The sequence below is a fragment of the Croceivirga thetidis genome, assembly GCF_012272815.1.
Taxonomy (GTDB): Bacteria; Bacteroidota; Bacteroidia; order Flavobacteriales; family Flavobacteriaceae; genus Croceivirga; species Croceivirga thetidis.
Genome location: NZ_JAAWWL010000002.1, coordinates 216,280 through 677,652 on the forward strand (window position 1 = coordinate 216,280; position 461,373 = coordinate 677,652).

The following is a 461,373-nucleotide window of genomic DNA, read 5'->3' on the forward strand; positions in this document are numbered from 1 at the left end:
ACCTTGATTTGGTGTCGGAGTTCGGCCACCAATCGGGTGGTATGGTGAGCTATGCGGCCACGGTTACCGACGGGGTACTGGATATCGGGTTCCTCCATGTTGTGGAGAACCCCTTGGTCAACGCGATAGAGGTTATGCAAAGTACTGATACTGATGTGAGCTTGGTTATTTCTACAAATGATAATTTTTCAAAAAAGGAAACCGACTTAATCGTATATCCTAGTCCGATTAGCAGTGGCCAATCTCTAAATATCATTTTACCTCATTATTTGACTGGCGAAAACAATGTTTCGTTATCATTATTTCAATCAAATGGTAAAAAAGTCTTTGTTAAAGAATATTCAAGACCAAATAGCCAATTGGCCATACCATTATATAATTTGAATTCAGGAGTGTATCTCTTGCAAATAAGCAACGGTAATGATTTCAATAAGGTTCATCGAATTTTGGTAAAATAGCCCTTATACTGGTTGAATTTTCTTTTTTTCGCATCACTTTGAAAAATGTTAAGAAATCTTCTCACATTATGTTGTTACCATACAATAAATAGTGACTCTTTGGGTTCTGTTATGGAAATAATTAAAGTGGTACACACCACCAAAAGACTTCGAACTTTTTTGTCTTAAGTAATTTAGATATTTGCCAAAATTTAATTTAATGCGTAGCGTAAAAAATATTTGTTGTATTGGTGCAGGTTATGTTGGAGGGCCTACTATGGCGGTAATTGCACATGAATGTCCTGAAATTAATGTAACCGTTGTAGATATAAACCCTGAAAGGATTGCACAATGGAATGGTGACAATCTTGATGAGTTACCTATTTATGAGCCGGGTTTAAAAGAAATTGTGGCAAAATGTAGAGATAAAAATTTATTCTTTTCAACTGATGTTGAGGGTGCTATTGACAAATCAGAGGTAGTTTTTATCTCTGTAAATACACCTACCAAAACTTATGGTAAAGGCAAGGGTAAGGCGGCCGATTTGAAATATATTGAGCTTTGTGCAAGAACAATTGCTAAAGTTGCCAAATCCGATAAGATTATAATCGAGAAATCTACCCTTCCGGTACGAACTGCAGAAGCACTTAAAAGTATATTGAGTAATACGGGTAGTGGGGTAAATTTTGAAATTCTTTCAAACCCAGAATTTCTTGCAGAGGGCACGGCCGTGAACGATTTGATGAACCCTGACCGTGTTTTGATAGGCGGTGATAATACACCATCAGGTATTGAGGCAAAAGAAGTGCTAAGTAAAATTTATGAACACTGGGTACCTGAAGAGAGAATATTAAAGACCAATGTGTGGTCTTCTGAACTATCAAAACTTGTAGCCAATGCTTTCTTGGCACAAAGAGTTTCTTCAATTAATTCAATTTCTGCCCTTTGTGAGAAAACAGACGCGAATATTGATGAAGTCTCTAAGGCTATCGGACTTGATAGTAGAATAGGACCAAAATTTCTAAAAGCATCAGTTGGTTTTGGAGGTTCTTGTTTTCAAAAAGACATTCTTAACCTTGTTTACATTGCACGATCATTAGGCTTAACAGAAGTTGCGGACTATTGGGAGCAAGTAATCATTATGAATGATTATCAAAAGTCTCGATTCGTAGATAAAATCATAACCTCTCAATACAATACCATAAATGGTAAGCGTATAGTGATTTATGGTTGGGCATTTAAAAAGGATACCAACGACACTCGGGAATCCGCTGCAATCTATGTAGTTGACGCACTTCTTGAAGAGAATGCTGAAATAATCGTTTATGATCCTAAAGTTTCAGAAGAAAGAATCTTTGCAGACTTGGATTATTTAGGTACAAGGGACAGTTCTGAGAACAGGAAACGTGTGACCGTAGCAAATGACCCCATGGAAATTACTAAAAACGCACATGCCATAGCGATTTTGACAGAATGGGACGAATTCAAGTCATATGATTGGAAAACCATTTACGAGAACATGATGAAACCTGCCTTTGTATTTGATGGTAGAAGATTGATGACCAATAGTAATTTAAGGCAAATAGGTTTCGAATATTATAATTTAGGAGAGGTTTAGATTCGCGATTTTAAATAATAACTTCGAATCCATTGATGAAATTTAGAAGATTGATTTTGTTACCTTAGAATTTTCCCAAAGGTTGAAAGAATCACACCTATATCCTTAAGTAAGTTTCTATTTTCCAGGTATTCAAGGTTTCTTTTTATTTTGTCTGGCATCAAAACCTCTTTGTAATATTTTTCTGGGTTTTCGATACCTTCCAATAACTCATTTTCATTGGAGTAGACCACCGAAGAAACATCAGTTATACCTGGGCGAAAATTTAAGACCTTAGCTTGTTCACTCGTATATAAATCAACATATTTTCTAACCTCTGGTCTCGGCCCTACCAAACTCATATCACCCTTAACCACATTTAATAATTGAGGTAACTCATCTATCTTGAACTTTCTTAAGTAATACCCAATTTTGGTAATTCTGCTGTCTCTAGAGCTCGTAGTAATTAAGCCCTCTTTATCAGCATTAGGTCTCATAGTTCTAAACTTAATTAACTTAAAGTCTCTGTTGAATCTACCAACCCTAGATTGGAGGTAGAAAATTGGTCCCTTTGAATCCAATTTTATGAGGACACCTACAATTGCAAATAAAGGGACGAGAATGAGAAATCCCAAGAGCGAACTAAAAAAGTCAAAACCTCTTTTAAACATTACTTGCCAAAGCTGCGTTATGTGCTTCCTTAACTACATTGCAAACAGTATCTATTTGTTCATCAGTTAATTGCGGGTAAATAGGAAGGCTGATTTCGTTTTTAAAATTGTTATATGCATTTGGGTGATTGTCAATATCATATCCCAATCCTTTGAAAAATGTAAGTAGTGGCATTGGAATAAAGTGAACATTCAGAGCAACGCCATTATTAGCTGCATCAGTAATTACGGCATCACGTTGCTCCTCCCCAAAATCAGCAATTCGTAGTGAGAAAATATGATAAGAAGACTCTCTTGTTTCGTCTTTATGTGGCGGGATTATTGCCCATTCGAATTTCGAAAAGAAATCTACATATCTATTGAAAACATATTTTCTTTTCTCCAAAAGTTCATCATAAATACGCATTTGACCTAAACCTAGTGCAGCGTTTATATCGGGCATGTTAATTTTAAGTCCTAAGCCAACGATATCATATCTCCAGCCACCAGCTTTGGATTTACTAAGCGCATCTTTCGTCTGACAGTTTAAGGACATCCTTCTCATTTCTGCATATAAATCTTCATTATTGAAGGGCTCAGGCATATTTATTACAATCGCACCACCTTCAGCTGTAGTAACATTTTTAACTGCATGTAATGAGAAAATCGTTATGTCGGCTGTTTTACCAATACGATTTTCTTTATAGGTTGCACCTAGGGAGTGCGCTGCATCTGAAATTAGAAGAATTCTGTTTAAAGTCCTTTGAACTTCGGACGAAGGGTTGAACTTCCCTTTAATTTCTTCTTTTCTGACCAATGCATTCAGTGCATCATAATCACACGGGAAACCAGCAAAATCTACTGGCATGATTGCCTTTGTTCTTGGTGTAATCGCTTGCTCAACCGCTTTGACTGATATATTAAAATCAGTTCCGACATCTACCATTACAGGTTTTGCGCCAGCATGAATCACAGCTAAAGCTGTTGCGCTGTACGTATAACTTGGTATGATAACTTCATCACCTTCCTCAACTCCCAACCATTTCAGAATCATTATGGCTCCAGAGGTCCAAGAATTAATACAAAGTACGTTTGGTACACTTACAAATTTTGAAATTTCTTGTTCTAGAAGCTTGACTTTTGGACCAGTGGTTATCCAACCCGATTCTAATGAATCAACTACTTCATCGATAATATCTTGGTTTATAAATGGAGGTGAAAAAGGTATCATTTTGTTTTTTATTTGAAGTTATGGTAGATTTCTTTTCAATATGTCTTATTGAGTTAAAATCTCAGTAATATTTTTAAGGTTCGCTTTTCTTGAAAGGTTTTGTTGGGCATAACTGTATCCGTTTTTGCCCATTTTTATTAATTCATTCAATTCAATTTTTAATATTTTTTCCATTTCATTTCTAAGCGCTAACTCATCTTCTGGTGGTACAACAAATCCGCAGTTGGCTTCATAAATACTATTCGCCGTATCACAATCTTCATCTATTGAGGCAAGAACTGGTTTTTTGGAAAACAAATAGGCTATAAATTTTGAAGGTGTAGCGGTTTTTCCAACACCTTTTTTTAAGCTAAGTAATAAAACATTTGCCTGAGCCTGAATTTCTGGAATTTGTTCGTAAGGGGCATCCCAGAATTCGATTTTATTATTATTCTGTGCCAACTTCATACAAGCCTCTTTATCGGAACCACTGCCAGCTATTATCAACCTGCAGTCATTTTTTGTACCTAAATCTCCGAAAGCCTTAATCAATAAATCTACCCCCGCACTACTACTAACACTACCAGCATACATGAAAGTAAAATCTCTAGTTCCTTCCGAATTTGAAATGGATTTACTTAAAAAGTCATCGTCTTGCCAATTTCGTACAACGGAAACATGTTGTTGTGATAAAGGTCTGGTTGATACCAAATAATCTTTCATGCCATTTGATATTGCGATAACTCTAGAAGAGTTTTTCATCACATAATTTTCAAATGGCATAATAGTTTTTGAAATTACCTTTCCAACAATTTTAGAAGCCTTTTTAATATAAGATTCAGGATAAACATCTTGAACATGCATAATTACCGGAATCGAAAATTTCTTTGCTGTTTTAACTGTCAAATATTGAGCAAAAATAGGCCAAGTATTGGCATAGATTTTTTCAATTTTAGCACTGTTTTCTTCTATAAATCTTTTCGAGGCCAAACCGAAACTTATACTTTCCCTAAGTCTGCCGATAAAACTTGATTTTGGGTGTATATACGAATCAGCTTGGTAATGGTCTACACCTTTGAATTCTATTTTTTGTTCTTCAAAATGGCGACCGAACGGTCTACTGGGCTTAGGTGAAAGTACGGTTACTTCATTTCCTAAGTCTACCAGTTTATTGGCAATATCTCTGGATAAGTTTGCCGAAACAATTTGTTCTGGAGGAAAAACGCACGTAATAATTAATATCATAGTTGATTTTTGGTGCGGATTAAAAAAGACAAATCCGAAAGTTTAAAATAACTTCTCCCTGTGCGTCTCATGATTCGATGCAATTCCTTATTAGGCCAAGAATTGTATGATTCCATTATTTCAGGAGTATCAGTACTTTCTACGTTGTTTTCACTAAGGTTTTGAAAGCTTTTGCTTTTAATGAGTTCTGGAATAACCTGGGAGGCACGGAGCAATACCTCGCAATAGGTTCTAAATAGGCTCCATTTCTTATTTATGATTATTTTTTCTTTCTTGATTATAGGGCCAGTATCGATACCCCCATCCATCATATAAAAGGAAATAAATATTTCTTCATCGCCTCTGCAAAAGGCCCATACAACGGGTGATATTCCTTTATCTTTCGGTAAATCGGCGGCATGAACATTCATGATTCCAAATTTCAAAGAGTTAATGAAATCGGTTGGTATTATCATGTCAAAATTAGCTGCCAAAGCTAAATCCGGCTTTGATTTAGAAATACCAAGAATGTCTTTTTTAGTAGAAACAAATTCCACAGGTATCCCGTTTTTTTTTGCAAAATTTTTGATTGAAATATTCCTGAAGAAAATAGAGATTACCTGAACAAAAGACCGATAAATAAAGTATTGTAGACTAGTCTTCGCGTAAATTTTCTTTATTTTCTTTGAATCTTGATTAAAATTTGAAATAAATATTCTATCGATGTCAAGTGTTTTCAAAACCTGTGACATTGATAAAAAGGTGAATAAATTATCACCTGCAAATATTGAAATACTAAAATCTGTTTTAACCTTATTCATTGAAATCAGTTAAATAATGGAAGCAACTTAATATTTTGACCAAACAACGCGATTGACATAGTCCGTGTAAGAAATAATGATACGGACTACCTTCTCACTTACGTTAGGCATACTGTAATCGGCCACTTCCCTAAAATTTCTTTTAGGGTTCAATTCTTGAAAATTTAATGCTTCCAAGCCTTGCATAATCCTCTCAGGATTTAAACCCACCATCATTACGGATGCTTCTTCCATAGCTTCTGGCCTTTCATGTGCTTCCCTAATATTCAAGGCTCTAAAATTTAATATTGAAGATTCTTCTGAAATGGTACCGCTATCAGATAAAACAGCGAAAGAGTTAATTTGAAGGGCGTTATAATCTGAAAAACCCAAAGGTTTTAAAAACTGAATGTTTTGATGGGTTTCCATTTTTTTAGAATCCAACATATTTCGTGTTCTAGGGTGAGTCGAAACGATTACAGGATAATCGTATTTCTCGGCAATTTGGTTTAATGACGTTATTAGGCCAGTAAAATTTTTAGGGTTATTAATATTCTCCTCACGATGCGAGGATACCACAAAATATTTGCCTTTTTCCAAATTTAAATCTTGAAGAACTGATGAAGCCTGAATTTTGGATTCAAATTTATTCAGCACTTCATACATGGGACTCCCAGTTTTTATTACCCTGTCAGGTGAAAGTCCTTCCCTAAGTAGATATTCTCTTGCAATATCACTGTATGTTAGATTGATATCTGCTACGTGGTCGACAATTTTTCTATTTGTTTCTTCAGGAACCCTTTGGTCGAAACAACGATTACCCGCTTCCATATGAAAAACTGGAATCTTTCTTTTCTTTGCAGGAATGGCGCATAAGCATGAGTTTGTATCGCCTAAGACCAAAAATGCATCAGGATTTATTTCTTCGAGTAATGGATCGATTTTGATTAAGATATTTCCAACGGTCTCAGTTGCATTCTTACCCGCTGCACCTAGGAAAAAATCTGGCTTACGAATTCCGAAATCTTCAAAGAAAATTTCGTTTAGCTCATAATCATAATTTTGCCCAGTATGAACTAAGGTGTGATCTATAGCTGTATTGGCATCCAATGCCTGTAATACACAGGCTAATCTTATAATTTCTGGTCTTGTGCCTACAACGGTTAAAACTTTTAACTTTTTCAAGATATGGTTCTTTAGGTTTTATTCAACGTTTTCAAAATAAGTATCAGCATCTTCTGGATCAAAGGGTTCGTTTATCCAAAAGAGGGTAATTAACTCCTCATCTCCGATATTAATTATGTTATGTGTATACCAGATTGGCATATCGACGTAGGCCGGTTCATCACCTGATATATCGTAATTGATAACTTCAGAAGTGCCTATTTTTCGGAGTTGAATTCTTGCTTTTCCCTTAATTACTGCGAATCTTTCCGCTTTTCTAGTGTGAAAATGATTGCCCCGGGTTATACCAGGCACCGTAGTAGAAAAAGAAAATTGACCAGAAGTTTGGGTCCTGGCAATTTCGACAAAACTCCCTCTAGGGTCGGTATGTTTGGTATATTTTACTGGGTAATGATCATAAGGAATGTAACATCTAAAAGTGTTGAAGAGTGATTTTTCAAAATGGCTTTCGAGATTGGGGAATATTCCATTGCCCATGTAATCCTTTTTAAACTTTTTGAGCAATGCCAATATTTCAGAAACTTTTACAAAATGATTAGGTGCTATTTCGTATTCGAAGGCATTAACACCTATTTCCTTTAACTTTTCCGCTTTATTAAAAATTGTATCAATAAATATCTTGACCAAATCATTAATATAAATTAGGCCTACTTCACCATCATTTAATATGGTTGGTTGTTCATCATTGGCAACCTTGTGACAAAAAGTGGCAACAACAGAATTATAGTTTGGTTTACCAAATGGCCCAAATACATTCGGAATTGTGAGTGAAGAAAACTTTCCTGTTGATGACGATGCCCATTTTATAAAATCTTCTTTTCCTTTTTTCTTTGATTGACCATATAAGTTATCTTTTTTCTCTTGCGAAGATGAGGAAAAGATAATATGGGGGCTTGAATCAGTTTTCTCGCAAGCCTTAATCAATTTGGTTACTAATTCCACATTAGTATCATAAATTACTTGCGGGTCATCGTGTCGATTCATAGCAGCCAGATGAACGATTGTATCACAATCTGAAACAAATTCTTCTAACTTGCTTGAGTTTTCAAAATAGCTACGATTAAAAGGGATTAATTCAACATCATCCCTTAAAGATAAAGTCGTGAATAAGTGATTTCCAACAAAACCTGCTTGACCAGTAATTCCAATTTTAAGGTTACCCATTTTTTACCATTTTGCTTCCCACATTTCTACAGGAAATCTAAAATCATCATTTTTTGATTCCTCGATTCCGAAATTTGAAAATACCTGTAATCTCGAATTTAACGTATTGGCTTTTATGCCAGTTGCGAAACCTCCGGGTATTTCAAGAATTGATATTCCACTGTCTTTGAGTTCAATTTTTTGTGGAATTAAATTTTTTGAGGGGGACTGAAAGTCATTTATTTCCACCACATTTATTGTGAATGAACCTGCAGTACAATGGAACCATTTTTTTTCGATTTGGTGTCCTGTCCAAGCCCTAATTGTATGAGTATCTCCAGGAAAAATCTCATAAAATCTTACGATTTCATCCATTTTGAAATGGTTAAAAAAACGTAGCGTGCCCCTTTCATCTTCAAATTTATCACCTTTGATAATTGAAGGTTTGATAATCATAATTCTTCTTTGATATAATCTAAAGAGAGTAATGTTTGACGTAATTCATCATCGGATAAATGATTAGTATTGTGTGAATGATAATCTTCAATACTGCTGATATCCTCTTGTCCTTCTGAAAAATATCTACTGTAATTCAAATCTCTATTATCAGCTGGAATTCGATAAAACTCACCCATGTCCTCGGCTTTTTGCATTTCTTCCCTTGTACAAAGAGTTTCATAAAGTTTTTCTCCGTGTCGGGTACCGATGACCTTAATTTCATTTTCAGACTTAAATATGGTCTTAATGGCTCTGGCCAAATCTCCTATGGTACTGGCAGGAGCCTTATTGACAAACAAATCTCCTTGCTTTCCATGTTCGAACGCAAATAGTACCAAATCAACAGCATCTTCTAGAGACATTAGAAAACGAGTCATATTGGGGTCGGTAACTGTTAGAGCGTTTCCTGATTTAATCTGGCTAACAAACAACGGAATTACAGAACCTCTAGAGGCCATAACGTTTCCATATCTAGTTAGACAAACTGTAGTATCATCTTCAGGTATATTTCGTGAAGCCGCAACAGCCACTTTTTCCATTAACGCTTTACTGATACCCATTGCATTAATAGGGTAAGCTGCTTTATCAGTACTAAGGCAAATAATTTTTTTCACTCCATTTTCGACAGCAGCATCGATGGTGTTTTGAGTTCCAAAAACGTTTGTTCTTGCCGCTTCAATTGGAAAAAACTCGCAAGATGGAACCTGTTTTAATGCTGCTGCATGAAAAACATAGTCCACTCCGCGCATTGCTCGGGCAACACTATTATAATCCCGGACATCGCCAATGTAGAATTTAACTTTTTTATTTTTAAGACGATTACGCATATCGTCCTGTTTTTTCTCGTCGCGGCTAAAAATTCTAATTTCGCCTATATCTGTTTCCAAAAATCGATTGAGAACAGCATTACCGAATGATCCTGTTCCTCCTGTGATAAGAAGCGTTTTTCCTTTGAACATTATTTAATGGAATTGATTTTTTTTGGTTTGGTCTAATTTGAAGGAATAACTCTTTTACTTTGCCAATGCTTTAGAGTAGAGGGTTATTTCCATTTACTAAATTGTTTACAACTTTAATTTGATACTGAGGGTTGTAATAGTCATCTATTATTTTATAACAATTCTTTCTAATTTCTTCTCTTGAAAGCTTTTGTTCGAAAATCCAATATTCAACTTTTTCGACAATAGATTCAACACTATTTTCCTTAAACAACAAACCACTTTTTCCAGGATTTATTGCACCTGCCTCCGGCATTTGATTATAAAAATTATCATGAGTCAAAACAGGTGTTCCATAGCTTAGGCAATGAACAGCTGTAAGCCCAACATTACCCGGACTAATGCATAAATCAGAGGCTGAAATAAGTTCAGCTAGTTTTTCTTCAGAATAACAAGGACCATAAAAGTGACAGCTTTTATTCTGAATACTAGGTTCCACTAAAGTTGATAGTTGATTTTGCATGGGCCCATCACCTACAATCAAAAGGTTAAGGCCAAAGCCTTTTTCTAGTAACTGATTGTATGCATTCATTAATAAATCCAATTTTTTTATTGCAGTTAATCTACCAATGAAAAGAAGCGTTGGTTTTTCTGCATCACTAAAAAATGGCAGTGCTGATTTTTTATCTATTAGTTCAATCTTGCTACGTAACGAAAGACTTTTTTCATAATCGAGCGAATTAAAAATGACATTTAGCTTATGTTTATTGAAACCAAGTTCGGACATAAGTGTTTTAGCCCTTCTTTCATAGAGTAGGTGGGCATGTGCCAAACGATAAAACAATATTCTTAAGAACTTTTTCAATCCTTTTTCATTACCATAAATTCCATGGCTCCAAAACACAACTTTTTTTCCTCTTAGTTTAAGAATAATGGAAATTATCCAGTTTGTGATTACCCAAGCATCACCGGTAATTATGGCAACATCTAATTTTGATGAGAGCGCCTTAGTAATAGCACCGCTTTGCCATATTAGGTATTTTTTTTTGAGGTATCTGTTTTTCAGAAATTCGATTCGATTTCTATAAGGCTCGAAATCTTCAGTTTCAAAATCAATTTGCTTAATTCCCGAAGAAGTTTCTTTGCCACATAAAAATGAGTATTCGTTTTCCTGATTTTTTAAAATATTAAGCCATAGAAGCTGTCTATAATGCGGTGCTAGGTTAGTAAAAAAATATACTTTCTTTCCCATAGATTAATAGTTAGGATTTGGATTAAGCACCAATGAGTTGGTCAGAAGTTCTTGTTTGTGCTTTGTAAACAATTATAGCTCCCATTGGTAGAAAAAGTAGGGTTGAACCAATTAGAGAACCTGAAAATAGACTTAAAGATAACCCTTGAATAAAAATTTGAAATAAGAACAAGTCCCCTTTTTTTAAGTTCAATGAACTGAAAAATGTGGCTATCAAAAGAGAAAATAAAATTATAGAACCGACCAAGCCAGTGGCCATTAAAGTCTCTAAAATCATATTATGTGGATATTCGCGGCCTATTTCAACACGACCTCCAAATACCATATTATCCATAAAGTGTTCAATAGTATCCGCCCAAATTGATGACCTTCCACTACCACCATCTTCTTTTGTGTTTTCAATTCTGCTTATTATACCACTCCCACTAGCTTCAATTGCCCATATGATTACAGGTATAGCAAGAATTGAACTTGCAAGCATTTGTATTCTTGTCTTTAACGGGCTATACGCTAGAAAAACCAAAAAGCTAAGAAATAAAGCAACAACTGAACCTCTTGAGGAACCGAGAAGGAACATTATGAAGCTCAAAACTAGAGTGGCCAACAAGTAAATTCTTTGATATTTCGTATTTCCCTTAACAACAAGTAGTTTAAAAATACATAACACCATTGTTAATGATCCTGAATATGATAAAGCCAATGGACTTAAGGTTTGTTCGCCTGTTTCATAAGTTAAATAACTTATTCGACCAACATCAGAGCCTAAAGTACCACCGTAGGTATATAAAGCGAAAATTCCTAATACAAAACCTGAGAATATTAAACCATTCAACATTACTTCCTTGTATTTGTGGAAGTCAATTATGGTAAATGTTATGTAAGGTAATATAACGTAAGACACGCCGTAAAAAATGTATTCAAACCATGGTCTCATCAATTCACCATCTATTGCAACGTTTTGCGTCGTTAGAACTTTAAAAAAGTAGAAAGCCCAAAACAAAACGAATGCAAATACAACCAAAGACTTTTTTTTATTACTAAAATTCGAAACACTTTTGGTTATTATGAATATCATAATTCCCATCAACAATAGTCTTAAAGGAACAGAGTATAGACGTGAGAGGGAAGTCAGCCCCAGGGAATGTAAGATGGCAAGACCTACATAATATCCACTATATGCAAAAAATGCTAAGAAAAATATCAACCGACTGAAATCCATTATTTTTTTTTCATTTAATCGTGTATATGATGGATATACTTCTCTTCCAGTTTTTTTGCAATTGCCTCTTGTGAGTAATTCTTCATTACAAAATTGCGAAGATTTGGTTGATATTTAGTTTTTCCTTCCAAAATTCTGACAATTGCGCCACCAATAGAATCCACATTGTATGGATCCACTAATTCGGCCATACCTTCGTAATATTCTTTTGGGCCTCCGATATTGGTTAAAACAATTTCACAACCCATGACTGCCGCATCAAGAGCTACTATGCCGACTCCTTCATTTAAACTGGGCAGGGCAAACACTTTAGCTTCTCTGTAAAGTTCAATCTTTTTTTCTTCAGAAATAAAACCCAGGACCTTAATATTTTTTGCTCCATTAATTTCTTTTCTAATCTTAGAAAATTGTTTTTCAGAACCTGCGTTACCAGCTAATACTAGATCAAAATTGAATTTTTTCGATGCCTGAACAAGCCTAAGCACATTTTTTCTTTCGTGGTGCAAAGAACTAATGTGTAAACAAAATGGTTTTTTATGAACCAAATCAATAGGTTGATCAGGAACTAAACCAATACCTAAAGGTACCGTTGAAATCTTTTCTGGATTTGTATTGAGATAATTAGCTTCGTAAGAACTTCTGACAAATGCCCCTTTTGTTAAAGGCAAAGTTTTTTTTAATGTGAAAGTCGGAGACCATAATCTTAACTTGGAGCTTCCCAAGTATGTACTTAATTTGTAGAAAAAAGGATTCGCCACCGAATCTATTATAGGTGAAATAATTATGTTTTCATTTTTGCTTCTTAAAGCATTAACGAAAGGGTATAGCCACATTCCTGTGCCAAAAATGTGAATTACATCAAATTTCTCCCATGAATAATTGCCCCAATCATTGATTTCAGTGATTGTATGCCCTCTTAATTCCAAATTATTTTTCCAGGTGATCGCTTGAGACCTAATTCCATTGGAACTCCCCGAAATAACTGCTGAGGGCACTAGTACAAATGCAATATTCATTGGCTAATAGGTTTATAAAGAAGGTTTTACAAAGAAATTTGCAATAATTTTTTTGAAAAATGCTCTTTCAAAAAATAGTGCTGATAGTGCATAAATTGAAATGAATATTACCATCAATATGTAATGGTTGAAGTTCGGAATTGTATACTGTAACCCATAGCAAAGAATGGAAGCTAGCATCGCTGCAACCAATGGCGATTTGATGGCTTTAAAAGGCTCTGAAAACCCAAGATTTATTTCTTTATTTAAGACGATGGTTGCTGTCCCCACAAGAATAATTGAATTTATTGGCAGCGCCATAGAAGCTCCAATTATCCCAAAATACTTAGCACCGAAATACAGTAAGGGAACCAAGACGAAAAGATTCACTAAAGCAATCAATTTGAATTCTAACTTAGGTTTGCCTTTGGCCCTTAGCATAGCGTCAAATCCGTTGGATAAAACATTGATTACCATAGCTATTGCAATTATTCTTAATGGTGTAACGGTTTCAGACCATTGATCACCGAAAAACTCTATTATTACGTCTTCAGCAAAATAGACCAAAAATGCCATAACCGGATATACCATTAATGCATTTACTTTCATTATGGTTAAGAAAAACAACTTCAATTTGGCTTTGTCGTCCTGATGATTACTAAAAACGGGATATATGACCTTGTTGGTTATCCGGACAAGAAAGCTTGCCAAATGGTCTGTTAGGGTAATGGCCAAAGTATAAGCACCAAGTAAATCTTTACCCATGAATTTTCCAATTATAAGTTTGTCAACATTACCCATTATTGATCTGGTAAGGGAAGTTCCAGTTGAAAACATTCCAAAACTGAAAATTTCGTCAAAGTATGCTTTTTTCCATTCTAGTTTTGGCATCCAACGCGTAAAATAAATAAGTGTTGGAAGCGCTAAACCTATGGCCAAAACTTGATTAACAACCAATGCCCAGACCCCAAAGTCAAAATACGCCATTGCCACTGCAATAACCCCAGCAATTAAAGTAGCAATGTTAAATGCTTTCGCAAGTGATTTGAAGTCTAATTTCCTTGTGAGTATTGTTGATGGAATTAATGAAAAAGGTTGTATCAAAATGGGAAGACTAAGAAAAGGTAGGATTGTCTTAAGTACTTTTTCGTCATAGAAGTTGGCCACAATAGGGGCCAAAACAAAACTCAATAAAAAATAAAGAACAACACTAAAGCAAAGGTTAGTCCAAAAGGCTGTATTGTATAATATTTCGGCCTCGTGATCTTCCTTTTTTTGAATCAATGCAGCATTCATTCCCAATTGGGCAATCGCTTGTGTGATTCCTATGAAAATCATACACATGCCAATTAATCCGAACGCTTCGGGTAAAAGCAGTTTGGCAAGTAAAAGTTTTAGCGCAAACTTCATTATTGAATCGAATACCAACTCAATTGAAGCCCATTTTAATCCATTAAAAATTTCTTTATAATTCACAAATTATTACAATCGGATACACGCTAGAAACGCCTTAGATGGATAACTATTATATTTTACCGGGAATTTCATAAGGTAATATGAAATTAAAAGTTTTGATGTTCGTTACATATTTCGATGATAAATATTGTTGGGGCTGAATCGAGCCCCTATCCTAACCACGAAACAATCTCAAAAGTATGTTAATTTCTTTCGTAGTTCCGGTTTACAATGCAGAAGATACTGTTGAAAATTGTGTAAACTCAATACTAAACCAAAGTTTTGAATCATTTGAGGTAATACTGGTCAATGACGGAAGTACGGATGGTTCACTTGAAATTTGCAATAAATTCTCAAGGCATCCAAAGGTCAAAATTATTAATCAAGCAAATGCAGGTGTTTCTGCATCAAGAAACAGAGGAATTGAATTGTCTAAAGGAACACATATTTGCTTCATTGATTCTGACGATTGGATAGATAGCTCTTATTTAAAGGACTTTATTTCTGAGTTTGAGGATGATACTACTTTAATTATTCAGGATATTCTTAAAGATTTTAAGTCGTACGAAGAAGTTAATGCAAATTATAAGCCTGCGGAAATCACACTTGATAATAAAAACCTTCTTTTACAAGATTATGGCTTATTGAGACATGGTTATCCCTTTTGTAAGTTCTATTCGGCAGAAATCATAAAAAAAAATAACCTGAAGTTTTATGAGGATTTAGACTTTAGTGAGGATTTAATATTCTTTGTTGAATATTTGACTCATGTCAACAAATTAAAATTTTTAGACAGCACCAATTATCATTATTTAATATCTCTTGAAGGTTCTTTGTCAAAACGATATTTTCATTTTGAATCTGAATTGCGAAGTTTAAACCTTATTAAAGATAGATTTGAAAAATTATTTGAAAATTCAGAGTTGGACCAGAAAAGTATTGCCATCGTAAACTACGCTAAAGGATACCCTACCACAAGAGTACTTGAGTCAATGTTTAGACAGCAAATCAGCTTTTCTAAAAATGAAAGACTTGATAAAATTTCTCTTCTGGGAACCAAGGAGCATAAGGCTTATTATAGTGCGTACAATCAAGGATTTGTAAAAAAAATTGCTGCAAGGCTCTTCTCAAAAGGGTATTATAGATTATTCGATAGTTATTTGAATACCTTATTTTTTGTTCGATATAGGTTTGGTAAGTATTGGATAAAATATAGAACCAGACTAAAAAGATATAGAATCATATAATTTGGAATACCCTTTTTCAATACAAAAACGTGACCTATTGAGCGCATTCAATTGATTCGATTTTACCCAATTCAAGATCAATTAGTCCATTTAAACCCTTGTTACCTCCAATTTTTATAACTCCAAAGTATGGCTCATCACTTTCAAAGCCATATTCATAAATTCTACTTCTACCGTCAAACCTATTTTTGCAAATTAAAATATCACCTATTAAGTCTTGATAAAATGCAATATCGGTTCTTATGAAAGTACAATTTTTTATTTCAAGGTTATCTTGACGATTAATGATCAATCTACCTTCATAACCTTCTGAATTATCAAAAGTGCAGCCAATGAATTTTACACCTTTGGCTGCTTCATTCTGTATCATATTGCCCATTGCAACTAAACCAGCAGATTCAATTGCAGATGATAACTTCTTATTATTTGATGACGGACTTTTAAATCTGGTATTTCGAAATTGCACCCCACCAGTTAAACCTTTAACCGCCCTTCTAGAAAAATTTTTCAATTCCATATTCTCAAAAACGAATTTAGAATCGTTAATATCACTAACCATTTGTTCAAAGTGAACCAAATCACCATCGTCTCCCCATGCACCATCAAATACACTATTTGTCCAACTTATTTTAGTTGAAGGGCCAGAATAACCATATCTAAAAATCAAACATCTAGAAGCACCTTTAGAATCTCCAATTATTCCATTACTTGCCGTATCTATATCCTTGCAATCGCAATTATCAAACGTGGCATCGCCATGACTATTGGGATGTTCAGTCACCTCATATCTAAATGCATAGGCTGCCATTCCCCTAGAACTTAATTCCCTAACATCAACATTGCTAAAATTGACAACAGAATGAATCCAAAATCCTATTCCTATTAGATAATTCCCTTCAATTGTGAGATTTGACATTTCTAAAAGCCCAGATTCCTTTTTTATATGAAAGGCCTGTTCGAGATAGGAGTTTGTTATTATGGTCGAATTGTTCCAATGAATACTTTGGTCTCCTTGATTGTCAATAACCAGTAATTTAGAAATCAAAAATGTTGAACCCTCATCCGCATAAAGTTCTTTACCAGAATCCAGGGCCCTTTGTAAAGCCTCTGTGTCGTCTACCTTACCGTTACCTACAACTCCGAAATGCGCGAGGTTTATCTTTTTAAGGTTCTTATATTTCGAAATATCTACATGCCTTAACATCATATTTTGAATTGCGATTTCGCAAGACAAAGTATCTTTAGTTTCTTGCAATTGAGAAGATTTGGTTGAAGGTTTTATCGTCGTTGTAAAAAGAGCGAAAAAAAGTATATAGATTATTGTTTTCAAATTCTAATTTTTCTAATGAATGATTATACAAGCTAAACAAATATTATTCCATTTGAATCAAAAAAAAGCTGAAATTCATAAACAATAAATCACTTGATTTTTATTCTTCTGAATTATAGATACTTCAATTAACTATCGAATGCCCTTCACAATAATTGAAGTACTAAACGTTATATCAAATGAAAAATAAGTTGAATTGAAACGAAATCAGCCCTGCAATATCACAAGGATTGTTATGTTAAATAGACTTTAAACCTGTAATCTTTTGTTTTTAACGAATATTTTAAGCAAAGACAACCCTTGTGTACTCATTAACCTTAATTTAGTAGTGAGTTTCAACCCCAATAAACACTGCAATACTATCATGAATCAAGAGATTTCTAGTGTCGAGAGCATTGAAAAATCTTATTTCGAATTTTTTATTTTCTCAATTTTTCCAGAAAAAATCTTCCAAAGGGATTTCTTGTTTCTAAGTAGTTCGATGCAGTATAAAAAACAACAAACAAGAGTATGATTGAACGTATATTTCTTGGACGAGAGTGGAAAGTTGTACCAAAGGGAATAGTATTGGCCCTTGACATGACCATCATCTCTGTCACTTTTTTTCTTGCTTATTTAATTAGATTTAATCTCAGTCTGGATTTTGATGTTCAAATGCTTTGGAAACAATTACCATTGGTTTGGGTAATGTTTTTAATTTCTTTTTTGATTATTGGATCTTACAATAGTTTGATAAGGCATACAGGTATAAAGGATGTTTATTCCATTTTTAATGCTGTATGTTTAGCGAGTATCGGATTAATTGTCGGCGTTATTTTGAATAAGTATGCCCAATTCTTTCCAAACTTTACGATACCCTTATCAATCATTATTATTAATAGCATGTTAGCTTTTATTGGTCTAACAGTTGTGCGTTATTTTTTAAAAACCGTCTACGACCATCTTATAAAGAGCAACGGTAAAACTTCAAAACATGTTTTGATTTATGGAGCAGGCGAATCTGGCATAATCACTTATCAAACCCTTGCTAATCATTCTAAAATGCAAGTTCGGGTTGTTGGTTTTGTTGATAATGACATTCGTAAAGTTGGAAAATTAATCAACGGCGTTCGTGTTTTCGACAAAAAGGTCCTGACGGAAGAGTTTATTTTATTAAACGGAATTTCAGAAGTAATTTTCTGTATTCAGAACATTGCCCCGAAGAAGTTGAGAGATCGCGTTAACGAACTCGTAGACCTTCCTGTTAAGGTGAAAATAGTTCCTCCTGTTGAGGATTGGATAAACGGAGAATTAAAAGTTTCTCAGATCAAAAATGTTCAGATTGAAGATTTACTCGATCGTCCTCCGATACAAATAAAAAATAGTAAGGTAGCCAATGATTTCGATGGCCAAGTAATTATGGTAACAGGGGCCGCTGGTTCCATCGGTAGTGAGCTTGTTAGACAAATATCAAGGTACACTTACAAGAATTTAATTTTAATTGACCAAGCGGAATCCGCATTATACGACTTACAGCAAGAGCTGAAACAATCGGGGCGGCATAATTTCGTGCCAATAGTTGCAGATATTAGAGATAAAAGCAACATGAGAGCTCTTATTCAGGAATATAAACCAACAAGATTTTTTCATGCAGCAGCTTACAAGCATGTTCCACTAATGGAAGCAAATCCGTATGAAGCGATTAAAATCAATGTAGTTGGGACTAAGAATATCGTTGATTTGAGTATTGAATTTGGGGTGGAAAAATTCGTTTTTGTTTCAACAGATAAAGCCGTAAATCCTACAAATGTGATGGGATGTACAAAACGAATAGCTGAAATGTACATAAGCTGCCGTCAGCAAGAGGGTAAGACCAAGTTTATTACTACAAGATTTGGAAATGTTCTTGGTTCAAATGGCTCGGTTATTCCATTATTTCGCAAGCAAATTGAAAAAGGGGGCCCTTTAACAGTTACCCATAAAGATATTACCCGATACTTTATGACAATTCCTGAGGCTTCTCAATTGGTCTTAGAAGCTGGTGCTATGGGTAATGGAGGTGAAATCTTCATTTTTGATATGGGTGAATCAGTTAAAATATTTGATTTGGCTAAAAATATGATCAGGTTATCTGGGCTAAGGTATCCCGAGGATATCGATATTAAAATAACAGGATTAAGACCAGGCGAAAAGTTGTACGAAGAATTACTTGCAAATGGCGAGAATACTTTACCCACTTACAACGAGAAAATCATGATTAGTAAAGTTAGAGAGATTGATTATGCCCTAATTAGGTCGAGTATTGATGAACTTTGCGTATCAAATCTTTTTTATCGGGATAAAATTATCCCAATGATGAAAAAGATTGTGCCGGAATATATTTCTAACAACTCCCAATTTAGTAGATTTGATAAATCTCCTACAAAAGAACCAGTTGATAAAAAAGAGGAGATAGCTAACTAATAAACATTCATTCTTTGTCTGATGAGAAATTCTTTAAAGTTTTTAATGGCCTTAAATTTATTAATAACAGGGTTTTCGTGCACTTCTACCAAGGAACTGATTTATTTTGAAGACGCTGAAGAATTTGAAACATTAGTAAACGAGAACACCTTTGAATCTAAATTCAAGGTTGACGATTTAGTCGCCATCCATATTTCATCTTTAAATCCTGAGGCCAGTGCTCCATTTAATCTATTTAGAGGGGCAGAGGAAGGTGGCATCGCACCAGAGCAGGTGGATTATCTGATTGATAAAAATGGAGAAATCGATTTTCCTGTAATAGGTAAAATTAAAATTGCTGGATTAACTCCAAGTGGAACTCGTGCTCTTTTGACAGAAAGACTTGCCGATTATCTTAAAGATCCCATTATCAATATTAGAATCAGAAATTTTACCGTAACAGTTTTAGGTGCGGTCAATAGACCTGGTGCGTATGCAGTCAATGGAGAGTAGATAACTATTATGGAAGCATTAGGACTTGCTGGGGACATCACTATCAAAGGAAGACGAGATAATGTAATGGTAGTACGTGATTTTGATGGAACTAAGGTTTACAATAGAATAAATCTCAACACCAAAGAGGCACTTAAATCTCCTGTATATTATTTAACTCAGAATGATGTTGTTATTGTTGAGCCCAATAAATCTGGTAAAACCGAATCATCACTTGACCAAAGAGCAACCATAGTAGTTTCCATTTTATCCGTTGTTGTAACATCGGCTGTGGTAATCCTAACCAGATAAACTTCTCAAAAATTTAATTTAACCTATGGAAAGGGGAGATTTAGACTTAAATGAAATTGTCAATAGCTACCTCAAGCATTGGAAATGGTTTGTATTGAGTATTTGTGCTGCCTTTTTGATGGCATTTTTGTATTTAAGGTATTCTGTGCCCAAATTCGAAGTTGCAGCCAAAATCCAAATTATTGAAGATAAAAGTTCGGGTTCTGAGCTCAGCGTACTTCAAGAACTAGATGTTTTAAGTGGTCGTGAGGCTACAAAAATTACTGATGAAGTTGAGTTATTGAAATCTCGGGACAACTTTATTAAAGTAGTCAGGAAACTGAAACTTAATATTGAGTATAATTTATTGGGCAATGTTAGAAGTGGTGATTTATACAACAATCATCCATTTGAGATTTTAATGTCATCAGATACTGTTCCTATTAGTTCGTCCCATGATTTTTTTGTGAGAATTCTTAATGAGAATGAATTCATGTATTCATTAAAAAGGGACCAAGAAGGAAAAAAGATGACCTTCGGAACCGAAATAAACGCAGATGAAATTGGAGACATTACTTTGGTTCCAAACCTGGAGAAAATCTCAAGGTACAAGAATAAAATACTCGGTATTTCCATCAAAGAAGAATCTTCTGTAGCTGATAGTTATAGGGGTAGGGTTTCCGTAGTTCCTAAAGATAAAATATCTACGGTATTGAATATCTCGATGAAAGATGCTGTACCCGAACGGGCCATTGATGTCATTAATTTACTCATCGAACAGAATAATGAAAATGAAGTAGAGTCTAAAAAGGCCATTGCAGACAGAACAAGTAGGTTTATAGAAGATAGGATTGCAGATATTTATTCAAACCTATCCACCATTGATCAAGAATCAGAAACTTTTAAAGAGAGTAGGGGAATTGCAGATTTGGGTTCTCAATCAAATGTAAATTTTCAACAAAGCGCTGCAAGTGAACAAGAGCTCAGGAGTGCAAATATTCAATTGAATATTGCCGAATCCATGCAAAGTCTGATAAATCAACAAGACGGATTCGAAGTAATTCCGAATGTTGGCTTGTCAGATCCTAGTATTGATAATGCTGCAACCCGCTATAATGAATTAGTTGCTCAAAGAAATCGATTATTGGAAAGTTCAAACGAAAAAAACCCAATAATTGTGAATCTTGATCAGCAATTGTCAACTCTAAAGCGGACAATGCAATCAAGTTTAAATAATGTTACGAACAATCTTAACCTCAGGGTCAATAGCTTAAGTAAACAACTTTCTCAAATCAATTCACGAATATATGCTGCACCAGGTAACGAGACAGCATTGAGGGATATTTCAAGAAAACAACAGACTACTGAGTCTTTATATCTCTATTTATTGCAAAAAAGTGAAGAAGCCCAAATTGCATTCGCATCTGCAGCTCCAAAGTCTAAGATTATAAATAGAGCGCACTTGGTTAGTAATACACCGGTTGAACCAAAGAACAAGATTATCTACTTAGCAGCCATTTTAGCTGGACTTATGATTCCATTTGCAATTATTTATCTAAATGGCCTTCTTGACAATAAGGTTAGCAATATGGTTACATTACAGAAGTATCTTGGTAATAATTTTGTTGTCTTAGCCGAAGTACCGAAGGTGAATTCCAAAGAAGATATTTTAGTTAAAAAGGGAGATCGTTCAATCTTATCTGAATCACTTAGAATTCTAAGAACAAATCTTGATTATATTCTTAAATCAAGAGGAAAATCTTCAAATGGTAAAGTGACCCTCGTAACATCTAGTGTTTCGGGTGAAGGAAAAACATTTATAAGTTCTAATCTCTCAATGACTTTAGCTTCGGCTGGTAAAAAGGTACTTCTATTAGGTGCTGATATCCGAAATCCTAAGGTATTTGAGTTTTTTAAGTCTGAAGGAGTCAACAATCGTGCTCAGATTAGTTATGGATTGACTGATTATCTATTTCAGGAGGATATAAACTTGAAAGATTTAATTCACAATATCGAAGAAAACGAAATAGGCATCGATGTTATTTACTCCGGTAAAATTCCTCCGAATCCTTCCGAGCTTCTTTTAAGTGAGCGTTTAGAGGGTTTATTTGAAAATCTGCGAGCGAAATATGATTATATAATTGTCGATTCTGCGCCTATTTTAGCAGTAACCGATTCACTTTTGCTTGAGAAGTATACCGATCAAGTAATCTATGTTACAAAGTCTAAGAGTACAGAAAGAAAAGTACTTGAATTTCCTTTGAACCTGCACAAAGAAGGGAAGATTAGAAACCTTTCATTCGTAGTCAATTCTGTAAAAGAAACCAATCTTGGTTATGGTGGGAAGTATGGTTATGGATATGGTCAGACTCAAAAGAAATGGTGGCAATTTGACATACCTTTTTTAAAGTCTAAAAAGGCCTCATAATTTATTTGAAATCAAATTTTGAACTTTTGATATTGTATTTGGCCTTAGGGTGATTCGCTTGATATGTTTAATTTGACTTAGAAAATGAACATCACTACCTATGAAATCATACATATCTTTTTCCAATAGTTTCAATGCGGTTTTTCGTACATCCTTGCCATAATAATCACCCAGAGAAAGTATATTAAGTTGAAACTTTATCCCAAGGTTTTTGAAGTATTCGAACTTCGAAAAATCTTTGTGATAGTAGCTATACCTTTCAGGATGTGCCAAGACAGGAAACAGTCTTTTACTTTGAATTTGGTTTACTGCAATTTCAAAATTGATACTTGGTTGTAAAAAGGACATTTCGACCAGTAGGTGATCTTTCCCCAAAGGCATAACTTCATTTTTTGACAAAATGTTTTCGAAATTATCATCAATCATATGTTCTGCCGCTGGAACAATATTAACGTTTAAACCTTCTTTTTTAATACCAGCAAGTAGTCGATTATAAGCCTTATTTATAATGTCAGGAGTATTCTCATAATAGTTGTTCATGATATGCGGAGTGCATATAAAACTATTAACACCAATCTCTCTAAATTCCTTTATAATTTCAATGGATTCCTCAACATTTTTTGCTCCATCATCAATACCAGGAAGTATATGATTATGTATGTCAACAAAGCCTTCAAGGTAATCCACCAAGAAATCTTTTTTAGTAAAAAAACTAAACATGTCCCACCAATAAGGCTGCAAATATACAACGCTAGGGTATTTAGGAATTTATTTGCCAATGCAAAAATTCGAAAATATATTGCCTAAAAGGTCGTCGGAGGTAACAGAACCTGTGATTTCGCCTAAATGGTGCAGGGCTTGACGAATATCAATTGCCAATAGGTCACTTGGAATATCCTCATTTAAACCTGACTTAACTTTTTGTATTTCTTCAAGTGATTTTACGAGTGAACCGTAATGCCTGCTATTGGTTACAATTGTGCTATCGTGTTTAATGCTCCCTGCTAGAGACTTTTTTAACAGCTGTTTTTGCAATTCTGAAATACCAATTTTTGACTTCGCAGAAAGTTTTATTATTTCGGAATTGACAGAATCTAAATTGAATTCATCAATTTTATTTGCAACAAAAATGAGTTCTTTCTCAGGATATTCCGCTTGCAGTGCTTTTAAATCAATTGATCCTACCTTACTTGCTTCAAAAAGGTAAATAATCAATGAAGCTTCTTCAATTTTTCGAAAAGTTCGTTCGATACCTATTTTTTCGATAGTATCTGAGGTTTGTCGAATTCCCGCCGTATCAATAAAACGAAAAGCAATACCATCAATTACGATTTGATCTTCGACTGTATCTCTTGTGGTTCCTGGTATATTACTAACGATGGCGCGTTCTTCATTTAGGAGTGCATTCAACAAAGTAGATTTACCAACGTTCGGCTCACCTACAATTGCGACGGGAATTCCATTTTTTATAACATTACCAAATGCGAATGAGTCAATCAAGTTCTTTAACACCTCAGTAATCTTATTAAGTAATTGATGGAGTTTCGTCCTATCAGCGAATTCTACGTCCTCTTGTGCAAAGTCTAATTCCAATTCAATTAAAGAGGCAAAATTCAGTAATTGCTCTCGTAAATCATTGATTTGAAGACTAAAGCCACCTCTCATCTGTTGAATCGCAACTTTGTGGGCTGATTCATTTTCACTGGCAATAAGATCTGCTACAGCCTCTGCCTGACTTAGGTCCATTTTACCATTCAAAAATGCCCTGAGCGTAAATTCACCAGCTTTCGCCATTCTGCAACCATTTCTTAGAAACAATTGAATTAGCTGATCTTGTATGTATCTAGAGCCGTGACAAGAAATTTCAACCACGTTTTCTCCGGTATACGAATTAGGACCTTTAAATAAAGAAATCAGCACTTTATCCAATACTTTTTGACCGTCGAGGATATGACCAAGATGGATCGTGTGGCTCTTTTGATTTGTTAAAGATTTTCCGCGAACAGATTGAAATTGTTTTTCTGCAATTTCAATAGCATCTTTTCCGGAAATCCTGATAACAGCTATGGCCCCGGTACCAGAGGGAGTAGCTAAGGCAATAATCGTTTCATCATGTTGCATTTTGCAAAAATACAAAGAAGCCTAGTGTAACATTTTTACAATTCTAGCTACCTATAAATACATCATCAATCAAAATAATTATGGAATTAGTTAGTACCACTTCACTTAGAAAAGACAACACTTTAGTAGCAATAACCCATTTAACTCAATTATTACATTATGTTACTGGTTTTGGAGGGTTTATTGTGCCACTCATAATTTGGGCCACATCACGTAATAACGTTGAAGGAATGGATGAACATGGCAAGTCAATTATCAACTTTCAGTTAAGTATGCTACTTTACATCGTTTTAAGCATTCCTGCTATTTTGCTTTTAGGCTTGGGGATTTTAACGTTTATAGGTGTCGGAATTATTGGTTTTATTCTTCCGATAATCAATGCTATAAAAGCGTCAAATGGAGAGCCACCTTCCTATTTCTTGACGATTAAGTTTTTCTAAAAGATTGGGTGCAATTCTAAACTCGGATCTAATAAAAAAGCGTCAAGGTGAATATCCTTGGCGCTAATATTTAGGTTGGAAAGTTAAGTATTTAATTGTTTAGCATCACTGGCATTACAAGCATGGTCACTTGTTCACCTTCATCCAATCCATCAGTCGGCGTTAGAATTCCGGCTCGGTTTGGAAGGCTCATTTCTAACGAAACTTCATCTGAAGACAAGTTGTTGAGCATTTCGACCAAAAAACGAGAATTGAAACCTATTTGCATATCATCACCTTGATATGCACACGAGAGACGTTCTTCTGCTTTATTGCTGTAATCTACATCCTCTGCTGATATATTTAATTCAGCACCTGCAATCTTTAGTCTAATTTGATGTGTGGTTTTATTCGAAAAAATTGAAACCCGACGTACAGAACTCAAGAATTGATTTCGAGCAATGGTTAACTTGTTTGGATTCTCTTTTGGTATTACTGCTTCGTAATTTGGATATTTTCCATCAATCAAACGACAGATTAGTTCCGTGCTATCAAAACTGAATTTGGCGTTACTCTCGTTGTATTCAATTTTAACTTCAGATTCAGAGCCAGCTAAAATTCCTTTTAAAAGATTTAGAGGCTTTTTAGGCATTATAAATTCTGCAACCTCAGAAGCTTTTAAATCATTTCTCTCGTATTTGACAAGCTTATGGGCATCTGTTGATACAAAAGTCAAATTTTCAGGAGAAAATTGAAAAAATACGCCGCTCATTACGGGTCTTAAATCGTCATTACCAGCTGCGAATATCGTTTTGGCCACTGCCGTAGCTAAAATGTCTCCTAAAATTGTCGTTGAACTTGGATTTGATAATTCAACAGCTTTCGGAAACTCGTTACCATCTGCATAAGCAACTGCATATTTACCGTGGTTAGAACTGATTTCCATCGTATTGTTATCTTCAACCACGAATGTCAATGGTTGCTCTGGAAAAGTCTTAAGGGTATCAAGGAGTAACCTTGCTGGTACCGCTATAGTTCCTTCCGCATCTGAATCAACCTCAAGAACTGAGCTCATGGTGGTCTCCAAATCGGATGCTGATACAGTGAGTTTATTTTTGTTTAAATCAAATAGAAAATTATCTAGTATCGGCAAAGTGTTGCTGCTGTTAATAACTCCTCCCAATACCTGAAGGTTTTTCAATAAATACGTACTTGATACGATGAATCTCATTAAAAAAAGAATTTAACTTATGCGAAAATGCCCTTAAAGATAATCGTAACTATGCTCGACACATCGCTAAGCACAAATATATTTTAAAAGCATACGCATTTAAAACTTAGTTATTAACACAAGGAGCAAATAACACCGTAAATTCTAATTTATACGGTAAACTGGCGTTTTCTATAAATGTGAAATATACTGCCAAAAAGTAATATTAGAAGAAAGGGAACGAGGATGGTAATCACTTGCCATTTTACTTTATTGGCCATAATTTTTTGGGGATCCAACAAGGGTATATCGACTTCTTTCGCACGAATTTTTAAAAGCCCGGTATCATCAAGTAAATAGTTAACACAATTGATAAGGAATTCCTTGTTTCCATAAAAATTATTAGTCCATTTATCATAACCTAGCTCTAAAGGCTGTCCATTTCTTAGTTGATTTTTAATGATGTCTCCATCAGAAATTATAATCATTTTATTGTCAGGACCCACATCTAAGTTTTCAGCAATCTTTATTGGAGCTATTCTATTACTGTAGGCAGATTTAAATTCGCCTTCCAAAAGCACTGCGAGTGGAAGATTTCCCTTACCAACATATGATTCTTTTGGTTTTTGTTCTGTTATTGATGATAGCTTTATTTCTGACGGAATACCTTCTTCTTGTGAAAGGGGTGAGGAACGTAATAAAATAGTTTTTGAATTTTGGTTTGACAGCGTATCGATTGTATTGGCGAATTGCATCCGTACCGCTTCAATATTAGTATTAATAGGATGGTCATTCTTTGAAAAGACCATGGGGTTGTAGACCCAAGGTAAAGGATTGTAATTCGAATCAGAATTCGAACCGGTAGCTAAAACAATTGGTGTGTTATAAAGGTCATTGACCAATACAGGGTTTAATCTAACACCGTATTTGAAGAAAAAATCCGTCAAATTCAAATCCTTAAGAGTTGCGATAGATGACCCTTTTTCATTGAATAGGCTATCCAATTCCATAGCAACTTTGTCTAGCAACCAAATTGATTTACCTCCCTCAACCACAAACTGGTCCAGAACATATTTTTCTTCATCTGTAAAAGCCTCTGTCGGTTTTGCTATAAGTGCTAAATCAAAGGTTTGTAATTCCTTCAGTGTCTTTTGCGGACTAGAAGCTACAGAGTCAAGAGTAAATGCCGCGATATTGTAATATTCTCGAATTGAAGTTAGAAAGTCAGTGATGTAGATATCATCAAGCTCTCCATTGCCTTTTAAGACTGCAATCCTCTTTTTTTCTAAGATGTTCAATTTGGTGAAAGCATCGGCAAATGCGTATTCCAATTGTTGTACGGAATTATTAACGCGTTCTTCTGTATTTGCTCCCAGCGTGTTTTTAAGAAGAGGAACCTTTACCGTTTTATTTCCTGAGTTTACCATGGCCCATGGGAAAACGAATTCACGTGAGACTTTACCATCTTCTTGAATAGTAACATCGGCGGGTGCAAGCCCTATTTGCTGCAAATCTGAAATTGTTTGTTGTTGATTTGAGGTGTCTTCTAGTGGATTGACCAGGTTGTAGCTCAGATTTTTGTTTTCTGCCTTAAAAGCATCTAATAACTGAGTGGTTTCTGCTTGCAGCCTGGCAAATTCGGAAGGTAGGTTACCCTCAAGTAAAATATCAACAATAACCGGCGAGTCAAAGTCTTCAACGGTTAATTTGGCTTCTTGCGAAAGGGTATACCTTTTATCTTTTGTTAAATCGAAACGATAATTTGCGAATCGACCTAGACAAATGAGAAGGATTAACACTGACACCACCTTTATAAACGAAATTTTGTTTGATGGTGAGGTACTAATATTTCTGCTGGTCAACCAATGAAAAAGAATTGTCAAGGAAAGAAAATAGCATACGTTTTGGATGCTTATTACCCCTTTTGCAATATTGTCAAAATGATATTTTGCCCCAAGTGACTGAATCCATCGTTGCTGTTTTCCGTCTTCAAAAAGGCTAGCTACGGATTCGAATCCATAAAAAAAGAAAAAACTTATGGTAACTGCTAAAAGAAATGATACTATCTGGTTTTGTGTGAGACTAGAAGAAAATAAGCCAATTGAAACATAGGTGGCGATTAAGAATAGTATACCAAAATAAGAGCCAAGTACTTGTCCAAAATCATAGTTACCTTTCACAATACCCAAATCGGAAATAGCAAACACATATATAATAGTAGGTAGGACAGCAATTACACATAAAACGAAATAGGCTAAAAACTTACCAAGGGTTAGTTGATTAGTCGTAAGTGGCTTTATAAGGAGCAATTCAATGGTTCCAAGACTTTTTTCTTCGGCGAAACTTTTCATAGTTAGCGCTGGAATCAAAAACAAGAATACCCATGGTGCTAAAAGAAAGAAAAGGCTTAAATCTGCGAAACCATAATCCAGAATGTTAAATGGGCCCTTGAATACCCAAAGAAATAACCCACTCAGAACCAAGAATAGGCTAAGGATGAGATAACCGATTAATGACGAAAAAAAGGATTGAATTTCTTTCTTGAAAATTGCGTACATATCTAATTTAAAATGAACCTTTTGGATACACTCCACGCTTCAGGTTTAGCTGCAAAAAGCACTTTGGTTTTCGACCATGTTTTTCTAAAGAATTCAGAATTCCTATAATTTTCAAGGGCATTTTCGGTTTCCCAAAAACTATAAGTGAAGAAGGTTGTCTTATCATTTTTATCTTGAAATAATTCTAAATGTTGACATCCCGCAAAATTTCGTATCTGATCTTTACTTTCCTCAAAAATATTTTCAAAACTAGAAATATTTTCAGGTTTGAAAACCAACTTAACGATTCTAACCAGCATTATAAAAAGTTTACGGTTATCATTTCACGGTGATTAAGACCTACAAGCGTTTCTGCGCTCCCAGCTCCCTTAGAATTACTTTTATATATGGCCAACTCCAAAAATCCAGATGAATTAAATATTGCTAAGAACTTACCACCAGATCTACGGTTATTTTCTGGTAAATTAAAATCAATGAATTCGTTATAGCGCGTATGAACTGATGTCAGTTTTTCTCGCCGCGCTATTATTTCAAAAGAACGCCCTTTTCTGTAGGCCTCGAAAACGCTTTTACTAATGTTGGTAACAACGTTCCCATAGTTATCTACGTAAATAATATTGCCTATTAGGGTATCTCCATTGTTTTCTATTCGTGGTTCAAAGTCTTTTGCTTCTTTAAGTTCATCAAAAGGTTTGCTTACCAATTCCAGTTTACCTCCTCGTGCAAGATGACACGCCACAACGGCAAATATGTCACGAAGAGGAAATGGTCCTTTATCCATTTTAGGCAATTCTATTTTGGTGATTTTTGATGGCTTTATACCTTCTGAAATAAGCGAAATAACCCCATTATTTGCTCCAATGAAATAATGCTCGTTCAAAAGAATGGCTATGGGTTCATTATCGGGCGAAGGTTCTGAATCCACACCGTAGATGTGAATACTGCCCTCAGGGAAATTTTTATAAGCATTTTTCAAGATGTACGCGCATTCGGGAATGTTGAAAAATGGAACTTCGTGGGAGATATCAACAATATTGGCTTCAGGTAGTTCAGACAGAATTCGCCCTTTAACGGCTGCCACAGAATGGTCTTTTGTACCAAAATCAGTAGTTAGGGTGATGATTGCCATACCTAAGTGTTGATATATTTTTAATGCTTGGCGCCGATTTTTGGTTATGTTTGTTTGTAAAAGTAGCAAAAAGCTTTCACTGGATTTAGACGAATTAAAACCCACAAACAGTAATTCCTATTGAACGAATTAATACTAGAACTGACTGAGATTAGTCCTCGTGAATTTTTTGGACTTCAAAATGAAAATATTGAACTGCTAAAAAAGTACTTTCCAAAGCTTAAAATAGTAGCTCGCGGTAATAAAATCAAGGTATATGGTGATGAAGAACGCTTAGAAGAATTCGATAAGCGTTTTGACATGATTGCTGAGCATTTTGCCAAATACAATAAAATTGACGAGAATTCCATCGAAAGGCTGTTGACCACAAACAACTCTGAAAACATCAAATCTTCAAATGAAAGTCATGAGGTTTTGGTACATGGGGTGAGTGGTAAATTGATAAAAGCACAAACGGCCAATCAAAGACGTTTGGTTGATGCGTGTATGAAAGATGACATGGTTTTCGCTATAGGACCTGCTGGTACTGGAAAAACATATACAGGGGTCGCCCTTGCCGTTAAAGCACTTAAGGAAAAACAAGTTCGTAGAATTATACTTACTCGCCCAGCTGTTGAGGCAGGTGAGAATCTTGGATTTTTACCAGGAGATTTAAAGGAAAAATTAGACCCATACATGCAACCTTTGTATGATGCCTTAAGGGATATGATTCCTTCCGAAAAATTAGAAAAATATATTGAAGATGGCACGATTCAAATAGCTCCGATGGCATTTATGCGAGGTAGAACTTTGGATAATGCTTTTGTAATATTGGATGAGGCCCAGAATACAACCCATGCCCAAATGAAAATGTTTTTGACCCGAATGGGAAAAAACGCGAAGTTTCTATTAACAGGCGACCCTGGTCAAATAGACCTACCTAGGCGAGTGATTTCTGGTCTAAAAGAAGCACTACTTATTTTAAAAAATGTTCAGGGTATTAGCATTATCCACTTAGATGACAAAGACGTTATTCGCCACAAATTGGTGAAAAAAGTCATCGACGCCTACAAGAATATAGAGCATCAAAATCAATATTAAATGGCTTCAAAAACTTTGATGGATACCAACTTCCAGTTCTCTGGTCAGAAATCTGTGTACAGAGGTAAAGTGAGGGAAGTTTACCATTTGGATAATGATTTGTTGGTAATGGTAGCAACAGACAGATTATCAGCCTTCGATGTCGTTATGCCAAAAGGTATTCCTTTCAAGGGGCAAATTTTGAATCAAATAGCAACCAAAATGATGAAGGCTACTGAGGATATTGTACCGAATTGGTTACTAGCCACTCCTGACCCTAATGTTGCTATAGGTAAAGCGTGTGAACCGTTTAAGGTAGAAATGGTCATCAGAGGTTATCTTTCGGGGCATGCAGCTCGAGAATATAAAGCAGGTAAGCGACTACTTTGTGGTGTACCCATGCCAGAAGGAATGATTGAAAATGACAAGTTTCCTGAACCAATTATAACGCCGGCCACCAAGGCAGAAAAAGGCGATCATGACGAAGATATTTCAAGAGAGGATATTCTTGAAAAGGGGATAGTTTCTAAAGCTGATTACGAGCTTTTAGAAAAATATACTCGAGCATTGTTTGAAAGAGGTACAGCATTAGCGGCAGAGCGAAATTTAATATTGGTCGATACGAAATATGAATTTGGCAAGACAGTTGATGGTAAGATAGTTTTGATTGATGAAATCCATACTCCGGACTCTTCGCGATATTTTTACGCAGAAGGTTATCAAGAAAGACAAGGTAGGGGTGAGCCCCAAAAGCAACTCTCAAAAGAATTCGTGCGTCAATGGTTAATTTCCAATGATTTTCAAGGGTTAGAAGGTCAAACTGTACCGAATATGTCTGATGAATATATTGAATCAGTTTCTGATAGGTATATTGAATTGTACGAGAACATTACCGGGGAGGCTTTTGAAAAGGCTGATGTCTCCAATATACATGAACGTATAGGACAAAATGTTGCCAATTTTCTGAATACCTTTTGAACCAAGCAAGTTTAAGCTTGTGGTTTGGCATTTTGATTTCATATCTTTCGGTAATGCAACCAACCGACCGAAAAAAATACTGGCAGACCAACCTTAAATATTTAGCAATTCTTCTTTCCATTTGGTTTTTAGTCTCTTACGGCTTTGGAATCTTATTGGTAGATGAATTAAATGCCTTCAACCTTGGGGGATTCAAACTCGGCTTCTGGTTTGCGCAACAAGGTTCTATTTATGTTTTTGTCGTCTTGATTTTTGTTTATGTACGATTGATGAACCGACTGGATAAGAAATACAATCTAGACGAATGATGGGTATACAAACATGGACCTTTATTATCGTTGGACTCACTTTTGCCTTATATATTGGTATTGCCATTTGGTCGCGTGCAGCTTCAACCAAAGAATTTTATATCGCAGGTGGTGGGGTCTCTCCTTTGGCCAATGGTCTAGCAACAGCGGCAGATTGGATGTCCGCAGCCTCCTTTTTGGGTATGGCTGGGATTATTGCTTTCTCAGGCTATGACGGATCCGTTTATTTAATGGGTTGGACCGGAGGTTACGTCTTATTGGCACTGCTTTTGGCCCCATATCTAAGAAAGTTCGGAAAGTTTACAGTACCTGACTTTATTGGTGATAGGTATTATTCCAATTTGGCTAGAACAGTAGCTGTCATTGCGGCGCTGTTTGTATCCTTTACGTATGTGGCTGGCCAAATGCGTGGGGTAGGGGTTGTATTCTCAAGATTTTTAGATGTTGAGGTGAATACAGGTGTCTATATTGGAATGGCTGTTGTTCTGTTCTATGCTTTTTTAGGAGGAATGAAGGGGATAACCTATACCCAAGTGGCCCAGTATTGTGTTTTGATATTCGCCTTTATGGTTCCTGCAATTTTTATTTCCCTGATGGCTACTGGTAATCCAATTCCCCAACTAGGTATGGGTTCAACTGGAAGCGATGGAGTGTACCTCTTGGATAAATTGGATGGATTAATGACCGATTTGGGCTTTACGGCTTATACCGATGGTACGAAATCGACCATGGATGTTTTTATGATTACCGCCGCCCTTATGTTAGGTACTGCGGGATTGCCCCATGTTATTATTCGTTTTTTTACCGTACCAAAGGTCAAAGATGCCCGTAAATCTGCTGGGTACGCCTTACTTTTTATTGCCATTTTGTACACAACAGCACCAGCAATAGCAGTTTTCGCCAGAACCAATTTAATGGAAACTGTTCAAGACACCCCATATGGTGATATCCCCTCTTGGTTCAAAAAGTGGGAAGCAACAGGACTTATTGCATGGACCGATAAAAATGGAGATGGAAAGATTCAGTATTTACCGGGTTCAGCCTTAGATGGTAAAAAGCCATTGTTTATTCAGGGTAAAGGAACGAATGGTCAACGTTTGATTTCAAACCCAAGCAAAACCGCTAATGAACTATATGTGGATCGGGATATAACAGTTTTGGCAAACCCTGAAATCGCTGGTTTGCCCAATTGGATTATTGCGTTGGTAGCAGCAGGTGGTTTGGCTGCGGCACTTTCTACAGCGGCTGGCTTGCTTTTAGTGATTTCCACTTCAATATCCCATGACCTTATTAAGAAGCAATTTGCTCCTGAAATTTCAGACAAAAAAGAACTTCTAATAGCGCGGTTGTCTTCATTGTTGGCTGTCATAGTGGCTGGTTATTTTGGTATCAATCCTCCTGGTTTTGTGGCATCGGTGGTTGCTTTGGCCTTCGGTCTGGCGGCATCATCATTTTTCCCTGTAATTGTGATGGGTATTTTCAGTAAGCGAATGAACCGTGAAGGTGCCATCGCGGGTATGATTTCCGGTTTAGCAATTACCTGTTACTATATCGCCCGGTTTAAATTGGGGTGGATAGGTAACCCAGAGGCAAGTACTGCAAACGATTGGTGGTTTGGCATCTCACCAGAAGGTTTTGGTACCATAGGTATGCTGGTCAATTTCGGAGTGGCTCTAATAGTATCTAGGTTTACTCCTTCACCACCTGATGATGTGAAAGAAATCGTCGAAAATATCCGAATACCAAGTGGGGTTGGGGATGCTTCCAAGCATTAAATTTCAATTGACATTTTTTATTTTTATACAAAGCATTTACAGTAATGAGCAACTACCATATCAAACATCTCGAAGAATATTTTCAAGTGTATCGTAAATCGGTACGTAATCCTGAGTCGTTTTGGGAAGAAATAGCAGAGGAGCATTTTGTATGGCGCAAGCGTTGGGACAAGGTTTTGGATTGGGATTTTACCAAACCTGAAATCAAATGGTTTGAGGGAGCGAAATTGAACATTACTGAAAACTGTATTGATCGGCATCTTCACATTAGAGGTGACAAAACGGCGATATTATTTGAGCCCAACGACCCAAATGAGAACGCCCAGCATATTACCTATAATCAGTTGCATGCCCGGGTAAGTCAATTTGCCAATGTCTTAAAATCCAAGGGAATACAAAAAGGGGATAGGGTTGTTATTTATTTACCGATGATTCCTGAATTAGCGATTTCAGTTTTGGCTTGTGCTAGAATTGGCGCTATTCACTCAGTGGTTTTTGCAGGTTTTTCGGCTACCGCTTTGGCAACTCGCATCAACGATTGTGAAGCAAAAATGGTCTTGACCTCTGACGGTAGCTATAGGGGTTCAAAGACCATTGATTTAAAAGGAATTGTTGATGAGGCCTTAATCAATTGTCCGGGTGTCGAAAAGGTTCTTGTGGCAAAAAGGATAAATTCTGACATACATATGGAATCAGGCCGTGATGAATGGTTAATGCCACTTTTGGATGATGCCAGTGATGAATGTGAACCCGAGATTATGGATGCCGAAGACCCTTTGTTCATTTTGTACACTTCAGGTTCTACCGGCAAACCAAAGGGTATGATGCATACCACGGCAGGTTATATGGTCTACACCGCTTTTACCTTTAAAAATGTTTTCCAGTATCGAGAAAATGATGTGTATTGGTGTACTGCTGATATTGGTTGGATAACCGGACACTCTTACATCGTTTATGGTCCGCTAGCAAATGGAGCAACCACGGTTATGTTTGAGGGTGTACCTAGCTATCCTGACTTTGGTCGTTTCTGGGAAATTGTTGAAAAACATAAAATCACGCAATTTTACACGGCTCCAACTGCTATTCGTGCCTTGGCAAAAGAAAACCTGGATTTTGTTTCAAATAGGAATTTATCCAGTTTAAAGGTTTTGGGTACTGTCGGAGAACCTATAAATGAAGAAGCATGGCATTGGTACAATGATCATGTCGGTGAAAAAAAATGTCCAATAGTAGATACCTGGTGGCAAACAGAAACAGGGGGAATCTTGATTTCACCTATTCCATTTTCAACGCCCACAAAACCAACATATGCTACATTACCCATGCCGGGAATCCAACCTGCTTTGATGGATGAAAATGGGAATGAGATTTTCGGTAATCAAGTTGATGGTCGATTGTGTATCAAATTTCCTTGGCCATCGATTGCAAGAACTATTTGGGGTAACCATCAACGCTATAAAGACACTTACTTTTCGGCCTATGAGAATAGTTATTTCACCGGTGACGGAGCACTGCGAGATGAGGTAGGCTATTACAGAATTACGGGTCGAGTTGACGATGTCATAATCGTTTCAGGACATAATTTGGGTACCGCACCAATAGAAGATGCCATCAACGAACATCCTGCTGTTGCTGAATCGGCAATAGTTGGATTTCCACATGATATAAAAGGAAATGCCCTCTATGGTTACGTGACCTTAAAAGAGACGGGAGAAAATAGGGACAGGGATAACCTTCGTAAGGAGATTAATCAACAGATAGCCGATAAAATAGGTCCGATTGCTAAGCTCGATAAGATTCAATTTACCGTTGGATTACCAAAAACCAGAAGCGGAAAAATCATGCGTAGAATTTTGCGTAAAATTGCTTCTAAAGAGACAAGTAACTTAGGTGATACCTCTACTTTGTTGAACCCCGAGGTAGTTCAAAAAATTATGGATGAGGCACTTTAAAATAGCAGTTTAAACGTCTGGTTGTGCTCTAAATTGAGAAGTTGCAAAAAGTAAAGGTTGTTTCTCGGTAAAAAGGAAACATCCAAGTCTATATTTTCTCCACAACGATTTTCTAAGAATAACAATTTTGCCGTTAAATCGAAAATTTTGAGGTTAACACAATCGGCATTCTGCTTTCGAATTCTTATAGTTGATTCCCGAACTGGATTTTCGGCTACTATTGCATATTGCTGATTTACCTCTTCTTCACTTAGCGTATCGTTTTCTGTATTCTCACCATCTTCATTCGAATCATCATCATTGTCATCTGAGGAATCAGAATCTGGAAAAGCAATATTTCCACATTCCGAATTTGAATTTTGATTCGCGGGTAAAATAGCTGTCTCACCACCCATTGCTAGGTACAGACCCCAACCAGCCCCAGCTTCTGTTGGTAAACCAGCAAGACTTGTCGGTCTATAGGTCGGATAACCATTTCTTTCAATAATGTCCTCGAACAACTGATTATTGTAAAAGCGATTTGCCATCGCGTAAATAGCTGTCATGGTCTGGTCTCGATTGTCGATAAGAATTCCATTTTGGTTGTATCTATTCCCGACAACTCCACCTTCATCTTCGCCTTTTAGATAGCCAGCTATATTTTCCAATACCAACTCCAAACCCTTTGAACCCCCACTCGTTGGGGTTTCCCAAGGACTTCGATACAATTCATCACTCCCCATACTAGAGGTATAGGACCAATATTTGTCGGCATCACTCAAAGAACCATTTTTTACTCCGACCTCATGGGTACGGGCCCAAGCCAATAATATCGCCGAAGAGAGCTCTGGATAGACCATGGGAAAATTATTGGTAATTGAATTGCTTCCAAGACGGTACATTTCATGATGGGTGCCATCAGGGTAGATACCAAGGGCTACATAAACTTTGAAAACATCATAAGCCCAAGCTTCCAAATCTTTATCATCGAAATACGTAGCATAGGTTTTGACCAACAGAGGGTATATAAGTTCACGATTGTTTAATGTAAATCGCTGAGCCTCAGTAACCCGATTAACGCCATTTCCATCACCATCAAAATAAGTATAGGCCTGATCAATTCCAGAGCCTGCAAATGATTGTGTAGGTGAAAAGTTTCCATCAAAGGCTCGCCAATTTGTTCCGAATGAATTCACAAAAAAACGATTGTATTGGGCATATGCCCATCTCGTCCAATCTAAAATCCAATAGTTTACAAACTCCTCATTTTGAGTGAAATCAGATTCATCTTTGATGATTTCTTTTATAAGTCCGTACGAATGAAGAACCTTAACGATTTTCATTGCTGATATGTAAAAAGGTTCCCCTCGTTGTATGCCAACCCTATTTGATTTTGCTGTTTGAGGTGTATGATCAAATCGTATTGTTTGGCCATAACTTGGATTATTTCTACCGGGTTCGCCTAACTCTCGATTAGCACCGCCATTGCTTGCATCAAGTTTGTCGTCATTGGCCATAGCCACAATTTCTTTCCAAACCGCTCTTGCTAGTTCTTTGGCAATTGTGTTGGATGGCTTGGAGATACCTGCAATTTCATAGTCAACCTCAGAAAAACTCAAGGCAAAGGCTAAATTTGCCGCTTCATGTAAACGTTCCGAACTATAATTATTATTTGGGTAGGTTCCCTCTTGTGCACTATTAGCTCGCCTGTAATGTGGCTCATAACGCTGACTTGTCTGTGAAGGATTCAGAGGTAGTAGACCATTAAAATCATAAAAATTATCCCACCTACCACTATCTGCAACTCCACTAAGGATTACATCTCGATAAAATTGTGATACATCCTCATTCATCATTTGTGTTTCGTTAACATGGTTTGGATAGCTAAAATTGCACAAAACCCTATTTGAATATATCTCTCCTTCAGCCTCTGTGAATACGCCTTGGACTTTCATTTTAATCTGTCCGGAGCATGAAATAAGGCTAAGAAGAAGGAAAACTAAAGAAGAAGTTCTCATAATTATGATGATAAATCGAGGAATGAAGTTTACCAAATTTTCTTTCTATATACGCACAAATTTACTGGTAAGGATGTGACCTAGGTATTAATTTTGTTACTAATTAATAAAGCAGTTAACCGATGAAATTTGTAATTCGGCAAAAATTATTTTTATAGGGGTTTAATTGGCTGAAATTTGAATTTAGATTACCATAATAACACCATTAACAAAACCATTACTAAACAAACACTACCAAATGGATATTCAAGCCATACTTGAAAGCACCCCTCAACGAACGAGAATAAAATCTCATGACCGCTTTCAACATCTTATTTCCATTGACGATTGGTTAGACCTCTGGTCTACTGTAAGTATTGACGAAATTAAAATCGTTCGACCGCAATACCGAGTGTTGAAGCGTGTGTTTGATTTTGTTTTCTCAACTTTAGTAATTGTTTTAGTGCTTTCTTGGCTTACACCACTTTTATTAATTCTAATTAAAGCAGAGTCAAAAGGGCCCCTAATTTTCAAACAGCTTAGACATGGGCATTTAGGGGGTGAGTTTTATTGCTATAAATTTAGGTCTATGCGTGTCAATACGCTTAGTGATAAGCAAATGGCGAAAAAAGGAGATCCAAGAATAACAAAAGTTGGCCGTTTTATCAGAAAAACAAATATTGATGAACTGCCCCAATTTCTTAATGTATTTTTGGGCCAAATGAGTGTAGTTGGACCCAGACCCCACATGGTCACGCAAATGAACTCTTTTGAGGACTTAATAGAATATTATTCACTACGTCACTACGTTAAGCCCGGTGTCACAGGTTTGGCCCAGGTCATGGGTTATCGAGGAGAGATTAAAACCATCAATGATATAAGAAATAGAATCAGGATGGATGTATTTTATTTCACTAAATGGACTTTTGGTCTTGACCTTAAAATTATTTGGCTTACGCTCAAAAATATTGTTGAATACAAAAACATGGGATATTAGATGCAGGCATTAGCAAAGGAAGTGTATCAGAACAATTGGCCAAAATTCATCATCGTTTTAACAATTTTCATTTTCACATCATGTGGGAATTTGAAGGATGCGACTTACTTTAACGATGTTCCCCAAAACTATGAGTTTAATGCTCCTGTAGGGGTATCGGAGATAAAAGCCAACGATTTATTAGGAATCAGTGTCAATAGTATTAATCCTGAAGCATCAGAAATGTTCAATCTTTCGCTTCAGTCTACTTTCGAAACTACTACTGCCTCAGGTCAATTATCAAAACTTTCTGGCTATTTGGTCGACACCGAGGGTTACCTGAAAATACCAGTTTTAGGAAGCATTAAGGTGGCGGGAATGACCAAGTTGGAACTGGAAGATTTTCTTGAAAAAGAATTGGTACGCAGGGAACTTTTAGTTGAACCTTCCGTAAAAATTCGAAATCTGAATTTTAAGGTTTCTGTTTTGGGCGAAGTCAACAGTCCAACAGTGATAACGGTTCCAAATGAAAAGATTTCAATATTAGAGGCTTTGGCCAGAGCAGGTGATATTACAATAGACGGTAATAAAAAAGATGTGCTCTTGATGCGGGAACTTGAAAAGGATGGCTACGGTAAATTTATGGTTCGAATCGATTTGACTTCAGATGATATTTTAGAATCACCTTATTATTTTCTTAGGTCAAATGATGTTATATACGTAAAACCTACCAAGAATAAAGTAGATGCCAATACTGCAGCGATTCGTTGGATTCCTGTAATTTTAAGTTCACTTTCATTGGCAATCTTAGTAATAACAACGAGATAGATTTATGAGTAATTCGAAATCTTCTGAATTGGCAGAGTTGAAAGACTTTATGTCGACGGTATGGTCGTATTGGCCCTTATTTGTTATTGTTCTTTCCACTTCCATATTATTTTCAGCGATTTACATTAGGTCCCAATTACCTCAATATAAAATCACTTCGAGCATCCTTATCAACGATATGAAAAAGGGTGCGGCAAACGCTCGAATGTCCGATGTTATCAATCCATTTCAGAACAAGCAGCTTGTTGATAATGAAATCGAAATCTTAAGATCAAGGGATATTTTGAGTAAAGTTGTTGATGATATGAATTTATCCGTTGGGATAATGGTTGATACTAGCCCAAAGGACAAGCCAGTTTTTGCAGAATCATTCTCAATTGAATATAAGGAAATTGATCCCTTGGTTTGGGAAGATATTGATGAACCAAACAAGTATTACTTTCAAATAGAAAATGGCCAGGTTCTCCTCGAAGGAAAGAGATATGACCTTAATACTTGGATTCCGGTTAAGGAAACAGAAGTCAAATTCGTTCCTAAAAAAGAAGATCTCAGAATTGGCGAAAATTTCTACTTCGAACTATATGATAGGGAAGCTGTAGTCGAAGACCTGATAGATGGATTGGAAGTTGAATCGACTAGTAAGTTGTCAACTGTAGCTAAACTTGAACTGGAGCACTCTGTACCAGCAATGGGTGAAGCCATAATGGATAGGGTAATTAAATTTTATTACCAACGTGCCTCAGATAACAAAATGAAAATTGCGGAAACAACTATGAATTACATTCAACAAAGAATGGATAGTGTTTCAAGTTTGATTGCAAATCTTAATAAGGAAATAGAAGAGTTAAGAAACACCGAGGGTTTAATTGACTTAAGTGAGCAGGGTAAATTGTATTTAAGTGATGTTGGCGCATTTGATCGTCAACGTTCCGGTCTTCAAACACAACTCGCTGTATTAAATCAGGTTGAAGGATATATTGATAATGGTAGTGGCAGCGTACCTTCAAGCGTTGGGGTAAATGACCCAAACCTTAATATGCTTCTAGAGAAGTTATACAATTCACAGATTGAATATGAACGTCTCAAAAAGACTACTGGAGCAAATAATCCTTTGTTGAAATCTGTGAAAAGGGATATTGATAAATTAAAACCCAGTATTATCGAAAATGTTCAAAGTCAACGTAAAAACCTTACGGCGGCCTTGGGCAATGTTAATTACAACATTGGAAAATTTAGTGGTTCCTTAAAAGAATTACCAGCAAAAGAAAGACAATTGGTTGAAATGACACGTCGCAAAGAAGTTGAAACCAATTTGTTTACCTATTTGCAAAACCAAAGAGAAGAAATTACACTTTCAAGTGTTCCAGATTTTTATGAGGCCAATATTGTGGAACACCCAAACCATTCTTCCATTCCTACTAGTCCAAAAAAATCAATCATTTTTTTGATTGCTCTAATTCTAGGATTTGGAGCATGTATGGTTTATGTAATTAAAAAAGAATTCCTTAATAATAAGATACTTTATCGCAGAGATATCGAGAAGTATACCAAATTGCCAGTAATGGCTGAGATTCCTTTTATTAAAATTGCCAAAACCAGTAGGATTAGAAGTAAGGATAGGCTACTTCTAGATAATACTTTTAGGGGTTTGGGAATTCAACTCGGATTGTACAAGAATGAAGCAAAATGCAGAACCTTAATGGTGACCTCTTCAATACCAGGAGAAGGGAAGAGTTTTGTTTCTGAAAACCTTGCGAGAACACTTTCCAAATTAGGAAAGAAGGTGGTATTAATTGATTCTGACTTTTTGAAGCCCAGAATTTCTCGAAATCATAGATTGGAAAACGATTTAGGACTTTTAGATTTCTTCAAAGGCATTGAAGAGTTAAATCAAGTAATTTATCTGGTCTACGGTAATGATAATCTTAAAATTGTCAGCGCTGGTAAATATTTTAAAAATTATGCAAGTGTTTTAGATGCCCAAAAATTTGAGTACTTCTTAGAGCATTTAAAAAAGGATAATGATTTTGTAATAATTGATTCAGCCCCACTAAATATAATAACCGATTTCGGATTCTTTGCCCCTTATGTCGAAAGAACCCTTTTAGTAGTTAGACACAATTATACCCCAGAAGCGGTATTAGAAAACATGGAAAGAACTGAAATTCATAAAAAGTTGGTGAATCCCAGCATTATTTTCAACTACGTTAAAAATTCAAGTGTGTTGCAAAAAGGGGCCAATTATGGGTATCAGTATTTCGGAAAAAACAAGTACGGGGTAAACGCCTAGTTACTCCTTGATACTGTAGAAATGATTAGAAAACTTTTCTCAAACATAGTTTTTAAGAATTTCTCTTTCCTGACGATTGGATCTGTTTTAAGTCAATTAATCAGTGTATTTACTATTCTGAAGATAACCAGTGTTGTTTCTCCTGGGGATTATGGCCTATATACCTTTTTAATTTCTCAAGGTCTTTTGCTTGTAAAAGTGGGGAACTTGGGCAATACCAATATTGTGATTCGTTCCGTTGCTAGAAACGGAGATTTGGCTAAAGACTATTTGTCAAACACCAGCCTTCTTCGTCTTTTGGCAATCATTGCTTTAACAGGTTTTTATCTCGTTTACAATTCTTTTTTTGGAACCCTTAATGCTACTCAAGTAGGATTAATATTTCTATTCTCACTCTTCAACTGTTTTTCATACTTATTTGAATGGATTTTTACCGGTAATCAGAGGATATTTCCCATATCTGTTATTGGTCTTATTTACAGTGTTTTGTGGTTTGCAATAGTGTTTTTTGTTCCATTGGAAAAGATTTCGGCAACAACCTTATTTGCACTTTATGTAACAGCAAACTTTGTTAAATGTGCAATACTATATTTCACTTTGCTAACCAATAATCTTATAAAGGGTTCTATAAAGAGGTTTAAAGAATCAGTAAGTACCCTCATGAGGGAAAGTTGGCCATATTTAGCCATGATTTTAGTTATGTTGCCACTTACGAATTTGACACATAATTTTTTGGATCTCAATTCCACAAACGAAGAGATTGGTTATTTTAATTTGGCTCAGAGATTTATTGGCCCCGTAGGTTTGGTGATTTCCATGTTATTGACTGCTCTTTTTCCTAACCTTGCCGTAATGTGGGAAAAAAATCCTGACAAGTTTAGGTTCAATGTGGCAAAAGGTTTTCGACTCTACATGTTGGTTTCAGCCTTTGGCTGTTTTGCGTTTACCATCTTCTCTGAAGATTTAATTAAAGCTATTTTCAAAGAAGAGTATTATAGTGCGATCTTGGTTTGCCAGATTCAGGTTTGGTATGTCTTTCTCACTTCAGTCGATAGTTTTATCGGTACAATTTTGGGAGCTACGAATAAGGAAAAGTTGATACTTCGTTTTGGAATTGTCTACTTTTTTCTTTGCACGCCTTCTCTTTTTTTAGGGAGTCACTATGGAGCTCAAGGCCTTTCTTGGTCATATATAATTTCTTTTGGTGCCGGATTAATATATGCTTGGGTAATTTTTCAACGCAAGCTTCAACTCAAAGTGGAAAAAGAACTTGAAACAATTGCATTGGTCTTAGCTTTCGGACTTTTTGCTTATTTGTCAGCGGCATATTTCAATTTATGGCAAAAAGTTCTACTATTTGTAACAGTCTTGGGTATGTTCACATTTTACACTACCCGTATTTTCAAAAAACTTAAAACCACATGAGAAAGATTTTAAGTTTATTGGCTATCATTTTTGTTATGGCAGGTTCAATTCGATTTTTTGAACCAGCTTTTGTAGAAGATTCAATATTAAACTATTTACAATATTTAAGTGTTCTTGTGGCGGTGACACTGTCGTTACCTCATATGATTAAACCACCCTTTGGATTTAATTTTCCTGTTTATTTATTACTGATTGCCGTGATTTTTTCAATTTTCATGGCAGTGATTTTTTGGGATCAAGGTATCAAGGATTCTCTATTGGCAACATTCGAATATTTCATAATCTTCTTTTATTTCTTTTTGGTGTCTTCAACTATTTCGCTTCAAACATTGGAAAGAATCATTATCGGATTTGGAATTGTTTACATTTTACTATATGCCTTTCAGTTCGTCAGTGGATCCACCATTTATTTCGGAAAATCTTTATGGGGAGATGAATTCATTGAATCCAGAGGAGTGGTACGTATAATTTTTCCGGCTGGGGGTATATTGTATCTTTCCACGTTTCTTGCTTTTACAAAATCATTGACAGCCAAAGGCCTCAAGAAATGGCTCTGGATTTTATTTTCAATGTTTGGAATTCTAGCCCCTATTCTTCAGGTTACACGTCAGTTTATTGCTGGTGTCATTCTAATTTTAATATTACATATAATCATTAGTTTATCTCCTGTTAAGAAAACATTCTTGGCCTTAATGTTCTTGTTAGCGGGCCTACTTATTCTCAATACCGACTTACCATTAGTTAAAGGGCTTCAAGAACAAACTACCGACGATTTAGGACAGGGAAAGGATTATATTCGCGTACAAGCTGGAAAGTATTTTCTAACCGAGTTTTCTCCAAACACAACAACTGGAATATTTGGAAATGGAGTGGCGTATTCCGGAGTCTCCAATTATGGCTCGTTTGTAGATATGTTGCAATACACCCAAGAATACTTTTTGTCAGATCTAGGTATCATTACGGTTTACGTTCAATTTGGAGTCTTGGCTATTTTGTCTTTTATAGTCATTTGGATTTTAAGTATCACGGTTCCTTTAGATGCTAATTATTATTACCTGAAATATTATTTATGGCTGCTATTGATAACCTCATTGACTTGGTATTCGGTCTATCATCACCATTACTTATTCTGTAATGTTCTGGTTTTGGCCATGTACCAAAGGGCAAGTAAAAATTTTAAGGAAGAAAAAATCAACGGTAAACTTGTTCTTGATGAAACTAAATGATAAAAAATCCTTGGTTTCAGTGGTCATGCCTGTTTACAACGCTGAGAATTATCTTGAAGAAGCTGTGGAAAGCATCTTAAATCAATCTTATGACAATTTCGAACTGTTGATTATTAATGATGGGTCAGTCGATAATTCAAAGTCGATTGCCGAATCTTTATGTAAAAAGGACAATAGGTTGATTTATCTTGAGAATAAGGATAATAAAGGTGTCGCGTTTACAAGAAATGTAGGTCTAAGAAATTCCAATGGAAATTTTATATGTTGGATGGATAGTGACGACACTTGCGATACTCAAAGATTGGAGAAGCAAGTTGACTTTCTATCCAGAAATCCGGAAATAGGTGCTGTTGGAACACAAATTGAACGATTTAATCAGAACGGAAGTTTTGAACAAACTTCGTTGAATTCAAATCCGGAATACATAAAAGCATCTTTATTATTTAGACCGGCCGCCGTTCCTAATGCAACGATAATGCTGAGGAATGAATTGATTAAGAAATACAACCTTTCCTACAATGAACAACTGCGTATAGGTGAGGACTATGGTTTTGTAACCCAATGCTCACATCATTTTCGTATTTCAATCTTGCCAGAAATTCTTTACAGCTATAGGATTGCTGAAAATAGTATCACAGAATTTTTTAATTCTAAATCCAAGGAGACTTTTGAACATGTAAAGAGAGTATATAAGTTTCAATTGAATAAAATTGGTTTAGAAGTTAGCGAAGATGAGCTTTTGACCCATGACGCTGTTTGCAATTCTGAGATGATTACCCGCTATGGGATCTATAAGCAAGGAGTTGATTTGATGTCAAGAATCGAAAATGCCAACAAAACATCGAACATTTATGACAAAGAACAATTAAAACAGGTTTTAAAAACTCAGTACGTTTTCTTTGGCAAAAAAGCAGGCCCGATTGGTTTACGAGCATTGATATTTTATACAAAATTGGGCTTCAAATTAGGTTATGGTAATGGTTTTAAAAATTGGTTGAAAATTGCGGTGCGTTGCTTATTAAAATATGAAGGATTTGAGTTTGAATGGCCTAGGGCCTTGGGATTTAAAACCTAATGTGAATAATATTGATTGGGACCACAAATATGAACACTAACCACAAACACATATTTACCTTCAAACTAACGGAAAATCAGCGTAGTCAATGGATGACGATGTTTGATGAATACAATAATGCCAAGTTTACGCAACATCCAGATTGGCCATTATTGTCTCAACCAAATCGTAAGGTAAATTACTTTATGTTATACGCTAATGATGGTAAACTACTTGCAGTTAGTACCATAGTTGAGAATCGGATTGTTGCCAATATTCTCTGGGGTCCATTATGCGATTCTTCTGAACTTTTTGTTGATAGTGTAGAAATAATAAGAAAATATTACAAAAGGAAAAACAGATTTGCCGTGCTCCGAGTAACGCATCCCAGCGTTATTTCATCAGTTACAGAATCATTGGAATATGCACTTTACAAAAGGGCTAGGTTCAAGCAATATATAAACGATAAAAACCTTTTTTCCATAGCGGTAAATTTAGAAAAGAGTAAGGATGAAATTCTTACTTCATTTAAAAATAGTAATAAACGCGGTGTAAAAAAAGGGATTAAAGAAGGCTTTGAAGTACGGGAGATAAATGACACTTCTGAGGTGAAAAAGTTTGCCTCCATATTCGATGAAATGATTGATGCACGAGGGATTGAAAATCAATTTTTAGATACGGCAAATTCGTTTTGTGAAATTTTGAATTCATTCCAAGAAAAAAAATATGGTAAAATACTGGCCATTTACAATAAGGACAATATAATGATGGGTGGTATTGTGATACTATTTAAAGATGACTTTGCCTATTATGATATTGGTGCTTCAAGTCCTGAGTTTCGAAAAAAACCGATTATGCACAGTTTGTTTTACAAGGCCATGCTGCTTTGCAAAGAAAGGGGTCATAAGTGGTTTGACCTTGGCGGATATAGTCTGATTAGTAAAGATGGAGATCAAGTAACCAACATAAATAAGTTCAAAGAAGGTTTTGCTGGTGTACCCCAGATTTATCCGAAAAGAATGTATTTCATACTAAATCCATGGATAAATGGACTTTATAGTCTGGTTATGAAGATTAAAGGGTGACCGATAAAACAAAGAATAGCCATTTTCTATTTAAAATATGAGCTCTAAAAAGAAGATATTGGTGGTCGCAAAGGATCAATTTGGTTACAGTACAACCTTGTTCAAACATTGCCAATACCTACAAAATAAATTTGATGTTTGCTATTTAGGTTGGGATTATCAGAGACCCGAAATTAAAATGACCGGGATTGAGATAAAACATGTATCAAGACTCGGGAATAAGGTTAGAAGAACTTTGCGATTAATTAATGCAATTAAGGCAGAACTATCAAAGTGTCATTTGGCCTTTGGTACGTATTTTTTGGGAATTTCATTGTTGAAAATTCTCATATCGGGTAAAAGATATATTCTATACATAGACACACTTCACGTAGAACATGGAGGATTGAAAAAATTAGTAAGTGATTCCATCCTTCGATTTGAACTTTTCTTTTTTTCTGAGGTAATGGTCATTAGTCGTGGAGTAGCCCAAAGAATTGGATTTAAAAATTATCAAATCTTACCCTTAGGGGGGGAGTCTTTCAAAATCAATTTTGAAAAACAAGATGAGAAATTGAGTTTACTGTACGTCGGAACACTCGGACGCAGAAAAATAATGGAGTGCGTTCAAGGTTATCATAAGTTTCTAAGCTCAAAAAAGGACGAGCACAAATATATTTTTAGAATTGTCGGTGATTCTGATACCGGAGAACAGGAAGAAATTGACGCTTATATCCAACAGAACAACTTAGGAAATAATATTAAAATGTACGGATACGTTCCGCAGCACGAGTTGTATACGATTTATGATAAATCAAATCTTGGAATATCTTTTATTCCCCTTTTTGAAGAGTATGACAAACAACCACCGACCAAAACATATGAATACTTGGTATCTGGATTGCCAATAATAGCAACTGCTACAACCGCCAACAAAGAAATAGTTACCAAAAAGGATGGCCTGCTTATAAATGACAGTTCAGAAGATTTTTGTACTGCGCTAGAAAAAATGTGTGGTACCATCGATAGCTATAATTCCAACGATATCCAAAAAAGAAATGAAAGGTATAAGTGGAAGTATGTAGTGGAGAGAAATTTAATTCCCGTTTTAACAGATACCAAAAAAGAATTGGCATGAATATTCTTCATTTAGAACGGAAATTTCCAGGGTCGACGGAAACTTTTATCGTCAACCAGATTAACATGTTGCCTAAATACGAGCATTCCGTATTCACCATTGACTTTATTGACGAGTTGAAGTCGATTGCTAAGGTATATCACCCTCCAAAAAAGAACATTCTTTCAGCAAAAGTAATGTTGGCAAACGAAGTTGCTTTTTTTAAAGAAAAGATCGAAGCTATAAACCCTGATATCATACATGGACATTTTATTACCGATGCCTGTGTGTTTAGGCCGGTCACAAAAAAGATGAATGTACCTAAAATCTGTTCATGTTATGGGTATGATGTTTCGGTAATACCAGTAAAGTTCAAACACTTCTATAAGTTCTTTTATAAACCAATAATTGCGGAATACGACCTTTTTTTGGCAATGACAGATGAGATGCAGAAGGATCTATTGGAAATGGGTTTTCCCGAAGAAAAAGTGACAGTTCATTATCATGGTGTAGATACCCAGAAATTTAGTTTACCACGAATTTATAAGGCAAATATTTCAAAATTAAATATACTCACTGTTGCTAGTTTATTAGAGGTCAAAGGTCATGAGACGGTATTGAGAGCTTTGGCACATGCTAAACAAAATCAAGATGATTTTCAGTTTGAATATGATATTGTAGGTCAAGGAGCGCTAAAGGATTATTTGGTCAATCTTGCCAAATCATTGGATATAAGCGATTTCGTTAGATTTCATGGAGCGATTAGTCATGGAGATGAGTTTATGCAACTCTTAAAAAAAGCAGATGTTTTCGCTCATCCTAGTGTTACAACAAAAGACAATGATAAAGAAGGGATTCCTGGTGCAATAGTAGAAGCAATGGCAAGCGGATTACCTGTAATTGCGACCGAACATGGTGGTATTCCGTATGTTGTGACTGATTCAAAAAATGGGTTCTTAATAAAGGAAAAGGATTACCAAACCATGGCTGGCCTATTTTACAAACTGTTCTCAGATCCCAATATTAGAAGTACAATTGGTAAATCGGCCCAAGAGTATGCCCTGGAACATTTAGACCTATTGAAGAAATCAAAAGACCTCGAAAGAATTTACGAGTCTTTAATAACCAAACAAAACCATTAAATATGTGCGGCATTGTCGGCTCTATTAACGTTAATCCAGTAGGGAATTCTTTGGAACTTATTCACCATAGAGGTCCAGACTATCAAGATTCAATTATTGAAAAATTTGCTGGCAATGAAGTTTTTCTAGGACACACAAGACTATCGATTTTAGATCTTTCAGAAAGTGGAAATCAGCCAATGCTATCACAGTGTGGCAATTACGCAATCATTTTTAATGGGGAGATATATAATCATTTAGAACTCCGTAAAAAACTAACGAGTGTTTCGTTTAAAGGCACCTCCGATACGGAGACCATACTATACTACATAAAGGAATTCGGCATTGATGGTGTCCGAGATTTTAATGGAATCTTCGCCCTTGCATTCATAGATAAGAAAAAAGATAAATTTTTTCTTGCAAGAGATATGTTCGGAGTCAAACCTCTATACTACTACCATAAAGAAAATAAGCTGATTTTTGGTTCGGAAATAAAGGTGATAAAAGATAATCCTGAATATGAAAAGCAGGTCGACCTTAATGCCTTAAATACTTTTCTTGCTTTTAGATATAACCCTGCACCTGACACTATTTTTAAGGATATTAAGAAACTTGAGGCAGCCAGTTATATAGTTTTTGATGCCAATATGAATGTGAGTCATGTTGACTACTGGCCTAGAAAACAAAGAATAAATTTTTCAATTACTGAAGACGAAGCAACCGAACAGTACTGTTTTCTTTTTGAACAGGCGATTAAAAGACAAGCTTTGAGTGATGTGCCCATTGGGGTTTTGTTAAGTGGTGGGTTGGATTCGGCAATGGTCGGCTCAATGATGGCCAAACACTCAAATCAACAAATCAAGACGTTTACTGTTGGATTCAGGGGGAAAGGAAATTTCAATGAGATGGATGATGCGCGAATTACAGCTGAATTCATCAACTCTGACCATTATGATGTTTTTATGAACATTGAACAATTTTTAGAAACATTTTCAATGTCATACTATCATACCGAAGAGCCAATTGCCACGGCTACAATACCACCATTGTATCATGTTTCGAAACTGGCGAATGAGCATGTGAAAGTTGTTATGAGCGGACAAGGGGCCGATGAGCCTATGGCCGGATATAAAAGATATAGAGGCGAAAAAATAATAGCGGACTATGGAAAGTTTCTTTCTTTATTGCCATTAGGACAAATCAAAAAAATGTTTCCTGCCAATCCCACATTACAAAGGGGGATTTACTCGTTAGGATTCAAGAAGGAAACTGAAAGGTTTTCTGCAATTTTCACCTTGTTCACACCAGAATTTAAAAATTCACTTTTAAAAAGTGATTATAAACAGATTATCGATGGGAATTTAGCAAGTTCATTTTCAAATCTTCTAGAATTGACCGATTCAAAAGCTCACTCTCTAAACAGACTATTATATTTAGATACAAGGAGTCTTTTACCTGATAGTTTGCTTTTGTTCAATGATAAAATAACAATGGCACATTCCATCGAAAATAGGGTGCCTTTTCTAGATAACGACTTATTGGAATTTGTTGAAAGCTTGCCTGTAGAATTTAAATTAAGGGGAAAGAAAACGAAATACATTCAAAAAAGAGCTGCAGCGCAGTTTTTGCCTGACCATATTATTAATCGAAAGAAAAGGGCATTTGAAACGCCTGTTGGAGAATGGTTTAAGAATGAGTTGGGTGATACTTTGATTGAATTAATAAATCAATCAAACTCCTTCAGTTCTGAATTTTTCAACATCAATTTTATTGAAGAAATGATTCAAATGCATAAAGCAAAAAAGCGTGATTACGAAAAGCATCTTTTCATTTTGTTGTCTCTTGAATATTGGTATCAGAATTTTTTCCAGCCGAATTTTGCTAGCCATAAACAAACCGTTACAAACTAGTTCATAATGTCAAGAAATTCTAAAAAAAAGAAGATTATTCTTATTTGTTCTGATGGCGGACATTTCGCCCAGATTAGGGAATTGGAGCCTTTGTTTACGAAATATGATTACCTAATCGTAACTGAAAAGTCAAAAGCGACAATACCAATGGCTGAACGCTACAACATGAAATTTTTAAAAAGCCGTCCAAAAGGTAGTGGACGAGGCTTAGGATTTTATTTTTCGGTATTGCAGAATCTATTTTTATCCATTGGAATTTTAATAGGGCACTACCCCAAAGTGGTAATAACTACGGGCAGTCATACGGCCTTACCCATGTGTTTTCTGGCAAAATTAGTAGGTTCTAAAGTAGTTTGGATTTTATCTTTTGCACGAGTCAAATCAAAAGCATTTTCAGCAAATATTGCGTATCCAATCTGTAATCGATTTATAGTTCAATGGCCCGAAATGACAAAACACTATAAAAAGGCAATTCACCTAGGAGGAATTTATTAAAGTAGATTTAGTATGATATTCGTTACCCTTGGCACATTCCCAGTTCCGTTCACGAGGCCTTTAAAAGAGCTAGAAGACCTTTGTAGAAAAAAAATAATCGACGAAAAAATCGTTGTACAATCAGGTCATACTGAATTCGTGTCAGAATTTATGGAGGTAAGTCCATTTATGCCTCCAGATAAAATCAATGAATTGACCAAAGCTGCTAGTTTGATAATTACCCATGCAGGCACAGGTTCACTAATTAAAGCCGTGCGGTTAAAAAAGAAAGTAATTGCCATACCAAGACTATACAAGTTAGGAGAAAATGTAGATGATCACCAACTTGATATATTGGAAATTTTCACGGAAAAGGGATATGTTTTACCATGGCACGAAGATGATAAGTTAGAAAGGCTTTTGAACGATTTAAAATCGTTTCAACCAAACGAATATGTTTCGAAGAAACAAGTAATAATTGATTATTTAGAAAATTATATTAATTCCTTATAAGTATTAAGATGGTAAAAATTGCTTTGATAGGAGCCGGTAAGATGGGTATTTCACACCTCTCTATTCTTGGTGCCCACAAAGATGTTGAGGTTGTTGGTGTTTGTGATAAGTCTAAACTGGTTATTGGAGCTTTAAAAAGTTACAGTAAATTTCCTTGTTATACCGACTTCGATAAAATGTTGGATGAAGCTAAACCGGATGCAGTCGTAGTGGCGCTCCCAACAAAACTGCATCATATAATTGTAAAAAAGCTGTTGGAAAGAAATATCCATGTTTTCGTCGAAAAACCGTTTTGCCTAACACTTGAAGAAGGTATGGAATTGACCCAAATGGCCAATGATAGGAAGGTTATTAACCAAGTGGGCTATCACAATAAGTTTATTGGAACATTTAACGAGGTTAAAAACCTGTTGCAAAATAAAGCTATTGGAGAGATTCAACACTTTTTGGCGGAGGCGTACGGCCCTGTCGTAATTAAGAAGAAACAAGATACCTGGCGTTCTGACCCAAGCCAAGGTGGTGGTTGTTTACTTGATTACGCCTCTCATGTTATTGATTTGGTTAACTTTTTAGTAGGACCAATTAAAGGACAAAAGGGAACTTTACTAAAAACGATTTATTCTAAAAAAGTTGAAGACGCGGTTTATTCATTGCTTGAATTGGAGAATGGAATAACTGGTAACTTATCAGTTAACTGGAGCGATGAGACTTATAGAAAAATGTCGACAAGTATTACAGTTCAAGGATCGAATGGTAAAATAGTTTCAGATGCTAATGAGCTTAAGGTATACATAAAAGACCCAAAGAAAGTAAAGGGTTACAATAAGGGGTGGAATGTAAAATATGTTACGGACTTGACGCCACAGGTAGATTTTTATTTAAGAGGGGAGGAGTATTCAAGCCAAATGGATTATTTCGTTAGGTCAATAGAAAGTGGTAAACCAAACGAAATAAACAATTTTCAAAGTGCTTTTCATACTGATAAAGTAATTGCTGAATTAAGAAATGCCAACAAATAGTACAACAATGGATAAAATATTATACGGGGATAACCAATTTTTTGCCGTAAACCATATTTCAGACTCAAAGTCCAGGGAGCAAGCAATTCGTTTCCAAAAGGATGAGGCCATCTTTAGAACAATAAATTATGCCGTTGATGAAGGGGTAAATACATTTATGTGTACCACACATGATAGAATTGCACGAGTTTGTGATCATGTAAGAAAGAACCCTGAATATTATAAAGATTTTAAAATCTATCCATGTATGCCATACGCTCATAAATATGCTAATGCTGTTACGGAACTGGGTATTGCGGGTACTATAAAACAGTACATGCCGGATAATATTTTTGGTGCGGCTTTTAAAGGCGGTAAATCACTATTGTCAAAAGATTATCTCGGAATTATGGAACTTTTGGTGGATGCGGAATTAAAAATGTTCAAAGGCATTAAAACTCCGGTAATCTGGATCCAAAATGTAGTTACTGATCTTATTTTAGGATTAGGGATGACGGAGGTTTTGGTAAGGTTCAATGATTATGTTCAAAAGAAGTATAATGCAGAAGCAGGATTTATAACCATGAACATGCCTTTATTGATTGATGAACTAAAAAAGGTAGGAATGGATAATCCAATCATCTGTGCATCTATAAACAAGGCGAATTTTAGAATGTCTGGTGGCAAAGAGCTTTATGAAGAGACATTGAAACATACTACGGCAAGGGTTGTTGCAATGCAGGTAATGGGCGGGGGTGCAATACCACCTCAAGAGGCACTTGAATACGTTTGTGGGTTACCGAATATTGAGTCTATCCTCTTTGGGGCCTCATCCAAAGCCAACATTCAGAATACGGTTCAGACAATAAATAAATTAAAAAGCTAGACGATTTTCAAGGAATGCTTAAAAGGAGCTTCTTTTTTATACTACGCTATTCCGGCTTGCGATTTCTTTTCTGGAAAGCTTTTCAACGAAAAGGAATAACGGTCTTAATGTACCATGATATAGATTATAATAGCTTCGAAAAGCACATAAAATATCTAGCATCTAGGTATTCTATCATTTCAATGAATGATTTTTTAAAACAACGCAAAGGTGAAATGACATTACCTGAGTATAGTGTAGTCCTAACTTTTGACGATGGTCATAAAAGAAACTATGAGTTATTGCCACTGATAAAAAGGTATAATATTCCCGTTACGATATTTCTTTGTAGTGGAATTATAGATACGAATAGGAGGTATTGGTTTTTGAATCAATTGGATGATTTGGTAATTCAAGGGCTGAAAAAACTTCAGAATGATGAAAGATTGGGTGAGTTGGCTGGGTTGGGATATACCGAAAAAAAAGAGTATACAGAGCGCCAGGCGTTGAATAAAATGGAGATTGAAGAAATGAAAAGTGCAGTGAATTTTCAGTCCCATACCGTTTTTCACCCTATTCTTCCAAATTGCACGGATAAAGATTCAGAGCAAGAAATTGCCCTTTCTAAAAGGCAATTGGAAATGAAGTATGGATTCGAAATAAATGCATTCGCTTATCCAAATGGTGACTATACCAGTAGAGAAATAGACTTCTTAAAATCAGCTGGTTACAAAGCAGCCTTTACGACAAAGAAGGGTTACAACAGTCTCAAAACCAATAACCATGAATTGCAAAGATTTGATAGTAACGATGCTCAGGATATTAATGAATTTGCCGTACGTTCAAGTGGCTTATGGGAATATTTGAAAGATCCAAAATCTATATTGTCGCTTTTTTAAGGTTTAATGGTTATTCAGTTGAGTCTCTAACATGATCAAAATCATGTTTTTCTAGAGTTCTTTACAATAGTTTTAAGCCAAGTTTCTAAATAACTGGGCAATGAAAAAAGCTATATTCCTTTTCTCTTTTCTTTTTTTGGGATGTTCTAGTATTAGTGTGGTTAACAGTTGGAAAAATCCAGAAATTGTTCTTTTCGATGCAAACAAGGTTTTGATTGTTGGGTTGACTCCAGATTCAAGTATTCAGGAAAATTTTGAGACTAAGATGCAAGCTGAATTTGAAAGATTTGGTGTTGCATCGATGCGGAGCATCGATTTGTTTGACATTGAATTCACTTCATCAGAAAAATCGGAAGCAGAACTCAATGAATTTGAAGAACTTTTGATTCAAAGGGACTTTGATGCTATTCTTTTTACAAAAGTTATTGGTTTTGAAAGCAAAAAAACTTTAGGGCAAAAGATTGATGATTTTGCTAAGACTATTTATGGTTCTTTTCAAGAGGATTATCTGAGTAATCAAAAGATTTATTTCGAAGATGAATACCGCAAGGAATTTATGGTATATAACCTTCAAACTTCTTTGTATTGTATTTGCGTTGGTAAAGAACGGGAACTTATTTGGCGAGGAACTCTTGATGTTAATGACAAAAAGAATATGAAAAGGGTACTAAATGAATACGTTGATTTCATAGTTGACAGCCTACAAAAAGAAAACATCATTTTTAGAGATGCTTTGAGTTACAATGCTTCATTTGGCTTATGAACTGGGAAGTTTTTTGAAACTATATATCATTTAGAATATAACTTGGCCAACATCCAATCTTGATAAAAGTATTCGGAGTCAAAAAAAAACCCAAAGATTCAAAATGAATCAGAGGGTTTTTGTAGCGAGAGGGGGACTTGAACCCCCGACCTCAGGGTTATGAATCCTGCGCTCTAACCACCTGAGCTACCTCGCCATGGTGTTTTAGCGGGTGCAAATATACAGGTAAAAATCCTCCACTTCAAAATTCAAGAATATTTTATGTAATGCAATTTATTTTTTTATATTACCACATCAATAACCATTAAAAAAAATCTACTTGAATGGGGGACAAAATGAAGTTTGAAATAGAGTTTGTAATACAATCTTCACCTCAGCTATTGTACCAATATATATCCACGCCATCTGGCCTTTCAGAATGGTTTGCGGATAACGTGAATTCACGGGGTGAAAAATTCATATTTATTTGGGATGGTGCTGAGGAAACTGCAAAATTATTAAAACGTAAGTCTGACGAATTTGTTAGGTTCGCTTGGGAAGAGAACGAAGATGATGGAAGCTTTTTTGAAATGAGGATTATCGTTGATGACATAACCAAAGATGTTTCTTTATTTATTTCTGATTTTGCCGAAGAAGATGAGATGGATGAGGCTAAAATGCTTTGGGAAAACCAAGTTGGAGATTTAAAACAGGTTTTGGGATCGAAGTAAGTCGTCTTTAAATTCCGGTCACGGCGATAAATAGCTCAACTTTCATGGTTAATTTTGATGGACGACTGATTCAAGGGTCGTCAGATTTCCTGAATCACCAAAATCGTGCGTTTAAATTTGGTGACGCCATTTTTGAACGTTTACGTTTAATTTCTGGAAAACTAGTTTTTTGGGAAGATCACTACTTCAGGTTAATTTCTAGCATGCGTATTCTACGAATGAAAATACCCATGGAATTTACTATGGAATTTTTCGAACAGGAAATTAGCAGATTAACAACTGAAAATTCAGCTGAAGCAAATTTTGAAGTACATCTGTTCATATTTAGAAAGAATTCTGAAGGTCTAAGCCAAGGCCAAAATTTGGTTTCCTATCTCATTGAGTTAAAACCTCTTGCCGAGACCTTTTATCAAATAAAAAGCAAACCTTTTGAGTTAGAATTGTTCAAGGATTATTATATCGCTCCTGGCTTGCTATCATCTTTATCGTCATCGAATAATCTTGTATTAACGGTGGCAGAAATTTTTAGTAAAGAGAACGACTACGATGCTTGTTTTTTATTGAATTCCAATAAGAGTGTCATTGGAACCACAAAAGGGAATATCTTCCTTGTGAAAGAAAATCTAGTGAAAACGCCACAGGTTTCAGAAGGAGTGAAGAATACGGTAATAAGAAAAAACGTTGCTGGAATTTTTGAAAAATGGGATGATTATGAATTTCAACAAGAACCGGTATCCCCATTTGAATTACAAAAGGCAGACGAACTTTTTGTTGTAGATGATATCTTGGGCATTATACCAGTTTCAAAGTATCGTAAAAAGGAATACAGTAATGAAGTCGCCAAAAAGCTTGTAGGACGATTAAATACTTTGGCTCGCCTATCTTAGTTTAGATTAGGATTCTCAGGTGCATTTGACCAAATTAGGTATTCGCCACCAAGCTCCATCATTTCTTCTTTCCAAAAAGCTGAAGAGGATTTTTGAATTAAATCGCTGCTATACGTGTTTGGTACCACAACCCAAGATTTTGAATCCAGTTCCTTATCCAATTGAAAGGTATCCCAACCAGAATATCCGAGAAAAAACCGGATATCATTTTCATTGATTACACCATTATTGAGAAGCTCAACAATATTTTCAAAGTCCCCTCCCCAAAAAATACCATCTGAAATTTCAATACTATCCTTTATGAGGTGCGGTACTTTATGAATAAAGTAAAGATTGTCTTGTTCAACTGGGCCACCGTTAAAAACCCTTAGGGGCACTTTTATTTCGCTTACTAAATCACTAATGTCATATTCCAAGGGTTTGTTTAAAATAAAACCAACAGAGCCTTCCGCATTATGTTCTGCAAGGAGAATCACTGAGCGATTAAAAGAAACATCACCTGTTAAGGTGGGTTCTGCAATAAGTAGCTTTCCTTTCTGTGGCATGACAATTAATGACTACACTATTTTACTTAAATGTAGCATTAAAACTTAAATAAAAAAATAAAGCGCTTCAAATCTTGAAGCGCTTTACTTATTCGTTGATGGTAGATTGTTAGTTTACCGCGCTGCCCAATTCGGCACCAGCTTTAAACTTTACCACATTTTTGGCAGCAATCTTGATGGTTTGACCAGTCTGAGGATTTCTTCCTTCTCTTGCGTTTCTTCTAGAAACTGACCATGAGCCAAAACCTACCAATGAGACTCTTCCTCCTTTTTTAAGTGTTCCCTCTACATTACCCAAAAAAGATTCCAATGCTTTTTTAGCAGCAGCTTTAGTGATGCCTGCATCTGCAGCCATTGCATCGATTAATTCCGTTTTGTTCATAATTAACTATTATTAAATGTTGTTAAAAAAACTTTAATGCGGAACAAATTTATACGTTAAAGCTAACGACACAAGTAAAACTCCGGTAAATACTTGTTTTTGTTAATAACTTAGGGGGTTTGTTGATAAAAGTGAATGTTTTTAACGCTTGAAAGCCCCGTTAATAAAGGGACTACCGAAGAAAAGCGTTTTCACCTATATTAGTTCCGTTAAGAAAATCAGCTATTTTCATTTTCTTTTTACCAGCCATTTGCATTTCAATTATGCTGATAAATCCTTGTTCCACCGCTACTAAGAATTCTTTCTTTGTAGTTATTATTTTACCATATTCATAAACATGCTCTTCGATAATCATGTTGGCTCTATAAATTTTTAATGATATTTCCTTTTGACCATTGATTAGAGTTGTCCATGCGGCAGGATAGGGGCTTAACCCACGAATATGATTATATATTTGATTGATTGAATCCCCCCAATTAATCTTGCAGATATCTTTATTTAGTTTGGAAGCTGATTTCAAGTCTTCCTTTTCAACCTGTTTTGTTACGGTTACCTTATCCTCTTCTATGAGTTTTACGGTATCTAAAATTGCCTTCGCCCCAAGAATCATTAGTTTGTCATGTAGTTTTCCCGCGTTCTCATTAGGTTCTATTTCTACTTTTTCTTGTAAAATCATTTGACCCGTATCAATTTTTTCATCAATTAAAAAGGTAGTTACCCCAGTTTCAACTTCTCCATTTATTATAGCCCAATTAATTGGAGCGGCCCCTCTGTATTCAGGCAACAAAGAGGCATGGAGATTAAATGTGCCATATGTGGGCATTTGCCAAACTACTTTTGGTAGCATTCTAAATGCAACCACGATTTGTAAATTGGCATTAAGGGATTCCAGTTCTTCTATGAATTTTTCGTCTTTAAGATTAGTGGGCTGGAGAATTTTTAGGCCTTTATCCAAAGCGAACTTTTTAACTTCTGATTCCCGAAGTTTTTGCCCTCTACCAGCTGGTTTATCGGGCGCAGTAATTACTGCGACTATCGTATATCCTTCTTGTAATAAAAGACTTAATCCGGCAACAGCAAAAGCCGGTGTTCCCATAAAGACTATTCTTAATTCTCTTTTTTTAGACTTTAGCATACCTATTTATTGCATCTATTTTAATTCGACCATCATCTAACAGCTCTTTTAAAGCGGTCAATAACTCCATTTTATCGTACGGAAGGATTCTAGTTAATTCCCTTGAACTAAGATTTCTTGATTTTAATTCATTAAGTAGCTCAAATTTTATATCATCCCGATTGAAACTAGATGAATTGTTCTTTTTACATATATCACAAATACCACAGTTTTCGGCTTGGGTTTCGTCAAAGTAATTCAATAAGAACTTACTTCTGCATTTTTTTAAATTGTCAATGTAGCGAATTACGGTATTGAAATTCTGTCTTTTAATCTTATTCCTATGCGCTAATTTTTTTGCCACTGGATTTATAGATAATTCATCTTCTCTTTGTACCAAAAAAGTTAGTTCCAAGTCTTCGTCAGCAACATTAAATTCTAGAAAATTCTTCTTTTCAAGATGTTTTATTTCTTCTTTGATTTTTTTTGTTTGCAGCCCGGTTTTTTTTGATATCAGATTTAAATCAATCCTTGTTTCAAAATCAAATACACCTCCGTAAGTTCTTAGAATAGTTTGAACTAGTTTCTTAGATTGGGCATTCTTGACATAATAATCTAGTAATTCTCCTTTATTAGCGGTAAATAGAATAGTGGTTTTTTCTCTGAATCGCTGTGAAAATGATAGTATACCATTGACATCCAATATTCTCAACACCTCGAATGTTTTGTTTTTTTTGAAGCCATATTTCTCACAGAAATCTCTAAAATTTAAATTGAAAGTCTCATTAAATCCTTCACCATATGCAATCTGAAAATGTGAATTCAGTTTTTTATAGACTTTTTTTACAAATTCTATTGTCGGAAGCGTATTGATAAATTGATTCTCGGCATTGATTTTGTCCGCTTTGTTCGTAATTAGAATTGCATTCGCCAAATGACCATCACGTCCTGCACGCCCTGCCTCTTGAAAGTAGTTTTCAATATTCTCGGGTAATTGGTAGTGAATAACGGTTCTTACATTTGATTTGTCTATACCCATGCCAAAGGCATTGGTCGAAACCATTATCTTGAACTTCTCTAAAGTCCAATTAGTTAATTTTTCTTTTTTTTCATCTTGAGATAAGCCTCCGTGATAATAATCTGCACCAAAACCATTCGCTTTTAGATATTTGACCAAGGACACAGTTGTTCTTCTGTTTCTTACATAAACAATTGCACTACCTTCGTCAGTACTCAGCCTATTCTTCAATGCGAAATATTTGTCTTCGGTATTGTCTATTTGATAGGAAATATTTTTTCTATTAAATGAATCTTTAAAAAAGGTCACTTCATCTAAAAGTAATGTCGACAAAATATCATTAACCACTTTTTTGGTAGCTGTTGCCGTCAATGAAATAAAGGGAGTATTAGGGGCAACATTTTTTAAACTGACGCACTTTAGATATGCAGGTCTAAAATCATGTCCCCATTGCGATATGCAATGAACTTCATCAATTGCAATTAGATTCACGTTCATTTCACGTATGCGTTCCAATACCATTTCTTGTTGTAATCTTTCAGGAGATAAGTATAAGAACTTGTAATTTCCATAAACGCAGTTATCAAGAAGCTCAATAACTTCTTGATGGTTAATTCCACCAATTAAGGCAAGCGCTTTTATCCCCTTGCTCTTCAATGCATTGACTTGGTCCTGAATAAGGGCTATCAATGGAGATACCACGATACAAATGCCCTCATTAATTAGTGCTGGAATTTGAAAACAAATTGATTTACCACCACCCGTGGGCATTAGGGCAAGAACATTTTTTCGATTTAAGACTGTATTTATTATTGCCTCTTGAGAGCCTCGAAATTCATTGATTCCCCAATATTTTTCAGCTATTTCAATTGGTTTTTTATGCATTAAGAGATGTCAGTATTATCTAGTACGTAAGCAACGCGTTCTTCAATACTACCTTTTGGAACCATATCAACTTTGTATCCAAAACGTTTATAGGTATTCATTAAATTTTCGTGAAGAGCTTTAGCCTCTTCAAATGTTTCTAATCTTTCATTGTCTCGAACATATATTTCCTTCCAAGGGGGAAGTATAAATACTTTGTCATACCTATGTACTTTGCAAATCTCAATAAAGCTGTCATCATAATTTTGGTCGAAATAATCCATGTAGGCCAATACATCTGGAGTACCCCTATCAAAGAAACATATTTCTTCTTCCAAGTTTTTAGATTCGAGTAAATGTCGAAGTCTTCCTTCCAACAAAAAGGAATTAAATTTTAGTGGATCATCAACAAAAACAAGGGGATTAGAAACTTGTTCTTTTTCAGTACCTGCTTCTAGCGCAGCGGCGGTCATCGTTCTTATTATTTCATGAAAACATTTGTAACCACGTTCTTCCAATGTATTTACCAATACGGTTTTACCTGTTCCAGGAGCGCCTGTTACCACTACTTTTTTTGAAGCCAAAAGATTATTATTTGTGTAGACAAAGTAATGAATATACTAAATGGAAAAAAATAGCCTAGCAACATCTATCTTTGTCAAAAAAATGGTATGGATCCAAAAGACCCAGATGAATTTTATGCAAGATTGAGAGATCAATTACTTGAAGACACCAAATGGCCTTCAGATTATCTCTACAAATTCATCATACCAACAGACGACGAAAAGAGCGCGCAAATCAATAAAATATTTGATAATACTGGTGCTGTAATTCAATCTAAGAAATCTAAAAATGGAAAATACACAAGTATTTCGGTAAATGTGAGAATGAATGGTCCCGAAGATGTTATTGCGAAATACAAAGAAGTCTCTAAAGTAGAAGGTGTAATTTCACTTTAGACAACTGGTATATTTTTATTATTTTGCAGCCTTAAGAATACTTTCCTTTTAATTTAATTTCCACAATTTGGTATCAATTGATGATTTAGAATACAATACAGAGCGGCCACATTTGCATATACCCGAATATGGCAGACATTTTCAAAAAATGGTCGACCATGCTGTCTCAATAGAAGATAGGGAAGAAAGAAATAAAGTAGCCCAAGCTATAATCAGTGTTATGGGCAATTTACAACCTCACTTGCGTGATGTTCCTGATTTCCAGCATAAACTTTGGGATCAGCTATTTATAATGTCCGACTTTAAACTTGAGGTCGATTCACCATTTCCTATTACAGCGAAGGAGGTATTGCAGCAACGTCCTGAACCATTGGAATATCCTCAGAATCATCCAAAATATAGGTTTTACGGTAACAATATCAAACGTATGATTGATGTTGCTGTAAATTGGGAAAAAGGAGACTTACGTGATGGGTTGGAATATGCCATTGCGAATCACATGAAAAAATGCTATCTAAATTGGAACAAGGATTCGGTAGAAGACACTGTAATTTTTGACCACTTAAAAGAATTAAGCAATGGCGCAATTGATTTGGCTCCAGATGGGGAAAATCTCACAGAAAGCAATCAATTTTTAAAGAACAGATCCAATAAAGGAAATAGAAGTGGTGGAAGAAAGAACCAACGAAACCACAGAAATAAAAAGCGTCATTAAATAGACTTCAACCTAGATGGGAACATTTCGAATTGAAGGGGGCCACAAATTAGCGGGTGAAATCACACCTCAAGGCGCCAAAAACGAAGCATTGCAAATTCTATGTGCAGTGCTGCTCACTCCCGAAAAAGTAACAATCAATAATATACCTGATATTATTGATGTCAATAAGTTAATTGCCCTACTTGAAGACTTAGGTGTTAAAATTCAGAAAAAAGGTAAAGGTTCTTACACCTTCAAAGCAGATGATGTTAATCTAGAATATCTTCAATCAGCTCAATTCAAACAAGATGGCCGAGGTCTTAGGGGTTCTATTATGTTGGTTGGACCCTTACTAGGAAGATTCGGCACAGGGTATATACCCAAACCTGGAGGAGATAAAATCGGAAGAAGAAGATTAGATACCCATTTCGAAGGCTTTATTAAGCTGGGAGCAAAATTCAGATACAACAAAGAGGAGTATTTCTACGGAGTAGAAGCGGATAAATTGGTAGGCACTTATATGTTACTGGATGAGGCTTCGGTTACAGGAACCGCCAATATCGTAATGGCAGCTGTACTGGCAGAGGGCACCACTACCATTTACAATGCCGCTTGCGAACCTTATTTGCAACAGCTTTGCAAAATGCTTGTTCGTATGGGTGCAAAAATCTCTGGTATTGGTTCAAACCTTCTAACTATTGAAGGTGTAGAAAGATTAGGAGGAACAGAGCATACTATGCTTCCAGACATGATTGAGATAGGAAGTTGGGTTGGTTTGGCGGCCATGACCAGGAGCGAATTAACCATTAAAAATGTCAGTTGGGATAATTTGGGACAAATACCAAATGCTTTTAAAAAGCTTGGGATTCAGATGCACCTTAAAGGAGATGACATTTATATTCCTCCGCATACCGATGGTTACGAAATACAAAATTATATAGATGGTTCAATTTTGACGATTGCCGATGCGCCATGGCCAGGTTTGACACCAGACTTATTAAGTATTTTATTGGTTGTGGGTACCCAGGCACGTGGTGAATTGATTATCCATCAAAAAATGTTTGAAAGCCGATTGTTTTTTGTAGATAAACTGTTGGACATGGGGGCCAAAATAATTCTTTGTGATCCACACAGAGCTACCGTTATTGGTCATGACTTTAAATCTACTTTAAAAGCTACTACGATGACTTCACCTGATATAAGGGCTGGTGTTTCGTTATTGATAGCAGCATTGTCTGCAAAAGGAACCTCAACCATTCATAATATTGAACAGATTGATAGGGGTTACGAGAATATTGATGAGCGATTACGCAATATAGGAGCAAATATTGTCAGGGTCTAATTCGCAGAATACAATATTTCATTAACACTTTTAAAAAACTCAAGTGCCATGAGGCTTGGTTTTTCGAAAACATTGGATTTTTGAAATATCAAATCAATCTTCCTGGATTTCTGATCGGCAGAACTACCATTTAGTCCAAAATCGTGAAATGCCATACTCCAATCCACAAACAATGGGCGTTCCAATATTCGTTCGTTGATAGTAACAATGTGTGAATGACGCGAATCGTTTAAAATTTTTTGATAAAGTTTGGTAACCTGATTTTGATCTCCTTCCAATAATTGGAGGAATTGGTTATTGTGGTATAACAAACAACCAGTAATACCTAGGTCCTCATTGTTTGTGCGAGCCGCACTTAGCATTTGATAGATATCGGATTTCCCAAACTCCGGTTTCGCAAGGGAGCGATAAATAATGGAATACATTTAAAATTAAGTTAGGTTGCTTCCCAAAGATACTTATTTTGTTTAACTTTTTTTTTCAATATTTTTAGGTAAATCCATGATTCATTATTAGAAACCTCAATATTAAATAGGGTTTTAGGTTGTTTTTTTATTGAATTAGAGCGTTAAACAAAATAGGGCCTTGTTTCACCTTAAATTGCTATATTTTGCTTTAAAGTAAAGCACATTGAGAAGAAAAAGCACAGACCAAGCAACTGTTCTATACCAATTTTGTGCTACCAAGTTTTTCAAAGTTGTTTCTTGAATAATACCCATACTAATTTCATTGTGCATGGGTACGAAAACTAAAAACGTTAATAACCAAACCATTACAACACCACAAGCACTCAAAATTGTATAAACGTTTCTAACTTTTATGATTTGAATAGACACAACACTCAATTGACCCAACATTAATGGTATTACTACAGTTGAAATTGCATTAGTGTAAATTGGATGCCAATGCCCCAATTTTTCAAATGAATAGAATTGAAAACCGGGATAAATTATTAGTTGAACCAACCAAATAAGAACGACTAGCCCAAAATCAAACAATAGTCGTGCAATAAGTAGTTTATTCACTTTTCAACTAGATTTCCGTTGGGGTATAAGGCAAATCGTCCTTTTTCCTTTTCGTGCACATTGTCATGATATCGCCAAGGCCATCCTCCAAACTGAGTCATTCGGTATTCTTCAAATGCTTTTTGCAATTCGTCTTGACTATTCATTACAAATGGTCCTTGTTGGGCTACAGGCTCTCCTATAGGTACTCCTTGGAGCAGAAGAAAAGAGGCATTTTTGGAGCCAATTTTTAAATGGGTTGAAAAGGTTGAATCTAAATCGACTCCATTTTGGGCATTTATGGTATTTCCATCAATATTAATTTCAGAACCTTCATAAAAATAGAGGCTTCTATTCACTAAAGATTCTGTGGAAGGTATTTCGAATTCGGTATTTGCTTTAATTTTCAAGGTCCATATCGACACAAGGTTTTCTTCCTCGGCCGCCCATGAATTCGGGGCAGGTGGTACTGCCTTTTGATTGTTATATGTCCCGGCTATTAGTTGAATTCGGGCATTCTTGGTCTTGATAATCGGAATGTCTTCGTGCCACAGCATTTTAAAGTGTGGCTCGGTAAACTTATCTTTTTGAGGTAGGTTCAACCAAATTTGAAAGAGTTCTAGGGTATTTTCTTTATTCTCATTCAATAAGGGAAACATTTCTGAGTGCTGCACGCCTCTACCGGCCGTCATCCATTGCACATCTCCTTGACCAAAACGCCCGGCAGCTCCTAGGGAATCTGAGTGATCACAAAATCCTTTATTAACAATCGTAATCGTTTCAAAGCCACGGTGAGGGTGTGCTGGAAATCCTGGGATTGTTTGGCCATGGTACATTCGCCAACCATCTTTTGTAATAAAATCGTTACCGAGTGCCCTTCCTTTCAGCAATTCAGGGTCAGGACCCATTTCACTTGTGCCTTTTGGGTAGTGGTCCAGATGATAAACACAAAAGAGGAAAGGGTCTTGTGTTTCCCATGGAAAACCTAATGGAAAAATTCGTAGAATAGGATTCATTTTTGTTCCGAATTAAATTGAGTTTCTAGATAGACCTGTTCCCACACCCCTTGAATGTAATTGCCTACTTTAAAATTGTAGGTATTGTCATTCACATATTCCCAGTAATCCGAAACCAGTGTATCTCCATACACATATTCGTAACGAAGGTTTTTGTCCTCAACAAAGATTTTCCCCTTCGTTAATCCCCCGAAAACATCGAATTCCCAGAATTCAACAAATCCTATTTCAGAATTCCATTTGCGAATGCCATGATTTCTATTTCCAAATTTAGTTTGCTCTTGGTCTGTAAAACCCTTAGATTCTACAATGACCAAGGTGCTATCGAGGCTATAACTAAAAGTGCTTACTTGTTTAAAAAGAGAACCATCACCCCATTTGCCTTCAGCACTCCAAGTTTTGCCGATAAAGTTTTCAAAAATGTCCAAAGGCTTTTGAGAGTAGCAAAATGTAAACTCCAAACCAAATAACACGAGAAATAAAAGGCTGTTTTTTCTAATAAAACTAGTTTGCAAGGGATTCAATTTTCTTTTGAATTTTGTCAGCCTCAGCATATTTTTCATCGCTGGCTGAGCGATTAATTTTTGAGAGATCAAAAGCTTCTTTCATTAATTTTTGATATTGTTCTTGTAACTTTTCTATCTCTGTTTTCTTTTTAAATAATCCGAACATAGCAATTTTTATTTCTATTAATTACCACCAATGGGTGGAGGTCCATCTATCATGGCCTCATATTTCTGATCACCTTTACGGGTTTTGAATTCTTCTTTAACTTTTTCCACAAGTTTTTGGTCTTCAAATAAATCAACCATGGTCATGGCCATAGCCTTAGAGGCATAAATCATTCCTTTATGGCCAACGCTCATCCCACCGCAGGCTACAACTGCCCATGAATGCCAAGGTGTGTCCTTCGGTGCTGTGGTAACACTTAAATTGATATTGGGTACATTCCAGCTTACATCGGCTACATCTGTGGAACCCCCGCCGGGGTTTTCTTCAGTTTCTTTTAGAGGTTTTATTGTGCTATCAAAACCCACCTCTGGCTTGGAAGTAGCTTTTTGAATGCCTTTACCAAAAACGATTTCTTCTTCAGTATAGGTTATAGGTCCTAACAGTTCTAAGTTATTTTGCATTATCTCGCCTCCAGCCCGATTAACCAACATTTCATAGATACCTGAGACTAAAGAAATTTTATAATCAACATTGGCCATAATAGCAGCACCCTCAGCCATCTTTTTTACATGTTCATAGGTAGGCATCATTACCTTTCTTTTGGGATCCCTAACCCTGACCCAAAGTTTTGAATAATCCGGAACTACATTTACAACTTGACCACCGTCTTGAATGTGGTAATGAATTCTTGAGGTAGGGCGAATATGTTCTCTATAATAATTAATTCCAGTAGTGTAAAGTTCAAGTGCATCTGAGGCACTACGACCATTCCATGGATCCCCAGAAGCATGCGCAGCTTGCCCATAGAATTCAACGATAAAATCAATTAAAGATAGTGTGCTCTGAACATCAGCCTCAATATTAGCGCCAGGGTGCCAGCTGACATTAACATCAACATCATCCCATAAACCGGCCTCGACCATCCAGACCTTGGCAAAATATTTTTCTTCAGCTGGAGTTCCCAAGAACTTTACCGTACCCTTTAAATTACCGGCCTCTATTTGTTCTTTAATTGCTATTGCGGCTCCTAAACTTGCTGCTCCGAACATATTATGACCACAGCCATGTCCTGGCGCACCTTCTACCATCGGGTTTTTAGTTGGCATGGTTTTTTGGGATAATCCAGGTAGCGCATCGAATTCACCTAGAATGCTTATCACTGGTTTTCCTGAACCGTAGGTTGCTGTAAAAGCAGTTGGTATTTCAGCTACGCCTCGAGTTACATTAAGACCGTTGCGTTCGGCATAACTTGCCAAAACCTCGGCTGACTTCGATTCTTCAAATGCAATCTCTGCATATTCCCAAATAGAATCACTGAGTTTAATTAGATTCTCCTTGTGTTTTTCAATGGCATTTACAACGGCCTTCTTATTCTTACCCATTTTTTGGGCTCCTAGGTTGAAACAAAGAAGACAAAAAAACGTTGGCAGTAGTAATTTTTTCATTTTTGAAAGTTTTTATGGTCTTTTCTAAAAGTACCAAAAAAGTATTAACCCACTGCTTCTTTGTAAGTCTTGAGGCAACGTTCCCTTGCCATTTTGTGGTCAACCATTTTTGCTGGATATGTAAGCTCTTGAAGTTCAGGTACCCATTTGTCTATATACCCCCTGTTTTTATCAAACTTATCCACTTGGGTCATAGGGTTGAAAATTCTAAAATAAGGTGCTGCATCAACACCACTTCCAGCAGCCCATTGCCAGTTGCCAACATTACTGCTCATTTCATAATCCAAGAGTTTTTCGGCAAAATATGCTTCTCCCCATCGCCAGTCTATCAATAAGTGCTTGCAGAGAAAACTGGCTACCAACATACGTACGCGATTATGCATGTAACCAGTATTATTAAGTTCACGCATACCAGCATCTACAAGAGCATAACCTGTTTGACCATTTTTCCACTTTTCGAATTCCTCTTCGTTATTCCGCCATTCGATTCGGTCATATTTTGGCTTAAAGGCATTATTAGCAGTATGGGGAAAGTGCCAAAGAATTTGCATGAAAAACTCCCTCCAAATTAATTCATTCCAGAAAACCTCGTTTTCTTCAGCTATTGCCTTTTTGACCATTTTACGAATGGAAACAGTACCGAATCGTAAGTGTGGACCTAAACGAGATGTACCATTTTCAATGGCCGGATAATTTCGGGTTCCTTCGTAATTTTCAATTAGGTTTTTGGTAACTACATAATCTGGCACTTCAATTTCAGAAAGTTCAAAACCAATATCTGATAAGGTTAAATTGGGCAGTTTATCGTTTGCCCATAAATTTTTCATGTAAAGTTCGTATTCGACCAAATCTGTGACAGTGTTGAATGCCTCCTTCCATTTTCGCATATATGGAGTGTACACGACATAAGGTTCACCGTTACCCTTTAAAATATCCCCCTTTTCAAATATAACTTGGTCTTTGAAGGTTTTTAATGATAAACCTTTGGATTCGAGTAATGCATTTACTTCTTTATCTCTTTTTAATGCATATGGTTCGTAATCATGGTTGGTGAAGACGGTTACAACCTCGAACTCATCCAGCAGTGCTTTGAAAACCTCAACAGGCTTTCCGAAATAACAGGCCACAGAACTGCCATGTTTCGATTGTAACTCTTGACGAAGTTGCTGTAAATGTTTGTAAATAAAAGAGACGCGTGCATCCTTTCTAGGTAGTTTGTCAAGTATTTCAGAATCAAAAATAAAAATGGGCATGACAGGATTCTCACCCTTTAAAGCATGATGAAGACCTACATTGTCGTCAAGGCGCAAGTCTCGTCTAAACCAAAAAATATTGATTTTGTTTGCCATTAATTAATATTCAATGTAGACATTCCACCATCGACCCCGATTATTTGCCCTGTTATCCATGTGCTTTCATCACCCAGTAAAAAAACAGCTAAGTTTGCTATGTCATCCGGTTTGCCGAATCTTTTTAAAGGATGGCGTTGAGCCATCAATTCACGTTTCTTATCGTTGCTCAAAAGTCTTCCAGCCAATGGGGTGTCCACCAGTGATGGTGCAATGCAATTCACTCGAATTTTTGGAGCATACTCGGCGGCCATTGATTTTGTAAAGCCTTCAATTGCTCCCTTTGCTGCGGCTACACTACTATGAAATGGCATTCCAGTCTGAACCGCCACAGTACTGAAAAATACCATTGAAGAGCCTTCCACAAGTCTTGTTATTACACCTTTTAAAACTGAGACCATTGAGAAGAAATTCAATTCCATATCTTCTTTAAAAGTATCTGTGGTCAACATCTTAAAGGGCTTTAAATTTATACTGCCTGGACAGTATACAAAACCATGGAGCACATCAGGGAGTTCAGTTTCATCTATACTGTCGGAAGTAGCATCGAAACTAATATAGTTGACATCAAGATTTCCTAATTTTTCATTCGTTCGTGAAGCAACATAAACTGTGTGATTTTCATGGAGGTTTTTGGCAATTTCAAAACCGATACCATGGGATCCACCAATTAATAAGATATTTTTTGACATGATTTAATTTAATTCCAGTTCATTTTCGAAACCTTCTAAACTGCCGAACAGTTCGTGCAGTTGGGTTTCTCGATATTTAAATATTTTTTTCAATTGTTTTTTGACTAAAAGAGGTTGGGCAATTTGCCCAATTAGACCAAATGGAATCTTGTAGTCGATGATATCCTCCATCAAAACACCACCCTCAATTTCACTTAAAAAGTGTTTGTGATGCCATAATGCGTAGGGGCCAAATCGCTGTTCGTCAACAAAGTAATCCCCTTTTTTGACATGTGTAATTTCGGTAACCCATTTAGTAGCATAACCAGGAAAAGGTTTTACAACATATTGGATTATTTGTCCTTCATACATTGGTCTGTCTGCACCTGAAATGATATGGAAGCCCATATGCTCTGGTGTAATTTTCTTGAGGTTTTTCGGGTCTGACAAGAATTTCCAGGCCTCTTCTTTTTTAATAGGGAGTGCCTGTTTAGCATGTAGTTGGTATAGTTTCATACTAAGTTTTTACAAAGGTAATTGAGTTATTGTTCATCAAAAAATAAAAATAGTTAAACAAAATAAAATGTGTGTTTACTAATGAACATTTGTTACAATGTTTATTGAACGGTTTTATCAGAGTTTTGCCCCAAATATTTAAGAATTCGAATGTGGTAAGTATAACTTTGTATGTAGATGTTTGACAGGGCAATTGTTATTTTATCCGTCTGTTTATTTATCCATAATTATGGGGTGGGTCAAAATGATATCCAATCATTAGGGCTATTGCCATCTTCCATTGATGAAACTTCCGGTTTGATTTTAATCGGTGATAATCTGGTTACTCACAACGATTCTGGTAACCGACCAGAACTTTATGTTCTAGACACGACCAATCTGACCATTGTTAGAACCGTTGAAATCAACAACGTTCCGAATCTAGATTGGGAAGATTTAGCTCAGGATAATGATTTTATTTACATCGGAGATTTTGGAAACAATTCAGGGGACCGGCAAGATTTGGCGGTTTTAAAGATTTCAAAAAGCGACTTTTTAAATAACGGTTCAGTAAACGCGGAACGCATCAATTTCGCTTATGAAGACCAAACGGATTTTATGACTTCGGAGCAAACAGACTGGGACGCTGAAGCATTGTTTGTTCTAAATAATAGTTTGATTATTCTGACCAAGCAATGGGTCAGTAATGGAACAGTAGCCTATCGTTTACCCAAAGAACCTGGTGACCATACTGCAGAACGCCTTGATGAGTATCAGGTAAATGGGTTGGTTACCGGCGCAGACTATAGTTTGAGCACAAACTCGTTATACCTTTCAGGTTACTCTAATTTTTTGACACCATTTTTTGCTGTAGTAGAAAATGTTGATGAGTCTTTGATTTTTCAAGGGACAAAAAACAAAACAAATCTAGAGATTGGTTTTGCCCAAATTGAAAGTATCACAAGGACTTTAGACGGTACTTTTTATTGTACATCCGAGGAATTTAATTCTAGCAATCCTCCTATAACCTCGGCATCAAGATTGTTTCGTTTTCATGAAAATTCTGAGAATGAAGAAACCATGGAACCACAAGAACCCAATAATGAAGAATTGGTACTATTTAAACCATATGGGTCCAATCAATTAAATTTCAATTTAAACACAGACCAACCCATTTTTGGAGTTGGTATTTTTGATGTGAACGGTAAACGTGTATGGTTCAGCCCACCCGAATTTGCACCAACGAATTCTATCGATATTTCAGGATTATCACCATCAATTTATTTTCTTGGATTTAAATTACGAGATGGTTTTTTATCAAAAGCATTTATCAAGGAATAGCACCTTTTTTATTTAAGCCTTTGTTAACAAAACTGGCCTAAGTCAATCTGTACATTTGTGTGTCTAAACAATTAAAAACACTTAAATGAAAACACTAAGACTTTTTGTTGCTGCCCTTTTTTGTGCTTCAGTAGGTTTTGCTCAATTGCAAACACCAGCACCAAGCCCTGCAGCGACCTTAACTCAAGTAGTGGGCCTTACTGATGTAGCCATTGATTATTCAAGACCTGCAATGCGCGGTCGAACTATCTTCGGAGATTTGGTTCCATATGGTACACTTTGGAGAACAGGAGCCAATGCCAGAACGAAAGTTACTTTCGGGGATGATGTAAAAGTAGGCGGTACTGATTTAAAGGCTGGTACTTACGCAATATTCTCTATTCCTCAACAGAACGAATGGGAAGTAATTTTTTACACTGAATACCAAGGTGGTGGAGCACCAGCAGAATTGGATGAAAGTAAAGTGGCTGCAAGGGTAAAAGCTTCGGTCTTTCCTATTGCAATGGATATTCAATCATTTACCATTACTGTCGATGATATCACAACGAATTCTGCAGTTATCGGTATAATGTGGGAGAAGACTTATGTTGCAGTTCCTTTTGAAGTACCAACCGACGCCAAAGTAAGTGATGCTATTGATAAGGTTATGAGTGGTCCTGGAGCTGGTGATTATTACCAAGCTGCCGTCTACTATTTAAGTGAAGGTAAGGATATAGGAAAAGCCAAGGAATGGATGGATAAAGCTATGTCTATGGTAGAAACGCCACGATTCTGGCAATTACGTCAACAGTCGCTAATTTATGCTGCTGCTGGTGATAAGAAAGGCGCCATTGAATTGGCCAAGAAATCTTTAATGGGTGCGGAAGAAGCTGGTAATGCTGACTACATCAAAATGAATAAAGACTCATTAATGGAGTGGGGAGCAAAATAAGTCCCTAAATACGATTTATTAGACCCCAGCCAAATGGCTGGGGTTTTTTATTGTTTCGAATTCTATAATCAGTCAACTGGTTGTGGCCCTTTTACCGACCTATCAAAACCTTCAATAAGTACAGCAAATAAGATTACAACTGCGCAACCAAAAGCATTGAGCCATAGGTAAGACATCCAATCTTGCCAATAACCTATTATGACTAGAATTTGAGTCAATATTGCGGCTATAAAAACAGCGTTACCCTTTACAAATTTGAAGAAAAAGGCCAGTAAGAAAATACCAAGGACATTACCATAAAAAATTGAACCAATAATATTCACAAGTTGAATTAGGTTGTCAAAAAGATTAGCAACACATGCAATGAGTATTGCAATTATACCCCAAAGAAGGGTGAATGCTTTTCCTGCGTTAACAAAATGCTTTTGAGTTTTCTCTTCCTTGAGATTTCGCTTATATAAATCCAAGGCGGTGATCGTACCTAGCGCATTCAATTCTGATGCTGTGGAAGACATTGCTGCAGATAAAATAACCGCTAACAACAAACCAATCAGGCCTTTTGGAAGATTATTCAAAATAAAATGAATAAAGACGTAGTCTTTATCGTTGGTTTCAATTACAGGGTCGGCTTTTTCAATCAACACTCGAGCCGCTTCGCGATTTGACAATTCTTGTTCATTAAGATTTACCATTTCACTACGAGCTTGTAAAATAGCATTGTAATCTTTTTGATTGAGGGCTGAAGAGAAATCGTTCTTTATCAATCTTTTCTCTTTCAGCAATGCTTCATGTTGACTTTCCAATGCAGCATAGTCAGCTTTAAACTTAGAGGATTCTATGGCCTCCTTGGCTGCCGGGTTAAAATTTAATGGCGAAGAATTGTATTGGTAAAATACAAATACCATAACTCCCACAAGCAGAATAAAAAACTGCAAAGGAATTTTCAATAGTCCATTGAATACCAAGCCCAATTGACTCTCTCGAATTGATTTGCCTGAAAGATAACGTTGCACCTGACTTTGGTCTGTACCAAAATAGGAAAGTGCTAGAAAGAAACCTCCAGTTATACCACTCCAAAAAGTGTAACGGTTTTGAGTGTCAAGCTCAAAATTTAATATGTTGAGTTTGTCATTGGCCCCTGCAATTTTTAGTGCCTCTGAAAAAGATATATCTTGAGGAAGACTTCCTAAAATAAAAAAGAAGGTGAAAAACATTCCCAAAAGAATGACGAACATTTGTTGCTTTTGGGTAACGCTTACCGCTTTCGTTCCTCCAGAAACTGTGTAAATAATGACCAATATTCCAATAATAATATTGAGTGTACGCAAATCCCAACCTAGTACTGCAGAAAGAATTATGGAAGGTGCAAATATGGTTATACCAGCGGCAAGGCCTCTTTGGATCAAAAAAAGTATGGCGGTTAATGTTCGCGTTTTTAAATCGAATCTTTTTTCGAGTAATTCGTAGGCTGTAAAAACTTTAAGTTTTTTATAAATAGGTATAAATACAACACAAATAACAATCATTGCAAGGGGCAAACCAAAGTAAAATTGAACGAATCCCATTCCGTCATGGTAGGCTTGCCCTGGTGTGGAAAGAAAGGTAATAGCACTGGCCTGGGTGGCCATGACCGAAAGTCCAATTGTCCACCATTTTGCGCTTTTACCCCCAAGAACATAATCATCAACACTTTGGCTTCCACGAGTTTTCAAAACCCCGTAGATAACAATTGAGAGTAAGGTAACTTGAAGTACAATCCAGTCAATTAGCTCCATCTAGCTGTTTCCTTTCATTATTAAGTAGAAAACCACAATGTAAATGGCATTTAAGACCAATACTAAAGTGTATTCACGTTTCCACACGTAGGTAGGCTTATCGCTCTCCTTTGGCATTGTTATTGTCTTGTTGGGTTGGATTGTTAAGGGATATCATATTTGCAAAGAGCTTATAGGCTCCAGGAACCCCTGCAGGAAGTTCTCTAAAAAAACTTAGACCTGTATATATGTAATTTCCCTTGCCGTAAGGGGCTACTAATAGACTTCCTTTCTTGGCACTTTCTCCTTTGTCATACATTGATAGAATAGGTGTGAATTCATCACTCCATTCATTTGGAAAATAAAGGCCTCGTTCTTGTACCCATCCTTCAAAATCCTTACCACTTATTTTATTTGGAACATTTACCAAATCGTGGTTTTTGGCAATTATTTCTACAGGTGAAAACTCATCGGTAACCCGGTCGCGAGAAATTGTCAAAGGATATGGAGCAATATTATCGAATTGTGCTCCCCATCTTCTAGCGGTGTTATATTGTACAATGAGGTTTCCACCATTTCTGACATAATCGAGTAGCAATCCTTGCTTGAACTTAAGGGCATCTACAGTGTTATAAGCGCGAATACCCATTACGATTCCATCATATTTGGCTAGGTCGTTTGGTTGAATTTCATCTACGTTTAATGTCTCTACTTGATAACCAATTTGTTCCAAACTTTCTGGCACCTTATCACCTGCACCTTGAATATAGCCAATAAGGTTACCGCTTTTAGCAATATCCAATCGAACTATTTTCGCCTCTGCCGGAAGTAATACGGATTGTTTTGGAATATGATCGTAGGCTATCTCTAATAAAGTTTTGTTTTCAATTTTACCATTGACAGAAACAGAAGCCGAAAGGACACCTTCACTTTCATTGGCTGGAGGTGTAACCGTGAAGAATACAGTTTTACTTTCTCCTTTTTTTGAAAATTCAATTGCCTTGCTCTTAGGGGAAATAGACCAACCAGATGGTACTTGCAGTGATACCTGACCTGAGATACTATCAACACCAGCGGTAACCTTTAGAGGAATTTGTTTTGAATCTCCATCAGCGAAAATTAAAACATCATCTTCAAATCCAATTGTAATTTCAGGAAGGACTACAAAAGGCTCAAAAAGTTCTCCTTTATCGGGCTTTGAATATTTTCTAACTACGGGCTCAGTAAATGGTATTTCAGTTCCGTTGAAGTCCAGAACAAACGTTGCTTCAAAAGAAGCTGGATTCTCTGGAAGACCAATTAAATCTGTCTCGGTAACCGTATAAACTCCCAACTCTCCTTTTTCTTTTAACCAATATGGAGAGGAATACGATTTATTCTGAGGAATGGATAGAACCATTTCAAAAGTTTCCTTTTTGTTATTTATAAGTGCCCTATTCGGAGTTAAAGAAGCGGCTCCGTTTCCTATAGTTATATTTTTAAGTGTAATTGGTAGATTACTTCTATTTATGGCTTCAACCATGATGCTTACGCTTGCTCCAGGAGTAGTGGAAGCAACATCAGGGTTAGCTTCTAAATAAAGCCCTGCTGCTGCTATAATAATTTCTCTTAGATGATTTGATTTCAAGTTTTTCCAATGTTCATCATTCACCTTCTGTAGCATGTCGTATGCTTTAACGAGGTCTGTTAGATGTTCTGAAGGGTTTGTAAAATTGAAATTTTCTTCAACAGCGTCCAAGATTTCGCCAATAGCATCACCGCCATTGATTCTTGACCAAGAAGTGTTAATGCCATCAAATAAATTACGTTTGTCTTTTAAGGGGTCTCCTTTTAAAAACTCAACATATTCACCTGTAGATCCGCGTGAAGTCAATTGACCAAATCCTTGACATTTATGTTGACTTCTAGCCATCGCCGCAATCTCATTGTTTGAAAGCCCAAGTTCAGGATAGTAGACTCCTATATCTACTGAAGCTAAGTTGGATTTATCAGCTTTTTCAAAGTTCTCTCTGCTCCCATAAAACCACCAAGAAGTATTGAAAAATAAGCGTTTTGGCTGCCATGTATCCAAAGTTGACAATTGTTCGGAGTATGAATTTGGGTCATTGGTCAAATCAAAGGCCTCAAAACTCAGCATAGCAGAAGTGGTATGGTGGCCGTGGGTCGTTCCAGGACTACGATGATCAAAACGATTTATGATGATGTCTGGTTTTAAGTCACGAATTACTCTAACGACGTCACCCAAAACTTTTTCTTTATCCCAAATTGCCAAAGTTTCATCAGGGTGCTTCGAGTATCCAAAATCAACAGCACGTGTGAAGCGTTGTTCACCCCCATCAATACTTCGAGCTTGCAATAATTCTTGTGTTCTAAGTACACCTAACATTTCTTTGAGCTCAGGGCCAATAAGGTTTTGACCACCATCACCACGGGTAATGGATAAGTAGATCGTTCTTGCCTTTACATTGTTGTCCAAATAAGAAATGATCCTTTGGTTTTCATCATCTGGATGAGCCGCAACATACAATGCAGTACCCAGAAAATTCAGTTTTTGAATTTCATGGTGCAATTCTGATGGGGTATAGTTTTTTGGATTTTGTGCTTGTACCGTTAGGAAGTAAAATAGCGCGAATAAGAGGACCGCGTTGAACTTAGGCATAGTTGGTCTTATTAGAGCTCCAAATATAGAAAGATTGGGTAGTGGCGAAGTTTGCTTTAGATATTCTTTAACACGCTAAAGATGAGGTTCTAAATCTTTATCCGTGGCAACCTGCCTTTGAATTAGAACTACCCCTTTTTGTAGTAAAAGGTTATTGGGATAGGTCAGCAACTCACCATCATCTTTTAGCAGGTTGACATTAAATGCCTTAATATCCAATATGATGGCTTCGTCAGGAAAGTCTTTATCCTGAATTCTAATCCTGTCGCCAATTTTATAAGGGAAATAAAAAAACAAGATAATTCCAGCGGTTAAATTGCTTAAAACCGACCATGTTGCGAAAAGAGCAACTCCAAGTACTGCAAAAACAGATGAAAGTAGAATACCAATATCTTTAATATTCACCCCCCATATTAATACTAGGACTAAAAGCAAAATAAATGCAAGAGTCACTGTGATGTATGAAATAATCAAACGAGCACGAATACGGTTGATATCGTTTAACTTGCTGATTCTTCTAACCGCCTTGCTAATGATAAATCGGAGAACGAAAAAAACTACTAGGGAAACTAATGTCCCAAACAGTTCTGTTTGATATTGCAAAACAATGTTTTTCACAGTTTTTCTATAGTGCTAAACTATCGCGTAATGCAACAAATTTATTGGAATTTTGCCTCCAATAGGGCGTTTTCAATGTTTTAAGTTTTGTTCCTTTCGACACAAGGGTTTTCGCCGAAGGACCGTACCCGCTTTTAAATTCTTCTGTCCACCCTTCAATTTGATAGGGAAAGGAAGAGGAGAACGTAATGCTCAACTTTCTTTGGGTATTGTTATATGCAATAGTATAGGTGCTGGTATCACCTTCCTTTTTTAAAGAGGCTTCGGCCTTAAATGCTTGTACTGGCACGTGCTTGGTTCTGAAATATTCCAAAGAAGGAATGATTTCGAGTTCTCCTAGGGGTAATCCTTCTGGGTTTATTCGGATTTTGTTCCAAATCTCATTTTCAAGAATGGCCTTATTTAGTGCTAATTCTTGGTCGGCCTCTCCCTCAAAATAAGAATGAGACATAAACTCAAAGGTTTCACGATTATTCAGTTGGGCATAAACATGACCACACCATTCTTGCATTGAAAAAGTTGTTTTTATAGCGTGTTGATTATCGTAAACAGGATAGAAAGTGCTGCTCATTACCGAGTACGGGTAGATTCCCGTTAGGTATTTTTTAGTAGCATTCAATTTCAGCACTGGTATATTTGAGGGATTACTTTGGTCTGCTTTTACTTGAATTTCTGGTAAAAAAGGCTCCGTTACATAAATTAGAACTGATTTGCCTTCCCGTAATTCACCATAACGGGCTTGTTCCAATTTATAAGACGTTATTTCCGCATCGCCTGCATACCAATATTCCTTAAATTCTTTGGACAGTTCTTTTTTTGGCAATTCCTTCTCTAGGGGCGAATTGTCTTTTTCTGTGTTAAGTGCGAGTTCTTTATTCGGGACAGTTCTTTCTTTACAACCTTCAAAACCTACAACAACTAAGGCAAAAAGAATTATCAAAAGTTCAAATCGAATCCATCGTTTCATAACGGTTAATTTTTTTCAAATTTAGAAAACAGGGGCTGTTAAGCGTGTATTATTAACGTTTTGATAGAATTTGGTTTAAGATTTATTGCCACCACGTAGTTTTGATTTTATCCATTTCCAACGCCAGATTAGAACGATAGTAATGAGTAATAATGGCCAAATATTAATAAGGATAAGAACAAGGGTCGTAATTATTTTCCAGCCGTTTTTTAGTGCCTGTAATGACTTATCCCCAAATGATTTTTCATATGCCTCAGGCTCATTTGAAAATGAAACCGTTTCATAGAGCCTCACACTTATGGTGCTGAATTTGATTTTGTCTTTTAAATATCGAAGCCGCCCTTCTTTAGCCTCAATTTCTTCGGTAATCTTGCGAATGGCCTCTTCAGCTTCCAAAACCTCTGAAATTTTACCGGTCTTGTTCTTAAGAATTTCGATATATCGGTCTCTAACTTCTTTTTTTGTGTTCAAGCGGCTTTGAACATCGATATATTCTTCGGTTACGTCGTTTGAAGTGACAGACACACTTTTAATATATTCTGCTTCATCCTTTAAGGATTCAATTACCTTATTGAAGTTTTTACTATCAACACGTATGGTGATGGTATTTGAAATTTCATAGTTGGTATTGTTCAAATTCATTCCAGAGACAAAACCACCAAATTCCTCACAAATTTGATTGACTTTAGTAGTTGATTCTTGTACATCGTTCACCTTGAGTTCTACATTTCCGTTCCAAATGAGTTTTCGGTTTTGTGCTTCATTAACTGTTTTGGTTGTCGATTCCAATTCTGAAGTATTGTCGTAGACTTCTGCTGTAGCTGTTTCATAATTTGCAACATCAGCGTTACTACCTCCGCCGCCACAAGTTGCTACTAAAACGGTTAAAAAAGAGAAAAAGAATACCTTCATAATATTGAATTTAATTTCAAGTTAAGGGCATTTTTAAACCACTTTGTAGCGAGTTAACAAAAAACAAAGAATACTTTATGAAAGTTTTAAAGTTCAAGTAAGGTGTTGTACACCGAGTGTGTAGGTAAGCCCACAACGTTATTGTAAGAACCTTTTATTTCTTCAATTGCCACGGATCCAAGCCATTCTTGAATACCATAGGCACCCGCTTTATCAAATGGCCTATGGTTTTCAATATAATAGTTGATTTCCGTATCCGTTAAAGATTTGAATTTGACTTCAGTAATTGAGTTGACCACCTTTTGCACCATTGTGGTTGTAAAACAAACCGAGGTAATTACGTGATGCCAATCACCCGATAATTTTCGTAGCATTTCAAAGGCCTCTTGGTGATCTTTAGCTTTAGCCAAAGACTCATTATTATGCCAGACTACAGTGTCAGATGTGATTAAAATTTCTTCAGAAGCTATGGCTCTATCAAAGGCCGAAGCCTTTAGAATTGCTAGATAATCGGAAATTTCGGCCCCTTTTAGATTCTTGGGATATGTTTCATCAACTGATTTGAGTCGTATCTCAAATTCGATTCCCAATTCCTCAAAGAATTTTTTTCTTCTTGGTGAACTAGATGCAAGAATTACTTTTTTCCCTTTGAGATGATTGGCCAGTGGGTTTTTAGTCATTCTGTGCACTAAAATTGGAATTCCAGTCACCGCGAACTTTTAGGACCTGTTCAATGATATCACGAACGCATCCGTCTCCACCATTTTTATGTGATACATAATCACTAATCACTTTAACTTCGGGTATTGCGTTTTGTGGACAGGTTGCCAGTTTGACCATTTTCATGGGCGGAATATCTGGCATATCATCACCCATGTAAACCACATTATCTGGATTAATATCATAGATGTCAAGGTATTCATCTAGCTGTTCAACTTTGTGGTGGGCACCCATATAAATATCAGTAACCCCTAGTCCTTTAAGTCGTTCACGTACCCCTTCGTTAGTACCACCCGTTATAATGCAGACATTATAACCTCTATCAACTGCTGTTTTTAAAGCATAACCATCCTTTACGCTCATTTTTCTGAGCAATTCACCTTTCTCACTGATTAGCAGAGTACCATCAGTAAATACGCCATCAACATCAAAGACAAAAGTTGTTATGTCAGACAAATATTCTTTATAGTTTTTCTTCATGTGATTTTCTAATGGATTTGCTTAGCATTTGATAGATTTTCTTGTGCATTGGGTCTTGTAGACCCTCCAAATGTGCCTGCATTGTTTGAATATCATTTCTTTTAGCCGGACCTGTCTGTGCATCAATTGGGTTTAGATGTTCAATTTTATTGATAGTCTCAATTATTAAAGGCTTCAATAAATCAAAATCAACATTTTCTTGTTCACAAATTTCCATAGCAATCTGGAATATGTGGTTACTAAAATTATTTGCGAAAACTGCCGCCAAATGTAGTTTTTTTCGTTGTTCCGTGTTGATTCTGTACACTGATTTTGAAATTGAATTGGCTAATTCTTCAAGTATACCGTAATCTTCTTTATTCGTGGCTTCCAGACATATGGGGATTGTTGAAAAATTCAAGTCTCTTCCGAAAGTAAAGGTTTGTAAAGGATAAAAAACTGCTTTTCGTTCACTCGATAATTGAGAAATAGGAACACTACCAGAAGTGTGGGCCAATAATCCTTTAACATGTGAAAATTGTCTTGAAACCTCTTTAATAGCATCATCACTAACCGCAAGCAAATATAAATCTGCAGCAACAAGTTCATCGATTGAAGAAGTTGTTGAGGTGGATTCTGAAAATTCCCTTAAGGCTTGTTCGTTTCGCCCAAAAACCTGAATAATATTTTCTTTTAAGGCTCTGAATAAATGATGGGCAACATTCCCGGTCCCAATGAGAACTACTGTAGGCATGTTCAAATTTACAATAAGCTTAAAAGTTCTTTAACAGTTCTGTTGAACTTTTTGGTCCTTGGTATATATCGAGATGTGGATGTTAGGCTTTATTTTTGCATGCCGAAAGACTTTAGGTATGTTCGACTTATTGAAGAAGACTCTTTTTTCCACTCGTTTAATGGCTGTTCTTTTTATCCTCTTTGCTGCGGCAATGGGGATTGGAACATTTATTGAAAGCGTTTACAGTACGGAAACCGCTAGGATATATGTTTACAATGCCAGATGGTTTGAAATCATAATGGTGTTTTTTGTGATTAATTTTCTAGGCAATATCTACCGCTACAACCTACTGCAGTGGAAAAAATGGCCCGTTTTGGTTTTACATCTTTCTTGGATATTGATAATAATTGGCGCTTTTGTTACGCGATATATCAGTTTTGAAGGAATGATGCCAATTCGAGAAGGTGAATCTGAGAATGTGTTTTATTCTGATAAAACTTACCTGACTGCTTTTATTGATGGGGATATCAATGGTCAATTAATGCGTAAAACCATGGAAGAGCCTATATTAGTTACCCCTGAAGGAAAAAAAGCCAGATTTCCGTACAAAGGTAAATTTCAAGATAAGGAGTTCTCCATAGCATATGTTGATTTCATTGATGGAGTTAAAGAAGGACTTGTTGAAAATGAATCAGGGAAGACTTACTTAAAACTTGTAGAGGCTGGAGATGGTCAGCGACATGAGCATTTCTTGGAAGATGGAAAAATTGCCAATGTTCACAATGTGCTATTCGCCCTAAATAATGAAACTGATGGCGCAATAAACATATTTACTTCAGACAGCACCTATCTCATAAAAGCACCTTATGATGGTGGCTTCATGCGTATGGCGGACCAATTTCAAGGTCAAGTAATTGCCGATAGCTTACAACAATTGCAATTACGTTCATTATACAATATGGCTGGTATGCAATTTGTTTTTCCTGAGCCCATAGTGAAAGGTGAATATGGAATTGTAGAAGTTCCAGAATCGGAACGAACAGATGACACATCAGATGCATTGGTAGTCGCTGTTAGCTCGAATGGTGAAACCCAAGAGATTACTATGATGGGAGGAAAAGGACCTGCTAGTTTTACTGATAAGGTATCTATTGGTGGGTTGGACTTTTCATTAAAGTATGGTTCAAAGGAGTATCAATTGCCTTTTAAGGTAAAGCTCAATGATTTTATTGCTGAAAAATATCCTGGAACTGTGAATAGCTATAAATCGTTTATGAGTAAAATAACGGTAGAAGATGATAGACCTTTTGACTATGATATTTTCATGAATCATGTACTTGATCATGAAGGCTACCGTTTTTTTCAGGCCAGTTTCATGCCTGATGAAAAAGGTACTGTACTTTCGGTTAATCACGATTGGTGGGGAACTTGGATTACCTATATAGGTTATTTTTTACTTTATGTGGGTTTGATGGGTATTATGTTTTTTGGGAAAACCCGTTTCAGGGATTTGACAAAGTCTCTTGATAAACTAAAAAAGAAAAAGGCAGCTTTGGCCGCAGTTTCATTTATGTGTTTCTCACTTACAACTGCCCAACAGTCCAAAGAAAATCATGTAGTTCGACCAACCAAGGCTCAAATTGACTCTGTTATTAGTGCAACTACGGTTACCAAAGAACATGCCGATAAGTTTGGTGCTCTGGTAGTTCAGGATGAAGGGGGGCGAATGAAGCCTATGCACACATTCACTTCTGAATTATTAAGAAAGTTGAGCGGCAAGGACAAGTTTCAAGGACTTAATTCGGATCAAGTTTTTCTTTCAATGATGTTGAATCGTGTGGCTTGGTACAATACAGAATTTATTCGTACAAATCTAGGATCACAACAGAACGATAGTATTCGAGAAATACTTGGAGTAGAAGAGGGCGGTAAGTACATAAAGGCCATTGATATGTTTGATGCTACTGGTATGTATAGGTTACGGCCTTATTTAGAAGAAGCAAGTTCTACTACAAATCCGAATAAATTTCAAAAAGACTTTATAAAACTCCATGAACGATTTACCTTATTGGAGATGGCTTTAAGTGGTGAAATTCTTAAAATTTTTCCATTGCTCAATGATGAGAACAATAAGTGGATTTCACCTTTAGAATACCGTTCGGGTCAATACCAAGTTGGAGACTCACTGTATGCAAATTTTATGCAGAATTCGGTGCCGTATTACCTAAATACTTTGCAAGTAGCAATAAATACTGGTGATTATTCTACCCCAGATAAGCTTTTGGAAGCATTTAAGCAGAATCAGTTAAATCACGGTAAGGAAGTTCTTCCTTCTGATAAAAAAGTAAAAACGGAAATCATATATAACAAGCTAGATATTTTCAATAAACTATACAGATACTACATGCTTGTTGGCGGTTTATTGTTCTTTATCTTGATTTTCCGAATTTTTAGGGAAAGAGAAATTTGGAGAGCCGCAACTTATTTCCTCAAAGGAATCATTATTTTGTTTTTTATCTGGCACACAGCTGGCTTGGTCTTACGTTGGTACATTTCAGGCCATGCTCCTTGGAGTGATGCTTATGAAAGTATTCTATATGTTTCTTGGGCAACCATGGGTATTGGATTGCTATTTATTCGAAAGAGTGACCTTACCCTAGCTGCAAGTACATTTGTTGCTTCCATGCTTTTGTTTATTGCCCATCAAAGCTGGGTTGATCCAGCGATAGCCAATTTAGTTCCGGTTCTGGACAGCTACTGGTTAATGATACACGTAGCCGTAATCGTTGGTAGTTATGGTCCACTTACCGTTGGTATGATTTTAGGGGTAACTGCCTTGTTACTAATGATTTTGACCACTAAGAAGAACAAAAAAAGAATGGATATTAGTCTTAAGGAGCTTACCATTATTAACGAATTGGCCTTAACAGTTGGTTTGGTAATGTTAACGATAGGAAACTTTTTAGGTGGTCAATGGGCTAACGAAAGTTGGGGTCGTTATTGGGGTTGGGACCCTAAAGAAACTTGGGCACTGGTCTCTATTATGGTATATGCCTTTGTAATTCATATGCGCTTTGTTCCCGGACTTAGAGGACGATGGATATACAATTTCGCGAGTGTTGTGGCCTACGGAAGTATTATGATGACTTATTTTGGCGTTAACTTCTATTTGGTCGGCCTTCACAGTTATGCGCAATCAGGTTCTGCTGCAATAACCCCAGATTACGTAAAATATATTGCAATAGGCATTTTGATTTTAGGAGGAATAAGTTATTGGAGATATCAGGCGAATTACATAAAGGCTTAGGATTTGGTTTTTGATATAAGGATGATATTTTAATTAATCCATCAATAACCGCATCAATTCTTCAGCGGCTACTTTACCTTTTTCTTTCAGGAAAACTCTAGGTGTATTATCGCCTAGTTCGAAGACTATTGCGGGCATCTCGTAAACGGCATAAAAATGGTTGCGGGATACCATTGTGGGATGTAACTTTTTAGAAGCGCTCACATTAGCCTTTTTCTTGGGAAGTCTCTTTTCAATATTATCAATCCAGTCAAAAACCAGTTGCCCTTTTTGGCCGGTCACCACAGTATCCAATGGATAGTAGATGTCATCCCAAGTTGAATGAAAATCAGCTCCAAAAACGTATTGATAGCCCTCTTCATTTTTTGATTTTAAAAAATCTCTAACGGCACGGGTTTCTGGCTGATTAAATTCTTGCCAATCTCGATTCAGGTCAATACCACCAAAATTATGTCTCCAATGCCCATTATCAACACCGTCAGGGTTCATTAATGGCACATTGAAAATTGCGAACTGCTTTCTAAATTCAATTGCTTTCTTAGAGTTTCCAGCTAAAGTCTCCATAAATGATTTCATGGCCAAAAATCCGGTTACTTCGGGTGGATGTTGTCGTGAGATAATAAGCAATGCCTTCTTTGAGTTTGACTCATTGATTTCCATTAAGTTCATTGACCGGCCTTCACGACTCTTTCCAATTTCATAATTTGTAATGAACGATTTTTGAGATAAGGAGTCAATCCATTGTTTAACACGTGAAGATGTGTATAATTCTTGAGCAGTAACCCAAGTTGGATTATTATCGATTGCGATTGTAATTTCAATTCGTTCAGGTGCTGCTTTAATGCCGAATTCTCCTTCACCAGGATTGATTAACTTAAAACGTGTACTATCCAGGGTTTTGAAATTTAGTCCATCATAACTGATTTTCGGATAATACCGACTTCTACTGCCTTCATATGAAAAGTTGATTTTTATTTCTTGGGCGGTTTTACTCCAAACTTTAAAGCCATACCAAGGACTTGGATTTATGGGGCTATTCTCAGGTGTAATCCATAAGGTATAATGATTTAATGAATCATGTGAAACACCATTTAATCGTGCCCCATCAAATTGATTGCTAAAAAAAACTGTGCTATCCTGAAACGACCATATTCCCTTCCATTGTTTCTGAACAGGTTTGGTTTTTGTGGAAACAATAGGATTCGGACCTTGCCCTTGATAACCTGTTTTTTCGGCTGTTGATTTTGAATTCTTACAAGAAACAACACCTAAGAAAATCAATAGTATTAAGATATATTTTGATTTCATATTGAATATGCATTTAACTTTTCAGACGTAAAATATTGATTTTTATAGTAGTAGTTAATATTTTTTTTCATCTTTGCAACATCATGAAGCTATAGAAATTATGTACAGCATTGCGACAGTGGCTCTGGCCAACCAAAAATAACCGAAAGGGAGATTTCGGTTAGTTGCATTACTTCTCTATTACCAACATAATTTCAATCACATGTCATCACAAACAATATCAATAAAAAAGTTATTCCATTACTTCTGGATTGCAGTAACGGGAAAAGAACAAGAATTCACGACCGGGAGCATTCGAAAGGCAATTTTTATGCTCTCCATTCCAATGATTTTAGAAATGCTCATGGAGAGTATTTTTGCAATCGTTGATATCGCTTATGTTTCTCAAGTAAGTGTTAATGCAGTCGCAACAATAGGTTTAACGGAATCGGTCATTACCTTAGTTTATGCCATCGCCATTGGCCTTAGTATGGCAGCAACTGCAGTAGTAGCTCGCCGAGTAGGGGAAAAAGACCTTCAAGGAGCTCGTATAGCAGCCGTTCAAGCAATTGGTCTGGGGGTTTTGGTAGCATTAATTGTTGGTATTATTGGATTTCTTTACAATAAAGAAATTCTGGCACTGATGGGTGCCGAACCTGATTTAATAGAAGAAGGTCATGGGTACACCAAGTGGTTAATAGGGGGTAACATTACAATTCTGCTATTATTCTTGATAAATGCCATTTTTAGAGGTGCAGGTGACGCAAGTATTGCCATGTGGGCCTTGGTCCTTTCCAACGGGCTGAATATTATTTTGGACCCAATATTTATTTTCGGATGGGGTCCAATTCCTGAATATGGTGTTATGGGAGCTGCAATTGCCACCAATATCGGCCGGGGGTCAGCAGTTTTATTTCAGTTGGGTATTTTGTTTTTTGGTTGGAGCAAGATTCGACTAGTTCTAAAAGATATTGCATTGAACATTGCGGTAATGTATAACCTCGTGAAAGTTTCTCTAGGTGGGATTGCACAATTTTTAATTGGTACTTCTAGCTGGGTTTTTCTTATGCGTATAATGTCAGAGTTTGGTAGTGAGGTTCTTGCAGGATACACCATAGCCATTAGGGTAATTATGTTTACCCTGATGCCTTCATGGGGTATGAGTAATGCCGCCGCTACTCTAGTCGGCCAAAATCTTGGAGCTCAACAGCCGGAAAGAGCCGAAAAATCTGTTTGGATAACCGGAAAATACAATGCTTATTTCATGGCATTTGTTTCTCTGATTTACCTAATATTTGCTACCCAGATTGTCACCGCATTCAATGATACACCATCTGTAGTTGAAAGCGGTTCACTTTGTCTGAGAATAATTGCAGCTGGCTATATTTTCTATGCTTACGGAATGGTTGTTAGTAATGCTTTTAATGGTTCAGGTGATACCAAAACCCCAACTAAAATAAACCTTATTGCTTTTTGGTTGTACCAACTCCCGGTCGCTTATTTATTGGCTTTGGTCTTAGGATTAGGGGCTAAAGGTGTTTTTATTGCCATAACCTCCGCCGAAATCTTGTTGGCCGTTATTGCGATTCTTTGGTTTCGTAAAGGAAATTGGAAATCTGTACAGGTTTAAATTGTTTATTTTAGATTCATAAATTGTTGGAATGAAGAAAAATATTGGAATCAATACAATTTGTGCCCATGTTGGTGCAGTGGAAGATGAACAGTTCAGGGGAGCGGTTTCTCCGCTTTACATGTCAAGCTCATATGCCTTTCAAGATATTGATGAAAAAAGATACCCTAGATATTTTAACACACCAAATCAACAAGCACTTTCAAAAAAGATAGCGGCTTTGGAGCATACTGAAGCAGGTATGATTTTTGGTAGTGGTATGGCAGCAATCAGTCATTGTCTGATGGCCTTTTTACAAGCTGGCGATCATGTAATATTTCAACAGACACTTTATGGAGGCACCTATAATTTCGCCACTAGCCAACTTGAGAAATACGGTATTTCCTATTCTTTCACAAAAGGTTGGCAAGTAGAAGACTTTGAAAAGGAACTAAGGCCCAATACAAAAATCATTTACATTGAAACGCCTTCGAACCCTTTATTGACAATAACAGATATGAGTGCTGTTGCGTCTTTAGCTAAAAATAAGGGCGTGATTACTATGATTGATAACACCTTTGCTAGCCCCATAAATCAAAATCCGGCTGATTTTGAGATAGATATCATGATTCATAGTGCAACCAAATATATGGGTGGTCATTCTGACATATGTGCTGGTGCTGTGGCCGCTTCAAAACAACACATTGAGCAACTTTGGTCATCTTCAATTTGCTTTGGTGGCAGTTTAAGTGATCAAACAACATGGATGTTGGAGAGAAGTTTAAAAACAATGGGGCTACGCGTGAAGGCCCAAACAGAAAATGCATTGAAATTAGCTCGTAAACTTGATGCGGAAGGCGATATTTCGAGAGTATTTTATCCAGGATTGGAAAGCCATCCCGACCACGAGTTGGCTAAGTCACAAATGAATGGATTTGGTGCAATGCTCTCATTTGAATTGGATGAAGCGCTTGATGCTGAATTATTTATGAAGTCATTAAAGTTGATTAAAGCATCTATGAGCTTAGCAGGAGTTGAGAGTACCGTTACTTCCCCAGTTCTTACTTCTCATTCATTAATGAGTCCTGAAGACCGGCAAAAACAAGGTATTCGTGATGGGTTGATTCGTTTTTCTGTTGGTATTGAAGAAGATGAAGATCTAATGTATGATATACAGCAGGCGTTAGAGGTTGTAAAATCAAAAACTGCTTTGGTCTAATGAAATTGGATATTTTGGTTTTTGGAGCGCATCCAGATGATGCTGAACTTGGTGCAGGTGCTACAATTGCAAAAGAGGTTTCCAAAGGCAAAAAAGTAGGTATTGTTGATTTGACCCGAGGCGAGTTAGGAACACGAGGGACTGCTGAAATACGTGATAGTGAAGCAGAAAACGCAGCCCAAATACTGGGAGTTTCCATTCGCGAGAATTTGGAATTTGATGATGGTTTTTTTGTAAATGATAAAAAACATCAGCTCAGTATAATCAGGTGTATTCGAAAATATCGTCCGGAAATTGTTCTATGTAATGCTGTTGACGACCGGCATATTGATCATGGAAAGGGCTCGAAACTTGTTAGTGATTCTTGTTTTTTAAGTGGTTTGGTGAAAATCGACACAAAACTTGACGGTGATGATGAATGGCAGGAACCTTGGCGCCCAAAAGCTGTTTATCACTACATTCAGTGGAAAAATCTAGTGCCAGATATTTTAGTTGATGTTTCTGGGTTTATTGACACCAAGACAAAATCAATATTAGCATATGCTTCCCAGTTTTACGATCCTGAGAGTAAAGAACCTTCAACACCCATAAGTAGCAAAAACTTTATTGATAGCGTAAACTATAGAGCTCGTGATTTAGGAAGATTGATTGGAACGGAATATGCTGAAGGATTTACAGTGGAAAGATTTCCAGCAGTCGACTCAATTTTTGATTTGATTTAGCTTGCTTGCTTAAATTTCTCCTTGTCGACCCTAGGTATTGTGAAGAAGAATGAAGTACCTTTCTTTAATTCACTTTCAACCCATATTTCTCCACTATTTCGCTCTACCATTTCTTTACAAAGGGAAAGTCCTAGGCCGGTTCCTTTTTCATTATTCGTACCAAAAGTGGTAACTGTCTTATCTGAACAAAATATTGATTCTCTAATATTTTCAGGCATACCTATACCATTGTCCTTGACTTGTATTTTCCAAGATTCTCCATCTTGAATTGCACTTATCTTAATTTTTCCATTTTCTGGTGTGAACTTGATTGCGTTACTTATTAAGTTTCTGATAATTATGTCCATCTGGTTGCCATCGACCCATACATATGAATGCTCAGGAACCGTGTTGGTGAGCGTTATATTTTTAGCCATTGCATTTTCAGTCAACAATCGAATACTATCATCTACATGGTTTTTAAGGGGAATGATGGCTGGTTTGGTCACATCGTTTTTCATTTGTGCCTGACCCCAAGAAAGAAGGTTGTTCAATGAGAATAGGATGTGATCTACATCGGCTCTGAGCTTAGGAATAAAACCAATAAATTCATTTTGTGGAATTTCATTGTTGGCGAATAACCGCAATAATCCCTGTAGACCTCCGATTGGGCCTCTTAAATCATGGCCGATAATTGAAAACAATTGATTTTTAGTTTTATCAATTCGTTTAAGTTCATCTTCTCGGTCCCTTAGAGTTTTGGTTTTAGCCTTTAGTTCTTTATAAAGTCTAACTAATTTCTTTTGATTGATGTAAAGCGGGATACTTGTACAAAGGAGAACAAGCAAAACTATTAAAGACGCATAAATGTAGTTGCGCTGTCTGGCCAACACCTTTTCTTTTTCTGCAATGATGGCTTCTTTTTGCTTCTCATAATCCATTTTGGTCTGCATCATGGTCAAGCTATTTTCAAATTCATCTTTTGATAATGAATCCGATAATGCCTCAAACTCTTCTAGATAAAGAACTGCTAGTTCAAAATCACTTTTATTTTTGTAAACCTTATAAAGTATTTCGGCTGTGTTTTTCTGTCCTTCAATTGCCGCTATCTCTTTTGCAATTGAATTTCCTTTTAAGGCATAATATTCAGCTAATGAATCTTGTTTTATGGCGAAGAAAGCTTTTGAATATCCATCATAAACATCTATTACACCTCGTTTATCGTCCAAGTTTTCATAAAGAAGGTTGGCTTGATCATACCAGTATAAGGCCCAGTCGTATTTTTTTTGCCTGAGGTAGATTTTTCCTTTTACCCCGTAAGCAAATGCAAGCCAATCAGAAATCGCGTTTTTTTCAAATGCGGTTATACTGCTGTTAATATTGAACATGGCCAAATCAAATTTGTCCATATCTGCATAAAGCGAGGCCATATTGCTCATAGTCTCAGCCGAAACCACTTCATCATCAAGTTGGCGATTTATTTTTACGACCCTTTCATAAAATTCAAGTGCTTGATCATAATTCTTTTGATCTGAGTAGAGGCTCGCGATGTTTTCATTTAATATTGATAGAAGGGTTAAGTCATTTTTAATAGTTGCGATATCAATACCTTTTAAGTAGTATTCGAGTGATTTTGAATAGTTGCCCGAAAACAAATATTCAGTACCTAAATTGTTGTACAATTGTACCTCATCTTCATTTGCTTCATCTTTTTGGGTTAACTCCAAGGCTTTTTTGAAATATGAAATCGCCTCTTTTGAATTGCCCATATTTGAATTGTAGGAACCTAGACTGGAAAGGGATAGAATTTTACCTCTAGTAAAATCAGCTTTTTCACTTAAAGTCAATGCCTTATTTGAATAATAATAAAGGCTATCTGAATTTATGTAATTAAAAGAGGATGCAAGCTTGCAATGAAGGATAATATAGGTAGTATCCTTTACATCAAAATCGGAATCCAGTTCGAAAGCAGTGATTTTTCGCTGAAGTTTTTTTCTTTCCTGTTTCTGAGACAAAAGCCCCTCACTGAAAAGCATAAAAACGGCTAAAATAAACACCGCAATCAACTTGTTTTGGCCGGCCATTATAAGTAGGTTAGATTTGGGCATTGGTCGATAAAACAATCAGCTCAAAAGTATTTTCTTAATTGAACACTTGCCAATTAATGTTGTGAAGTGCTCTTTTTTTGGTGTTTTAGCGATAAAAATTGCATTTCATCGATGATTTGAATCAAAAAATAGGACTTTCTATCAATCAGCTTTACAATGAAATCTGTCTCGATTAGGCTTTAGGAAGTATAATAATAGCAGTTGTACCAGAATTTAATGCGCTTTCAAAGTTTAACTCCCCATTATTCAAGGCCAATAAGTCTTTCGTTATTTGCAATCCTATTCCAGTACCTTTTTCATTATTGGTGCCAATCTGAGGGATAATTGAAGACCCTTTCATAATTGACGATAGTTGGGATTTTGATAAGCCAACTCCTGAATCTTCAATTCTAAAGACGACTCTACTTCCCTGTTCCTTACCATTGAATTTTATATTGCCATTTTCCGGCGTAAATTTTATAGCGTTTGAAATGAGATTTCTCAAAATCAAGTCTAAATGATCACTATCAACCAACACTTTCAAATCAGGATTGGTAACGCACTCCACATTAATGTTTTTGCTTTCAATTTTTTCGGCATATAATTCAACGACTTGGGTTGCATGCATTTTTATTGCAACTGCTTTTGGTTTGGTAATTGTACCATTCATTTGATTATTTGCCCAAGTCAGTAAGTTATTCAAAGTGAATGCGCTGTGGTCGACATTATTCTTAAGGCGTGGAGTTATTTTTTTAATTTCTGAAGTAGACAATTCGCTATCATTATATAAATCTAGGAATTCTTGTAAGGTGCTAATAGGTGATTTCAAATCATGACCAATAATTGTGAAGATTTTATCCTTTACCTCATTAAGCTCTTTCAAATCTTTATTGGCGTTTCGTTGATTTTGATAATTACGTCTTATCAAGAATATTATGATTAAAAGGCCTGAAACCACCACCACCGATGCACCAATAAGAAAGTTTTGTCGGGAAATCTCATTTTGTACTCTTGCCTCAGATAGCATTTGTTCTCGATCAAACTCCTGTTTAGCTCGCAGAAATGCAAGGTTATTGTTTTCATTATCCGTTCGATAATTTTTCTTAAGATTTTCATATTGATTGAAATAACCTAAGGAATTTTCAATTTGACCATTCTTCAATGAAATATCTTTTAACAATTCCAAAGACTGTAAAAGTTTGGTGGTATCCTTAAACCGTTCGGCATACTCCTTAGTTTTTTTGGAATATTCAGAGGCCTTATCAAATTCATCTAATGCAAAATAAATTTTGGAATACCATTCGAATACCTCAAGTTCATCTCTCGGATTTTCCACTAATGAAATCAAACTATCCGACTTTTTGATCCAGGTAAGTGCAATTTCTGGTTCTTCAATTGTGTGATAGTACCTGCTCAGTACCCTTGTAGATCTACTATGCCATAAATTGTCGTGGGTTCTTTCAAAATAGTCCCTTGATTCGTGCGCATTTTTTAAAACCAAATCAAAGTCACCGGTTTTAATCGCATTGAAAGCTATATTGGATTGTGTACCAGCCTTATGCTCAACATCACCAATAATATTCCATATGCTGTCAGCAATTACATATTCATTGAGTGCCTCTTGATGTAAAGAATTCATGGTGTATAACCAACCTAGATTATGCCTTAACAAGGCTTCTTGTAATTTAAAATCATTGGTTTCACAAATTTCAATGGCCTTGTAAGTGTTTTCAAGCATCTTTTTATAGTCACGGATAAAAACATCGTGAAGTGCAACACTCTTTAAAAGTGCAACTTGAGCTTGTGGGTCACTAATTTCTTTGATTAGATTTCTTACTCGCTGATAATACTTAAAGGCTACTTTATTTTTACCAAGGTCTGAATGAAAATCGCCGGTATGAATTATAGCTCTCGCGTAACCATATAGATAAGTGCTGTCCTTGTTTAGATCTAGTGATTTGGTAGCAAAGAGTAAAAGACTGTCAGGTTCTCTAAAGCGATATTCATTTGCGATATTGTTTAATAGGTCGATTTTCTGAATTTTATCGAATCCACTGAATTTTTCAGTATCGGAATATATTTCAAGAAGGCTATCTTTCTTTGACAATTGGCCATAAGCCAAAATTGGAAGGAATAACAGAATAAAAAATCCGAAAAATGATATGAATCTGTAAACCTTTATCATGCTTTAGGAAATTTTAGGATAACCGTGGTCCCTTCACCAACATTCCCTTTAATTACCAAAGATCCATTGTTTAGGGAAGCAAGATCCTTTGAGATTTGAAGACCTAAACCTGTTCCTTTTTCCATTCTTGTACCTGGTTTTGACTTTATAAATTTATCAGAATTAATGGCATTTAAAACTTCTTTGGATACTCCCACACCATTATCCTCAATCGTTAGTTGAATATGATTATCATGCGCTTCAGAAGAAATCTTAATACGCCCCATGTTTTCGGTATATTTCAAAGCATTTGAAATTATGTTTTTCAAAATAAGCCTTAAGTGAGACATGTCAAATAAAACTTCTTGGCTTTTAGGTACTTCTATTTTTAATGATATTTTCTTTTCTTGAATTTCTTTTTTGAAGAGTTGCTCTTTGTCTTTAAGTACACTTCGTAAGTTTATTTTCTCAGGGAATACTTCAATACCACCATCCATATGACTTTTAGCCCAGATAAGGAGATTATTAAGCATGAAGGAATTATAATCAACATTTTCCTTTAATTTAGGAGTATATCTGCTAATTTCTTCCTCTGAGATTTCTTTGCTGGAATAGAGTTCCAACAATTCTTGTAAAGTGCCAACGGGCGATTTTAAATCATGACCAATAATTGAGAAAATTTTGTCTTTTATCTCGTTATTTTCTTCAAGTATCCTATTGGCGTTCTTTTCTGCAAGTGCACTCTTACGAACTAATAAAGCGATTATTATTAGTGCGATTAATGCAAGTAAGGCTATGTAGAATATAAAATTTTTGTCTTTAATTTTTCTATCATTTTCCAATCTCATTTTCTCCGCATCCCTCAAAAATTGATTTTGTGTTTCAAGCAAAAGGAATCGTGTTTTATCATCGGATTCAAGAATTGAATCTGAAATTTTATTGGCAGCTTGCAAATGTATGAGTGCTTCTTTAGGCTGATTAAGAGTGGTTGCGATTTCATAAAGTAGCTTAGAACCTTTGACTATGCCATTATGATTTTTTATTTGTTTAGAAATCTGTGTTCCTTTTTCAGCAAAATCCTTGCTTGTTTGTAGGTCATTCTTTAATAAATAGGCTTCTGCTATTCCCAGGTAATTTTCAGCTTGCCGTTGCGAATCTTTGGCAAGCATTAGTAGACTATCCGATACATTAAATAGACCTAATGCCTCATCTGGATTCTTTTCTTTAACTGCGATTTCGCCAAGTGTGGTCCATGCAAAAGCCTCCCACGAATGAAACTTATTTTCCCTAAATATGTCTATTGCTCTTTTGCATGCAGATTTTCCTTTATCAAAATCTTCAATATGCATGTAGAGATACCCCATATTGCTTCGAATTTGCCCCTCTAGGTCTTTATCAGGCTTATCAGCTATCGCATCTAAAGCTTTCTGATAATAGGGCAGTGCTTGCTGGTATATTTTTAAAATTGAAAATGAGGTAGCCAAGTTCATTGCAAAAGTAATTTGCATCTCATGGTTATTGAATTCTTTTGCATACTTCTCTCCTTCTTTACAAAGTTTGTAAGCTTCAGGATATTCGCCATTCATGAAATGCCCCATGGCATCAGAGTTTAAACTTCGAAGAAAAATGGAATCAGCCCTAACCTCCTTTGCCAAGCCCCTTGCTTCAACAATGAGTTTAAAGCCTGGTTCGAATTCGGAACTTAATACATAAAACTCCCCCAATGCCAGTTTTGCACCGGCTATGCCTTTTTTGTAGTCGATGGATTTGCTCAACTCCAAGGCCTTGTTTGAATAGAACTTAAGGCTATCGTTATTGTGATAGATATAACTTCTAGAGAGCTTATTCAACAAATCAATGTAATCAGTGTTAGATTCATTGAATTCAGATTTACCTTCAATAGCTATTTTTTTTTGCTTCAGACTATCTATTAATGTCTTCTGCCCAGAGAGGGGATAAAACGTCAAGAAGAAAACAGATATCGCAAGGTATTTTATGCGGTGGGATAACAATATTAATGGTTGATTTGTTGAATACTCTAGTTCAGTTGTGAAGTTAAGGTACGCTAATTTTTTGATTTTTCTTAATCCTTAAGCTTTGTATTATTAAAACAAAAAATCATAACTTTGCCACCGCTTAAAATGGTGGTTGTAGCTCAGCTGGTTAGAGCGCCTGATTGTGGTTCAGGAGGTCGTCGGTTCGAACCCGATCTTCCACCCAGAAAATAGAAAGCCGTTCATTCGAACGGCTTTTCTAGTTTTATTTTGAAGGCTTGTCAACAAGTACCCTATTTTCTCGATTAGCTACTTCCCAGGCCGTATGAAAAATCAATCTTGTTCTGTTTTCCAGTAAATCATAATTTATTTTATCAGGGGTATCTCCGGGTCTGTGATAATCTTCATGGGTTCCATTGAAGTAGAATATGATTGGGATATTATTTTTAGCGAAATTGTAATGGTCACTCCTATAATAAAAACGGTTTGGGTCATTTTCATCGTTGTACTTATAATCCAATTCAATATTCGTGAATTTTGAGTTTATTTCTTCTGATAGGTTGTGAAGCTCAGTACTTAATTTATCCGAACCTATGAGGTATATATAATTTCGTTCACCATCGCGCTTCGGGTCTATTCTGCCGATCATATCAATATTTAGGTTGGCCACTGTGTTTTCTAAGGGGACAATAGGTTCAAAATCAGTATAATATCGAGAACCTAGAAGTCCTTTTTCTTCTCCCGTAACATGTAAAAAAATTATAGACCTTTTTGGTCCTAACCCGTCATCTGAAGCCTTTTTAAAAGCTTCTGCTATTTCTAATAGTGCCACGGTACCCGATCCATCGTCATCAGCTCCGTTATTTATTTGGCCATCAGCATTAACACCTATATGATCTAGATGAGAGGAAATCACCACATATTCATTAGGTAACTCCGAACCTTTTAATATGGCGGCGACATTTTCAGAATCTATTTTTTTATTTCCGCTTACAATATTGAATTCAAAATTACCCTTTAGTTTATTGGTTGTGGTCTCTTTTGTTATTAGTTCTTTTAAGACAGTACCTAGATTTTCACCTATGAATATTGGAGGTATTTCTTGAGAATTTTCACTCGATAAAGTCATTACTTCACGACCGTTGTTCGAAATATACTCAAATCGCGACTTCAATCTTGGAAAGTATTCCTCTTCAAAAATCAATATGGCTTTTGCACCCTTGTCAGTTGCAATTTGTAATCTGTCTGCAAGTGATTCATTGAAATCACCCCATCGAGAAGGATAACCATCTTCGCTTAATAGGTATTTGCCATCTTCTTTTTGAGGCTCACCAAATTCTATAAGTACGATTTTATCAAGCACGTCGATATTATCATAATCTGAATATTCATCCGTTTCGATACCAAATCCAGCAAATACGATTTCATTGGTAACATGTTCCAAAGAAGCAAACGTCACAAAATCCTCTCCTATAGCATAGGCTTTGTTATTTATGGTTATGTTACCAGTTGGCATTTTAGAAATCTCCAAGGGTACTTTTTGAAAATAGTTTCCGTCGCTCTTCGCTGGAAGAATACCCAATGCTTCATATTGTTCTTTTAAATATGAAATCGCTTTTTTTTGTCCTTTAGACCCTGTATCTCTGCCTTCGAACTCGTCAGAGGCATAAATGAACAAGTGTTCTTTAAGATCATCTTCGAGAATGGTGCTAGCATAAGTTGTTGGTGAAGTTTTAGTCCGCTCCGAAGCAGTTGAACTTGTTTTATTAACGGTCTGTTGGGAGCTATTACAAGCTAAAACGACTAAACTTGTCAACAAAATCAGCTTTTTCATAAAATGAACTTTTCCTTGTAGTTTCAAAAGTAAGTATTCGTTTTCGCTTATAAAGCTAAAATTTTGATTGCGAATGTTTTCGGAATGATGAGGGATTTACTTTTTGTAATTGTTTGAACTGTCTATTGAAGTTTGAAATCGATTCATAACCTGAAGCTAAGGCTACTTCAGCAATAGATAATTCAGAATTAACCCTTAATAATTGACAAGCATGGTTAATTCTTACTTCTGAAAGAAATTGAAAATAGGTTTTATTAGTTCTTTGTTTAAAAAACCTGCAAAATGAAATTTTACCCATATGTATTTTTTCAGCTACCTTTTCTAGAGTTAGGTTACTGGTAAAATTGTGTAATGTATAATCGATTACTTCCTGTAATCGTTCCCCATGGTTACTCGAAATGCTGTAAACAAACCCTTTTTCATTAAGTACTTCTTTTTTTGAATGCATCATTTGTTTTAAAAGCTGTAATAAGGTTATGAACACCTCGAATTCATCTTTTTTGGTAAGGTTGTCGAATAGCATTTTCAATTTATCATCAGATTTTAGTTTAATACCATATTGTAGATAGTCAAAAATTGGCTGGACACCTTTCATTTCCTTTGATAAAAAAAAGTCTTTCCCAAAACAATCTTTTAAGAAAAACATGGATATCATCTTTGATTTTGTTTCATTTTCACCACTCTGAAATAAGTGGGGTAGATTGCCTCCAATCGCGAAAAAATCCCCTGGAGCATAGTCAGTAACGGTATTCCCTGCAATAAGTCTTCCATCACCAGAGAGTATAAGACTAAGTTGTATTTCTTGGTGTTGATGCAATTTTGAATAAAATCGATTACCCTCATCGACTTGCACGATCAGGTTCTCATTTTTAGGTTTTGGAATAGTAAAGGGTAATATTTTCATGTGCCTTAAAATTAACACTATTTAGGATCAATATTTTCAAAATATGTTAATATAAAGGTAGTATTGGTTAATTTGAATTCAGAATGTATATGGCTGTAGGATTATTTTTGACGGAAATAAGTAATGTATATGGAATGGAATGGAGTAATGCCGGCAGTGACCACTAAATTCACCAATGAAGGGGAATTGGATTTGAAAATGTTTGCAATTAATATTGATGCGCAAATTGAGGCCGGTGTAAGTGCAATAGTATTGGGGGGTAGTTTAGGAGAGGCCAGTACCCTGAACAATTTGGAAAAACAGCGGTTGGTTGAGTATTCTGCTTCTTTGACCAACGGAAGGGTGCCCGTAGTTATGAATATTGCCGAACGCGCAACTTCTGAGGCAATAAAATTAGCGCAGAACGCGAAAAAATGGGGCGCTTCAGGTTTAATGCTCTTGCCACCGATGCAATATAAGGCCACTGATTATGAAGTGGTGGAATATTTTAAGGCAATCGCCTCTTCAACAGATCTGCCCATAATGATTTACAATAATCCAATAGATTACAAGATTCTCGTTACCCTTAATATGTTTGAGGAACTATTATCATGTGATAATATTAAGGCAGTAAAAGAATCTACTCGCGACATTTCAAATATTTCCAGAATTCGGAATGCCTTTGGCGATAGATTAAAAATATTGTGTGGGGTAGATACCTTGGCATTGGAAAGCCTACTTGTTGATGCTGATGGTTGGATAGCTGGATTGGTATGCGCATTTCCAGAAGAAACTGTTGCCGTATATAAATTAGCAAAGGCGGGAAGGGTAGAAGAAGCTATTTCTATTTATCGTTGGTTTTTGCCATTATTGGAGTTGGATATCAATCCACAACTAGTTCAAAATATAAAATTGGCCGAGGTTGCGACAGGTATTGGTACCGAATATGTGCGATTGCCTAGAATGCCACTTCAAGGAAAAGAAAGGGAGCGAGTCTTGAAAATTATTGAAGACGGAGTTGCAACAAGACCAGTATTACCAGATTATAAACAATTATGATAACGGGGAAAAATTACATTGGATTCGATTTATCAAACGCCGGTTCAACAACGTTTAAAACCTTCAATCCAAAATTGAATAAGGAAACGGAATGGCTGTTTTATGAGGCGTCTGAAGAAGAAATAGATAAGGCCACAGCTCTTGCCTGGAAAGCTTTTCATGAATTTAAGACAACTTCTTATAAAAAGAGGGTGCAGTTTTTAAAAAAAATTGCCGATGAAATTGAGCAGTTGGGCGATGAATTAATAAAAACCTATTGTGAAGAAACCGGCTTGCCCGAAGGTCGCGCTAAAGGTGAACGTGGAAGGACTTGTTTTCAGTTACGCACATTTGCAGCGTATATAGAACAAGGTACTTGGGTTAATGCAACAATAGATACAGCCATTCCAAATAGGGAACCTGCTCCAAAGCCTGATTTAAGAAAAATGAGCATTCCAATTGGACCTATCGCTGTCTTTGGTGCAAGTAATTTTCCATTGGCCTATTCTACGGCCGGAGGAGATACGGCAAGTGCTTTGGCATCTGGCTGTCCTGTGATTGTAAAGAGCCATCCCATGCACGCTGGTACCGGTGAATTGGTAGCTTCGGCAATTGTTAAAGCTGCTCGAGAAACGAACATGCCCAATGGCGTTTTTTCAAATTTAAACAGTAGTGGAATAGAAGTTGGCCAACAATTAGTGGCCCATTCTTTAATAAAAGGAGTTGGTTTTACAGGTAGCATAACCGGTGGAAGGGCTCTTTTTGATTTGGCTTCGAGGCGAAAAGAACCCATTCCTGTTTTTGCGGAAATGGGTAGTATAAATCCTGTTGTTTTATTACCAATGGCCCTAAAGACCAAAGGTATTGAATGGGCAAAAGCATATGCCTCATCAATTACTTTAGGAACCGGACAGTTCTGCACAAACCCTGGATTGTTACTGGGAATAAAAAGCCCAGATTTGTCTTCTTTTTTAGAGGTTCTTTCCAAAGAAATATCTGAAATTGAACCTAGTTGTATGTTACATCCTAATATTGCTACTAAATATGATGGTAAAAGCACTAAAATGGTTGCTGAAAATTCAGTCGCGTTAGCAGCGGAACGAAAAGGTAACGTTGCTGATAATTATGCTAGGCAAATGGTTGTAAAGGTGGACGGTAAAAGCTTTATTGCAAATCCACGACTTCATGAAGAGGTATTCGGACCTTTCTCCATGGTGGTAGAATGTGAAGATCAAAAAGAACTTTCAACTATCATTTCCGATATGGATGGTCAATTAACTGGTACAATAATTTCAGAAGAAAACGAAATTGATGATTATAATGAAGTTGTTGCGGCAATGCAGAATAGGGTAGGACGATTAATTTTCAATGGTGTTCCTACAGGGGTAGAAGTGTGCCCTTCAATGCAACACGGAGGCCCTTATCCAGCTTCAACGGATAGTCGATTTGGAGCAGTTGGCATCCACGCCATTCAGCGGTGGATAAGGCCTTTAAGTTACCAGAATTGGCCAAACCAACTTTTACCCGATGCATTAAAAGACGAAAATCCATTGGGAATTCTTCGTTTGGTTAATGGTCACCATAGTACTGAAAGTATTTAAGAGAAATGGCTGAGTTCGTCTTTGATTGTATTGATGCCCATACTTGCGGTAATCCGGTTAGGTTGGTCAAAACCGGCGGACCGAAATTGGTTGGAGAAAACATGAATGAAAAACGGCTTCATTTCATGAAGGAATTCGATTGGATTCGTACCGGCCTAATGTTTGAACCTAGGGGTCATGACATGATGAGTGGCAGTATTCTCTATCCGCCACATGATCCTGAAAATGACTTTTCCGTTCTTTTCATTGAAACTAGTGGTTGCCTACCCATGTGTGGACATGGCACTATTGGCACAATAACCATTGCACTAGAGGAGGGGATTATCACCCCAAAGACCGAAGGCAAAATAAAAATGGAAGCACCTGCTGGCTTAGTGGATATTGAATACAAATTGACTCAGGGTAAGGTAGAATGGGTCAAATTGACCAATGTCAGCAGTTTTTTAGTTGAATCAGGTTTGGAGATTGAGTCTCCAACTTTGGGAGAATTGAATTTCGATGTTGCCTATGGAGGAAATTTCTATGCGATTTTTGACTCACAAAAGAACTTTCCAGGTTTACAAGAATTTACAGCTACAGAATTGGTTACAATGGCTCGAGAACTTCGAAGCTTAATTAATGAAAAGTATTCTGGTAGATTTATACATCCAGAAATCAAATCAATTAAAGGTGTTTCACATATTATGTGGACAGGTAAGACTTTAAACCTAAAATCTTCAGGCCGAAATGCAGTTTTTTATGGTGATAAAGCTATTGATCGTTCTCCCTGCGGTACTGGAACATCGGCAAGAATGGCGCAGTTGTATTCAAAAGGGAAACTTTCTTTGGGAGAGGAGTTTGTTCATGAAAGTTTTATCGGATCCACCTTTGTTGGTGAAATTGAAAGGGAAACAACATTAGGTAAATTTCAAGCTATAGTACCAAGTATTAAAGGATGGGCAAAAGTTTATGGTAGAAATACCATTACAATTGATTCAGAAGATGACCCTTATGCCCATGGATTCCAAGTAGTATAAATGGGAAAGAAAGTTGTAATTATCGGCGGTGGAATTGTAGGATTATGTTGTGCCTATTACCTGCAAAACGAAGGTCATAATGTAATCCTTGTTGACAAGTCTTCTATGAATTCTGGCGCAAGCTATGTTAATGCTGGTTATCTCACACCGAGTCATATTGTGCCACTTGCTGCACCGGGTATGATTTCAAAAGGATTGAAATACATGTTCAATTCTGCTAGTCCATTTTACATGAAACCTCGTTTAGAGTCCGATTTTTTAAAGTGGGCCTGGGCATTTAAAAAATCATCCACTCCAAGAAAGGTTAAAACTGCGATGCCTATCATACGTGACATAAATTTATTAAGCCGTGATTTATATGATGATTTGAAAAACAATCCAGATTTGGGTGGTTTTCACTACGAACGCAAAGGCCTATTGATGTACTTTCAGACCAATAAGGAAGGTGACCATGAAATCAAAACATCTCAAGAAGCCAAAAAATTAGGCTTGGAATCTAATATTTTGGACAAAGAAGGAATTAAAGAAGTGGAAACCGGTGTTTCTGTGAATGCCATAGGTGCTGTGCATTATCACTGTGATGGCCATACCACACCCGTGAATTTCATGGAAAAAATGAAATCCTATCTTCTGGCAAATGGAGTGCAAATACTAAAAGATACTGAAGTCGTTGATTTCGGTATTGAAGCACAAAAATTGAAATCCATAAAAACTAAAACAGAAGAAATCGATGCAGACCACGTTGTTTTTGCGGCAGGCAGTTGGACCAAGAATTTATCAAGAAAACTTGACTTGAATTTACTATTGGAAGCTGGTAAAGGATACCGAATTGATGTATCGGAGTCTACGGGCATTACAATGCCCGCGATTTTGCTAGAGGCAAAAATGGCCGTAACACCAATGCAAGGCTTTACAAGATTTGCAGGAACAATGGAATTTTCAGGAGTTAATCACCATATTCGAAAAGAACGGGTCGATGCTATTGCTAGCGGCGCAGAAGAATTTTATGAGGGCCTGAAGATTGCAACTGAATTCAAACAATCAGCGCAATGTGGTCTACGCCCAGTGAGTCCTGATGGCCTTCCTTACATAGGACCTGTTAAAAATCTAAAGAATTTAACAATTGCCACTGGCCATGCAATGATGGGATGGAGTCTGGGACCGGCAACAGGTAAGTTGGTTGCGGAGCTAGTTTCAGAAAAAAAACCATCCTTAGACATCTCCCCGTATCACCCTTTACGTAAATTTTAGACTAGTAAAGCATTCATTTTTCGATAAGTGGTATCGTTATTGCTTTTATTCCATTGAGAATCAAGCTAATTTTGAACTATGGCAAAAAAGTACTCCCTTTTTTTAATTACACTGCACATTGTGTTTTCCATACATAGTCAAGTTGTTGAAACACTCAGACTATCTGATTTTGACCTAAAAGGTAACGTTAAGTCTTGTATGGTCTTAACTGATTATGGGAAGGAATTGCTTGAGTTTGATAAAAAAGGTCGTTTGGAGAAAATTGTTACTCAATACAACGAAAATGACCAGGATATTACCCAATTCAAGTATCTGGATGGGATTTTAGTTGAAAAGCGATTGGAGAGTTATAAAAATGGTAAGCTTGACTTGCAGACCTCAATGGCGAATTTCTATGAATTCGATACCATTTCGGAATCAAAACGAGTAGTTGAAAAAATCATTTCCTATGATAAGGCATTCTTCGAAGAACAAGAATTTTTCCTAAATGACAATGATAAAGTAGAGAAGATAATCACATCTCATGGCGATGGTGTTGATGAAAAGCAAATTGAATATTCTGACTTTAAAGGTGAACAGACCACAACGACATTCTTAAATGGTGTTATAGAAAACTCAATCAGAAAATCTAAGAAAAAGATGAAAAATGGAGAGGAATCTATATTTGAGTTAACCAAGGATTTTGTTGATGGTGAACCAGAAAAAGCAATCGAGAAACAGTATAATGCCAGTGGTAATTTGATTTCTGAAGAATTTTTTGATTATGACATTGAAAAAAAACAATTCGTTTCAACAGAAAAGCGAATTATGAAATATTCAAAGGAAGGGGTTTTGGAGAAAGAGGTAGTGTTGCGCGGTAACGCAACTTCCGAAAGGTTTTTCATTTTCCAATTTGATAACAATGAAGAACGGAACTGGGTTAAAAAAATTACGACCCCCGAGAATTCATATACAACCCGCAGGATTATTTATTATAAATCTGAGGATGTTTTTGCAAAAACAATGAATTAAATCATTTGTTAGAGACTAGCTCAGCAATTAGGTTTGGTTTCATTTCATGTCCCCCTTCAAAACTTAAGATTTCCGCTTTGTTCTGAAAAAGGGATTCTATTTTCTTTTTTTCAGTTTCCAGTCTTTTTTCAGTTAAGAAAAAGTCTGAATTACCATATATAAAAGTGACTTTTGTATCCTCAAAATTGAGATATTCAAAATTTTCCTTGGTTAATTCATTCGGAATACCACCTGCGTAGAGAATTATATTCTTTGGTTGTATTTGTCGCATTGCCATCCATCGGGTGAGTATAGAAACTCCTTGAGAAAATCCGAATAAAACAAGGTTTTTTGAATTTATGATTCCTTCGTTTTCCACCACTGCATCCAAATAGGCAAAATTATTCTGCAACTCGTCTTTGGTATCAATTTTAGTCAGCCAGCTGGCACCTACATATTTATATTCATTTTTTAAATAGTACTTTGAAGGTGCTTGTGGTGCTATCACATAATTTTCTAAGGGATTAAGATTTTCGAAATATTTTAGAAAGTATTTGCTTAGATATCCAATTCCATGAAATACCAACCAAATACTTTTTGTTGTATTATTATTTTCAAACATTGTTTCATACGAATTTGAGGTATTGTATGAAACTCTCTTCACATCTTTTGTCATGCGATTAAAAGTAGCAAGTTCCTTTTGATTTGTGAATATGTACCTTTGAAAAAAAGCTGTAAATGGAAGCACACAAGGCCAAAATTCTTGAGGTATGTAATGGCATTCGCAAGAATACCTTAATGGAGACACTTGATATCGAATATGTTGATGTGGGCGAAAATTTTTTAATAGCAAGAATGCCTGTATCTCCAAGAGTTTATCAACCAGACGGTGTTTTACATGGTGGTGCCACCGTAGCACTTGCGGAAAGTGTTGGCAGTGCTGCGTCCTACGTTTTTTTGGATGGAAATAAGTTTTTTGTTCGCGGCATAGAAATCGCTGCTAATCATGTAAAAGGAATTCGTGAGGGATTTGTTTATGCTAAAGCATCAATTCTCCATAAGGGTAGAACAACACAATTATGGGAAATTCGGGTGACAGATGAAGAAGGTGCACTAATATCGAACTGTAAATTGACAACCATTGCCCTCCCAAAAGAAGGATAGTTCAGAACAAAAAATCAGCAGGCATTTAGATGCAAGGCTACCAATGGTAATGTACCGTTTACCCTTGGAAACAAAGGTAAATTGCGTTTTTCAGAGTAATTCAAAATTAAATTTCCTAGATCGCTATAACCAAAAGGGCTTCATTTTTGCACCATTTGACACAGACAAGAAAGAAATAGTACTCTTTAAAGCCGACGAAACTCTTGAATATCATTTCGATAGTCTTGAGGTTCTGGACAATGGCAAGAGTTTTTCTAAGAAAGAGGACTTAGATTTTCATCTAAGGTTAATTGAGAAGTCGATTGAACGCATACGTGATGGGAGCTTAAAAAAAGTAATTGCATCTCGGTCTATAAATGTTACTTGTGATATTTCGGCTGTTGTATTATTTAAGAGACTTTTACAAAACTATCCAACTGCTTTTTGTTATTTATTGTATCATCCAAAAGTAGGAACTTGGCTGGGTGCAAGTCCTGAATTATTGGTTTCCGTTAAAGGATTGGAATTCAAAACAACTTCTTTGGCTGGCACCTTGCCAGTGAATGGTTCTTATTTGCCAAAATGGACATCAAAGGAATTACAAGAACAGCAATTGGTTACTGATTTTATTCAAGATGAATTGCAACACTTAGCATTACCTTTAAAAATATCCAAAGTCGAAAATTACAAAGCCGGCAAACTTTGGCATTTAAAATCAGTTTTGACTGGTAAACTCAATTCATTTGAACAGTTGAAGAAGGTTATTGAAGCTTTGCATCCTACTCCGGCCGTTTGCGGTTTACCTAAAAGAAATGCTAAGGAATTTATTCTTGCCAATGAGAATTATGACCGTGATTTTTATACCGGTTTTTTGGGAGAATTAAATATGTCCGAATCTAATTCAGCAAATATTTTTGTTAATCTCCGATGCATGAAACTAGAAGAGGGATTAGCAAAAATATTTGTTGGCGGGGGAATAACAATCGATTCTGTTCCCCAAAACGAATTACAAGAGACCATTGCAAAAAGCAGCACAATGTTGGATTTACTATAAAGTTGGTTTAAGAATGATTCCATACTTATTTTTGTAATGATGAAATATTCAGCTATCCCTTCTGCCAAAAATCTTGTTCTGGCTTTTAAGGAAAAGGGTATCAAAGACATCGTTATTTCACCTGGCTCTAGGAATGCACCATTGATTTTAAGTTTCACTGCGGATTCCTTTTTTAATTGTTTCAGTATTGTTGACGAACGCTCTGCGGCATTTTTTGCATTGGGCATGGCACAAAACCAAAAAAGGCCAGTAGCAGTTGTATGTACCTCGGGTAGTGCCTTATTGAATTACTACCCAGCAGTGGCAGAAGCATATTATAGTGATATTCCATTATTAGTGGTTTCTTCTGATAGACCACCTTATAAAATTGATGTTGGTGACGGTCAAACGATAAGGCAAGACAACGTTTTTGATAGGCATATCGGTTATTCTGCTAATTTAAAACTTGACGTTTCCCACGCGACTAAAAAGATACAGGAATACCAACCAGATTTGCTGCAGTCTACCCAAAAAGATGTTGATAAATTCAATTTAAAAGAATTGGAAACAGCTCTAGATATTGCATTGATTGATATGTTACCGGTTCATATCAATATTCCATTTGAGGAACCTTTGTACGAATTGCAAGAATTGGAGTCTAGACCAACGCTTTTATCCAATAGAAAAGGCCTTGCAACTGAATCCAAACAAAGTTTTATTGAATTCGCAGATAAATGGAAAGCTGCATCGAAAAAAATGGTTTTGGTTGGCGTGAATTATCCCAATGAAATCGACCAAAGTTTACTCGATATATTAGCAAAAGACCCTTCAGTTATTGTCTTTACAGAAACTACGTCGAACCTTCATCATCCGGAGTTTTTCGCAAGTATTGATAGTATTATTTTCCCCATAGAGAAATCTGCCGGCCAAGATGATTTGTTTAAGAATCTTCAACCTGAAATTCTATTGACATTCGGTGGTTTAGTTGTTTCAAAGAAGGTTAAGGCCTTTCTTAGAAAATATCGACCAAAAGAACATTGGCATATAAATGAGATCAGAGCTTTTGATACCTATTTTTCGTTGACCGAACATGTTAAAACGAATCCTGAGAAGTTCTTAAGGGCAATCCTCAAAGATGCCAATGTTACCCATAGCGATTACGCAAAGCACTGGAAAGTCAAGAAGTTGAACTATCGTAAAAAACGAGCACAATATCTTAAGGAGGTTCCTTTTACAGATTTTTCAGCTTTTCACATTATTCTCCAAAACGTACCAAAGAATTATCAATTGCAATTATCAAACAGTTCGGTTGTTAGGTACGCTCAATTGTTTGATGTAGTCCCAACCTTAAAAGTTTTTTGCAACAGAGGCACCAGTGGAATAGACGGAAGTACCTCTACTGCGATTGGTGCTTCGTATTATGAAACCAGTCCGACGCTATTAATAACAGGTGATTTAAGTTTTTTCTATGATAGTAATGCCCTTTGGATTAATTATATCAAGAGCGATTTTAGAATCATACTAATGAATAATTCAGGGGGAGGCATTTTTAGAATCCTTCCAGGGAATGATGGTTCAGAAACGTTTGAACGATATTTTGAAACCAAGCAAAATCTAAATGCAGAACACCTTTGTCATCAATATGGGTTGGAATATTTAAAATGCGGTAACAAACAACAATTGGAAAATTCACTTAACACCTTTTTTAAGCCATCTGCGAAGCCCCGTGTACTTGAAATTTTTACTCCTAGGGAACTAAATGACAAAATTTTGCTCGGTTATTTCGATTTTATATCTTAGGCAACAGTCATAACAATTTAAACACATACCATGAGCAAAAGAGACGAATTAATTGAAAAATATGCGGCTGACATCAAAGAAAAGTTTGGTGAATCGCCCGATATGGATTTATTAACCAAAGTTACTGTAGGCCTTGGTCCCGCAATTTATAATCTAGATGCATCGAAAGTTTCTGGAAGCGACGAAAAAGAGTTGGAAACAGTAAAAAACAATTACTTGATTAAAAAGTTGGGCTTAAGTGATAGCCCGGATTTAATGACAGCGATAAATTCCGTAATCGAGAAATATGGTCGTTCTGAAAAGAACAAGCATCGTGCGGTTATTTACTACCAATTGTGCAGGCATTTTAGCAAACAGTCTGTTTACAATTAAACAGTTAAAATATTTGAATTTAAACCGTCCTTTTTTTGGGACGGTTTTTTTATCTACAAAATTTAATGATTAAAATAGGTGAATACAACATTCTCAAACCTGTAAGAAATACCAGTGTTGGTGTATTTTTAGGTGATGATGAAGGCACTGAAATTCTATTACCGAATAAGTACGTTCCAAAAGACTTTGAATTTGAAAAAAGCCTTGAGGTATTTTGCTATTTAGACCATGAAGAAAGGCCCGTAGCGACCACTTTAACACCAAAGATAAAAAGGGATGCATTTGCTTATTTAGAAGTTGCCGACATCAATAAATTCGGAGCTTTTCTTGATTGGGGTTTGGAAAAACAGCTTTTTGTACCGTATCGCGAGCAGCATGAAAAGATGGAGGTTGGAAAGGCCTATTTGGTATATTGTTTTTTGGATGAAAAGTCTTTTCGCATAGTGGCCTCTTCTAGATTGGATAAGTTTCTTTCCAATCAAGAAGTAAATTTTAAAGTTGGTGATGAGGTTAATCTTACCTTTTGGAGAAAAACCAATCTTGGTTGGGAGGTAATTGTAAACAAAAACAACAAGGCATTAATTTACCATGATGCAATTTTTGGCAAAGTAGATAGTGGCTTTCGTACCAAAGGTTTTGTAAAAAAGATTAGAGAAGACGATAAAATTGATGTCTCTCTGCAGCCTGAAGGGATTCGAATGTTGGAACCAACTGCCGACTTAATTTATAATGAACTCATAGAAAGGGGGGGGTACCTTAAAATGAACGACAAATCAAGTCCTGAAGAAATAAGATTGGTTTTCGGAATTAGTAAAAAGGCTTTTAAAAAAGGACTGGGTGTGCTCTATAAGGCTAAGAAGATTATATTTGAGAATGAGGGTATTAGAAGTACATAAATCGATAGAATTTGTTTTTCATCGATTATTCATACGATTTTGTCTATGTTAGCGATAAAATTTTAATAAGAAAAATCAACTTAGCAAAAAACAAAACCCCCCAACCAAAATGCCATTTATAGAAGAAAACGATTTACTAGATCTTCATAAAGATATAGACAAGGCTCAAAGCATGAACGAAAAGCTTTTGGACCAGATTAAAATTAAAAATAAGGACTTCAAAAAAATCAAATTACAGCGCAACCTCTTATTAGGGTTTACCGTTTTTGTAATCGTAGGATTTTTGGCTTTAACATCCTTTACAGCAGGTTTGAGCTTTACCAATTCCAAAACCAACCAAGACAATATGGTTTTGCACTCTCTTGATAGTTTGGAAGCCTATAAAGCGAGAATAGCCAACCTTAAAGAACAAAACCAAGAGTTGAGTTTGGTGAAAGAGTTTTATCTGGCGAAGGAATTTTTACAGAAAGAAATCGTCTACTCCGTTCAAATTAAGTCTTTTGCCGAAAACAACGTTAGTCTTACTTCAGATGCATTGACGAATACTTTATTTTCAAAGGCAAACCCTTATTATTCCTATTCAATAGGTACATTTGAGACCTTGGCAGAAGCGCAAGACCTTAGAAAACATTTGGTTGAAGCTGGGATAGAAGACGCTTTCGTTGCCTCATACAAAAACGGTAAGCGATTAAAAATTGAAGCTCCTTTTTAATTGAACAAAATTCTCATTTGGCTAAAAGCTGCAAGGTTAAGAACCTTACCATTATCCCTTTCTGGAATTATAGTAGGTACAGCTATGGCCAATGCCAAAGGCTTTAATGATATCTTGGTCTTCATTTTAGCTCTTTCTACCACGGTAGCTTTTCAAATAACATCAAATTTCGCCAACGATTATGGTGATGGTACAAAAGGTACTGATGACGAAAATAGAATAGGGCCAAAGCGAGTTTTGCAAAGTGGTTTATTGAGCAAATCAGCACTAAAAATTGGAATTCTGATTTCAATCACCATTAGTTTATTTCTTTCTGTCATATTATTGTATTCAGCCTTTGGCAACGAAAACTTTGGTCTGTTAATTATATTTTTATTGTTGGCAATCGGGAGTATATGGGCGGCAATACGATATACTGTTGGAAAAAACCCATATGGATATCAGGGGTTAGGCGATTTGTTTGTTTTTCTCTTTTTTGGAATTTTAGCTGTCGTTGGTGCCGAATTTCTCTTTACAAAAAGAGTAGAGTGGTTGACCTTTTTACCGGCAATAACAATAGGTTTATTGAGCACGGCTGTTTTAAATCTTAATAATCTTCGTGACCACACACAAGATAAAGTTCACGGAAAAAGTACACTTGTGGTAAAGATGGGATTTCGAAAGGGTAAGGTTTATCATAACCTTATTGTAATTTTAGCCTTCTTGGCCTTGATTTGCTATCATTTACTTAGTCAGCTTTCAATAGAAAGTGGATTTTATTTTTTGGCCTTTCTTCCGATTTTCATACATCTAAGGAAATTGAATAAAATATCTGAACCACGCAAAATAGATCCAGAGTTAAAAAAAGTTGCTCTGAGCACCTTTTTGCTGTCGATACTCTTCTATTTTGCTGTAAATTATTTTTATTAATTTTGATTATAAATCTCTCAAAACCAAGACTAATTTGGAACACCCCATTAAAATTTTAATAGTAGAAGATAACGTTATCATAGCCGATGACATGCAGTCAATGCTCGAAGAGATTGGTTATGAAGTAGTTGATAACGTTATTGTTTATGAGCAGGCCATTGAGGTCTTAAAGAACAACCACGTTGATTTGGTGTTAATTGACATCATATTGGCATCCGACAAAACCGGTATAGATTTGGGCAGGCATATACGTGAAGTATATAACATTCCATTCATTTTCGTTACCTCGAATTCTGATAAAGCGACTGTTGAAAATGCTAAAACGGTAAAACCTGATGGCTACTTGGTGAAGCCATTTGAACAACAGGATCTCTATACTTCAATTGAGATTGCACTTTCTAATTTTAATTATGCACAAAAGAGTCAAGCTGGTGTAGGAAGTGCGGTTCAAGAAGCTGATGATAGTTTTTCGTCAAATTCCATATTGAAAGATTCTATATTCGTTAAAAAACAACACTTGTATTACCGAATACAGTTTGGTGACATTCAGTTCATCAAAGCAGATAATGTGTATTTGGAAGTGAATACTGTTGATAAAAAGTTTTTGGTTAGGTCACCTTTGAAGGATTATTTGGAGAAGTTGCCTAAAAACAAGTTTTACAGGGCTCATAAGTCATACATTGTTAATGTTGATCATATTGATGCCATTAATTCTAAGGATATAATGATAAACAATACTCTTATACCGATTTCAAAGGATTTTAAAGAGTTTATAATATCTTCCATGAATTCTTAAGAAAAGACTTTTAACTGAAATTGTAAAAATGCCCTCATTAGGGCATTTTTTTTATTCAATAATTTCAATAAAAACTTTTTGCTCAGTTCACAACAGTTTTTTCTTGTTTCACAACAATATTTTCTTTCTGCTAAATCATTAAGATAAATTAGTAGTGTAATTGATATTCAAATCAATACTTAAAAAGAGTAATTTTTTCATTTTCATATAGTGTTCTCGTAGAAGGGCCTTGCAAATCGCAAGGCCTTTTTTTTACAACAACATTAGGTGATTTTACAACAGTTTATAGCAATTACACAACATTTTTAATAGAACCCAAGGCTTGTATTTATGAATTTTTGACTTTTACATTTGGTGAATACCATAATAAATGGGACCCCTTAGATGTTTTTAGATAATTCTAATTTTAAAAGACTTGTATTTACATGGCTTCTTTTTTTAACTAAATTGTTGAATATTAGAATATTGCTCGAAAGAAATAATAATGGTTTGATGACGTTTTATTAAAAAACACCGGATACCTTACTAATGTTTATGAATGAATATGCTGCGTAGAGCTTTAGCATCCTTTTTAATTACATACTTTTTTCCTTTTTTGATTTTCAGTCAGGAGGACGATAAAATTGTTCAAATAACAGATGATCCACTCGTTCAGTTTCAAAGAAAAGAAACACCGACTAACAAGTTCAATTACTTTTTATCAATAGAAAACCCTTATGCCGAAAGTTCTGCCTACGATTGGTTGGAGACTTTAAATGTTTATATAGATAGTTCACAAAAGACCAATGATTCAATTACCGTTCGACTCTATAAAATATTAAATGCTGAATTATATAACCATCTAAAGGATTATACAAAAAGTCTAGCAGTTGCAAGGGAGGTTTATGCCCAAATGGAGGGTCTTTCAGAGGAACAGCAAGAGTTCTTGCTTGATGTCATGGATAGGAACTATCAGGCCCTAAAAATGTTTGATAAGCAGATTGAAATTAGAACCTTAAAACAAACCAAAGGGTTTACTAATAAGATTAAATTTTACGATGTCTATGCTGAAATGGGTCTTTACAGAAAGGCTATGGATCAATACATAATGGATGAGCAGGGCACAATTAATGAAAGTGATTTTTTGGGTAAGGCCGTACACCGAAATAAAATCGGTAACTACTTAAGACTAGATAATTCTCCATCAACGGCAATTAATGAATTTAATAAAGCATCTGGGTTTTTAGAGGTCTACAATAGTGATATTTCATCTGACAAAACACAAGAGGCTTTGAATCAAAGTGCTTTGTTGGGCCTACAAATCAAAGGTAACATTGGTAAAAGTATGGTTGATTTAGGAGAATCTAGAGATGCTATTCCTTATTTGCAAGAGAGCATTGAAGGACTTAAAAAATTGGATTCGCCTGAGTATTCCGAAGACCTAATCGATAATGCACTGTCTTTAGCTGAGGCACATATTGATTTAGGAAATGTCAGGACAGCTAAGAGACTTTTGGATTCGTATACCGAACTAAACTCCTTAGACCAAGAACAAAAAAGAAATCGACTTCTGGGCAACTACTATGACAAAATTGAAAATTTTAGAAGTGCTTCTGTATTTTATCGCAGAAACGATAAGCTTTTGGATTCGCTACGGCAAAACGAGCAGTCCATTCTAAAACAACAATTAGGTGTAATTGTTGGAACCAATGATGTAGAGAATCAAATTACTCAAATGCAAGAGCAAAAGGCCGAGCTTGAAAAAATGAAAGGCGAGGTTAAAAACCGTGATGAGCGCTTTAATTTGGTTATTATTTCATTGATATTTACGTTATTAGGATTTGCAGGATTGATTTTCGCGTATTTGAACAGTATTAAGAACCAGCGATTAATTGAAAAGCAAAAATTCATAATCGAAGACTCTTTAAAGGAGAAAGAATCCTTACTTAAGGAGATTCACCATAGAGTTAAAAACAATCTTCAAATGGTCTCAAGTCTTTTGAGTCTTCAAACTAAGAATACCAAAAATAAGTCTGCAATTTTAGCCTTGGAAGAAGGAAAAAGTAGGGTTAAAGCGATGGCCTTAATCCATCAAAAATTATATCAGAACGAAGATTTATCCGTAATCGAAATGCAGGGTTACATCGAAAGTTTGATAAACAGTGTCCAGTCCGTATATAAAAAAGGAGGGCATAATATTTCAATAACCATTGATGCCGAAGGAACTGAATTGGATATTGATAGGGCAATCCCTTTTGGTTTGATTCTAAACGAACTGGTATCAAATACGTTTAAATACGCTTTTCCTAAAAGTGATGAAAACGGCAAAATATACATTCATCTCAGGAAGAATGGTAATAAGGGTGGTTATTTTGAATATTCGGATAATGGTGTGGGACTACCAGATGGCCTAAATGAAAGAACCAATTCTTCAATGGGAATACGATTGATAAACCGTTTGGTCAACCAACTACAATCAACTTTGAATATCGATCAAAATTCAGACGGGGTGAGGTTCTGGTTCAATTTTGTGTAGTTTACCTAACATCACTTCGCAACACTACCTTGTGCAGCATTCTCGGAAAAAATCGCTTCAGGTATATTCCTGAAACCTCTTTTTTTCCAATGTAAGCTTCAAACTTTTCTTTTTCAATCGCGCTAATCATTCTTTTAGCGAAAATATTGGGAGGTAGTCCGTTCTTGGTTTTTTCATCTTCTTGGTTTTGTGGTTTTCCGTCACCAGTAAGTGCATTTATTGCTACATTGGTTTGAACAAAACCAGGGCAAATAAGGGTTACGTTCACACCATCTTTTTCATGTTCCATTCGCAAGCCATCAAAAAAACCATGTAGTGCATGTTTAGCACCACAATAACCTGATCGATAAGGAGAACTGAATTTACCCATCAAACTTGTTACGGTTACAAAATGCCCATTATTTTGACGAATGAAATAGGGGAGAAGAGCTTTAGTCAACGCGACAGTACCTAGATAGTTAACGTCTATTAATTTTTTATAGATTTCAAACTCTGTTTCAGCAATAAGAGAACGTTGACTAATTCCAGCATTATTAATCAAATAATCAATAGTTCCAAATGAGGACCAGGCTTGTTCTGTAATATTTGGAGCGCCTTCAAAATCAAGTAGGTCCAATGCTAAAATTTTAATGTTATTCGGATTTTGACAATTGTTTCGAACAAGTTCAAGTTCTTCATTCTTTCTTGAGGAAAGAATAAGTTTACATCTCTTTTTATCCAACTCATATGTTAGTGCTTCACCAATACCGGATGAAGCTCCTGTTATCCAAACGACTTTACCATCTATTTTTCCCATGGATTGAAATATAGCTATTTTTAAACTCTTTATGGAAGCCTTATACAAAAAGCACGTTCTGAATTTTAAAAGACCAAGTGGTACTTCAAGGGGCATTATGACCGATAAAGAAACTTGGTTCTTGATTTTAAAGGATGAAAATAAATTTGGTATTGGTGAGTGTGGAATACTACGAGGATTAAGTATTGATGATAAACCGGATTATGAACAAAAGTTGCGATGGACTTGTGAAAACATTTCGATGGGTATTGACAAGTTGCTTCCTGAACTCATTGAATTTCCCTCCATTCAATTTGGATTGGAGCAAGCATTTCTTTCGCTTAAGGCAGCTACACCTTACAATCTTTTTGCCTCGGAATTCAATCAAAATGAATCCCCCATTGCTATTAATGGTCTAGTTTGGATGGGTGACGAATCGTTCATGCACGAACAAATTGAGGAGAAGCTCGTAGGTGGATTCAATTGTATTAAAATGAAAGTTGGTGCGATTGATTTTGAAAAGGAGCTAAAATTGCTTTCTTCCATAAGAACTCGATATAATTCTGAAGTTATTGAGTTGCGTGTTGATGCGAATGGAGCTTTTGATAAGGACAATGCCCTTTCTAAACTAAAACAATTGTCACAATTCGATTTGCATTCCATAGAACAGCCCATCAAGCCAAAACAATGGGAGGTAATGCAGGAGTTGTGTAAACAATCCCCTTTGCCCATAGCATTGGATGAAGAATTAATAGGTGTCTTTGAGAAAACCGAAAAGCAAAAATTATTGGAATTCGTAAATCCGCAATACATCATCCTAAAGCCTAGCCTTATTGGTGGATTTAGAGGGGCAGAAGAGTGGATTGAGATTGCTGAAGAATTGAAAATTGGATGGTGGGTAACCAGTGCTTTGGAAAGTAATGTTGGTTTGAATGCCATTGCGCAATGGACTTACACCCTAAAAAGTAGTATGCCACAAGGTTTGGGAACAGGTAGTTTATTTACAAACAACTTTGATTCGCCGCTACAAGTTGCTGAAGGACAGCTTATTTATAGAAATGACCTATCTTGGCAGCCGAATTTAATTGAAGATTTATGTATATAGAGCAGGGGTATCGCGGAGATTTGGGAATGTGGAAATACTTTATTATCCCAGTTGGCTTTTTAGGTTTTATGGTTTTGAATTTTCTCGCTGTATTGGCTTCAGACGTTCCGGTTGATGTAATGATGAACCAGATGATTGAACAATTGGGGGTAAATGTAGTTCTAGCCATGAATCTTGGTTTTCTTGCCATTGGGTTATTTGTGGTCTTGGGTTGGACAAAATTGATTCATCCGCAGTCAATAACTTCATTAACTACTTCAAGAAAAAGAATAGATTGGAAAAGAGTTTTAACCGCATTTTTTATTTGGGGAGGACTTACTGCCACATTTGCCCTAGTGGATATATTAGCAGTATCACCTGAAGATTATATTTGGAATTTCAATCTGAACAAGTTTTTGGTTTTATTGGTTATTGCCATTTTACTCGTACCATTACAAACCAGTTTTGAAGAATACCTGTTTAGAGGTCATATGATGCAAGGTCTAGGTATTTTGGCTAAGAATAGATGGGTGCCACTGGTAATTACTTCAACTCTTTTTGGTTTGATGCATATCGGAAATCCAGAAATTGGAAAAATAGGATATATAGCACTTATCTATTACATCGGAACAGGTTTCTTTCTCGGGATAATTACTTTGATGGATGAAGGGCTTGAACTTGCCTTGGGCTTTCATGCAGCAAACAACTTGATTGGATTGTTGATAGTTACTTCTGATTGGGGGGCATTACAAGCAGACTCAATTTTTAGAAGTACAGCTGAGCCGGGCGCTGCCGTTCTTTCAGAAATTTTATTTCCAGTATTAATCGTATTTCCTATACTACTCTACATATTTGCCCGAATTTATAAATGGAGCGGTTGGAATGAAAAACTATTCGGAAGGGTTCAATCCAAAGAAGAATTTCTAGCTTTGGAAGATGCAGATGCACCCGAACTTCAAGCTTAATAGGAGTCAATTTACAGAAGAAGACTTAGTAGAAGTTGCCATAAGTTTTATAAAGGAGGGGGAACCCTTTGAAAAAGCCATTGGTGATTTTATATGTGATTGGTTTTCAAAGAATGACTTTGTAGAAGTTCAAACCTCAGGTTCAACAGGTAAGCCAAAAACAATTCGCATTGAGAAAAGATTCATGGTAAACTCTGCCTTAGCTACCGGATCGTTTTTCAATTTGAATGCGGGTGACACTGCCTTACTTTGCCTTCCTGCTGAATTTATAGCCGGCAAAATGATGTTGGTTCGGGCCATGGTATTAGGATTACATCTCGATTTTGTATCTCCAAGCTCTAGTCCTTTGCAAGAAAATAAAAGCGATTATGATTTTTGTGCAATGGTTCCCTTGCAAGTAGAAAACTCAATCGAAAATCTTCATCGATTGAACAAGCTCATTATTGGTGGGGCACCAATTTCAAATTCTCTTAAAAACAAGCTCGGTAATCTTGAAACCAAGTTTTTCGAAACCTATGGAATGACTGAGACCATTACCCACATTGCCGCAAAAAGATTAAATGATGAATTCTTCAAAGTTTTACCAGGTGTTTCTGTTTCGATTGATGACCGGGGTTGTCTGGTCATAAACGCTCCAATAATTTCGAAAACAGAAGTTGTAACCAATGACCTCGTAACAGTCGACTCTGAGTCTAGTTTCAAATGGTTGGGCAGATTTGACAACATAATTAACTCCGGTGGGGTAAAACTTATTCCTGAGGTAATTGAAAAGAAACTCTCTTCAGAAATCAAAGGGCGTTTCTTTGTTTCAGGAGTACCAGATCATACATTAGGAGAAAAGCTCATTCTTGTAGTAGAAGGCCAAGAAGTGCCGAAATTAAAAGAAGCATTATCAACCTTGCCTAGCTTAAAGCGTTTTGAGCTACCGAAATCCATTCATTTTATCCCGTATTTTAAAGAGACCGGGAGTGGAAAAATCAACCGGACGAAAACACTGGAATTATTGTAATGGAAACTTTACTCAATAAAAGAGGTGCTTCCCTAATTCTCGATTTTTAAGACGCCACCCTTCATGTAGGTTTGTTTAAATCATAAACAATTTCTGACATGAAAACGATAAGTACATTTTTAGCCCTGTTTTTGGGTTTAGTAACTATGAATGCTCAAAATGTAAATCCAGCCCAAAATAAATCGAAGGTTGTCATACGTTGTGGTAGTAGTTTTAATGAAAACACAGAACCGCTATATGTAGTTGACGGATTAGTGATGTCAAGTAAAGAAATCCAAAAAATCTCACCGGATGATATTGTTTCAACACAGTTCCTTAAAGTACCATCTAAAAGTTTTTGTGGTATTCGAGGACAAAACGGAGTTGTACTTATTGAAACAAATCTTCAAAGCCGTAAAAAAAGTGTTGTCCCAAAATGCAGCGTAAATGTCCTTCCATTTAAAGAGTATTGTATCCAAAATCAGAATTGGACATTACAACAAGACATTTTCAACGCATTGCAGTCCAGTGTAGCTTCTTTACAGTTAGACAATAAGAGCCCACTTTTAAAAAAACCTTCTCTCAGAATACGTGGTCAGGAGATTACTACGGTTATCCTTGATGGTATTCGGTACGATGCTTCTGTTCTGAATGCATTGAATCCTGAGGATGTCGAATCCATAAAAATCGCCCCATCTGTAGCAGCAGTCAACTACTATGCAAATGCTAGTAATATTCAGTAGAACTAACTAACCCGAATTTTGTACTTTGAAATAAAATTCGGGTTATATGAAACATCTTCTTTTTGTAGTCTTGTCGATTCTCTTTCATGTTACGTTCGCGCAGCAGATTCTTCCTGAAATTGAAAGAGCGAGAGTTATTGATGAAATTTTGGCTGATCGATTCAATAATTTGCTTCCAGGTTTAATGGATGAGACAGATATTGATATGTGGATATTGATATCACGAGAATACAATGAAGATCCCGTATTGAAAACCATGTTACCAGCCACATGGTTGAATGCTCGCAGGAGAACTATTTTGGTCTTTTTTCGCGACCAAGCAAAAGACACCATTCATAAACTCGCTGTTGCACGATACAATGTTGGCGAAAATATTGAATCAGCATGGGATAAAGAGAAAGAACCCAATCAATGGAAAAGGCTTGTTCAATTGATAGAAGAACGAAATCCTAAAAAGATTGGATTAAATTTTTCAAAAGATTTCAATATCGCAGATGGTTTGGTCAAAACAGATCATGAGGAGTTCCTACAAAATCTTCCGAAGAAATATCATAGTAAGGTGGTATCTGCAGAACAATTAGCTGTGCGTTGGATTGAAACCCGTACTGAACGTGAAATGGTCATTTACAATCAATTGGTCAACATCACCCATGATATTATTGCCGAGGCATTTTCTGAAAAGGTTATAACGCCAGGGATTACCAAGACAGGTGAAGTAGAGTGGTGGATGCGACAAAAAATTACGGATTTAGGCCTAGAAACATGGTTTCACCCAACTGTTGACGTACAGAGAACCAGTGAAGACCTACAGGGTCATTTGTATTCATTTTCAGGTCGGCCAGATGATATGGTAATTCTCCCAGGAGACCTATTGCATTGTGACATGGGCATAACTTATTTACGACTGAATACAGACTGTCAAGAACTGGCATATGTTTTAAAACCTCAGGAGACTCAAGCACCTGACTTTTTACAAAAAGCGTTTAAAGAGGGGAATAGGGTTCAAGATTTTTTAACGAAGAATATGATTAAAGGGCGAACCGGTAACGAAATTTTGGCTAAATCGCTCGCTGATGCTAAAGCAGTAGGTCTTCGACCGGCTATTTATACCCATCCATTAGGGCTTTACGGACATTCCGCTGGTACCACTATCGGCATGTGGGATGCCCAAGGTGGTGTGCAAAAGGATGACGGTGAAAATTATCCGCTCAATTACGATACCGTTTATGCAATTGAATTAAATACAACAGTAACGATTCCGGAGTGGAAGCGAGATATTAGAATAATGTTGGAAGAGGCAGGATTTTATGGTGAAAATGGGTTTCGTTATGTAAATGGGCGACAAACAGAATTCTTACTAATACCAAGAGTTAAGCCCCATAAAAGCAACTAGTTAAGTTGTTAAATTTTTCTTTAGGCTTTAAGTTTTTGAGTTTTTCTTCAGTATTTTAAAAAGAAAAAATTATTGCTATGAAAAAAGTATTTCTAACACTCCTTTTGGCACTGCCATTTATGCTTACGGGGCAGGCCGATGGAGTCAAAAAAGTGATCGGCAAGGTTACCGACGGAAAAAACCCTATTGAAAACGTAAACATTTCAATAGTTGATGGTGACAATGCCACAACTACCCGACAAGACGGGTCTTATGAAATTGAGGTTTCCGTTGGTGATAAATTGCAGTATTCGTATACAGGCCTTCGCACTATCCGAATCAAAATTGAAGATGTGACTAGGGTGCTGAATCCAGTAATGGTACCAGATGTAACCGAGCTCGATGAGGTTACCGTGGCGGCAAGCAAACGTCGTTCACAGCGTGATATGGAAGAAGATTATTCGATAAATAAAAACATCATTAGAACGGCATGGGGTTTTTTAGATGCTGATAGGGCAGCGGGTAATGTGAGATTGTTGTCTGAAGAAGAAATAAATCCGGTATCTCTTTGCATTTTGGACTTACTCCGTAATCGATTTCCTGGAGTTCAGGTGACTGGATCATGTACAACAGGTGCACAAACTCCTAATATCGGAGCGATTGGGGACCAAAGGTTACAGATTGGAGGACAGGTTAGGATTCGGCCCGGTAATAGTATAGAAAGTGCATTACCTGCCGTATTTGATGTTGATGGACAAATTTTCAGGGATGTTCCTATTTGGCTCGATGTAAATCAAATCAAAAGGATAGCCGTATTAAACAACTTTGCCACAACAGCTTCGTATGGTTCACTGGGTGCGGGTGGCGTAATTGTTATAAATACAATTGGTGGAAGCCCTCTAAATAATGAGTTCGTTGACAGGGCAAGATTAAAAAACAACTATGCAGATGGTTTGGAGCTGAGCCCTGAAGAGGTTGCGCAAAATGCTCCAACGTATCTAAAGGAATTTATGAAAAGTCAATCGGTTGAGGAGTCAAAGGCCTTATTTGCGAAGCACCTAAAAATGTATTCAAATTCCCCTTATTTCCTATTGGATGCATATACCCATTTTGTGAACGACCTGAATGAAGAGGATTACGCCGATTCCATTATCGAAAATCATTTCCAACAATATAAAAGCAATCCAGTGTTGATGAAGGCACTTGCCTATACTTATGAGTCCCAGCAACGATTTGAGAAAGCGAATGAAGTTTATAAAGAAGTCTTTATTCTCCGGCCAAATTATGTTCAGAGCTATATGGATATGGCTAATAGTTATCGAAATTTAAGGGAGCCTAAACAGGCGGCATCAATGTATGCTAGATATGAGTATTTGATTGATGAGGGATTTTTAGAACAAGACACTATTGGTTTTGGACCTATGATTTCACGTGAATTCAATAATCTTTTGGCCTTAGAAAAAAATGAAGTACTCCAAGCCGGAAAAGCAAAAAAGCTCTTCATAGCTGATGAGGACTTCAATGGTACAAGATTGGTTTTTGAATGGAATGATGGTGAAGCCGAATTCGATTTACAATTCGTAAACCCAGAAAATCAATATTACAAGTTCAAGCATAATATGTTCGATAGTCCTGAAGTGATTGAGCGGGAAAAGGACTTTGGATATAATGTTAAAGAATATTTAGTAGACGGTTCATTACCCGGTACTTGGCAGGTGAATATAAATTATCAAGGTAATAAGAGTTTAACTCCAACGTATCTCAAGGCAACTATATACTACGATTATGGCTCACGTACTCAGCGAAAAGAGGTTCAGGTTTTTAAATTAACACTTAAAAACGTTAACCAAGAGCTTTTTAAACTCAAGTCTGCTTCGAAACTGGTCTTGAGATAATCGAGTGAAGAATTTAACATATATAGTCTTGTTTATTGCTGCCCAAATATTTGGGCAGCAAGACTATAAAGGGAGAATAGTGGATTCCCAGAGTGGAGTGCCGATCCCCTATGTTAATATTGGTGTTTTCGAAAAGGAAATTGGTACTGTTAGTGATGAAGAGGGTATTTTTCATTTACCTCTAAACAATAGCAGGTTATTACCATCAGACAACATTATCTTTTCTTCTTTAGGCTACCAGACCATTACCATTGCAGTCAGTGAGGTAGAATTGGTTTACAATGAATATCCAGTGATTAAAATGACACCTACCAACCTGCAATTAGAGGGGGTAGTAGTTTCAGATAAAGCAAATTATATGATGCCTGAAACAGTCGGATACTCCAATAGAGGGGAGGAAGTCTATGGATATTGGAAAGATAATATTGCACTCGGAGGTGAATTAGGGACTAAAGTTGTCGTACGTTCAGGTTTGCGACGTCTAGATAATTTTGTTTTTGAGGTTTGGCATAATCCATCTGACAGTCTTTTATTGAGAGTTAATATTTATGATGATGATGGTAGCTTGTCTAGACCAAAAACAAATTTGAACAAATCCGGACAGAACATCTTATACACACTCGGTAAAAACGAGAGAATGGTTTCCGTTGATTTAAAACCATATGATGTTTATGTGGACAATGATTTTATCATATCGCTGGAACTACTAAAAGTCTATGGTGATGAAGAAGTTGGTTTGGTTTTGGCGGCGGTTAAGGATATTTCAAAAGAACGAATGCAATTAGAGAGGCAAGGCTGGACCACTGTTAGTAATGATGGTCATGGTTCATATAGAAAATATGCCAGTCAAGGAAAATGGGAGCGTATTACCGATTTAAATATGGCATATACGGTAGAATCTTCCCTTTTAGTAGATGAGCGAGAATTCGAAAGGTTTAAAAGGAAAAAAGAAAAGACGATAGCCAAAAAGCGTTTTGTAACTGGATTTGCAATCGTAAAAGGAAAGATGATTGCGGGAGTTAAGATTTTCAATCATAGAACCAAACAATCCACCTTAACAGATAAACGGGGTCGTTTTAGTATTGCAGCCAATAAAAATGATTTAATCAGTTTTACCAAAAAAGGCTATGAACCAGTGCGCTATAAAATCAATACAAAACCGACCTTGAACGTTAAGCTTACGCCACTTTAAGGGTTATACTTGTAATACACCTAAGTTAAAGGATTTCTTTATTGGAGCGTGGTTTGCCGCTTCTATGCCCATTGAAATCCAGTTTCTGGTATGTATTGGATTAATAATTGCATCGGTCCAAATTCGCGCTGCTGCATAATACGGGGATACTTGTTGGTCGTAGCGGGATTTTATTTTTTCGAAAAGAGCTTTTTCCTTTTCTTCGTCAAAGGCCTCTCCCTTTTTCTCAAGTGCTGCTTTCTCAATTTGTAGAAGAACCTTAGCGGCGGAATTTCCACTCATTACGGCCAATTCCGCACTTGGCCAGGCACAAATTAATCTGGGATCGTAAGCTTTACCGCACATGGCATAATTACCAGCCCCATAGCTGTTGCCAATGACCACTGTGAATTTCGGCACAACAGAATTGCTGACAGCGTTGACCATTTTAGCCCCATCTTTTATGATACCACCATGTTCACTTTTGCTACCGACCATAAAACCAGTAACATCTTGTAGAAACACCAACGGAATTTTTTTCTGGTTGCAATTCGCAATGAACCGAGTTGCCTTGTCAGCAGAATCCGAATAAATTACCCCGCCGAACTGCATTTCCCCTTTACCACTTTTAACTACTTTTCGTTGATTGGCCACGATTCCAACTGCCCAACCATCAATCCTGGCATAGCCAGTAAGTAAGGTTTTTCCATAACCCTCTTTGTACTGCTCGAACTTTGAATCATCAACAAGTCGTTCAATTATTTCAAGCATATCATATTGATCACTTCTAGATTTGGGCAAAATTCCAAAGAGGTCTTCCGCACTTTTTGCAGGTTCTTTAGCATCAATCTTACTGAATCCAGCTTTCTCAAAATCACCTATTTTACCCATTATGTTTTTAATGGTATCTAAAGCGTCCTTGTCATCTTTTGCTTTATAATCCGTAACACCACTTATTTCGCAATGCGTTGTTGCTCCGCCGAGGGTTTCATTATCTATACTTTCACCAATGGCTGCTTTAACAAGATAACTTCCTGCAAGGAAAATACTTCCTGTTTTGTCAACAATTAAAGCTTCATCACTCATAATAGGCAAATACGCTCCGCCTGCAACACAACTACCCATTACAGCCGATATTTGGGTTATGCCCATACTACTCATTACGGCATTGTTTCTGAAGATCCGGCCAAAATGTTCCTTATCCGGAAAGATTTCGTCCTGCATGGGTAGATAAACTCCTGCACTGTCCACCAAATAAATAATAGGCAGTCTATTTTCGATTGAGATTTCTTGTGCACGTAAGTTCTTTTTACCGGTTATTGGAAACCAAGCCCCAGCTTTTACAGTGGCATCATTGGCCACAACAACACATTGCTTTCCTTGAACATGACCAATTTTTACAACTACACCACCAGAAGGACAGCCTCCATGTTCTTCATACATTCCTTCTCCGGCAAATGCACCAATCTCTATGGCTTTTTCATCATCGTCAAGAAGATATTCTATGCGTTCCCTTGCCGTTAGTTTACCTTTGGCATGGTGTTTTTCGATTCTCTTTTTACCACCTCCCATTTTAACTTGCGCCAAACGCCTTCTCATATCTGAAAGCAGTAATTTATTATGGTCTTCGTTCTTGTTGAAGTTTATATCCATTGCCTCTTTTAATCTTCCTATTTGGATAAAGATAAGCAGTATAAATGATTACTTTTAGCCATATGGAACATATAAAATGGGGCATTGTGGGTCCTGGAAAAATTGCCGCTAAATTCGCCAGTGATTTGAACTTGGTGGAGCATGCTGTTATTGAAGGAGTTGCTTCACGAAATAAAGAAAGGGCCCAGGCTTTTGCATCTGAATTTGGAGTTAATACTGTTTTTGATTCCTATGAAGAATTGTTTAAATCAAAAAGCGTTGATGTTCTCTACATTGCTACTCCTCATGTTTTTCATAAAGAGTTGGCCATACAGGCCATGAAACACGGTAAGCATATACTTTGTGAAAAACCTATGGGTGTGAACAAAAATGAAGTGGTTGAGATGGTCAGATGCGCAAAAGAAAACGGTGTTTTTTTAATGGAGGCCTTATGGTCTAGATTTCATCCAACGATTATTGACATTAAGGGGAAACTGGATAATGAATTGTTGGGCAACATACGATACCTAAATGCAGATTTTGCATTCTTTGCGATGGACAGGGATCAGGAATCAAGATTGTTAAATCCTTCTTTGGCCGGAGGCTCCCTTCTAGATATCGGTATCTATCCTGTTTTTCTTTCATATTTGATATTGGGCATGCCCAAAAAGATTTCTGCAAACGCAACAGTTCTCAAAAATGGCTTAGAAAGTCAAGTTGCCATGCTTTTTGAATATGAAAATGCCCATGCAATACTTTACAGTGGATTTACTAATAATTCAAGAATGTCTGCTGAAATTGCCGGTGAAAGGGGCAATTTTTATTTGGATTCAAGATGGCATGAAGCAAATGGTTATACCTCAGAGATAGATGGAGAACAAATAAAAATTGAATTGCCCAAATGGGGTAATGGTTATACACATGAAATTGAAGAAGTACATAAATGCCTAAAAGTCGGAAAACTTGAAAGCGAATTGTGGAGCTTGAATGATAGTAAAAACCTAATTTCTTTATTGGATGAAATAAGAAACTTGACCAGTATAAAGTTTCCATTTGAATGAATCCATTTGTACCTCCAGCATACTAATCGCATTTTTTGCGATATTTGAAAACTTACAAGGATTTAGATTATGGCAATGAATAAAAATACGGTCTTGGCTTACGCTACAATAATTATGATAATCGTAGGTGTTGGAATGATTGCACTGGGTGCATTTAAATATGATGAGGTCGCTGGATATGGTTTTGGAGCGGTAGGCGTGGGTTTTTTTGCGGTTGCCTGGGTATTTAACGCATTGAAAGGTCGAGTTTAAACAAACCTTATCCTCAATTATCTTAAACAATTTTTTAACCCCCTTTAATAAATGAACCAACTATGTCTCACGATAAAAAGGTAATATTTTCAATGTCAGGGGTCACAAAGACCTATAAAAATGCCAATACCCCAGTATTAAAGAATATTTATCTCAGCTTTTTTTATGGCGCCAAGATTGGTATCCTAGGTCTTAATGGTTCAGGTAAATCGACACTGTTAAAGATTATAGCTGGTGTCGACAAAAATTATCAGGGTGACGTGGTATTTTCTCCGGGCTTCAATGTTGGTTATTTGGAACAAGAGCCAGAATTAGACCCTAACAAAACCGTGTTGGAAATCGTAAAAGAAGGAGTTGCAGAGACAGTTGCAGTTTTAGATGAATACAATAAAATAAATGACATGTTCGGGCTACCTGAGGTTTATGAGGACGCTGATAAAATGCAGCAACTTATGGACAAGCAGGCCAAACTACAAGATCAGATAGATGCTAGTAATGCTTGGGAGTTGGATACCAAGTTGGAAATTGCCATGGATGCTTTGCGCACTCCGGATGCCGATAAAAAAATTGAAGTCTTATCTGGTGGAGAAAAAAGGAGGGTAGCATTATGTCGATTATTGTTACAAGAGCCAGAAATATTATTGCTGGACGAACCAACAAACCATTTGGATGCGGAATCGGTTCACTGGTTGGAACATCATTTGGCCCAATACAAGGGAACTGTTATTGCTGTAACCCATGATCGTTATTTTTTGGATAACGTAGCGGGCTGGATTTTAGAATTGGATCGTGGAGAAGGAATTCCTTGGAAGGGCAACTACTCAAGTTGGTTAGACCAAAAAGCAAAAAGATTGGCCCAAGAGAGCAAGCAAGCTTCGAAGAGGCAAAAAACGCTCGAAAGGGAATTGGAATGGGTTAGGCAAGGAGTAAAGGGGCGACAAGCCAAACAAAAAGCGCGTCTAAAGAACTATGACAAACTTGCCAATCAAGACTTGAAGGAATTAGAAGAGAAGCTGGAGATTTTCATTCCAAATGGACCAAGATTGGGAACTAACGTTATTGAAGCCAAAGGTGTCAGTAAGGCATACGACAACAAATTACTTTACGAAGATTTGAATTTTAATCTACCACAAGCGGGTATCGTTGGTATTATTGGACCGAATGGAGCAGGAAAAACGACCATATTCAGAATGATTATGGGAGAAGAAACTCCCGATAAGGGAGAGTTTGTTGTGGGTGACACTGCGAAACTAGCCTACGTTGATCAATCACATTCAAATATAAATCCTGAAAAATCAATTTGGGAAAACTTTAGCGATGGTCAAGAATTGGTTATGATGGGAGGTAAACAAGTTAACTCTAGGGCTTATTTAAGTCGTTTTAATTTTTCAGGGAGTGAGCAAAATAAGAAAGTAAATATGCTATCTGGAGGTGAACGCAATAGACTCCATTTAGCAATGACCTTAAAAGAAGAGGGCAATGTCCTTCTTCTTGATGAACCGACCAATGACCTTGATGTCAATACCTTACGTGCGCTGGAAGAGGGTCTTGAAAATTTTGCTGGCTGTGCAGTAATCATATCTCACGACCGTTGGTTTCTTGATAGGATATGTACACATATTTTGGCCTTTGAAGGCGATTCCCAGGTATACTTTTTTGAAGGGTCTTTCTCCGATTACGAGGAAAACAAAAAGAAACGTTTAGGAGCTGATATTATGCCTAAGCGAATTAAATATAAAAAGCTTATTCGTTAGACTCTTCAATTTGTAAAATTGCTGACTGTAGCAGCTTTTTTGTTCGCTCGCTGTAAAACTTTCGTTGAATTACATCACCTTCTTGACCTGTGGTGAAATCTTTTTCTAATTGAAATAGTAGTTTTTCAATAGAAGAATTTAAATCTTCCAAATACGAGTTATACTGTAAATGGGCGGATTCTATATCCTCTCCAGCATCTTTTTGCTCATCATTGTTTGAAGCCATTATGGGTTCAACATAAGACGAAGTGCTACAATAGTCTAAGAGTGTAATTAAGCCATCTATTTCTTCAAGGGCCTTCTTGGAATAAAACCTTCCCGCATACCAATCAATAGGGTCAACTGCCTTTTTTAAGTTTTTTGATATTTCGAACGATTTATCCTCTACCGCACTGCACTGACATAATTCAATATGTTTTTTGGAGTCTTCAAAAATGGAAAGGGCGCGTTTGGCAAAATAGACTTGGTGATCAAAACCTGTAACATCAACCGCCTTTTTTGTATGCGATAATGCGTTAGTTACATTGGAATATAATAATTGACAACTGGAATCTTCACTTTGGGCTTTCAACACCAGCGATACCATAAACAAAAGGATGAAGTAGGCATTTTTCATATAACAATATGTTTGGGACATAGAATACAACGTTTTGCTTTTGGTAATAGTGTTTGAATAACACGAATATTGGCAGCTAATTCCAGGTGTAAATATTTAAATGACTTAAATGTCCAACCAAAATCTTTTGAAAAACATCCAAATCAAAAAACCATCCGTATATCCATCAAATGCCCCCATGAAGGCGTTTGCATTAAAACTAATATTATGACAGAGACAAAAAGTAACAATGGTTTAAAGGTGATAGCAGGCCTTCTTGGTGTTATCCTTTTAGGTACGATAATTTATACGGTTAGCTTGTACCAAGACAAAAAGAAAACCACGGCTGCATTAAAGCAAGAAAAAGATTTGGTTGTTGAAGATTTGAATAGTCTTAAATCGGAATACGATAAAGCTATTTTGGAAAGTAACGCAACAAACGAAGAGTTGGTAGCAGCACGTGACAATATTGCAAAGTACATCGATTCTGTAAGCACTATGAAAGCTGACATTGCATCACTTTCTAGATACCGCAGACAAGTGAGCCAGCTAAAAGCTGAAAGAGAGGAATTATTGAAAAAAGTGGATTCCCTTTCACAATCAAATACACTTTTGGCAATGGAGCGAGACAGTACGTATGCTGAACTTGAAAAGCAGACTGTTTTTAACGATTCGCTTGTAGTGCAAAACACACAATTGGCTGACGCTGTTGAAAGAGGTTCTGCTTTGAACTTAACACAACAAAGTGTTGATGCTGTAAAGGAGCGCAACAGTGGTAAATTGGTTTCAACTTCAAGAGCTCGTGCGACCGACAAAATCAAAGTTTGTTTTACAGTAGCTCCAAATTCAATTGCCCAAGCTGGAGATAGAAAATTCTTTATTGAAGTATTAGATCCACAAGGTAATGTTTTAGGCGAAAGCTTAACGACTTCTAACGAAGATGGTGCTTCGATAACCTACACCAAAGAGACTAATTTCTATTTTGAAAATACTGCTTTGGATGTTTGTGACTATGTTAATAAACCTAGCGTTGATTTTGGCGCCGGAAACTACATGGTAAATGTTTACGACGACGGATTAAAATTATTGGGAACCTCTAAGTTTGCTTTGAAATAAAGCAAAAACTAGACACTTGCCTCAAATTGAAAAGGGCGCACTTTTATAGTGCGCCCTTTTCTATTATTAGTTAAGAACTTTTATCTTATTTCAGACTTCCAACCATATCTTCTGGTTTAACCCACTCATCATATTCTTCTGCCGTGACGTACCCCAAATTAATGGCTTCTTCACGCAGGGTTGTTCCGTTCTTATGAGCTGTGTTCGCAATCTCTGCAGCTTTATAATAGCCAATTTTTGTATTTAATGCGGTGACCAACATCAAAGAATTATTCAAAAGCTTTTTGATTGTGTCGTGATTTGGTTCTATGCCAACGGCACAATTAACCTCAAAACTAACACTGGCATCACCAAGTAATTGTGCGGATTGAAGAATGTTAGCCGCCATCATTGGTTTAAAGACATTCAGCTCATAGTGACCCTGTGTTCCACCTATGGATAGTGCAACATCATTACCCATTACTTGGGCGCAAACCATGGTCAAGGCCTCACATTGGGTGGGGTTCACTTTACCTGGCATAATGGAACTACCTGGTTCATTTGCGGGAATAATGATTTCACCAATACCTGAGCGAGGACCAGAGGCCATCATACGAATGTCATTGGCAATTTTATTTAAAGACACTGCTAGTTGTTTTAGGGCACCGTGACTTTCAACAATGGCATCATGGGCAGCAAGTGCTTCAAACTTGTTTTCCGCCGTTACAAAAGGGAGTCCGGTAAACTCAGCAATGTATTTGGCCACTAAAACATCATAACCTTTTGGCGTATTCAAGCCGGTCCCAACGGCTGTTCCGCCAAGTGCTAATTCAGCTAAATGCGGAAGTGTATTTTTTAAGGCTTGCAATCCATGGTCCAATTGGGAAACATAACCCGAAAATTCTTGACCAAGGGTTAGGGGAGTGGCATCCATTAAATGGGTGCGACCAATTTTGACTACTTCTTTAAATTCGTTCGCCTTTTTATGAAGTGTGTTTCTCAGTTGTTCCACACCGGGAATCGTCACTTCAACAATTTTTTTATAGGCAGCTATGTGCATTCCCGTAGGAAAAGTATCGTTTGATGATTGCGATTTGTTGACATCGTCGTTGGGTTGTATGGTTTTCTCGCCTTCACCTATTTTTTTACCTACTATTTCATGAGCTCTATTAGCAATAACTTCATTGACGTTCATATTGCTTTGGGTTCCAGAACCTGTCTGCCAAATTACCAGTGGAAATTGGTCATCATGTTTACCTTCCAGAATCTCATCGCAAACTTTTGAAATCAAATCACGCTTTTCAGATGAAAGAACCCCTAATTCACAATTGGTATGTGCAGCAGCTTTTTTTAGATATGCAAAACCGTAAACAACCTCTAATGGCATAGAAGCAGGTGTTCCGATTTTGAAATTATTTCGAGAGCGTTCTGTCTGGGCTCCCCAATATTTATCGGCAGGCACCTTAACCTCACCCATTGTATCTTTTTCTATTCTAAAATTCATGTAAGAGCAATTTAGATTGCAAAGGTAATTTATGAGATAGGATTAAAGATTTTTATTAAAGGATTTGTAACATAACAATTTCAAGCTATATCTTTGTACAAAACAATTTCCAATGCACGAAAATTTAGTTCAGTTTGACCAGTATTTAGGATTCTTAGCTTTCCTTACCATTTTGACAATTGGATTCTGGTTAATGATATTTCTATTGACCTTCGTTGTACCTTACTGGTTAGGAGGTAATTTATTGGAAATGTGGAAAGAAAGAAAAGCAGCCAAAAGAGCTGCAAGAAACGAATAAATCAAAAAGGAGCTTTTAAGCTCCTTTTTTTATTTACTTCCTCCAAATTCTTCTCCTCCTTCTCCATCATAATCTCTTCCGCCACCACGCTCACGTTTCTTCTTCTGATTGAATCGATACGTAAAGGCTAAATTAAAACTGCGGACCCTCCATTGAAATTCACTCTCGCTATCAAAAAATGGTGTTTGGGTAAAGGACCGTCGAATTCTACTGTTGAACACATCGCTAACATTAAAGGCCAAGGAGGCTTTATCTTTAAAGAAGTCTTTGCTAAAAGCCAAATCCAAAGAAAATATACCTTGGGTTCTGGTCTGTGCATTTTCCCGTGGTCCTCGGTAAAAGATTCGTGTCTGCCAATCGATATTTGCTGGTAGGGTTATTTTATTGTTTAATCGAATAAACCAACTTAAGTTATCAGCATCGAAGTTCTGTCCATTGAAATCACCGCGAGTGATTAAATTAAAGAGGTTAAGATTAAGATTGGCATTCCATTTTCGTGTTGGTCGATAATTTAAGTTAGCATCCAATCCATATCTATCGTTTCGTGCAAGATTTACAGGTGTTCTCCTGATAATACTGGTCAATTCATTATTAAAAAAAGTATCCACCCCAGTATCTTCAGTTATAAATGTGATGACATCCGTTGCACGTTGAAAATAGATGGAGGTATTTACCGTAAGTTTATCCCAACGTTTCAAATAGCCCAAATCAACTTGGTTTGAGAAAGAAGGAGTCAAGTTTGGATTCCCTTGAAATAAATTAGTAGGACTTGTTCTACTAGGAAATGGGTTCAGAAAGAAAGACCTCGGCCTTCTAATTCTCCTATTATATCCAAATTGCCAGCTTTCCGTTTCATTGATTTCATAATTTAAGTTCATTGTCGGAAACCAAGCGTCAAAATTATTTCGATTGAATTCACTGGTCTCAACCTGATTAATAATCAAACGTGTAGTTTCATACCGCAGTCCTCCCAAGAATGACATCTTGCCGAACTTGCTTCCATATTGTGTATAAAAGGCATTGATAGTTTCTTTATAATCCAAAACATTGCTTGGATTCGTCGCAAATTCATCATCTATATTGGGAAACAGTTCTTCTTCGGTTGGTGAGATAAATTCGACATCGTAATCGGTATCCAGTTTGTTGAAATCACCCCGATATCCTATTTCGAATTGTCCGGATTTACCAATGGGCTGTACATAATCCGTTTGAAAAAACACGCGACGTTGGTCTTCAGCTGTTCGTACAAATTCGCTGTCAAAACCGTTTTGTACTATTAATGATTCTTCTACTTCATCACTTTCCTCATACTGAAAATCAAAGGTCAGGCGGTGGTCTGATTCTCCATTGAATTGTTTATCATAATTGATGGCATATTGAAACGTTTTATCAATTTCTGATTCTGGATCAAATCGGAATCCAGAACTGGTACTACCATCCGAATTTTCTTGAAAAAAGTTATTTGTTGATTCGCTGTTTTGGTCGGAATCTCTAAAAAATAGGGTTTGGGTGATGGATGAAGTTTCATTCACATACCATTCAACTCCAAAGTTTATATTGTATCGGTCGCTGAAACGTTCTCGCTCTGAATCTTCGGTCAATGAGTTCGTTGGGGATCCATTATCATCAAAAAAGTTTGTGGAATTAAAGGAGTTACCTGGTCTATTTCTGTAATTGTAACCAGCATTTGTAAAAATATTTATATCTCCTGTTCTGAAATTGAGGTTACCATTAATTCCATATTGCTCAGGGTAGCCAACATTTCCGGTAAGCGCGCCATTCAGTCCTTGCAGTTTACTCCTCCTCAATATAATATTAATGATTCCACCAGATCCTTCAGCGTCATAACGTGCTGATGGTGAGGTAATTACTTCGACTTTCTCAATAGATTCCGCTGGTAATTGTCGAAGGGCATCGGTGCTATTTAAACCAGTGAGTGCAGAAGGTTTCCCATTAATAAGTATTCGAACATCATCGTTGCCCCGAAGTTGCACATTGCCCTCTACGTCAACTGAAACTGATGGTACATTATCTAATACGTCGCTAACAGTGCCACCACGTACCGTTAAATCTTGACCAACATTATATATTTTCTTATCTAGTCGCAATTCAACAGTTGTACGTTCTGCAACAACTTCAACCTCGTCTAGTTTTTCAACATCTAAAGACATTTCAATAGTTCCTAAATCGGTATTGGAACGAATGAGCTGTTGTTCTTGTCTGAAGGTTTTATAAGAAATGTATTCAACTGAGATATTGTACATTCCAGGATTGGTCTCCACTGCAAAATTTCCATCGATATCCGTAATGCCACCAGTCACATTTTCTGGATTTCTTACACTCTGCAAGATTAAAGTGGCATATTCCAATGGCCTGCCATTATCTTTATCTATAACCTTCCCGGTTATTTTAACCGTTCTTGAGTTTGCACCTTGCGGTCTTTGGGCAAAAACGAATGTTGCTACAAAAGCAAAATAAAGAAGTGTAAAAAAGCGAACGATACTCTGTAATCTCTGATTCATGATTACAAAGTTCAACCAGATGTACGTTAATTAAATTCTAAAAACCCTGAACGGCACAGATTAGAGTTTGTCCGACAACATTTAGCTGATAAAACTTTTTTGTAGAAAGTAGATTTATAAAATCGGTTGAACTTAACCTTCGGTTTCCTCCTTTTTCTTACGCTTTCGTTTTGATTTTTTAGACTCGCGCTCAGCCTTGGAAGGATTCTCTACCAATTTTAAATAGGCTTCGTATTTTTCAGGTGGAAGACCTGCTTCCAACTCTTCATTTTGCAATTTCCCCAACTTTTCAAATTCTTCCTTCATTTTCTGAGGTTCAAGTTGTAAAATCTGGAGCTCCATTCGTTTTTGAACATATTTGACCAAAGTAGTGCGCATGACTGCCTCCTCAAAAGGACCTAACTCTAAAGTTTCAACCAATCTTGGCATTTGTGTATCTACATATTCCTCTGCGGTCAATGGTTCTGGTTCCTTTTGGGGTGTCTGGGTTTGAGGTATTGCAGTTCGCCCTCTACCAAAGCGGTTCATATTAGGATTACCGTAAGGATTGCCAAATTGAGCTAGACATTCCGTCGTTAAAAAAAGCACTATAAATAAAGGCAGTATGTGTATAATATTTTTCATAGGTATTCACTTTAACTTCAACGATAGCAGACCATTGGATTCTCTCAAAACCTAAAATCTGGTTGCCCAAAGATACTATTGGTAATCAGAAACTGTACCAATCTATTCCTCTTTTTGACCCATCATCATCAAGAAGGACTTCAAAAATGCATTAATATCTCCATCCATTACGGCATCAACATTACCAGTTTCTTGACCAGTACGGACGTCTTTTACCAATTTGTATGGGTGCATCACATAGTTACGAATCTGTGAACCCCATTCTATTTTCATCTTTGAAGCTTCAATTTCAGCCCTAGCCTCTTGTTTTTTGCGCAACTCAATTTCGTATAACTGAGATTTTAGCATTTTCATAGCCGTTGCACGATTATCGTGTTGCGAACGAGAATCAGAACAAGAAATTTGTATGCCTGTTGGCTTGTGTACAAGTTGTACTTTGGTTTCAACCTTGTTCACATTTTGACCTCCTGCACCACTTGAACGAGCTGTAGTTATCTCAATATCTGATGGATTTACTTCAATTTCAATTGAATCATCGACCAAAGGGTAAACATATACCGACGCGAATGAGGTATGTCTTTTGGCATTACTATCAAAAGGCGAAATACGAACTAATCTATGAACACCATTTTCACCTTTTAACCAGCCGAAAGCATAATCTCCATCAATTTCTAAAGTAACTGTTTTGATACCGGCAACATCACCTTCTTGGTAATTGAGTTCTTTGACCTTATACCCGTTCTTTTCACTCCACATCAAATACATACGCATGAGCATAGAAGCCCAATCACAACTTTCAGTTCCACCTGCACCTGCGGTAATTTGGAGTACTGCTGTAAGTTCATCACCCTCATCTGAGAGCATATTTTTAAACTCTAAAGTCTCAATTAAATCTTTTGCTTTTTCGTGTTTTTGAGCGAGTTCAGTTTCTTCAACTTCGCCCATTTCGAAAAACTCGAGTAATACTTCCAAGTCACCGATAAGTGTTTTTGCTTCATCAAAGTCTTTGACCCACTTTTGTTTTGCCTTTAAAGATTTCATGTGGGCCTGAGCGGCTATTGGGTCATCCCAAAATCCTGGAACAAGTGTTTTCTCCTCTTCGTTCTCTATTTCAATGAGTTTGGCATCAATGTCAAAGATACCTCCTTAACGCACCAAGGCGTTCTAATAGACCTTTATGTTGATCTGTGGTAACCATTTCTAAAATTTCGGGCTAAAATAAGATTTCAAGGTGGTAGCGCAATCAAATTTCTCTATTTTTAGGCATCAAACACCAATCCGAATGAGAGCACTCTTACCACTAATTTTAGGATTTTTAGCAATTACAGCTATTCACGCACAGTCTTTCGAAAAGACCAAGGGACTTGAAAAATTTGATGGTTATTTTGACTTCTATTACGATGTTGGTAACGATAAGATTTTCCTTCAAGTTGACAAGTTGGAAGATGAGTTTCTTTATGTCTATTCTTTGAGCAGTGGAGTTGGAAGTAATGATATTGGCCTTGATCGAGGGCAGTTGGGCAATGAACAAGTCGTCTTTTTTAAAAAAGCGGGCAACAAACTGATGCTCATTCAACCTAATTTAAAATTTCGGGCAATCACTAGTAATACGTTGGAAAGGCAATCTGTAGAACAGGCCTTTGCAAAGTCGGTTCTGCATGGATTCAAAATTGAGGAAGAATCGAATGGAAGTTATCTTATCGATTTTACGGAATTTTTAATGCGTGATGCCCATGGGGTTTCAGCAAGATTAAAAAGCCGAAAACAGGGCAGTTATTCTTTGGACAAATCAAAAAGCGCTGTTTCACTTGATCGAACAAAGGCTTTTCCTAAAAATGTAGAATTTGATATGATGCTGACATTTAAGGGAAATCCAGATGGTGCCTTTATAAGATCGGTAGTACCTACCCCTAGCTTAGTAACTGTATCGCAACACCATTCCTTGATAGAATTACCAGATGATAATTTTGAAAAAAGACTGTATGACCCAAGATCAGGTAGTTATCCGTTCTCTTATTATGATTATTCCACTCCGGTACAAGAATCAATTTTAAAGCGTTTTATTCCACGTCATCGTTTAAAAAAGAAGAACCCCGAAGCTGAAGTTAGTGAGGCCGTTGAGCCAATTGTCTATTATTTGGATAATGGTACTCCAGAGCCCGTGCGCTCTGCTCTTTTGGAAGGTGGTCGTTGGTGGAATCAAGCATTTGAAGCCATTGGTTACAAAGATGCCTATCAAGTTAAAATATTACCAGATGACGCGGACCCTATGGATGTGCGATATAATGTAATTCAGTGGGTACACCGTTCAACCCGTGGTTGGAGTTACGGAGCTAGCGTTCGCGATCCAAGAACTGGTGAGATAATTAAAGGCCATGTAAGCTTGGGAAGCTTACGTATACGGCAAGATTTTTTAATTGCTCAGGCCTTATTGAAGGAACCTTTTAGGGGCAATGATGAGAATTATAAACCCATGTTGGATATGGCTATTGCTAGAATCAGACAATTATCGGCACATGAAATTGGTCATACCCTTGGATTCGCACATAACTTTGCGGCCAGCACCAACAACCGTGCTTCGGTAATGGATTACCCGCACCCGCAGTTCGAAGTAAGAGGAAGCAAAATAGAATTTCCGGATGCCTATGATACTGGTATTGGTGAATGGGATAAAGTAACAGTGGCCTATGCGTATTCTGATTTTCCAAAAGGAACGGACGAAAAAAGGGCTTTAAACGATATATTGGAAAAGGCCCAAAAAGATGGGTTACGATACTTATCAGACCAAGATGCAAGACCAATGGGTAGTGCGAGTCCAATAGCCCATTTATGGGATAATGGTAAGAATGCCACCAATGAACTGGAAGATGTTTTGCGTGTTCGGGAAGTAGCCATGCAAAACTTTAGTACTGATAACATAAAAACCGGTGAAGCCTATTCCGTATTGGAAGATGTTTTTGTTCCCGTTTACTTTTTTCACCGATACCAAACTGAGGCTACTGCAAAAATTATTGGTGGGGAGGATTACAATTATCAAGTGAAAGGAGATGGACAGGCAGGAAAGCAAGTGGTACCAAGGGCCCAACAACAAGAAGCGTTAAAAATGCTTTTAAAGACGTTGAGTCCAGATGTGTTGGCGATACCAGAACGACAATTGGAACTTTTTCCGCCTCGAGCAATAGGTTTTCCGAGGTCTCGGGAGTCTTTTAAGGGTAAGACTGGTGTTTCCTTTGACCCCTTAGGTGTGGCTGAAACAGCAGCTTCTGTAACACTCTCCCTTTTATTGAATCCAGAACGTGTAAATCGTTTGGTCATTCAAAAAGGATTTGACAACAGGCAGGTTGGGTTTGGTGATTTGCTAAATGAACTATTGACCAATACAATAAATGCAAACCAACAAACCGGTTACAAGAACGAAATTCAACAGGTCGTGAATTGGCAAGTACTTCAACATTTAATGCATCTTGCCGATTCTGATAAGGTATATCCACAAGTTAAAAATCAAGTGCTCAAATCACTCCAACAAATATTGAAACAATCAACTGGCAAGAATTATTTGTATACAGTAGAGCTAACTAAGTATTTTGAAAACCCCGCCAACTATAAGTTGAAGACCAAGGCACCAAAAATTCCTGATGGTTCTCCCATAGGAATGGATTGCATGAACTAAGAGCTCCTTTATGATTGATTTTGAAAAATTTAGGAACTGGCATTTTGTTGCTACTATACGATACAGAACTCCTAATGAAGGAGGAAGGAAGACACCATGCGAATTGGGATACAATCCAGATTTAAAATTTCCATTTACCGATAGAATGTTTATGGCACGTCAAATTTGGGAAGGTATCGATAAGGTTTTTCCCGGGGACACGGTTAATGCTAAAATTTTAACTGCATCACCTAATCTTTTAAAAAATAGACTTTCAATAGGATTGAATTTTACTCTCAATGAAGGACCAGTTATCGTCGCTGATGGCATTATTACTAAACTTGGTGAAATTTAAATATGGAAATCAATTTAATTAGTGATACGGTAACAAAGCCCACTCCACCAATGCTAAAAGCAATGATGGAGGCAGAAGTAGGGGATGATGTTTTTAAAAATGACCCTACCGTAAATGCTCTTGAGTCGAAAGTTGCAGAAATGTTCGGTATGGAAGCAGCACTGTTCTTCCCAAGTGGGAGTATGGTTAATCAAACGGCTATTAAGTTACATACCAACCCTGGGGAGCAGCTAATTTGTGATAAATATGCCCATGTCTTCAATTATGAAGGTGGTGGAGCAAGTTTCAACAGTGGTGTTTCGTGCAGGCTAGTGGATGGTCATCGTGGAATGATGACAGCAGAACAGGTAGAAGCGGCTATTAATCCTCCTGATTTCTATCATAGTCCGCTTACAAGCCTAGTTTGTATAGAAAATACAACCAATAAAGGAGGAGGAGCTTGTTGGGATTTTGAGGAACTTAAAAAAATAAGAAAAGTTTGTGAGGAACAAAATCTTGCTTTTCATTTAGATGGTGCAAGGTTATGGAATGCAATGGTAAAAAAAGGGGAATCTCCAAAACAATATGGAGCCCTATTTGATACAATCAGTGTTTGTTTAAGCAAAGGATTAGGATGTCCCGTTGGTTCAGTTTTGGTTGGGACGGAAAAACATATTCATGATGCCATTAGAATTCGAAAAATTTTAGGGGGTGGTATGCGACAAGCAGGGTTTTTGGCTGCAGCAGGAATTTATGCTTTAGAAAACCATATCGACAGATTAGCAGATGATCATCAAAAAGCCATTGAAATAGGTGACGTTCTTTCGACTTTGAACTTCATCAAAAAAGTGGAGCCTATCGAGACCAATATTATCATTTTTGAATTGGATGAAACAAAAATGACAAGCCAGGCTTTTTTAAATACTTTGAAAGAGCATCAAATTTCTATAATTGGTATGGGTCAAGGAAAACTTCGAATTGTAACCCATCTTGACTATTCTGATGATATGCACAAAAATTTTCTAGAAGTATTGAGAATATTGGGTTAGGAAAATTACTTATTCTTCTCCAAAAAATCGAGGTGGTATTGAACATGTCCATTCATACTGTAACCAGAATAATCATCAATTATTTCACCCTTAGGATTGACAACGACCAATAAAGGAAAAACCTTTCTTTTGTTCAGCTCTCCCATCAAAGCCTTGTTCTTTTCATATTGTTCCGCAGTAATCAAGTCTTGATTGCGCGGAATATCGACATAAACAAGATTGTATGCTTTAGATAATGACTTGAATTCACTGGTGCTGAACAAATCTTGCTTTAATTTTTTACAAGGGGCACACCAGTCGCTTCCAGTAAAATAGACTAAAACATTCTTTTGATTTGATTGTGATTCTTCCAAGGCAACGCTATAATCAACGTTCCAACTAACATCTTCAATTATTACACTACTTGGATTTAAAAAAGTTAAGAGACCAAGGGAAACCAAGAGAAAAAAGTACTTCGTCATGTTTAAAGATTTGGTTTATAAATAACGCAGAACCTTTTGGTATTATTGGGCAAACTAAGTTGTATTCTTGGTCTTATGGCATTTGTATGCCCATCTGTAGGTTTTTAATACCATTCTCCATTCCGGCTTCAGAGGAATAAAGTTCACTTTGACCTATGAGCACACCGTCGGTAGTTTTTAGGTTTATCATGAATTTTCCGTTGGTATTGGTTTTCCGTTCGAAAACCACATCTTTTTTCAATTTTAACAACGATGCTTTGGCTTCCTTTTCACTAGAAAATGGCTTGCTTTCAAAGAGTAAATTTCCCGTAGTTGAACTAATAGTAACGCTATATCTTCCTTCCTGATTATGAACTACTTCTACCATAATTTTTTTAAAAATTTAACAAAATGTGACCTTTTCCAGATTCTTGTTTCCAATTATACGAGTCTAAATAAACCATTAATATATTATGAAAAATTTACTATTTCTAGTAGCATTACTTGCTACTTCGACGATGTTCGCACAAGATTTACCAGAAAACCCAGAAGTGGGTAAGTGTTATGTGCGTTGTACTACACCCGATGTTTACGAAAATGAGAGTGTTACGGTTACAATTAAGCCTGCTTACAAAGTTTTAAAAGTTGTTCCTGCAACCTATAAAACTGTTACTGAACGTGTTTTGGTTAAAGATGAGAGTAAGACCCTAAGGGTTATTCCTGCAAAATGGGGTACCGAGCGCGTTTCTTTTGTTTCAAGAGAAGCTGCTGAGTCTTTAAGAATTGTTCCAGCCAGTTTCAAATCTAGTTCTGAAACTGTTGAAATTAAGCCAGCATATGCACAATGGGAATTGGGCGCTTCTGCTCCTGATTGTGATTCTAATGACCCAAATGATTGTCGTTACTGGTGTTATAAGGGGTATCCTGCAGAATTTACTACGGTAAGTACTGAAGTATTAGCTTCTGACGCTTCTGTAGAGAAAATTGCTGGTACTGCAAAGAGTGCATCTTACACTAAAAGAGTTTTGTTGGAAGCTGCAAAGGTTGTAGAGGATATCATCCCAGCTGAATATGAAACAATTACAAAGACTGTAATTGATCAGCCTGCAAGAACTGTTGAAGAAACGGTACCTGCAGTTACTAAAACAGTAACGAAAGAAATTCTTAAATCAAAAGGAGGTCTAACTTCTTGGAAAGAGGTTGAGTGTGCTTTGGTAGAATATCAAGCATTGCCGATTAATTGGAATTTAGGAAGCGCAACTTTGACTTCTGGTGCAAAGCAGATTATCGATTCTAGATTAATGCCTGTTTTAGAGCAAAACCCAGGTGTGAAATTGGAGATTGCTTCTCATACTGATGCCAGAGGAACTTCTTCTTCAAACCAAGATTTGTCAGAAAGAAGAGCTAAAGCAGTAGCTGACTACCTAATTTCAAAGGGTGTTAACTCAAGCTTATTGGTGGCAAACGGTTACGGAGAAAAAAGACTAAAAAATCGTTGTGCTGACGGTGTTTCTTGTACTGAACGAGAACACGCAACAAATAGAAGAACAGAGTTTAGATTGATTAACAACTAATCAACCTAATCAGACTCGATGAAAACTCCCAAGAAATTGGGAGTTTTTTATTGGTTTCTTTTTAAGAATTCGATATGATATCCGATTTCACCATTCATGCTATAACCTGAATATTCATCTAAAACCTTTTCTTTTGGGGATACTACTAAAAAAAGAGGAAAAACACCCGTTTTATTATATTTTTTAAAAACCTGTTGATTATGTTCTTTTTGTTCACGGCTAATTACGTCGTTCTTTCTAGGAATATCAATATAAAGCAATATGAATCGCTCTGATACTTCTTGAAATTCAGTGGTGTCAAAAAGGTCTTCTTTTAACTTAATGCAAGGGGCACACCAATCACTGCCAGTGAAATAAATCAATATATTTTTATCATTGTCCTGAGCCAATTGAATTGCCTCTTGAAGATTTGATTGCCAAACAATTTTTTCTTCCCCTTTTAATAGAAAAACAATTATAAAAGGTACAACTAGAAATAAGGTTCTCATCGTTGAGGGTTTACTTAAAGAACGAGTCCATGCCAGGTATATTGGGCATTCCTTCCTTAGCTACCGCTCCAAGCTCGTCTTCTTGAATTTTTGATGCTTTAGAAATTGCTTTGTTCAAGGTAAGTACTAGATAGTCTTCTAATTCTTCTTTATCACTAAGCAATTGCTCATCAACCGAAATTGATTTTATTTCTCTATTTGCGGTCAGCGTTATTTTTAACCTGCCATCTGAAGAGGATTCGTCAACAAAAACGGAATCAAGTCTTTTTTTTGTTTCCTCAACTTTTTGTCGGGCTTCTTTTAGTTTGCCCATCATTCCCATTAAATCTCCAAACATTATTATCAAATTTGATATAACAAAAATATTATTTTGTCTTTAAAACACTAAAAGCATGAATTCAACCATAAGGATTATCGTTCTGTTTTAGTGCCTTATTTTTGGGGTTTCTTGCAAAGATGCCACTATGGAGTTAAAAGCACCAGTTGCTAAAAAGAAGCCAAAAAAACTGGAGATACATAATGATGTGCGTGTAGATGATTACTATTGGTTAAATCAGCGTGACGACCAAGAGGTTATTGACTATTTGGATGCCGAAAATGATTACTACCACAAAATGACTGCACATACAGTTGATTTTCAGAAATCACTTTACCAAGAAATGCGTGGTAGAATCAAGGAAGATGACTCCTCGGTACCTTACAAACTAAATGGCTATTATTACTTAACTCGATTTGAAAAAGGAAGGGAATATCCAATTTATGAGAGAAAAAGGGATAGTCTGCAGGCTAAAGCGGAACTTCTTTTTGATTGTAATGCTATGGCCGAAGGACATGAGTTTTTCAATTTAAGGGGAATTTCAATAAGCCCGGACAACAAATGGGCTGCGTTTGCTGTTGACACCGTCTCCAGACGGCAATATCATATTCAGTTTAAAAATCTTGAAACAGGAGAGATTTTATCTGAAAGAATCGAAAATACAACAGGTGGCTCAACATGGGCTTCTGACAACAAAACGATTTTTTATACCAAGAAAGATCCTGTTACGCTTCGTTCTGACAAGATATACAAGCATAAATTGGGCGCTTTGTCGAGTGAAGATGAGCTGGTTTATCATGAGACCGATGAGACATTTTCCACTTTTGTCTACAAAACAAAATCAAAGCGTTTTATTGTTATTGGTTCATCGAGTACCTTGACTTCAGAATACCAAATACTCAGCGCAGACAATCCGGATGGCCAGTTCAAAGTTTTCTCACCTAGAACAAGAGGAATTGAATATTCAATTTCCCACTATGGAGACCATTTTTACATATTGACCAACAAAGACAAGGCCACTAACTTTAAATTGATGATGACTAATGTGGAAGAAACCCAAATGGGTTTTTGGGTGGAGTTTATTGAACATCGTGAAAATGTCTTATTGGAAGACGTTGAGATATTCAAAGAGTTTTATGTGCTCTCAGAAAGGCAAAATGGATTGAACAGATTAAAAATTGTTCGATGGGATACTTCTGAATATTACTATTTACCTGTGGATAGCGAAACTTATGTGATGGGCCCTACTACCAATTTGGATTTTGACACTTCAAAGCTTCGATATTTCTATAATGCCATGACTTCACCATATGCCATTATTGATTTCGATATGCATACTATGGAAAAGACTATTCTAAAAGAACAGGAAGTCTTGGGGAGTTTTGATAAGGAGGACTATCGTTCGGAACGTATTTGGGCAGAAGCCCGAGACGGAGAAAAGGTTCCAGTTTCACTCGTGTATAAAAAGGATACGCCCTTAGATGGTTCGAGCCCACTTTTACAGTATGCTTATGGTTCTTATGGTTCTACCATGGATTCATATTTTTCAACAGTACGATTGAGTTTGTTGGATAGGGGATTTATTTATGCTATTGCACATGTTAGGGGAGGAGAATATTTAGGTCGCTCGTGGTATGATAATGGCAAATTGCTTAATAAGAAGAACACTTTTACCGATTTTATTGATGTGTCAAAACACCTAATTGAAGAAAAATATACCAGTTCTGAGCATTTATACGCAATGGGTGGTTCTGCAGGTGGTCTATTAATGGGTGCAATTGTAAATATGGCTCCAGAACTTTACAATGGTGTAATCGCTGCGGTACCATTTGTAGATGTCGTTACAACTATGCTCGATGATTCGATTCCGTTAACAACAGGGGAATATGACGAATGGGGAAATCCCAATGATAAAATTTACTATGATTACATTAAATCATACTCACCATACGATAATGTGGTAGCCAAAGAATATCCCAACTTATATGTTTCTACTGGACTACATGATTCGCAAGTACAATATTGGGAGCCTGCAAAGTGGGTCGCAAAACTCAGAGAAATGAAAACCGATGATAACCAGTTGTTTTTAGATACCAATATGGATGCTGGTCATGGTGGAGCATCAGGCAGATTTGAGGCTTTGAAGGAAACTGCAAAGGAATTTTCGTTCGTGCTTGATTTGGAAGGAAAAATCCCAACAAATTAAAAAATACTATTTTTGCGGCGTGCTAAAACAACGGCACAAACCTAACTTTACTATGAAGAACACTATCAATGCTCATGATAGCATCCTCGATTTAGTAGGACAGACACCCCTTATAAAACTTAATCGCATTGCAGAGAGTTTAACCGGGAACTTTTATGCAAAAGTGGAGGCATTTAATCCCGGGCATTCAGCAAAGGATAGAATTGCTAAGTATATCATTGAGGAGGCTGAAAAAAAGGGAATCCTTAAGCCAGAAAGTACAATAATTGAAACTACTTCGGGTAATACGGGCTTTAGTTTGGCCATGACCAGCATGGTCAAAGGTTATAAGTGTATTTTGGCCGTAAGTTCGAAATCGTCACCAGATAAAATTGACATGTTACGGTCAATGGGGGCAGAGGTCTACGTTTGTCCCGCCCATGTAAGTGCTGACGACCCTCGTTCGTATTATGAAGTGGCCAAAAGACTGCATCTCGAGACACCCAATTCGGTTTATATCAATCAATATTTTAATGAACTGAATATTGAAGCACATTATAAGTCAACGGGTCCCGAAATTTGGGAACAAACAGCTGGTAAAATAACCCATTTGGTGGCTTGTAGTGGAACAGGAGGAACAATTTCAGGGACGGCCAGGTATTTAAAAGAGCAAAACTCCAATATCAAAATATTAGCTGTTGATGCCTACGGTTCGGTTTTGAAGAAATACCATGAAACTGGTGAATTTGACCAGGAGGAAATATATCCATACCGAATAGAAGGATTGGGTAAAAATCTTATTCCTACGGCAACCGATTTTAATATGATAGATCGCTACCTAAAGGTTACTGATGCCGATAGTGCCCATATGGCTCGAAAAATCGCGCATTCTGAAGGAATGTTTGTTGGCTATACCAGTGGTGCGGCTATGCAAGCTACAATGCAGTATAATCTTGAAGGAGAGTTCACTGAAGAAAGTAATGTTGTTGTCATTTTCCCTGATCATGGTTCACGATATATGAGTAAAATTTATAGTGACGAATGGATGGAGAACCAGGGCTTTTTAACTGAGCAGCACCAAGTGGAAGCTAAAAAAATTGAATACATAAAATAGAATACGTTTTTATATATCTAAAAAGCACCTCAAAGTAGGTGCTTTTTTTGTGTAAAAAATTTATTGCAAGGGCATTGCCGAATATATACTTTTGCAGTTCATTCAATTGTGATTTAGATGAGGGATTTATTTGACAGAATTATTGAAAACAAAGGCCCTTTGGGCAAATGGGCTTCTCAGGCTGAAGGTTATTTTGTGTTTCCAAAGTTGGAAGGACCCATTTCAAATAGAATGAAGTTTCGCGGAAAAGAGGTCATTACTTGGAGTGTTAACGACTATTTAGGGTTGGCCAATTTGCCAGAAATCAAAAAAGTCGATGGTGACGCTGCCTATGAGCATGGTGCGGCTTATCCTATGGGTGCTCGAATGATGAGTGGCCATACCGATTACCACGAACAACTTGAAAATGAATTGGCCGAATTTGTTCATAAAGAATCGGCATACCTTTTAAATTTTGGTTACCAGGGCATTATGTCGGCGGTAGATGCCTTAGTTGCCAAAGATGATATTATTGTATACGATGTTGATTGCCATGCCTGTATTATTGATGGCGTGAGATTGCACATGGGCAAACGATTTACATTTACCCACAACAACGTTGAGAGTTTGGAAAAGAATCTTGAGCGAGCAACAAAATTGGCTCAAGAAACAGGTGGCGGAATCTTGGTAATCTCTGAAGGTGTATTTGGAATGCGCGGTGAACAAGGGATTTTAAAGGAAATTGTAGCCCTTAAAAAGAAATATAAATTCCGATTATTGGTCGATGACGCCCATGGTTTCGGCACATTAGGTAAAACCGGAGCAGGAGCAGGAGAGGAGCAAGGTGTACAAGATGAGATAGATGTTTATTTTGCAACTTTTGCAAAGTCTCTCGCTGGTATTGGTGCATTTTTGGCTGCAGATAAGGAAATAATCGATTATTTAAAATACAATCTGCGTTCTCAGATGTTTGCCAAATCATTACCAATGATTTATGTAAAAGGTGCTTTGAAACGCCTTGATATGTTGCGTAGCATGCCTGAATTAAAAGCTAAGCTATGGGAGAATGTAGATGCCCTTCAAAATGGGTTAAAGGAACGTGGGTTTGACATCGGAACAACTTCAAGTTGCGTAACACCTGTTTATCTTAATGGTAGTATCCCTGAAGCTATGGCTTTGGTAAAGGATTTGCGTGAAAATTTTGGAATTTTCTGTTCAATCGTGGTTTATCCCGTTATTCCTAAAGGCTTGATATTACTAAGAATGATTCCAACAGCTACGCATACCATGGAGGATATTTCAGAAACCTTAGAAGCATTTTCGGCAATTCGCGAGCGCCTTCAAAACGGAACATATAAAAGACTTTCTGCTGCAGTAGCGGCTGCAATGGGAGAGTAATTATAGAAAATAGGTTTCAAGAATTTGTAAACAAGGTCTTCTGTAGGAGGTTCCAAACAAATTTAGATGAACCAATAAATAATAGAGCTGGTAGATTTCTACCAGCTTTTTTTGATTTTGATGGGCTGGTAGTATTTCATGATAGGCTCCATAAAAATCACTAGAAAATCCACCAAATAGTTTGCTCATGGCCAAATCAACCTCATTATGTCCGTAATAAACGGCTGGGTCTATGAGGTATGGTTTGCCTTCTGTTGAAATTAGATAATTACCACTCCACAAGTCTCCATGCAGTAGAGCAGGGGATACCTCCCCGAAAATATGTTCACAAGTATTGACCATCTTAGTTGTTGATGGAACTTGTTTAGGAGATATGTGACCATTTGTTTGCGCCATGTTCAGTTGAGGTAAAATCCGGTTCAACACATAAAATTCAGACCAATTGGAATTGGGAGTGTTGTCTTGGGGGAGCTTTCCAATAAAATTTTCTGTTTCCAGACCAAATTTTACTTCCGTTGATTCCAAATGCATTTTTGCCAGTGCCCGACCAAACGTTTGCATATCAATTGCTTTTGGTGTTCTGTTCTCAATAAAGGATAGAATTAAGCTACAAGCTTTATTTGTTTTATGGATTCCAATGACCTCAGGTATGTTAATCGCGCCAGTTTGCCTTAATTTTTCAAGACCAAGTATTTCCTTATTAAATAACTGTAAAGCGTTAGGAAATGATGCTGATTTCACAAAGAAATCTCCAGTTGTTGTTCTAACTTTTTGTGCCGATGCAATGTCGCCACCAGTTAAAGGAGTTATTGAAACGACTTCTTGCTTGAATATTCGTTGAAGTTGCTTTTCGTCCAAGCCGTATTAAAGGGATTTTCTATAGGTTCTTCGTCGTTTATGGGTAACAGGGTCAAAATGCTTCCACATTTGACGAATGGCTGTATTTTCTTTCAATTCTGGTGTTCGAATGCAATTTTCAACACCTCTTTTCTTAAAGGTGTGGTAAAATTCGTTGAATATAATAGCGGTAACGCCCTTATTTTGATACTCAGGGTGAATACCAATTAAGTAAAAGATAACGTCTTTACTTTTCTTTTTTGCTCGCAAAAGATGAAATACGCCAAAAGGGAATAGTTTGCCATTAGCTTTTTGCAGCGCTCTTGAAAACGATGGCATCACAATGGAGAAAGCAACAATATTTTCATCCTTATCCACAACAAACTTTATAAATTCAGGATTAATAAATCGTATGTACTTTTCTTTAAAATACGCTTTTTGAACATCAGTGATTTTAACGAAAGAGGAGAGTTTGGCATAGCTTTCATTGAATAAATCAAACATTTTATCGGCGTATGGCATTATCTCCGAACTCTTACTGAAATTCATAGGCTTTAGCCCATAACGCCTTTTTATGAGTTCGTTGGCCTTGGCAAATGTTTTGGGATTGGCATTTGAGAATTTGAATTTATTTTCGAGGTATTCTTTTTCTTTTACCAGTCCATGAGTTTCGTAGTGTTTTTGGTAATAAGGATGGTTGTACCAGGTAATCATTGTACCAATATGATCAAAACCTTCAATCAACACTCCAACCTTATCTAGGTTTGAAAAACCCACAGGACCTTCCATATACTCCAAGTTGTTGGCCCTTCCAATTTCAACAATCTTATCAAGAAGAACTTTTGATACCTCCAAGTCGTCAATAAAATCAAACCAGCCGAATCTCATTTTCTTGAGTCCTTGCTCATTAATTTCAATGTGATTTATAATAGCAGCTATGCGACCTACAATGGTAGATTCTTTATAGGCCAAAAAGAACTGGGCGTTTGCTGATTTGAAAGCCGGATTTTTTTCCTTATTGAAGGTTTCCAACTCGTCATTGATAATTGGAGGCACCCAGTATTTATGGTTTTTATATAGGGAAAATGGAAAAGTTACAAAGCTTTTTAACCCAGATTTGTCGCTAACTTCCTTAATCGTAATCATTGCGCTATTTTAAATGCACAATGTAAGGTATTATGTAAAGGAGGGAAAATGAAATGGGATATCTATTAGAAGTCTACTTTCTTTTTCTTTTTACCCTTGCTCTTTTTTTTCTTTTTCATAGAGCCTTTTTTGATTTTTCCTTGAGGACGCTGTTCATTGATAGGTACTAACTTGTCTTTGTGAAAATCAAGCCGGTATGACAATCCGAAAGAACCAAAATAACGTGACGGGGTCGTTTTAATACTTCCACCAAAATTTAGATCCATTTGAAAATTTTCGCTAAACAGGTGTGCTACACCAGTTCGGAAGAGGTTATCAGAATACCTATCACTGATTATTCCTTGATGTTCAAGAAAAACGCTCCATTTTGGGTTGCGAAATGCCCTTTGAAATGAAATTACATAATTCCATTCTGGAAAATCAGTAGTAATTCTGTCGTAGGCTACATTGGTAATCAATGTCGATTTTGGAGTCAATCTACTTTGAGTAGCAATCATACCACGATAGGAAATGGTGGCATCCTCTGGGTAAAAAGGGTTATCTCCCAGATTAAAGGTTGCCCCACCATAAAGAGAGACTGCAGGTAATAAATTTTTGAACTGAAATTTATTATTCGCCCGCCAACTATATAAATTCGGTTTGTTTTTATCAGGATTTTTAAATGGATCAAATACAAGAAATTTCAGTCCTGCTCGATTTCTCCTAAAATCATTTCGTGTTTCTTCAACTCCAAAATTGTTGAAAGTAATATTTTGTGAAATATAACTTCCTTCGTAAACCAGTTCCAAGGTTTCGAAATAGAGTCCATACCGTAGTGCAAAATCGGCACCAATGATATTTGAATCGGTATTGTTTTCTGAATGGTTCTGAATTTCATACAATCCGCCAACCTCAAATTGTAGCACATTACTACCAAGGGCATAAGCACTGACCGAAACCCCGGGGCGATTTGAATTTATTACTTCGGTATATTGACCAATTAAAAGGAAAGGGGTCAAAAAAAGTAAAACGAGTAGACTTCTTGTACTCACCATGTTTTTTAATACTATTTTATGATACGTGTTTCTCGAATGCAGGACTAACTAAGTAATTTTGAATCAATAGCGACAATACATGGTTTTATTAGAAACGATATTAATACTGCTAATCGTATACTACGGACTAAAATTACTTTGGCGATGGTTGGCACCACAAGTATTAAACTTTGCCGTAAAGAAGACTGAAGAACGATTTCAACAGCAGTTCAATACCTACCAAAACCCAAATCAGGGTTCTGGTAATGAGGGAGAAACGACAATTATCAAAAAAACTTCACGAAAGCAGAAATCTTCAAAAAAGGTAGGCGAATACATAGATTTTGAAGAAATTGACTGATATTTAGGGCTTCAAGAATAGCTCATGAAATTTGTTTCCAAAGAAATTCTTAGAAACCTTGGAGTGGTGGTATTTTTTATCATCGCCTCATTAATTTATTTCCATCCTGTTTTACAAGGTAAAGCAATCTATCAATCAGATATTGCCCAATACAAGGGCATGGCGAAAGAACGGGATGAATTCAAAAAAACAACAGGTGTTGAATCCTATTGGACCAATAGTGCATTTGGAGGAATGCCTACTTACCAATTAGGGGCAAATTATCCACACGATTATATTAAGAAGTTAGACAGGCTCATTCGGTTTTTACCCAGACCGGCAGATTACTTATTTCTATATTTTATAGGGTTCTACATACTGATGCTTTGCCTAAAAGTTGATTGGCGTGTTGCGGTTTTGGGAAGTTTAGCTTTTGGACTGAGCACCTATCTCATCGTAATTCTTGGAATTGGACATAATGCAAAGGCCCATGCACTAGGATATATTCCAATGGTAATTGGCGGTATTATTTTGACCTTGCGAAAAAAATATGTTCTAGGGTTTCTTTTGACTACCCTTGCGATGGCATTGGAGATATCAGCGAACCACTACCAAATGACGTACTATTTCATTTTATTGGTGTTGGTTTTAGGGCTGGTTTATTTGATTTATGCTATACGAGAAAAAAAGTTCAAAGAATTTTCCATAGCTGTTGGACTTTCAATTCTCGCGGTAATTTTGGGCATTGCCACAAACGCCACGGGTTTAATGGCAACAAAAGAATATGCAGATTGGAGCACAAGGGGTAAGTCTGAATTGACCATAAACCCTGACGGTACTGAAAAAGTTGATGTTGAAGGACTGGACAAGGAGTACATTACACGATATAGTTATGGCATATCAGAATCATTGAACCTTTATGTTCCTAGACTCTTTGGAGGTTCCGGTGGTGAAAACCTAGGCCAAGACTCCGAATCCTACGAATTTTTGAGGAGCCAAGGAGTACCTCCCTCACAAGCTCGAGACTTTTCAGAAAACCTACCACTTTACTGGGGCCAACAACCCTTTGTTGGTGCACCGGCCTATCTTGGGGCGATAGTTGTATTTCTTTTCATTCTAGGTCTGTTTATTGTCAAAACCAAACATAAATGGTGGCTAGTTTCAGGAGTTATCCTTTCTCTTTTTCTATCATGGGGAAAGAACTTTCCGGCACTAACCAATTTTCTGATTGACTATTTTCCATTGTACAATAAGTTTCGTGCCGTTTCATCTGCCCAAGTCATATTAGAACTATGTGTTCCGGTTCTTGCTATGCTCGGTTTATGGAAGTTCTTAAGAAAATCGACAGAAAAGGAAGAAAAATTAAAAGCCTTAAAATGGTCGGGGGGAATAGCTATTGGACTTGGTCTTCTGCTTCTGCTATTGAAAAGCACTTTCACTTTCGAAGGTTTGAACGATGGTTATTATGCTCAAAATTTTGGAGAGTTGATGAATGCAATAGTAGAAGATAGAAAAGCGGTTTACACCAGTGATACTTTACGAACCTTGGTTTATGTATTACTTGCTATCTGTCTTTTGTGGCTTTATGCACAAAAGAAACTCAAAAAGAACTTGGCACTTACCCTGCTTGGGGTATTGATGATTGCTGATTTGGTAGGTGTTGGTCGAAGATATGTAGATAGTGATGATTTTGTGCGCTCACGCCAAGTAGAACAACCTTTTCAGGCTTTAACATTGGACCAACAAATACTTCAAGACGAATCGGTATTTCGGGTTTTTGACCCAAGCGAAGGACTTAATGGAGCCCGTTTGTCCTATTTCCATAAGTCAATAGGAGGATATCATGCAGCGAAACCAGGTAAGCTTTTAGATTTGTTCGAATTTCATTTGTACAGCAATAATATCGATGTTTTGAACATGTTGAATGTTAAATACATTGTTCAACAAGATGAAGAAACTGGTCAATCATTCCCCGCTTTTAACGAAGACGCCAATGGACCCGGGTGGTTCATTGAAAACTTAATTGCTGTTGATAATTCAGATATCGAAATAAAGGCGTTGGATAGTCTAAACACTAAAAGGTCAGCGGTTTTTAATTCGAGTATTCAATCTTTGAAACCATCAAATTTTAAGGTTGATTCCACAGCTACTGTTAACGTAGTTGACTTTAGACCAAATTATGTGGTTTATGAAACGAATAATCCAAACCCAGGCTTTGTAGTTTTTTCAGAAATGCACTATCCGCATGGGTGGACCGCTTCAATCGATGATGAAACAAACGTTCCGCATTATCGTGTTAACTATGCCTTACGGGGGATAGCGGTTCCAGCCGGAAAACATAAAATTGTATTTGAGTTTGAACCTGAGGTTGTAAAAACAGGAAGTACCATCGCTTTGGCAAGTAATATATTACTTGGGTTGTTATTGCTGGGAGGAGTTTTTTGGTCTTTTAAAAAATCAAACGGAAAACCTGAGGAGTAATGAAAAAGGTGCTCATAATCACCTATTACTGGCCTCCTGCGGGTGGCCCAGGTGTTCAACGCTGGCTCAAGTTTGTAAAGTACTTGCCTGAATTCGGTGTTCAGCCAATTGTTTTTATTCCTGAGAACCCTACTTATCCCATTCAAGATAACTCGCTCCTTGAAGAAATTCCAGAGGGAATTCAAATTATAAAGCAGCGAATTTTTGAACCATATGCTTTATCATCTTTTCTGTCAAAAAAGAAAACCAAGCGAATTAGTTCAGGTATAATTCAAAAGCACAAAAAACAATCGATTTTAGAACGTATAATGCTATGGGTTAGAGGTAATTTGTTCATTCCCGATGCACGTAAATACTGGGTAAAACCTTCGGTAAAGACTATTTCTAAGCTTCTTTTGGATGAGAAAATCGATTCAATAATTACTACTGGACCACCTCATAGTGTTCATTTAATAGGACATGAATTAAAACGAAAATTAGGCATCAAATGGCTTGCTGATTTAAGGGATCCATGGACTTCGATTGGATACCACAAACAGCTGAAACTTTCAGCTGCTTCAAGTAAAAAACATAAGATTCTAGAAAGTACCGTTCTTAATGGTGCTGATGCAATAACAGTGACAAGTGAAATCACAAAACAAGAATTTGAGAAAATAACTGATAGGCCTATTAAGGTAATCACTAATGGATTCGATGGAAATCGTGTAAGTACGAAACTTGATGCAAAATTCGCGCTGTCTCATATAGGTTCCTTACTTACCGACCGGAATCCTATTGTTTTATGGGAAGTTTTACAACAACTCGTTTCAGAAAACGAAAAACTTAAAATTAGCCTTAAAATTCAATTGGTTGGGGTAGTGGGCGACGGAGTAAAAGAATCCATTCAATTTCATGGACTAGATGACTACATTGAAGAAGTTGGTTATGTTTCGCATGAAAAGGTGCAAGAGTATCAGACTGCATCACAAATACTGTTGCTTTTGGAAGTAGATTCAGTGGAAACACAGGGTATTATTCCAGGAAAACTATTTGAATATTTTAGAGCAAGAAGGCCTATTCTCGCAATTGGTCCAGAACAGTGGGAAGGTGGCAAACTTGTCGAAAAACATGAAGCTGGCCAATATTTTCGTCCTGACGATAAAGAAGCCCTAAAACAACAAATTTCACATTGGTTCAACAACTTTGAAAATGGTGCCTTACATTGTAATTCAAAGGGAATTGAACAGTACCATCGTCGTGAATTAACAAAACAACTCGCTAATTTACTCTCATGGGAGTAGTTATAAAGCAGTCCATACAAAATACAATTACCACTTATCTTGGGTTTTTACTTGGGGGAATAAACCTCCTATTTCTTTACACCAAAATCTTAGAGCCCCAATACTATGGATTGGTAACCTTTATCTTGGCAACTGGGGCGATTCTTATGCCTGTAATGGCATTTGGAGCACATAACACCATGGTCAAGTTTTACAGTGAGCAAACAGAAGAACGTAAAGATTCCTTTCTGACGCTTATGCTGATAAGTCCACTAATTGCCTTGATACCACTCGTTCTGATTACCTTTTTCTTTCAAGATGCTATTGCAAATTTTATTGCAACTGAAAACAAGATTGCTGGTGATTATGTATGGTACATTTTTCTGGTAGGCCTTGCCATGGCTTATTTTGAAGTTTTTTTCGCTTGGTGTAAAGTACACCTTAGGTCGGCCTTCGGAAATTTCATGAAAGAGGTTTTTGTACGCTTATGTACAACCATTTTGTTGGTACTACTTTACTTTGAATTTATTAACCTCGAGTTTTTTCTAAAAGCTTTGGTTGGAACGTATTTGTTACGTACGCTAATTGTAAAATTATATGCTTTTTCCCTGAGAAGGCCATATCTCAATTTCAGTTTTTCAAAAAGGTTTAGAGAGTTCTTGATTTATAGCTTGCTAATGATTTTAGGAGGTTCCGCCGCATTGATTCTATTGGAAATAGACAAATTCATGATCAATCAGTTCGTGACCATAGAAAATGTCGCTTATTATGGGGTTGCTGTTTACATTGCAACGGTGATAATAGTTCCTTCGAGGGCGATGCACCAAATTACTTATCCGTTAACGGCCGAACTTTTCAGTAAGAATGATTTTGAGGAATTACATTCCCTCTATAAAAAGACCTCATTAAACTTGTTTATTGCAGCTGGACTTGTTTTTCTGTTGATAATTTTAAACTTAAATGACCTTTATCAATTACTTCCGACGGAATATAGAAATGGTTTTTACATTGTTTTCTTGATAGGATTGGCAAAAGTGTTTGATTCGCTATTAGGTAATGTGAACTCCATTCTCTACAATTCAAAATATTATAAGACCATTTTGCTTTTGGGTGTATTATTGGCTGTAACTACCATCATACTCAATCTCTGGCTTATTCCATTAATGGGTATAGAAGGAGCAGCTGCAGCAAGTTTTTCAGCCATCTTTTTGTTCAACTTGATTAAAATGGGCTTTGTAAAACAGAAATTTGGTTTCTGGCCTTTGACGAATGCCACCTTCAAGGTATTTCTTGTACTACTGTTATTGGGATTTTTGTTCAGTGCATTAAATGCACCCTTCCATCCAATCCTAAACATTTTACTAAAGTCACTAGTTCTAACTTTGATGTATTTAGGAATCATACATCGAATGGGTGTGTCAGAAGATATTTCAATGTTGGTTTCTAAAATATTGAAACAGAGAATTTAATTTTCAAACCTCCCTCAGACCCTTCTTTTAAGTGGGAAGTTAAAAGCTCATAATTGATAACTAAATACGGCAACATCTAAATTTCAAAATCATTTTTAAAGTAAAACCCCGCAATAAGCAGGGCGCTTATCACGGGGTCAAACAACTAACCAACCTAAAAACTATCTTACTGTCTTCTGCTACTTCTTGTTCTCGCTTGTGTAGCATTTCCTCTTCTCGAGGTTGAAGACGTACTTCTTGATACCGTTCTCTTCTGTGTAGAGGTACTCCTCTTTACACTAGAGTTGTTTTGCTTTGAACGGTTGCTTGCAACAGCCCTATTATTTGGCTTATTGTATGTGGAAGACCTTTTGGTCACGGTACGCTTAGCAGGTGTTCTCGTTACCTCACGCTTTGTTACCGTTGTACTTCTAGGTGACCTTGTTACAGTTCTTTGGGTGACCGTATTCCCTCGATTAGAGCGAGTGACGTTGGTACTTCTACCCACATCATTGGTTCTACGATTACTTCTAGTATTTACTACAGCTCTACCGCCACCACCACTGCTACCACCATTGCGATTTACACGAGTTCCTTCGTTCCTGGCTATTCGTGCGTTGCCATTTCTACCAGAGTTACCGTTCCTATTTATTCTGGAATCAGATGTACGATTGGCACTTCTTCGGTTAACCAAATCATTACTGCTTCTCCCAGAGTTTCTTCGCAATTGACTTCTATTGTCGTTTCGAACGGCTACTCGTCTATCGTTTCGGTAAACCTTAGCCCTTCTGTGCTCATTGTATCGGTATTTCTGACCGATTCTAGCATAACTTCTTCTGAAATTGTTTCTATAGGGTCTGTACCATGAATACCTGACTGGAGTATACCATCTCCTATAAGGAGTAGTCCATACGTTACAGAAACCCACTGCTGGTCTAGCAAACCACCTGTGGAAAGGCCTGTAAACGTAACCACGGTTATAAATGTTGATAAACCCTGTGGTATGGCTGAAAACGCCTCCATTCCAGAATACATTCAATCCACCGACACGTCTTACAAAACCATTTCTATACCAAACATCGACACTACCTATTTGTGAAACGCGCCCGTAGAAGTCGTAAAAAATCGGAATATTTTCCACTTGAATTACGGCACCATAATCATCATATTGTACGAATGGATTGTAATTAAATCCGGAATTGAACGTGATGCCCACATTCCCGATACGTCCACCAACCCCTACATTTACGCGATTGTCTATGTAAAAATCAAATTCTCCATCGGGATATACGGCAAAAGTGATTCCATTCTCCGTAAAAATAAATGAGTTGCCATAGTTGAAATTGCGTGTAAACACAGTTTCTTCCGTCGTTGCAGCAGCCATACTCGAAACGCCGAATACCAACGCTGCCATAAAGAGTACTAACTTTTTCATACTGTTTAATTTTAGTTTTAGGAGCAACTATTTACATCCCACCCAAATAGTACCAAACAGCGTGCCAAAAATCAATTTCTATCCTTAAGTAGTTGATATTAAGAATTTTAATTATTAATCAAGGAAACGATAGAGGTTTATGTTAATTCAGTTTTCTTCGTCACAACCTTCTTTCTAAATTACGAAGAGCCAGTTTTAATAGTTGTTCTCTATGGCAATTGAAGCGTAAAAGTCTTCTGACAACCAAGTGAACGAAATTGAGTTTAATCAGATGGTCGTTATTTACTTGAATGATAAAAGAACCAGAGCCAGAATAAACAACTTACACACCCATAAAAATTTAATAGTAAAAGAAAGTAGGACTTTTTAAATTTTGGAAATATTGATAGTAAACCAATAAGAAAAAATAGATTTCCAATAAGTGATATCGGTAATACCATTATTCCAAATCCCATTGGTCCGCCATTTTCCTTTAAAATTTGATAGGTCCCTGGAATAAAGCAAAACAAATTGGTCAGTACTGTGATACTTACCAAAACGATGTTTAATCTTTTGTGCTGGTCAAATTTCACATTTATAGCTTATCAACCAAATACTTCGCCGTAAATGACTCCTTGCTCTGCGCAACTTCTTCAGGAGTACCTTCAGCCAGCAAGTGCCCACCATTCTCACCGCCTTCAGGGCCAAGATCTATGATATAGTCAGCACATTTAATCAATTCAATATTGTGCTCAATTACCACAATGGAATGTCCTTTGGAAATCAACTCGTCAAAAGACTTCAAGAGCTTTTTAATATCATGAAAGTGAAGTCCAGTTGTGGGTTCGTCAAAAATGAACAAAGCTTTGTCTTTAGTGGTTCCCTTCACCAAGAATGATGCTAGTTTTATGCGTTGAGCCTCACCACCCGAAAGGGTAGAGGAACTTTGCCCTAAAGTCACATAGCCAAGCCCAACATCTTGTAAGGGTTTTAATTTCTGAACAATCTTTGTTTGTCCATAGGCGCCAAAATGCGAAATGGCATCATCAATAGTTAAGTTCAGGATGTCATTAATGCTCTTACCTTCAAATTGCACTTCTAGAACTTCCTTTTTAAAACGTTTGCCCTCACAGGCATCACATTCTAAATGTACGTCAGCCATAAATTGCATTTCTACGGTAATTTCACCTTCACCTTTACATTTGTCACAGCGACCACCATCAACATTAAATGAAAAGTGTTTGGCTTGGTACCCCCGTAACTTGCTTAATTTCTGCCCTGCAAAAAGGGCTCGAATATCATCATAAGCCTTTATATAGGTAACAGGGTTTGACCTCGAAGATCGCCCAATTGGATTTTGATCCACAAATTCAACAGTCTTGATTTGTGAATATTTCCCCTCTAGTTTGGTGAATTGGCCAGCCTTTTCACCGTAGCCTCCGACTTCCTTTAAAATAGCAGGGTATAGGAGCTTTTTAACCAAGGTACTTTTTCCACTGCCTGAAACACCGGTTACCACCGTCAACATATTCAATGGAAAAGTAACGTCGATATTCTTAAGGTTGTTTTCTCTAGCACCTTTGACCTGAATATAATTTTTTGAGTTTCTACGTGCTGCGGGGACTTCAATTTCTATAGCTCCATTCAAATAATTAGCAGTCAAGGTGTCTTTTGCAAGAATTTCTTCAAAGGTGCCAGTTGCCACTACATTACCACCTAAGGTGCCGGCCTCAGGTCCAATATCGATTATTTCGTCGGCCGCTTTCATGATATCTTCATCGTGTTCAACAACCACAACGGTATTTCCTAAATCACGTAATGATTTTAAAACCTCAATCAGGTTTTCCGTATCCTTAGGATGTAATCCAATACTAGGTTCATCTAAAATGTACATGGAACCAACAAGACTGCTCCCCAAACTGGTCGCAAGGTTTATCCGTTGACTTTCACCACCGGATAGTGTGTTTGATTTTCGATTGAGCGTTAAATAGCTTAATCCAACCTTGTCTAAAAAGTCTAGACGGGTAGTAATCTCTTTTAGCAACCTATTTGCAATGGTTTGGTCATGTTGTGACAATTCCAATTCCCCAAAGAAAGGAATCAAATTTTTAATAGGTAATTCAATTAAGTCTGAAATTGATTTCCCTTGTATCTTCACATAGTTAGCTTCTTTGCGAAGTCTTTTTCCATTACAGACTGGACATTTGGTCTTTCCGCGGTAGCGCGAAAGCATCACTCGATTCTGAATTTTATAACTTTTCTCTTCTAGCTGTTCAAAGAATTTGTTAATACCTATAAAATGGTCATTACCATTCCAAACCAATTGTTTTTGTTTTTCGGTCAACTCAAACCAAGGTTTATGAATTGGAAAATCGAATTGGAACGCAGAATTTACCAATTGGTCCTTATACCAACTCATGCTTTCTCCCCGCCATGGAAAAACAGCCTCTTCAAATATTGATAAAGCTGTATTTGGAATAACCAAATCAGGGTCTATACCGATTACATCTCCGTAACCTTCACATTTAGGGCAAGCCCCGTAAGGGTTATTGAAACTGAATAGATGAACATTGGGTTCAAGAAATTTCATTCCATCCAATTCAAACAGATTGCTGAACTTTTGAATTTTTCCCGAATTCAAGTCTTCAATGGCACAAGTACCTTTTCCTTCAAAAAAGGCGTTGTCAACAGCATTACCCAAGCGATTCAGAAAATCTTCGTCGTCTTTTTTCATTACAATTCGGTCGACGACCAAGTCAAATTCCTTGCCTATATCTTTTGGGACTTCATCAATCCGCATTACCTGTCCATTATATTTTATTCTTGCATAGCCTTGTTTTGAAAATAGTTCCAATGACTTTAAGGCATCTCTATCTTCATTGATGGTTATAGGAGCTAGAAGTAAAAGTTTGGTTCCTTCATCAAATGTATTTATGTAATCCACTACATTGGTGACATTGTGTTTTTTAACCTCCTCGCCAGAAATAGGGGATACAGTTTTACCTATTCTGGCAAACAACAGTTTAAGATAATCATATATTTCAGTTGTGGTACCGACCGTTGAACGCGGATTTGTCGAATTCACCTTTTGCTCAATCGCTATTGCAGGCGCAATACCTTTAATATAATCGACCTTCGGCTTATCCAATTTACCCAAGAATTGTCTTGCATATGAGGAGAGGCTTTCAACATACCTTCGCTGCCCTTCAGCATATAGGGTATCGAAGGCCAAAGACGACTTACCAGACCCAGACAATCCAGTAACAACGACGAGCTTGTTTCTAGGAATAACAACATCTATGTTTTTGAGATTGTGGAGTTTGGCACCCTTTATGATAATATTTTTCTTGGGATTTACGTCTTTTAATAGCGTCATTCGTCGATTTTTTATTGGTAAAGATACCCTTTGCCGACCTTAATGTCTATATTGTGCGTATATACATCAAAAAAATAGCAAGTCACAACATTGTTTTTACCTCAGACCACAGATCACATATCTTTGAGTCGTAATTAAAACCCTGATAGGCCTATACAGCGATAATTACTTTTTTACATTTTTTAAACTAATAACTCCGGAGCAGCCCGCTATGGTTGCCCCATGATTTAACCAAAAAAGTAATTTGTATGGACTTGCAAATCGATGACTCGGTACTAGTAAAGAATTATATTGGCGGAGACGAAAAAGCCCTTGAAGTCTTAATCAATAGACACAACCAAAGAATTTCCAGTTTTATTTATTCTAAAGTACTTGATAAGGAAGTAACTGAAGATATTTTCCAAGACACCTTTATCAAGGTTATCAAAACACTTAAAAGAGGTCGTTACAGCGAAGAAGGTAAATTTTTGCCTTGGGTTATGCGTATTGCACACAACCTAATTATTGATCACTTTAGAAAGAACAAAAGAATGCCCAAGTTTGAGGGTAGCGACGATTTCAATATTTTCTCTGTTATTAAGGACGAGAAAATGAATGCTGAAAAGCAATTGATCAAAGACCAGATTGATTCTGATTTGACCTTACTCATAGAAGAGCTGCCAGAAGACCAAAAACAGGTTTTGATCATGCGTATCTACAAGGATATGAGTTTTAAGGAAATTGCCGAAAACACTGACGTTAGTATCAATACAGCATTAGGAAGAATGCGTTATGCCCTAATCAACCTCAGAAAAATCGTAGAAAAGAATAATATCGTTTTAACGAATTAATCGGTATTAGGTCGATTCTTGCAATAATTCCATTTTAGTGGCGTTAATCTAGTGTATTAACAATACTGAAATATGGAAAAAATTTACTCTGAAGAACAAACTGCAAGATTGACTAAGACAAGCTCAGAGACCATCAAATTTTTGTTGGATTTCTCTAAATCGTTAAGAGTCATTGATTATCAGGGAGTTAAATTTGATTCAATGTTGAATTAAATTTTCCTGAAAGAAAATGAAAGACCACTAGTTAAGATTATTCTTAGCTAGTGGTCTTTTTGTTTTTATAATATTGGTTTACTACTGATTTTCTTCCAATAGTTTTCGTGATAATGTCTTTGTCCAGGTTCCAACCACGTGCTGGAGAATACTCTCGACCGTACCAAATAATTTGAAGATGTAGCCGATTCCATAAATCTTTTGGAAAAAGTCGTTTTGCATCCCTTTCGGTCTGAACAACGTTTTTACCATTAGAAAACCCCCATCTGTACATCAAGCGGTGAATATGGGTATCAACAGGAAAAGCAGGAATGCCAAAAGCTTGGGAAACTACCACGCTGGCTGTTTTGTGACCTACGGCTGGCAGTTCTTCGAGAAGCTCAATTTCTTTGGGAACCTCTCCATCATACTTCTCGATTAAAATTTCTGAAAGCCCATGAATACCTTTGGATTTCATCGGTGATAGCCCAACAGGACGTATGATTTCTCGAATTTCTTCAACGGTAAGTTTGACCATATCGTAGGGATTGTCTGCTTCTTTGAAAAGTAACGGAGTTATTTGATTTACCCTGACATCAGTACTTTGCGCAGACAGCAATACAGCAATTAATAGTGTATATGGGTCCTTATGGTCTAAAGGCACTGGAATTTCTGGATAAAGTTCTTCTAGTTTTGAAATAGTAAAATTTACCTTCTCCTGTTTAGTCAAAATTGTTTAGTTTTGATTTAAAATAGTTAAACAAAAATAAGTAATGAAAACACTTAAAGCGGGAGATAAAGTACCCGAATTTTCATCAAAAGACCAAGATGGTAATGAGATTTCTTTGTCTGACTACAAGGGTAAAAAATTGATAGTATTCTTTTATCCAAGGGCGAACACCCCAGGTTGTACTGCAGAAGCATGCAATTTAAGGGATAACTATGCCGAACTTCAGAATCAAGGATATGAAATTTTAGGTGTAAGTGAAGATTCTGAAAAGAAGCAGGCCAATTTTAAATCAAAATTTGAATTTCAATTCCCTTTGTTGGCAGATGAAGACCATACCGTTATTGAAACTTTTGGTGTTTGGGGTCCAAAGAAGTTTATGGGAAAGGAATATGACGGTTTACACCGAACCACTTTCCTTATTAATGAGGAAGGAGTTATTGACAGGGTAATTTCAAAGGTGAAAACCAAAGATCACGCAGCTCAAATCTTGGAAGGATAGTTAATTTAATCCTCGTCGACTTCGAGTTCTTCAACCTTTTCAACCTCTTTGCGCGCAAAGAGGTTTTTTTCTTTTATTATCTCCGCAATTCCTTTAGGAAGCATTTCTTCCCAACCATCTTCACCATTTGTAATTCTTTTCAATACATCCCTTGAGAAAATGTGCATAATGTCAGGGTCGTAATCGATAATATCCATCACCTTACTATTGTACTTGAAGAATTTATAAAGCTCTTTCATTCTTGGGTGCACCTTCAAATTGTTACTGGTCATGATTTGACCAGTTTCTGGATTCTTCATCGGGTAGAGGTACACTTTTAAATCTTTGAAAAAGAGTTTACCGAATGCCTCAAGAATACCTCCACTCAAATGGCGATAGTATTTTTCATCAAATACAGCTACGAGGTTGTTAACCCCCATAGTTAATCCGATACGGTTTTTTGTGTATTTATTCAAGTATTCCACTAGTTTGAAATACTCTTGAAATTTCGAAATCATTACAGTATGCCCCAGCGAACTTAGCAATTCAGCACGGTCCATAAAATCTTGTTCATCTATTTCACCAGAAGCCTTTAAATTGGATAATGTAATTTCAAATATTACGATGGTATTATCCATATCGACCGTTTGTTCCCGCACAAAAATGTCATACGATTTTTGGAACATATCCATGTTCACTTTGGTAACAGGTCGAAAGCTGCCGCGCAGTGCAAGTATGTTCTTTTTATAAAGAACTGCGGCGGGTAATAAATTGTTACCGTCAGGGCCGAACATGACCGCATCGGTCATATTATTCTTAATAAGTTGAAGGCTGATTAAACGATTGTCCACGTCCCTAAAATTCGGGCCGATGAAATTGATCATATCAATTTCTACGGTATCCTTGTCTATATGGTCGTAGAGGTATTTTAAAAGTTTTTTCGGCTTATCGTGTTTGAAAAAAGCGCCATATATCAAATTCACACCGAGAATACCCAGGGTTTCTTGTTGTAGTCTGGCTTCATTTTGCTTAAAACGAACATGTAATATGATTTCATCAAACTCCTTCTGTTTTGGATCTAATTGAAATCGTATTCCGACCCAACCATGACCTTTATACCGTTTTGAAAAATCTATGGTTGCCACGGTATTTGCATAAGTGAAGAAGAGGTAATCAGGATTGTTTTTTCTATCAATTCTCTCTTCGACCAGTTTCATTTCATGTCGCAACATTTGTTTTAAACGGGGTTGGGTAACATAACGGCCGTCCTTTTCAATTCCATAGATTGCGTCACTAAAGGCTTTATCATACGCACTCATTGCTTTTGCAATGGTTCCTGAAGCACCACCTGCCCTAAAAAAGTGGCGGGCTGTTTCTTGGCCAGCACCAATTTCGGCAAACGTACCATAAATGTCAGGATGCAAATTGATTCGTAAAGTCTTGGCTTTTATTGAAGGAATATTTTCAAATTCCCTATCCTTTTCCAAAAGGTTACCCATCACTAGAAGTTTATGTTAACAAAGTTAAAGAAGTTAACCAGTTAGATTAAACAAATAGTCATAATTTTGGTTAAATGAAGCGCAGCTTGACCGTTACATTTTTAGGCACCGGCACTTCTCAAGGGGTACCAATAATTGGTAGTAAGCATCCCGTTTGTTTGAGTAACGATTCAAAAGACAAGCGTTTACGTGTATCTGTTCTGGTTTCTTGGGACGATTTCAATTATGTAATTGATTGTGGGCCTGATTTTAGACAACAAATGCTATCCAATCCCATAGAAAAGCTTGATGGCATTCTCTTTACGCATGAACATGCAGACCATGTGGCTGGTATTGATGATATTAGACCTTTCTTTTTTCGTCAAGGAGACATTCCGATTTACGCTCATGAAAGGGTAATCAATTCTTTGAAGAGGAGGTATGATTATATTTTTGCAGATGAAGACCGATACCCAGGGGCACCAGCCGTAAGGGTTCATGAAATTTTTAAAAATCGTTCGTTCACGCTAGGTGGTGTTACAATTGTACCAATAGAAGTATTTCACAATCGTTTGCCCATACTCGGATTTCGAATAGGTGATTTTGCATATTTAACCGATGTTAAACGGGTGGAAGAGGACCAGATACGAAAGTTAGAAGGCGTTAAGTGTTTGGTGGTAAATGCTTTACGTATTGAACCCCATCATTCCCATTTAAACTTAGAAGAAGCCTTGGCTTTTGCCAAGACCATTGGGGCTAACAAAACTTATTTTACTCATATTAGCCACTTGCTGGGATTTCATGCAGAAGTAGAACGTAGCTTGCCGGAAAACATTCACTTAGCGTACGATAATTTAAAAATTACAATCTAAAATGAAGAAGAACATCTTTTTATATTTATTTGTTTTCACCGCTCTTATTGCTTTGTATTTAGGAATGAAAGGAAATAAGGTGGCTTCAAGTTCCACGGAGCAGATAACCCAACTAAAAAAGCAAAATACCGCGCTTCAAGATTCAATCCAAAAACTACAAATACGAATGTTGGACATGCAGTATTTTTCTTTGGAGAATAATGACGATGCTCTTGCCTATTACGAGCATTTGAACTTAGAGAACCCAACGAGATATACTGAAGATAAGTTGTTGGAAACCAATGAAAAAAGTGGGGATAATCCATTAATTCCTTATGAGGGTATGGAGAGTGACTTTAAGATAAATAAAATAAAGGTGCTAAACCATAAGTGGATATTATCCGACTTTTCTGATGGCAAATATTGGGGTGATCTAATTATTAAATACGAACTTAAAGACGACCTAAGTGTAGACTTTACTTTGGTCGATCATCTGTTGTATACAAGAGGAATCAATTAAAGCAATTTTTCAAGCCAGGTTCGAAAAGAATAAAAATTCTGAGGGCTTACTCCATGACCTACAGGAAATTCTTCAAATTTATTTTCAATACCCAATTGATTTAGGAAATCTGGAGTGCGTTGCGCCCATTCTAAAGGTATGACGGCGTCAACCTGACCATGTGAGCTGTAGATATTTAGTTTGGAGTGGTCCTTTTCTTGATAGCCTTTCAATAAAATACCTTCATTGATGTAACCACTTAGGCCTATTACATTTTTTATTTTTTCTGGATAAGATAGGGCCACTGAAAAGCTTAAAATTGTCCCTTGGCTGAAACCCAGTAAGGTAATTTTATCCTCATTCAAATCATAGGCTTTACAAGCTTCATCTAAAAATGTCGTAATTCTTTCACGAGATTCAACTGCTTGTTCATCATCGCTCCACTTGCCATCCTGTGCATCAAAGTGAATGGCATACCATGCATTTCCAAAAGGTTCCATTGGGTAAGGGGCACGTATTGAAATGATAAAAAGTTCTTCGGGTAGCTCTGAAGCGAATGAATAAAGATCTTCTTCATTACTTCCGTATCCGTGGAGCATAAAGAGTGGTGAAGGTTTCTCGATACCTGATTTTGATGGACGAATAAGATGTTCAAGGGATAAATCTGTGGGGGACATGCTTTGGTGATTTTGGGTTATGATTAAAATTTTACATTTCTAATAAATGATAATTTTCTAACTAATGAATGTGAACCATTTTTGAAAATAGCTTCCAATTGCTGGAATTAGTTTAAGTTCTCCATTAATTGCCCCCCAAAAGCCATACCCCCAGAGAATTAGGTAGAACACATATAATCCTACCCATGCAAAAGGTATATTGGCATAGTTAAAAAAGATGGCCAAGGCATGAAAGGTCAAATGAATGCCGAAGGCCTGTCTAATATGAAATCGCGCAAAATTATTTTTAGGTTCTAGATTCATCGTGATTGCGATTAAGCAACCAACAATAGTTAAATACGCTACAAGAGCAGCTGTTTTGCCGGCTTCAACTTCTTTTTTATTCAATTTAATTGACTTTTACCATTGTTTATGGTGCCATACACATGGCCTTTTAATGTTTCTCCATAGAAAGCCGAATTCTTGGACGTTGAGTAGACGTTGGCCTCTGAAAACTGATATTCCCCTTCAGGATTAAATAAAGTTAAGCAGGCTTTTGAACCTTCTTGAAACTCTGGAGTTTCTATGTTAGACCACTTGGTTCTTTTGGTCAATAGGGTTATGGCCTCTTCGAATCCAAGTAGGGCGTTTATCGCCCCAAATGTACTTTCCATTCCTATAGTTCCAAATTCTGCATTATCAAATTCCAATCGCTTTTCTTCAATGTCAATCGGGCTATGGTCAGAAGTGATAAAATCAATCGTTCCATTTTGTATTCCTTTTACAAGGGCTTTGGCATCTTTTTCGGTACGCAAGGGTGGATTTACCTTAAAGTTCGCGTCGAATTGTTCAACTTTTTTATCTGTAAGAAATAGGTTGTGAACCGCAACACTACAACTTACATTTAGACCCTTCTTTTTCGCATCTGATATCAGTTTAACTGATTGTGCTGTAGAAATCGTAGGTATATGTAAACTCCCACCGGTATATTCCAAAAGAAATAAATCCCTATTCACACGTAGTTCTTCTGCCAAATTTGGTTGTCCTTTCAATCCGAGACTTGTTGAAGTTTTACCTTCATTCATTACTGCTTTACCTGTTAATTGTGAATCATGGGGGAAAGAAAGAACCGTACCGCCAAAGTTCTGGGTATACTGCAAAGCAATTTTGAATAAATTGGCATTGTCAATCGCATGCTTATAGTCTGAAAAAGCCACAGCACCCGCTTTGGACATATCAAAGAGCTCGGCCATAAGCTCGCCCTGAGAATTGACTGATAGGCAACCCATCGGGTGAAGATTACAAACCTCACCTTTAGAACGATCTTTTAAATAAACAATATTTGAACGATTAGAAGGTGTCGGGTAGGTATTGGTGTTAAGAACAATATCTGTGAAACCGCTTTTCGAAGCGGTCCTTAATCCGTTGGTTATGGTTTCCCTTTCCTCAAAACCAGGTTCACCAAAGCTCACGCTTGAATCAAACCAGCCTAGTGATACATGCAGATTTTTTAATGCAATGGTTTTTACAGTATTATCGACCTCTATTTTATTGGCAATCTTTTCTATTTTGCCATTTCGGATGAGGATATCCCTCTTTTTGAGATGAAATTTCGGGTTTGTGGAGTCTACAATTATTGCTGATTTCAATAGTGCGTTCATGCAAGAAATTTTTGAATCAATACCTCCACTAGGGCAAAAATCAGGGCAAAAATAACAAACCATTTCCAATATGCGTCTATCGCCCTTTCATTGGCCAATTGATCAAACAATAAAGGAAATGCTGTATTGATAGAAGCAAAACCCTTTTGATCTAGGTCAAGATACTCCAATTTACTTTCTGCCCTGCTGTGGTTAAAACTTAAGTGTTGGAGCGTATCTATTCCTTTTATGACCGAGAAAATACCAGCAAATTCAGGATTGTTTTCAAATGTAAGACCCACCTTTGTTGGATAAGACTGTTGCAACGGTATTAATTCCATTCCATTATGAACAATTTTTATGAGGTCTTCTTGCGCCAAAATCGTAGGCACTTCAATTTCATTCTTTTGTTCAATGGTAAAATAAGGTTCCGATAAATTTAGACTATTCAACCCTATTTTATAAAAGGTAGGCACTATCAGTGGGGAATCTTGAAAATCGCTATTTTCTCTATTTATGGGTGCCGTAAAAAGATATAATTTTTGATTTTGTAACAAGAATGGTTCTGAATTATCAAGGGTTAAAACTTTAGAAAAACTTCCATTAACCCTGTAATAATTCGAAAAAGTAGGATAATCAAAATTCGACACCCTACGTTCAAAGACATTTGCAAATAAAGGGTGTTCAAAAGTAATCCCAGTCAACTTTTTTTCTGAAGTAACTTTCTCTGTAATACCAAAACCACCAACCCTTGATAATAATGCGGAGAAAGCCTCTTGATTCATATTATTTGATGGAATTATTGCAAGGCTGCCACCATCTTCCAAAAAAGAGGCCAGAGCAGTCTGAAGACTGTTAGGGATATTATCCAACTCATTTAGGATAATTAAGTTTTGCTTTGATATCGCACTATAATTTAGATTACCAATAGGAGTATTCTCGAATTCAAATTCATCTTCCGTGTAAATCCTCGAAAGAAAGTTAAATTCATTAGCGCTGATTGAGAGGACTTTAATTTTTGGTTTATCATCGATATTGAAAAAGAACACATTATCATATTCCAAAGAATTATCCATTATTTCCAATCTTCCCTTGATTTCTTCATTTGTAGGTATTGTAAGAACAGTTGTTGAATCTGAGTTTGATTCCAAGGCCGTTTTTGCAATCAATTTATTACCACTGTAGAGGGCCAATGGTACATTTTCTCCTTTTAATCCACTATACCTCACATTTAAATTTAATTCGCTATCGATAAATACTGAATCAATACTGACATTTTTACGTGTATCTGGCTTAAGATTGACCGCGTGTATATCAATGATATTCAAGGAGTCATTAGTTATCGGACCTAATCTTTTTTGAAAATCAGAAACAACTAATAATTCCTTTATGACATTACCACGATTTGAAAACAAGGTATTTGCCTTTCTAAGTACGTTTTGATAACTAATTTGCTTCGATTGTGCTTTTAGCGAAATCAATTCATTTTGAATTTGTTTTATATCGACTTCGTTAAAGGTTTTATGGTTTGTAAACAGGCTGAATTTTGCACCATCTGGCACCGTTTGTACAATATCTTGAACAGCCTTTTCCAAAAGGGAGACCCCATCAGTTTTAGCCCCCATACTAAAGGAATCATCCAAGAAAATAACGGTCTCTTTTTCCTTTAAAGCATTGACTTTGGCTGAAAATGGTTGCGAAAATGCCAATACTATGCACATCAATAAAAGGAGTCTAGAAATCAAAAGCAGCCATTTTTTTATGGAATGGCTTTTTCTCGATTCTGAACGTACTTTCTCCAACATGGCAACGTTGGTGAACAGGGTCTTTTTAAATCTTCTGAGCTGAAAAAGGTGTACGATTATCGGAATTAGCAGAAGTAGAAGAAACCAGAGAATTTCAGGATGTTTAAACTGCATTCCGTGTTTTAGTTCTCAAATATAGGTTTTTACTTTTTTGACCAACATACTTTTGACTTCAGCTTAACAGAAGAAGAAATAATCATCCATTGCTTCCTGCCCAAGGTTTGTCAGATGCGCTTTAATTTCCTTTTGAGCGGCTTCGTTCGCAACTGTAATTATACTTTGTGGTTTTTGTAATTGAGAAAGTATGGAGAAATGCTTCATTTCTTGATTGTAGATTTTCTTGCCAATTTTATTCGGATTGTCACAAAGCCAAGTAAAATCAATTTCTAAGTCCAATAGTTTTTTGGCAATTGTTTTGCCCTTAAAACCTGCGCCCCAAATTACTAAGGGTCTTTTGTTATCGTAATCCAATTTTACGAAATAATGAACCTTGATATCAAGGAAATAGTTCTGGGCATAATGAACATGGTTTCTTGAGGTACGTGTATCATAATCACGCCATAGATGTAAAATTTCATTGCAGGGTATTACTTTTAAGCCTTGTTCATAAAATCGAAATGTGAGATCATAGTCTTCAGGATATCTATTTGGCGTAAACCCATCACAGTAATCAAAATCTTCTCGAAATACCATCCAACAAGGAGAGGGGATAACACATTCTTTATATATCTCTGAATAATTGGTGCCTTTTTCGGAAAGGTTATTCAACCACTTTTCATAGCGATTATAACCATCACTAATGCCTCGTTCTGAAAAGTACTTGACCAAACCCACAGAGATGTGACCTGGACCCAACTTCTTTAAATCATTTACCATTCTTTCCAGTCGCTGTGGTTTCATTATATCATCGGAATCCATACGAGTTATAAAGCGCCCAGAGGTATTCTGATACCCAATTTGCAAAGCAGGTATGATACCTTCACCCTTGTTTTGTATTAGTTTAAACCTATTGTCCTTAGTAGCGTAATATGAAACAATTTGGTTACTATTATCAGTTGAATGGTCATTGACGAGTATGGCTTCCCAGTAAGGATAGGATTGTTCAAGGATAGAGTCAAGGCACCCGTTTAAATACATTTCTGTATTCTTAAATGGAATTATGATGCTTACCAAGGTATCGGTTACCATTCAACTATAGTTAAATATATTTTGGTCTATTCACTTAACACTTCAACGAGAAAATTGTACATTATATAGGAAAAATCCTACATTTGCCTCACCAAATCAATTACTTCAAATCATCGATGAAACAACTTAACCTACACTTCATCCTTGCTATTTCATTGCTAATCACAATAATAGCTTCCTGTACAAAAGACGATCAAAACGAATTGCTGGTCGAAGAATCTTTAAATAATGTCGTGCAAGATAGCATTGTATCTGATTCTACGCTTCTTCAAATTTTAATTGAAGAGGACGATATTATTGAACAAATTAAATCTGGGAAGATTGTTGATATTTCAGGAATGGAGGTTCCTAAAGACAATCCTAAAAAAGTTTATGCGCATTATATGCCATGGTTTCAAAGCAAAGACTACGATGGTTGGTGGGGACACCATTGGACAATGGCAAATAAGAATCCCGAAAATATTGACGAAAATGGAAAGAGGGAAATTGCCTCTTTCTTCTATCCAGAAATAGGTCCTTATTCTTCAATCGACCCCGATTTACAGGAGTATCATTTTCTAATGATGAAAATGGCTGGAATTGATGGAGTAATTTTCGACTGGTATGGTAGTCGCGATTATTATGATTATGGAATCATGAAATTGGCAACGGAAACATTCATGTGGAGACTAGAAGACCTTGGACTTGATTTTTCCATAATGTACGAGGATAGAACTGCAGTTCAGGCTGTTGACTTGGGTTATGCCCCTGATGCAGTTACTGCCGCAAAACAAGACTTTGAGTATGTTCGCGATACTTACATGACCAGTCCGAATTACATTCAATGGGAAGAAAAACCGTTGTTGTTGGTCTTTGGTCCACATCATATTCAAAATACATCGGATTGGGATGAAATATTCACGGTTTTCCCAGAACAAGAAAAACCTCACTATGCAACTCTATGGGGAGCATCCGAACCTTGGGTTGGTGATAGTGCCACTGGAGAGTTTGCTTGGATAGACCGTACCCATCTTGAAGCGCATGGTCATTATTATTGGCACATGAATCAGCCCCAAAATGAAGATAGACTAAGAATCGGTAGCGTTTATCCAAGTTTTATGAATTACAGTGAACTAGGTGGCTGGGGGCTGCAACATGATTGGCAAATAGAGCCTGATGGAGGAAATATTTTTGTTGAAACCCTAAATTACACTCACCATCAAACCGCTGATTTTATTCAATTGGCGACTTGGAATGATTTTGGGGAGGGTACACCGATTGAACCTACTGAGGAGTTTGGATTTATGTACCTACAATTATTACAAGAGTACACGGGTGTCGATTTTACACCTGAAGACTTGCAAACAGCACAGGACCTATATTTTTTAAGGAAAGAATTTTCCAATGATGGAAATGATGCCAAATCAAGTTCTGCAACAGAACGTAAAAAGAAAAATAAAGTACAGCAATATCTCGATCGGGCTTATCAACATATTAAAAAGGGAAATATGAAAAGGGCCAGATTTATCTTGTGGGCTATTGAACGTTTTTACAAAAATTAATTGTGCTTTTTGTTGTAAGATTGGCCGTTGCTTTGTCAACGGCCTTTTTTAAAATCGTCTAACCTTTGAGGGCTTGGGCAATTGAATTTTCGACCATTTTTTTCATTACATCATATCCTTCTTTTGTCAAATGAACTTCGTCAGTGGTATAGGTCTTTGGTAATCCATTACGTTCATCTGCCATTTCACTAAAATAATCGAGGTATGGAACATCTTCATTCGCGCACATTTCTTTGACCATTAGATTCAGCGCAGGAATTTTAATATTGGGTTCCAATCCTGGTCGCCAAGGATAATCATAAGCAGGTAAAACAGAGCACACAATTGGTATAATACCGTTGGCTTTCGATAATTCCACCATAGAGTGAATGTTATCTCTTATTTGTGCTAAGGTCATTGGTCCTGTATTACCAGCTATGTCATTGGTTCCGGCAAGAATGACCACAATTTTTGGATTTAGGTCAATCACATCTTGACGAAAACGTAATACCATTTGCGGCGTGGTTTGACCACCGATTCCCCGATTTACATATCGGTTTTTTTCAAAGAAATCCGAATCGGCTTGCAGCCAACCTTCTGTTATGCTATTGCCCATGAATACAACCCTGTTTTCCCCTTCTTTAGGCATTTCCAATTCAGTATTCGCCTTTTGATATTTCGATAAATTCGGCCAGTCTTGTGCAGTTACCTTTTGCATAGAAGACAATCCAAAAAGGGCGAAAGCAATAATCATTGTGGTATACTTTAGTTTCATTCCTCCATTTTCCTTAAAAGTATCAATTTTAAAGCTGACTAGAAATGTAGGCGGTAACCAATACGATTATCATAAATACTAGAATACCTGCTATGAAACCCTTGACGCGAAGTTGCCGATTATATTCTTGCATTTGCCTTTTGACCTTTAACACATCAGCTGGTGTCGATTGCTTGAGATTAAGTTTTGTCTTAACCGCGACTCCATAAACATCGTCCTTAGTTTTCTGCTTTCTTCTTTTTAATAGATTTCTATTTTGTTTTAGTGACTTAATAGCATGCATCATGCTTCCCTCTCCTCCCATGTCGTTGTTTTTTGATTAAAAAATAAGTGCGTATGCCAATACGAGGATGATAAGCACTAGTAACGCTACTACAGAAAGTTGTAAAACAAGTAAGGATTCCTGCTTTCTTAAATCTCTTTTTGTATATGTGGCGGCCTCTTTTTTAGTGGACTTCTTAAAATCAAGTGAAGTTTTTCCACCCTTACCATAAACATCGTTTTTTGTCCTAATTGGGCGTTTTTTTAAAAGTGACCGATTGTAAGCTTCTGCTGTTCTTCCGTGAAATCCAAATGCCATAACCTCATATTTTAATAATATGTAGGCATTTTCATTAAAATGTTACATTATATTTAATAAAAATTAATATTATATGAATATTATTTATAATTATCACATAATGATTGCACATTATTAAAATACGAACCCATATGTTGGCCGTCAACTAATGCATGATGCGCTTGAACTGCGAGAGGCATCATCGTTTTTTTATCTTGTCCAAAGAACTTACCCCAACTTATTCTGGGTACACTATCGTGAGGATGGTAATGCATTGCGTGTTGGATGCTTGTAAAACTTATCCAGGGTATTGCTGACATAAATAAATAATCGTCCCGACCGAGCTCATCTTCCATAGATGGTTCTGATTTCATTTGTATTCTGATTGATTCGGCAAGCTTGATAAAATCTTCTCTACTACTTTTAAAATCAACCGTGCAAAAACTAAAAACATCTGTTTCATCTGTTGGAACGGTAAATGAGGGATGAACCAAATCGTGTTCAATAATTTCATTATTTCGAATTCGCCATTTAAACTCCGGTATTTCGTTTGCTGCAGTTGCTAATAAATGAACTAAACTATAGGTTAATGGGAGCTTTTTTTTTCGTTGGATATTCAGGAACCTCGTTATATCAACATTTGCGGTAATATTAAAATGAGGGTGGTTCATTCCATTGAAAAAATCAAAATGCTTTTTTCGATGTGGATTATCAAAAGTGATTTTTTTCATTACTTTTTTGGAGGGGTAATCATAATGTGCGCACGATGGGTACCTGGGTCCATAAGCCATGCATGCCCTGGTGGGGTAGGGGTAGTAGGCAGTCCTGTGGATTCACCTGTTGCAAAAGGAATATAAAATACATAGCGAACATAAGGATTTTCAATCTCCTTGGTTTCTGGATTTACATCGCCCGTAAAAACACATAACGTTGCTTTGTCAGGCATTTTTAATTTGCCGTTTTTTACCTCTGATTCCCTTATCTCAAAAATTTCCTTTCCATCTTTCCCTTCCTTTCGAAGTTGACGTCCTCTAGCCATAAACACATCCAAATCTTTGTGATAAGCCGCTGTTGAGAAATTTTCTTTTTTCGGATCATCAGCTAAGGCGATAAAATCATTCGTTCCTTCGCGTAAAGTGGTAAAATTCCCGTTGGAATCATATCCGTATACTTTTGCACCGTCACGATAATCTTCGGGTACGGCCATTAGGGCGGTCTTAATTTGCCAATCTGTAGAAGGAATTTCTTGTGCTAGTATATTCAAGGAACATAAAAGCGAAAAACATACTGTTAGGCCTATTTGTTTGATCCATTTAATATTTTGCACTTTTTCCATTGGTCATTGTTCTTTTTATGAAATCACGTAAATCGTCGTTCGCTTTTTTCAAATCTTCCCGTCGTAAATACATCATATGCCCAGAACGATAACCCTTAAAGTCCATTCGGTCTTTCATTCTTCCACTGGGGTCAATTTGCCACATTGTGTATTTGGCATTGAAATAGGTTGTAGCCCCATCATAATAACCAGACTGCACTAAAACATTTAAATACGGATTCTGTGCCATTGCCTGTCGTAAGTTGTCTCGGGTGTTATCATTTTCATTATTCCATGGGCGCACGGGGCCGAACATATTATATTTTATATCAGTTTTAAAGTTGAGCTCTTCTTGTAAGTAGTAATTAATTGCTGGTGTGAAACTATGAAGCCAAGAAGTGAGTTCTGAGTTATAATCAGGCCTGGAGCCAAATAGCTGCCGATCAATTCCTTTGTAGCGACTGTCTAGCCGACCTACGGTATAGCCACCTTTTTCCTTCATTAAATTTTTCCAGAAAAAAGCTGTAGGAACATCTAGGTTGTGGTCTAAAATATCTTTTTTGTCCAGTCCGGAATAGCGCGCCACAGTTGCCGCAATATTGTCACGTTCGGTGTCTGAGATAAAACCTCCTTTAGCAATTGCAGGAATCAACTTATTTACCGTAAAATCCTCTGATTCGGGTAACACATCCAATAAATCCTTCCCTTGCAAATCTGAAGGCAAAACGCCATGATGCCAGGCCGCTGCAGTATAATAAGGGAGGTTTAAGGCGCTCGAAACAGGACCACCAACTCGAATAACCTTATAATCTGCTGGAGATACCATGATTACCCCATTTAAGTACATCCACTGTTGGTTTTGCAAGGCCAATGAGAGCCCCATTACCCTAGTGCCCCCATAACTTTCACCAACAATGTATTTTGGTGAACGCCAACGATTATTTCTGGTAACAAAGGTGTTCATCCATTCGGCTAAATATTTAACGTCGGCATTTATACCAAAGAATTTATCGCGATCTACTTCCTTACCAGTCTCGGGAATCGTTCTTGAATATCCTGTATTTGCAGGATTTATATAAACGATATCGGTAACATCTAATATCGAAAAGGGATTTTCTTTAACACCATATGGTTGCACAGGATATCCCTCATCATCAATTTTTAAAACTCTTGGACCTGTGTAGGCCAAATGCATCCATACAGACCCAGAACCAGGACCACCATTAAATGAAAAAAGAATAGGTCTTGAAGCCCGATTTTTTATATTATTTCGGGTGTAATAGGTATAGTGTAAAGAAGCGATTGGTTCTCCCATTTCGTCCCACACGGGTTGTGTGCCAGTTGTGGCAGTATAGCTTATTGCTGTGCCATTTATGGTCACACTGTGTTGGGTGGTTACGGTAGTATCAATTGGAAGTTTTCGTTCTTGTGCATGCAAAACGTATGCAAACACTAGACAAATTAGGAAGGTATTCTTCATTTTTGATGGTTTCTCGATTGTTCTAAAAGTACGGATTTTGCAAAACAATTAACGTTCTTAAATTGTCGCTGTTCGTACTTTTAATGAAACCATCGTTCATGAAAAATTTAATCACTAGACGGAAATTCGGAAAAACGGCTTCTATGGGCTTAGCAGGTGGCGCTATGGTCGCAAACTTACCTTTTGCCTGTGCTATGGGTGAGCAGAAAAAGAAGTTGGGTATTGCCCTGGTTGGTCTAGGGGGATACAGCACCTATCAATTGGCCCCTGCACTTCAAAACACCCAACACTGTTATTTGGCCGCAATAGTTACAGGAACTCCAGCCAAAGAAAAGACCTGGTCTCAGAAGTATGGAATTCCACAAAAGTCGATTTATAATTATCAAAATTTTGATGGTATCAAAGACAATCCGGATGTTGACATAGTCTATGTAGTGTTACCAAATTCAATGCACGCAGAATTTTCAATTCGAGCGGCTAAGGCAGGAAAACATGTTATCTGTGAAAAGCCCATGGCCATGAATGTGGCCGAATGTGATGAAATTATCAATGCGTGTAAAGCGTCTGGAGTAAAACTCGGTATGGGCTATAGACTTCATTCTGAACCGTTCACGCAAGCGGTCAAACGGTTTGTTCGAGAAAAAACATTTGGTGATGTTATTCATGTAAGTTCAGACGCAGCTTATCGTTCAATGGGGAGCCCTGGCCAATGGCGCTTGAACCGTAAACTTTCAGGAGGCGGTGCATTGGTCAATATGGGGGTTTATGCCATTCAAAGCTCAATATATGCTACGGGCGAAAATCCCATTTCTGTATCGGCCCAAGAATTCAGTACAAGGCCTGAGTATTTTAAGGATACCGACGAAACAATAACTGCGCAGTTCGAATTTCCTTCGGGGGCAACTGCGACAATGATGACCTCACATAATATCCGAGCCAATAGGTTGCACGCTAGTTGTGAAAATGGATGGTTTGAATTGGATCCTGCAAGTACATATATACCACTTGCTGGACGAACTTCAAAAGGACCTTTGGACTTTGAACAGGTAAGCCAACAACAACTTCAAATGGATGATTTTGCGAGCCATATTTTATATGAGACCCCCAATCTTGCCCCTGGTGAAATGGGTAAACGCGATATGATAATTGTGGAAGCCATATACAAATCAATTGCTCAAGGTGGCAAAAGACAAGAACTTGAATTTTCGAATAGTTATGGTTTTTCAAAATAGTTCAAATATTTGATTATTAGACTCTTAACTTTTAAGATGGTTTTTGAAAACTTTCTGGGAAAGTTAAAATAACATATTAACCTTTTCTTAAGACTGAAGTGATTTAAAGTAAAAATACAGGTAATGCTGTGGTAATGGTCTCCCAATAATTTTAGACCAACGAAAACCTAAAAACTTTAAATCATGAAATTGAAAAAATTAATTGTTCTAATATTCTCAGCTTCGGTGTTAGGTATGACATACACCAGCTGTGAAGGGGATGTTGGACCTCAAGGTGAGCAAGGTCCTGCTGGAGCTGATGGTGCCGATGGAGCTGATGGTGCCGATGGAGCTGATGGTGCCGATGGTCAAGATTTAACCGTTGAAGAAATGGAACCATTGACAATGTCGGTAGTTCCTAATTCAGTATTCGAACTCAAAGGTGTTTTTGCTGGTTCGGCGCAATTGGAGATGATTATGACGTCTGCAGATATCCTTCCAACAGATTCTACTTTTGTTTATGGCTCCTTTATGGATGGTGCTGCTTTGTATCCATGGAGTGATGGCACATACGCTTTTATTAATAATTTAGAATCCGATTTTTCCATTGCAAGAATTCGTTTGAACGAAGACCTTCAACCTCTGGAAGGGGACTACATCGTGAATGCAACGGCTACTGCTTTCACAGCTCAGTGTTCGGGTTCTTCAATCACTCCTGAGGAACATGGTTTTGGACCTCTTTATCTTTCTGGTGGTGAATGGGGAGGTAATGCGAAAGGGGTGTATCGTGTAAATCCTTTCCGTTCTACTGATGATAGGGTAGAGGCGGACAGATTGCCTGCTCTAGGAGAGTGGTCAACTGAAAACGCGGTAGTAATAGGTAAGGATGCCTATCCTTCACAAACAGTAGTATTTATGGGAGATGATGATAGTAGTAATGATTATCCTGAATCCCACTTCGCAATGTATGTGGGGTCACGAGGAGATTTAAATGGAGGCGGTTTATACATGCTGCGAGGAACCAATCCCGTTGAAACGGCTCCTGGTGCAGGTGGTCAATTGTTTGAGATGGGAATGGCTGAAGATACGGAATACGATGTTGAGTGGGTTGAAGTAACCGAAAGAACACTTGCTGAATTGAATCAAGAAGGTATAGATTCCTTGGCTATTGGTTTCCAAAGAATTGAAGATATCGACTGGAGAAGAGGTTCAGCTGAGGCAAACAGAGAGGTGTATTTTAATGCTACGGGCCGATACCGTTCTGATAACCCTGATTTAGCTAATAGGGGAACAACTTTTGGACGTGTGTACAAATTGACACTGAATGCCGACAATCCCATCGGTCCAGCAAAATTAGAGGTTGTAATGGATGGGGATAAAGTTGGTGGCGCTGCAGATGGCATGCATTCTCCAGATAACATTGTTGTAACAGAAAACTACGCTTATATTCAAGAAGACCCCAATGGCTATCAAGATTTAAATCCTGCGATTCAAGGGTTTGCTAAATTGTGGCAACTTGATTTAAATACAGGTGCCGTTTCAGAAGTAATGGAGTGTAATCAGAATGAGGCATCAACTCTTGGAATAGGGAACACTAGCAGTTACTGGGAAATAACTGGTTTGATTGATGTAACTGACATCATTGGAGCTACTGAACCTACTTTTATTGGAGGTGCTCAAGTACATGGGTGGAACTATGGCAACCAACCAGAATCCGCAGTGCGTGCAGACGGGTTAAAATTCTACGACCCAACTGCAATTGATGAAGGCTCTGCAAGACTTGAAGGTTCCTTTTTGTTCAAGATTACTGGCCTTCCAAGATAGTTATAGTAAAAAACTTTAATCAATAAAGGGTTCCCAATTCTGGGAACCCTTTTGCTTACTTATCGAGAATTCAATACTATGAAATACCATCTTTACATTTTTCAAACGTTTACCCTTATTCTATGCTTCGTAGCCTGTAAAAAAGAAGACAAATTATTGGTATTTGCCACATCTTCCGATAAAATTTCGATGTTTAATGATGCCATACGCGATCACTATTTCAAGACTTTGGATAGCGCTGCCTACTACATCCAAAAAATTGACACCTTAAAATCATTGAAAGAAAACAGAGCCAATTTCTTAAAAAGCAGGGAATGGTATAAGAGGCTGGAGCCGATGCTTATTGCTTATGATAACGAGAATTATCTCTCTATGAATGCTCCGAACTTATTGAAGGTTGAGATTGATGACTATCAGGATATCAAGAAGATTAAACCTAAAAGCTATCAAGTTCTCGAGGAATTATTATATGCTGATGAGGGGTTCGACAATAAAGATTTGGAATACGTAATTCAGTACTTAAAAGTTCGAATTCCCTACATAAGAAAGAATCACATCTTGATTAGGCAAAGAGACCGTCATCACTTAAAAATGTTACGTGACGCCATTGTCAATGTGGCTACTAAGGGGATTACAGGTTTCGACTCTCCAATGTTGGCTAATTCTTTAAACGAAGCCATTTACAACTACGAGACTATTCAGGAAATACTTAGCATTTATGAACCTGCTTTCAAATCTAAAGAGTTATATAATTCTTGGGTAAAAGAAATAAACAGTACTATTTCAGCTTTAAAATTGGGCAATTTCGACACTTTTGATAGATATTCCTTTATAAAGAATCACACCAACAGACAATTGGAACTTATCAATGATACCGCGGATGATTGGAATATAGTTTTGAACGCTTCACGCCCCCTAAACCCTAGGTCAACAAATCTTTTTTCTAAGAATTTTTTCAATATGGCCTTGTTTTCAACGCCAAGAGCTCCTGAAATAACAGAAGAGCGTATTGCTTTGGGCAAAATGCTATTTAACGATGAGTCTTTATCAAGTACTGAAAACATAAGTTGCGCCTCCTGCCATCATAAAGAAAAAGCATTTACCGATGGTCTTAAAAAGGCAAGGGGAATCAACAACAAAGAATTGCTGCGCAACACTCCAACTTTAACCTACTCCGTTTATCAACGTACATTCTTCTACGATGGTCGAGCTGCTAGCTTGGAAGACCAAATTGTGAAAGTTGTCAACGATGACAATGAATTTCATTTAGATTTAAATACCATAGAACAACGAATTAAAGCGAATCCAACCTACGTTAAAAAATTTGACTCCCTTTATGGCGGTAGTATTTCAAATCGGAATGCCCGGCATGCCATAGCCACATATATACGCAGTCTTTCCCCTTTTGATTCAAAGTTCGATAAGAACATGCAAGGCATTGAGAATACTTTGACGACGGAGGAAATTTTAGGATTTAATTTATTTATGGGCAAAGCGGCCTGTGCAACCTGCCATTTCCCTCCAGCTTTTAACGGTACGGTACCTCCAAAGTACATGGAGACAGAGTTTGAAAACCTTGGGGTTCCGGAGAATGCCAGTTTTGAACATCCGGTTTTGGATAAAGACCCTGGACAGTTTTATCCATACAGGGTTGAGGAAAAACGAAGCTTTTTTAAGACATCAACGGTTAGAAATGCGGAATTAACTGCACCCTACATGCATAATGGAGTGTACAATACTTTAGAAGAGGTAGTTAATTTTTATAACGTTGGTGGCGGACAGGGAATGGGCTTGGATGTACCTTATCAAACCTTGCCTCCTGATTCACTTAATTTGGCTGAAAATGAGTCTAAAGCTCTAATAGCATTTATGAGAACCCTAAATGACAAGCAATTTGAAATCAGTAACTAGAACTTTTCAAAAACCCCGAGTCCAAAAAGTGCAAAATCATATTTAACTGGATCTTCTGTATCAAATTTTCTGAGTGAGTTATCCAATTCCAACAGTGCTTTTGCGTCGTTTTGTTTTCGTTTAAGGAGTTTTAGTTTCCGGGCTACGTTGCCAGAATGAACATCAAGAGGGCATGATAGTTGGGCTGGTTTAAGTTTCTCCCAAAGTCCAAAATCAACTCCCTTACCTGGGGGTCGTACCATCCAGCGTAAAAACATATTGATACGTTTTGCCGCTGAACCTGTTTCCGGATTTGAAACATGTTTTCTGGTTCTGGGTAAGTGCTCTAATTCAAAGAAGTAAGATTTTAGGGCTGAAATGGAATTTTGGAGTGAGCGAGGTTCTTGATGTTTTACGAATATGGATTCCAAACCATTGTGGTTGTCATAAATGTTTTGAAGGGCTTTCACAAAGAATATGAGGTCTGTTCCATTAAACGTGCGATGCACAAAATTTTCAAGCACTCTTAAATCTCCCTCGGCATGATTCATTACAAAATCATAAGGAGCGTTGTCAAATAGCGCCATTAAACGAGTCGCATTGGTAATGATACTTTTCCGGTTTCCCCATGCGATGGTCGCCGTCAAAAAAGCACTTAATTCAATGTCTTCTTTCTTGGAAAAGCCATGAGGAATTTGAATTGGGTCGGCCGTTAAAAAGTCAGGATTTTCATAGAATTCTGCTTTCTCATCCAAAAAATCTTTTAATTCCGACTTTGTCAATGCACCGTGGGTTTGAAAATCTCAAGTAGTATAAATGGTCCTAGTAAAACAAGGTTGAACAATGCATGAAATAACATTGAATACAACAAGCCCATTCGTACTCGAATATAACTTAAGAATACTCCGGTGACCAACTGCGGTAAAAATAAAAATGGAGCAAACCAAATGGCATTTTCATAAGATTCAAAATTGAAAAGGTGAACAAACCCGAATAAAAAAGCCAAAATGTAAAAGAAAAAAGGGAAGGTCTTAGAATTTTTAAATAACACCAGTGGACCTCTAAAAATGGTTTCCTCGATTATTGGGGCTAGAATGACTGCCAAGAAAAATATCATCAATGGAGAATATTCTTCGAACATTTTCTCGACTTCATTGTCCCCAACATCTAAGTTCAAAAGTTCTATTAAAGCACCAACGAACATTCCAATACCAAATGCAATGATTACGTTCCATAATAAAAGATTAATAAAAACCTTTTTTTTCATGGAATTGGAATAGTTGTAAGTACTATACTTGGGTTTTAAAAAAAATGCCCAAACTTTTTGTAATAGGTTCATGAAACAATCTTTCCGTCGACCATAGTTAATTTTCTATCGGCCATTTCAGCCAATTCTTTATTGTGGGTGACAATTATGAACGTTTGACCCAATTCATCTCGAAGCTTGAAGAATAAGTCGTGCAAGTTTTCAGCACTTTCGGAGTCTAAGTTTCCCGAAGGTTCATCTGCAAGAATAATAGATGGATTGTTGATTAATGAGCGCGCAACAGCTACACGTTGTTGCTCACCACCAGATAATTCATTTGGTTTGTGGTGATAGCGTTCTGATAGGCCTAAGAAATCCAGAAGCTCTTTAGCCCTTGACTCAACTTCCGACTTAGGTCGTTTCTGAATAAATCCAGGAATACAGACATTCTCCAATGCCGTAAATTCAGGTAGCAATTGGTGAAATTGAAATATAAAACCAATATGTTTATTTCGAAATTTCGCCAATTCCTTGTCCTTTAGATCATGAATATCAACACCATCAATTTCAAGAACGCTTTCTTTGGGGTTTGAGCTATTGTCTAAGGTTCCAATAATCTGTAAAAGTGTAGTTTTCCCAGCACCGGAAGCTCCAACTATTGAAACAATCTCTTTCTTTTTAATTTCTACGTCAACTCCCTTTAAAACTTGGAGTTCACCGTAAGTCTTTTTGATATTTTTGGCCTTGACCATTAAATCCATTTGAATAACGAAATTAACCATTAGATACTTGAGCTGAAAGTCAAGTTTGGTAATTGCATTTTTTACTAATCAAAAGTTAAAGAAGATTTTTTGGTTGTGGTTCAAAAAAAAATACCCAAGTTTTATACTTATGGAAAATAAAATTGATACGAATATTGAAACAGCGATTTTTGCGAATGGTTGTTTTTGGTGTACAGAAGCCGTATTTCAAAGGCTTAACGGCGTTCGAAAAGTAGTTTCAGGTTATACTGGAGGGACAATTAAAAACCCAGCTTATCGTGAAGTTTGTTCAGGTAGAACAGGTCATGCTGAAGGTGTGAAAATTGAATTTGATAATTCAATAATAAGCTACAAAGAGCTATTGGAGGTCTTTTTTGCAACACATAACCCTACAACCTTAAATCGTCAAGGTAATGATGTAGGTACCCAATATAGAAGTGAGATATTCTACACAACGCAAGCTCAAAAAGAGACGGCAGAGGAGTACATCTCTTTATTAGGGAAGGAAAAGGTCTTTTCCAATCCAATCGTAACGGCTATTTCAGAAGAGAAGCCTTTCTATCTTGCTGAACAAGAGCATCACAATTATTATAACTACAATAGTTCACAACCGTATTGCCAGTTTATCATCAATCCAAAAATTAAAAAACTAAATCAGTATTTTTCAGACAAATTAAATACTGCAAAAAGCTAAGATGGGACCCTACAGAAATTTAGAGGAATACAACATTGAACTTACCAACGAGGTTAAGGAGCGTTATAAAACCATAATAAATGAAATAGGGGAGGACGTTACTCGAGATGGTTTATTGAAAACTCCTGAACGCGCTGCCAAGGCTATGCTTTTTCTGACCCAAGGTTATAAGCAAAGTGCCGAGGAGATTCTTAAAAGCGCCATGTTCAAAGAAGATTATGACGATATGGTCATCATCAAAGACATCGAACTCTATTCCCTTTGCGAACATCACATGCTACCATTTTTTGGAAAAGCCCATGTGGCATATATACCCAACGGACACATTGTAGGCTTAAGTAAGATTCCAAGAATTGTTGATGTATTCGCGAGACGTTTGCAAGTTCAGGAGCGATTGACCCATGATATTCTAGAATGCATAAATAATACGTTGAAACCCCAAGGGGTGGCGGTGGTCATTGAAGCTTCGCATATGTGTATGATGATGCGGGGTGTGCAAAAACAAAATTCCGTAACGACGACTTCTGGATTTCGAGGACAGTTTGAGAAAATTGAAACGAGGAACGAATTTTTAAAACTAATCAGTTCGGATTTATCTTAGAATTTTCTGGCATGGCTATTGTTTAATGGCTAAAGAACACTTATTTAATTTCCATGACAAAACAAAAAGACGACAAATACAAGAACCTATTTCTATCCCTACTATTTGATGCTATTGGGATGTTGTCATTTGCAATACCTTTTGTTGGTGAATTTTCAGATGTCATTTGGGCACCTTTGGCAGGATGGTTAATGACAAGGCTTTATAAGGGTAAAGTTGGACAAGCAGCGGGTGTTTTTACGTTTGTTGAAGAGTTAATTCCAGGGATGGATGTCGTACCTTCTTTCACCATTATGTGGATTTATACCTATGTATTTGCAGGTAAAAAAGCAAAGGGCAAAATAATCGATGTGTGATTGTTCAATTTTCAACGAACCATATTCTTTTTAGAACATTTTTTATGATTTAGTAACATCAGAAATTGAGGGTTACTTTACTTTTATCAATAGATACTAAATCATAAAATGCCCTAATGAAAAAGCCACTCTTAATTTTAATAGTAATACTGTTGTTAGGTTTTCCTGAGAGCTTTGCCCAAGACAAGCTCCAGTCTGGACCAATGGTGGGCTATTCAACTATGCGAGAAGTATTACTTTGGGTTCAAACCAAAGAAACCGCTGAGGTTTATTTTGAGTATTACGATAAAGAAAATACGGAACAACGCTTTCAAACTGAAAAATTAAATACAGTACACAAGCAAGGTTTTGTTGCAAAACTAATTGCTGACAAAGTGCTTCCCGGAAAAACTTATTCCTATGAATTATTTGTGGATGGAGAAAGGGTCGAGCGTGATTATCCAATGGAATTTCAATCACAAACCTTATGGCAATGGAGAACTGATCCGCCAGAAGTTGAGTTTGTAGTTGGTAGTTGTAATTATGTAAACGAAGAACGTTTTGACCGACCTGGCAAACCTTATGGAAGCGATTTTGAAATTTTTGAAGCTATACATGAAAAAAGACCTGATTTTATGCTTTGGTTGGGCGATAACACCTACTTGCGTGAGCCTGATTGGAATTCAAGAACTGGGTTCCTACACCGGTACACCCACACACGTTCCTTGCCTGAAGTTCAGCCATTATTGGCATCGACCCATCACTATGCCATTTGGGACGACCATGATTTTGGACCAAACGATTCTGATGGAAGTTTCTGGCTAAAAAAAACTGCCTCAGAAGTTTTCAAGCTTTTCTGGGGGAATCCCAATTATGACGTAATTAACGAAGGCGGAATAACAGGATCTTTCCAATGGGCTGATTTGCATTTCTTTTTGTTGGATAATCGTTATTTCAGAACTTCCAACAATAACGATGCTGTTGAGAGACAAATGTTAGGTAAAAAGCAAATTGATTGGTTGATTAATGCAATGTCATCGAGTTATGCACCTTTCAAATTTGTGTGTATTGGGGGACAAGTCTTAAGTACGGAAGCCATGCACGAAAATTATGCGACCTTTCCAATAGAGCAACGTTATCTTTTGGATAAAATTAGGGAAGCAAAAATTGAAGGTGTTATTTTTTTAGACGGAGATCGCCACCATACTGGTCTAAGTCGGATGCAAGAAAGTCGTGATGTCTATCCTATTTATGATTTGACTTGCTCCTCATTAACTGCAGGGGCTTATCCCAACAATGAGGAACTTAATCAATATCGTTTGGAAGAAACCCTATTCGGCGAACATAATTTTGGACTATTAAAGGTTACTGGTCCGCGTACCGATCGGGTATTAAAAATGACTATTCTAGATAAAGATGGTAGTGAGGTTTGGAGCAAAGATATTCGCGCAAAGGAACTTAGATACAAGAAAAGGAACTAGCTACAGATAAACCTACCTGTTATAAGAGATATATCAAACTTGCTATTGCGTCTTCAGTTTTTTAAAAGAAGCCTTTAATTTTTATCCAATTCACATTGTTCCTCACTACAATCGTGATACTTACGATTGTATAAATGAAAGATAATTAAACATACGGTAGGTATGTATATGAGTTGTTCGGGTAGTCTCATCAATTCGAATTTTTCGTTGAGAACAATTAGTGATAAAAAACCCCAACTTATCCATAAGGCGTAAGGAACCCATGTTTTCGTAGTATTGGAAGCAGACCACCAAACGGCAAAGTAGGATACCAACAAAAAAGCAATATCCAATAAGCCCCACCAAAAAGGATGAGACTCTGTACCACCAAGTAACTCAGCCTGTGCAACAAATAAAAAGGGCGTGGCTATGCAATGAATTAGACAGAGGGTACTAGCGCTAATACCTATTACGTCTGATTTTGAAGTTAGTTGAAGAATGTTCATTCTTTTTAGGTCCAATTTTTATGAAATGCAAAAGTAAATTAAAATTTCAAATGCAACTAAGTTGCATCTTTATTTCTTCTTAATTTTGTTCAAATTGTTGAAATGGTAAAAACACAAGGACTACAGTTTGCTTATAACGATAGCAGCACTTTTGATTTTCCTGATATCAGTTTAAAACCAAAAGAGCATTTACTGATTTTAGGACCTTCAGGAGTTGGTAAAACGACATTACTACATCTTCTTTCTGGAATTTTGCCGCCATCCAGTGGTCTTATAACAATTGATGATACTGAGATATCATCTTTAAGCCGAAAGGAATTGGACAGGTTTAGGGGTTCACAAATTGGTCTAATATTTCAACAATACCACTTTGTAAAATCATTGAATGTTGAAGAAAATTTGAAATTACGACAGCACTTTCCAAAGCAGTTAAAAGATACGGAACGAAGGCGGGCTATTGCACAACGGTTAGGGCTTTCAGACCATTTGCAAAAAAAAGTCGGTCAATTAAGTCAAGGACAGCAACAGCGATTGGCTATAGCAATTGGCCTTGTTCACCAGCCAAAAGTGGTTTTTGCAGATGAACCCACCTCCAACCTAGATGATAAAAACTGCGCACAGGTCTTACAGCTCTTAAAAGATGAGGCTGAACTGTGCAACAGTAGTTTGGTCATCATTACGCACGACCATAGGGTAACCGAACATTTTCCTAATCAAATTGTTTTATGAGTATTCTGTATCTGGCATTTCGAAATTTAATCTCAAAACCACTGAATTTAATACTTAGTTTATTGCTCCTTGTGCTAAGCGTTTCTTTGGTGACCTTCATTTTGCAGCTTACGGCGCAGATGAATGAGCAGATGGATAAGAATATTGCACCAATTGATATGGTAGTTGGGGCAAAGGGAAGTCCACTTCAGCTAGTCCTTTCCTCTGTTTTACATATAGATACCCCAACAGGTAATATTAAATTGGATGAGGCAGAGAAAATTATGAAACATCCATTTGTTGGTTCGGCTATACCGGTTTCTTATGGTGATAATTATAAAGGTTATCGAATCTTAGGTACGGAGCTTGAATATTTTGAGCAATATGACGCTGAGATTGCAAGTGGCAAACTTTATGAAAACACTTTTGAAATTGTAGCTGGTAGTGCAGTAGCCAATAATTTAGGACTTAAGATTGGGGATAAAATTGTCAGTTCCCATGGATTGGCGGCCACGGCTGTAGAGGCACATGAAGATAAACCTTTCACCATTGTGGGCATTTTGAAACCAACTGGAACAGTTACTGACCAATTATTGGTAAGTAATTTAGAAAGTGTATGGGCCGCACACGACCATTCCCATGAAGATGAAGGTGAAGATCACAATCATGAGGACCATGACCATGATGAGCATGACCATTCAGGTGAAGAGCATAATCATGAAGATCATGACCACGATGACCACGAACATGATGACCATGATCATGCGGCTGAAAATCACGACCATGAAGGCGAAGAACATGAGCATAACCATGCTGAAAATTTGGAGATTACCTCCCTTCTTATAAAATTTAAAAGTCCATTAGCCCTAGTGCAAATGCCCCGATTCATAAATGAAAATACAAATATGCAGGCAGCCCTACCTGGTTTCGAAATTCAAAGATTGATGGGATTATTGGGGTCTGGTGCTAAGACCATAAATGGTATTGCCTTGGCTATATTATTGGTTTCCGGTCTAAGTATTTTTATAAGCCTTTTGAAGACAATTCGGGAAAGACGACAAGAATTGGCCTTATTGCGCACCTATGGATTGGGAACTGCCAAACTTTTAACCTTGGTTTTGTTGGAAGGGGTATTTTTAGCAATTTTTGGCTTTTTATTGGGATGGTTATTTGGCCGGCTTGCCTTAGTTTTAGCCTCTAAATATGTCGAGTCAGGTTATGGGTACGTTTTGCAAATAAATGGCCCAACTTTTGCTGAACTCCTATTACTTGGAGCCACTTTGTTGATTTCTATTATAGCAGTAATTTTGGCTTCAACATCAATATTTAAGTTGAACATATCTAAGACGTTAGCTGATGCATAAAATTCTTTTCTTTTTAATCTCCATTTTTTCTTTTCAAGTTGCCCTTTCACAAGTTGAATTGACTTGGGCCGACTTTGCAGACGTAAATTTTGAAGCGCAATACAATCAAGAATATGACACCCATTTTTTAATGCCAACATTTGGGCAAAAGATTATGGGTTACCATGGCAAGGAAGTAAGCATAACAGGATACTTTTTGGACATTTCGGGTACTGGAGAAGTATTGTTATTGTCTTCCAACCCTATGGCTTCTTGTTTTTTCTGTGGGGCTGCGGGTCCGGAAAGTATTATAGAGGTAGTTTTTAATGAAATTCCTCCATTTATTACCGACCAAGTGGTTAAGGTGACCGGTACGCTTCAATTGAATGGGGATAATGTTGATAGGTGCAATTATATTTTGAAGAATGCAACGGGTAAATTGATAAATTAACATGAGAATTCTATTCTCTCTTTTTATCTTTTTTTCACTGACTGGGTTTTATGCACAAACTACAGTAACCTGGTCTGATCTGCAATATGGCATTTCTTGGAAAGAAAGTACATCAGAATTGGTTTACCCAGGTTTTTTAGAAGCGGATTTTTCCAACGAATTAACCCATTTAAAAGGCAAGGAAATTACGCTAACAGGATATTTGCTTGTTTTGGATGGTAGCCAAGAAGTTTTTATTCTTTCAAAAAGTCCAATGGCAAGTTGTTTTTTTTGTGGAAATGAAGGTCCTGAAACGATTTCCGAAATCTCGTTTGCAAAAGACTACAACTTTATGATGGACGACTTGATTACCGTCACCGGTATTCTTCGCTTAAATCGTGACGATCCAACGCGTTGTTATTATCGAATTGAAAACGCAGAGGGATTCGGCCTTTAAATAAGCAATTAATAATGAATCAGTCGGCTATTCAAAATAAACTTCAAGAATTTGGATTAAAGAGGACAAAACTTCGTATTGCCCTTTTGAACTGCCTTTTAGAAGCTGATCATGCCCTTGCATATCTTGATATTAAAGGAAAATTAGGGAATGACGTTGATAAATCAACAATATATCGGAATCTGTCTGCCTTTGAAAAAGCTGGTATAATTCACCATATTAAAGACCAAAGTGGAATTACCAAATACGCTTACGGTAAGATGAAAAGCCATCTTGAAGGGCATGCCCATTTTTTGTGCGAGCAATGCGAGACCGTTTATTGTATTGATGAAATCAAGTCCGATGAGATTGATGTTCCTAAAGGATTCAAAATGTCATCTGTGCAAACAATTATTAAAGGTACCTGCTCAAACTGTTAGAATTCGTAGGCTACCAAAAACTGTTTTCCAACATTGAAATTAATGACATTCCCGCAGCCGCTCCTGAAATAAAAAGGTTCCATTCGCGGTGTTTCACTTTTAGAAAATTCAAGAAAAGAAAGGCTACACCAACAATAAAAAGAACAATCAACAACTGACCTAATTCAATGCCTACATTGAAACCTAAAAGTGGTACAACAATATCTGAAGGGTCCATAATAAGCGCTTTAAAATAGTTTGAAAAGTCCATACCATGAATCATCCCAAAGAATAATGCCATCACATAATTCCGTTTCATTTTTAGGCCGTTGCTTTCAATTTCTTTACCAATTACATTGTGTATTGCGGTTAGGAAAATTGTGAGTGGGATAAGGAACTTAATAATGTTTGATGGAATCGAAAATAGTTCAAGTGACACCAAGACCAAGGTAACACTGTGCCCAATGGTAAAGGCGGTAACGAGAATTAGAATCTTTTTCCATTCCTCTAGGCGATAAACAGCACAAAGGGCAACCAAAAAAAGAATATGATCGTATGCCGCAATATCCGCTATATGCTCAAAACCAAGTTTCAGATAAAATTCAAACTGGTTCATGTTATGCCATATAAAAGTTAAAATAACACATTAAATTTCTTTCTTTTTCGCCATGGCTTCGTTAAAAAATGTAATCGTAGCTAAGGCTATGCTTAGATTTTTTGCCTAACCACGACAAAAAATGATTCAAATTCTGAATTAGCTAGTTTAACTGCTATAAGGCACTAATAATTTAACTGATGAACCGGTGTCTTTTTTGTGAACATAAGACTCTTTGATTTTCCCTTCGCATGTACATATACAATGTTGTTTTGATCAAAAAATAGGTCTGTAAAAACTGCATTTTTTATTTCTATCGACTTTAGAGGAGTTTTTTGTTCCAATTCAAAGTATACCCATAGCGCTGTATTTTCACCTTCACCACTTAGCTTTTTACTTTTAATTTTTAAGGAAGCTTTTTTATTATTGGCTTTTACATAAAAAAATCGATTAACGTATTGCATGAGCAATTGATTGGCATTGTTAGATTCGTTGGGTTGACAAAAAGCCAATTCCTTGCTGTAGGGGTCAAAAACAATAGCTTCATTTACATCTGTCAAAAACAACTTTAAATTAACCGTAATCAATTGTTTTTTAGGTAGATAATCGACCTCGCAGAGCGATAGTCGGAGCGGGTGTGAATAGGAAAACAACCCACACAATAACAAAACAAAAGGGAAAAATCGCACCACTATATTTGAGTCGCCGATTAAGGTTCAGCCTGAATTTCTTCCGCAGTTTTTTGAACATCCTTAAACACACGGATTAAGTTTCCACCCCAAATCTTTTCAATTTGCTCTTCAGTGTATCCGCGTCGAACTAATTCAATTGTAATGTTCATGACCTCACTGGCATCGAAAACCCCTTCAATTCCTCCACCTCCATCAAAATCACAGCCAATGCCCACATGGTCAATTCCTGCAACTTTAACGATATGGTCTATGTGGTCAACCACGTGTTCCACAGTCGCCGGTGGATTCGGAAACTTCTCGTTAAGTTCATTAAATGATTTTCGAAGTTCGGCCCGTTCTTCATCTGTCAATTCGGAGATAGGTTTTGTCATACTTGCGCGAATTGCGGCCATAGCAGAATCTCGAGCAGCATTGGGTGGAGCAGTACGTAAATAGTCAGCCAACATGGTCAGTTGAACAACGCCACCATTATCCGCCATTAATTTCAGCATTTCGTCCGTCATATTCCGTTTGTGGTCAGTTACCGAACGCGCATTGGAATGACTTGCAATGATAGGTGCTTTAGACATTTTAATAGCATCGTAGAAAACACTGTCGTTGCCATGCGAAACATCAACCATAATGCCCAATCGGTTCATTTCGCCAACTACTTTAGACCCAAATTCGCTAATTCCACCATGTTCCGTGCCGTTATCGTCTGTGGCCGAATCTGCTAAATCATTGTTCGAAGAATGCACTAGAGTAATGTAGCGCACTCCTTTGTTGTAATACTCCTCAACATTACTAAGGTCACTTCCAATTGGATACCCATTCTCAATGCCAATGTAAATAGCTCTTTTACCTGCTTTTTCAAGTTCGTAAGCATCATTAGGGTCCAAAGCAAGCCCAACGATATCTGAATTTCGTTCGGTTGATGCTATTACTGAGTCTATCATCTGTAAGCACAAAGCTTTTGCCCTTGTATTCCCATCATCATCACGAATGTCTTGAGCTACGAAGGCAGCAAAGAAAATAGCATCCAAATCACCTTCTTTCATTCTCGGGTAATCCACCTTAGAGCCCGTTTCTTTTGGATCATGGCGTTCGGCCATGTCAAAACCAGGTTCAATCATTCGTAAAGGTGTATCGGCGTGTGTATCGACGGTAAGCACCTTTTTATGTATTTCCATTGCTCGAGCGACTAGTTGTTCTTCAGTTTCTGCTTCGTCGGTATTGGATTTCGGTGCTTCTTTACATCCTATAATTACAAGGAATAAAACGAATAGGACAGATAAATTTTTTGATTGGTTTTTCATGGTATTTGAATTAGCTATTGTGTTCTTCTAAATATACAACATTAGATGTTTTGACCGCTACGAAAATTGTTCGCTTGTTAGTTCATTGATCAGTCTATTGAGCATCAATACTCCTTTGGCAAGTTGTTCTTTGGCAATGAATTCATCTGCACGATGTGCTTGGGCAATGGATCCAGGACCACATATTACCGATTGGAATCCTTCGTTTGCAAATTGACCGGCTTCTGCCGCATAGGAAACGGCATCCAATTCTTCATTCGCAGAAATACGTTTGACCAAAGCAACAACATCATCATCAGCTTTTGTATCCAAAGGAGGCACTGGAGGATGGTGCTCTACATTTTTGATTTGAAAGCCAGGAAAAGTTTTTCGCAATTCGGATTCCCTTTCACGACAATATGCCATAAACTCTTCAACAATACCATTTAAATCGTCTTTTGGTATTGTTCGTAAATCCCAATGAAATTGTGCTTTATCTGCGATTACATTAGGTGCAATCCCTCCTTTAACCAAGCCGATATGAATACTGGAATGTGGCGGTGTAAAACGTTCATCCAATCTATTGGCCGCAATCAAATCGTCCATCTTTTTTTCCAACCAAAGAATTAGTCTCGCAGCTTCATGTATGGCGCTGACTTCTTGTTTGATACGACTACTGTGCCCAGCAGAGCCATTTACAAAAGTTTCCATAATGTAAATTCCCTTTTGACCAACCGTAGGTTGCATTAGCGAAGGTTCCCCAATAATGGCATATTTGGGTGTTTCCTTGTAAAACGTATTGATGTGCTCGGCTAATTCTGGTGCGGCCAAACAACCAATTTCTTCATCGTAAGAGAATGCGAAATAAATGGGTTTTTTTAAGTCTGCCTGCACCATTTCTGGTAATGCAGCCAAACAACATGCTAAAAACCCCTTCATATCGCAAGAGCCACGACCATATAATTTTCCATCACCTTTATCGGTCAAAACAAAAGGATCGGTTGTCCATTCTTGTCCTTCAACAGGAACTACGTCCATATGTCCTGATAGAATTACACCGCCATCAACTTCAGGGCCAATTCGACAGTGTAGCGAAGCTTTGTTCCCTTCGGTATTTGGAACCAGGTTTACCTGAACATTATATGATTCAAGGTATTCTTTTATCCAATTTAGGATGCTTAGATTGCTTTCCCCACCTAATACGGGAAAAGAAACGAGTTTAGAGAGTAATTCCTCAACGTTCATATTTAGTTAACTATAATTAGTTGCTACCGCTACAATTAATGCCATAAAGGCCAAAATCAATAGTAGTAGTAATACTGGAAAAATAAATCGAATCCATCGGTCAATAGGTACACGACACATACTCAGCATGGCAATAAGTCCCCCAAGGGTTGGATTCACAAGATTTGAGAGACCATCACCAATTTGAAAGGCCAATATGGTGATTTGCCTTGTTAGACCTAAAGATTCCCCTAATGGGAGCATTACTGGTAAAGTTGCCAATGCTTGGCCACTACCAGAAGGGATAAAAAAGTTTATCACACTTTGTGAAATAGACATACAAATTGCGGACGCATACAAGGGCATACCCTCCAAAATACTGGAGAGTTGATACGATATGGTATCGCCAATATTGCCCATTTCCATCAAGACTTTAATAGTTGTTGCAAAACCTACCATAAACGCACCCGGTGCAGCTAATGCAACCGCGTTAAGTACAGTTTCACTCATAGTTGTGGCACTCATTCTAGAAGCTAAACCACATAGCAAGGCAATTATCAAGAAAACGGCAGAAAGTTCGTTGATATGCCAATTTAAGTTGAAAACCCCATACAAAATCGCCAATAAACCCAGTACGAAAATTCCGATGACCAACCAGTTTTTTGGCGTTAACGAATAGGCATCAATCGATTTTGAAAGGGTTAAATTTTTGGTATCCAATCCTTTTGCTAAGCTCTTGTCAGGATTATCGCTTATCCTCTTAAAATAACGAACATTATAGAAGGCCATGGCGCACAAACCTAGAAAACACAAAATACTGCGCAGCCAAGCCCCTGAAAACATTTGCAATTCAGCTAATTTGTGGCCTGTTCCAACTGTGTACGGATTAATAGGGGAGAGCCCAAACCCAATGGTCATGGCACCAACAGATATACCTGCAGCGAGAATTAAATCACCACCTAGAGCGAGAGATAGAACTGCCGCTATTGGTACCATTGCAATGTTGTTTTCATAACCAACAGCGACTCCCAATAGCCCATAGATAAAGGTCATTAGTACGATGATTAAATTTTTACGCTCTAATCCAAGATTTTTAATCAAGGTTCCAACAGCATTTTCTACGGCTTTTGATTTTTCCATAAAACCAAACATGATGCCACCGGCCAGAACAATGAATATAATTTCTACAGCAGCTTTAAAACCCAATGGTATGGCTTTGAACATGTCTAAAATTCCAATGGGTGTACTCGGGATAATTTCGTAAGAATTTGGAACAACGGTATTACGGCCATTCACCAAAACCCTTTCATAAGCGCCCGCCGGAAGTATATAGGTTAGAATGGAAACCAAAACTATAATGTTGAATAGCATGGTTATGGCGTGAGGGATTCGATTAAGAAAAGGTAGATTTTTTGCTTTTGATTTTTCCATTAATAATTTGATACATCGACCAGTGATGGACGCAATGATACGCTAATTTGTGAAATATCAATATTAATCGATTAACCAAATTCTATTTTATCAACTCAGTAATTACCAACCATAGTAGCCTTTTGGGGTTACTCCTTTCAATCGCAAATAGACAACACATTGTCCCCGATGGTGAATGATGTGATTTTCCATCGCGTAGAACAGACGCCAAACCGGTATAGTTTCCCCAGCAAATTCGCAATCAGCGTTCAATTTTTCTTCAGGTAATTCCGAAATTGATTTTCGTACATGGTTGTACATGTTCTTCAATTCTTTGATGATGTCCTTTTTAGGCATTTGAACTGGAAGCTTTACGTTTTCGTATGGATTTTTAATTTCAGCCCTTCCAGCCAATTGGCCACAAGTATAGATTACACAATGCCGCCATTGTTCCGAAAAGGTCATTGCCTCTTCTGTGTATTTAAATGTAAAATACGCTTCAGGCATTTGTTCAACATTGGTCAGGGTCATTTTTTCGGATTGGTACCAGGCTGCTAAAAGCTCTTCACGAAGTTGGTCAATTGCTCTTTCAGTTTTGCTAAAATTTGATTTCTCTTGTCCGGAAACTTCTTCAGTATTCTCGTTAGTCAACCTGCAGCCAATAGCGGATAGGAGACCTAATCCAGTTAGGTTTTTTAAAAAGTGTGTTCTTTTCATTTAGATAAAACTTCTAAAGTTTATTCCATGGCATATGCTCGCTCTACGGGCCATTCATCAAGGTAGCCGTTTTTCCAAACTGCCGATTCAATTTCATTATCGGTCGCCAGACAAGCATCTAGATGTTTTCGAATGGTCAATTCATCCATGTCCTGTCCTATAAAAACAATTTCATTTTTACGGTCACCAAAGGTGGAATCCCAATCTTTTTCTATATGCTCTTGATTTTCTAAAAAGGATAGAAATTGCGCCCTTTTTTGAAAAGGCATACTTGACCACCAAACTCCAGCGCTGTCTGCACGTAATGAACCTCCGGCTTGCCCCCAGATTAAGGCCTGTTCCGGTCGAGAAGTGAGCCAAAATAGTCCTTTGCTACGGATTATTGTTGAGGGAAATTTCTGTTGGACATATTCCCAAAAGCGCTCGGCATCAAAGGGTTTTTTACTTCTGTAGACAAAAGAACTAATTCCATATTCTTCAGTTTCAGGGGTGTGTTCATCTTTTTTCAATTCTTCAATCCAACCAGCACTTTGTTCAGCTTCCTCATAATCGAACAATCCTGTATTAAGTATTCGTTTTGGATTTACCTTGCTGAATTCAGATTCCACTATTTGGGCCGTGGGATTCAGTTTTTCAATAATAGCCCGTAACATTTTTAGTGAGTCTTTTGAAACCAAATCGGTCTTGTTTAAAACTATGACATTTGCAAATTCAATTTGGTCCGTTAGTAGATTGACAATGGTCCGATAATCTCCTTCCATATCTGTTAAATCTCGGTCCATAAGGGTTTCAGGACTACCAAAATCCTTAGAGAAATTAAAGGCATCTACTACAGTAACCATGGTATCTACATAGCTAAATCGGGATAAGTCGATATTATTTTCTTCATCAACAAATGAAAATGTTTGAGCCACAGGAACCGGCTCACTTATCCCTGTACTTTCAATTAGCAAGTAATCGAACCTATTTTCTTTTGCCAATCGCTCAACTTCTATCATTAAATCTTCGCGTAGTGTGCAACAAATACAACCATTGCTCATTTCGACCAATTTTTCTTCTGTGCGAGAAAGCGTATTTTCACTTTGAACTAAGGCAGCATCAACATTCACTTCACTCATGTCGTTTACAATAACCGCTACTTTAAGGCCTTCTTTGTTGTGAAGTACGTGGTTCAATAAGGTTGTTTTTCCTGCACCAAGAAAACCACTCAAAACGGTCACGGGCAACTTTTTCTCTAATTCCATTTTTGCTCGATTTTAACTGTTGATTAAAAGAATCAATTCTCAATCAAAAATAGAATAAATCAAATAAATGCAACTTAGTTGCATTTGTGAAATTTTCAACGAAAATTTTCCAGTTTACTTTAGATATGGAAAGGATTTGTCTTTCAGAGAGTATAAGTATACTCGCAAAGATTAAAAACCAGCAGCCTGCCCGTCTTTGCGACTTTCCGAAGCCCCGTGATAGACCTTGTTTTCAGCATCCCATAAAATGGCTTGATAACCGCCATAAATACCACGAGCAGTTCCCATGCGATGACCTTTATCCATTAGTCCTCGAATTGTGGAGTAGGGGATTCCTGATTCTGTTCTGATAAGCCCTGTATCTTCAGTAAGTCTACCCATAGGACTAGCTCCGCCAGTATGATCCCATCTGGGAGCGTCACCTGCTTCTTGGATATTCATGCCGAAGTCTATTAGGTTCATTACTATTTGGGTATGGCCCATCGGTTGAAAATCGCCCCCCATTACGCCAAAACTCATAAATGGCTTTCCATCTTTGGTAATAAAGGCTGGAATAATCGTATGAAAGGGTCGTTTACCCGGTTCGAATGTATTTGCTTGTCCAGGTTTTAAACTAAACAGTTCTCCTCGGTCTTGTAGCATGAAGCCTAATTTTGGAGGTGCCATACCTGAGCCCATACCACGATAATTGCTTTGAATCAATGATATCATGGTACCCTCCTTATCAGCCACGGTCATATAAATCGTTTCCCCAGCAGATATCTGACCTGCATTATACATTCCTGCTTTTTCACCAATCATTGCCCTTCTTTCTTTGGCATAGGAATCGGATAGTAGTTCTTCTACAGGCACATCAAAGAAGTCCAAGTCAGCATAGTATTTTGCCCGATCCTCAAAAGCCAATTTTTTAGCTTCTGTAAACAAATGAAGGTGTTCAGCGCTTCCAAATTCGATTTTTGAGAAATCATAGCCTTTTAAAATCTGAAGCATTTGAAGTGCTGCAATACCTTGTCCGTTAGGTGGTAATTCCCATACATCATAACCTCGGTAATTTATGGATACAGGTTCCACCCATTCTGACTTATGGGCCGCAAAATCCTTCGCAGATAAAAAGCCCCCTTGTTCCTTGATGAACTTTCCAACGATTTTGGCAATATCCCCTTTGTAAAAGGCGTCGCGACCTCCTTCGGCAATTTTTCTATAGGTATTTGCGAGATAAGGGTTTTTATAAATTTCCCCCTCATTTGGAAGTTTGCCCCCGTTCTGGGTCTTGTAGGTGTCTTCTACATTAGGAAATCCTTTTGATTCAAAGAAGGGCACCGTTCGCTGTATATACCAAGCAATCAATTCGGTTAGGGGGAAACCTTTTTCAGCATAATCGATAGCAGGGCCTAAAATCTCTGTCATAGGCCTTGAACCAAATTTTCCATGCAATTCAAACCATCCATCAACTGCTCCCGGAACGCTTACTGGAAGCGGACCGTGTGATGGAATTTTAGTCATTCCTTCTTTCTTAAAATAATCTAAGCTTAGGCTTTGAGGTGAGCGACCACTGGCATTTAGCCCATAAAGCTTTTTTGTTCTACCATCCCACACAATGGCGAACAAATCACCACCTATTCCACAGCCTGTTGGTTCCATAAGTCCTAGGGCAGCATTAGCAGCAATTGCAGCATCAATGGCGTTACCACCACTTTTAAGCATGTCCAAACCAATCTGGGTGGCTAATGGATGACTGGTAGCCACCATTCCGTTCTGACCTAATACAACTGATCGGGTAGCAAAAGTTTCACCTGTGATTCGGTCTTGGGCGACAATAAATTGGATTAAAAAAAGAAAACTAAAAATAGTTGATATTGAGGTTTTCATTGCTTGGATTAAAGTTCTTTAAAGTTAGTATGCACGACTAGTTCAACACCTCTTACTGCCCCGTATTTTCTGGTATGGAAGAAAATATTTCCTCTATAAAATGGGATAAGGAATGGGTAAACTAATAAGGTATCTATAGTCTGTTGATTTTAGAGTTTATTCTTCCCCGATTGAAATCATATCCATTCCGTTTTCAGATACTTTTCCATTGATTTTTGAAACGTAGTTGTTCATTAATTGTTTTAAGGCGTCAACTTCTACATCGAGTTCTTTGGTGACTTCTACAAAAAATTCCTTGGCTTGATCTGTAGGAGGATAGTCTCCGCGTTGTGAATCCACCATTAAAAAAGCCAACCTGTTGTTAATTCGAATACCATAGTTCAAGGGGTCTTGTCGACTTTGATTTTTGGTCATGTGGATATTGTTTTCAATAACATCCAACTTGTTTTCGAACTCAGCAATCATATCCTTCATTTCTTTCTTCAAAGTCTTTTTACCCTTCAGGTAGTCCAAATCCTTTTTTACCGTTCTTATGTCAATAATTGCAGTATTGGCCCTACTTACTTCATCACGCACATCCATCAAAAAGTCAAATTGTTTTTGGTAATCTTCTTGCGAATTGGGCAGACGAGGATCCTTTACTATGGTCAGAATTTCCTCTGAAGTTTGCCCATTGTAGTTCATACGCACTTTATATTCACCTGGTACAGCTTTAGGTCCTCGATTGGGCGAAGAGTAAAACACCATTCCTTTAAATTCTTTAAAACCTGGGTAACGCATATTCCAAATCAATCGATTTCCTCCTGAATTGACTTTCAGGGGTTTGTCGGCACTTGGATTAAGTTTATTGGCCTTTGCATTATTTGAGAAGCGTTGAATAAGAGAACCATCCATTTCTAAAATCTCGATGGATATGGTATCAGAATCTTTCACATCCTTTACGTAGTAATTGATAATTGCACCATTTGGATGATTTTCACCCACCAATTTGGTATTGACTCGACCCCAGCCGCCTCCTTGCTGCATGCGGTAGGCCTTATCAGGAGCAAAAAGATAAAAATTCGAACTGGCCATTTCTTGGGATAATTGATGCAAGGGCGTAAGGTCATCAATCATCCAGAAACTACGACCATGTGTTGCTGCAATCAAATCATTATCACGCACATGAAGGTCACGTATTGCCGTAATTGGCAAATTCAATTGAAATGGTGACCAACTTGCGCCATCATCAAATGAAACATACATGCCCCATTCTGTTCCAGCGTAAAGTAAACCTTCCCTTGTTTTATCAGACCGTATGGCTCTCGTATAATGATTACCTTTAATTCCCTTGGTTATCAACGTCCAAGTTTTTCCATAATCCGTGGTTTTGTAGAGATAAGGGGTATAATCACCAAACTTGTATGAAGTAGCCGCTACATAAGCCGTTCCATTTTTAAACGGGCTCGGGTCAATACAGTTGATCATGTTCAATTTTGGACTCATTCCCGCCGGAGGTGTAATATTTTCCCAATTTTGGCCATTGTCCCTTGAAACATGTACAAGCCCATCATCGCTACCAACCCAAATAACCCCTTTTTCTGTCGGTGATTCGTTTATCACAAAAATGTTGGAATAAAACTCTGCACCCGTGTTATCTTGGGTAATTGGTCCGCCAGAAGACTTAATCGTTTCGGGCAAACCTCTTGTAAGATCCGGAGAAATCGTTTTCCAAGATTGCCCACCATTTGTTGTAGCGTGCAGAAAATTGGAGCCTGCATATAAGGTATTATCATCATGAATACTGAACTTTACAGGAAAATTCCAGTTAAACCTGTATTTCATTACTTCGGCTCCAGAACCTGCAGGATTATCCGGCCATACATTGACAGAACGTGTTTGACCTGTAACATGGTCTTTTCGCATCATATAGCCTTTATAGGTACCACCATAAACTATATCATTGTTTTGTGGATCTGGTGCCAAATGGGCGCTTTCCCCACCGGCAGATGGTTCCCAATCGCGCTCTGTAATACTAGAACTTGCATTGCGATGTGCAATTCGTATTGAAGAATTATCTTGTTGTGCTCCGTAAATCCGATAGGGAAAATGATTGTCTGTGGTTACGCGATAGAACTGAGAAGTCGGTTGGTTGTGATAAGTTGTCCAGTTTTCACCACCATCATTTGATACTTGAGCACCACCATCGTCAGCGATGACCATACGATTGTTATTATTGGGGTCAATCCATAAATCATGATGATCTCCATGGGGGGCATTCTTTAATTTGAATGTTTTACCACCATCTGTGGAAACGCCATAACTAACATTCATCACGTACACCTTTTCCTTGTTTTGGGTATCGGCGTAAATTCTACAATAATACCATGCACGCTGTAATAGGGCACGGTCTTGATTTACCCTGTTCCAAGTCTTACCAGCATCATCAGAGCGATACACACCACCTTCATCAGCCTCAATAATGGCCCAAACCCGGTTTGAATCAACTGGAGAAACGGTAACTCCAACAATACCCCATGGCCCTTCTGGAAGTCCACTATGCATTGAAATATCGCTCCAGGTGTCACCACCATCGGTACTTTTGTACATTTTACTATCAGGCCCACCACTATCCATTCGATAACCATTACGCTTCATTTGCCAAGTTGCAGCATACATGATACGTGGGTTATTGGGGTCTAAAACGAGGTCTCCCGCACCCGCTTTATCACTTTCATATAGAATTTTTTCCCAAGAAGCACCTCCATCTTTTGTGCGAAAGACACCTCTTGTGGTATTTGGTTTCCATAGGTTTCCGATAGCGGCGACGTAAACCAGGTTGGGGTTCGTTGGATGAATTCGAATTCGCGAAATATGTTCGGAACCCTCAAGGCCAATAAATTCCCAAGTTTCGCCTGCATCCATACTCTTCCAGAGCCCATTTCCTGAAGAAACATTACCTCTTAAAGTCTGTTCACCTTCACCAACATAAATTATGTTTGGGTCGGAATCCGAAACCGCAACTACTCCAATGGATCCCCCAAAATACCCATCTGAGATACAACTCCAAGTATTACCTGCGTCTTCGGTCTTCCAAACACCACCACCAGCAGTTCCCATATAATACAAATTCGGATTTCCGAGTACCCCTGTAGCGGTACCGGCACGACCTCCGCGAAAAGGACCAACAAGGCGCCATTCCATTGAATTGTATAAATTTTCAGAATAGTTTTCTGTTAATGCGGTTTTACTTTTCTTGCGTTGGGCATTTAATTCTCCAGTCGAGAACACAAAAAGAAATAATAGCGGAAGTATGTAAAGAGCTTTCATAAAGTGTGGTTGTATAGTTGTTTTAAAAATAAGGATTTCTCGTATCATTAGGTTCAAAAACCCGGGCCTTTTCTTATGTTTTGATTTAAGTTTATCCCAAACCCGATCTTTAAAAAATTCCCTTCTGTTATTAGTGAATTTTGGTTAATTTGTGTGTTACCTTGTACGAATAGCTAATAACCAATCATCACTATTATGAAATCATCCAAACTGCACTTGCTCTTGTGGGCGCTATTATCTGTAAATCTTTCCATTTCCCAAAACAGCGACAACGCCGAAGCACTCAAATCTATGGAGTGGCGTGCCATAGGTCCGGCCAACATGGGAGGCCGAGTTACCGACATTGACGGTATACCTGGAGACCCAAGTACTTTTTATGTTTCAGGAGCTGATGGCGGTATTTTCAAGACCACAAATGGGGGAGTAAATTTTAAACCCATATTCGAAGGCCAACGGGCATATTCCATAGGTGCTTTGACAATAGCTCCTTCGGACCATAATGTGTTGTGGGTAGGAACAGGTGAAGGTGATCCCAGAAATAGTGTCGGCTATGGCTGGGGCGTTTACCGATCTGTGGATGCGGGCAAGAATTGGACGCATTTAGGCCTAAAGAAAACGGAACGTATAAAAAGAATAGTTGTTGATCCGAATGACCCAGATGTAGCTTGTGTTTGTGCTTTAGGAAAAGAATGGGGGGCAAATCCTGAAAGGGGTGTTTTTAAAACAACTGATGGTGGTAAATCTTGGGATAAAATACTTTACATAGACGAGGATACCGGATGTTCAGATATAACAATGGATATGAGCAATCCGCGTATTATCTATGCAGGGATGTGGACATTTCGGAGGAAACCTTGGCGATTTGATGATGGCGGTAGAGAAACTGCGATATATCGTACCATGGATGGAGGGGAATCGTGGGAAAAAATCATGAACGGATTGCCTAAGACCCCGATGGCACGACCTGGAATCCATATTGCACAAAGCGAACCGAACGTCATCTATTTGATGACCGAATTTCAGGGGGGAGGTACTGCATTTCGTTCCGAAGATAGAGGAGATAACTGGGTCATGGTCAATGACGATCCTAATATCAACTTTAGGCCCTTTTATTATAGTGATGTTCGAGTAGACCCGAATAATCCGGATATTCTCTTTTCGATTTCAGGTCGCTTGAGTCGTTCTGTTGACGGTGGAAATAATTGGGAAACCATAGCAAGAACCGTACATGGGGACCATCAAGCACTTTGGATAGATCCGACAAATTCGAATTATATCTTAAATGGAAGCGATGGCGGTTATCAGATATCGCATGACGGTGGTGATAGTTGGGAGATTATTAATAATGTTGAGCTTTCGCAGTTCTATCAGATTTTTATTGATAACAAAGACCCCTACAATATCTATGGTGGTCTTCAGGATAATGGCACCTGGGTTGGCCCTAGCAACTCGTTGTATTCTGCAGGTATATTAAAGCGGCATTGGAAAGGCTTGGCTTATGGCGATGGGTATTTTGCTGTTCCCATTCCTGGGAGTGAACATGAGGTTTATGCGAATTTGCAAGGCGGTGTCATATTTCATGTAGATTCTAGACACGGTAATGTGCGTAATATCCATCCTTATCCTAAAATTATTGGGTCTGCAGGTGATGCTATTGAAGACCACAAATACCGCTTTAATTGGGATTCGCCCATTACCATATCTCCCCATGACCCCAATACTGTTTATTTTGGTGGAAATGTGGTTTTCAAGTCTACCGACCGAGGTAATTCTTGGGAAGAAATCAGTCCAGATTTAACCACCAACGACAAATCAAAACAACGCACTTCTGGTGGTGAAATATACCAAGACAATACGGCTGCTGAGTTTCATTGTTCCATACTTTACATTGATGAATCTCCTGTAGAAAAAGGAGTTATCTGGGTTGGAACCGATGATGGCAACGTACAACTCACTCGCGATGGGGGTGCTACATGGACCAAACTTAATGATAGAATCAAAGGATTACCAGCATTTGCCTGGGTTGCCAAAATCCATGCTTCTGAACATGATGCGGGCACTGCTTTTGTTACCGTGGACCAACATAGAATGGACGATTTTAGGCCTTATATTTTTATGACGACGGATTATGGAAAGACGTGGGCGAAAATCACAAATGGACTTCCGCAAGATGATTATGTGAAAGTAACGCGGCAAGATCCAATCAATCCTAATGTGCTTTACGCAGGTATGGAGCATGGAATTTTTGCTAGCTGGGACAAAGGAAACTCGTGGACCAAAATCAATAATAATTTGCCCAATGTTTCGGTACGCGATTTAAGAGTCCAGGCCAGAGACAGAGATTTAATTGTAGGAACACATGGTAGGGGAGCATGGGTTTTGGATGATATTCGTCCTATTCAAGAGATTGGTGAGGCCAAGGGAAAATCCACGCATTTGTTTCCAGTGAGAAGAGCCACACAATGGCATATGTTCTGGCGAGTTGAAAACCTTGGTGACCGTCACTACAAGGCCAAAAACCCTGATTATGGCGCAAATATCAATTTTTATTTAGCTGAAGGGAATGGAAAAACCGCGGAAGTGGAAATTCTTGATACCTCAGGTAAACTAATTAGAACCTTAAAAGATACTACCTTAACATCAGGAGTTAATCGTATTGTTTGGGATTTAGGGCATGATGCTGCCACCAAGATGAAAGGTGGTTCAAGCGGAGGGTTCTTTTCAGGTCAAATGCACCCTTTGGTTGCTCCGGGTTCGTACACAGCTCGATTAAAAGTCAATGGAGAGGTTTTAGAAACACCGATAGAAGTTCGTGCCGACCCCAGAATTGAAATAAATGCAGCAGATTATGGGGCAAAAACTGAGCTATTGTTGGAGTTAAGGGAATTGTTGTCCCAAACCAATGTAATGATTAACAACACCAATACCTACAAAGCACAGTTAACCAATTTAAAAGAAAAATTAGCTTCAAATCAAAACCTTGATGAGGCAATCTCAGGCGTTATTGATGGCGCAATGAAAAAAATCTCGGACTTACAGGACGATATTTTAAAAAGGCCACCACCTTCAATGACCTACAGACAGCGACCTCGATTGCGCGAAGAAATTCGTTCGGTTATGAGAGCAGTAAATGGCGCATGGGCCAAGCCTACTCAGCCACAACTTTCAAGGTTACAACAGTTAAGGGGTGAAGTAGCAGAGGCACAGAGGTCCTTAAATCAAATTATTGACTCGGACATTAAAAGTATCAATGAGAAAACAAAAAATATTCCGCAAATCACAATTGGTGAAAAAAAATAATGCAATTGGTAGTTAATAAGCGAAATCTAATTTGGTCGTATTTACTTGTGCTGACCCCTGTTTGTATGGGCATTTTCGGATGCAAGCAAGGAGTTGAAGAAGCCACTAAAATTGAAGTTGAACTATACACGACTTCAGACTTGGATTATCCTGAAGATCCTATCAAAATAACAAATGGGGTAACAGAAAATTACCTCCAAAACTTTTTTCTCCCATGGAACTTAAGTCCAGAGCAAGTAGTGGATTCTTTGGATTCATTCCCTGGAAAGAATTTGTCCTATCTACAAAACTATTTGGAAGATGATGAATGGTATGGTGAAAATAAAAAACCACACAAAAGGGTATTGCGAGAGGAAATTGTAGAAAATGTTGAGCTTGGCACTTTCCCAAATTTTCAAAAAAAAGGAATCGTAATTGCCCATACCAATCTTAGGCGAATTCCATCAAATAGGCCCGGCTTTGATACCTATTCCAAAGCAGGGGAGGGTTTTCCATTTGATTATTTTCAAGAAACCAATCTATGGGCAAATACCCCTTTGCAATTACTTCACTTAACCAATGACAAACAGTGGTGCTATGCAGTAAGCCCATACTACAAAGGTTGGGTGGCCTTGCACGATTTGGCAATCGTGACTGATGATTTTATTTCAGCCTGGAAAACAGGGCATTATGCCATGCCTAAATCAGATGCAGTCAATCTCTCCGACCCATCCTCAAATTATGCTATCAATGCAAAAATGGGAATGGTATTGCCTTATGAAAATAGCACTAAAGGAGAACAAATTTTGGCATTTTATACAAATGCAGATGAAAATCAGAATGCGGTTATTTTAAAGGCAGCTATTGATAAAGATAAAGTTGCCCTAGCTGATTTTCGGTTCGAAAAAGACAAGCTAAAGATTTTGGTTTCTAACTTAATAGGTAGGCCCTATGGATGGGGAGGGAATCTAGAGAATCGGGACTGCTCTTCAATGATTCGAGATTTAATGGCTACCTATCAAGTTTGGTTGCCACGAGATTCGAAGGACCAAATTGATATCGGGCAGCAATTTGAACTTACCGGTAGTCTCGAAGAAAAAATGCAGCTAATTAAAGCAAAAGCAATTCCGTTTCAGACCATACTTCGAAAAAAAGGACATAATATGCTTTATGTTGGGGAGAATGAAAGAGGTGAGCCCCTTATATTTCATGCTATTTGGGGATTAAAAACTACATACTCCAATAAAAAGTTAGCTACTTATCTTGTTGATTATCCATTGGAAGGCATTCATCATGATGAAGATGGAGCACTCAAGGGGCGACATATTTTGGGAGAATCGGTTATCACCTCAGTGCTCGCTGGCTCAGGTAATGAAGGTGTAACCAGACCTTTATTGGATGAGATTTATACAATGACTAATATTTTAGAGAACTTAAAACCTTAATTCATTTTATAACTCTATTCAGTTGGGCCGGGCTATGGTTTTAAAACCATCATAGTTTTTTGCAATAAGGTTGCAATCCAATTCCTATATCTTTGTCGGGTGAAGTTTTTAGCGGTCATACTATCCTTTTATATTTTGGCATTGAATTTCTTGCCATGTGCTGACAATGACCCGATCAATGATTCAGATTGTACAGAAGTACATTTGGATTTCGACCATGGGCAAGACCATGAAGACTGTGAACTTTGCTCACCTTTCTGCCATTGCAATTGCTGCCACTCCAATGCGGTAGACTTTGAAAGGATATCGGTATTAAAAACTCTTGAAGAAAAAATATTCAATCGGGTATTCACTTATTGTGAAGGTTACGGCATCAACTTTTCGCCATCTCTTCTTCAACCTCCCAAGAAAACTGTCTGACCCCAAGCGATAAAATCATCGCCCCCAAAATTATTAAGACAGTTTATTCTAGTTAAAATGACCAAATACATAATGAGCTTTGGGCTCATGCTCATGTTTTGCGCATCCAGTATCGCACAAAACATATTGGAAATTAAAGTACTTACCAAGAAAGAAAAAGAACCTTTGCTTGGAGCTACGGTATACATCGCCTCGCTGGACAAGGGTGCGACCACCAATTTTGACGGAATTGCCATTCTGGGGGAAATTCCCAATGGGACCTACGAGATTCAAATTTCCTATTTGGGCTTTGAAACAAGGGAAATATCCATTTCAGTCCCAACTGCTACAGAACTAATATTCTACTTAGAAGAAAGTGCCAACGCCTTGGATGAAGTAGTGGTTCAATCCACCAGAAGTACCCGTACCATCCAAAGGATACCAACACGGATAGAGTATATAGGTGCTGAAGAACTGGGTGAAAAAGCTATTATGAATCCTGCAAATGTATCGGTAGTCTTGCGAGAAAGTACAGGGATCCAAATGCAGCAGACCTCACTGAGCAGTGCAAATACCAATATTAGAATTCAAGGTTTGGATGGGCGTTACACCCAACTATTGCGCGATGGTTTTCCACTTTACAGTGGTTTTTCAAGTGGATTGAGCATTTTACAGATACCTCCATTGGACTTAAGGCAATTTGAAATCATTAAGGGAAGTTCATCAACATTATATGGAGGTGGTGCCATTGCAGGCTTGGTAAACATGGTCTCAAAAACACCCGAAGAAGAGCCAACTTTAGATATCATGCTAACGCAGACACAGGCACTGGGAAGTACGGCCAATATTTTTTATGGGGAGCGAAAGGACAAATGGGGTTGGACACTTTACGGCTCGGGTCATTACCAAAAAGCTTTTGACCCTGAGAATGATGGCTTTAGTAATTTACCCCTGACCCAATCTATAAGTTTTAACCCTAAACTATTTTACTATCCTTCGAACAACACAACGTTTTGGTTTGGAATCAATGGAACTTATGATGACAGAATAGGTGGGGATATTACAAAAATTGAAGAAGGTGAAAATGGCATCCATCAATTTACGGAAGAAAACCTATCAAAACGAGTAAGCACACAAGCTGTTTTTGAGTCTCGGTTAGATTCCGTTCAATCCATTTCCATAAAGAACAGCATTGCTTTTTTTGATAGGAGTTTGGAAATACCCGATTTGTTCTTTAAAGGCAATCAATGGAACACTTTTACAGAAGCGGCCTATCAGAAACAGGGGATTAGGTCAGATTGGGTTTTGGGTGCGAACCTTTATACCACATCATTTGACGAGCGGGACAATCCATTGGAACGCGACCAACAAGATGTTACAGCGGGATTGTTCGCCAATGCCATTTTTGACCTTTCTGAACTATGGATTCTTGAAACGGGACTACGTACGGATTATGCCATTGACTGGGGGCTTTTTGCACTACCTAGGGTTTCACTGTTGTTTAAATCGAACAATAACTTTTCCAGTAGGCTTGGTGGTGGCTTGGGCTACAGGGTTCCAGATATATTTACTGAAGAAGCTGAATTCATCAACTTTAGAAATGTATTACGAATTGATAAAGATTTGCTGAAAGCAGAACGTTCTTACGGTCTCAATTTGGATTTTAACTACCAAACTAGGTTGACGGACGACATAGGCTTTTCTATCAATCAATTGTTTTATCTCACCGCCATTAGGGATGGATTGCTACTCAATCCTAATGCTGATGATTTCTTTCGGTTTGAAAATGCATCTGGTGAAATTCTTAGTAGAGGTGCAGAAACGAACATCAAGTTTACCTATGAAGATTTTAGGTGGTTTTTGAACTATGCATTTATTGATACACGACTCAATTATCTACCTGGTAATCCGCAAAAACCACTAACTGCTCGGCATAATGCAGGTAGTGTTTTGATGTATGAATCTGAAAAATGGCGTATTGGTTATGAGACCTATTACACGGGAAAACAATTGCTGTCCAATGGTATGGAAACAACAGACTTTTTTACGATGGGATTGCTCGCAATGCGTAATTTTAAATGGGGAAGTACGTTTGTGAATTTTGAGAACTTTACGGACCGAAGACAGAGCCGTTTTTCACCTTTGGTACTACCGCCACACGAAAACCCTACCTTCCCAGAAATTTATGCCCCTACGGACGGATTTATTTTTAGTGTAGGCGTTATTTTGAAACCATTTGGGAACGAGGACAACCATTAAACCGAACAATACTATGATACCTTCAGATAAATTTTTGGAAAGCAAAGGTATACGACCAACGGCAATGCGGCTTTTGGTATTTCAACATCTTGCCAAATCCAAAGTGGCAACTACGTTGTCAGATATAGAAAACGCTTTCGCGAAAGCGGACAGGACAACCCTTTTCAGGACCCTAAAAACCTTTGAGCAAAAACGGGTCGTCCATCAAATAGACGACGGTTCGGGCATTATGAAATATGCTTTGTGCGAAGAAGGCTGTAATTGTGAATTGGAAAGAGACCTGCATCTCCATTTTCATTGCACCATTTGTGGTGAGACCATATGCCTAACCGAACAGAAAATCCCTCATATCAATCTGCCTGATGGTTTTGTCGCCGAGGATGCCAACTTGGTACTAAAAGGAATTTGCGATAAATGTAGCGGTCAATAAATGCACTTCCATTGCATTGCCCTATGACATATCTTGAGCTTGAAAAAATGAATGATGAAATTAAACACGTTTATTCCAAAAGGCTTAAGAGGTTTTTATCTGAACGAATTGAACCTGTACCGTTTTTCAATGCAAAGTGGAAATTTGTCCCAAGCTTGGCACCATCTTGAACGTTCCCATATTCTCGGGCAGTCCTATCCATTTGAGCATACCTATTCACATTGGCTCATGCTGAAATTTGGTTTACGTCAGCAAAATGTAAAAGAGATTTTTGGACAATTGATTCGTTTATTGGTCGGGGGTTGGAAATCATTCATTGACCATGTGCCCCTTGGCAATACGGGGGGAAGCAATGTGCCGCCATTGAAGAAGATGGAACTCCCAAAGGATTTGGCCCATATCCTGAAAACGTACAAAAGAGTTTAAATGGGACACAATCACCACCATCATAACTCCAACAAAAACCTAAAAATGGCTTTTTTCCTGAATCTCGGGTTCACTATTTTGGAATTCATTGGAGGAATTTACGTCAACAGTATAGCCATAATATCGGATGCGGTTCACGACTTGGGCGATAGTCTCTCGTTGGGCACATCCTGGTATTTGGACAAAAAGTCAAAACAAAAGGCAAATTCAAGATTTTCCTTTGGTTATAGACGCTTTTCCCTCTTGGGTGCTTTGATCAATAGCGTGGTGCTCATTGTAGGTTCCGTATATGTGATATATGAAGGGGTTGGAAGGATTCTAGAGCCAGAACATTCCGATGCAAAGGGAATGATTGTCTTTGCCATCATCGGTGTGGCCGTAAATGGATATGCCGCTTGGAAGGTCGGCAAGGGCAAATCCCTGAACGAAAAGGTGGTTTCTTGGCACCTGCTCGAAGATGTGCTTGGGTGGGTGGCAGTACTGATAGTTGCAATCGTGCTGAGCTTTAAGGATATACATTATCTAGATCCAGCACTCTCTCTTGTAATCTCGCTTTACATTTTATACAACGTAGTTAAACGGCTTAAGGAGACTCTATATCTGTTTTTGCAAGGTGTTCCAAAGGACATAGATATGGATGTCATCAAGTCCAAAATTTCCAGCATGGAAAACGTGGCATCCCTGCACCACACCCATGTATGGTCCTTGGAAGGCGAAAATCACGTCTTTACCACGCATATCAAATTGAGGAACATCGAACGTTTGGAGCAACTAGTCGAGCTTAAAATTGAAGTAAAGGACTTATTGGAGGAATATCAATTTGATCATTATACTATCGAAACCGAGTTAGTAGAAGAAGACTGTCTATTAGAAAAGAATTAAAGGTAAAGCCTCCCAAACCTAGAAAGAATTGAGGTTTGGGAGATTTGTGTGTTTTTCCTTATTCCCTTTTTACAGAGTAATATTGAAGTTAAATGTTGCTGCAATATCAGTTTCACCACCAGCACCAGCTAGCGTACCGTCATTTGGTTTTGTTGGTTTATGACGTAGCGTAACAGTAAGTGTTCCTGCTCCAGCCGTATTCGTTACTAATGCAAAACTTAAACCAACTGGATTTCCATTACCATCTTGGTCGGTAGCAGCGGCACTGGCAACAGACCCCCCAATTTCAAAAATAAATTGATGTTCATCATTTTCTTCTTCAATCTCTGTGGTAACATTTTCAGCAGGACTCTCTGTTTCGTTAAGTAAAACAATAGAACCATTGTAAGTAGTGTTACCAGCTAAATTACCTGAAACTGTCACATTGGGCGCCCCAGGTCCGTCACCATCCAAATCTTGGGTTTGAAATGTAATTGTGTCACCACCACCAACTGGAGTCAAGGTGATTGTCATTGTAGTGATAACCTCTTCTTCATCTACTGGTGTAGGATTGCTATCATCATCAGAACATGCAACAAAAAGAAGCCCTGCCATAAAAAAGATTGATAAAAATTTAAGTGTTTTCATGATTAAAGAATTGCGTGTTAATAATTAAATTTTAATTGTAAAATAAAGTTTCGACCTAAATCGTCTGCGAAATAACGCTGTCGATTTAAATAGTCTCTGTATGTTGTATTGAGTATATTATTTATCGTTAGGCTAGGAGTAAAGGTTACCTTGCCAAACCTGAATTGCGAACGAAGGTCCATGCCCAATAAATGATAGGCTGCGGGGGCAGAATTAACGGCTATCTCAACCTCTTCATTTTGTTGGGGTGAGAAAACGAATATGTTTGGTGGCACCTCATTTTGCATAAAAACGTAGTTGCTTCTTATGTCTAACTCAAAACCTTTCCAGTCCGGTTTAGAAAAGGTCAAACTATTGCGAATATTGGCTGCGGGCACATTTATCAGTGCAGCATCCCTGCCTGTATCCTTTCCTTTTACTATAGAGAATTGATGCTGTGATTTTAAATTTGTTGTCCAATTGGAATAAAATGAAGCGTCTAAACCTAATAAGCGGACATCAGTTTGCACATAACTCCACACCGGAAAAGCTCCTCTAATGGTAAATTCAACATCAGTAGGCTCCAATAAGATAAAATCAGAAATAAAATTCGCATAGGGTTCTAGCTGAAATCCCCATTTTTCAAAATCGTTCTTTTTGGATAAACTGATTTTGTGTGAGGTTTCACTTTTAATGCGTAAGTCTCCCAATTCAATACGTGCAGCCGAATGGTGTAGACCATCACTGAACAATTCTGAAGGATTTGGAGCCCTTTGCGCAATGGCATAATTGAATTTGAAACTGTCAAAATTGGACTTTGAAAAATTTCCTCCAATGGTCCCAGAAATGTTATTGTACTTAAAAACCGGATTTGTCAATAACTGTGTTCCTAAATCGTCAATAATCAAATCTTCAAATTCCGTATCATAGCCCCGTTCTTCCCATCTTGAGGTCCTGTAGAACTTTTTTGCGTCTATTTGTGTAAAGTCATAACGCACACCCGCATCGAAAATCCAGTTTTCACCTAGGTGATATTCGGCTATTGCGAATGAGCCAAGCTCGAATCTATCATAGTCAGGTATTAACCTTCTCACCCCAGTATCAGGATTGGCAAAATTGTCTTGATAACGCCCTAAAAGACCAACATTGATATTAATATTATTGTTGGCATCCCATATAAAGTCAGTAGAAAGGGTATGTGTGGTCAATTCCAAATCTATTGCTGGAACATCATCACGATCACCACGTCTTACATCAAATTCGAACCTCCTGTTATTTTGAAAATCGTATTGTACGTTCCATTTTCCAAGTCCTTCAAATCGTTTGTAAAGATTAAGTTTACCTAAATGATGACGAACCTCTTGTTTGGGATTTTGTAAATCGTAAGTAAAATCACGAATAATCAATGGTTGACCGCTATTAATACTTCGAATCAAATCATCAACACTGCCAATGTGTGATGCCCTAAGAATGGCGATATCGGCTTCATAAAATGAATAAGTGGCATCCCAACCCCATTCAAATGTTCTTTTTCCAAAGGCCAATGTAGTACTTAACTCTTGGGTGCCCGTATTTGAAAGAATATAGTCTGGAGCTTCTTGGTCTCCTAATCTGCGGTATGAAGCTTGCCCATTAATAAACCAACCTTTGTGGTATGATTTCGTTAATTCTGAAGTGATACCGCCTCCTCGTCCATTGCTTACTCCGTTAATCAGGGTCTTACCAAAGAGGGTATCGGATTTAATTGGTTGGCCTTTATCAATTAAAATAACCCCGCCAATGGCATCACCACCATATTTTAATGCAGATGCACCTTTGACTACGGAAACACTTTGTGCGCCATTAATGCTAACATTAGGAGCGTGTTCATCGCCCCATTCCATATCCTGCATGCGCACTCCATCATTTAAAACCAATACACGGCTACCTGTAAGACCATGTATAGTTGGTTTCACAATGTTGGCGCCTGTATTAAAACTGGAAACACCGACCAATTCACGTAAAGCGTCCCCCAAAGTTGCCGCACTAAATCGTTCTATGGTCTGCGTATCTAAAACCAATTCTTGGGCTGAATTGGTCTCTGAGGGGACAACATCACCCACGACCTGAACTTCATTAAGTTCTTCCAAGTGGTGTTCAAGACGAATATCAAGTTTGGTTTTACCATTAATCGATATGGGAATGAATAGTGTACTGCACTCTGGATGCGATACCTCGAGCTCAAAATTGCCAGGACAAAGGCCTTCAAAGCTATAACTGCCATCTTCATTTGAAACCACGGTAGCCTCTTGACCAATAACCGTAATGGTGGCCCGGGCTAGTGGACTTCTATCATGAAAATCGATAACATTTCCCGTTAAAGAAGCTTCACATACTTGTGTAAAACCCATCAAATGATGACAAAAAAGCATCGTTGCAATTATAAATCTCATATAAATTATAGGTTGCCAAAAGGCAAGAATAAACGAATTTTCGTTTGGAGCGTTTAGTGATTACGGAATATCAAACGCTTCTGGGAGGGGGGCGTAAGAAGAAGTACGATTTGTTGGTTGTTGCAACTTTTGTTTTAGGTTGCCCAAAGGTTTTAACAATATCAATGTGAGAAATTACTTCTGGAGAAATCCTAAAATCCGGCTGTAATTCAAGCTCTGCAACCTGATTTTCCATTGCCAATTCGCAAAGATGACATTCTTCATGGCCTGAATCCTCTTCAGAATGTTCGTAGATATGAATAGCCGACACCTTGAGCAGCATTAAAACCATCAAGGCGAAAGAGAAAAGTATTTTGCCAGCGTTATTCATAGCCAAGCAAATCTAACTTCAATGCAACAACAACCACTGTTAAGAAAATCATAATTTATTTTAATAAAAAACCAAGTCCCATACGCCTTAGCATTTTCTTTTCAAAGTTCCAGAAGAATTGGAACTGTCCAAAGCACCAGCCTACAATGACCAGGAGAACTTGATAAATGGGTAGAATTATTAAAATTCGAATAGGCCAATAAAACCAGCCGCTTAGGTTTTCCGAATGTATACCAATCAAATCCAGCAATGGGGCTGCTAATCTTGCTGATAAACTTCCAGTAATTGCAAAAACAATGAAAATCGCTATCATTTCCCACCTATAGGTCGTTATCCACTTATTTTTCAATTTCTCAAAACACCACAGAAAGAATCGAAGGGCGATAAAATATCCCACAAGGGTAATGGTTAAAGTGAATGGCCATTCCCAAGCTGAATTGTTCAAATCGAAAAGATGTAAAAACTTTCTGGCGATGTAGTAAGCAGTAAGCAGTATCATCAAAGACCCTAAAACTGGAAAAAGATATTGCCAGTTCTTGTTAATGTCCCAGCGCTTTTTAATGCGATTCATAAAATACTATAAGCAGCAAAAATAGGATTTAGATGCGGGGTACAAAAGCACTCAAACGTTGACGGTACTTGCGTTGGAAATAGATGAAGTAATTGTAGAGTTTCCAGTTTACTTCGTAGCCATAATCAATCTGGGGGTCGTAATCAATTTGCCATATATATAGGTTTGGGTCAAATTGTCTTGGTTGCAAAACCCTTTGGTTCCAATTCAAGACCAATATTTGATTTCGGTTCTCCAGCCATGATTGCGTATAGTAACCCGAAGGTCTGGCTATACTGTTTAGCCAGGTGTAAAAACCGGGCTCGATAATAATGATTTCGTATTCTGTTTCCGCATCGGATATCTCTACGGCCTGCTCATCTTCGGAATCAAAAATTTCAGACTCATTTTCAGATACCTGCAGTGATTCTTTTTGCGAAGCACATCCCAACATCGATAAGCATAAAATTGCCAGTGAAATGCCCCGTAAGATTTCTTTTTTCATAGTATCCTAAGATAGCAAAAGCCATTCCGAAATCGAAATGGCTTTTTATTTCTCTTGTGAAAGAATTCTATTTTCCGAATAAGCCGCCGAGAAGACCACCTAAGCCTCCACTTTTCTTGTTCCCTGAAAGAACCATTCCGGCCAAGTCGTCGATGTAACTTCCGTCGCCATCAGAATCAAGCAAGGACTCTATAAGTGATTGTTGTTTGTTTGCATTTCTACCTCCACCAAGTAAACCGCCAAGCAGTCCGCTCATGGCGTCTGGATTACTTACGCTTTGTTGTCTAGATTGTTTTCCTAAGTAGCCCAACAAAATCGGTGCAGCAATTTTTAGAATTTGTGCAATGGAGCCAGCATCCATTCCAGATTTTCTACTGAGTGCATTTTCAACTTGAGGTTGTTTGCTTCCCAAAATATGCCCCAAAATTCCAGCGCCATCATCCATAACATTTTGGTCGACACCACCACCGAATAGCCCTCCTAAATCATTAAGAATGCTACCGTCGTGTTTATTGCTAAGTGCATTGAAAAGCCCTTGGGCTCCGCCCGGGGTACTCGCATTTCTTTTCATTGCACCCATTAATATTGGCAGTGCCATTTGCATAACATCGGCTGTTTTTCCTTCCGATTGACCGGTTTGACCGGCTACGCCACTTATTATTTGCTTGCCCATTGGGCTGTTTATCAAATCTAGTAATCCAGACATTTCTATAGTGTTTACAGTTAGGGCGTAAAGTACAAAAATCTACCTTATTCCAAAGTCCAAATGAAGGGTTTACTTTAGTATTTCAATCATTTGATTGGCCAATTCAAGTCCAATTCGCTGTTGGGCCTCAAGCGTTGAGCCCCCTATATGAGGAGAAAGCGATATTCTAGGATTCATAAGTACTTTAATGGCAGGTGAGGGCTCATCTTCAAAGACATCAAGACCCGCAAATGCGAGTTTTCCGTTATCCAATGCATCAACTAAAGCCACTTCATCAATAAGTCCGCCTCGTGAGGTATTAATAATACCTGAAGTAGTTTTCATTTTGCTCAATTCGGCTTCTCCAATAACGGCATTCTTTTGTGCAGGTAGATGAATACTTATAAAATCAGCTGCAGAAAGTAATTCATCCAATTTTTTAGGCTTCACCACAAACTCCAAAAATTTTCCTTCAATGAATTCCAAACGAATCGTTTGTTTTTCTTGGTGATGGCTATCATGAAAAATAACTGCCATACCAAGGCCTAAAGCTCTTTTTGCAACAGCTCTACCAATTCTCCCAAAACCTATAATCCCAATGGTCTTTCCTTTAATTTCAGTAGAATTCGCATACGATTTTTTAAGGGCCTTGAATTTGGAATCACCTTCGAGTGGCATATTCCTATTGGAATCGTAGAGAAACCTTGAACCAGAAAAAATATGTGCAAAGACCAACTCGGCTACCGAATCTGACGAGGCGTTCGGGGTATTAATGACATGAATGCCCTTTGATTCTGCGTAGTCAACATCAATGTTGTCCATGCCTACGCCACCACGACCAATTAATTTAAGATTTGGACAGCCATCAATAACATCTTTCTTTACTTGTGTCGCACTGCGTACTAGAAGGGCAACAATGTTGTTTTCATTAATATACTTAACAAGTTGCTCCTGAGCCACCTTCGTTTCAATAAGCTCAAAACCATTTTCAGTAAGTTTTTCTTTTCCTGAATTGGAAATGCCATCATTGGCCAATACCTTCATAGATTATGCTTTTCGTTCAAGTTCGCTCATAACATCGACCAAAACACCAACACTCTCTAAAGTCATTGCGTTGTACATAGATGCACGGTAACCACCCACAGAGCGGTGGCCATTGATACCATTGATATTTGCCTCTTTACACATCTGGTCGAAAGTTTCTTTCAAGGTGGCATCTGTCAAATTAAAGGTTGCGTTCATGTTCGAACGGTCTTCTTTCGCTGCAAAGCCTGAAAACAAAGGGTTTAAGTCAATTTCAGAATAAATTAAGCTGGCTTTCTTATCATTTATCTCCTCGATTGCACTGATACCTCCTATATCTTTCAACCATTGCATGGTCAACATTGAGACATATACCGGAAAGACAGGTGGCGTATTGAACATGCTGTCCTTTCCAATGTGTACTTGATAATCCAACATTGAAGGAATTTTACGGGAAACTTTTCCCAGCACACCGTCTTTAATGACAACTAGGGTGGTTCCTGCCGGCCCCATGTTCTTTTGGGCCCCAGCATAAATTAGGTCGAATTGAGAAAAATCCAATTGACGGGAAAAAATATCAGAACTCATATCACAAACCAAGGTAGAATCGGTTTTTTGGAATTCTTTTATTTGGGTACCAAAAATGGTATTGTTAGACGTAAGGTGTAAATAGTCCAATCCTTGAGGAATGGTGTAGCCTTTTGGGATGTAATTGAAATTGGATTCTTGAGAAGAGGCAACTTCTACAATTTCACCAAAGATTTTGGCCTCTTTAATTGCTTTTAGACTCCAGGTTCCTGTATTGACGTATCCAGCTTTATCTTCCAACAAATTATAGGCAACATTCAAAAATTGTTGACTTGCTCCGCCCTGCAGAAAAAGTGCTGTGTACCCTTTATCAGATAAACCCAAATGTTCTAGTGCGAGTGACCTTGCTTTTTCCATGATTTCCACGAAAGCACTGCTCCGGTGGGAGATTTCAATAAGTGAAAGGCCACTGCCATCCAATTCAACTACAGCTTCTGCGGCCTTTTGCATTACTTCTTGTGGTAAAATGCATGGGCCTGCGCTAAAATTGTGTTTTTTCATTTAGGTATCGTTATTTGATAAACAAGCTGTAAAGGTCTGAAAAAATGAGGGGAAGGAAAAACGCTATGTTCAAAGATTAACCAGAAAATCAATGGTGTCAATCCCATCAGCATAATCGTTCAACTTAGGAGTCTGCGTTTGACCAAAATCAACTGTATCTTCAAAAATCCCACCAGAAACCACGCATTGAATGGATTCATTATTTGTTTCAAGCAATGTTTTCAGATTATTCACTGATGTATATGTTGAATAATTTAGTGTTGCGATGGGCGAAGAGAAAAGACTATCTTCCTTCACGAGCAAATACCCCGTATCTAGAAATTTAAAATCAGACATAAGGTATACCGCCTTGTTATAATCGTAGTTGTTGTTGTATTTATGATTTTCAGTTAGGGAATCCCATTCTTGAATAGCCTCAAACAAGGAATCGAATTCGTAGTCTTTAGGAACAAGTAATTTGGATACACTTCTGCAGCCTAAACCGAAATACCGGAAAATATCTTCCCCAAGTGCTTTTAATTGTCCTTGATTTTCACCTCCAGTTAAAATGGCTAAGGAGTTTCTGTTTTTTCGAATGATATTTGGGTACTTTCCAAAGTAATATTCAAAGTAGCGACTTGTATTATCACTGCCTGTTGCGATTATTGCATCAAAATTCTCAAGCTTGCTTGCAGAAAATTCAACTTTTTGTGACAGCGAAGCATCCTGCTCGATTAAAAATTTGGTTAGATAGGGGAGCAGCACTTTGTCGTTGTCGGATAATTTGGCAAGTACCTTATTTCCTGAAAAAAGAACACTGATAAAGTCATGAAAACCAACTAGTGGAATGTTACCCGCCATAATAATTGCAATGGTCTTAGGCCTTTTCACAGGTTCAATTGTGTACGAACCTAACCACTGTGTCAAATTTTCTTCAGTAAGGCAATCACCCCATTGTTTTAAGGCAAAATTTAAATTTTCTAGGGTAAACCATCCGTTTTGAGCTTTTGCAGTAAGGAGCACCTCGTTTAAATTATCGGTCCAAACTCCTTTATTGCCATTAGGATTTTCACAAAAATCACGAAGAACAGCTCCAAGTTTAACAAAAGCTTCTAAATGAGGTAGTTCTTGCAACATTAAATTTGTATACTGAATTAGTAGGATTTAATTTTGTCAAAATTACGCATTGAAAAAGGAAAATAATGGCAATTATAATAACGGATGAGTGTATAAACTGTGGCGCCTGTGAGCCAGAGTGTCCGAACACGGCAATTTACGAGGGTGCAGATGAATGGAGATATAGTGATGGCACATCATTGGCCGGCGACGTAGTATTGCCAGATGGAAAGGCGGTTAATGCTGACGAGGTTCAGGTACCAATAAGCGACGAGATATACTATATAGCTCCTGATAAGTGTACGGAGTGCATGGGCTTTCATGAAGAACCACAATGTGCTGCTGTTTGTCCGGTAGATTGCTGCGTTCCTGATGAAGATAGGGTGGAGTCCGAAGATGAACTTTTAGGCAAGCAGAAGTTTATGCACCCAGACGGGTAATTACAGCATTTTTTCTACAATTTCTTTCATCAATTTAGCGCATACCATTGCGGTTACGCCGTTAATATCCCTTTCCGGGTTGTATTCAACAATATCAGCACCTAACAATGGCACAGGAATATTTTGAATAATTTCAATTACTTGTCGGGTGCTTAAGCCCCCCGGTTCGTGGTGTGAGACTCCAGGTGCGAATGCAGGATCCAAAGCATCAATATCCAAAGAAAGGTAAATTGGTTTTTGGTACTTGGGCATTTCAAACAATTCAAAATCTTTCATTTCGATGATTTTGACACCAAATTCTCTTGCATTTTTGCGCTGTTCCTCACTTAAGGTGCGTATTCCTACTTGCGTAAGGTCAGTACTCAAACCATCCTTCATTATGTTGTAGAAGGGACAAGCGTGGGAATACGAGTCACCTTCAAAATCTGTGTATAAATCACCGTGGGCATCGATGTGTAGGATTCCAATTTCCCCATGTTTTTCATGTAATGCCTTTAAAACGGGGTAGGTTATGGAGTGATCACCACCGAAAGTTAACACTGGATTACCAGATTTTAGATTTTTTTTGGTGATGCGTTCAATTTCGAAATAATCATTAATCTCAAAATCCCCACAGTCCAGAATTAATTCCTCTGAAATATACACGCCACTCTCAGAATAATAATTTGCAGATGGAGAATGAAATGCCTCACGAACCAACGGTGGTGCTAAAGCTGGTCCCTTTAGAAATGATGATTTTTCATCGAATTTAAAGCCTTGTAGTGTAATTTTTGACATCTCATAAATATACCAAAACCATAATGTATTTTGTTGGCCATTTTATTGTTCAGTATCTTGCCGCGCATGTCTGAGAAAGAAAAGGAATATAGTGGTATTTGGATGAAGGTGGGTTGTTTTCTATCTACATTGGTCATTTTGGCCATTCTTTTTATAATAGGATATATCACCTATTCTATGTTCAATCGATTATAGTTAAGTTTCCATTCTTCGAACTATCTTTGCTGCCTTAAATTTTATACATGAAAGCTGGAATCGTAGGTCTTCCCAATGTTGGTAAATCAACGCTTTTTAATTGTTTGTCCAATGCCAAGGCGCAAAGCGCCAATTTTCCATTCTGCACTATTGAACCCAATATTGGTGTGGTCAATGTACCCGATACCCGATTGGAAAAGTTAGAGGAATTGGTTAATCCGCAACAAGTAATTCCGGCAACCGTAGAAATAGTTGATATTGCCGGTTTGGTTAAAGGGGCGAGCAAGGGTGAAGGACTGGGAAATCAGTTTTTAGGAAACATTCGTGAAACTGATGCCATTTTACATGTTTTGCGGTGTTTTGATAATGATAATGTGGTACATGTAGATGGTTCGGTTGACCCGATTAGAGATAAAGAGACCATTGATATTGAATTGCAGCTTAAGGACCTGGAAAGCGTTGAAAAAAAGTTGGATAAGGTTGGCCGTGCAGCCAAGACAGGAAATAAGGATGCCCAAAAGGAAGCGGCAGTGCTGCAAGCATTGAAATCGGGCTTGGAAAGTGGTTTGTCAGTACGAGGTATAGAAGTAAGTGAGAATGATAGAATTGATTTCGTGAAACCTTTGCAGCTGATAACCGATAAGCCGGTAATGTATGTTTGTAATGTTGATGAAGCTGCTGCGGTTGACGGTAATGCCTATGTTGAAAAAGTAAAAGAAGCCGTTAAGGATGAAAATGCAGAGGTAATATACTTAGCTGTTGGCACGGAAGCCGATATTAATGAATTGGATTCCTACGAAGAGCGCCAACTTTTCTTGGAAGATCTAGGACTTTCAGAACCAGGATCTGCAAAATTGATTCGAGGAGCTTATAAGCTTTTGAACCTTGAGACCTATTTTACAGCAGGAGAAAAAGAAGTTCGGGCATGGACCATAAAAAAGGGAGCCACTGCACCTCAAGCTGCTGGAGTGATACATACCGATTTCGAAAAAGGGTTTATTCGTGCAGAGGTTATTGCCTACCAAGATTATACTTCCTTTGGGAGCGAAGCCAAGGTCAAAGAAGCTGGTAAAATGCGCGTGGAAGGAAAGGAATATGTGGTAAAAGATGGTGATGTCATGCATTTTAGGTTCAATGTTTAGTTGTTGACCATCATACTTTCCGAAGGTTGCAGTAATTCTTATTCTGCAATTGCCATAGCTTTACTTCATGAGCGACAATAAGCTTTTGGGCGGATTGGGAATCCTTTTTGGTATTGTTGGGGTCATTATGCACTCCTCCAAGGCTGTAATCGTGAAGCTTGTTTATGAGTACGATGTGGATACCTTGGAATTGCTACTCTTTAGAATGCTTTTTTCAGCACCTTTCTATCTATTGATACTGGTTTTTTCAAAAGGTGAGAAAAGAAAAGATGCTATTTCCGGTATTGATTACGTTTGGGTTTTTCTTTTCGGTCTTTTAGGGTATTATCTCGCAAGCTATTTTGACTTTTTAGGCCTTAATTATTTAAAGGCAGGCTTGGAACGTATCATTCTCTTCATATATCCTACCATTGTTGTGTTCCTTGGCTGGTTGGTATTTAGAACCAAAATCACAAAAGTCCAGGCGATTGCCATTGCAATTACCTATTTGGGTGTTTTAGTGACATTTTGGAGTGAGGTTGAAATATCTGGTGATAAAACCTTATTGGGAGCTTTTTGGATTTTGCTTTGCGCTATTACCTATGCGGCCTATTTGGTTGGTAGTGGTTGGTTGATTCCAAAATTTGGAACATTACGGTTTACATGTATCGCCATGCTTTCTTCTACTGTTTGTGTTTTGGCGCATTATGTGATAGCTGGGGATTGGGATTTATTTCATTTTCCTCTTGCAGTTTATGGTTATATACTACTAATGGCGGTGGTGGCAACGATCGTTCCTTCGTTCTTGGTTTCGGAGTCGATTAAGCGATTGGGGGCTTCAAATTTCTCTATACTTGGCAGCATAGGGCCTGTGACCACAATCTTATTAGCATATATATTTATCGATGAACGCTTGAGTGCAATACAGCTTTTTGGAATGGCTATTGTAATATTTGGTGTGACCTACCTGTCAATCAAGGGTAAGAAGAAATAAAAAGAATAAAACCTTTATGGAGAAGCTCATTTTTTAAAAGTTGAGATAATTAACTTTGAAATTTATATAACACTAACCAATTCAAATGAAACACTTCTTATTTTCATTAGTACTAATAGTTATAATAACTGGTTGCTCCAGTTCTGAATCTCCGGAAGAAATGGAGGTTATTATCAATCTTCCAAGTTTAACAACCAATTTGGCAACTGAAATAACCGAAAATTCAGTCACTGTTGGGGGCAATATAACAAGTGACGGGGGGGCAAGTGTAACCGAAAGGGGTGTAGTCTGGAGCACTAGAGCAAATCCGACGACTTCAAATAACAAACAGACGGTAGGAAACGGAACCGGAAGCTTTTCAACTTCGATTGTCGATTTGGATTCGAATACGAATTATTTTATAAGAGCCTATGCCATCAATTCAGAAGGTACGGCATACGGCAGTCAACAACAGTTTACCACTCTTGAGCCTGAGCCTGTTCAAAAAATATTTGACGGAGATGTTATTTTAACCTCACAACAACAAGTGGATGATTTTGGGGCTGAGGGCTACACGGAAATTACTGGGAATTTAGAAATTTTAGATGGTGTTCCCGCTGACTTAACAAATTTATTGGCATTAAATGGATTAAAAACTATTGGTGGAGATATTAGAATTGGGTCAAACCGTATTTTGATGAATCTAAACGGGCTAGAAACTTTAATGGAATTCGCAGGAGAACTTACAATAGAAAGCAATAGTATTTTGAATAATATTGAAGGTCTTCAAGGTATTTCCGGTAATCTATCTATAATTCGAATAGACAATAACCCGGAGTTAAAAAGCTTGTCTAGTCTTAATGGTGTTAGCTCTTTAAAAGAGTTATTAATCCTTGGGAATACAGGTATTGAGGAAATAGATTTCCCAAATCTTGAATTTGTAGAGGGAGCCGTAATATTTAGTAATAATGATGGCCTTGTTAGATTAGGTGGCTTTAATAGCTTAATCTCAATTGGTTTTCTAAATATCGAAGCAAATGATCAACTAACTGAAATCACTGGTTTTAATTCGCTTATAGAAAATGATATTAACGGCATATTTATCGGTCTTAATGAAAGTTTAAATTCAATTTCTGGTTTCGAATCTTTTGAAACTTTGAGGGGTAGTTTGACTATAACCACAAACACTGCTCTTATAGAAATTAATTTTGCCAATAATCTTAAATCAATAAGTAATTTACTTGTAATAGACGGAAATTCAATGCTAAATAGTATTTCTGGCTTTACTAATCTTGAGTCTGTTGAAGAGATACTAATCAATTCTAACTTCAGTTTGCAAACCATAGAAGGTTTCGAATCATTAGTGAATCTCGACAAATTAACTTTTAGATTTAATTCAAACCTTTTAACGGTAATCGAATTTCCAAATCTGGAACGAATAAATGAAATTGAAATCTCCGGAAATGGTGACTTAAGTAATTTAGATTTTATGTCAAGTGTAACCGAATATACAGGTGAATTTTTAAATATCACTGATAACGTTAGCCTAGTCGATTTCTGTGGTTTAAATGAAATTATTTCATCAGGATGGGACGGGGAATATAACGTATCGGGAAATAGCTTTAATCCACTTTTACAAGATTTACGAAATGGCAATTGTAATTAAGAAATTAATTACATTATCTCCGATTTAATGGAGTGTTTACCTTGTCTTCATAATAATATGGGGACTAAATCCTAATTTAAGAGCGTTAAAGTGCGATTCAGTTATTTGCAATGTTTAGCGTAATATTTGGTATAATCTAATTCTCACTTAAAAGGAATAAGTCCTCTTAGAAATACATATCAACAACTTTTTGACCTTAATTGTTGATTACTTTCTTACTGGTACATTTCGATTTTTATGCCATAATTCTATATTAGACGGGCTAATCCCACGATTTTATGGCATCATCCACAAAGTATACTGAAGATAATATACGTTCACTCGATTGGAAGGAGCATATTCGGATGCGTCCAGGGATGTATATTGGTAAACTTGGTGACGGTTCTTCTGCAGATGACGGTATTTATATTCTCTTAAAAGAGGTTATCGATAACTGTATCGATGAATTTGTGATGGGGGCCGGTAAGACAATTGAAATCAAAATAGATGAGAGCACTGTTTCTGTAAGGGACTATGGCCGTGGTATTCCTTTGGGTAAAGTTGTAGATGTTGTTTCAAAAATGAATACCGGTGGTAAATACGACACTAGGGCATTCAAAAAATCAGTTGGACTAAATGGAGTAGGAACCAAGGCTGTAAATGCGCTATCCACAACTTTTAAGGTGCAGTCCACGAGAGATGGACAAACCAAGACCGCCGAATTCGAAACGGGAAATTTGGTCAATGAAGAATTGGCGGATTCTTCAAAGCGACGAGGTACCTTGGTTAGCTTTATACCAGACGGTACAATATTCAAGAAATACAAATACCGAAACGAGTATGTAGAACGCATGCTCAAAAACTATGTTTACCTCAATCCAGGATTGACCATTGTTTTTAATGGCGAGAAATACCATTCTGAAAACGGGTTGAAGGATTTGTTGGAAGACAACAACAATCAAGAGGATTTTCTTTATCCGATAATTCACCTTAAAGGAAATGATATCGAAGTTGCGCTCACCCATAGTCGAACTCAATACAGTGAAGAGTATCATTCATTTGTGAATGGGCAGCACACCACCCAAGGAGGTACCCATCAAGCTGCCTTCAGAGAAGCCATTGTAAAGACTTTACGCGAGCATTACAATAAAAATTATGATGCTTCAGATATCAGAAAATCAATTATTTCTGCCATTTCAATTAAAGTAATGGAGCCGGTCTTCGAAAGTCAGACCAAAACCAAGTTGGGTAGTACCGATATGGGCGGTGAATTGCCAACTGTTCGTACCTATATTAACGATTTTGTCGGAAAGTATTTAGATAATTTTCTTCATAAGAATCCAACGACCGCAGAAGCCATACAAAAGAAAATCGTACAGGCCGAAAAAGAACGAAAAGAACTTTCGGGAATACGTAAGCTAGCTAGGGAACGAGCTAAAAAGGCAAGTCTGCACAATAAAAAATTGCGTGATTGCCGTGTCCACTTGCAGGACATGAAAAAAGACCGAAGGTTGGAAACAACGCTGTTTATAACAGAAGGGGATTCGGCCTCTGGGTCAATCACCAAATCAAGGGATGTAAATACGCAAGCCGTTTTCAGTTTACGGGGAAAACCCTTGAACTCCTATGGCATGAGCAAAAAAATCGTCTATGAGAATGAAGAATTCAATCTGTTGCAAGCTGCCTTGAACATTGAAGATTCATTAGAGGACCTTAGATACAACAATATCGTCATTGCAACTGATGCGGACGTTGACGGCATGCACATTCGACTGCTCTTGATAACCTTCTTTCTTCAATTTTTTCCTGAACTCATAAAAGAGAACCATCTGTATATTTTGCAAACTCCTTTATTTAGGGTCAGAAATAAGAAGGAAACGATTTATTGTTATTCAGAAGAGGAGCGAAGAGCTGCAATCGAAAAACTATCTGGCAAACCTGAGATTACCAGGTTTAAGGGGTTAGGTGAAATTTCGCCAGATGAGTTCAAGCACTTTATAGGTGATGATATTAGATTGGAACCTGTGATGCTCGACAAGGCAATGTCAATTGACCAATTGCTCCAATTTTACATGGGTAAAAATACACCTGACCGTCAAAAATTCATAATTAACAACTTGAAAGTAGAACTTGATTTAGTTGATGAAAACTAATTGAAAGTGAGAAAGGTATAAATGGAAGAGAACGAAGAATTGAACAACGATTTTTCTAACGAAGAGCAGGCTTCAGGTGATACGCTGACCAAGGTTACCGGCATGTACAAAGACTGGTTTCTTGACTACGCATCTTATGTGATTTTGGAACGTGCCGTCCCAGCTATTGAAGATGGTTTTAAGCCCGTGCAACGCAGAATCATGCATTCGCTAAAAGAATTGGATGATGGCAGGTACAATAAAGTTGCCAACGTTGTCGGCCATACAATGCAATACCACCCGCATGGGGATGCAAGTATTGGGGATGCCATGGTTCAAATAGGGCAGAAGGACCTTTTAATAGATACACAAGGGAACTGGGGAAATATTTTAACTGGTGATAGTGCGGCCGCGTCCAGATATATTGAGGCTAGGCTCTCGAAGTTCGCCTTGGATGTGGTATTCAGCCCGAAAATCACGGACTGGCAGTTATCGTATGACGGCCGAAAAAAAGAACCAATTAATCTTCCTGTAAAATTTCCGCTACTATTGGCTCAAGGAGCAGAGGGTATTGCAGTCGGTCTTTCCACAAAAATTCTTCCTCACAATTTTAACGAATTAATAGACGCATCAATAAAACACCTCAAAGGGAAGCGTTTTTCTATTTTCCCCGACTTTCCAACAGCCGGAATTATAGATGTCAGCAACTATAATGATGGAATGCGTGGTGGAAAAATAAGAGTTCGAGCAAAGATTGAATCTTTTGATAAAAATACACTGGTAATTAGGGAGATACCATACGGAACAAACACCTCAAGTTTAATCGATTCGATCCTAAAAGCCAACGATAAAGGCAAGATTAAGGTTAAAAAAATCGAAGATAATACTGCGGCAGAAGTTGAGATACTCGTTCATATACCAAGTGGTATTTCTCCGGACAAAACCATTGATGCCCTTTATGCTTTTACTGCCTGCGAATCTTCAATATCACCTTTGGGTTGTATAATAGAAGATAACAAGCCAGTTTTTCTGGGCGTAACGGAAATGTTGCAGCGGTCAACTGATAATACGGTTGAATTACTAAAGCAAGAACTTGAAATTCAGCTCGATGAATTGGAAGAGCAATGGCACTTTGCCAGTCTTGAGCGCATATTTATTGAAAACAGGATTTATCGGGATATTGAGGAGGAGGAAACCTGGGAAGGTGTTATCGCTGCCATCGACAAAGGATTAAAGCCACATACCAAGCATTTAAAGCGAGAAGTAACTGTTGATGACATTACCAAACTCACAGAAATACGAATCAAACGAATTTCAAAATTTGATTTAGATAAGGCTAAGCAATATATTGAAGGACTGGAAGATAGAATTTCAGAAACAAAAGGATATTTGGCGAACCTTATTGAATTCGCTATCGACTACTTCAAAGAATTGAAGAAGAAATACGGGAAAGGAAGAGAGCGGAAATCAGAGATTCGAATATTCGATGATATAGAAGCCACAAAGGTTGTAATTCGAAACACAAAACTCTATGTAAATCGTGAAGAAGGTTTTGTGGGTACTTCTTTGCGAAAAGACGAATATGTTACAGACTGCAGTGACATTGATGATATTATCGTTTTTACCAAGAATGGCGAAATGATGGTAACGAAAGTGGATAGCAAGACTTTTGTAGGAAAGAATATTTTACATGTAGCCGTATTCAAGAAAAAGGATAAGCGCACTACCTACAATATGATATACAAAGAAGGTAGGGGCGGTCCGAGTTATATCAAACGTTTTAATGTTACTAGTATCACGCGAGACAAATTGTATGATTTGACCACGGGAAAAGCGAGCTCAGACGTACTTTATTTTTCTGCGAATCCCAATGGCGAAGCTGAAGTGGTTGCTGTACATTTAAGGCAATCGGGCAGTATCAAAAAACTAAAATGGGATTTGGACTTTGCCGATGTACTTATAAAAGGTCGTGCCTCTAAGGGTAATATTGTAACCAAATATGCCGTAAAAAGAATTGAACTTAAAGAGAAAGGCTTAAGTACCTTGAAACCTCGTAAGATTTGGTTTGATGATGTTGTGCAGCGACTTAATGTTGATGGGAGGGGTGAGTTGTTAGGTGATTTTAGGGCAGAAGATCAATTATTGGTGGTCAATCAACGGGGGTTTGTCAAGGTTATTCCTCCGGAAATGAACACCCATTTTGATGACGACTTGATTGTGCTTGAAAAATGGAATCCGCAGAAGCCCATATCTGTTGTCTATTATGATGGGGATAAAGAACGTTATTATATCAAGCGTTTTCTAATAGAGAATTCCAATAAGGAGGAATTGGTGATTTCGGAACATGGTAAATCACAGCTGGAAATCATAAGTACGGAATGGCGGCCGGTTTTCGAAGTAGAATTCGCAAAACCTAGGGGCAAAGAGGCGAAACCCAACCTAAGTGTTGATGTCGAAGATTTTATCTCAGTAAAGGGAATCAAAGCTTTGGGCAATCAATTAACCAGTCTAAAAGTTAAGAATATCAATCAACTTGACCCCTTGCCTTATGAGGAGCCAAAACAACAGGTAGCAAACGAAATTGAAGTTGTGGACGAGGAATCGATTGATTCAACCAATAGTGAAATCAAATCAAATGATGACGATTCTGAGCAGCCCACCTTGTTTTAATGCAATATGAAACTTATTTTCACGCTTTAACTATAACTAACCGCTTATTCTAATTCAATTCTATGGACTTTACCAACCCGCTGGTTTACGGCGTACCAGTGTTTATTGCCTTTATTCTATTCGAACTTACGTATAGTAAAACACATGGTGATGACCATCTTTATGAATGGAAAGATTTAGCAGCGAGCGGATTTATGGGTGTTGGTTCTGCGCTACTTGGCCCATTGTTCAAGGTGATTTTTGCCATTGTACTATTTGAAGGCGTTTATGAGCTTTGCAATCCAATGGTTGGTGATGTGCGGCAAAATTTCTTGGGCTTTGAGTCTTTTGGCTATGCCTGGTATGTTTGGTTGCTTTGCATGTTAGCAGATGATTTCACTTATTATTGGTTCCATCGCGCAAATCACGAGATTAGAATTTTATGGGCTGCGCATATTGTTCATCATTCTTCGGATAATTTCAATTTGGGGACTGCTGTGCGGAACGGGTGGTTTACTATTTTATACAAGCCTCTTTTCTATATGTGGATGCCGGCAATTGGATTCCCGCCAGAAATGGTTCTAGTCTGCCTAGGAATAGAAGCGTTATGGCAATTTCAACTTCACTCGGTATATGTGCCAAAACTTGGGTTTTTGGAAAAATTTCTAAACACACATACGATGCACCAGGTACATCATTCACAAAATGTGGAATATCTTGATAAGAACCATGGTGGTATACTGAACATTTTCGATAAAATATTTGGAACATGGAAAGAGCTAGAAGATGAGATTGATGTAAAATACGGCGTAATCCATTCCCCAGAATCGTATAATCCGATTGTAATCCTTACACACGAGTTCAAGGATATTTGGGCCGATGTAAAGAAAGTGGATAAATTATCCCACAAACTAATGTACATTTTTGGCCCTCCTGGCTGGAGCCACGATGGGAGTACGATGACGGTCAAGCAACAACAAGCACAGTTTCAGAAGCACAAAGAACTTCAACCAGAACTTGCGTTTGAGCGACCTAACTAGTTACTCTTCAATAATTTCAGAATTTTTATTTTTGTTCTTCTTCATTCGTAAGTCGAAGAATTCTACCATTAGGGAAAAGGCAATGGTAAAGTAAAGATAGCCTTTAGGGATAGTCCCAACCTCATTGTCAAAAACTACCAGATGGGATAAGTGGGCCGCTTCTGCTATCAACATAAATCCAATCAGGATAAGAAAGGATAATCCGAGCACTTGAATCGATGGGTGACGGTTTACGAACTCGCCCACAGGATTTGCGAAAAGCAACATTATTACAACAGAGGTCACAACCGCAATTATCATTAAAATCAGTGCATCATTCGGATTCGGGGAGATACCGTTGGTCATACCAATGGCGGTAAGGATGGAATCAAAAGAAAATACAATATTAATTATCGTAATCTGAACTATAGCGTTTGTTAGTGAAGATGACCTTCCTTTCTTAACTTCGCGCTCGTCATGACCTTTATCTTCAATTTTTTCATGGATTTCCTTGGTGCTTTTGTAAAGCAAGAAAAGTCCACCTAGAAATAGTATTAGGGCTTGCCAACTAATTCCACCATGAATCCAACTTTCATTAAGTACCAGAAATGGTTTTTTTAAGGATATCAACCATGTAATCCCAAATAAGAGAACAATACGCATGGCCATAGCCAACACCAATCCAAGGTTTGTTGCTTTTCTTCTGTCTTTTTTCTCGAGCTTGCCAGCCGCAATTGAAATAAAAATAATGTTGTCAATACCCAGCACTATCTCAAGAAAGGTCAGTGTCAATAGTGCCATCCAGGCATCTGGGTTGGTCAAAATGTCAAACATGGTTAGTTAGTTTTAATTGCGGTTCCCCTCAGTTTTTCGGATTCGCCGACAATGTTGAATTCAAATGTATAAGAACTATCAGTTGTTGTCAATATTTTAATATGTACCGGTCTTTTCTCTTGTGCCGATTTTGGATTTATAGTGGTCAAAATATACTCGCAATCATTAATCCAACGTACCGTAGCAGAATCGGTTTTGCCATTAAATTCCTCAATTTGAAGATTGGTGGTTCTTGAAAACAACGTAGTTTGCTCAGCGCCATCAATTTTTTGAGAAAAGGAAAAGGAGCCTGTTCTAAAGTCTGTACAATTTCTATCAGGTGCCTCCGCACAAGCGCCAAATAGTAATACCGAAATTAGAAGCAACTTTAATTGTTTCATACTGCCAAAATAATCAATTTGGACCGTAGGTTTCGAAACTTCCATCCTCAAAAAAGAAGACAATTCTTTTAATGGCCTTTTTGACGGAATCATTTTTTAATTTAACAGGAGTTGTCGATTTGGGTAAATCAGCAACTACATCCATTATAGGCTCCTTTTTAATTGTAGGGGAGGGAAGGGCCGCTTCTTGTTTTGGCTCCTCAGTCTTAGCAGGAAAGGTACCCTTACCATTGAGCAACCAATAGAGATTAATTTCTGGATAGGTTTTTATCAATTTCAAAACAAAATCCAAACTGGGCTTATTTCGTCCAGTTAACAAATGTGAAATGCTGGACCGAGGCACCCCGATGGAGTCAGCAAGGATTGAAGGAGTAAGCGAGTAGTAGGACATTACAGTCTTGAGTCTTTCAAGCATGATTTACAAATGTAATTTACAAAAGTAAAATTACGTATTATTGTTTAATTGAGTGTCATAACTTCACTAATCATGATGACTTAACCACCTTCTTTATGATATTATGTTATTGTATTGTAGTAGATTAAAACCATGTGGTAAAGTAATACTTTCAATATAATGCATTCTGAATGCACATATTGAATTTAGTTGCCCAGGCTACAAGATTTAAGGTAAGTATTCTTAGTTTACAAATGTAAATAATTGATGATTTTTTATTAATTTGGGCTTTTTATTACATATTTTGTTTTTAGTACTTAAATTTGCTGAAAATAATTAGCCATGAGCAAAGTAAAGCTAGACGAAATAGATCACCAGATTCTTGATATGTTGATAGACAATACAAGAACACCTTTCACTGACATTGCAAAAAAATTGTTGATATCGGCAGGAACAGTTCATGTTAGGGTTAAGAAGATGGAGGAAGCAGGGATTATCAAAGGATCATCTTTGACACTTGATTATGTCAAACTGGGCTATTCGTTCATTGCTTATGTTGGAATTTTCTTAGAAAAGACTCACCAAACTAAGTTTGTCTTGGAGCGTTTAAACCAGATTCCATATGTTACCGTGGCCCATATTACAACTGGTAAATTCAATATTTTCTGCAAAATTCGAGCACGAGATACGACTCACGCCAAGAATATCATTTTCAAGATTGATGATATTGACGGTATCAGCAGAACAGAAACCATGATTTCACTTGAAGAAAGCATCAATGATAAAAAGCGGTTGATGCATACCATATTCAACGAATTATAGTCTATAACCAAATGAGGGCTTCTGAAGTAGGGGAAGGTGAATACAATCCCTATTACAAAGGTTATATCGCTGCTGCTGGAGATGGTAATTTGCTCGATTTACTGAAGGAGGGTGTTGCTTCTTTCATAGATTTCATAGAATCCATACCTGAAGACCGACTTAATTATCGCTATCAAGATTCGAAATGGACAGTAGCAGAGGTTTTGGTACACCTTTTTGATGCCGAACGCGTTTTTCAATATCGAGCACTGCGATTTGCAAGAAATGATAACACCCCTTTAACTGGATTTGAACAAGACGACTATGTACCAGCATCTGAGGCTTCTAAACGAAGTAAAGCATCCTTGATTTCTGAATATCAATCAATAAGGGAAAGTACACTTACTCTTTTTGAAACTTTTGATTCAGAAAAACTTAAACGATCAGGGCAAGCTAGTGGTAGTAATATGTCTGTACGGGCTTTGGGTTTTGTGATTGTAGGCCATCAAAATCACCATCAGCAAATACTTAAAGAACGCTACCTTGTGTAAACTTTGGCCTAGTCCAAATCTACATCTTCTTCGACGGCTTCTTCAACAACAACATCACCTTCAGTTTCCATTTCTGATTTACCGTTGGCCATTTCCTTTTCAATGGTCTCCTCGAAATTTGCAATGAAAGAAGAAAGACTTTTGCTGATTTTTACGAGGTAGATGGTTTCTGTAGTTCGCAATTCTACAGCCTCAATAATTTCACCGTTTGGTTTTTTCAGTATGATAATATCATCATCGCCATATCCATGCGGATAAGAATCAATAAGTAGGGCGGCAATTTGGTTATCTAACTTTTTGTAATCAATTATTACGCGTTTCATAGTAGGTCGTTTTGATTTGTTACCCTAAACTATGAATTTTTAAGAACCATTTACGCAAAGAGTTGTGAAACCCGAATATTTAGTAGGCGTACTTATCTATCCATGTAGTAAGAAAAGGCCTCTTGTATTTCCTTTTCAGAAACTTTACAATCAATAACCGCATTTCCGATTTCTCGCAGCAACACAAAATTTATATTGCCATGGGTGTTCTTTTTATCATGTTTCATTAAATCAATGAAAATAGGAATCTCATCCTTCTCAAAATCGATTTTATCAAAGTGTGCTGAAACAACTTTATTGATTTCATCAAGGCTTACTTTAGAGAGGCCACTTACCTTATGAGACAGATAGCCTTCAAGAATCATCCCTGCAGCTATGGCTTCACCGTGTAATAGGGTTGGTTTTGTGAGATGTTCAAGATAGTATGATTCAATTGCATGGCCCAATGTGTGGCCAAAATTCAATTTTTTACGGACTCCCATCTCATAGGGGTCTTGTTCTACAATGCCAACCTTCACCTGGCTTGATGCTTCAATGTCATCTGCGTCAATCTCCAATTGCTTTTGCTTCAAAGTCTCCCAATGCGCGTGTTTTGCAATTAACCCATGCTTAAGCATTTCGGCATACCCGCTAACGAATTGTCGCTTTTCCAAAGTTTCCAAAAATGTTTGAAGAATCAACACCAACTTGGGTTGTGTAATGGTGCCGATTTGATTTTTTAAAACGCCAAAATCAATTCCAGTCTTGCCACCTATTGCAGCATCAACCATAGATAGCAGGGTAGTGGGTACGTTTACAAAATCCATACCCCTTTTGAAGGTTGATGCAGTAAAACCTCCAAGATCTGTGACCACACCTCCCCCTAGATTAATTAAAAGCGATTTTCTGTCACAACCAAAATCTGCCAGACTTTGCCATACCATATTGCAGGTTGTGATATTTTTATGTTCCTCGCCTGGTTTTATTGTAATTATACCGTCAATAGTGAAAGGAGTTCTTTCCATAAATTTATCCAAGCATTTTTCGTGCGTGTTTTCATCTACTAGCACAATTATTTTGGAATAATTACCATTCTGCACCAGCTGATTTAAAGATGCTGTACCTAAGGTTTCAAAATAGACGTTTTTCTGCATTACAAATTCTAAAAACGGTTGTCAAAATAACTACAAATTTGAGAAATCGATAGTGTCAACCGATTTATCTTTGCATTCTTGAGAAATTCAAAATAATGGAAAAGATTTTTGAGGATACGGCAACGGCATTTGCCTTAAAAAGCGATTCCGAATTGGAACGCGCCTATTTTCTGTTCAAATTAATTGCCAATGAACCTTTGGTGAAAATTGGGACCGCTGTGACAAATTTTGCCATTAATGCCCATTTGCCGGTAGAAGGACTGATTCGCGCCACCGTGTTCGATCATTTTTGTGGTGGTGTTACCGAAGAAGACTGTCTTCCCGTCATTGACAAAATTTACGAGAAAAAAGTACACTCCATTCTTGATTATTCAGTTGAAGGAAAAAAAATTGAAAACCAGTTGGATAGTGCCCTGGCAAAAATTCTTAGGGTTTTGGATTTCGTTAAAGAAAAAGATGCCATACCCTTTGCAGTCTTTAAGCCTACAGCCTTTGCCAGATTTGGACTTTTAGAAAAGAAGGGAAAGGGAGAAAGCCTGTCTGAAGATGAGAACGCCGAATGGGGCAGGGTAATTAATAGATATGAGCAGGTTTGCCAAAAAGCGTACGATTTGGATGTTTCACTATTGATTGATGCCGAGGAAAGTTGGATTCAAGATGCTGCAGACGAGCTGTGCTTGCAGATGATGCGTAAATACAATAAGCAACGAGCAGTGGTTTTCAATACTGCACAGATGTACCGTTGGGATAGATTGGATTTCCTCAAGAATCTCGGAACCATTGCAGCAGCTGAAAATTTTAAGGTGGGTATCAAAGCAGTTCGTGGGGCCTATATGGAAAAGGAAAATGACCGCGCCAAAGAATTAAGATATAAAACCCCAATTTGTTCGTCGAAAAAAGAAACCGATGTCAATTTTGATGCAGCGATTAGGTATATGTTAGACAACCTTGAAGTATTCACAATCTTTGCAGGAACCCATAATGAAGAAAGTTCGTATTTGTTGATGCAATTGATGCAGGATAAAAACATTCCTGTCAATGATTCACGTATTTGGTTTGGCCAATTATTTGGTATGAGCGACCATATAAGCTTTAATCTTGGGGAACGTGGCTACAACGTTGCAAAGTATTTACCCTATGGCCCTGTACGTGACGTAATGCCCTATCTTATTCGAAGGGCAGAGGAGAATACCTCCGTTGCCGGTCAAACAACCCGTGAATTGGATTTGCTGAAAAAAGAAAAGAAGCGGCGTAAAATCTAATAGTGCAGCTTAAGTACCTCTGAACTGTCTTTGCAGTTTTTAATTTCGAGGCTAGTCGATTCGTAATCAATCCAATAGGTGTTGCATGTCTCGGAAGAAGTATCACTTTTGGAGAAATCGATATTACCCTCATTTAGCATAGTCTTAATAAGTGTGGAATCCTTTTCAAAAGCGTCAAAGTTCAACGGTTTGTTTCGAATGTCTTTTAATACGCGACAATTGGGTAGGTAGCAAAAATCCACACCTTCACCACCTGACTTTTTCTTTAGGAAGAACACCAAAAATATGATTCCAATGGAAAAACCGATAAGGTACCAGCCCAAACGTTTGAAAAATCCAGCCATCAGGAATTAAAAAATAAGAAAGTTGATATCATTATACGAAAGGCCAAACCAATCACCTACCGATTTGTTGGTGAGTATGCCATGGTACATATAAAGTCCATTGCGCAAACCTTTATCAAAGCGAAGCGAATGTTCAAGCCCACCGTCTTCGCCGATTTTCAATAGATAGGGGGTAAAGATGTTGCTAATTGATATGGAGGAGGTTCTCGGGTATCGCGACGGTATATTTGGAACACCGTAATGGATAACCCCATATTTTTCTACGGTTGGCTTGTCATGTGAAGTCACTTCGGTGGTTTCAAAACAGCCACCCATATCAATGCTTACATCAATAATAACTGCGCCTTTTTTCATGTGTTCTACCATGGTACTCGAAACCAGAACTGGTGATCTGTCTTGTCCGCGCACCGCACCAATGGCTACATCGCACCGCTTTAATGCTTTTAAAAGGTTCTTTGGTTGAACAGTTGAAGTGTATACCGTTCTGTTCAAATTCGTTTGGATTTTTCGAAGCTTGGTCAACGAATTATCAAAAACTTTAATGTTGGCTCCGAGCCCCAAAGCCGACCGCGCAGCAAATTCACCAACGGTTCCGGCTCCTATAATTACCACTTCAACAGGGGGAACACCGCTTATGTTACCAAACATCAACCCATTGCCTTGATTGGTGGCAGCCATTAATTCAGCCGCAATTAGAATTGATGATATACCCGCAATTTCACTCAACGAACGCACAGCCGGATATTTGCCATCATCATCGCGAATGTATTCAAAAGCGATGGCGGTAATGCGTTTTTGAGCCAATAGCTCAAAGTATTTTTTTGATTGTGTTTTTATCTGCAAGGCAGAAATAACAATGGTCTGCGGATTGATGTTTTCAATTTCGGCCAGGGTAGGGGGTTCTACCTTTAAGATTATTGGACAGGAATACACTTTTTTGGTATCGCGGGAAATTTCCCCACCCGCATCAATATAGTCTTTGTCAGAGTAGTTGGCACCTTCTCCGGCTCCTGATTCAATTAAAACGCGATGCCCATTGGCTGTGAGTGCGTTAACGGCATCAGGGGTTAGACAGATGCGTTTTTCAGTTCGTTGGTTTTCCTTTGGCAAGCCGATAAAAAGTTCCCCTTTTCGTTTTTCTAATTCTAGGGTTTCTTCTTGGGGTAGTAATTGCTGTTTGCTAAACGGTGAGGTTGGTTGGCTCATGCAGTGGCTAATCTTATGCGCTACTCAAAGTTACATCTTTTTCTCCAGCTCTTCTTTGCGCTTTTCTAGCTTGGCCCATTCTTCTCGCAGTTCTTCTTTTTCTTTGAGCAATTTTAATTCATCATCCATGGCCTTCAAGTCAATGCCATGAACATATTTATCAACCAATTTTAGACGAATAAAATATACAATTGGAGCAATTACCATGGTTACGCCAATTACGTACATTATTTCATTCTCATCTATGGTATCGGTATCTCTAAATGCCTGTACGCATTGAAAAGCGAACATTGCCATAGGTATTAATATAACATGGTACCACCAATCTTTACAAGTAAGAAACCAAACTAACAATAATGTAAAAGGCACAAATTTTATTAAAATAAACCAAAGATTCGAACGTGCATCAGGGAAGCCGTTCGGAGTAATTTCAATAAATAAAAAGTCAATACTCGAAGTGTCTGGTGCGGTATACTTGTAAGAGTAAAATACCAAAGGGGAAAGTGCTATTATCAAAGAAATCAATCCCTCGGTTAATAAACGAATTCTAACAGGTTTTTTACTCATATGGATTGATAACTTCTTTAAGTTAGAATTATTGCAAAAAAAACCCTCTAATTTCTTAGAGGGCATTTACCAAAAAAAAGAGGTAAGTATTGTTACATTTTAACAATCTTTTTCTTTACCTCTGTTTTGACTTGGTCATCAAGATCAACAACAGTTGTAGATACAACTGTCATGGCAAGAAAACCAATGGCCATTAGGCCAGCTAATAACTTTTTAGTGTTCATCGTACTAAAAATTTTGGTTAATAAATGAATTCATTCAAGAACAAACTTAACCAAAAAAAGTGTAGTACGTCGATAAAATTTGCATTTTAACGACAATAGGGAACTTTTAATCGATTTTCATAGTTGTTCTCACTCAAATGTAGGAAATAACACCTTAACGAAAATTTAAGGAATTTGTAATTCGACAAAACGTTTGGTTTTATCGTCTAAGTGTTGGATTTTATCGACGAAATACATATTTAACATTATCGAATCAGGTGGAATTAGGCTCGAAATCTTCTCTGGCCACTCGATAAACAACCATTTATTGGAAGCGATATAGTCTTCAAAGCCCATATCTAAGGCTTCGAGTTCATTTTCTATCCTGTAAAAGTCAAAATGATACCCTAAAAGGGCGTTCTCCTTATCAACATATTCATTAACCAAGCCAAAAGTAGGACTGCTGCCCGAATCTATGGCACCCAATTCTTTGATTATAGCTTTGATTAAGGTCGTTTTCCCCACACCCATAGGGCCGTTAAAGCATAAAACAGCAGGGGTTTTAATTAATTGAAGAATTTCTCTGGCTACATCTTCTACCTCCTTAAGAGCAAACTGAACTTTCATTAATTATTTTGCTTCCAAAACTACAAAAGGAATTAGCATTATCTTCTAAATCATCCTCACGTCCTTACAATGTAAAGTGGCGCGATTGAAATTCTGTTTGTGTCTATAAAATTTATCCATCTTGAGAAATTTTTATATGAAACATTTGAGTTAAATGGAATATCAGAAGCTAAAGGAGGACCTAAATTTCCTCTACCTAAATCCTTAAGAATCCTTGGTTCCCTTATATAAGAAAATAAATAAAAATTAAAGGTATGATGTTCCTCTTTACCCGAACAAAATGATTAATACTTATAATTAGGAAAAATTGTAATTTAGTTGAACGTGATAAGAGCAAACGATTATAGGAACTTATGAACCAGAACAAATTGCCTTTTCATGCCTTGTTTTGGCTTTTTTTTTACTGCTTTCTTTGCAGGAAATTATTTAAGCCAAGAGTAAATCGGTTTAAAGCTAAAATCTCAGATTAATAAAATTATATGGAATCAGAAAAGTCAAGTATTTTGGGCAAGTATACGCTTTATATGGTACTACTAGGTATTTTGGTCTATTTATTTTCCAGTTTTGGATTGGAATTAGGGAGAGACTTATTCAACGCATTGAATTGAATTATAGCTCCCTTTTTATTTAAAAAAATTCCTATTCAAGATTAATCGTTCTTACAATACGACTATTCAGTACATTTTTCAATCTACTCAACTTCATTTTGCTTCCAAAATTACAAAAGGAATAATCATTTCTTCCAAACTAACCCCGCCGTGTTGATACGTATTGCGGTAATAGCTTACATAATGATTGTAATTGTTGGGGTAAGCAAAGAACATGTCGTTTTTGGCAAAAATAAATGAACTGCTCACATTAATATTCGGTAGCTGTATTTTCTTTGGTTCTTTGGCCGCAAGAACTTCCTTGTCCTCATAGGTTAAACTACGACCAGTTTTATAGCGCAAGTTTAAACTGGTTTCACGATCACCAATGACCTTTGAAGGTTGTTTCACGTTAATGGTACCGTGATCGGTGGTGATAATTAGCTTCATACCCATGTTCTGGGCTTGCTGAATAATGTCCAATAAAGGAGAGTTCTTAAACCAGCTCAAGGTTAATGAGCGGTAGGCTTTATCGTTACTGGCCAATTCTTTAATAACTTCCATTTCCGTTTTGGAGTGGGAGAGCATATCCACAAAATTGTAAACTAAGACCGTTAGGTCATTATCCTTTTGCGAACCAAAATTCTGTACCAACTGTTTTCCTTGTCTTTGACTGCTGATTTTATGGTACTCCCATTTTAGGTTAAGCCCAAGTCTTTTCAACTGTGCGCCCAAAAATTCTGCTTCGAACAAATTCTTACCGCCTTCATCAGTATCATTTTTCCACCAGTTGGGATGTTGTTTTTCCATTTCCAATGGTGTAAGGCCCGAGAATATGGCGTTTCGGGCATATTGGGTTGCCGTAGGTAGAATACTGAAATAGGGTACCTCATTAATCCTTTTGTAGTGATTGGTAACTACATCTTCAAAAGCCAACCATTGGTCATAGCGTAGATTATCAATGACTACCAATAGGGTCTTGTTGCCTTTTAATTCTGGCTTAATCAAATTTTTGAAGAGGGTATGCGACATTATTGGCCCTTCATCATCCGCGAACCAATCGCGGTAGTTTTTATCTACAAACTTGCTGAATTGACTATTGGCCTCCACCTTTTGCGACTCTAAAATCTCGAACATGCTTAAATCTTCGATTTGCTCCAGCTCTAATTCCCAAAAAATCAATTTTTGATAAAGTTCGGCCCATTCTTCAAAACTATTGACCATGGCCAGGTCCATAGCTATTTTGCGAAACTCTTGCTGGTAATTCGCCGTGGTTCGCTCTGAGACCAAACGCGAGTGGTCCAAACTTTTCTTTAGCGAAAGTAAGATTTGATTTGGATTGACCGGCTTTATCAAATAATCGGCAATCTTACTGCCAATGGCCTCATCCATTATGTATTCTTCCTCACTTTTGGTAATCATGACAACCGGTAATGTGGTGTCAATCAATTTTATTTCCTGTAGTGTTTCCAATCCGCTTATTCCCGGCATGTTTTCATCCAAAAACACAATATCAAATGTGTTTGAACGAATTTCTTCAAGGGCGTCTTGGCCACTTTGGGCAGTAACTACCTGGTAATTTTTCTTTTCTAGAAATAAAATATGGGGTTTGAGCAAATCAATCTCATCATCGACCCATAATATGGAGAGCTTTTTCATCTTCGTAATCGTGTTATCTTTGCGTCGATTTGGTCGTTTCAAGACCCACTAAAAGTAAGACCTTGTCGTCAACCAACCGGCTTAAAATATTTAACGATCCCATCTATGGTTTTATTGGCATACCCAATGAACTGATTTACAATCTTCTCGAACACCCTTATTTTCAGAGACTTCGGCGTATTTCACAAATGGGATTGTCGTACTTGGTTTATCCAGGCGCCCACCATACTCGTTTTCATCACGCTTTAGGCAGTATGCACTTGATGCGTGAGGCTATTTCACAATTGCGTTTTAAGAAAATTGAAATAACAGCAACTGAAGAACAAGGCCTTTTAGCGGCGATTTTGTTGCATGACATTGGCCATGGTCCATTTTCCCATGCCTTGGAAGGGCAATTGGTTCAAGGGGTTAGCCATGAAGCTTTATCCTTGTCCTTTATGAAGGAGCTAAACAATGAAATGGGTGGTCGGCTTGATATGGCAATTTCAATCTTCCAAGGAACGCATCCCAAAAAGTTTCTAAATCAGTTGGTCTCCAGTCAACTTGATATGGATCGGTTGGATTATCTGAAGCGAGACAGTTTCTTCACTGGAGTTACCGAAGGTAATATTAGCTCACAACGGCTATTGTCAATGCTGAATGTGGCTCAAGGTGAATTGGTTGTCGAAGAAAAGGGAATTTATTCAGTCGAGAAATTCTTAATGGCCAGACGTTTTATGTATTGGCAAGTGTATTTGCACAAAACGAGTTTGGTAGCCGAACTTTTGTTGACAACAGTCATAAAAAGGGCGAAGGTACTTTTGGCCAATGGAATGGATTTAGAAGGAAGTAAAACCCTACTTCATTTTCTTTCGAAAAAAGAGAATTCAGTTTTTGCAACAGCCGACTTGAATGCTTTTTCATCCTTGGATGATTATGATATTATTTCCGCTTTAAAAGCATGGCAGGGTACTAATGATAATGTGCTTTCCAAGCTCTCCCAAATGTTATTAAACCGTGATTTGCCAAAAATTAAATTGAAGAATAGCCCAATAAGTGATGACAAACTGGGGGAGGTCGCCGATAAACTTAAGGAATGCTTTGGCCTTACAGAATCAGAGTTGTCTTACTTTTTATATCATGGCGAGGTAAGTAATAGAGCGTACAATCTGAAATCGCAAAACATCAATATTCTTAGGAAAAACGGAAAAATTACCGATGTGGCCAAAGCATCGGACCATCTAAACCTCAAAGCTTTGGCAAAAAGGGTGACCAAATATTATTTGGCCTACCCAACTGTAGAGGCCTAATGCCAGCGTTTAGGTTTAGCGAAAATGCTTACTTTTGCCGAAATTATGAAGTTTACGGCCACTCAAATTGCGGGTATTTTAGAAGGGGAAATTGACGGAAATCCAACCGCAGCTGTTCATAAACTATCAAAGATTGAAGAAGGCGAAAAAGGTTCGATAACCTTTCTCGCCAATCCGAAATACACTTCGTATATCTACTCTACAAAGGCTTCAATAACTATCGTAAATAAGGATTTTATTCCTGAACAGGATATTAGTACAACCCTAATTAAAGTAGACGACGCCTATAAATCGTTTTCGAGGTTATTAGAATATTACAATCAAGTCAAGAACAATAAGGTAGGCATCGAAAACCCTTCATTTGTTTCAGAATCGGCCAATTACGGAGATGGTTTTTACCTGGGTGCCTTTTCCTATTTAGGGGATAATGTGACCATTGGTAATAATGTAAAAATTTATCCCAATGTTTACATCGGAGACAATGTTTCAATTGCGGACAATGTTTTGATTTTTGCAGGGGCCAAGATTTATTCTGAATCCGTAATAGGTCAGGGTTGTGTTATTCATAGTGGAGCGATTATAGGTGCCGATGGTTTTGGTTTTACACCAAATGAAGAAGGTGAATACAGCAAGGTTCCACAAACCGGTAACGTAATTCTTGAAGCTAACGTAGATGTTGGGGCAGGCACTACGATTGATAGAGCCACTTTGGGTTCGACCATTTTACGAAAAGGGGTTAAACTCGACAATCAGATTCAAATCGCACATAACGTAGAAATAGGCGAGCATACTGCAATAGCAGCCCAAACCGGTATTGCCGGTTCAACTAAAATTGGAAAAAATTGTCTTATAGGCGGCCAAGTGGGAATTGTAGGTCATATAACAATAGGTGACCGCGTAAAAATTCAAGCGCAATCCGGTATAGGACGAAATGTAAAAGATGATGAAGTATTACAAGGTAGTCCAGCCTTAAATTACGGGGATTACAATAAATCTTACGTGTACTTTAAAAATCTCCCCAAATTAGAATCACGAATTTCTAAGTTAGAAAAAGAATAGTTGTGACAGCAACCGATAACAAACAAAAAACGATTCAAAAAAAAGTGACGTTAAAAGGTGTAGGTCTTCATACGGGCCACAACGTCACCATGTCTTTTTTGCCAGCGCCTCCTAATCATGGTTTCGCTTTTAAACGCGTTGATTTAGAGGGTGAGCCTATAATAGAAGCTGATGCAAACTACGTTGTCAATACCCAACGGGGCACTAACCTTGAAAAAAACGGGGTTAAGATTCAAACATCAGAACACGTTTTGGCCGCTTTGGTTGGTATGGATTTGGATAACGTGCTGATTGAACTAGATGCGCCCGAGCCTCCTATAATGGATGGTTCATCAAAATATTTTGTTGAAGCCCTAGAAAAGGTTGGTGTTGAAGACCAAGATGAGTTTCGCGAAGAATATGTGATTAAGGATGTTATTTCCTATAAAGATGAAGCTAGTGGTAGTGAGATTACTGTAATACCAGCTGAATCTTACCAGGTTACCACAATGGTGGATTTTGGAACCAAAGTTTTGGGAACCCAAAATGCAACACTTGATAATTTGGCTGACTTTAAGGAGGAGATTTCGAGTGCGCGAACCTTCAGTTTTTTACATGAATTGGAAATGCTGTTGGAGCACGGTCTAATTAAAGGCGGTGACTTGAACAACGCCATTGTTTATGTAGATAAGGAAATCTCAGCCGACACCCAGAAAAAGCTTGAAAAGGCCTTCAATAAAGAAAAGCTTTCCGTAAAGCCCAATGGTATTCTAGATAACCTGACCTTGCATCACCCTAACGAGGCTGCAAGACACAAATTATTGGATGTTATAGGCGATTTGGCACTTTCTGGAACCCGTATTCGCGGTAAGGTAATTGCGAATAAGCCTGGACATTTTGTGAATACGCAATTCGCCAAAAAGCTTCAAAAGATAATCAAGCAGGAACGAAGAAATTATGTTCCCCAAGTAGACCTTCATGCACCTCCGGTAAAGGATATCAACCAAATTATGGATATGCTGCCGCATAGACCCCCATTTTTACTGGTTGATAAGATTTTGGAGCTCTCCGAAGAACATGTTATTGGTATTAAGAACGTGACCATGAACGAACCATTTTTCGTAGGTCACTTTCCTGGAGCGCCTGTAATGCCTGGGGTTCTTCAGATTGAGGCCATGGCTCAAACTGGTGGTATTTTAGTTCTTAGTACGGTCCCTGACCCTGAAAACTATCTTACCTATCTTTTGAAAATTGATAATGTACGATACAAACATCAAGTGGTCCCGGGTGATACCTTAATCTTTAAGTTGGACTTAATGAGTCCGATTCGACGTGGAATTTGTCAAATGCAGGCTAGGGCATATGCCAATGGTAAATTGGTTTCAGAGGCGGAAATCATGGCCCAGATTACTAAAGTAAAAGGGAATTAGAAGATGAATCAACCATTAGCATACGTTCACCCTGGAGCTAAAATCGCTAAGAATGTGGTTATAGAACCATTTACAACCATTCACAATAACGTGACTATTGGTGAAGGTTCTTGGATAGGTTCCAACGTTACCATTATGGAAGGGGCAAGAATAGGAAAGAACTGTAATATTTTTCCTGGGTCAGTAATATCAGCCATGCCACAAGACTTAAAGTACCAAGGCGAAGAAACTACTGTTCATATAGGTAATAATACCACTATAAGAGAATGTGCGACTATAAATAAGGGTACTTCCGATAGAATGAAAACGGTAATTGGTAATAACTGCCTAATTATGGCGTATTCCCATATTGCTCATGATTGTTTGGTTGGAGACGGATGTATTTTTAGTAACAACTCAACACTTGCTGGTCATGTGACCATTGGAGAGAATGTTGTTTTGGCAGGAATGGTTGCGGTACACCAGTTTGTATCGGTCGGTCGGCATGCCTTTGTAACAGGTGGTTCTTTGGTACGTAAAGATGTTCCACCTTTCGTGAAAGCGGCCCGTGAACCGCTTTCTTATGTAGGAATTAATTCGGTCGGCCTTAGAAGAAGGGGCTTTGATTCACCTAAAATTCGAGAAATACAGAATATTTATCGTATTCTGTATCAAAATAATTACAACAATTCCCAGGCTGCAGAAATCATCGAAGCTGAGATGGAGGCGACTCCTGAACGCGATGAAATTCTCCAATTTATACGAGATTCGCAGCGAGGTATTATGAAAGGATATTTTAGTTCAAATTAATTATGGCAAGTACGTCTGATATTAGAAAGGGGTTGTGCATTCGCTACAACAACGATATTTATAAAATAGTTGAGTTTCTTCACGTAAAACCGGGTAAAGGGCCTGCCTTTGTTCGAACAAAGTTAAAAAGTGTCACAACAGGTAAGGTTATTGATAATACCTTCTCTGCCGGTCATAAAATTGAAGATGTTCGTGTTGAAACAAGGTCGTATCAATTTTTATATCCAGAAGGGGATACTTTTCATTTTATGAATACGGATGACTATAATCAAATTGCTCTTCAAAAAGATACACTGGATACGCCAGAATTATTGAAGGAAGGTGAAATTGTGACCATTATTTTTAATACCGAAGACCAAATGCCGCTTTCGGTTGAGATGCCAGCCAGTGTTGTTTTAGAAGTAACGCATACTGAACCAGGGGTTAAGGGGAACACGGCTACAAATGCTACAAAACCTGCTACGGTTGAAACAGGTGCACGAATCAATGTGCCTTTATTCATCAATGAAGGTGATAAAATCAAAATTGATACTGCAAGCAGTTCATATCAAGAAAGGGCAAAAGAATAAGTACCCATGAAATTCCCTCGCCAGTTTACCTTAAAGGAAATTGCAGATTTATTGCAAGTAAACTATGTTGGTAAGCCCGATTTTTCAATTTTTGGAATAAATGAAATTCATGTGGTTGAGCCAGGTGATATCGTATTTGTAGACCATCCAAAATATTATGACAAGGCACTTAATTCGGCCGCAACTACAATTTTGATTAACAAAGAAGTAGATTGTCCGGAAGGAAAATCACTTTTGATTTCAGACGATCCTTTTGCTGATTTCAATAAGCTAACGAAGCATTTTCAACCATTTAAAAGTGCTGGTTCAACGATTTCTGAATCTGCAACAATTGGTTCAAGATCGATTATTCAGCCAAATGTATTTATCGGAAATGACGTACAAATAGGGAAAAACTGTTTAATTCACCCGAACGTTTCAATCTATGACAATTGTATCATTGGTGATGGGGTGACGATACACGCTGGAACGGTTCTCGGTGGTGATGCCTTTTATTACAAACGAAGGGACGATTTTTATGACAAATTACTTTCTGGCGGTCGCGTTATAATTGAAGATAATGTTGATATTGGTGCAGGTTGCACTATTGACCGTGGAGTAACTGGCGATACCACAATTAAAAAAGGAACTAAACTTGACAACCAAATTCAAATCGGACATGATACCGTAATAGGGGAGCGCTGCTTAATAGCTTCTCAATGCGGTATTGCAGGGTGTGTCGTAATTGAGGATGATGTAACCTTATGGGGCCAAGTGGGTGTTATCAGTGGTATAACTATTGGTACCAAAGTGGTTGTATTGGCCCAATCAGGTGTTGGACGTTCCCTAGAACCAGGTAAAACCTATTTCGGAAGTCCAGCGGAGGAAGCAAGGGAAAAGATGAAGGAAATAGCGTACCAAAAGCAAATACCCTCCATTTTAAAAAAAATAAAGAACATTTGATTTTAACTTCTTAATAGGTGATGTATTTTTGCCACCAAATAAATAAAATATGAGTGTCTTAGTTAATAAAGATTCCAAAATAATTGTTCAAGGTTTCACGGGTAGTGAAGGTACTTTTCATGCAGAGCAGATGATAGAATACGGTACCAATATCGTTGGAGGGGTTACCCCAGGTAAAGGTGGCCAAGAACATTTGGGCAAACCCGTTTACAATACGGTTGAAGAAGCTGTGGAAATGGCGGGAGCGGACACTTCCATAATATTTGTTCCACCAGCATTTGCAGCTGATGCTATCATGGAGTCTGCCAGTGCAGGAATAAAAGTTATCATAACAATCACAGAGGGTATTCCAGTGGCGGATATGGTCAAGGCATCTGATTTTATCAAGGATAAGGATTGTACTTTGATTGGCCCTAATTGCCCAGGGGTAATTACTCCAGAAGAGGCGAAAGTTGGTATAATGCCTGGTTTTGTTTTTAAGAAAGGAAAAGTAGGTATTGTTTCAAAATCAGGAACACTTACCTATGAGGCTTCTGACCAGGTAGTTAGACAAGGTTTGGGTATTTCTACAGCAATCGGTATCGGCGGGGATCCAATTATTGGCACCACAACTAAAAGCGCTGTTGAAATGTTGATAAATGACCCAGAAACAGAGTGTGTGGTAATGATCGGAGAAATCGGAGGTCAATTGGAGGCTGAAGCGGCCAGATGGTACAAAGAAAGTGGTAGCACCAAGCCAATTGTTGGTTTTATAGCGGGTGAAACTGCACCAGCCGGAAGAACCATGGGTCATGCCGGTGCAATTGTTGGTGGTAGTGATGATACTGCCCAGGCAAAAAAAGCAATTATGCGAGAGTGCGGAATTCACGTTGTAGATTCTCCTGCTGAGATTGGAATAAAAGTTAAAGAAGTTGTAATGTAGTAGTGTTTGCATTCAACTATACATAAATTCAAAGCCACCAATATTTGGTGGCTTTTTTATCAATCAAAATGTTCTTTATGAAAAAACTATTTTTTACGTTTCTTGCGGTTTCAATTGGGTTTGTTTCTTGCAAGAATTCATCAACTTCAAAAGAGGCGTATACTGTTGAAAACAGCACTGATGCCAACGGATATGCCTACGAATCTGTAAGCAATGACCCGACTGGAACTCGAAAATATACCCTTGAGAACGGGCTTACGGTTTATTTGAGCCAAAACCGGACTGAACCTAAGATTCAAACCTTTATTCCAGTACGAGCAGGTTCCGTTTATGATCCTGCCGACAATACAGGTCTGGCCCATTATCTTGAACACATGTTATTTAAAGGTTCTGATGAATTTGGCACTCAAGATTGGGAAGCTGAGAAAGTTCTTTTGGATTCAATTTCCAATTTATACGAACAACACAAGTCTGAAACTGATATCGATAAGAAAAAAGAGATCTACCAGCTCATTGATAAAGTTTCAAATGACGCTTCAAAAATTTCGATTGCCAATGAATATGATAAAATGGTGGGTGCACTTGGTGCACAAGGTACTAATGCTTGGACCTGGCATGAGGAAACTGTCTATGTGAACAAAATTCCAAGCAATGCGCTTGAAAAATGGTTGCATTTAGAGAGTGAGCGCTTTAGTCAATTGGTTTTGCGCATATTCCATACAGAGTTAGAAGCCGTTTATGAAGAATTCAATCGTGGTCAGGACAGTGATTTTAGGAGGGCTTCTTACGCCATGGGTGATTTGTTGTTCCCTACACATCCATATGGGCAACAAACCACGATTGGTACCTCTGAACATTTGAAGAACCCTTCAATGGTAGCTATTCACAATTATTTTGAGAAATATTATGTTCCAAATAATATGGCAGTAATCCTTGTCGGTGACCTTGATTTTGAGGAGACCATCAAAATGGTTGATGCCACGTTTGGCAAGTTTGAATATGAAGAAGTGGAACATCCTACAAGACCTACAGAAGAGCCTCTGGCCAATGCTGTTGAAGCAGAAGTTTTCGGCCCTGAGAACGAGCGGGTCAATATTGCATTTCGAGCCGATGCTATTGGTTCTGAAGATGAAATGAAAGTTGTTCTTATCGACATGCTATTAAATAACTCTGCAGCAGGACTAATTGATTTGAATTTAAATAAGCAACAGTTGGTTCAAAATGCGGGGAGCTATACCCAATTCTTGAACGACTATGGCGCACACTATTTCTATGGAAATCCTAAATCGGGTCAAACTTTAGAAGAGGTTAAAGACTTGATTCTTGAACAAATCGAGGAAATCAAGAAAGGGAATTTCGAAGATTGGTTAGTTGATGCAGTGATAAATGACTTGAAACTATCACAGATGCGTAACTATGAAGATGCTTCAAATTTGGCTTATGATTTGGTCAACACTTTTGTACATTTTCAAGACTGGAAGGATCGAATCAGTATGTTCGACCGTATGAAGGATCTAACGAAGGAAGATATAGTGGCCTTTGCCAATGAATTTTATAAAGACAACTATGCGGTGGTTTATAAAAGACAAGGGGAGCCCTCTAACGTTGTCAAGGTTGAAAATCCGGGAATAACACCCATAGAATTAAATAGAGACAAGAAATCAGAGTTTATGGCGTCTTTTGAGCAAATGGAAACGCCAAATTTGGAACCTGTTTTTGTAAACTACGAAGAAGCTATTAGTACCGATGAAGTTTCTGATATTGAATTGGCCTTCGTTGAGAATCCACAAAACGATTTGATGGAGTTTAATATCATATTCGATATGGGTAGTGATAACGATAAATTGTTACCGATTGCCCTTGATTACCTAAAATACATTGGTACTAATACCATGTCTGCTGAAGATGTTAGTAAGGAGTTCTATAAGCTTGGAGTTGATTATGGCGTTAGAGTGAACAATGACAGAACCATTGTTTATCTAAATGGATTACGTGAAAATCTTGATAAAGGTTTGGCACTTTTAGAGAATTTGTGGGATAACGCACAAGCAGATAAAGAAGCTTTTGACAAGTATGTGCTCAAAATAGCCAAAGGCCGTGAAGATACGAAGTCAAATAAAGGTGCTATTCTTTGGACAGGCCTTTTTAATTATGGAATGTATGGTGAGGAATCGTCACTTAGGGATATTTATACGATAGCCGAATTAAAGGCTATGAACCCTGATGATTTGGTGAATCTGGTTAAAGAATTGAAATCTTATAAACACCGATTCTTCTATTACGGTAATAATGTTAACGAAGCCAAAGATGCCATTGTGGCAAACCATATAGTCGAAGGCCTAAAGGATTATCCACCTAAAAAAGAATATGTCAAACTTGAAACTGGTGACAACGTATTCTTTACCAACTATGATATGGTACAGGCTGAATTGGTCTTTTTAGGTAAAGGAGACACTTTTGACCCATCGAAGATGGCTGCAACAAATGTCTTTAATTCTTATTTTGGATCTGGAATTTCGTCCATCGTTTTTCAGGAGATTCGGGAATCAAAGTCACTGGCCTACTCCGCTTTTTCTGCCCATATGATGGCCTCTAAAGCTGGTGATCCAAACTACACCTATGCTTACGTAGGCACGCAGGCTAATAAGCTAAATGAGGCAGTGGATGCAATGCTCGATTTAATGAACAATATGCCAGAAGCAGAGGAAAACTTTAACTCTGCGAAAGAAGCTACCTTAAATAAAATGGCTGCTGCTCGCACCACAAAACAAGATATTTTTTGGTCTTACGAACGAATGAAGAAACGAGGGATATCAGAGAACAATGGTGAGGAAATTTACAATAGCGTCAAGGATATGGAGTTGGCTGATTTGTCAAGTTTCTTCAAAGAAAATATTTCTGGAACTGAATATAATGTAATGGTTGTTGGAAACAAGAACGATTTGGATATCAATGCGTTGGAGAAATTAGGAAAGGTAAAAGAATTGGATGTAGATTACCTCTTTAATTACGAAACACCACCTCCGATAAAGGATTAAAATGAGATGATTAAACCCTGTTTTACGACAGGGTTTTTAATTGATATATTTGTTTTCTAACTGATTTTCATATGAAATTACTTCAAGACAAAAATGTAATAATTACTGGGGCGAGTCGTGGTATTGGCCGCGGAATAGCCGAAATTTTTGCCGATAATGGTGCCAATGTTGCTTTTACTTACAGTTCAAGTGAAGGGCCAGCACTTGAGTTACAAAATGAATTGGAAGCTAAAGGAGTCAAAGCAAAGGCTTATAAGAGCAATGCCGGTAGTTTTGAAGAGTCTGAGAAATTGGTCGCTGATGTCTTAGGTGATTTTGAGGGAATAGATGTGCTGATTAATAACGCAGGAATTACCAAGGATAACCTGCTCATGAGAATGGGAGAAGAGGACTTTGATACTGTAATCGAAATTAATCTTAAGTCCGTGTTTAACATGACTAAGGCAGTTCAAAGAACAATGCTAAAAGCTCGTAAAGGCTCAATAATAAATATGAGTAGTGTTGTAGGTGTCAAAGGAAACGCCGGTCAGGCCAACTATGCCGCGTCTAAAGCAGGTATGATTGGTTTTACGAAGTCTATAGCTTTGGAATTGGGTTCAAGAAATATCCGATGCAACGCTATTGCGCCAGGTTTTATCGAGACCGAAATGACCGATAAGCTAGATGAAAAGGTTGTTCAAGGATGGCGAGATGCGATTCCGTTGAAAAGAGGCGGAACACCTGAAGATGTTGCTAATGCTTGTTTGTATTTAGCATCAGATCTTTCAGCATACGTTACTGGACAAGTACTTAATGTTGATGGCGGAATGCTAACCTAGGCACCAATCCAAGTAATATTTATGTCCACCCAGTCCATTCTGCTTATTATTCTGGCAACAATTGTGGCGTTGGGACTCTCGGTATTTCAATACTTTTTTAAGTCTAAAAGGACGAAGCTTTCCATCTACCTGGCTTTTCTGCGGTTTTTGTCTTGGTTTACGGTTCTTTTATTACTTATAAATCCAAAGGTTACCAACGAGGATTTGATTGTTGAGAAACCAAATTTGGTACTATTGGTTGATAACTCAAGATCCATTGAAAAAGTACAAGGGGCCGAAAACGTATTGACCATTTTACAATCCTTAAGTAGTAACAATCAATTGAATGAACGATTTGCAATAAGCAGACATTTTTTTTCGAATGGTCTTACAAATAATGATAGTTTGAATTTTGATGGTGATGTTAGTGATATGACCACGGCACTCCGAGATTTGAGCGAGGTCTACGGCTCAAAACCAAGCGCAATTGTTATGCTTACTGATGGCAATCAAAATGTTGGCGCTGATTTTGAATTTCAATCGTTGTCTTCAAATGTTTCAATATTCCCGGTGGTAGTGGGGGACACCACCAAATATGAAGATGTTTACATCTCTCAAGTAAATACCAATCGATATACATTTATGGATAATCAATTTCCTTTTGAGGTTGCAATTTCATACACTGGTACAAATAGTGTGACTTCTGAATTACAGGTTAATCTTGATAATAAAATTGTGTTTCGTGAAAGGTTTGAATTGTCAAGGAATAACAATTCGAAAACAATTGAAGGCTTATTGAAGTCAACTAGTGTAGGACTTAAAAATTTAATTTTCAAAGTAGTTCCTATTGCTTCGGAAAAAAATATTCAGAACAATGAAAAGCAAGTGGCAATAGAAGTAATTGATGAACAAACTAAAATTGCCGTCGTTTCTTCAATAGCCCATCCAGATTTAGGGGTTCTTAAAAAATCAATTGAGAGCAATGAACAACGTTCTGTTGTTATCAAAAAGCCAATAATATCAAATAGTGAATTAGACACATTTGATTTTTTTATTCTATATCAACCGAACCGTCAATTTGAGAATATTTTTAATTTCCTCGCAAATAAAGGTGTTGGTAGCTTTATTATTACTGGTACGGATACGGATTGGACATTTTTAAATTCTGCTCAGAACTTTTTCAATAAAAAGAGTTTTAACCAATCTGAAGATGTAATCGCAGTCAAAAATCAAGGTTATAGCGTCTTCGATTTGTCAAGTTTTGATTTTTCTGATTATCCTCCTTTAAAAAGCCAGTTGGGCGAATATACTTTTAGTGCCCCCCAAGATATTGTATTGCTGCAGAGAATTCGTGGAGTGAATTTGGAAACGCCACTGTTATCAACTTTTGAAAACAATGGAACCAAGAATGCCGTTCTTTTTGGAGAGAATATATGGCAATGGCGCATGCAAACCTTTCGGCAAAACAGGGATTTTGAAGTCTTTGATAATTTTATGGGCCAATTGATTCGATACCTGTCGGATACGGAACAGAGGAGTAGACTTGAATTGGATTATGAACCAATTTTTAGTTCGCCATCTACTGCTAGGATTGGGGCAAGTTATTTTGATGAGACCTATACGTTCAAATCTGAGAGTAATCTTGTGGTGTCGGTCAAAAAGACTGGGAATTCAGCTCGTATGGAAATACCGATGATATTACGATCCAACCAGTTTGAGGCTGATTTAAGTAATCTAGAAAATGGTGAATATGCTTTTACAGTGACTGAAATCAATGAAGGAACTTCGAAATCCGGTAAATTTAAAATTTTGGATTTTGATATCGAAAGTCAAGTGTCTTCAGCAAATGATGAGAAATTAAAGAGAACTGCAGAACGGAATAACGGCAGTCTATATTACCCTTCCCAAATAGAAACCCTTATTCAGGATTTGGTGCAGAATGATAGATACATACCCGTTCAAAAAAGCATTAAAAATGTGGTATCTTTAATAGATTTCAAGTGGTTATTAGGGCTATTGGTTTTAAGTTTGACCCTTGAATGGTTTATTAGAAAATATAACGGATTATTATAAAGAGAAACTATTATGGACAGATTACCTAAAATTGCCCTTCCGGCAGTTTTCATTATTATTTTATTAATTATTCTGATTTCGAAGTCTGCGGTAACCATTGGTTCCGGTGAAGCTGGAGTCCTCTACAAAACCTTTGGTGGTGGTGTGGTTACAGAAAAGCCACCATTGGGCGAAGGATTCCATTTGGTTGCCCCTTGGAACAAAGTTTATGTTTATGAGGTTCGTCAACAAGAAGTTTTTGAACAAATGAAGGTATTATCTTCAAACGGTTTGGAAATTCAGATTGATGCTTCCGCTTGGTTTCAACCCAAATATGAAAACTTAGGCAGACTGCATCAAGAAAAAAGTGAGCAATACAAAGAGCGCATTTTATTGCCCGCTATTCGATCAGCTGCTAGAAGTGTAGTAGGCCGTTATACACCTGAGCAATTGTATTCAAGTAAACGGGATGCAATTCAAAATGAAATTTTTGAGGAGACAAAAGCTATTGTGGACGAGCAATATATTCAATTGAATGAAATTTTGGTTAGAGATGTGACATTACCACCAACAATACGAGAATCCATCGAGAATAAATTAAAACAAGAACAGGCGTCACTTGAATATGAGTTTAAGTTGGTAACTGCGCAGAAAGAAGCTGAACGTCAACGGATAGAAGCGCAGGGTAAAGCTGATGCGAATAGAATTTTAAGTGCCTCTTTGACAGATAAGATTCTTCAAGACAAAGGTATTGAAGCTACTTTAGAACTTTCAAAATCTCCCAACGCCAAGGTTGTGGTAGTTGGTTCAGGCGATGATGGTCTACCCCTAATTTTAGGAAATAACTAAGCTTCGCTTTTTTGTGTTGAAAATAAAGTTTAACTTCGTCTACGAAATGAGAAAAAATCATACACATCATCATACTGCATCAATCGCTCAGGCGAGGTAGCTGTATTTTGTGTATGTCAAAATAACCTAACCCGTTTGAGCAATCAAACGGGTTTTTTAATTTTTAAATCTGAGATGAATAAAATTAGAATTGCCATTCAAAAGAGCGGAAGACTTAATGAAGACTCTCTTAGAATTCTCAAAGAATGTGGTATTTCTTTTGACAATGGTAAGGATCAATTAAAGGCCAGTTCAAGAAATTTTCCAATGGAGGTCTTTTACTTGCGCAATGGGGATATTCCCCAATATCTAAAGGATGGGGTAGTAGATGTCGCTATAATTGGTGAGAACGTGCTCTTTGAGAAAGGGGAAGGAATTGAATTTGTGGAGCGTTTAGGGTTTTCTAAATGCAAGGTGTCCATGGCGATACCAAAAGGTAAATCATACACGAATTACAATTATTTTGAAGGTAAGCGAATCGCAACCTCTTATCCCAAAACCGTTCGAACCTTCTTGGAAAAATGGGGCATAAAAGCTGATATACATATAATCAACGGTTCTGTCGAGATAGCACCGAATATTGGCTTAGCTGATGCTATATGCGATATTGTATCGAGTGGCAGCACCTTATTCAAAAATAACCTTGAAGAGGTTGAAGTGTTATTAAAGAGTGAAGCGGTTTTAGCTGTTTCACCAAAAATAAATGAAGAGCGAAGCCTTATTCTTAATAAACTTCAATTCAGAATAAAATCCGTTTTGCAAGCCAGAAAAAACAGGTATGTCTTAATGAACGTCCCCAACAAAAGTTTAGAAAAGGTGATTGAAATTCTCCCTGGTATGCGCAGTCCTACAGTATTACCTTTAGCAGAGAAAGGATGGAGTTCGGTTCACACAGTAATTAATAAAGATACCTTTTGGGAGGTGATTGATGAGTTAAAAGCTGTAGGTGCAGAAGGAATTTTGGTTTGTCCTATTGAAAAAATGGTATTGTAATGGAAAAATGTTTCAATCCTGATAAAACGCAATGGACAAAAATCTTGGCAAGGCCAACCCAAACCTTTGATGCGATTGAGCCAATTGCAAAAGAAGTATTTGAATTGGTGAAAAATAAGGGGAATAAGGCCATTTTTGACTACACTAAAAAATTCGATAAAGTTGAACTGGCAGATTCAGAAGTCACCGAAGCTGAAATTGTCCAAGCCAGTAATAAGGTTTCTGTAGATTTAAAGAAGGCAATACAACTCGCGAAATCGAACATCGAAAAGTTTCACATTGCCCAAAAAACAGATAGGGTAACTGTAGAAACATTGCCTGGTGTAGATTGTTGGCAAGAAAAACGACCAATTCAAAAAGTTGGTTTGTACATACCTGGAGGGACTGCACCCTTATTTTCCACGATTTTAATGTTGGCCGTTCCAGCAAACATTGCAGGTTGTGAAGAGATTATTCTTTGTTCTCCACCTGACGAATCTGGAAATATAAATCCAGCAATACTATACACGGCTGCTTTATGTGGGGTAACCCAAATTTTTAAGGTAGGAGGAATTCAGGCCATTGCTGCAATGACATTTGGTACTGAAACCATTCCCAAGGTTTATAAAATCTTCGGTCCAGGTAACCAATTTGTTACTGTGGCAAAACAAATAGCAACTAAGTATGGTATTGCGATTGATATGCCAGCCGGTCCAAGTGAATTACTCGTAGTGGCAGATGATAGTGCCAATGCGTCTTTTATAGCTTCTGATTTGCTAAGTCAGGCAGAACATGGAGTGGACAGCCAGGTGATATTGGTCTCAACTTCTAAAGAGCTTATTTCTAAAGTAGAACTGGAAATTGAAACCCAGTTATCAGCACTGCCTAGAAAGGAAATAGCTGCTAAAGCTATTGATAACAGTAAGTTGATATTTGTAGAAAATGATGAGACAGCACTTCAATTGATAAATGAATATGGTCCTGAACACTACATTGTCTGCGTCAAAAATGAGGAGTATTACATCCAAAATACTATGAATGCAGGTTCTGTTTTTATAGGAAGCTATACACCAGAAAGTGCTGGAGATTACGCCTCAGGAACAAACCATACCCTACCGACTAATGGCTATGCCAAACAGTATAGTGGTGTAAACCTTGATAGTTTTTTGAAAAGCATGACCTTTCAGAAAATTTCAAAAGAAGGAATTCTAAACATAGGTAGTGCGGTAGAATTAATGGCGGAAGCAGAAGGATTGCAAGCGCACAAAAACGCAGTGACCCTTCGATTAAAAGAGTTAAATGGCTAGGCAATTCAACATAGAAAACTTAGTAAGAAATAACGTAAAAGCCCTGAAGCCCTATTCATCTGCCCGTGATGAATTCAAGGACTTTGATTCGGATATGGTCTTTCTTGATGCGAATGAAAATCCATTTGAAAATGGAGTAAACCGATATCCTGACCCACAACAAAGAAATCTTAAAGCAGTCTTGGCAGAACAGAAGGGTATTATGCAAAATCAGATTTTGTTGGGCAATGGTAGCGATGAAGTATTGGATTTAATTTTTAGGGCGTTTTGTGAACCCCATGTAGATAACATTATTACTTTACCACCAACTTATGGCATGTATAAAGTTTTGTCAGAGACAAATGCCGTTGAAAACAGGGAAGTCTACTTAAATTCCGATTTTCAGCCAGCTATTGATGGTATTTTAAAAAATGTTGATTCCCAAACGAAGCTTTTATTTCTATGCTCCCCGAACAATCCGACCGGGAATGCCTTCAAAGTGGACTACATCGAGCATATTTTAAAAGAGTTTCAAGGTATTGTAGTTATTGATGAAGCCTACATTGATTTTTCCAAATCAGAATCTTGGGTTGCAAGATTAGAAGAATTTCCCAATCTAATCGTGACACAAACCTTATCTAAAGCTTATGGAATGGCGGGAATACGACTTGGCATTTGTTACGCTTCCCGAGCAATCATCGAAACCTTAAATAAGATTAAGCCGCCATACAATGTGAATCAACTCACACAAGAGAAAGCGTTGGAAAGGGTTCTAAAAGTTGATTCGGTTGGTCAAGAAGTTGAAAGGATATTATCTGAAAGAAACAAGTTGGTCAAAGCACTTAATAAGGTGGAATTTATAAAAAAAATATTCCCAAGTGATGCCAACTTCATCTTAGTACGTGTAGATGATGCTAACCTGCGATATGAACAATTAATTGCAAACGGTATTGTCATCCGTAACCGAAGTACGCAACCGCTTTGTGAAAATACCCTAAGATTTACAGTAGGGACTTCAATCGAAAACGAAAAACTTGTGAACGCACTTATAAAACTCAGTAATGGCTAAAAAAATACTATTCATTGACCGTGATGGCACATTGGCAAAGGAACCGAAGGACGAACAATTGGACGCTTTTGAAAAATTGGTTTTTTATCCTAAAGTATTTACCTACCTAAGCAAAATTGCGAAAGAATTGGATTTTGAATTGGTTATGATAACCAATCAAGATGGTTTGGGAACAGAATCATTTCCCGAAGCTACTTTTTGGCCTGTTCAAAACTTCATAATTAATTCTTTTGAAAGTGAGGGCGTGACATTTAATGAGGTTTTTATTGATCGAACTTTTGCAAAAGATAATGCCCTGACAAGGAAACCAAATACCGGTTTACTAACCCAATATTTTACTGATGAATATGATCTAGCAAATTCCTTTGTAATAGGTGACCGTCTTACGGATATGGAGTTAGCAAAGAATTTGGGTTCAAAAGGAATTTTTATAGATAATAAAACAGCATTAGGTACTGATGAAATTACCGTTTCGCATGGTGAACTTTCTGAATGTATTGCCCTAACAACAAACGATTGGGAAGCCATATACCAGTTTCTAAGGTTGGATTCTAGAAAAGGTCAAACCCATAGAAAAACGAAAGAAACCGACATTCAGATTGAGTTGAACCTTGATGGAACCGGAATCGCCAACATTGATACTGGACTTAAATTTTTTGACCATATGTTGGATCAATTGGCGAGACATGGTCAAATGGATTTGACTATAAAGGTGGATGGAGATTTAGAAGTAGATGAACACCATACCATAGAAGACACCGGTATTGCACTAGGGGAAGTTTTTTATGGAGCATTGGGTAATAAATTGGGTATTGAACGCTATGGGTTCTGCCTACCAATGGATGATTGCCTTGCTCAGGTCGCATTGGATTTTGGTGGAAGAAACTGGTTGGTTTGGGAAGCGGAATTCAAACGTGAAAAGGTTGGTGATATGCCAACAGAAATGTTTCACCATTTTTTTAAATCCTTTAGTGATGGTGCAAAGGCCAATTTAAACATCAAAGCCGAAGGCACCAATGAGCATCATAAAATTGAAGCCATTTTCAAAGCTTTTGCGAAGGCGATTAAAATGGCTGTAAAGCGAGATGTTGAGAAGATGGTTTTACCTTCAACCAAGGGTGTATTATGAAGCTGGTTATAATTGATTACGGCGCAGGTAACATTCAGAGTATAAAATTTGCCTTTCAGCGATTAGGTGTTGAGGCTTTACTCTCCAATGACTCAGAACAAATAAAGAACGCTGACAAGGTCATTTTTCCAGGTGTGGGAGAAGCGAGTAGTGCCATGACAAAATTATGGGAAAGCGGTCTACACGATGTTATAGCCGATTTGAAACAGCCGGTTTTAGGAATTTGTCTTGGTATGCAGTTAATGTGCGATTCTTCTGAAGAGGGAGCAACCAAGGGCCTTGGTATATTCAATACGGATGTAGTTCGATTTAATTCAGATGTTAAAGTGCCACAAATTGGTTGGAATAAAATTGAAAATCTAAGGGGTGATTTATTTCAAGGATTGGAAAATGACTATATCTATCTTGTCCATAGCTTTTACGCCCCGAAGACTATCGAGTCCATTGCAACCAGTACTTATGGATTGGAGTATAGTGCTGCTTTGCAAAAGGATAACTTTTATGGAGTACAGTTTCACCCAGAAAAGTCCGGAACATATGGAGCTAAGATTCTTTCTAACTTTTTGGCCTTATGAGCGTGCAAGAAGTATTTGTTTCAACCGACCCATTAAAAATTGACTTGAATTTTGTCCATCAATATTTATCAGAAGAAGCCTATTGGTCAAAGGGTAGAACAATTGAAGAAGTCAAGACTTCAATTGAAAATTCACTTTGTTTTGGTTTATATCTAGTGGACGGTGATAAGCAAATAGGCTTTGCGAGGGTTGCAACAGACTATATAGTTTTTGCTTGGCTTATGGATGTGTTTATCGATGCCAAATTCAAAGGACAGGGTTACGGTAAATCACTGGTTCAACATATTGTGGACCATCCAAAATTGAGCAATGTAAATGGCTTTGGTTTGCGAACTTCAGATGCCCATGGATTATATCACCAATTTGGTTTTACAGAAATTCCAGACCCTGAAACCTGGATGTTTAAAAAAAACAAATTATGAGGATAATTCCAGCAATAGATATTATTGAAGGAAAATGTGTTCGTCTCTCAAAAGGCGATTATGCTACTAAAAAAGTGTACAATGAGAATCCTCTTGAAGTGGCTAAAGAATTTGAGGGTCATGGTATAAAACATCTCCATGTAGTTGATTTGGATGGTGCAAAATCAAAGCATATCGTAAATCATAAGGTATTAGAAGAAATTGCTTCAAAGACCAATTTAAAGATTGATTTTGGTGGTGGTTTGAAATCAGACGAGGACCTACATATTGCATTTGAAAGTGGAGCAAGTCAAATTACTGGTGGTAGTGTGGCCGTTAAAGATAGGCCAACTTTTTTACGTTGGCTAAATGCTTATGGAACGGAAAAAATAATCCTTGGAGCAGATGCTAAGGATGAAAAGGTTGCTGTTTCGGGTTGGCAAGAAACTTCTGATTTGGGCTTGATTCCTTTCGTGAAGAACTATCAAAATATCGGAATCGAATATGTAATATGTACCGATATCTCAAAAGACGGAATGCTCGAAGGACCCTCTTTCGAGCTTTATAAAAGGCTTTTGCAAGAAACTAAGGTTGTACGAACTGAAATTTGGGGCAGTGGTGTTTTGGATGTCGAGGAAAACGGAATCAAGCTAATAGCCAGCGGCGGTATTTCATCATATGACGAATTACCAAAGCTTAAAGAATTGGGTTGTGAAGGTGTAATTATAGGCAAGGCCATTTATGAGAATCATATTAGTTTAAAACAATTGGAAAATTACATTTTAGAAAATGGATGAGCTACGAAAGTTTCAGTTTGAGTTTGTTGAAAACTGTTGTTTTAGAATGGATGAGAGCCTTCGGATGCTAAAAATAGCCCTAGCTAAAGTTTCTGAAGACCAGGTCTGGTTAAAACCCAATAGTTCCTTGAACAGTATTGGTAATTTGATTTTGCATTTATGTGGTAATATGACTCAATATGGTATCGCTTCCTTAACTGAAACTGAAGATAAACGTCAACGCGATTTAGAATTCTCCACTGAAGGTGGATTGAGTAAAAATGAACTTTTGAACAAAATTCATGTGGTTATTGAAGAAGTAAAATCCACGTTTAGTACAATCTCAATTGAACGCTTGTTACAGCAAAAGCAAGTGCAAGGATTTGATTTTTCGGGTATAGGAAACATGGTTCATGTTGTAGAACACCTATCGTATCATACGGGACAAATTGCGTTTTGGGTGAAACAACTGCAGAATGAGTCTTTAGGTTTTTATGAGGGTCATGATTTAAATACAAAAAACGAAGATTAATGTTGACAAAGCGAATCATACCCTGCTTGGATATAAAGGATGGACGAACGGTCAAAGGAGTCAACTTTGTTGATTTACGTGATGCTGGAGACCCCGTTGAATTGGCTCAGCGTTATGCTGTGGAGGGAGCAGATGAGTTGGTTTTTCTTGATATTTCAGCCACTGAACAAAAGCGCAAAACCTTAGCAGACCTGGTGTATAATGTTGCTGAAAAATTAAATATTCCTTTTACGGTTGGTGGAGGTATATCATCAGTTGAGGATGTTGACATTTTATTACAGAATGGGGCAGACAAGGTTTCTATTAACTCCTCAGCAGTAAAACGACCTGAATTGATAAATGAGCTTGTGGCCAAGTTTGGTTCTCAATGTATTGTTGTTGCCATAGACGCTAAGCACGTTGATGGGCAATGGAAAGTCCATTTGGTTGGAGGAAAGGTTGCAACGGAAATAGACTTGTTTGAATGGGCCAAAGAAGCGGAACAGCGTGGTGCCGGAGAGATATTATTTACAAGTATGGATAATGACGGAACAAAAAACGGATTTGCCTATGAAGCCTTGGCCAAATTATCGGCGTTGGTCAACATACCAATCATTGCTTCAGGTGGTGCAGGGAATGTGCATCACTTTACAGAGACCTTTAAAATAGGTAAAGCTGATGCAGCCCTTGCAGCGAGCGTATTTCATTTTAAAGAAATTGAAATTAAAGGCTTAAAAGAAGAACTAAAATCAGAAGGAATTCCAGTACGGTTATGAAGATAGATTTTGATAAAAATTCAGATGGCTTGGTGCCAGCTATAATTCAAGATGCAAAAACAAAAAAAGTCTTGATGCTAGGTTATATGAATCAAGAGGCTTTTGATAAAACCCAAGAATTACAAAAGGTTACTTTTTTCAGTCGAAGTAAACAACGACTTTGGACCAAAGGAGAAGAAAGTGGTCATTTTTTGGAATTGGTGGACTTGAAGATTGACTGTGATTTTGATACTATTTTAGTTCGAGCCAACCCAAAGGGGCCTACTTGCCACACGGGTACCGATACTTGTTGGTTTGAAGAAAACAAACAGGACTTTGGCTTTTTGAGTGAATTGGAAGAAATCATTGCTTCACGAAAAGAGAATAAGGAAGATGAAAAAAGCTATGTTGCCTCATTGTTTCGAAAAGGCATTAACAAAATAGCTCAGAAAGTAGGAGAGGAGGCTGTGGAGACCGTCATTGAGGCCAAAGACGAGAATGATGATTTGTTTTTAAATGAAAGCGCCGACTTGCTTTTTCATTTGTTAATCCTTTTGAAGGCAAAGGGTTTTGGTCTTAATGATGTTGTAAAAGTGTTGGAATCCAGACATTAACATCGTTACTTTAACGCAACACGTCATCAAAAAATGAATTAATGAAAATCAGAATAATTCTGGTACTTGCCTTATTGGTAGTAACTTCCAAGGAAATCATCGCTCAGTCTAAAGCTATAACATTCCAAACTAATGGGTTGCACAGTTTAGTTACTCGGAATCCATTCGAAAAGTTTATTGGGGAATGGACGCTCAAAGACGATAGTTGGACACATAACTGGGGTGGTCAAACGGAAACAATAAAAATCCAAAACCATCATACAATTTCAACACAGATTAACACGGCCAACAGCCTGTTTTCAATAATCGATGGCCCACAACCAAACGGACATATTTTTTGGTCATATAATCCGGCGACCAAAGTTGTTGACCACCTCTCTAGTTTTGGAGAACTGCGTGCAGGAGTAGGGCAAGGCAGTGTGTCAATTGATGGTGACGTTAACTTGAAGATTAAGTTTGAGGGGGAACCAAAAGACACCTACCGAATCTATGATTACAAGTGGCTGAGTTCAAATGAATACCACATGAAATCTGTGCAGTACGATTCAAATGATGCTCCAACAGGGTTATTTTATGAAGGCAACTTTATTCGCCTACCAAATACCGCTGTTGCGTTGCGAAATGAAATAGAAGCTATCCTATCAGTTCTGGATAACAATACTATTTCTGTAGAGGAACAATTGGAAGTATATGCAGATGATGTGATTCATATGGCGCCAGGTAGTGAGGTCAATGTGGGAATAGAAGCGCTGGGTATTTATTTAACTGAACAACGCCAATATGGCAAATCAAAAATGCAGCACGAGATTATCGAAATCGAGGAGTTTGACGATATAGTTCTCATGCGCGGACAAGTCACGGGTACATTTTATCCGAAAAATGAGACTCCTCCTGTAGCATTTAGAACCAAAAATCTATTTGTGTTCAGTACCAAAGAAGGAGTCTTAAGGATTAAAAAGGTGATTTACAATACCTCACCTTTACCATAAGTTGTAGCAAACGCTAATCACGTTTTCGAATTCTAGAGTCCCCACTTAAACGTTGACGAATGATTTCGGCATTGCCGCTATAGTTTAAGACAGAATCTCCCGAAGCATCGATATCAATGGTTTCAGTTACTGAAAGAAAGGCTTCACTATCTCCGGTAAGCTTGAGAATGAGGTCGTTTACTATCATGTCGTAATCCTTCAATTCACTATCACCACTTAGGTCAGCATTCAATGTGTTTGCCGTTCCAAAAACATTTAGCTCCGAATCACCTTCAAGATTCATTGAAAGAGCTGCAGCATAGATTTCACCATTAAAACGACTATTTCCAGAGATATTTACTGTTGCATTTTCTGTTAGTAACATATTTTCCAACGCTACATATGAATCCCCAGATATGCTATATTCTGAAATATTTTGCGTTGTGATGTAGGCCTTGAAGGTGGCGTTCCCCCGAATACTAATGTTGTTCTCTAACCCAATTCGCAAGGTGTTCCCTTCTTTGGATACCACTATTTTGTCCTGAAGATTTTCATTGGCCTCAATTTCGATGTGTTCTTCGGTATCAGAAAACCAGACAAAGACATCAAAATCACCCCAAACCTGAAGTTTCGAATAGTCAGAAAAGGAATATTCTCGGGTAGAAATTTCATCAGAAGCCCTAATGGATTCGGTGTCGCATGAACACACAAGTAGTACTGTGGCCAGAAGGCCAAAAATTAAATTCGATTTCATTTTGATTGATGTTTAAAAGTTATTTAAGAGTGGATTGAAATCCAATTAAAATGAATAGGCATCCAATTTTCTTCGTCATCTTTAGTAAAAACTGTCTCGTTATTACAGAAAACTTTAATGGTGGTTATTGGTTCCATTTTGTGGGTATTTTTCTTCTTCATTAGTCCAGTTGCTTTTTATAGCGGTTCCGTCCCATATTAAAAATCCCCATTTTGATTCCGATGCCACCTGAGAAACCATTGATTCGGTCAATCGGACTGTCTGTCAATTCAATTTTACTAGAGAATCGATAACGTACCCCAGCTTCTAATTGCACAAAACGTGAAATATTAAAAAGAGCGCTAACTCCTGGTTCCAGTACAAAAACAGCATCTAAATCGTCTTCATCTGGATCAAAATCATCACTTTCTATAAAATCACGATCAGCATAACCAACGGCCCCACCACCAATAAATACAGGGAAGGAAAGACTGACCAATGACTTCCCGAAAAAAATAGGTTCCAAATGAAAGCCGGCATAACCTGCAAATAGGTCATCATTTTGCCCACTTCGTGGATTGAAAATATTTTGAGCGGAATATAGACCTCTAGCCAAGAAACCCACTTCGAATTGTTGGTTTGCGACGTAGGCTACCTTAAAGCTTCCGATATACGTTTCTTGCCCTTCAATTTCACCGTATGCCATTCCAATTCCTACGTAAACACCATGTACTACATTGCGACGGTCATTAAAGGTGATATAGTCTTCGTCATTTTGTTGGCCAAAAGTGAAAAGGCCACAGAATAGGGTCAATAGGAGTAAGAATGTTGTTTGATTGTTCATTTTTCTAGATTGATTTTCTTTAAGGACAATTGAATTTTTCAAGGGTTGCATTTCTTTTGACTTTTTTAATCGTTTATTGTTACAATTCCCTTGATGCCATTTATGGATATTAGTCCGGTCTCGGACTCACCATAGGTCGCTCTTATTTCACGTAATCGCTTTCCTTTGTCCAGTACCTTTGAATCTACATTTTTAAAAGACTTTGGTAATCGGACCACCCCTTGTTCCAAAGTGGCTTCAAAACGATGTGCAAAGTCTTTTACCGTAAGATTGATATCTGAAGATTCTTGTTCAATATTGATTTCATTGGTTTCCTCTGAAATTTGGCGTACCCAGAAATCTGAAATTTTTAAGGTCAAATCAACATCTTGTGCAAGCTGTTCCAGATGAAGTGTCGAAAATTTTAAGTCGCCATAAATGTTGCCCACTTCATCAATGGAAATATCATCCTTGTTTGAATAGATTTCAAAAGAATTCACCTGGCCCAAGCTCATCTCGGTGCCACTACTGTTAAGACGAAGGCTTTTGGCATCTTGCATATCCAACTCCCCATTTTTGAGGTTTAGACTTGCATAATTCAGGTTGCGGGCCTTTATTTTTCCAAATTTTAAAATGATATCGGCCTTGCCCAAATCCTCATTTATCCAAAGGTCTCCATGTTCAATTAAAGTTCTCAATTCACCGCTCCAATCCTCCAACACCACATCACCAAAACGATTGGTTATCTTAAGTTTTGCTTTTTTAGGAAGGAACACTTCGTAATCAATTTGTACCCGGCTGCGGTCCACGTCAATTGGATTGGTTCGATTAAAAAAATCGGCGAACCAACCTGTGTTTTTGTTCGCTATTTTGGAAACAATGGAAATATATCCAGTACTTGACTTGATTTCAGGATTGATGCGTCCCAACAAATCTTTGGCAGTATCATACTTGCGGTGATTTACCTTGATATCGATTTTCACGGAAACTTTGTCTTGGTCCCAACCGGTAACACTAATATTGCCGTACTTGTTCTCTAGTATCAGTTCTCCGCCATGAGTTAGGGGAAAATTTCGCTCAACCATCTTGGATACGCGCTCTTGGGCTGTACTGAATTGCACCGAAAGTAGCATAAAAACTGCTCCAAGAATTGTTCTATAAAGTGTAGCCATAATCTTCATCGGATTTTTTAGCATCGTTAATTTGTCGTAATAACTTCTCAATGAGCTCAATACGCTTTTTGTAATTGGCCACAATAGCCTCTAACACCCGCTCATTGTCAAGATTGTTTCGCATTTCTTCGCGAAGGGTCTCATATTCGGAATCGAGTTCATCCATAAAGGACAAAAACTCAGCCTTATCGGTTTCGGAAAGGTTTGGATTGTTTTGTACTAGTTGTACCTGATAGGAAACTAGCCCCTTGTAGTGCATATCTATCTCCAACAATTCTTTAGACACGTATTGCGTATCTGTAGCACTCCCATCGTAAATAGACAGGCCAATAAAACTGGCAATACCCAAAAGCAATACAATACTCGCTGCAATGCGAAGCATTGGCCGTTTCCATAGCGGAATGACCTTTGGTTCCGTTTTTTGGAGTTCAGCCGAGATATTTGCCCAAAGCTTGGAGCGGTCCGCTTTCTCCGTATCAAACTGAGCAGTATTTTCTCGAATATGTTTTTCAAAATTGTCCATTACAATTCGCTTATGATTTCCAATAATTTCTTTTTTGCCCTGTGGTATTGTGATTTTGAGGTACTGGTCGAAATGTCTAGTATTTCTCCAATTTCCACATGGTCATAACCCTCTATCAAATAGAGGTTAATAATTTGTTTGTACCCGTCGGGCAGCTGTGCAATGCCCAATTGTACTTTTTTAATGTCCACCATTTCGCCTTCAACGGTAGTTTCATCAGCCAGATGAAACTCATGTGGTTCAATGGGAACTACCGGTATCCGTTTTGCTTTGAGGTGGTTTATACTCTTATTAATGACAATGCGCTTGAGCCATGCCCCAAAACTGCTTTCGTACTTAAAACTGTTCAGTTTTTTAAAGGCATCGACAAAACTGTCTTGAACAATGTCTTCAGCATCCTCTTTATTCCCCAAAAACCGCAATCCAACATTAAACATAGCATCCACATACAGGCCATACAGCTCATACTGCGAACTGGCATTGCCGGTCTTGCATTGCTCAACCAAGCTTTGATGTGTGAATCTGATATCGGTTTCCAAAAGGTTGATGTGCCTTAGTTGTAGTTAAAGACAACGGCAAAAGTAAAGGGTTGCACTAAAGAAGAAAAAAGTAGGAAGAAATGTAAATCGTACATTTGAAATAAACGATTTCTAATGCGTATTCGTACCGAAGTATCCAGTGATTACATTAATGAAACGGATTATGAGCTGGCCAAAATTGCTAATGCCCTGGCACATCCAGTAAGGGTTGCCTTGGTACGTTATCTTGCAGAAAAAAACAAAGGGAAAGGGGTCGACAATGTTACGTGTAACAAGGATTTGGTAGAACTGTTTCAGTATTCCCAGTCCACCATTTCACAACATGTGAAGATTTTGAAGGAAGCACGGCTCTTTCTTACTAAGCAGCATGAAAAGTTCACCCACTACGGATTGAATTATAAACTGTTACAAGAGTATACTTCCAAAGTTTCCATATTAGGAGGATTATAATAATCAGCCAAAACACTTTCTCCGTTGCACAAATTTGATAAATTCGTATATCGTAAATAAACGATATGATAAAACTATAATAAACCTAATCATGCAAAAATCATCACTCCTTTTTATTCTTCTTGTTAGTGGATACATCAATTCACAAACACTCCATCCATTGGAACCGACTAAAAACCATTATTTTGACTTGCAAAAGCTTGATGCAGCTCCCAACTCTTTGCGAAGCACCCTAGATGAGCTCTCTTTTACTCCCGACCAATACAATTCAGTAGCCTTGTCATACACTTTAATGATTCCAGCTTATTTGACCAAGGCACAAATTGATGAACTAAAAAGAAGTATGGATTTTCCAGCCAACAGTTCAAATCAGACGAGGGCAGAGCTTGATTTCCTATTGGAGTGGCAAGAAAAGCGAACTCCAGAACAAATCCATCGTACTTCAAAAGTTCTAGCACCTATAGGGTACTGGCCACATATCAATGTCAAAAAAGACCATAAGGGCTATGCCCAAAATATTGAAAACCTAATGTTTGAGTGTAGGGAAGTGCTTGGTGGAAGTTGTACAGCAGTTAATTATCCGGCAACCTTCAAATTAATGCAAGGGGTTACCACTGATATGCGAATTATGGAGTTCACCGTAAAGTATCATTTGTTACGATCTCGGCCTTATGTTTTGGAACCCAAATTGGAACCCCTACAAATTATGGGTTCGCCTTCTTTTGCAAGTGGTCATACCCTTTGGGCCTATATTCAAGCATTTACTTGGAGCGAGCTATTACCTGATAAACGCGAACAGTTTTTAGACTTGGCCTATGAAATAGGAGAGTCACGAGAAGTAATGGGAATTCACTATCCAAGTGATGAAGAAGCTGCCCGTGTATTGGCTCATGCAATGCTCACTGCTATGTGGTCAAATCCTGTATTTCAAACGGATTTAAAGGCCGCAAAGGCTGAGTGGCAATAGGCGCACACTATTGCAAACGCACCATATGACCCTCTTGTGGGTCTATTTTTCCATTGAGCATTGATTTATAAACGCTTTCCAATTCTTGGGCTCCATGATGTTCTTTAACGCTCAAAGACGAACCAATGGTATTAATAAACTGTTGCCAAGCTATCCCGATCTTTTGTTGAAAACCAGCAACACCTAGTTCTTGTTGTCGTTTAGCAGCATGGTTTGGAGCGAAGAATATAGCCCCTTTTTTGGGTAATGGCTTTTCACCTTTAAGATTTTGCCAATCAACAAGACCAACCAGACAATTGTAAACAAGGCTTTCACCCAATGTGGTCTGCAGTTGGTATTGTGTATTGTGATTACCCGTAAAGTCAACTACTACAAAGGTTTCATTGGTATTTAGTTGGTCAAGATTATCATAAGGTAATACTTTGTCATACCAACCCAAGTTCTTGACAAAATCTAAATTGGTATTAGAGGTTAATCCTACAATATTGATATTTAATCTGTGCTGTTTTTTTCGTTCAGCCAATAGAAATGCCAAGGCTTGTGCTGTTTTACTTGAAGCACTTGTAATTACGATTTGGGTTGCATTAAAGAAGTTTTCATCTACCAAATGATAATCAATCAAAAAAGAAGTGGTGAACAAGGGCCTGAAAAGGGCATTCAATGCTTCAGTTTCTGAGGTAAATGAAGGGTCGTTCGCAGTATAGGAATAAAAATTATAGACCGATGCCAGCCCTTCGCGATGTGGTGTTTTATCTGAAAATCCAAAGGGGCTAACCCTGCCAGCTGTGACTAATAGGTGTGTACCCATGGGATAGTAGCCATAAAATCGCTGACCTACTTTTACCTCTGGGTGATTTGAAACTACCACATCTGCAAAGCCCCATACTGGAATAATACCATAACCTTCTTCTGCTGGAAAGAATTGCCAATACTTCAATTGCTCTCCGAGTACGCCATAGGTGATGTTGTTGGAGGTTAATGAGAAGGTATCAACTTCAAATAGAACTTGGTTGGGAGCCAATTCATCAGAATAGGTTTCCTCCAACACTTTGGTCTTTTGAAGGTTATTTTTATTTACGACTAGCTTTGTGGTACTAACAATGCCCATGATTTTTCTAATCTATTTTAAATTCAATTGCCAAGAGACACCGAATTGGTCTGTGACAAACCCAAATTTTTGACTAAAGCCATAGTTGTTCAAGGGCATAAGCACTGTTCCGTTCTCGGCAAGTCTATCGAACAAAGACTCAAGTTCAGCCTCATCCGAACAATTCACAAAATTCGAAACCGCAGGGGTAAAGTCCCATTCGTGTATTGGTGGGCTGTCACTGCACATGTAAAGGCTGCCATTTAACTGAAAAGTTGCGTACTTAATGGTGCCTTCTTTTGAAGGCATACCAGGACCCCAGCGTTCTATGTCAATCACTTTGGAATTGTCAAATAGGCTGACGTAAAAATTCATTGCCTGTTCTGCATCTTCTTTTTGAAAGGTCAAAAAGGTCAGCAATTCTCCCTTGGCCTTGTTTTCATTAGATGAGTCTGTCATTTGAGTATTGCTTTGGGCATTGGAAATCGTAATTAGGAGTAATCCCAGGAAAAGGGTGATTGATTGTTTTTTCATCTGTAGTGTTATTTTTAGTGTTTCATTCAGAAAGTAAAAATTGCCAATTAATGCCATACGAATCTTGGCACCAGCCGTATTTTTTACCAAACCCATAGTCACCCTCTTCGTAGCTGTCAAACGGTACCATGACCATTCCACCGTTTCCTGAAAGCTTGTCAAAATAACCTACTAATTCAGCCTCTGAATCTGATTCAATATAAATCGAAACAGCTGGACTAAAGCTCCAAGCATGATCATAATTGCTCTCAGAGACCATATATTCCGTTCCATTTAAGGTGAAAATGCCAAACTTGATGAGCTCTGGGGTGCCACCACCTTCACCTTCGGTATAGGCTATGGTTTTTTTCCACTCAGAATTGGGAAAGACTGATATGTATAGATCTATGGCTTCCTTGGCCTTGCCACATTGGTCGCCAACAAAAGTGAGAAAGGTGGTTGTTTTCATTATGGAAGGTGTTTGTTAGGAGGTGCTTTAAAGATAAGAAATCAATTCTTCCATTGCTTACTTCATATCATGTTGAATTCCCTCAAGTTCCATAAGGGTCAATCCATAATCTCGAATGGTTTCAATAATAGGTATGGCCGTTTTTCCCTTTTCAGTAATAGAGTATTCCACTTTGGGTGGAACAACGGGATAGACTTTTCTATGGATAAATCCTTCAGCCTCCAATTGCCGTAATTGACTGGTCAACATCTTATCGGTGATATGCGGAATGTCTTTTTTAAGCTCCCCAAAACGGAAAATACGTTCCTTTAAACGCCAAAGTATCGGCATCTTCCAAGTACCCCCAATGCGGTCCATGGCAAATTCAACCGGATTATAATAGACCTTGTTGTTATAGATAAAATCTGGCATAACTATTTGTTTTTCAATATACTTTCTAAAAAGTTAGTATCGCTCTATTGGGTAAGTATATTGACTAAAGTAAGTTAATCATTCAACTTTGTTATCACAATTAAAACAACAATAAATGTCAAGTTCAATACAAGAAGTTCAAGAATACGTGCATGCCCATGGCATGCCCTTAAAAGGTAAAATCCTAATGGTGGCCAGTAGTCCAGCCCTTTCAGAACAAACGGGTTGGCTCATTGGATTTTGGGCAGCAGAATTGACCCATCCCTTACATGTTTTTCAAGAGGCGGGATATGAAGTGGAAATCGCTTCCACCGAAGGTGGCAAAATCGAAATGGATGGGTATTCAAATCCAACCGATGCAAGTGGATACTCCGCTCATGATGTTATTTCCTTGGGATATATGCAACTGGATTGGTTCAACGAAATCTTGGAAAACACCAAAAAGCTTAGCGATGTCAATGCTCTAGAATATGATGCCATTTTCTTGGTAGGTGGCCAAGGTCCAATGTATACCTTTCGAGGCAATAATGATTTGGAAAAATTGTTCACCGACTTCTATGAATCAGGTAAGCCCAGTGCCGCTGTCTGCCACTCTACAACCCTGCTATTAGAGGCTGAAAAGAGTGATGGCAATCTACTCGTGGATGGTAAAACATGGACAGGTTTTGCCAATGCCGAAGAAGAGTTTGCTGACCAAGCGGTCGGTCAAAAAATCCAACCGTATTGGATAGAAGAAGAGGCACAAAAATTATCCAACACCAACTTTAAAGTGGCTGCACCATTTAGTTCGTATGCCATACAAGATGGCAATTTGATTACGGGACAACAACAGAACTCAGGCACCGCAGCAGCAAAAATGGTTGTGCAACAATTGTCAATTTAATTTTCTTAAAAACACCTAGTAATGAGTATACAAGAAATTGCAGACCAATTAGTCGATCTATTAAGAAAAGGAAAATTTGAAGAAGCGCAGAAAACGTTATTTTCTGAAGACGCCGTCAGCAAAGAACCGTTATCATCCAATATTCCTAAGGTACACGGTTTAGAAGCCATTTTAAAGAAGGGCGAACAGTTTAGGAATAGTGTAGAGGCTTGGCACGGTATTACGGTAAGTGACGCATTGGTAACCGACAAGTTTATAGCGATACGACTCAAAGTTGAGTTGACCTTTAAAGAACAAGAACCCTCTACCATGGATGAACTAATTCTTTACAAGGTTAAAAAGGGAAAAGTACAACACGAACAATTTTTCTATTAAATGAAATTAGCATTCATTGGTATTGGCAAGGTAGGCTTTGCCTTGGCCAACAACTTTCATCAAAAAGGGCATGAAGTGATTGTAGCCCATAACAATATCCACAGCGAAAGCGTAGTGGGAGCCCAAAAACGAAACCCCTACTTTACGGCTCTGCCCATACAGGAAGCCATCAACACAGTGGATATCGTCTTTTTAGCAACGCCATTTATGGCAGCTGAGACTATTCTAAATTCGTTAGATTTTAATAGCAAAACACTGGTTGACTGCACTAACCCAGTTGGACCGGGTATCTCACACGGATTAGAAAGCAAAATCTCAGGAGCCGAAAAGATTCAGGAATGGGCCCCAACCGCCCAGGTCGTCAAAGCCTACACGATTTACGGGTTTGAAAATCTTGAAAACCCTAGTTTTCCTAACTATAATGTGAAACCGGTAATGCTTACAGCGGGCGATGATGAAGACGCCAAAAAACAAATTGAAACCCTAAATACCGATTTGGGTTTTGAAACTTTGGATACTGGCAACCTTTCACAGGCCTTGCATTTGGAACATATGACGCTACTTTGGGTGAAAATGGTGCGGGCCAATGGCCATCACCCCAATTTTACTTGGGCGTATTTGGAGCAGTAAATTTTCGAATACTTTTTTTTGAATTAATGCAACCCCTCTCTTTTTGATTTGTCTCTGGTGGTATAAAATGTTTAACAACCATCAAAAATCAAAAAATGAACAATAAAAAAGCTGTGAGTCCGGCAATCAAAACTACAATTTGGTTGCTGTGGCTCTTTTTTTTGGGCTGTATGTTGACCTTTGGTCAAGAAAGCCACACCATTAGCGGAACCATTACCGATAAAAGTAACGGCGAGACCCTTTTCGGAGCTTCCGTTTTCCTGATGGGCACGACCATTGGGGGTATTACTAACGAGTATGGGTTTTATTCCATCACTGCCCCAGAAGGGGAGTATGTGTTGAATATCTCCTATATGGGCTATACCGATGTCAACATCAAAATCAATCTCAATCAAGACATCAAACGTGATGTGGAGATTGCAGAATTCTCCACCGAACTCCAAGAAGTGGTAATTACTGCAGAAGAACCCGAACGTGCCATTCTAAGAAAACCTGAGATGAGCGTGGTAAAAATGAATGTGTCCACCATCAAGCAAACTCCAGTGGTCTTGGGCGAGGTTGATGTGCTCAAGAGTTTACAGCTCTTACCGGGGGTGACCAACAATGGCGAGGGAACAGGAGGTTTTCATGTTCGTGGCGGCGCACAGGACCAAAACCTGGTCTTGCTCGATGAGGCCATTATTTACAATACCTCGCATATGTTTGGCTTTTTTTCGGTCTTTAATGCCGATGCCATCAAAGATGTAAAACTCTACAAAGGGGGAATTCCCGCACGTTTTGGGGGTCGGGTGTCTTCGGTACTCGATATACGCCAAAAAGATGGGAATCGAAAAAACTATGCACTTACTGGCGGTATTGGTTTGATTTCAAGTCGTTTGACCGCCGAAGGTCCCGTTTTTGGGGATAAAGGTTCTTTTTTGATTGCAGGTCGTCGCTCCTATGTTGATTTTATTTTGGCTGCTGCGGGGGAGGACAATCGGGTTTCTTTTTATGATCTCAACCTGAAGACCAATTATCGTATAAACCGAAACAACAAGCTTTTTTTGAGTGGGTATTTTGGTCGTGATGCTTTTGATTTTGCTGGAATCTTTGAAAACAGCTACGGCAATGGTTCAGGCAACCTACGTTGGAACCATATTTTTAACGACCGTTTGTTTTCCAACCTTTCTGCTATATACAGTCGCTATGATTACGACCTCAATTTTGACCAAGATGATTTCGAGTGGGTTTCCTCAATCACCAATTACAACCTGAAATACGATATGAAGTACTACCTCAATGATAAATTCTCTTTGGATTTTGGGGTAAATGGCATCTACTACGATTTTGATCCAGGACAAATAGCGCCAACTTCAGAAACATCTCCTATTAATCCCTTTTCGCTAGACCAAAAAAGAGCCTTGGAGGGTGGGGTATACCTTAATGCGGAACATAAGCTTACTGATAGACTAACAGCTCAATATGGCTTGCGCTATAGTACCTTCTCTCGACTGGGTGGCCAACCGATTACCCAATATGAGAATGGATTGCCTGTTGTATACAATTCAGCTTTGGGCATTTATGAACGCGGGGTAGCGATTGGGGAAACCGATTTTGCCCGAAGTGAATCCATCCACACTTACGACAACTTTGAACCCCGAATTTCCTTGGCCTACCTTTTGAACGAGGATTCTTCGGTTAAGGCCGGATTCTCAAGAGCAGCACAGTACATTCATTTGTTGAGCAATACCTCTTCAGTTACTCCGCTTGATGTTTGGACCCCCAGTGGCTCGTTTATCGAACCACAAGTATCGAATCAGTATGCCTTGGGCTACTTTCGCAATTTTCTGGACAAGGAATATTCATTGGAGGTAGAGGCTTACTACAAAACGGTGGACAACCGCATTGACTATATCGATGGTTCTGAGCTTATTGGGCAAAATACCATCGAAACCGAAATTCTGAATGGTGAAATGCGTGCTTATGGACTGGAATTCTTATTACGTAAAAACGAAGGAGCTTTAACAGGTTGGCTGGCCTATACGCTTTCCAAATCCGAACAACGTACTCCTGGCGGTGCTGCTGGCGGCCCCGGCATCAACAATGGGGATTGGTACAACACCTTTTTTGACCGCACGCACGATATCTCACTGACTGCGGCCTATAAACTGAACGACCAGTGGAGTTTTGGTTCAAATTTGGTTTTTCAAACAGGGCGTCCGGTGACCTATCCGAATGGGCAGTATCGCTATGAGGACCTGTCCATCGCAAGCTATGCACCTCGAAATTCAGACCGTTTACCGGCCTATCATAGAGTGGATGCCTCCATCACTTTTAGTCCAAAAAAGTACCAGAACAAACGCTTTAAAGGAGAGTGGGTGCTGAGTGTATACAACTTGTATCATCGAAAAAACGCAGCTTCTATTTCCTTCGGACAGAATTTGGAAACTGGAGCTAATGAAGCCACCCGAACCGCCATATTTGGCATACTCCCTTCATTTACCTACAACTTTAAATTTTAAGAAATGAGAACAATAGTAAAATACATTCCGATATTGATTTTAGCAGCACTTACCTCCTGTACAGATGTAGTGGATGTGACCGTGCAAGAAGGACCGGAACGTTTGGTAGTCGAAGCTTCCCTCGATTGGGAGAAAGGGACTAGTGGCAATGTACAGACTATTCGCTTGCGACAATCCACTCCTTTCTTTGATGAGGATAATATCATTGATGTGACCGGAGCCTCAGTTACTGTCACCGATGATAGTAATGGCAACCGTTTTACCTTCATAGACCAGAATAATGGTGCATACCAGACGAACAGTTTTCAACCAGTCTTAGGGCAATCCTATTCCCTCAGGATAGAATACAATGGCGAAGTCTATACTGCCCAGGAAACCATGACCTCAGTTACAAACATCACAGATATTTTTCAATCTCGTGAAGAAGGTTTTGAATTAGATCTGTTGGAAGTTAATGTGGTTTTTACCGACCCGGAAACTGAAGGAGACAATTACTTATTTAAATTTCAACGCCAAGGTGATTTATTACCAATGTTAGAATATGCTGAAGATGAATTTGTAAATGGCAATGAAATTGAATGGTGGTTCGAACCGGAAGATGAAGACAATATACGTCCCTTTGAAGCAGGTGATATCGTAGATATTGAGATGTTCGGTATTTCGCGGGCCTATTATAACTACGTCAGTATTTTGATTGACCAAATAGGTGGTGTGGGCATTTTTGAAACTACGCCGGTGACTGTTAAAGGCAATGTCATAAATCAAACAAATTCTGATAATTATGCCTTTGGATACTTTCGATTGTCAGAGGTAGATCGCGCCAGCTACACATTTGTGGAAGATACCATCAATGCAAAGTAATTTAGAATTTTAACGACCCCCGATAGGTTTGATGTGTGAAGGTGTCGAGTTGCTAGCGCTCGGCACTTTTGTCATCATATAGCCCTCTCTTTTAGAAATTATCGGAGCAGACATAATGATTACTTGTTAAACTGTTCCTAAAAATGATAAGCAAGTTCATTACAATGCAACCCTTAACGTATGCCAACTGTCTTTGCAAAAAACAAAGTATATTATTTATGAGAAAATTTTTTATTACTGCAATTGTTGCAATTACTGCTACAGTTAGTGTTAATGCACAAGAGTACAAAGTAATTACCAGCGTAGAATCTATAGTTCCGAGCGGATTGGGTCGTTCACGAATCATTTCTGCAAATGAGGACAAAGATTATCAAGAATACACTAGTGTTCAAACCGAGGAAGACAATACCAGAAATAAATCTAGCAGAAAGGACATTCGGGTCAAGAATTTTGAAGAAACCAAACTTTTAAACTTTTTCAATGTTGGGGGCATCCGTTTTCAAAATATTGCAGCCAATGATGCCCTAATAACTTCAAAAATTAATACCATGATTGAAGAAGGATGGGAGTTGGCCTTTGTGACCAGTGCAGTTGAAAGTGCTGGCGGTAAAGGAGATGCGAACGGAATTTTTATTACGCGCTATATTTTTAAGCGTTAGGTTGATTGTAGATTGATAGTCGAAGCCTCTCTTTTGGGAGGCTTTTTTATTAGTCCACTTTTGCGAATTGGTTAGATTTCTTAATCCTATTTTTTGGTAAATTCTTCTCAATTTTAGGAAAGGATACAATAAATGAGGTTCCCTTACCAACCCCTTCTGATTCGGCTCGAATTGAACCGTTATGGGATTCTACAATTTTTTTGACCATATAAAGTCCTAGGCCTGTACCCTTGACTTTAGGATGGAACCTTTCAAATGGGGCAAAAAGCTTTTGAATTGATTTTTCGTCCATACCGGAGCCATTATCAATTACAATGAATTCGATGCGTTCATTACTTTCATTAGTTTCTACAAGTACTGTTGGATGTTCTTGGTCCCCCATGTATTTGATGGCATTATCCATTAAATTGCTGAAAATCTGAATCATTCTGTTTTTGTCTCCTTTTATACTTGGTAGGTTTTTGACGATTCTGATTTCAATATTTCCAACACTCTGTTTGCCATGAACAAAGTTGTGGGCTAGTGTCATTACTTCATTCATATCAAGAACTTCCATTTTGTTGGCCACCTCACCCAATTTAGCGACCTTGGTAATGTCTTCGATAAGACCGTGCATTGTTTCACATGAAGTTCCAATCATGTTTAAATATTTCTTGAGGTTGGGTACATCTATATTAGCTGTTTCGATTGAAATCACATCCATTAGTCCTTGAATTCCAGATAGTGGACCCTTTAAATCATGTGAAATGGAATAAGCGAACTTTTGAATTTCTTCGTTTTTGTTTTTAAGCTCAGAGGCCGCTTCAGAAAGTTTTTGTTTTTCTTGGTTTAGTTCTTGCGTTCGAATTCCAATAGTTTTCTCAAGTTTAATTTGGTAGCGTTTCATATTTCTGACACGCATGTAATAGGCAAGGTATACACTAAGAACTATTGCTAATCCCACTAACATTTTAAACCACCACGTCTGCCAAAATGGAGGTAAAATCGTTACATGTAATTGTTTTTCATTAGTACCCCATATTCCATCTGTATTTGTAGCTCTGAGACGAAATGTGTAATTGCCTGGGTCAAGGTTAGTGTAAGTTGCACTTTTGGTATTCCCTACAAAGTTCCATTCCGATTCAAATCCATCTAAGTAGAAGGCAAAGTTTATTTTTTCAGGATGACTATAGGTGAGGGTGTTGAATTCAATGTTAAATACGGAATGGTGGTGGTCGAGAACAATTGAATCAGTTTCCCTAATGGTCCGATTTAGAATTTCGTGTTCATCATCTGGCAAGACTTTTTTGTTGAATATTCTCAACCCAGTGAGGAGTAATTTTTCTTCATAACCTGATTTTTTTGCTTGCGTTGTTTTAAAAATGTTGAATCCGTTACTACCACCAAAAAGAATTTCATTTTGCATAGTTCGATAGGCCGAACTTTTATTGAATTTATCGTCCTGTAAACCATCAGATTTGTCGTATCTCAAAACACGGTTTGTGGCAACATCGAATCGAAGGATGCCCTGATCAGTACTTAGCCACAAATAGCCATTCTCATCCTCAACTATTCCTTTAACAGCTTCATTTTTTAATAATTCTAATTGAATGTGCTCAAAAGCATCTTCATTTGGGAGGTAACGATTCAGGCCAGAGGCAGTGCCTACCCAAATATTTTCTTTTGAATCTTGAAAAATAGCATTTACATAGTCGTTGCTTATTTCTTTATTCCCATTTTTCCAGTAATGCTCAATAGTCCATTTATCTTGTTCTTTTTCAATTAATTTGAATAATCCATCCGTTTGGGAACCTACCCAAACATGATTTTTTGAATCGACCAAAATTCGGGCAATTGTTGTAACCAATCCTTTTCCGTTGCTATGCTCCAATGAAAAAGTTTTATGTGCTTTGGACAAAGGATCATATAGTTGAATTCCGCCATGTAGTGTGCCGATCCATATTCTATTTTTTTGATCCTCGGTAACTGAAAAGACGTTATTTGAAGCCAGAAATGAATTTTGACTATTTAATGCTTGATATTTGCCGGTTTTGCTATTGAAAATTCCCAAACCATTGGCCCATGAGCCAAGCCACAATTCACCATTTTCCCTACCGTGAATCGCTAAAACCACATTGGTATGTAACGTATTTTCCTTTAAACTAAAATGTGAAAATGAATTCTTATTTCTATCCCAGTAATTGAGGCCACCACCATCTGTTCCAATGTAAAGATTACCATTGGGGTCCTCGTAAAAACATTGTACAATGTTATTGTTCAATGAGTTTTCATTGAAATAGTTTTGAGAAATGCTGGTAAACTTGAAAAAATTTGGATCTACAAAGTTTAGACCTTTTTGAAATATACCCAGCCACATTACATTTTTTGTGCCTTTGTGTAATGACCAAATGGAATTGCCTGAAATTGATTTTTCTGTTTTGAAATCGGCCTTGTAATTATGAAAACCATCCTTTTCTCGGTGCCTAATCCATACACCGGCGTTTTCGCTTCCCAACCAAAGTTGGCCTAATTCATCGGTTTCAATGGCTAAAATGGAATGCCCTAAACAAACACTTTCAGACTTCGCATTTAACAATTCAAAATCATTATTCAATTGTAAGGTAATCAAGCTGCCTGACCAAGTTCCCGCGTATAATGAAGAGTTAAAGGCCAATTTGGCAGAACCAATAGTTTCGTTGGTTTTATAAAGTTGTTCAACGACCCCAGTCGGTTTTATAGCATAAATAGCATGCTGTGCGACTACTAAAAGATTTTCGTTTTGAGCATTTTTAAATACCGCATTGATATTTTCTTTATTTCCGAGCTGGCTTAAAATAATTTCATTAGTCTCTCCGGTTTCCTCGTTGTAACGATATAGACCGTTCTCACGCGTTCCCATCCACAAGTATTTACCCGTGTTGACAATGCCTTTAATATATTTTCCCTGTAAAAAAGTGCTTTGTTTTTTGAAAGGATAGGGCTTGACAATATCCAACCTTCTGTCATAGATATTCAAACCATTGAGTGTTCCAAAATATAAATTTTGCAGATGGTCTTCGTAGATTTCTGTAACATAACCATCCGTAAGGCCCAGAGCATTTTCATCCCCGGTTTTAAATGCTTTAAAAGAAGTTCCGTTAAATCTGAACACTCCGTTTTGGGTGCCTATCCATAAAAATCCTTCGTAATCTTCAAAAATTTGGGTTGGGGAGGCTTGAAAGATGTCTTCAGAAATTTTCCTAAATTCAATTGAATCAGCGTTTGATTGGGGGAATAGAGGGCCATATATGCCTAGTACGCATAGTATTAATGTACATATAAATTTTGGCCTGTGGGAAAACATAAGTAGTAATTATACTACAAATAAATTCAGAATATTATATCAATTGAAATATTTGTTGGCAAACAATCCAAAACTGTTGTTGATCGGTTGAAATGCACATTTTGAATTTAACAACCTCAGTAAAATTGTTCTGAAACGCTACCACCAAACAACAAATAACTTTGTCATCTCCCCTGATGCATGCTTTATCCAAAGCATTGGAGAATTTTCTTTAATCATATGAAGATTGACTTCCATTAGGATTTCAAAGTGGGATTTCCAATCAACAGCCTGATGTGGTTTCAAAACCCATTCAGTTTTATGTGGTATGTAGAATTGAGCTAAGCCAAATTCTTTTGAATTGAATTCATCAAATCGAACCCAATTGCCAACGATACAATCTCCATTCAGTGGGCGAATCGAACTTTTGTTTACATAGGGTTCGAAAAGCTGTGCTTTGAAACAACATTGTTGATTAATCTCAAAAGGATTGATGTCGTGAGATTTCCAATAGGGAAGAAGACTTTCGTGATGGAGCAGGGGCAACTGCTTTTCTTTAAGCTTGTCCAATTTGGTATAAAACATATCCCGTTTATTAGGGCCCATTAAACGATAGATAGGCTCAGAAATTTCAGGATTGATAATGTAGAATTTATACGCCAATTCCACATGAAGATGCATTCCGTTCAATACGTCCTTTAAGATGAAATCCAGCTCTCCGACCCTTATTTTGCCTTCTTCGATTAAAAGATTACTAAAAATAACCTCGTGCGTGGAAGATATAGAAACCAAATGCTTGAACACATGTTCCATCTGATGCCCAAGACGAAGATTGGTTGGTAATTCAAATGGTTCGGGATTACTTAAATCAACCTCGGGAAAAACAAACTGTTTTAGTCCAAACTGTTGATTTTTCCATAAAGGAGCGGTTTCATAAAATCCGTTTAGAAGTGCATTCACCTTTCAAAAATATTGCAATGCGTTAACTTTTCTTAAAAGATTTTTTCGCTTTAAAGAATGACGTAATTTTAACAAATGGCTATGGAATTGAAAAAAGGATTTCGTTTTACCACATACGAAGCTCCGAACATTTCCCCTTTCGAGAAATTATTTGAAATTTTCCAGGAATTGATTACCCATACTTCAGGAGATTTTGATGAGGCTATAGATTGGCTTCGTCAACTCGACCAGGAATATGAGTTGACCGACGACGATTACACCATTGATGATTTTATCGAAGATTTAAAAAACAAGGGCTATATACGCGAAGAGTTTGAAGATGGTGGAGGTGAAATGGGTGAAGCTGGAGAAGTTGGTGAAGAAGGTGACGGTCGCGGCGGAAAAATTAACATCACTGCCAAATTGGAACAAATGCTTCGTAAACGAGCTTTAGATCAAATTTTTGGAAAAATAAAGCGAAGTGGTTCTGGTAATCACAAAACCGGAAAGTTAGGCCAAGGCGATGAGCATTCCGGTGAGTTTCGAGAATATCGCTTTGGTGATGCCCTAGATCGTATTTCAATGACGGAAAGTTTAAAAAATGCCCAAATCAACCATGGTGTGGGTAATTTCTCGTTGGACGAAGGAGATTTGGTCGTTGAGGATACAGAATTTAAGGCCCAGATGAGTACTGTGCTAATGATTGACATCAGCCATAGCATGATTCTCTACGGTGAGGACAGGATTACGCCGGCTAAAAAAGTTGCCATGGCCTTGGCAGAATTGATAACCACCCGTTATCCGAAAGATACTTTGGATATTCTAGTGTTCGGCAACGATGCCTGGCCTATTTCAATAAAGGAACTACCTTATTTGAAAGTGGGACCGTATCATACAAATACTGTTGCTGGACTACAATTGGCAATGGATATGCTGCGACGAAAGCGAAATACCAACAAGCAGATCTTCATGATTACCGACGGTAAGCCAAGTTGTCTGCGTTTGCCCAATGGAGATTACTATAAGAACAGTGTTGGTCTAGATGATTACATAATTGAGAAGTGTTATAATATGGCTTCCCAAGCGCGAAAGTTGCACATTCCAATAACCACTTTTATGATTGCCCAAGACCCTTATTTAATGCAGTTTATTCGTGAATTTACACAAGCAAATAGGGGTAAGGCTTTTTACACTGGATTAAAAGGTCTGGGCGAAATGATTTTTGAAGATTACGAAAACAATAGAAAAAAAAGGATAAAGTAATTGGGGGCCATTACTACGATAATAGAAACTGATAACCCCTAAAATTCTGCACGAATTGCAAAATGGCAAAAGCTGAATATGAAAATAGAGAATATCAAAACCTTAGGAGAACTAAAGAATTCAGGCTATGAGAGCAAAAGCATCAAAGATGAATTGCGTGATAACCTGCGTGAAAAAATAAAAGCTGGTGAAAACGTGTTTGTTGGAATCTGGGGTTATGAAAACTCCGTAATTCCAGAACTGGAACGAGCCATTCTTTCAAGACACAATATCAATTTGTTAGGTTTGCGTGGTCAGGCAAAAACACGATTGGCACGTTTGATGGTCAATTTGTTGGACGAATATATTCCTTATGTGGAGGGTTCGGAAATACATGACGACCCGTATCAACCCATGTCTAGATTTGCGAAAGAAATTTTAGCTGAAAAAGGAGATGACACTCCGATTTCATGGTTGCACCGTGATGAACGATTTTATGAAAAATTGGCCACTCCAGATGTAACGGTGGCGGATTTAATCGGAGATGTGGACCCTATTAAAGCAGCGAATTTAAAATTAAGTTATGCCGATGACCGTGTAATTCATTTTGGAATGATTCCTAGGGCGAATCGTTGCATTTTTGTCATAAACGAGCTTCCAGATTTGCAAGCTAGAATTCAAGTAGCGCTATTCAACATTCTTCAAGAAGGTGATATTCAAATACGAGGATTTAAACTTCGATTGCCACTGGATGTTCAATTTGTGTTTACTGCAAACCCTGAAGATTACACCAATCGAGGAAGTATCGTCACACCTTTGAAGGATAGAATAGGTTCTCAAATTTTAACTCATTATCCTGAGGACTTGGAAACAGCAAAAAAAATCACAAAACAAGAAGCCCAATTGGATTCTAGACAAAGTGAACACATCTATGTTCCTGATCTGGCAATGGATGTTTTGGAACAAATCGGTTTCGAGGCACGCAATAGTGAATATGTAGATGCCAAAAGCGGTGTAAGTGCCCGTATGAGCATTACTGCATTTGAAAACTTGTTAAGTGCTGCTGAAAGACGAATGTTGCTTTCTGGTGTGGATGAAACCAAAATACGTGTCAGTGACTTTATGGGTGTAATCCCATCAATTACAGGTAAGATAGAACTGGTGTATGAGGGAGAGCAGGAGGGAGCCGCTTTTGTTGCGGAAACGTTGCTGGAAGAGGCCATTAAAAATATCTTCCCAAACTACTTCCCAAAAATCAGTAAGTTAGAAAAGAAGGGTGAACCAACAGCTTATGATGAGTTAATTGCTTGGTTTTTTGATTCTGATGGTTTCGAACTTTATGATGAAGATTCAGATGAAACCTATTTGAAAAAACTGGATTCAATTCCACCTTTGAATTCATTAATTCGAGAGTATGGGGGAGATATAGCAGAATCTGACCATTACTTCTTGAAAGAGTTGCTTTTATGGGGACTTGTATCCAACAAAAAACTCAGTAAATACCGTTTTCAAAATGGTGTTCGGTTTAAAGATTTGTATGGTAGCTACATAAGTGGACTCTAAGCTCATTTTTTAAAAGGAAAAATCCTAAAGAATGTGAGACTACGCCATAACCATTCCAATGGCCCATAGTTAAAGTGTTTAAGCCAAAGTCGGCTTAACCACATTTGTAGCCCAATAAAAACTATGGCAATCAAAAATGTATAGCTCTGTCTAAGTTCTCCTATGTAACCAAGGCCCCAACCAAATAGTATAAATGTAAAAATGATACTTTGTAAAACGTAATTGGTTAGTGCCATACGACCATAAGGGGCAAATTTCAGTAATCGTTTCTCCCAATTAGATTTGCGAAACAACATTGTAAAAAACACAATATACATTATGGTCATTGATGCATTGGCCAAATCCATACCTGTAAATCCGACCATGGCGTTCCAACTATTCATATTAAAATTTTGACCCATACTAGCGAATCCTCCTATCATTATGCCAATAGAGACCAATAAGCCAATTGCACTATAAGCCAAAACCTTCTTGGTTATTTTTTTGTCCTCTCTAAACCGATTAAAAAATCCGTTCCTACCAACCAGAAGGCCCAAGAGAAAAAATGCAAATGTGAAATAGGCTCTTCCGAAAATCCCGTATTGAAATTCTAACTTTTCAAGATGTCCTGTTGTGGCATTCCAACTAAATACATCATTGATACTTCCATTCTTTAAGATGTCGTAATACGCGGTAACTTGAGAAGCATTACCGTCAGTTGGAAGTGAATTAAAAACACCTTCACCATGGGTGAGTCCAAAGACTACAAATCTGCCTAAACCCAAAAAAAGTAGGATACTTACTATATATATCCATTTAGAATTCATTTTATAAAATGGGATTAAAAGCAGTCCTAAAGATGCATAAATGGTCAAGATATCGCCTCTATAGAAGAGGTGGTGTAAATAACCAATGGCAAATAGAATTACTAATCGCCAAAAAAACCGGCCACCAAAATAATTGCCCCTTTTCCTACCATTATCCATTTGAATGAAAAAACTTAATCCAAATAAAAATGAAAAGAGGGCTATAAATTTGCCCCTCAATAAAATGCCAATGAAATTATCAACAATATGGTCAGTTACACCTTGATGAACCGACTCATTGAAACTATTTGAGGGCATTCCCCCAATATAATTTTCAACTACATGACAAATAACGATGCCAGCAAGCGCAAAGCCCCGCAAAGCATCGATTATTGAAATTCGCTCAAACTGTACTGTTTTGGTAAGGTTGTTCACGTTCTCGGATTTATGGTTGTATCATAAGACTACCAAAACAAGGCTTTTGTTACAGTTTTGGGTTATATTAAATAAATCTATTTTTAATAAGCTTCAACAATATTTATTATGGCAAGAAAAAAGGTCCAAAAAATTAAATTACCAAAGGCTTTTCGTGCAAAATCCAAGTTGGGTAAAGCTCCTGGAGCTATAAACTATGTTGGTGGAAGAAAGGAGCAACTCACAAAGATTTCATTGTTGGAGTATACAAATGATAGCTTAAAGACTCAATACCCAAGGCCTTTAAAGCTAAAAGAGAGTATATCGAATGAAATGACCTCCTTTTGCAACGTAGTGGGGCTCGCTCAAGAAAATATTATTGATGGAATTGGAAAGTCATTTAATTTCAACAACCTTTTATTAGAGGACGTTGTGGACACCTTTCAGCGCCCAAAGATTGAAGAATTCGATGACCATGTTTTTGGGGTTTTCAAGATGCTATATCTAAACCAGGAAGACCTTTTGGTTGTTGAACATATGGCTATGGTGCTAATTGAAGGAACTGTGCTGGTTTTTCAAGAGACGGAAGAAGATGTTTTTGATGGTGTTCTCAACCGGATTGAACAAAAATTCGGTAGAATTAGATCAAGAGGTGCAGACTATTTGTTTTTTGCCTTGCTTGATGCAATTGTTGACCATTACTATATCGTTCTGGATGAAGTAAAGGATAAACTTGAATTACTTGAAGAAGAGGTATACAACAAGCCAAGTGAAGAAACTGCCAAAAGAATACAGTTGATAAAAAAAGAAATTTTGCGCATACGTAAATGGATTTTCCCAGTTAAGGATTTAGTAAATAGACTTATCGAATCTGAACATCAGTTAATCTCAAAGGATACCAAACTCTTTCTAAAAGATACTTTAGACCATTGCATTGAAATCAATGAAGATTTAACTCTTTATAGAGAGATGTCTACTAGTCTTATGGAAATGTATATGACCAGTGTCAGTAACAAAATGAATGAAGTAATGAAAGTACTGACCGTAATCGCGGCCATCTTTATTCCGCTGACCTTTTTGGCCGGGATTTATGGGATGAATTTCGAGTATATACCAGAGTTGCACTATCAGAACGGTTACTTTGTTCTTTGGGGTGTCTTTATTGCTATTGGCATTGGTCTGTTAATTCTATTTAAGAAGAAAGGCTGGCTTTAACATTCTATTCTGTTAACAAATGCAAAGAAGGGTTAAAGGCCGTTAAAGGCCTTGACAAAAGCGCTATTTCCCTTAGTTTATTAGTGTAATTATTTCAAAATCAATTATTTGAAGTTGTGATAATTCATAAATGAAGTTGAATCTTAAATGAAAAGAATGAATTATTTAAATCTAAATGAGGACAAATTGTCCAATGTGGTAATAGAGTTGAATCAATTATTGGCGGATTACCATTTGTACTATCAAAATCTGAGAAACTTTCATTGGAACATCATGGGAGATAATTTTTTCGATTTGCATAAAAAATTCGAAGAATTGTATACGGATGCCAGAGGAAAAATTGATGAGATAGCTGAACGTATTTTAACCTTGCGATATCATCCGATGAGCAATTACAGCGATTATTTAAAGCAATCGAACATCCAAGAAAACGAGACTACTTTATTAGATAATCAAATGGTCAGTGAAATTATAAACAATCACGCCATCCTTATAGCGCAAATGAATAAAGTATTGGCTACAGCTGAAGAAGCAGAAGATGAAGGAACCATTGATTTAATTGGAGCCTACATTCGTGAGCTAGAAAAAAGTAGTTGGATGTTGGATGCATGGAATAGAAAACAAAACCAGAAATTGAAAAAGATGATTGAGGCCTAAATCAAGGTATCAATAGATATAGAATGAAGTTGAATTTTAAAATGAAAAAGATGAATACAATAAAATTAGTTATATCGGTAACATTGTTGCTTTTAGCAATCAATGCACCTGCACAAGAATTACCAAATGAAGGCACAACAGAGGTCACTGAGAAAACCTTTACTATGAAAAATGGTGAAGAAACTATAGAAAACTCTGTGAGAATTACCACTTCGGTTAAACAAGCGGTTATGATTGATAAGAATAATAATGATGTAAATCGAAAGCGTATATATCCTCCAAAACTGGTGGTAAAAACAGTAGAAATCGATAATGACACCGATAATTTATATGATGAAAAAATAGAGTTCAGTTACTTAACGAATGAGCGAACCGACTTCACACTGATAAGTAGTGAGGAAGATATTATGTTGGTTGTTGAGGAAGGTGAAAATGTCACTGTTCTTGAAAATCAAAGATTGTTTAAAACCAATCAAGACAATAGAACAACGTATGTGTATACCAGTGAAGATGGAGACAAGATTGAATTTAGAATTGAAAAAAGTCCTATCAAGTCGTAAAGGCTATTAAATAAACCAAACAAAAGAGCCCCTTCAAAGGGGCTTTTTTATGTTTGAATGCAGAACAATCAATTTAAAAAATTTTTGAAGAAAGATAACGATCACCTCGGTCACAAACTATTGAAACTATTGTTCCTTCTTCAATTTCAGAAGCTAATTTTAATGCTATTGTTGCCGCTCCACCGCTGCTTATTCCTGAGAAAATACCTTCTTGACTTGCTAGTTTTCGTGACATTTGAATTGCTTCTTTTTCAGATACGAATCTAATTTCGTCAACTTTTTTTGAATCGTAAATAGAAGGAACATAGTCTGGTGACCATTTGCGTATACCTGGTATGCGAGAACCTTCTTCGGGTTGCACACCAATTATCTTGATATCAGATTTTTTTTCTTTTAAATAGGTGGAGGTTCCTGTTATGGTTCCTGTAGTACCCATACTACTTACAAAATGGGTGATTTCCCCCTCGGTATCTTTCCAAATCTCTGGACCGGTAGTCTGATAATGGGCCTTCCAATTGTCGTTATTTCCAAATTGGTCTAACATCACATATCCATCGTTGGAAACTTTATTCATAACGTAGTCCCTTGCGCCTTCAATTCCGATTTCCGCAGGTGTCAAAATAACCTTTGCACCATAAGCTTGCATGGTCTGCACACGTTCTCGTGTAGAATTCTCCGGCATAACCAATTCAATATTCAATCCATAAATACCTGCCGCCATAGCTAACGCAATACCGGTATTGCCGCTGGTTGCTTCGATTAATTTGGAATTTCTATCAAAATCGCCTCGTTCCAATCCACTTTTTATCATATTCAATGCCGGACGATCCTTAACGCTTCCACCAGGATTATGGCCCTCTAACTTGAATAATAACTTCACGTTAGGATTGCTGTTCAATACTTTAGATTGAACCATTGGTGTGTTTCCAATCAAGTCTAAAATTGATTTAGGCATTTGAAACGGTTTTGATTTTAATTTCAGGCGTATGAAAAACAGTTGAATTCGGAGGAACCGAGGAGGTTAACCAGGCGTTTCCTCCTATAACTGAATTTTCACCAACAACCGTTTCACCGCCCAAAATAGTAGCATTAGCATAAATCGTGACGTTTGATTCGATGGTCGGATGTCTCTTCGTCTTTTGTAAACTTTTATCAACGTAAAGAGCACCAAGTGTTACTCCCTGATAAATCTTAACCTTGTCTTTTATAATAGCGGTTTCTCCGATAACGACTCCAGTGGCATGGTCTATAAAGAAAGAGTTGCCAATTTGTGCTCCAGGGTTGATATCAACACCAGTTTGCCGGTGTGCATACTCTGTCATTAATCTGGGAACCATCGGAAAACCTTCTTGATATAGAAAATGTGCTAACCTATAGATGGCTATTGCATAAAACCCAGGATAAGCCATATAGACTTCTTCAATAGATAAAGAAGCCGGGTCACAATCACGAATTGCCTCTGCATCTAAGTTTAATTTTTCAAGTATAATGGGTAACTCAGCTAAATATCGTTCCCAAACCTTTGTGCATGGCCTAACAGTATCCCAGCAGGCTAAATCGACCAGTTCGTTAAAATCCAGAGCCAAGAATTCAAGGTTCTCCTCAACAGTTGTATTGATATCAAAAAGGGTGTAGAAAAGCCTATCTGTAAATTCCTCAGTTTTTCTTTTTAATCTATAGTCTAAGTAGGGTTGTTTCTTATGGTGCTTTAATTGTCTGATTATTTCCTGCCTGTCCATTTCTTGTTAGGTTGTTTCGTCTTCATGTTAAAAGTAGTTATTTGGACTACCACAATTGGTTAACTTTAGCATAAATTATCCTTCTTAATCGTATGGACAATCCCATCATTACAAAAGCCTCGTTTGATTTTTTAAAAAAATTGGCAGACAACAACAATCGTGAATGGTTTTCTGCCCACAAAACTGAATTTAAGACCCATGAGTCTGGTATAAAGGAATTTTACACTGCTGTAAAAAATCGACTTGATGGACATGACGAAATTGAAAAGGTAAAAATGTTTCGTATTTATCGAGATGTCAGGTTTTCAAAGGACAAAACGCCATATAAAGCACACTTTGCAGGTTCGTTATCAAGAGCAGGGGCAAGCAGAAGAGGTGGGTACTACTTAAGGTTAAAACCAGGTGAATCATTTGTTGCAACTGGATTTTGGGACCCGAACAAAGAGGACCTTTTAAGAATTCGCAAAGAGTTTGAACTTGATGCAGATGAATTTAGGAACACCATCTACGAACCAAGTTTTAAAAAAATTTGGGGAGAACTTCAAGGTGATGCAGTCAAAACAGCACCAAAAGGGTTTGATAAAGAACATGTTAATATCGACCTTATTAAACGAAAACAATTCATATTCGTCCGTAATTTTTCAGATAAAGAAGTCTTTTCAAAAGACTTTTTAGAAGAGGTCGATACATCATTTAAAGCTATTCGACCTTATTTTGATTTGATGAGTAGTATTCTAACGACTAATTTAAATGGGGAATCATTAATAGACTAAAGTATCAGGTTCCAGAAGTTGTACCTGGCTTTTTAGTCGTTCAATGACCATATTCATCATACGTTTGTTTAGTGCCGAAGAATTTTCAATGTAGGTAAGGTACTCTTCGACAGTAAATTGACCTATAACCATTCCTTTAAGGGAATTACGAAATTTGATATCCTTTTGAATTGAACGTTCAATGTATTGCAAACGGGCTTCAAGATTCAATTCGTAAAATTTATTCTTGTGCTTTCGAATATAATTTTTGAAAGCTGCTGTTAAGAGGTCATTCTGAAATTTTATGATAGGTCTTAGTGTGACGTTTTGAAAATATTCTTCGTCTGAAGTCTCGGAATTAACTTTTGCCGTTTCAAGGACTGGACGAATCTGTTTGAGGTGGGATGACCTATTGTCCATAATGGTAGTTTTTCTAAAATTAGCTATATCAAGCAAGACGGCATTGTACTTTGAATATAGTTTTTAACTGTTATATGAACAATCGAAATGTTTGCTGATAAATCTTTATATTCTTTTAGTAACCCATAAGTAATCAGCGTTGTGCAGAGGGTTTAATTCGAAGACTACAATAATTAAGTTTCGCCACACTAATTCAATACGCATAAATCATAAATGCTGATGGTAATCTTTACTAATAAGTGCAGCCTACTTCAACAAAACAGTCTTTTTCATGGAATCTGGGAGCTAAGGGCGATGCCATACAACAAGTGGAACCTAAATGGAAAACGGCCAACTCATCCAACTTATTGATTTTTTCATTTATTCGAATGTTGTTGGGTAACTCAATGGTGCCAACGGCTGGTCCACCAACAATTGAAAGGTACCATACTTTACCTGCGGTGTCGGTAATATCAATATTATAGCGCTCATTTCTAAAGGCCGGCAAGGATTGGTTTTCTTTGTAAATCCAAGGTCTAAGAACTATTAGGTCACCAGGTATGTGTTGTATTCTAGTTATTGTCCCTGTTATCGGTGCATGAATACGATGGTAATTTTTGTTGTGTAAAAACACGTTTGTAAAATGGTATTCTGCTGGAATGCTGCCATTTTCCAAACCAAAAATGGTATCAACTTCGCGTATATCTCCTTTAATATTAGCAGAAGAAATGCTTTTGATTTTACCGTTATCACAGAGTAAGCCTTCGCAGGGCCAAACGGTATTGCTTGAATTTACAGGTCGTTCTTTGAATTGACGCGTGAAAAAATCCTGGAAATTGTCGTAATTCATTTTTCCATTGGGTGGTATGAATTTTTCCAGATAAAGCTCATCTTCATAAAAAAAATCAACATAAGGTCTTATCAAATACGCACTCAGCCGTGATTCATAAACCTGACTATATAAAGCTGAAATTTTTCTTTGAAATATACTGGGTAAATTCCCCCAAAGTTTAACCGATAAAAATTTGTAGAAGTAAGCCCTCCATTTAGGTAATTTAAATACTGTAAAAGTCGGGTCTGCATAAAATTCTGTTACAGTTTCAATATTCATTAGTTGTTGATTAGATTGATGCTGCCTTAAATTATTCGATTTTCAACGTTGCAGGTCTATGATTAAGAAAATTTTATTTTACGATTAACAATTTTTAATAATCGGTAATTCTTTTAGCAACAATCATCTTCCTAATGGCCGTAATCGTATTTCTAAATAATTTTGAATTGTAAAAACACTACAGATGCGCTTTCATTCTCGAAGATGGGTCAAACCCGAAGATTTAAATGCCAATGGAACTTTGTTTGCTGGTCAGGTATTGTCATGGATTGATGAAGAAGCAATTATGTACGCAATGATTCAATTGGAGAATAAGCGCATTGTTACCAAATACATGTCTGAAGTGAACTTTATGGGTACCGCAGTTGTTGGCGATGTCATTGAAATTGGGATTAAGGCTATAAAGTTCGGCAAGTCATCATTGACCTTAAATTGCGAAGTAAGAAATAAGATGACCCAAGACCCAATAGTCACTGTTGACAATGTTATTCTCGTAAACTTAGATGAGAATGGCAAACCAAAGCCCCATGGTAAAGTTAAAGTGGAGTTTGTTGAAGAAAGATTGGCAAAAGCCGCAGAGAAAGAAGCCGCTCTATCGACTGGAAAAAAATAACCTAGCTGTGATTTGTATTTCTTTAAAACTTTGAAATATAATTAGTTGGTTTATCTAAACTCATTCTTAAGTTTAAGTTAGAAGTTAAAATTTCCAATATGATTCACTTTTGATTCAAATGTGATACAAATCCTGTTTGCACAAATTTTTCTTTTGAAGCCTACAAACCAGGTGGGTTTACAGCATCAAAAAAGCTTCACCTACGAAAAAAGAACTTATACAACAAAATAGGGAAGCCCGGTAACAATTTATTGCACATACCACGTCAAATAAAGAGTTTTAACTCAAAAGAAATCAGGCATTTAAAGAAAATAAGTTATTTCTTACAAATTTAAAGCCTTCTAGAAAAGTTAAGATTTGGAAATTACAGAGCTACAATTACAATTGAATCAATTAGGACGAGAGATAGAGCAAATATCGTCTGATACTGTCGATGGTACTCAGATTGATCAATTAAAATTACGTTTTGAAGTTTTCAAGGAAAAGTTGGAAAATAACATAAATTTCCCTGATGTTGAGCTAAGCGAATCACAGCAGGAAATTGCTTTAAACAAGGCTCATCAAGAAGCAAATAATCTCGTTGCCAATGTTAGTCATGAAATTCGAACTCCTTTAAATGGAATTATCGGATTCGTTGATCTGCTTCAAGAAACGACTTTGAATCCAACCCAAGAGGAAATCGTTAATGCGTTGAACTCAGCTTCTTCCAGCTTAATGAACATAATAAATGAATTGCTCGAATACTCGAAACTAGCGGCGGGGCAAGAGAAATTCGAAAGACATCAGTTCAACTTAAAAAACTTGATTAGTGAACTCCAATTTTTAAGCGAAACACTAATTATTGGAAAGGACATTCAATTTGATATTGAAATTGAAGATTCAATTCCAGAAAAGTTGATAGGGGACCCCTCTAGGCTTTCTCAAGTTCTATTAAATCTTTTAGGCAATTCAATCAAATTCGTTGATAGTGGACGTATTGAATTGGCTGTTTATTTAAACTCTATTCAAAATAATAAGGCCATACTAGACTTTGTCGTCCGAGATACCGGTATTGGCATTGCCCAAGAAGAATTGGTCAATATTTTTAATACCTATCATCAAGTGCCTCAAAATTCCAAAAAATTTGGTGGTACTGGTCTTGGTTTGAGCATTGTGAAACAGATTGTTGAGAAAATGGGAGGCTCCATTTCAGTTGAAAGTATTTTAGGTGTAGGAACATCATTTCAATTCAATCTTCCTTTTGAGACCGTTTTTGAATTTGAGCATGAAATTGTCAATACAGAACTTAATGATTCATCTAGCTCTGATATCAAAGGTAAAAAGGTGCTTGTTTTTGAAGACAACACCCTAAACCAAAGGCTGTTTAAAAATCAACTTGAAAATTGGGGCTGTGAAATTGCCATTGTCGATAACGGTCTTGATGGTCTGAAATTACTTGAAAAAAACAATTTCGATATTCTCTTAATGGATTTGAGAATGCCTGTTTTGAACGGATTCGAAATTTCTAGAAAGATAAGGGAGAATGATCTACGAAATATCAATTCTATACCAATTCTAGCGATTTCAGCGGATTTTACCATAGCAGATAAAGAGAAATCAGCTGAAGTAGGAATTAATGATTTTTTAATGAAACCCTATGAATCTGCAGCTCTAAAAGAAAAGATAGCACATCTCGTAGTTAAAAAACAAACTACTATTGACGACAAAATAGCTATTGAAAATAATCCAGCTGAGCCTAATCTTATTGACCTCGAACCATTAAAGCAAGAATGTTTAGGGCAAGTCTCGCTATTAGAAGAATTAGTAAGTCTTTTCAAAAAGAACATATTGGAATTTATTGGTGAAACAAGGATTCATTTGCAAAGCGGAAATTTTCAAGGTGTGGATTTTGCATGTCATAAAGTAAAATCCTGTCTTGGTATGGTAAAGGCACACCATTTGACTGAGATAACGACGAAAATGACAACCATTTCTAAAGAAGGCCAGGATATCGAAACGATCTCCTTTCTTTTTGATGAATTTATTGAACTATATCCCAAAACTGAAGATAAACTAGACCTAGAATTTAATAAACTAAAGCTAAAGGCATAAAATTTTGGAAACCAAACAACTACTCTTAGCAGAGGATGACGAAATGTTGGCATCCTTGCTTGATTATCGCTTACGTAAAGATGGCTATGATGTCTGTGTAAGCCATAACGGAAAATCTGTAAAGGAGAATCTACAAAAACGTATTCCTGATGCCATAGTCTGTGATATAATGATGCCCTATTTCTCGGGTATTGAATTAGTTGACTATGTTCGTAACGATTTGAAATCCAATGTTCCTATTATCATGATTTCTTCTGCGTCCAATGATGAGAATATTTTAAGTGCATTTGAAATGGGAGCTAATGATTTTGTTCCTAAGCCAGTTAGTCCTACTGAATTATTGGCGCGAATAACCAAAGAACTAAAAAGAAGTGCATAAGATGACCTAAGACCAAACATCCCAAATCTAACTACTTTATCGACACACCAAACCTACATACCAATCTCCTCTGGGATTTAACCTTGCTCTTTGTACTGCTGGGTGCTTTGTATTTTTTGGCAATTTTCGGTTATCGCAAATTGTCCGAAAATCGTAAAAAGGGCAGCAAGACAACCCGCGACGAATTGGCTCCTGTCATTAGTAATTTTCTTTTTCACAGTCATGATGATCCAATTGATGAACAGCGTCATTTTGTGGAGTTGAAAATTAGGATTAGGGAAAAACTTAGAGCTTCAGCATTCAAAAAAGCTTTGACTGCTATTCTATTTGATTTACAAAAGGATGTCTCCGGTGAAACACGTCAACGTTTGGTGAATCTATATCGTGAACTGGAATTGCATCACGATGCCATGTCTAAATTGAAAAGTTGGCGATGGGAGGTTGTGTCTCAGGGTATATTGGAATTAACCCAAATGGAAGTCATAGAATCCTACAACCTTATTGCCAAACTTTGCAAGGATCAGAGAAAAACAATTCGAAAACAAGCTGAAATTGCAATTGTTCAGCTTAAACAAGAAGGAATTAAGCACATATTGGATAATTCAAGACATCCAATAAGTGAATGGCAACAGCTTAAATTAATTGAAGCTATAGGAAACCATTCAGATTTTGTCCCACCCGCTTTTAAGTTCTGGCTGCTATCAGAGAATAATGATGTTGTTCTATTCGCACTTCGTTTAATTCGTCATTACAATCAAAGTGATGCAGAGGGGGCTATCGTGGAATTGATTAAACATAAAAACGATCAAATTAAAATTGCAGCGCTTAATTGTATTCGAGATTTCAATTTCAAGTCAAGTTTGCCAACGATAAAAAGGGTTTTTTGGCACGCTAGTAACGAAGTCAAAATTCAATTGCTTGATACAATTGCCAGTTTGGGTACTGTTAGTGAACTCATATTTCTTGAAGAAGTTAAGGATAGGGTCACGAATCACCAAGTAAAGAGCAAAGCATTGGGTGCAATAAATATAATCCGGCCTGATTCAGTTCTACCAACCAAAGATATTGAGTCATTTGATAGTCCAAAATTAACGCAGGACTCAGAATTGGTGATTACAGAAGACCACCAACAAATAGAAGTTGAATTTGAGGTAGAACCAGGGGATGGAATTTCTCCAATAATGCGTTCAACAATTGAATTCACTGAAATTGAGGTGTATGACGTAGTAGAGCATCCGAAAAAATCAACAGAAACAGAAAATCCAATCAGCGGCGATAAGACAGATGAAATCTTTCCTGAATTCGAATTGAATTTATTGGATGGTGAATCAAACCATTCTCTTGAAAATCATATAGGTCTTGTTAATAGTGCTAATGAGGAAGGTTTTGAAAAGGATTTTGATAAACAAGAATTCGAAATCCGATATGAAAAAATGAACCATGCTGAACGTGAAAAGTTCTTGAACTCAATAGTCAGTTACGGCGATGCCCGTGAAAAATATTTATTGGAATCCATTGTTGACCTTGAAGAAAACAGTGAATTGCGATTCAGGGCCTTTGGTAAATTAAAGCAACTTCAAAGTTCCTCAAAACCAGATGAAAATATTGAAGAAAAGAAAGTTGACTCCTTAACGAGAAGTGAACAGAGTATATTCTCTAAACTTTTTGAACATGCAGCAGACTTGGAATCCCAACTACTATTACTAAATGAAATTTCTTCAATTGGCGATGTAAAGGAAACAGTATTCCTAAAACAACTTTTAGAAGTAAATCAGGAGGATGAATTAGTAGAAAAGATTGAAGAGACCTTAGAATTAATAGAAGAAAGACTTTCGAAAGAAGAGGTAATTAAATTGGAGCCTTTACAAAAAAACCATGATTTCGAGGAAAGCCTTGCTAGAAATGACCACAACAAAATGCCTTTAGAGTTATTATCGCTAAATGAAGAAATAGGTATTTCCAGTCCTGGGCAGCTCATTGAAATACAACCTGAGTTTGAACTGGAAGAAATTCCTATTCAGCTTCAAAAACCTTTAAAACGCTTTTATAATGGATAACGGCATTTTTGAATTGGTTCTAGAGTACGTAAACGTCTTGTTTCTGGTGTTTACTACAGTTTTGTTTTCAATGTTCACTGTTATGGGGTATCTGTCTACAAGAAATTCCATTCACTATAAAAACAAGAACAGTTTTGGAGATTTATCAAAGGTAATGGCATCGCCATTGGCACCTTCAATTACGATTATCGCCCCGGCATATAACGAAGGCATGACCATAGTCGAAAACATTCGTTCGTTACTCTCCTTACAATATGTAAACTACGAAGTAATGGTAGTGAATGATGGAAGCAAGGATGACACCCTTCAAAAAATGATTGATGCCTATAGTTTAGTGAAAATTGAACGTGTTTTGGATCCAAATATGAAATCCAAACCAATACGAGGAATTTATAAATCAGAAATACCTGCATTTGGTAAGCTTACAGTCATCGATAAAGAAAACGGTGGCAAGTCTGATGCCCTAAACACAGGAGTTCAACTTTCAACTAGTAGATATGTGGGGTGTATTGATGTTGATTGTTTGTTATTGCCAGATGCCCTTTTGCATGTAGTAAAGTCTTTCGCTCAAAGAAGTGAGAAAAGGGTAATTGCGGTTGGAGGTGTAATTCGTGTTGCAAATTCATGTATAATTTCGGGCGGTGAATTAGAGCAAATCAACCTGCCAAAAAATTGGTTGGCAAAGTTTCAGTTATTGGAATATACCCGTTCTTTCCTTTTGGGTAGAATGGCCTGGGGCCGTATCGACAGTTTATTAATAATTTCAGGGGCATTCGGTTTCTTTGATCGAGAAATAGCCAATGCAATAGGGGGCTACGATACAGGAACCGTTGGTGAGGATATGGAAATAGTTTTTCGTATGCGCCGCTATATGCATGAACAAAACTTGCCTTACAACGTAGAGTATATTCCAGACCCACTATGTTGGACTGAAGTTCCTGAAGACTTAAAAGTCTTTGTAAAGCAAAGAGACAGATGGTCTCGGGGTAATATCGAAACCCTTCAAAAGCATAAAGACATGTTCTTGAATCCGAAATTTGGTAGGCTAGGACTACTCAGTTATCCCTACTGGTTTTTTTACGAATGGTTAGCGCCTATTCTTGAGTTTTTGGGCTTTTTCTCCATAATACTCTTCTACTTTTTGGGAATTCTAAATTGGAAGTTTTTTGTTGCGATAACGTTCTGTATTTATTCCTACAGCGTCATGTTTTCCCTATATGCCATTTTGTGGGATACTTATTCCTATAAACAATATACAAGGCCAAGGGATATTTTAATACTTGTGTTGTGCGCTCTTATTGAACCTATTGTTTTTCATCCGATTGTTGTTTGGTCATCGGTTAAGGGAAATTATAAGAAACTCTTTAATATTCAATCTGGTTGGGGCTCTATGACCAGAAAAGGATTTAGCAAGGCTTCATGATAGTTGAAAATAAACATAGCGCTAAAAATGGTTTAGGCCAATACGCAAAACAGATTGTTGCTTTTCAATGTTGTTTATTGATATTGGTTGTCTTTCAACATATCCACTTATATATGGATGGATTGGTTGACAGGGTCATTAATCAAAGTCTATGGTTGCATTTTATCAATCAAACAGGTTTTACTGCCGTAGTTGGTCTTGGTCTGCTCTGGCCTTATCAATTTCTAGAAGGTAAAAAGCACAATTATGGTAAGAGATTCGTCGCACTGGTTTTGATATCGCTTTTACTTACAGAGCAATTTTTGACATTGATATATGCAGAAACGCATATCCCTTTCATATACCGGAGTGAATTTGAGTTAGAAGACTTAGATATAAGTACCGGCCATTGGTTATTATTCATGTTGGGCCTCGTTCTCTTAATCTATTCATTTCGATTGTTGTCAAGAAAATTCAATTGGGTAAGTTCTATTTTAAAGAGAATGTTTCCTTTTACAATTGTCTTATTCATCATGCTTTTTGGTATGTTATTTACAACCAAAAAACCTATTAACCAGAACAAATTTCAATTGTTCGTTACGGATTTGGTCCAAGAAAAAATTGAACTAAACACGTACGACGGCAAAAAAGAATACCCATTTTTAAAACCTGCAATTGCAGACACCTCCTTTGTTAAGAATTTCAATTTAAAAAGTGGTAATCCAAATTTTGTAATCATAATGATTCAAGGTTTGGGAAAAGAATTTATTGGACCACAAGCACAATTTAAAGCCTTTACTCCCTTTTTAAACGAACTTTCAAAAGAGTCGTTGATTTGGGAAAACCACCTTTCAAACGCTTTGGATACCAAAGGCTCGATAACGTCTTTAGTTGCTTCCTTACCTAGTCTGAAAGATGAGAACGAAGAAGTCAACCAGTTAAATCGAAATTCATTATTTGGACTTTTAAAGGAAAGAGGTTATAAAACCGCTTACTATTATGGAGGAAACAATTCACTTCTTCAAATGGATAAGTTCCTGTATCGAGATAGGGTAGACCTCATTGTTGATAAATCCAAATTTGATGAACGCTACAGTCTTTCGCCAACTAATGATAATGGAATTGTAGAGGGATATCCAGATAGTGAACTTTTCAGAAAATGGGAAGAAACCTACATTCCCAGTTCAAAACCAAAGTTTGAATTATTCTTGAACTTAAGTACTGTTTCAGGCGGAATTCCTAATTCGGAAAAATACATTTCAAAGGTGGAACACATTCTAGATGACAGATACTTTTCCAATGCGGCAGAATGGAATATTAAGCGTCAAAAATCATTTTTTGCCAGTATGCTATATACTGATGAGTCCATTCGATATTTTATCGAAAAGCGCAATCAAACAAAGGAACATGAAGAAACCATTTATATTATTACGGGTACTCAGAATGCGCCATTTTTAAAGTCCGAAAACGATTTGCAAGATTATAGAATACCATTGATGATTTTTGGAGATGCTGTGAAAGCTCCAAAGGTTTTCTCAAATACTACAGCGCATACCGATATAGCCCTATCGATATTGTCCATGATTAAAGAGAAGGCCTATCCATCGAGTCCGTCAATGATTACTGCTCTTGGAGAGGGCTTGTGTTCCAAAACTGAGGAAAAGAAAATTCCCTTATTCCGAAACTCAGAAACCGCCAAAGAATTTATACAAGGAAACGATTTTTACAGCTCTGGTAATGTTTACGAAATAGGGGAGGACATGAAACTTCGAAATAAATCGAACGGTGAAACCAAGCGAAAATTAAAATCAAGTGTCAAGAACTTCAATGCTGCACATAAATATGTTCTTAAAGAAAACAAGGTTTTGCCAGATTCATTAATGGTATTTCGAAAGGATAAAAGTTCATATTCCAATGAGGAACTCGTTTGGATTTCAAGTGTCTTCAATGGGAAGAATTTTGATAAGGCCTATGAAAAAGCTCGCGATTTAGCCCATAATGGCAATACGGAACGTGCACTACTGTTGAGTCAGTATATACTTGATCATGTTCCCAATCATGTTGATGCCATGATTCTACAAGGTCGCATTTACGCATGGAACAACAAATACAATAAAGCTATTGAAATTCTGAAGGATGCGATGGCAAACAATCCTAAATACCATGACTCCTATGCCGCTGCATTGGATGTTTGTTACTGGGCAAAGGACAAAAGATTGGCTGCAGAGATCTATGAAAAAATGAAGGAAAATAATGTTATCTCAATAGAGTTGGATGATAAGGTTCAGCGCTGCCTTAAAGACCAAAAAATATTGAATGAAGTAACGGCGTTAAAATTTGAACTTGATGAATACTAGATTCTTGTTTGTATTAATTCTATTGATGTCGACCAAAATTATGGGGCAGGGGCAAGGTGTTCATAAATTCAATCCTGACTCTACCTATTTTGCAGCAAGACAACTCGCATTTGAGGGAAAGAGGGAAATTGCACGTGACTCCCTCAACAAAATTCTAGAAAACTATCCGAATCATTTAGATGCCAAACTTCTGATTGCAAAAACATTAAGTTGGGACAAGTCATATGATATTGCAAGAAAGTATTTCAATGAAATGACTTCTTTAGAAAAGTATAACCAAGAATTATGGCTTGCGACCATAAAAAATGAGCTCTATGCCAAAAGGTATCATTTGGTTTTAGGTTTGGCGAATAAGGCTTTGGACTATTTTCCAAAAGATGAAGCTATTAAGTCATTACGAAATAGTGCAATCAAAAAAATCGAAGGCGAACAAGAGATTTACGAAATACTTAAAGCAGAGAATAGTACTCAAATCGTTAAAAATGCAATTGGAGTTCGTTCTGAAGTTCAAGTTTTTGATGACTATTTTGAGCCATTTTATGCTACGACAATCGAATATCAAAGAAATACGAAGATTGGTGCTTTTTTACCTCGAATTACTTATGCGAATCGATTTGAATTGGAAGGGACACAATTTGAATTGGACTATTACCCTCGTTTTTCGAAGAAACTTCATGGTTATTTTAATGTTGGTTATTCAAACGCAACAATTTTTCCAAAACATAGATTTGGAGGTGAAGTTTACTTGCAATTGCCTTCAGCAATGGAGACCTCATTAGGTTTGAGATATTTAGACTTTACAGACCAACAAGCACTTATCTATACGGCTTCATATGGCATTTATTCAGGTAACTATTACTTTTCATTGCGTCCATATGTCTCATATGCCGATGATGATTTTGGTTTTGCTGGGAGCCTTGTGGCACGTAAGTACCTAAAAGACGCACAGAATTTTTTAGGCGTTAACCTATCCTACGGCATTAATGCCGAAAACAATCAATTCTTCAATGGCGACCGGCTTTTAGCGGAATCCCTTGTTTACTTAAGTTCTTTTAACCTTAATCTTTCCTATCAATTTACAGGGAAAAATGAAAAAGCTGCCATCTCAACTTCATTGAACCTTTCAAGGCAGGAAGTACCTTTCTTGCCGAACGAATTTGTTCATTCGGCCACCATAGGCCTTCAATACAGGTTTAACTTCTAGTTTTGTGTTCATCATTTCCTACTAGACAACAGCATTGTAGGATTTCACATCATTTTATTGAAAATGCACAACTAACGGAATAAGTTTACGTTATATATGAACACACCCAAATTAAAATCTTAATCTACCCAATTATGTTGTACGATACCTACGGTGAGGAGTACCTCGCATTTTTACAAGAATTGAATGAGATACTTAGCTTGAATGAATTAGCTGAGTTAGATTACTTATAAGCCCCAAATCCTAAATCGACCCACTATGGAAAGACAAAACAGTGAAAATACGGCATACATGAATTTCGTCCGAAATTTGAACGAGATATTGGTGAACTACAATATCTCTCAATTGAATTGTTCTTAAGTTTAAGTGTTATCAGAAAAAGGGGAACTTTCGTTAGAAAATTCCCCTTTTTCATTTTACCCTAGATACATCTTAAGTATCTTACTCTTAGAGCTGTGCCTTAATTTTCGAATCGCCTTTTCACGTATTTGTCTTACACGTTCCCTTGTTAAATCAAACGTACTGCCTATTTCTTCCAATGTCATTGATGGATATTCTCCAATTCCATAGTATAAGCGCACAACATCAGCTTCACGAGGAGAAAGCGTATCCAAAGCACGATTAATTTCTGTTGTCAACGATTGGTGCATCAGATCTTTGTCGGGTTTGGGTGATTCACCAGCCTTCATAACATCATAAAGATTGGAATCTTCTCCTTCTTTTAAGGGAGCATCCATAGAAACATGTCTTCCCGAGTTTTTAATCGAAAGTTTAACCTCACTGACGGTCATATCCAATTCGCGTGCAATTTCTTCTGCTGAAGGCGGCCGCTCATGCGCCTGCTCTAAATAGGAAAAAGTTTTCTTAATCTTATTTATGGAGCCAATTTTATTCAATGGTAGTCGTACTACTCGAGAATGTTCGGCCAATGCTTGTAAAATAGATTGCCTTATCCACCACACGGCGTATGAGATGAATTTAAAACCCCTTGTTTCATCAAAGCGTTTCGCGGCTTTCACTAAACCAACATTGCCTTCGTTTATTAAATCAGATAGCTTGAGTCCCTGGTTCTGATATTGCTTCGCAACAGAGACCACAAATCGTAGGTTGGCATTGGTCAATTTTTCTAAGGCAATTTGATCACCTGCTTTGATTCGTTGGGCCAGTTCAACTTCTTCTTGAGCGGTTATCAATTCTATTTTACTAATGTCTTGAAGGTATTTATCCAGAGATTTCGATTCCCTATTGGTGACCTGCTTGACGATTTTTAACTGCCTCATTAAGTAATTAGTTTTAGTTCTTACAAGTAGTTATGATACATTTTTATACCCAAAATTCCAAATGGATGCTTTCCGATTTATAAAAATTTTATTACATGCTTGACAACCAAAGGTTTAATTCGATTAAAAAATTGTTGATAGAATCTTAATGAATAATCCCTTCATCAGCAATATTTGAATGGATATTTCGACTAATTTTGTAAGGTTTATTTTTAGTTGACTTAACCTAAAAAACTGTTTTTGCAAGTTCAAAAAGAGACCATAAGAAAAAGCCTATACGATTACCAGCTAAAGGACTTGGAGCGAATCTTTGAAGTTCTCAAAGAGCTGCCAACGGGGTCAAATTTACTTTACCAACTACCCACTGGCGGAGGAAAAACCGTGATTTTCTCCGAAATCACTCGCAGGTTTATTGAACAAACTGGAAAAAAAGTAGTGGTATTGACCCATAGAATAGAATTGAGTGGTCAAACCTCTAGAATGCTACACAATTTTGGTGTAAGTAATAAAATCATCAACAGTGAAGTAAAAGAACTCATCGATCAAGACGAGTATTTTTGTTTTGTTGCGATGGTTGAAACGCTGAACAACCGACTACAAGAAGAAAAGGTTAAGATTAACGATATCGGCCTCGTGATAATTGATGAGGCTCATTATAACTCGTTTCGAAAACTATTTAAATATTTTGATGAGGCAACTATTCTGGGGGTAACCGCTACACCGCTGAGTTCAAATATTAAACTTCCCCTTAAGGATCACTACAAGAAACTCATTGTTGGAAAGTCAATTAAATCGTTGATTGAAAACGGGTTTTTGGCGCAGGCCAACCTGTATAACTATGATGTTAGCCTTCGCAGTTTAAAACTCGGAATTCATGGTGATTATACCGTAAAATCTTCAGACGAACTGTATAGTAACCAATCAATGCTTGGCAAACTGGTTACGGCATACGAAGAGGTGGCCAAGGGCACCAAAACTTTGATTTTCAATAATGGTATCAGTACATCTTATTATGTATATGAAACTTTTAAGAAAGCCGGTTACGACATACGCCATTTAGACAATAAGAATACTGCAACCGAACGAAAAGAAATTCTAGAATGGTTCTCTAAAACTCCTGATGCAATTTTAACTTCGGTAAGTATCCTCACAACCGGTTTTGATGAACCCACAGTAGAATCCATTATCTTGAATAGGGCAACTAGATCATTGACACTCTATTTTCAAATGATAGGCCGAGGTTCTCGTGTATTGCCCAATAAGAAAGAATTCAATGTAATTGATATGGGTAATAACGTTGCCCGTTTTGGACCTTGGGATGAACCCGTTGATTGGCAAGAGATATTTCACTTTCCGGACTTTTATCTTGAGAACATCAAAAATGATGAAGACATTGAACGTGACTTTGTATATGAAATGCCTGCTGAACTTCGTGAAAAATTCAGTAAGTCAGAAAATGTCAACTTTGATATAAAAGAAGAATACAAAAAGGTTTTTGCAGAAGGAAAAAAATCAAAATTGGTATTGGAACGCAGTATTGAACAGCATGCCCAAATTTGCGTTGAAAACAGCGAAGATGTATTTGATGCTCGTATCCTGGCCAAAGAACTTAAAGAAGAAATTGCGTTCAGGGTGCGGCAGTATTCCTATTGTATTATGAACAATACTAAGAACTATAAGGAGTGGCTAGAGGAAGATTACGAGCGAAAACTACGATCCAGTATTTCAAAAAAGTTTGCCCAACTTATGTAGTTGAAATGAATAGTGATGTTTTATAAAATCGCTTAATCCGAGGGCATGTTTAAAATTTTAATGTGAGAACGAATTGATTGTGAAGGTTCTCGGTTTTGTAATTGAAATTGAATCAATTAATTTCTAAAAAATAAACATGTGAAAAAGTTGCTTGTCATCGGTCATGTTTGGCCAGAGCCTAAAACAACAGCCGCCGGCAACCGTATGATGCAACTTTTAGAAGGATTTTTGGCCTTCGATTATGATATAACCTTTGCTTCAACTGCAACCAAAACGGAGTTTTCAGCGACTCTTTCAGATTTAGGGATAAAGGAAGTTGGTATTCTACTTAATGATGCAAGTTTCGATGGATTCGTTTCTCAGTTAAAGCCTGAGGTTGTCATTTTTGACCGTTTTATGGTTGAAGAGCAATTTGGGTGGCGCGTTGCGCAAATCTGCCCTGATTCCCTTCTAATTCTAAATACGGAAGATTTACATTCCTTACGGGAATCGCGACAGTTGTGTTTTAAAAAAGGGGAGGAGTGGTCCATACTCAAGTGGTTGCAACAAGATAAAACCAAAAGGGAATTGGCCAGTATATTTCGTTCTGATTTAACCTTAGTGGTTTCCACCTATGAACGTGAATTACTTAAGGAGGTAACTGGAGTTAGGGCAGAACTGCTACTTCATCTTCCTTTCTTGCTCGACAAAGTTTCAGAATCCTTGATTAATCAGTTTCCAAAATTCAAAGAACGAAAAGATTTTATTTCATTCGGAAATGGGAAACACGCCCCAAACATTGATTCTTTTCATTATTTAATAGAAGAAATTTGGCCAACAATTAAAAAAAAATTGCCTCAAAGCAATTTGCATATTTATGGAGCATATTTACCCAAAATGGTGCAACAATTGCACAATCCAGCTCAAGGACTACTGATTCATGGATGGACCCATAATTTAAATCAAGTCATTCAAAAAAGCAGAATTGTTTTAGCGCCATTACGTTTTGGTGCAGGGATTAAAGGAAAGCTAATCGATGCCATGCAAAACGGAACCCCGTCGATTACAACTAATATAGGGGTAGAGGGAATGGGTGATTTCAAGTTATGGCCCGGAAAAATCGCCAATAATCCGCAGAATTTTGCAAAAGAAGCCGTTGACCTCTGCAATAATGAAAATGATTGGCTGCAAGCACAAAAAAATGGTATTGAACTAATAAATGAACATTACAACAAAGAATTTCTAATGGAACGCCTTATGACAAGAATCGAGGGAATTAAGGAAAGTCTTGTAGATCATCGGTCTTATAATGTTATTGGTACTATGCTACAGCACCAAACAATGGCAGCTGCAAAATATATGGGCAAATGGATTGAAGAGAAAAACAGAAAGAATTAATGATTATGAATTCTATTTTCTAGTTCAGTTATCAATTCTTGATTTTCTATAATAGCGAAGTCCAAAGCCGCCAAATAAAAACCCATAGACATTCTTAATTCCGATAAAAGAGATATTGCTTTCGACTGTTTCAAGGATTCTTTGAATTTTGCCGTATCAATGGTGGAAACTCGAAGTAAAGGAGGGAAGGTCCTATTTTCATAATTAAAGACGACATCATTTTTTAAAATATTTTGTTCAACCAAAAAAAATGGCCTTGATTCTTTGGTAATCAGTTCATTAAATTCTTCCCTAGCATGTTTTACCTGATTTATTCTACGAAAATATTTGTTTATGCTTACCCTTATTTCATTGTTTCGAAGCTTATCTATATTTTTTTGATGATTGTCTTGGGTTACAGGATTGAACTCTGCATTCATAGCTATGAAGTCAGGAAAAACATTTTCGAAAGTCCCTTGGTTTTGAGATACTTTATTTATTTTAAAATAGCCGTCTAAGAAGCTATCGTAGGTAATTTTATAATTATGAAAAAGTATGGAATCGCGTTTTAAATCAGAAATAATAAGATTGTAACTTTCTAATTCTTCTTGGTAAAGGTTCTTATCTCGATTCCAATCATTTATCTGAATGGCAATTAATATTCCTAGTACTACTAAGACTATTTCTCCGATGGCATATAATAGATATCGGGAAATTCGATTTTCAACTAAGAACTTTTTACGAAATTTTTTAAAGAAATGTGCCATTTACCCATGTTGATATTATTAATGGGGGAGAGGTATGTCTAAGGTAAAATAAAATTGATACTGAATCTAATTATATCATTATCATTGTCGCCTCTCGCAATTTTGAAAGGTTTTTCGATCCCAATTGCACCATATTATTTTTTAAGTCATCTATTAAAAGGTTAGCCGTGTAATCACCCCCATACTTTCCTAGAGCAGCCACCCCATAAATAAAGGGTCTACCAGCAAAAACAAAGTCCGCACCTAAATAAAGTGCTTTCATTATGTCGAGTCCACTTCGTATACCACTATCAAACAGTATGGGTATTTTACCTTTTATGACCTTTACAATTTCAGGGAGTGCTTCTATGGCGGTAACTGCGCCATTGAACTGCCTTGCACCATGGTTTGAAACATAAATTCCATCAAGCCCTATTTCCATTGCCTTTTTTGCGTCTTCAGGGTGTAGAATACCTTTTAGTACAACCGGGCCGTTCCAAGTTGCTTTGACCTCAGCGCAATACTGCCAATCCAAGGTTCCTCCCAGACGGTTTCCAACAAAACCACTCGTAAATTTCATATCGGTTGTGTTGGTGTAATGTTCTACTGTGCGTAATCTTGGTAGTCCGCGTTTTAGGGTTTGCCACCCCCATAAGGGATGTTTCATACCATCCCAAATCAATTTTGGGGTAATTTTAGGTGGAATGGCCAATCCAGCTTTTTTGCTGCGTTCACGTCTGCTGGCCATTGGCACATCAGCTGTTATGACAAGCGTATGAAAGCCTGCATCTGACGCACGTTTTAAAAGGGAATCTCGAACCTCCCTGTCTTTTGGAGGGTATAATTGAAACCAGCCATTCCCGCCTACTTCTTTTCCAATGATTTCAGGGGTTTCTGTGGCTACCGTACTTAAACAGTAGGGTATGTTCATTCGATGTGCCGTTGCTGCTAAATACAGTTCGGTTTTTGGCCACATAAGGCCCGTAAGCCCCACTGGCGCAATACCGATGGGGGCGGCGAAAGATTTTCCGAATAAAGTTGTGGTTGCCTCAGCGTTCAATTCCCCTTTGCAAAACCTGGGATAAAAGCGAAGACTTTGAAAAGCTCTGGTATTTTGAGCCAATAATTGTTCATTTCCAGTTCCAGAATCTAGATATTCCCAAGCAACATTGGGCATACGTTTTTTAGCTTTTTTTGCCAAATCTGAAATTCTTGGGTAATTGTTGGCTGCCCTTCTAAGCGTCTTATCATAGGTCATCAGTGAAAAATACTAAAAGCTTAAGGAGTTACTGTTTTTACAAGAATTAAATTTTGGTAATTCACTCGATTAAAACCCAGATAGTTTCCGTTTATAGGAAATTTTGTATATTGTTTCCGTTTTTAGGAAAAAAAATAATTTTTTCCATAAATAGGAAATAAATGGAAGCTAAGTATCATATTATCATGGCAGATATCATTTCTAGTAGTCAGATTGACAAAAGAAAAGATTTCATGAAGGATTTTAGAAAATTGATTGATCAAACAAACCAAAACTTCAAAGAAAAAATCCTTTCACCCTTGACAATAACCTTGGGAGATGAGTTTCAAGGTGTAGTTGCAGATACCATCACCTTAATCAAAATGCTCTTTTTCATGGAAGAGCAGATCATCACAAAAAAATATCCGTTCAAATTACGATATTCAGCAATTTATGGTGAAATTGACACTGAAATAAATACTGTCATTGCGCATGAAATGTACGGTTCAGGATTAACACAAGCTCGCGAAGCCCTAAAAACCACCAAAGAGACAGGAGATAACTATTTTATTGATTTAAACACACCACAAGACCACCAACTTGAATTGTGCCTTAAACTGTACCAATCAATTAAAAGTGAGTGGAAAACATCGGAATACGATATTATTGCTGCATTCCTGCAATACAACGATTACAAAGATTTGGAAAAGATAGGACTCTATAAAACGCGATCCGGGGCATGGAAAAAACGAAAGTCATTGCGAATGGAAGAGTACAATATCATTAAACAACTCGTTTTCAATATAATCGGTTATGCATGACTTAAAGTACCAAATACTCTATTGGATAATCGTAGAAGTACTATTGATTATCGTATTCTACGCTGTTTCAAAATGGTTAGATCCAAAAAATTCGGGAAAGACCATTCAACAAAAATTCACCTCTTGGCTGAAAGGATTTTTAGAGCGAATATTCTTGACCTTCTTATTACTAACAAATTTTGAGGGCAGCGCGTTGGTTCTATTCGGGGCCATTAAATTGGGTACTAGACTTGAAAGTGATAAAGAGAACAAGGTGAACAACGATTATTTTGTTGTAGGTAACCTTATTTCAATAGCAGCGGCAGTAATCATTTATTTAATCTTTAATCAAACCATAATACTTGAGTAAAACCTATGAGTACATCTCCCAATTGGCAAACTGCCATAGAATTTGAAGACATAACCTATAAAAAATGTGATGGTGTGGCACGTATTGCCTTTAACCGACCTGAAGTGCGTAATGCGTTTCGACCTAAAACCACAAGTGAACTCTATAAAGCCTTTTATGACGCACAAGAAGACACCTCAATAGGAGTGGTGCTTTTATCTGGTGAAGGACCGTCGACAAAAGACGGCGGTTGGGCATTTTGTAGCGGTGGAGACCAAAAGGCTCGTGGACATAAGGGCTACGTAGGCGAAGATGGTTATCATAGACTTAATATTCTCGAAGTGCAACGTCTTATCCGCTTTATGCCTAAGGTCGTTATCGCAGTTGTGCCGGGTTGGGCAGTTGGAGGTGGACACAGCTTGCACGTTGTATGTGATATGACCCTAGCCAGCAAAGAACATGCAATTTTTAAACAGACCGATGCTGATGTGACCAGTTTTGATGGAGGCTATGGCTCGGCCTATCTGGCTAAAATGGTAGGTCAGAAAAAGGCTCGTGAAATCTTCTTTTTAGGGAGGAACTATTCAGCTCAAGAGGCCTTCGAAATGGGAATGGTAAACGCCGTTATCCCTCATGAAGAATTGGAAGCAACAGCGTATCAATGGGCACAGGAAGTCTTGGAAAAATCGCCCACTTCAATAAAAATGCTCAAGTTTGCTATGAATCTTACAGATGACGGTATGGTTGGTCAACAAGTATTCGCAGGAGAGGCTACACGACTTGCATATATGACCGACGAAGCTATTGAAGGGCGAAATGCGTTTTTGGAAAAACGTAAACCCGATTTCGGTAAAAACAAATGGATTCCCTAATTGGGGAATCCATTCTTCAATCAAAAAAATCAATCTAAATGAAAATCACACTTTCTTTCTCAGTTTTCTGAGTTTTTCTTTGTTTTTAGCCAATTGCATTTCCAACTTGGCCATTTTTAGCTCCAACTTTTCCCGATCGACATCAGAAAGTTTATTATGTGTGTTGTTATGGCGCTCGTTCAATTTTTCAAGTTTTATGCCATCAGTGCGTATATCACTTTCTAATCGGAGGATACTACGTTCCAACTTGTTTTGTTTTTTTAGGGCTTTTACAGTTTTGCGTGCTTCTTTTTCCTCCAGTTTTAACTGGTATTCTGATTTTTCAATTCGTTCTGTAACAGTTGTTTTGGGCAAGGAGTCAACAGATGCGGATTCTTCTTGAGCAAACGTAGTGGTAAATACAAATCCAACTAGTGCTATGGTGTAAATGAGTTTTTTCATTGTTCTCGTTTATGGTTTTGACACGATATTCTAAAAAAAGTCACATACCCAAAAAACACAATTTACCGTAAATAAAAAGAGCCCTGACTTTTGGTCAAGGCTCCTTTACGAGAACACTATATGAAAATGAAAAAATTTACTTGCTTGATTATTACACTGTAAATGTACTACCAGAGCTCTCGTAAGGGAAATTAATGTTGTGAAGCCACTCTTTCTTGTGGTCAGTTAAGTTAAATACGTTATTACTGAAGATAATTGCTTATTCCACTGCAGATACTATCCCAGATAATACTTCATTTGCATTGAACGCAGGAGGTTCGGCCAGCCCAGTACGTACAATTACCATTTCTTTTGATGGAATTATAAATACGTATTGTCCTTGATAGCCATTCATAGAATACATGTCTTTGGGAACATCAGGATAATTTTCTCCATTATTCAGCCAAAAATGAGCACCATAGGTACCATTTGAATTTGTCGTGGGTTTTGCTATATAATCAATCCATGACTTGTCAAAAAGTTGTTGACCATTCCAAAGGCCTTGATTTAAATATAGCTGTCCGAAACGTGCCCAGTCGCGGGTATTTGCCCATGCATAACTCGACCCAACATAGTTTCCTTCCAAATCAGCTTCTATTATCATACTATGGGCTCCAATTTTATCAATTAATGCTTCGTAGGGGAAATCAAGGTATTCTTGATGGCTCCTAAATTGTTGACGCAGGATTCCCGATAATAAGTTGGAAGTGCCAGAAGAATAATTCCAAATCTCTGTCGGTTTGGCAATGGCCTTTTTAATCCTTTGGGCTTTGGTCATATCAGAATCCAAAAAAAGCATTTTTGTTACATCTGAAATACCGCTATAATCCTCGCTCCATTCCAGACCACTTTGCATGCGTAATAAATGGTTCAGGGTAATTTCTTTTCGTTCATCATCTTTCCATTCAGCAATAGGTGCTGGCCAGTCCATATTAATCTTACCTTGGTTTTGCAATACGCCATAACAGGTGGCAAGAATGCTCTTTGTCATTGACCAACCAAGTATCGGAGTATCTTTTGTAAATCCTTCTTCATATTTTTCGCCGATTAAATGTCCTTTGTACAAAACCAATAGTGTTCTGGTTTTTTGAACTTCCGGATTTGAAAATGCCAATGAAATTGCCTTTTCCAATTTGCTATAATCTATTTCTGGGAAAAGTGAATCTTTGGGAGGTAGCTGCCCCATAGGATAAGGCAAGGAATCAAATTTTTTGTTTCTATTAGGTTGAAGGTAGTTTTGATCTTCCTTATAATCTGCATTGACCAAAACACTGCCAAGTCCATTTCTATCGATGGCTTTTCTCTCAAGTAGTCCGTAAACATCAGCTGATGCCCCATCTTCACTATACTCGGTAGTTGCCAATTCAATCAAAGGCATTTTTAGGTCGTTTTGATTGATGTATGCCGGAGAATGTCCACCGATTGTTACACTAGATGCCATATATTTTGAAGCATAGCCCGAAATGATATTTAATTTAGGATAATTGAGATATACAACTACAGCAATTAAAAGGATAAGAAGGAGTAAAATTCGTTTAAACCATTTCATATTAAAGAGGTAAATATTGTACTTTATAGCGATTAAAGATAAGTATTTCATGCCCCATACTTTTAAATTAAAGCGCATCTTAAATAAACAAGTATTATTCCTAATTTTTATACTGTTCTCGGCATGTAAAAAAGAAAAACCACAGCGAGAAGTTGCCTTATTCAACCAATACTGTGCGTCTTGCCATTTGGCTCCAGAAATTAATGATTTACCCAAGGATGTTTGGAAAAACGGTGTGCTTCCTAAGATGGCCGATTTTATGCAAATAGAAGAGATGTATCAAGACCCTAATATTGTTGATTCCGTATTTAGGCCAAAAATCAAATTAATGGATTGGGTTTTGCTCTCGGAATATATCATTGCCAACGCTCCAGAAGAAATGAACTCGATACCTAAAAGGGTACTTCAAAGGCAGGGTCAATTTAAGGAAGTTGCCCATACCTTAGAAAGCAAGGAAGGTGCATATACAACCTTCATGGATTTTGATGATTCCTTAAAAACCATTCTTCTAGGGAATACCCTAGGCGAAGTCAATACCTACAATCCAAATCAAAAAGAAACTTCGAATTTGTTCTCTGGAAGTTCCCCGGTTACGTGGTTTTCAAATAAAGACACGGAGCATGCCATATCAGAAGTTGGGATTCTAGATCCTTCAGAAAGAACCAAAGGAATATTCAGTTTGTTGAAAGGTGCTGACACCGCTTTTAGCATTGAAAGTCTTCATAGACCGGTTTTTCATAAAATCTTAGACCTTAATAAAGACGGTAAGCAAGAGGTGTTAATTTCAGAATTTGGAAATAGTGCTGGAAAATTCTCGCTCTTTCATCAAAATGATTCCCTTGAGTATAAACGCAGGGTCTTATTGAATCTTCCTGGTGTGGTCAAAGCTGAGATAAAGGATTTTGATGCTGATGGGTTTGATGATATTATTGTTATGAGTACCCAGGCTTATGAAGGACTCACAATTTTTTATCAGCGCGAGAATTTAAAATTTGAAGCGGTCAAGGTATTGGAGTTTAGTTCGGTTTATGGCAGTAGTTGGTTTGAATTAGTTGATTTCGACGGAGACGGTTTTGACGATATTATTACTGTAAATGGAGATAATGCAGATTATTCCTATACGCACAAGCCATATCATGGTCTTCGAATTCATTTGAACGACGGCAGCAATCAATTCGAACAACGTTATTTTTTCCCAATGTATGGTGCTACTCGAGTTGTAGCAGATGATTTTGATAATGATGGTGATATTGATTTCGGTATTGTCAGCACCTTTCCGGATTATGAAAACAAACCTGAGCAGACCTTTATCTACCTTAAAAACTTGAATTCAAAACAATTTCAATTTCAACCTGAAATTCTGCATAACCCGAACTCTGCGCGATGGTTTCTTATGGATACGGGCGATATCGATTCGGATGGTGATATAGACATCATACTAAGTTCTTTCACCTATTCATTTACTCCAGTACCACCTCATATCACGGAATTATGGGATTCATCAAATACGGATTTGTTGATTTTGGAAAATAAACTCGAATGATACTTAGAACATGCTTATCGAACTAAAAAGAATGACTCTAGTTTAGAATATATGGGCAAAATAAGAAATGCAACCAAAAAGCTTAATTTTAAACCAATACCACAGCCTAAAACCCTATGCGAATAAATCTGACGTTACTCACCTTTTTAATTACAGGTTGGATACTTACCGCTCAAGATGAATTTACTTCACAATTGTATCAAACGTTTAATGATTACAAGGAAAATTCATTACAAAGCAGGAGGATAAAATACAGTCAATTACAGCCGCTGATTGAACGAATTAAAAAGAACGGGCTATTCAAAGTCACGAAAGTTGGGGAGTCAATAGAAGGCCGCGATTTGAATTTGATTAGCCTAGGAACGGGAAGTACAGATGTTTTTCTTTGGTCACAAATGCATGGTGATGAACCCACCGCAACCATGGCAATATTCGACATTTTCAATTTCATTATAGCAGACGGTTTTGCCAAAGAAAAAGAGGAAATTCTTTCCAAGCTAAGGTTGCATTTTATCCCAATGCTCAATCCTGATGGGGCAGAAGTTTTCTCTAGGCGAAATGTATTAGGTATAGATATCAATCGCGATGCCCTTCGTTTACAATCGCCGGAGGGCAGAACGCTGAAAAAAGTTCGTGACAGTCTAAATCCGGTGTTTGGGTTTAACCTACATGACCAAAGCCGTTATTATAACGCAGAGCATACACCAAAACCTGCAACAATATCATATTTGGCCCCAGCTTATAATTATGAGAAGGAAATCAACGAAATCAGGGGTAATGCAATGCGTGTAATTGCTTTTATGAATAACATTATCCAAAAATATGCTCCTGGTCAAGTAGGACGTTATAACGACACCTTCGAGCCAAGGGCTTTTGGCGACAATTTGACCAAATGGGGTACAGGTGTCATCTTAATCGAATCAGGAGGTTTCGCTGGCGACCGGGAAAAGCAGGAAATTCGAAAATTAAACTATGTTTCTATTCTTTCCGCCTTATATACCATAGCTAATGAAAGCTATAGAGAGATAAATTTGGAAGAATATGAAAAAATTCCGAGGAATGATAGGAAACTATTTGACTTAAAAATAGAAAATGTCACCTATGAACTCCTAGGCAAAGAGTACGTTCTTGATTTAGGTATAAACAGGAACGAAATTGATTTAAAAGGTCATACCGAATTTTATTATAGAAGTGTACTATCCGACCAAGGTGATTTATCAACTTATTATGGATATGAAACCTTTAATGCCGAAGGATACAAAATCATAGCTCCAAAGAAAACATCCCAAGCGGAATTTGCCTCTAATTCAAACATGGCAACAAATTTATTAAAAGCGGGTTATGGTTATCTAGAAATGCAACGAATGCCCAATAGTGATATGGTAAACCTGCCATACCATGTGGTCAATCAAAATTATGAGGTGCCTGAATTTAAATTACAACCAGGAATTAACCCCACATTTTTCTTAGAGAAGAACGGTATTTTAACCCATGCAGTAATCAATGGTTTTTTATTGCGTTTGGATAAACCATTGGAGAATCAAAAATTCGGAAACGCCTTAATATTTAAATAATCAATATGAAAAATAGCTATCTAATCTTATTGGGCATATTTATTTCCTGTTGGGTAATCAACGCCCAAGAAATCAAGGAATTACCACTATTTAATGGAGAGAATCTAGATGGTTGGGTTCAGCATGGAGAAGAGAAATGGTATGTTGAAAACGGGGAGTTGATATGCGAGAGTGGACCTAAAGCGGCCTATGGTTATCTTTCAACCGAGGAATTCTACGATGATTTTGAACTTACCTTGGAATTTAAACAAGAAGCAAACGGAAATAGTGGTGTTTTTTTTCGTTCAACTTTTGAAGGGCCCAAAGTCAGTGGATGGCAGGTGGAAGTTGCTCCACCCGGTAAGGACACTGGAGGAATTTATGAGTCCTATGGTCGTGGTTGGTTAATAAAACCAGAAGCTGACTTGGATAAATACCTAAAAATGGGGGACTGGAACGAAATGAAAATTAGAGTGCTTGGAGATTTTGTAACCACTTGGCTGAATGGCCAGATAATGGTGCAAATCAAAGATGACAAAATAGGTCAGGGCAAGGGAGCCATTGCACTTCAGATTCATGATGGAGGAGGAATCAAGGTGAAATGGCGCAATATTCGAATAAAACCAAATCCAGAACTCCCAGCTGAATAATATTAAAAAAGGGAAGCCCTAAGGCTTCCCTCTTTCGTCTTAAGTGTCAGTGTTGTTTTTTAAGGCTGTGTTTTGGCTTCTGAATCCAAAAGGGCAAAGAACTTATCCAAATCAGGAATTATAACAATTCTGGTTCTTCTATTTTTTGCCATATTGTCGTTATCGGTATTTTCAACCAAAGGTTGGTATTGACTTCTACCAGCTGCAATCAACTGTGTTGGGTCAACATCAAAATCATCTTGTAGTTTACGAACAACGGATGTTGCACGTTTAACACTTAAATCCCAGTTGTCTTGGAACAAAGGCGTATTAATTGTTCTAGAATCAGTATGACCTTCAACCATTACTTCCATACTTGGTTCTGAGTTAATTACCTCAGCCAATTTTCCTAGAATTCCGTCTGCTTTATTACTTATTTTGTAACTACCACTTTTGAATAAAAGGTTGTCGGCAATGTTGATCATTACAACTGTTTTGTCAACAAAAACGTCAATTTCATCTTCTTGATCGGTCAATGACTTTTTTAAGTTATGGGAAACCGCTAGGTTGACTTTTTCCTCCATTGTTTTAGCCTCGGCCACTTTTGCAGGATCGATTTCACTTAATGTCTTGTCCAATTTGGCCTTTGTGTCGTTATTCATGACAGTACCTTCTTCAATCGTATATTGGCTGTCATTGATTTCTTTTAGAGAGTTGATTTTAGCGTTGTATTCTTCAACCCTTGCTTCAATTTTTGAAAGCTTAGCTTCCAACTCTTCTTTTTCAACTTGGGTTTTTGAAAGTTGGCTCTGTGTATTGGCCAAGTTAGCTTCAAGGGCAACGTATTTCTTTTTTGAAACACAAGCAGTAAGCAATAGGGCTGCTGCCGCACTAGAAAGAATTATTTTTTTCATGTTTAGATTTTTTCCTGTTCATAAAGGTTTTACATCATCATTTACGCACAGAAACAAAAAATGGATTACAACAACTGCAATCCATTCCTCATATTTAGCATTTATGCTAGATGTTTTTATTCACATCCGCCGGTAAATCCACTAGCGTTGAATTTAGTTTGAACTGCTCCCTGTCTGGCCCCATCGGTAAGTTGAATCACCAGATTGTTTTCGCCGCTACCATCTCTTTTTGGAGTACAATATTCGAAAAGATAATAGCTGTTGGCTCGCTCAATTACACGTTCGGATATTTGATTAAAGGTAGTTTCCAATTCTTCTTTATTACTAGCTACTACACTTGCGGTTTTTCCTATATCCTGTAAAACTTGTTGGTCTATTTCTGCACCGAGACCAATGGTAAAAAAGGAAATATTACTATTTGCACTGTTGACTTTGTTAAGAGCTTCCGATTCCGAATAGCGGGAAGCTTGATCGGTACCATCGGTAAAAATTACTACCGATGTAGCCTCAATAACGCTTTGATTGCTACGAATTAAATTCTCAGCAAGGTCGGTCGATTTAATTACAGCCCCATATAGGTCAGTCGAAGGGTCTGCACTTATATCTTCAGTAATACTATTTATAGCGGTTTTTAAATCAGTAATTGATGGTGTCAATTCACTTAATAAATGTAATTGGTCCTCACCATCAAACCAGTATATTGCCATTTTAACAGATTCTGTTTCGTTTTGAGGCATTACGTTGTCCACAAAACTGGCCGAAGCTGTTTTTAATTCATCAAGGCTATTTTGCAAAACCGAATTACTTAAATCCAATACCAAAAAGGTATTATTACTAAATACTTGAGCATTCGGTGAAATTCTTGCTAATGATTCAGAAGAAGAAATGACATTAAAACAGTCATCGTTTCTTCCCTGTTCATAAACCGTGAATTGGTCAGCGGTTAACCCAGCTACTGGATTACCAACGTTATCGGTTACACGAAAAAGAATAGATACTTTGGCAGGCGGTTCTGCATTTTGTGATTGAATAGATAGAACAAGGTTGTTCTCTTCAAAGTTCAAACAATTATCCGGATTTTCACCCAGGCCTAATTCATTGTTATTGAGGTCAAAGCGAACATCATCATCAGAGTTTCCACAAGCGACAACTAAGAATAAAATCGAAAGAAAAGTAGCCGTGTGGCCCAAGAAAGTTTTCATTTTCAATAAAGTTTAGGTTCTGCTTTCGTAACGGGATTTTTATTTTGATAGTATGAATTAGCATTTTATTAATGTAATTTTAAGAGTTGTCGAATAAACTCGTTTTAATGTAAATCCCATGTTTTTTATTTTTCATGATGTCCATTGCACTTGTATGTGGGCAAGTCAAAAACGTTGCTGAGCAATTAGGCCATCAAAATTGGGGAGCCAAATGGCGTCAGGCTGATTTCGATTTTTTCACCAGTGACCGTTGTAAGTAGCTCATCAATACCAATAACATTAAAATGGTTACTTGGAAAGAAGTACGAGATAAAATAACGAGGTCATAACCTATTTTGAGTTATTCTAAATGCACTAAAAGAAACGTTAAAAGAGGTTTCCTCCTGGTTAAACTAAAGCAAATCGTGCCTAATTTTTGGTAATTTCAAACAGCGAACAAAAACCTAAGAACAATGCCAACGTATGAAATTAAAGTTAACGGAGAAAGTAAATCCGTTGACGTCTCTGCGGATACCCCTTTACTCTGGGTATTGCGTGACCATCTAGACCTAGTAGGTACAAAATATGGTTGTGGAATCGGCCAATGCGGTGCTTGTACCGTTCATATTGATGGAACAGCCATGAGAAGTTGCTCTATGACCTTAGCACAAGTTGATGGAAAATCGATAACCACAATTGAAGGACTTTCTGAATATGGAACCCATCCTGTACAGGAAGCATGGAAAGAAGTTGACGTACCACAATGCGGTTACTGCCAAGCTGGACAAATTATGACGGCTTCGGCTTTCCTTGAAAACAATCCGAATCCATCTGAAGAAGATATTAAAAATGCCATGCATGGTAACATTTGCAGATGCGGTACCTACAATAGAATCTACAAGGCAGTTGAAAAGGCTGCAGAAAAAATGGGTTAACGCAAAACACTGAAGAAAATGGCAACAAATAAAAATAAACAACTAAGCCGTAGGGCTTTTATGAGAAACACTGCGCTAGCAGGGGGTGGAATGGTTATAGGATTCAATTTATTGCAATCGTGTAAACAAAAGGTTATTGTTGAGCCACCAGTAGATTTATCGCTTTTGGACTATAAGGATTTCAATGCCTTTATTAAGATTGCAGAGAATGGTGTAGTGACCATTTTTTCACCAAATCCAGAAATAGGGCAGGGGGTCAAAACCTCAATGCCGATGATTATTGCAGAAGAATTGGATGTTGCATGGAACAATGTTCATGTGGTTCAGGGAAAACTTGACCAGGTTAATTTTACCAGACAAGTAGCAGGTGGTAGTCAATCAATTCGTCATGGTTGGGATGCCCTTAGAGAAACTGGTGCGAAGGCCAAGGCAATGCTAGTACAGGCTGCAGCAAATCGTTGGGGCATAGAAGCATCTCAATGTTCGGTAAATGAGGGGGTTATCTCAAATACCATCAATAAAGAGACCTTGGGTTATGGAGATGTAGTTTTAGAAGCAGCTCAATTGGAGGTTCCTGAAGAAGTTACTTTGAAAGCACCCAAGGATTACAAAATAATTGGAAACGACGCTCCCAATGTTGATATAGATGAAATAGTTACCGGAAAACCATTATTCGGATTGGATTATAAAGCTGAGGGAATGGTATATGCGGCAGTGGTGCGACCCCCTGCGTTTGGGCAAAAACTAAAGTCTTTTGATGCTACGAAAGCCAAAGACATGCCTGGGGTAATAGATGTGGTGACCATTGGCGAGAAGGCTCGAAAATTGATTGAAGCCCAGCCGAATATTGCAGGTATCCTTTCAAGTAGTGATAAAATAGTTGTAATCGCTGAAACGACTTGGCAGGCCTTTAAGGCAAAGGAAGCCATTCAAGCGCAATGGGAAGATGACACTAAAATGGAAAGTACAGATGATCATAACAAAGCTTTGACAGATTTGTTGAATGGATCTGAATTCAATACCATGCGTGAGGACGGTAATGTAGATAAGGCTTTTGCTGAAGCCGATGAAATTGTAGAACGAACTTATGAAGCTCCTTTTCTACCACATAATTGCTTGGAACCCATGAATTTTTATGCAGATGTATCGGATTCTAAGGTTCATCTTGTTGGTCCAATTCAAACACCTGCATGGAAAGCCGGGGCAGTTTCGGCTATGTTGGATAGAAAACCTGAAGAAATCGAACTTGAAATGACACGCATGGGTGGCGGTTTTGGCCGTCGCTTGTATGGTGATTTTACCTTGGAAGCTGCCGAAATTTCGGATAAAATCAGAAAACCCGTTAAGGTCGTTTATACTCGAGAAGATGATATGAATGATGGGATTTACCGTATGGCAACCAAATACAAGATTAAAGCTGGTATTAAAGGAGGTAGGGTTACAGCTTATCATCTAAAAGAGGCCGCAGTTAATTCTAACATGTACGGACTTATTCCTCACTTCTTTCCTGCAGGAGCCATTGAAAATTATAAGGTTGATGTAGCCTCGTACAAAAGCAATATTACAACTGGAGCATGGCGAGCACCTTATACGAACTTTCTGGCCTTTGCAGAACAGCATTTCTTCGACGAATTGGCTGAGATTCTGGAAGTGGATAAAATTCAGATGAGAATTGATTTACTACAAAAGGTCAATGCGGATGCCGATGAGAATATTGCGTATTCACCAGAACGTATGATTGAAGTGATCAAGACTGCTGTTGATAAATCTGGTTGGGGAACCAAACCAAGCAATGTATACCAAGGCTTTGTGAATTATTATTGTCACAATTCGCATGTAGCAGAGATTGCTGATGTTGAGATCGAAAATGGTACTCCGGTGGTCAAAAAAGTGACCTGTGTAGTTGATTGCGGCATTGTTGTTAATCCCCTGGGAGCAAAAAATCAAGCAGAAGGAGGGGTAATCGATGGAATCGGACATTCAATGTATGGAGATTTTAATTTTGAAAATGGTAAACCTTTGGCGAGCAATTTTGACAAATACCGTTTGATAAGAATGAAAGAGGCACCTGAGGTTGAAGTGCATTTTGTTCAGAACGAGTTGTCACCAACCGGTTTGGGCGAACCGACCCTGCCGCCTGCCGGAGGAGCAATTGCCAATGCTTTCAAGGCCGCAACCGGTAATCGATTGTTCCAACAACCATTTACAAAGAATCCAGAATTATTAAAGGTCAAAGAGACCAAAGAAATTATCGGATAAGCTTATGAATGTTTTATTGTTCGGGGTTACCAAAGATATCATTGGTAGCCCTTCACTATCTATACCAAGTACTGCATTTGTAGGAAAAAAATCACCAAGAAATGTTGGAGAACTCCGCAGTTATTTAGGCAATGCTTATCCTGAATTGAAAAAATTAACTTCTCTTGCTATTGCTGTAAACAATAACTATGCAGATGATGAAAAGGAAATCAATTCTTTTGACGAAATTGCACTGATTCCACCAGTAAGTGGAGGCTGATTTATGAAGAATTACTTAAAAAAAACCATTTGCTTGGATTTTGATTCGAAAGAAGTACAAGCACTAATTGCAGAGTTCAAAACAAACGATATTGACGAAATTGAAAAGGCTAAGGGCATATACCTTAAAATTCGTGATGAATGGAGGTACAACCCCTACTCAATAAGTTTTGATGCTGAAAAATATAAGGCAAGTACGATTGCGCAAAGGGATGAAGGGCATTGTGTTGACAAGGCAATATTATTGGCGGCATGTCTTCGTGGACTAAATATCCCTTCTAGGCTACGATTTGCAAAGGTTACAAATCATATTGCTGTTGAAAAGTTGACAGAACGATTTGGTACGAATGTTTTGACTCCACATGGGATGGTCGAAGTGTATTTGAATCAAAAGTGGTTGAAAGCAACACCTGCTTTCAATAAAGAACTTTGCGAAATGTGTAATGTTAAGCCCTTAGAATTTGATGGTGAAAACGATTCAATGTTTCAAGAATATAATGGTGATGGCCAACAGTTCATGGAATATTTAGAAGATTATGGACATTTTGATGATGTTCCATTAACGTTTATGCGAGATAATATGATGGAGCATTATCCAGAAGTATTTAATTCCAATAAGGTTGACTATAGTTTTTAGGCATTATGTTGGTAGATAATCATGGTAGGAAAATTAACTATCTGCGATTAGCAGTCACAGACCGCTGTAATTTGCGCTGCAATTATTGTATGCCGGCAGAAGGCATCAATTTTGCAAAACGAGAAGAATTATTGACCACATTAGAGTTGAAACAAGTAGCAAAGGTTCTAGTCGAAATGGGAATTGAAAAAATAAGGCTAACAGGCGGGGAACCATTTGTTCGAAAGGATATCATGGATTTACTTGCATTCCTTTCACATCTCGAAGGGTTGAAAGATATCTCAATAACCACAAATGCCACACTTATTGGAAAGCATTTAGACGAACTCAAGCAGCTCGGAATTAAAAACATCAATGTAAGTCTAGATGCAATCAAAAAAGAAACCTTTGAACATATAACGCGAAGAAACTCCTATGAAATCGTTCGTGAAAACTTATTTAGATTATTGAACGAGGATTTCAATGTTCGTGTGAATTTTATTGTGCTACAAGGGCAAAACGAACAGGATATTATCCCAATTTTGAATGAATTTAAAGACTACCCGGTAGGCATACGTTTTTTGGAAGAAATGCCGTTTAATGGCGGTACAAAAAGCTTCGGAAGTATTCATTGGGACCATAAAAAAATCTTAGAGTACATCACGGATTACTTTCCAAATTACCAGAAATTAGATTCCCCAAAAACCTCTACTTCAGTAAATTATAAAATAGATGGGCATCAGGGTACGTTTGGAATTATTCCTTCCTTTAGCAGAACTTTTTGTGGGAGTTGTAATCGCTTACGTGTAACGGCTAAAGGAGACGTTATAACCTGTTTATATGGCAAACCCAAAACTAATCTCAGAGAAATAATTCGCGGCAACGATTCCTTCGATAAAATTAAAATGGAGGTTGAAAGGGTAATAGGAGAAAGAGCTAAAACTGGTTTTGAGGCTCAAAAAGAGCATGAAAACAAAGTATTTGAGAGTAGTATGACTTCAATTGGTGGATAAGAAAATGACAAGGGTATTTAGTTTTTTCTTATTGGTACTTCTAGTATTTGGTTGCAATAAAAAAGACCAATCTTCTATTGCGGTACCTACCGATGGTTCCTTTACAATTGAAAAAGAAAAAGAGGCTATACTAAATACTTTAAATAACGAAACCAAAGCTGCTTTTCAAAGGAACTATCAAGAATGGCAAGCGTATTGGGTTCATGATGAAGATATAACCAAAGTCTATATTGATATTTCAGAACGTTCCTTTTCAGAGTCAATTGGTTGGAAGGAAATAAGTCAATTTGTTAAAACATTTTTTGAAGAACATCCCGAACCTGAGCCAGTACCAGAGTTATTGGATAAAATCGATGTTCGATTATATGGTAATGGGGCTTGGGTCACTTACATGCAGAACGATTCTATTCGTGGATTAAAAAAGGAAACAAGACTGATGGAAAAGGTAGGAGGGGAATGGAAAATAGCCGGAATGCAAACAACGATTTATGGCTTCGATTAGCAATGAGGCATATCATGTAAAATTATACGGACTTATTCTTTGTGGTGGGTTAAGTACTCGGATGGGCAAGGACAAAGATGAGTTAAAATATCACGGCATTCCACAAAGCAGGTATATGTTTGAATTGGCTTCTAACTGCTGTGAGCAAACGTTTTATAGTGTTCGAGAAGACCAAAAATCCTCCTATAATGGGTTACCTAAAATTATTGATCGAGACGAATATCAAGGTCCATTAAATGGAATTTTGAGTGCGCATGAAGAATTTCCTAAGGTTGCATGGTTGGTATTGGCCTGTGATCTACCATTACTGAATTTGCCTAATATTCAAAACCTAGTATTGCAAAGAGACAATTCTAAAAACGCTACTGTTTTTTCAAAAAGGGAAGATAATTTACCTGAGCCTTTGGTAGCCATTTGGGAACCAAAGGGACTGCGAAATTTGAAAAACAATATTGCAGAGAAAAGGGCATTCGGTCCTAGACAATTTTTGAGAAGTACTGAAATCGCTTTTGTTTATCCTTCCGATGAAAATGTCCTATTTAATGCAAATTCAATGGAGCAGTTCGAACAAGCTCAATTACATTTAAAAAGTAAGGATTGACCAACAGGTATATTAGACATACCAGTCTTTCTAGTTTTGGTGTACAGGGCCAAACTAAATTATCCAAGGCTTCCATTCTAATTGTTGGTCTTGGAGGTCTAGGTATACCTGCTGCCCAATATTTAAACGCAATGGGAGTGGGCGAAATAGGTCTTGTAGAAAACGATATTATAGCCCTTCATAATCTTCAACGTCAAGTTCTTTATTCAGAAAACGATATCGGCAAATCGAAACTGGATGTAACTTTACATAAACTTCAAGAGCAAAACCAATCAACAGCGTTTAAGACTTTCGATGCTTACTTAACTCCAGAGAATGCATTGGAAATAATAGCACAGTTTGATTTAGTTATTGATGCAACTGACAATTTTGAATCGCGTTATTTAATTAACGACGCCTGTGTTATTCTAGATAAACCTTTTGTTTACGGTGCTTTACATGCCTTCGAAGGTCAAATTTCCGTGTTTAATTTTGAAGAAGGGCCAACTTATAGATGCTTATTCCCTGTTCAGCCTGGTATTGATGAGATTCCAAATTGTGATGATAACGGGGTATTGGGTATTCTCCCAGGTATTATTGGATCCCTTCAGGCACTTGAAGCTGTAAAAGTGATTACTGGTATAGGTGCTGTTCTTTCAGGTAAGCTTCTTCTTTTTGATGGTTTGAGTCAAACGACCCAAAAAATCAATTTTAATTTAAACCCTATAAATAAAGGAATATCCCATCTTAAAGAAAGTTATCATGCAACATCATGTACGAATATTAAAAATATTTCAGCGGAAGAGTTCATTGAAATTTCAGAAAGGGAGTCCATTCAAATAATTGATGTGCGTTCAGACACTGAATTTGGAAATGGATACTGGAAAGGCGCCAAGAATATCCCCTTATCAGATATAGACAAGCGATTGGAAGAATTCGATTTCAATGATGAGATTTATTTGCTTTGTCAATCGGGTATCCGCAGTCAGAAAGCCTACGAGCTTCTTACCACATTGAGGCCCTCAGCAAAGCTTATTAATGTGGCCGGAGGCATGAACAACCTAGAACTTCATGTTGGCTCAAACTGAGATTATATTGCTGGCTACCGCCTTTTTTTTGGTAGCGCTATTGTATTCCAGTGTTGGTTTTGGCGGCGGATCAAGTTATTTGGCACTATTAGCTTTGGTCTTCGCTAACTTCTTTATGATTCGTAGCTCTGCATTGCTGTGCAATCTTGTTGTGGTTTCTGGAAGTAGTTTTCTCTATTTTCAAAGAGGTCACCTACAATTCAAAAAGTTCGTCCCATTCTTAATAACTAGTATTCCTTTAGCCTTTGTGGGGGCATTATTTAAATTAAAGGAGCATTTTTTCTTTATTCTTTTGGGCATCAGTCTTCTTTTTGCTGCTTTTGCTCTCGTCTTACAGACTTTAAAGTTAAAAGGTGAATATCAGCCAAGTTCATATTCAAAATACCTATCCTATTTACTGGGCGGCGCTGTTGGCTTTTTATCAGGAATGGTAGGTATTGGGGGTGGAATATTTCTAGCTCCTATTTTAAATCATATGAAGTGGGATAAGCCATTAGTTATAGCCGCATTAGCCAGTTTTTTTATTTTGGTGAATTCGATTTCCGGAATTTTAGGTCTGTTGTTTGCAGATACATTTATTGTACCCACCCCAGATATTTGGTTTTTAATTGTTGCTGTCTTTCTAGGCGGACAATTAGGGGCAAGATTAAGTTTGGGTAAATTATCTGGTAAAACCATTCGATTATTGACCGCATTATTGGTTTTGGTAGTGGGCATTCGGGTCTTACTAAAAAATGGTTTTCAACTAACAATATTTTAAATGATATCATTTAAAGAAGCAGAACAAATAGTTTTAAGGAATCTCATGGATTTAGGTAAAGAATTGGTTCCTTTAGAAAATAGTGTTGGTCGGGTCTTAGCTGAAAAGATTTATGCCGACCGGGATTTCCCTCCATTTGATAGGGTAACCAAAGATGGTATTGCCATTAGATTTCAGTCATACGAAAATGGCAATAAGTTGTTTAAAATTCAGGAAACTGCCGCTGCCGGTAGTGCCCAAGTAACCTTAAGCCACCCTAACGACTGTATTGAAGTAATGACCGGAGCTATGCTTCCTAAAGGAACGGATACGGTAATAATGTATGAAAATCTTTTGTTGAAAGATGGTAATGCAATAGTGGAAATCGCTCCTCAAAAAAGTCAAGACGTTCATTCAAAAGGTTCTGATGAGCATAGCGGAAGTGTTTTGTTGGACTCAGGCAATCTAATTACACCGGCTGAGATAGGGGTATTGGCCACTGTGGGCAAATCAGAAGTAAAAGTAAAAAAGTTACCAAAGATTGCTATTGTTTCGACAGGTGATGAGTTGGTGAACATTGATGAGATACCAGAACCACATCAGATTAGAAAATCCAATTCATGGTCGCTGAAGGCTGCTTTAAAAAGTCAAGGGATAATAGGTGAATTATTGCATTTTAGGGATTCAAAAGAAGCTCTTTTAGAGGGCTTAGGAAAGGCAATTGATAATTATGATGTTCTTCTTTTAAGTGGTGGTGTATCCAAAGGAAAATTTGATTATCTACCTGAGGTATTGGAGAAGTTAGGAGTCAAAAAACTATTTCATAGAGTATTGCAACGACCTGGAAAACCATTTTGGTTTGGCCTTAACGATTTTTGCACATTATTTGCCTTCCCTGGTAATCCGGCTTCTACGTTTGCAAACTTTCATGTATATTTTTTACCCTGGCTAAGAAGTTCATTTGGAGCGCAGACCGATAGGTGTCACGCTGTATTAAATGAGCGTTTTGAAAATACCACAGATTTAACAAGATTTATTTTGGCAGATGCACAGTTGTCTCAAGGAACAATAAAAACTAATTTAGTAAAGGACAACGGTTCAGGAGATTTAACTAGCCTAGCAAGATCAAATGGATTAATTTGTTTTGATTCCAATCGCAATTATGAAGTAGGGGAGTTGGTTCCTTTTTATCCAACAAAAAAGATTTTGTAAATGACACATGAGCTAAAACGAATAATTCAAGAATATGAGGAAGCGCTTCAATCTGGAATTGCAGCAGTACTAGCTACCGTTGTTGCTCTTGATGGGTCTTCATATAGACGACCAGGCGTTCGAATGCTTTTACTTGAAAATGGCAAAATGGTCGGAGCTGTAAGTGGAGGCTGTGTGGAAAAAGAGATTTATCGACAAGCCGAAAGCGTATTTAAATCGAAAATTGCTAAAGTAATGACCTATGATGGTAGGTATCGGCTAGGTTGTGAAGGCATACTATATATTTTGTTGGAGCCTATTTCAATGACAACCAAGGCACTGGGACTATTGCAATTGAGTCTGGCTAAACGTAAACCTTTTGAGATTAAATCTTTTTTTGAAAAAGAATTCTCAGAAAGTGAGAATTTCGGGTCGGTCATTAACTTTTCCAATGTTTCCCATCCCTTTAATAGTGGTTTTAAACCGAATTTAAAATTAGATACGTTTACCCAGAAATTACAACCTTGCTTTCGACTCATTTTAATAGGAGCTGAACACGATACCGTACAGTTATGTTCAATGGCGGCCTTAACGGGATGGGAGGTCACCGTAGTTGTCCATCCTAAAGAGGAAAAATCTATTCAAGATTTTCCTGGCGCTTCTGAACTGATTGCTAATGAGGGTGATAATTTGGATTTTGATTTGGATGATGAAACTGCTGTCGTACTAATGACTCATAGTTATGTGAAAGACTTGAAATATCTCATAGCACTTAAGGATAAAAAGCCAGCTTACTTTGGTTTATTAGGGCCTGCACGAAGACGTGAAAAACTTTTTGATGAGTTAATGGAATTACACCCAGAACTAGAACTTGAATTTATTGAGTTGATTCACGGACCCGCGGGATTGGATATTGGAGCAGAGACGCCACAAGAAATAGCATTATCAGTATTAGCCGAAATTATTGGAGTGGTCAATAAAAAAGAAGTGAATTCCTTAAAAGAAAAGGAAGGACGTATTCATGCCTAAGGTAGCTGTTTTAGTATTAGCGGCAGGTGCATCTACTCGAATGGGCAAACCTAAGCAATTGTTACCTTGGAAAAATACGACCCTCTTAGGACATGTAATCTCGAATTTAAGGGTAGTGTCAAAACACATTTTGGTTGTTTTAGGGGCAAATCATGAAAAAATTCTTCCAACACTACCATCTTACCTTGAAAGCGTAATTAATATTGCATGGCAGTCAGGAATGGGCACATCAATAGCTTTGGGAGTAGGGGAACTCGAAAAATCTGTAAATCCAGAAGCTATTTTAATATGTTTGGTTGATCAACCATTGATTGATGCCGAACTCTTTAAAAAGATTATTGATTTGCATAATCTAAACCCTTCAAAGATTATCGCCACTACATATGTTGGTGGCAAAGGAGTACCTGCACTTTTTCCTAAAAAGTATTTTAATGCTCTAAAACAATTCAGTGCTGATTATGGTGCAAGACATTTTTTAAAGAGCAATAAAAATGAAGTCATTCCATTTGATTCGGATGGTAAGGCCGTAGATTTGGATACTCCTGCAAATTATGATGCATATTGGAAAAAACACGGCCGAGAACTATTGTAAAAACACAACAAAACACGTATTTTGAATAACACTTAAATCTTGAACAAAATGAAAATAAAAACATTTTTAATCACCCTCTTTGCTGTGTCTTTGGTATTTGTGGGGTGTATGAATTCTGGCAAAAAGAAAGAAGCTGAAACTAAAACAGAAGAGGTTACCTACGAACCAAATTATGTTGGGAATGAAGTGACCTATTCCAATGATAGCATAACCATGAAGGGTTACATTGCGTTTGATGAAAACGCTACTGAAAAAAAACCTGGAGTTTTGGTTGTACATGAGTGGTGGGGCCATAATGACTATTCGAGACAACGTGCAGATATGCTAGCTGAATTGGGATATACTGCTTTAGCGGTCGATATGTACGGTGATGGAAAAAATGCAGAGCACCCAGAGGATGCAGGTAAGTTTGCTGGTATGGTGATGTCAAATATGCCTTCTGCCAAAAGCAGATTTATGGCAGCCATGAACGAACTTAAGAATCATCCCTCGGTCGATCCCGATAACATAGCTGCCATTGGGTATTGTTTTGGAGGTAGTGTAGTGTTAACCATGGCCAATGCAGGAATGGATTTAGATGCCGTAGCTGCTTTTCATAGTGGTGTTGGTTTACCAGTTATGCCCAACGAGGACCTTAAAGCCAAGGTTTTGGTCTGCAATGGGGCTGATGATCCCTTTATAGCTCCAGAATCGGTGGAAGCCTTCAAAGTAAAAATGGACAGTATTAATGCTGATTATAAATACATTGCCTATGAAGGGGCCAAACATTCGTTTACCAGTAAAGAGGCGAATGCAAATGGAGAAAAATTCGGACTCCCTTTGGAGTATAATGCGGAAGCTGACCAAAAATCGTGGCAGGAATTACAAAACCTGTTGAATGAAGTTTTTTAATGCCTTCAGAGCGATAGAAACAAAAAAGCCTGCAATTAAGCAGACTTTTTAAGTTCTTTTGGTTTTGTATTGGGTTGAATATCCTGAAAAATTCCACAGGCTATTTGCCTTTTAGCCAAATGACGTGATTGCGATTTGGAAAGCTTTTCTATTTGAGGATTTAAAAATTTCATATGAAGGTAAACGCAGAATTTCGCAAAAAAGTACAACTAAAAAAACCTGACTATGTCAGGTTTATCTTTTTCTATTTGGTCAGGCCTTATGGTTAAGGTTTAATACCCCCTCCAGGTTTTGAAACAGCTCCTTGTGGTTTAATTCCTCCTCCTGGTTTTGATACAGCGCCCTGTGGCTTTATACCTCCTCCAGGTTTAGATGTGGCCGCTTGCGGTTTAATGCCACCTCCTGGTTTGGAAGTCGCCTTTTTTTCTTTGTCGCTCATCTTTCAAGTGTTTACGTTTGATTATCACTATATTAGTGAAAAATACCAATCAAACCAAATTAAGTTCCTAATAATCAGTTAGTAGGAATTTTCGCCAATAGATAAATGAACATTAAGGAATTCATCAAAGAATGCCAAAAATGGGACGTTTTCAAAAAACTCTCGATTTATATTGTAACAAGTTGGCTTCTTATACAAGTGTTGGGTTCTACATGGGAGTCCTTGGGCCTTCCCAAGGTAGTTAATACTTATCTCTTACTCATATTATTGGTTGGGTTTCCATTTTACATATTTTTTGTTTGGAAGTATCAGATTTCGCCTTACATAAAACAAAGTGTTGCCGATCCTGAAGCTTTGGATATCGATAATTCCTATAAAAGGAGGTTTCAACGCATTTATTTTGGCGCCCTTTCCATTGTTGCCTTATTTGCCCTTTTAGGAGTGGCCTCCATTGCGAAAAATAAATTGAGAAACACGAACAACTTTCCTGAATTTGAAGAAAGTAATAAAATAGCTGTTCTTAAATTCGACAACAATACCGGTAATGCTGAATATGATATCGTTGGTAAAATGGCAGCAGATTGGCTGATGCACGGCATAACCCAATACAAAGCAGGCCAAGTTGTATCTCCAAAGATTATTGAAGATTATACCGAAGTTCTTAAATCATCTTACAGTGGTGAAGGCAACGAAAATGTAATAACCAAATTCATTAAACCTTCTAAGGTCATCAATGGGGATTTCTATTTGAAAGATGGGGATTTGGTCATGCAATGTGCCATTACCGATGGATTGATGAACAAGACCTTGATTTCTTTTGACTATACGGTATGCGACATTGATAATTCATTGAACTGTATTGAAGACTTAAAACAGAGTGCCTTGACATATCTTATTCAAGGTGATTCATTAGATGCCTTGAATCTTCAGGAGACGCCTCCAAAATTTGATGCATATCGTTATAAGCTCGAAGCAGAAGAAAAATATGCTGGTCAACCTAATCGATATCTTGAATTATTGAACAAAGCCATTGCTGCTGACCCTAATTATTTTGAACCAAAAGTATTGAGGGTAGTACATTTTTATAATGAAGAAAAATATTCCATTGCCGATTCATTACTAAGAGATTTGGCCTTTAACTCAAGAGGGACAGAAAGACAGGCAAATCTTTTGAGAATGTACAGGTCTTTATTGGACGGGAATAATCGCAATGCCACTTCATATTTTGAACGTGAATATAATTATGCGCCCTTCCATTTATCGTCGAACAGTACAATGATGGTACTAACACAACAATATATTAATAGACCCGCATACATTGATGATATTTTTAATGCCATCGATATGGCCCGACTTGATGTTTTAGGCTGTACGCATTGCCAGTATAGATATTATATAAAGGCTTTCGCCTTAATAGAACTTGATAAACCAAATGAAGCCGTAGCGCTCTTAGAACCGCTGGTTTTAAAAAATAGGGGACTTGCACTACTTAAGAAGGCGTTATTGGTGGCATATACCAGATCAGGAAATCTGGAAAAAGTAAATAGTTTTCTAAAGGATATAGAGGTTTATAATGAACACGACATTCTATTGAATTCAAACCTTACCGTTGGCCGGGAACTACTTTTACAGGGTAAGAAAATGGAAGCGGAGCCTTATTTTCAAAAAGTATTGGCAGAACACGGCAGCCATTCTGAACTTGAAATAATGGCTGAAGCCAATTACTATTTAGAAAATTTTACTGTTGCCTCAGAAATTTTATTCTCCTTGCAAGAGAACGACAGTGACCTAACCCCATATTCTTTAAGTATGCTTGCAGTTTCATTGGAGAAATCCAATCAAAAGAGCAAAGCAAAAGAGGTCCTGACATTACTGGAAGAATTTCAAGGGCCCTATTTGTTTGGAACCGTGGATTATGCCTTAGCACGTTACCATGCTTCTGACGAAGACCGTGAAAAAACAATTTACCATTTAAAAAGAGCTGTTGCGTCAGGTGCACAATTTGAACCTGATAGTTTTAAGAACGACCCCCATTTTAATTTTTTAAAAGACTCACCAGAGTTCAATAACATTTTAACCTTTTGGCATTAAAAAAATATAATTATGGATTGGACAACATTAACTGCTTTAGTTGAGCATCTGGCTTGGCCTATCACTGTTGTGGTTTCGCTTTTGGTATTCAAAAAAAATATTTCAGGAACTTTTAACCGATTGGGGTCTTTTTCAGCTGGGTCGCAAGGCATAAGCGCTAGTTTTGTTCAGGAAAAAATAGCAGCGGCGAAAAACTTGGCGAAAGGTATTCAACCCAATAGTCAATCCAAATCGACAAGTATTCGTCCCCAAGGCCCATACTCCGAACTAAAAAAGTTGGAACATTCCCTGCATGGAAGACTAGCCGAAATAGCAACAAAGAATCAAATCGACCATACTCAAATGAACAATTCAGAACTGGCTGATAAGTTGAAGGGTGTAGGTATTATATCAATTCAAGACTTCAAATTAATTGAGGCTTTTATGGAGATTGAAAAAGCTGCCGATGATTCGTTGACCTATCAACAACTAAATGAAATAAAAGAAGTTTTCCAAGAAATAAAATTCAACTAATGGCACAACTAGAAAATTGTTATGCTTTGTTGATAGGAATTGGAGCAGACCTACCGATAACGGTTCGTGATGCCAGGGCCGTATACAATATTCTTGCTGATGAAGCCTATGCAGGCTATCCTGCTGAAAATATAATTCTAATTACAGAAGAGCAAGCTACACGAAAAGGAATCCTAGATGCTCTAGATGAGTTGATTGCCAAAACTTCAGAGGATTCTTCTGTCTTATTATTCTATTCGGGTCATGGCGGATTATATGAACCTTGGAATCAATTTTATTTGGTTCCGCATGGTTTCGATGAAGTGGAATACGAAACAACTTGGGTTAAGGCCGAAGAACTTCGTGAAAAAATCAGCAAAATCAAATCTCGAAGATTGGTTTTCTTTTTGGATTGTTGTCATGCAGCAGGTATGACTCAATCTCTCAATATGTCAGAATCTGCCAAGCCGCAAAAAGAATTGGGCCAAGCAGAGGGATTAGCCCAGCATATTGACGATGGCCGAGGCATGTCAATTGTTTCTTCCTGTCGCGAAGATCAACTATCATACATTATGGATGGCGACCACAATAGCCTTTATACCAAATGCCTGCAAGAAGTATTGAAAGCTGAACATAAAAAACAGTTTGAGGAGCCTTTTATTCGAATATCCGAAGTTGTACAGTACATTTTTAGAAAAGTACCCGAACGAAATCCAGCACAAAGGCCCTACGCGAACCTTCAGATTTATGATGATTTTATTTTGAGTTGTGTTCCAAAGGATAGGCAGTCTGCTGTTTTGCAAGAATCCAGTGAGCCAGATGTTGTTCAAGCTCCAAAAAACGAAGCTCAGGAAATGGTTACGGTTTTCCGCGAAACACCAGGTGCTAATAATGCCATTTTATTTGTTCATGGGTTTTCAGGTGAAAGTGCCGATAGTTTTGGTGATATCCCCAATTTGTTAATGCAGGAATCAAGCTTGGAGGGTTGGGACATGTTTCCTTTAGGTTACAGCGAGTACGTCAAACCTGAAAAAGGCAAGGAGGTTTGGGCTTCAGTAAACGATATTGAACGTATTGCAGATTACATGGCCACTAGCCTGAAATACAAATTCGACAAGTACGATAGAATAGCAATTATAGGTTATAGTTTGGGTGGATTAGTCGCTCAAAAAGCAATTCTGGATAGCTCAAATGATGTTTTGGACCGTATTTCTCACTTGGTATTATTCGGTAGTCCAAATAACGGCCTTAGTGAAAAAGAAACTGAGAAAATTTGGAACAAGAAGAATTCTGATTTGGCAGCAAACAATTCCTTTATAAAAAATTTGAGGGATAAATGGAGTCAAAAATTTGATTCGACCTATCCTTTTGATTTAAAAGTAGTGGCCGCAACCCAAGATGAATTCATTCCTCTAGAGTCTAATTTTTCACATTTTCCTGAAGAAAACTGTTACACAGTTGCGGGGAGTCATTTGAACATGGTAAAGGTTTATGACAAAGAAAATGATGCCTTCCATCTCATCGAAAACTCTTTAAACAACACTACTTTTTTCAATATGTTCACTTCAGCTGAGGACATAAATATTACGCTGGGTGAATATGAAGCCGTCATCAAGAAGTTACTACCTCAAAAAAATGACCTTGACCCAAGGGGGGTAAAACAACTGGTCTTTGCTTTGGAAGGGTTAAGTAGACATGAAGAGGCCGTTGAAATACTATTGAATCACGACGGATCTAAAGACAATAGCGATTTGCTTGGCATGCTTGGCGGTAGACTTAAACGCAGTTATTTGGAAAACTTTTCAGGTAAAACGGCGCAAGACAGTGCGGAATGTTACAAAAAAGGATTGGCTATTGCGGAGGAAAGGAGTAACAAAGGACAAATTTATTATCATGCCATAAACCTAGCCTTTCTTAGCTTGGTCGCAATGGAAGATATTGGCGAAATGGAATATTACGCCTCAAAAGCCCTAGAAGCTGCGGAAAATGATTCAAGAGAAAGTTTATGGAAACTCGCTACACTTGGAGAGGCCAATCTCTATCTCAATAATTTGGAGAAGGCGAAAAGTTTTTACGAAAAAGCATCTGAAATGGCGGGCATAAGGGAAAAAATATCAATCCACACAAATGCTTACAAAGCATATGTGTGCTTGACTCAAAGCACGAGTGAGGAAGATGATTTTGTAAAATTTCTAAAGGCCAAATTCTTAAGTTAGAATTTAGTACATTTCAAGATGAAGCGATTTTCACCTAAAATTTCTCCTAAGCTAACTTTTGTTGAAGCTATAAAAAAGCCAATACCCATTAAATGTGCCCAAATTCAGGAACCCTTTATTGTTGAAACAATGGAAGGGGAGCTTCAAGGTAAAAAGGGTGATTGGCTAATGATAGGCGTAAATGGGGAAATGTATCCTTGCGACAAAGATATTTTTGAAAAAACATATGATATTCAACCGTAATTCCTAATTAATAACCAAACCGACCAAAACCATGGCTGACAATAAAATTTTCTTCAGTTATTCAAGAGACAACTCTGAATTTGTAATAGAACTTGCCAAAGAACTTCGTGAGGCCGGAGCTACAATTTGGCTAGATCAATTGGATATAAAACCTGGTACGCGCTGGGACCGCTCCATTGAAGAAGCACTGAAATCATCGAATACCTTATTGGTCATCCTATCAAAGTCGTCAGTAGAATCGCATAATGTAATGGATGAAGTTTCTTATGCGCTAGAAGAGGGTAGAACCGTGGTTCCCGTACTTTTGGAAGAGTGCGAAATTCCTTTTCGCCTGAGAAGGCTTCAATACGCTGATTTTACACAGGGTAATGAAAAGGGAATTCAAACTTTAATTAAATCGCTTAACCTTGAAAGTGATGTTGCCAACAAACTGGTCGACATTGCTGCGGAGGCAGAAAGCACCAAAAAAGCGGACAACAAACCGAAACCAGCCCCTGAAAAACCAAAAGAAGAACCGAAATCCAAGGCTAAAGCGGACCCTATCGTAGCCCCTTTGGAAGAACCAAAAGTGGTTACCCATAAACCAGAACCTCCAAAAAAAACCTCCACACCACCAACACCAGCTAAAAAATCAAATTCTAAAATTGTTCCCGCCATTCTTGGGGCCTTAGTTGTCGGTGCGTTGATTTATTTTGTTCCTAAATTGATGAACGGAGATGAAGCAGCTGTGACTGAAGATTCTTCTAATGTGGAGAATACAGAAACGCCAACAATTTCCCCTCCAGAAAGTGGTGGGACCAATACAAGTATAACAGAAGAAGAACCAGAAGAACCCGCAGTTGATGAAGCGAGTATTGCTTGGAAACTTGCAAAAGAGCAAAATGAAATAGAAGGTTACCTATTCTATCTCAATAAATATCCAGATATGGACGAGGCCCGCAAAATGGACTTTGAAGGTTCTATCAAGGCGCTTTATTCTAAAGAGGGATACATTCAATATTCACAGTCAAATGGTGTTTCTTATTTTGAAAAGGTATATCCTCAGAATACTCCTTCGGTACCGCCAATTGAAGGGTATTTGATTAAAATAGACCAAAGCAGAAACGTAAAAGGCGGGGCATATGGCACATCAGGTTTTAATAGAAGACTAGGCGTGCTTGAAAAGGATGACTATGCCATTATTAAAGAAGTGATTCCAAGTGGAACGGCCTATTGGGTGAAAATCAGTTACTGATAGTTCCGTTGAGACATTTTAATTGGCGAATAATATGTTCCAAAATAGCCAACCACTTAAGCTTTAATATAAGTGCGGCGGTTGGCATATTGTTTTCTTCTACAGCTCTCAATATACCTTCATTTTTGTTGTCAATAGAATCATAGAAAGAAGCATCGGTTACGAAATATTGTTCGTAGAACAACATTCTTGTTCTCAGATATTCCAAAATATTGGTTAGAATCTGATTTGAATTCTTAGTGACCAATTTATGAAACTCAAAGTGTGCATTGATTCGAGAACCCAAAGTGTAGGTTCGCTGTAGTTTTAAAAGTTGATTTTTAAGCGATTTTATATAGGCTTCCGTAATGATGACATTATCCATGGCCAAAACCTCGAGTTCAGCTACGGTTTTATATAACTCAGAGGCTTCTTTCTCGGTTAGTTTAGGTATAAGAAACAGCTCTTTATCAATAAAAGAAACGACTCCGCCCAATTCAAGTTTACGCAGTACTTTTCGAACCTGAGAGGTTTCGTGTCCAATATCTTTTGCTACTTTTCGTATCTTAATTTCGTGGTCGAGCCTTAAGTTTCCGAACTGTAGTTCACGAATTAGATAGTCCCATAACTTTTCTTGTATGACATGTTCCTCTGTCTTCAAATCTGATTTTTGATTGCGTAATTCCTTTAAATTACTTCAATTTCCGGAACATTGGGCAATAGCATCAAAAAGCTTCGATAAATGTGCCACAGTTTACGTTATATTTAGGGCTTAGTTATATTTAGTATATCATGAAATACAACTTTATTATTCTAGGCCTATTTCTAGTAACCCTTGGTTCTTGTAAAAATGTTACGACGAAACAGGAGCCCACTACTTTTTATGAAACCGAACTTTTTAAAGATGTTCAGTTAGCGGCGCTGTATAAAGACTCCAAGACCTTTGTTGATTTAGTTCCTAAAGAGAATTTTATCACTTTAGAACAGAAATACCTAGCCGCAAAAGACCTTAAGGGCTTTGACCTCCAGTTATTCGTAAATGAAAATTTTGAAGATCGTTCAATGGCGTCCTTAAAATTTGAAACAGATACCACTAAAACAATGTATGAACATATCGAGGTGATGTGGAGTAAATTAAAACGAGGGCCCGATACAAGAATAGAAAATTCTTCAAGAATACCGTTGCCCAAAGAATACGTCGTTCCTGGGGGAAGGTTTCAAGAAATATATTATTGGGATAGCTATTTCACCATTGAGGGCTTATTAGCCTCAGGCCGTTGGGATTTAGCCAAGAGCATGGTTGATAATTTTTCTTTCCTAATTGATTCCATTGGTTTTATACCAAATGGCACTAGGGACTATTTTGAAACACGTTCCCAACCACCTTTTTTCTCATTGATGGTGAATGCCCTTTCAGAAGAGCGTGAAAACATGCCGCTCTATTACGTTGAACAAATGTCCAAGGAATATGCCTTTTTTATGGAATCCGAGCTGATAACGGAAAACTTTACAGCAGATAATCACTTGGTGCGTATGGATGATAATGGGCAATGGCTAAACCGATATTTTGATAAGGGATATACACCTCGGCCAGAAGCCTATAAAGAAGACCTGCACCTTGCTCAAGAACTTACTGATGAAAATGAAAAGGAGCAATTATACAATGACTTGAGGTCGGCAGCGGAATCCGGATGGGATTTTAGTTCGAGATGGTTTGCAGGAGCGGATTTTTCTACCACCCAAACCACCAATATTATTCCTGTAGATTTAAACTGTCTTTTGTTCAATTTGGAAATGACCCTTTCGAAGGCAGCTGAACAAAAAGGGGATAGGGATTTGGCAGAGCGCTTCCGTGACCGATTTAGAAAACGCAGAAGATTGATGAACACTTATCTATGGAACGAGGAAGCGGGTTTTTACATGGATTATAATTTTGTAACCTATAAACCTACAGGACATTTGACCTTGGCAGGGGCTTTCCCTTTATTCTTTAAACTGGCGAATCGTGACCAAGCCGAAAAAATAAAAAATGTTCTAATGGAACAGTTCCTAAAAGACGGTGGTTTGGTAACCACATTAAATAACTCTGGTCAACAATGGGATGCGCCAAACGGCTGGGCTCCCTTACAATGGATGGCCGTAAAAGGTCTTTTAATTTATGGCTATGAGAAAGAAGCGATTGAAATTATGGAAAGATGGTTGGCCTTAAACGAAAAAGTCTTTAAGAATACTGGAAAAATGATGGAGAAATATAACGTTGAAGATTTGACACTTCTTTCTGGTGGTGGGGAATATGAAACGCAAGATGGTTTTGGATGGACAAATGGTGTGGCCGTTGGTTTCAAAAAAATTCTAGATGAACTAAAGTCAAAAGAAAATTGAGTAAAGCATCGAAGAACTTTTTTACTGCGGATAAGATTTTTGGCTTGACCGCAATGCTTATCAGCTTTGTAACACTCATAATATTCGTTAGGCAAACCAATATTATGGATAAGCAAAGTCGACTTTCGGCCTTGCCCTATCTTATGGTGGAGCAAAGTACCAACAGTAGTGAGTTTAAGGTGCAATTTACTTTGGTTAACCATGGTGTAGGTCCTGCAATTATTGAGGGCAGAAAAATAATATATAACGGAAAGGAATACGACCAAGATTTTCATCAATTCATGACCCAAAGCATACCTGAATTAAAAAGTATTAAACCAATTAATTGGCACAATATTTATAAGGGCCAAGCCATTCCTTCAAATGGAAGGGTGGTAATGTTTGCAATAGGTGGAGATGAAGAGAAGTTCAATGAATTCATGAATGTGCTACGTACATTCAAAGACAGCAACACTTTTGAGTTTGAATTTGACTACCGTTCCGTTTATGGGGATAAATGGAGAATTACCAATCAAAATACGGTTCCGGTTCCTATTGAATAATAATACCCTTAGTCGTTTCTTTTCCCTCTTCTTTTACTTACCTTTCCTTATCGAACAACTAAAACCTTCCTATATGAAATCTCTTACTGTTAAAGGGCTCATTTATGCGTTATTGCTATTGTTTTTAATTCCAGGTTATTCGCAAGAAAAGGAAAAGGATAATAATCCTTTTAGTGGATTGGAGTTTAGAAATATAGGCCCTGCCTTAACCTCTGGAAGAATAGCGGATATTGCCATTCACCCACAAAACGAAAACGTATGGTATATAGCCGTTGGTTCTGGCGGCGTATGGAAAACTGAAAATGCAGGTACCACTTTTAAACCCATTTTTGATAAGCAGAGCGTCTATTCAATAGGTTGCGTTACCATCGACCCTTCAAATCCAAGTACGGTTTGGGTGGGTACCGGAGAAAATGTCGGTGGTCGCCATGTCGGTTTTGGAGATGGAATATATGTCAGTCATGATGATGGTAAAACCTGGAAGCATATGGGTTTAAAAAACTCTGAGCATCTTTCAAAAATCATAGTCCATCCTGATAATTCAAATAAAATCTATGTAGCGTCTCAAGGCCCTTTATGGAGTAAAGGTGGAGAACGAGGGTTTTATCGTTCAGAAGATGGCGGTAAAACTTGGACTCGAACCTTGGGTAATGGAGAATGGACAGGGGTTACCGATATGGTCATGAATCCTGATGATCCAGAAGTACTATTCGCGGCTACATGGGATAGACATCGAACCGTAGCTGCCTACATGGGTGGTGGTCCAGGTTCTGGTATCCACAAATCCATTGATGGCGGTAAAACATGGACCAAACTTAGCAATGGTATCCCAAAATCAAATCTTGGTAAAATAGGACTAGCACTTTCACCTTTTGATTCAGAGACGATTTATGCAGCTATTGAATTGGATAGAACAAAAGGGGGCTTATACATTTCTAAAAATGGCGGGACAGCTTGGTCCAAGCAATCTGATGCGGTCTCAGGAGGTACTGGTCCTCACTATTATCAAGAGTTATATGCTTCTCCACACCAAGAAGGAAAACTGTATTTAATGAGCAATTATGTTCAGGTTTCTGATGACCATGGTAAGAACTTTTCGTTCATGAACGAAGAGAACAAACATGTAGATAGTCACGCAATGGCTTTTAAATCGAATGACCCGAACTATGTCCTTTTTGGCACGGATGGGGGTTTATACGAGTCATATGATTTGACCAAGACGTGGCATTATTTCGCAAATCTACCAGTTACTCAGTATTATAAAGTTGCAGTTGACGATTCCAAACCATTTTATAATATCTATGGCGGAACGCAAGACAATGGATCTCATGGTGGGCCATCAAGAACTTTACGTGAAGATGGCATTTTAAACCAAGATTGGTGGATCACCCTCGGGGCAGACGGCCACCAATCAGCAACGGAACCGGGTAATCCTGATATTACCTATGGTGAGTTTCAGCAAGGGTGGTTATGGCGAATCGACCAGACGACAATGGAGACCGTCTTTATTCAACCACAACCGGCCACGGGTGACCCACATGAACGCTTTAATTGGGATGCACCAATTTTGGTCAGTCCTCATAATCCAACACGACTATATTTTGCATCCTACCGCGTTTGGAAATCAGAAAATAGGGGTGATGACTGGACTGCAATATCGCCCGATTTAACCCGTAACGAAGAACGGATAACCTTACCAATATTGGGTAGGCAGCAAAGTTGGGACAATCCCTGGGATGTAGGAGCGATGAGCGAATACAACACCATAACCTCCTTGTCAGAATCTCCTGTTCAAGAAGGATTATTGTATGCTGGCACTGATGATGGCATTCTACAGGTTTCTGAAGATGGAGGTGCCAACTGGCGTAAAATAATGCTTGGTTCAATTAAAGATGTCCCTAGTCGCGCTTTTGTAAATGATGTCAGGGCCGATTTGTACGATGCCAATTCGGTTTACTTGGTCTTGGACAACCATAAAGAGGGTGATTACAGACCATTTATCCTAAAAAGTAGCGATAAAGGTAGAACCTGGAGCAAAATCAATGGCAATCTCCCGAATAAGTTATTGACCTGGCGAATTGTACAGGACCATAAGGATAAGAACTTGTTGTTTGCGGCAACTGAATTTGGTATCTATTTCACAAAAAACGGTGGTGTAAATTGGCAGAAATTAAAAGGCGGCGTGCCAACGATTTCTTTCCGTGATATTACCATTCAAAGAAGGGAAAACGATTTGGTAGCTGCGTCTTTTGGACGTGGGTATTTTGTTCTTGACGATATTTCTCCAATCCGCGAATACGATTCTTCAAAATCAACAGCAGTGCAACTGTTTCAACCAAGAACGGCATATTGGTATATTCCTATTGCAGGCATGTACGGACAAGGTGACAATACTTATAAGGCCGACAACCCGCCTTATGGCGCCATGATTTCGTACTATTTACCAGAAAAGTACGAGTCGGCAAAAGCCAAAAGAACCAAGAAAGAGAAAGAACTTAATAAGGAGAACACTTCAATTCCTTTCCCGGGTTGGTCAGCTTTGGCCAGCGAAAAGAATATTCCAGCACCTGTATTGAAAATGATGATTAAAGATTCAAATGGTGAAGTGGTGAATATGATTGATGCGACCAATAAAAAAGGTTTTAACCGAATTAACTGGGATTTGTCCTATGCAAACAGAACAGGTATTCCGTTGAAAGCACCAAGACCAAATGAGTCGGTTGGAGGATTTGGAGCCCCCTTCAAGGCATTACCTGGCAACTACACAGGAACCTTGTACCTAGTTGAAGATGGTGCAATGAAACAGCTGGCAGAGCCTATTGATATAAAGGTAGAACGGTTGAAAGAAGGAGCATTACCTTCCAAATCAACGGAAACTATCGATGCTTTTAGAAGTTCTTACCAAGAGTTCAGACAAGACTTACTCTTGGCAAATTCAGCTCTTGAAAAAGGTCAAAAACGAATTGGAGCGATGAAAAGGGCTTTTGCGCAAGCTACCAATCCAACAGAATCATTGTTCAAAGAATTAACTTCCTTAGAAAAAGAACTGAATAAAATCGACGAAATCATGAACGGTAATGCTGCCAAGAACGAAATCGGTGAACGAAACCCACCAACGCCTGGCGATGGTAGTTTTGTTGGTATTGTAGCCTTAATGAATACCTATGGACCAACCGGCAACCAAACAAAGGCTTTTGAGCGAGCCGTATCACAATTGGCGAACGTGAAATCTGGTTTGACAGAAATTATGACACAGTCGATGCCGAAATTGGAGCGGTCATTAAAAGTTGCAGGTGCTCCAGCCATAGAAAATTAAAATGTAACGAATAGATTGAACATCTACAGAAATGGTCATTTGCTTAGATAAAAATGATTCATTCTTGTGGATGTTCTTTTCTTTGCAATTAGATTAGCTGATTCAAAACGATGGAAAAAAAATCTAACCAAACCCTGTTTGTCATACTCGCTTTTTTTTCCATTTATGTCATATGGGGATCAACTTATTTGCTGAATAAGATTGCAGTAGCCGAAATACCACCATTTTTCTTGGCAGGCATACGATTTATAACTGCTGGCCTTTTAATTTTCGGCATTGCGAAACTCTCTGGAAAATCTATTTCAATTACAAAACATCAGCTAAGAAATACCATTATAGCAGGATTTCTTTTTCTAAGTTTTGGTAATGGGATTGTGGTTTGGGCCTTGAAGTTCGTTGATAGTAATTTTGCCGCATTACAGATTTCAGCACAACCACTTGTTATTCTATTAATGATGTGGGCTTTACAAGGTAAAAAGATTCAACCCATGTCGATTTTTGGTATCATTTTGGGTATGCTTGGGATTTATCTTTTGGTAAGTCAGAAAAACATCTTGGCACAAGAGAACTCTTTGGTGGGAATGCTTATGATTTTCGCAGCGATGCTTTCATGGGGCTATGGTAGCCTGTACATAGGCAAAGCCGATATGCCAAAAAATTATTTTGTCAATACCGGTTATCAGATGTTTACAGGAGGTATCATGCTAGGGTTATTTAGTTTGGTTTTTGGAGAGGAATGGTCATTTGTTAATGATTGGTCCACTAAAACCCAATGGTCAATGCTCTTGTTGGTCATTTTTGGCAGTATTGTCGCTTTTACTTCATTTAACTATCTCCTTAAAATGGTTTCACCAGAAAAAGTAGCAACAAATACGTACGTAAACCCAATAGTAGCCATGATTCTTGGCTGGTATTTTCTAAATGAACAAATTACTGCGCAATCTGTGGTGGCCGCAATAATACTGCTGACGGGAGTTTACTTTATAAATACCAAAAAGAGACTAACAATCTTAAATCGATTTAAAAAATGATAAGAATTAGCCTAACCTTAGTTCTCTTAATCTTCCTATCGTCTTGTGCTGAAGATTCAAAATCATTGTTTAATGGAAAAGACTTGAATGGTTGGTCAATGGATGTACCGATGAAAGATTCCATACCCAATGCTCCAGAATCCTTTATTGTAAGGGATGGCATGTTGGTCTCACTTGGCGAACCAAGGGGGCATCTAGTGACCGATTCCATCTATAAGAACTATCGCCTTGAAGTTGAATATCGATTTCCAGGAGAACCTGGAAATTGTGGTGTATTGGTACACGCATCGACGCCAAGGGCTTTATACAAGATGTTTCCAAAATCACTTGAGGTTCAAATGGAACACCAAAACGCTGGCGATTTTTGGGTAATTGTTGAAGATATTGAAGTTGATAATATGGTTCAACAGCGAGGACCAAAAGAAGAATGGGGTATTACTGAAGGAACAAATAGACGCATTAAAAACCGAACAGATGATTCAGAAAGGCCATTGGGCAAATGGAATTCAATGACAATTGAATGTTTTGAAGACCAAGTTAAAGTTTGGGTTAATGGTACCGTGGTCAATTATGGTTATAATGCCACGGTTTCTGAAGGAAAAATTGCCTTGCAAGCTGAAGGGGCAGAAGTGGAATTTCGAAAATTGGTCATTACTTCCATTGCTAAATTGACTGAATAGCAAACAGATGGTTCATTCTTGTACATTTCACTACATTAAATGTACAGTCCATTACATCCGATTTTTTTTGAAGACCCTTGCTGATGATATTTGTGCCATCATCAATCAAAAAGTGAACAATCAATCATCAAAACGTCCACTTTGACCGAAGTGGACGTTTATTTTAAAAAACGAACAATCATGTCACAAGCATCAAAAATTATCATTTCCTTTTTAGTAAAACTCATCGTTCTAGCAGTTTTTCTAATTCCATCTGACTCAAATGCCCAACGCCGAAGTACTTCGGTCAATATCAATAGTAATGGCAAGACCACAATCTCTATAAAAAATGGATTGGGTAATAATTTTGCCATTGAATACAAGGGTGAAATTGAACTTGCCAACGACGATTCAGATATCGTCTCAATCTCTAGGGGAGGATATTTCGAAATTAAAAAAACTGCTTTCGGTAGTCGTAGAAAAGTATTTATTGAACCCAATGGTTCCGGTGGGCTAATTAAAAAATATTACACCGGAGGTTCCCAACAAAGCTTTGATCCAGAAGGTAAAAAATGGCTTTCTGAAGTTTTGTTCGAGGTCGTCCGAACGACAACACTCGGGGCAGAAAAAAGAGTAGATCGGATTTATAAAAAAGAAGGATATTATCCTGTTTTAAAATTTGTGGATGAAATTTCAAGCGATCATGTCAAATCAAGGTATTTGAAATTATTGCTGGAAAAAAAATTAGATGAACGCGGATTGATTGGAGCCCTCAAGCGGGTAGCCGATATCGACTCTGATCACCATAAGGCTGAAATCTTGAAACACAGTTCAAGGGCGTTTTTGACTTCTGAAGCGGTAACGGCCTCATATATTGAAACTACAGGTAAGATCAATTCAGACCATCACAAAGCCGAAGTTTTGAAACGTTCAATAGAAGATAGGGCTATTTCAGACAATCAAATGAAGGCACTTTTTCAAATTACAGATGATATAAATTCAGATCACCATAAGGCCAGTGTGTTAACTAAAGTTTTGAATAGTAGAACCTTGAATGCTGAAAACACAAAACTATTGATAGCCACCGCCAATTCGATTAACTCTGATCACCACAAGGCCAACGTATTAAAAAGGGCTTTATCCAGCAAAGAACTATCATCAAGTTCATACCATACCTTGATTTCATCGATGGATAATATCAATTCCGATCATCATATGGCCAGTGTGTTCAATGAGCTATTGCGCAATAACTTAAATGATGAAGCCTTGGCCCATTTGTTAAAGCAGGTGAAACAAAATATATCATCAGATATGCACCAAGCGACCGTACTTAAAAAAGTTGTCCAAGAACAAGATGTTAAGGGTGTTATGGATTCATTTCTTTCGGCCTTACAATCGGTTAATTCGGATCACCATAAAGCTGAAGTATTCAAAGCACTGGCACGTCATTCGTATTCGGACAATGACCTTATTTCAATTTTAGAAACCACTAAAAATATAAACTCAGATCACCATCATGCTGAAATCCTTATCGCTTTTGCACCAATGGTCAGAGGAAAGTCAGAACGGGTTTTGGATGCCTATCACGATTCGAGTGACGCCATATCCTCAGACGCTCATTTGGGCAGAACATTAAAAGCATTGAGATAAACCGCTAAGAAATAACAATACCACCAAGGCAAACTAATTGCTAAATTGGTGGTATGGCAATTCAGTTACGACAACTATTTTACCAACCAACCATGCGAAAGCACCTGGGCCTGCTATTTATTGGATTCATATTAGGTGTATTAACCTTTGGATTTATCAATTTTCAAAAGGAATTACATAATGTGGATTTACTAATGAGCGGGCTTTTAGGTGTTCTGGTGAGCTATAGCATATTTCACTCCAACAAACCACTCAATTCGGTCTTTGACTGGAAGTCGTATACAGGTTTTCGATTACTATTGGGTATATTATTTCACACAGCTATCGGATTTACCTTGATTTGGTTAGGAACTTGGCTGGTTCGAGGTAACGGTTTTTTTGAGGCCATTTCCCTAGAAACCGGACTTAAATTGGGAATTTTACTTTTCTGTGCTGCCATCATTTACAACATTATTTATTTTGCTTTTTTCTCATACAACCAATTTGCACGCAATCAAGTTGCTGAACTCAAAACGGAACGTAAGCAAGCTGAACTTCAATTGGAAACTTTAAAATCACAATTAAGCCCTCACTTTCTTTTCAACTGTATCAATTCACTTTCTTTTCTGTTTCATGATGATGTTGAAAAAGCAGAAAGCTTTATTCGGTCAATGGCGAACTCGTATCAATATACCTTGGAAAATTGCAGAAGTTCCTTGATTTCACTGAAACAAGAATTGGACTTTTTAGAGTCGTATTCATTTCTTCTGAAGACTCGTTTTAATGGAATGTTTGAACTAAAGTATGATTTAAATGATAAGCATCTTTCTAGTAAAATACCACCTTTGACCTTACAATTATTGGTTGAAAACGCAATAAAACACAACAAGCTAAGTGTGGAGAACCCAATATTAATCCAGATAAAAGGATACGAATCAACATTGTCTGTATCTAATACCAAAGCAGCAACATCGATTGCCAAAAAAACGACTGGCATTGGATTAAAAAATATAGATAAACGCTATAAAATTTTAGCAAAAAAGGGAATTACCATACAGAATGATTCCCAATTCAACGTACTATTACCTATGTTAACGAATGAATAGGCTCTTCGTACATAATCCATGGTTTCGCCTGTTCGGACCACTTTTTAGTGGTACGTTAGTGTATTTGCTATTACTATTGATAAACGATTCGGTTCTATCCATTAATGAAGATTTTCTAAGTCAGGAACTATTCGTTTGTATTGCATTGGCGTATTTGAGTCAGGAGTTTTTGAGACTAAGCTTGTTAATCTTTGGACGATTTGATTTAGAAAATCGACCTTTTCTACGGGTGGTCCTACAATTGATGGTCTCTTTAATACTGACCGTAGTTTTGGTTACTGGGGCTGTATATCTGTACTTCTCAAAAGTTCTTTTTTACGAACCCAATTTCAGGGAGCTCTTAATCTTCAATAGTATTTTTTCCTTCATAACGCTGCTTTATGTTGTGCTTTATTTCGGACATTATTTTTTATATCGGAGAAATACTTCAAAAATTAAGCGTGAAGAACTCGCTCTAAACGAAGTAGACCATGCATTCAACCATTATGTAAAAGGAATCAATCCTAGCTTATTGTTTGAAAGCCTGGAGGCCATGTTGGTAGAAATGAAGTCAAATCCAGATAGGGCAGAGGAACTTTCAGACCGGTTTTCAGAAGTGTATCGTTATATGCTTTCCAAAAGAAAACAAGAGGTGGTCACCATAAATGAAGAAATGACCGTGGCAAAACATTTAATTCGGTTATTCAATCACCTGCCCTATAGAAAAGTTGAACTTGAGAATTTAGTTAAAAGTGGATTTCAAGTATTGCCAACCACCATTTTAGTTCTTATCCAAAATATCGTGCGATCTACGATTGTCTCTGAGAAACAGAAGCTCTCGATTAAATTTGATGAAGTAGGGGAGATGCTTACCATATCCTACAAACCGGAAGAAAAATTGCAATTGTCATTTAACCAGTATTCCATCAAAGACCTTTCTAAAAGCTATAGCTACTATACTGAGAAACCCATTTCAATACATATGGATGGAACCATGAGAATAATTGCACTACCAAAACTAAATTTAGATGAACGTAGCAATAATTGAAGACGAACCTTTGGCTGCAGAAAAGCTCAAAAGATATCTTGGCAAATACGATAGTTCCATTACAGTGCTAACCGTCCTCAATTCTTTGGAAACCGCGATTTCTTGGATAAAGGATAACAATGGTAACGTTGACCTCTATTTTATGGATGTGCAATTAATTGATGGACTGAGCTTTCAAATTTTTAGTTCCGTTTCCATTAACAAACCAGTCATTTTTACAACGGCTTTCGATGAGTATGCAATTGATGCTTTTAAAGTAAACAGTATCGATTATTTATTGAAACCAATTACGTTTACCGACTTATCTAGGTCTTTGGAGAAATTAAAGACTTTGGAGCAACAGTTCTCAAATGCAAAAGCTATAACACCAATAATCAACGAATTATCAAAAAAAACTTTTAAAGACCGGTTTTTGATTCGCATTGGAAATCATTTACGGTCCATTTTAACTAATGATATTTCAGCCTTTTATGCAGAGGGTAGGGACGTTTGTTTGGTAACATTAGAAGGGAAGGAATATCCTGTTGAATATACAATTGACACCTTAAAAGAACTCTTGGACCCAAAAGACTTTTTCAGGGTAAACCGAAGCTATTTGGTTTCCTTGCCGGCAATTGTGGATGTTGTGGTTTATTCAAATCGAAGATTAAAGTTAAGTCTTAAGAATTCCTTCAATCGTGAGATTATAGTAAGTCGTGAGAGGGTTGCAGACTTTAAGCAATGGTTTGAGGGCAATTGAAGTAAGACATTTGCCTGAAATATAATACCTTAGGTGAAAACTATTCCTTATGAAATCGCTTTCACTTTCCGTAATCCTTCTTTTAATTTTTGCTTGTCAACCCGCAGAACGCTTTGAAACTGTACTTCAAAACGGTTTGATTTATGATGGCGACGGGGGTGAACCATATTTGGCCGACTTCGGAATTAATAAAGACACTATTGCCCATATCGGGGAACCAAATTCATTACAAGGTGATATCGTAATTGCACTTGATGGACTTGCCACGGCTCCAGGATTCATTAATATGTTGAGTTGGGCAAATGTATCCTTACTTGAAGATGGTCGTTCCCAAAGTGATATACGTCAAGGAGTGACCTTGGAAGTTATGGGAGAGGGCCGTTCAATGGGTCCTTTAAATGCCGAAATGAAAAAGAATATGCAAGAAAACCAAGGTGATATAAAGTTCGATGTAAAATGGAATACCCTAGGTGAATACCTGCAGTATCTAGAAGATAAGGGAGTCTCAACAAATGTGGCCTCCTTTGTGGGTAACGGAACATTAAGAACCCATGTTATAGGTTTTGAAAATAGACCTGCTACTGCCGATGAAATGAACCAAATGAAAGAGCTTACAAAACAAGCCATGCAAGAGGGTGCCGTAGGTATTTCGAGTGCTTTATTATATGCACCAAGTATGTATGCTGATGCCGAAGAATTGATTGAATTGGCAAAGGTGGCTTCAGCGTATGACGGGATGTACATCTCACACATTAGAAATGAAGGTGACCAACTTTTGGAAAGTATTGACGAACTGATACAAATAGCTACAGAAGCCAATATTCGTTCAGAAGTCTATCATTTAAAAGCCTCTGCTCCTCAAAATTGGCGGAAGCTGGATACTGCAATTACAAAAATTGAAAATGCTCGGGCAAAAGGATTGCCTATCACTGCAGATATTTATACTTACAATGCCAGTTCAACTGGTTTACACGTGCAATTGCCTGATTGGGCACGAGAAAATGGAATCTCAGCCATGTTGGAACGTTTGGCAGATTCGGAAAACCGCAAAAAGGCCATTGAAGAATTGGAATTCAGAAATACACCGGAAACTATTTTATTGGTTGGTTTCCGTTCTCAAGAATTACGAAAATATGTAGGCAAGTATTTGAATGAGGTAGCTGAAGAATGGGGCAAGAGTCCTGAAGAAACCTTAGTGGATCTTTTACTAAAAGACCAAAGTAGAATTCAGGTTGTCTATTTTTCAATGTCCGAGGAGAATATCAAAAAGAAAGTTGCCATCCCTTGGGTCAGCTTTTGTTCAGATGCTGGTTCATATACCAACGAAGGTGTTTTCATTAAACAAAGTACCCACCCAAGGTCTTACGGGTCATTCATTAGGGTGCTTGGCAAATTTTCTAGGGATGAAGGCGTAATATCCCTAGAAGAGGGTATTCGAAAATTGACTTCTTTACCAGCAGACAACTTAAAGCTAAAGAAAAGGGGTAGGCTAGCTGTTGGTAATTTTGCTGACATCACCATTTTTGATCCGGCTACTGTCAATGACAATGCCACTTTTACAGAACCACATCAATATGCCGATGGCATTGTTCATGTGTTCGTCAATGGCGAACAGGTACTTAAAAATGGAGAACATACCGGGGCAATGCCTGGGAAATTTGTCAAAGGACCCGGTTATTCTGGTAATTAACATTGAATTTCATCGATTTCAAGGTAAATAAGACACTAATCAATTGTCTATAGCGTTGCCTAAGCACAAACCCTTTAAATCTTAAATCAAACGATGAAACTTACTAAGGCAATTTTAGGTTCGGCATTATTGGTCAGTTCTTTGATTTTCACTTCTTGTTCGGAAGACGAGGATGTAGTAGTCAATGGAGAAAATGAGGCGCAATTATCCCAGGCCGAGGTCCAATCCTTATTGGAAACCGAAGATGTTATTTCTGTTGTTGATACTGCGCTAACTGATTTGTACAATCAAGCCGGTGGAACGTTAAAGAGTAGTAAAAATGAGTGCTATAGCGCGGAATACACCGACAATGGTTTTACCGCAACATTCAACAATTGCGTATTGAATGGTACTGAAAACGTTAATGGAACTTTAGTGGTAACCTACAGTGCTTCTGAGCAATCGGTGGCATATACGGCATCATTTACTGATTTCTATGTTGGAGATATTCGAATTGTGGGTACGCGAACCTATGAGTTCAATGCTGAAGATCCCGAAAGTGCGTTGTCCTTTTCAGTAACCAGTAATATATCAGTAGAATTGGCTGATGGCAGTACATTGACTGAAAGCGGCACAAAAACTTTTGCGATTTTATTTGAAGAAGGGCAGGATACTTTATTCAACCTTTCAGGGGAATGGACGGTAACCCTAGATGGAAATACTTACGGAATTTCAGGTAGTGTTTCCAAACAATTGAATTGTGAATATTGGTCTTCTGGCGTATTGGACATTAGTAAAAATGGATTGGCCATTGATGTTGATTTTGGTGATGGTACCTGCGACAACAAGGCTACGGTTATTTATCCTAACGGAGCGACTGAAGAAATCGATTTATAATACAATACCATAAATAGACAATCGGCCCTTTCCAATTCGTTTTGGAAAGGGTTTTTTTGTTGGTATCATTTTTGATAAAACATTGAAAAGGTGTAACTTAAAAAGAAAAAGGATGATGCGAGCGATTTTGGTTGTATTGGTTGTAGCACTAACCTCATGCGCAGGTTCTAAAAAAGCAATAACAGCCGAGCAAATGATGGAATTGGAAGGTTTTGTAAGATCTGGTGACTTTACTTTCGAGGCACAATGGGCCTTTCCGCGAATGTCCAATGGCATGGTGGCGGTGAGCAATGCAGGACTTTTAATGCCCAATAGCAATGCAGGAAGAATAGACCTATTAGGAAACACCAATTTCATTACGTTCGAAAATGACAGCATAAATACCTATTTGCCATATTTCGGAGAACGTCAAATGGGCGGCACCTATGGTAACCAAAATGTTGGAATACAGTTTAAGGGGTTACCTGAAGACCTGATCATTAAACCTAATGCAAAGAATACAGGTATCCTAGTAGCATTTACTGGTCTTGATGGCACAGAATCCTATCAAGTTACCATGGATGTTTTTCCCAATAAAAAATCATATGTAACGGTCAACAGTTCGCACCGTTTTCCAATTGGCTATTCGGGTAGTGTTAGAGACAACTCAAAATCAAAGGATACCGCAGAAACGATTTTCGATTAAGATATCGTTGGATTTTTTCAACCAGTTCTTAGTATTTTCGTTGAAAGAACTATTTCAATGAAAACCTTTTTTCAAGTATTGGCCTTAATCATGGTCGTTTTAGTTGTTGCTTCTTGCAAGGATAAAAAGGCAACTGAAGAAAAAGAAATGCAGATCGTGGCACCTTATAGTGGTGATTTACCCTTAGATAGTTTAATACTCCCTAAAGGATTTAAGGTTGATGTTTTTGTTGATGGCCTTGATGGCGCGCGATCCATGGCAATGGGTGATGACGGAACGCTTTTCGTGGGTACACGTACCGAAGGCACCTTGTATGCCCTTCCTGACAAGGATAAAGACTACAGGGCTGATAGAATCGTTGTTTTGGATACTGGCATGAACGTACCAAATGGATTGGCGTTTCGAAAAGGTGCTTTGTTTGTTGCAGAAGTAGATCGTCTGTTGCGATTTGATGGAATAGAGGAAAATCTTGATGAAACCCCTGAACCCGCTGTGGTCTATGATGATTACCCAGATAAATTTCACCATGGCTGGAAGTATATTGCCTTTGGTCCTGATGACAAATTATATGTACCGGTTGGTGCACCATGTAACATCTGCGATAGTACTACGGTTGATGAGCGTTATGCTACGATTACCCGAATGAATCCTGATGGCAGTGATAGAGAAATCTTTGCCCATGGAGTGCGAAATACGGTTGGTTTCACCTGGCATCCTGAGACCAAAGAACTTTGGTTTACCGATAATGGTCGTGATATGATGGGGGATGATATTCCTCCTTGTGAATTGAACAGAGCCTCAGAAATCGGTCAGCATTTTGGTTATCCCTTTTGTCATGGTGGTACGGTCAAAGACCCGGAATTTGGGAATTTAAGACCTTGTGATGACTTTGTAGCTCCTGCAAAACCTTTGGATGCACACGTTGCACCACTGGGTGTGAAGTTTTATCGTGGCGATATGTTCCCTAGCAAATACAAAGACTACGTTTTTGTGGCGGAACATGGCTCGTGGAACCGCTCCAAGAAATCGGGCTATCGCATTATGATGTTGAAGCTCGAAGATGACAAAATCGTAAGCTACGAACCCTTTATTGAAGGCTGGTTGAACCACGACACCCAAGAACGATGGGGTAGGCCGGTTGATATGTTGGTTCTTGATGATGGTTCCATGCTGATTTCTGACGATTTTGGTGATGCCATTTACCGAATTACCTATGAGGATGATGCAGTGGCCGGGAATTTCAACTAAGGATACCTCCAAATTATTTTAAGCCGCTTGCATTTTGGTAATCAATTGATAGCCTGAGCCCTAAATGTGAAAATTTTAGGCGGTCAATTTTTATATTCCTTAAAAAATAGAACACCAACGTCTAATTTACTCGTATTACCGTATACCTTTGGGCGGTAAGTTGCTTAAAACTTATTTCATTACGAGAACGAAGAAATGACCTTGAACATAAAACCCACAGGGCCGAATTTTATGGTTTGGCTGCTGCTTTTTTTTACTGTTTTTCGGTTAGATGCCCAAAACGTAAAACGTTACAACGGCACCTATACGGTCGATGGCTACACGGGCACCGCAAATTTCAATTACAAGCTTATCGAAGGGGATACTATCCTACACGGTCCCTTTCAGTTTCAACGAGCCAATCCTGGTACTGCCTTAAACAAAACCGATGCGTTCTTCGGCATATTGGGTTCCTTTGAAAATGGTGTTCCAAATGGTTATTGGAAGTTCCAATTTGGGGAATTCAAATCTGGAGAAAAATCAGAATTGGTCGGATTCGAATACCGCGTAAGCGTTAGTGGTATTCAATTGGAAGCTGGTGGTAACTTAAAAAACGGCAAACCTGATGGTGAATGGGTCTTTACGGAGCAAGAAATCAAGGATTCCGAAACCCATAAAACACTTTTCAGAAGCAGTATAACCTTTGAAAACGGCTTGCCCCAGCAAAGCTTTCGAATTGAGAACGAAGAATTGACCTTATTGGGTCGGTTTCTAAGAAATGGAAAAGCCCATGATAGCTGGTCGTGTTTGGGCACCTCAGTAGAATCAACAGAAAATTGGATTTTCAACTCAGGGGCACTTTCCAGAATTGAAAAAGAAGATGAAGATAGTTCCCAAGTTTATCGCTTTCCTAAAATTCCTAATAATAGAAAGACACAAATCGCACTCAACAAAGAATACCTGAACATTCTCAATGCGGCCAAAGAAGATAGTGAACCTTTTACAAGCAACACCATGGCTTTGCTTGTAGAAAATGCAGCCTACTACAAAAAAATCAATACGTTATTGAACCTTCTTGGAGAGGCCTCTTTTGAACCCAATATGATGGTTGACGTTCCTTATTTTCCGATGGACTCATTGGAAACTTCAAAGGCTGAATCCGTTGCGGATAAAATCGAAAAATCCTTCAAAGAATACAAGGCGCTTATTGACAACTCACAGCTGAACCTATTAAAACGCTCTGATGCTGAAGTTGCAGCGCTAACCAGAAATTTGGAGGCATTGGGGCGGTCTTTTATTGTACCATTGAATAGAATTGCCGAATCCCAGTCCGAAGGGGTGCTGTCATTTCTAAATAGGGAGGTTTTGCTAACAAAACTATTTCCTGATGGATTACCCAGCACCACATTAAATATTGCAGGGCAGGGGAGTTCCTATTCAGGACCAAATGCCGATACCTTCAGTTTTGAAGGTGATTTTTGGCAATCGGTTACGCAAATGACGGAATATGCATCCTTATGTCTTACCGATATTGGTACACGCTTGTCACGAAAAATATCCAATGTTGAGGACCAAGAGGAGCTTATTCAGTTGGAAAACGAAATGGTTTCGCTTTCTGATAGTCTAAAACAACGTCTCGAGGCAGCTACCGAACTACCTGAAATTTACAAGAAGGGTATCGCTGCATTGATTGAAAATGGGGAATTGCAACTGGCCGAATACGCTAAGCTAAAGAACAAAGATGCTCGATTGGAACAGGCCAGACAGGTAGTCGCTTGTTTAAATGACCTGCACACCTTGACCGATGTCTTGCTCCAATTGCCACAACGAAGCCAAGAAATCAAAAATGCCTATCAAGACGATGTCTGGAACCCCTTTATGGCCACCATAATGAAGGAAGACATCAAAAAGCGTATAACATCGGCATATGAAAATGTTTTGCTTCCTTATGTTTTGGATACCTTAACCCAAGAAGAAGTCTGTTCCCAAGTTGGAAACATCAAACAATTATTGGATTCCGCGTACGAGAAGGTATTGGGCTTACGCGACGAGGATACCTCAAAACTGGAGCGAAAGCTCAGACGTGAAAAGAATGCAGAAACGGTCATTGAACTGTTCGGCCTTTATCAATTACCAAAAGACGAGTAGATGAAAGGGCTGTTTCCATACATCATAATTTTGCTGTTAATGGTTCCATTGACCCCAACCATGGCTCAAGAAGGGGAGGTGTTGCCAGCAGAATCAGAATTTAAAGATCCAAAGACACGTATTTGGTTCAATACCTATGGCAAGATTCGTATTTCAAAACGATTGTTTTGGGATGCCCAAACACATTTGCGATTGGAGGAGACCGAAGCTACCCCATTTTTTGGTCAGGTAGGCCAAATGTATAACCGACACGCCATCGGCTACATCTACAACAAACGTATCAACTTTAGTTTAGGGGGCGTGCTACGTATTAATTTCAATACGGACGAAGATTCGATGGACCGTAATGTGGTCCCAGAATTTCGTATTTGGCACCAGTACCAATTTGCGCAACCGGTTTATTCAGCCATGATTTACCATCGTATTAGAATAGAACATCGCTGGACACAAGGTTTTGAAGAGAATTCCGAATACATCTTCAGAAATCGCTGGCGCTATATGTTTCGAGCCAAGATTCCCCTGAACAGTCACAAACTGGAACCGAAAACGCTTTATGTTTCCCCCGAGTCGGAATTGATCATGCAAAGTGGCAAGGCCGTAGTTGGGAGCGTTATGGAAGATTTGCGATTGACGACAACCTTAGGTTACATTGTTAACCCGCGATTGACCTTTGCTGCCGGTGCGATGTACTCTCACGGACAAACCTTGGCAAACCCGGGTGAATTCAAGCAGAATTGGACAATTCGGCTGCATTGTTACTTCTCTCCAGACATTAGAAAGGTTAAAAATAAGTTACCTGCAATCCATTTGGACGATTAGCACCGTATATGCCCTATACAACAAAGCACACCTTAAATGAACAAGAAGCAACGCAATTTAGTCCTTTACCTGGCTGTTAGCCTTTTGGTAGGCTTTCTTTTGTTCACGCTGTTAAAGGTAAACGCCTTACAAGAACAGCTTGAATTGCAGCAGCAAAAAGAATTGAGCCTCACTAATGCGATGTCAACACAAGACAATTTGAGTCAGATCGATTCGATGTTGGTTGATGGCGAAGATTACACAGCGGCATTGTTGGCCTATCAGGCGAAATTTCAAAATGAAGGTGATGTCAACCAACAATTGGCATGGCGAATGGCAGTTGCAGAAAAATTAATGCGTTTGAACGTACAGCAGGCTGCAATTGCATCAAATACAGAGGAAGCTGAAGAAATTAGTGTTACAAATACCATATCCCCCGATTTGCTACAAAAGCAAGATTCTTTGCGGTTTGCGCTTGAAAAGACCAAATTGCAATTATCACGCATTCGTAAGCAAATGCAACAGAAGTCCTTTGGTGAGTACTTGACGTTCTCAACTGCAAAAGGCAACCAGCTTCATTATGTAGGTGGAGTAAAACATGGCATGGCCAATGGTTTTGGCATCGCCATTTTAAATTCAGGTAGCCGTTACAAAGGTGAATGGCGCGATAACCTTCGTCATGGTCACGGTACCTTCTATTGGGCAGATGGACAGTACTACGAAGGGGAATATGCCAACGACAAACGTAATGGTGAAGGTACCTACTACTGGCCGAATGGTGAGAAATACGTGGGTAACTGGAAAAACGACGAGCGTTGGGGTTCAGGTGTTTTCTATGACAAGGATGGTAATACCATAGCCGACGGTATCTGGAAAGGTGACAAACTTGTAGAACAGAGCAAGAAAAGAAAAAAGGAGACCGAAACCATGGTTACCGTCTCCTTGTAAGTGTGCCTTAGCTTTTCGTAGCTTGAGTTTGGATTGAAGATTTTAATTCTTTCTTGTCAATGGTGATGGGCAATTGTACCACAAAAGTGGAACCTTTTCCTTTTCCTTCGGAAGTAGCCCAGATATCACCACCGTGCGATTCAATGATTTTTTGCACCATGTAAAGGCCTAAACCGGAACCTTCTACGCTGCCGTCAAAACGTTCAAAGGGTGTAAACAGCTTATCCAAGGCCCGTTTATCCATACCGGAACCGTTGTCGATAATCGCAAATTCATTGTAATGTGCCCTGCGTTTGGCTTCTACCTTGACCACAGGGAGTTTTTGGTCTCCCATGAATTTAATGGCATTATCAATCAAGTTTTCGAAGACCTGAAGAATTCGATTGTGATCGCCAAAAATTTCGGGTAATTCGGCATCTACGATGAGACTGGTATTGTTTTCCAACAATCGTCCCATTACTAGGTTAGAAGCCAAATCTAGTACTTCATTGGTGTCAAGTACCTCCATTCGGTTTTCGATTTTACCCAATCGGGCAATTTCTGAAATGTCGGTGATAAGATTGGTCATGGTATCACAGGTCTCATCGATATACTTGATGTAATCCTTCAATTCAGGTTTGTCCTCAATATCAAGTTCCATGGGTATTAGGCTTGCAATACCCTTAATACTGTTTAATGGACTCTTTAAATCGTGCGATACCGCAAACGCAAAGCGCTGTATCTCCTCATTACGGGTGGTTAGGGTATCGGCCGCCTTGAGCAGCTTTTTCTTTTGCAATCGCAGTTCTTTGGTACGAGCGGCGATTTCCGTTTCCAGTCGTACCTGGTAACGCTCCATCTTGGTCACTCGAGATTGGTGTATTTTAAAAGCGCTGAACAACACCATACCAATCAATAGCGAACGGAACCACCAGGTCTGCCAAAAGGGTGGGGTAATGGTCAGGTGCAAGGTTCGTTCGTTATCGACCCAGACACCGTCTGAGTTGGTTGATTTTATGCGTAGAATGTATTCGCCAGGGCTCAAATTGGTATAGGTGGCATGTTTATCATCACCAACGTAGTTCCATTCCGTTTCAAAGTTTTCGAGAAAATACGCAAAGCTTACGCGTTCAGGATGACGGTAGGTGAGGGCGTGAAACTCAAAATTCAACACATCGAGGTTATAAGCTAGGGTCATGGAATCTGTCTGGCTGATATCGTTGGTCAACACCTTCAATTCATCACCAGGTAGCACTTCCTTATTAAAGATTTTAAGCTTTGAGATAAAGATATTCGGCTTGGTCTGCCGACGTTTTACTTCCTCTGGTGTGAAAATATTGAATCCGCCACTACCACCGAACGCCAGTTCGCCAGTGGAAGTAAGAATACTGGACGCCGCATTGAATTCATTGCCTTGCAATCCATCATTCACATCATAATCCACAAAGGCTTCGTTTTTATAATCGAAACGGGTAATGCCATTACCGGTACTCAGCCATAAAAATCCACTCTTATCTTGAATGATACCACGTATGGCATCGTCCTTTAGGCCTTCAGCCTTGGTAATGGCCACGAACCTATCGGTCAAGGGCTGGTAACGGTTTAGTCCTGCTTGGGTTCCAACCCAAATATGCCCCTCGTTGTCTTGAAAAAGAGTGTTTACAAAATCATTGCTGATGGTACGCTTTTCGTGCATGCTATGGTAGTGCACAGGGGTAAACCGGTTATTTTCCTCAACAACTTTAAACAGACCTTTGGTTTGGGTTCCGACCCATATCTGACCTTGTTCATCTTCCAATAAACGTGCAATGGTAGCAGCTTCGGAACCGTCCTTTTCAGAACGAAGGCTCACGTGTCGATACTTCTCGGTTTTGGGATGGTATACATGCACGCCCCCAAAAAGGGTCACAAACCACATGCGGCCTTTACGGTCTTGATGTATGTCTATAACGTTGTTTGAACCTAAAAAAGAGTTCTCCTTAGTCCAGGTTTCAAATTTTTTGGTCTTAGGGTCGAATATGGCCACTCCATTCGCCCAAGAACCGACCCATAGGCGTTTTTGGTCGTCTTCAAAAAGTGTCAGAACCACATCGGAATGTAATTTTCCGTTGGAAAGGGAGTAGTGCTCATAGGTATTGGCTTCACGGTCCCAATAATTGAGTCCACCGCCGTCGGTACCAATCCATAAATTGCCCTTACTATCTTCCTTAAAACAGTTGACAATATTGTTGCTGAGGGAGTTGGAACCAAAAGGGTCTTTCTGTAGGTGCCTAAATTTTCGGTATTCGGTATCGTAAAAGCTGAGGCCATTTTTGTAAGGGCCCATCCACATCACTCCATTTTTGGCACGGTATACCACCCAAATGGAATTCCCCGAAATGGAATTCGGCTTGCTGACCGACGATTTGTAATGGTTTAGGTTGTTCCAATCGGGACTTAAAATGTACAACCCATCATTTTCAGTACCCATCCAAATGTTTTGGTCGGCATCTTCGGCCACACTGGCAATCTTCACACCCTTGCTGATTTCTTTACGTTCAGTTTTAAAGGAATAATCGTCCAATACGGAAAGTTGTATCAATTCACCGTCGTGTGAACCCAATAAGAACCCTGAATCATCGGCTTCTATCGCATAGCTCAGGTTCTGTAGACCATCGATTTGGGTAATCACCTGTAAATCATTACTAATCAAGTATATGGATGCTTGAGTAATGATCAGTAATTTATCCTGCAAAACCGGAAATACCTCTACTATATAATGGTTGCTTGGACCACCTTTGACAATTTCATCAAAAATGACCTGTTTGGTTTCACCCGTTTTTATATTGTAACGATAGACCCCTTCGCTATCGGTTCCCAACCATAAATAATCATCCTGTCGTGCAATCGCCCCAAAGTATTTGCCCTGTAAGAACTGTGATTCGGCAACGAACGGGTAGGGGGTAACCACGTTTAAATCGCTCTGATAGAGGTTTAAACCTTGATTGGTACCAATGTAGAGGTTGCCTTCTGCATCTTCGTAAAGCTTTTCAACATAGCCATCGGTTAGCCCAATTTTGCCATCAAGGGTCTTTTCAAAGATTTTAAAAGAAGTGCCGTCGTATCGGTTGAGCCCGTTAGGCGTACCGACCCAAAGAAAACCATTTCGGTCTTCCAGTAGTTGGGTGGCAGAACTTTGCGACATGCCCGTGCGAATATGCTGCAGGCTAAAGTCTTCAATAATTGGTGTAGGTTGTTGAGCTGAGAGGTTGCTAAAGATTTGGGAAACAATTGCAATGATTACAAAATGTTTCATTTGGGGGATTTAAAGATTGGATGATACTGGTTGATGATGTGAAAAAAGAACAAATGGGAGGGGAAGTCAACTTTTTGTAGTGGCGCTCTTAAAAATTGTTGTGAAAGTGGTGAATTTCGACATGACCAAAAATTGTGGATAACTCCCTTGCAAACCCTTGTCTATACAAGTATTTAGAGGGAATCGCTGGCCCTAAAAAATCTCGTTATTTTTAGGTCATCGAAAACCACGAAAACTAAGGCGATGATATCACCCAAATTACGGTGGAACCTGGGTCGAATTCTACCTTTCGGAATCATTTGGCTGTTTGTCAATTGGGTCTTTATCCTGTCTGATACTATGGCTTTGGGTGACAATCCATCTCCTGATGGTACGGTGGGCTTTACCAAAGAAGTTTTGGTCTTTGCCAGCGTAATATCGTTTTTGATTGGATTAGTTGTGGGCTTCACTGAATTAATATTTGTCAACCGTTTATTTCGCCGTTTTAGCCTTTGGAAGACTGTAATTGGCAAGTTTCTGCTCTATGGGTTCTTGTTTGCGGCCATTCTATATTTAGCATATCCCGTGGCAGCAAGTTTGGAGTTGGGTGTACCCGTTACAGATGCCGCGGTGGTGGAAAAAGCATCGTTTTTTTGGGGCAGTTATGCTTTCTGGAGTACCGTAATTCAGGTATCGTTCAGTTTGTTACTTTGCTTCGTATACGCTGCCATCAGTGAGAATCTGGGGTTATTGGTCTTGGTGAATCTGTTTACCGGAAAATACCACAGCCCAAAGCAGGAAGAACGCATCTTTTTGTTTTTGGACATGTACGATTCTACAAGTATTGCCGAAGCTTTGGGACATACCCGCTATTTTGAATTCTTACAGCGGTATTACGATGATATGGCCGATGCCATAATACGTACTAGAGGAGAGGTCTACCAGTATATTGGGGATGAGATTGTGATTACCTGGCCAAAACACAAGGGATTACCGAATATGAACTGTATTCGTTGTTTTTTCGAAATGAAGGCCGATTTGGAGCAAAAACATTCGAAATACCAGGCAGATTTTGGTGCGATACCAAAATTTAAAGGAGGCATGCACATGGGAACAGTAACCACAGGTGAAGTTGGCGCGTTGAAGAAAGAGATTGTGTATACAGGCGATGTATTAAATACATCAGCGCGAATTCAAGGCCTGTGCAAGGAATTGAATCAAGAGTTTTTGATTTCTAAAGAGTTGTATGAGAGGTTGGCTATTGCAGAAGTATTCAAAGCAACGGTTTTAGGAACTCATAATTTACGTGGAAAACAAAAGGATATAGAAATCTACACAATATCAGAAAAGGAGTAGTTCCCACAGATTACGAAATAATCTATTTGACATAATATAAATTATAGTACAAATGCTTATATGGGTAAAACTGCGCCAATACCACCGTATTTGATATAATATCTGATATAACTTCATCTGAGCGATTTTTATTATGTCTATCTGACATAGATTGGTTTTTCACTTTCTTTCTTAACATTATCGAAAAAACCTTGATCTTCCATCCATCTATCATTAAACACTTTGTCAATGTCATTATAACCATTATCTGGAGAGTACATTACTATTTTTGAACCCTTGGCAATAAATTCTTTAATTCATAAAATCCATACGTAGCAGCGCGTAAAAACTGCGTTAAAAACGTAGCCTATTTTTTGACCAAATTGTTCTTTTCCAAATTGCATTAAATTGAAATCGAATTGGAATTAATTTTTTGAGATATAGACTTGATTAGAAAATCTGGAAACAAAAAAGCCCACCTAAAACAGATGGGCTTAAAAGAAATTAGTTTTATGAATTTAGATGACCTTTACGTTAACTGCATTCAATCCTTTTTTTCCTTGCTCTAAATCAAACTCAACGTGGTCACCTTCGCGAATTTCGTCGATTAATCCAGAAACATGTACAAAGTGCTCTTTATCCGCACCTTCCTCATTAATGAAACCAAAACCTTTGGTGTCGTTGAAGAACTTTACTGTTCCTTTACTCATTTTATGTGTTTAAATATTAAGGTGCAAAGGTGGGGCTTATTATTGGTTAATCAGTGATTTATTCTAGAAGTCCCAAAGATTTAATTTGTAAACCATTTTAAAATTGTCCAAAACTGACTAAGTACTTCAATTTAATGGAATGATTTAAGGTCGAACTTGACATTAACCTATTACCAAACAATACCACCAGCTTCCAATTCGTTATTTTTAAAATCGAGATTTCTTCTTAACTATATACAGCAGTTTTGCGACTTAAAAAGCGTTGGAAACGATTACTATTAGCACTGATTGCAGTGCCCCTACTTGCTTTTGGCGGTCTCCTACTCTATGTGCAAAGCAACCAAGCCGAAATCCTTAAAAACGAAATCGCAAAACTCAATGAAACCTATAAGGGACGAATCACTGTTGGTACAAGTCGGGTCTCTTTCTGGAGTAATTTTCCGGACCTCTCCATTAAAGTGTATGATGTAAAAATCTTTGAGACCAAGGCCAATGATGCTCCGGTCATTATGGAGGTCAATGACCTTTATGTGGGCTTTAACCTTTGGGACATGGCCACAGGTAACTACGAGATACACTCCATACTGGTTCGTGACGGGGTTTTTAATATCGTGATACACGAAGACAATACCACCAACCTCCAAAATTCATTGGTCACTGCCACCGAAGAAAGTTCTGAGGCCACCAATTTTCAGTTAAAACGAATCCGCCTAAAAAATCTGGATGTTCATACCCTAGATGAAGCCACCAACACTGATGTGGAAAAGTTCATCTATGAGGCCAAAGGGGGTTTTAAAATTGAAGATAACATCATCGCAGGCCATATTGATACAGAGCTTGAACTCAACATCATTCAAAATGGCGATACAACCTTTATTCGTAAAAAACACTTTGAAATCCATACCGATGTCGCCTTTAACGAAGCTACGGGGGTGTTGAACATTGCCCCATCCGGTATTCTGATGGAGAACGGTGATTTTGACATTCAGGGTAGTATCGCTACCAAAAACGATGTCGACTTGGACCTAAGCATTAAAGGGACCAAACCCAATTTTGATATGCTTATCGCCTTTGCCCCTGCCGATGTGATTCCCTTTTTAGAGAAATACAACAACGCTGGTGAAATCTATTTCAATGCCAGTATCAAAGGTCCCGCCAATAAAGGCAATAGCCCGGCCATCAATGCTGAATTCGGTGCTGGAAAGGCCTTTTTGGAAAATACGGCCCGTGCTAAGAAAATTGACGAAATGGGCTTTAAGGGCCATTTTACCAATGGTGCCCAGCACAATGCCAGTACCATGGAATTTTCGGTGACCGATATGACGGCTTCATTGGAAGAAGGTGAATTTAAGGGCAACCTCTTTGTCAAGAATTTTGAGGCCCCTGAAGTGGACTTGCAATTGGAAGCCGACTTTAACCTTGATTTTATCGCCGAGTTCTTTGAACTGCAACAGGTAGAAAACGCTTCGGGAAACGTTCGGGTACAATTGAATTTTCACGATATCGTGGATGTTGACAATCCGCAAATGGCCTTGCAGCAATTGAACCAGGCCTACTTTGCAGCTTTGCAAGTGGAAGATTTGCACCTGGAAGCGGAGAACCTACCCGTTCCCCTCGACTCCCTAAATGTGGACTTGATTATGAATGGCAAAGAAGCGACGCTTAAGCAGTTCGATTTGATCATGGGCAATTCAGACCTTTCCATAAATGGATTTCTATCAGACCTGCCTTCAATTGTACACCATACGGCCACGCCAGTAACCGCCCATTTGGATATTACTTCCAAATCGCTTGATATCGCTGAACTGACGGGATTTTCTGCCCAAGATTCCATACAAACCGGTTTTGATGAACAGGTCGAAAATCTAAGCCTTGGGCTTTCCTTTGTTGCCGCTGCTAAGGATTTTACGGAATCCAACTATTTACCCCGAGGGGAATTCTTTATCGATAGTCTTTACGCCGAATTAAAGCATTACCCACATCAACTGCACGACTTTCATTCAGATATACTTATCGATGATACAGATTTAAAAATCGTAGACTTCAGTGGGTATATTGACGATAGTGATTTCCACTTTGATGGACTGATACATGACTATGCTTTTTGGATGCAACCCGAACGCAATGGTGATGTGGATTTGGATGTGAACCTTACCTCAAAGAAATTGCGCTTGGAGGATGTTTTCTCGTACAAGGGTGAAAATTACGTACCCGAAGAATACCGTCATGAGATTTTTGATGACCTGGCCCTACACTTTAGCTCAAAAATGCACTATGCCGATTCTGCACTGCAATCTGTGGCCATAACCCTTGATAAGCTGGATACCAAGATGGAACTCCACCCCCAACGTTTTCATGACTTTAAGGGTACTATCCAATATGAAAATGAGCACCTGTTAATCAAAGATTTTCATGGAGAAATTGGTTCCACCACATTTAATGTGGATTTGGATTACTTCTTGGGAGAAGATGAAACCATAAAAAAACGGGATAACTACATAGCGGTTCAAGCCAATTATATTGATTACGATGCCTTGTTCGATTTTGAGTTGAGTCCACCCGATTCCACGCAAACCAAAACCGCCACTTTAGGGGATGTTCCCGAGCATGCCGCAGCATTTAACATCTACGAACTGCCATTTACCAACATGCGCTTTAAAGCGGATATCGCCCATTTTATATACCATCGTATCGACCTTCAGAACATCAAGGCCGATTTGCGAACTACGCCAGACCATTACCTCTATGTGGATACCCTAAGCATGAATGCTGCAGGTGGTAACATTCAATTGAGCGGTTATTTTAATGGTAGTGACCCGGAACACATCTATATGAAGCCCGATTTGAAAATGACCAATGTAGACTTGGACAAATTGCTGTTCAAGTTTGAAAACTTTGGACAAGACCATCTGGTTTCTGAAAACCTACAGGGTAAGCTCACTTCTAACATTAGCGGAATGATTAGAGTGTATCCTGATTTGGTGCCCGATTTGGACCAATCCACCCTAGAAATGGACGTTAAAGTGCTTGACGGTAAACTCAAGAACTACGACCCTATGTTGGCCCTATCGGATTATATGGGCGATAAAAACCTTCAAAACATCCGATTCGATACGTTACAGAACCGTTTGACCATTGACAAGGGTACCATCAACATTCCTGCCATGACCATAGAGTCTAGTCTTGGACATATGGAACTTTCCGGCACCCATGATAGCAATCAGAATATTGACTATTACCTGCGTATCCCATGGAAGACCGTTCGTCAGGCCACTTGGCAAAAACTCTTCGGAAATAAAAAAGACTCCGTAGCCACTGAAGAACAGGTTGATGAAATCGTAGAAGTCGACCCGAACCGTAAGACCAAGTTCTTAAACATTAAGGTCCAGGGCACCCTCGATGACTACAAAATATCCTTGGGCAAGAAGAAAGACGGTCGTTGATTTTCAAATTCCTTTTTTGGAGTATCAGTTCGAAGAAAGAAAACTATAACACTTACTCAAAACATTGCGTTTCGCAGAATTCATAAAGGTCCCAAACGGTTTTAAGTTGTGTATTCTTTTTCTGGAGTTCTAATTGCAGTTCGGGACAATCGAAAAAGTAGGCCCTTAATTTTTTCTTTTTAAAACCGAAAAGACCCTGTGTCACCCTAAGCATTTCTCTTGAACCTGGTCTGTAAAAAAACGGAACGGATTCTACATACGAATTGTCGTCATGAACGAATTCCTGTTCGTAATACATAAGATTTTCCGAATGCGCTATTAGGCGTAAAAATGCCCTTGGAGAGTCATTATCAGTGTAATACCGAAACTTTAAAAAATCACTTTCCTCGCGAAATGGTACTGCCTCATAATTTCTTCCTTCATACCCATAACCAAGAATATCATTTGGTCCGTATCGCTTGGTTCTTGACTTCCCTTCGCTTTTAAATCGCACTTTATCGTATAGCGACACAAAAGGCTCTGGGGAACGGTCTTTCAATAGGCCATAAATGGTATCCCCACTTTTTTCAATGATGTATCCCTCATTAAAATTTCGCTTTTGCGCATCCAACGTACAAGTAATACAAACCAGTAACAGGAAAACAAAGAATCTTTTTATCATAGCGCTAATGGTATTTGATTTTGGTCATTGTTATACCCCCAAATGGTGTACCAAAATCAATCCACAATGATGCGCTTCAACCCAATTTTTCGGTTACTAGTAGAAAAGTTGACATTATCAGAACATCAGAATTTAAATATTACAATTAGATGAATTCTATTCAAATAGTTGCCGAACCTCTCCTTGTATTTTTTCAGGTGCCTCCGCTATAAAGTATTCGAGTAAATCCATTGAAGTGGTATAACGATTGGTTTGTGATTTGATATCTCCAGAATAACTACGCCAATCAGTAATAAACCGATTTAAGGCTTTATTTACTTGGTCCTCCCCTATTAATTCTTGCAATTGATACATTGCCAAAACCCCTTTGTTGTAATAAACAAAGTCCTGATTTTCGACCAAAGTCAATGATTGCTCTACTTTGGCTTTCTTTCGCTCTTTTTCGTAGATTTCTTGCTGCAAGTCTAGAAATTGCTGAACTTTTTCCTTAGGATAATTCGCTTTCAATACCATGAGGGCTCCATACTGTGCCATGGTTTCCAGAACAAAATTTTTGCCTTGAACGTTGGCGGCCTCCACTTGCATACCGAACCATTGATGGGCCATTTCATGTGCCGTGATATAAAAGGCCATATCCGCATCAGTTTCATCATCAATATCCAGTACAAATCCCAAAGCCTCTGAAAAAGGTATGGTATTCGGCAACGATTGTGCATAATCCGCGTATCTCGGAACTTCCATTATTCGCAATTGTTCATAAGGATACGGACTGAAGTTTGTACTGTAGTAATCTAATGAGGCCTTCATGCCTTTCATCATCCTATCCAAGGTGTAAGTATGACTTTTGTGATGGTAAATTTCCAAGGCCACAGGTTTGGAAATATAGTCTGAAGCCTGCCAGGTGTCTTTTTTTACTTCATATTCTGCCGAAACAATAGCATAAAAATTTATGATGGGCTGTTCGTTGGTATAAACGAAATAGTTGCGCCCATTTTCACTCCATTTTTTTTCAAGCTTTCCAGGAGCTATGGCCGTTTGACCTTCTGAAGTTCCCAATTTTACTCTAAGCATAGTTCCATCGGAATCACTTCCAGAGCGCGCATTAACCAATTCGTTCTTGTCGTTAATAAGAGCCTTATCCCTTCTTTTCGGTAATCCCATCTCTTTCCGTTCATCGGGGCTGTTAAGCTCGTATTTTCGGTTATAGCCCAAACTTGGAAGTATCGAATTGTTTAAAAAACTACCATTGTATACCAGTTGGGTATCCGAGACATCGTTTTCAAAACCTTTAGGATGAAAACTTTGCTCGAAATTCAATTGAATTGAAGATTCCGGTTGCAAGGGCTTTTGTAACTGGTACATGGTATAATCAAATTTTGCATAGGTACTATCTGCTACTGCCCCACCTTCGAATTCAACATTAACTAAATCAACATGCGATGCCAATAGCTTTTGAATATGGATTTCGTTAATTGGCTTCTCCGTTGTATTGGTAAGTTGGTAGGAACCTTTTAGGTCATAACTCCGGGTCTCTGGGTATAACTCCATATCGAGGTTTATTGCGGTTATTTTAGGTTGGGATATATATTCCAATGGTTTTAAGGTCCGCTCATAGTTGGCACGAAATTCTTGTTCTTCTGCCGCTGTCCAATAGGTATTCAACACATTGGTATTGTAAAAAATATAAGAGCCCAGTATTAGGAAGACAACTATTAACGAAATGGCAATCCGTTTGGTCGTATTCGATAATCTATAGGTTATGGTTTTAATTCGTTTCCACAATTCGGTTTCCTCACCACGCCTCAATACCAGTGAAGCACCAATCAAAATCAAAATCCCAAAAACCATCCAGTACGCCTTCACCCAGAGATAGGGTTGTAAAAAATGGCCATAACCGTTCATCTCAGAATAAATACCCAATGGTTTGCCTCCGAACTTATAAAGACTATGATTGAAACCTAGTGCTTCGGAACCTACGTTCAGAATAAAAAACATCAATGAAAGCAAGATGCCGATGAACTTGTTCTTGCTGACAACTTGAAAGAAAAAGGCAATAAAGGTGTACAGGCTAAGAAAAGGCAAAATCTCTACGAAGAAGCCTGAAAAGTAGACTCCCAATTCAAATTCATAAAATCCCATACTGGCTTGAAGCAGAATGCCTGCAATAATTAAACAAGCCATCAAAACAATGTAAATGCCATTTAGGGCCAAGTATTTAGCAGCTAAAACTACCAAGTTGCTTACCGGTGTCGCATCATTAAGAAGATATTGTTTGACTGCGCGTTCTTTCCAAACCAACTGCCCTGAATAGAACAATAAAATAACCACAAAAAAGTACAGTGACATTTCTTGTAGCTCAGCGATTATGAAGTGTGTGGCTGGATAACTGTTCACCCCATAAACAGTGCCCAAATTCACCGAGTTAATCGCAATAATCAGTACTCCACAAATAACAATGGCCCAAAATGCAGTTTCTTTTAGGAGAGAAAATATGTGAAATTTTGTGAGTTCTAGTAGTTGGGTGAATTCGCCCCTCAAGCTAAAATTCAAGTATACTTCTGGTTTTGTCATTGTTGGAATGGAAACCATTTTTTCGACAGTGTCTTGAGTAACCTTCTGCGCACGACTTTTTTTGTTGGGCAGACTGAATGAAAATCTTTGATAACCAATCAATAGCATTATCCCTCCAAGGGTCAACCATAGCAGTTTGTTGTACAAAAGAATTCCCGATAGCGAAATCCCATAGCTATTTAGTTCCTCTATAGACCAATCCTCGGTAAACTGGGTTAAGGTCGTCAGTGAAAAGGGGTCAAGAAGTCCCTGTAGGTATTCATTGGTGATGGCTTTGGTCAATAAAAAGAGTACGAACATCACCACTCCTTGAGTATAAACCAGCAATAGTCTTTTACTCAACATACCGGTTACAAAAAATAAAGCGGCACCAAAAAACAGTATTGGCAAAACCACTACAACAAAGCACTCTACATAACTCCAAGCATTAAAGGGTCGTAATTTGTCAACTTCATGCCAAGGCAAAAAATAACCGAGCATCATACCAAATAACAATCCACTAAAAATGAACAGTAATACCGCAAAAGAGCCCAAAAATCGACCCAAGAGATAGTCCCGCTTTGTAATTGGATTCGAATACAACAAGGACTGAATAGCATATTGGGAATCACGTAAAACGGGAACGCCCATAATCATGGACACCAGAATCATAAAAATTCCAGTCGTGGCCCCCATGGTTTTGGCAATAACCAAAGGAGCGTTCTTTTTCACCAAGCCTATTTCGACACCCTGAAAGATAAAGTCGATTCCAACAATGGAAAACAGCATAAGAAACACAAAGAATACATAGGTCTCTGGCCGTTTACTACGATATCTTAGTTCAAATTTTAAATGTTCTTTCCACATGGCTGGTTAGTTTTGAATATTGATTTGATTGAAGTACACATCCTCCAAACTGCTATCGACAGCTACAAAACCGTCACCTGGAATTTTGTCACTGACGATTTGAATTAGCGGTTTCCCAAGGAAGCGTTTTTCACTAATGACCTGATAGCTGTTTTTATAATTCGCTAATTCATCTTGCCTAATAGTTTTCTGATATATCCTTCCTTTCAAATCTTCAATTAGTTGTATCGGATTTCCTTGTAATACCACATTACCCGCATTGATTATTGCCATTTGGGTACATAATTCCTTTACATCATCAACAATATGAGTTGAAAGCACAACTATGGTATTTTCCGCTATTTCGCTTAAAAGGTTATAAAAACGATTACGCTCCTTTGGATCTAGACCTGCTGTGGGTTCATCTACAATCAACAACTTAGGATTATTGAGTATCGCCTGTGCGATTCCGAAACGTTGTTTCATTCCACCTGAAAAACCTCCTAAATGTTGATTTCTGACCTCATACAAATTGGTTTTTTGCAAAACGAAAGCCACCAGCTCCTTTCGCTGCTTTTTAGCTGTTATTCCTTTCAGTACAGCAAAATGATTCAACAATACCTCGGCTGTCATTTTAGGATACAGACCAAATTGTTGTGGTAGATACCCCAACACCTTTCTTAGCTCTTGCTTTTCGGATTGTACATTGAGGGCACCTAATTTGATACTTCCTGAATCTGCATCCTGCAGGGTGGCTACAGTGCGCATTAAAGTGGATTTGCCTGCACCATTTGGGCCCAGCAGTCCGAACATACCAGTTGGAATTTCCAAGGATACATTTTGTAGGGCCTGCACTCCATTTGCATAGGTTTTATTGAGGTTCTCAATGACCAATTTCATAACTGTTCGTTTTATGATTGTTGCTGCAAACGTATTTGCAAACTCCTATGCCAACATAGTTTTTGGGATAGAAGACTTGTCAACTGTGGTGTTCGTTTTATCAGGTAGGATGAAGGGCGTTTGTCACTGATTTTAGTACGTTTCCTAGTTGATTTTGAACGTTCATCAACTTATTTGCCAGCGGTCATGAAATGAAGTAATATTGATTAATGCTAGCACCTTTTTCCATTTTGAAATCAGTTTTGTCAATCCGCGTATTACGGGTAGTTCTGGTCGTACTTGGCGTTATTATTGTTTTTTTTAATGACTCCCTTGGGAAGATTGAAGGTTTTGTTGAATTCCTTTTATTCTATTTCATAGTTGCTCTTATTGCGCTTTTTCATTGGTTATTTGTAAACATCCGATTTATCATCAACCTTAAAAACGAAAAGACCAAAACAGAGTTGATGCATTTACAATCACAGGTGAACCCACATTTCTTTTTTAATATGTTGAACAACCTGTATGGGTTGGTTGACAAAGACAGTGAAAAGGCAAAGATGCTGATTCTAAAGCTGTCAGATATGATGCGCTACAGTATTTATGAAGGACAAAAAACACAAGTGACCCTTGGCGAAGAAATTGAGTTTTTACAGAACTATATAGCGCTACATAAAATGCGCTACCACAAGAACATTGAAGTTGTCGTTAAACAAAATGTAGCCAACGAAAAAGTAAAAATAGCTCCACTCCTATTTATTATTTTGGTTGAAAATGCGTTTAAGCACGGTGTGGAAAAGTTGCGCAAAGATGCTTTTGTTCATATCACTATTACAGGAGAAAACAATCAGGTTTCTTTAGAAGTTGAGAACAATTTCGATATGGAAGAACAACAAGAAAAAGGTATTGGATTACAGAATTTAAAGCGAAGGCTTGAATTGGCCTATCCGAAAAAGCACCAATTTGAACATTCCATTGAAGGGAATAGCTATAAAACTTATTTGTCGCTAAGCTTATGACAACGAATTACATCATAGTCGATGATGAACACATTGCCCATGATATCGTTAAGGGATATTGTGATGCCATGCCGAATCTAAATTTGGTTAAACATTGTTACGATGCGATAGAGGCCATGGAATGTCTAAGAAATCACAAAGTCGACCTGATATTTTTGGACCTAAATATGCCTAAGCTACAAGGGTTTTCCTTTTTGAAAACCTTGGTTAATCCGCCAAAGGTTATCGTCACTTCAGCCTACCAAGAATTCGCCTTGGAAGGTTATGAACTCAATGTTGTGGATTATTTACTAAAGCCCTTTAGTTTTGAGCGTTTTGTTACTGCTATCAATAAATTAGAGCATATGGACAAACCAAAAACCAACTCAACTGTAAAATTAGAAGAAGAACGCCTATTTCTGCGTTCGAACAAAAAGCACGTTCAGGTCAGGTTAAACGACATACTTTACATAGAATCAATAGGCAACTATATAAACATGATTTTAGCCGATAAGGAGATTCAGGTTCGTGAAAAGATTTCAGAGATTAAAAAAATGCTCCCTAATAACAAGTTTATGCAGGTTCATAAGTCTTTTATAGTGGCTAAAAACCATATCAATAGCATTGAAGGAAATCGCATTTTTATCAAGGATTATGTAGTTCCTATAGGTAAGACCTACAAACAAAATGTGAATGCCCTACTCGGTTGATTAGACTATGTTTTGGCTGAAATTAAATGCAATTTACTATTGACAAAATGTTATTTAGCCTCGTTTTTTAATAAAGCTATTTGACCTTTCAACTCCTGATAACGCGCTACAACGTCCTTCCCAATTGCTTGGTCGGCCCCGGTTACCATATTGTAGATATACGATATTTGTGAAACCAACATCTGTTGGGGATAAGCCCCTTCATCATTCTTTAGTTTAGCTAAGACGTTTTTGGTCTTTTCCATTTGTTCTTTTGCCTCTGCATTGTCCTTTTTCTTTTTAAGTGCTTTTAGCTCCTTTTCTAGCGATTCTTGAAACTGTCTCGCTTCACTCAGCAATTGGGCAACTTCCCCTTGCATTTTGTGCTGTTTTAGCATATGGTCACCAGTAATACCATCTTCTGTCACTCTTGGGTCAGGTATTATCTCAAATTCTTGGGTCAGTATTTCATTACCTACAGTAAGTCTTACCGAATATTTTCCGGGGATAACCATTGGGCCATTTTTAAATCGTCGCTTTTTTTCTTTGTGCCATGGCCCTTTTTCACGCAAATCCCATGCAAAACGATTTAAACCTTTCTTGGCTTCCAGTTTCTTGTTTACGAATCGAAAAATAGTACTCAGCCCCATATCCTCTTCTTCTTTTACAGAGGATTTTAATAAGGTACTATCACTCAAAATGGTGGTAATGGCATTTTGGTTGGCATCGAGTATCTCCAGTTTAAGGCCTTCTGTTTTCTCAGGTAAGTAGTAGTCAATCAGTACCGCAGTTCTGGGATATTTCGGGAAAGCCCCCCCTGAACGTACCCTCGGATAACGATACCGAATGGTTTTATCCGGTTTAAATAGATAAGGCGTTGCTGCGAAATTGGCCATCACAGCATCACGTAAACTGGTGATATTATCCAAAATCCAGAAACCGCGACCCATGGTACTGAGTATTAAGTCTCCTCTGAAAATCTTAATATCCGTTATCGGGGTAACGGGTAAATTTTGCTGAAATGATTGCCAACTTTTCCCATCATTAAAGGAAACAAACATTCCGTATTCCGTTCCAGCAAATAAAAGACCAGGCTTAACTGGGTCTTCACGCAGTACCCTAGCGGTATGGTCACTTGGAATGCCATTCATCCCTGTACTCAACAATGTCCAAGAAGCGCCATAGTCCGATGTTTTATATAAATAGGGAGTTGGGTCACCCAACAAATGACGGTCTACAGCTATATAAGCAGTGCCCACATCATGACCTGAAGTAGCAATGGACTCTACCCTACCGCCTTTTGGTAGTTTTTTTGGGGTAACATTTTGCCATGTCTTGCCGCCATCCTTGGTCACAGAAACCACCCCATCATTGGAACCGGTCCAAATCAATCCTTCTTGTAGGCTTGATTCACGAATGGAATATAAGGTACTGTAATACTCTTCTCCTGTTATATCTCGCGTTATTGGACTACCAGAAATCACCTGTTTGTCCGCTTCAAAAGCCGTCAAGTCAGGTGAAATGGTTTCCCATTCATACCCATCAGAATCGGTCTTGTGCAAATACTGTGATCCATGATAAACCACATCAGGATTATGCGGTGAAACATGTACGGGTGCTACGCGTTGAAAACGGTATTTTAAATCCTTGGGATTATGGCCGTAAATATTACTAGCACCCACATAATAGCTCTTTTCAACGCCTGTTAATTTGTTAAATACACCGAATCGCCCTTTACAATTGGCGTAAACGACGTTATGATTTCCAGGTTTGGGAACCGCTGGCCCTGTTTCACAACCTCCTGTATTGATGACCCAAGAAGAACCCGCACTTTGAACCGCACTAGGTGGAAAGCTAGGTACAGCGATAGTTGTATAGTTGTCCTGCTGGCCAGCGTACAGCCAATAGGGATATTGGTCATCTACTTCGACCTGATAGAGCTCAGCAGTGGGTTGGTTAAATTGGGTGGACCAGGTCTTACCACCGTTAAAGCTCACATTTGCACCACCATCATTGGCCTGAATCAATAAATTCGGATTATTTGGATTCAACCATATATCATGGTTGTCACCATGGGGAACACTCATTTCTTTCCAAGTCTTACCTCCATCAATGGATTTTATCAGTGGATTGGCATTTGAATAAACTATATCAGGATTCGTAGGGTCCAATTCAACATTGGTATAATAAAACGGACGGTTTACCAATCGCTTATCATCGGAGATATGTTCAAATGTCTTTCCCTGGTCAATTGATTTGTACAAACCCTGTTCGTCTTTCGGCGCTTCGATTACTGCATATACAATGCTCGAGTTTACCTTTGAAACGGCCAAATCTATCTTACCAATGGTACCTTTAGGAAGCCCCTCTTTGAGTTTTATCCAATCCTTGCCCCCATTGACTGATTTATAAATTCCTCCTTCATCGGTCGTTCCTCCTGAAATGATAGTCCAAGGTTTGCGTTCTGCTTTCCATGCTGCAGCATAGATAACGTTCGGATTACCTGGTAAAAGTTCAATGTCGGCAAAGCCCACTTTATCAGAAATGAACAATACCTTTTCCCAGTTTTCGCCACCATCAGTTGTTTTGTAGACACCACGTTCGGGATTGCTCTTAAAGGCATTGCCGATGGCTGCTACCCAAACTACATTGCTATTGTTCGGGTCAATTTCAACCGCACCAATTTGCCCAACATTCTTTAACCCAATATGGTCCCAAGTTTTACCGCCATCAATCGATTTATAAATTCCCTTACCGCTGATAACATTACTTCGTAAACCATCAGAACCTGTGCCGACATAAACGATATTGGGGTCATTATCCGCTACTTGAATTGCACCTATGGAAGGTGTGTCAAAAAAACCATCGGAAACGTTGTTCCATGTGGTACCGTAATCGAGTGTTTTCCAAACCCCACCACCGGATGCACCCAAATAAAAAGTGCCAGGTTCCATTGCGACCCCGGTTACTGTAGTAACACGACCACCACGGGAAGGACCCACAGTGCGGTATTTTAAGGCTTCAAAGTCTTGTGCTACAACAACTATGCTTATGCCCAGTAACATAGCAAACATGAATTTTGATTTAAGAGTCATTCGATGAAAGGTTATTTATGAGTTAACTATTAGTTTGAATTGAAAGGCCTATTTAAATTTAGGTAGTCTAGCTTAATATCCAGCGGCTTGTCCATCTTTTCTTGATTCGGATGCTCCAGCATAAACTTTGGTCTCCAAATCAACGCCAATGGCTTGGTAACCACCGAACATGCCAACCCCGAAACCAATTTTATGTCCTTTCTTGCGCAATTCTCGCAGCGTTTCTGGAGCGAAACCGCTTTCTAAATAAAGCGTACCGCCATTGGTCATTGTTGACCCTGTAGGCTGTGAACTACCTCTATGTCGCATTCTTGGTGCATCTCCTGCCTCTTGTAAATTCATTCCAAAATCAACAACATTAACTACAATTTGGGCATGCCCTTGTGGTTGTACTGCCCCACCCATAAGACCAAAACTAACCCAAGGCTTTCCGTCTTTGGTAATAAACGCAGGAATAATCGTATGAAAAGGACGTTTGCCAGGTTCTAGGGCATTGGCATGGTTTTTATCCTGTACGTTGAACATCTGACCCCGATTTTGGAGGACAAAGCCTAGACCATCAGGAACCATCCCCGAGGCAAATTCAGAATAAATACTTTGGATAAATGAAACCATATTGCCCTCTTTATCAGCGACAGTCAGATAGGTGGTATTTCCCGTTTCAATTTCCATATCCCCAGCAGGATAGGTGTTTGCCGCTTTGTCCAAGTTGATAAGATTCCTTCGTTGTTTGGCATAGTCCCCAGAAATCAATTCTTCTACCGGAATGGAATTGAATTCAGGATCGGCATAAAACTTCGCCCGGTCCTCATAGGCCAATTTCTTTGCTTCGGTCAGTAGATGTAAATATTCAGGGCTACCAAAACCCATTTTTTCAATATCAAAGCCCTCAAGTATTTTCAGCATTTGCAATGCCGCAGTTCCTTGTCCGTTGGGTGGTAGTTCCCAAACATCATATCCCCTATAATTTATTGAAATGGGTTCAACCCAATTTGAAGTATGGGCCTCAAAATCTTCATAGGATAAAAATCCATCATGCTTTTTCATGAATTTAGCAATGGTCTTTGCAATAGGTCCTTTGTAAAAGGCATCACGACCACCTTGGGCGATTTGCGCATACGAGTTCGCCAAATCTAGGTTTTTGAAAACTTCCCCCTTCAAGGGAGGTCGTCCCATTGGCATATAAGTCTGTGCGAACCCTGGTTGATTTTGAACTGCTTTGTAATTGGAAACCATCTCATAAGCGATGACCTCAGATACAGGGAATCCGTTTCGGCCATATTCAATAGCGGGTTGTAGAATTGTTTCCATAGGTAGTTTCCCAAATTTTTCATGAAGCATGAACCAACCATCAACACATCCTGGAACTGATACTGGCAAAGGACCATAGAATGGAACATAGTTCATATTTCGCTCCATAAAATAGTCGATTGATAATGCTTTTGGCGCCCTACCACTGGCGTTTAAACCATATAATTTTTGTTCCTTGGCCGACCAAAGAATCACAAAAAGATCTCCACCGATACCACAACTGGCAGGCTCAACTAGTCCCAGGGTAGCATTAGCAGCAATGGCGGCATCAATTGCATTGCCTCCATTCTTTAAAATATCCAAAGCGACTTGGGTCGCCAAAGGTTGGCTCGTTGCTGCCATACCATTTTGAGCTAAAATCTCTGAACGTGTCGTAAAAGTTTCGCCTGTAAGTCTGTCCTGCGCGTGAAGGGTATGAATCAAAAGCAAGGCAGGCAATACCGAAAAAAAAAGTTTCAGTTTCATAGTTAAATGCGTTGAATCTCGATTGGAAGTATTTTGATTGGGAAATTAAGAATGTTTGGTTCTGAATTTTTCTAAATATAGGGAATATTGCCTTCAGAATGCTTGTTTAAAGACCCAATAATATTTTGATATTCTATTGCATTAAAAAGTCAATTACATATGAAATTCGGCACTTGAGCTTATTGGTTTAGCCAGTTTTTAAATTCAGTGGTTTTTGGCCTGCTAACTATAAATTCATCTTCTCTTTCGGCTTGGACCGATAGTTTTAATCGATGATTAAAGTATTTGTCAATTTTTTGAATAGCCTTTTTCGCTACGATCTGCCCACGATTTATCCTAAAGAATTCTGATGGGTTTAAAGAGTTCATTAATTCGTCTATGGTTTCCTCAATGATGAATCGTTTCGAGTTGCTTATACCGAAGGTGATGCTATCTTCAGAATAGGCATACAGTAGTTCACTAATCGGAATTTGAATGAATCCACTACCTTCTTTTACCAAAATACCCTTCCGATGATTTGGCGCTTGCAGTTCTGCCAACATTCGTTGTACCACTTGAACATCAATGGCTTGTTGTTGCTGTGAAGAAAATTTATCCAATGCGTTTGATAAAAGATCTTGCTGGATAGGCTTTAATAAATAGTCAACACTATTTACTTTAAACGCTTTAATTGCATATTGATCAAAAGCAGTGGTGAAAATTATGGGACATTGCACGGACACATTTTGGAATATTTCGAAGCTGAGGCCATCCGCTAGCTGTATATCCATAAATACCAAATCTGGGGCTTCATTTTTTAAGAACCAATCCACACTATCCTCAACTGTGTCGATTATGTCCAAAAGCCTATGTTCAAAACCACATTGAGATAGCAGCTTTTGTAGTTGGTTTGCTGCTCTGGCCTCGTCTTCAATGATTAGGATTTGAATCATAGTTTTGTTTCTTCTGAATGGTTTAGCAACGGTAACGATACTTCAAAAAGGTCTTTCTGCTTTCGGACTTCAACTTGATGTTCGGAAATCAATGCATACCGATCTTTAATGTTCTTTAACCCTAATTTGGTTGAGGGTAATTGCGTTGATTTGGGTTGTAATTTATTTGTAACAGTTAAGGCATGCCCATCGGCAGAAACAACTACCTCTAGCGGTTTTGCCCTCGAAACGATATTGTGCTTTACAGCATTTTCCAGTAACAATTGCAAGCTCATTGGTATGACCATTTTATCCTCAAGCTTTTCAGGAATCTGCCATTTCACCTTGAGATTATCCCCAAAACGCTCATTTTGAACATGTATATACGCTTTCGCAAATTTTAGTTCGTCTCGCAAAGTGATGATATTGGCGTTACCAGCTTCAAGAATAAACCGATAAATATCGGCTAAGCGATCCACAAACTCCTTTGCTTCCTCCTTGGTGTTTTGATCTATGATGTCACGCAAGGTATTCAAGGTATTGAAAAAGAAGTGAGGCTGGGCTTGATTGCGAAGGGTGTCCAATTGGGCCTGAACAATATGACGTTTGGCTTGTTCTTCTTCCCTAATCGACTTCTTTAAAAGAATATAGTAATAAATGGCTTCGTAAATCGCCATGGTCATTGTGCTAATTAGGATTATTGGAAGAATTATGTTTGAACGAAGAGGATGGTTGTAATTCCTACCAAAAGCATACCCCAATGCCGCATTGCCAATAAAATCAACAGTTAACACGGTAACAACAATTGACAAAAAAAATAATGGAATACGTTTTTTATTGTCCTTTAAACTCGGATAGCGTTTTCGCAATCCGATTAACAACGTTCGCATAACCAACCAATTAACCGTAGAAAACAGTAGTGAAACACTCCAGTTAATGGTTGCTTCCAGAAAAGGCAACCTCGTAAACGAACTACCTGAAAACAAGAAATCGGTAACAAAGCTCAGCAGTAGTATACCGAAGACGACAAACCATTTGTCATCAAATCCCAAATACTTTATACGCTTCGCTTTGTTAAACAATTTCATGAGTTTGATTATTTAAACCCTGACTAATGGCATTCCTTGTTTTGCTTGGTAGAATGTAAAGGCTATCCAAGATGCATAGGCCAAACCAAATAAAACCGTTAGCAATATTCTGTTGCGTTCCAATGTATTCCATCTCTTAGTGAGGTTCCATGCGAATAAAGGGATAATTTGAATGCCGTGCAATCCGAAAAAATGCGCTACCCTTAAATCTCCGGCGATAGTACTCCAATTTAATATCGGTAATCCCTCTCCGCCATCTGCTACTCCGACATTATGAGCCATTTGACCAATCATTTGGCCACCTACCCAACTGCCCAACAACACAACTATCCAGCCTATAAGTATTGCCCATTGCACAGGTCTTGAGGTCTTCATTCGAAGTCGAATGGTCTCGACAATAAAGAAGACCATGGTCATTACAATGATGGATATTAAAATACCCATTGCAGCAAATAAAAGGCCATCTACCAAATTCGATTGATTGTAATGCGATTTAACTCCCCTAGCAGCTTGGAGTACGATAATGGAAATCTCAATCGCCAAGGTCCATGACACGATGTTGTTTACAATATTTCGTTTTCTATTTGAAAACGGATACAAGGTCGTCAAATAACCCACTGTGAGGATATAAATTCCTCCCGAAATGGAAAACTTAAAGGATTTTATCCAGACATTAATTCCCATTAATACTCGGTCATCAATAAAGATTCCAACTAGGCTAATTAAGGCCAATACTGCATGGAATAGGAAAATCCCATACAATATTGGACTTTTGGTTCTAACAGTTTTAAATACGTTTTTGATTGATTTCATGATGTTGATTTTTGATGTATTGATTTATGCTTTTTTGATTGCTTTGATAAAGCTGAAAAGTAAAAACCCTACTGGTCCTAACATAAAGGTGAAAAAAAGACAAGGAGCCATTAGTATTTGATGTATACCGATGGTCTTATTTTTATCGAGCATCCACATACCTACCAATAAATCAAAAGCCAAATAATGCACCCATCCGGCAAGCACTGCATTTTCGACCGTAAATAGGGCCATAACGCTTTGTAAGCTGCCAAAATCCATTGATCCTCCAGTGTATAAGGATATTCCGATATAGATAGCATAAATAACGGAAAGGATAAGTGGTATTACCTTATAATCGATTAAAAATCGAGTAACCTTCCATTTGGGAAGAAAAATCATCAATGCCCACATCGGCATGACAATTAGATTTGCGATTGAAAATACTTCAGTTGGTGTCATGTGTTATTGAAATTGGTTGAACATGACACAAAAATGCAGGATAGTCTATTTATTGGAAAGCGATAATTGTTGAATCATCGTCAATACGGGTTGAATTGTAAACAGTTTTATGCGAAAATACAGCTAAACCGAAGGAAAGTGAATAGCAAATACAAGTATTGGTATCTATTCTTAGCGAAGTATCTTTGAATTCAAATTGGAAGATTTCAATTGCTAAAGGAAAAAGAAAAATGGGCAAAGACGCTTTGAATATCGTCTGGCTAAAACGCGATTTGCGTTTATGTGACCACAAGCCTTTATTTGAGGCCGAAGCCGCCCAACTACCCTATCGCATAATTTATATCTTCGATTCGGAACTTATAAACCGGCAGGACTGTTCCCTTCGACACCTCCAATTTATTTATCACTCCATTTCTGATCTTAATGAACAATTAAGTCCTTTTAACCGCGAGGTTGAAATTTTTTACGGTAAAAGTGTCGAGGTGTTTAAATACTTGATTTCAAATGAACCTATTGGCACCATATTCTCTCATGAAGAAACGGGTGTTCAACAAAGCTGGGAACGCGATAAGGCTGTGGCCAAGGTTTTTAAGGACTCAAAAATTAAATGGTTTGAATATCCAACCAATGGCATAATTCGTGGAATTAAAAATCGGTTTGAGTGGGATAAACATTGGGCGGATACCATGAAATCACCCTTAATTTTAAATAACTACACCCAAACTAGTATAATTCTTTTAGAGCATCCATTTAAACTGCCTATTGAATTGCTTGAAGAATTAAAGTTATATCCAAAACATTTTCAACCCGCAGGACCTAAAAGTGCGGTAAGATATCTTGAAAGTTTCTTTGATTCCCGAGGTGAAAGCTATCATTGGGCCATATCAAAACCTGAAGAAAGTCGTTACCACTGCTCTCGACTTTCCCCTTATATAGCATGGGGGAATATAAGTATTAGACAGGTATATCAATTGACCAAATCAAACCTTAATGTTCAAAAACACAAAAGGGCATTCAATGCATTTATCACCCGTTTACATTGGCATTGTCATTTTATTCAAAAGTTTGAAGTGGAATGTTCTTACGAAACACGCTGTGTAAATTCAGGATATGAAGAAATACAATGGGAAAACAACCCAGAATACTTAGAGGCTTGGAAACAAGGAATGACTGGTTATCCGCTTGTAGATGCATGTATGCGTGCAGTTAATAAAACAGGATGGATAAACTTTAGAATGCGCGCCATGCTTGTTTCCTTTCTTTGTCACAATCTTGATATTGATTGGAAACTGGGAGTTTATCATTTGGCGCAACAATTTTTGGATTATGAACCCGGCATACACTTTCCGCAATTTCAAATGCAAGCCGGTACTACAGGTGTAAATACTATTCGTATTTATAATCCCATTAAACAATCAATGGACCACGACCCAAATGGTACATTCATCAAAAAGTGGGTGCCAGAACTACAAAAAGTTTCAAAAGAACATATACATGAGCCATGGAAAATGACCCTTTTGGAGCAACAATTTAACGGTATTGAGATTGGAAAAGACTATCCCAAACCATTGGTCGACTTAAAATCTTCTGCAAAAAAAGGACGTGAAAAGATTTGGGGGCAACGAAAGAATACACTGGTTCAAGAAGAAAAAAAACGAATATTAAAAGTACATACAAGGCGTAATTAGCCCTTTGTGTCAATTAAATCGTCTTCGGTAATCACTAGGACTTATGCCCTTAAGTCGTTTGAACATTCGATTGAAATAAGAACGATTTGTAAACCCGCAAGCCAAATATATCTCAGTAAGGTCCGTAGAAGGGTCTTTTAAAAACTGGGCTGCGGCATTTATTCGTTCTTCATTAATGAAATCGGTTGTAGAAATCCCCATTTCTTGTTTGAATATCTTGTAAAAATTACTTTCACTCATACAGGCCTTGTCACTGAGTTCTTTTATCGACAACGGGTGCTGGATATTCTCACGTATATAGCGTACTACAAAGGCCAAACGTTTCGACCCTGATAGCTTTTTTGCGTTCTGCTGATAAGTCTTTCGAACATTTGCCTGTAATATCCGAACGACCAGCTCTTGAACCATATTCGATACAAAAAAGTCCTTTGATGGATGGTTTTCTGTATATAAATAAACCAATCGTTGCAGAATCTGATAAATACCAAGGTCATTGGTGAAGTGGAAATTATAATCTAAAATATTCCATTCCTGTCCATCACTTCTGGTCATGCGGTCATTCATGAATTGAACAACCCCCTTCAAGCGATCCTCACCAATTTCCATTGCCAGGCACCTTGTAGGATCGTCTTCACGTGCTTCTGGAAAATCAATGCACATCAATTCATCGGCCGGTAGAATTAGTGATTCTCCAGGCAAAAACTCAAAAGACGGCTTATCCCTTAGATGCATCACCTTTTTTCCTTGAAACATACTGGCCAAAACAGGTGTCCCAAATTGCAACTGTACCCTTTCTGCACGCTGATGTGTTTCAAAAATATGCATGGCAGAATCCTCAAGCTCGTAAGAAGTTTGGTTCTCGACTAAATCAACGAGTTTTCTAGACTTGAAAAATGAATCTGATAACTGCATCCTATTAGGAATTTCTCAAATATTAAAAACAAATATCTATGGAATCACATAAAAGGTACGTTTTTTTTGCCTAATACATAAATATTGATAGGATTGTTCATAGGGATTATAGAATAGTTCAAAGAAATGGCTGTGCATCACAGTACCTTGTATTTCAATTAATTAACGAATAACTAATAAAATAATAAGGAAATGAGTGATGTAAGCACAACCGAGAAAAAGGCTTTGGTAAAGCCATCGTTTAAAAACCAATATGACAACTATATTGGAGGAAAATGGACGGCTCCGGCAAAGGGAGAATATTTTGACAATATTTCACCTGTTGATGGGGCTAGTTTTACAAAGATTGCCCGATCTACAGCCGAAGATATTGATATGGCCATCGATGCCGCTTGGGAAGCCGCTCCCGCATGGAACAACAGTTCTGCAACCGAGCGTAGTAATGCACTATTAAAGATTGCTGATGTTATGGAGCAGAATCTTGAGGCCTTGGCCCGGGCAGAAACCTGGGATAATGGTAAAGCCATTCGTGAAACCATGGCTGCGGATTTACCGTTGGCAGTTGATCACTTCAGATATTTTGCGGGAGTGATACGAGCAGAAGAGGGAACGGTAAGTGAACTTGATGCAAATACAATTTCCATGAACGTTAAAGAACCGCTTGGTGTAGTAGGTCAAATTATTCCATGGAATTTCCCACTTTTAATGGCAGCTTGGAAAGTGGCTCCTGCATTGGCGGCCGGAAACTGTGTGGTTTTAAAGCCTGCAGAACAAACCCCAGTAGGTATCATGATTCTAATGGAAATGATTGAAGGTATTCTACCTGCAGGAGTATTGAATGTTGTAAATGGATTTGGTATTGAAGCAGGAAAACCGCTAGCATCAAGTTCAAGAATCAACAAAATTGCCTTTACAGGAGAAACCACTACAGGACAGCTTATTATGCAATATGCTTCAAAAAATATTATTCCAGTGACCCTTGAATTGGGTGGAAAAAGTCCAAATATCTTCTTTGAAAGCATAATGGATGCAGATGATGAGTTTTTTGATAAATGCTTGGAAGGTGCTGCCATGTTTGCCTTAAACCAAGGAGAGGTATGTACCTGCCCATCTCGAATTCTTATTCAAGAGAATATTTATGAAAAGTTTATTGAACGCGTTATTGAACGTGTTGAAGCTATAAAGTTGGGTCATCCTTTAGACCCTACAACCATGATGGGTGCCCAAGCATCAAATGATCAATATGAGAAAATTTTGAACTACTTGGAAATTGGTAAAGATGAAGGTTGTGAAGTATTGACCGGTGGAGAAGCTGCTTATAATGAGGGCTTGGAAGGAGGCTATTACATTAAGCCAACTTTGCTGAAGGGAAATAATAAGATGCGTGTTTTCCAAGAAGAAATATTTGGTCCGGTGGCCTGCGTAACGACCTTTAAAGACGAGGCTGAGGCCTTAGAAATTGCGAATGACACCTTATATGGCCTTGGAGCTGGAGTCTGGACACGTAATACACATCAAGCTTATCAGATTTCAAGAAAAGTAGAAGCTGGTCGTGTTTGGGTCAATTGCTACCACCTCTACCCTGCCCATGCTCCGTTTGGTGGTTATAAAAAATCCGGTATCGGTCGTGAAACGCATAAAATGATGCTTAACCATTACCGTCAGACCAAGAACATGTTAATCTCACATGATAAAAACGCCTTAGGCTTCTTTTAAAATGGTAGAACGTGTTTTGATAACTGATGAAGCAAAGCGGGTCATTGATTCCCTTAGGGAACAACATGGTCCGCTCATGTTTCACCAAAGTGGTGGGTGCTGCGACGGTTCGTCACCTATGTGTTTTCCTGAAGGAGAACTAATGCTCAATGACACCGATGTTCATCTGGGTACAATTCATGGCTGTGAATTTTACATGTCTAAAGACCAATTTGAATATTGGAAACATACGCAGTTAACAGTTGATATTGTTAAAGGCCGTGGTTCGAGTTTTTCCGTAGAAATACCATTAGGGCTTCGGTTTGTGGTAAAATCAAGGATTTTTAATGAAAACGAACTTGAAGCTTTGAAACAAACTTAGTTTTAGGTGTTCAATTCCACTACTTTCATTCTAACCTGCCCCTCTTAGAACTTCAAGAGGGGAACTTTTAAGAACAGGTCGAATATTACTTAGCCCAATGGCGACTACTAAAAGAACCAAAGCGGGTAAAAAGATTAAAAATGGAATGACTGAAGGAGTAAATGGTTCTTGAAATAAAAATAAGGCCAATAATACACTTCCTATCATAGCAAGTAGCAAACCTGTCAGGCTTCCTAAAAGTCCTAAGAAAAGATATTCTAAAGCCGATATCTTAAGAATCTGTTTGTTCTTGGCACCTAAGGTTCGAAGTAATACACTTTCACGAATTCGTTGATATTTGCTAGTTCTAACGGAGCCAATCAATACGATTATACCGGTTAGTATACTAAAGAAAGCCATAAAATTAATGACCCATGAGACCTTATCCAATATTTCCTCTATGATGGAATAAACTTGTCTTAAATCGATTATTGACACATTAGGAAACTGTTCTACCAAATCGCGTTGCAAATCTGCTGAAATCTTTTCATTACCAACATAACTTGTCAGCACATTAAATTGAGGGGCTTCTTCCAATACCCCAGAAGGGAATACTACCAAGAAATTGAGCTGTAATCGTGTCCAATCCACTTGACGAATACTCCCAACCTTGGTTTCCATCAATACACCTTGAACGTTAAACACGAGGGTATCCCCCACTTTTGCTCGTGCATCACCAGCAAAATTTTCTGAGATTGAAATGGGTATCATTCCGTCTCCTTCAAAATTGGGAATCCAATCCCCTGATAAAAGCTGCTCAGAAGCAATCAACGAATCGCGATAAGTGGTTCGGAACTCATGATTAAGAATCCATCTACTAACTTGGCGTGTAGTGTCTTTTTGCAAGGTTTTTACAGGCACCCCCTTAATACTGTGCAACCGCATGGTGACCAATGGAATATTATTGATGACCCTTAAATTGTTTTCTTCAAATGTTCGTTGTACAGAATCCACCTGTTGACTTTGAATATCAAGCGCTACGAGATTCGGGTTGTTTTCAGATTTTTCGAGTTGGGTTTTCGCCAGTAAAATATCTTTGGTGAAATACAAAGTTGCTATTAAAAAGGTACCCAGCCCTATAGCCACTATGAGAACTAAAGTCTGGTTATTCGGTCTAAATAGGTTGAGCAACGGTTGTCTTAAGGTATAATCGGCATTCTTTGGGAAGAATCTTTTCACCGCTTTCATAATTAAAGAAGACACGCCCCCTAAAATTGAAAAGATGACCAGTACACCGATTACAAAGGCCAAAGCATAGACCGTATCTTTCAAAAGCCAATATGAAAAACCAAAAAGGAATAGAACAATCAGGGTAAATAAAACGAATTGCGGCTTCTTTGAAGGATTAGTAGCTTCAGAATCAACCCGTAAAACCTGTAATGGAGAAACGAACCAAGTACCCAGTAAAGGTAAAAGGGCAAAAAGAACCGACATTAATACTCCGAGAACAACCCCCAAAACCAAAGGCTGAGGCGTAATTCTTAGTTCAACTTCAAAGGGCAGGAAATCTTGAAGTATATAAGGAAATGATTCTTGCAGACCAACTGCAGCCAAGGTGCCTAAAACACCTCCCAATAAACCTATCCCGGCAATTTGAATTAAAAATATCAAGAAACTCTGCCTTCGGGAAGCCCCCATACATTTTAAGACCGCAATGGATTTTAATTTTTCCTTGATGTAAATATTGACGGAACTTGCGATACCGATACAGCCCAAAAGTAATGCGATAAAGGCAACCAAATTGAGGAATTTACCAACGTTGTCATACCGTCTTCCCAGGTTTCTACTGGTAGCGGTGTGTGTATCCAAATCTGCATTGTCAACATCCAATTGAGGGTCGATGGTCCTTTCAAGCAATTCAAGGTCAGACTCTGTGTCTTCAAAAAAATATTGGTACTCTTTTCGGCTGCCAAACTGTATCAATTCGGTATCCGCGATAAATCGATATGGAATTATTACAGGGGGCGCCACCGATGTAGAAATCGCAGTAGAGCCCGGAATTGCCTTTAAGGCCCCGGCAATTGGAAGGGTCACTTTTCCGACCTTAATGGAATCTCCCGGTACGATGTCGTATTGCAGCATTAATGTAGCGTCGACCAAGGCACCTCCATTATATTGATAGTTTTTTGCAGCTGATTCTGGTTGGGAATCAATTTCACCGTAAAACGGAAAAGCACCTTCTATGCCACGAACTCGAACCAATTTGGTGCCTCCATTTTTTGGAAAGGCAATCATGGATACAAAATTGACCTCAAAGGCATCTGGCCCCAAAGAATCAATAATTTCTTGCGTGCGTTCATTTGGTAATTGTCGGCTATCAATTAAATAGTCAGCACCTAATAAGGCCTTGGATTGCTGTTTAATATTATCCTCTAAGTTTTGACTGAATAATTGTATCGCCACAACGGCAGCGATGCCAAGTACAATTGATGCAACAAATAACAACAAACGAACTCGACTGTCTTTTGCATCTCGCCAAGCCATTTTGAATAACCAAAGAGTACCGGCTTTTGACTTAAATCCTTTATTCATCAAACTGCGGTAACAACTTCGTTAGTGACTATTTGCCCTCCTTTTAGGCGTAGAATTTGTTGCGTACGTTGCGCCAAATCCAAATCGTGTGAAATTATGACCAGGGTCGTACCCGCTTCTTTATTTAGCTCAAAAAGTAGTTGTATAACATTTTCCCCAGTCTCAGCATCCAAATTGCCTGTGGGTTCATCAGCAAATAATATGGAAGGGGTATTTGAAAATGCTCGAGCTAAGGCCACACGTTGTTGCTCACCACCAGATAATTGTGATGGATAATGATGAAGCCTCCCACTTAAACCAACTTTATCAAGTAATGTTTTAGCGTTTGTTGCAGCATTTTTAACACCTTGTAACTCTAGCGGTACACTTACGTTCTCTAAGGCAGTCAAGGTCGGTAACAACTGAAAATTTTGAAAAATGAACCCGACCTCTTTGTTTCGCAATTGTGCTCGTTCATCTTCATTGAGTTCAAAAAGATTATAACCGCAAAGTTCGACGGTACCCTCATTTGGAGTGTCGAGTCCAGCACAAAGTCCCAACAACGTCGTTTTTCCACTTCCAGAAGGTCCAATTATTGAAAACGTCTGTCCTTTTTCAACGGAAAAGCTCACATTTTGAAGTACGGTTAACTCTTTGGAGCCACTGGTATAGGTCTTCCGCAACCCATCTATCTTTAATATCTTTGACATTTAATATGCTGATTGATTTGGAATTTTCATCAAAATCTAAAACTAAACAATCGTTTTAACACCCCCTAACCGCTATGTCTGGAAACTTCTTAAAGTTGTGTTATTTTCTAGGTTTTTTGATGTTGTTCTCATGCAAGGAATCAACGAAAGAAGATACTGGTGTTTCAGATGAATCAAAAAATGAAGTACAGGAAGCTGAAACGAAATCAGGAACAAAGAAGATTCTATTTTTTGGAGATTCCTTAACGGCAGGTTATGGTCTTGAAGACTCCGATGAAGCATTTCCTGGAATAATCCAAGAAAAAATCGATTCCCTTGGTTGGAATTACGAGGTGGTCAATTCAGGTGTGAGCGGTGAAACGACAGCTGGTGGAATTGGTAGAATCAACTGGATTTTAAAGCAGGATATAGACGTATTTATTTTGGAACTCGGCGCAAATGACGGACTTCGAGGTGTACAACTTTCAGAAACAAGAGAAAACCTTCAGGGCATAGTGGATGCGGTACGTGATAAAAACCCGAACATACCGATTGTTTTAGCAGGGATGCAATTACCACCAAATATGGGGCAAGAATACACCACTGGGTTTCGGAAGTTATTTGCCGAAATTGCTGAGAAAAATGAACTTCATTTTATTCCTTTTCTGTTAAGGGATGTTGGTGGTGTAGCCGAGCTGAATCAGGCTGACGGCATACATCCTACTGCTGAAGGGCACCACATTGTCGCAAATACGGTTTGGGAATTTCTTGAACCAGTTATAAAGCCTTAAGATTTACTTTTCTAAATTCACGCGAACTGCGTTCATGCCTTTCTGACCTTTTTCCAATTCAAAAGTTACCTTGTCGTTTTCAGTAATTTCATCATTTAGTCCGGATACGTGAACAAAGTGCTTTTCTTGGGTTTCACTATCCATGATGAACCCAAAGCCTTTAGAATGGTCAAAGAAAGCTACCTTACCACTTCGAATTGGATTGAATTTATCTTCGTCAGTCTCTTCCTTTTGAGGAATTCCCAAAACGATGTCTTCAGCATCTACCTTAATCTTTTCAGAAGGGTCTGGAGGAGTGTCGGTTAGATTTCCAAACTGGTCCACATAGGCGAAAGGTATGCCACCATCGCCTTCTTTGGCCTCAGCTTTGCGTGCCTCACGGCGCTTTTGCTTTTCTTCCTTCTTTTTTTGCTTTAGTTTTTCTTTCTCTCGTTTGTTAAAGGTTTGCTGTGATCTCGCCATAAATATTAATATAAAGGGAAGATAGGATTTTAAATTGCGAATCAAAATGTTTTACGATAAAAAAGTAAATTGTACGATGCGTGGAATGAAGCAGACGCTACTAAATTATCGGCAAACTTTGGTTGACGTTCTTTAATTTATACCTAAGATTGTGTTAGATATAATCGTATGAAATCAAAAAACAGAAACGGCAAACTCCTTATAAAACTTCTGGTTCAATCCATACTCTTTTGGGGTTTTGCACTTTTCTCATACGCTATTTTTCGTTTTTATGGCCTCGAAAATGAATTAGATACTTTGACGCCAGAACAGCTTCAAGAACGCCCCTTCGGCATTCCACTTTTTGTGGCCACGACCTTAGGTCTTGGGTTAGGACTGCTGTATGGCCTAATTGACTTTATTTATGAGAAGTATCTTTTAAAGCGGCTGAGATTAGGCGTTGGGCTTCTAGTAAATACACTGTTGCATTTTACAAGTACCATCTTCGTTTTCTCTTTGGGCATCGGCTTTTTCTCGAAGATCTTTCCTATAAATTTTGAGTTACAGCCCGGTTGGTGGTGGTTTGACAAACGTTTTTGGGCCGTAATGTGGTATATCATATTAGCCTCGTTAGTCTTTTCAATATTAAAAATTGCGGCAGAACGATTTGGTCCTGGGGTATTCTTTAAAATGCTGATGGGTCATTATAAAAATCCACAGGAGGAAGAACGCATATTTATGTTTTTGGATTTAAAGGACTCCACTACCATTGCTGAAAAACTTGAACACCATAAATACAGTCAGTTTATACAAGATTGTTTTTATGACCTTAATGAGGTGGTATTGGACTATGGCGCCGAAATCTATCAATATGTTGGAGATGAGGCGGTTTTGAGTTGGCCATACCAAAAAGGATTGGCAAACAACAATTGCCTTGGGGTCTTTTTTGCCTTTGAGGCCCAACGCTTATCAAGAAAAGAATATTACTTAAGCAAATACGATGTGTTTCCCGAATTCAAAGCAGGAATTCATGGTGGTCCTCTAATGGTTGCCGAAGTTGGATTTGTAAAAAAAGAACTTGCCTATCATGGTGATGTTATCAATACCTCTGCCCGCATTCAAGCAGAGTGCAATAAGCACGACGCAAACCTACTGATATCAACAAAATTGTTAGATGAATTGGAGCTTGACAAATCGTCAAAACCTACATTTTTAGGAAGTGTTTTATTGAAAGGGAAACGGAAAGAAATTGGTATAAGTTCAATTATAACAAATCCTATCTCGGGAAATATTGATCTGCTATGAAGTAACCCGCAGTAAGTACGTGGCCATATTTGTCTCTAATTCCTTGAAACGACTGGAGAGCTCTTCAATGTCCGCTATATCTGAATCTGCAATGGAACCTTTTGAATTGTACTCCGTTAAAGCAATTTGCTGTTGATTTGAAAGTTCTTCAAGCTCAATTCGCAATTGCTGAAGCAATTGAAAACAGCTATAATCTTTAGGCTCAAAACGATAAGAAGTAGTCTTTTTTAATAGTCGAGAAACCGCTTCACTCTCGCGCTCAAGTCTTCGATGTACCTTATCGTAATTAGTACTTATTTCTGTTGTCATCTATTGGGGAATTTGAAGTACTTTAAAATTAGGAAAAAATCTTACGAAAACGTTTGATTACTACTACTTTGTAACATTATTAACACTTTATTCAACGCTTAACATTGAGTTAACCATTTGAAGATGATGACATAACTACGATTACTGTCAGTCCACAACTAACCGAATTAAATCTTATCTTCAAGTCATATCAATTAAAAAATTCAACATTGAAGACGAGAAGAATAATTACTTCGGTATTAATACTGTCTCTGGCAATTCAAGGACAAATTTATGGTCAATCAACCCAAATAAAGACAGCTGAAATAACCTTCGAGTTTCCTTCAAAGAACGTAAGCGGCACAATTGAAGGATTCGAGTCTTCTTCTACAATTGATTTCAACAATTTGGAAGGGTCTAAAATGAAGGGGGCTGTCGATAGTAAAACTTTGGATACCAATAACTTTTTAAGGAATATCTCCTTACGAAGCGGTCGTTATTTTGATGTCAAGAACTATCCAAAAATCTACTTTGAAAGCTCTAGCATTCGTAAACAGACCAATGGTTTTAAAGTTATCGGAACCCTTACAATGAAAGGAACAAGTAAACCCTTGGAAATCAATTTTAAAGAAGTAAGAAACAAACTTTTAGGAAATACTTCACTATATTCTTCGGATTATGGAATTACCATTAAAAAGGAAAGAACGGATAATTTGGTGAAAGTTAATTTTTCCTTTGAGCTTCAGTAACACCAAAAAGTAAATCATAGATTTTGCCTACACCCCAATTCCCCAATGGAAAGTAGAGGGCGAAGAAAAGACTCATTGCAAGACTGAAGTTTCTGATATTAAATAACTGATCTAAAATATTGTTGGGATAAGCGTAGGATGTTTGTAAGGCGTATCCACCAAACTCTAATAACCCCATTGCAATAAGCCCATATGCGTATTGAGTATGAAAGGGCAATCCTCTAAGAAGCAGTGAGATGGGAACCATATATAGGATATAACAGGTAATTACCTGCCACCAAAAGGTAAATTTGGCAATTTCTACTTGGGCGCCGAACCAATTCATAGCAAGCCCCCAAAGAAAATATACCAATACATATGTTATTAATAACCGTTTATCAACGCGGAGTTTGGTCAATGCCCATTCAAAAAAACCTTCCACTATTCAGATTTTAATTTTTGACCTAATATTCCAGCTTTAATCAAAAGCACGGTTCCAGTCAATAGAATACTTAGCGAGACCGTTCCTAATACTACCCATTCCCACAAGGGAGCACCGCTATGTTTATAAAAAGCACTTTCTATCACACAACAGATTCCAAAACCGTATAATAAGGCACCGAATCCACCAGTGAGCAACCATTTTCTTTTTAAATCCATTAAGAATTAGGCTTTTCCAATTTTTGCTCAATTATGGTAAGTGCGTCATTGACGGTTTGCATACCATCCATATCCTCATTTTCGAGAATGATGTCAAAAGCGTCTTCGACATCCAAAACAATATCGACCAAATTCGCTGAATTAATATTCAATTCGGTGGTAAAGTTGCTTGAAGTATTTATAGAATCTGCACTGACATCATCCGGCAAATATTGGGCAACTATGGTTTTAAGTTTAGTGTAGTGTTCTTCGTTCATCGGTTCTTAGTCGCTGTGTCGACCAAAAATAACGCATGCATTCACATCTCCAAAGCCAAAACTGGCTTTTGCCAAATGATTTATGCTATAATTCTCTGATTCTTGAGGTATGCTTTTAGAACTAATTTGATTAAGAATATCCGGATGAACATCCTCACAGTTTTTATTGCCAAAAAGACGATCGTTTTTTATTTGAAGAACGGCCCCAACGCATTCAATACTGCCGGCTGCAGCCAAACAATGTCCCAGATGTCCTTTAAAACTGTTTATTTTAGGAAAATCCTCTCCATCCCTTCCCAAAACCATACTCCAATTCCTTATTTCCTCAGCATCCTTTGAAGTTGCAGTTAAATGGCCATTAATTGCATCTATTTGAGAAGCATTTATTCCCGAATTGCTTAAAGCATTAGCAATACAGTGTTGAACTCCTTCAGGATTTGGAGCTGTCATGCTACCACCATTTCGTTGTCCACCGCTATTGATTGCACCACCCAAAACTTCTGCATAGATTTTTGCTCCACGACCAAGTGCACTTTCTAAAGATTCCAAGAATAGGGCGCCAGAACCGCAGCCTGGAACAAAACCAGCCGCAGTCGCACTCATAGGTCTGCTTGCCTTTTCGGGTTCTTCATTGAATTTTCGAGGTAAAATGCGCATAGCATCAAAGGCTCCCCATACATAGGGACCGCCATCGCTGCAACTGCCGACAAGAACTTTGTTTGCTTGACCATTCGCAATGAGTTCATAGCCCATTAATATAGCTTCCGTTCCGGTACTACAGGCAGAGGAATTTGTTGTGACTTGATTACCTGCACCGATTTTTCCTCCTAAGAATGCGCTTATGCCACTAGACATAGTCTGTTCCACTACCCCACTGCCCAATCTTCTAACTAGACCATCATCTACCTTATGAATTGCCTCCCTAAATTTATCCACGCCTAAAATACCAGTTCCAAAAACGACACCTAAATCCCAATTTGGGGATGAGGGGTTGAATTGTAATCCAGCGTCCTTATAAGCTTCCAAACCAGCTAATGCCCCATAAACAAGACCTGAAGAGTTTAGTCCACGTAATTCGACAGAAGAAAAATAATTCAATAATTCAATTGAATTTAAATCTGGTTGGCCTGCAACCTGACAGCTGAAATTGAGGTTTTTTAGAGTGCTATGATGTGTAATTCCAGATTTGCCAACATCCAAGGCTCTTGAAAAATCTTGAAGGTTGTTACCCAATGGAGTGCAAACTCCCATACCCGTTATGACAACCCTATTTTTCATCCTCTTTATTCACTAACATTCCTGCCAAGGTGCCTGAACAGACCAATTCTTCATTGGTATTGTACATTTTCACCTTGCATTTCAATTTATTAAAACGGAAGTATAGTTTTTCAGAAACTACTCTTACCCTTTCTTCTGGAACTACGGGTTTTAAAAATTCCATTTCAGAACTGGTCATTCCAACTCCCACAGAATCTTTTACCAATTCATCTCCCAACAGACAAATCCCTAAAGCCACCAATCCGATTTGGGCGCAGCATTCGGTAAGAATGACACCTGGGGTAATTGGATTGTCTTTAAAGTGCCCTTTGTAGAAAAAAGAATCTTTCGGAAAACTGTAATAACCACTTATTCCCTCTTCACTTATACTAACCAATTCATCAACAAATAAGAAGGGTTTACTATAAGGAAGTCTAGAAATAATATCCTCATTGCTCAACATAGGCTTTCTCCTCCATCGACTTTTAAAACATTACCGGTAATCCATTTGGCCTCATCGGTCGTCAATAAATAAACAGCATTTGCCACGTCTTCTACGGTGGTCAAACGTCTATTCGGATTTCGATTTAGAGCTACCTTAGCAATCAGTTCGCTATTAGGGATCAATCGAAAAGAGGCTGTATCACAAACACCTGCCTGTATGCAATTCGCTTTAATACCAATTGGTGCCAGTTCAACGGCGATTGCCTTGGTCAAACTTTCTAAGGTGGTTTTTGCAGCTGATACCGCAGCGTAGTTAGGTATTATTTTAGAACTACCTTCGCTTGTAAATGCTACTATCCTAGAATCACTTTCAAACAATTGCAATGCAATAAGTTTCTGAATCCAATCATATAGGCTGAGCGCCATTGCGGAAATCGTTAATTCAAAATCTTGATGATTTAATAATGGCCTGTTTTCTGAATACATTGGTTTAAGGTTTCCTTTGGCAATACTATGTACCAATACCTTTATTTTCTGATTCGAAAGAGCTGCAGCAACTTCCTCTAAAACGGAATCTTGTTTGTCACCATTTGTCGCATCAACATTGAATGACAACACAATGGCCCCGATGTCACGGAGTTTTTGAAAGGTACTTTCGATGCCTTCTAAGTCCGTACGTCTATTTCGATGTACAAGAATTAAATTAAACCCTTGTTTGGCAAGTTTAGTTGCTGTGGCTAGGCCTAAACCACTACTACCCCCTAATATCAATGCCCATTTTCTTGTTGTATTGCCCATTTACCATTCAATTAAGACCCGTTGTGCTGAAAAACCGGGACCAAAACTCAGAATTAATCCTAGCTCCCCTTTGGCCATATTCCTGTGTAAGAACTTTTGTAAAACATAAAGCACGGTAACACTGCTCATATTGCCATACTCCCTGAGTACTTCCTTGGTTTCGTTAATGTTTTTACCCATTTCCCCAAAGAGTGTTTCGACTGCTTGAACTATTTTTTTTCCACCAGGATGGAAAATTAAGTGGTCTACGTCTTCAATCCTCCTGTTGTTTTGTTCGATAAATGGGTAAATCACCTTTTCAAAATCTGTTGCTATTCGCTCCGGGACCTTCGGGTCTAAAATCATCTGAAGACCGGTATTGGTCATATCAAAACCCATTAAATGTGTCGATTCTGGATAGTGGTACATTTCACCATCAATAATTTTAGGACCTGCAGCTTCCTTTTCAGAAGATAACAAAACACACGCTGCCCCATCGCCAAATATTGCCGCGCTTACCATATTGGCCATCGAAAAATCGTTGTGTTGAAAAGTTGCGGTCGCACTTTCAAAGGCTACTATGGCAGCTCGTTTTCCCGGATTTGCCCTTAAAAAATTATAGGCGTATATCAAACCGGAAACTCCTGCAGCACAGCCCATTTCGGTTACTGGTAAGCGAACGATATTCGTTCGTAAACCAAGAGAATTGATTAAATAGGCATCCAAAGACGGAATCATAATTCCTGTACAACTGACAGTTATGATAAAATCAAGGCTTTCTGGATTCCATTGCTGATCATCCAATGCCTTTTGAAGTGCTTTTGCCCCTAACTCTTTTGCTGACTTTTCATAAACTTTATTCTTTTCTTCGAAACTAGTTGTTGTAAAAACTTCTTCGATAGGCATGATACCATAACGCTTGTCTACCCCGGCACCTTCAAAAATCTTAGTTATTTTCCTTCGGAAACGATCATCTTCATTTTCGAGCCAAGTTTGTATATACGGTATAATTTCATTGGTACTCCTAGTATATGGGGGAAGGGCTTTTGAAACGCCTACGATATGGGTATTTGTCATAAATTCAATTGAATTGTGGCTGTTTTATTGACCAAATAAATCGATAATTGGGATACCATTTAAAATCGTGTACAGCCGTTTTCAGCTGATTTGCAAAACCTTCGATTTCTGGTTTTATAAATCCGCTTTTGATGGAAACCAGTCCATCATTTTTAGCAATTTTTGTTTTTATAAACAAGGTACTGATTATTTTAAACCATAAACAGGCCCAGTAACTCCGTTTTAAATCATTGATGATGATTTCGATGTTTGTTATGGATTGGAATCGTTCTAACAGCAAGGGTATATCTTCTGTTTTAAAGTGGTGAAGTGTTAATCCACAAAGTAATATATCACAGCGTTCCATTGAATTTTCCTCTTTCAAAATATTCACCTTTGAATAGCTAATTTCCGGATAGGCCTTTGAGGCTTCTTTTGCAATTGCTATTGCTTTAGGACTAATATCCAAACCAACCATTTTAAATCTGACCTTCTTCTTTCTAAGATAATCCGCCAGCTCTCGTAACAAGTTACCATCACCACAACCAAAATCATAGAGGGTATAATCCTTTTCCGTATCTCCCTGAACGGTCTGCCAAACTTTATTCTTCACCATATGGTGTGCAGCCAAAAGGGAATTGACACGATTTATATCAACAAATACCGCTTTCAGAGTTTGAATTTCCAAGTCAGGATCATCCATTAATTCATTCTGTGTATTCCTGTGATCAAGTTTCTTCATACTACCATTGGTTTACCATGGGTTTTAGAAATTAAATATGGCAACAACTTTTGGTTGGTCCTTAATATCCCAAGACCACTTTCCAAAAGGAAAGGTTTTAGAAATAGGTTCTGAAAGTTCCTGCCAAAGGCAAGTCGTTTTGAAAATTCATTTTTCCACTTGATAGAATAGGTTTTCTCTAAGTTATCTCTATCGATACTCCCCTTCAAACCCGCTATAAGAATCTCTGAGGCCAATTTGGCACTTGTAATTGCCATTGCCATTCCATTACCACACAATGGATGAATCAAGCCTGCAGAATCTCCGCACATGAGCATATGGTTTTCAACAGCACGTTTTTTCTCAAAGGAAATCTGTGATATACTGATTGGTTTTATAAAATCTTCAGTAAGTTCGGAATGCTCTAAAAACGCTCTGAGCATGGGATTCTTAGATACTATCTTTTCATTGAACCCCATGATATCTCCAATTTCTTTGAAAGATTCGTAAGAAACCAAATAACAGAAATTGACTTTATTGTCTTCTACCATTGAAAGCCCACCATATCCACCTTTAAATGTGCCCAAGGCGACCAAATCATGGGGAAATTCCTTTGAATAATAATGTCCTTTGATTCCCAACCATGGTGATTTGCGCTGTATAAAGGGGCGATTGAATTTTTTGTCCATCGTTGAACGCTTACCAAAACATCCCAATACATATTTTGAATGGAATCTTCCGGATTTAGTCTCAACTAAGAACGAATTATTATTAAAGACCACGTCTTCTACATTTTCAAATCGGAATTTTACCCCGTTTTCTAAACTCTTTACGTAGAGACCGTTATCAATGGCATATCGGCTAATGCCGAAACCTCCTAATGGCAATTCACATGAAGTGCTTCTTCCGCTGGTAGTTTGCAATCTAAATTTAGAAATGCTCGGATATTCTTTACCGAAATCTATTCCAAGTGACTTGAAATAAGGGCGAACTTCATTGGAAATATATTCTCCACAAACTTTATGTCTTGGTAAAGGTGACTTTTCAAGTACCAAAACACTTACCGAATTCTGGCTTAGATGTATGGCCGCGGTCAATCCTGCCAACCCCGCTCCAATAATAATTACTTCATAATCCAACACCTAGTGAAGATAGGCCTAAAATAAAAAATCCCAAACCTGATTTACATCCGGAATGGGATTTTACTATTCGTGAAAAAGGATTAACCCTTAGTTTCGCGCATCGCTTCTTGTTTCAAGGCATCACTTGCTACAATAGCCAATTCAACCCTTCTGTTCTGTGCTTTTCCCTCTTTCGTATCGTTGGTAGCCTTTGGCTGTCCTTCACCATACCATTTAGTCGTAAATCTACCACTGCTGATGCCCTGGTTGACCAAATAATTGGTAACCGATTCTGCACGCTGCTGGGAAAGACCCCAATTATATTCTTCACTGCCGGCACTATCGGTGTGGCCTTCAACCAAAATATTTGTCTGTGGATATTCTTTAAAAATATCCGCTAATTTGTTGAGTGTAGTGGCAGATGTTCCTTTAACATCAGATTTATTAGTGTCAAAATAGACCCCTGCATCTTCTGTAAAGGTTACATTGATACCCTCGCCAACACGTTGAACTTCAGCTCCTGGTATTTCTTCTTCAATTCGCTCTGCTTGACGGTCCATACGGTCACCAATATAACCACCGGCAGCACCGCCAACAACAGCTCCGATTATGGCACCTAAAGCCGTATTTCCTTTACCGACGTTATTCCCAATTACTCCGCCAATTACAGCACCTCCTACAGCACCAATCACAGCACCTTTTTGTTTGTTGTTGGCATTTTTGGTAGCGTTACAGCCAACTAATAATCCGAATATGGCCAACATGGCCAATGGTTTTGAAATATATGTTTTCATATTGCTTCTATTGTTGTTTTGTGAATTCGTAAACTATGATAATGGGCTCACCATCAACACTGACATTTGATTTTAAAGTCATTTCGGTTTCGGTTAGATTGGCAATATCCAATCGGTATCCAAAACCTCCGGAAACGTCTTTGCGTTTTTCATCTATGAATTTGAACTGCAATTGGCTCACCCTATCAGCAGGTTCTACCACAGACCATCGAATAAAGCGATCACCTCCCTGACACAAGGACCCTTGTTTTATGGTGTATCGGCCAGTACTATTATTGTCCCTGAAGTACCAATTGCTTCCTTCAAAACACAAATCCTTGGCATCTCCAAAAATCACAGAACTAAAGGCACCTTCATTATTTTCGTAATCAATATTGTCCAAAATCCAGGTACCACTGATTATGTTTCTCTGGGTTCTTGCAGATTTTGAGACAGAGCAAGAAGTTATCGTAACCAGCAACACAAGTATTGCCAGAAGTTGGCTTGTTTTCATAATTGTCTAAAGTTTTTAGTTACTCTATATACGTCTTAGACACAGAATGGATTATGAAAGACCGTTAAGCAAAAGTTAAATTCAATACTGAAGTAATTGCAATAGTTCGGTTTCAAATCTTTTCTTGGGTAGGTAATTTGCTTCTAAAGAAGAAGCGAAAGGCACAGGGGTTTCCAAAGCTCCAACTCGCTTCACAGGTGCATCTAAGAATTCAAAGCAATTTTCCATCACCAATGCAGAGATATCACTACCAATTCCACCAAACAGCGTATCCTCGTGCAGAATAATAAGTTTTCCGGTTTTCTTAACCGATTCGAAAATTGCCGCTGTATCTAAAGGCTGCAGGCTTCTAAGGTCAATTAGGTCTGCCTTAATTTCAGGATATTGCTTCAAGGTTTCCAAGGCCCAATGTATTCCAGCTCCATAAGAAACAATGGTTATTTCTTCACCCTCAGTAAGCAGATTTGCTTTTCCTAAAGGCAGTAGATAAAAATCGTCTGGCACATCTCCATATACGCTTCGGTATAATCCTTTGTGCTCAAAGAACAAAACCGGGTTGGGGTCTTCAATAGCCATTGCCAATAAACCTTTGGCATCAGCTGGAAATGCAGGGTAAATCACCTTTAAACCTGGCGTTTTGGTAAACCATGCTTCGTTTGTTTGGGAATGAAATGGTCCTGCCCCAACACCGCCACCGCAGGGCATTCGAACAACAACATCAGCATTTTGCCCCCATCGGTAATTTACTTTTGCCAGATAATTTACAATAGGGTTGAATCCTGAACTTACAAAATCGGCGAATTGCATTTCAACAACTGCCTTATGTCCATTTATTGCGAGTCCCATGCCCGCTGAAACAATTATCGACTCACAAATCGGAGTATTACGCACTCGAGATATTCCAAATTCGCTATGAAAGCCTTCAGTAACTTTAAAAACACCCCCGTATTCTGCTACGTCCTGACCCATTATCACCAAGTTTTCGTGTCGCTTCATTGATTGATACAATCCTTTTGAAATTGCATCTACAAAACGAATATTAGAAATGCTATTTGAAGGTTCAATTACTTCTATTTCAATATTTTGGTATACCTCATTTAATTCTTTACTTATATCTGAATCAACGATAGGTTCATTAAATGCCAATTGAAGATTTTCCTCAATTTCCTTGCTTATTTTTTGCTTTTCGGCAGAAATCCAATCCTCATTGATAATACCTTGTTCCAGCAAAAAGTCTTGATAGTTTTGAATGGGGTCCTTTGCCTCCCATTCTTGCATTAATTCCTCAGGTACATATTTCGTGCCACTTGCTTCTTCGTGACCGCGCATTCGAAACGTTTGAAACTCCAGTAAAATGGGCCTTGGCCGCTGACGAATGGTTCTGGCCAACTCGGAAACTTTAGTGAAAACATCCAGAATATTGTTCCCGTCTATTATTCTACCTTCAATACCGTACCCCTTGGCCCTATCCACAAGATGTTCACAGTTGTATTGTTCAGATGTTGGGGTTGAAAGTCCATATCCATTGTTTTCGATACAAAATATCACCGGCAAGTTCCAAACCGAAGCTACGTTCAATGCCTCATGAAAATCACCTTCACTTGTCCCACCTTCTCCAGTGAAAACTGCGGTTACCGCCTTTCTTTCCTTTAACAAATCACCAAGGGCTATTCCATTTGCTACACCTAATTGGGGGCCTAAATGCGATATCATCCCAACTATGTTGAATTCTTGCGTACCAAAATGAAAACTTCTATCCCTGCCTTGGGTAAATCCACTGGCTTTTCCCTGCCATTGCGAAAACAATCTGTTTAATGGAATATTACGCGAAGTAAAAACACCTAAATTTCGGTGCATCGGAAGAATATACTCATCGGTTTTTAAAGCATGGGACACACCAACTGAAATAGCCTCTTGCCCTATACCACTGAACCATTTCGAAATCTTACCCTGCCTAAGTAAGACCAGCATCTTCTCTTCTATCATCCGCGGTTTCAGCATTTGGAGATAGAGTGTTTTTAATTGTTCGTCTTCAAGAACTCCTTTGTGAAATCGCATTCATTAGTATTTGCCTTCAAATGTAATAAAATGGAAAACCAACACTTTAAACCTAGGTCATAGAATTGTTATTCTTTATTTTTGGTAGTAGACTTCAAACCACTAAATATGACTTCAATTCCAAGTGTTGATTTAAGGGATTTTACCTCAGGTGTGCCTGAACGCAAAACAAAATTCATTAATGAAATAGGCGCTGCATTCGGCGATATAGGCTTTGTGGCATTAAGCGGGCATTTTCTTTCCGATCAATTGGTAGCTGATCTTTATGGAGAAATCAAAAGATTCTTCTCTCTTCCGCAAGAAGTAAAAGATAACTATGAGATTGAGGGTATCGGAGGCCAACGCGGTTATACCTCGTTTGGAAAGGAACACGCCAAAGGAAGAAAAGAAGGAGACCTAAAAGAATTTTGGCATTTTGGGCAGTATGTTGAAAACAATCCAAAGCTAGAAGAAGAGTATCCAAATAATGTAATGGTATCCGAATTGCCTGCCTTTAACGAAGTGGGAAAAGAAACCTTTAAACAACTTGAGAAAACAGCGAAATATGTACTTCGAGCCCTTGCGCTCCATCTCGGTTTGGATGAAACGTATTTCGACCGTTACATTGAAAACGGAAATTCAATACTGCGCCCCATTCACTATCCCCCTATAACCCAGGAGCCAAAAAATGCCGTTCGGGCAGCTGCACATGGAGACATCAATTTAATTACCTTGTTGATGGGAGCCCATGGCAAAGGTTTACAGGTGAAAAATCACAATGGAGAATGGATTGATGCCATTGCCAAACCCGATCAATTGATGATAAATGTTGGTGATATGCTTTCAAGGTTAACCAACAATAAACTAAAATCAACAATACATCAAGTTGTAAATCCACCAAAGGAGCTTTGGGGTACTTCACGATATTCAATTCCGTTTTTCATGCATCCCATAAGCGATATGCCATTAAATTGTTTGGAGGATTGTATTGACGAGAATAATCCAAAACAGTTTGAAGACATAACTGCAGGGGCTTTTTTGAACGAACGGCTTATTGAGTTGGGTCTAGTAAAAAAATAAAGTTGTGTTTAAAACGAGACTTACCCTACTTCTTTTACTAGTTTTTACAGCGGTTCCAGCACAAAAACAAAAAAATGTCTACCAAGAAAAGGTCAAGGACTTGGATAGTATTATCGAAACGCTTTACGATGTGATTTCAGGCGAAAAAGGCATTGAGCGTGATTGGGACCTTTTTAAATATCTATTCCACCCAAAAGCTAAGCTCATTCCATCTCGCCAAACTGACGATGGCTCAATGAGCTTAAAATTTATGAGCCCCAAAGACTATATAAAAGCATCTGGCAATTGGTTGGTTGAAAATGGTTTTTTTGAAAAAGAAATTCATCGTGAAGTAGATGTTTTTGGCAACATAGCGCACGTATTCAGTACCTATGCTTCTTTTCAAAAACAAAATGACAGCACCCCGTTTATTAGGGGTATTAATAGCATTCAGTTGTTAAATGATGGTGAACGATGGTGGATTGTCAATATTTACTGGATGAATGAAAGTGAAGAACACCCAATTCCACAAAAATATCTTCCAAATTAGACCGAATGGATTTGCACGACCAATTGAAAAATCTATTTCCAGACCATGTTTCTGAGGAATCAAACGAACCAAAAATTGAAAAACCAGATTTTTGGATTCAAGACGAACCTATTATTTGCAAATACGAAAAGCGTAAAGGAAAACCTGTAACTATTCTTGAAGGTTACAATGGTGCCAAAGAAGATTTCAGAAAATTGGCAAAAGCATTGAAATCCTATTTAAGTGTTGGTGGTAGTTTCAAAGGTGAATCCATACTAATACAAGGGGATTATCGTGATAAAATCATGGCTTTTCTCAAAGAAAATGGGTTTACCGTTAAACGAGTTGGTGGTTGACCAAGCCAAATTAAAGAACCATCTTTTTTGCAGATACTTCCTGTTAAAGTTTGGATATGAAACATCAGGTTTTTGGCAATAAATTTTTGTTTTTTTTGCAATACCTGTACATTTAGCATTCCTAACTAACGAAAACTACATCTGAAAATGAAATCACTCCTGCATATTAGCAACGGGGATAGTTTCACCAGTAGGCTAAAACAACTCCCCCTAGATGGTGATATAATCACATGGCGAGAGATGCTATGTGAAGGCCAAACATTGAGTAATGTCGGTAGCGAATCATTTTGGAAAACACGATTTGAATTTCTAAACAAGAATTATCGTGTATCAAAATCATGGTTTGTTGAGAAAACCCTGAAAGAATATCGTTCCCTTTGTAATCATAAGCAGCAAGACAAAATCGTGCTATGGTTTGAATATGATTTATTCTGTCAAGTAAATATGCTTGCAGTACTTAGCTGGCTCAAAACACATCGACGGCATGCAAAGATTTATTTGGTATGCAGTGGCAAAGAAGATGACTCAGGCAAAATGTATGGGCTCAATGAGCTTTCAGATGAGCAATTAATCAAACTCTACGAAAACAAAACGCTTCTCTCCCAAGACGATATTGAATATGCAGATTATGTTTGGCAGCTGTATTGTAGTGACAATCCGATTCGCTTAGAAAATCTTCTAGACTTTGGAGACTATCAATTTGAATATCTGTCTAGTGCCGTAAAGGCACATCTTGAACGTTTTCCGACCATAAAAAATGGTTTGAATGCAGTAGAGAACAAAGTCCTTCACTTAGCATCCAATGAAAAAGCTGATTCTAAAAATGAACTCCTTGGTAAGATTTTAAAAACACAAGGTGTGTATGGTTATGGAGATACCCAATATGAAAGGCTTTTAACTAATTTAAAACCTCTATTCACCTCCTTTTCCCCAGTTAAATTGTCAAAGAAAGGACTACAGGTTTTGAAAGGAAATGAAAATTATTATTCCAAATTGCGGAATAGTACTACATATTTAGGTGGTTCTCTGAAATATAGTTTTCTATACAACACCGATTCTGGTAGAATACACAAATTGTAGTCAATGCATTTATCGGAATCAGAACTTATCCTGAATTCTGATGGGAGCATTTATCATCTCAACCTATTACCTGAGGATGTAGCGCAAACTATAATCACTGTCGGTGACCCAGATAGGGTGCCTGAGGTCTCCAAACATTTTGATGAAATTGAATTAAAAAAATCAAAACGAGAGTTTTGTACACATACCGGCCACATTGGAAAAAAACGTGTTAGCGTAATTTCTACCGGTATTGGAACCGATAATATCGACATTGTTCTGAACGAGTTGGATGCCTTATTCAATATCGACTTTGAATCCAAAACAGAACGAAATCAAAAGACCGAGTTAAATATCATCCGAATTGGCACCTCTGGTAGTATACAAAAAGACATTCCGGTAGATAGTGTACTAATTAGTGAAGTTGCCATTGGGCTGGAAGGGCTGCTCCATTTTTATAAATTCAGCCAATCACCATTCCAAATTAATTTACAAGAAAGTCTTACCCAGTACTTGAACTGGTCAAGCAATAACATTTCACCATATGTAACAATCGGCAACGATTATTTATTAAATGAATTCACATCTAGCCAAACAAAAGCCGGTTATACCGTTACTAATGCTGGATTTTATGGTCCTCAAGGCCGAAGAATTCGATTGTCACCAACTTTGAACGATTTTTTTGAAAAACTAAGAGCCTTCCGTTTTCAAAACAATCGAATAACAAATTTAGAAATGGAGACCGCAGGAATCTATGGAATGGCACATATTTTGGGTCATAAAGCCCTTTCCATTAATGCAATTTTAGCAAATAGGGCCACAGGTAATTTCTCAAAAAAACCACAGAAAACAATTGAGAAAGTCATCATGTACACTTTAGAAAAAATTGAAGGACTCTCCTCTTAACTTTAGTTTTAACTACGCTGGATTTCATTTCCATATTTTTGGGGTTACACAGATATATTTGAATGGAAAATAGACCTTACAAACATCGGGATATAAGTTGGCTTTACTTTAATCAACGTGTTTTACAAGAAGCAGAGGACCCAAATACCCCTCCCCTTGAACGGCTTAAATTTTTAGCTATTTTCTCTTCCAATCTGGATGAATTCTTTAAGGTTCGCATCTCCCAATTACGACAATTAAAATCCGTTGATAAGGAATTGCGTAAAAAATTAATGACCAAGGCCAATAAAACCCTTAAGTTCATTTTAAAGACTGTGGCCAATCAGCAAGAGCAATTTGGCAGAATTATTAGCAAGACGCTTTCTGAATTGGAAGGTCATGGAATCTACATTAAAAGAAATACGAATCTTTCACAACAGCAGCAACAATTTGTTCAGAACTACTTTGATACCGAAGTCAAACAGTATTGCTCTGTAATTGATATTGTTGCCCCACAAGACGTAAAGGATAGTAGGTTGTATCTGATCGTGGTATTCAATGAACATGATTTTGATACGATTACCATTCCTTCAAAGTCATGTGGAAGATTTATTGAATTACCTGGTGAAGACCACCAGTATATATATTTAGACGATATCCTTCGGGCTAACATCCAAAAGCTTTTTCCAAACAAAACGGTTAAAGACTCTTTTTCAATAAAAATGTCGAGGGATGCGCAATTGTATTTGGAAGATGACTACACCAATACAGAATTGGTTGAGAAAATATACCAATCACTGGGCAAACGTAAATCAGGTCAACCTACACGATTGTTATATGACATAAATATGCCTGATTATCTAATACAGCAACTAAAACAAGCACTTGATTTGAGCGATGTTGATATGATGGCAGGAGGTCGCTACCACAATACTTCAGATTTTTTCGCATTCCCCACACCTGAAGGCAAGGAAGACTTGTTATACAAGGCATTGCCCGCACTTCAACATCCTAGTTTATCACAAACCACAGATATATTTGGAGAAATCAAGAAAAAAGACCAATTGGTTCATTTTCCTTATCAAGAGTTTTCTTCCGTTGAAAACTTCATTTCTGCTGCTGCCACTGACCCCTCGGTTACCTCAATTAAGCTTTCACTTTACAGAATTGCCAAAACTTCACAATTAACCGATTCGATACTTAAAGCGCTAGAAAATAAAAAGGAAGTTGTGGTGTTTGTTGAAGCCCAAGCGCGCTTTGATGAGGAAAATAATATCAAATGGGGTCGGATTTTCAAGGAAAAAGGGGCTAATGTAATTTTCAGTGTTCCTAATATTAAGGTGCATTCAAAAATTGCATTGGTAGAAAGATTTGAAAATGAAATACTTACACGATATGCCTATATTGGCACTGGTAATTTCAATGCTAAAACCGCGAAACTTTACTGTGATCATGGTCTTTTTACGGCCCATAAGAAAATTACTTCAGATTTAGCTCAGGTCTTTGATGTGTTGGAACGAAAACTAATCATTCCAAAACTAAAGCACCTTTTGGTTTCACCATTTACAACAAGAAGTACATTTTTGGAATTAATACAGAACGAAATTCTTTTTGCCCAAGCAGGGAAACCAGCAAAAATTACAGCAAAAATGAACAGTCTGGAAGATTCAAAAATGATTTCCGCACTGTACAGGGCTAGTGAAGCAGGTGTTGAAGTAACACTTTTAGTAAGGGGATTTTGTTGTCTTATAAACAGAAGAGAAAACTTATCAAAAAATGAGGTCCCTATAAAAATAACCAGTATAATCGACCGCTATTTGGAACATGGCCGAATTTACCTTTTTGAAAATGGTGGCAAAAAAAAGATGTTCATTGGGTCAGCGGATTGGATGACAAGAAATCTAGACCGTCGAATTGAAGTCCTCACCCCCATTTTGGATTCTGATGTATTCCAAGAACTAGAAGATATTTTAGCAATACAATTATCGGATAATGTAAAAGCACGGATTTTGGATGCTGAAGATAGCAATACCCGTGTTGTTCCTAAAGAGGGTGAACCAACAATTCGTTCACAATATGCCATATACGATTACTTAAGGAAAAAGTTGAATGAAGACAATTAAAATTATTGGGGTTCCAGAGCATTTTAATCTGCCTTGGCACATGGCTATTGATGACGGGGCCTTTGAAGATCGCGGTATCGACTTGATATGGGAAGATATTCCAGAAGGCACTGGGCGTATGGCTAAAATGTTGGCTTCCGGAGAAACCGATCTGGCAATTATTCTAACCGAAGGACTTGTTAAGAGTATTACAGAAGGAAACCAAAGTAAAATTTTACAGATTTACGTTAACAGCCCGTTGCTTTGGGGTATTCATGTTGCTGCAAAGAGTCCATTTCAATCTATCGAAGAATTAAGAAACGAAAAGGCCGCCATTAGTAGATTTGGTAGTGGTAGTCATCTTATGGCTTTTGTGAATGCACGTAGGAATAAGTGGAATGCACAAACTCTAAAGTTCGAGATTGTAAATAATTTGGACAACGCTGTTAAAGCCTTGACTGAAAACGACGCACAATATTTCATGTGGGAACATTTCACTACCAAACCTTTAGTAGATTCGGGAGTTTTTAGAAGATTAGGGGATTGCCCTACCCCTTGGCCTTGTTTCGTAATTGCTGCAACAGACAAGATTTTAAGCACAGAACCCAAAATCCTTAATCATATTTTGGAAATTATCAATACGTACACCCTAGAATTCAAACAGATACCAAGTATTGACCGAACGTTGAGCAACAACTATGGTCAAAAGCTTGAAGATATTAAGGAATGGTTACAAAATACGGAGTGGGCACAAGAACAGTTAGTGGAGGGCGAATTGCTTAAAGTTCAAGAAGAACTATATGAACTTGGGTTAATTGATGAAATCAAACCTGCATCGCACTTTCTGGCAAAGACTAATTAAAGTACTTATTAATCAACACCCTGAATTTCAAATCTGATAATGGTTTTTGGGCAGTATCCGTAACGCAAGGGTGCGCTAATGCTTGACCTACGGCCTCTTCAGTTTCTAACGCCGTAAGCATTACAACTATCAGTCTATCCTTTACGGATTCGTCAAACTCTGTTTCTAGGGTATCAAGAAAATCCCAACCATTCATAACTGGCATGTTGGTATCTAAGATAACAAGGGCTGGAAGCAAACCGTTTTTGTGATTGGCCACAATAAAATCAATAGCTTCCCTCCCATTCCCAAGGGTTTCTACCCTCATCTCAGAATCGAGTTGCTTTATAAAGAATTTATTTAAGAAGTTGGTGGTTTCATCATCATCCACCAATAAAACAGTATTTAATCCCTTCAAAAATTCGTATTTGTTATTACATCAAACGTAGTATTTTTCTTATTATTTTAAAAATAATAATCCTACTACCATTCAATTGAGTCAATTCCTTGACTATTTAATAACAAATTTGTTTGACTAAAGTGTTGATTTCCAAACCACAACCCCCTATTGGCACTTAGAGGTGATGGATGGCCTGATGTTAGAACGTGATGTTTTGTCCTGTCAATTAGTGCTGCCTTTTTCTTTGCAAATCCGCCCCAGAGAAGAAAAACCACCCCTTGCAAATGCTCAGAAACTGCTTTTATCGTAGCATCCGTGAAGGTTTCCCAGCCTTTTTTTTGATGACTTCCAGCCTGGTGAGCTCTTACTGTTAAGGTAGCGTTCAATAAAAGCACCCCTTGCTTTGCCCATCGCTCTAGATTTCCACTTTCAGGATAAGCTTTTCCCATATCGACCTTGATTTCTTTGAATATATTCACCAAAGAAGGTGGGTGCGGTACTCCGTCTGCAACGGAAAAACAAAGACCATTGGCCTGATTAGGACCATGATAAGGGTCTTGCCCAATAATGACAACCTTTGTTTCTTGAAACGGGCAATGGTCAAATGCAGCAAATATTTTCTTTCCGGGAGGATAGCATTGTGCAGAGCTGTATTCCTGTTTTACAAACTGCGTGAGTTCGTGAAAATAGGGTTTGTCAAATTCTGGTCGGAGCTTAACCTTCCAAGAAGGCTCAATTTGAACGTTCATTTTCGGGATTTCCCATAAAAATACACTTTGGCCACTATTTCTTTGAATAGAAATTCAAAATCAGATATTTTTAAACGAACAACAGTTAAAATGCAAGTAGATTTTACCATAAAATACCTGAAGAAGCGGTTTCCACTGCGTATTAGTCGTGGTGTTCGAGACGGCCAATACAATCTGTACGTTTCGGTTAATGATGGCGAGCACATTGGTTGGGGGGAGACCTCACCTGGAACGTCAGAAGGTGCAGGAACAGCAGAAGAAGCACAAGAACACTTGGAGCGTTTGCTTCGAGAAAATCTTGATTTCAATTCACCTCATGATGTTTATGATAGAGGCTTGGAAACGGGGATAGCACCTTGTGCACTTGCCGCTTTGGATATCGCCCTATGGGATTTGAAGGCAAAAAAAGCAGGAATGCCCCTCTACCAACTTTTGGGTTTCTCGAAACCAACCCATGCCACTTCGGTTACCTTGGGCATTATGTCCCCTGATGAGGCAAAAGAAAGACTCCCAATTATTTTAGAACAAGATGGGCTAAGAACATTAAAAGTGAAACTTGGTAATCCTGAAGGAATCGAGGCGGACAAAGCTATGTACGCTGAAGTGTTGCGCTACCACCAATCCTACCCCATTTCCATTCGTGTTGATGCAAACGGAGGTTGGAACCTAAATGACGCTAAACATATGATGCAATGGCTTTCAGAACGAAATTGCGAATATGTAGAACAACCTTTAAAAGAAGGTGATGAAGCATTATTAACAGAATTATTTGAAAATAGGCCTTTACCCATTTTTGTTGATGAAAGTTGTCGTTTTGCAACCGATATTCCAAAATGGGCCCACTCGGTTGATGGGGTTAACATGAAGCTAATGAAATGCGGGGGAATAACCGGTGCTTTGCGAATAATAGCAACCGCGAATGCATTTGGGCTAAAGACCATGATTGGTTGTATGGGCGAATCTTCAATTTCCATTGCAGCTGGTGCGGCAGTTTCCGGCGCCCTTGACCATATAGACCTTGATTCGCATTTAAATTTGAATCCAGACCCTTGCGAGGGTGCTCCAATAATTAATGAAATTACCATGCCGTTGGACATTCCGGGGCATGGTGGAAAATTCAAATCCGAAGCTTAATGTTCAATTCCAATCAAAAATTGGCAATTTTCATGGAGGGTGCGCTGGATAACGATTCAGGCAAGATGGGATATGGTCTTATGCGCTTTTCCAAGCACCCCATTGTATGTGTAATCGATTCCAATTATGCTGGCCAATCCGTTAAAGAAGCTGTTGACCTACCTTACTCCATTCCTGTTGTTGCTACTGTTGATGAGGCAATCGCCTTAAATGCCGAGATTCTGGTTTTGGGTATTGCCCCAAGCGGTGGAAGATTTCCTGCTGAGTGGGACTCCCCTATTTCACACGCCTTAAAAAACGGATTGTCATTGATAAACGGTCTACATGATGATTTAAATGCCCGTTTTGGGCACTTACTAACAACAAATAGTATTTGGGACGTTCGCAAACCCGCACACTCCTATCCAATCGCGACTGCAAAGGCCGCTGAGTTAAAGAATATCAGAATTCTAATGATCGGTACTGATATGGCGGCGGGCAAAATGACTGCTGGGCTGGAACTATATGCTACCCTAATTGAAAATGGAATCAATGCAGGCTTCGTGCCTACGGGACAAATTGGAATCACTTTGATGGGTAACGGTATTCCTTTAGATGCGATAAAGGTAGATCAGGCAGCTGGTGCAGTTGAACAAGCAGTATTGGAATTACAGGATAAAGATGTAATCATTATTGAAGGGCAAGGGTCCTTGGCCCACCCAGGCAGCACGGCCACTCTCCCCTTAATACGCGGGTCCCAGCCTACCCATTTAATTTTATGCCATAAGGCGGCCCATAGGCATTTGCGTTTTCCAGTTTCCCATATACAAATTCCACCCCTTGACGAATTCATCACCTTAAATGAGGCTGTAGCCCAAGTATGTGGTTCACAAACAAGGGCAAAGACAATCGCAATTGCCTTGAACACTGTTGGATTGACAGACCAGGAGGCTATAGAAAAGCGCGACGAAATCGAGCACTTGATCAATTTGCCAACAACAGATGTTGTTCGTTTCGGAACGGAAAAACTATTGACAGCCGTAAGCTCAATTTTAGATGAAAAAAAATAAGCGTCTTATCCTATTGATAGTCCTAATCTTAGTTCTTTTACTGCTGTGGGTCGAGATGGCTGTTGGAATCTTTGGTAGCCCAATTGCAGGCAATTGATGCATTTAAATCCTAATCATATTCGACCAGATTTATAGTTTCCACCTTTTGTCTTAAAGGACGAATTACAAAATCATATGCATATGATTTAGGTGGAATACGATATGCTGCATGTGGTCTGCCAACAATTGACCAACTGTCATCGCCCCCAACACCCATTTGACGATAATCGATATTGATCGTATTGAAATCGTTTAAATTCAAATCCGCAATATGTCCTCGAGGTTTTGAAAGTTCTTCCATGCTATAGGGCCATGCACTAATACTCAATTCATTTAATGCAAGTACCTCAAGGCCTATGCCCTTCTGGTTTGTAAAACTTGCCCATCGAACACCTGTATAATTATTGCTCTCTTGAGGCCTTACATAGTGGAAAAAGTCTTCTTTTATTGATTTTGCATAGCGGCCAAAACGAGTACTGGAAACACGGTCTGAGTAATTTTCATGCGGACCTTTTCCCAACCATCTCATGGCATCCATATCATTGTCCAATCCCATTTGTAGTCCTAACCTCGGTAAATTGGGAAAGTACGAAGGGACATCGATTTCTTGCCTAATTTTCAAAACACCATCCTTAAAAATCTTATAGTGCAATCGTAAAGCAAGAGGTTTACTGCTTACTTCAGGGCCGGAAGCTTCATAATCCATTGTTAAGTGAATGTAATCGGCTTCATTCGTTTGCTGTTTTGATTTCAAAATCAGACCCTCTGGAACGGTTTTCCAATACCCTTGTCGCTCCAACATTCCCGAACCTATATCATTATCTGTTGGTGGCCGCCAAAAATTGGGCCTTATTGGTTTCTTCAGAATTTCCTTCCCTCCCATTTTTAAAGACTCCAGAAATCCATTTGCTGAATTGAAGGAATAGGAAATATCGCTTACTGCAATTGTTTTTAGAATTGCAGTTGAGTCAACTTCAAAATTTGCATCAGGAAATGAATTTTGCAGTAGTTCCTTTTCAAAGAATGGTAGCTCAAATTGCTCCCAGGCAACTTCAAAATCCTTTGCTGCCCATGGTTTTTCTTCGTTCAATCGAAAACTCAACGTCAAGTAATACTTTGACCCAGGACTCACCTTTGGCTTTTCAAAATCAATTTTTATGTCCGCTATAGCATCAGGCAATACATTTTCGGGGGATAAATTTCCATTTTGAAGTAGCTGCCCATCTTCTTCAATCCGCCATGCAATGGAATATTCTGATAGATTCGTAAAATGATGTCTATTCCGAATTGTGAAAATCCCGTCGGCAAGTGATTTGGCACTGATCTCGATAGGCTGCTGTATTTTTTTTGCTTCTTTCGCTTCCGGCTTTATGCTTTGATCCGGTGCTAATATGCCGTTGTTATTGAAATTTCCGCTATGAATTTTTTCGCCAAAATCGCCACCATAGGCCAAGTACTCTTTGCCCTCTGCGTTTTTAGTTAGCAAGGAACCATCGGTCCAATCCCAAATAAAAGCCCCTATCAGTCTTTTGTTTTCTTTGATTGCTTTCCAAAACGAACCAAAGTTTCCTAATGAATTGCCCATGGCATGGGCATATTCACACCAAATAACGGGTCTTGTGTCCGCTTCTTGATTCGCAATTTCAACCATAAAATCAACGCTGGAATACATTCGACTTTTCATATCCACATAGAAAGGGTCTGGTGTAAGATTCCATTTAGTTTTATCTGTTTGCTTGTAGTCCAACTCCCCATGCCCAGGTTGGGCACCCTCATAATGAATTAACCGCTCAGGGTCATATGATTTTATCCATGACGACATTGCCGCATGATTGGGACCTGAGCCACTTTCATTTCCTAAAGACCATGAGAATATGGATGGGTGATTCTTATCACGTTCCACCATACGGATAGCTCGTTCTAAATGGGCATTGGCCCATTGAGGATTGTTTGACAAAAGCCCCCCTATGCCATGGGTTTCGATATTGGTTTCATCCATCACATACAAACCGTAGGTATCACAGAGCTCATACCAATAGGGGTCATTGGGATAATGAGAGGTGCGTACAGCATTGAAATTTAACTGCTTCATTAATTCAATGTCCTTTTCCATAATGGATTTGGAAACAGCCTTGCCAGTATGTTGGCTATGGTCGTGCCTATTAACCCCGTATAGGAGTACAGATTTTCCATTCACAAAAAATTCCCCATCGATAACCTCATACTTTCGAAAACCTACCTTGGTACTTCTAGTTTCAACCAATTGACCTTCGCCATTTCTTAAATACAATACAAGCCCGTATAGATTGGGGGTTTCGGCAGACCATTTTTTTGGATTTTCAATAGACGCCTTTAACATACCGAAAGGTACATTTCCTCTTTGCGGATAGGTTTCTTTGATGACTTCAGACAAAGAGATTGTCATTTCACCACTAACAACTTCATTAGTGTCATCGAACAACTTAGCTACAAGTTTCCAATCCTCAATTTTATTGGGGTTTTCTACAATTACCTTTGGCCGAATAATCAGTTCGGCGTTTTTATAGTCTTGATCAAGCTCTGTTTTGACAAAAAAGTCTTGAATATGTGTTTTGGGCATTGCCTCGAGGTATACATTTCTATGTATTCCGCTCAAACGCCAATGATCTTGGTCTTCTAAATAAGATCCATCACTCCAACGAAATACCTTTACTGCCAATACATTGGTTCCAACCCTCATTTGATTCGTTATATCAAATTCGGCAGGCAGTCTACTCCCCTGACTGTATCCTATTCTATTGCCATTCAAATAGACATAAAATGCTGAGCTTACACCCCCAAAATGAAGTATTATTTTTTTATCGGACCATGCTTCATCTATTTCAAAACTTGTTCTATACTGACCAACAGGACTATCATCTTCGGGAATATTAGGAGGGTCAACTGGTTCAAACGGATAGATGATATTAGTATAGATGGCTTGCCCGAAACCATGAAGTTCCCAATTCGCTGGAACTGGAATTTCTGGCCATGATGAATCATTAAAATCAACTTTTTCAAAATTTTCAACTGCATCTTCCACCAAAGATGAGAAGTGAAACTTCCAATTGCCATTTAAATTCCTGTAATTAGGACTCGACTCAATCTTGCCTCCCAAGGCTAATTCTTCATTCGGAAAGGAAATAGAGGTTGCCCTTGGCGGTAGCTTGTTAATGCCAACAATCAACGGATTTTCCCAATCATTTTGATTTTGAGCGGATAGTTCTAAGGTAATCAATGTGCCTATTAGTAAAACGGTTGCCTGTAAAGCCCTCATAACATCGGAAAATTGAAGTAATAGTTTATTCTGATCAAGATACAGATTTTCAAATTCCATTTTCAATATGCCGTATCTTTGCCTGGCTATAAAAAGAAAATGCATCCCATACAGCAAAGAACCCTTGAAGACTTAGAATTTCCAACTGTTCTCGAACAATTGGCTGACCGTTGTAATACTGAATTGGGTAAGCTGGCCGCCTCAGATATAGCACCAATGACCGATAGGGATAACCTAATGGTACAATTGGGCCAAACTTCTGAATACCTTTCTTCCTTTGAAAACGATAACCGAATTCCAAACCATGGTTTCGACAGCATCAATAAGGAACTCAAACTTTTACAGATTGAGAATACGGTATTGGAGGTTTCAGGATTTCGAAGAATTGCACATTTGTGTGAAACCCTTTCCATTCACAAAAAGTTCTTTAAGAAATTTAAAGAATATTATCCGTTATTACATGCTTCGGCAGATGTGATCAATGAAAACACTTACATACCCAAAGCAATTGGTGATGTCATTGACAAGTTTGGAGAAATTCGGGATAATGCTTCAATTGACCTGAAGCGAATTCGCATGGATATCAATCAGGTTCGCGGAAAAATCAATCAAAGTTTTGGTGCAGCCCTTTCACGCTACCAATCCGCAGATTTCCTTGATGACATCAAAGAATCCATCGTTGAAAACCGTCGCGTACTGGCAGTAAAGGCCATGTATCGCCGGAAAGTAAAAGGAACAGTGCTTGGTAATTCTAAAACCGGAAGTATCGTTTACATCGTTCCAGAGACGACCTTACAGTACAGTACCGAGTTAAGCAACCTTGAATTTGAAGAAAAAGAAGAGATACGAAGGATTCTTTTAGCGCTAACAAATAGCATACGACAAGAAAGTCCATTACTAGAAACGTATCAGTATTTTTTGACCCACATTGATCTGACTGCAGCAAAGGCAAAATATGCCTCAGAGATGAATGCCTTACTACCTAAAATCAATGAAACTCGTCAACTTGAGTTGTTAGATGCCTATCATCCGCTACTTTATTTAACGAACAAGAGTAAGAAAGAAAAGACCTGGCCGCAAACCATTAAGTTACAACAGCATAACCGAATTATAGTAATCTCAGGCCCCAACGCAGGGGGTAAAAGTATTACCCTAAAGACTATTGGTCTACTTCAAGTAATGCTTCAATCAGGGCTTCTAATTCCAGTTCACGAACGAAGTTCCGTCTGTTTTTTTGATAAGATATTGACAGATATTGGAGACAATCAATCCATTGAAAATCATTTGAGTACGTACAGTTATCGACTTAAAAACATGAACTTCTTTCTTAAGCGTTGCAATTCAAACACTTTATTTCTTATAGATGAATTTGGAACGGGTTCAGATCCTGAATTGGGAGGGGCATTGGCCGAAGCATTTTTAGAGGTCTTTTACGAACGTGAAGCTTTTGGTGTTATCACCACCCATTATGCAAATTTAAAGTTGTTGGCCAATGAGTTGCCACATATGGCCAATGCTAATATGCAGTTTGACAATAAAACCTTGGAGCCAACATACCAATTGGTATTAGGTGAAGCAGGAAGTTCTTTCACCTTCGAAGTAGCACAAAAGAATGGCATACCCTATAGCCTCATCAATAAAGCAAAGAAAAAAATTGATAGAGGAAAGGTTCGATTTGACGCAACAATCTCAAAATTGCAAAAGGAGCGGTCGAAGATGTCAAAAACCGAGTCTCGTCTTCAAGATGAAGAGGCAAAAGCTAAAGAAGAGGCCCAAAAACTGGAAAAGCTCAATGCTAAGATCAAGAGCAAGCTTGAGAACTACCAAGAATTGTACGATCACAACCAACGAATGATACAATTGGGCAATAAACTCAATGATGCAGCTGAGAGGTACTTTCATGACAAGAAAAAACGTCCATTAATTTCAGAGCTACTTCGCATAGTTGAGACAGAGAATAGCAAGCGAAAAAAGTCCTCGGCAAAAGAAGCTAAGGTCAAACGTGCCGTTAAAAAGCAAACAGCCAATGAACTGGAGCAAAAAATAGTCAAGGTCCGAAAACAAAAGGCTGTTAAAAAAGAGAAAGCCAAACAGGAAGAAAAGAACAAGCCACGTCCCGTATTTAAGATTGGAGACCGTGTACGAATGCACGATGGTAAAGCTGTTGGCAGTATTGATGATTTGGAAAAAGGAAAAGCCATAGTGAACTATGGCCTTTTTACTACAAATGTCAGTGTAGATTTATTGGAACTGGTTTCGTCTAAAAAATAACAGCCGGCATCAGATTGTTGAATCCACAACCTGAGCGGCCAGCTGTTCGTATTTCAAATTTAATCGCAGTCTGTGCTACTTACGGAATATTCAGTACATATTCCTGCAAAACGCTTTGTACAAGTAGCTTCATAGCATAACGGACTGCTAACATAATCAGGATTAAAAGTGCCGTTGAAATTTTTCCATCCCAAATCCCAATATTGAAATTCAATTTTTACATCATAAGCTCCATCAGGAGGGGTACTGTAAAAATACCTATTGCGTTCATCTACTTCTACATAACCACTAGAGGGATAGTACTTAATGGTGTTACCAGAATCGGCATCTTTATAGGAAAATCGATATCTAACATCAACTAAAATTTCTTTTTTTAGACCGACATTTTTATGGGTATAATCATAATAGCCACAAGTCTCAATTCGATAATCTGTATTGTAGCCCATTTTTGCTATTTTGTTATCCTTCAAATATTTGATGGTATACCCTATCGGAGCACCAGGATTTTCCCTATTGTACAGTGAACTCTCAGTAATTACATAATTCAATCCTCCCTCACCACCTTCGACATCAGTTCCAGTAATTATACTGGTTGCTACTTCCGCATTCCCACCAATAGTTACTACATTAAAAGTGGATTCCTTAATTACCTTATCATAACTTGCATTGATTTCACCAGTAGCTGTTTTAGCTTTAGTTGCATAGTTTAAGACAGCCTCAAGATTAACTTCAGTTTCAGTATCTGTAGTTTCCATTCGGATCATAATAATTCTCCCATACTGCACTGAACTAACATAGGCCGGCGGGTTATCATCTGATATAAGACCTTTGATTTGCTCTGGCGTAGCGTTGCTTCCAAAGACAGCTGCAGGTGATTCAGGGGTTTCTGCAACTATTTCATAATATACCTGTCTATAAAGTTGTGCTGCAACACGCTTGGTTGTTGTTTTTGTGTATTCAAAATTGGATTCAAAGTTAGATCCACCGGCCCATTCAGCTCCTACTCCCAATGAAAGGCTTAGTTGCTCTTTTGAATACGCCGTCGTACTTTCAAAGTAAGCATCCGCATCAATGGCATATCCTTGAGGGGCGATTTCAGCGTTCCAAAACTCAAGGGTTTTATCAATTTCAGCTTGGGTATTTTGATAGGTAGGATTGGTTACAGTTATATTACCCCCTTCGCCAATTCCCGGTAAATTGACCCTTAAATTACTAGGAGCCTTATCGACCTGAAGGGGCTGGGGAGCTCCTGATAACATCTCTCGATTTCCAATTATTAAGGCCCCAGGATAAATAACGGCAAGACCAGGGTCGAACATTACTACGTCCTCAAAATTAGAACGAATGTTCATGTCTTGCGTCTTACATTCAAAAACCACACCTTTGGTTAAATCATATTCGCCGGTATATTCATCTCCTTGTGGACTATCACCAGTATTACTTTGTACATTTAAGAGACGATCGGCATCATAACTTAGGTTTGCAATAATTCCATTTATACTATCCGCATCAGCTCCACTTATGGGTTCTGGCCCTAAATCAACTTCTTCTATATTCTTACTGCATGAACTAAAGGCAATAACTAGGGCTAAAGCTCCAATACACAGTAATTGGTTTTTTTTGGTGAATGATTTCATAATTTCTTGGTTTAAAAGATTCAACAGCTCAAAACTATCTTTATCAGCACCCCACACCTAATTTTGTCCATGGACAAAGTATGGACAAGTTTAATAATTCTTGATACCGTACACCATGGACAAGTGGTTCAATAACTATTGGATAAAATTTTATATATAATTGAATATCAAGTTTTTATGAAATTCAATTACAAATTTTATTTTAGTTTTTACATGGACATACAATGGACAATAGTCGAATTCCTTGAATGACAACCTCTTTCTTAGGATGATTCATTTGGTTAAATTCGAGCTCTTAAACTGATAATTATGTCTCTTAAATCGCTGGTGTTTCCCCTTATTATTGTCGTATCGATTCAAACTATTGCTCAAACTTCCTCTAATTCTAAAGTTGTTGACAGTCTTTTGAATGTTGTAGCTCAACATAAATCGGATACAGTCGGCGCAAAAACACTTCATGCTCTTTTCGACCAATACATGTATGTAGATTGGAATAAGGCTTTAGAATATGCCAAGAAAGAATATGACTTGTCCAAAAAAATAAACTACTTAGAGGGAATAGGCAAAGGTCACTTACATAGTGGGATGGCCTACTATTTCCTAGATAATATGGATTCTACACGTATTAGATTTGACCAAGCTCTTGAGGTTTTCAATGAAATTGAAGCTGATTTTTTGTCCGCTACAACATATAGGAATTATTCAATAATTGAATACGAGAACGGAAATTATGACAAGGCATTGAAGATTCTTGACAATAGCATCTTACTATTTAAAGAGAAATTGAATGATTCAATTGGCATGGGAATTTCATATGAAACCAAAAGCAAGGTTTATGTTTCTAAAGGGAACTACAGATTAGCCCTTCAAAATGCACTTAGAAGTCTCCGAATTTTAGAGAAAGCAGGCAATAAACTTCAACATGCAAATGCCTTATACAACATGGGTTACACGGAATTCCACAACAAAAACTATCAGAAAAGTATTGATTACAACGCAAGAGCTTTAAAAGTATATTTAGAGGAAGACGAAAAGTGGTGGGCCGCTCAAGCCTACAATGATTTAGGTAATAATTATTATTATTTGGACAGTCTTAATAAATCTGAAGAATACTTAAATAAAGCAATCGAATTTTCAAAAGAAGTAGACGCCAAATGGATAGAATGTTCTTCTTTAGGTGCTCTGGGCAAAGTTAGGTTAGAGAAGAAAGATTATGACGATGCCAATAGACTATTTAATGAGAGCTTAAAAATAGCAAGGAGTCAAAATTTAAAGTTCAAAATTATCGAAGCTTTGACACATAAAGGGGAAATCTCTAATCTATTGGGAAATCCAACAAAAGGTATTTTATATCTCGATGAATCAATCAGTTTGGCAGAAAGTATTGGGGCAAAAGACAAACTTAAAATCGCTCTTAATCTAAGAGCAAAGTGTTATTCGCAAAAGAATAATTATGAATTGGCATTCAATGACTATCAAAACCTTATTTCAGTTAACGATTCGATTTATACCGAGAAAAAATCACAGCAAATTCAAGAATTAACTACAATCTATGAAACCGAAAAAAAGGAAGCCGAAATCGCCCTGCAGGAAGAAGAAATTAACACATTAAATGAAAAAGCCAAAGTCGACAAACTCACCAAAGGCCTTTATGCCGGTGGCATGGCCTCTGCCCTAGCCTTGTTCGGCCTTTCCGTTTTTGGATTTAGACAGCGTATTAAAAAGAACCGGATTGCCCGAGAAAAACAAGAGGAAATTTACAAACAGGAAATTGCCCATAAGAAAAAGGAACTGGCCAGCCAGACGCTTCATTTGGTGCAGAAAAATACCTTTTTAGAGGAGCTGAAGGAGAATTTGGAGAACCTCAAAAGTTCGCCCGACAAGTTCAAGATGGAGTTCCGCCGTATTGTCATGTTGCTCAAAAAAGAAAAGGCCTCTGATAAAGATTGGGAGACCTTTAAAACCTATTTTTCAGAGGTACATAACGACTTTGACCAGAAGTTAAAAACACTCTATGCCGATATTTCAGAAAAGGAAATCCGACTGGCCGCCTTTCTACGCATGAACCTGACCACCAAAGAGATCGCCGCTACCCTAAACGTATTGCCCGATAGCATCCTCAAATCAAAATACCGCCTCAAAAAGAAATTGGGTCTGGATAAAGAAACCGATTTAACTTCCTTTTTAAGTTCATTATGAAAAATATTAGTCAAATACTTTTTTTCGCTTTTAGCATTCCCTTTTTTACTTTCTCTCAATCCTTTACCAACATTGATAGTTTATTGTCTGATGCCAAGAGTTCTAGGGCTGATACCAATAAAATAAGAACACTTGAAAGAATTTGGAAATATTATTTAGATAATGATACGGACAAATCAATGGAATATGCGAATCAAGTTTTAAACCTTTCCAAGGAATTAAAGTACGCTAAAGGATTGGGTCTTGGTCATTTGTATCGAGGGGCAATTTATTCTCAGCTAAGTGAATTTGAAAAATCTTCAAACGAGTTCAAAAAGTCTTTCGAGATTTTCAAGGGCAATGATTTGAAAAAAGAAGAGGTGCTAGCCACTAGTAATATTGCAAGGGATTATTTTTTTCAATCCAAATATGACAGCGCTGTTTACTACAATAGCATAACTGAAAAAGCTTTAATTGCGCTTGGAGATTCCCTAAAACTAGGGTCTACTTATCTGCTAAACAGTTCAATATATTTAGAGCAAGGCTATTTTCAACTTTCCCTAAAAAATGGACTGAAATCAGCTGAAATTTTCAAAAAACTTGGTGATGAAGTAGGTTATGCCAAGGGGTGTTATGTAGTTGCTTGTGTTCATGAATCATTAAATAACCGAAATGAAGCATTAAAGTATTACTATGAATCCATCCCCATCTTTAAGCAGTATAATTCAAACTATACTTTGGCTCTAGCCTATGAAGGACTCACCATTTTATATAACAAAGAACCCTTCCAAAAGGACAGTGCCGAGGTAAATATCAAAAAAGCCATAGCGTTAGCAGAGGAAATGAAAGATTCAATTTTACTGACAACTTCATTGAACGAGTTTGGGAACATAAAATTTTTATCGAAAGATTTTGAAAATGCAGAACGCATCTATCAAAAAAGTTTAGCGATTGCGAATGAAATTAATTCTGGGTTTAGTAAACAAATATTATTGTTAGATCTGGGTGAACTCTATTTGCAAAAAAAGGAATTCAATCAGGCAATCAATTACAGTATGCAGGCTTTAAGACTATGCGACTCTTTGGAAATCGAGGTAGGTGTCAATCGAAGTTTCGAAATTCTTTATCAAGCTAACAAAGAAAAAAACAATTTGGTGGATGCCATCAAATATTTAGAACTGCAAAAAGAGAAAAGTGATAGCATATATGGTAAAGAAACCAAAAACCGAGTAAACGAATTACAAACCATTTATGAAACTGAAAAAAAGGAAGCCGCCCTCGCCTTACAAGAAAAGGAAATACAGACCCTAAACCAAGAGGTTGAAATCAGTAACCTGCGAAAAGGTCTTTATGCAGGAGGTATGGCCTCTGCCCTAGCCTTATCAGGATTATTGATTTTCGGGTTCCGTCAGCGAATGAAAAAAAACCGTATCGCCCGCGAGAAGCAAGAGGAAATTTACAAACAGGAAATTGCACATAAGAAAAAGGAACTTGCCAGCCAGACGCTTCATTTGGTGCAGAAAAACACTTTTTTGGAAGAGTTGAAAGAGAATCTAGAAAACCTTAAAAGCTCCCCCGACAAGTTCAAGATGGAGTTCCGACGTATTGTGATGTTACTGAAAAAGGAAAAGGCCTCCGACAAGGATTGGGAGACCTTTAAAACCTACTTTTCTGAGGTGCACAACGATTTTGACCAAAAGCTGAAGACGCTTTATGGCGATATTTCAGAAAAGGAAATTCGATTGGCAGCCTTTCTTCGCATGAACCTGACCACCAAGGAAATTGCGGCCACCCTAAACGTTTTGCCTGATAGTATTCTCAAATCAAAATACCGCTTGAAAAAGAAATTGGGATTGAATAAAGAAACTGATTTAACGAGTTTCCTGAATACTTTATAAAAAAAGGCCGCTTTTATAGCGGCCTTTTTTAGTCAATAATCCTTTCGGATATCGTCTATTTAAATGATATGCATGCATTCCCTTTAAACTGCCAATTGATGATAATATCCTCTGAATTGGCCGTAAACGTTGTGCTGCAATACGAACTATTATTGCGTTCTACCATCTGTTTTGTATACTCATTGTACCGCTTAGTTACGTACCCATCACTTGTATATAACCAAGTGTACATGGTATTGCCATTAGGCATGGTATATACCTCACCTGGAGGACCCCATGAGCTGATCAAGCCGTTTACATTACTCCCTTGCCACGTACTGATTCTGTTTGCATAGTTCTTTGTGGATATACAGGACGTGGTAAGCAATAAAGCAAACAAAATAATGGCTGACTTTAAAATTCTTGTTTTCATCTTCTGCTTTATTATATTGATTAATAGGCCATATTAATCGTCTCACAAGAAGATATATCTAAGCTCCTTTCTTCTAAGGTTGTGCTTCGTATCTGACAGCGATCACCTGTACAGGTGGACGTAATTCTTCGAACTAGAATATTAGGTACCCCAGCCGCAAGGTCTATGCTCTTTTTTTCTCCAGGTGCAACGGACAAATCACCAGGGGTGTTAGATCCTATCCGAACCGGGTTGATATATAAATGTAGGTTGCCTTCAGTGCCTAGGTTTTGAAGGGTAATGGCACCTGTATTTGCTTCTTCACAGGCTTCTGTATTGTCACAGGAGGTACCGGTGAATAAAACAGCTAATAATACGAATAGATAAAAAATTCTTGGAGTTTTCATACGATTTAAATTTGTGGATTAAACTGAATTTTGGAGTTACTTGCGACCGGTTTAGTCTGCAGCCTAACCAGTGCAAGACTCCACAAAATTTTGGTTATCAACTTAATGACAGCACAAACCTAAAAGTTGAAAATTGGGGGTAAAAAAAACGGGGGGGTACGAAAGGGGTACAAGGTCTTCTAGCAGGGGGTACAATTGGGGTACACCCTCTAAACCCTTAATTTTACTGGGTGTTACAGCTAAGCTCTAAAGCAATTATATTGCCATTATGGTCGTGTCGAGGGAATCTTCAGGCGCGAGCTGCATTTTTTTTCGAAGTCGTTGCCTCGCTTTTTTAACCCCATCAGAAGAAATATTCAAAATATTGGCGACTTCTTTAGAAGAGAGATTCATTTTTATAAGCGCCATTAAACGCAATTCATTTCTGGTAATATCCGGATACTTATAAAGTGCATCTTTCTCAAAATCTTTGTGAACGGCTTCAAAGTAGCGTGTGAAATTTTCCCATACCTTATCACCTTGTTGATCAAAATTAATGGTGGTTATTAAATCTTGATATGACCTTCCATCTCCTTTTCCATTCTTTAGTTCTAAAGCTTTTTGTTTTACTCCTTCAAGCACTTCGTTCTTTTTAGCCAGCTGTAAGGCATGCGTGGTGAGTTCTTTCTTTTTAAAATCGAGTTCAGATTTAACACGTTCTCGCTCCAGCCGATTTCGTTTCATTTTCTGTCGCAGTGCATAAATACCCATCCCAAAAATCAATACGGTTGCTATCAAGCCCGCAATAAGCCCAATACGTTGAATTCTACTCGCCTTTTGTTTTTCCTCCAGCAGTGCAATCTCTTTATTCTGTAGTTCAATTTCCTGTTGACTCTTTTCTGCCTGAAACTGTAATTCTAGGGCGCTGATTTTTTGTTTGTTTTTTTGATTGAATACGGTATCGTTCAATGCATAGTATTTCTTTCGGTACTCATAGGCTTTTGAGAGATTGCCAAGTTTTTCATAGGTGTCAGAAATTTTCAAGTAGTCCTTAACAGCATCTAAAGTATTGGACGATTCTCCTGTAATTTCAAGACTCTTCTGAAAAAACCGCAAAGCAGTATTATATTTTCCCAGTTTATAATCGATGTCTCCTAAATAGCGGTTAGCACGGCCAATTTCTTTTAATTCGCCTGTTTCTTCATTCGTGTTAAGGGCCAATTCGAGATACCTTTTCGCTGTGCCCAATGAGTCCAATCCAATATAGGCAGCGGCCATTAAATTATATTGCTCACCAAGATCATTTTTTAGCTCATTCTCCTTAAAAAATAACAGGCCTTCTTTGTATAATCGTAAAGCCTCCGAATAATCTCCCATTTTGACTAGGTTGGTGGCCAAATTAGATCGTGTTAAGGCCAGACCATAAGGAATATCCTCCTCAAGGCATATAGCTTCTACCCTCTTATAGTAGTCGTTGGATACCTCCAAATTGTCCAATTCTGCATAAAGCACCCCTATATTCATTAAGCTTTTTGGATCCGTTTGTCCTAAGTCTTCTCTTATTTTTAGGGAATTCAGATAAGATTCCAAGGCTAGACCGGTTTGCCCCAGATACTTATAAATTATACCCAAATGGTTAAAGCATTGCGCTAGCCAGTACTGATCGTTAACCATCGTATAAAAATCTTTAGCCAAAAGAGTCTCTTTCAAGGCTTCTTGAAAATTAGAGGTATTTATATAGTAACTGCCTTTCGCATGATGGTGATCCCCTTTAAGCCATGGATTGTCCAATGCATAGGCAAGAGCTCCTAAAGAATCTGAGTACTTTTTAGCCGTCTCTATATCCCCTATGTTTCTATATCTGTAGTATAGCTTAGAATATGCATCGGCCAATAACGAGTCTTTTTGCGAGGGTATCGTTTTAAGAATGCTATCTATTTCACGTTCAACTTGGGCATAGCTTGGTATCACAAAACAGATACTAAAGAATACCATTACATTGATAACGTATTTCATAAGGGGTTGGCGGAAGTAAAGTCTTTTAAAAATACCACTTTTTAAAAGAACCTATTTAGGTCTAAAAAACACCCATGCAATTCTAGTATGGATTGTAATTTTCAAAAAGGATCAATGCTAAATATTTGGAAATTTTAGACCAATGGTAAATACCACTTCTAAAAGTACCCTTTATAGCAAGTTTCTTAAATACGTTATAAAAACTAGGCTTTCAATAGATCCGAAGGTATCTTTGCAATGTGGAAGATGGAAAAAAGATAATCTTGTTTGATGGCGTCTGCAACCTTTGTAATGGCGTAATTCAATTTGTAATCAAACGGGATAAAAAAGACCTTTTTCGCTATGCACCCTTACAAAGTGAACTAGGTCAACAACTGACCAAAGAACGTGCAATAGATACTGCTAGAATAGATTCTTTTATTTTGATTGAACCAGGAACTGCCTATTTTATAAAATCAGATGCGGCTTTGGAAATCGCCAAGGATTTCGGAGGCTTCTGGAATATACTGCGCATCTTCAAATGGGTTCCAACTTCTATCCGAAATGCAGTTTATGATTTTGTTGCGCGTAATCGCTATCGCTGGTTCGGTCGAAAAGACCAATGCATGATTCCTACACCAGAATTACAGGCAAAATTTTTGGGTTAATCGAAAGACATCGGTTCGGTCAGGGCTTTTATAACCTCTTCATCACCTGCGAATTGTTTTTCGAAATTATAGACCACTCGTTTATAGGGGTTGTACCCCAATTCAATAAACTTATGCTGTGCTTTGACTTCTACAAAACGATATAATTGCCATGATTTTGTATCTGGAAATTCTTGCTGAAAGGCCTTTAAATCTGGACTTATCCCTTGGCGTATACTAAGAGCTTCTAGCACTGCCTCTCGAGTTGCTTCATCATAACCTGGGGCATTTTCAAGCTCCAAAACTTTCTTTTCAGTAAAAACCCAGGTCTTCGTCAAATCTTTCCAAAGAGGCAATCCATTATTGGTATAAAGCTTTTCTACTTGTTCTGCTGTCTCTGAAGGATAGTAGATGCCTATCGATTTTATAGCCCCATCATGTATCAAATCAGTTGTCATCAGTGCGTAATCGCCTTGACGATTAGGTTTAAAGATGATATAATTTGAGGCATCGATTCGCTTCACAATATCAAGGGTATCCACACGGGCAGGATACGGACTTTCTTCTTCTTTAACCTCTTCATACAAAATGATGTCCTTAAGCTCCCTAATTTTTGTTTTGTCGCCCTCATTACCAAAGGAATACCAAATACTGTTTTCTTGGCCTGTGGTATTGGTAAAGGTTAACAGGAATATTAATAAGATTCCAATTTTTTTCATCTTACTTTAAATTATTAAGAATAAAATCCAAAGTGGTGTTGGTATTCAATTTTCGGTCAAACGAATAGCTTTTGTGGGCAATAGGAAGCACTAAACCTTTTTGCTTTAAGTATTTTATATTGTCTTCGTCGGTCAAGGCCACTTTTCCCAAAAGCAAGTTATCCATAGACTCTTCTCGCTTATATCGTTTGTAGATTTTACGGAGACCACTGAGGTATAACCGGTCTTTGGTAAATCCACCACCACGATGGGCACGTAAAGTGATACTAAAGGCCTCTTTACGATTGAGTTTGTATGTACCATGGATCAAATCAAAAGTATCTGCAAAACTATAGCCTTTAATAAGGCTATCTGAGGCCAATACACGATAGGCCAATTCCTTTAGACGCTTTAAGGTTAAAGCTCCTCCCATATATTCACTGAAAACAGCAAGGCCTTCCTGGGTTTCAACATTCTTGGGCATTCCGTTGGAGAATATTTTCAAAGGTTGTTGAAGGCCATTGAATGTGGTAACCAAATGCACTCCAATTTCATGATTGGCCAATGTTAGCAGTTGGTTCTTACTGAATTTTGTATTCCTTTTGATGATTAAGGTTTGGTCACTGTTGGTCACCATAGCATCTGCTGCGATATGGGTGGAAAAGCGAATGTTCAACGGAAAATCATATTGCTTTACAAATTTTTCAAAGTAGTCTTTCGCATCAGTCGGCGTAAAAACCTTATCCATATCATTACCTAAAGGCTCATCATCAAAATGGAGAATAAACCGGGCATTTTGAACATCTTTTTCCGTGGGCGTGCCATAAACACTTAAGGAGTTATAATAAAAATGTTTTCCTTGTCCAATGGTCTCAATACACTGCACCATATTCGAATAATAATTGATGATGTCTTTGTAAATACCACGAATGACGTCATCTTTCACTTCTTCCAGTTCTTGTGCAAAAAAAGCCCGTTGCAACTTGTACGGATTGAACTTAACCTTGGGATATTTAAATTCAGGCTCAATGGAATATTTGGAAGCAAAGAAACGGTGCTTCTCTTTCTCAATGTTCAAAGGGTTTACATAACTCAATAGCTCAATCCGTTTTATTAAACGGTCCAAACTGAAATCAATATCAAATAGAACAGGGTATTTTCTTTGTAGTTCTTGATGTTCTTTTGATGCTATCATAAACCTTCTGCGAATTCTTTGGCCTGCAAAGGTATCAATTCCCTTAATTGTCGTTCAACCGAATCGACCACTTCAGGGAAAATGACGCCAGTGTGCTCGTCACAGTAAATTTTAGAGATTTCGGTAGCAAGTACAAGGGTATTCTTAAAGTTTTGGGTAATGTATTTCAAAAAATAGCCATTGCCCTGAAAAGTATCATTGATACGTGATGTTGATTTAATGCCGTGAGGTAATTGTAGTCCACCCAATTTATCACTCCAAGCCTTAACAGTCTTACCAAAGCGTTCATTATCGATATTAATAGTGCCCAAATTCCAAGTAGGCACTTCCCTATCCCACCGTTTCCAATTGTAACTGTGCATATCGAAAACAATTACTTCAGAAAACAACTTTTCCAATTGACGAATCAGCGCATGGACCACAGTGTAGAATGCAGCATGTTTGTCTAAACTTTTCTGCTTCATTAATTCAGGAAGTGGATTCTTCCATAGCTGTTTTCCCCAGGCCGTATCAAAAATTGCCGTATCAGGAGCTCTATTCAAATCATATTCAAATCGACTGTCAAGACCTGAAATTACGATAGGTTGCGAGTGAACCATAGCCTTCGTACAGGGATCTTCTTCGTACCAACGTTCATATTCGGTATGTAGGCAGTTATCCCAAAGCTCCTTTCTAAAATTATGCCCGTCATGTACTGCTGCACAGACATAAGGAACATAGTTTTCAATCTTTATGGTAAAGGAATAGTCCTCGCAAACCGCCTCAAATACATCTTGGTTTTCAATACGCCGAATAATATCGGCAACGGCGAGCCTATGCATCTTCAACCTCTTTACGAAGTCTAGATCTTCGGTCAAAAGCCTGAAGTTTAGCCGTGACCTTACTTTCAATAAAATCGATGACTTGACATTGAATCTTAGTTTTGTATACCTTATTCATGTAAGTTACACCACCTGGTGACATCACATTCACTTCTACTAATTTGCCTCCAATAACATCGATACCCACGAAAAAAAGTCCGTCTTTTACCAATTTTGGTCCAATCTGTTTACATAAGGCTTTTTCCGCCTTCGTCATCTGATGCTTAGCCACCGAGCCACCAGCGGATACATTGGAGCGGTGATCATCGGAACCGGGAACCCTTCTCATCGCCCCGATAGGTTCACCATTAAGAATCAATATTCGAACATCGCCTTGGTCAGCACCTTCAATATATTCTTGAAGTATAACATAGTTAGATGTTCCATCTGAGTTGGTTACGTAAAAGTCTAAAAGCGATTTGATGTTGCTCATGGCTGACTTTTCAATCAGGATAACTCCAGAACCCCCAAAACCATTTAATGGTTTTAGAATCATCTTTTCAGCTGGTGATTCCTTGATTTGCTGAACCAAGTAATTCTTATTTTTTGATACATGGGTAACCGGTATAATATTGTTGTGGCTATCCCCAAATGCGGCAGTATACAATTTGTTATTAGCCTCGCGCAGTCCTTGAAGGGAATTCATGATAAAGACATCATCTTTTACAGAATCCAGGAAGTTTAGCATAATTGGATCCAAGGGTGGGTTGGCCCGCATGAAAATGACATCAAAACCCGCCAACGGAAGCATATCTTCCCTTGTTTTTGCCTGCTTGTAGAAAGATTTAAGTGCCGAAGGGACTTTGTCCATCCTACCGATAACAGTGCAAAAGGCACTGGTGACACTATTTCTGATGGTCAAATTGGCTGGTGTACAGAGCGCTACTCCGTGATTTCGTTTTACACATTCGTGTATTAAAGCAAGGCTAGTATCGTTTTCTGGGTCGATTTCTTCCCACGGATACATCAAAAAACAAATGTTCATATAGTGCGAATTGATGAATTCCTAAATTAGGACTTAGACCTCTGAATACCAAATGGGATATTTAAAGATTAGGTGAAGAATTATTTCACCTCTTCGTAATGATCGTCCCAATTTTTGACCTTTGGATCACCCAATTTGCCAACTGATTTTGCCACAATGGTAGAAACAGTGGCATCTCCGGTTACATTTATTACAGTTCTCAGCATGTCAAGAGGTCTATCGACTGCAAAAATCAATGCGAGTCCAACAGCATATTTATCTGCAGGAAAACCAACGGATTCCAATACAATTACCAACATCACCATGCCAGCTCCGGGAACAGCTGCAGTTCCGATTGATGCTAATAAAGCGGTCAATACAATGGTCAATTGCGCTCCCAAAGGCAAATCAAAACTTAAGGCTTGAGCAATAAAGACCGCAGCTACACCCTGATAAAGACTTGTACCATCCATATTGATAGTGGCTCCAACTGGTAAGACAAAACTGGAAACCTCTTTGTCAACCCCAATATGCTCCTCCACCCTTTCCATAGTCACAGGTAGGGTGGCGGCACTTGAACTGGTAGAAAAAGCTAGTAATTGGGCCGGGCTCAACTCCTTCAAGAACCAAAAAGGGTTCTTCTTTGCAAAAACAGAAACCAATATGCAATAAAAGACTATCATTAATAGAAGGCCAGCTATTACCACACCTGCGTATTTAAGCAAAGCAAGTAATATTTCTGGGTCACTTGAAGAAACGACAACATTGGCTAAAAGGGCAAAAACAGCATAGGGTGCTGTAAGCATAATCAAGTCTACCATTTTCAATACCACATCATTCAGCGAATCGAAGAAACTTTTCAATGGTTTTGCTCTTTCTTCACCAATAAGTAACAAGGAAATTCCCATAAAAATGGTAAAGAATATTACTTGGAGCATCAATTGGTTGTTCCCAAGTGCACTTACCGCATTATCTGGAACCATGTCTTCGAGAAACTTAAGCGGTCCACTTTCTTTTTGCCGAGTTGCTTCTTCCAATTTCGCGGTTACACCGCTATCAGTGGCATAGGTTTCCGTGAGTTTTGCAATGGTCTCTTCTGATATACCATTACCTGGTTGTAAGATGTTTACCAGAACCAAACCAAGTATAATGGCTACAGTTGTGGTACCAATATAAATACCAATGGTTCGTAATCCGATATTTCTAAATTTGGAAATGTCTTTTAAATCGGAAATACCTTTTATTAATGAAGCTAATATTAGCGGAATTGCAATCAACTTCAAGAGTTTTATAAATATGGTACCAAATGGGCTAATCCAGTTCGTCACAAAATCTTTTCCCCATTCAAAACCAGTCATTAAAAAACCAAAGAGAATACCTAAAACCATTCCGATTAGGATTTTCCAATGCAATTCCAATTTGCGCATATCAAAAATTTAGAAAGTCAAGATAGCATTTTGATGGTAAACAAAATGAAAGGTCCTCAAATTTTGTTTGTCTTTGCTAAGAGTGTGTAATCGGCCAAGACCAAGGCTGTCATGGCTTCAACTATGGGTACTGCCCTTGGCACAACACAAGGGTCGTGTCTTCCTTTACCCTGAGTTTTAACCTTGTTACCATCTTTATCAATGGTCTCATAACCTTGTAAAACGGTCGCCACAGGTTTAAACGCCACATTAAAATAGATGTCCATACCATTACTAATCCCGCCTTGCACACCGCCACTTTTGTTTGTCTTAGTTGTACCATCGGAATTGAAGGAATCGTTATGGGCACTACCCTTCATGGTAACACCCTGAAAACCACTTCCGTACTCAAAGCCCTTAACTGCATTGATCGAGAGCATTGCTTTGCCCAGCTCGGCATGCAATTTATCAAAGACAGGTTCACCAAGACCAATGGGTACATTTTTCGCCACACAAGATATGACCCCGCCAATTGTATCCCCTTCTTTTTTGATTGCCTTGATGTACTCTTCCATTTGAGCAGCCATTTCTGGGTCAGGACAGCGAACAGGGTTGGATTCGATTTTCGAGAAATCAAGATCCTCATAACTCTTATCCAATTTTAATTCTCCGACTTGAGAAACGAAGGCATTTATTTTTATCTCAGGAAGCATTTGTTTTGCAATGGCGCCAGCCACTACCCTACTTACCGTCTCTCTCGCCGAACTGCGACCACCCCCGCGATAATCCCTAAAACCATATTTTTTGTCGTACACGTAGTCGGCATGGGATGGCCTATAGGAATCTTTGATGTGGGAATAGTCCTTTGATTTTTGGTTGGTATTATGGATGGCAAAACCAATCGGTGTTCCGGTTGTCTTACCTTCAAAAATACCGGAGAAGAATTCTACAGAATCAGGCTCCTTACGTTGAGTTACGATTTTTGATTGTCCGGGTTTGCGTCTATCCAATTCAGCTTGAATTGCATCGAAATCCAAGGTAATTCCCGAAGGGCAACCGTCTATGATGCCACCCAGTGCCTTACCATGTGATTCACCAAAGGTTGTTACCTTAAATAGCTGTCCGAAAGTGTTTCCTGCCATGAAATCTAAAAGAAAGTCAAATATAGACCTTACACAATTGAAACAAAAGAATCCAAGGCACTTAAGAATTATGAAACATTGCAAGCATTGTGATAATGTTCTAATAACTATAAGCTTATAATCTATTGACGGCAATTTGATTTTCAGTTCATTATGCCAGCTTTACTTTGCATTTAAATCGTGTTGAATTGAAGAAAAGAAAAATAGAAGTCGCTGTAATTTCTGATGTTCACCTAGGAACTTATGGCTGTCATGCCGATGAATTAATTACCTATCTCAATAGCATAGAGCCAAAAAAATTGGTGCTAAATGGTGATATCATTGATATTTGGCAATTCAGCAAGCGTTACTTTCCCCCTTCTCATTTAAAGGTCTTAAAGAAAATCATCGGTATGGCCTCAAAAGGCACAGAAGTTTTCTATATCACAGGAAACCATGATGAAATGCTCCGGAAGTTTGCACCAACTTCTATGGGAAACATCAAAATTGATAACAAATTGGTCCTAAATTTAGATGGAAAAAAGGCATGGATATTTCATGGTGACGTATTCGATTTATCCATTCAAAATGCCAAATGGCTGGCAAAATTGGGAGGCTATGGTTATGACCTACTTATTCTTATCAATAGTGCTGTCAATTGGGTGTTGACGAAATTGGGTCGTGAAAAATATTCACTTTCCAAACGAATTAAAAACAGTGTTAAGGGTGCTGTTAAGTATGTCAATGACTTTGAACAAGTTGCTGCTGAATTGGCCATTGAAAACGATTATGACTACGTAATCTGCGGACATATACATCAACCAAAAAAGGAGATTATCAAGAATGCGCAAGGTGTGACCACCTATTTAAATTCAGGGGATTGGGTAGAAAACCTTACCGCTCTAGAATATTCATTTAAACGATGGAAGGTGTATCAATATAATCACGATAAACTATCACCATTTTTTGCAGATGAAGATTTGAAGGAAATGGATATGAACGACCTCATTGCTTCAATAACAACCAAAGCCGATTTATCAGAATTCGAAGTTAACGGGGAGCAAGAAGAAAGCCTACCTCGAAATGAGGGCTTGTCTCAAGATAGTAGCGGGATGTAGCGCCTTTCTACCAGTCCCATCATAAATCTGGTGTCTGCAACTGGTACCATTGGCAGAAATAATGGTTTCCTTATCAGCTTTCCGAACAGCTGGAAATAACTTAAGCTCACCAATTTGCATACTAACCTCGTAATGTTCTTTTTCATAACCAAAAGAACCGGCCATACCACAACAACCTGAAGGTATTATTGTTACCGAGTAATTCTCAGGTAAATTGAGAATATCAAATGTCACTTTTTGGTTGGCCAAGGCTTTTTGATGACAGTGTCCGTGTATTTTTATCGTCTTAACTTCCGTTGTAAACTGCTTAGCTGTTATATTCCCAGCACTGATTTCCTTAGCCAAAAACTCCTCTAATAAAAATGATTTTACAGCAAGTCTTTCCGCTAAGTCCCTATTGGAAGCCATTCGTTTGTATTCATCTCTAAACGAAAGTACTGCAGAAGGCTCCAGACCAATAATTGGCCATTCGTTGTCGAGTAAGTGGCGAAGCTTTTCTAGATTTTCATTCGCCAATTGTTTCGCATGCTTTAAATATCCTTTGGATAAATAGGTGCGGCCACTCTCAGCATAAAAAAGCTCAACATCGTAACCTAAGCCAACTAGCAAATCTATGGCATCCTTACCTACCTCAACATCCAAATACTTCGTGAACTCATCTAAATAGAGCACAACCTTTTTTACATTCTTCAAAGACTTTTTTGCATTCGAAAGATAGCTGTCAAATTTTACCTTATGCACCCTTGGCAAACTCCGCTGCATAGCTACACCAGCCAGTTTTTTTAGAGCACCACTTAAAAACTTTGACTCAAAAGTGAAGTTTGCCATTGAAGGGACTAAACTCCCCAAAGCATTCAATTTGGTATTATGGGCGAATAATTTACTCCGCATCGAATACCCATTTGCTTCTTGATAATGGTATAAAAATTCTGCTTTTAAAGTGGCGACATCTACATTGCTGGGGCATTCTTTGGCACATGCCTTACAACTGAGGCATAAGTCGTAGGCCTCTTTGATTTCTTCGTAATCAAATCTGTTGGTCTTATCGGGTCTGGTCAAAAATTCCCGTAACACATTGGCCCTCGCCCTTGTAGTATCCTTTTCATTCTTGGTAGCATGATAACTCGGGCACATTCCGCCCTTCATTTCGTGTGATTTTCTACAATCACCACTACCATTACACTTTTCAGCCGCCTTTAAAATGCCTTCACTATCCGAAAAATCAAAAAGTGTTTCCACTGTTGGTTCTTCCCTATCGATTTCGTACCGCAAAGATTCATCCATAGGAAAGGAATCCACGATTTTACCAGGATTGAAAATATTATGAGGGTCAAAAACCGACTTCAGTCGTTTTAGTAAGGCATAGTTTTTTTCGCCAATCATCAGCGGAATGAACTCTGCCCTTACTATTCCATCACCATGCTCTCCACTGAAACTACCTTTGTATTTTTTAGTCAACAAGGCTACATCGGTCGTTATTTTTCTAAATAGGCCAACATCTTCAGATTTTTTAAGGTTTAGAATCGGTCGAAGATGGAGCTCCCCTGCTCCTGCATGTGCATAATAAACGGCTTCTTGGCCATAGCCCTTCATAATTTCTGAAAACTCAAGAATAAAATCCTTTAAGTCGTTTAAGTCAACTGCCGTATCCTCTATACAGGCAACAGCCTTTCTATCCCCAACAATATTGCCAAGAAGACCAAGACCGGCTTTTCGAAGTTCAATTGCTTTATTGATATCAGCGCCATACAGCACTGGGTTGGCATAACTCCTACCCTTCCCAACAGTTTGTAATAGGTTCTTAACTTCTTTTTCTAGGGATTGTTCAGAGTCAGCTTTAAGCTCACACATTAAAATTGCTGCCGGATCACCGTCAACAAAAAATCGATTTTCGAGTTGTTGACGGTTGTTTTTGGTACAATCCAATATTACCTTGTCCATCATTTCACATAGGTGTAACCCATGTTGCATCACTACAGCAACATCTGCAAGACAATCCTCTAAACTATGGTAATGCGTGCAAACCATTGCAGAATACTCAGGTGGAAGTTCGTCAAGCTGCAATGTAATTTCAGTGGTAAAAGCCAGGGTTCCTTCGCTTCCAGCCAGCAATTGGCAAAAATTAAAAGGAATGGGGTTGGAGCCAAACACCTCATTCTTCAATAATTCATCAATGGCGTAGCCAGTATTTCTTCTATGGATGGAAGGTTTGGGAAATTCACGTTCTATTTCCTCTTGAATCTCCGATTTGGACAACTCCTCTAAGATGAATCGATATACCTCACCTTCCCTGTTTTCACTTTCAGTTTTTGCTTTGAACGCTTCCTTATTCAAATCTTCGAAGACTACCTCGGTACCATCTGAAAGCAAGGTTTTCATTTTGAGTACCTTATCTCTGGTGACTCCATATTTGATAGAAGTAGTACCCGAGGAATTATTCCCGACCATACCACCAATCATACATCTATTTGAAGTTGAAGTGTTGGGACCAAAAAATAGTCCGTGGGGTTTTAAAAATAGGTTCAGTTCATCACGAACAACTCCGGGTTGAACAGTAACTTGTCTTTTTTCTTTATCAAAATTCAATATCTCTGTGAAGTGCTTTGAGGTATCGACTACAATACCGTCACCAACGCACTGCCCAGCAAGTGATGTTCCTGCTGTTCTTGGAATCAAGCCTATATTGTTATCAGTTGCAAAGGATATAAGTTCTATTATATCATCAGAACTTTTTGGGTAAGCCACTGCTAATGGAATCTTTCGGTATACCGATGCATCAGTTGCATAAAGCACCTTATGCAAATCGTCAAATAACAATTGCCCTTCAAGGCGTTCAGAAAGAAGTTTCAGAACTGAATTTTTCAAGTTGGAACAATTTTTGGAGACGAAATTAAGTTTTATTGAGCGAATGTTTCATGAGCATTCGACTGATTTATGAACTAAATGGAACACTTATGAAAAAAATCACAGCATTTATCTTTTTTGTATTCGGTACCCTCACTTTTGGATTCAGTCAAAATATAGCCGATAATGCCTTAGGGCTTCGCCTTGGCGATAGTGACGGCTTCGGTGCTGAAATATCGTATCAAAAACACGTTTCGAATAATAACCGATTACAGTTCGACCTGGGATGGCGTGATAGTCGTGAATATGATGCCTTTAAACTCGCAGGAGTTTACCAATGGGTAGAAAATATTGATGGCGGTTTCAATTGGTATTATGGTTTTGGAGGTGGACTTGGAAGTGCCGATTTTGAACCACGGGAAGATGGCGACGGTATGTTTAGGGATGAGAACGACGGATTGTTTGTTTTTGCCGCAGGAAACGTAGGGATTGAATATAATTTTGATATTCCGCTAGTGATTTCAATAGGAACACGCCCAGAACTCGGCATTATCAATTATGATGGTTTTGATAATAATTTTCTTTTTGATTTAGCCTTGGGTATTCGATACCAATTCTAAAATGGATTTAAAGGGCTTCGGCCCTTTTTCTATGGCTTTGATTATCGCTACCTTTATCCAAATTTTGATAGCAGATGAAGAAGCTTATACTTTCATTATTGACCCTCACTGTGCTTAGTTGTAATACGGTTCCTGAAAATGGGTTTCGCATAGAGGGGCAGTTACGGGGTGACTTAGAGGATAGCACTCTTGTTTTTCTTCGTATTAATGACACCTTGCAAAGAGGTATGGTTACCCTTGATAGCACATACCTTGTAAATGGCAGTTTTGAATTTAGCGGTGAGACAAAAATGCCCGAATTACATTACCTGAGTTTTGATGGAATTCGTAACGCCGCAGCCGTTATTATTGAAAACGGAACCATTGAATTCAAAGCACAAAAAGACAGTCTCAATTTTGCTAAGGTTAAGGGAACCGAACAGAATAAAATGTTCATGGAGTTCATGGATGAGCGAAATCGAATGCAAAACATTGCGAAAACTTTTAGCGATGATCTTAGAAGGGCCAACGCTGCCAATGATACAGCAACAGTAAATTCATTACGAGAGGAATATTTTGAGCTTCAAGAAAAATCAAAGAATTTTAACCAGGAATATATTGAGAGCCATCCCAACGCCTTGATGTCAGCCCTTTTACTCTATGAGATGGCGCAACGCAAGACGCTACCCATCGAAGATATCGAGAAATTGAGCCAAAAATTTTCACCTGAAATACAAAAAACACGGCCAGCTAAGAAAATAAAGGAATTGGTTGAGACGGCTAAAAGAACCAAAATTGGGGCTGTGGCACCTGATTTTTCAGGTCCAACGCCAGATGGCAAACAATTAGCACTCAATGACGTAAAAGGAAAAGTTACGCTAATAGACTTTTGGGCTGGCTGGTGTAGGCCTTGTCGAATGGAAAATCCCAATATCGTCTCGGTCTATGAGAAATATAAGGATAAAGGCTTGGAAATAATCGGGGTTTCATTAGACCGTAATAGAGAACAGTGGTTACAAGCCATAGAAGATGACGGCCTTGAATGGAATCAAGTTTCAAACGTTCAGTACTTCCAGGGTCCAATTGCACAATTGTACAATATTCAAGCCATTCCAGCCGCTTTTCTTCTTGATGAAAATGGCGTCATTATTGCTAAAGACCTTCGCGGACCGGCTTTGGAAGCCATGGTTGCAGAACTATTGAAATAAAAGAACTTTTACCAAAATAAAAACCCTGGTGAAAATTGCACCAGGGTTTTTTTATTAAGAAGTAATAGGTTATTAAAACCTATTAAAGTAATCGTCGAAATTTCCACTTACTTCAGCCGAATCTGCAATGGATACATCTCCAAATACATATACTCGATTAGTTTCTCCAAGGAATTCCAATTTGGCGTTATCCTGTAAGATTAAATCTCCATAAATGATTAAAGTGCCTTCGATACGCATGGTCGCATTATCGCCAACAACAATATTTCTTCTTCTACTATTTCTTCCGTTATAAAGTGTGCCCTGTACTTCAAAAAGTCCATTTTCAGTAACATTCAATTCATTACGTACTGACCAAGAACCACAAAGCAGTAATTCACCCGATATACTTAAATCCCTGAAATAATAACTTCCATTATAGTCTAAATCTTGACCTTGAGCTACATTTAGGTTGTTACCTCCAGGATATCTCTGACTAGCACTACAAGCCTCGGTCAATGATTCTGTTGGCCTATTCATTTTAATTATCTGCAATCCAGCTCTTCCTGAAGCAGCAAAGATGAAATCACCTTTTGACGCCACATGGTTAATTGATCCACTTAATTCGATTATCCCTACCTGGTTTAGGTCATCACCATTTTCTGAAATTGCAAGACCTGCACCACCATTGGCCATTAAGAAAACATCATCGTTAAAGGTGACTGAGTTAGTTACCACCTCTTCTTGAGAAGCGTCTTGTGGGTTGATTAAAATTGGCAAATACCCTTCGAAAGCTCCTGTTTGGATATTATAGATACCCGCTCCATTGCTGCCTTCGGCAACTGATATTTTATTATCGAAATAAGAAATGGTTCGTTTATCTGCCTCCCTAAAGTCACCATTACTAATGGGAAAACCTCCATTAGGTTCGAGATTTGAATCCAAGTAATGAACCCCATAAGATGCATCCAATACTGCAAGATTGTTCTCCATTTCTATTATATATCGTAAGTCATCATAAGGAACCTCACGAATAAGCTCTAATGAGTTTTTGTCGTATTGCGTCAGGTATCCATTTCTACCACTGGAAACGAAAAGTCCATTTTGGTTGATAACCAAATCATTGGCAGAAAGACCTTCTTGAAAGCCATAGGAAATACCACCAGAAATATCCAGTCGTCCACTATTAACAGGAATCTTACCGATAAAGGAATTAGAGGTTGCTGTTACCGATTGTTCCGAATCAACCCCACCAACAACATAAATATATCCGTTGTCATATTGCAGTGAATTGATATCCGCATTAATGTAATAAAGTCTAGAAGTTAGTCTTGGCTGCAAAACATTTGAAATGTCTATTACATCCACTCCACCGGCATAAACATCACCTGCTGTATTGTAAGAAACGTAGAGGTAGTCCCCATTCATATCGATGTGGGTCGCAGCTAAATCAGTAGCATTTGCATATGAAGGTGCCGATATATTTGCAACAAGGGTCAAAGGATATTGGTCAGCATCAACTCCATTCGATTTAGAGCTCGCCTTTAAGGCGTCGTCTTGATAAATATCCAAAACACCACTCTCATCATAATTAACACTGTTTGAAAGTATGGATTCGTTAATTTCAAGAACTAAAGACTCATTGGGATCTTCGTAAATGATTGTTTCGTCAGTACATGCATTAAAAACTACTGCGAATACCACGGGAAAGAGTATTCTTTTTTTCATAAGTAGGCATTAATTTGTTTGGTATTCTACCAACGAATGCAACTACCTGATTGTATGAATGTTTGCACTTTTTCGATGAAATGAAGCATTTCATCATAAATAATGTCAAAAAAGAAGGTTTTTTCTTACAATAATTAAATCTTACCGAGCTTTTGAAGAATAAAAAGTCCAACTATCGGAATGGCCAATAAAATTACCATTAGGGTTTCATCAACAAGCAATTCTGGACGAAAAATTATTGTTGTTATATATCCTCCAACAGCGCCACCAAAATGTGCTGTATGCCCAATATTGCCTATTCGGGTTTTCATTCCATAAATGGAATATATCAAATAGCCAATCCCTAAAATATATGCCGGTAATGGAATGGGAATAAAAAAGAAGCCCAATGTCATATTAGGTTGTAGCAGAATGGCTGAATATAGAATACCAGTTACAGCCCCACTGGCACCCACTGCACTGTAAAAGGGCTCATCTTTATGAAAGAACAATGCAAATAAGCTCCCAGCCAAAAGACTTATCAAGTAAATAATGATAAATTTTCCTGGGTCAAACCAATAGATGACCACGTTTGCGAAAAAATACAATGTTATCATGTTGAATAAAAGGTGTGTATAGTCAACATGGAGAAAACCAGAGGTAAGTGTTCGCTCTTTTTCTCCAGTCTTTATGGCACCAACACTAAACTTGTAGCGTTCAAAAAACGAACGGTCGTTAAAGCCTTTTAGTGAAGCCAAAACATTGGCTGCTATGATTGCAATTGTGGCAATATGAAGGTTTTGCATGTACGCAGTTTGGTCTCAAATATAGCTATATTTGCGCAACGAATTTTTTATGCAGCTACTAGCGTACCTCATAGCTTATCCCCTGCTCTGGCTCGTTTCACGACTACCTTTTCGAATACTTTATTTCATATCCGACGTAGTGTATCTATTGGTATATCACATGATTGGATATCGTAGAAAAGTGGTAGAAGAAAATTTAAAGTTGGTTTTCCCAAAGAAATCAAAGTCAGAGATAAATACCATTCAAAAAAAATTCTACAAGCATATGTGCGATATGTTCTTGGAAATGGTAAAGACCATGGGGATTTCGGAAAAGGAATTGCACAAGAGATTTACATTTACCAATGTAGAGGTCATTCATGAATTTGAAGCAAAAAACAAAAGCATGATGACCTTTTTTCCGCACTATGCAAGTTGGGAGTGGACCATAGCACTAGACCCATTAATTCAATCAAAAGGTTATGCCATTTACCAAGTGGTCGGGAATAAATATTTTGATAAACTAGTGAGGCGTATTCGAGAAAAGTTCGGCACCACGCTGATATCTACCAGAGAGACCCCAAAAGTGGTACGTAGTAACCGAAAAAACAACCAACTCAGTATTTACGGTATTCTAAGCGACCAATCACCCATGGTAATGCACGCCAAACATTGGACTGAATTTATGGGCATCAAGGTTCCGGTACATGTGGGAGCGGAAGTTTTATGCAAGAAACTGAATATCCCGGCAGTCTATTTGAAAGTGGAAAAACTAAAAAGGGGGTATTACCAAGGCACTTTTATTGTTTTGGCAGAAAACCCAAACGAACATAACAACTTTGAAATAACGGATGCCTTTTTGAGGCAGGTCGAAAAATCAATTCAAGAAGCCCCTGAATATTACTTTTGGACGCATAAGCGGTGGAAGCACCGAAATAAAGTCCCTGCCGCACATTCAGATTGATATTTCTTGCTGAAGTCATAATGCGTATCTTAAAGGCTTAATCCATCTTCATGAAAGATATAGAGATTGCCAGAGAAGTAACGCTTCGACCCATTGCTGAAATCTCAGAAAAGCTGGGCATCCCATCAAATACTTTTGAACCTTACGGTCATTACAAAGCGAAACTACCCATTGAGCTTATTGATACCGAAAGTGCCAAAAACTCAAACCTTGTATTGGTCTCAGCCATTTCCCCTACCCCAGCTGGCGAAGGGAAAACGACCATGTCTATCGGATTGACTGAAGGCTTGAACCAATTGGGAAAAAAGACCACTGTGGTTCTCCGTGAACCTTCGTTGGGCCCTGTTTTTGGTATTAAGGGAGGGGCCACTGGAGGTGGTTATTCACAAGTACTACCTATGGAGGATATCAACCTTCATTTTACCGGAGACTTCGCTGCAATTGAAAAAGCCCATAATCTTTTGTCTGCTCTAATTGACAACAACATTCAAAGCAAGACCAATTCGCTGAACTTAGACCCAAGGACAATTTCATGGAAACGGGTTCTCGACATGAACGATAGGTCTTTAAGACATGTTATTGTCGGTTTAGGAGGAACCGCCTCAGGTATTCCGAGGGAAACAGGTTTTGACATCACTGCAGCATCAGAAATAATGGCAATTCTATGTTTGGCTAATGACCTACTTGATTTAAAAAATAGACTGGGGTCCATTTTTATAGGATTTACGTTTAAAGGAGATCCAATCTATGCACGAGATTTAAAAGCAGAAGGTGCTATGACAGCCCTTTTGAAAGATGCCTTAAAACCCAATTTGGTACAAACCATAGAAGGTAATCCTGGCATAATACATGGTGGACCCTTTGCCAATATCGCCCAAGGCACGAATTCGGTGATTGCGACCCGAATGGGTATGACCTTTTCTGATTATACGGTCACCGAAGCAGGTTTCGGTTTTGACCTTGGGGCTGAGAAGTTTTTTGATATCAAGTGCCAAAGTGCAGACCTTTCCCCAAAAGTGGTAGTGCTTACTGCAACTATCCGAGCACTAAAATACCACGGCGGAAAACCATTGTCAGATTTGACACAACCCGATTTGGACGCCTTGAAAAAAGGACTTCCCAATTTAGAAAAGCATGTAGAAAATATAAAACAATTCAACGTAGAACCGGTCATTGCAATAAATCGCTTCAATTCAGATAGTGAAGAAGAAATAGCTGTTATTCAAGAAAAAGCAAAAGAACTAGGGGTGTCAGTGGCGATAGCAGAGGTTTGGGCCAAGGGAGGAAAAGGCGCGCTTGATTTGGCCGAAAAGGTGGTCTCCATTGCCGAAAAAGCTAAGGGTGATTTTACACCGATGTATAAATGGGAAGATTCCATTGAGGATAAAATAGAAAAAATCGCCACTAAAATCTACGGTGCAGAATACGTGGACTATAATGCTCAAGCTAAAAAGGACTTAAAGAAAATAAAAACCCTGGGTTTAGAGCATTTACCTGTTTGTATTGCGAAAACCCAGAAATCCCTTTCTGATAATCCAAAACTGTTAGGAAGGCCAAAAGACTTCATTATAACTGTGCGCGAGATTGAAATAGCAGCGGGCGCAGGCTTTGTAATCCCGATAACAGGTAATATTATGAGAATGCCGGGTTTACCTGCTAGACCTGCTTCTGAGCAAATTGATATTGATGCCAAAGGAAATATTTCGGGTCTGTTTTAAACTCAACTATAAGTTTTGTAAATACCTAATTATTTTAAAGTGAACCCTATCAATATCCAAACAAAAATATTTTCGATTCTGGTTTTTTTTCTCCTCATTTGCCCGTTGTTTGGACAAGAAGAAAATCAATCAAAAACAGATGTGGATTTAATTTCTGCAATAAAACAGGATATATGGATTCCATTTATGGAGGCCTACCGAGATTATGACGAAGAAAAGTTAAAATCAATCCATACAGAAGATATTCTGAGAATCAATATTGATAATAATCAAATTCGTTATGGAGCGCCTTATTTAAATGAGTTTGCTGCTTTTCTACCACGGATGAAACAAAATGGTGATAAAGTCGGTATTGCCTTTGTAATTTTAACCACAGCATTCAATAACACTAAAGAAATCGCCTACCAAACAGGGTATTATCAATTTCAAATGCAATCAATGGAAGAAGAAGCCATTAGTCCACGAGGATATGGCTACTTTCATGTTGGTCTCCGAAAGGAAAAAGATGTTTGGAAAATCTTTTTGGATTCCGATAAAAAAGCAGACCTGAACACTGCCCAATTCAAAGGCGGAAATACGGTTTACGAATTGGAAAACTAAAGACCGGCTATCGTTTTTATTTCTTCAATTATTCTATCTGCAAGAGAATTGGCCTCGACTTGACTTTGGGCCTCCGTATAAATTCTAATAATTGGTTCCGTATTTGATTTTCTTAAGTGTACCCAATAGTTTAGAAAATCAATTTTTACACCGTCTATAGTAGAAACCTCTTCATTTTTATATTTATCATGCATGGCATGCAACAAGGCATCAACATCCAACTCTGGAGTCAATTGAATTTTTTTCTTGCTCATGAAATAACTTGGAAAACTTGCCCTTAATTCAGCCACAGTGCCTCCCTTTTCAGCCATAAGCATCAAAAACAAGGCTGTACCCACCAACGAATCTCGACCGTAATGGCTTTCAGGATAAATGATGCCTCCATTCCCTTCGCCACCAATAATGGCGTTTGTAGCTTTCATTTTAGTAACTACATTAACTTCGCCAACGGCAGCAGCCTCATAAGTGCCTCCATGTTTCTGGGTTATATCTCGAAGTGCCCGGGACGATGAAAGATTTGATACCGTGCTCCCTGGTGTTTTCCCCAATACATAATCTGCACAAGCAACCAAGGTGTACTCCTCACCAAACATTTCACCGTCGTTGCTGATAAAAGCCAGTCTATCCACATCTGGATCAACTACAATACCAAAATCTGCCTGCTCATCAACGACCATTTTACAGATATCACCTAAATGTTCCTTTAAAGGTTCTGGATTGTGTGGAAAATGCCCCGTAGGATCACAGTACAGTTCAACTACTTCCACGCCAAGTGTTTTTAGCAGCTTTGGAATTGCTATACCTCCGGTGGAATTAACTCCATCAACCACTACTTTGAATTTTTTCTCTCGAATCACATCAGCCTCAACCAATGAAAGGTTTAGAACTTCATCTATATGAATGTCGATGTAAGAATCATTTTTCGTGATGGTTCCCAAATCGTCAACTTCAGCAAAGTCAAAATCTTCTTTCTCAGCTAATTCCAAAATTTTGGCTCCCTCTGCAGCATTTAAGAATTCTCCTCTTTCATTCAATAATTTTAAGGCGTTCCATTGCTTAGGATTATGGCTGGCCGTGAGAATAATTCCGCCATCCGCTTTTTCTAATGGTACAGCAATCTCCACAGTTGGTGTAGTCGAAAGACCTAAATCAACAACGTCAATCCCTAACCCAACCAATGTAGAGACCACCAGGTTTTGGATCATTTCACCAGATAACCGAGCATCACGTCCAATTACCACGGTCAACTTTTCTTTTTTGGAATATTCCTTCAACCAAGTGCCATAAGAGGCTGCAAACTTTACCGCATCAATTGGGGTAAGATTGTCACCTGTATTTCCACCAATTGTTCCTCGGATTCCTGAAATGGATTTGATTAAAGTCATATGTTGAAAAAGTTTTTGCAAATATATGGTGATGAAACCAACCCCAAGTCTTGAATTTGTAAATTCATTCCGTGAATTTTTTGGCCCACATTTATCTTTCTTTCGACGAACCTGAAATTACACTTGGAAATTTTTTTGCAGATCATATTCGGGGCAATAAATACCAGCATCTGCCGGAAAGAATTCAAAAAGGTATCCTTTTACATCGAGAAATCGACACCTATACTGATGCACACCCAATTGCTAAAATGAGCAGTAAACGTCTTCACAAGAATTATAGTCATTATAGCAGGGTTATCGTAGACATTTATTACGACCATTTTTTAGCTAAGAATTGGGATGATTACTGTCCTATTCCTTTAAAAAAATACGTTGAGGATTTCTATGATTTGTTAGAGGAGAATTACAATATTTTACCGATAGGGACCAAAAGAATGATGCCCTACATGATTGCTGATAATTGGCTTTATAATTATTCCAATTTGGAAGGAATTTCAAGGGTTTTAAATGGAATGAATAGAAGAACCAATAATAAATCAAAGATGAATTTTGCGATTCTTGATTTGGAAGAACACTATGAAGCCTTCGAGAATGAATTCATCGAATTCTTCAAAGATTTAAGTACCTTTTCCCGAGAAAAATTTAATGAACTATGCGAAAACTAATACTGTTATTAGGAGGTTTAACACTATTTACTGCGTGCAAAACCAATGCTCCAGAACCTACTGGACTTGTTACTAAAAATGCAATGGTTGTCGCTGCACGTGAAGAAGCAGCAGAAATCGGTGTTGAAATCATGAAAAAAGGTGGTAATGCCTTTGATGCCATGGTTGCTACTGAATTGTCACTATCGGTAGCCTTCCCGTTTGCAGGTAATTTAGGTGGTGGTGGTTTTATGGTTTATCGCAAGAACAATGGGGATGTCGGAAGCATAGACTATAGGGAAAAAGCGCCCTTGACCGCACATAAGGATATGTACCTTGATTCCCTAGGGAATGTAATACCCAATATGAGTACAGTAGGCGCCACTGCAGTGGGCGTACCTGGTACGATCGCTGGGGTCTTTGAAGTTCATGAAAAGTTTGGGTCCCTTTCAATGGAGGAGATTTTGAAACCAGTTATAGCCCTGGCCAAGAGGGGTGTTATCGTGACAGAGAAGCAGGCAAAAAGATTGGAGTTTCTAAGGGAAAGGGTAATCGAAGTTAGTGGTGACAGTACCAAGTTTGCACAAGTTTTCGTTAAGGGAGACACCATAAAATATCCCAAGCTAGCTTGGACTTTAGAGCAAATAATGGAAAAAGGCCGTGACGGTTTTTATAAAGGGGAGGTTGCCGAAATGCTAGCTGGTTTTATCCAAGAAAAAGGGGGTTTCATTACTGTTGAAGACTTGGCCAAATATGAAGCAAAATGGAGGCAGCCAGTAATTTTCAAATACAAAGACTTGGAAATTATCAGTATGAGTCCACCGAGTAGTGGCGGAGTAACTATCAATCAAATTTTTAAAATGATGGAGCCCTATGATGTTGCGGAATACGGCCATAATTCGGCCAAGACCATTCAATTATTTACAGAGGCTGCGAGACGTGCCTATGCCGATAGAAACTTCTTTTTAGGCGACCCAGATTTTGTAGATATACCTTTGGATGTATTGCTTAGTCAGAATTACCTTGATGAACGAATGAGTACGTTTTCATTTGAAAAGGCCACCCCTTCAGACTCCGTTTCACATGGAGCCGTAGAAATTTTGGAAAGTGCGGAAACAACTCACTACTCCATAGTCGACAGTGAGGGGAATGCCGTTTCTGCTACCACCACTTTGAATGGTGCCTATGGATCTAAACTTTTTCATCCTGAATTGGGCTTTTTCTTGAACAATGAAATGGATGATTTTAGTTCCAAACCGGGCGTGCCGAATATGTTTGGGTTAATTGGCGCTGAGGCCAACAACATACAACCTGAAAAAAGAATGCTAAGTAGCATGACCCCTACAATTGTTGAAAAAGATGGGGTTTTGTATATGGTGGTCGGAACTCCAGGAGGTTCAACCATTATCAATTTTGTCGCACAGACCATTCTCAATGTTTATGAATTTGATTTGAGCATGCAGAACGCTGTGAACGCACCAAGATTTCATCATCAATGGCTGCCCGATATGATTCTGTTTGAAGAGGAAGGGTTTTCAGAAGAATTAAAAACCGAATTAAAAGACAAAGGTTACAATCTATTTGAAGGTCCCGCCAGAATTGGAGGTAAGGTAGATGCTATTCGAGTTTTACCAAATGGGAATTTGGAAGGAGGTGCGGACAAACGCGGGGACGACAAAGCGGTTGGCTATTAATGAAAGCTTTTGACATTGTTCTGCTTACCACAGATAAATATATGCCTTCGGAAACGCAAAATCCTTTGGCTACAAATCCCATTTTGGAAAATGAATTGGTAGCTCAAGCGCTCCGGCAAGAAGGACTAAAAGTGACAATTCAATCTTGGTTGGACTCTGAATTTGTTTGGGAAAGCACCAAATATGTATTGATACGCACCCCATGGGATTATTTTGAGCAGTTTGATGAATTTTCAAAATGGTTTCAGACTACAGCCAAGAAAACATTATTTATTAATAGTTCAGAACTAATTCAATGGAATATCGATAAAAACTATCTAAAGGAATTAGCAACAAAAGGGGTTCATATTCCAAGTACTTTTTTTATTCCGAAAGGTTCAGGTTTATCCTTAACAGAAGCCTTGACCCTTGCAGAAAAAGAGTTTGGAAAAGAATGTACAACTTGGGTTTTAAAACCTTGTATTGCTGCCGGTGCTTTTCATACCTATAAATTCGAAAAAGATGAAATGGGTGCTAATGAAGAACGATTTAGAAGTCATATAGCGGAAGGAGATTTTATGCTACAAGAATTCCAACAAAGTATTTTGGACAAAGGTGAAGTATCCTTAATGCTCTTTAGCGGGGAGTACACCCACGCGGTGTTGAAGCTACCGAAATCGGGTGATTTTCGAGTACAAGATGATTATGGTGGTAGTGTCGAAAATTATAACGCTTCAATTAAAGAAATAAACTTTGCAAAGCAGGTTGTAAATGCAGCACCTGAAGAAGCCGATTATGCACGGGTAGATATTTTTATGGATAATGAAGGTAAGCTTGCCCTGGCGGAACTTGAAATTTTTGAACCGGAACTATGGTTTCGCCTTAAACCTGAAGCTGCCCAGGTCATGGCCAAACAATTGAAAAAACGTTATTTCCAATGAAACGAATTTTAAAATGGGTTGGAGTCATTTTTGCAATACTAATTCTGTTGGGCATTGTGCTGGCATGGATTAAGAGTGAGCCTTTACCCGCTGGAGAAAATGGTCAAGCAGCGAATGAACACGCTGAAAAAATGCTAAAGGCAATGAACAGTGAGGCTTACGCGCAAACCCGCTACCTTGAATGGTCTTTTCGGGGTGGAAAAAATCATTACAGATGGGATAAAAAACTTGGTATTTGCCATATTAGATGGGAAGATTACAAGGTCGTCTTAAACTTAAATAACCTAGAAAAGAGTGAGGCTACCAAGGCCCACCAACCACTTGAACCAGACAAAAAAATGGAAGTTGTTGAAAAAGCACTGGAATATTTTAATAACGACTCCTTTTGGTTGGTAGCACCATATAAAGTCTTTGACAAAGGAACCGAAAGGTCATTGGTCGAATTAGAAAATGGAGAAAAGGGATTATTGGTTACTTACCAAGAAGGTGGAAGCACTCCCGGTGATAGCTACCTTTGGCTGTTGAACGACAATGGTTTTCCAAATTCATTTAAAATGTGGGTCGGGGTTATTCCAATAGGAGGTGTCGAAGCAAGTTGGGACAATTGGCTTGTAACAGAAAGTGGCGCCTTTTTACCCAAAACACACCAATTCGGACCTATGGAGTTTGATATGGGAAATGTTAGGGGTTATAACTGAATTTAATCAACAACAAAGTTGGAATCCAAAAAAATGAAATACCTCTCCCTTAAAAATTTGAATGTTCGCCTTCGCAATCAACTTGGTTTTGCCCTAGTATTATTTTCTTTTATTACCAATGTAACAGCTCAGCGTTTAATGGTAAGTGATAACCATCGTTTTCTAGTAAACGAAGATAACCAACCGTTTTTTTGGTTGGCCGATACGGCTTGGGAACTTTTTCATAGGTGCGATTCTACTGAGATAACAAACTACCTAAACAAGAGAGCCTCTCAGGGATTCAATGTCGTTCAAGCGGTAGCATTGGCAGAGCTTGACGGATTAAATACCCCAAATACGAATGGAGATAGACCATTGCTTGACAACAATCCAGAAAAACCGAATGCGAAGTATTTTGATTATGTGGATTGGGTTATAGTTGAAGCAAAAAAACGAGGGATATACATTGCGCTTCTTCCTACTTGGGGAGATAAACTTTTTACCAATAACTGGGGTGTTGGGCCTGAAGTGTTCAACCAGAAAAATGCTCAGTCTTTTGGTAAATGGATTGGAAGTCGCTTTAAAGCACATGATAACGTTATTTGGGTAATCGGAGGTGATCGTAACCCCAGAGATAATAGTGAAGATGTAGACGTTTGGAATCAAATGGCCGAAGGAATTCTATCGAATTATGAAAATCAAGATGATGTCCTTCTTACTTTTCACCCTCAACCAAAACAAGCAGGAGGTTCATCCACATGGTTTCATGATGAAAAGTGGCTAGATTTCAACATGCACCAAACCGGTCATTGCGCCAACCAAGGCACCTACCTGCACATTGAACATGATTATAACTTGAAACCGACCAAACCCGTATTGGACGGGGAACCGCTGTATGAAGACCATCCCAACTGTTTTAATGCAAAAGAACTTGGGCACTCTGTGGCAAGGGATATACGTAGAATCATGTACTGGAATGTCTTTGCTGGGGCGTTTGGACAAAGTTACGGTTGCCATGCGGTTTGGCAGATGTATGATTTGGATAAAAAGGGTGTAAATCAACCGTTACGACCTTGGAAGGAAGCATTGGATTTACCAATGGCAAATCAAGTAAAGCACCTTAAAAACTTAATGCTATCGCGTCCATTTTTAAGTCGTATACCTGATCAAGAAATGATTATTGATGCGCAAGAAGCGAATAATGATTACACTTCTGCCACAAGAGATATAGATGGAACTTATGCCATGATTTATTTTCCACAAGGTAGGGATGTACCTATTTCGTTAGAAAACCTTCAAGGGCAAAGCTTCAATACATGGTGGTATGATACAAGAACAGGAAATAGTTTTATGGGCAAAGAATTAACCTTAAAAGAGGAAATTCAAATTACGCCTCCAACTTCTGGATTAGGGAATGACTGGGTGTTGGTCATAGATGCCGTGAAATTCAACTATCCAAAACCCGGTGTGTCTTTGTATGACTAAAGCTCTGTTAACCCAAATTCAGAAAGAATAACTTCCCATTCTTGTGTTTCCAGAATTTCTAAGATGCGTTGTGAAATTGCTTGTTCCAGCTCAACCGCGTCCTTTTTTATTCCAAAAGCATAAAATTGAACATCGAATTTTAAGGGCAATACTTCAAGCTTTTTCAATGACTCATCTTTTTTCATACGATATTGTAAAATCGGTTCGTCATAAATAAAAGCATCCAATTGTCCTTTCTTTAGGTCTTTCAATCCAGGTACAACCCCTTCGTATTCAATTACATCTTTAAAAAAGTGAACTCGAAGAAAATCCCTTGATTCAGAACTTTTAACCGTACCGACTTTTCTGTCTTTAAAAGCATTAAAGCTATCCGAACTATTTGCCAATTGATTTACGGTTAAGCTTGAAGCAATACTCGCTGTCAATCCAGAAACAAATAACAATCCACTTAACATTAGACCAAGTGCGGCAATCTTTCCGCCTCGTGTCTTCGGTGATTTATCTCCATAACCCACAGTAGTCAAGGTAACAGCAGACCACCAGAGACCATCCCAAATTCCCTTATGATTTTTTCGAAATTCAGGATTCCCCCTCCGTTCGAAAAGCCAAGCTAGCATTCCAAAAAACAACAGTATTATGAACAGTAGTAAAAATCCCCTCAAGAAATTCAGTCGAAAAAACGATTCTACAAACTGTTTGATTTTTTGAAATGAAGAAAGCTGGGCAACTGCAATAGTTGAATGTGATGCAAAGAAAGAGTGGGTGAATTCCATCTCTTTGCTCCTATCTCCTGTGATGGTCAATGGATTTATACTAACATCGATTTCTCCAGATTTGATAGCAGTTAGCATCTCTGAAAAGTTCATCTGCTTTAGGGTATACTCCAGCTCTAAATCATCAGCAACTTTGCGCCATAACCAAATATTTATTCCTTCTAGTAAACCATCTTCCTGAATAATAAAAGGAGCTGCAGGAGCATAGCCTACAATCAGTGTGTCTTTGGTTTCATCAATTTCCTGCCCAATACTGGAATTAAATAAGAGCAAGAGAACCAGTGTAAAACTATATTTCATAAGGTTGGCAATTACCCTAAAAATACACATTACCTAGATACATCAACAAACTGTAATTCTGTATTCAAATTCAACGTCACTTCGTATATTCCGCTAAATTTTTGCTATGAATTCACATTTTGATGTGATAGTCGTTGGTGCAGGACTATCCGGAATTGGTGCTGCATATTACATTCAAGAAAAGTGTAAAAGCAAAACCTTTACCATACTTGAAGCCCGTGAAAAAATGGGAGGCACTTGGGATCTCTTCAAATACCCCGGACTTCGTTCAGATTCCGACATGTACACCTTTGGTTTTCCTTTTCACCCTTGGAAAGACCCAAAAGCCATTGCAGATGGAAAATCCATTTTGGAATACATCAAGGATACCGCTCAAACCTTCAAAATTGACCAGAAAATTCAATATGACAGAAGGGTTACAGCTGCAGATTGGAATTCGGAAACAAAACAATGGTCGCTTGAAGTTTCATCAGCTACTTCAGACGAAATGCAAATGGTTACATGTTCCTTTTTGATGATGTGCTGTGGGTACTACAACTACAAAGAAGCCTATACCCCTGAATTTAAAGGTCTTGAGAAGTTCACTGGAAAGGTGGTTCATCCACAATTTTGGGATACAGAATTAAACTATACCGATAAAGAGATTGTAATAATTGGCAGTGGTGCTACGGCAATCACTTTAGTTCCCGAATTATCAAAAAAAGCAAAAAAAGTTACCATGTTACAACGCTCTCCCACTTACATTATGAATTTACCAAGTGAGGACATTGTAGCGAATTTTTTACGCAAAGTGATACCTAATTCTTGGGCGCACCACCTTGTTCGATGGAAGAATATTTTATTATCCATCCTAATATATTCTTGGTCACGAAAAGCTCCAAAATCATTGATTAAGCTTTTAAAAAGAGGGATTAAGAAAGCCCTAGGCAAAAAATATATTGAAAAAGACTTTACCCCAAAATATGGCCCTTGGGACCAAAGACTGTGCCTAGTTCCAGATGCTGACTTTTTTGAAGCGATGAAAGCTGAAAAGGCACACGTCATAACCGATACCATTGCAGATTTCCATTCAAAAGGGGTTCTAACGGACTCAGGAATAAATCTTAATGCTGATATTTTGATTACTGCAACTGGATTAAAAATTCAATTGCTTGGGGGTGCCACGGTCAGTATTGATGGCAAAACGGTTAATACTGCTGAACTTCTAGCTTATCGAGGCGTCATGTTCAGTGGTGTACCAAATTTTGCAGTTGCCATTGGGTATACCAACGCTTCATGGACCCTTAAATGTGATTTAAATTGCAGGTATTTGGCCAAAGTTTTGAATTATATGGATGAAAATGGGAAATCTGTTGTAATCCCACAATTTGATGAAACTGAATTCGAAACAGAACGATTATTGGACTTTGACGCAGGATATATTCTTCGTGCAAAAGATGTCTTGCCAAAACAAGGTTCGGCTTCTCCTTGGAAAGTGCATCAAAACTATATCAAAGACTTATTGGCCTTGAATTATGGTAAAGTAAATGACCAGTATTTGGTCTACCATTAGGTCGTACCTCCTAGTTGTCTTTTTAAATCTTCCATAGATTCTTGAAGTTGTTTTAAGAGCCCATGGTTACTGGTAGGATTTAAATCAAAGGTCAATTTGCTGCTAACCTCCCAAACCTCTTGAATTTGGAATGGTTTTATATCGTAAGGGGGATAGTTTTCATTGGTAGAAACAAGTGTAATGTTATTGGAGTTTGGTCGCTTTTCAATCTTTTTGACCATTACTGAATCTTGTAAGACCACTACGTACATTTTATTGGGACTAACGTAGTCAATATGCTCAATGGCACGAGCCATCACCCAATCACCAGGATACAAATTGGGAAGCATACTATCACCTTCGACCTGAAAGCCACGATAGGTGGCATTTCTGAATTCAGGAATTGGCAAATCAAATGCTGGCAGTTGTTCATACCAACTCGTGTCGGCAATATTTTGAGGATAGCCCGCTGCAGCCTTGGCATTGACCAAAACCATATTATCGTTTTCCTGACTATCAACAGTCACAACTTTCGGAATGACACTGGTCTTGTTTGTATCTAAATATTTTTCATCGCTTTCACCAAAAAGCCAAAGGGGATTTATTTTAAACTGTCGTAATAATTCAGCTACTACCCTGCCCGATAATTTAGTTCGCCCCCTTTCGATATCTGCTGTGGTATTTGACACACCAATTTTTTCGGCAAACTCCGATTGGGTAAAGCCTAAATCTCGCCGAATCTCAGAAAATCGCTTAAGTGTGAGTTCATTTTCCATACTCAAATATAGGTGATTTGGATTATTTCCAAAAATAAATTTGGAATATTTCCATATTTAGGAATTAATCCATAATTTTGGATAAAAACCAAATTACGTTGAATTTCGAACGAATAAAGGAAAAACTAAACATCTTGGCAGACGCTGCAAAATATGACGTTTCCTGCGCCAGTAGTGGCAGTAACAGAACCAATACCACCAAAGGTTTGGGTAACAGCACAGGCATGGGTATCTGCCATAGCTATACTGAAGATGGGCGTTGTGTCTCCTTGTTAAAAATTCTATTGACCAACCATTGCATTTACGATTGTGCGTATTGTGTATCTAGAAGAAGTAACGATATCAAACGTGCTGGTTTTAAGATTCAAGAAGTTGTTGACTTAACCATCAATTTTTATAGAAGAAATTATATTGAGGGACTGTTCTTAAGTTCAGGCATTTTCAAAAGTCCTGACCATACAATGGAGCGATTGGTTCGTGTCGCTAAAAAACTCCGTGAAGAAGAAAATTTTAATGGTTACATACACTTGAAATCCATTCCCGGATGTAGTGATGAGCTAATGTATGAGGCTGGACTCTATGCAGACCGTTTATCGGTCAATATTGAAATCCCCACCGTTTCTGGCCTCAAACTATTAGCCCCCGAAAAAGAACACAAAGATTTTACCAAGCCAATGCTCAAAGTTAAAAATGAGATTGTGCGATACAAGAATGAAAAGAGACTCATCAAGAATACCCCAAAATATGCACCCGCTGGGCAGAGCACACAAATGATTGTGGGGGCAACGGGTGAAACGGATAAAGACATTATGTATTCAGCCACCTATTATTACAAAACCTACAGTATGAAGCGGGTGTATTATTCAGGTTATGTACCTGTTCTAGAAGACAGTCGACTTCCTTCGCTCACGGCAAAAGTTCCCATGCTAAGAGAGAATCGCTTGTACCAAACAGATTGGTTGTTGCGCTTTTATGGCTTTGCTGTAAATGAATTATTAAACGATGACCACCCGAATTTAGATGTGGACGTTGACCCCAAACTTTCATGGGCCTTACGTAACCTTCATCACTTTCCTGTAGATGTCAATAAAGCAGATAAACATGTATTGGCCAGAATACCTGGACTTGGAATGCGCTCTGTTCATAAAATTATCAATGCCAGACGCTTTCGAAAACTGAACTGGGACCACCTTAAAAAAATAGGAGTGGCCCTCAACCGTGCCAAATACTTTATGATTTGTGATTCTCGAAATTGGGAACGTCGTGATTTGGATGCGGATAGAATTAAAGGATTGATTTTACAAAACTCCACAGGAAAGTTTCGAAATCAATATAGTCAACAGTTATCCCTTTTTAATTGAATGATATTTTAAAAGGGAGTTGAATTCAATTGGAAAATAAAAACGAGAACAATGGAAACAATCATCAAAAAACAAAATTACTTAGATCGTAAACGAGCACTAATTCTTGATATGGGGTATGATTTCGTTCGTTTTAAAAGCCGAACGAAAAAGTCTTTAGCAACCCTAAAAAGACAGATTTCTTCTTTTCAATCTTAAATCAACAATCATGAGAAACACAAATACAATCGAAATGTCTTCTCAGGCACAACTAACCTTTCAGCAAATTAAGTCGAGAGAATTAGAAGCTAAAGATTCACGCCTCAGTTCGCCTTCGCTCGCTGCAAGTTACACGAATGAGAAAGAGGTTACTTTGATTTATGATGGTAGTTTCAATGGCTTTCTTACTGCTGTATTTATGGCCTTTGAAGAACGATTAAATATAGTTGATATTCAACGTAATGGACAAGCGCAAAATGGATTGTTTTCTGAAACCGAAACCGTCTTTACCAATGTTGAAAAAGCCAAACGGGTTTGGAATGGTGTTCGAAAAAAAAGTTACAATGCCATTAGCAATATTTATTTCGCTTTTCTAAGCGAAACTGAAGGTGTTGAAATGTTGTGTTTTGATTACATCAAAAAACTGATGGCTTCAAAAGACAAGCAAAAGGACTATTCAGATGAAACCATGCTTTACATTGCCCAATTAGCCCGTAAAGTTGGTCGTGAAAAACATCGGATGGAGGCCTTTGTGCGTTTTCAATTGACAAAAGACAATATTTACTTCGCCAACATTGAACCAGACTTCAATGTCTTGCCTTTAATTTCAAAACATTTCCGCAAGCGCTATGCAGATCAACAATGGTTGATCTATGATGTGAAGCGACGTTACGGTATTTTTTACAATCTAGAGGGGGTTGAAATCGTGTCATTGAATTTGGATGAAATTCATTTTAACCGTACACGCAAAAGCAAAGCATTCTCTGATACCGAGTACAACTACCAAGAATTATGGAATAATTATTTTCAAAGCACGAACATCAAATCACGTATCAATAGAAAGTTGCATACACAACATGTACCAAAGCGCTATTGGAAGTATCTATCGGAGAAAAAGGTTAGCTAGAAATTGGATGGCTTGAACTTTTGATATGGTCGGTATTAAATGATAAAGGCAAACCCTGAGCTAAGTCGAAGGGTAAGTGAAAAGAAAAAGGTAGTTTAAAAACTGTAACAAATAAGAGGATTCTTTGTCTTTCAAAAAAATGACAAATGATAACCAACCGCTTATCCTATCATTTATTCATCTCCGTATTGCTCTTTTATATCTCATTAAATTTAGGCTGCAAACACTATTCAAAAAATGAGACCCTTAGTCCTGAAGTTAATACGAAAGGTGTTTTGTTTGGGAAGTTATTACCGACAGTCAGCATTGATTCATTTATAGAAGCCGAACGACAGGTACATAAGATTCCTGCGGTTTCATTGGCAATTATTAATAATGGAGAAGTTGCTTACTTCAAAAACTATGGAGTGGTCAATGTTGATTCACAGGAGCCTATTGCCCAAACAGCCGTCTTTGAAGCAGCCTCGATAACCAAACCCGTATTCGCCTATACCGTTTGTCGCCTGGCGCAGAAAGATATTATCAATCTTGATAGTACTTTACACGAGCGATTGCCATTTCCTGTTGATTTAATCAAGAAATATCCCTGTTATCCCGATATGACCCCGCGTCATGTATTAACCCATGTCTCAGGGCTTGCCAATTGGGGCGTAGATCTAAAGCATTGTCCTGGTGAAAAGTATGGTTATTCAGGGCAGGGTTTTGAATTTTTAACCAAGGCACTGGCTAGGAGTTTTACAGAGGTTATGGACCAAAGAATTATGAAATACCTCAATGATGAGGTACTTATCCCCTTTGAAATGACCAACACCTACTTTGTAGAAAGCGATGAGCTAAAAATGCTTTGTGTTGATGGGCATTTGGAAGGAAAACCATCGAAACAAGAATTTCCTGAATCTCCTGAAATGGCCTTTGGCATGCACTGCAATGCCAGGGATATTGCCAAATTCGCCATTCATATGCTCAATCGTACGGGATTGAGCGAAGAGATGTCAGAAACCATGTTCAGTATTCAAACACCCGTACCTGAAGAGGAAAAAGAATTTCAGAATTCGTTTGAACAAGGATATGGCCTCGGTTTCTATATTAGGGAATCTCCAAAAGGCAAGGTTTTTGGTCATTCAGGAAGTAATTATGACTTTAAATGTCTCTTTGAGGTTTATGAGGATCTAGAGATGGGTTATGTCATAATGACCAATTCTGATACTGGAGACCTTTTAAATGATAAAATGGCCGAATTTTTGGTCGAAGGTTTTAAAAAGTAGAAGTGATTAATTCAATAATTCTTTATGCTTAGCCTATTGATTATTTTTATTGATGGTAGTCCAAAATCAGTCCGATAATAAATTTAAGAGATACTATTCATTTTAGTAGCCCTCAACATCATAAAAGCAGGGAATTCTCGGAGTTCCTTATAATGTCTTGGGTCCAGTTCTTTAAATTCTGGCACCGGTAGGGGTTCTAACAATTCTTCAATATGAAACCCATTATCAGTAAATGGCGTTAGACATTGCATAAGTGGTCTTCGAAAACTCGGCACTTTTACTCGACCTCCAGATCCAGTCCAAGTAGCTTCAACCTGTTCTATTTTAAAATAGTTTTTTGATTTAAAATACGTGTACTCAAAAAAGGGATGTTCTATAGAAATTACCACTTGACCCCTATCTTTTAATACCCTGTGAAATTCCTTTACAACTGCATTCCAATCTTCAACATAATGCATGGCCAAAGCACAAAGCACCAAATCAAATTGTTTTGGTTCGAACATTGAAAAAGGTTGGCTAAGGTCATGAATAAAGAAATGGCCATTTTCCTTATTACGTTTATGTGCCATCTCTACCATTTTAGGGCTAATATCAAAGCCTTCAATAGTTGCCCCTTGTTCCATTAGTATTTCAGCGTATTTACCTGGCCCGCAGGCAGCATCAAGTATATGCTTCCCCTTTACCTCCCCAAGTAA

421 protein-coding genes and 2 tRNA genes (1 of these 423 only partly in view) are annotated in these 461,373 nt (G+C 37.9%); 237 read left to right on the forward strand and 186 right to left on the reverse strand.

The window, feature by feature from the left end; translation table 11 throughout:
* Together HCU67_RS08645 and HCU67_RS08650 are read left to right on the forward strand one after the other, a co-directional pair.
* The coding region (locus HCU67_RS08645; protein ID WP_168552234.1) for a T9SS type A sorting domain-containing protein at positions 1-458 on the forward strand (458 nt) is incomplete at its 5' end.
* A 199-nt stretch (positions 459-657) separates the two neighbouring features.
* Entirely contained in the window at positions 658-2,055 is a 1,398-nt protein-coding gene (locus HCU67_RS08650; RefSeq protein WP_168552235.1) for a nucleotide sugar dehydrogenase, read from the forward strand.
* A 59-nt stretch (positions 2,056-2,114) separates the two neighbouring features.
* Here the strand turns inward: HCU67_RS08650 and HCU67_RS08655 are convergent, their stop codons facing one another.
* The 12 genes from HCU67_RS08655 to HCU67_RS08710 form a co-directional block, all read right to left on the reverse strand.
* Complete coding sequence (locus HCU67_RS08655) at positions 2,115-2,705, reverse strand: sugar transferase (RefSeq protein ID WP_168552236.1); 591 nt, start codon at positions 2,703-2,705, stop codon at positions 2,115-2,117.
* A complete protein-coding gene (locus HCU67_RS08660; protein WP_168552237.1) occupies positions 2,698-3,915 on the reverse strand; it encodes a DegT/DnrJ/EryC1/StrS family aminotransferase in 1,218 nt (405 codons plus the stop codon). The genes HCU67_RS08655 and HCU67_RS08660 overlap by 8 nt, the downstream gene beginning before the upstream one ends.
* Before the next feature lie 45 nt (positions 3,916-3,960).
* Positions 3,961-5,139 carry a glycosyltransferase family 4 protein gene (locus tag HCU67_RS08665; protein WP_168552238.1) on the reverse strand — a complete coding sequence of 393 codons (1,179 nt, stop codon included), beginning with the start codon at positions 5,137-5,139 and terminating at the stop codon, positions 3,961-3,963.
* Complete coding sequence (locus HCU67_RS08670) at positions 5,136-5,939, reverse strand: formyltransferase family protein (protein ID WP_168552239.1); 804 nt, start codon at positions 5,937-5,939, stop codon at positions 5,136-5,138. The genes HCU67_RS08665 and HCU67_RS08670 overlap by 4 nt, the downstream gene beginning before the upstream one ends.
* A gap of 27 nt (positions 5,940-5,966) precedes the next feature.
* Positions 5,967-7,103, reverse strand: coding sequence for a non-hydrolyzing UDP-N-acetylglucosamine 2-epimerase (gene wecB / locus HCU67_RS08675; protein ID WP_168552240.1), 1,137 nt, complete (start codon positions 7,101-7,103; stop codon positions 5,967-5,969).
* Positions 7,104-7,121: 18 nt separating this feature from the next.
* A complete protein-coding gene (locus HCU67_RS08680; RefSeq protein WP_168552241.1) occupies positions 7,122-8,267 on the reverse strand; it encodes a polysaccharide biosynthesis C-terminal domain-containing protein in 1,146 nt (381 codons plus the stop codon).
* 3 nt (positions 8,268-8,270) lie between these two features.
* Entirely contained in the window at positions 8,271-8,621 is a 351-nt protein-coding gene (locus HCU67_RS08685; RefSeq protein WP_168552242.1) for a dTDP-6-deoxy-3,4-keto-hexulose isomerase, read from the reverse strand.
* A gap of 77 nt (positions 8,622-8,698) precedes the next feature.
* Positions 8,699-9,703, reverse strand: coding sequence for a polysaccharide biosynthesis protein (locus HCU67_RS08690; RefSeq protein WP_210423680.1), 1,005 nt, complete (start codon positions 9,701-9,703; stop codon positions 8,699-8,701).
* 70 nt (positions 9,704-9,773) lie between these two features.
* Positions 9,774-10,934, reverse strand: coding sequence for a glycosyltransferase (locus HCU67_RS08695; protein WP_168552243.1), 1,161 nt, complete (start codon positions 10,932-10,934; stop codon positions 9,774-9,776).
* Positions 10,935-10,956: 22 nt separating this feature from the next.
* Positions 10,957-12,009: an O-antigen ligase family protein gene (locus HCU67_RS08700; RefSeq protein ID WP_210423681.1), complete on the reverse strand. Its 1,053-nt coding sequence runs from the start codon at positions 12,007-12,009 to the stop codon at positions 10,957-10,959.
* 158 nt (positions 12,010-12,167) lie between these two features.
* The gene (locus HCU67_RS08705; RefSeq protein ID WP_168552245.1) at positions 12,168-13,169 is read right to left on the reverse strand and encodes a glycosyltransferase; all 1,002 of its coding nucleotides are present in this window, start codon (positions 13,167-13,169) and stop codon (positions 12,168-12,170) included.
* Between the two features lie 12 nt (positions 13,170-13,181).
* Positions 13,182-14,624 (reverse strand): lipopolysaccharide biosynthesis protein, encoded by a 1,443-nt coding sequence (locus tag HCU67_RS08710; RefSeq protein WP_210423682.1) that lies wholly within the window; start codon positions 14,622-14,624, stop codon positions 13,182-13,184.
* A gap of 179 nt (positions 14,625-14,803) precedes the next feature.
* On the opposite strand from HCU67_RS08710, the gene HCU67_RS08715 reads away from it, so the two are divergent.
* Positions 14,804-15,850, forward strand: a complete 1,047-nt coding sequence (locus HCU67_RS08715) for a glycosyltransferase family 2 protein (RefSeq protein ID WP_168552247.1) — start codon at positions 14,804-14,806, stop codon at positions 15,848-15,850.
* A 34-nt stretch (positions 15,851-15,884) separates the two neighbouring features.
* Here the strand turns inward: HCU67_RS08715 and HCU67_RS08720 are convergent, their stop codons facing one another.
* Entirely contained in the window at positions 15,885-17,105 is a 1,221-nt protein-coding gene (locus HCU67_RS08720; RefSeq protein WP_168552248.1) for a hypothetical protein, read from the reverse strand.
* Positions 17,106-17,867: 762 nt separating this feature from the next.
* On the opposite strand from HCU67_RS08720, the gene HCU67_RS08725 reads away from it, so the two are divergent.
* The 4 genes from HCU67_RS08725 to HCU67_RS08735 are packed head-to-tail and all read left to right on the forward strand — an operon-like array spanning position 17,868 to position 22,812.
* Positions 17,868-19,622: a polysaccharide biosynthesis protein gene (locus HCU67_RS08725; RefSeq protein WP_345890702.1), complete on the forward strand. Its 1,755-nt coding sequence runs from the start codon at positions 17,868-17,870 to the stop codon at positions 19,620-19,622.
* A gap of 21 nt (positions 19,623-19,643) precedes the next feature.
* Positions 19,644-20,114 carry a polysaccharide biosynthesis/export family protein gene (locus tag HCU67_RS16770; protein ID WP_345890703.1) on the forward strand — a complete coding sequence of 157 codons (471 nt, stop codon included), beginning with the start codon at positions 19,644-19,646 and terminating at the stop codon, positions 20,112-20,114.
* A 9-nt stretch (positions 20,115-20,123) separates the two neighbouring features.
* Entirely contained in the window at positions 20,124-20,405 is a 282-nt protein-coding gene (locus tag HCU67_RS16775; RefSeq protein WP_345890704.1) for a polysaccharide biosynthesis/export family protein, read from the forward strand.
* A gap of 25 nt (positions 20,406-20,430) precedes the next feature.
* Complete coding sequence (locus HCU67_RS08735; RefSeq protein WP_168552250.1) at positions 20,431-22,812, forward strand: GumC family protein; 2,382 nt, start codon at positions 20,431-20,433, stop codon at positions 22,810-22,812.
* On the opposite strand, the gene HCU67_RS08740 is transcribed toward HCU67_RS08735, so the two are convergent.
* Both HCU67_RS08740 and mnmE read right to left on the reverse strand, forming a co-directional pair.
* Positions 22,807-23,532 (reverse strand): tyrosine-protein phosphatase, encoded by a 726-nt coding sequence (locus HCU67_RS08740; RefSeq protein ID WP_168552251.1) that lies wholly within the window; start codon positions 23,530-23,532, stop codon positions 22,807-22,809. The genes HCU67_RS08735 and HCU67_RS08740 overlap by 6 nt on opposite strands.
* 48 nt (positions 23,533-23,580) lie before the next feature.
* Positions 23,581-24,933: a tRNA uridine-5-carboxymethylaminomethyl(34) synthesis GTPase MnmE gene (gene mnmE, locus HCU67_RS08745; RefSeq protein ID WP_168552252.1), complete on the reverse strand. Its 1,353-nt coding sequence runs from the start codon at positions 24,931-24,933 to the stop codon at positions 23,581-23,583.
* Between the two features lie 80 nt (positions 24,934-25,013).
* Between mnmE and HCU67_RS08750 the strand changes: the two genes are divergently transcribed.
* Positions 25,014-25,373: a DUF4870 domain-containing protein gene (locus HCU67_RS08750; protein WP_168552253.1), complete on the forward strand. Its 360-nt coding sequence runs from the start codon at positions 25,014-25,016 to the stop codon at positions 25,371-25,373.
* A gap of 91 nt (positions 25,374-25,464) precedes the next feature.
* Here HCU67_RS08750 and dnaN read toward each other — a convergent pair whose 3' ends face one another.
* From dnaN to HCU67_RS08770, 4 genes are all read right to left on the reverse strand, one after another.
* Entirely contained in the window at positions 25,465-26,583 is a 1,119-nt protein-coding gene (dnaN, locus tag HCU67_RS08755) for a DNA polymerase III subunit beta (protein WP_168552254.1), read from the reverse strand.
* A 149-nt stretch (positions 26,584-26,732) separates the two neighbouring features.
* Positions 26,733-29,120, reverse strand: coding sequence for a gliding motility-associated ABC transporter substrate-binding protein GldG (gene gldG, locus HCU67_RS08760; RefSeq protein ID WP_168552255.1), 2,388 nt, complete (start codon positions 29,118-29,120; stop codon positions 26,733-26,735).
* A 2-nt stretch (positions 29,121-29,122) separates the two neighbouring features.
* Positions 29,123-29,419 carry a putative quinol monooxygenase gene (locus HCU67_RS08765; RefSeq protein WP_168552256.1) on the reverse strand — a complete coding sequence of 99 codons (297 nt, stop codon included), beginning with the start codon at positions 29,417-29,419 and terminating at the stop codon, positions 29,123-29,125.
* Positions 29,419-30,249 carry an SAM hydrolase/SAM-dependent halogenase family protein gene (locus HCU67_RS08770; RefSeq protein ID WP_168552257.1) on the reverse strand — a complete coding sequence of 277 codons (831 nt, stop codon included), beginning with the start codon at positions 30,247-30,249 and terminating at the stop codon, positions 29,419-29,421. Before HCU67_RS08770 ends, HCU67_RS08765 begins: the two co-directional genes overlap by 1 nt.
* Positions 30,250-30,369: 120 nt before the next feature.
* On the opposite strand from HCU67_RS08770, the gene HCU67_RS08775 reads away from it, so the two are divergent.
* From HCU67_RS08775 to acs, 5 genes are read left to right on the forward strand one after another with little or no spacing between them, the layout of a single operon-like run.
* Positions 30,370-31,329 (forward strand): PhoH family protein, encoded by a 960-nt coding sequence (locus tag HCU67_RS08775; protein ID WP_168552258.1) that lies wholly within the window; start codon positions 30,370-30,372, stop codon positions 31,327-31,329.
* On the forward strand, positions 31,330-32,286 hold the full coding sequence (locus HCU67_RS08780) for a phosphoribosylaminoimidazolesuccinocarboxamide synthase (protein WP_168552259.1): 957 nt from the start codon (positions 31,330-31,332) through the stop codon (positions 32,284-32,286).
* Between the two features lie 53 nt (positions 32,287-32,339).
* Positions 32,340-32,594, forward strand: coding sequence for a DUF4212 domain-containing protein (locus HCU67_RS08785; protein WP_168552260.1), 255 nt, complete (start codon positions 32,340-32,342; stop codon positions 32,592-32,594).
* Positions 32,594-34,369, forward strand: coding sequence for a sodium:solute symporter family protein (locus tag HCU67_RS08790; RefSeq protein ID WP_168553466.1), 1,776 nt, complete (start codon positions 32,594-32,596; stop codon positions 34,367-34,369). Before HCU67_RS08785 ends, HCU67_RS08790 begins: the two co-directional genes overlap by 1 nt.
* Before the next feature lie 44 nt (positions 34,370-34,413).
* On the forward strand, positions 34,414-36,321 hold the full coding sequence (gene acs, locus HCU67_RS08795; protein ID WP_168552261.1) for an acetate--CoA ligase: 1,908 nt from the start codon (positions 34,414-34,416) through the stop codon (positions 36,319-36,321).
* Here the strand turns inward: acs and HCU67_RS08800 are convergent.
* Positions 36,318-38,255: a hypothetical protein gene (locus HCU67_RS08800; protein ID WP_168552262.1), complete on the reverse strand. Its 1,938-nt coding sequence runs from the start codon at positions 38,253-38,255 to the stop codon at positions 36,318-36,320. The genes acs and HCU67_RS08800 overlap by 4 nt on opposite strands.
* 301 nt (positions 38,256-38,556) lie before the next feature.
* Between HCU67_RS08800 and HCU67_RS08805 the strand changes: the two genes are divergently transcribed.
* The 16 genes from HCU67_RS08805 to HCU67_RS08880 all read left to right on the forward strand — a co-directional run bounded on the left by HCU67_RS08805 (position 38,557) and on the right by HCU67_RS08880 (position 55,820).
* Positions 38,557-39,294: a sugar transferase gene (locus tag HCU67_RS08805; protein ID WP_168552263.1), complete on the forward strand. Its 738-nt coding sequence runs from the start codon at positions 38,557-38,559 to the stop codon at positions 39,292-39,294.
* On the forward strand, positions 39,295-40,101 hold the full coding sequence (locus tag HCU67_RS08810; protein WP_168552264.1) for a polysaccharide biosynthesis/export family protein: 807 nt from the start codon (positions 39,295-39,297) through the stop codon (positions 40,099-40,101).
* 4 nt (positions 40,102-40,105) lie between these two features.
* Positions 40,106-42,391 carry a GumC family protein gene (locus tag HCU67_RS08815; RefSeq protein ID WP_168552265.1) on the forward strand — a complete coding sequence of 762 codons (2,286 nt, stop codon included), beginning with the start codon at positions 40,106-40,108 and terminating at the stop codon, positions 42,389-42,391.
* Positions 42,392-42,412: 21 nt separating this feature from the next.
* The gene (locus HCU67_RS08820; protein ID WP_168552266.1) at positions 42,413-43,816 is read left to right on the forward strand and encodes an oligosaccharide flippase family protein; all 1,404 of its coding nucleotides are present in this window, start codon (positions 42,413-42,415) and stop codon (positions 43,814-43,816) included.
* Entirely contained in the window at positions 43,813-45,042 is a 1,230-nt protein-coding gene (locus tag HCU67_RS08825; protein WP_168552267.1) for a hypothetical protein, read from the forward strand. The genes HCU67_RS08820 and HCU67_RS08825 overlap by 4 nt, the downstream gene beginning before the upstream one ends.
* Positions 45,029-46,117 (forward strand): glycosyltransferase family 2 protein, encoded by a 1,089-nt coding sequence (locus HCU67_RS08830; RefSeq protein ID WP_168552268.1) that lies wholly within the window; start codon positions 45,029-45,031, stop codon positions 46,115-46,117. Before HCU67_RS08825 ends, HCU67_RS08830 begins: the two co-directional genes overlap by 14 nt.
* 29 nt (positions 46,118-46,146) lie before the next feature.
* On the forward strand, positions 46,147-47,181 hold the full coding sequence (locus HCU67_RS08835) for a lipid II:glycine glycyltransferase FemX (protein ID WP_168552269.1): 1,035 nt from the start codon (positions 46,147-46,149) through the stop codon (positions 47,179-47,181).
* 37 nt (positions 47,182-47,218) lie between these two features.
* Complete coding sequence (locus HCU67_RS08840; RefSeq protein ID WP_168552270.1) at positions 47,219-48,298, forward strand: glycosyltransferase; 1,080 nt, start codon at positions 47,219-47,221, stop codon at positions 48,296-48,298.
* On the forward strand, positions 48,295-49,419 hold the full coding sequence (locus tag HCU67_RS08845) for a glycosyltransferase (protein WP_168552271.1): 1,125 nt from the start codon (positions 48,295-48,297) through the stop codon (positions 49,417-49,419). Before HCU67_RS08840 ends, HCU67_RS08845 begins: the two co-directional genes overlap by 4 nt.
* A gap of 2 nt (positions 49,420-49,421) precedes the next feature.
* Positions 49,422-51,308 (forward strand): asparagine synthase (glutamine-hydrolyzing), encoded by a 1,887-nt coding sequence (gene asnB, locus HCU67_RS08850; protein ID WP_168552272.1) that lies wholly within the window; start codon positions 49,422-49,424, stop codon positions 51,306-51,308.
* Between the two features lie 6 nt (positions 51,309-51,314).
* On the forward strand, positions 51,315-51,803 hold the full coding sequence (pssD, locus tag HCU67_RS08855) for a PssD/Cps14F family polysaccharide biosynthesis glycosyltransferase (protein WP_168552273.1): 489 nt from the start codon (positions 51,315-51,317) through the stop codon (positions 51,801-51,803).
* Between the two features lie 12 nt (positions 51,804-51,815).
* The gene (pssE, locus tag HCU67_RS08860; protein ID WP_168552274.1) at positions 51,816-52,295 is read left to right on the forward strand and encodes a PssE/Cps14G family polysaccharide biosynthesis glycosyltransferase; all 480 of its coding nucleotides are present in this window, start codon (positions 51,816-51,818) and stop codon (positions 52,293-52,295) included.
* 8 nt (positions 52,296-52,303) lie between these two features.
* A complete protein-coding gene (locus HCU67_RS08865; protein WP_168552275.1) occupies positions 52,304-53,314 on the forward strand; it encodes a Gfo/Idh/MocA family protein in 1,011 nt (336 codons plus the stop codon).
* Between the two features lie 7 nt (positions 53,315-53,321).
* Complete coding sequence (locus HCU67_RS08870; protein WP_168552276.1) at positions 53,322-54,179, forward strand: aldo-keto reductase family protein; 858 nt, start codon at positions 53,322-53,324, stop codon at positions 54,177-54,179.
* Between the two features lie 14 nt (positions 54,180-54,193).
* Positions 54,194-55,057 (forward strand): polysaccharide deacetylase family protein, encoded by an 864-nt coding sequence (locus HCU67_RS08875; RefSeq protein ID WP_168552277.1) that lies wholly within the window; start codon positions 54,194-54,196, stop codon positions 55,055-55,057.
* Positions 55,058-55,157: 100 nt separating this feature from the next.
* Complete coding sequence (locus HCU67_RS08880) at positions 55,158-55,820, forward strand: hypothetical protein (RefSeq protein ID WP_246865746.1); 663 nt, start codon at positions 55,158-55,160, stop codon at positions 55,818-55,820.
* A 122-nt stretch (positions 55,821-55,942) separates the two neighbouring features.
* On the opposite strand, the gene HCU67_RS08885 is transcribed toward HCU67_RS08880, so the two are convergent.
* Positions 55,943-56,016, reverse strand: a tRNA-Met gene (locus HCU67_RS08885).
* Between the two features lie 127 nt (positions 56,017-56,143).
* Here HCU67_RS08885 and HCU67_RS08890 point away from each other — a divergent pair.
* Both HCU67_RS08890 and HCU67_RS08895 read left to right on the forward strand, forming a co-directional pair.
* A complete protein-coding gene (locus tag HCU67_RS08890; protein ID WP_168552278.1) occupies positions 56,144-56,530 on the forward strand; it encodes an START-like domain-containing protein in 387 nt (128 codons plus the stop codon).
* A 44-nt stretch (positions 56,531-56,574) separates the two neighbouring features.
* A complete protein-coding gene (locus HCU67_RS08895) occupies positions 56,575-57,417 on the forward strand; it encodes an aminotransferase class IV (protein ID WP_168552279.1) in 843 nt (280 codons plus the stop codon).
* Here HCU67_RS08895 and HCU67_RS08900 read toward each other — a convergent pair.
* The 5 genes from HCU67_RS08900 to HCU67_RS08920 all read right to left on the reverse strand — a co-directional run bounded on the left by HCU67_RS08900 (position 57,414) and on the right by HCU67_RS08920 (position 61,924).
* The gene (locus tag HCU67_RS08900) at positions 57,414-57,962 is read right to left on the reverse strand and encodes a YqgE/AlgH family protein (protein WP_168552280.1); all 549 of its coding nucleotides are present in this window, start codon (positions 57,960-57,962) and stop codon (positions 57,414-57,416) included. The genes HCU67_RS08895 and HCU67_RS08900 overlap by 4 nt on opposite strands.
* Positions 57,963-58,071: 109 nt before the next feature.
* Complete coding sequence (locus HCU67_RS08905) at positions 58,072-58,344, reverse strand: HU family DNA-binding protein (protein WP_168552281.1); 273 nt, start codon at positions 58,342-58,344, stop codon at positions 58,072-58,074.
* Between the two features lie 172 nt (positions 58,345-58,516).
* Entirely contained in the window at positions 58,517-59,479 is a 963-nt protein-coding gene (gene fmt, locus HCU67_RS08910; protein WP_168552282.1) for a methionyl-tRNA formyltransferase, read from the reverse strand.
* Complete coding sequence (locus HCU67_RS08915; protein ID WP_168552283.1) at positions 59,466-61,361, reverse strand: RecQ family ATP-dependent DNA helicase; 1,896 nt, start codon at positions 61,359-61,361, stop codon at positions 59,466-59,468. The genes fmt and HCU67_RS08915 overlap by 14 nt, the downstream gene beginning before the upstream one ends.
* Positions 61,361-61,924 carry an AAA family ATPase gene (locus HCU67_RS08920; RefSeq protein ID WP_168552284.1) on the reverse strand — a complete coding sequence of 188 codons (564 nt, stop codon included), beginning with the start codon at positions 61,922-61,924 and terminating at the stop codon, positions 61,361-61,363. The genes HCU67_RS08915 and HCU67_RS08920 overlap by 1 nt, the downstream gene beginning before the upstream one ends.
* 87 nt (positions 61,925-62,011) lie before the next feature.
* On the opposite strand from HCU67_RS08920, the gene HCU67_RS08925 reads away from it, so the two are divergent.
* The 3 genes from HCU67_RS08925 to murA all read left to right on the forward strand — a co-directional run bounded on the left by HCU67_RS08925 (position 62,012) and on the right by murA (position 64,338).
* Entirely contained in the window at positions 62,012-62,299 is a 288-nt protein-coding gene (locus HCU67_RS08925) for a DUF493 family protein (RefSeq protein WP_168552285.1), read from the forward strand.
* Between the two features lie 67 nt (positions 62,300-62,366).
* Positions 62,367-63,014: a DUF4290 domain-containing protein gene (locus tag HCU67_RS08930; RefSeq protein ID WP_168552286.1), complete on the forward strand. Its 648-nt coding sequence runs from the start codon at positions 62,367-62,369 to the stop codon at positions 63,012-63,014.
* Positions 63,015-63,030: 16 nt separating this feature from the next.
* Positions 63,031-64,338 carry a UDP-N-acetylglucosamine 1-carboxyvinyltransferase gene (gene murA, locus HCU67_RS08935; RefSeq protein WP_168552287.1) on the forward strand — a complete coding sequence of 436 codons (1,308 nt, stop codon included), beginning with the start codon at positions 63,031-63,033 and terminating at the stop codon, positions 64,336-64,338.
* On the opposite strand, the gene HCU67_RS08940 is transcribed toward murA, so the two are convergent.
* The 9 genes from HCU67_RS08940 to HCU67_RS08980 all read right to left on the reverse strand — a co-directional run bounded on the left by HCU67_RS08940 (position 64,335) and on the right by HCU67_RS08980 (position 71,011).
* A complete protein-coding gene (locus HCU67_RS08940) occupies positions 64,335-64,763 on the reverse strand; it encodes a BLUF domain-containing protein (RefSeq protein ID WP_168552288.1) in 429 nt (142 codons plus the stop codon). The two genes, murA and HCU67_RS08940, sit on opposite strands and share 4 nt — an antisense overlap.
* Before the next feature lie 165 nt (positions 64,764-64,928).
* Positions 64,929-65,363 (reverse strand): hypothetical protein, encoded by a 435-nt coding sequence (locus HCU67_RS08945; RefSeq protein WP_168552289.1) that lies wholly within the window; start codon positions 65,361-65,363, stop codon positions 64,929-64,931.
* The gene (locus tag HCU67_RS08950; RefSeq protein WP_168552290.1) at positions 65,360-66,358 is read right to left on the reverse strand and encodes a pirin family protein; all 999 of its coding nucleotides are present in this window, start codon (positions 66,356-66,358) and stop codon (positions 65,360-65,362) included. Before HCU67_RS08950 ends, HCU67_RS08945 begins: the two co-directional genes overlap by 4 nt.
* Positions 66,355-66,786: a hypothetical protein gene (locus HCU67_RS08955; RefSeq protein ID WP_168552291.1), complete on the reverse strand. Its 432-nt coding sequence runs from the start codon at positions 66,784-66,786 to the stop codon at positions 66,355-66,357. The genes HCU67_RS08950 and HCU67_RS08955 overlap by 4 nt, the downstream gene beginning before the upstream one ends.
* A 76-nt stretch (positions 66,787-66,862) precedes the next feature.
* Complete coding sequence (locus tag HCU67_RS08960; protein ID WP_168552292.1) at positions 66,863-67,030, reverse strand: Lacal_2735 family protein; 168 nt, start codon at positions 67,028-67,030, stop codon at positions 66,863-66,865.
* Positions 67,031-67,047: 17 nt separating this feature from the next.
* Complete coding sequence (locus tag HCU67_RS08965; protein WP_168552293.1) at positions 67,048-68,475, reverse strand: amidohydrolase; 1,428 nt, start codon at positions 68,473-68,475, stop codon at positions 67,048-67,050.
* A 44-nt stretch (positions 68,476-68,519) separates the two neighbouring features.
* Positions 68,520-69,824: a cryptochrome/photolyase family protein gene (locus HCU67_RS08970; protein WP_168552294.1), complete on the reverse strand. Its 1,305-nt coding sequence runs from the start codon at positions 69,822-69,824 to the stop codon at positions 68,520-68,522.
* Positions 69,824-70,516 (reverse strand): SDR family NAD(P)-dependent oxidoreductase, encoded by a 693-nt coding sequence (locus tag HCU67_RS08975; RefSeq protein ID WP_168552295.1) that lies wholly within the window; start codon positions 70,514-70,516, stop codon positions 69,824-69,826. Before HCU67_RS08975 ends, HCU67_RS08970 begins: the two co-directional genes overlap by 1 nt.
* A 3-nt stretch (positions 70,517-70,519) precedes the next feature.
* Positions 70,520-71,011 carry an SRPBCC family protein gene (locus HCU67_RS08980; protein WP_168552296.1) on the reverse strand — a complete coding sequence of 164 codons (492 nt, stop codon included), beginning with the start codon at positions 71,009-71,011 and terminating at the stop codon, positions 70,520-70,522.
* Between the two features lie 177 nt (positions 71,012-71,188).
* Here HCU67_RS08980 and HCU67_RS08985 point away from each other — a divergent pair, with 177 nt between their 5' ends.
* Positions 71,189-72,331 (forward strand): T9SS type A sorting domain-containing protein, encoded by a 1,143-nt coding sequence (locus HCU67_RS08985; protein ID WP_168552297.1) that lies wholly within the window; start codon positions 71,189-71,191, stop codon positions 72,329-72,331.
* An 85-nt stretch (positions 72,332-72,416) separates the two neighbouring features.
* Positions 72,417-73,262 carry a DUF2911 domain-containing protein gene (locus tag HCU67_RS08990; RefSeq protein ID WP_168552298.1) on the forward strand — a complete coding sequence of 282 codons (846 nt, stop codon included), beginning with the start codon at positions 72,417-72,419 and terminating at the stop codon, positions 73,260-73,262.
* A gap of 68 nt (positions 73,263-73,330) precedes the next feature.
* Here HCU67_RS08990 and HCU67_RS08995 read toward each other — a convergent pair whose 3' ends face one another.
* The 8 genes from HCU67_RS08995 to HCU67_RS09030 form a co-directional block, all read right to left on the reverse strand.
* Positions 73,331-75,037: a sodium:solute symporter family protein gene (locus HCU67_RS08995; protein ID WP_168552299.1), complete on the reverse strand. Its 1,707-nt coding sequence runs from the start codon at positions 75,035-75,037 to the stop codon at positions 73,331-73,333.
* A gap of 97 nt (positions 75,038-75,134) precedes the next feature.
* Positions 75,135-77,675: a PIG-L family deacetylase gene (locus HCU67_RS09000; RefSeq protein ID WP_168552300.1), complete on the reverse strand. Its 2,541-nt coding sequence runs from the start codon at positions 77,673-77,675 to the stop codon at positions 75,135-75,137.
* Between the two features lie 75 nt (positions 77,676-77,750).
* Positions 77,751-78,293, reverse strand: coding sequence for a mechanosensitive ion channel domain-containing protein (locus tag HCU67_RS09005; protein WP_168552301.1), 543 nt, complete (start codon positions 78,291-78,293; stop codon positions 77,751-77,753).
* 7 nt (positions 78,294-78,300) lie between these two features.
* Positions 78,301-79,260 carry a septum formation inhibitor Maf gene (locus tag HCU67_RS09010; RefSeq protein WP_168552302.1) on the reverse strand — a complete coding sequence of 320 codons (960 nt, stop codon included), beginning with the start codon at positions 79,258-79,260 and terminating at the stop codon, positions 78,301-78,303.
* 75 nt (positions 79,261-79,335) lie between these two features.
* Positions 79,336-80,172, reverse strand: a complete 837-nt coding sequence (locus HCU67_RS09015) for a DUF4349 domain-containing protein (protein WP_168552303.1) — start codon at positions 80,170-80,172, stop codon at positions 79,336-79,338.
* Positions 80,173-80,258: 86 nt separating this feature from the next.
* Positions 80,259-80,852, reverse strand: a complete 594-nt coding sequence (locus HCU67_RS09020) for a Maf family nucleotide pyrophosphatase (protein ID WP_168552304.1) — start codon at positions 80,850-80,852, stop codon at positions 80,259-80,261.
* Complete coding sequence (locus tag HCU67_RS09025) at positions 80,845-81,372, reverse strand: KdsC family phosphatase (protein WP_168552305.1); 528 nt, start codon at positions 81,370-81,372, stop codon at positions 80,845-80,847. The genes HCU67_RS09020 and HCU67_RS09025 overlap by 8 nt, the downstream gene beginning before the upstream one ends.
* Entirely contained in the window at positions 81,356-82,105 is a 750-nt protein-coding gene (locus HCU67_RS09030) for a Rossmann-like and DUF2520 domain-containing protein (protein ID WP_168552306.1), read from the reverse strand. The genes HCU67_RS09025 and HCU67_RS09030 overlap by 17 nt, the downstream gene beginning before the upstream one ends.
* A 118-nt stretch (positions 82,106-82,223) precedes the next feature.
* Here HCU67_RS09030 and HCU67_RS09035 point away from each other — a divergent pair, with 118 nt between their 5' ends.
* On the forward strand, positions 82,224-85,394 hold the full coding sequence (locus HCU67_RS09035) for a cytochrome c biogenesis protein (protein ID WP_168552307.1): 3,171 nt from the start codon (positions 82,224-82,226) through the stop codon (positions 85,392-85,394).
* A gap of 33 nt (positions 85,395-85,427) precedes the next feature.
* Here HCU67_RS09035 and HCU67_RS09040 read toward each other — a convergent pair whose 3' ends face one another.
* Positions 85,428-86,702, reverse strand: coding sequence for a M14 family metallopeptidase (locus HCU67_RS09040; RefSeq protein ID WP_168552308.1), 1,275 nt, complete (start codon positions 86,700-86,702; stop codon positions 85,428-85,430).
* Positions 86,703-86,904: 202 nt separating this feature from the next.
* Here HCU67_RS09040 and HCU67_RS09045 point away from each other — a divergent pair, with 202 nt between their 5' ends.
* The 3 genes from HCU67_RS09045 to bshB1 are packed head-to-tail and all read left to right on the forward strand — an operon-like array spanning position 86,905 to position 90,231.
* Complete coding sequence (locus tag HCU67_RS09045) at positions 86,905-88,311, forward strand: MATE family efflux transporter (protein WP_168552309.1); 1,407 nt, start codon at positions 86,905-86,907, stop codon at positions 88,309-88,311.
* Between the two features lie 31 nt (positions 88,312-88,342).
* Complete coding sequence (locus tag HCU67_RS09050; protein WP_168552310.1) at positions 88,343-89,509, forward strand: trans-sulfuration enzyme family protein; 1,167 nt, start codon at positions 88,343-88,345, stop codon at positions 89,507-89,509.
* Complete coding sequence (gene bshB1, locus HCU67_RS09055) at positions 89,509-90,231, forward strand: bacillithiol biosynthesis deacetylase BshB1 (RefSeq protein WP_168552311.1); 723 nt, start codon at positions 89,509-89,511, stop codon at positions 90,229-90,231. Before HCU67_RS09050 ends, bshB1 begins: the two co-directional genes overlap by 1 nt.
* Here bshB1 and HCU67_RS09060 read toward each other — a convergent pair.
* The 3 genes from HCU67_RS09060 to HCU67_RS09070 all read right to left on the reverse strand — a co-directional run bounded on the left by HCU67_RS09060 (position 90,228) and on the right by HCU67_RS09070 (position 96,473).
* Positions 90,228-92,294 (reverse strand): tetratricopeptide repeat-containing sensor histidine kinase, encoded by a 2,067-nt coding sequence (locus HCU67_RS09060; protein WP_168552312.1) that lies wholly within the window; start codon positions 92,292-92,294, stop codon positions 90,228-90,230. The two genes, bshB1 and HCU67_RS09060, sit on opposite strands and share 4 nt — an antisense overlap.
* Before the next feature lie 196 nt (positions 92,295-92,490).
* The gene (locus tag HCU67_RS09065) at positions 92,491-94,482 is read right to left on the reverse strand and encodes a sensor histidine kinase (protein ID WP_168552313.1); all 1,992 of its coding nucleotides are present in this window, start codon (positions 94,480-94,482) and stop codon (positions 92,491-92,493) included.
* A complete protein-coding gene (locus HCU67_RS09070) occupies positions 94,479-96,473 on the reverse strand; it encodes a tetratricopeptide repeat-containing sensor histidine kinase (RefSeq protein ID WP_168552314.1) in 1,995 nt (664 codons plus the stop codon). Before HCU67_RS09070 ends, HCU67_RS09065 begins: the two co-directional genes overlap by 4 nt.
* A 131-nt stretch (positions 96,474-96,604) precedes the next feature.
* Here HCU67_RS09070 and HCU67_RS09075 point away from each other — a divergent pair.
* Positions 96,605-96,680 (forward strand) — tRNA-His (locus tag HCU67_RS09075).
* Between the two features lie 40 nt (positions 96,681-96,720).
* On the opposite strand, the gene HCU67_RS09080 is transcribed toward HCU67_RS09075, so the two are convergent.
* Complete coding sequence (locus tag HCU67_RS09080) at positions 96,721-98,289, reverse strand: M28 family peptidase (RefSeq protein WP_168552315.1); 1,569 nt, start codon at positions 98,287-98,289, stop codon at positions 96,721-96,723.
* 55 nt (positions 98,290-98,344) lie between these two features.
* On the reverse strand, positions 98,345-99,193 hold the full coding sequence (locus HCU67_RS09085; protein WP_168552316.1) for an AraC family transcriptional regulator: 849 nt from the start codon (positions 99,191-99,193) through the stop codon (positions 98,345-98,347).
* Positions 99,194-99,316: 123 nt separating this feature from the next.
* Between HCU67_RS09085 and HCU67_RS09090 the strand changes: the two genes are divergently transcribed.
* The 5 genes from HCU67_RS09090 (at position 99,317) to HCU67_RS09110 (ending at position 105,089) form a co-directional block, all read left to right on the forward strand.
* Positions 99,317-100,231 carry a dihydrodipicolinate synthase family protein gene (locus HCU67_RS09090; protein ID WP_168552317.1) on the forward strand — a complete coding sequence of 305 codons (915 nt, stop codon included), beginning with the start codon at positions 99,317-99,319 and terminating at the stop codon, positions 100,229-100,231.
* Positions 100,228-101,811 carry an aldehyde dehydrogenase (NADP(+)) gene (locus HCU67_RS09095; RefSeq protein WP_168552318.1) on the forward strand — a complete coding sequence of 528 codons (1,584 nt, stop codon included), beginning with the start codon at positions 100,228-100,230 and terminating at the stop codon, positions 101,809-101,811. Before HCU67_RS09090 ends, HCU67_RS09095 begins: the two co-directional genes overlap by 4 nt.
* 5 nt (positions 101,812-101,816) lie before the next feature.
* Complete coding sequence (locus HCU67_RS09100) at positions 101,817-102,827, forward strand: 4-hydroxyproline epimerase (protein ID WP_168552319.1); 1,011 nt, start codon at positions 101,817-101,819, stop codon at positions 102,825-102,827.
* On the forward strand, positions 102,828-104,078 hold the full coding sequence (locus HCU67_RS09105; RefSeq protein WP_168552320.1) for an NAD(P)/FAD-dependent oxidoreductase: 1,251 nt from the start codon (positions 102,828-102,830) through the stop codon (positions 104,076-104,078).
* A gap of 78 nt (positions 104,079-104,156) precedes the next feature.
* A complete protein-coding gene (locus HCU67_RS09110) occupies positions 104,157-105,089 on the forward strand; it encodes a hypothetical protein (protein WP_168552321.1) in 933 nt (310 codons plus the stop codon).
* Position 105,090: 1 nt separating this feature from the next.
* On the opposite strand, the gene HCU67_RS09115 is transcribed toward HCU67_RS09110, so the two are convergent.
* Positions 105,091-105,732 (reverse strand): alpha/beta hydrolase, encoded by a 642-nt coding sequence (locus HCU67_RS09115; protein WP_345890705.1) that lies wholly within the window; start codon positions 105,730-105,732, stop codon positions 105,091-105,093.
* A 74-nt stretch (positions 105,733-105,806) separates the two neighbouring features.
* Here HCU67_RS09115 and HCU67_RS09120 point away from each other — a divergent pair, with 74 nt between their 5' ends.
* From HCU67_RS09120 to HCU67_RS09160, 9 genes are all read left to right on the forward strand, one after another.
* The gene (locus tag HCU67_RS09120) at positions 105,807-106,232 is read left to right on the forward strand and encodes a PaaI family thioesterase (protein ID WP_168552323.1); all 426 of its coding nucleotides are present in this window, start codon (positions 105,807-105,809) and stop codon (positions 106,230-106,232) included.
* Entirely contained in the window at positions 106,210-107,265 is a 1,056-nt protein-coding gene (locus HCU67_RS09125) for a chorismate-binding protein (protein WP_168552324.1), read from the forward strand. The genes HCU67_RS09120 and HCU67_RS09125 overlap by 23 nt, the downstream gene beginning before the upstream one ends.
* Before the next feature lie 36 nt (positions 107,266-107,301).
* Positions 107,302-109,044: a 2-succinyl-5-enolpyruvyl-6-hydroxy-3-cyclohexene-1-carboxylic-acid synthase gene (gene menD / locus HCU67_RS09130; RefSeq protein ID WP_345890706.1), complete on the forward strand. Its 1,743-nt coding sequence runs from the start codon at positions 107,302-107,304 to the stop codon at positions 109,042-109,044.
* Positions 109,045-109,074: 30 nt separating this feature from the next.
* The gene (locus tag HCU67_RS09135; protein WP_168552325.1) at positions 109,075-109,416 is read left to right on the forward strand and encodes a DUF2853 family protein; all 342 of its coding nucleotides are present in this window, start codon (positions 109,075-109,077) and stop codon (positions 109,414-109,416) included.
* A gap of 65 nt (positions 109,417-109,481) precedes the next feature.
* The gene (locus HCU67_RS09140; protein WP_168552326.1) at positions 109,482-110,312 is read left to right on the forward strand and encodes a CvfB family protein; all 831 of its coding nucleotides are present in this window, start codon (positions 109,482-109,484) and stop codon (positions 110,310-110,312) included.
* 109 nt (positions 110,313-110,421) lie between these two features.
* A complete protein-coding gene (locus HCU67_RS09145; protein ID WP_168552327.1) occupies positions 110,422-111,024 on the forward strand; it encodes an SPOR domain-containing protein in 603 nt (200 codons plus the stop codon).
* A complete protein-coding gene (menA, locus tag HCU67_RS09150) occupies positions 111,025-111,933 on the forward strand; it encodes a 1,4-dihydroxy-2-naphthoate octaprenyltransferase (protein WP_168552328.1) in 909 nt (302 codons plus the stop codon).
* Between the two features lie 34 nt (positions 111,934-111,967).
* Positions 111,968-112,729, forward strand: a complete 762-nt coding sequence (locus tag HCU67_RS09155) for a LytR/AlgR family response regulator transcription factor (RefSeq protein WP_168552329.1) — start codon at positions 111,968-111,970, stop codon at positions 112,727-112,729.
* Positions 112,730-113,273: 544 nt separating this feature from the next.
* Complete coding sequence (locus HCU67_RS09160; protein ID WP_168553469.1) at positions 113,274-115,244, forward strand: sensor histidine kinase; 1,971 nt, start codon at positions 113,274-113,276, stop codon at positions 115,242-115,244.
* A 1-nt stretch (position 115,245) separates the two neighbouring features.
* Here HCU67_RS09160 and HCU67_RS09165 read toward each other — a convergent pair whose 3' ends face one another.
* A complete protein-coding gene (locus HCU67_RS09165) occupies positions 115,246-116,040 on the reverse strand; it encodes an SDR family oxidoreductase (RefSeq protein WP_168552330.1) in 795 nt (264 codons plus the stop codon).
* A 31-nt stretch (positions 116,041-116,071) separates the two neighbouring features.
* Here HCU67_RS09165 and HCU67_RS09170 point away from each other — a divergent pair, with 31 nt between their 5' ends.
* From HCU67_RS09170 to HCU67_RS09200, 7 genes are all read left to right on the forward strand, one after another.
* Positions 116,072-117,124, forward strand: a complete 1,053-nt coding sequence (locus tag HCU67_RS09170) for an o-succinylbenzoate synthase (RefSeq protein ID WP_168552331.1) — start codon at positions 116,072-116,074, stop codon at positions 117,122-117,124.
* Positions 117,115-118,068 (forward strand): CPBP family intramembrane glutamic endopeptidase, encoded by a 954-nt coding sequence (locus HCU67_RS09175; RefSeq protein WP_168552332.1) that lies wholly within the window; start codon positions 117,115-117,117, stop codon positions 118,066-118,068. The genes HCU67_RS09170 and HCU67_RS09175 overlap by 10 nt, the downstream gene beginning before the upstream one ends.
* Positions 118,046-119,077 (forward strand): AMP-binding protein, encoded by a 1,032-nt coding sequence (locus tag HCU67_RS09180; RefSeq protein ID WP_246865748.1) that lies wholly within the window; start codon positions 118,046-118,048, stop codon positions 119,075-119,077. The genes HCU67_RS09175 and HCU67_RS09180 overlap by 23 nt, the downstream gene beginning before the upstream one ends.
* A gap of 98 nt (positions 119,078-119,175) precedes the next feature.
* Positions 119,176-119,799, forward strand: a complete 624-nt coding sequence (locus tag HCU67_RS09185) for a TonB-dependent receptor plug domain-containing protein (protein ID WP_168552334.1) — start codon at positions 119,176-119,178, stop codon at positions 119,797-119,799.
* Positions 119,800-119,845: 46 nt separating this feature from the next.
* Complete coding sequence (locus tag HCU67_RS09190) at positions 119,846-121,192, forward strand: M24 family metallopeptidase (RefSeq protein WP_168552335.1); 1,347 nt, start codon at positions 119,846-119,848, stop codon at positions 121,190-121,192.
* Between the two features lie 77 nt (positions 121,193-121,269).
* Entirely contained in the window at positions 121,270-123,066 is a 1,797-nt protein-coding gene (locus HCU67_RS09195; RefSeq protein WP_168552336.1) for a carboxypeptidase-like regulatory domain-containing protein, read from the forward strand.
* 4 nt (positions 123,067-123,070) lie between these two features.
* The gene (locus HCU67_RS09200) at positions 123,071-124,258 is read left to right on the forward strand and encodes a carboxypeptidase-like regulatory domain-containing protein (protein ID WP_168552337.1); all 1,188 of its coding nucleotides are present in this window, start codon (positions 123,071-123,073) and stop codon (positions 124,256-124,258) included.
* 3 nt (positions 124,259-124,261) lie between these two features.
* On the opposite strand, the gene HCU67_RS09205 is transcribed toward HCU67_RS09200, so the two are convergent.
* Complete coding sequence (locus tag HCU67_RS09205) at positions 124,262-125,890, reverse strand: acyl-CoA carboxylase subunit beta (RefSeq protein WP_168552338.1); 1,629 nt, start codon at positions 125,888-125,890, stop codon at positions 124,262-124,264.
* A gap of 44 nt (positions 125,891-125,934) precedes the next feature.
* On the opposite strand from HCU67_RS09205, the gene HCU67_RS09210 reads away from it, so the two are divergent.
* The 3 genes from HCU67_RS09210 to ettA all read left to right on the forward strand — a co-directional run bounded on the left by HCU67_RS09210 (position 125,935) and on the right by ettA (position 128,936).
* Positions 125,935-126,930, forward strand: coding sequence for a Gfo/Idh/MocA family protein (locus tag HCU67_RS09210; RefSeq protein ID WP_246865749.1), 996 nt, complete (start codon positions 125,935-125,937; stop codon positions 126,928-126,930).
* Positions 126,931-126,999: 69 nt separating this feature from the next.
* Positions 127,000-127,182, forward strand: coding sequence for a CAL67264 family membrane protein (locus tag HCU67_RS09215; protein WP_168552339.1), 183 nt, complete (start codon positions 127,000-127,002; stop codon positions 127,180-127,182).
* A gap of 62 nt (positions 127,183-127,244) precedes the next feature.
* Positions 127,245-128,936: an energy-dependent translational throttle protein EttA gene (gene ettA, locus HCU67_RS09220; RefSeq protein ID WP_168552340.1), complete on the forward strand. Its 1,692-nt coding sequence runs from the start codon at positions 127,245-127,247 to the stop codon at positions 128,934-128,936.
* Here ettA and HCU67_RS09225 read toward each other — a convergent pair.
* Positions 128,926-129,552, reverse strand: a complete 627-nt coding sequence (locus HCU67_RS09225) for a hypothetical protein (protein WP_168552341.1) — start codon at positions 129,550-129,552, stop codon at positions 128,926-128,928. The two genes, ettA and HCU67_RS09225, sit on opposite strands and share 11 nt — an antisense overlap.
* A 207-nt stretch (positions 129,553-129,759) precedes the next feature.
* Between HCU67_RS09225 and HCU67_RS09230 the strand changes: the two genes are divergently transcribed.
* Complete coding sequence (locus HCU67_RS09230) at positions 129,760-130,647, forward strand: hypothetical protein (protein ID WP_168552342.1); 888 nt, start codon at positions 129,760-129,762, stop codon at positions 130,645-130,647.
* Positions 130,648-130,732: 85 nt separating this feature from the next.
* On the opposite strand, the gene fumC is transcribed toward HCU67_RS09230, so the two are convergent.
* Positions 130,733-132,130, reverse strand: coding sequence for a class II fumarate hydratase (gene fumC, locus HCU67_RS09235; protein ID WP_168552343.1), 1,398 nt, complete (start codon positions 132,128-132,130; stop codon positions 130,733-130,735).
* 112 nt (positions 132,131-132,242) lie between these two features.
* Between fumC and HCU67_RS09240 the strand changes: the two genes are divergently transcribed.
* Positions 132,243-132,428: a hypothetical protein gene (locus tag HCU67_RS09240; protein ID WP_168552344.1), complete on the forward strand. Its 186-nt coding sequence runs from the start codon at positions 132,243-132,245 to the stop codon at positions 132,426-132,428.
* Between the two features lie 29 nt (positions 132,429-132,457).
* Here the strand turns inward: HCU67_RS09240 and HCU67_RS09245 are convergent, their stop codons facing one another.
* The 3 genes from HCU67_RS09245 to prfB form a co-directional block, all read right to left on the reverse strand.
* On the reverse strand, positions 132,458-134,950 hold the full coding sequence (locus HCU67_RS09245) for a TonB-dependent receptor (RefSeq protein WP_168552345.1): 2,493 nt from the start codon (positions 134,948-134,950) through the stop codon (positions 132,458-132,460).
* Between the two features lie 132 nt (positions 134,951-135,082).
* Positions 135,083-135,574, reverse strand: coding sequence for a hypothetical protein (locus tag HCU67_RS09250; RefSeq protein WP_168552346.1), 492 nt, complete (start codon positions 135,572-135,574; stop codon positions 135,083-135,085).
* Positions 135,575-135,676: 102 nt separating this feature from the next.
* Positions 135,677-136,772 (reverse strand): peptide chain release factor 2 gene (gene prfB / locus HCU67_RS09255; RefSeq protein WP_168552347.1). Its coding sequence is split into 2 segments (ribosomal slippage): positions 135,677-136,708 and positions 136,710-136,772, totalling 1,095 coding nucleotides; the frame shifts between segments, so codons are not numbered across the junction.
* Positions 136,773-136,856: 84 nt separating this feature from the next.
* Here prfB and HCU67_RS09260 point away from each other — a divergent pair.
* The 3 genes from HCU67_RS09260 to HCU67_RS09270 are packed head-to-tail and all read left to right on the forward strand — an operon-like array spanning position 136,857 to position 140,606.
* Positions 136,857-139,244, forward strand: coding sequence for a zinc-dependent metalloprotease (locus HCU67_RS09260; protein WP_168552348.1), 2,388 nt, complete (start codon positions 136,857-136,859; stop codon positions 139,242-139,244).
* Positions 139,245-139,254: 10 nt separating this feature from the next.
* Positions 139,255-139,578 carry a hypothetical protein gene (locus HCU67_RS09265; RefSeq protein ID WP_168552349.1) on the forward strand — a complete coding sequence of 108 codons (324 nt, stop codon included), beginning with the start codon at positions 139,255-139,257 and terminating at the stop codon, positions 139,576-139,578.
* A gap of 2 nt (positions 139,579-139,580) precedes the next feature.
* A complete protein-coding gene (locus tag HCU67_RS09270) occupies positions 139,581-140,606 on the forward strand; it encodes a threonine aldolase family protein (RefSeq protein WP_168552350.1) in 1,026 nt (341 codons plus the stop codon).
* A gap of 5 nt (positions 140,607-140,611) precedes the next feature.
* Here the strand turns inward: HCU67_RS09270 and HCU67_RS09275 are convergent, their stop codons facing one another.
* The gene (locus HCU67_RS09275; protein ID WP_168552351.1) at positions 140,612-141,067 is read right to left on the reverse strand and encodes a thioredoxin family protein; all 456 of its coding nucleotides are present in this window, start codon (positions 141,065-141,067) and stop codon (positions 140,612-140,614) included.
* 73 nt (positions 141,068-141,140) lie between these two features.
* Positions 141,141-141,434 carry a YegP family protein gene (locus HCU67_RS09280; RefSeq protein ID WP_168552352.1) on the reverse strand — a complete coding sequence of 98 codons (294 nt, stop codon included), beginning with the start codon at positions 141,432-141,434 and terminating at the stop codon, positions 141,141-141,143.
* 85 nt (positions 141,435-141,519) lie between these two features.
* Between HCU67_RS09280 and HCU67_RS09285 the strand changes: the two genes are divergently transcribed.
* Positions 141,520-142,620 (forward strand): OmpA family protein, encoded by a 1,101-nt coding sequence (locus HCU67_RS09285; RefSeq protein ID WP_168552353.1) that lies wholly within the window; start codon positions 141,520-141,522, stop codon positions 142,618-142,620.
* Between the two features lie 47 nt (positions 142,621-142,667).
* Here HCU67_RS09285 and HCU67_RS09290 read toward each other — a convergent pair whose 3' ends face one another.
* Together HCU67_RS09290 and HCU67_RS09295 are read right to left on the reverse strand one after the other, a co-directional pair.
* Positions 142,668-143,108 (reverse strand): thioredoxin family protein, encoded by a 441-nt coding sequence (locus HCU67_RS09290; RefSeq protein WP_168552354.1) that lies wholly within the window; start codon positions 143,106-143,108, stop codon positions 142,668-142,670.
* A gap of 10 nt (positions 143,109-143,118) precedes the next feature.
* A complete protein-coding gene (locus HCU67_RS09295; RefSeq protein WP_168552355.1) occupies positions 143,119-143,445 on the reverse strand; it encodes a YbaB/EbfC family nucleoid-associated protein in 327 nt (108 codons plus the stop codon).
* Between the two features lie 127 nt (positions 143,446-143,572).
* On the opposite strand from HCU67_RS09295, the gene HCU67_RS09300 reads away from it, so the two are divergent.
* The 3 genes from HCU67_RS09300 to capB all read left to right on the forward strand — a co-directional run bounded on the left by HCU67_RS09300 (position 143,573) and on the right by capB (position 148,100).
* Positions 143,573-145,630 (forward strand): S9 family peptidase, encoded by a 2,058-nt coding sequence (locus HCU67_RS09300; RefSeq protein ID WP_168552356.1) that lies wholly within the window; start codon positions 143,573-143,575, stop codon positions 145,628-145,630.
* A gap of 52 nt (positions 145,631-145,682) precedes the next feature.
* Positions 145,683-146,723: a cysteate synthase gene (gene capA, locus HCU67_RS09305; protein ID WP_168552357.1), complete on the forward strand. Its 1,041-nt coding sequence runs from the start codon at positions 145,683-145,685 to the stop codon at positions 146,721-146,723.
* Positions 146,724-146,840: 117 nt separating this feature from the next.
* Positions 146,841-148,100, forward strand: coding sequence for a cysteate-C-fatty acyltransferase (capB, locus tag HCU67_RS09310; RefSeq protein ID WP_168552358.1), 1,260 nt, complete (start codon positions 146,841-146,843; stop codon positions 148,098-148,100).
* On the opposite strand, the gene HCU67_RS09315 is transcribed toward capB, so the two are convergent.
* The 3 genes from HCU67_RS09315 to HCU67_RS09325 form a co-directional block, all read right to left on the reverse strand.
* A complete protein-coding gene (locus HCU67_RS09315) occupies positions 148,101-148,958 on the reverse strand; it encodes a fructosamine kinase family protein (protein ID WP_168552359.1) in 858 nt (285 codons plus the stop codon).
* A 6-nt stretch (positions 148,959-148,964) separates the two neighbouring features.
* Complete coding sequence (locus HCU67_RS09320; protein ID WP_168552360.1) at positions 148,965-150,083, reverse strand: GTP cyclohydrolase; 1,119 nt, start codon at positions 150,081-150,083, stop codon at positions 148,965-148,967.
* A gap of 65 nt (positions 150,084-150,148) precedes the next feature.
* The gene (locus tag HCU67_RS09325; RefSeq protein ID WP_168552361.1) at positions 150,149-151,117 is read right to left on the reverse strand and encodes a transporter; all 969 of its coding nucleotides are present in this window, start codon (positions 151,115-151,117) and stop codon (positions 150,149-150,151) included.
* Positions 151,118-151,196: 79 nt separating this feature from the next.
* Here HCU67_RS09325 and HCU67_RS09330 point away from each other — a divergent pair, with 79 nt between their 5' ends.
* Genes HCU67_RS09330 through HCU67_RS09345 form a run of 4 tightly spaced genes read left to right on the forward strand, consistent with a single transcriptional unit; the run spans position 151,197 to position 156,645 of the window.
* Positions 151,197-151,457: a DUF4834 family protein gene (locus HCU67_RS09330; RefSeq protein WP_168552362.1), complete on the forward strand. Its 261-nt coding sequence runs from the start codon at positions 151,197-151,199 to the stop codon at positions 151,455-151,457.
* A gap of 24 nt (positions 151,458-151,481) precedes the next feature.
* The gene (locus tag HCU67_RS09335) at positions 151,482-153,917 is read left to right on the forward strand and encodes a YfhO family protein (RefSeq protein WP_168552363.1); all 2,436 of its coding nucleotides are present in this window, start codon (positions 151,482-151,484) and stop codon (positions 153,915-153,917) included.
* Positions 153,917-155,197, forward strand: coding sequence for a glycosyltransferase family 4 protein (locus HCU67_RS09340; protein WP_168552364.1), 1,281 nt, complete (start codon positions 153,917-153,919; stop codon positions 155,195-155,197). Before HCU67_RS09335 ends, HCU67_RS09340 begins: the two co-directional genes overlap by 1 nt.
* On the forward strand, positions 155,188-156,645 hold the full coding sequence (locus tag HCU67_RS09345) for a lipopolysaccharide biosynthesis protein (RefSeq protein WP_168552365.1): 1,458 nt from the start codon (positions 155,188-155,190) through the stop codon (positions 156,643-156,645). The genes HCU67_RS09340 and HCU67_RS09345 overlap by 10 nt, the downstream gene beginning before the upstream one ends.
* 166 nt (positions 156,646-156,811) lie before the next feature.
* Here the strand turns inward: HCU67_RS09345 and HCU67_RS09350 are convergent, their stop codons facing one another.
* Both HCU67_RS09350 and uvrA read right to left on the reverse strand, forming a co-directional pair.
* Positions 156,812-158,059: a hypothetical protein gene (locus HCU67_RS09350; RefSeq protein WP_168552366.1), complete on the reverse strand. Its 1,248-nt coding sequence runs from the start codon at positions 158,057-158,059 to the stop codon at positions 156,812-156,814.
* 574 nt (positions 158,060-158,633) lie between these two features.
* On the reverse strand, positions 158,634-161,414 hold the full coding sequence (gene uvrA, locus HCU67_RS09355; protein ID WP_168552367.1) for an excinuclease ABC subunit UvrA: 2,781 nt from the start codon (positions 161,412-161,414) through the stop codon (positions 158,634-158,636).
* A 248-nt stretch (positions 161,415-161,662) separates the two neighbouring features.
* On the opposite strand from uvrA, the gene HCU67_RS09360 reads away from it, so the two are divergent.
* Complete coding sequence (locus tag HCU67_RS09360; RefSeq protein ID WP_168552368.1) at positions 161,663-162,244, forward strand: RNA polymerase sigma factor; 582 nt, start codon at positions 161,663-161,665, stop codon at positions 162,242-162,244.
* A gap of 256 nt (positions 162,245-162,500) precedes the next feature.
* On the opposite strand, the gene HCU67_RS09365 is transcribed toward HCU67_RS09360, so the two are convergent.
* Positions 162,501-163,166: an endonuclease III domain-containing protein gene (locus HCU67_RS09365; RefSeq protein ID WP_168552369.1), complete on the reverse strand. Its 666-nt coding sequence runs from the start codon at positions 163,164-163,166 to the stop codon at positions 162,501-162,503.
* Between the two features lie 43 nt (positions 163,167-163,209).
* Between HCU67_RS09365 and bcp the strand changes: the two genes are divergently transcribed.
* Positions 163,210-163,665: a thioredoxin-dependent thiol peroxidase gene (gene bcp, locus HCU67_RS09370; RefSeq protein WP_168552370.1), complete on the forward strand. Its 456-nt coding sequence runs from the start codon at positions 163,210-163,212 to the stop codon at positions 163,663-163,665.
* A 5-nt stretch (positions 163,666-163,670) separates the two neighbouring features.
* On the opposite strand, the gene HCU67_RS09375 is transcribed toward bcp, so the two are convergent.
* On the reverse strand, positions 163,671-165,143 hold the full coding sequence (locus tag HCU67_RS09375) for a TonB-dependent receptor (RefSeq protein WP_168552371.1): 1,473 nt from the start codon (positions 165,141-165,143) through the stop codon (positions 163,671-163,673).
* 74 nt (positions 165,144-165,217) lie between these two features.
* On the opposite strand from HCU67_RS09375, the gene HCU67_RS09380 reads away from it, so the two are divergent.
* Together HCU67_RS09380 and HCU67_RS09385 are read left to right on the forward strand one after the other, a co-directional pair.
* A complete protein-coding gene (locus tag HCU67_RS09380) occupies positions 165,218-165,994 on the forward strand; it encodes an MBL fold metallo-hydrolase (protein WP_246865750.1) in 777 nt (258 codons plus the stop codon).
* Between the two features lies 1 nt (position 165,995).
* On the forward strand, positions 165,996-166,493 hold the full coding sequence (locus tag HCU67_RS09385) for a hydrolase (protein WP_168552372.1): 498 nt from the start codon (positions 165,996-165,998) through the stop codon (positions 166,491-166,493).
* On the opposite strand, the gene HCU67_RS09390 is transcribed toward HCU67_RS09385, so the two are convergent.
* The 5 genes from HCU67_RS09390 to HCU67_RS09410 all read right to left on the reverse strand — a co-directional run bounded on the left by HCU67_RS09390 (position 166,490) and on the right by HCU67_RS09410 (position 171,761).
* On the reverse strand, positions 166,490-167,149 hold the full coding sequence (locus HCU67_RS09390; RefSeq protein ID WP_168552373.1) for an alpha/beta hydrolase: 660 nt from the start codon (positions 167,147-167,149) through the stop codon (positions 166,490-166,492). The two genes, HCU67_RS09385 and HCU67_RS09390, sit on opposite strands and share 4 nt — an antisense overlap.
* Before the next feature lie 57 nt (positions 167,150-167,206).
* Complete coding sequence (locus tag HCU67_RS09395; protein ID WP_210423683.1) at positions 167,207-167,536, reverse strand: hypothetical protein; 330 nt, start codon at positions 167,534-167,536, stop codon at positions 167,207-167,209.
* Entirely contained in the window at positions 167,533-168,789 is a 1,257-nt protein-coding gene (locus HCU67_RS09400) for a dihydroorotase (RefSeq protein WP_168552374.1), read from the reverse strand. Before HCU67_RS09400 ends, HCU67_RS09395 begins: the two co-directional genes overlap by 4 nt.
* Complete coding sequence (locus tag HCU67_RS09405; RefSeq protein WP_168552375.1) at positions 168,786-170,687, reverse strand: vWA domain-containing protein; 1,902 nt, start codon at positions 170,685-170,687, stop codon at positions 168,786-168,788. Before HCU67_RS09405 ends, HCU67_RS09400 begins: the two co-directional genes overlap by 4 nt.
* Before the next feature lie 63 nt (positions 170,688-170,750).
* Positions 170,751-171,761, reverse strand: a complete 1,011-nt coding sequence (locus HCU67_RS09410; protein ID WP_168552376.1) for a glycosyltransferase — start codon at positions 171,759-171,761, stop codon at positions 170,751-170,753.
* Between the two features lie 116 nt (positions 171,762-171,877).
* On the opposite strand from HCU67_RS09410, the gene HCU67_RS09415 reads away from it, so the two are divergent.
* Positions 171,878-173,302 carry a glycoside hydrolase family 99 protein gene (locus tag HCU67_RS09415; RefSeq protein WP_168552377.1) on the forward strand — a complete coding sequence of 475 codons (1,425 nt, stop codon included), beginning with the start codon at positions 171,878-171,880 and terminating at the stop codon, positions 173,300-173,302.
* A 58-nt stretch (positions 173,303-173,360) separates the two neighbouring features.
* Here the strand turns inward: HCU67_RS09415 and HCU67_RS09420 are convergent, their stop codons facing one another.
* The 6 genes from HCU67_RS09420 to HCU67_RS09445 form a co-directional block, all read right to left on the reverse strand.
* Positions 173,361-174,056: an SGNH/GDSL hydrolase family protein gene (locus HCU67_RS09420; RefSeq protein ID WP_168552378.1), complete on the reverse strand. Its 696-nt coding sequence runs from the start codon at positions 174,054-174,056 to the stop codon at positions 173,361-173,363.
* Positions 174,057-174,084: 28 nt separating this feature from the next.
* Positions 174,085-174,360: a hypothetical protein gene (locus HCU67_RS09425; protein WP_168552379.1), complete on the reverse strand. Its 276-nt coding sequence runs from the start codon at positions 174,358-174,360 to the stop codon at positions 174,085-174,087.
* A 15-nt stretch (positions 174,361-174,375) separates the two neighbouring features.
* Positions 174,376-174,636, reverse strand: coding sequence for a hypothetical protein (locus HCU67_RS09430; protein WP_168552380.1), 261 nt, complete (start codon positions 174,634-174,636; stop codon positions 174,376-174,378).
* A gap of 80 nt (positions 174,637-174,716) precedes the next feature.
* Positions 174,717-175,346, reverse strand: a complete 630-nt coding sequence (locus tag HCU67_RS09435) for a chloramphenicol acetyltransferase (RefSeq protein WP_168552381.1) — start codon at positions 175,344-175,346, stop codon at positions 174,717-174,719.
* The gene (locus HCU67_RS09440; RefSeq protein ID WP_246865751.1) at positions 175,346-175,951 is read right to left on the reverse strand and encodes a hypothetical protein; all 606 of its coding nucleotides are present in this window, start codon (positions 175,949-175,951) and stop codon (positions 175,346-175,348) included. The genes HCU67_RS09435 and HCU67_RS09440 overlap by 1 nt, the downstream gene beginning before the upstream one ends.
* Positions 175,929-177,410: a S10 family peptidase gene (locus HCU67_RS09445; RefSeq protein ID WP_168552382.1), complete on the reverse strand. Its 1,482-nt coding sequence runs from the start codon at positions 177,408-177,410 to the stop codon at positions 175,929-175,931. The genes HCU67_RS09440 and HCU67_RS09445 overlap by 23 nt, the downstream gene beginning before the upstream one ends.
* A 98-nt stretch (positions 177,411-177,508) precedes the next feature.
* On the opposite strand from HCU67_RS09445, the gene HCU67_RS09450 reads away from it, so the two are divergent.
* The 3 genes from HCU67_RS09450 to HCU67_RS09460 all read left to right on the forward strand — a co-directional run bounded on the left by HCU67_RS09450 (position 177,509) and on the right by HCU67_RS09460 (position 182,356).
* Positions 177,509-178,642: a Gfo/Idh/MocA family protein gene (locus HCU67_RS09450; RefSeq protein WP_168552383.1), complete on the forward strand. Its 1,134-nt coding sequence runs from the start codon at positions 177,509-177,511 to the stop codon at positions 178,640-178,642.
* Between the two features lie 183 nt (positions 178,643-178,825).
* Positions 178,826-180,445, forward strand: a complete 1,620-nt coding sequence (locus HCU67_RS09455) for a PhoX family protein (protein WP_168552384.1) — start codon at positions 178,826-178,828, stop codon at positions 180,443-180,445.
* A 78-nt stretch (positions 180,446-180,523) separates the two neighbouring features.
* Positions 180,524-182,356 (forward strand): cytochrome-c peroxidase, encoded by a 1,833-nt coding sequence (locus HCU67_RS09460; RefSeq protein WP_168552385.1) that lies wholly within the window; start codon positions 180,524-180,526, stop codon positions 182,354-182,356.
* Here the strand turns inward: HCU67_RS09460 and HCU67_RS09465 are convergent.
* The 3 genes from HCU67_RS09465 to HCU67_RS09475 form a co-directional block, all read right to left on the reverse strand.
* On the reverse strand, positions 182,353-183,117 hold the full coding sequence (locus HCU67_RS09465; protein ID WP_168552386.1) for a TIGR02757 family protein: 765 nt from the start codon (positions 183,115-183,117) through the stop codon (positions 182,353-182,355). The genes HCU67_RS09460 and HCU67_RS09465 overlap by 4 nt on opposite strands.
* Positions 183,114-183,602 (reverse strand): CPBP family intramembrane glutamic endopeptidase, encoded by a 489-nt coding sequence (locus HCU67_RS09470; RefSeq protein WP_168552387.1) that lies wholly within the window; start codon positions 183,600-183,602, stop codon positions 183,114-183,116. Before HCU67_RS09470 ends, HCU67_RS09465 begins: the two co-directional genes overlap by 4 nt.
* A gap of 68 nt (positions 183,603-183,670) precedes the next feature.
* A complete protein-coding gene (locus HCU67_RS09475; RefSeq protein WP_168553474.1) occupies positions 183,671-184,333 on the reverse strand; it encodes an ABC transporter ATP-binding protein in 663 nt (220 codons plus the stop codon).
* 139 nt (positions 184,334-184,472) lie between these two features.
* On the opposite strand from HCU67_RS09475, the gene msrA reads away from it, so the two are divergent.
* The 4 genes from msrA to HCU67_RS09495 all read left to right on the forward strand — a co-directional run bounded on the left by msrA (position 184,473) and on the right by HCU67_RS09495 (position 187,453).
* On the forward strand, positions 184,473-185,036 hold the full coding sequence (gene msrA / locus HCU67_RS09480) for a peptide-methionine (S)-S-oxide reductase MsrA (protein WP_168552388.1): 564 nt from the start codon (positions 184,473-184,475) through the stop codon (positions 185,034-185,036).
* A gap of 1 nt (position 185,037) precedes the next feature.
* Positions 185,038-185,637, forward strand: a complete 600-nt coding sequence (gene folE, locus HCU67_RS09485) for a GTP cyclohydrolase I FolE (RefSeq protein WP_168552389.1) — start codon at positions 185,038-185,040, stop codon at positions 185,635-185,637.
* 53 nt (positions 185,638-185,690) lie between these two features.
* Positions 185,691-185,993, forward strand: coding sequence for a hypothetical protein (locus HCU67_RS09490; RefSeq protein ID WP_168552390.1), 303 nt, complete (start codon positions 185,691-185,693; stop codon positions 185,991-185,993).
* A gap of 116 nt (positions 185,994-186,109) precedes the next feature.
* Positions 186,110-187,453, forward strand: a complete 1,344-nt coding sequence (locus tag HCU67_RS09495) for an alkaline phosphatase D family protein (protein ID WP_168552391.1) — start codon at positions 186,110-186,112, stop codon at positions 187,451-187,453.
* Positions 187,454-187,527: 74 nt separating this feature from the next.
* Here HCU67_RS09495 and HCU67_RS09500 read toward each other — a convergent pair whose 3' ends face one another.
* A complete protein-coding gene (locus HCU67_RS09500) occupies positions 187,528-187,938 on the reverse strand; it encodes a MerC domain-containing protein (protein WP_168552392.1) in 411 nt (136 codons plus the stop codon).
* A 102-nt stretch (positions 187,939-188,040) separates the two neighbouring features.
* Between HCU67_RS09500 and HCU67_RS09505 the strand changes: the two genes are divergently transcribed.
* Genes HCU67_RS09505 through HCU67_RS09525 form a run of 5 tightly spaced genes read left to right on the forward strand, consistent with a single transcriptional unit; the run spans position 188,041 to position 191,295 of the window.
* A complete protein-coding gene (locus HCU67_RS09505; protein WP_168552393.1) occupies positions 188,041-188,667 on the forward strand; it encodes an ABC transporter ATP-binding protein in 627 nt (208 codons plus the stop codon).
* Positions 188,664-190,010 carry an ABC transporter permease gene (locus HCU67_RS09510; RefSeq protein WP_168552394.1) on the forward strand — a complete coding sequence of 449 codons (1,347 nt, stop codon included), beginning with the start codon at positions 188,664-188,666 and terminating at the stop codon, positions 190,008-190,010. Before HCU67_RS09505 ends, HCU67_RS09510 begins: the two co-directional genes overlap by 4 nt.
* A complete protein-coding gene (locus HCU67_RS09515) occupies positions 190,003-190,440 on the forward strand; it encodes a hypothetical protein (protein ID WP_168552395.1) in 438 nt (145 codons plus the stop codon). The genes HCU67_RS09510 and HCU67_RS09515 overlap by 8 nt, the downstream gene beginning before the upstream one ends.
* 1 nt (position 190,441) lies before the next feature.
* Positions 190,442-190,876, forward strand: coding sequence for a hypothetical protein (locus tag HCU67_RS09520; protein ID WP_168552396.1), 435 nt, complete (start codon positions 190,442-190,444; stop codon positions 190,874-190,876).
* A 14-nt stretch (positions 190,877-190,890) separates the two neighbouring features.
* The gene (locus HCU67_RS09525) at positions 190,891-191,295 is read left to right on the forward strand and encodes a Fur family transcriptional regulator (protein WP_168552397.1); all 405 of its coding nucleotides are present in this window, start codon (positions 190,891-190,893) and stop codon (positions 191,293-191,295) included.
* A 10-nt stretch (positions 191,296-191,305) separates the two neighbouring features.
* Here the strand turns inward: HCU67_RS09525 and HCU67_RS09530 are convergent, their stop codons facing one another.
* From HCU67_RS09530 to HCU67_RS09570, 9 genes are all read right to left on the reverse strand, one after another.
* Positions 191,306-191,890, reverse strand: a complete 585-nt coding sequence (locus tag HCU67_RS09530) for a HupE/UreJ family protein (protein ID WP_168552398.1) — start codon at positions 191,888-191,890, stop codon at positions 191,306-191,308.
* A 164-nt stretch (positions 191,891-192,054) separates the two neighbouring features.
* Positions 192,055-192,561 carry a DUF6702 family protein gene (locus tag HCU67_RS09535; protein ID WP_168552399.1) on the reverse strand — a complete coding sequence of 169 codons (507 nt, stop codon included), beginning with the start codon at positions 192,559-192,561 and terminating at the stop codon, positions 192,055-192,057.
* Positions 192,562-192,578: 17 nt separating this feature from the next.
* Complete coding sequence (locus HCU67_RS09540) at positions 192,579-193,856, reverse strand: dipeptidase (protein ID WP_168552400.1); 1,278 nt, start codon at positions 193,854-193,856, stop codon at positions 192,579-192,581.
* A 57-nt stretch (positions 193,857-193,913) separates the two neighbouring features.
* Positions 193,914-195,080 carry an acetylornithine deacetylase gene (gene argE / locus HCU67_RS09545; protein WP_168552401.1) on the reverse strand — a complete coding sequence of 389 codons (1,167 nt, stop codon included), beginning with the start codon at positions 195,078-195,080 and terminating at the stop codon, positions 193,914-193,916.
* A gap of 6 nt (positions 195,081-195,086) precedes the next feature.
* Positions 195,087-196,490 (reverse strand): YfcC family protein, encoded by a 1,404-nt coding sequence (locus HCU67_RS09550; protein WP_168552402.1) that lies wholly within the window; start codon positions 196,488-196,490, stop codon positions 195,087-195,089.
* A gap of 102 nt (positions 196,491-196,592) precedes the next feature.
* On the reverse strand, positions 196,593-197,186 hold the full coding sequence (locus HCU67_RS09555) for a DinB family protein (RefSeq protein WP_168552403.1): 594 nt from the start codon (positions 197,184-197,186) through the stop codon (positions 196,593-196,595).
* A 20-nt stretch (positions 197,187-197,206) separates the two neighbouring features.
* A complete protein-coding gene (locus HCU67_RS09560; RefSeq protein WP_168552404.1) occupies positions 197,207-198,430 on the reverse strand; it encodes a GTP-binding protein in 1,224 nt (407 codons plus the stop codon).
* A 171-nt stretch (positions 198,431-198,601) separates the two neighbouring features.
* Positions 198,602-200,299, reverse strand: a complete 1,698-nt coding sequence (gene ggt / locus HCU67_RS09565; RefSeq protein ID WP_168552405.1) for a gamma-glutamyltransferase — start codon at positions 200,297-200,299, stop codon at positions 198,602-198,604.
* A 156-nt stretch (positions 200,300-200,455) separates the two neighbouring features.
* Positions 200,456-203,608, reverse strand: coding sequence for a VPS10 domain-containing protein (locus HCU67_RS09570; protein WP_168552406.1), 3,153 nt, complete (start codon positions 203,606-203,608; stop codon positions 200,456-200,458).
* A 195-nt stretch (positions 203,609-203,803) separates the two neighbouring features.
* Between HCU67_RS09570 and HCU67_RS09575 the strand changes: the two genes are divergently transcribed.
* The 7 genes from HCU67_RS09575 (at position 203,804) to HCU67_RS09600 (ending at position 212,728) form a co-directional block, all read left to right on the forward strand.
* Entirely contained in the window at positions 203,804-206,908 is a 3,105-nt protein-coding gene (locus tag HCU67_RS09575; RefSeq protein ID WP_168552407.1) for a VPS10 domain-containing protein, read from the forward strand.
* Positions 206,908-208,332, forward strand: coding sequence for an SH3 domain-containing C40 family peptidase (locus HCU67_RS09580; RefSeq protein ID WP_168552408.1), 1,425 nt, complete (start codon positions 206,908-206,910; stop codon positions 208,330-208,332). Before HCU67_RS09575 ends, HCU67_RS09580 begins: the two co-directional genes overlap by 1 nt.
* A 99-nt stretch (positions 208,333-208,431) precedes the next feature.
* The gene (locus HCU67_RS16795; protein WP_428047030.1) at positions 208,432-208,752 is read left to right on the forward strand and encodes a DUF6660 family protein; all 321 of its coding nucleotides are present in this window, start codon (positions 208,432-208,434) and stop codon (positions 208,750-208,752) included.
* A gap of 57 nt (positions 208,753-208,809) precedes the next feature.
* A complete protein-coding gene (locus HCU67_RS09585; RefSeq protein ID WP_168552409.1) occupies positions 208,810-210,990 on the forward strand; it encodes a TonB-dependent receptor in 2,181 nt (726 codons plus the stop codon).
* A gap of 13 nt (positions 210,991-211,003) precedes the next feature.
* Positions 211,004-211,420: a Fur family transcriptional regulator gene (locus tag HCU67_RS09590; protein WP_168552410.1), complete on the forward strand. Its 417-nt coding sequence runs from the start codon at positions 211,004-211,006 to the stop codon at positions 211,418-211,420.
* Positions 211,421-211,471: 51 nt separating this feature from the next.
* On the forward strand, positions 211,472-211,846 hold the full coding sequence (locus tag HCU67_RS09595) for a DUF3703 domain-containing protein (protein WP_428047031.1): 375 nt from the start codon (positions 211,472-211,474) through the stop codon (positions 211,844-211,846).
* Positions 211,847-212,728: a cation diffusion facilitator family transporter gene (locus HCU67_RS09600; RefSeq protein WP_168552412.1), complete on the forward strand. Its 882-nt coding sequence runs from the start codon at positions 211,847-211,849 to the stop codon at positions 212,726-212,728.
* Between the two features lie 69 nt (positions 212,729-212,797).
* On the opposite strand, the gene HCU67_RS09605 is transcribed toward HCU67_RS09600, so the two are convergent.
* The 9 genes from HCU67_RS09605 to HCU67_RS09645 form a co-directional block, all read right to left on the reverse strand.
* The gene (locus HCU67_RS09605; protein WP_168552413.1) at positions 212,798-213,355 is read right to left on the reverse strand and encodes a type 1 periplasmic binding fold superfamily protein; all 558 of its coding nucleotides are present in this window, start codon (positions 213,353-213,355) and stop codon (positions 212,798-212,800) included.
* A gap of 17 nt (positions 213,356-213,372) precedes the next feature.
* Positions 213,373-215,766: a TonB-dependent receptor gene (locus HCU67_RS09610; RefSeq protein ID WP_168552414.1), complete on the reverse strand. Its 2,394-nt coding sequence runs from the start codon at positions 215,764-215,766 to the stop codon at positions 213,373-213,375.
* Positions 215,767-215,836: 70 nt separating this feature from the next.
* The gene (locus tag HCU67_RS09615) at positions 215,837-216,136 is read right to left on the reverse strand and encodes a hypothetical protein (RefSeq protein ID WP_168552415.1); all 300 of its coding nucleotides are present in this window, start codon (positions 216,134-216,136) and stop codon (positions 215,837-215,839) included.
* 55 nt (positions 216,137-216,191) lie between these two features.
* Entirely contained in the window at positions 216,192-216,707 is a 516-nt protein-coding gene (locus HCU67_RS09620) for a DUF6787 family protein (RefSeq protein ID WP_168552416.1), read from the reverse strand.
* A gap of 28 nt (positions 216,708-216,735) precedes the next feature.
* On the reverse strand, positions 216,736-217,191 hold the full coding sequence (locus HCU67_RS09625) for a DUF6146 family protein (RefSeq protein WP_168552417.1): 456 nt from the start codon (positions 217,189-217,191) through the stop codon (positions 216,736-216,738).
* Between the two features lie 67 nt (positions 217,192-217,258).
* Positions 217,259-217,897, reverse strand: a complete 639-nt coding sequence (locus HCU67_RS09630) for a DUF937 domain-containing protein (RefSeq protein ID WP_168552418.1) — start codon at positions 217,895-217,897, stop codon at positions 217,259-217,261.
* A 69-nt stretch (positions 217,898-217,966) separates the two neighbouring features.
* Positions 217,967-218,920, reverse strand: a complete 954-nt coding sequence (locus HCU67_RS09635; protein ID WP_168552419.1) for an NAD(P)-dependent oxidoreductase — start codon at positions 218,918-218,920, stop codon at positions 217,967-217,969.
* 3 nt (positions 218,921-218,923) lie between these two features.
* Positions 218,924-219,988, reverse strand: a complete 1,065-nt coding sequence (gene serC, locus HCU67_RS09640; RefSeq protein ID WP_168552420.1) for a 3-phosphoserine/phosphohydroxythreonine transaminase — start codon at positions 219,986-219,988, stop codon at positions 218,924-218,926.
* Positions 219,989-220,057: 69 nt separating this feature from the next.
* Positions 220,058-221,104 (reverse strand): acyl-CoA reductase, encoded by a 1,047-nt coding sequence (locus HCU67_RS09645; protein ID WP_168552421.1) that lies wholly within the window; start codon positions 221,102-221,104, stop codon positions 220,058-220,060.
* 65 nt (positions 221,105-221,169) lie between these two features.
* Between HCU67_RS09645 and HCU67_RS09650 the strand changes: the two genes are divergently transcribed.
* Complete coding sequence (locus HCU67_RS09650; protein ID WP_168552422.1) at positions 221,170-221,523, forward strand: 4Fe-4S dicluster domain-containing protein; 354 nt, start codon at positions 221,170-221,172, stop codon at positions 221,521-221,523.
* On the opposite strand, the gene speB is transcribed toward HCU67_RS09650, so the two are convergent.
* Positions 221,524-222,300, reverse strand: a complete 777-nt coding sequence (gene speB, locus HCU67_RS09655; protein WP_168552423.1) for an agmatinase — start codon at positions 222,298-222,300, stop codon at positions 221,524-221,526.
* 66 nt (positions 222,301-222,366) lie between these two features.
* Here speB and HCU67_RS16730 point away from each other — a divergent pair, with 66 nt between their 5' ends.
* The 7 genes from HCU67_RS16730 (at position 222,367) to HCU67_RS09685 (ending at position 232,055) form a co-directional block, all read left to right on the forward strand.
* Positions 222,367-222,495 (forward strand): hypothetical protein, encoded by a 129-nt coding sequence (locus HCU67_RS16730; RefSeq protein ID WP_282597827.1) that lies wholly within the window; start codon positions 222,367-222,369, stop codon positions 222,493-222,495.
* 47 nt (positions 222,496-222,542) lie between these two features.
* Positions 222,543-223,637: a redox-regulated ATPase YchF gene (gene ychF / locus HCU67_RS09660; RefSeq protein ID WP_168552424.1), complete on the forward strand. Its 1,095-nt coding sequence runs from the start codon at positions 222,543-222,545 to the stop codon at positions 223,635-223,637.
* A 67-nt stretch (positions 223,638-223,704) separates the two neighbouring features.
* Positions 223,705-224,610 (forward strand): DMT family transporter, encoded by a 906-nt coding sequence (locus HCU67_RS09665; protein ID WP_168552425.1) that lies wholly within the window; start codon positions 223,705-223,707, stop codon positions 224,608-224,610.
* A gap of 85 nt (positions 224,611-224,695) precedes the next feature.
* Entirely contained in the window at positions 224,696-226,255 is a 1,560-nt protein-coding gene (locus HCU67_RS09670; RefSeq protein WP_168552426.1) for a fibronectin type III domain-containing protein, read from the forward strand.
* Positions 226,256-226,533: 278 nt separating this feature from the next.
* Complete coding sequence (locus HCU67_RS09675; protein ID WP_168552427.1) at positions 226,534-228,387, forward strand: DNA topoisomerase IV subunit B; 1,854 nt, start codon at positions 226,534-226,536, stop codon at positions 228,385-228,387.
* Positions 228,388-228,408: 21 nt separating this feature from the next.
* Positions 228,409-231,036 (forward strand): DNA gyrase/topoisomerase IV subunit A, encoded by a 2,628-nt coding sequence (locus tag HCU67_RS09680; RefSeq protein ID WP_168552428.1) that lies wholly within the window; start codon positions 228,409-228,411, stop codon positions 231,034-231,036.
* A gap of 62 nt (positions 231,037-231,098) precedes the next feature.
* Entirely contained in the window at positions 231,099-232,055 is a 957-nt protein-coding gene (locus HCU67_RS09685) for a sterol desaturase family protein (RefSeq protein WP_168552429.1), read from the forward strand.
* Here HCU67_RS09685 and HCU67_RS09690 read toward each other — a convergent pair whose 3' ends face one another.
* Genes HCU67_RS09690 through HCU67_RS09700 form a run of 3 tightly spaced genes read right to left on the reverse strand, consistent with a single transcriptional unit; the run spans position 232,056 to position 233,663 of the window.
* Complete coding sequence (locus HCU67_RS09690; RefSeq protein ID WP_168552430.1) at positions 232,056-232,868, reverse strand: TerC family protein; 813 nt, start codon at positions 232,866-232,868, stop codon at positions 232,056-232,058. It lies immediately after the preceding gene.
* A gap of 2 nt (positions 232,869-232,870) precedes the next feature.
* Positions 232,871-233,293: a DNA topoisomerase IV gene (locus tag HCU67_RS09695; protein ID WP_246865752.1), complete on the reverse strand. Its 423-nt coding sequence runs from the start codon at positions 233,291-233,293 to the stop codon at positions 232,871-232,873.
* Positions 233,262-233,663 (reverse strand): helix-turn-helix domain-containing protein, encoded by a 402-nt coding sequence (locus HCU67_RS09700; protein WP_168552432.1) that lies wholly within the window; start codon positions 233,661-233,663, stop codon positions 233,262-233,264. Before HCU67_RS09700 ends, HCU67_RS09695 begins: the two co-directional genes overlap by 32 nt.
* 321 nt (positions 233,664-233,984) lie before the next feature.
* Between HCU67_RS09700 and HCU67_RS09705 the strand changes: the two genes are divergently transcribed.
* Both HCU67_RS09705 and HCU67_RS09710 read left to right on the forward strand, forming a co-directional pair.
* Complete coding sequence (locus tag HCU67_RS09705; protein ID WP_168552433.1) at positions 233,985-234,464, forward strand: Lrp/AsnC family transcriptional regulator; 480 nt, start codon at positions 233,985-233,987, stop codon at positions 234,462-234,464.
* Positions 234,465-234,475: 11 nt separating this feature from the next.
* Positions 234,476-234,994: a DinB family protein gene (locus HCU67_RS09710; protein WP_168552434.1), complete on the forward strand. Its 519-nt coding sequence runs from the start codon at positions 234,476-234,478 to the stop codon at positions 234,992-234,994.
* 8 nt (positions 234,995-235,002) lie between these two features.
* On the opposite strand, the gene HCU67_RS09715 is transcribed toward HCU67_RS09710, so the two are convergent.
* Both HCU67_RS09715 and aroB read right to left on the reverse strand, forming a co-directional pair.
* On the reverse strand, positions 235,003-235,317 hold the full coding sequence (locus HCU67_RS09715) for a hypothetical protein (RefSeq protein ID WP_246865753.1): 315 nt from the start codon (positions 235,315-235,317) through the stop codon (positions 235,003-235,005).
* 92 nt (positions 235,318-235,409) lie between these two features.
* The gene (gene aroB / locus HCU67_RS09720; RefSeq protein WP_168552435.1) at positions 235,410-236,450 is read right to left on the reverse strand and encodes a 3-dehydroquinate synthase; all 1,041 of its coding nucleotides are present in this window, start codon (positions 236,448-236,450) and stop codon (positions 235,410-235,412) included.
* Between the two features lie 95 nt (positions 236,451-236,545).
* Between aroB and HCU67_RS09725 the strand changes: the two genes are divergently transcribed.
* Positions 236,546-237,712, forward strand: coding sequence for a proline dehydrogenase family protein (locus HCU67_RS09725; protein ID WP_168552436.1), 1,167 nt, complete (start codon positions 236,546-236,548; stop codon positions 237,710-237,712).
* On the opposite strand, the gene HCU67_RS09730 is transcribed toward HCU67_RS09725, so the two are convergent.
* The 6 genes from HCU67_RS09730 to porX all read right to left on the reverse strand — a co-directional run bounded on the left by HCU67_RS09730 (position 237,709) and on the right by porX (position 242,905).
* Positions 237,709-238,056 carry a DUF4258 domain-containing protein gene (locus HCU67_RS09730; RefSeq protein WP_168552437.1) on the reverse strand — a complete coding sequence of 116 codons (348 nt, stop codon included), beginning with the start codon at positions 238,054-238,056 and terminating at the stop codon, positions 237,709-237,711. The two genes, HCU67_RS09725 and HCU67_RS09730, sit on opposite strands and share 4 nt — an antisense overlap.
* Positions 238,057-238,062: 6 nt before the next feature.
* Positions 238,063-239,262 carry an alanine dehydrogenase gene (locus HCU67_RS09735; RefSeq protein WP_168552438.1) on the reverse strand — a complete coding sequence of 400 codons (1,200 nt, stop codon included), beginning with the start codon at positions 239,260-239,262 and terminating at the stop codon, positions 238,063-238,065.
* Positions 239,263-239,292: 30 nt separating this feature from the next.
* Positions 239,293-239,829 carry a hypothetical protein gene (locus HCU67_RS09740; protein WP_168552439.1) on the reverse strand — a complete coding sequence of 179 codons (537 nt, stop codon included), beginning with the start codon at positions 239,827-239,829 and terminating at the stop codon, positions 239,293-239,295.
* A 92-nt stretch (positions 239,830-239,921) separates the two neighbouring features.
* On the reverse strand, positions 239,922-240,053 hold the full coding sequence (locus HCU67_RS16735; RefSeq protein WP_282597828.1) for a hypothetical protein: 132 nt from the start codon (positions 240,051-240,053) through the stop codon (positions 239,922-239,924).
* A 165-nt stretch (positions 240,054-240,218) separates the two neighbouring features.
* Positions 240,219-240,659 carry a tRNA (adenosine(37)-N6)-threonylcarbamoyltransferase complex ATPase subunit type 1 TsaE gene (gene tsaE, locus HCU67_RS09745; RefSeq protein ID WP_168552440.1) on the reverse strand — a complete coding sequence of 147 codons (441 nt, stop codon included), beginning with the start codon at positions 240,657-240,659 and terminating at the stop codon, positions 240,219-240,221.
* A gap of 701 nt (positions 240,660-241,360) precedes the next feature.
* Positions 241,361-242,905 carry a T9SS response regulator signal transducer PorX gene (gene porX, locus HCU67_RS09750; protein ID WP_168552441.1) on the reverse strand — a complete coding sequence of 515 codons (1,545 nt, stop codon included), beginning with the start codon at positions 242,903-242,905 and terminating at the stop codon, positions 241,361-241,363.
* Between the two features lie 62 nt (positions 242,906-242,967).
* On the opposite strand from porX, the gene HCU67_RS09755 reads away from it, so the two are divergent.
* The 22 genes from HCU67_RS09755 to HCU67_RS09860 all read left to right on the forward strand — a co-directional run bounded on the left by HCU67_RS09755 (position 242,968) and on the right by HCU67_RS09860 (position 265,736).
* Positions 242,968-244,194 (forward strand): HD domain-containing protein, encoded by a 1,227-nt coding sequence (locus HCU67_RS09755; RefSeq protein ID WP_168552442.1) that lies wholly within the window; start codon positions 242,968-242,970, stop codon positions 244,192-244,194.
* Between the two features lie 45 nt (positions 244,195-244,239).
* Positions 244,240-245,253: a UDP-3-O-(3-hydroxymyristoyl)glucosamine N-acyltransferase gene (gene lpxD, locus HCU67_RS09760; RefSeq protein WP_168552443.1), complete on the forward strand. Its 1,014-nt coding sequence runs from the start codon at positions 244,240-244,242 to the stop codon at positions 245,251-245,253.
* Between the two features lie 2 nt (positions 245,254-245,255).
* Positions 245,256-246,662 carry a bifunctional UDP-3-O-[3-hydroxymyristoyl] N-acetylglucosamine deacetylase/3-hydroxyacyl-ACP dehydratase gene (locus tag HCU67_RS09765; protein ID WP_428047048.1) on the forward strand — a complete coding sequence of 469 codons (1,407 nt, stop codon included), beginning with the start codon at positions 245,256-245,258 and terminating at the stop codon, positions 246,660-246,662.
* Between the two features lie 3 nt (positions 246,663-246,665).
* Positions 246,666-247,451, forward strand: coding sequence for an acyl-ACP--UDP-N-acetylglucosamine O-acyltransferase (lpxA, locus tag HCU67_RS09770; RefSeq protein WP_168552444.1), 786 nt, complete (start codon positions 246,666-246,668; stop codon positions 247,449-247,451).
* 2 nt (positions 247,452-247,453) lie between these two features.
* Complete coding sequence (efp, locus tag HCU67_RS09775) at positions 247,454-248,020, forward strand: elongation factor P (RefSeq protein WP_168552445.1); 567 nt, start codon at positions 247,454-247,456, stop codon at positions 248,018-248,020.
* Positions 248,021-248,026: 6 nt separating this feature from the next.
* A complete protein-coding gene (locus HCU67_RS09780) occupies positions 248,027-248,962 on the forward strand; it encodes a UDP-3-O-(3-hydroxymyristoyl)glucosamine N-acyltransferase (RefSeq protein ID WP_168552446.1) in 936 nt (311 codons plus the stop codon).
* Positions 248,963-249,011: 49 nt separating this feature from the next.
* A complete protein-coding gene (gene sucD, locus HCU67_RS09785) occupies positions 249,012-249,884 on the forward strand; it encodes a succinate--CoA ligase subunit alpha (protein ID WP_168552447.1) in 873 nt (290 codons plus the stop codon).
* Positions 249,885-249,961: 77 nt separating this feature from the next.
* Positions 249,962-252,922: a M16 family metallopeptidase gene (locus tag HCU67_RS09790; protein WP_246865754.1), complete on the forward strand. Its 2,961-nt coding sequence runs from the start codon at positions 249,962-249,964 to the stop codon at positions 252,920-252,922.
* Positions 252,923-252,993: 71 nt separating this feature from the next.
* On the forward strand, positions 252,994-253,740 hold the full coding sequence (gene fabG / locus HCU67_RS09795; RefSeq protein WP_168552448.1) for a 3-oxoacyl-[acyl-carrier-protein] reductase: 747 nt from the start codon (positions 252,994-252,996) through the stop codon (positions 253,738-253,740).
* A gap of 21 nt (positions 253,741-253,761) precedes the next feature.
* Complete coding sequence (locus HCU67_RS09800) at positions 253,762-255,792, forward strand: vWA domain-containing protein (protein WP_168552449.1); 2,031 nt, start codon at positions 253,762-253,764, stop codon at positions 255,790-255,792.
* 12 nt (positions 255,793-255,804) lie between these two features.
* Positions 255,805-256,620: a prohibitin family protein gene (locus tag HCU67_RS09805; protein ID WP_168552450.1), complete on the forward strand. Its 816-nt coding sequence runs from the start codon at positions 255,805-255,807 to the stop codon at positions 256,618-256,620.
* A 174-nt stretch (positions 256,621-256,794) separates the two neighbouring features.
* Positions 256,795-257,652, forward strand: coding sequence for an ATP phosphoribosyltransferase (gene hisG, locus HCU67_RS09810; protein ID WP_168552451.1), 858 nt, complete (start codon positions 256,795-256,797; stop codon positions 257,650-257,652).
* Positions 257,652-258,938 (forward strand): histidinol dehydrogenase, encoded by a 1,287-nt coding sequence (hisD, locus tag HCU67_RS09815; RefSeq protein ID WP_168552452.1) that lies wholly within the window; start codon positions 257,652-257,654, stop codon positions 258,936-258,938. Before hisG ends, hisD begins: the two co-directional genes overlap by 1 nt.
* Positions 258,931-259,986, forward strand: coding sequence for a histidinol-phosphate transaminase (gene hisC, locus HCU67_RS09820; RefSeq protein WP_168552453.1), 1,056 nt, complete (start codon positions 258,931-258,933; stop codon positions 259,984-259,986). Before hisD ends, hisC begins: the two co-directional genes overlap by 8 nt.
* Positions 259,979-261,115, forward strand: a complete 1,137-nt coding sequence (gene hisB / locus HCU67_RS09825; RefSeq protein WP_168552454.1) for a bifunctional histidinol-phosphatase/imidazoleglycerol-phosphate dehydratase HisB — start codon at positions 259,979-259,981, stop codon at positions 261,113-261,115. The genes hisC and hisB overlap by 8 nt, the downstream gene beginning before the upstream one ends.
* The gene (gene hisH / locus HCU67_RS09830) at positions 261,112-261,690 is read left to right on the forward strand and encodes an imidazole glycerol phosphate synthase subunit HisH (RefSeq protein WP_168552455.1); all 579 of its coding nucleotides are present in this window, start codon (positions 261,112-261,114) and stop codon (positions 261,688-261,690) included. The genes hisB and hisH overlap by 4 nt, the downstream gene beginning before the upstream one ends.
* Positions 261,687-262,112, forward strand: coding sequence for a GNAT family N-acetyltransferase (locus HCU67_RS09835; protein ID WP_168552456.1), 426 nt, complete (start codon positions 261,687-261,689; stop codon positions 262,110-262,112). The genes hisH and HCU67_RS09835 overlap by 4 nt, the downstream gene beginning before the upstream one ends.
* On the forward strand, positions 262,109-262,888 hold the full coding sequence (locus tag HCU67_RS09840) for a 1-(5-phosphoribosyl)-5-[(5-phosphoribosylamino)methylideneamino]imidazole-4-carboxamide isomerase (protein ID WP_168552457.1): 780 nt from the start codon (positions 262,109-262,111) through the stop codon (positions 262,886-262,888). Before HCU67_RS09835 ends, HCU67_RS09840 begins: the two co-directional genes overlap by 4 nt.
* Positions 262,881-263,399: a DinB family protein gene (locus HCU67_RS09845; RefSeq protein ID WP_168552458.1), complete on the forward strand. Its 519-nt coding sequence runs from the start codon at positions 262,881-262,883 to the stop codon at positions 263,397-263,399. The genes HCU67_RS09840 and HCU67_RS09845 overlap by 8 nt, the downstream gene beginning before the upstream one ends.
* Entirely contained in the window at positions 263,399-264,154 is a 756-nt protein-coding gene (gene hisF / locus HCU67_RS09850; protein ID WP_168552459.1) for an imidazole glycerol phosphate synthase subunit HisF, read from the forward strand. Before HCU67_RS09845 ends, hisF begins: the two co-directional genes overlap by 1 nt.
* On the forward strand, positions 264,151-264,747 hold the full coding sequence (gene hisIE, locus HCU67_RS09855; RefSeq protein ID WP_168552460.1) for a bifunctional phosphoribosyl-AMP cyclohydrolase/phosphoribosyl-ATP diphosphatase HisIE: 597 nt from the start codon (positions 264,151-264,153) through the stop codon (positions 264,745-264,747). Before hisF ends, hisIE begins: the two co-directional genes overlap by 4 nt.
* Before the next feature lie 41 nt (positions 264,748-264,788).
* Entirely contained in the window at positions 264,789-265,736 is a 948-nt protein-coding gene (locus HCU67_RS09860; RefSeq protein WP_168552461.1) for a Cif family virulence factor, read from the forward strand.
* Between the two features lie 13 nt (positions 265,737-265,749).
* Here the strand turns inward: HCU67_RS09860 and HCU67_RS09865 are convergent, their stop codons facing one another.
* From HCU67_RS09865 to HCU67_RS09885, 5 genes are all read right to left on the reverse strand, one after another.
* Complete coding sequence (locus tag HCU67_RS09865; protein ID WP_168552462.1) at positions 265,750-266,469, reverse strand: head GIN domain-containing protein; 720 nt, start codon at positions 266,467-266,469, stop codon at positions 265,750-265,752.
* Between the two features lie 160 nt (positions 266,470-266,629).
* Positions 266,630-267,292: a hypothetical protein gene (locus tag HCU67_RS09870; RefSeq protein ID WP_168552463.1), complete on the reverse strand. Its 663-nt coding sequence runs from the start codon at positions 267,290-267,292 to the stop codon at positions 266,630-266,632.
* Positions 267,293-267,357: 65 nt separating this feature from the next.
* The gene (locus HCU67_RS09875; RefSeq protein ID WP_168552464.1) at positions 267,358-268,443 is read right to left on the reverse strand and encodes a DUF4097 family beta strand repeat-containing protein; all 1,086 of its coding nucleotides are present in this window, start codon (positions 268,441-268,443) and stop codon (positions 267,358-267,360) included.
* A complete protein-coding gene (locus HCU67_RS09880) occupies positions 268,427-268,966 on the reverse strand; it encodes a hypothetical protein (RefSeq protein WP_168552465.1) in 540 nt (179 codons plus the stop codon). The genes HCU67_RS09875 and HCU67_RS09880 overlap by 17 nt, the downstream gene beginning before the upstream one ends.
* On the reverse strand, positions 268,966-269,505 hold the full coding sequence (locus HCU67_RS09885) for an RNA polymerase sigma factor (protein WP_246865755.1): 540 nt from the start codon (positions 269,503-269,505) through the stop codon (positions 268,966-268,968). The genes HCU67_RS09880 and HCU67_RS09885 overlap by 1 nt, the downstream gene beginning before the upstream one ends.
* Before the next feature lie 114 nt (positions 269,506-269,619).
* Between HCU67_RS09885 and HCU67_RS09890 the strand changes: the two genes are divergently transcribed.
* Together HCU67_RS09890 and HCU67_RS09895 are read left to right on the forward strand one after the other, a co-directional pair.
* Entirely contained in the window at positions 269,620-269,955 is a 336-nt protein-coding gene (locus tag HCU67_RS09890) for an ArsR/SmtB family transcription factor (RefSeq protein WP_168552466.1), read from the forward strand.
* Between the two features lie 91 nt (positions 269,956-270,046).
* Positions 270,047-270,922, forward strand: coding sequence for a phosphatase PAP2 family protein (locus HCU67_RS09895; protein ID WP_168552467.1), 876 nt, complete (start codon positions 270,047-270,049; stop codon positions 270,920-270,922).
* Between the two features lie 7 nt (positions 270,923-270,929).
* Here the strand turns inward: HCU67_RS09895 and HCU67_RS09900 are convergent, their stop codons facing one another.
* Genes HCU67_RS09900 through HCU67_RS09915 form a run of 4 tightly spaced genes read right to left on the reverse strand, consistent with a single transcriptional unit; the run spans position 270,930 to position 273,402 of the window.
* Positions 270,930-272,030, reverse strand: coding sequence for a DUF2855 family protein (locus tag HCU67_RS09900; protein WP_168552468.1), 1,101 nt, complete (start codon positions 272,028-272,030; stop codon positions 270,930-270,932).
* 12 nt (positions 272,031-272,042) lie between these two features.
* Positions 272,043-272,543, reverse strand: coding sequence for a VOC family protein (locus tag HCU67_RS09905; protein WP_246865756.1), 501 nt, complete (start codon positions 272,541-272,543; stop codon positions 272,043-272,045).
* A gap of 22 nt (positions 272,544-272,565) precedes the next feature.
* A complete protein-coding gene (locus HCU67_RS09910; protein WP_168552469.1) occupies positions 272,566-272,991 on the reverse strand; it encodes a VOC family protein in 426 nt (141 codons plus the stop codon).
* A 57-nt stretch (positions 272,992-273,048) separates the two neighbouring features.
* A complete protein-coding gene (locus tag HCU67_RS09915) occupies positions 273,049-273,402 on the reverse strand; it encodes a winged helix-turn-helix transcriptional regulator (RefSeq protein ID WP_168552470.1) in 354 nt (117 codons plus the stop codon).
* Between the two features lie 115 nt (positions 273,403-273,517).
* On the opposite strand from HCU67_RS09915, the gene HCU67_RS09920 reads away from it, so the two are divergent.
* From HCU67_RS09920 to HCU67_RS09945, 6 genes are all read left to right on the forward strand, one after another.
* The gene (locus tag HCU67_RS09920; protein WP_168552471.1) at positions 273,518-274,285 is read left to right on the forward strand and encodes a type 1 glutamine amidotransferase domain-containing protein; all 768 of its coding nucleotides are present in this window, start codon (positions 273,518-273,520) and stop codon (positions 274,283-274,285) included.
* A gap of 21 nt (positions 274,286-274,306) precedes the next feature.
* The gene (locus HCU67_RS09925) at positions 274,307-274,660 is read left to right on the forward strand and encodes a SnoaL-like domain-containing protein (RefSeq protein ID WP_168552472.1); all 354 of its coding nucleotides are present in this window, start codon (positions 274,307-274,309) and stop codon (positions 274,658-274,660) included.
* Complete coding sequence (locus HCU67_RS09930) at positions 274,661-275,290, forward strand: NADPH-dependent F420 reductase (RefSeq protein WP_168552473.1); 630 nt, start codon at positions 274,661-274,663, stop codon at positions 275,288-275,290.
* A gap of 95 nt (positions 275,291-275,385) precedes the next feature.
* A complete protein-coding gene (locus HCU67_RS09935) occupies positions 275,386-277,791 on the forward strand; it encodes a TonB-dependent receptor (RefSeq protein ID WP_168552474.1) in 2,406 nt (801 codons plus the stop codon).
* A gap of 3 nt (positions 277,792-277,794) precedes the next feature.
* Positions 277,795-278,652, forward strand: coding sequence for a DUF4249 family protein (locus HCU67_RS09940; RefSeq protein WP_168552475.1), 858 nt, complete (start codon positions 277,795-277,797; stop codon positions 278,650-278,652).
* Positions 278,653-278,870: 218 nt separating this feature from the next.
* Complete coding sequence (locus HCU67_RS09945; RefSeq protein ID WP_168552476.1) at positions 278,871-279,311, forward strand: hypothetical protein; 441 nt, start codon at positions 278,871-278,873, stop codon at positions 279,309-279,311.
* A 49-nt stretch (positions 279,312-279,360) separates the two neighbouring features.
* Here HCU67_RS09945 and HCU67_RS09950 read toward each other — a convergent pair whose 3' ends face one another.
* Positions 279,361-282,633, reverse strand: a complete 3,273-nt coding sequence (locus HCU67_RS09950; protein ID WP_168552477.1) for a sensor histidine kinase — start codon at positions 282,631-282,633, stop codon at positions 279,361-279,363.
* Between the two features lie 138 nt (positions 282,634-282,771).
* Positions 282,772-283,572 (reverse strand): DUF1853 family protein, encoded by an 801-nt coding sequence (locus HCU67_RS09955; RefSeq protein ID WP_168552478.1) that lies wholly within the window; start codon positions 283,570-283,572, stop codon positions 282,772-282,774.
* A 75-nt stretch (positions 283,573-283,647) separates the two neighbouring features.
* Here HCU67_RS09955 and HCU67_RS09960 point away from each other — a divergent pair, with 75 nt between their 5' ends.
* Entirely contained in the window at positions 283,648-284,814 is a 1,167-nt protein-coding gene (locus HCU67_RS09960) for a vWA domain-containing protein (protein ID WP_168552479.1), read from the forward strand.
* 78 nt (positions 284,815-284,892) lie between these two features.
* Positions 284,893-286,356, forward strand: a complete 1,464-nt coding sequence (locus HCU67_RS09965; RefSeq protein ID WP_168552480.1) for a MoxR family ATPase — start codon at positions 284,893-284,895, stop codon at positions 286,354-286,356.
* A gap of 2 nt (positions 286,357-286,358) precedes the next feature.
* Here the strand turns inward: HCU67_RS09965 and HCU67_RS09970 are convergent, their stop codons facing one another.
* Positions 286,359-287,576 carry a DUF418 domain-containing protein gene (locus HCU67_RS09970; protein WP_168552481.1) on the reverse strand — a complete coding sequence of 406 codons (1,218 nt, stop codon included), beginning with the start codon at positions 287,574-287,576 and terminating at the stop codon, positions 286,359-286,361.
* A gap of 108 nt (positions 287,577-287,684) precedes the next feature.
* On the opposite strand from HCU67_RS09970, the gene corA reads away from it, so the two are divergent.
* From corA to HCU67_RS09985, 3 genes are all read left to right on the forward strand, one after another.
* Positions 287,685-288,770: a magnesium/cobalt transporter CorA gene (corA, locus tag HCU67_RS09975; RefSeq protein ID WP_168552482.1), complete on the forward strand. Its 1,086-nt coding sequence runs from the start codon at positions 287,685-287,687 to the stop codon at positions 288,768-288,770.
* A gap of 156 nt (positions 288,771-288,926) precedes the next feature.
* Complete coding sequence (locus tag HCU67_RS09980; protein WP_168552483.1) at positions 288,927-289,427, forward strand: Dps family protein; 501 nt, start codon at positions 288,927-288,929, stop codon at positions 289,425-289,427.
* A 50-nt stretch (positions 289,428-289,477) separates the two neighbouring features.
* Positions 289,478-289,987, forward strand: a complete 510-nt coding sequence (locus HCU67_RS09985; RefSeq protein WP_168552484.1) for a hypothetical protein — start codon at positions 289,478-289,480, stop codon at positions 289,985-289,987.
* A gap of 73 nt (positions 289,988-290,060) precedes the next feature.
* Here the strand turns inward: HCU67_RS09985 and cysM are convergent, their stop codons facing one another.
* Both cysM and epsC read right to left on the reverse strand, forming a co-directional pair.
* Positions 290,061-290,942, reverse strand: coding sequence for a cysteine synthase CysM (gene cysM, locus HCU67_RS09990; protein WP_168552485.1), 882 nt, complete (start codon positions 290,940-290,942; stop codon positions 290,061-290,063).
* Entirely contained in the window at positions 290,935-291,726 is a 792-nt protein-coding gene (gene epsC / locus HCU67_RS09995) for a serine O-acetyltransferase EpsC (RefSeq protein ID WP_168552486.1), read from the reverse strand. Before epsC ends, cysM begins: the two co-directional genes overlap by 8 nt.
* A 92-nt stretch (positions 291,727-291,818) precedes the next feature.
* Between epsC and HCU67_RS10000 the strand changes: the two genes are divergently transcribed.
* Positions 291,819-292,499 carry a DUF2461 domain-containing protein gene (locus tag HCU67_RS10000; protein WP_168552487.1) on the forward strand — a complete coding sequence of 227 codons (681 nt, stop codon included), beginning with the start codon at positions 291,819-291,821 and terminating at the stop codon, positions 292,497-292,499.
* On the opposite strand, the gene HCU67_RS10005 is transcribed toward HCU67_RS10000, so the two are convergent.
* The gene (locus HCU67_RS10005) at positions 292,488-292,898 is read right to left on the reverse strand and encodes a glyoxalase (RefSeq protein ID WP_168552488.1); all 411 of its coding nucleotides are present in this window, start codon (positions 292,896-292,898) and stop codon (positions 292,488-292,490) included. The genes HCU67_RS10000 and HCU67_RS10005 overlap by 12 nt on opposite strands.
* A 232-nt stretch (positions 292,899-293,130) precedes the next feature.
* On the reverse strand, positions 293,131-293,988 hold the full coding sequence (locus tag HCU67_RS10010; protein ID WP_168552489.1) for a phosphatidylserine decarboxylase: 858 nt from the start codon (positions 293,986-293,988) through the stop codon (positions 293,131-293,133).
* A 184-nt stretch (positions 293,989-294,172) separates the two neighbouring features.
* Here HCU67_RS10010 and HCU67_RS10015 point away from each other — a divergent pair, with 184 nt between their 5' ends.
* From HCU67_RS10015 to HCU67_RS10045, 7 genes are all read left to right on the forward strand, one after another.
* The gene (locus HCU67_RS10015; RefSeq protein ID WP_168552490.1) at positions 294,173-294,601 is read left to right on the forward strand and encodes an acyl-CoA thioesterase; all 429 of its coding nucleotides are present in this window, start codon (positions 294,173-294,175) and stop codon (positions 294,599-294,601) included.
* A 357-nt stretch (positions 294,602-294,958) separates the two neighbouring features.
* On the forward strand, positions 294,959-296,692 hold the full coding sequence (locus HCU67_RS10020; RefSeq protein WP_168552491.1) for an ATP-binding protein: 1,734 nt from the start codon (positions 294,959-294,961) through the stop codon (positions 296,690-296,692).
* A 4-nt stretch (positions 296,693-296,696) separates the two neighbouring features.
* Positions 296,697-297,071 (forward strand): response regulator transcription factor, encoded by a 375-nt coding sequence (locus tag HCU67_RS10025; protein ID WP_168552492.1) that lies wholly within the window; start codon positions 296,697-296,699, stop codon positions 297,069-297,071.
* A gap of 185 nt (positions 297,072-297,256) precedes the next feature.
* Positions 297,257-299,128 carry a HEAT repeat domain-containing protein gene (locus tag HCU67_RS10030; RefSeq protein WP_168552493.1) on the forward strand — a complete coding sequence of 624 codons (1,872 nt, stop codon included), beginning with the start codon at positions 297,257-297,259 and terminating at the stop codon, positions 299,126-299,128.
* Positions 299,121-300,551 carry a glycosyltransferase family 2 protein gene (locus HCU67_RS10035; RefSeq protein WP_168552494.1) on the forward strand — a complete coding sequence of 477 codons (1,431 nt, stop codon included), beginning with the start codon at positions 299,121-299,123 and terminating at the stop codon, positions 300,549-300,551. Before HCU67_RS10030 ends, HCU67_RS10035 begins: the two co-directional genes overlap by 8 nt.
* A complete protein-coding gene (locus HCU67_RS10040; RefSeq protein WP_168552495.1) occupies positions 300,548-302,887 on the forward strand; it encodes a sulfatase-like hydrolase/transferase in 2,340 nt (779 codons plus the stop codon). Before HCU67_RS10035 ends, HCU67_RS10040 begins: the two co-directional genes overlap by 4 nt.
* A complete protein-coding gene (locus HCU67_RS10045) occupies positions 302,877-304,091 on the forward strand; it encodes a YaiO family outer membrane beta-barrel protein (RefSeq protein ID WP_168552496.1) in 1,215 nt (404 codons plus the stop codon). Before HCU67_RS10040 ends, HCU67_RS10045 begins: the two co-directional genes overlap by 11 nt.
* Positions 304,092-304,507: 416 nt before the next feature.
* On the opposite strand, the gene HCU67_RS10050 is transcribed toward HCU67_RS10045, so the two are convergent.
* A complete protein-coding gene (locus tag HCU67_RS10050; protein ID WP_168552497.1) occupies positions 304,508-305,371 on the reverse strand; it encodes a sigma-70 family RNA polymerase sigma factor in 864 nt (287 codons plus the stop codon).
* Between the two features lie 240 nt (positions 305,372-305,611).
* On the opposite strand from HCU67_RS10050, the gene HCU67_RS10055 reads away from it, so the two are divergent.
* Entirely contained in the window at positions 305,612-307,123 is a 1,512-nt protein-coding gene (locus HCU67_RS10055; RefSeq protein ID WP_168552498.1) for a DEAD/DEAH box helicase, read from the forward strand.
* Positions 307,124-307,261: 138 nt separating this feature from the next.
* Positions 307,262-308,500, forward strand: coding sequence for a glycosyltransferase (locus HCU67_RS10060; protein WP_345890707.1), 1,239 nt, complete (start codon positions 307,262-307,264; stop codon positions 308,498-308,500).
* On the opposite strand, the gene HCU67_RS10065 is transcribed toward HCU67_RS10060, so the two are convergent.
* Positions 308,497-309,246 (reverse strand): DUF6090 family protein, encoded by a 750-nt coding sequence (locus HCU67_RS10065; RefSeq protein WP_168552499.1) that lies wholly within the window; start codon positions 309,244-309,246, stop codon positions 308,497-308,499. The two genes, HCU67_RS10060 and HCU67_RS10065, sit on opposite strands and share 4 nt — an antisense overlap.
* Positions 309,247-309,316: 70 nt before the next feature.
* Complete coding sequence (locus HCU67_RS10070; RefSeq protein WP_168552500.1) at positions 309,317-310,483, reverse strand: alpha-hydroxy acid oxidase; 1,167 nt, start codon at positions 310,481-310,483, stop codon at positions 309,317-309,319.
* Positions 310,484-310,644: 161 nt separating this feature from the next.
* Here HCU67_RS10070 and HCU67_RS10075 point away from each other — a divergent pair, with 161 nt between their 5' ends.
* Genes HCU67_RS10075 through HCU67_RS10085 form a run of 3 tightly spaced genes read left to right on the forward strand, consistent with a single transcriptional unit; the run spans position 310,645 to position 312,483 of the window.
* Positions 310,645-311,283, forward strand: a complete 639-nt coding sequence (locus HCU67_RS10075) for a SatD family protein (protein ID WP_168552501.1) — start codon at positions 310,645-310,647, stop codon at positions 311,281-311,283.
* Positions 311,276-311,632 carry a hypothetical protein gene (locus tag HCU67_RS10080; RefSeq protein ID WP_168552502.1) on the forward strand — a complete coding sequence of 119 codons (357 nt, stop codon included), beginning with the start codon at positions 311,276-311,278 and terminating at the stop codon, positions 311,630-311,632. The genes HCU67_RS10075 and HCU67_RS10080 overlap by 8 nt, the downstream gene beginning before the upstream one ends.
* A 5-nt stretch (positions 311,633-311,637) precedes the next feature.
* Positions 311,638-312,483 carry a 1,4-dihydroxy-2-naphthoyl-CoA synthase gene (locus HCU67_RS10085; protein WP_168552503.1) on the forward strand — a complete coding sequence of 282 codons (846 nt, stop codon included), beginning with the start codon at positions 311,638-311,640 and terminating at the stop codon, positions 312,481-312,483.
* A gap of 45 nt (positions 312,484-312,528) precedes the next feature.
* Here HCU67_RS10085 and HCU67_RS10090 read toward each other — a convergent pair whose 3' ends face one another.
* Both HCU67_RS10090 and HCU67_RS10095 read right to left on the reverse strand, forming a co-directional pair.
* Complete coding sequence (locus tag HCU67_RS10090; RefSeq protein WP_168552504.1) at positions 312,529-312,924, reverse strand: hypothetical protein; 396 nt, start codon at positions 312,922-312,924, stop codon at positions 312,529-312,531.
* A 259-nt stretch (positions 312,925-313,183) separates the two neighbouring features.
* Positions 313,184-314,563, reverse strand: coding sequence for a serine hydrolase domain-containing protein (locus tag HCU67_RS10095; RefSeq protein WP_345890708.1), 1,380 nt, complete (start codon positions 314,561-314,563; stop codon positions 313,184-313,186).
* Here HCU67_RS10095 and HCU67_RS10100 point away from each other — a divergent pair.
* The 3 genes from HCU67_RS10100 to HCU67_RS10110 all read left to right on the forward strand — a co-directional run bounded on the left by HCU67_RS10100 (position 314,562) and on the right by HCU67_RS10110 (position 318,258).
* The gene (locus HCU67_RS10100; RefSeq protein WP_168552505.1) at positions 314,562-316,055 is read left to right on the forward strand and encodes an FG-GAP repeat domain-containing protein; all 1,494 of its coding nucleotides are present in this window, start codon (positions 314,562-314,564) and stop codon (positions 316,053-316,055) included. The two genes, HCU67_RS10095 and HCU67_RS10100, sit on opposite strands and share 2 nt — an antisense overlap.
* A 116-nt stretch (positions 316,056-316,171) precedes the next feature.
* Positions 316,172-317,629 (forward strand): M14 family zinc carboxypeptidase, encoded by a 1,458-nt coding sequence (locus tag HCU67_RS10105; RefSeq protein WP_168552506.1) that lies wholly within the window; start codon positions 316,172-316,174, stop codon positions 317,627-317,629.
* 5 nt (positions 317,630-317,634) lie between these two features.
* Positions 317,635-318,258: a 3-keto-disaccharide hydrolase gene (locus HCU67_RS10110; RefSeq protein WP_168552507.1), complete on the forward strand. Its 624-nt coding sequence runs from the start codon at positions 317,635-317,637 to the stop codon at positions 318,256-318,258.
* A gap of 59 nt (positions 318,259-318,317) precedes the next feature.
* On the opposite strand, the gene HCU67_RS10115 is transcribed toward HCU67_RS10110, so the two are convergent.
* Both HCU67_RS10115 and HCU67_RS10120 read right to left on the reverse strand, forming a co-directional pair.
* A complete protein-coding gene (locus HCU67_RS10115; RefSeq protein ID WP_168552508.1) occupies positions 318,318-319,151 on the reverse strand; it encodes an OmpA/MotB family protein in 834 nt (277 codons plus the stop codon).
* A 116-nt stretch (positions 319,152-319,267) separates the two neighbouring features.
* A complete protein-coding gene (locus tag HCU67_RS10120) occupies positions 319,268-320,353 on the reverse strand; it encodes a vWA domain-containing protein (protein WP_168552509.1) in 1,086 nt (361 codons plus the stop codon).
* Positions 320,354-320,805: 452 nt separating this feature from the next.
* Here HCU67_RS10120 and HCU67_RS10125 point away from each other — a divergent pair, with 452 nt between their 5' ends.
* The 13 genes from HCU67_RS10125 to HCU67_RS10185 are packed head-to-tail and all read left to right on the forward strand — an operon-like array spanning position 320,806 to position 332,025.
* Positions 320,806-321,267, forward strand: a complete 462-nt coding sequence (locus HCU67_RS10125) for a (2Fe-2S)-binding protein (protein WP_168552510.1) — start codon at positions 320,806-320,808, stop codon at positions 321,265-321,267.
* A gap of 18 nt (positions 321,268-321,285) precedes the next feature.
* Positions 321,286-323,526, forward strand: coding sequence for a xanthine dehydrogenase family protein molybdopterin-binding subunit (locus tag HCU67_RS10130; protein ID WP_168552511.1), 2,241 nt, complete (start codon positions 321,286-321,288; stop codon positions 323,524-323,526).
* 4 nt (positions 323,527-323,530) lie between these two features.
* Positions 323,531-323,785 carry a MoaD/ThiS family protein gene (locus tag HCU67_RS10135; RefSeq protein WP_168552512.1) on the forward strand — a complete coding sequence of 85 codons (255 nt, stop codon included), beginning with the start codon at positions 323,531-323,533 and terminating at the stop codon, positions 323,783-323,785.
* Positions 323,786-323,788: 3 nt separating this feature from the next.
* On the forward strand, positions 323,789-324,421 hold the full coding sequence (locus HCU67_RS10140) for a transglutaminase-like domain-containing protein (RefSeq protein ID WP_168552513.1): 633 nt from the start codon (positions 323,789-323,791) through the stop codon (positions 324,419-324,421).
* Positions 324,422-324,426: 5 nt separating this feature from the next.
* On the forward strand, positions 324,427-325,413 hold the full coding sequence (gene moaA, locus HCU67_RS10145; RefSeq protein WP_168552514.1) for a GTP 3',8-cyclase MoaA: 987 nt from the start codon (positions 324,427-324,429) through the stop codon (positions 325,411-325,413).
* Between the two features lie 4 nt (positions 325,414-325,417).
* Entirely contained in the window at positions 325,418-325,915 is a 498-nt protein-coding gene (locus tag HCU67_RS10150; RefSeq protein ID WP_168552515.1) for a hypothetical protein, read from the forward strand.
* The gene (locus HCU67_RS10155; protein ID WP_168552516.1) at positions 325,902-326,516 is read left to right on the forward strand and encodes an NTP transferase domain-containing protein; all 615 of its coding nucleotides are present in this window, start codon (positions 325,902-325,904) and stop codon (positions 326,514-326,516) included. The genes HCU67_RS10150 and HCU67_RS10155 overlap by 14 nt, the downstream gene beginning before the upstream one ends.
* Positions 326,513-327,583: a HesA/MoeB/ThiF family protein gene (locus tag HCU67_RS10160; protein ID WP_168552517.1), complete on the forward strand. Its 1,071-nt coding sequence runs from the start codon at positions 326,513-326,515 to the stop codon at positions 327,581-327,583. Before HCU67_RS10155 ends, HCU67_RS10160 begins: the two co-directional genes overlap by 4 nt.
* On the forward strand, positions 327,567-328,343 hold the full coding sequence (locus HCU67_RS10165) for a sulfite exporter TauE/SafE family protein (RefSeq protein WP_168552518.1): 777 nt from the start codon (positions 327,567-327,569) through the stop codon (positions 328,341-328,343). The genes HCU67_RS10160 and HCU67_RS10165 overlap by 17 nt, the downstream gene beginning before the upstream one ends.
* A complete protein-coding gene (locus tag HCU67_RS10170) occupies positions 328,344-329,534 on the forward strand; it encodes a molybdopterin molybdotransferase MoeA (protein WP_168552519.1) in 1,191 nt (396 codons plus the stop codon).
* Positions 329,535-330,542 (forward strand): XdhC family protein, encoded by a 1,008-nt coding sequence (locus HCU67_RS10175; protein WP_168552520.1) that lies wholly within the window; start codon positions 329,535-329,537, stop codon positions 330,540-330,542.
* Complete coding sequence (locus HCU67_RS10180; RefSeq protein WP_168552521.1) at positions 330,535-331,134, forward strand: nucleotidyltransferase family protein; 600 nt, start codon at positions 330,535-330,537, stop codon at positions 331,132-331,134. Before HCU67_RS10175 ends, HCU67_RS10180 begins: the two co-directional genes overlap by 8 nt.
* Positions 331,135-331,182: 48 nt before the next feature.
* Positions 331,183-332,025, forward strand: a complete 843-nt coding sequence (locus HCU67_RS10185; protein WP_168552522.1) for a dienelactone hydrolase family protein — start codon at positions 331,183-331,185, stop codon at positions 332,023-332,025.
* A 265-nt stretch (positions 332,026-332,290) separates the two neighbouring features.
* Here HCU67_RS10185 and HCU67_RS10190 read toward each other — a convergent pair whose 3' ends face one another.
* Entirely contained in the window at positions 332,291-332,464 is a 174-nt protein-coding gene (locus HCU67_RS10190) for a hypothetical protein (protein ID WP_168552523.1), read from the reverse strand.
* A 105-nt stretch (positions 332,465-332,569) separates the two neighbouring features.
* Here HCU67_RS10190 and HCU67_RS10195 point away from each other — a divergent pair, with 105 nt between their 5' ends.
* Genes HCU67_RS10195 through HCU67_RS10215 form a run of 5 tightly spaced genes read left to right on the forward strand, consistent with a single transcriptional unit; the run spans position 332,570 to position 338,740 of the window.
* Positions 332,570-334,555, forward strand: a complete 1,986-nt coding sequence (locus HCU67_RS10195; protein ID WP_168552524.1) for a tetratricopeptide repeat protein — start codon at positions 332,570-332,572, stop codon at positions 334,553-334,555.
* 12 nt (positions 334,556-334,567) lie between these two features.
* Positions 334,568-335,068, forward strand: coding sequence for a hypothetical protein (locus tag HCU67_RS10200; RefSeq protein ID WP_168552525.1), 501 nt, complete (start codon positions 334,568-334,570; stop codon positions 335,066-335,068).
* Positions 335,068-337,263, forward strand: coding sequence for a caspase family protein (locus HCU67_RS10205; RefSeq protein ID WP_168552526.1), 2,196 nt, complete (start codon positions 335,068-335,070; stop codon positions 337,261-337,263). The genes HCU67_RS10200 and HCU67_RS10205 overlap by 1 nt, the downstream gene beginning before the upstream one ends.
* Positions 337,264-337,281: 18 nt before the next feature.
* A complete protein-coding gene (locus tag HCU67_RS10210) occupies positions 337,282-337,506 on the forward strand; it encodes a hypothetical protein (protein ID WP_168552527.1) in 225 nt (74 codons plus the stop codon).
* 31 nt (positions 337,507-337,537) lie between these two features.
* Positions 337,538-338,740: a toll/interleukin-1 receptor domain-containing protein gene (locus HCU67_RS10215; RefSeq protein WP_168552528.1), complete on the forward strand. Its 1,203-nt coding sequence runs from the start codon at positions 337,538-337,540 to the stop codon at positions 338,738-338,740.
* Here HCU67_RS10215 and HCU67_RS10220 read toward each other — a convergent pair.
* Entirely contained in the window at positions 338,730-339,380 is a 651-nt protein-coding gene (locus tag HCU67_RS10220; protein WP_168552529.1) for a GntR family transcriptional regulator, read from the reverse strand. The genes HCU67_RS10215 and HCU67_RS10220 overlap by 11 nt on opposite strands.
* 131 nt (positions 339,381-339,511) lie before the next feature.
* On the opposite strand from HCU67_RS10220, the gene HCU67_RS10225 reads away from it, so the two are divergent.
* The 16 genes from HCU67_RS10225 (at position 339,512) to HCU67_RS10300 (ending at position 359,522) form a co-directional block, all read left to right on the forward strand.
* The gene (locus HCU67_RS10225) at positions 339,512-341,101 is read left to right on the forward strand and encodes a trehalase family glycosidase (RefSeq protein WP_168552530.1); all 1,590 of its coding nucleotides are present in this window, start codon (positions 339,512-339,514) and stop codon (positions 341,099-341,101) included.
* Between the two features lie 104 nt (positions 341,102-341,205).
* Positions 341,206-341,643, forward strand: coding sequence for a hypothetical protein (locus tag HCU67_RS10230; RefSeq protein ID WP_168552531.1), 438 nt, complete (start codon positions 341,206-341,208; stop codon positions 341,641-341,643).
* A 73-nt stretch (positions 341,644-341,716) separates the two neighbouring features.
* Entirely contained in the window at positions 341,717-344,959 is a 3,243-nt protein-coding gene (locus HCU67_RS10235) for a WD40/YVTN/BNR-like repeat-containing protein (protein ID WP_168552532.1), read from the forward strand.
* 110 nt (positions 344,960-345,069) lie between these two features.
* Positions 345,070-345,990 carry an EamA family transporter gene (locus tag HCU67_RS10240; RefSeq protein WP_168552533.1) on the forward strand — a complete coding sequence of 307 codons (921 nt, stop codon included), beginning with the start codon at positions 345,070-345,072 and terminating at the stop codon, positions 345,988-345,990.
* Entirely contained in the window at positions 345,987-346,670 is a 684-nt protein-coding gene (locus tag HCU67_RS10245) for a 3-keto-disaccharide hydrolase (RefSeq protein WP_168552534.1), read from the forward strand. Before HCU67_RS10240 ends, HCU67_RS10245 begins: the two co-directional genes overlap by 4 nt.
* A 180-nt stretch (positions 346,671-346,850) precedes the next feature.
* On the forward strand, positions 346,851-348,299 hold the full coding sequence (locus HCU67_RS10250) for a hypothetical protein (protein WP_168552535.1): 1,449 nt from the start codon (positions 346,851-346,853) through the stop codon (positions 348,297-348,299).
* Between the two features lie 53 nt (positions 348,300-348,352).
* A complete protein-coding gene (locus HCU67_RS10255) occupies positions 348,353-349,384 on the forward strand; it encodes a sensor histidine kinase (RefSeq protein WP_210423684.1) in 1,032 nt (343 codons plus the stop codon).
* The gene (locus tag HCU67_RS10260; protein WP_168552537.1) at positions 349,377-350,411 is read left to right on the forward strand and encodes a histidine kinase; all 1,035 of its coding nucleotides are present in this window, start codon (positions 349,377-349,379) and stop codon (positions 350,409-350,411) included. Before HCU67_RS10255 ends, HCU67_RS10260 begins: the two co-directional genes overlap by 8 nt.
* On the forward strand, positions 350,392-351,150 hold the full coding sequence (locus HCU67_RS10265) for a LytR/AlgR family response regulator transcription factor (RefSeq protein WP_168552538.1): 759 nt from the start codon (positions 350,392-350,394) through the stop codon (positions 351,148-351,150). The genes HCU67_RS10260 and HCU67_RS10265 overlap by 20 nt, the downstream gene beginning before the upstream one ends.
* A 49-nt stretch (positions 351,151-351,199) precedes the next feature.
* Positions 351,200-352,840, forward strand: coding sequence for an N-acyl-D-amino-acid deacylase family protein (locus tag HCU67_RS10270; protein ID WP_168552539.1), 1,641 nt, complete (start codon positions 351,200-351,202; stop codon positions 352,838-352,840).
* Positions 352,841-352,933: 93 nt separating this feature from the next.
* On the forward strand, positions 352,934-353,716 hold the full coding sequence (locus HCU67_RS10275; RefSeq protein ID WP_168552540.1) for a hypothetical protein: 783 nt from the start codon (positions 352,934-352,936) through the stop codon (positions 353,714-353,716).
* A gap of 112 nt (positions 353,717-353,828) precedes the next feature.
* Positions 353,829-354,401, forward strand: a complete 573-nt coding sequence (locus HCU67_RS10280) for a DUF4251 domain-containing protein (protein ID WP_168552541.1) — start codon at positions 353,829-353,831, stop codon at positions 354,399-354,401.
* A 57-nt stretch (positions 354,402-354,458) separates the two neighbouring features.
* Positions 354,459-355,649, forward strand: coding sequence for a PQQ-dependent sugar dehydrogenase (locus HCU67_RS10285; RefSeq protein ID WP_168552542.1), 1,191 nt, complete (start codon positions 354,459-354,461; stop codon positions 355,647-355,649).
* 195 nt (positions 355,650-355,844) lie between these two features.
* Positions 355,845-357,776 (forward strand): hypothetical protein, encoded by a 1,932-nt coding sequence (locus tag HCU67_RS10290; protein ID WP_168552543.1) that lies wholly within the window; start codon positions 355,845-355,847, stop codon positions 357,774-357,776.
* A complete protein-coding gene (locus HCU67_RS10295; RefSeq protein WP_168552544.1) occupies positions 357,777-358,595 on the forward strand; it encodes a DUF2490 domain-containing protein in 819 nt (272 codons plus the stop codon).
* 36 nt (positions 358,596-358,631) lie between these two features.
* Positions 358,632-359,522 carry an MORN repeat-containing protein gene (locus tag HCU67_RS10300; protein ID WP_168552545.1) on the forward strand — a complete coding sequence of 297 codons (891 nt, stop codon included), beginning with the start codon at positions 358,632-358,634 and terminating at the stop codon, positions 359,520-359,522.
* Between the two features lie 7 nt (positions 359,523-359,529).
* Here the strand turns inward: HCU67_RS10300 and HCU67_RS10305 are convergent, their stop codons facing one another.
* The gene (locus HCU67_RS10305) at positions 359,530-362,796 is read right to left on the reverse strand and encodes a ligand-binding sensor domain-containing protein (RefSeq protein ID WP_246865757.1); all 3,267 of its coding nucleotides are present in this window, start codon (positions 362,794-362,796) and stop codon (positions 359,530-359,532) included.
* Positions 362,797-363,039: 243 nt separating this feature from the next.
* On the opposite strand from HCU67_RS10305, the gene HCU67_RS10310 reads away from it, so the two are divergent.
* Positions 363,040-364,131 (forward strand): adenylate/guanylate cyclase domain-containing protein, encoded by a 1,092-nt coding sequence (locus HCU67_RS10310; RefSeq protein ID WP_168552546.1) that lies wholly within the window; start codon positions 363,040-363,042, stop codon positions 364,129-364,131.
* A 497-nt stretch (positions 364,132-364,628) separates the two neighbouring features.
* Here HCU67_RS10310 and HCU67_RS10315 read toward each other — a convergent pair whose 3' ends face one another.
* Positions 364,629-364,820, reverse strand: coding sequence for a cold-shock protein (locus HCU67_RS10315; RefSeq protein ID WP_168552547.1), 192 nt, complete (start codon positions 364,818-364,820; stop codon positions 364,629-364,631).
* Between the two features lie 245 nt (positions 364,821-365,065).
* On the opposite strand from HCU67_RS10315, the gene HCU67_RS10320 reads away from it, so the two are divergent.
* On the forward strand, positions 365,066-368,263 hold the full coding sequence (locus HCU67_RS10320; protein WP_168552548.1) for an AsmA-like C-terminal region-containing protein: 3,198 nt from the start codon (positions 365,066-365,068) through the stop codon (positions 368,261-368,263).
* Between the two features lie 52 nt (positions 368,264-368,315).
* On the opposite strand, the gene HCU67_RS10325 is transcribed toward HCU67_RS10320, so the two are convergent.
* The 3 genes from HCU67_RS10325 to HCU67_RS10335 all read right to left on the reverse strand — a co-directional run bounded on the left by HCU67_RS10325 (position 368,316) and on the right by HCU67_RS10335 (position 373,220).
* Positions 368,316-368,924: a hypothetical protein gene (locus HCU67_RS10325; RefSeq protein ID WP_168552549.1), complete on the reverse strand. Its 609-nt coding sequence runs from the start codon at positions 368,922-368,924 to the stop codon at positions 368,316-368,318.
* A gap of 156 nt (positions 368,925-369,080) precedes the next feature.
* On the reverse strand, positions 369,081-372,341 hold the full coding sequence (locus tag HCU67_RS10330) for an ABC transporter permease/M1 family aminopeptidase (RefSeq protein WP_168552550.1): 3,261 nt from the start codon (positions 372,339-372,341) through the stop codon (positions 369,081-369,083).
* 6 nt (positions 372,342-372,347) lie between these two features.
* A complete protein-coding gene (locus HCU67_RS10335; protein WP_168552551.1) occupies positions 372,348-373,220 on the reverse strand; it encodes an ABC transporter ATP-binding protein in 873 nt (290 codons plus the stop codon).
* 209 nt (positions 373,221-373,429) lie between these two features.
* On the opposite strand from HCU67_RS10335, the gene HCU67_RS10340 reads away from it, so the two are divergent.
* Both HCU67_RS10340 and HCU67_RS10345 read left to right on the forward strand, forming a co-directional pair.
* A complete protein-coding gene (locus tag HCU67_RS10340) occupies positions 373,430-374,218 on the forward strand; it encodes a sensor histidine kinase (RefSeq protein WP_168552552.1) in 789 nt (262 codons plus the stop codon).
* Positions 374,215-374,907 carry a LytR/AlgR family response regulator transcription factor gene (locus HCU67_RS10345; protein ID WP_168552553.1) on the forward strand — a complete coding sequence of 231 codons (693 nt, stop codon included), beginning with the start codon at positions 374,215-374,217 and terminating at the stop codon, positions 374,905-374,907. Before HCU67_RS10340 ends, HCU67_RS10345 begins: the two co-directional genes overlap by 4 nt.
* Before the next feature lie 50 nt (positions 374,908-374,957).
* On the opposite strand, the gene HCU67_RS10350 is transcribed toward HCU67_RS10345, so the two are convergent.
* From HCU67_RS10350 to HCU67_RS10375, 6 genes are all read right to left on the reverse strand, one after another.
* Entirely contained in the window at positions 374,958-377,951 is a 2,994-nt protein-coding gene (locus tag HCU67_RS10350; RefSeq protein ID WP_246865758.1) for a WD40/YVTN/BNR-like repeat-containing protein, read from the reverse strand.
* Between the two features lie 102 nt (positions 377,952-378,053).
* Complete coding sequence (gene ggt, locus HCU67_RS10355) at positions 378,054-379,757, reverse strand: gamma-glutamyltransferase (protein ID WP_168552555.1); 1,704 nt, start codon at positions 379,755-379,757, stop codon at positions 378,054-378,056.
* 179 nt (positions 379,758-379,936) lie between these two features.
* Complete coding sequence (locus HCU67_RS10360; RefSeq protein WP_210423685.1) at positions 379,937-380,689, reverse strand: LytR/AlgR family response regulator transcription factor; 753 nt, start codon at positions 380,687-380,689, stop codon at positions 379,937-379,939.
* A complete protein-coding gene (locus tag HCU67_RS10365) occupies positions 380,686-381,756 on the reverse strand; it encodes a sensor histidine kinase (protein ID WP_168552556.1) in 1,071 nt (356 codons plus the stop codon). The genes HCU67_RS10360 and HCU67_RS10365 overlap by 4 nt, the downstream gene beginning before the upstream one ends.
* Positions 381,757-381,768: 12 nt before the next feature.
* Positions 381,769-382,569 carry a hypothetical protein gene (locus HCU67_RS10370; protein ID WP_168552557.1) on the reverse strand — a complete coding sequence of 267 codons (801 nt, stop codon included), beginning with the start codon at positions 382,567-382,569 and terminating at the stop codon, positions 381,769-381,771.
* Between the two features lie 24 nt (positions 382,570-382,593).
* The gene (locus HCU67_RS10375; RefSeq protein WP_168552558.1) at positions 382,594-383,010 is read right to left on the reverse strand and encodes an ABA4-like family protein; all 417 of its coding nucleotides are present in this window, start codon (positions 383,008-383,010) and stop codon (positions 382,594-382,596) included.
* Between the two features lie 230 nt (positions 383,011-383,240).
* On the opposite strand from HCU67_RS10375, the gene HCU67_RS10380 reads away from it, so the two are divergent.
* On the forward strand, positions 383,241-384,698 hold the full coding sequence (locus HCU67_RS10380) for a cryptochrome/deoxyribodipyrimidine photo-lyase family protein (protein WP_168553483.1): 1,458 nt from the start codon (positions 383,241-383,243) through the stop codon (positions 384,696-384,698).
* A 9-nt stretch (positions 384,699-384,707) separates the two neighbouring features.
* Here the strand turns inward: HCU67_RS10380 and HCU67_RS10385 are convergent, their stop codons facing one another.
* Positions 384,708-385,610 carry an AraC family transcriptional regulator gene (locus HCU67_RS10385; protein ID WP_168552559.1) on the reverse strand — a complete coding sequence of 301 codons (903 nt, stop codon included), beginning with the start codon at positions 385,608-385,610 and terminating at the stop codon, positions 384,708-384,710.
* Positions 385,611-385,802: 192 nt separating this feature from the next.
* Between HCU67_RS10385 and HCU67_RS10390 the strand changes: the two genes are divergently transcribed.
* Entirely contained in the window at positions 385,803-387,326 is a 1,524-nt protein-coding gene (locus HCU67_RS10390) for an aldehyde dehydrogenase family protein (protein WP_168552560.1), read from the forward strand.
* A gap of 1 nt (position 387,327) precedes the next feature.
* Positions 387,328-387,687 (forward strand): DUF779 domain-containing protein, encoded by a 360-nt coding sequence (locus HCU67_RS10395; protein ID WP_168552561.1) that lies wholly within the window; start codon positions 387,328-387,330, stop codon positions 387,685-387,687.
* A 30-nt stretch (positions 387,688-387,717) separates the two neighbouring features.
* On the opposite strand, the gene HCU67_RS10400 is transcribed toward HCU67_RS10395, so the two are convergent.
* Positions 387,718-390,210 (reverse strand): ABC transporter permease, encoded by a 2,493-nt coding sequence (locus HCU67_RS10400; RefSeq protein ID WP_168553484.1) that lies wholly within the window; start codon positions 390,208-390,210, stop codon positions 387,718-387,720.
* A 47-nt stretch (positions 390,211-390,257) separates the two neighbouring features.
* Positions 390,258-390,947 (reverse strand): ABC transporter ATP-binding protein, encoded by a 690-nt coding sequence (locus HCU67_RS10405; protein ID WP_168552562.1) that lies wholly within the window; start codon positions 390,945-390,947, stop codon positions 390,258-390,260.
* Positions 390,948-391,021: 74 nt separating this feature from the next.
* Between HCU67_RS10405 and HCU67_RS10410 the strand changes: the two genes are divergently transcribed.
* The gene (locus HCU67_RS10410; RefSeq protein WP_168552563.1) at positions 391,022-391,717 is read left to right on the forward strand and encodes an arylesterase; all 696 of its coding nucleotides are present in this window, start codon (positions 391,022-391,024) and stop codon (positions 391,715-391,717) included.
* A gap of 3 nt (positions 391,718-391,720) precedes the next feature.
* Here HCU67_RS10410 and HCU67_RS10415 read toward each other — a convergent pair whose 3' ends face one another.
* Entirely contained in the window at positions 391,721-392,179 is a 459-nt protein-coding gene (locus HCU67_RS10415) for a cold-shock protein (RefSeq protein ID WP_168552564.1), read from the reverse strand.
* 168 nt (positions 392,180-392,347) lie between these two features.
* On the opposite strand from HCU67_RS10415, the gene HCU67_RS10420 reads away from it, so the two are divergent.
* Positions 392,348-393,463 carry an adenylate/guanylate cyclase domain-containing protein gene (locus HCU67_RS10420; protein ID WP_168552565.1) on the forward strand — a complete coding sequence of 372 codons (1,116 nt, stop codon included), beginning with the start codon at positions 392,348-392,350 and terminating at the stop codon, positions 393,461-393,463.
* Here the strand turns inward: HCU67_RS10420 and HCU67_RS10425 are convergent.
* Entirely contained in the window at positions 393,458-393,772 is a 315-nt protein-coding gene (locus HCU67_RS10425; RefSeq protein ID WP_168552566.1) for a hypothetical protein, read from the reverse strand. The genes HCU67_RS10420 and HCU67_RS10425 overlap by 6 nt on opposite strands.
* Before the next feature lie 209 nt (positions 393,773-393,981).
* Between HCU67_RS10425 and HCU67_RS10430 the strand changes: the two genes are divergently transcribed.
* Positions 393,982-394,500, forward strand: a complete 519-nt coding sequence (locus tag HCU67_RS10430) for a YceI family protein (RefSeq protein ID WP_168552567.1) — start codon at positions 393,982-393,984, stop codon at positions 394,498-394,500.
* On the opposite strand, the gene HCU67_RS10435 is transcribed toward HCU67_RS10430, so the two are convergent.
* From HCU67_RS10435 to HCU67_RS10490, 12 genes are all read right to left on the reverse strand, one after another.
* Positions 394,475-394,921, reverse strand: coding sequence for a hypothetical protein (locus HCU67_RS10435; protein ID WP_168552568.1), 447 nt, complete (start codon positions 394,919-394,921; stop codon positions 394,475-394,477). The genes HCU67_RS10430 and HCU67_RS10435 overlap by 26 nt on opposite strands.
* On the reverse strand, positions 394,921-395,139 hold the full coding sequence (locus HCU67_RS10440) for a hypothetical protein (RefSeq protein ID WP_168552569.1): 219 nt from the start codon (positions 395,137-395,139) through the stop codon (positions 394,921-394,923). Before HCU67_RS10440 ends, HCU67_RS10435 begins: the two co-directional genes overlap by 1 nt.
* Complete coding sequence (locus HCU67_RS10445) at positions 395,139-395,396, reverse strand: acyl carrier protein (RefSeq protein WP_168552570.1); 258 nt, start codon at positions 395,394-395,396, stop codon at positions 395,139-395,141. The genes HCU67_RS10440 and HCU67_RS10445 overlap by 1 nt, the downstream gene beginning before the upstream one ends.
* Positions 395,397-395,402: 6 nt before the next feature.
* A complete protein-coding gene (locus HCU67_RS10450; protein ID WP_168552571.1) occupies positions 395,403-396,674 on the reverse strand; it encodes a beta-ketoacyl-[acyl-carrier-protein] synthase family protein in 1,272 nt (423 codons plus the stop codon).
* Positions 396,664-397,113 (reverse strand): 3-hydroxyacyl-ACP dehydratase FabZ family protein, encoded by a 450-nt coding sequence (locus tag HCU67_RS10455; RefSeq protein ID WP_168553485.1) that lies wholly within the window; start codon positions 397,111-397,113, stop codon positions 396,664-396,666. The genes HCU67_RS10450 and HCU67_RS10455 overlap by 11 nt, the downstream gene beginning before the upstream one ends.
* The gene (locus tag HCU67_RS10460; RefSeq protein ID WP_168552572.1) at positions 397,110-397,895 is read right to left on the reverse strand and encodes an SDR family oxidoreductase; all 786 of its coding nucleotides are present in this window, start codon (positions 397,893-397,895) and stop codon (positions 397,110-397,112) included. Before HCU67_RS10460 ends, HCU67_RS10455 begins: the two co-directional genes overlap by 4 nt.
* The gene (locus HCU67_RS10465) at positions 397,896-398,951 is read right to left on the reverse strand and encodes a type III polyketide synthase (protein ID WP_168552573.1); all 1,056 of its coding nucleotides are present in this window, start codon (positions 398,949-398,951) and stop codon (positions 397,896-397,898) included. It abuts the gene before it with no gap.
* Between the two features lie 4 nt (positions 398,952-398,955).
* Positions 398,956-399,672: a methyltransferase domain-containing protein gene (locus tag HCU67_RS10470; protein WP_168552574.1), complete on the reverse strand. Its 717-nt coding sequence runs from the start codon at positions 399,670-399,672 to the stop codon at positions 398,956-398,958.
* Positions 399,669-400,793 (reverse strand): FAD-dependent oxidoreductase, encoded by a 1,125-nt coding sequence (locus HCU67_RS10475; protein WP_168552575.1) that lies wholly within the window; start codon positions 400,791-400,793, stop codon positions 399,669-399,671. Before HCU67_RS10475 ends, HCU67_RS10470 begins: the two co-directional genes overlap by 4 nt.
* A gap of 80 nt (positions 400,794-400,873) precedes the next feature.
* Positions 400,874-401,566 (reverse strand): YiaD family glycine zipper/OmpA-like lipoprotein, encoded by a 693-nt coding sequence (locus HCU67_RS10480; RefSeq protein ID WP_168552576.1) that lies wholly within the window; start codon positions 401,564-401,566, stop codon positions 400,874-400,876.
* A 7-nt stretch (positions 401,567-401,573) separates the two neighbouring features.
* Positions 401,574-402,059, reverse strand: a complete 486-nt coding sequence (locus tag HCU67_RS10485) for a lipocalin-like domain-containing protein (protein ID WP_168552577.1) — start codon at positions 402,057-402,059, stop codon at positions 401,574-401,576.
* 81 nt (positions 402,060-402,140) lie between these two features.
* Positions 402,141-404,117, reverse strand: a complete 1,977-nt coding sequence (locus HCU67_RS10490) for an alpha-ketoacid dehydrogenase subunit alpha/beta (protein WP_168552578.1) — start codon at positions 404,115-404,117, stop codon at positions 402,141-402,143.
* A gap of 108 nt (positions 404,118-404,225) precedes the next feature.
* Between HCU67_RS10490 and HCU67_RS10495 the strand changes: the two genes are divergently transcribed.
* The 7 genes from HCU67_RS10495 (at position 404,226) to HCU67_RS10525 (ending at position 410,948) form a co-directional block, all read left to right on the forward strand.
* Positions 404,226-405,176 (forward strand): isopenicillin N synthase family dioxygenase, encoded by a 951-nt coding sequence (locus HCU67_RS10495; protein WP_168552579.1) that lies wholly within the window; start codon positions 404,226-404,228, stop codon positions 405,174-405,176.
* A gap of 4 nt (positions 405,177-405,180) precedes the next feature.
* Positions 405,181-405,705, forward strand: a complete 525-nt coding sequence (locus tag HCU67_RS10500; protein ID WP_168552580.1) for a hypothetical protein — start codon at positions 405,181-405,183, stop codon at positions 405,703-405,705.
* Positions 405,706-405,710: 5 nt separating this feature from the next.
* Positions 405,711-406,040, forward strand: a complete 330-nt coding sequence (locus HCU67_RS10505; protein WP_168552581.1) for a translation initiation factor — start codon at positions 405,711-405,713, stop codon at positions 406,038-406,040.
* Between the two features lie 147 nt (positions 406,041-406,187).
* Positions 406,188-407,120 carry a DUF1835 domain-containing protein gene (locus HCU67_RS10510; RefSeq protein WP_168552582.1) on the forward strand — a complete coding sequence of 311 codons (933 nt, stop codon included), beginning with the start codon at positions 406,188-406,190 and terminating at the stop codon, positions 407,118-407,120.
* A gap of 3 nt (positions 407,121-407,123) precedes the next feature.
* Positions 407,124-408,005, forward strand: a complete 882-nt coding sequence (locus HCU67_RS10515) for a nucleoside phosphorylase (protein WP_168552583.1) — start codon at positions 407,124-407,126, stop codon at positions 408,003-408,005.
* 62 nt (positions 408,006-408,067) lie between these two features.
* The gene (ppk1, locus tag HCU67_RS10520; RefSeq protein ID WP_168552584.1) at positions 408,068-410,107 is read left to right on the forward strand and encodes a polyphosphate kinase 1; all 2,040 of its coding nucleotides are present in this window, start codon (positions 408,068-408,070) and stop codon (positions 410,105-410,107) included.
* The gene (locus HCU67_RS10525) at positions 410,094-410,948 is read left to right on the forward strand and encodes a substrate-binding domain-containing protein (protein ID WP_168552585.1); all 855 of its coding nucleotides are present in this window, start codon (positions 410,094-410,096) and stop codon (positions 410,946-410,948) included. Before ppk1 ends, HCU67_RS10525 begins: the two co-directional genes overlap by 14 nt.
* Here HCU67_RS10525 and HCU67_RS10530 read toward each other — a convergent pair.
* Both HCU67_RS10530 and ung read right to left on the reverse strand, forming a co-directional pair.
* Positions 410,941-411,345, reverse strand: coding sequence for a response regulator (locus HCU67_RS10530; protein ID WP_168552586.1), 405 nt, complete (start codon positions 411,343-411,345; stop codon positions 410,941-410,943). The genes HCU67_RS10525 and HCU67_RS10530 overlap by 8 nt on opposite strands.
* Positions 411,346-411,410: 65 nt before the next feature.
* Positions 411,411-412,076 carry a uracil-DNA glycosylase gene (gene ung, locus HCU67_RS10535; protein ID WP_168552587.1) on the reverse strand — a complete coding sequence of 222 codons (666 nt, stop codon included), beginning with the start codon at positions 412,074-412,076 and terminating at the stop codon, positions 411,411-411,413.
* Positions 412,077-412,166: 90 nt separating this feature from the next.
* On the opposite strand from ung, the gene HCU67_RS10540 reads away from it, so the two are divergent.
* Positions 412,167-413,210 (forward strand): dipeptide epimerase, encoded by a 1,044-nt coding sequence (locus HCU67_RS10540; protein ID WP_168552588.1) that lies wholly within the window; start codon positions 412,167-412,169, stop codon positions 413,208-413,210.
* Positions 413,210-414,259 carry an N-acetyltransferase DgcN family protein gene (locus HCU67_RS10545; RefSeq protein WP_246865759.1) on the forward strand — a complete coding sequence of 350 codons (1,050 nt, stop codon included), beginning with the start codon at positions 413,210-413,212 and terminating at the stop codon, positions 414,257-414,259. Before HCU67_RS10540 ends, HCU67_RS10545 begins: the two co-directional genes overlap by 1 nt.
* 109 nt (positions 414,260-414,368) lie before the next feature.
* Here the strand turns inward: HCU67_RS10545 and lacZ are convergent, their stop codons facing one another.
* Positions 414,369-417,653, reverse strand: a complete 3,285-nt coding sequence (lacZ, locus tag HCU67_RS10550) for a beta-galactosidase, LacZ type (RefSeq protein WP_210423686.1) — start codon at positions 417,651-417,653, stop codon at positions 414,369-414,371.
* Between the two features lie 39 nt (positions 417,654-417,692).
* Here lacZ and HCU67_RS10555 point away from each other — a divergent pair, with 39 nt between their 5' ends.
* Entirely contained in the window at positions 417,693-419,864 is a 2,172-nt protein-coding gene (locus tag HCU67_RS10555; protein WP_168552590.1) for an endonuclease MutS2, read from the forward strand.
* A 59-nt stretch (positions 419,865-419,923) separates the two neighbouring features.
* On the opposite strand, the gene HCU67_RS10560 is transcribed toward HCU67_RS10555, so the two are convergent.
* The gene (locus tag HCU67_RS10560; protein ID WP_168552591.1) at positions 419,924-421,501 is read right to left on the reverse strand and encodes a thiol-activated cytolysin family protein; all 1,578 of its coding nucleotides are present in this window, start codon (positions 421,499-421,501) and stop codon (positions 419,924-419,926) included.
* 309 nt (positions 421,502-421,810) lie between these two features.
* On the opposite strand from HCU67_RS10560, the gene HCU67_RS10565 reads away from it, so the two are divergent.
* Both HCU67_RS10565 and HCU67_RS10570 read left to right on the forward strand, forming a co-directional pair.
* Positions 421,811-423,700, forward strand: coding sequence for a tetratricopeptide repeat protein (locus tag HCU67_RS10565; protein ID WP_168552592.1), 1,890 nt, complete (start codon positions 421,811-421,813; stop codon positions 423,698-423,700).
* Entirely contained in the window at positions 423,697-425,577 is a 1,881-nt protein-coding gene (locus tag HCU67_RS10570) for a tetratricopeptide repeat protein (protein ID WP_168552593.1), read from the forward strand. Before HCU67_RS10565 ends, HCU67_RS10570 begins: the two co-directional genes overlap by 4 nt.
* A gap of 55 nt (positions 425,578-425,632) precedes the next feature.
* Here HCU67_RS10570 and HCU67_RS10575 read toward each other — a convergent pair whose 3' ends face one another.
* The 3 genes from HCU67_RS10575 to HCU67_RS10585 form a co-directional block, all read right to left on the reverse strand.
* Entirely contained in the window at positions 425,633-425,989 is a 357-nt protein-coding gene (locus HCU67_RS10575; protein WP_168552594.1) for a hypothetical protein, read from the reverse strand.
* Positions 425,990-426,009: 20 nt separating this feature from the next.
* Positions 426,010-426,375 (reverse strand): hypothetical protein, encoded by a 366-nt coding sequence (locus HCU67_RS10580; protein WP_168552595.1) that lies wholly within the window; start codon positions 426,373-426,375, stop codon positions 426,010-426,012.
* Positions 426,376-426,630: 255 nt separating this feature from the next.
* Positions 426,631-428,370: a tetratricopeptide repeat protein gene (locus HCU67_RS10585; RefSeq protein WP_168552596.1), complete on the reverse strand. Its 1,740-nt coding sequence runs from the start codon at positions 428,368-428,370 to the stop codon at positions 426,631-426,633.
* Positions 428,371-428,609: 239 nt separating this feature from the next.
* Here HCU67_RS10585 and HCU67_RS10590 point away from each other — a divergent pair, with 239 nt between their 5' ends.
* Entirely contained in the window at positions 428,610-429,017 is a 408-nt protein-coding gene (locus tag HCU67_RS10590; protein ID WP_345890709.1) for a thiol-disulfide oxidoreductase DCC family protein, read from the forward strand.
* Here HCU67_RS10590 and HCU67_RS10595 read toward each other — a convergent pair.
* From HCU67_RS10595 to aroC, 6 genes are all read right to left on the reverse strand, one after another.
* Complete coding sequence (locus HCU67_RS10595; protein ID WP_168552597.1) at positions 429,014-429,715, reverse strand: hypothetical protein; 702 nt, start codon at positions 429,713-429,715, stop codon at positions 429,014-429,016. The genes HCU67_RS10590 and HCU67_RS10595 overlap by 4 nt on opposite strands.
* Before the next feature lies 1 nt (position 429,716).
* Positions 429,717-430,889, reverse strand: coding sequence for a peptidase MATCAP family protein (locus HCU67_RS10600; protein WP_168552598.1), 1,173 nt, complete (start codon positions 430,887-430,889; stop codon positions 429,717-429,719).
* Positions 430,886-431,710 carry an N-formylglutamate amidohydrolase gene (locus tag HCU67_RS10605; RefSeq protein WP_168552599.1) on the reverse strand — a complete coding sequence of 275 codons (825 nt, stop codon included), beginning with the start codon at positions 431,708-431,710 and terminating at the stop codon, positions 430,886-430,888. Before HCU67_RS10605 ends, HCU67_RS10600 begins: the two co-directional genes overlap by 4 nt.
* Entirely contained in the window at positions 431,703-432,734 is a 1,032-nt protein-coding gene (gene gshB / locus HCU67_RS10610) for a glutathione synthase (protein ID WP_168552600.1), read from the reverse strand. Before gshB ends, HCU67_RS10605 begins: the two co-directional genes overlap by 8 nt.
* A gap of 80 nt (positions 432,735-432,814) precedes the next feature.
* Complete coding sequence (locus HCU67_RS10615) at positions 432,815-434,140, reverse strand: dicarboxylate/amino acid:cation symporter (protein ID WP_168552601.1); 1,326 nt, start codon at positions 434,138-434,140, stop codon at positions 432,815-432,817.
* Between the two features lie 56 nt (positions 434,141-434,196).
* Complete coding sequence (aroC, locus tag HCU67_RS10620) at positions 434,197-435,261, reverse strand: chorismate synthase (protein ID WP_168552602.1); 1,065 nt, start codon at positions 435,259-435,261, stop codon at positions 434,197-434,199.
* 188 nt (positions 435,262-435,449) lie between these two features.
* Here aroC and HCU67_RS10625 point away from each other — a divergent pair, with 188 nt between their 5' ends.
* A complete protein-coding gene (locus HCU67_RS10625) occupies positions 435,450-436,358 on the forward strand; it encodes a UDP-2,3-diacylglucosamine diphosphatase (protein ID WP_168552603.1) in 909 nt (302 codons plus the stop codon).
* On the opposite strand, the gene HCU67_RS10630 is transcribed toward HCU67_RS10625, so the two are convergent.
* On the reverse strand, positions 436,314-439,223 hold the full coding sequence (locus HCU67_RS10630; protein ID WP_168552604.1) for an FAD-binding and (Fe-S)-binding domain-containing protein: 2,910 nt from the start codon (positions 439,221-439,223) through the stop codon (positions 436,314-436,316). The two genes, HCU67_RS10625 and HCU67_RS10630, sit on opposite strands and share 45 nt — an antisense overlap.
* 89 nt (positions 439,224-439,312) lie before the next feature.
* On the opposite strand from HCU67_RS10630, the gene HCU67_RS10635 reads away from it, so the two are divergent.
* Both HCU67_RS10635 and HCU67_RS10640 read left to right on the forward strand, forming a co-directional pair.
* On the forward strand, positions 439,313-439,822 hold the full coding sequence (locus HCU67_RS10635) for a hypothetical protein (protein ID WP_168552605.1): 510 nt from the start codon (positions 439,313-439,315) through the stop codon (positions 439,820-439,822).
* Positions 439,823-439,896: 74 nt separating this feature from the next.
* Positions 439,897-441,009 (forward strand): TlpA disulfide reductase family protein, encoded by a 1,113-nt coding sequence (locus tag HCU67_RS10640; protein WP_168552606.1) that lies wholly within the window; start codon positions 439,897-439,899, stop codon positions 441,007-441,009.
* 72 nt (positions 441,010-441,081) lie between these two features.
* Here the strand turns inward: HCU67_RS10640 and HCU67_RS10645 are convergent, their stop codons facing one another.
* Both HCU67_RS10645 and HCU67_RS10650 read right to left on the reverse strand, forming a co-directional pair.
* On the reverse strand, positions 441,082-442,716 hold the full coding sequence (locus tag HCU67_RS10645; protein ID WP_168552607.1) for an LVIVD repeat-containing protein: 1,635 nt from the start codon (positions 442,714-442,716) through the stop codon (positions 441,082-441,084).
* 134 nt (positions 442,717-442,850) lie between these two features.
* Positions 442,851-443,501 carry a rhomboid family intramembrane serine protease gene (locus tag HCU67_RS10650; protein ID WP_168552608.1) on the reverse strand — a complete coding sequence of 217 codons (651 nt, stop codon included), beginning with the start codon at positions 443,499-443,501 and terminating at the stop codon, positions 442,851-442,853.
* A gap of 49 nt (positions 443,502-443,550) precedes the next feature.
* On the opposite strand from HCU67_RS10650, the gene HCU67_RS10655 reads away from it, so the two are divergent.
* The 3 genes from HCU67_RS10655 to HCU67_RS10665 all read left to right on the forward strand — a co-directional run bounded on the left by HCU67_RS10655 (position 443,551) and on the right by HCU67_RS10665 (position 446,762).
* Positions 443,551-444,444: a lysophospholipid acyltransferase family protein gene (locus HCU67_RS10655; protein WP_168552609.1), complete on the forward strand. Its 894-nt coding sequence runs from the start codon at positions 443,551-443,553 to the stop codon at positions 444,442-444,444.
* 50 nt (positions 444,445-444,494) lie between these two features.
* On the forward strand, positions 444,495-446,162 hold the full coding sequence (locus tag HCU67_RS10660; protein WP_168552610.1) for a formate--tetrahydrofolate ligase: 1,668 nt from the start codon (positions 444,495-444,497) through the stop codon (positions 446,160-446,162).
* A gap of 141 nt (positions 446,163-446,303) precedes the next feature.
* A complete protein-coding gene (locus HCU67_RS10665; RefSeq protein ID WP_168552611.1) occupies positions 446,304-446,762 on the forward strand; it encodes a Cif family virulence factor in 459 nt (152 codons plus the stop codon).
* On the opposite strand, the gene glmM is transcribed toward HCU67_RS10665, so the two are convergent.
* Positions 446,759-448,147, reverse strand: coding sequence for a phosphoglucosamine mutase (glmM, locus tag HCU67_RS10670; RefSeq protein WP_168552612.1), 1,389 nt, complete (start codon positions 448,145-448,147; stop codon positions 446,759-446,761). The genes HCU67_RS10665 and glmM overlap by 4 nt on opposite strands.
* Positions 448,148-448,218: 71 nt before the next feature.
* Here glmM and HCU67_RS10675 point away from each other — a divergent pair, with 71 nt between their 5' ends.
* From HCU67_RS10675 to HCU67_RS10695, 5 genes are read left to right on the forward strand one after another with little or no spacing between them, the layout of a single operon-like run.
* Complete coding sequence (locus HCU67_RS10675; protein WP_168552613.1) at positions 448,219-448,812, forward strand: ACP phosphodiesterase; 594 nt, start codon at positions 448,219-448,221, stop codon at positions 448,810-448,812.
* A complete protein-coding gene (gene ggt, locus HCU67_RS10680; protein WP_168552614.1) occupies positions 448,800-450,485 on the forward strand; it encodes a gamma-glutamyltransferase in 1,686 nt (561 codons plus the stop codon). Before HCU67_RS10675 ends, ggt (HCU67_RS10680) begins: the two co-directional genes overlap by 13 nt.
* Entirely contained in the window at positions 450,485-451,405 is a 921-nt protein-coding gene (locus HCU67_RS10685) for an ATP-grasp domain-containing protein (RefSeq protein WP_168552615.1), read from the forward strand. The genes ggt (HCU67_RS10680) and HCU67_RS10685 overlap by 1 nt, the downstream gene beginning before the upstream one ends.
* Positions 451,402-452,103 carry a hypothetical protein gene (locus HCU67_RS10690; RefSeq protein ID WP_168552616.1) on the forward strand — a complete coding sequence of 234 codons (702 nt, stop codon included), beginning with the start codon at positions 451,402-451,404 and terminating at the stop codon, positions 452,101-452,103. Before HCU67_RS10685 ends, HCU67_RS10690 begins: the two co-directional genes overlap by 4 nt.
* Positions 452,104-452,136: 33 nt before the next feature.
* Complete coding sequence (locus HCU67_RS10695; protein WP_168552617.1) at positions 452,137-453,567, forward strand: glycoside hydrolase family 140 protein; 1,431 nt, start codon at positions 452,137-452,139, stop codon at positions 453,565-453,567.
* Here HCU67_RS10695 and HCU67_RS10700 read toward each other — a convergent pair.
* A complete protein-coding gene (locus HCU67_RS10700; protein WP_168552618.1) occupies positions 453,564-454,640 on the reverse strand; it encodes a transporter substrate-binding domain-containing protein in 1,077 nt (358 codons plus the stop codon). The genes HCU67_RS10695 and HCU67_RS10700 overlap by 4 nt on opposite strands.
* A 106-nt stretch (positions 454,641-454,746) precedes the next feature.
* Between HCU67_RS10700 and HCU67_RS10705 the strand changes: the two genes are divergently transcribed.
* Positions 454,747-456,192: a flavin-containing monooxygenase gene (locus HCU67_RS10705; protein WP_168552619.1), complete on the forward strand. Its 1,446-nt coding sequence runs from the start codon at positions 454,747-454,749 to the stop codon at positions 456,190-456,192.
* On the opposite strand, the gene HCU67_RS10710 is transcribed toward HCU67_RS10705, so the two are convergent.
* Entirely contained in the window at positions 456,189-456,947 is a 759-nt protein-coding gene (locus HCU67_RS10710) for an XRE family transcriptional regulator (protein WP_168552620.1), read from the reverse strand. The two genes, HCU67_RS10705 and HCU67_RS10710, sit on opposite strands and share 4 nt — an antisense overlap.
* Positions 456,948-457,045: 98 nt before the next feature.
* Here HCU67_RS10710 and HCU67_RS10715 point away from each other — a divergent pair, with 98 nt between their 5' ends.
* The 4 genes from HCU67_RS10715 (at position 457,046) to HCU67_RS10725 (ending at position 460,678) form a co-directional block, all read left to right on the forward strand.
* The gene (locus HCU67_RS10715) at positions 457,046-458,308 is read left to right on the forward strand and encodes a putative DNA modification/repair radical SAM protein (RefSeq protein ID WP_168553488.1); all 1,263 of its coding nucleotides are present in this window, start codon (positions 457,046-457,048) and stop codon (positions 458,306-458,308) included.
* Between the two features lie 51 nt (positions 458,309-458,359).
* Complete coding sequence (locus HCU67_RS16510; RefSeq protein WP_210423687.1) at positions 458,360-458,506, forward strand: hypothetical protein; 147 nt, start codon at positions 458,360-458,362, stop codon at positions 458,504-458,506.
* Positions 458,507-458,516: 10 nt separating this feature from the next.
* Positions 458,517-459,413 (forward strand): TIGR03915 family putative DNA repair protein, encoded by an 897-nt coding sequence (locus HCU67_RS10720; protein ID WP_246865760.1) that lies wholly within the window; start codon positions 458,517-458,519, stop codon positions 459,411-459,413.
* A gap of 146 nt (positions 459,414-459,559) precedes the next feature.
* Positions 459,560-460,678, forward strand: a complete 1,119-nt coding sequence (locus HCU67_RS10725; protein WP_168552621.1) for a serine hydrolase domain-containing protein — start codon at positions 459,560-459,562, stop codon at positions 460,676-460,678.
* A gap of 83 nt (positions 460,679-460,761) precedes the next feature.
* Here HCU67_RS10725 and HCU67_RS10730 read toward each other — a convergent pair whose 3' ends face one another.
* A protein-coding gene (locus tag HCU67_RS10730; protein WP_168553490.1) for a methyltransferase domain-containing protein crosses the window boundary here: on the reverse strand, positions 460,762-461,373 show its 3' portion. Its footprint extends 114 nt past the window's final position; the window shows 612 of its 726 coding nt (coding positions 115-726); its start codon lies beyond the right edge, outside the window — the gene reads right to left on this strand; it ends in the stop codon at positions 460,762-460,764.

What these genes read in the sequence shown, in the direction of transcription:
- HCU67_RS08650 (WP_168552235.1), top strand. Translation starts at nt 658, where the DNA reads ATGCGTAGCGTAAAAAATATTTGTTGTATTGGTGCAGGTTATGTTGGA.
- HCU67_RS08655 (WP_168552236.1), bottom strand. Translation starts at nt 2,705, where the DNA reads ATGTTTAAAAGAGGTTTTGACTTTTTTAGTTCGCTCTTGGGATTTCTC.
- HCU67_RS08660 (WP_168552237.1), bottom strand. Translation starts at nt 3,915, where the DNA reads ATGATACCTTTTTCACCTCCATTTATAAACCAAGATATTATCGATGAA.
- HCU67_RS08665 (WP_168552238.1), bottom strand. Translation starts at nt 5,139, where the DNA reads ATGATATTAATTATTACGTGCGTTTTTCCTCCAGAACAAATTGTTTCG.
- HCU67_RS08670 (WP_168552239.1), bottom strand. Translation starts at nt 5,939, where the DNA reads ATGAATAAGGTTAAAACAGATTTTAGTATTTCAATATTTGCAGGTGAT.
- HCU67_RS08680 (WP_168552241.1), bottom strand. Translation starts at nt 8,267, where the DNA reads ATGGGTAACCTTAAAATTGGAATTACTGGTCAAGCAGGTTTTGTTGGA.
- HCU67_RS08685 (WP_168552242.1), bottom strand. Translation starts at nt 8,621, where the DNA reads ATGGATGAAATCGTAAGATTTTATGAGATTTTTCCTGGAGATACTCAT.
- HCU67_RS08690 (WP_210423680.1), bottom strand. Translation starts at nt 9,703, where the DNA reads ATGTTCAAAGGAAAAACGCTTCTTATCACAGGAGGAACAGGATCATTC.
- HCU67_RS08695 (WP_168552243.1), bottom strand. Translation starts at nt 10,934, where the DNA reads ATGGGAAAGAAAGTATATTTTTTTACTAACCTAGCACCGCATTATAGA.
- HCU67_RS08700 (WP_210423681.1), bottom strand. Translation starts at nt 12,009, where the DNA reads ATGATATTCATAATAACCAAAAGTGTTTCGAATTTTAGTAATAAAAAA.
- HCU67_RS08705 (WP_168552245.1), bottom strand. Translation starts at nt 13,169, where the DNA reads ATGAATATTGCATTTGTACTAGTGCCCTCAGCAGTTATTTCGGGGAGT.
- HCU67_RS08715 (WP_168552247.1), top strand. Translation starts at nt 14,804, where the DNA reads ATGTTAATTTCTTTCGTAGTTCCGGTTTACAATGCAGAAGATACTGTT.
- HCU67_RS08725 (WP_345890702.1), top strand. Translation starts at nt 17,868, where the DNA reads ATGTTTTTAATTTCTTTTTTGATTATTGGATCTTACAATAGTTTGATA.
- HCU67_RS16770 (WP_345890703.1), top strand. Translation starts at nt 19,644, where the DNA reads ATGAGAAATTCTTTAAAGTTTTTAATGGCCTTAAATTTATTAATAACA.
- HCU67_RS16775 (WP_345890704.1), top strand. Translation starts at nt 20,124, where the DNA reads ATGGAAGCATTAGGACTTGCTGGGGACATCACTATCAAAGGAAGACGA.
- HCU67_RS08735 (WP_168552250.1), top strand. Translation starts at nt 20,431, where the DNA reads ATGGAAAGGGGAGATTTAGACTTAAATGAAATTGTCAATAGCTACCTC.
- HCU67_RS08740 (WP_168552251.1), bottom strand. Translation starts at nt 23,532, where the DNA reads ATGTTTAGTTTTTTTACTAAAAAAGATTTCTTGGTGGATTACCTTGAA.
- mnmE (WP_168552252.1), bottom strand. Translation starts at nt 24,933, where the DNA reads ATGCAACATGATGAAACGATTATTGCCTTAGCTACTCCCTCTGGTACC.
- HCU67_RS08750 (WP_168552253.1), top strand. Translation starts at nt 25,014, where the DNA reads ATGGAATTAGTTAGTACCACTTCACTTAGAAAAGACAACACTTTAGTA.
- dnaN (WP_168552254.1), bottom strand. Translation starts at nt 26,583, where the DNA reads ATGAGATTCATCGTATCAAGTACGTATTTATTGAAAAACCTTCAGGTA.
- gldG (WP_168552255.1), bottom strand. Translation starts at nt 29,120, where the DNA reads ATGTACGCAATTTTCAAGAAAGAAATTCAATCCTTTTTTTCGTCATTA.
- HCU67_RS08765 (WP_168552256.1), bottom strand. Translation starts at nt 29,419, where the DNA reads ATGCTGGTTAGAATCGTTAAGTTGGTTTTCAAACCTGAAAATATTTCT.
- HCU67_RS08770 (WP_168552257.1), bottom strand. Translation starts at nt 30,249, where the DNA reads ATGGCAATCATCACCCTAACTACTGATTTTGGTACAAAAGACCATTCT.
- HCU67_RS08780 (WP_168552259.1), top strand. Translation starts at nt 31,330, where the DNA reads ATGGCTTCAAAAACTTTGATGGATACCAACTTCCAGTTCTCTGGTCAG.
- HCU67_RS08785 (WP_168552260.1), top strand. Translation starts at nt 32,340, where the DNA reads ATGCAACCAACCGACCGAAAAAAATACTGGCAGACCAACCTTAAATAT.
- HCU67_RS08790 (WP_168553466.1), top strand. Translation starts at nt 32,594, where the DNA reads ATGGGTATACAAACATGGACCTTTATTATCGTTGGACTCACTTTTGCC.
- acs (WP_168552261.1), top strand. Translation starts at nt 34,414, where the DNA reads ATGAGCAACTACCATATCAAACATCTCGAAGAATATTTTCAAGTGTAT.
- HCU67_RS08800 (WP_168552262.1), bottom strand. Translation starts at nt 38,255, where the DNA reads ATGAAAGTCCAAGGCGTATTCACAGAGGCTGAAGGAGAGATATATTCA.
- HCU67_RS08805 (WP_168552263.1), top strand. Translation starts at nt 38,557, where the DNA reads ATGGATATTCAAGCCATACTTGAAAGCACCCCTCAACGAACGAGAATA.
- HCU67_RS08810 (WP_168552264.1), top strand. Translation starts at nt 39,295, where the DNA reads ATGCAGGCATTAGCAAAGGAAGTGTATCAGAACAATTGGCCAAAATTC.
- HCU67_RS08815 (WP_168552265.1), top strand. Translation starts at nt 40,106, where the DNA reads ATGAGTAATTCGAAATCTTCTGAATTGGCAGAGTTGAAAGACTTTATG.
- HCU67_RS08820 (WP_168552266.1), top strand. Translation starts at nt 42,413, where the DNA reads ATGATTAGAAAACTTTTCTCAAACATAGTTTTTAAGAATTTCTCTTTC.
- HCU67_RS08825 (WP_168552267.1), top strand. Translation starts at nt 43,813, where the DNA reads ATGAGAAAGATTTTAAGTTTATTGGCTATCATTTTTGTTATGGCAGGT.
- HCU67_RS08830 (WP_168552268.1), top strand. Translation starts at nt 45,029, where the DNA reads ATGAAACTAAATGATAAAAAATCCTTGGTTTCAGTGGTCATGCCTGTT.
- HCU67_RS08835 (WP_168552269.1), top strand. Translation starts at nt 46,147, where the DNA reads ATGAACACTAACCACAAACACATATTTACCTTCAAACTAACGGAAAAT.
- HCU67_RS08840 (WP_168552270.1), top strand. Translation starts at nt 47,219, where the DNA reads ATGAGCTCTAAAAAGAAGATATTGGTGGTCGCAAAGGATCAATTTGGT.
- HCU67_RS08845 (WP_168552271.1), top strand. Translation starts at nt 48,295, where the DNA reads ATGAATATTCTTCATTTAGAACGGAAATTTCCAGGGTCGACGGAAACT.
- asnB (WP_168552272.1), top strand. Translation starts at nt 49,422, where the DNA reads ATGTGCGGCATTGTCGGCTCTATTAACGTTAATCCAGTAGGGAATTCT.
- pssD (WP_168552273.1), top strand. Translation starts at nt 51,315, where the DNA reads ATGTCAAGAAATTCTAAAAAAAAGAAGATTATTCTTATTTGTTCTGAT.
- pssE (WP_168552274.1), top strand. Translation starts at nt 51,816, where the DNA reads ATGATATTCGTTACCCTTGGCACATTCCCAGTTCCGTTCACGAGGCCT.
- HCU67_RS08865 (WP_168552275.1), top strand. Translation starts at nt 52,304, where the DNA reads ATGGTAAAAATTGCTTTGATAGGAGCCGGTAAGATGGGTATTTCACAC.
- HCU67_RS08870 (WP_168552276.1), top strand. Translation starts at nt 53,322, where the DNA reads ATGGATAAAATATTATACGGGGATAACCAATTTTTTGCCGTAAACCAT.
- HCU67_RS08875 (WP_168552277.1), top strand. Translation starts at nt 54,194, where the DNA reads ATGCTTAAAAGGAGCTTCTTTTTTATACTACGCTATTCCGGCTTGCGA.
- HCU67_RS08880 (WP_246865746.1), top strand. Translation starts at nt 55,158, where the DNA reads ATGAAAAAAGCTATATTCCTTTTCTCTTTTCTTTTTTTGGGATGTTCT.
- HCU67_RS08890 (WP_168552278.1), top strand. Translation starts at nt 56,144, where the DNA reads ATGGGGGACAAAATGAAGTTTGAAATAGAGTTTGTAATACAATCTTCA.
- HCU67_RS08895 (WP_168552279.1), top strand. Translation starts at nt 56,575, where the DNA reads ATGGTTAATTTTGATGGACGACTGATTCAAGGGTCGTCAGATTTCCTG.
- HCU67_RS08900 (WP_168552280.1), bottom strand. Translation starts at nt 57,962, where the DNA reads ATGCCACAGAAAGGAAAGCTACTTATTGCAGAACCCACCTTAACAGGT.
- HCU67_RS08905 (WP_168552281.1), bottom strand. Translation starts at nt 58,344, where the DNA reads ATGAACAAAACGGAATTAATCGATGCAATGGCTGCAGATGCAGGCATC.
- fmt (WP_168552282.1), bottom strand. Translation starts at nt 59,479, where the DNA reads ATGCTAAAGTCTAAAAAAAGAGAATTAAGAATAGTCTTTATGGGAACA.
- HCU67_RS08915 (WP_168552283.1), bottom strand. Translation starts at nt 61,361, where the DNA reads ATGCATAAAAAACCAATTGAAATAGCTGAAAAATATTGGGGAATCAAT.
- HCU67_RS08925 (WP_168552285.1), top strand. Translation starts at nt 62,012, where the DNA reads ATGGATCCAAAAGACCCAGATGAATTTTATGCAAGATTGAGAGATCAA.
- murA (WP_168552287.1), top strand. Translation starts at nt 63,031, where the DNA reads ATGGGAACATTTCGAATTGAAGGGGGCCACAAATTAGCGGGTGAAATC.
- HCU67_RS08940 (WP_168552288.1), bottom strand. Translation starts at nt 64,763, where the DNA reads ATGTATTCCATTATTTATCGCTCCCTTGCGAAACCGGAGTTTGGGAAA.
- HCU67_RS08950 (WP_168552290.1), bottom strand. Translation starts at nt 66,358, where the DNA reads ATGAATCCTATTCTACGAATTTTTCCATTAGGTTTTCCATGGGAAACA.
- HCU67_RS08960 (WP_168552292.1), bottom strand. Translation starts at nt 67,030, where the DNA reads ATGTTCGGATTATTTAAAAAGAAAACAGAGATAGAAAAGTTACAAGAA.
- HCU67_RS08965 (WP_168552293.1), bottom strand. Translation starts at nt 68,475, where the DNA reads ATGAAAAAATTACTACTGCCAACGTTTTTTTGTCTTCTTTGTTTCAAC.
- HCU67_RS08970 (WP_168552294.1), bottom strand. Translation starts at nt 69,824, where the DNA reads ATGGCAAACAAAATCAATATTTTTTGGTTTAGACGAGACTTGCGCCTT.
- HCU67_RS08975 (WP_168552295.1), bottom strand. Translation starts at nt 70,516, where the DNA reads ATGTCAAAAAATATCTTATTAATTGGTGGATCCCATGGTATCGGTTTT.
- HCU67_RS08980 (WP_168552296.1), bottom strand. Translation starts at nt 71,011, where the DNA reads ATGAAACTATACCAACTACATGCTAAACAGGCACTCCCTATTAAAAAA.
- HCU67_RS08985 (WP_168552297.1), top strand. Translation starts at nt 71,189, where the DNA reads ATGTTTGACAGGGCAATTGTTATTTTATCCGTCTGTTTATTTATCCAT.
- HCU67_RS08990 (WP_168552298.1), top strand. Translation starts at nt 72,417, where the DNA reads ATGAAAACACTAAGACTTTTTGTTGCTGCCCTTTTTTGTGCTTCAGTA.
- HCU67_RS08995 (WP_168552299.1), bottom strand. Translation starts at nt 75,037, where the DNA reads ATGGAGCTAATTGACTGGATTGTACTTCAAGTTACCTTACTCTCAATT.
- HCU67_RS09000 (WP_168552300.1), bottom strand. Translation starts at nt 77,675, where the DNA reads ATGCCTAAGTTCAACGCGGTCCTCTTATTCGCGCTATTTTACTTCCTA.
- HCU67_RS09010 (WP_168552302.1), bottom strand. Translation starts at nt 79,260, where the DNA reads ATGAAACGATGGATTCGATTTGAACTTTTGATAATTCTTTTTGCCTTA.
- HCU67_RS09015 (WP_168552303.1), bottom strand. Translation starts at nt 80,172, where the DNA reads ATGAAGGTATTCTTTTTCTCTTTTTTAACCGTTTTAGTAGCAACTTGT.
- HCU67_RS09020 (WP_168552304.1), bottom strand. Translation starts at nt 80,852, where the DNA reads ATGACTAAAAACCCACTGGCCAATCATCTCAAAGGGAAAAAAGTAATT.
- HCU67_RS09025 (WP_168552305.1), bottom strand. Translation starts at nt 81,372, where the DNA reads ATGAAGAAAAACTATAAAGAATATTTGTCTGACATAACAACTTTTGTC.
- HCU67_RS09030 (WP_168552306.1), bottom strand. Translation starts at nt 82,105, where the DNA reads ATGCCTACAGTAGTTCTCATTGGGACCGGGAATGTTGCCCATCATTTA.
- HCU67_RS09035 (WP_168552307.1), top strand. Translation starts at nt 82,224, where the DNA reads ATGTTCGACTTATTGAAGAAGACTCTTTTTTCCACTCGTTTAATGGCT.
- HCU67_RS09040 (WP_168552308.1), bottom strand. Translation starts at nt 86,702, where the DNA reads ATGAAATCAAAATATATCTTAATACTATTGATTTTCTTAGGTGTTGTT.
- HCU67_RS09045 (WP_168552309.1), top strand. Translation starts at nt 86,905, where the DNA reads ATGTCATCACAAACAATATCAATAAAAAAGTTATTCCATTACTTCTGG.
- HCU67_RS09050 (WP_168552310.1), top strand. Translation starts at nt 88,343, where the DNA reads ATGAAGAAAAATATTGGAATCAATACAATTTGTGCCCATGTTGGTGCA.
- bshB1 (WP_168552311.1), top strand. Translation starts at nt 89,509, where the DNA reads ATGAAATTGGATATTTTGGTTTTTGGAGCGCATCCAGATGATGCTGAA.
- HCU67_RS09060 (WP_168552312.1), bottom strand. Translation starts at nt 92,294, where the DNA reads ATGGCCGGCCAAAACAAGTTGATTGCGGTGTTTATTTTAGCCGTTTTT.
- HCU67_RS09065 (WP_168552313.1), bottom strand. Translation starts at nt 94,482, where the DNA reads ATGATAAAGGTTTACAGATTCATATCATTTTTCGGATTTTTTATTCTG.
- HCU67_RS09080 (WP_168552315.1), bottom strand. Translation starts at nt 98,289, where the DNA reads ATGAAAAAGCTGATTTTGTTGACAAGTTTAGTCGTTTTAGCTTGTAAT.
- HCU67_RS09085 (WP_168552316.1), bottom strand. Translation starts at nt 99,193, where the DNA reads ATGAAAATATTACCCTTTACTATTCCAAAACCTAAAAATGAGAACCTG.
- HCU67_RS09090 (WP_168552317.1), top strand. Translation starts at nt 99,317, where the DNA reads ATGTATATGGAATGGAATGGAGTAATGCCGGCAGTGACCACTAAATTC.
- HCU67_RS09095 (WP_168552318.1), top strand. Translation starts at nt 100,228, where the DNA reads ATGATAACGGGGAAAAATTACATTGGATTCGATTTATCAAACGCCGGT.
- HCU67_RS09100 (WP_168552319.1), top strand. Translation starts at nt 101,817, where the DNA reads ATGGCTGAGTTCGTCTTTGATTGTATTGATGCCCATACTTGCGGTAAT.
- HCU67_RS09105 (WP_168552320.1), top strand. Translation starts at nt 102,828, where the DNA reads ATGGGAAAGAAAGTTGTAATTATCGGCGGTGGAATTGTAGGATTATGT.
- HCU67_RS09110 (WP_168552321.1), top strand. Translation starts at nt 104,157, where the DNA reads ATGGCAAAAAAGTACTCCCTTTTTTTAATTACACTGCACATTGTGTTT.
- HCU67_RS09120 (WP_168552323.1), top strand. Translation starts at nt 105,807, where the DNA reads ATGGAAGCACACAAGGCCAAAATTCTTGAGGTATGTAATGGCATTCGC.
- menD (WP_345890706.1), top strand. Translation starts at nt 107,302, where the DNA reads ATGATGAAATATTCAGCTATCCCTTCTGCCAAAAATCTTGTTCTGGCT.
- HCU67_RS09135 (WP_168552325.1), top strand. Translation starts at nt 109,075, where the DNA reads ATGAGCAAAAGAGACGAATTAATTGAAAAATATGCGGCTGACATCAAA.
- HCU67_RS09140 (WP_168552326.1), top strand. Translation starts at nt 109,482, where the DNA reads ATGATTAAAATAGGTGAATACAACATTCTCAAACCTGTAAGAAATACC.
- HCU67_RS09145 (WP_168552327.1), top strand. Translation starts at nt 110,422, where the DNA reads ATGCCATTTATAGAAGAAAACGATTTACTAGATCTTCATAAAGATATA.
- HCU67_RS09160 (WP_168553469.1), top strand. Translation starts at nt 113,274, where the DNA reads ATGCTGCGTAGAGCTTTAGCATCCTTTTTAATTACATACTTTTTTCCT.
- HCU67_RS09165 (WP_168552330.1), bottom strand. Translation starts at nt 116,040, where the DNA reads ATGGGAAAAATAGATGGTAAAGTCGTTTGGATAACAGGAGCTTCATCC.
- HCU67_RS09170 (WP_168552331.1), top strand. Translation starts at nt 116,072, where the DNA reads ATGGAAGCCTTATACAAAAAGCACGTTCTGAATTTTAAAAGACCAAGT.
- HCU67_RS09175 (WP_168552332.1), top strand. Translation starts at nt 117,115, where the DNA reads ATGTATATAGAGCAGGGGTATCGCGGAGATTTGGGAATGTGGAAATAC.
- HCU67_RS09180 (WP_246865748.1), top strand. Translation starts at nt 118,046, where the DNA reads ATGCACCCGAACTTCAAGCTTAATAGGAGTCAATTTACAGAAGAAGAC.
- HCU67_RS09185 (WP_168552334.1), top strand. Translation starts at nt 119,176, where the DNA reads ATGAAAACGATAAGTACATTTTTAGCCCTGTTTTTGGGTTTAGTAACT.
- HCU67_RS09190 (WP_168552335.1), top strand. Translation starts at nt 119,846, where the DNA reads ATGAAACATCTTCTTTTTGTAGTCTTGTCGATTCTCTTTCATGTTACG.
- HCU67_RS09195 (WP_168552336.1), top strand. Translation starts at nt 121,270, where the DNA reads ATGAAAAAAGTATTTCTAACACTCCTTTTGGCACTGCCATTTATGCTT.
- HCU67_RS09205 (WP_168552338.1), bottom strand. Translation starts at nt 125,890, where the DNA reads ATGGATATAAACTTCAACAAGAACGAAGACCATAATAAATTACTGCTT.
- HCU67_RS09210 (WP_246865749.1), top strand. Translation starts at nt 125,935, where the DNA reads ATGATTACTTTTAGCCATATGGAACATATAAAATGGGGCATTGTGGGT.
- HCU67_RS09215 (WP_168552339.1), top strand. Translation starts at nt 127,000, where the DNA reads ATGGCAATGAATAAAAATACGGTCTTGGCTTACGCTACAATAATTATG.
- ettA (WP_168552340.1), top strand. Translation starts at nt 127,245, where the DNA reads ATGTCTCACGATAAAAAGGTAATATTTTCAATGTCAGGGGTCACAAAG.
- HCU67_RS09225 (WP_168552341.1), bottom strand. Translation starts at nt 129,552, where the DNA reads ATGAAAAATGCCTACTTCATCCTTTTGTTTATGGTATCGCTGGTGTTG.
- HCU67_RS09230 (WP_168552342.1), top strand. Translation starts at nt 129,760, where the DNA reads ATGACAGAGACAAAAAGTAACAATGGTTTAAAGGTGATAGCAGGCCTT.
- fumC (WP_168552343.1), bottom strand. Translation starts at nt 132,130, where the DNA reads ATGAATTTTAGAATAGAAAAAGATACAATGGGTGAGGTTAAGGTGCCT.
- HCU67_RS09240 (WP_168552344.1), top strand. Translation starts at nt 132,243, where the DNA reads ATGCACGAAAATTTAGTTCAGTTTGACCAGTATTTAGGATTCTTAGCT.
- HCU67_RS09245 (WP_168552345.1), bottom strand. Translation starts at nt 134,950, where the DNA reads ATGAATCAGAGATTACAGAGTATCGTTCGCTTTTTTACACTTCTTTAT.
- HCU67_RS09250 (WP_168552346.1), bottom strand. Translation starts at nt 135,574, where the DNA reads ATGAAAAATATTATACACATACTGCCTTTATTTATAGTGCTTTTTTTA.
- HCU67_RS09260 (WP_168552348.1), top strand. Translation starts at nt 136,857, where the DNA reads ATGAGAGCACTCTTACCACTAATTTTAGGATTTTTAGCAATTACAGCT.
- HCU67_RS09265 (WP_168552349.1), top strand. Translation starts at nt 139,255, where the DNA reads ATGATTGATTTTGAAAAATTTAGGAACTGGCATTTTGTTGCTACTATA.
- HCU67_RS09270 (WP_168552350.1), top strand. Translation starts at nt 139,581, where the DNA reads ATGGAAATCAATTTAATTAGTGATACGGTAACAAAGCCCACTCCACCA.
- HCU67_RS09275 (WP_168552351.1), bottom strand. Translation starts at nt 141,067, where the DNA reads ATGACGAAGTACTTTTTTCTCTTGGTTTCCCTTGGTCTCTTAACTTTT.
- HCU67_RS09280 (WP_168552352.1), bottom strand. Translation starts at nt 141,434, where the DNA reads ATGGTAGAAGTAGTTCATAATCAGGAAGGAAGATATAGCGTTACTATT.
- HCU67_RS09285 (WP_168552353.1), top strand. Translation starts at nt 141,520, where the DNA reads ATGAAAAATTTACTATTTCTAGTAGCATTACTTGCTACTTCGACGATG.
- HCU67_RS09290 (WP_168552354.1), bottom strand. Translation starts at nt 143,108, where the DNA reads ATGAGAACCTTATTTCTAGTTGTACCTTTTATAATTGTTTTTCTATTA.
- HCU67_RS09295 (WP_168552355.1), bottom strand. Translation starts at nt 143,445, where the DNA reads ATGTTTGGAGATTTAATGGGAATGATGGGCAAACTAAAAGAAGCCCGA.
- HCU67_RS09300 (WP_168552356.1), top strand. Translation starts at nt 143,573, where the DNA reads ATGGAGTTAAAAGCACCAGTTGCTAAAAAGAAGCCAAAAAAACTGGAG.
- capA (WP_168552357.1), top strand. Translation starts at nt 145,683, where the DNA reads ATGAAGAACACTATCAATGCTCATGATAGCATCCTCGATTTAGTAGGA.
- capB (WP_168552358.1), top strand. Translation starts at nt 146,841, where the DNA reads ATGAGGGATTTATTTGACAGAATTATTGAAAACAAAGGCCCTTTGGGC.
- HCU67_RS09320 (WP_168552360.1), bottom strand. Translation starts at nt 150,083, where the DNA reads ATGATTACGATTAAGGAAGTTAGCGACAAATCTGGGTTAAAAAGCTTT.
- HCU67_RS09325 (WP_168552361.1), bottom strand. Translation starts at nt 151,117, where the DNA reads ATGGTGAGTACAAGAAGTCTACTCGTTTTACTTTTTTTGACCCCTTTC.
- HCU67_RS09330 (WP_168552362.1), top strand. Translation starts at nt 151,197, where the DNA reads ATGGTTTTATTAGAAACGATATTAATACTGCTAATCGTATACTACGGA.
- HCU67_RS09335 (WP_168552363.1), top strand. Translation starts at nt 151,482, where the DNA reads ATGAAATTTGTTTCCAAAGAAATTCTTAGAAACCTTGGAGTGGTGGTA.
- HCU67_RS09340 (WP_168552364.1), top strand. Translation starts at nt 153,917, where the DNA reads ATGAAAAAGGTGCTCATAATCACCTATTACTGGCCTCCTGCGGGTGGC.
- HCU67_RS09345 (WP_168552365.1), top strand. Translation starts at nt 155,188, where the DNA reads ATGGGAGTAGTTATAAAGCAGTCCATACAAAATACAATTACCACTTAT.
- HCU67_RS09350 (WP_168552366.1), bottom strand. Translation starts at nt 158,059, where the DNA reads ATGAAAAAGTTAGTACTCTTTATGGCAGCGTTGGTATTCGGCGTTTCG.
- uvrA (WP_168552367.1), bottom strand. Translation starts at nt 161,414, where the DNA reads ATGACGCTATTAAAAGACGTAAATCCCAAGAAAAATATTATCATAAAG.
- HCU67_RS09360 (WP_168552368.1), top strand. Translation starts at nt 161,663, where the DNA reads ATGGACTTGCAAATCGATGACTCGGTACTAGTAAAGAATTATATTGGC.
- bcp (WP_168552370.1), top strand. Translation starts at nt 163,210, where the DNA reads ATGAAAACACTTAAAGCGGGAGATAAAGTACCCGAATTTTCATCAAAA.
- HCU67_RS09375 (WP_168552371.1), bottom strand. Translation starts at nt 165,143, where the DNA reads ATGGGTAACCTTTTGGAAAAGGATAGGGAATTTGAAAATATTCCTTCA.
- HCU67_RS09380 (WP_246865750.1), top strand. Translation starts at nt 165,218, where the DNA reads ATGAAGCGCAGCTTGACCGTTACATTTTTAGGCACCGGCACTTCTCAA.
- HCU67_RS09385 (WP_168552372.1), top strand. Translation starts at nt 165,996, where the DNA reads ATGAAGAAGAACATCTTTTTATATTTATTTGTTTTCACCGCTCTTATT.
- HCU67_RS09390 (WP_168552373.1), bottom strand. Translation starts at nt 167,149, where the DNA reads ATGTCCCCCACAGATTTATCCCTTGAACATCTTATTCGTCCATCAAAA.
- HCU67_RS09400 (WP_168552374.1), bottom strand. Translation starts at nt 168,789, where the DNA reads ATGAACGCACTATTGAAATCAGCAATAATTGTAGACTCCACAAACCCG.
- HCU67_RS09405 (WP_168552375.1), bottom strand. Translation starts at nt 170,687, where the DNA reads ATGCAGTTTAAACATCCTGAAATTCTCTGGTTTCTTCTACTTCTGCTA.
- HCU67_RS09410 (WP_168552376.1), bottom strand. Translation starts at nt 171,761, where the DNA reads ATGGTAACCGATACCTTGGTAAGCATCATAATTCCATTTAAGAATACA.
- HCU67_RS09415 (WP_168552377.1), top strand. Translation starts at nt 171,878, where the DNA reads ATGAAACAACTTAACCTACACTTCATCCTTGCTATTTCATTGCTAATC.
- HCU67_RS09420 (WP_168552378.1), bottom strand. Translation starts at nt 174,056, where the DNA reads ATGAAACTAAAGTATACCACAATGATTATTGCTTTCGCCCTTTTTGGA.
- HCU67_RS09425 (WP_168552379.1), bottom strand. Translation starts at nt 174,360, where the DNA reads ATGGGAGGAGAGGGAAGCATGATGCATGCTATTAAGTCACTAAAACAA.
- HCU67_RS09430 (WP_168552380.1), bottom strand. Translation starts at nt 174,636, where the DNA reads ATGGCATTTGGATTTCACGGAAGAACAGCAGAAGCTTACAATCGGTCA.
- HCU67_RS09435 (WP_168552381.1), bottom strand. Translation starts at nt 175,346, where the DNA reads ATGAAAAAAATCACTTTTGATAATCCACATCGAAAAAAGCATTTTGAT.
- HCU67_RS09440 (WP_246865751.1), bottom strand. Translation starts at nt 175,951, where the DNA reads ATGGAAAAAGTGCAAAATATTAAATGGATCAAACAAATAGGCCTAACA.
- HCU67_RS09445 (WP_168552382.1), bottom strand. Translation starts at nt 177,410, where the DNA reads ATGAAGAATACCTTCCTAATTTGTCTAGTGTTTGCATACGTTTTGCAT.
- HCU67_RS09450 (WP_168552383.1), top strand. Translation starts at nt 177,509, where the DNA reads ATGAAAAATTTAATCACTAGACGGAAATTCGGAAAAACGGCTTCTATG.
- HCU67_RS09455 (WP_168552384.1), top strand. Translation starts at nt 178,826, where the DNA reads ATGAAATTGAAAAAATTAATTGTTCTAATATTCTCAGCTTCGGTGTTA.
- HCU67_RS09460 (WP_168552385.1), top strand. Translation starts at nt 180,524, where the DNA reads ATGAAATACCATCTTTACATTTTTCAAACGTTTACCCTTATTCTATGC.
- HCU67_RS09470 (WP_168552387.1), bottom strand. Translation starts at nt 183,602, where the DNA reads ATGAAAAAAAAGGTTTTTATTAATCTTTTATTATGGAACGTAATCATT.
- HCU67_RS09475 (WP_168553474.1), bottom strand. Translation starts at nt 184,333, where the DNA reads ATGGTCAAGGCCAAAAATATCAAAAAGACTTACGGTGAACTCCAAGTT.
- msrA (WP_168552388.1), top strand. Translation starts at nt 184,473, where the DNA reads ATGGAAAATAAAATTGATACGAATATTGAAACAGCGATTTTTGCGAAT.
- folE (WP_168552389.1), top strand. Translation starts at nt 185,038, where the DNA reads ATGGGACCCTACAGAAATTTAGAGGAATACAACATTGAACTTACCAAC.
- HCU67_RS09490 (WP_168552390.1), top strand. Translation starts at nt 185,691, where the DNA reads ATGACAAAACAAAAAGACGACAAATACAAGAACCTATTTCTATCCCTA.
- HCU67_RS09495 (WP_168552391.1), top strand. Translation starts at nt 186,110, where the DNA reads ATGAAAAAGCCACTCTTAATTTTAATAGTAATACTGTTGTTAGGTTTT.
- HCU67_RS09500 (WP_168552392.1), bottom strand. Translation starts at nt 187,938, where the DNA reads ATGAACATTCTTCAACTAACTTCAAAATCAGACGTAATAGGTATTAGC.
- HCU67_RS09505 (WP_168552393.1), top strand. Translation starts at nt 188,041, where the DNA reads ATGGTAAAAACACAAGGACTACAGTTTGCTTATAACGATAGCAGCACT.
- HCU67_RS09510 (WP_168552394.1), top strand. Translation starts at nt 188,664, where the DNA reads ATGAGTATTCTGTATCTGGCATTTCGAAATTTAATCTCAAAACCACTG.
- HCU67_RS09515 (WP_168552395.1), top strand. Translation starts at nt 190,003, where the DNA reads ATGCATAAAATTCTTTTCTTTTTAATCTCCATTTTTTCTTTTCAAGTT.
- HCU67_RS09520 (WP_168552396.1), top strand. Translation starts at nt 190,442, where the DNA reads ATGAGAATTCTATTCTCTCTTTTTATCTTTTTTTCACTGACTGGGTTT.
- HCU67_RS09525 (WP_168552397.1), top strand. Translation starts at nt 190,891, where the DNA reads ATGAATCAGTCGGCTATTCAAAATAAACTTCAAGAATTTGGATTAAAG.
- HCU67_RS09530 (WP_168552398.1), bottom strand. Translation starts at nt 191,890, where the DNA reads ATGAACCAGTTTGAATTTTATCTGAAACTTGGTTTTGAGCATATAGCG.
- HCU67_RS09540 (WP_168552400.1), bottom strand. Translation starts at nt 193,856, where the DNA reads ATGAAAAACCAATCAAAAAATTTATCTGTCCTATTCGTTTTATTCCTT.
- argE (WP_168552401.1), bottom strand. Translation starts at nt 195,080, where the DNA reads ATGAACGTTGAGGAATTACTCTCTAAACTCGTTTCTTTTCCCGTATTA.
- HCU67_RS09550 (WP_168552402.1), bottom strand. Translation starts at nt 196,490, where the DNA reads ATGGAAAAATCAAAAGCAAAAAATCTACCTTTTCTTAATCGAATCCCT.
- HCU67_RS09555 (WP_168552403.1), bottom strand. Translation starts at nt 197,186, where the DNA reads ATGAAAAGAACACACTTTTTAAAAAACCTAACTGGATTAGGTCTCCTA.
- HCU67_RS09560 (WP_168552404.1), bottom strand. Translation starts at nt 198,430, where the DNA reads ATGGAATTAGAGAAAAAGTTGCCCGTGACCGTTTTGAGTGGTTTTCTT.
- ggt (WP_168552405.1), bottom strand. Translation starts at nt 200,299, where the DNA reads ATGAAAACCTCAATATCAACTATTTTTAGTTTTCTTTTTTTAATCCAA.
- HCU67_RS09570 (WP_168552406.1), bottom strand. Translation starts at nt 203,608, where the DNA reads ATGAAAGCTCTTTACATACTTCCGCTATTATTTCTTTTTGTGTTCTCG.
- HCU67_RS09575 (WP_168552407.1), top strand. Translation starts at nt 203,804, where the DNA reads ATGAAATCATCCAAACTGCACTTGCTCTTGTGGGCGCTATTATCTGTA.
- HCU67_RS09580 (WP_168552408.1), top strand. Translation starts at nt 206,908, where the DNA reads ATGCAATTGGTAGTTAATAAGCGAAATCTAATTTGGTCGTATTTACTT.
- HCU67_RS09585 (WP_168552409.1), top strand. Translation starts at nt 208,810, where the DNA reads ATGACCAAATACATAATGAGCTTTGGGCTCATGCTCATGTTTTGCGCA.
- HCU67_RS09590 (WP_168552410.1), top strand. Translation starts at nt 211,004, where the DNA reads ATGATACCTTCAGATAAATTTTTGGAAAGCAAAGGTATACGACCAACG.
- HCU67_RS09595 (WP_428047031.1), top strand. Translation starts at nt 211,472, where the DNA reads ATGATGAAATTAAACACGTTTATTCCAAAAGGCTTAAGAGGTTTTTAT.
- HCU67_RS09600 (WP_168552412.1), top strand. Translation starts at nt 211,847, where the DNA reads ATGGGACACAATCACCACCATCATAACTCCAACAAAAACCTAAAAATG.
- HCU67_RS09605 (WP_168552413.1), bottom strand. Translation starts at nt 213,355, where the DNA reads ATGAAAACACTTAAATTTTTATCAATCTTTTTTATGGCAGGGCTTCTT.
- HCU67_RS09610 (WP_168552414.1), bottom strand. Translation starts at nt 215,766, where the DNA reads ATGAGATTTATAATTGCAACGATGCTTTTTTGTCATCATTTGATGGGT.
- HCU67_RS09615 (WP_168552415.1), bottom strand. Translation starts at nt 216,136, where the DNA reads ATGAATAACGCTGGCAAAATACTTTTCTCTTTCGCCTTGATGGTTTTA.
- HCU67_RS09620 (WP_168552416.1), bottom strand. Translation starts at nt 216,707, where the DNA reads ATGAATCGCATTAAAAAGCGCTGGGACATTAACAAGAACTGGCAATAT.
- HCU67_RS09625 (WP_168552417.1), bottom strand. Translation starts at nt 217,191, where the DNA reads ATGAAAAAAGAAATCTTACGGGGCATTTCACTGGCAATTTTATGCTTA.
- HCU67_RS09630 (WP_168552418.1), bottom strand. Translation starts at nt 217,897, where the DNA reads ATGTCTGGATTACTAGATTTGATAAACAGCCCAATGGGCAAGCAAATA.
- HCU67_RS09635 (WP_168552419.1), bottom strand. Translation starts at nt 218,920, where the DNA reads ATGAAGGTATTGGCCAATGATGGCATTTCCAATTCAGGAAAAGAAAAA.
- serC (WP_168552420.1), bottom strand. Translation starts at nt 219,988, where the DNA reads ATGAAAAAACACAATTTTAGCGCAGGCCCATGCATTTTACCACAAGAA.
- HCU67_RS09645 (WP_168552421.1), bottom strand. Translation starts at nt 221,104, where the DNA reads ATGTTGCAAGAACTACCTCATTTAGAAGCTTTTGTTAAACTTGGAGCT.
- HCU67_RS09650 (WP_168552422.1), top strand. Translation starts at nt 221,170, where the DNA reads ATGGCAATTATAATAACGGATGAGTGTATAAACTGTGGCGCCTGTGAG.
- speB (WP_168552423.1), bottom strand. Translation starts at nt 222,300, where the DNA reads ATGTCAAAAATTACACTACAAGGCTTTAAATTCGATGAAAAATCATCA.
- HCU67_RS16730 (WP_282597827.1), top strand. Translation starts at nt 222,367, where the DNA reads ATGTCTGAGAAAGAAAAGGAATATAGTGGTATTTGGATGAAGGTGGGT.
- ychF (WP_168552424.1), top strand. Translation starts at nt 222,543, where the DNA reads ATGAAAGCTGGAATCGTAGGTCTTCCCAATGTTGGTAAATCAACGCTT.
- HCU67_RS09665 (WP_168552425.1), top strand. Translation starts at nt 223,705, where the DNA reads ATGAGCGACAATAAGCTTTTGGGCGGATTGGGAATCCTTTTTGGTATT.
- HCU67_RS09670 (WP_168552426.1), top strand. Translation starts at nt 224,696, where the DNA reads ATGAAACACTTCTTATTTTCATTAGTACTAATAGTTATAATAACTGGT.
- HCU67_RS09675 (WP_168552427.1), top strand. Translation starts at nt 226,534, where the DNA reads ATGGCATCATCCACAAAGTATACTGAAGATAATATACGTTCACTCGAT.
- HCU67_RS09680 (WP_168552428.1), top strand. Translation starts at nt 228,409, where the DNA reads ATGGAAGAGAACGAAGAATTGAACAACGATTTTTCTAACGAAGAGCAG.
- HCU67_RS09685 (WP_168552429.1), top strand. Translation starts at nt 231,099, where the DNA reads ATGGACTTTACCAACCCGCTGGTTTACGGCGTACCAGTGTTTATTGCC.
- HCU67_RS09690 (WP_168552430.1), bottom strand. Translation starts at nt 232,868, where the DNA reads ATGTTTGACATTTTGACCAACCCAGATGCCTGGATGGCACTATTGACA.
- HCU67_RS09695 (WP_246865752.1), bottom strand. Translation starts at nt 233,293, where the DNA reads ATGGAAGTTTCGAAACCTACGGTCCAAATTGATTATTTTGGCAGTATG.
- HCU67_RS09700 (WP_168552432.1), bottom strand. Translation starts at nt 233,663, where the DNA reads ATGCTTGAAAGACTCAAGACTGTAATGTCCTACTACTCGCTTACTCCT.
- HCU67_RS09705 (WP_168552433.1), top strand. Translation starts at nt 233,985, where the DNA reads ATGAGCAAAGTAAAGCTAGACGAAATAGATCACCAGATTCTTGATATG.
- HCU67_RS09710 (WP_168552434.1), top strand. Translation starts at nt 234,476, where the DNA reads ATGAGGGCTTCTGAAGTAGGGGAAGGTGAATACAATCCCTATTACAAA.
- HCU67_RS09715 (WP_246865753.1), bottom strand. Translation starts at nt 235,317, where the DNA reads ATGAAACGCGTAATAATTGATTACAAAAAGTTAGATAACCAAATTGCC.
- aroB (WP_168552435.1), bottom strand. Translation starts at nt 236,450, where the DNA reads ATGCAGAAAAACGTCTATTTTGAAACCTTAGGTACAGCATCTTTAAAT.
- HCU67_RS09725 (WP_168552436.1), top strand. Translation starts at nt 236,546, where the DNA reads ATGGAAAAGATTTTTGAGGATACGGCAACGGCATTTGCCTTAAAAAGC.
- HCU67_RS09730 (WP_168552437.1), bottom strand. Translation starts at nt 238,056, where the DNA reads ATGGCTGGATTTTTCAAACGTTTGGGCTGGTACCTTATCGGTTTTTCC.
- HCU67_RS09735 (WP_168552438.1), bottom strand. Translation starts at nt 239,262, where the DNA reads ATGAGCCAACCAACCTCACCGTTTAGCAAACAGCAATTACTACCCCAA.
- HCU67_RS09740 (WP_168552439.1), bottom strand. Translation starts at nt 239,829, where the DNA reads ATGAGTAAAAAACCTGTTAGAATTCGTTTATTAACCGAGGGATTGATT.
- HCU67_RS16735 (WP_282597828.1), bottom strand. Translation starts at nt 240,053, where the DNA reads ATGAACACTAAAAAGTTATTAGCTGGCCTAATGGCCATTGGTTTTCTT.
- tsaE (WP_168552440.1), bottom strand. Translation starts at nt 240,659, where the DNA reads ATGAAAGTTCAGTTTGCTCTTAAGGAGGTAGAAGATGTAGCCAGAGAA.
- porX (WP_168552441.1), bottom strand. Translation starts at nt 242,905, where the DNA reads ATGAAAAAGCTCTCCATATTATGGGTCGATGATGAGATTGATTTGCTC.
- lpxD (WP_168552443.1), top strand. Translation starts at nt 244,240, where the DNA reads ATGAAGTTTACGGCCACTCAAATTGCGGGTATTTTAGAAGGGGAAATT.
- lpxA (WP_168552444.1), top strand. Translation starts at nt 246,666, where the DNA reads ATGAATCAACCATTAGCATACGTTCACCCTGGAGCTAAAATCGCTAAG.
- efp (WP_168552445.1), top strand. Translation starts at nt 247,454, where the DNA reads ATGGCAAGTACGTCTGATATTAGAAAGGGGTTGTGCATTCGCTACAAC.
- HCU67_RS09780 (WP_168552446.1), top strand. Translation starts at nt 248,027, where the DNA reads ATGAAATTCCCTCGCCAGTTTACCTTAAAGGAAATTGCAGATTTATTG.
- sucD (WP_168552447.1), top strand. Translation starts at nt 249,012, where the DNA reads ATGAGTGTCTTAGTTAATAAAGATTCCAAAATAATTGTTCAAGGTTTC.
- HCU67_RS09790 (WP_246865754.1), top strand. Translation starts at nt 249,962, where the DNA reads ATGAAAAAACTATTTTTTACGTTTCTTGCGGTTTCAATTGGGTTTGTT.
- fabG (WP_168552448.1), top strand. Translation starts at nt 252,994, where the DNA reads ATGAAATTACTTCAAGACAAAAATGTAATAATTACTGGGGCGAGTCGT.
- HCU67_RS09800 (WP_168552449.1), top strand. Translation starts at nt 253,762, where the DNA reads ATGTCCACCCAGTCCATTCTGCTTATTATTCTGGCAACAATTGTGGCG.
- HCU67_RS09805 (WP_168552450.1), top strand. Translation starts at nt 255,805, where the DNA reads ATGGACAGATTACCTAAAATTGCCCTTCCGGCAGTTTTCATTATTATT.
- hisG (WP_168552451.1), top strand. Translation starts at nt 256,795, where the DNA reads ATGAATAAAATTAGAATTGCCATTCAAAAGAGCGGAAGACTTAATGAA.
- hisD (WP_168552452.1), top strand. Translation starts at nt 257,652, where the DNA reads ATGGAAAAATGTTTCAATCCTGATAAAACGCAATGGACAAAAATCTTG.
- hisC (WP_168552453.1), top strand. Translation starts at nt 258,931, where the DNA reads ATGGCTAGGCAATTCAACATAGAAAACTTAGTAAGAAATAACGTAAAA.
- hisB (WP_168552454.1), top strand. Translation starts at nt 259,979, where the DNA reads ATGGCTAAAAAAATACTATTCATTGACCGTGATGGCACATTGGCAAAG.
- hisH (WP_168552455.1), top strand. Translation starts at nt 261,112, where the DNA reads ATGAAGCTGGTTATAATTGATTACGGCGCAGGTAACATTCAGAGTATA.
- HCU67_RS09835 (WP_168552456.1), top strand. Translation starts at nt 261,687, where the DNA reads ATGAGCGTGCAAGAAGTATTTGTTTCAACCGACCCATTAAAAATTGAC.
- HCU67_RS09840 (WP_168552457.1), top strand. Translation starts at nt 262,109, where the DNA reads ATGAGGATAATTCCAGCAATAGATATTATTGAAGGAAAATGTGTTCGT.
- HCU67_RS09845 (WP_168552458.1), top strand. Translation starts at nt 262,881, where the DNA reads ATGGATGAGCTACGAAAGTTTCAGTTTGAGTTTGTTGAAAACTGTTGT.
- hisF (WP_168552459.1), top strand. Translation starts at nt 263,399, where the DNA reads ATGTTGACAAAGCGAATCATACCCTGCTTGGATATAAAGGATGGACGA.
- hisIE (WP_168552460.1), top strand. Translation starts at nt 264,151, where the DNA reads ATGAAGATAGATTTTGATAAAAATTCAGATGGCTTGGTGCCAGCTATA.
- HCU67_RS09860 (WP_168552461.1), top strand. Translation starts at nt 264,789, where the DNA reads ATGAAAATCAGAATAATTCTGGTACTTGCCTTATTGGTAGTAACTTCC.
- HCU67_RS09865 (WP_168552462.1), bottom strand. Translation starts at nt 266,469, where the DNA reads ATGAAATCGAATTTAATTTTTGGCCTTCTGGCCACAGTACTACTTGTG.
- HCU67_RS09870 (WP_168552463.1), bottom strand. Translation starts at nt 267,292, where the DNA reads ATGAACAATCAAACAACATTCTTACTCCTATTGACCCTATTCTGTGGC.
- HCU67_RS09875 (WP_168552464.1), bottom strand. Translation starts at nt 268,443, where the DNA reads ATGGCTACACTTTATAGAACAATTCTTGGAGCAGTTTTTATGCTACTT.
- HCU67_RS09880 (WP_168552465.1), bottom strand. Translation starts at nt 268,966, where the DNA reads ATGGACAATTTTGAAAAACATATTCGAGAAAATACTGCTCAGTTTGAT.
- HCU67_RS09890 (WP_168552466.1), top strand. Translation starts at nt 269,620, where the DNA reads ATGCGTATTCGTACCGAAGTATCCAGTGATTACATTAATGAAACGGAT.
- HCU67_RS09895 (WP_168552467.1), top strand. Translation starts at nt 270,047, where the DNA reads ATGCAAAAATCATCACTCCTTTTTATTCTTCTTGTTAGTGGATACATC.
- HCU67_RS09900 (WP_168552468.1), bottom strand. Translation starts at nt 272,030, where the DNA reads ATGGGCATTGTTAGTACCACAAAGCTAGTCGTAAATAAAAATAACCTT.
- HCU67_RS09905 (WP_246865756.1), bottom strand. Translation starts at nt 272,543, where the DNA reads ATGAAAAAACAATCAATCACCCTTTTCCTGGGATTACTCCTAATTACG.
- HCU67_RS09910 (WP_168552469.1), bottom strand. Translation starts at nt 272,991, where the DNA reads ATGAAAACAACCACCTTTCTCACTTTTGTTGGCGACCAATGTGGCAAG.
- HCU67_RS09915 (WP_168552470.1), bottom strand. Translation starts at nt 273,402, where the DNA reads ATGCCAGATTTTATCTATAACAACAAGGTCTATTATAATCCGGTTGAA.
- HCU67_RS09920 (WP_168552471.1), top strand. Translation starts at nt 273,518, where the DNA reads ATGTCAAGTTCAATACAAGAAGTTCAAGAATACGTGCATGCCCATGGC.
- HCU67_RS09925 (WP_168552472.1), top strand. Translation starts at nt 274,307, where the DNA reads ATGAGTATACAAGAAATTGCAGACCAATTAGTCGATCTATTAAGAAAA.
- HCU67_RS09930 (WP_168552473.1), top strand. Translation starts at nt 274,661, where the DNA reads ATGAAATTAGCATTCATTGGTATTGGCAAGGTAGGCTTTGCCTTGGCC.
- HCU67_RS09935 (WP_168552474.1), top strand. Translation starts at nt 275,386, where the DNA reads ATGAACAATAAAAAAGCTGTGAGTCCGGCAATCAAAACTACAATTTGG.
- HCU67_RS09940 (WP_168552475.1), top strand. Translation starts at nt 277,795, where the DNA reads ATGAGAACAATAGTAAAATACATTCCGATATTGATTTTAGCAGCACTT.
- HCU67_RS09945 (WP_168552476.1), top strand. Translation starts at nt 278,871, where the DNA reads ATGAGAAAATTTTTTATTACTGCAATTGTTGCAATTACTGCTACAGTT.
- HCU67_RS09950 (WP_168552477.1), bottom strand. Translation starts at nt 282,633, where the DNA reads ATGTTTTCCCACAGGCCAAAATTTATATGTACATTAATACTATGCGTA.
- HCU67_RS09960 (WP_168552479.1), top strand. Translation starts at nt 283,648, where the DNA reads ATGGCTATGGAATTGAAAAAAGGATTTCGTTTTACCACATACGAAGCT.
- HCU67_RS09965 (WP_168552480.1), top strand. Translation starts at nt 284,893, where the DNA reads ATGAAAATAGAGAATATCAAAACCTTAGGAGAACTAAAGAATTCAGGC.
- corA (WP_168552482.1), top strand. Translation starts at nt 287,685, where the DNA reads ATGGCAAGAAAAAAGGTCCAAAAAATTAAATTACCAAAGGCTTTTCGT.
- HCU67_RS09980 (WP_168552483.1), top strand. Translation starts at nt 288,927, where the DNA reads ATGAATTATTTAAATCTAAATGAGGACAAATTGTCCAATGTGGTAATA.
- HCU67_RS09985 (WP_168552484.1), top strand. Translation starts at nt 289,478, where the DNA reads ATGAATACAATAAAATTAGTTATATCGGTAACATTGTTGCTTTTAGCA.
- cysM (WP_168552485.1), bottom strand. Translation starts at nt 290,942, where the DNA reads ATGCCTAAATCAATTTTAGACTTGATTGGAAACACACCAATGGTTCAA.
- epsC (WP_168552486.1), bottom strand. Translation starts at nt 291,726, where the DNA reads ATGGACAGGCAGGAAATAATCAGACAATTAAAGCACCATAAGAAACAA.
- HCU67_RS10000 (WP_168552487.1), top strand. Translation starts at nt 291,819, where the DNA reads ATGGACAATCCCATCATTACAAAAGCCTCGTTTGATTTTTTAAAAAAA.
- HCU67_RS10005 (WP_168552488.1), bottom strand. Translation starts at nt 292,898, where the DNA reads ATGGACAATAGGTCATCCCACCTCAAACAGATTCGTCCAGTCCTTGAA.
- HCU67_RS10010 (WP_168552489.1), bottom strand. Translation starts at nt 293,988, where the DNA reads ATGAATATTGAAACTGTAACAGAATTTTATGCAGACCCGACTTTTACA.
- HCU67_RS10015 (WP_168552490.1), top strand. Translation starts at nt 294,173, where the DNA reads ATGCGCTTTCATTCTCGAAGATGGGTCAAACCCGAAGATTTAAATGCC.
- HCU67_RS10035 (WP_168552494.1), top strand. Translation starts at nt 299,121, where the DNA reads ATGGATAACGGCATTTTTGAATTGGTTCTAGAGTACGTAAACGTCTTG.
- HCU67_RS10040 (WP_168552495.1), top strand. Translation starts at nt 300,548, where the DNA reads ATGATAGTTGAAAATAAACATAGCGCTAAAAATGGTTTAGGCCAATAC.
- HCU67_RS10045 (WP_168552496.1), top strand. Translation starts at nt 302,877, where the DNA reads ATGAATACTAGATTCTTGTTTGTATTAATTCTATTGATGTCGACCAAA.
- HCU67_RS10050 (WP_168552497.1), bottom strand. Translation starts at nt 305,371, where the DNA reads ATGAGGCAGTTAAAAATCGTCAAGCAGGTCACCAATAGGGAATCGAAA.
- HCU67_RS10065 (WP_168552499.1), bottom strand. Translation starts at nt 309,246, where the DNA reads ATGGCACATTTCTTTAAAAAATTTCGTAAAAAGTTCTTAGTTGAAAAT.
- HCU67_RS10070 (WP_168552500.1), bottom strand. Translation starts at nt 310,483, where the DNA reads ATGACCTATGATAAGACGCTTAGAAGGGCAGCCAACAATTACCCAAGA.
- HCU67_RS10075 (WP_168552501.1), top strand. Translation starts at nt 310,645, where the DNA reads ATGGAAGCTAAGTATCATATTATCATGGCAGATATCATTTCTAGTAGT.
- HCU67_RS10080 (WP_168552502.1), top strand. Translation starts at nt 311,276, where the DNA reads ATGCATGACTTAAAGTACCAAATACTCTATTGGATAATCGTAGAAGTA.
- HCU67_RS10085 (WP_168552503.1), top strand. Translation starts at nt 311,638, where the DNA reads ATGAGTACATCTCCCAATTGGCAAACTGCCATAGAATTTGAAGACATA.
- HCU67_RS10090 (WP_168552504.1), bottom strand. Translation starts at nt 312,924, where the DNA reads ATGAAAAAACTCATTTACACCATAGCACTAGTTGGATTTGTATTTACC.
- HCU67_RS10100 (WP_168552505.1), top strand. Translation starts at nt 314,562, where the DNA reads ATGCCCCATACTTTTAAATTAAAGCGCATCTTAAATAAACAAGTATTA.
- HCU67_RS10095 (WP_345890708.1), bottom strand. Translation starts at nt 314,563, where the DNA reads ATGAAATACTTATCTTTAATCGCTATAAAGTACAATATTTACCTCTTT.
- HCU67_RS10105 (WP_168552506.1), top strand. Translation starts at nt 316,172, where the DNA reads ATGCGAATAAATCTGACGTTACTCACCTTTTTAATTACAGGTTGGATA.
- HCU67_RS10110 (WP_168552507.1), top strand. Translation starts at nt 317,635, where the DNA reads ATGAAAAATAGCTATCTAATCTTATTGGGCATATTTATTTCCTGTTGG.
- HCU67_RS10115 (WP_168552508.1), bottom strand. Translation starts at nt 319,151, where the DNA reads ATGAAAAAAATAATTCTTTCTAGTGCGGCAGCAGCCCTATTGCTTACT.
- HCU67_RS10120 (WP_168552509.1), bottom strand. Translation starts at nt 320,353, where the DNA reads ATGAAAACTTTCTTGGGCCACACGGCTACTTTTCTTTCGATTTTATTC.
- HCU67_RS10125 (WP_168552510.1), top strand. Translation starts at nt 320,806, where the DNA reads ATGCCAACGTATGAAATTAAAGTTAACGGAGAAAGTAAATCCGTTGAC.
- HCU67_RS10130 (WP_168552511.1), top strand. Translation starts at nt 321,286, where the DNA reads ATGGCAACAAATAAAAATAAACAACTAAGCCGTAGGGCTTTTATGAGA.
- HCU67_RS10135 (WP_168552512.1), top strand. Translation starts at nt 323,531, where the DNA reads ATGAATGTTTTATTGTTCGGGGTTACCAAAGATATCATTGGTAGCCCT.
- HCU67_RS10140 (WP_168552513.1), top strand. Translation starts at nt 323,789, where the DNA reads ATGAAGAATTACTTAAAAAAAACCATTTGCTTGGATTTTGATTCGAAA.
- moaA (WP_168552514.1), top strand. Translation starts at nt 324,427, where the DNA reads ATGTTGGTAGATAATCATGGTAGGAAAATTAACTATCTGCGATTAGCA.
- HCU67_RS10150 (WP_168552515.1), top strand. Translation starts at nt 325,418, where the DNA reads ATGACAAGGGTATTTAGTTTTTTCTTATTGGTACTTCTAGTATTTGGT.
- HCU67_RS10155 (WP_168552516.1), top strand. Translation starts at nt 325,902, where the DNA reads ATGGCTTCGATTAGCAATGAGGCATATCATGTAAAATTATACGGACTT.
- HCU67_RS10165 (WP_168552518.1), top strand. Translation starts at nt 327,567, where the DNA reads ATGTTGGCTCAAACTGAGATTATATTGCTGGCTACCGCCTTTTTTTTG.
- HCU67_RS10170 (WP_168552519.1), top strand. Translation starts at nt 328,344, where the DNA reads ATGATATCATTTAAAGAAGCAGAACAAATAGTTTTAAGGAATCTCATG.
- HCU67_RS10175 (WP_168552520.1), top strand. Translation starts at nt 329,535, where the DNA reads ATGACACATGAGCTAAAACGAATAATTCAAGAATATGAGGAAGCGCTT.
- HCU67_RS10180 (WP_168552521.1), top strand. Translation starts at nt 330,535, where the DNA reads ATGCCTAAGGTAGCTGTTTTAGTATTAGCGGCAGGTGCATCTACTCGA.
- HCU67_RS10185 (WP_168552522.1), top strand. Translation starts at nt 331,183, where the DNA reads ATGAAAATAAAAACATTTTTAATCACCCTCTTTGCTGTGTCTTTGGTA.
- HCU67_RS10190 (WP_168552523.1), bottom strand. Translation starts at nt 332,464, where the DNA reads ATGAGCGACAAAGAAAAAAAGGCGACTTCCAAACCAGGAGGTGGCATT.
- HCU67_RS10195 (WP_168552524.1), top strand. Translation starts at nt 332,570, where the DNA reads ATGAACATTAAGGAATTCATCAAAGAATGCCAAAAATGGGACGTTTTC.
- HCU67_RS10200 (WP_168552525.1), top strand. Translation starts at nt 334,568, where the DNA reads ATGGATTGGACAACATTAACTGCTTTAGTTGAGCATCTGGCTTGGCCT.
- HCU67_RS10205 (WP_168552526.1), top strand. Translation starts at nt 335,068, where the DNA reads ATGGCACAACTAGAAAATTGTTATGCTTTGTTGATAGGAATTGGAGCA.
- HCU67_RS10210 (WP_168552527.1), top strand. Translation starts at nt 337,282, where the DNA reads ATGAAGCGATTTTCACCTAAAATTTCTCCTAAGCTAACTTTTGTTGAA.
- HCU67_RS10215 (WP_168552528.1), top strand. Translation starts at nt 337,538, where the DNA reads ATGGCTGACAATAAAATTTTCTTCAGTTATTCAAGAGACAACTCTGAA.
- HCU67_RS10225 (WP_168552530.1), top strand. Translation starts at nt 339,512, where the DNA reads ATGAAATACAACTTTATTATTCTAGGCCTATTTCTAGTAACCCTTGGT.
- HCU67_RS10230 (WP_168552531.1), top strand. Translation starts at nt 341,206, where the DNA reads ATGGATAAGCAAAGTCGACTTTCGGCCTTGCCCTATCTTATGGTGGAG.
- HCU67_RS10235 (WP_168552532.1), top strand. Translation starts at nt 341,717, where the DNA reads ATGAAATCTCTTACTGTTAAAGGGCTCATTTATGCGTTATTGCTATTG.
- HCU67_RS10240 (WP_168552533.1), top strand. Translation starts at nt 345,070, where the DNA reads ATGGAAAAAAAATCTAACCAAACCCTGTTTGTCATACTCGCTTTTTTT.
- HCU67_RS10245 (WP_168552534.1), top strand. Translation starts at nt 345,987, where the DNA reads ATGATAAGAATTAGCCTAACCTTAGTTCTCTTAATCTTCCTATCGTCT.
- HCU67_RS10250 (WP_168552535.1), top strand. Translation starts at nt 346,851, where the DNA reads ATGTCACAAGCATCAAAAATTATCATTTCCTTTTTAGTAAAACTCATC.
- HCU67_RS10255 (WP_210423684.1), top strand. Translation starts at nt 348,353, where the DNA reads ATGGCAATTCAGTTACGACAACTATTTTACCAACCAACCATGCGAAAG.
- HCU67_RS10260 (WP_168552537.1), top strand. Translation starts at nt 349,377, where the DNA reads ATGAATAGGCTCTTCGTACATAATCCATGGTTTCGCCTGTTCGGACCA.
- HCU67_RS10265 (WP_168552538.1), top strand. Translation starts at nt 350,392, where the DNA reads ATGAACGTAGCAATAATTGAAGACGAACCTTTGGCTGCAGAAAAGCTC.
- HCU67_RS10270 (WP_168552539.1), top strand. Translation starts at nt 351,200, where the DNA reads ATGAAATCGCTTTCACTTTCCGTAATCCTTCTTTTAATTTTTGCTTGT.
- HCU67_RS10275 (WP_168552540.1), top strand. Translation starts at nt 352,934, where the DNA reads ATGAAACTTACTAAGGCAATTTTAGGTTCGGCATTATTGGTCAGTTCT.
- HCU67_RS10280 (WP_168552541.1), top strand. Translation starts at nt 353,829, where the DNA reads ATGATGCGAGCGATTTTGGTTGTATTGGTTGTAGCACTAACCTCATGC.
- HCU67_RS10285 (WP_168552542.1), top strand. Translation starts at nt 354,459, where the DNA reads ATGAAAACCTTTTTTCAAGTATTGGCCTTAATCATGGTCGTTTTAGTT.
- HCU67_RS10290 (WP_168552543.1), top strand. Translation starts at nt 355,845, where the DNA reads ATGACCTTGAACATAAAACCCACAGGGCCGAATTTTATGGTTTGGCTG.
- HCU67_RS10295 (WP_168552544.1), top strand. Translation starts at nt 357,777, where the DNA reads ATGAAAGGGCTGTTTCCATACATCATAATTTTGCTGTTAATGGTTCCA.
- HCU67_RS10300 (WP_168552545.1), top strand. Translation starts at nt 358,632, where the DNA reads ATGAACAAGAAGCAACGCAATTTAGTCCTTTACCTGGCTGTTAGCCTT.
- HCU67_RS10305 (WP_246865757.1), bottom strand. Translation starts at nt 362,796, where the DNA reads ATGAAACATTTTGTAATCATTGCAATTGTTTCCCAAATCTTTAGCAAC.
- HCU67_RS10310 (WP_168552546.1), top strand. Translation starts at nt 363,040, where the DNA reads ATGATATCACCCAAATTACGGTGGAACCTGGGTCGAATTCTACCTTTC.
- HCU67_RS10315 (WP_168552547.1), bottom strand. Translation starts at nt 364,820, where the DNA reads ATGAGTAAAGGAACAGTAAAGTTCTTCAACGACACCAAAGGTTTTGGT.
- HCU67_RS10325 (WP_168552549.1), bottom strand. Translation starts at nt 368,924, where the DNA reads ATGATAAAAAGATTCTTTGTTTTCCTGTTACTGGTTTGTATTACTTGT.
- HCU67_RS10330 (WP_168552550.1), bottom strand. Translation starts at nt 372,341, where the DNA reads ATGTGGAAAGAACATTTAAAATTTGAACTAAGATATCGTAGTAAACGG.
- HCU67_RS10335 (WP_168552551.1), bottom strand. Translation starts at nt 373,220, where the DNA reads ATGAAATTGGTCATTGAGAACCTCAATAAAACCTATGCAAATGGAGTG.
- HCU67_RS10340 (WP_168552552.1), top strand. Translation starts at nt 373,430, where the DNA reads ATGCTAGCACCTTTTTCCATTTTGAAATCAGTTTTGTCAATCCGCGTA.
- HCU67_RS10345 (WP_168552553.1), top strand. Translation starts at nt 374,215, where the DNA reads ATGACAACGAATTACATCATAGTCGATGATGAACACATTGCCCATGAT.
- HCU67_RS10350 (WP_246865758.1), bottom strand. Translation starts at nt 377,951, where the DNA reads ATGTTACTGGGCATAAGCATAGTTGTTGTAGCACAAGACTTTGAAGCC.
- ggt (WP_168552555.1), bottom strand. Translation starts at nt 379,757, where the DNA reads ATGAAACTGAAACTTTTTTTTTCGGTATTGCCTGCCTTGCTTTTGATT.
- HCU67_RS10360 (WP_210423685.1), bottom strand. Translation starts at nt 380,689, where the DNA reads ATGATTCAAATCCTAATCATTGAAGACGAGGCCAGAGCAGCAAACCAA.
- HCU67_RS10365 (WP_168552556.1), bottom strand. Translation starts at nt 381,756, where the DNA reads ATGAAATTGTTTAACAAAGCGAAGCGTATAAAGTATTTGGGATTTGAT.
- HCU67_RS10370 (WP_168552557.1), bottom strand. Translation starts at nt 382,569, where the DNA reads ATGAAATCAATCAAAAACGTATTTAAAACTGTTAGAACCAAAAGTCCA.
- HCU67_RS10375 (WP_168552558.1), bottom strand. Translation starts at nt 383,010, where the DNA reads ATGACACCAACTGAAGTATTTTCAATCGCAAATCTAATTGTCATGCCG.
- HCU67_RS10380 (WP_168553483.1), top strand. Translation starts at nt 383,241, where the DNA reads ATGGGCAAAGACGCTTTGAATATCGTCTGGCTAAAACGCGATTTGCGT.
- HCU67_RS10385 (WP_168552559.1), bottom strand. Translation starts at nt 385,610, where the DNA reads ATGCAGTTATCAGATTCATTTTTCAAGTCTAGAAAACTCGTTGATTTA.
- HCU67_RS10390 (WP_168552560.1), top strand. Translation starts at nt 385,803, where the DNA reads ATGAGTGATGTAAGCACAACCGAGAAAAAGGCTTTGGTAAAGCCATCG.
- HCU67_RS10395 (WP_168552561.1), top strand. Translation starts at nt 387,328, where the DNA reads ATGGTAGAACGTGTTTTGATAACTGATGAAGCAAAGCGGGTCATTGAT.
- HCU67_RS10400 (WP_168553484.1), bottom strand. Translation starts at nt 390,210, where the DNA reads ATGGCTTGGCGAGATGCAAAAGACAGTCGAGTTCGTTTGTTGTTATTT.
- HCU67_RS10405 (WP_168552562.1), bottom strand. Translation starts at nt 390,947, where the DNA reads ATGTCAAAGATATTAAAGATAGATGGGTTGCGGAAGACCTATACCAGT.
- HCU67_RS10410 (WP_168552563.1), top strand. Translation starts at nt 391,022, where the DNA reads ATGTCTGGAAACTTCTTAAAGTTGTGTTATTTTCTAGGTTTTTTGATG.
- HCU67_RS10415 (WP_168552564.1), bottom strand. Translation starts at nt 392,179, where the DNA reads ATGGCGAGATCACAGCAAACCTTTAACAAACGAGAGAAAGAAAAACTA.
- HCU67_RS10420 (WP_168552565.1), top strand. Translation starts at nt 392,348, where the DNA reads ATGAAATCAAAAAACAGAAACGGCAAACTCCTTATAAAACTTCTGGTT.
- HCU67_RS10425 (WP_168552566.1), bottom strand. Translation starts at nt 393,772, where the DNA reads ATGACAACAGAAATAAGTACTAATTACGATAAGGTACATCGAAGACTT.
- HCU67_RS10440 (WP_168552569.1), bottom strand. Translation starts at nt 395,139, where the DNA reads ATGGATTTAAAAAGAAAATGGTTGCTCACTGGTGGATTCGGTGCCTTA.
- HCU67_RS10445 (WP_168552570.1), bottom strand. Translation starts at nt 395,396, where the DNA reads ATGAACGAAGAACACTACACTAAACTTAAAACCATAGTTGCCCAATAT.
- HCU67_RS10450 (WP_168552571.1), bottom strand. Translation starts at nt 396,674, where the DNA reads ATGAAAAATAGGGTTGTCATAACGGGTATGGGAGTTTGCACTCCATTG.
- HCU67_RS10460 (WP_168552572.1), bottom strand. Translation starts at nt 397,895, where the DNA reads ATGGGCAATACAACAAGAAAATGGGCATTGATATTAGGGGGTAGTAGT.
- HCU67_RS10465 (WP_168552573.1), bottom strand. Translation starts at nt 398,951, where the DNA reads ATGACAAATACCCATATCGTAGGCGTTTCAAAAGCCCTTCCCCCATAT.
- HCU67_RS10470 (WP_168552574.1), bottom strand. Translation starts at nt 399,672, where the DNA reads ATGAAGAAACTTGATCACAGGAATACACAGAATGAATTAATGGATGAT.
- HCU67_RS10480 (WP_168552576.1), bottom strand. Translation starts at nt 401,566, where the DNA reads ATGAAAACATATATTTCAAAACCATTGGCCATGTTGGCCATATTCGGA.
- HCU67_RS10485 (WP_168552577.1), bottom strand. Translation starts at nt 402,059, where the DNA reads ATGAAAACAAGCCAACTTCTGGCAATACTTGTGTTGCTGGTTACGATA.
- HCU67_RS10490 (WP_168552578.1), bottom strand. Translation starts at nt 404,117, where the DNA reads ATGCGATTTCACAAAGGAGTTCTTGAAGACGAACAATTAAAAACACTC.
- HCU67_RS10495 (WP_168552579.1), top strand. Translation starts at nt 404,226, where the DNA reads ATGACTTCAATTCCAAGTGTTGATTTAAGGGATTTTACCTCAGGTGTG.
- HCU67_RS10505 (WP_168552581.1), top strand. Translation starts at nt 405,711, where the DNA reads ATGGATTTGCACGACCAATTGAAAAATCTATTTCCAGACCATGTTTCT.
- HCU67_RS10510 (WP_168552582.1), top strand. Translation starts at nt 406,188, where the DNA reads ATGAAATCACTCCTGCATATTAGCAACGGGGATAGTTTCACCAGTAGG.
- HCU67_RS10515 (WP_168552583.1), top strand. Translation starts at nt 407,124, where the DNA reads ATGCATTTATCGGAATCAGAACTTATCCTGAATTCTGATGGGAGCATT.
- ppk1 (WP_168552584.1), top strand. Translation starts at nt 408,068, where the DNA reads ATGGAAAATAGACCTTACAAACATCGGGATATAAGTTGGCTTTACTTT.
- HCU67_RS10525 (WP_168552585.1), top strand. Translation starts at nt 410,094, where the DNA reads ATGAAGACAATTAAAATTATTGGGGTTCCAGAGCATTTTAATCTGCCT.
- ung (WP_168552587.1), bottom strand. Translation starts at nt 412,076, where the DNA reads ATGAACGTTCAAATTGAGCCTTCTTGGAAGGTTAAGCTCCGACCAGAA.
- HCU67_RS10540 (WP_168552588.1), top strand. Translation starts at nt 412,167, where the DNA reads ATGCAAGTAGATTTTACCATAAAATACCTGAAGAAGCGGTTTCCACTG.
- HCU67_RS10545 (WP_246865759.1), top strand. Translation starts at nt 413,210, where the DNA reads ATGTTCAATTCCAATCAAAAATTGGCAATTTTCATGGAGGGTGCGCTG.
- lacZ (WP_210423686.1), bottom strand. Translation starts at nt 417,653, where the DNA reads ATGGAATTTGAAAATCTGTATCTTGATCAGAATAAACTATTACTTCAA.
- HCU67_RS10555 (WP_168552590.1), top strand. Translation starts at nt 417,693, where the DNA reads ATGCATCCCATACAGCAAAGAACCCTTGAAGACTTAGAATTTCCAACT.
- HCU67_RS10560 (WP_168552591.1), bottom strand. Translation starts at nt 421,501, where the DNA reads ATGAAATCATTCACCAAAAAAAACCAATTACTGTGTATTGGAGCTTTA.
- HCU67_RS10565 (WP_168552592.1), top strand. Translation starts at nt 421,811, where the DNA reads ATGTCTCTTAAATCGCTGGTGTTTCCCCTTATTATTGTCGTATCGATT.
- HCU67_RS10570 (WP_168552593.1), top strand. Translation starts at nt 423,697, where the DNA reads ATGAAAAATATTAGTCAAATACTTTTTTTCGCTTTTAGCATTCCCTTT.
- HCU67_RS10575 (WP_168552594.1), bottom strand. Translation starts at nt 425,989, where the DNA reads ATGAAAACAAGAATTTTAAAGTCAGCCATTATTTTGTTTGCTTTATTG.
- HCU67_RS10580 (WP_168552595.1), bottom strand. Translation starts at nt 426,375, where the DNA reads ATGAAAACTCCAAGAATTTTTTATCTATTCGTATTATTAGCTGTTTTA.
- HCU67_RS10585 (WP_168552596.1), bottom strand. Translation starts at nt 428,370, where the DNA reads ATGAAATACGTTATCAATGTAATGGTATTCTTTAGTATCTGTTTTGTG.
- HCU67_RS10595 (WP_168552597.1), bottom strand. Translation starts at nt 429,715, where the DNA reads ATGAAAAAAATTGGAATCTTATTAATATTCCTGTTAACCTTTACCAAT.
- HCU67_RS10600 (WP_168552598.1), bottom strand. Translation starts at nt 430,889, where the DNA reads ATGATAGCATCAAAAGAACATCAAGAACTACAAAGAAAATACCCTGTT.
- HCU67_RS10605 (WP_168552599.1), bottom strand. Translation starts at nt 431,710, where the DNA reads ATGCATAGGCTCGCCGTTGCCGATATTATTCGGCGTATTGAAAACCAA.
- gshB (WP_168552600.1), bottom strand. Translation starts at nt 432,734, where the DNA reads ATGAACATTTGTTTTTTGATGTATCCGTGGGAAGAAATCGACCCAGAA.
- HCU67_RS10615 (WP_168552601.1), bottom strand. Translation starts at nt 434,140, where the DNA reads ATGCGCAAATTGGAATTGCATTGGAAAATCCTAATCGGAATGGTTTTA.
- aroC (WP_168552602.1), bottom strand. Translation starts at nt 435,261, where the DNA reads ATGGCAGGAAACACTTTCGGACAGCTATTTAAGGTAACAACCTTTGGT.
- HCU67_RS10635 (WP_168552605.1), top strand. Translation starts at nt 439,313, where the DNA reads ATGAAAAAAATCACAGCATTTATCTTTTTTGTATTCGGTACCCTCACT.
- HCU67_RS10640 (WP_168552606.1), top strand. Translation starts at nt 439,897, where the DNA reads ATGAAGAAGCTTATACTTTCATTATTGACCCTCACTGTGCTTAGTTGT.
- HCU67_RS10645 (WP_168552607.1), bottom strand. Translation starts at nt 442,716, where the DNA reads ATGAAAAAAAGAATACTCTTTCCCGTGGTATTCGCAGTAGTTTTTAAT.
- HCU67_RS10650 (WP_168552608.1), bottom strand. Translation starts at nt 443,501, where the DNA reads ATGCAAAACCTTCATATTGCCACAATTGCAATCATAGCAGCCAATGTT.
- HCU67_RS10655 (WP_168552609.1), top strand. Translation starts at nt 443,551, where the DNA reads ATGCAGCTACTAGCGTACCTCATAGCTTATCCCCTGCTCTGGCTCGTT.
- HCU67_RS10660 (WP_168552610.1), top strand. Translation starts at nt 444,495, where the DNA reads ATGAAAGATATAGAGATTGCCAGAGAAGTAACGCTTCGACCCATTGCT.
- glmM (WP_168552612.1), bottom strand. Translation starts at nt 448,147, where the DNA reads ATGACTTTAATCAAATCCATTTCAGGAATCCGAGGAACAATTGGTGGA.
- ggt (WP_168552614.1), top strand. Translation starts at nt 448,800, where the DNA reads ATGCGAAAACTAATACTGTTATTAGGAGGTTTAACACTATTTACTGCG.
- HCU67_RS10685 (WP_168552615.1), top strand. Translation starts at nt 450,485, where the DNA reads ATGAAAGCTTTTGACATTGTTCTGCTTACCACAGATAAATATATGCCT.
- HCU67_RS10690 (WP_168552616.1), top strand. Translation starts at nt 451,402, where the DNA reads ATGAAACGAATTTTAAAATGGGTTGGAGTCATTTTTGCAATACTAATT.
- HCU67_RS10695 (WP_168552617.1), top strand. Translation starts at nt 452,137, where the DNA reads ATGAAATACCTCTCCCTTAAAAATTTGAATGTTCGCCTTCGCAATCAA.
- HCU67_RS10700 (WP_168552618.1), bottom strand. Translation starts at nt 454,640, where the DNA reads ATGAAATATAGTTTTACACTGGTTCTCTTGCTCTTATTTAATTCCAGT.
- HCU67_RS10705 (WP_168552619.1), top strand. Translation starts at nt 454,747, where the DNA reads ATGAATTCACATTTTGATGTGATAGTCGTTGGTGCAGGACTATCCGGA.
- HCU67_RS10710 (WP_168552620.1), bottom strand. Translation starts at nt 456,947, where the DNA reads ATGGAAAATGAACTCACACTTAAGCGATTTTCTGAGATTCGGCGAGAT.
- HCU67_RS16510 (WP_210423687.1), top strand. Translation starts at nt 458,360, where the DNA reads ATGGAAACAATCATCAAAAAACAAAATTACTTAGATCGTAAACGAGCA.
- HCU67_RS10720 (WP_246865760.1), top strand. Translation starts at nt 458,517, where the DNA reads ATGAGAAACACAAATACAATCGAAATGTCTTCTCAGGCACAACTAACC.
- HCU67_RS10725 (WP_168552621.1), top strand. Translation starts at nt 459,560, where the DNA reads ATGATAACCAACCGCTTATCCTATCATTTATTCATCTCCGTATTGCTC.